The 461,373-nt window shown below is 67.9% G+C and carries 379 protein-coding genes, 3 tRNA genes and 10 pseudogenes (2 of these 392 running past the window's edge); 176 read left to right on the top strand and 216 right to left on the bottom strand.

What is annotated here, in order from left to right:
• From M8R19_RS31180 to M8R19_RS31140, 9 genes are all read right to left on the bottom strand, one after another.
• A protein-coding gene (locus M8R19_RS31180) for a 3-hydroxyacyl-CoA dehydrogenase NAD-binding domain-containing protein (RefSeq protein WP_249919906.1) crosses the window boundary here: on the bottom strand, positions 1-196 show its start. Its footprint begins 740 nt before the window's first position; 196 of the gene's 936 nt are visible here — the first part of the coding sequence; the start codon lies at positions 194-196; its stop codon lies beyond the left edge, outside the window.
• The gene (locus M8R19_RS31175) at positions 196-945 is read right to left on the bottom strand and encodes an SDR family NAD(P)-dependent oxidoreductase (protein WP_249919905.1); all 750 of its coding nucleotides are present in this window, start codon (positions 943-945) and stop codon (positions 196-198) included. The genes M8R19_RS31180 and M8R19_RS31175 overlap by 1 nt, the downstream gene beginning before the upstream one ends.
• A 5-nt stretch (positions 946-950) precedes the next feature.
• Positions 951-2,372, bottom strand: a complete 1,422-nt coding sequence (locus M8R19_RS31170; protein WP_249919904.1) for an aminobutyraldehyde dehydrogenase — start codon at positions 2,370-2,372, stop codon at positions 951-953.
• Positions 2,373-2,386: 14 nt separating this feature from the next.
• Complete coding sequence (kce, locus tag M8R19_RS31165; protein WP_249919903.1) at positions 2,387-3,316, bottom strand: 3,5-dioxohexanoate:acetyl-CoA acetone transferase; 930 nt, start codon at positions 3,314-3,316, stop codon at positions 2,387-2,389.
• A gap of 8 nt (positions 3,317-3,324) precedes the next feature.
• Positions 3,325-4,080, bottom strand: coding sequence for an SDR family NAD(P)-dependent oxidoreductase (locus M8R19_RS31160; protein WP_249919902.1), 756 nt, complete (start codon positions 4,078-4,080; stop codon positions 3,325-3,327).
• Complete coding sequence (locus M8R19_RS31155) at positions 4,077-5,219, bottom strand: aromatic ring-hydroxylating oxygenase subunit alpha (RefSeq protein WP_043312719.1); 1,143 nt, start codon at positions 5,217-5,219, stop codon at positions 4,077-4,079. Before M8R19_RS31155 ends, M8R19_RS31160 begins: the two co-directional genes overlap by 4 nt.
• 237 nt (positions 5,220-5,456) lie before the next feature.
• Entirely contained in the window at positions 5,457-6,467 is a 1,011-nt protein-coding gene (locus M8R19_RS31150) for a GlxA family transcriptional regulator (RefSeq protein WP_249919901.1), read from the bottom strand.
• A gap of 143 nt (positions 6,468-6,610) precedes the next feature.
• Positions 6,611-7,369 carry an SDR family NAD(P)-dependent oxidoreductase gene (locus M8R19_RS31145; RefSeq protein ID WP_249919900.1) on the bottom strand — a complete coding sequence of 253 codons (759 nt, stop codon included), beginning with the start codon at positions 7,367-7,369 and terminating at the stop codon, positions 6,611-6,613.
• A 10-nt stretch (positions 7,370-7,379) separates the two neighbouring features.
• Positions 7,380-8,147, bottom strand: coding sequence for an SDR family NAD(P)-dependent oxidoreductase (locus M8R19_RS31140; RefSeq protein WP_074984485.1), 768 nt, complete (start codon positions 8,145-8,147; stop codon positions 7,380-7,382).
• Between the two features lie 198 nt (positions 8,148-8,345).
• Here M8R19_RS31140 and M8R19_RS31135 point away from each other — a divergent pair, with 198 nt between their 5' ends.
• A complete protein-coding gene (locus tag M8R19_RS31135; protein WP_009620124.1) occupies positions 8,346-9,284 on the top strand; it encodes a LysR substrate-binding domain-containing protein in 939 nt (312 codons plus the stop codon).
• A gap of 84 nt (positions 9,285-9,368) precedes the next feature.
• Here the strand turns inward: M8R19_RS31135 and M8R19_RS31130 are convergent, their stop codons facing one another.
• From M8R19_RS31130 to M8R19_RS31105, 6 genes are all read right to left on the bottom strand, one after another.
• A complete protein-coding gene (locus M8R19_RS31130) occupies positions 9,369-10,718 on the bottom strand; it encodes an MmgE/PrpD family protein (protein ID WP_249919899.1) in 1,350 nt (449 codons plus the stop codon).
• Positions 10,719-10,786: 68 nt separating this feature from the next.
• Positions 10,787-11,758, bottom strand: coding sequence for a glycine betaine/L-proline ABC transporter substrate-binding protein ProX (gene proX / locus M8R19_RS31125; protein WP_444439593.1), 972 nt, complete (start codon positions 11,756-11,758; stop codon positions 10,787-10,789).
• A 124-nt stretch (positions 11,759-11,882) separates the two neighbouring features.
• Positions 11,883-12,830: a glycine betaine/L-proline ABC transporter permease ProW gene (gene proW, locus M8R19_RS31120; RefSeq protein ID WP_069865375.1), complete on the bottom strand. Its 948-nt coding sequence runs from the start codon at positions 12,828-12,830 to the stop codon at positions 11,883-11,885.
• A gap of 53 nt (positions 12,831-12,883) precedes the next feature.
• The gene (locus tag M8R19_RS31115) at positions 12,884-14,050 is read right to left on the bottom strand and encodes a quaternary amine ABC transporter ATP-binding protein (RefSeq protein WP_074984474.1); all 1,167 of its coding nucleotides are present in this window, start codon (positions 14,048-14,050) and stop codon (positions 12,884-12,886) included.
• Between the two features lie 1,426 nt (positions 14,051-15,476).
• Positions 15,477-16,385, bottom strand: coding sequence for a DMT family transporter (locus M8R19_RS31110; protein WP_249919897.1), 909 nt, complete (start codon positions 16,383-16,385; stop codon positions 15,477-15,479).
• 97 nt (positions 16,386-16,482) lie between these two features.
• Complete coding sequence (locus tag M8R19_RS31105; protein WP_249919896.1) at positions 16,483-17,694, bottom strand: aromatic ring-hydroxylating oxygenase subunit alpha; 1,212 nt, start codon at positions 17,692-17,694, stop codon at positions 16,483-16,485.
• Positions 17,695-17,936: 242 nt separating this feature from the next.
• Between M8R19_RS31105 and M8R19_RS31100 the strand changes: the two genes are divergently transcribed.
• On the top strand, positions 17,937-18,887 hold the full coding sequence (locus M8R19_RS31100; protein ID WP_249919895.1) for a LysR substrate-binding domain-containing protein: 951 nt from the start codon (positions 17,937-17,939) through the stop codon (positions 18,885-18,887).
• A gap of 14 nt (positions 18,888-18,901) precedes the next feature.
• Here the strand turns inward: M8R19_RS31100 and souR are convergent, their stop codons facing one another.
• The gene (gene souR, locus M8R19_RS31095; protein ID WP_249919894.1) at positions 18,902-19,930 is read right to left on the bottom strand and encodes a transcriptional regulator SouR; all 1,029 of its coding nucleotides are present in this window, start codon (positions 19,928-19,930) and stop codon (positions 18,902-18,904) included.
• Between the two features lie 709 nt (positions 19,931-20,639).
• On the opposite strand from souR, the gene M8R19_RS31090 reads away from it, so the two are divergent.
• From M8R19_RS31090 to M8R19_RS33270, 8 genes are all read left to right on the top strand, one after another.
• On the top strand, positions 20,640-21,959 hold the full coding sequence (locus tag M8R19_RS31090) for an NAD(P)/FAD-dependent oxidoreductase (RefSeq protein WP_249919893.1): 1,320 nt from the start codon (positions 20,640-20,642) through the stop codon (positions 21,957-21,959).
• 145 nt (positions 21,960-22,104) lie between these two features.
• A complete protein-coding gene (locus M8R19_RS31085) occupies positions 22,105-23,433 on the top strand; it encodes an MFS transporter (RefSeq protein WP_249919892.1) in 1,329 nt (442 codons plus the stop codon).
• A gap of 63 nt (positions 23,434-23,496) precedes the next feature.
• On the top strand, positions 23,497-24,408 hold the full coding sequence (locus M8R19_RS31080; RefSeq protein ID WP_249919891.1) for a dihydrodipicolinate synthase family protein: 912 nt from the start codon (positions 23,497-23,499) through the stop codon (positions 24,406-24,408).
• Positions 24,401-25,891 carry an aldehyde dehydrogenase gene (locus M8R19_RS31075; protein ID WP_249919890.1) on the top strand — a complete coding sequence of 497 codons (1,491 nt, stop codon included), beginning with the start codon at positions 24,401-24,403 and terminating at the stop codon, positions 25,889-25,891. Before M8R19_RS31080 ends, M8R19_RS31075 begins: the two co-directional genes overlap by 8 nt.
• 294 nt (positions 25,892-26,185) lie before the next feature.
• Entirely contained in the window at positions 26,186-26,950 is a 765-nt protein-coding gene (locus tag M8R19_RS31070; RefSeq protein WP_249919889.1) for an SDR family NAD(P)-dependent oxidoreductase, read from the top strand.
• Positions 26,951-27,049: 99 nt separating this feature from the next.
• Positions 27,050-28,282 carry an ethanolamine utilization protein EutH gene (gene eutH, locus M8R19_RS31065; protein WP_249919888.1) on the top strand — a complete coding sequence of 411 codons (1,233 nt, stop codon included), beginning with the start codon at positions 27,050-27,052 and terminating at the stop codon, positions 28,280-28,282.
• A 105-nt stretch (positions 28,283-28,387) separates the two neighbouring features.
• Positions 28,388-29,194, top strand: a complete 807-nt coding sequence (locus M8R19_RS31060) for a helix-turn-helix transcriptional regulator (protein WP_249919887.1) — start codon at positions 28,388-28,390, stop codon at positions 29,192-29,194.
• A 650-nt stretch (positions 29,195-29,844) separates the two neighbouring features.
• A complete protein-coding gene (locus tag M8R19_RS33270; protein ID WP_258872516.1) occupies positions 29,845-29,973 on the top strand; it encodes a hypothetical protein in 129 nt (42 codons plus the stop codon).
• Positions 29,974-30,072: 99 nt separating this feature from the next.
• Here the strand turns inward: M8R19_RS33270 and M8R19_RS31055 are convergent, their stop codons facing one another.
• Complete coding sequence (locus tag M8R19_RS31055; RefSeq protein ID WP_249919886.1) at positions 30,073-30,591, bottom strand: LysR substrate-binding domain-containing protein; 519 nt, start codon at positions 30,589-30,591, stop codon at positions 30,073-30,075.
• An 80-nt stretch (positions 30,592-30,671) separates the two neighbouring features.
• Between M8R19_RS31055 and M8R19_RS31050 the strand changes: the two genes are divergently transcribed.
• The 4 genes from M8R19_RS31050 (at position 30,672) to M8R19_RS31035 (ending at position 34,532) form a co-directional block, all read left to right on the top strand.
• Positions 30,672-31,028 carry an alpha/beta hydrolase family protein gene (locus tag M8R19_RS31050; protein WP_249919885.1) on the top strand — a complete coding sequence of 119 codons (357 nt, stop codon included), beginning with the start codon at positions 30,672-30,674 and terminating at the stop codon, positions 31,026-31,028.
• 647 nt (positions 31,029-31,675) lie between these two features.
• Positions 31,676-32,503: an HTD2 family dehydratase gene (locus M8R19_RS31045; RefSeq protein ID WP_249919884.1), complete on the top strand. Its 828-nt coding sequence runs from the start codon at positions 31,676-31,678 to the stop codon at positions 32,501-32,503.
• Between the two features lie 45 nt (positions 32,504-32,548).
• Positions 32,549-33,712 carry an acyl-CoA dehydrogenase family protein gene (locus tag M8R19_RS31040; RefSeq protein ID WP_249919883.1) on the top strand — a complete coding sequence of 388 codons (1,164 nt, stop codon included), beginning with the start codon at positions 32,549-32,551 and terminating at the stop codon, positions 33,710-33,712.
• A gap of 10 nt (positions 33,713-33,722) precedes the next feature.
• A complete protein-coding gene (locus M8R19_RS31035) occupies positions 33,723-34,532 on the top strand; it encodes an HpcH/HpaI aldolase/citrate lyase family protein (protein WP_116425256.1) in 810 nt (269 codons plus the stop codon).
• A gap of 233 nt (positions 34,533-34,765) precedes the next feature.
• Here M8R19_RS31035 and M8R19_RS31030 read toward each other — a convergent pair whose 3' ends face one another.
• Positions 34,766-36,004, bottom strand: coding sequence for an OprD family porin (locus M8R19_RS31030; RefSeq protein ID WP_180711931.1), 1,239 nt, complete (start codon positions 36,002-36,004; stop codon positions 34,766-34,768).
• 271 nt (positions 36,005-36,275) lie between these two features.
• Here M8R19_RS31030 and M8R19_RS31025 point away from each other — a divergent pair, with 271 nt between their 5' ends.
• The 12 genes from M8R19_RS31025 to M8R19_RS30970 all read left to right on the top strand — a co-directional run bounded on the left by M8R19_RS31025 (position 36,276) and on the right by M8R19_RS30970 (position 47,828).
• Entirely contained in the window at positions 36,276-37,472 is a 1,197-nt protein-coding gene (locus tag M8R19_RS31025; RefSeq protein WP_249919882.1) for an acetyl-CoA C-acetyltransferase, read from the top strand.
• Between the two features lie 8 nt (positions 37,473-37,480).
• The gene (locus M8R19_RS31020; protein ID WP_116425259.1) at positions 37,481-38,350 is read left to right on the top strand and encodes an alpha/beta fold hydrolase; all 870 of its coding nucleotides are present in this window, start codon (positions 37,481-37,483) and stop codon (positions 38,348-38,350) included.
• A gap of 45 nt (positions 38,351-38,395) precedes the next feature.
• Positions 38,396-39,286, top strand: coding sequence for an MBL fold metallo-hydrolase (locus M8R19_RS31015; protein WP_249919881.1), 891 nt, complete (start codon positions 38,396-38,398; stop codon positions 39,284-39,286).
• Between the two features lie 127 nt (positions 39,287-39,413).
• Complete coding sequence (locus M8R19_RS31010) at positions 39,414-40,316, top strand: LysR family transcriptional regulator (RefSeq protein WP_074984416.1); 903 nt, start codon at positions 39,414-39,416, stop codon at positions 40,314-40,316.
• A 124-nt stretch (positions 40,317-40,440) separates the two neighbouring features.
• Complete coding sequence (locus M8R19_RS31005) at positions 40,441-41,493, top strand: cyclase family protein (protein ID WP_249919880.1); 1,053 nt, start codon at positions 40,441-40,443, stop codon at positions 41,491-41,493.
• 12 nt (positions 41,494-41,505) lie between these two features.
• Positions 41,506-42,207, top strand: coding sequence for an SDR family oxidoreductase (locus tag M8R19_RS31000; protein ID WP_180711927.1), 702 nt, complete (start codon positions 41,506-41,508; stop codon positions 42,205-42,207).
• A gap of 184 nt (positions 42,208-42,391) precedes the next feature.
• Complete coding sequence (locus M8R19_RS30995) at positions 42,392-43,081, top strand: 3-oxoacid CoA-transferase subunit A (protein WP_249919879.1); 690 nt, start codon at positions 42,392-42,394, stop codon at positions 43,079-43,081.
• A gap of 2 nt (positions 43,082-43,083) precedes the next feature.
• Entirely contained in the window at positions 43,084-43,788 is a 705-nt protein-coding gene (locus M8R19_RS30990; RefSeq protein ID WP_283939527.1) for a 3-oxoacid CoA-transferase subunit B, read from the top strand.
• Positions 43,789-43,798: 10 nt separating this feature from the next.
• The gene (locus M8R19_RS30985; RefSeq protein WP_249919877.1) at positions 43,799-44,686 is read left to right on the top strand and encodes an acyl-CoA thioesterase; all 888 of its coding nucleotides are present in this window, start codon (positions 43,799-43,801) and stop codon (positions 44,684-44,686) included.
• A 171-nt stretch (positions 44,687-44,857) separates the two neighbouring features.
• Complete coding sequence (locus M8R19_RS30980; protein WP_283939526.1) at positions 44,858-46,198, top strand: MFS transporter; 1,341 nt, start codon at positions 44,858-44,860, stop codon at positions 46,196-46,198.
• A gap of 16 nt (positions 46,199-46,214) precedes the next feature.
• Positions 46,215-46,493 carry a muconolactone Delta-isomerase gene (gene catC / locus M8R19_RS30975; RefSeq protein WP_074984398.1) on the top strand — a complete coding sequence of 93 codons (279 nt, stop codon included), beginning with the start codon at positions 46,215-46,217 and terminating at the stop codon, positions 46,491-46,493.
• 66 nt (positions 46,494-46,559) lie between these two features.
• Complete coding sequence (locus M8R19_RS30970) at positions 46,560-47,828, top strand: acetyl-CoA hydrolase/transferase family protein (protein WP_074984395.1); 1,269 nt, start codon at positions 46,560-46,562, stop codon at positions 47,826-47,828.
• Between the two features lie 27 nt (positions 47,829-47,855).
• On the opposite strand, the pseudogene M8R19_RS30965 reads toward M8R19_RS30970, so the two are convergent.
• The 3 genes and pseudogenes from M8R19_RS30965 to M8R19_RS30955 all read right to left on the bottom strand — a co-directional run bounded on the left by M8R19_RS30965 (position 47,856) and on the right by M8R19_RS30955 (position 51,904).
• Positions 47,856-49,244 (bottom strand): annotated as a pseudogene (locus tag M8R19_RS30965) (IS4 family transposase).
• Positions 49,245-50,007: 763 nt separating this feature from the next.
• The gene (locus M8R19_RS30960) at positions 50,008-50,898 is read right to left on the bottom strand and encodes an SPFH domain-containing protein (protein ID WP_009620067.1); all 891 of its coding nucleotides are present in this window, start codon (positions 50,896-50,898) and stop codon (positions 50,008-50,010) included.
• Positions 50,899-51,034: 136 nt separating this feature from the next.
• The gene (locus M8R19_RS30955) at positions 51,035-51,904 is read right to left on the bottom strand and encodes a LysR family transcriptional regulator (RefSeq protein ID WP_249919875.1); all 870 of its coding nucleotides are present in this window, start codon (positions 51,902-51,904) and stop codon (positions 51,035-51,037) included.
• 89 nt (positions 51,905-51,993) lie between these two features.
• Here M8R19_RS30955 and M8R19_RS30950 point away from each other — a divergent pair, with 89 nt between their 5' ends.
• Positions 51,994-52,953, top strand: a complete 960-nt coding sequence (locus M8R19_RS30950; protein ID WP_249919874.1) for a DMT family transporter — start codon at positions 51,994-51,996, stop codon at positions 52,951-52,953.
• Between the two features lie 630 nt (positions 52,954-53,583).
• On the opposite strand, the gene M8R19_RS30945 is transcribed toward M8R19_RS30950, so the two are convergent.
• The 8 genes from M8R19_RS30945 to M8R19_RS33265 form a co-directional block, all read right to left on the bottom strand.
• A complete protein-coding gene (locus M8R19_RS30945) occupies positions 53,584-53,739 on the bottom strand; it encodes a hypothetical protein (RefSeq protein WP_338139907.1) in 156 nt (51 codons plus the stop codon).
• A gap of 499 nt (positions 53,740-54,238) precedes the next feature.
• Positions 54,239-54,529 (bottom strand): immunity protein CdiI family protein, encoded by a 291-nt coding sequence (locus M8R19_RS30935; RefSeq protein WP_074985641.1) that lies wholly within the window; start codon positions 54,527-54,529, stop codon positions 54,239-54,241.
• Between the two features lie 278 nt (positions 54,530-54,807).
• Positions 54,808-55,167: a hypothetical protein gene (locus M8R19_RS30930; RefSeq protein WP_249919873.1), complete on the bottom strand. Its 360-nt coding sequence runs from the start codon at positions 55,165-55,167 to the stop codon at positions 54,808-54,810.
• A 310-nt stretch (positions 55,168-55,477) separates the two neighbouring features.
• A complete protein-coding gene (locus M8R19_RS30925) occupies positions 55,478-55,810 on the bottom strand; it encodes a hypothetical protein (RefSeq protein ID WP_249919872.1) in 333 nt (110 codons plus the stop codon).
• Between the two features lie 60 nt (positions 55,811-55,870).
• A complete protein-coding gene (locus M8R19_RS30920) occupies positions 55,871-56,218 on the bottom strand; it encodes a hypothetical protein (RefSeq protein ID WP_249919871.1) in 348 nt (115 codons plus the stop codon).
• A gap of 10 nt (positions 56,219-56,228) precedes the next feature.
• A complete protein-coding gene (locus M8R19_RS30915; RefSeq protein WP_074985646.1) occupies positions 56,229-56,468 on the bottom strand; it encodes a hypothetical protein in 240 nt (79 codons plus the stop codon).
• A 111-nt stretch (positions 56,469-56,579) separates the two neighbouring features.
• Positions 56,580-56,819: a hypothetical protein gene (locus M8R19_RS30910; RefSeq protein ID WP_074985649.1), complete on the bottom strand. Its 240-nt coding sequence runs from the start codon at positions 56,817-56,819 to the stop codon at positions 56,580-56,582.
• A 9-nt stretch (positions 56,820-56,828) separates the two neighbouring features.
• Positions 56,829-63,938 carry a two-partner secretion domain-containing protein gene (locus M8R19_RS33265; protein WP_283939525.1) on the bottom strand — a complete coding sequence of 2,370 codons (7,110 nt, stop codon included), beginning with the start codon at positions 63,936-63,938 and terminating at the stop codon, positions 56,829-56,831.
• 440 nt (positions 63,939-64,378) lie between these two features.
• On the opposite strand from M8R19_RS33265, the gene hyoA reads away from it, so the two are divergent.
• From hyoA to M8R19_RS30875, 4 genes are all read left to right on the top strand, one after another.
• Positions 64,379-68,728: an NACHT domain-containing antiphage protein HyoA gene (gene hyoA / locus M8R19_RS30895; protein ID WP_249919870.1), complete on the top strand. Its 4,350-nt coding sequence runs from the start codon at positions 64,379-64,381 to the stop codon at positions 68,726-68,728.
• A 408-nt stretch (positions 68,729-69,136) separates the two neighbouring features.
• Positions 69,137-69,463 carry a low molecular weight protein tyrosine phosphatase family protein gene (locus M8R19_RS30885; RefSeq protein ID WP_024128409.1) on the top strand — a complete coding sequence of 109 codons (327 nt, stop codon included), beginning with the start codon at positions 69,137-69,139 and terminating at the stop codon, positions 69,461-69,463.
• A 33-nt stretch (positions 69,464-69,496) separates the two neighbouring features.
• Complete coding sequence (locus M8R19_RS30880; RefSeq protein ID WP_249919868.1) at positions 69,497-69,847, top strand: hypothetical protein; 351 nt, start codon at positions 69,497-69,499, stop codon at positions 69,845-69,847.
• A gap of 407 nt (positions 69,848-70,254) precedes the next feature.
• Entirely contained in the window at positions 70,255-70,527 is a 273-nt protein-coding gene (locus M8R19_RS30875) for a hypothetical protein (protein ID WP_009620055.1), read from the top strand.
• Positions 70,528-70,621: 94 nt separating this feature from the next.
• On the opposite strand, the gene M8R19_RS30870 is transcribed toward M8R19_RS30875, so the two are convergent.
• Positions 70,622-71,320, bottom strand: coding sequence for a B3/B4 domain-containing protein (locus M8R19_RS30870; protein WP_249919867.1), 699 nt, complete (start codon positions 71,318-71,320; stop codon positions 70,622-70,624).
• A 276-nt stretch (positions 71,321-71,596) separates the two neighbouring features.
• On the opposite strand from M8R19_RS30870, the gene M8R19_RS30865 reads away from it, so the two are divergent.
• The gene (locus M8R19_RS30865; RefSeq protein ID WP_074985669.1) at positions 71,597-72,481 is read left to right on the top strand and encodes a DMT family transporter; all 885 of its coding nucleotides are present in this window, start codon (positions 71,597-71,599) and stop codon (positions 72,479-72,481) included.
• A 349-nt stretch (positions 72,482-72,830) separates the two neighbouring features.
• Here the strand turns inward: M8R19_RS30865 and M8R19_RS30860 are convergent, their stop codons facing one another.
• From M8R19_RS30860 to M8R19_RS30850, 3 genes are all read right to left on the bottom strand, one after another.
• A complete protein-coding gene (locus tag M8R19_RS30860; RefSeq protein ID WP_249919866.1) occupies positions 72,831-74,159 on the bottom strand; it encodes an MFS transporter in 1,329 nt (442 codons plus the stop codon).
• A gap of 78 nt (positions 74,160-74,237) precedes the next feature.
• The gene (locus M8R19_RS30855; RefSeq protein WP_249919865.1) at positions 74,238-75,317 is read right to left on the bottom strand and encodes a C45 family autoproteolytic acyltransferase/hydrolase; all 1,080 of its coding nucleotides are present in this window, start codon (positions 75,315-75,317) and stop codon (positions 74,238-74,240) included.
• Positions 75,318-75,374: 57 nt separating this feature from the next.
• A complete protein-coding gene (locus M8R19_RS30850; RefSeq protein WP_249919864.1) occupies positions 75,375-77,114 on the bottom strand; it encodes an amidohydrolase in 1,740 nt (579 codons plus the stop codon).
• A gap of 104 nt (positions 77,115-77,218) precedes the next feature.
• Here M8R19_RS30850 and M8R19_RS30845 point away from each other — a divergent pair, with 104 nt between their 5' ends.
• On the top strand, positions 77,219-78,133 hold the full coding sequence (locus tag M8R19_RS30845) for a LysR family transcriptional regulator (protein WP_116425276.1): 915 nt from the start codon (positions 77,219-77,221) through the stop codon (positions 78,131-78,133).
• Positions 78,134-78,402: 269 nt separating this feature from the next.
• On the opposite strand, the gene M8R19_RS30840 is transcribed toward M8R19_RS30845, so the two are convergent.
• From M8R19_RS30840 to M8R19_RS30810, 7 genes are all read right to left on the bottom strand, one after another.
• A complete protein-coding gene (locus tag M8R19_RS30840) occupies positions 78,403-79,194 on the bottom strand; it encodes a substrate-binding periplasmic protein (RefSeq protein WP_249919863.1) in 792 nt (263 codons plus the stop codon).
• Positions 79,195-79,297: 103 nt separating this feature from the next.
• Positions 79,298-80,176: an alpha/beta fold hydrolase gene (locus M8R19_RS30835; protein WP_074985684.1), complete on the bottom strand. Its 879-nt coding sequence runs from the start codon at positions 80,174-80,176 to the stop codon at positions 79,298-79,300.
• Positions 80,177-80,463: 287 nt separating this feature from the next.
• Positions 80,464-81,801, bottom strand: a complete 1,338-nt coding sequence (locus M8R19_RS30830) for an MFS transporter (protein WP_249919862.1) — start codon at positions 81,799-81,801, stop codon at positions 80,464-80,466.
• 150 nt (positions 81,802-81,951) lie between these two features.
• Positions 81,952-83,142 carry a CaiB/BaiF CoA transferase family protein gene (locus tag M8R19_RS30825; protein ID WP_249919861.1) on the bottom strand — a complete coding sequence of 397 codons (1,191 nt, stop codon included), beginning with the start codon at positions 83,140-83,142 and terminating at the stop codon, positions 81,952-81,954.
• Positions 83,142-84,104, bottom strand: coding sequence for a hypothetical protein (locus M8R19_RS30820; protein WP_245322933.1), 963 nt, complete (start codon positions 84,102-84,104; stop codon positions 83,142-83,144). Before M8R19_RS30820 ends, M8R19_RS30825 begins: the two co-directional genes overlap by 1 nt.
• Before the next feature lie 114 nt (positions 84,105-84,218).
• Positions 84,219-84,854, bottom strand: a complete 636-nt coding sequence (locus M8R19_RS30815) for a TetR-type transcription factor C-terminal domain-containing protein (RefSeq protein ID WP_249919860.1) — start codon at positions 84,852-84,854, stop codon at positions 84,219-84,221.
• 3 nt (positions 84,855-84,857) lie between these two features.
• Positions 84,858-86,033, bottom strand: coding sequence for an acyl-CoA dehydrogenase family protein (locus M8R19_RS30810; RefSeq protein WP_249919859.1), 1,176 nt, complete (start codon positions 86,031-86,033; stop codon positions 84,858-84,860).
• A 471-nt stretch (positions 86,034-86,504) separates the two neighbouring features.
• Here M8R19_RS30810 and M8R19_RS30805 point away from each other — a divergent pair, with 471 nt between their 5' ends.
• Both M8R19_RS30805 and M8R19_RS30800 read left to right on the top strand, forming a co-directional pair.
• Positions 86,505-87,710 carry an MFS transporter gene (locus tag M8R19_RS30805; RefSeq protein ID WP_058072589.1) on the top strand — a complete coding sequence of 402 codons (1,206 nt, stop codon included), beginning with the start codon at positions 86,505-86,507 and terminating at the stop codon, positions 87,708-87,710.
• Between the two features lie 136 nt (positions 87,711-87,846).
• Entirely contained in the window at positions 87,847-88,035 is a 189-nt protein-coding gene (locus tag M8R19_RS30800; RefSeq protein WP_009620021.1) for a hypothetical protein, read from the top strand.
• 10 nt (positions 88,036-88,045) lie between these two features.
• Here M8R19_RS30800 and M8R19_RS30795 read toward each other — a convergent pair whose 3' ends face one another.
• The 5 genes from M8R19_RS30795 to M8R19_RS30775 form a co-directional block, all read right to left on the bottom strand.
• Positions 88,046-88,285 (bottom strand): hypothetical protein, encoded by a 240-nt coding sequence (locus M8R19_RS30795; RefSeq protein WP_009620020.1) that lies wholly within the window; start codon positions 88,283-88,285, stop codon positions 88,046-88,048.
• Positions 88,286-88,296: 11 nt separating this feature from the next.
• Positions 88,297-89,193 carry a universal stress protein gene (locus M8R19_RS30790; protein ID WP_249919858.1) on the bottom strand — a complete coding sequence of 299 codons (897 nt, stop codon included), beginning with the start codon at positions 89,191-89,193 and terminating at the stop codon, positions 88,297-88,299.
• Between the two features lie 115 nt (positions 89,194-89,308).
• Entirely contained in the window at positions 89,309-89,920 is a 612-nt protein-coding gene (locus M8R19_RS30785) for an eCIS core domain-containing protein (protein ID WP_116425284.1), read from the bottom strand.
• A gap of 458 nt (positions 89,921-90,378) precedes the next feature.
• Complete coding sequence (locus M8R19_RS30780; RefSeq protein ID WP_043314570.1) at positions 90,379-91,017, bottom strand: response regulator transcription factor; 639 nt, start codon at positions 91,015-91,017, stop codon at positions 90,379-90,381.
• A 23-nt stretch (positions 91,018-91,040) separates the two neighbouring features.
• Entirely contained in the window at positions 91,041-93,293 is a 2,253-nt protein-coding gene (locus tag M8R19_RS30775; RefSeq protein WP_116425285.1) for a PAS domain-containing sensor histidine kinase, read from the bottom strand.
• Between the two features lie 166 nt (positions 93,294-93,459).
• On the opposite strand from M8R19_RS30775, the gene M8R19_RS30770 reads away from it, so the two are divergent.
• The 3 genes from M8R19_RS30770 to M8R19_RS30760 all read left to right on the top strand — a co-directional run bounded on the left by M8R19_RS30770 (position 93,460) and on the right by M8R19_RS30760 (position 97,940).
• Positions 93,460-95,082 (top strand): acyl-CoA synthetase, encoded by a 1,623-nt coding sequence (locus M8R19_RS30770; RefSeq protein WP_009620014.1) that lies wholly within the window; start codon positions 93,460-93,462, stop codon positions 95,080-95,082.
• Between the two features lie 57 nt (positions 95,083-95,139).
• Positions 95,140-96,906, top strand: coding sequence for an acyl-CoA dehydrogenase C-terminal domain-containing protein (locus tag M8R19_RS30765; RefSeq protein ID WP_249919857.1), 1,767 nt, complete (start codon positions 95,140-95,142; stop codon positions 96,904-96,906).
• A 404-nt stretch (positions 96,907-97,310) separates the two neighbouring features.
• Positions 97,311-97,940, top strand: a complete 630-nt coding sequence (locus M8R19_RS30760; RefSeq protein WP_249919856.1) for a class I SAM-dependent methyltransferase — start codon at positions 97,311-97,313, stop codon at positions 97,938-97,940.
• On the opposite strand, the gene M8R19_RS30755 is transcribed toward M8R19_RS30760, so the two are convergent.
• The gene (locus M8R19_RS30755; RefSeq protein WP_249919855.1) at positions 97,937-98,968 is read right to left on the bottom strand and encodes an ABC transporter substrate-binding protein; all 1,032 of its coding nucleotides are present in this window, start codon (positions 98,966-98,968) and stop codon (positions 97,937-97,939) included. The two genes, M8R19_RS30760 and M8R19_RS30755, sit on opposite strands and share 4 nt — an antisense overlap.
• 83 nt (positions 98,969-99,051) lie before the next feature.
• Entirely contained in the window at positions 99,052-99,825 is a 774-nt protein-coding gene (locus M8R19_RS30750; protein WP_074979677.1) for a class II aldolase/adducin family protein, read from the bottom strand.
• Positions 99,826-99,991: 166 nt separating this feature from the next.
• On the opposite strand from M8R19_RS30750, the gene M8R19_RS30745 reads away from it, so the two are divergent.
• Positions 99,992-101,389, top strand: coding sequence for an aminotransferase-like domain-containing protein (locus M8R19_RS30745; RefSeq protein WP_249919854.1), 1,398 nt, complete (start codon positions 99,992-99,994; stop codon positions 101,387-101,389).
• A gap of 155 nt (positions 101,390-101,544) precedes the next feature.
• Positions 101,545-102,246, top strand: a complete 702-nt coding sequence (locus tag M8R19_RS30740) for a YebC/PmpR family DNA-binding transcriptional regulator (RefSeq protein WP_249919853.1) — start codon at positions 101,545-101,547, stop codon at positions 102,244-102,246.
• Between the two features lie 181 nt (positions 102,247-102,427).
• Here the strand turns inward: M8R19_RS30740 and M8R19_RS30735 are convergent, their stop codons facing one another.
• Positions 102,428-103,324, bottom strand: coding sequence for a LysR family transcriptional regulator (locus M8R19_RS30735; RefSeq protein WP_009619997.1), 897 nt, complete (start codon positions 103,322-103,324; stop codon positions 102,428-102,430).
• A 147-nt stretch (positions 103,325-103,471) separates the two neighbouring features.
• Here M8R19_RS30735 and M8R19_RS30730 point away from each other — a divergent pair, with 147 nt between their 5' ends.
• From M8R19_RS30730 to M8R19_RS30710, 5 genes are all read left to right on the top strand, one after another.
• Entirely contained in the window at positions 103,472-104,986 is a 1,515-nt protein-coding gene (locus M8R19_RS30730; RefSeq protein ID WP_249919852.1) for a CoA-acylating methylmalonate-semialdehyde dehydrogenase, read from the top strand.
• 117 nt (positions 104,987-105,103) lie between these two features.
• The gene (gene mmsB, locus M8R19_RS30725) at positions 105,104-105,979 is read left to right on the top strand and encodes a 3-hydroxyisobutyrate dehydrogenase (RefSeq protein ID WP_249919851.1); all 876 of its coding nucleotides are present in this window, start codon (positions 105,104-105,106) and stop codon (positions 105,977-105,979) included.
• Between the two features lie 650 nt (positions 105,980-106,629).
• Complete coding sequence (locus M8R19_RS30720) at positions 106,630-106,908, top strand: hypothetical protein (RefSeq protein ID WP_249919850.1); 279 nt, start codon at positions 106,630-106,632, stop codon at positions 106,906-106,908.
• Between the two features lie 100 nt (positions 106,909-107,008).
• Positions 107,009-107,929, top strand: a complete 921-nt coding sequence (locus tag M8R19_RS30715) for a bestrophin family protein (protein ID WP_009619989.1) — start codon at positions 107,009-107,011, stop codon at positions 107,927-107,929.
• Positions 107,930-107,945: 16 nt separating this feature from the next.
• Positions 107,946-108,512, top strand: coding sequence for a flavin reductase family protein (locus M8R19_RS30710; RefSeq protein ID WP_074979663.1), 567 nt, complete (start codon positions 107,946-107,948; stop codon positions 108,510-108,512).
• A 186-nt stretch (positions 108,513-108,698) separates the two neighbouring features.
• On the opposite strand, the gene M8R19_RS30705 is transcribed toward M8R19_RS30710, so the two are convergent.
• Positions 108,699-110,078, bottom strand: coding sequence for a sensor histidine kinase (locus tag M8R19_RS30705; protein WP_249919849.1), 1,380 nt, complete (start codon positions 110,076-110,078; stop codon positions 108,699-108,701).
• Complete coding sequence (locus tag M8R19_RS30700; RefSeq protein WP_074979712.1) at positions 110,056-110,745, bottom strand: winged helix-turn-helix domain-containing protein; 690 nt, start codon at positions 110,743-110,745, stop codon at positions 110,056-110,058. Before M8R19_RS30700 ends, M8R19_RS30705 begins: the two co-directional genes overlap by 23 nt.
• Positions 110,746-110,849: 104 nt before the next feature.
• On the opposite strand from M8R19_RS30700, the gene M8R19_RS30695 reads away from it, so the two are divergent.
• The 4 genes from M8R19_RS30695 to M8R19_RS30680 all read left to right on the top strand — a co-directional run bounded on the left by M8R19_RS30695 (position 110,850) and on the right by M8R19_RS30680 (position 117,540).
• Positions 110,850-111,533, top strand: a complete 684-nt coding sequence (locus M8R19_RS30695; protein WP_249919848.1) for a response regulator transcription factor — start codon at positions 110,850-110,852, stop codon at positions 111,531-111,533.
• Positions 111,534-111,875: 342 nt separating this feature from the next.
• Positions 111,876-113,279 (top strand): efflux transporter outer membrane subunit, encoded by a 1,404-nt coding sequence (locus tag M8R19_RS30690; protein WP_074979654.1) that lies wholly within the window; start codon positions 111,876-111,878, stop codon positions 113,277-113,279.
• Positions 113,276-114,442 (top strand): efflux RND transporter periplasmic adaptor subunit, encoded by a 1,167-nt coding sequence (locus tag M8R19_RS30685; RefSeq protein WP_249919847.1) that lies wholly within the window; start codon positions 113,276-113,278, stop codon positions 114,440-114,442. Before M8R19_RS30690 ends, M8R19_RS30685 begins: the two co-directional genes overlap by 4 nt.
• Positions 114,439-117,540, top strand: coding sequence for an efflux RND transporter permease subunit (locus M8R19_RS30680; RefSeq protein ID WP_249919846.1), 3,102 nt, complete (start codon positions 114,439-114,441; stop codon positions 117,538-117,540). Before M8R19_RS30685 ends, M8R19_RS30680 begins: the two co-directional genes overlap by 4 nt.
• 7 nt (positions 117,541-117,547) lie before the next feature.
• Here the strand turns inward: M8R19_RS30680 and M8R19_RS30675 are convergent, their stop codons facing one another.
• Positions 117,548-118,918 (bottom strand): CoA transferase, encoded by a 1,371-nt coding sequence (locus M8R19_RS30675; RefSeq protein WP_249920255.1) that lies wholly within the window; start codon positions 118,916-118,918, stop codon positions 117,548-117,550.
• A gap of 225 nt (positions 118,919-119,143) precedes the next feature.
• Positions 119,144-119,539, bottom strand: coding sequence for a hypothetical protein (locus M8R19_RS30670; protein WP_043273733.1), 396 nt, complete (start codon positions 119,537-119,539; stop codon positions 119,144-119,146).
• Between the two features lie 197 nt (positions 119,540-119,736).
• On the opposite strand from M8R19_RS30670, the gene M8R19_RS30665 reads away from it, so the two are divergent.
• The gene (locus tag M8R19_RS30665; RefSeq protein ID WP_009619967.1) at positions 119,737-120,054 is read left to right on the top strand and encodes a hypothetical protein; all 318 of its coding nucleotides are present in this window, start codon (positions 119,737-119,739) and stop codon (positions 120,052-120,054) included.
• A gap of 134 nt (positions 120,055-120,188) precedes the next feature.
• Positions 120,189-120,365 carry a hypothetical protein gene (locus M8R19_RS30660; RefSeq protein WP_167858368.1) on the top strand — a complete coding sequence of 59 codons (177 nt, stop codon included), beginning with the start codon at positions 120,189-120,191 and terminating at the stop codon, positions 120,363-120,365.
• A gap of 203 nt (positions 120,366-120,568) precedes the next feature.
• Here the strand turns inward: M8R19_RS30660 and M8R19_RS30655 are convergent, their stop codons facing one another.
• Positions 120,569-120,913, bottom strand: a complete 345-nt coding sequence (locus M8R19_RS30655) for a hypothetical protein (RefSeq protein WP_061561560.1) — start codon at positions 120,911-120,913, stop codon at positions 120,569-120,571.
• A 145-nt stretch (positions 120,914-121,058) separates the two neighbouring features.
• On the opposite strand from M8R19_RS30655, the gene M8R19_RS30650 reads away from it, so the two are divergent.
• Positions 121,059-121,778, top strand: coding sequence for an endonuclease (locus M8R19_RS30650; protein WP_058072321.1), 720 nt, complete (start codon positions 121,059-121,061; stop codon positions 121,776-121,778).
• A gap of 90 nt (positions 121,779-121,868) precedes the next feature.
• The gene (locus M8R19_RS30645; protein WP_074979646.1) at positions 121,869-122,375 is read left to right on the top strand and encodes a DUF1993 domain-containing protein; all 507 of its coding nucleotides are present in this window, start codon (positions 121,869-121,871) and stop codon (positions 122,373-122,375) included.
• Between the two features lie 41 nt (positions 122,376-122,416).
• Here the strand turns inward: M8R19_RS30645 and M8R19_RS30640 are convergent, their stop codons facing one another.
• A complete protein-coding gene (locus tag M8R19_RS30640; RefSeq protein ID WP_064582954.1) occupies positions 122,417-122,890 on the bottom strand; it encodes an Lrp/AsnC family transcriptional regulator in 474 nt (157 codons plus the stop codon).
• Positions 122,891-123,022: 132 nt separating this feature from the next.
• On the opposite strand from M8R19_RS30640, the gene M8R19_RS30635 reads away from it, so the two are divergent.
• Complete coding sequence (locus M8R19_RS30635; RefSeq protein ID WP_116425303.1) at positions 123,023-123,376, top strand: ACT-like domain-containing protein; 354 nt, start codon at positions 123,023-123,025, stop codon at positions 123,374-123,376.
• A 140-nt stretch (positions 123,377-123,516) separates the two neighbouring features.
• Positions 123,517-124,521, top strand: coding sequence for a bile acid:sodium symporter family protein (locus tag M8R19_RS30630; RefSeq protein ID WP_074979706.1), 1,005 nt, complete (start codon positions 123,517-123,519; stop codon positions 124,519-124,521).
• Between the two features lie 420 nt (positions 124,522-124,941).
• Here M8R19_RS30630 and gorA read toward each other — a convergent pair whose 3' ends face one another.
• Positions 124,942-126,297 (bottom strand): glutathione-disulfide reductase, encoded by a 1,356-nt coding sequence (gene gorA / locus M8R19_RS30625; RefSeq protein WP_249919845.1) that lies wholly within the window; start codon positions 126,295-126,297, stop codon positions 124,942-124,944.
• A gap of 86 nt (positions 126,298-126,383) precedes the next feature.
• Between gorA and M8R19_RS30620 the strand changes: the two genes are divergently transcribed.
• Positions 126,384-126,815, top strand: a complete 432-nt coding sequence (locus tag M8R19_RS30620; protein ID WP_249919844.1) for a VOC family protein — start codon at positions 126,384-126,386, stop codon at positions 126,813-126,815.
• 180 nt (positions 126,816-126,995) lie between these two features.
• Here the strand turns inward: M8R19_RS30620 and galU are convergent, their stop codons facing one another.
• The gene (gene galU / locus M8R19_RS30615) at positions 126,996-127,835 is read right to left on the bottom strand and encodes a UTP--glucose-1-phosphate uridylyltransferase GalU (RefSeq protein ID WP_009619948.1); all 840 of its coding nucleotides are present in this window, start codon (positions 127,833-127,835) and stop codon (positions 126,996-126,998) included.
• 401 nt (positions 127,836-128,236) lie between these two features.
• Between galU and imuA the strand changes: the two genes are divergently transcribed.
• From imuA to M8R19_RS30600, 3 genes are read left to right on the top strand one after another with little or no spacing between them, the layout of a single operon-like run.
• Positions 128,237-128,854, top strand: coding sequence for a translesion DNA synthesis-associated protein ImuA (gene imuA, locus M8R19_RS30610; RefSeq protein WP_249919843.1), 618 nt, complete (start codon positions 128,237-128,239; stop codon positions 128,852-128,854).
• 7 nt (positions 128,855-128,861) lie between these two features.
• Positions 128,862-130,277, top strand: coding sequence for a Y-family DNA polymerase (locus M8R19_RS30605; RefSeq protein ID WP_249919842.1), 1,416 nt, complete (start codon positions 128,862-128,864; stop codon positions 130,275-130,277).
• Positions 130,274-133,348, top strand: coding sequence for an error-prone DNA polymerase (locus M8R19_RS30600; RefSeq protein ID WP_249919841.1), 3,075 nt, complete (start codon positions 130,274-130,276; stop codon positions 133,346-133,348). Before M8R19_RS30605 ends, M8R19_RS30600 begins: the two co-directional genes overlap by 4 nt.
• A gap of 4 nt (positions 133,349-133,352) precedes the next feature.
• Here M8R19_RS30600 and M8R19_RS30595 read toward each other — a convergent pair whose 3' ends face one another.
• Positions 133,353-133,730: a LexA family protein gene (locus M8R19_RS30595; RefSeq protein ID WP_064582945.1), complete on the bottom strand. Its 378-nt coding sequence runs from the start codon at positions 133,728-133,730 to the stop codon at positions 133,353-133,355.
• Between the two features lie 143 nt (positions 133,731-133,873).
• Here M8R19_RS30595 and M8R19_RS30590 point away from each other — a divergent pair, with 143 nt between their 5' ends.
• Positions 133,874-134,092 (top strand): hypothetical protein, encoded by a 219-nt coding sequence (locus M8R19_RS30590; RefSeq protein ID WP_009619937.1) that lies wholly within the window; start codon positions 133,874-133,876, stop codon positions 134,090-134,092.
• A 126-nt stretch (positions 134,093-134,218) separates the two neighbouring features.
• On the opposite strand, the gene M8R19_RS30585 is transcribed toward M8R19_RS30590, so the two are convergent.
• Together M8R19_RS30585 and M8R19_RS30580 are read right to left on the bottom strand one after the other, a co-directional pair.
• Positions 134,219-134,434, bottom strand: a complete 216-nt coding sequence (locus M8R19_RS30585) for a hypothetical protein (RefSeq protein WP_009619935.1) — start codon at positions 134,432-134,434, stop codon at positions 134,219-134,221.
• Positions 134,435-134,629: 195 nt separating this feature from the next.
• A tRNA-Leu gene (locus M8R19_RS30580) sits at positions 134,630-134,716 on the bottom strand.
• 410 nt (positions 134,717-135,126) lie between these two features.
• Here M8R19_RS30580 and M8R19_RS30575 point away from each other — a divergent pair.
• On the top strand, positions 135,127-135,546 hold the full coding sequence (locus tag M8R19_RS30575) for a LytR/AlgR family response regulator transcription factor (RefSeq protein ID WP_249919840.1): 420 nt from the start codon (positions 135,127-135,129) through the stop codon (positions 135,544-135,546).
• Positions 135,547-135,851: 305 nt separating this feature from the next.
• Here M8R19_RS30575 and M8R19_RS30570 read toward each other — a convergent pair whose 3' ends face one another.
• Positions 135,852-136,277, bottom strand: coding sequence for a styrene oxide isomerase (locus M8R19_RS30570; RefSeq protein WP_074979636.1), 426 nt, complete (start codon positions 136,275-136,277; stop codon positions 135,852-135,854).
• 431 nt (positions 136,278-136,708) lie between these two features.
• Between M8R19_RS30570 and M8R19_RS30565 the strand changes: the two genes are divergently transcribed.
• The 3 genes from M8R19_RS30565 (at position 136,709) to M8R19_RS30555 (ending at position 138,155) form a co-directional block, all read left to right on the top strand.
• On the top strand, positions 136,709-137,059 hold the full coding sequence (locus tag M8R19_RS30565) for a hypothetical protein (protein ID WP_009619928.1): 351 nt from the start codon (positions 136,709-136,711) through the stop codon (positions 137,057-137,059).
• Positions 137,060-137,566: 507 nt separating this feature from the next.
• The gene (locus M8R19_RS30560) at positions 137,567-137,824 is read left to right on the top strand and encodes a type II toxin-antitoxin system Phd/YefM family antitoxin (RefSeq protein WP_074979635.1); all 258 of its coding nucleotides are present in this window, start codon (positions 137,567-137,569) and stop codon (positions 137,822-137,824) included.
• Positions 137,805-138,155, top strand: a complete 351-nt coding sequence (locus M8R19_RS30555; protein WP_116425311.1) for a type II toxin-antitoxin system RelE family toxin — start codon at positions 137,805-137,807, stop codon at positions 138,153-138,155. Before M8R19_RS30560 ends, M8R19_RS30555 begins: the two co-directional genes overlap by 20 nt.
• A gap of 229 nt (positions 138,156-138,384) precedes the next feature.
• On the opposite strand, the gene M8R19_RS30550 is transcribed toward M8R19_RS30555, so the two are convergent.
• The 33 genes and pseudogenes from M8R19_RS30550 to mhpB all read right to left on the bottom strand — a co-directional run bounded on the left by M8R19_RS30550 (position 138,385) and on the right by mhpB (position 175,581).
• Positions 138,385-138,458, bottom strand: a tRNA-Cys gene (locus M8R19_RS30550).
• Between the two features lie 312 nt (positions 138,459-138,770).
• Positions 138,771-139,196 (bottom strand): lipocalin-like domain-containing protein, encoded by a 426-nt coding sequence (locus tag M8R19_RS30545; RefSeq protein ID WP_009619921.1) that lies wholly within the window; start codon positions 139,194-139,196, stop codon positions 138,771-138,773.
• Positions 139,197-139,200: 4 nt separating this feature from the next.
• Entirely contained in the window at positions 139,201-140,037 is an 837-nt protein-coding gene (locus M8R19_RS30540; protein ID WP_249919839.1) for an alpha/beta fold hydrolase, read from the bottom strand.
• The gene (locus tag M8R19_RS30535) at positions 140,034-140,993 is read right to left on the bottom strand and encodes a VOC family protein (RefSeq protein WP_249919838.1); all 960 of its coding nucleotides are present in this window, start codon (positions 140,991-140,993) and stop codon (positions 140,034-140,036) included. Before M8R19_RS30535 ends, M8R19_RS30540 begins: the two co-directional genes overlap by 4 nt.
• A 34-nt stretch (positions 140,994-141,027) precedes the next feature.
• Positions 141,028-141,774: an SDR family NAD(P)-dependent oxidoreductase gene (locus tag M8R19_RS30530; RefSeq protein WP_249919837.1), complete on the bottom strand. Its 747-nt coding sequence runs from the start codon at positions 141,772-141,774 to the stop codon at positions 141,028-141,030.
• A 29-nt stretch (positions 141,775-141,803) separates the two neighbouring features.
• Positions 141,804-143,246, bottom strand: coding sequence for an indoleacetamide hydrolase (iaaH, locus tag M8R19_RS30525; protein WP_249919836.1), 1,443 nt, complete (start codon positions 143,244-143,246; stop codon positions 141,804-141,806).
• 13 nt (positions 143,247-143,259) lie between these two features.
• Positions 143,260-143,997, bottom strand: coding sequence for an aspartate/glutamate racemase family protein (locus M8R19_RS30520; RefSeq protein ID WP_249919835.1), 738 nt, complete (start codon positions 143,995-143,997; stop codon positions 143,260-143,262).
• 16 nt (positions 143,998-144,013) lie between these two features.
• Positions 144,014-145,339, bottom strand: a complete 1,326-nt coding sequence (locus M8R19_RS30515; RefSeq protein ID WP_009619915.1) for a M20 family metallopeptidase — start codon at positions 145,337-145,339, stop codon at positions 144,014-144,016.
• 10 nt (positions 145,340-145,349) lie between these two features.
• Positions 145,350-146,378 carry a ring-hydroxylating dioxygenase ferredoxin reductase family protein gene (locus M8R19_RS30510; protein ID WP_249919834.1) on the bottom strand — a complete coding sequence of 343 codons (1,029 nt, stop codon included), beginning with the start codon at positions 146,376-146,378 and terminating at the stop codon, positions 145,350-145,352.
• Positions 146,379-146,448: 70 nt separating this feature from the next.
• On the bottom strand, positions 146,449-146,817 hold the full coding sequence (locus M8R19_RS30505; RefSeq protein ID WP_249919833.1) for a VOC family protein: 369 nt from the start codon (positions 146,815-146,817) through the stop codon (positions 146,449-146,451).
• A 170-nt stretch (positions 146,818-146,987) separates the two neighbouring features.
• Positions 146,988-147,479, bottom strand: coding sequence for a flavin reductase family protein (locus M8R19_RS30500; protein WP_074979621.1), 492 nt, complete (start codon positions 147,477-147,479; stop codon positions 146,988-146,990).
• A 14-nt stretch (positions 147,480-147,493) separates the two neighbouring features.
• A complete protein-coding gene (locus tag M8R19_RS30495) occupies positions 147,494-148,696 on the bottom strand; it encodes an OmpP1/FadL family transporter (protein WP_249919832.1) in 1,203 nt (400 codons plus the stop codon).
• A 5-nt stretch (positions 148,697-148,701) separates the two neighbouring features.
• Complete coding sequence (locus M8R19_RS30490; RefSeq protein ID WP_249919831.1) at positions 148,702-149,931, bottom strand: styrene monooxygenase/indole monooxygenase family protein; 1,230 nt, start codon at positions 149,929-149,931, stop codon at positions 148,702-148,704.
• A 134-nt stretch (positions 149,932-150,065) separates the two neighbouring features.
• Entirely contained in the window at positions 150,066-151,058 is a 993-nt protein-coding gene (locus tag M8R19_RS30485) for an AraC family transcriptional regulator (protein WP_009619907.1), read from the bottom strand.
• Between the two features lie 181 nt (positions 151,059-151,239).
• Complete coding sequence (locus M8R19_RS30480) at positions 151,240-152,244, bottom strand: quinone oxidoreductase family protein (RefSeq protein ID WP_074979613.1); 1,005 nt, start codon at positions 152,242-152,244, stop codon at positions 151,240-151,242.
• A 64-nt stretch (positions 152,245-152,308) separates the two neighbouring features.
• Positions 152,309-154,231 (bottom strand): propionyl-CoA synthetase, encoded by a 1,923-nt coding sequence (locus M8R19_RS30475; RefSeq protein ID WP_249919830.1) that lies wholly within the window; start codon positions 154,229-154,231, stop codon positions 152,309-152,311.
• A gap of 143 nt (positions 154,232-154,374) precedes the next feature.
• Positions 154,375-155,778, bottom strand: a complete 1,404-nt coding sequence (locus M8R19_RS30470; RefSeq protein WP_249919829.1) for an amidase — start codon at positions 155,776-155,778, stop codon at positions 154,375-154,377.
• Positions 155,775-156,638: an alpha/beta fold hydrolase gene (locus tag M8R19_RS30465; RefSeq protein WP_249919828.1), complete on the bottom strand. Its 864-nt coding sequence runs from the start codon at positions 156,636-156,638 to the stop codon at positions 155,775-155,777. Before M8R19_RS30465 ends, M8R19_RS30470 begins: the two co-directional genes overlap by 4 nt.
• 57 nt (positions 156,639-156,695) lie before the next feature.
• A complete protein-coding gene (locus M8R19_RS30460) occupies positions 156,696-158,030 on the bottom strand; it encodes an aromatic ring-hydroxylating dioxygenase subunit alpha (RefSeq protein ID WP_074979607.1) in 1,335 nt (444 codons plus the stop codon).
• 226 nt (positions 158,031-158,256) lie between these two features.
• Complete coding sequence (locus M8R19_RS30455) at positions 158,257-159,261, bottom strand: AraC family transcriptional regulator (protein WP_074979605.1); 1,005 nt, start codon at positions 159,259-159,261, stop codon at positions 158,257-158,259.
• Between the two features lie 427 nt (positions 159,262-159,688).
• Positions 159,689-160,225, bottom strand: a complete 537-nt coding sequence (locus M8R19_RS30450; RefSeq protein ID WP_074979603.1) for a cupin domain-containing protein — start codon at positions 160,223-160,225, stop codon at positions 159,689-159,691.
• Between the two features lie 22 nt (positions 160,226-160,247).
• Positions 160,248-161,354: an alcohol dehydrogenase catalytic domain-containing protein gene (locus tag M8R19_RS30445; RefSeq protein ID WP_249919827.1), complete on the bottom strand. Its 1,107-nt coding sequence runs from the start codon at positions 161,352-161,354 to the stop codon at positions 160,248-160,250.
• A 108-nt stretch (positions 161,355-161,462) separates the two neighbouring features.
• Positions 161,463-162,722, bottom strand: coding sequence for a DUF1329 domain-containing protein (locus tag M8R19_RS30440; protein WP_116425328.1), 1,260 nt, complete (start codon positions 162,720-162,722; stop codon positions 161,463-161,465).
• Positions 162,723-162,742: 20 nt separating this feature from the next.
• Positions 162,743-164,347, bottom strand: a complete 1,605-nt coding sequence (locus tag M8R19_RS30435; protein ID WP_249919826.1) for a DUF1302 family protein — start codon at positions 164,345-164,347, stop codon at positions 162,743-162,745.
• A gap of 69 nt (positions 164,348-164,416) precedes the next feature.
• Positions 164,417-166,804, bottom strand: a complete 2,388-nt coding sequence (locus M8R19_RS30430) for an efflux RND transporter permease subunit (RefSeq protein ID WP_249919825.1) — start codon at positions 166,802-166,804, stop codon at positions 164,417-164,419.
• A gap of 31 nt (positions 166,805-166,835) precedes the next feature.
• Positions 166,836-167,894: a WD40/YVTN/BNR-like repeat-containing protein gene (locus M8R19_RS30425; protein ID WP_024128391.1), complete on the bottom strand. Its 1,059-nt coding sequence runs from the start codon at positions 167,892-167,894 to the stop codon at positions 166,836-166,838.
• 222 nt (positions 167,895-168,116) lie between these two features.
• Positions 168,117-168,641: pseudogene (locus M8R19_RS33610) on the bottom strand (methyl-accepting chemotaxis protein); the annotation flags it as partial.
• A 171-nt stretch (positions 168,642-168,812) separates the two neighbouring features.
• Positions 168,813-169,283, bottom strand: a pseudogene (locus M8R19_RS33605) (HAMP domain-containing protein); the annotation flags it as partial.
• A gap of 1,594 nt (positions 169,284-170,877) precedes the next feature.
• The gene (gene mhpE, locus M8R19_RS30415; protein WP_249919823.1) at positions 170,878-171,885 is read right to left on the bottom strand and encodes a 4-hydroxy-2-oxovalerate aldolase; all 1,008 of its coding nucleotides are present in this window, start codon (positions 171,883-171,885) and stop codon (positions 170,878-170,880) included.
• Positions 171,882-172,814: an acetaldehyde dehydrogenase (acetylating) gene (locus M8R19_RS30410; protein WP_249919822.1), complete on the bottom strand. Its 933-nt coding sequence runs from the start codon at positions 172,812-172,814 to the stop codon at positions 171,882-171,884. The genes mhpE and M8R19_RS30410 overlap by 4 nt, the downstream gene beginning before the upstream one ends.
• A 128-nt stretch (positions 172,815-172,942) precedes the next feature.
• Complete coding sequence (mhpD, locus tag M8R19_RS30405) at positions 172,943-173,737, bottom strand: 2-keto-4-pentenoate hydratase (RefSeq protein WP_249919821.1); 795 nt, start codon at positions 173,735-173,737, stop codon at positions 172,943-172,945.
• Positions 173,738-173,751: 14 nt separating this feature from the next.
• Positions 173,752-174,621, bottom strand: coding sequence for an alpha/beta fold hydrolase (locus tag M8R19_RS30400; RefSeq protein WP_249919820.1), 870 nt, complete (start codon positions 174,619-174,621; stop codon positions 173,752-173,754).
• A 12-nt stretch (positions 174,622-174,633) separates the two neighbouring features.
• Positions 174,634-175,581: a 3-carboxyethylcatechol 2,3-dioxygenase gene (mhpB, locus tag M8R19_RS30395; protein ID WP_249919819.1), complete on the bottom strand. Its 948-nt coding sequence runs from the start codon at positions 175,579-175,581 to the stop codon at positions 174,634-174,636.
• A 509-nt stretch (positions 175,582-176,090) separates the two neighbouring features.
• Between mhpB and M8R19_RS30390 the strand changes: the two genes are divergently transcribed.
• Entirely contained in the window at positions 176,091-176,939 is an 849-nt protein-coding gene (locus M8R19_RS30390; protein WP_249919818.1) for an amidohydrolase family protein, read from the top strand.
• An 85-nt stretch (positions 176,940-177,024) separates the two neighbouring features.
• Here M8R19_RS30390 and nirD read toward each other — a convergent pair whose 3' ends face one another.
• A complete protein-coding gene (gene nirD, locus M8R19_RS30385; RefSeq protein WP_249919817.1) occupies positions 177,025-177,408 on the bottom strand; it encodes a nitrite reductase small subunit NirD in 384 nt (127 codons plus the stop codon).
• Positions 177,408-179,969, bottom strand: a complete 2,562-nt coding sequence (gene nirB, locus M8R19_RS30380; protein WP_249919816.1) for a nitrite reductase large subunit NirB — start codon at positions 179,967-179,969, stop codon at positions 177,408-177,410. Before nirB ends, nirD begins: the two co-directional genes overlap by 1 nt.
• 633 nt (positions 179,970-180,602) lie before the next feature.
• Between nirB and M8R19_RS30375 the strand changes: the two genes are divergently transcribed.
• The gene (locus M8R19_RS30375; protein WP_249919815.1) at positions 180,603-184,712 is read left to right on the top strand and encodes a bifunctional nitrate reductase/sulfite reductase flavoprotein subunit alpha; all 4,110 of its coding nucleotides are present in this window, start codon (positions 180,603-180,605) and stop codon (positions 184,710-184,712) included.
• A gap of 46 nt (positions 184,713-184,758) precedes the next feature.
• Here M8R19_RS30375 and hemN read toward each other — a convergent pair whose 3' ends face one another.
• Entirely contained in the window at positions 184,759-186,144 is a 1,386-nt protein-coding gene (gene hemN / locus M8R19_RS30370) for an oxygen-independent coproporphyrinogen III oxidase (RefSeq protein WP_249919814.1), read from the bottom strand.
• A 196-nt stretch (positions 186,145-186,340) separates the two neighbouring features.
• On the opposite strand from hemN, the gene M8R19_RS30365 reads away from it, so the two are divergent.
• Together M8R19_RS30365 and M8R19_RS30360 are read left to right on the top strand one after the other, a co-directional pair.
• Positions 186,341-186,550 (top strand): hypervirulence associated TUDOR domain-containing protein, encoded by a 210-nt coding sequence (locus tag M8R19_RS30365; RefSeq protein ID WP_009619863.1) that lies wholly within the window; start codon positions 186,341-186,343, stop codon positions 186,548-186,550.
• A gap of 12 nt (positions 186,551-186,562) precedes the next feature.
• The gene (locus tag M8R19_RS30360; RefSeq protein WP_249919813.1) at positions 186,563-187,111 is read left to right on the top strand and encodes a DUF488 domain-containing protein; all 549 of its coding nucleotides are present in this window, start codon (positions 186,563-186,565) and stop codon (positions 187,109-187,111) included.
• A 4-nt stretch (positions 187,112-187,115) separates the two neighbouring features.
• Here M8R19_RS30360 and M8R19_RS30355 read toward each other — a convergent pair whose 3' ends face one another.
• Positions 187,116-187,865, bottom strand: coding sequence for a succinate dehydrogenase iron-sulfur subunit (locus M8R19_RS30355; protein ID WP_009619859.1), 750 nt, complete (start codon positions 187,863-187,865; stop codon positions 187,116-187,118).
• Positions 187,866-188,086: 221 nt separating this feature from the next.
• On the opposite strand from M8R19_RS30355, the gene M8R19_RS30350 reads away from it, so the two are divergent.
• The 3 genes from M8R19_RS30350 to M8R19_RS30340 all read left to right on the top strand — a co-directional run bounded on the left by M8R19_RS30350 (position 188,087) and on the right by M8R19_RS30340 (position 192,185).
• Positions 188,087-188,641, top strand: coding sequence for a sigma-70 family RNA polymerase sigma factor (locus tag M8R19_RS30350; RefSeq protein ID WP_009619857.1), 555 nt, complete (start codon positions 188,087-188,089; stop codon positions 188,639-188,641).
• Positions 188,641-189,630 carry a FecR domain-containing protein gene (locus M8R19_RS30345; protein ID WP_074979568.1) on the top strand — a complete coding sequence of 330 codons (990 nt, stop codon included), beginning with the start codon at positions 188,641-188,643 and terminating at the stop codon, positions 189,628-189,630. Before M8R19_RS30350 ends, M8R19_RS30345 begins: the two co-directional genes overlap by 1 nt.
• A gap of 143 nt (positions 189,631-189,773) precedes the next feature.
• The gene (locus tag M8R19_RS30340) at positions 189,774-192,185 is read left to right on the top strand and encodes a TonB-dependent siderophore receptor (protein ID WP_249919812.1); all 2,412 of its coding nucleotides are present in this window, start codon (positions 189,774-189,776) and stop codon (positions 192,183-192,185) included.
• An 83-nt stretch (positions 192,186-192,268) separates the two neighbouring features.
• Here M8R19_RS30340 and M8R19_RS30335 read toward each other — a convergent pair whose 3' ends face one another.
• The 11 genes from M8R19_RS30335 to M8R19_RS30285 all read right to left on the bottom strand — a co-directional run bounded on the left by M8R19_RS30335 (position 192,269) and on the right by M8R19_RS30285 (position 203,838).
• Complete coding sequence (locus M8R19_RS30335; RefSeq protein WP_249919811.1) at positions 192,269-193,474, bottom strand: multidrug effflux MFS transporter; 1,206 nt, start codon at positions 193,472-193,474, stop codon at positions 192,269-192,271.
• 68 nt (positions 193,475-193,542) lie between these two features.
• On the bottom strand, positions 193,543-194,490 hold the full coding sequence (locus M8R19_RS30330; protein WP_249919810.1) for a helix-turn-helix domain-containing protein: 948 nt from the start codon (positions 194,488-194,490) through the stop codon (positions 193,543-193,545).
• 77 nt (positions 194,491-194,567) lie between these two features.
• The gene (locus tag M8R19_RS30325; RefSeq protein WP_249919809.1) at positions 194,568-195,353 is read right to left on the bottom strand and encodes a 2-keto-4-pentenoate hydratase; all 786 of its coding nucleotides are present in this window, start codon (positions 195,351-195,353) and stop codon (positions 194,568-194,570) included.
• Positions 195,350-196,954, bottom strand: coding sequence for a bifunctional 3-(3-hydroxy-phenyl)propionate/3-hydroxycinnamic acid hydroxylase (locus tag M8R19_RS30320; RefSeq protein ID WP_249919808.1), 1,605 nt, complete (start codon positions 196,952-196,954; stop codon positions 195,350-195,352). The genes M8R19_RS30325 and M8R19_RS30320 overlap by 4 nt, the downstream gene beginning before the upstream one ends.
• Positions 196,955-196,974: 20 nt before the next feature.
• A complete protein-coding gene (locus tag M8R19_RS30315; RefSeq protein WP_249919807.1) occupies positions 196,975-197,823 on the bottom strand; it encodes an alpha/beta fold hydrolase in 849 nt (282 codons plus the stop codon).
• Between the two features lie 23 nt (positions 197,824-197,846).
• Positions 197,847-198,449 (bottom strand): amino acid synthesis family protein, encoded by a 603-nt coding sequence (locus tag M8R19_RS30310; protein WP_249919806.1) that lies wholly within the window; start codon positions 198,447-198,449, stop codon positions 197,847-197,849.
• A 12-nt stretch (positions 198,450-198,461) separates the two neighbouring features.
• Complete coding sequence (locus M8R19_RS30305) at positions 198,462-198,911, bottom strand: VOC family protein (RefSeq protein ID WP_074979550.1); 450 nt, start codon at positions 198,909-198,911, stop codon at positions 198,462-198,464.
• Positions 198,912-198,921: 10 nt separating this feature from the next.
• Positions 198,922-199,962 (bottom strand): WD40/YVTN/BNR-like repeat-containing protein, encoded by a 1,041-nt coding sequence (locus M8R19_RS30300; RefSeq protein WP_249919805.1) that lies wholly within the window; start codon positions 199,960-199,962, stop codon positions 198,922-198,924.
• Between the two features lie 13 nt (positions 199,963-199,975).
• Positions 199,976-200,770 (bottom strand): SDR family NAD(P)-dependent oxidoreductase, encoded by a 795-nt coding sequence (locus tag M8R19_RS30295; RefSeq protein WP_074979546.1) that lies wholly within the window; start codon positions 200,768-200,770, stop codon positions 199,976-199,978.
• Positions 200,771-200,795: 25 nt separating this feature from the next.
• Entirely contained in the window at positions 200,796-202,286 is a 1,491-nt protein-coding gene (locus M8R19_RS30290) for an aldehyde dehydrogenase family protein (RefSeq protein ID WP_116425354.1), read from the bottom strand.
• 10 nt (positions 202,287-202,296) lie between these two features.
• Positions 202,297-203,838 (bottom strand): acetolactate synthase large subunit, encoded by a 1,542-nt coding sequence (locus M8R19_RS30285; protein WP_249919804.1) that lies wholly within the window; start codon positions 203,836-203,838, stop codon positions 202,297-202,299.
• A 323-nt stretch (positions 203,839-204,161) separates the two neighbouring features.
• On the opposite strand from M8R19_RS30285, the gene M8R19_RS30280 reads away from it, so the two are divergent.
• On the top strand, positions 204,162-204,917 hold the full coding sequence (locus M8R19_RS30280) for an IclR family transcriptional regulator (protein WP_249919803.1): 756 nt from the start codon (positions 204,162-204,164) through the stop codon (positions 204,915-204,917).
• 277 nt (positions 204,918-205,194) lie between these two features.
• On the opposite strand, the pseudogene M8R19_RS30275 reads toward M8R19_RS30280, so the two are convergent.
• A pseudogene (locus tag M8R19_RS30275) lies at positions 205,195-206,191 on the bottom strand (IS1182 family transposase); the annotation flags it as partial.
• Between M8R19_RS30275 and M8R19_RS30270 the strand changes: the two are divergent.
• A complete protein-coding gene (locus M8R19_RS30270; protein ID WP_315903592.1) occupies positions 206,192-206,881 on the top strand; it encodes a TonB-dependent siderophore receptor in 690 nt (229 codons plus the stop codon).
• Between the two features lie 134 nt (positions 206,882-207,015).
• Here the strand turns inward: M8R19_RS30270 and M8R19_RS30265 are convergent, their stop codons facing one another.
• The 4 genes and pseudogenes from M8R19_RS30265 to M8R19_RS30250 all read right to left on the bottom strand — a co-directional run.
• Positions 207,016-209,436 carry a TonB-dependent siderophore receptor gene (locus M8R19_RS30265; RefSeq protein ID WP_249919802.1) on the bottom strand — a complete coding sequence of 807 codons (2,421 nt, stop codon included), beginning with the start codon at positions 209,434-209,436 and terminating at the stop codon, positions 207,016-207,018.
• A gap of 96 nt (positions 209,437-209,532) precedes the next feature.
• Complete coding sequence (locus tag M8R19_RS30260; protein ID WP_197887075.1) at positions 209,533-210,516, bottom strand: FecR domain-containing protein; 984 nt, start codon at positions 210,514-210,516, stop codon at positions 209,533-209,535.
• Positions 210,513-211,028: a sigma-70 family RNA polymerase sigma factor gene (locus tag M8R19_RS30255; RefSeq protein WP_009617060.1), complete on the bottom strand. Its 516-nt coding sequence runs from the start codon at positions 211,026-211,028 to the stop codon at positions 210,513-210,515. Before M8R19_RS30255 ends, M8R19_RS30260 begins: the two co-directional genes overlap by 4 nt.
• A 199-nt stretch (positions 211,029-211,227) precedes the next feature.
• Positions 211,228-211,854 (bottom strand): annotated as a pseudogene (locus M8R19_RS30250) (cyclic peptide export ABC transporter); the annotation flags it as partial.
• On the opposite strand from M8R19_RS30250, the pseudogene M8R19_RS30245 reads away from it, so the two are divergent.
• From M8R19_RS30245 to M8R19_RS30235, 3 genes and pseudogenes are all read left to right on the top strand, one after another.
• Positions 211,845-212,231 (top strand): annotated as a pseudogene (locus M8R19_RS30245) (cation-transporting P-type ATPase); the annotation flags it as partial. The pseudogenes M8R19_RS30250 and M8R19_RS30245 overlap by 10 nt on opposite strands.
• A gap of 532 nt (positions 212,232-212,763) precedes the next feature.
• Positions 212,764-214,191: a spinster family MFS transporter gene (locus tag M8R19_RS30240; RefSeq protein WP_502943032.1), complete on the top strand. Its 1,428-nt coding sequence runs from the start codon at positions 212,764-212,766 to the stop codon at positions 214,189-214,191.
• Between the two features lie 139 nt (positions 214,192-214,330).
• Positions 214,331-215,581: an OprD family porin gene (locus tag M8R19_RS30235; protein WP_249919800.1), complete on the top strand. Its 1,251-nt coding sequence runs from the start codon at positions 214,331-214,333 to the stop codon at positions 215,579-215,581.
• 78 nt (positions 215,582-215,659) lie between these two features.
• Here M8R19_RS30235 and M8R19_RS30230 read toward each other — a convergent pair whose 3' ends face one another.
• From M8R19_RS30230 to M8R19_RS30215, 4 genes are all read right to left on the bottom strand, one after another.
• The gene (locus tag M8R19_RS30230) at positions 215,660-216,979 is read right to left on the bottom strand and encodes an alginate export family protein (RefSeq protein WP_249919799.1); all 1,320 of its coding nucleotides are present in this window, start codon (positions 216,977-216,979) and stop codon (positions 215,660-215,662) included.
• A gap of 84 nt (positions 216,980-217,063) precedes the next feature.
• Complete coding sequence (locus M8R19_RS30225) at positions 217,064-218,413, bottom strand: aminotransferase class III-fold pyridoxal phosphate-dependent enzyme (protein WP_249919798.1); 1,350 nt, start codon at positions 218,411-218,413, stop codon at positions 217,064-217,066.
• 11 nt (positions 218,414-218,424) lie between these two features.
• On the bottom strand, positions 218,425-219,837 hold the full coding sequence (locus tag M8R19_RS30220) for an aldehyde dehydrogenase family protein (RefSeq protein WP_249919797.1): 1,413 nt from the start codon (positions 219,835-219,837) through the stop codon (positions 218,425-218,427).
• Between the two features lie 86 nt (positions 219,838-219,923).
• Positions 219,924-221,363 (bottom strand): APC family permease, encoded by a 1,440-nt coding sequence (locus tag M8R19_RS30215; protein WP_370686646.1) that lies wholly within the window; start codon positions 221,361-221,363, stop codon positions 219,924-219,926.
• Between the two features lie 362 nt (positions 221,364-221,725).
• Here M8R19_RS30215 and M8R19_RS33600 point away from each other — a divergent pair.
• The 3 genes and pseudogenes from M8R19_RS33600 to M8R19_RS30205 form a co-directional block, all read left to right on the top strand.
• Positions 221,726-223,021: pseudogene (locus M8R19_RS33600) on the top strand (methyl-accepting chemotaxis protein); the annotation flags it as partial.
• Between the two features lie 102 nt (positions 223,022-223,123).
• The gene (locus M8R19_RS33595; protein WP_370311588.1) at positions 223,124-223,879 is read left to right on the top strand and encodes a methyl-accepting chemotaxis protein; all 756 of its coding nucleotides are present in this window, start codon (positions 223,124-223,126) and stop codon (positions 223,877-223,879) included.
• 248 nt (positions 223,880-224,127) lie between these two features.
• On the top strand, positions 224,128-225,186 hold the full coding sequence (locus tag M8R19_RS30205; RefSeq protein WP_249919795.1) for an extracellular solute-binding protein: 1,059 nt from the start codon (positions 224,128-224,130) through the stop codon (positions 225,184-225,186).
• Between the two features lie 18 nt (positions 225,187-225,204).
• Here M8R19_RS30205 and M8R19_RS30200 read toward each other — a convergent pair whose 3' ends face one another.
• A complete protein-coding gene (locus M8R19_RS30200) occupies positions 225,205-226,221 on the bottom strand; it encodes an AraC family transcriptional regulator (protein WP_074979697.1) in 1,017 nt (338 codons plus the stop codon).
• A gap of 371 nt (positions 226,222-226,592) precedes the next feature.
• On the opposite strand from M8R19_RS30200, the gene M8R19_RS30195 reads away from it, so the two are divergent.
• From M8R19_RS30195 to M8R19_RS30180, 4 genes are all read left to right on the top strand, one after another.
• Positions 226,593-228,365, top strand: coding sequence for an acyl-CoA dehydrogenase C-terminal domain-containing protein (locus tag M8R19_RS30195; protein WP_249919794.1), 1,773 nt, complete (start codon positions 226,593-226,595; stop codon positions 228,363-228,365).
• Positions 228,366-228,476: 111 nt separating this feature from the next.
• Complete coding sequence (locus M8R19_RS30190; protein ID WP_074979505.1) at positions 228,477-229,424, top strand: NmrA family NAD(P)-binding protein; 948 nt, start codon at positions 228,477-228,479, stop codon at positions 229,422-229,424.
• 54 nt (positions 229,425-229,478) lie between these two features.
• The gene (locus M8R19_RS30185; protein ID WP_249919793.1) at positions 229,479-229,850 is read left to right on the top strand and encodes a hypothetical protein; all 372 of its coding nucleotides are present in this window, start codon (positions 229,479-229,481) and stop codon (positions 229,848-229,850) included.
• A gap of 101 nt (positions 229,851-229,951) precedes the next feature.
• Complete coding sequence (locus M8R19_RS30180) at positions 229,952-232,735, top strand: winged helix-turn-helix domain-containing protein (RefSeq protein ID WP_249919792.1); 2,784 nt, start codon at positions 229,952-229,954, stop codon at positions 232,733-232,735.
• Between the two features lie 64 nt (positions 232,736-232,799).
• Here M8R19_RS30180 and M8R19_RS30175 read toward each other — a convergent pair whose 3' ends face one another.
• From M8R19_RS30175 to gacA, 17 genes and pseudogenes are all read right to left on the bottom strand, one after another.
• Complete coding sequence (locus M8R19_RS30175) at positions 232,800-233,573, bottom strand: glucose 1-dehydrogenase (RefSeq protein ID WP_074979499.1); 774 nt, start codon at positions 233,571-233,573, stop codon at positions 232,800-232,802.
• Between the two features lie 16 nt (positions 233,574-233,589).
• Positions 233,590-233,730, bottom strand: coding sequence for a hypothetical protein (locus M8R19_RS30170; protein WP_159458819.1), 141 nt, complete (start codon positions 233,728-233,730; stop codon positions 233,590-233,592).
• A 72-nt stretch (positions 233,731-233,802) separates the two neighbouring features.
• Positions 233,803-234,915 carry a saccharopine dehydrogenase family protein gene (locus tag M8R19_RS30165; protein WP_249919791.1) on the bottom strand — a complete coding sequence of 371 codons (1,113 nt, stop codon included), beginning with the start codon at positions 234,913-234,915 and terminating at the stop codon, positions 233,803-233,805.
• A 15-nt stretch (positions 234,916-234,930) separates the two neighbouring features.
• On the bottom strand, positions 234,931-236,553 hold the full coding sequence (locus M8R19_RS30160; protein ID WP_249919790.1) for a class I adenylate-forming enzyme family protein: 1,623 nt from the start codon (positions 236,551-236,553) through the stop codon (positions 234,931-234,933).
• A gap of 10 nt (positions 236,554-236,563) precedes the next feature.
• Positions 236,564-237,838, bottom strand: a complete 1,275-nt coding sequence (locus M8R19_RS30155) for a thiolase family protein (RefSeq protein WP_249919789.1) — start codon at positions 237,836-237,838, stop codon at positions 236,564-236,566.
• Positions 237,838-239,112, bottom strand: coding sequence for an acyl-CoA dehydrogenase family protein (locus tag M8R19_RS30150; protein WP_249919788.1), 1,275 nt, complete (start codon positions 239,110-239,112; stop codon positions 237,838-237,840). Before M8R19_RS30150 ends, M8R19_RS30155 begins: the two co-directional genes overlap by 1 nt.
• A 405-nt stretch (positions 239,113-239,517) precedes the next feature.
• A pseudogene (locus M8R19_RS30145) lies at positions 239,518-239,757 on the bottom strand (methyl-accepting chemotaxis protein); the annotation flags it as partial.
• 39 nt (positions 239,758-239,796) lie between these two features.
• Positions 239,797-240,465 (bottom strand): annotated as a pseudogene (locus M8R19_RS30140) (PAS domain-containing protein); the annotation flags it as partial.
• 576 nt (positions 240,466-241,041) lie between these two features.
• Entirely contained in the window at positions 241,042-242,316 is a 1,275-nt protein-coding gene (locus tag M8R19_RS30135) for an acyl-CoA dehydrogenase family protein (protein WP_249919787.1), read from the bottom strand.
• A gap of 58 nt (positions 242,317-242,374) precedes the next feature.
• A complete protein-coding gene (locus M8R19_RS30130; RefSeq protein ID WP_074979486.1) occupies positions 242,375-243,628 on the bottom strand; it encodes a DUF1329 domain-containing protein in 1,254 nt (417 codons plus the stop codon).
• Between the two features lie 15 nt (positions 243,629-243,643).
• Entirely contained in the window at positions 243,644-245,179 is a 1,536-nt protein-coding gene (locus tag M8R19_RS30125; RefSeq protein WP_074979484.1) for a DUF1302 family protein, read from the bottom strand.
• A gap of 55 nt (positions 245,180-245,234) precedes the next feature.
• Positions 245,235-247,619, bottom strand: coding sequence for an efflux RND transporter permease subunit (locus M8R19_RS30120; protein WP_074979482.1), 2,385 nt, complete (start codon positions 247,617-247,619; stop codon positions 245,235-245,237).
• Positions 247,616-248,587 carry a WD40/YVTN/BNR-like repeat-containing protein gene (locus M8R19_RS30115; RefSeq protein ID WP_074979479.1) on the bottom strand — a complete coding sequence of 324 codons (972 nt, stop codon included), beginning with the start codon at positions 248,585-248,587 and terminating at the stop codon, positions 247,616-247,618. Before M8R19_RS30115 ends, M8R19_RS30120 begins: the two co-directional genes overlap by 4 nt.
• A 474-nt stretch (positions 248,588-249,061) precedes the next feature.
• Positions 249,062-249,137: transfer RNA gene (locus tag M8R19_RS30110), tRNA-Gly, on the bottom strand.
• A 65-nt stretch (positions 249,138-249,202) separates the two neighbouring features.
• Positions 249,203-249,763, bottom strand: a complete 561-nt coding sequence (gene pgsA, locus M8R19_RS30105; RefSeq protein ID WP_074979477.1) for a CDP-diacylglycerol--glycerol-3-phosphate 3-phosphatidyltransferase — start codon at positions 249,761-249,763, stop codon at positions 249,203-249,205.
• Positions 249,764-249,797: 34 nt separating this feature from the next.
• On the bottom strand, positions 249,798-251,624 hold the full coding sequence (gene uvrC / locus M8R19_RS30100) for an excinuclease ABC subunit UvrC (protein ID WP_249919786.1): 1,827 nt from the start codon (positions 251,622-251,624) through the stop codon (positions 249,798-249,800).
• The gene (gene gacA, locus M8R19_RS30095; RefSeq protein ID WP_009619673.1) at positions 251,625-252,269 is read right to left on the bottom strand and encodes a response regulator transcription factor GacA; all 645 of its coding nucleotides are present in this window, start codon (positions 252,267-252,269) and stop codon (positions 251,625-251,627) included.
• Positions 252,270-252,807: 538 nt separating this feature from the next.
• Between gacA and M8R19_RS30090 the strand changes: the two genes are divergently transcribed.
• From M8R19_RS30090 to M8R19_RS30060, 7 genes are all read left to right on the top strand, one after another.
• The gene (locus M8R19_RS30090) at positions 252,808-253,476 is read left to right on the top strand and encodes a GntR family transcriptional regulator (RefSeq protein ID WP_043318899.1); all 669 of its coding nucleotides are present in this window, start codon (positions 252,808-252,810) and stop codon (positions 253,474-253,476) included.
• Between the two features lie 60 nt (positions 253,477-253,536).
• Positions 253,537-254,346: an ABC transporter substrate-binding protein gene (locus M8R19_RS30085; RefSeq protein ID WP_249919785.1), complete on the top strand. Its 810-nt coding sequence runs from the start codon at positions 253,537-253,539 to the stop codon at positions 254,344-254,346.
• A gap of 16 nt (positions 254,347-254,362) precedes the next feature.
• Complete coding sequence (locus M8R19_RS30080; protein WP_058489249.1) at positions 254,363-255,133, top strand: amino acid ABC transporter permease; 771 nt, start codon at positions 254,363-254,365, stop codon at positions 255,131-255,133.
• A gap of 1 nt (position 255,134) precedes the next feature.
• Complete coding sequence (locus M8R19_RS30075; RefSeq protein WP_043318903.1) at positions 255,135-255,914, top strand: amino acid ABC transporter ATP-binding protein; 780 nt, start codon at positions 255,135-255,137, stop codon at positions 255,912-255,914.
• Positions 255,915-255,931: 17 nt separating this feature from the next.
• Positions 255,932-257,020 (top strand): polyamine ABC transporter substrate-binding protein, encoded by a 1,089-nt coding sequence (locus tag M8R19_RS30070; protein ID WP_249919784.1) that lies wholly within the window; start codon positions 255,932-255,934, stop codon positions 257,018-257,020.
• Between the two features lie 18 nt (positions 257,021-257,038).
• Positions 257,039-258,655, top strand: coding sequence for a gamma-glutamyltransferase family protein (locus M8R19_RS30065; protein WP_249919783.1), 1,617 nt, complete (start codon positions 257,039-257,041; stop codon positions 258,653-258,655).
• 405 nt (positions 258,656-259,060) lie between these two features.
• Positions 259,061-259,456: an NUDIX hydrolase gene (locus M8R19_RS30060; protein ID WP_052267932.1), complete on the top strand. Its 396-nt coding sequence runs from the start codon at positions 259,061-259,063 to the stop codon at positions 259,454-259,456.
• A 534-nt stretch (positions 259,457-259,990) separates the two neighbouring features.
• On the opposite strand, the gene M8R19_RS30055 is transcribed toward M8R19_RS30060, so the two are convergent.
• Positions 259,991-260,851, bottom strand: coding sequence for a CAP domain-containing protein (locus M8R19_RS30055; protein WP_249919782.1), 861 nt, complete (start codon positions 260,849-260,851; stop codon positions 259,991-259,993).
• Between the two features lie 85 nt (positions 260,852-260,936).
• Positions 260,937-261,995, bottom strand: a complete 1,059-nt coding sequence (locus tag M8R19_RS30050) for an AraC family transcriptional regulator (protein ID WP_249919781.1) — start codon at positions 261,993-261,995, stop codon at positions 260,937-260,939.
• 101 nt (positions 261,996-262,096) lie between these two features.
• Here M8R19_RS30050 and M8R19_RS30045 point away from each other — a divergent pair, with 101 nt between their 5' ends.
• Complete coding sequence (locus M8R19_RS30045) at positions 262,097-263,281, top strand: acetyl-CoA C-acyltransferase family protein (RefSeq protein ID WP_249919780.1); 1,185 nt, start codon at positions 262,097-262,099, stop codon at positions 263,279-263,281.
• Positions 263,282-263,393: 112 nt separating this feature from the next.
• Positions 263,394-263,963 (top strand): TetR/AcrR family transcriptional regulator, encoded by a 570-nt coding sequence (locus tag M8R19_RS30040; protein WP_249919779.1) that lies wholly within the window; start codon positions 263,394-263,396, stop codon positions 263,961-263,963.
• 37 nt (positions 263,964-264,000) lie between these two features.
• Here the strand turns inward: M8R19_RS30040 and M8R19_RS30035 are convergent, their stop codons facing one another.
• Entirely contained in the window at positions 264,001-266,100 is a 2,100-nt protein-coding gene (locus M8R19_RS30035) for a TonB-dependent receptor domain-containing protein (RefSeq protein ID WP_283939775.1), read from the bottom strand.
• A gap of 118 nt (positions 266,101-266,218) precedes the next feature.
• On the opposite strand from M8R19_RS30035, the gene M8R19_RS30030 reads away from it, so the two are divergent.
• From M8R19_RS30030 to M8R19_RS29940, 19 genes are all read left to right on the top strand, one after another.
• Entirely contained in the window at positions 266,219-266,383 is a 165-nt protein-coding gene (locus M8R19_RS30030; protein ID WP_249919777.1) for a hypothetical protein, read from the top strand.
• A gap of 102 nt (positions 266,384-266,485) precedes the next feature.
• Positions 266,486-268,138 (top strand): ABC transporter substrate-binding protein, encoded by a 1,653-nt coding sequence (locus tag M8R19_RS30025; protein WP_502943030.1) that lies wholly within the window; start codon positions 266,486-266,488, stop codon positions 268,136-268,138.
• Positions 268,135-269,118, top strand: coding sequence for an ABC transporter permease (locus M8R19_RS30020; RefSeq protein WP_249919776.1), 984 nt, complete (start codon positions 268,135-268,137; stop codon positions 269,116-269,118). Before M8R19_RS30025 ends, M8R19_RS30020 begins: the two co-directional genes overlap by 4 nt.
• Positions 269,115-269,972, top strand: a complete 858-nt coding sequence (locus M8R19_RS30015; RefSeq protein ID WP_249919775.1) for an ABC transporter permease — start codon at positions 269,115-269,117, stop codon at positions 269,970-269,972. The genes M8R19_RS30020 and M8R19_RS30015 overlap by 4 nt, the downstream gene beginning before the upstream one ends.
• A complete protein-coding gene (locus M8R19_RS30010; protein ID WP_249919774.1) occupies positions 269,972-271,684 on the top strand; it encodes a dipeptide ABC transporter ATP-binding protein in 1,713 nt (570 codons plus the stop codon). Before M8R19_RS30015 ends, M8R19_RS30010 begins: the two co-directional genes overlap by 1 nt.
• 679 nt (positions 271,685-272,363) lie before the next feature.
• Positions 272,364-274,427, top strand: coding sequence for a TonB-dependent receptor family protein (locus M8R19_RS30005; protein WP_249919773.1), 2,064 nt, complete (start codon positions 272,364-272,366; stop codon positions 274,425-274,427).
• Positions 274,428-274,557: 130 nt separating this feature from the next.
• Entirely contained in the window at positions 274,558-276,279 is a 1,722-nt protein-coding gene (locus M8R19_RS30000) for an ABC transporter substrate-binding protein (protein WP_249919772.1), read from the top strand.
• Positions 276,276-277,208: an ABC transporter permease gene (locus M8R19_RS29995; RefSeq protein WP_249919771.1), complete on the top strand. Its 933-nt coding sequence runs from the start codon at positions 276,276-276,278 to the stop codon at positions 277,206-277,208. The genes M8R19_RS30000 and M8R19_RS29995 overlap by 4 nt, the downstream gene beginning before the upstream one ends.
• A gap of 2 nt (positions 277,209-277,210) precedes the next feature.
• Entirely contained in the window at positions 277,211-278,587 is a 1,377-nt protein-coding gene (locus tag M8R19_RS29990) for an acyl-CoA dehydrogenase family protein (RefSeq protein ID WP_249920253.1), read from the top strand.
• Positions 278,584-279,930 (top strand): LLM class flavin-dependent oxidoreductase, encoded by a 1,347-nt coding sequence (locus tag M8R19_RS29985; RefSeq protein WP_249919770.1) that lies wholly within the window; start codon positions 278,584-278,586, stop codon positions 279,928-279,930. The genes M8R19_RS29990 and M8R19_RS29985 overlap by 4 nt, the downstream gene beginning before the upstream one ends.
• 20 nt (positions 279,931-279,950) lie before the next feature.
• Positions 279,951-281,009: an NADP(H)-dependent aldo-keto reductase gene (locus M8R19_RS29980; protein ID WP_249919769.1), complete on the top strand. Its 1,059-nt coding sequence runs from the start codon at positions 279,951-279,953 to the stop codon at positions 281,007-281,009.
• A gap of 13 nt (positions 281,010-281,022) precedes the next feature.
• On the top strand, positions 281,023-281,910 hold the full coding sequence (locus tag M8R19_RS29975) for an ABC transporter permease (RefSeq protein ID WP_249919768.1): 888 nt from the start codon (positions 281,023-281,025) through the stop codon (positions 281,908-281,910).
• Entirely contained in the window at positions 281,907-283,565 is a 1,659-nt protein-coding gene (locus M8R19_RS29970; protein ID WP_249919767.1) for a dipeptide ABC transporter ATP-binding protein, read from the top strand. The genes M8R19_RS29975 and M8R19_RS29970 overlap by 4 nt, the downstream gene beginning before the upstream one ends.
• Positions 283,543-284,946 carry an LLM class flavin-dependent oxidoreductase gene (locus M8R19_RS29965; RefSeq protein WP_249919766.1) on the top strand — a complete coding sequence of 468 codons (1,404 nt, stop codon included), beginning with the start codon at positions 283,543-283,545 and terminating at the stop codon, positions 284,944-284,946. Before M8R19_RS29970 ends, M8R19_RS29965 begins: the two co-directional genes overlap by 23 nt.
• Positions 284,947-284,971: 25 nt before the next feature.
• Entirely contained in the window at positions 284,972-286,174 is a 1,203-nt protein-coding gene (locus M8R19_RS29960) for an acyl-CoA dehydrogenase family protein (RefSeq protein ID WP_249919765.1), read from the top strand.
• An 11-nt stretch (positions 286,175-286,185) separates the two neighbouring features.
• The gene (locus tag M8R19_RS29955) at positions 286,186-287,649 is read left to right on the top strand and encodes an MFS transporter (protein ID WP_249919764.1); all 1,464 of its coding nucleotides are present in this window, start codon (positions 286,186-286,188) and stop codon (positions 287,647-287,649) included.
• Positions 287,642-288,181 (top strand): GNAT family N-acetyltransferase, encoded by a 540-nt coding sequence (locus tag M8R19_RS29950; protein ID WP_249919763.1) that lies wholly within the window; start codon positions 287,642-287,644, stop codon positions 288,179-288,181. The genes M8R19_RS29955 and M8R19_RS29950 overlap by 8 nt, the downstream gene beginning before the upstream one ends.
• Positions 288,182-288,196: 15 nt before the next feature.
• The gene (locus M8R19_RS29945) at positions 288,197-290,014 is read left to right on the top strand and encodes an ABC transporter ATP-binding protein (protein ID WP_249919762.1); all 1,818 of its coding nucleotides are present in this window, start codon (positions 288,197-288,199) and stop codon (positions 290,012-290,014) included.
• 21 nt (positions 290,015-290,035) lie between these two features.
• Positions 290,036-291,049 carry an aldo/keto reductase gene (locus tag M8R19_RS29940; RefSeq protein WP_249919761.1) on the top strand — a complete coding sequence of 338 codons (1,014 nt, stop codon included), beginning with the start codon at positions 290,036-290,038 and terminating at the stop codon, positions 291,047-291,049.
• Positions 291,050-291,387: 338 nt separating this feature from the next.
• On the opposite strand, the gene M8R19_RS29935 is transcribed toward M8R19_RS29940, so the two are convergent.
• Both M8R19_RS29935 and M8R19_RS29930 read right to left on the bottom strand, forming a co-directional pair.
• The gene (locus M8R19_RS29935; protein WP_249919760.1) at positions 291,388-292,485 is read right to left on the bottom strand and encodes a sigma-54 interaction domain-containing protein; all 1,098 of its coding nucleotides are present in this window, start codon (positions 292,483-292,485) and stop codon (positions 291,388-291,390) included.
• Positions 292,486-292,493: 8 nt separating this feature from the next.
• A complete protein-coding gene (locus M8R19_RS29930; protein ID WP_061561377.1) occupies positions 292,494-293,681 on the bottom strand; it encodes an acyl-CoA dehydrogenase family protein in 1,188 nt (395 codons plus the stop codon).
• Positions 293,682-294,200: 519 nt separating this feature from the next.
• On the opposite strand from M8R19_RS29930, the gene M8R19_RS29925 reads away from it, so the two are divergent.
• From M8R19_RS29925 to M8R19_RS29905, 5 genes are all read left to right on the top strand, one after another.
• The gene (locus tag M8R19_RS29925) at positions 294,201-294,683 is read left to right on the top strand and encodes a formate dehydrogenase subunit gamma (RefSeq protein ID WP_074979427.1); all 483 of its coding nucleotides are present in this window, start codon (positions 294,201-294,203) and stop codon (positions 294,681-294,683) included.
• On the top strand, positions 294,677-296,239 hold the full coding sequence (locus M8R19_RS29920; RefSeq protein WP_249919759.1) for a formate dehydrogenase beta subunit: 1,563 nt from the start codon (positions 294,677-294,679) through the stop codon (positions 296,237-296,239). Before M8R19_RS29925 ends, M8R19_RS29920 begins: the two co-directional genes overlap by 7 nt.
• Positions 296,236-299,115: a formate dehydrogenase subunit alpha gene (gene fdhF / locus M8R19_RS29915; protein ID WP_249919758.1), complete on the top strand. Its 2,880-nt coding sequence runs from the start codon at positions 296,236-296,238 to the stop codon at positions 299,113-299,115. Before M8R19_RS29920 ends, fdhF begins: the two co-directional genes overlap by 4 nt.
• On the top strand, positions 299,112-299,333 hold the full coding sequence (locus M8R19_RS29910) for a formate dehydrogenase subunit delta (protein WP_249919757.1): 222 nt from the start codon (positions 299,112-299,114) through the stop codon (positions 299,331-299,333). Before fdhF ends, M8R19_RS29910 begins: the two co-directional genes overlap by 4 nt.
• Positions 299,334-299,418: 85 nt before the next feature.
• The gene (locus tag M8R19_RS29905) at positions 299,419-299,817 is read left to right on the top strand and encodes a GFA family protein (RefSeq protein ID WP_043266559.1); all 399 of its coding nucleotides are present in this window, start codon (positions 299,419-299,421) and stop codon (positions 299,815-299,817) included.
• A gap of 36 nt (positions 299,818-299,853) precedes the next feature.
• Here M8R19_RS29905 and M8R19_RS29900 read toward each other — a convergent pair whose 3' ends face one another.
• The gene (locus tag M8R19_RS29900) at positions 299,854-300,597 is read right to left on the bottom strand and encodes an SDR family NAD(P)-dependent oxidoreductase (protein ID WP_249919756.1); all 744 of its coding nucleotides are present in this window, start codon (positions 300,595-300,597) and stop codon (positions 299,854-299,856) included.
• Between the two features lie 393 nt (positions 300,598-300,990).
• Here M8R19_RS29900 and M8R19_RS29895 point away from each other — a divergent pair, with 393 nt between their 5' ends.
• From M8R19_RS29895 to M8R19_RS29870, 7 genes are all read left to right on the top strand, one after another.
• Positions 300,991-301,797, top strand: coding sequence for a substrate-binding periplasmic protein (locus tag M8R19_RS29895; RefSeq protein WP_116423898.1), 807 nt, complete (start codon positions 300,991-300,993; stop codon positions 301,795-301,797).
• 88 nt (positions 301,798-301,885) lie between these two features.
• A complete protein-coding gene (locus M8R19_RS29890) occupies positions 301,886-304,147 on the top strand; it encodes an OsmC domain/YcaO domain-containing protein (protein ID WP_249919755.1) in 2,262 nt (753 codons plus the stop codon).
• Positions 304,148-305,044: 897 nt separating this feature from the next.
• Positions 305,045-307,069 carry a ribonucleoside triphosphate reductase gene (locus M8R19_RS29885; protein ID WP_283939524.1) on the top strand — a complete coding sequence of 675 codons (2,025 nt, stop codon included), beginning with the start codon at positions 305,045-305,047 and terminating at the stop codon, positions 307,067-307,069.
• A 46-nt stretch (positions 307,070-307,115) separates the two neighbouring features.
• Positions 307,116-307,262: an anaerobic ribonucleoside-triphosphate reductase gene (gene nrdD / locus M8R19_RS33260; RefSeq protein WP_009619575.1), complete on the top strand. Its 147-nt coding sequence runs from the start codon at positions 307,116-307,118 to the stop codon at positions 307,260-307,262.
• A complete protein-coding gene (locus tag M8R19_RS29880) occupies positions 307,259-307,957 on the top strand; it encodes an anaerobic ribonucleoside-triphosphate reductase activating protein (RefSeq protein ID WP_249919754.1) in 699 nt (232 codons plus the stop codon). The genes nrdD and M8R19_RS29880 overlap by 4 nt, the downstream gene beginning before the upstream one ends.
• A gap of 943 nt (positions 307,958-308,900) precedes the next feature.
• Positions 308,901-311,216, top strand: coding sequence for a 5-methyltetrahydropteroyltriglutamate--homocysteine S-methyltransferase (metE, locus tag M8R19_RS29875; protein WP_249919753.1), 2,316 nt, complete (start codon positions 308,901-308,903; stop codon positions 311,214-311,216).
• Positions 311,217-311,482: 266 nt separating this feature from the next.
• Entirely contained in the window at positions 311,483-312,694 is a 1,212-nt protein-coding gene (locus M8R19_RS29870) for an MFS transporter (protein ID WP_249919752.1), read from the top strand.
• Positions 312,695-312,743: 49 nt separating this feature from the next.
• Here M8R19_RS29870 and M8R19_RS29865 read toward each other — a convergent pair whose 3' ends face one another.
• The 3 genes from M8R19_RS29865 to M8R19_RS29855 form a co-directional block, all read right to left on the bottom strand.
• Entirely contained in the window at positions 312,744-315,311 is a 2,568-nt protein-coding gene (locus tag M8R19_RS29865) for an excinuclease ABC subunit UvrA (RefSeq protein ID WP_249919751.1), read from the bottom strand.
• A 98-nt stretch (positions 315,312-315,409) separates the two neighbouring features.
• A complete protein-coding gene (gene gfa, locus M8R19_RS29860; protein WP_116423905.1) occupies positions 315,410-315,988 on the bottom strand; it encodes an S-(hydroxymethyl)glutathione synthase in 579 nt (192 codons plus the stop codon).
• A 571-nt stretch (positions 315,989-316,559) separates the two neighbouring features.
• Positions 316,560-317,726: a GGDEF domain-containing protein gene (locus tag M8R19_RS29855; protein ID WP_249919750.1), complete on the bottom strand. Its 1,167-nt coding sequence runs from the start codon at positions 317,724-317,726 to the stop codon at positions 316,560-316,562.
• Positions 317,727-317,953: 227 nt separating this feature from the next.
• On the opposite strand from M8R19_RS29855, the gene M8R19_RS29850 reads away from it, so the two are divergent.
• Together M8R19_RS29850 and M8R19_RS29845 are read left to right on the top strand one after the other, a co-directional pair.
• Positions 317,954-318,346 (top strand): GFA family protein, encoded by a 393-nt coding sequence (locus tag M8R19_RS29850; protein WP_249919749.1) that lies wholly within the window; start codon positions 317,954-317,956, stop codon positions 318,344-318,346.
• A gap of 131 nt (positions 318,347-318,477) precedes the next feature.
• Complete coding sequence (locus M8R19_RS29845) at positions 318,478-320,397, top strand: tyrosine-protein phosphatase (RefSeq protein ID WP_249919748.1); 1,920 nt, start codon at positions 318,478-318,480, stop codon at positions 320,395-320,397.
• Between the two features lie 35 nt (positions 320,398-320,432).
• Here M8R19_RS29845 and M8R19_RS29840 read toward each other — a convergent pair whose 3' ends face one another.
• Positions 320,433-321,362 carry an AraC family transcriptional regulator gene (locus M8R19_RS29840; RefSeq protein ID WP_249920252.1) on the bottom strand — a complete coding sequence of 310 codons (930 nt, stop codon included), beginning with the start codon at positions 321,360-321,362 and terminating at the stop codon, positions 320,433-320,435.
• Positions 321,363-321,634: 272 nt separating this feature from the next.
• Here M8R19_RS29840 and M8R19_RS29835 point away from each other — a divergent pair, with 272 nt between their 5' ends.
• Positions 321,635-321,976, top strand: coding sequence for a carboxymuconolactone decarboxylase family protein (locus tag M8R19_RS29835; RefSeq protein ID WP_074986491.1), 342 nt, complete (start codon positions 321,635-321,637; stop codon positions 321,974-321,976).
• Between the two features lie 377 nt (positions 321,977-322,353).
• On the opposite strand, the gene M8R19_RS29830 is transcribed toward M8R19_RS29835, so the two are convergent.
• Positions 322,354-323,298: an AraC family transcriptional regulator gene (locus M8R19_RS29830; RefSeq protein WP_249919747.1), complete on the bottom strand. Its 945-nt coding sequence runs from the start codon at positions 323,296-323,298 to the stop codon at positions 322,354-322,356.
• Positions 323,299-323,391: 93 nt separating this feature from the next.
• Here M8R19_RS29830 and M8R19_RS29825 point away from each other — a divergent pair, with 93 nt between their 5' ends.
• Entirely contained in the window at positions 323,392-324,225 is an 834-nt protein-coding gene (locus M8R19_RS29825) for an oxidoreductase (RefSeq protein WP_249919746.1), read from the top strand.
• A 981-nt stretch (positions 324,226-325,206) separates the two neighbouring features.
• Here the strand turns inward: M8R19_RS29825 and M8R19_RS29820 are convergent.
• The 6 genes and pseudogenes from M8R19_RS29820 to M8R19_RS29795 form a co-directional block, all read right to left on the bottom strand.
• The gene (locus tag M8R19_RS29820; protein WP_249919745.1) at positions 325,207-325,479 is read right to left on the bottom strand and encodes a hypothetical protein; all 273 of its coding nucleotides are present in this window, start codon (positions 325,477-325,479) and stop codon (positions 325,207-325,209) included.
• 462 nt (positions 325,480-325,941) lie between these two features.
• Complete coding sequence (locus tag M8R19_RS29815; RefSeq protein ID WP_249919744.1) at positions 325,942-326,883, bottom strand: MBL fold metallo-hydrolase; 942 nt, start codon at positions 326,881-326,883, stop codon at positions 325,942-325,944.
• Between the two features lie 206 nt (positions 326,884-327,089).
• On the bottom strand, positions 327,090-328,178 hold the full coding sequence (locus M8R19_RS29810) for a glycerophosphodiester phosphodiesterase (protein ID WP_249919743.1): 1,089 nt from the start codon (positions 328,176-328,178) through the stop codon (positions 327,090-327,092).
• 98 nt (positions 328,179-328,276) lie between these two features.
• Positions 328,277-328,594, bottom strand: a complete 318-nt coding sequence (locus M8R19_RS29805; RefSeq protein ID WP_349654717.1) for a DUF1801 domain-containing protein — start codon at positions 328,592-328,594, stop codon at positions 328,277-328,279.
• A 33-nt stretch (positions 328,595-328,627) separates the two neighbouring features.
• Positions 328,628-329,056 (bottom strand): annotated as a pseudogene (locus M8R19_RS29800) (GNAT family N-acetyltransferase); the annotation flags it as partial.
• 543 nt (positions 329,057-329,599) lie between these two features.
• Complete coding sequence (locus tag M8R19_RS29795; protein WP_249919742.1) at positions 329,600-330,802, bottom strand: PilT/PilU family type 4a pilus ATPase; 1,203 nt, start codon at positions 330,800-330,802, stop codon at positions 329,600-329,602.
• A gap of 192 nt (positions 330,803-330,994) precedes the next feature.
• Here M8R19_RS29795 and M8R19_RS29790 point away from each other — a divergent pair, with 192 nt between their 5' ends.
• The 5 genes from M8R19_RS29790 (at position 330,995) to M8R19_RS29770 (ending at position 336,147) form a co-directional block, all read left to right on the top strand.
• A complete protein-coding gene (locus M8R19_RS29790) occupies positions 330,995-331,273 on the top strand; it encodes a peptidylprolyl isomerase (protein WP_249919741.1) in 279 nt (92 codons plus the stop codon).
• A gap of 13 nt (positions 331,274-331,286) precedes the next feature.
• Positions 331,287-331,649 carry an MmcQ/YjbR family DNA-binding protein gene (locus M8R19_RS29785; protein WP_074983928.1) on the top strand — a complete coding sequence of 121 codons (363 nt, stop codon included), beginning with the start codon at positions 331,287-331,289 and terminating at the stop codon, positions 331,647-331,649.
• Positions 331,646-332,203: a putative glycolipid-binding domain-containing protein gene (locus M8R19_RS29780; RefSeq protein WP_249919740.1), complete on the top strand. Its 558-nt coding sequence runs from the start codon at positions 331,646-331,648 to the stop codon at positions 332,201-332,203. The genes M8R19_RS29785 and M8R19_RS29780 overlap by 4 nt, the downstream gene beginning before the upstream one ends.
• A gap of 269 nt (positions 332,204-332,472) precedes the next feature.
• Positions 332,473-333,672: an MFS transporter gene (locus tag M8R19_RS29775; protein WP_083426838.1), complete on the top strand. Its 1,200-nt coding sequence runs from the start codon at positions 332,473-332,475 to the stop codon at positions 333,670-333,672.
• A gap of 1,194 nt (positions 333,673-334,866) precedes the next feature.
• Positions 334,867-336,147 carry an OprD family porin gene (locus M8R19_RS29770; protein WP_116423914.1) on the top strand — a complete coding sequence of 427 codons (1,281 nt, stop codon included), beginning with the start codon at positions 334,867-334,869 and terminating at the stop codon, positions 336,145-336,147.
• Positions 336,148-336,209: 62 nt separating this feature from the next.
• Here M8R19_RS29770 and dmpG read toward each other — a convergent pair whose 3' ends face one another.
• The 4 genes from dmpG to M8R19_RS29750 are packed head-to-tail and all read right to left on the bottom strand — an operon-like array spanning position 336,210 to position 339,786.
• On the bottom strand, positions 336,210-337,244 hold the full coding sequence (gene dmpG / locus M8R19_RS29765; RefSeq protein WP_074983936.1) for a 4-hydroxy-2-oxovalerate aldolase: 1,035 nt from the start codon (positions 337,242-337,244) through the stop codon (positions 336,210-336,212).
• A gap of 11 nt (positions 337,245-337,255) precedes the next feature.
• Positions 337,256-338,164, bottom strand: a complete 909-nt coding sequence (locus M8R19_RS29760; protein WP_074983938.1) for an acetaldehyde dehydrogenase (acetylating) — start codon at positions 338,162-338,164, stop codon at positions 337,256-337,258.
• Positions 338,165-338,173: 9 nt separating this feature from the next.
• Positions 338,174-338,965, bottom strand: coding sequence for a fumarylacetoacetate hydrolase family protein (locus M8R19_RS29755; RefSeq protein WP_074983941.1), 792 nt, complete (start codon positions 338,963-338,965; stop codon positions 338,174-338,176).
• The gene (locus tag M8R19_RS29750) at positions 338,962-339,786 is read right to left on the bottom strand and encodes an alpha/beta fold hydrolase (RefSeq protein ID WP_074983944.1); all 825 of its coding nucleotides are present in this window, start codon (positions 339,784-339,786) and stop codon (positions 338,962-338,964) included. The genes M8R19_RS29755 and M8R19_RS29750 overlap by 4 nt, the downstream gene beginning before the upstream one ends.
• A 290-nt stretch (positions 339,787-340,076) precedes the next feature.
• On the opposite strand from M8R19_RS29750, the gene M8R19_RS29745 reads away from it, so the two are divergent.
• Both M8R19_RS29745 and M8R19_RS29740 read left to right on the top strand, forming a co-directional pair.
• Positions 340,077-340,847 carry an SDR family oxidoreductase gene (locus tag M8R19_RS29745; RefSeq protein WP_249919739.1) on the top strand — a complete coding sequence of 257 codons (771 nt, stop codon included), beginning with the start codon at positions 340,077-340,079 and terminating at the stop codon, positions 340,845-340,847.
• Between the two features lie 4 nt (positions 340,848-340,851).
• Positions 340,852-341,328 (top strand): SRPBCC family protein, encoded by a 477-nt coding sequence (locus tag M8R19_RS29740; RefSeq protein WP_249919738.1) that lies wholly within the window; start codon positions 340,852-340,854, stop codon positions 341,326-341,328.
• A 683-nt stretch (positions 341,329-342,011) separates the two neighbouring features.
• Here the strand turns inward: M8R19_RS29740 and M8R19_RS29735 are convergent.
• From M8R19_RS29735 to pqqA, 10 genes are all read right to left on the bottom strand, one after another.
• Positions 342,012-343,184 carry an IS4 family transposase gene (locus M8R19_RS29735; protein WP_249919737.1) on the bottom strand — a complete coding sequence of 391 codons (1,173 nt, stop codon included), beginning with the start codon at positions 343,182-343,184 and terminating at the stop codon, positions 342,012-342,014.
• 214 nt (positions 343,185-343,398) lie between these two features.
• Entirely contained in the window at positions 343,399-344,913 is a 1,515-nt protein-coding gene (locus M8R19_RS29730; RefSeq protein WP_249919736.1) for a sensor domain-containing diguanylate cyclase, read from the bottom strand.
• A 100-nt stretch (positions 344,914-345,013) separates the two neighbouring features.
• Positions 345,014-346,711, bottom strand: a complete 1,698-nt coding sequence (locus M8R19_RS29725) for a PAS domain-containing hybrid sensor histidine kinase/response regulator (protein ID WP_249919735.1) — start codon at positions 346,709-346,711, stop codon at positions 345,014-345,016.
• On the bottom strand, positions 346,695-347,858 hold the full coding sequence (gene ercA, locus M8R19_RS29720) for an alcohol dehydrogenase-like regulatory protein ErcA (RefSeq protein ID WP_009622910.1): 1,164 nt from the start codon (positions 347,856-347,858) through the stop codon (positions 346,695-346,697). The genes M8R19_RS29725 and ercA overlap by 17 nt, the downstream gene beginning before the upstream one ends.
• An 81-nt stretch (positions 347,859-347,939) precedes the next feature.
• Positions 347,940-349,772: an alpha/beta hydrolase family protein gene (locus tag M8R19_RS29715; RefSeq protein WP_249919734.1), complete on the bottom strand. Its 1,833-nt coding sequence runs from the start codon at positions 349,770-349,772 to the stop codon at positions 347,940-347,942.
• A gap of 2 nt (positions 349,773-349,774) precedes the next feature.
• Positions 349,775-350,920, bottom strand: a complete 1,146-nt coding sequence (gene pqqE, locus M8R19_RS29710) for a pyrroloquinoline quinone biosynthesis protein PqqE (RefSeq protein WP_249919733.1) — start codon at positions 350,918-350,920, stop codon at positions 349,775-349,777.
• Complete coding sequence (pqqD, locus tag M8R19_RS29705) at positions 350,892-351,170, bottom strand: pyrroloquinoline quinone biosynthesis peptide chaperone PqqD (protein WP_009622916.1); 279 nt, start codon at positions 351,168-351,170, stop codon at positions 350,892-350,894. The genes pqqE and pqqD overlap by 29 nt, the downstream gene beginning before the upstream one ends.
• Entirely contained in the window at positions 351,170-351,916 is a 747-nt protein-coding gene (gene pqqC, locus M8R19_RS29700) for a pyrroloquinoline-quinone synthase PqqC (protein ID WP_249919732.1), read from the bottom strand. The genes pqqD and pqqC overlap by 1 nt, the downstream gene beginning before the upstream one ends.
• Before the next feature lie 12 nt (positions 351,917-351,928).
• Entirely contained in the window at positions 351,929-352,843 is a 915-nt protein-coding gene (pqqB, locus tag M8R19_RS29695) for a pyrroloquinoline quinone biosynthesis protein PqqB (protein ID WP_061561999.1), read from the bottom strand.
• A gap of 47 nt (positions 352,844-352,890) precedes the next feature.
• Positions 352,891-352,962, bottom strand: a complete 72-nt coding sequence (gene pqqA / locus M8R19_RS29690; protein ID WP_003106462.1) for a pyrroloquinoline quinone precursor peptide PqqA — start codon at positions 352,960-352,962, stop codon at positions 352,891-352,893.
• 391 nt (positions 352,963-353,353) lie between these two features.
• Between pqqA and M8R19_RS29685 the strand changes: the two genes are divergently transcribed.
• Positions 353,354-355,267, top strand: a complete 1,914-nt coding sequence (locus M8R19_RS29685) for a sigma-54-dependent Fis family transcriptional regulator (protein ID WP_249919731.1) — start codon at positions 353,354-353,356, stop codon at positions 355,265-355,267.
• Positions 355,268-356,047: 780 nt separating this feature from the next.
• Here the strand turns inward: M8R19_RS29685 and aldA are convergent.
• From aldA to pedF, 8 genes are all read right to left on the bottom strand, one after another.
• Positions 356,048-357,484, bottom strand: a complete 1,437-nt coding sequence (gene aldA / locus M8R19_RS29680; protein WP_249919730.1) for an aldehyde dehydrogenase — start codon at positions 357,482-357,484, stop codon at positions 356,048-356,050.
• Positions 357,485-357,507: 23 nt separating this feature from the next.
• A complete protein-coding gene (locus tag M8R19_RS29675; RefSeq protein WP_249919729.1) occupies positions 357,508-359,694 on the bottom strand; it encodes a PQQ-dependent dehydrogenase, methanol/ethanol family in 2,187 nt (728 codons plus the stop codon).
• A gap of 652 nt (positions 359,695-360,346) precedes the next feature.
• Positions 360,347-361,867 carry an acetaldehyde dehydrogenase ExaC gene (gene exaC / locus M8R19_RS29670; RefSeq protein ID WP_043315552.1) on the bottom strand — a complete coding sequence of 507 codons (1,521 nt, stop codon included), beginning with the start codon at positions 361,865-361,867 and terminating at the stop codon, positions 360,347-360,349.
• 483 nt (positions 361,868-362,350) lie between these two features.
• Positions 362,351-364,129 (bottom strand): methanol/ethanol family PQQ-dependent dehydrogenase, encoded by a 1,779-nt coding sequence (locus M8R19_RS29665; protein WP_249919728.1) that lies wholly within the window; start codon positions 364,127-364,129, stop codon positions 362,351-362,353.
• A gap of 382 nt (positions 364,130-364,511) precedes the next feature.
• Positions 364,512-365,441: a quinoprotein relay system zinc metallohydrolase 1 gene (locus M8R19_RS29660; protein ID WP_074983977.1), complete on the bottom strand. Its 930-nt coding sequence runs from the start codon at positions 365,439-365,441 to the stop codon at positions 364,512-364,514.
• Between the two features lie 27 nt (positions 365,442-365,468).
• Positions 365,469-366,215: a quinoprotein dehydrogenase-associated SoxYZ-like carrier gene (locus M8R19_RS29655; protein WP_074983979.1), complete on the bottom strand. Its 747-nt coding sequence runs from the start codon at positions 366,213-366,215 to the stop codon at positions 365,469-365,471.
• 14 nt (positions 366,216-366,229) lie between these two features.
• Complete coding sequence (locus tag M8R19_RS29650) at positions 366,230-367,111, bottom strand: substrate-binding periplasmic protein (protein WP_249919727.1); 882 nt, start codon at positions 367,109-367,111, stop codon at positions 366,230-366,232.
• 7 nt (positions 367,112-367,118) lie between these two features.
• Entirely contained in the window at positions 367,119-367,556 is a 438-nt protein-coding gene (pedF, locus tag M8R19_RS29645; protein ID WP_009622924.1) for a cytochrome c-550 PedF, read from the bottom strand.
• Positions 367,557-367,870: 314 nt separating this feature from the next.
• On the opposite strand from pedF, the gene exaA reads away from it, so the two are divergent.
• Complete coding sequence (exaA, locus tag M8R19_RS29640; RefSeq protein ID WP_249919726.1) at positions 367,871-369,742, top strand: quinoprotein ethanol dehydrogenase; 1,872 nt, start codon at positions 367,871-367,873, stop codon at positions 369,740-369,742.
• Positions 369,743-369,795: 53 nt separating this feature from the next.
• The gene (locus M8R19_RS29635; RefSeq protein WP_249919725.1) at positions 369,796-370,455 is read left to right on the top strand and encodes a pentapeptide repeat-containing protein; all 660 of its coding nucleotides are present in this window, start codon (positions 369,796-369,798) and stop codon (positions 370,453-370,455) included.
• Between the two features lie 1,506 nt (positions 370,456-371,961).
• Here M8R19_RS29635 and M8R19_RS29630 read toward each other — a convergent pair.
• Positions 371,962-372,654, bottom strand: coding sequence for a Crp/Fnr family transcriptional regulator (locus tag M8R19_RS29630; RefSeq protein WP_249919724.1), 693 nt, complete (start codon positions 372,652-372,654; stop codon positions 371,962-371,964).
• Between the two features lie 109 nt (positions 372,655-372,763).
• Here M8R19_RS29630 and M8R19_RS29625 point away from each other — a divergent pair, with 109 nt between their 5' ends.
• From M8R19_RS29625 to M8R19_RS29595, 7 genes are all read left to right on the top strand, one after another.
• A complete protein-coding gene (locus M8R19_RS29625; protein WP_249919723.1) occupies positions 372,764-374,881 on the top strand; it encodes a TonB-dependent receptor in 2,118 nt (705 codons plus the stop codon).
• Positions 374,881-375,948 (top strand): ABC transporter substrate-binding protein, encoded by a 1,068-nt coding sequence (locus tag M8R19_RS29620; RefSeq protein WP_249919722.1) that lies wholly within the window; start codon positions 374,881-374,883, stop codon positions 375,946-375,948. The genes M8R19_RS29625 and M8R19_RS29620 overlap by 1 nt, the downstream gene beginning before the upstream one ends.
• Positions 375,945-376,961 carry a FecCD family ABC transporter permease gene (locus M8R19_RS29615; protein ID WP_249919721.1) on the top strand — a complete coding sequence of 339 codons (1,017 nt, stop codon included), beginning with the start codon at positions 375,945-375,947 and terminating at the stop codon, positions 376,959-376,961. Before M8R19_RS29620 ends, M8R19_RS29615 begins: the two co-directional genes overlap by 4 nt.
• Entirely contained in the window at positions 376,954-377,730 is a 777-nt protein-coding gene (locus M8R19_RS29610) for an ABC transporter ATP-binding protein (RefSeq protein ID WP_074983992.1), read from the top strand. The genes M8R19_RS29615 and M8R19_RS29610 overlap by 8 nt, the downstream gene beginning before the upstream one ends.
• Complete coding sequence (locus tag M8R19_RS29605) at positions 377,727-378,353, top strand: hypothetical protein (RefSeq protein WP_249919720.1); 627 nt, start codon at positions 377,727-377,729, stop codon at positions 378,351-378,353. The genes M8R19_RS29610 and M8R19_RS29605 overlap by 4 nt, the downstream gene beginning before the upstream one ends.
• Before the next feature lie 4 nt (positions 378,354-378,357).
• Positions 378,358-378,978, top strand: coding sequence for a hypothetical protein (locus M8R19_RS29600; protein ID WP_249919719.1), 621 nt, complete (start codon positions 378,358-378,360; stop codon positions 378,976-378,978).
• A gap of 473 nt (positions 378,979-379,451) precedes the next feature.
• Positions 379,452-380,141 (top strand): GNAT family N-acetyltransferase, encoded by a 690-nt coding sequence (locus tag M8R19_RS29595; RefSeq protein ID WP_249919718.1) that lies wholly within the window; start codon positions 379,452-379,454, stop codon positions 380,139-380,141.
• 350 nt (positions 380,142-380,491) lie between these two features.
• On the opposite strand, the gene M8R19_RS29590 is transcribed toward M8R19_RS29595, so the two are convergent.
• The 5 genes from M8R19_RS29590 to M8R19_RS29570 form a co-directional block, all read right to left on the bottom strand.
• A complete protein-coding gene (locus M8R19_RS29590; protein WP_249919717.1) occupies positions 380,492-382,963 on the bottom strand; it encodes a TonB-dependent siderophore receptor in 2,472 nt (823 codons plus the stop codon).
• 107 nt (positions 382,964-383,070) lie between these two features.
• Positions 383,071-384,024: a FecR domain-containing protein gene (locus M8R19_RS29585; protein WP_249919716.1), complete on the bottom strand. Its 954-nt coding sequence runs from the start codon at positions 384,022-384,024 to the stop codon at positions 383,071-383,073.
• Positions 384,021-384,551, bottom strand: a complete 531-nt coding sequence (locus M8R19_RS29580) for a sigma-70 family RNA polymerase sigma factor (protein ID WP_074984006.1) — start codon at positions 384,549-384,551, stop codon at positions 384,021-384,023. Before M8R19_RS29580 ends, M8R19_RS29585 begins: the two co-directional genes overlap by 4 nt.
• A gap of 483 nt (positions 384,552-385,034) precedes the next feature.
• Complete coding sequence (locus M8R19_RS29575; protein WP_116423941.1) at positions 385,035-385,775, bottom strand: SDR family oxidoreductase; 741 nt, start codon at positions 385,773-385,775, stop codon at positions 385,035-385,037.
• Between the two features lie 40 nt (positions 385,776-385,815).
• Positions 385,816-386,109, bottom strand: coding sequence for a hypothetical protein (locus M8R19_RS29570; protein ID WP_058070426.1), 294 nt, complete (start codon positions 386,107-386,109; stop codon positions 385,816-385,818).
• A 585-nt stretch (positions 386,110-386,694) separates the two neighbouring features.
• Here M8R19_RS29570 and M8R19_RS29565 point away from each other — a divergent pair.
• Positions 386,695-386,934, top strand: coding sequence for a hypothetical protein (locus tag M8R19_RS29565; protein ID WP_074984011.1), 240 nt, complete (start codon positions 386,695-386,697; stop codon positions 386,932-386,934).
• 221 nt (positions 386,935-387,155) lie between these two features.
• On the opposite strand, the gene M8R19_RS29560 is transcribed toward M8R19_RS29565, so the two are convergent.
• Positions 387,156-388,082: a LysR family transcriptional regulator gene (locus tag M8R19_RS29560; protein ID WP_249919715.1), complete on the bottom strand. Its 927-nt coding sequence runs from the start codon at positions 388,080-388,082 to the stop codon at positions 387,156-387,158.
• A gap of 101 nt (positions 388,083-388,183) precedes the next feature.
• Here M8R19_RS29560 and M8R19_RS29555 point away from each other — a divergent pair, with 101 nt between their 5' ends.
• Together M8R19_RS29555 and M8R19_RS29550 are read left to right on the top strand one after the other, a co-directional pair.
• A complete protein-coding gene (locus M8R19_RS29555) occupies positions 388,184-389,485 on the top strand; it encodes an MFS transporter (protein ID WP_249919714.1) in 1,302 nt (433 codons plus the stop codon).
• A 29-nt stretch (positions 389,486-389,514) separates the two neighbouring features.
• The gene (locus M8R19_RS29550; RefSeq protein WP_249919713.1) at positions 389,515-390,444 is read left to right on the top strand and encodes a carbon-nitrogen hydrolase family protein; all 930 of its coding nucleotides are present in this window, start codon (positions 389,515-389,517) and stop codon (positions 390,442-390,444) included.
• A 170-nt stretch (positions 390,445-390,614) separates the two neighbouring features.
• On the opposite strand, the gene M8R19_RS29545 is transcribed toward M8R19_RS29550, so the two are convergent.
• The 4 genes from M8R19_RS29545 to M8R19_RS29530 all read right to left on the bottom strand — a co-directional run bounded on the left by M8R19_RS29545 (position 390,615) and on the right by M8R19_RS29530 (position 393,224).
• The gene (locus M8R19_RS29545; protein WP_249920250.1) at positions 390,615-390,902 is read right to left on the bottom strand and encodes a HigA family addiction module antitoxin; all 288 of its coding nucleotides are present in this window, start codon (positions 390,900-390,902) and stop codon (positions 390,615-390,617) included.
• A 250-nt stretch (positions 390,903-391,152) separates the two neighbouring features.
• A complete protein-coding gene (locus M8R19_RS29540; RefSeq protein ID WP_061562022.1) occupies positions 391,153-391,809 on the bottom strand; it encodes a response regulator transcription factor in 657 nt (218 codons plus the stop codon).
• A gap of 14 nt (positions 391,810-391,823) precedes the next feature.
• Entirely contained in the window at positions 391,824-393,074 is a 1,251-nt protein-coding gene (locus tag M8R19_RS29535; protein ID WP_074984022.1) for a sensor histidine kinase, read from the bottom strand.
• A 9-nt stretch (positions 393,075-393,083) separates the two neighbouring features.
• Entirely contained in the window at positions 393,084-393,224 is a 141-nt protein-coding gene (locus M8R19_RS29530) for a hypothetical protein (protein WP_249919712.1), read from the bottom strand.
• 158 nt (positions 393,225-393,382) lie between these two features.
• On the opposite strand from M8R19_RS29530, the gene M8R19_RS29525 reads away from it, so the two are divergent.
• The 7 genes from M8R19_RS29525 to M8R19_RS29495 all read left to right on the top strand — a co-directional run bounded on the left by M8R19_RS29525 (position 393,383) and on the right by M8R19_RS29495 (position 399,379).
• Entirely contained in the window at positions 393,383-394,588 is a 1,206-nt protein-coding gene (locus tag M8R19_RS29525; RefSeq protein WP_249919711.1) for a lanthanide ABC transporter ABC transporter substrate-binding protein PedA1, read from the top strand.
• A gap of 44 nt (positions 394,589-394,632) precedes the next feature.
• Entirely contained in the window at positions 394,633-395,604 is a 972-nt protein-coding gene (locus tag M8R19_RS29520; RefSeq protein WP_249919710.1) for a YVTN family beta-propeller repeat protein, read from the top strand.
• Entirely contained in the window at positions 395,601-396,332 is a 732-nt protein-coding gene (locus M8R19_RS29515; protein ID WP_249919709.1) for a lanthanide ABC transporter ATP-binding protein PedB/LutE, read from the top strand. Before M8R19_RS29520 ends, M8R19_RS29515 begins: the two co-directional genes overlap by 4 nt.
• Positions 396,329-397,147: a lanthanide ABC transporter permease protein PedC gene (locus tag M8R19_RS29510; protein ID WP_249919708.1), complete on the top strand. Its 819-nt coding sequence runs from the start codon at positions 396,329-396,331 to the stop codon at positions 397,145-397,147. Before M8R19_RS29515 ends, M8R19_RS29510 begins: the two co-directional genes overlap by 4 nt.
• Before the next feature lie 104 nt (positions 397,148-397,251).
• A complete protein-coding gene (locus M8R19_RS29505; protein WP_069864424.1) occupies positions 397,252-397,788 on the top strand; it encodes a PQQ-dependent catabolism-associated CXXCW motif protein in 537 nt (178 codons plus the stop codon).
• Between the two features lie 55 nt (positions 397,789-397,843).
• Positions 397,844-398,509 carry a response regulator AgmR gene (agmR, locus tag M8R19_RS29500; RefSeq protein WP_058070436.1) on the top strand — a complete coding sequence of 222 codons (666 nt, stop codon included), beginning with the start codon at positions 397,844-397,846 and terminating at the stop codon, positions 398,507-398,509.
• A 9-nt stretch (positions 398,510-398,518) separates the two neighbouring features.
• The gene (locus tag M8R19_RS29495) at positions 398,519-399,379 is read left to right on the top strand and encodes a DMT family transporter (protein WP_249919707.1); all 861 of its coding nucleotides are present in this window, start codon (positions 398,519-398,521) and stop codon (positions 399,377-399,379) included.
• A 417-nt stretch (positions 399,380-399,796) separates the two neighbouring features.
• Here the strand turns inward: M8R19_RS29495 and nahK are convergent, their stop codons facing one another.
• From nahK to M8R19_RS29470, 5 genes are all read right to left on the bottom strand, one after another.
• Positions 399,797-402,424 carry a hybrid sensor histidine kinase/response regulator NahK/ErcS' gene (gene nahK, locus M8R19_RS29490; protein WP_249919706.1) on the bottom strand — a complete coding sequence of 876 codons (2,628 nt, stop codon included), beginning with the start codon at positions 402,422-402,424 and terminating at the stop codon, positions 399,797-399,799.
• The gene (gene nosP / locus M8R19_RS29485; RefSeq protein WP_043316467.1) at positions 402,357-403,517 is read right to left on the bottom strand and encodes a nitric oxide-sensing protein NosP; all 1,161 of its coding nucleotides are present in this window, start codon (positions 403,515-403,517) and stop codon (positions 402,357-402,359) included. The genes nahK and nosP overlap by 68 nt, the downstream gene beginning before the upstream one ends.
• A gap of 667 nt (positions 403,518-404,184) precedes the next feature.
• A complete protein-coding gene (locus M8R19_RS29480) occupies positions 404,185-405,381 on the bottom strand; it encodes a porin (RefSeq protein WP_249919705.1) in 1,197 nt (398 codons plus the stop codon).
• Positions 405,382-405,670: 289 nt separating this feature from the next.
• Complete coding sequence (pqqF, locus tag M8R19_RS29475) at positions 405,671-407,959, bottom strand: pyrroloquinoline quinone biosynthesis protein PqqF (protein ID WP_249919704.1); 2,289 nt, start codon at positions 407,957-407,959, stop codon at positions 405,671-405,673.
• 70 nt (positions 407,960-408,029) lie between these two features.
• Positions 408,030-408,254, bottom strand: coding sequence for a hypothetical protein (locus M8R19_RS29470; RefSeq protein WP_058070440.1), 225 nt, complete (start codon positions 408,252-408,254; stop codon positions 408,030-408,032).
• Positions 408,255-408,475: 221 nt separating this feature from the next.
• Here M8R19_RS29470 and M8R19_RS29465 point away from each other — a divergent pair, with 221 nt between their 5' ends.
• Together M8R19_RS29465 and M8R19_RS29460 are read left to right on the top strand one after the other, a co-directional pair.
• The gene (locus M8R19_RS29465; RefSeq protein WP_249919703.1) at positions 408,476-408,895 is read left to right on the top strand and encodes a MerR family transcriptional regulator; all 420 of its coding nucleotides are present in this window, start codon (positions 408,476-408,478) and stop codon (positions 408,893-408,895) included.
• A complete protein-coding gene (locus M8R19_RS29460) occupies positions 408,883-409,632 on the top strand; it encodes an SDR family NAD(P)-dependent oxidoreductase (RefSeq protein WP_249919702.1) in 750 nt (249 codons plus the stop codon). The genes M8R19_RS29465 and M8R19_RS29460 overlap by 13 nt, the downstream gene beginning before the upstream one ends.
• Here M8R19_RS29460 and M8R19_RS29455 read toward each other — a convergent pair.
• Together M8R19_RS29455 and M8R19_RS29450 are read right to left on the bottom strand one after the other, a co-directional pair.
• Complete coding sequence (locus tag M8R19_RS29455) at positions 409,618-414,744, bottom strand: trifunctional serine/threonine-protein kinase/ATP-binding protein/sensor histidine kinase (protein ID WP_249919701.1); 5,127 nt, start codon at positions 414,742-414,744, stop codon at positions 409,618-409,620. The two genes, M8R19_RS29460 and M8R19_RS29455, sit on opposite strands and share 15 nt — an antisense overlap.
• A gap of 22 nt (positions 414,745-414,766) precedes the next feature.
• Complete coding sequence (locus M8R19_RS29450; RefSeq protein ID WP_043271974.1) at positions 414,767-415,441, bottom strand: response regulator transcription factor; 675 nt, start codon at positions 415,439-415,441, stop codon at positions 414,767-414,769.
• Between the two features lie 238 nt (positions 415,442-415,679).
• On the opposite strand from M8R19_RS29450, the gene M8R19_RS29445 reads away from it, so the two are divergent.
• The 3 genes from M8R19_RS29445 (at position 415,680) to M8R19_RS29435 (ending at position 418,664) form a co-directional block, all read left to right on the top strand.
• Positions 415,680-416,705, top strand: a complete 1,026-nt coding sequence (locus tag M8R19_RS29445; protein WP_249919700.1) for a GlxA family transcriptional regulator — start codon at positions 415,680-415,682, stop codon at positions 416,703-416,705.
• A 189-nt stretch (positions 416,706-416,894) separates the two neighbouring features.
• Entirely contained in the window at positions 416,895-417,263 is a 369-nt protein-coding gene (locus M8R19_RS29440; RefSeq protein ID WP_249919699.1) for a response regulator transcription factor, read from the top strand.
• Positions 417,264-417,461: 198 nt separating this feature from the next.
• Positions 417,462-418,664 carry an NAD(P)/FAD-dependent oxidoreductase gene (locus tag M8R19_RS29435; protein WP_249919698.1) on the top strand — a complete coding sequence of 401 codons (1,203 nt, stop codon included), beginning with the start codon at positions 417,462-417,464 and terminating at the stop codon, positions 418,662-418,664.
• A 711-nt stretch (positions 418,665-419,375) separates the two neighbouring features.
• Here the strand turns inward: M8R19_RS29435 and M8R19_RS29430 are convergent.
• The 8 genes from M8R19_RS29430 to M8R19_RS29395 form a co-directional block, all read right to left on the bottom strand.
• Positions 419,376-419,600 carry a hypothetical protein gene (locus M8R19_RS29430; RefSeq protein ID WP_074984054.1) on the bottom strand — a complete coding sequence of 75 codons (225 nt, stop codon included), beginning with the start codon at positions 419,598-419,600 and terminating at the stop codon, positions 419,376-419,378.
• A gap of 179 nt (positions 419,601-419,779) precedes the next feature.
• On the bottom strand, positions 419,780-420,739 hold the full coding sequence (locus M8R19_RS29425; protein ID WP_116423959.1) for a quinone oxidoreductase family protein: 960 nt from the start codon (positions 420,737-420,739) through the stop codon (positions 419,780-419,782).
• A gap of 42 nt (positions 420,740-420,781) precedes the next feature.
• The gene (locus M8R19_RS29420; protein WP_249919697.1) at positions 420,782-421,555 is read right to left on the bottom strand and encodes an ABC transporter ATP-binding protein; all 774 of its coding nucleotides are present in this window, start codon (positions 421,553-421,555) and stop codon (positions 420,782-420,784) included.
• Positions 421,556-421,784: 229 nt separating this feature from the next.
• Positions 421,785-423,029: an MFS transporter gene (locus tag M8R19_RS29415; RefSeq protein WP_249919696.1), complete on the bottom strand. Its 1,245-nt coding sequence runs from the start codon at positions 423,027-423,029 to the stop codon at positions 421,785-421,787.
• 30 nt (positions 423,030-423,059) lie between these two features.
• The gene (locus M8R19_RS29410; protein ID WP_249919695.1) at positions 423,060-424,412 is read right to left on the bottom strand and encodes an outer membrane beta-barrel protein; all 1,353 of its coding nucleotides are present in this window, start codon (positions 424,410-424,412) and stop codon (positions 423,060-423,062) included.
• Between the two features lie 65 nt (positions 424,413-424,477).
• Positions 424,478-426,109, bottom strand: a complete 1,632-nt coding sequence (mhpA, locus tag M8R19_RS29405) for a bifunctional 3-(3-hydroxy-phenyl)propionate/3-hydroxycinnamic acid hydroxylase MhpA (protein WP_249919694.1) — start codon at positions 426,107-426,109, stop codon at positions 424,478-424,480.
• A 106-nt stretch (positions 426,110-426,215) separates the two neighbouring features.
• The gene (locus M8R19_RS29400) at positions 426,216-427,136 is read right to left on the bottom strand and encodes a VOC family protein (RefSeq protein ID WP_249919693.1); all 921 of its coding nucleotides are present in this window, start codon (positions 427,134-427,136) and stop codon (positions 426,216-426,218) included.
• Positions 427,137-427,211: 75 nt separating this feature from the next.
• A complete protein-coding gene (locus M8R19_RS29395) occupies positions 427,212-428,045 on the bottom strand; it encodes a fumarylacetoacetate hydrolase family protein (RefSeq protein ID WP_249919692.1) in 834 nt (277 codons plus the stop codon).
• 172 nt (positions 428,046-428,217) lie between these two features.
• Here M8R19_RS29395 and M8R19_RS29390 point away from each other — a divergent pair, with 172 nt between their 5' ends.
• Positions 428,218-428,922: a GntR family transcriptional regulator gene (locus M8R19_RS29390; RefSeq protein WP_249919691.1), complete on the top strand. Its 705-nt coding sequence runs from the start codon at positions 428,218-428,220 to the stop codon at positions 428,920-428,922.
• An 872-nt stretch (positions 428,923-429,794) separates the two neighbouring features.
• Here the strand turns inward: M8R19_RS29390 and M8R19_RS29385 are convergent.
• The 8 genes from M8R19_RS29385 to M8R19_RS29350 all read right to left on the bottom strand — a co-directional run bounded on the left by M8R19_RS29385 (position 429,795) and on the right by M8R19_RS29350 (position 438,881).
• On the bottom strand, positions 429,795-431,147 hold the full coding sequence (locus M8R19_RS29385; RefSeq protein ID WP_249919690.1) for an outer membrane beta-barrel protein: 1,353 nt from the start codon (positions 431,145-431,147) through the stop codon (positions 429,795-429,797).
• Positions 431,148-431,237: 90 nt separating this feature from the next.
• Positions 431,238-431,615 carry a nuclear transport factor 2 family protein gene (locus M8R19_RS29380; RefSeq protein WP_249919689.1) on the bottom strand — a complete coding sequence of 126 codons (378 nt, stop codon included), beginning with the start codon at positions 431,613-431,615 and terminating at the stop codon, positions 431,238-431,240.
• Complete coding sequence (locus tag M8R19_RS29375) at positions 431,605-432,489, bottom strand: fumarylacetoacetate hydrolase family protein (RefSeq protein WP_249919688.1); 885 nt, start codon at positions 432,487-432,489, stop codon at positions 431,605-431,607. Before M8R19_RS29375 ends, M8R19_RS29380 begins: the two co-directional genes overlap by 11 nt.
• A 10-nt stretch (positions 432,490-432,499) precedes the next feature.
• On the bottom strand, positions 432,500-433,078 hold the full coding sequence (locus M8R19_RS29370; protein WP_249919687.1) for a VOC family protein: 579 nt from the start codon (positions 433,076-433,078) through the stop codon (positions 432,500-432,502).
• Between the two features lie 23 nt (positions 433,079-433,101).
• Entirely contained in the window at positions 433,102-434,370 is a 1,269-nt protein-coding gene (locus M8R19_RS29365; protein WP_249919686.1) for a 2-oxo acid dehydrogenase subunit E2, read from the bottom strand.
• Between the two features lie 12 nt (positions 434,371-434,382).
• A complete protein-coding gene (mdeB, locus tag M8R19_RS29360) occupies positions 434,383-437,043 on the bottom strand; it encodes an alpha-ketoglutarate dehydrogenase (RefSeq protein ID WP_249919685.1) in 2,661 nt (886 codons plus the stop codon).
• Positions 437,044-437,143: 100 nt separating this feature from the next.
• Entirely contained in the window at positions 437,144-437,650 is a 507-nt protein-coding gene (locus M8R19_RS29355; protein WP_074980607.1) for a flavin reductase family protein, read from the bottom strand.
• A 16-nt stretch (positions 437,651-437,666) separates the two neighbouring features.
• Complete coding sequence (locus M8R19_RS29350) at positions 437,667-438,881, bottom strand: acyl-CoA dehydrogenase family protein (RefSeq protein ID WP_249919684.1); 1,215 nt, start codon at positions 438,879-438,881, stop codon at positions 437,667-437,669.
• 482 nt (positions 438,882-439,363) lie between these two features.
• Here M8R19_RS29350 and M8R19_RS29345 point away from each other — a divergent pair, with 482 nt between their 5' ends.
• Positions 439,364-440,125: a TetR/AcrR family transcriptional regulator gene (locus tag M8R19_RS29345; protein WP_116424119.1), complete on the top strand. Its 762-nt coding sequence runs from the start codon at positions 439,364-439,366 to the stop codon at positions 440,123-440,125.
• On the opposite strand, the gene M8R19_RS29340 is transcribed toward M8R19_RS29345, so the two are convergent.
• On the bottom strand, positions 440,122-440,520 hold the full coding sequence (locus M8R19_RS29340) for an ArsR/SmtB family transcription factor (protein WP_074980609.1): 399 nt from the start codon (positions 440,518-440,520) through the stop codon (positions 440,122-440,124). The genes M8R19_RS29345 and M8R19_RS29340 overlap by 4 nt on opposite strands.
• Complete coding sequence (locus M8R19_RS29335) at positions 440,517-441,167, bottom strand: peroxiredoxin (RefSeq protein ID WP_245323042.1); 651 nt, start codon at positions 441,165-441,167, stop codon at positions 440,517-440,519. The genes M8R19_RS29340 and M8R19_RS29335 overlap by 4 nt, the downstream gene beginning before the upstream one ends.
• A gap of 148 nt (positions 441,168-441,315) precedes the next feature.
• Here M8R19_RS29335 and M8R19_RS29330 point away from each other — a divergent pair, with 148 nt between their 5' ends.
• The 3 genes from M8R19_RS29330 (at position 441,316) to M8R19_RS29320 (ending at position 444,825) form a co-directional block, all read left to right on the top strand.
• A complete protein-coding gene (locus M8R19_RS29330) occupies positions 441,316-442,254 on the top strand; it encodes an MBL fold metallo-hydrolase (protein ID WP_116423971.1) in 939 nt (312 codons plus the stop codon).
• A gap of 83 nt (positions 442,255-442,337) precedes the next feature.
• Positions 442,338-444,020: a bifunctional protein tyrosine phosphatase family protein/NAD(P)/FAD-dependent oxidoreductase gene (locus M8R19_RS29325; protein WP_249919683.1), complete on the top strand. Its 1,683-nt coding sequence runs from the start codon at positions 442,338-442,340 to the stop codon at positions 444,018-444,020.
• 10 nt (positions 444,021-444,030) lie between these two features.
• Positions 444,031-444,825, top strand: a complete 795-nt coding sequence (locus M8R19_RS29320; protein ID WP_074980613.1) for a sulfite exporter TauE/SafE family protein — start codon at positions 444,031-444,033, stop codon at positions 444,823-444,825.
• Positions 444,826-444,845: 20 nt separating this feature from the next.
• On the opposite strand, the gene M8R19_RS29315 is transcribed toward M8R19_RS29320, so the two are convergent.
• Positions 444,846-445,079: a metal-sensing transcriptional repressor gene (locus M8R19_RS29315; RefSeq protein ID WP_009623131.1), complete on the bottom strand. Its 234-nt coding sequence runs from the start codon at positions 445,077-445,079 to the stop codon at positions 444,846-444,848.
• 184 nt (positions 445,080-445,263) lie between these two features.
• A complete protein-coding gene (locus M8R19_RS29310; protein ID WP_249919682.1) occupies positions 445,264-445,461 on the bottom strand; it encodes a YgaP family membrane protein in 198 nt (65 codons plus the stop codon).
• A gap of 183 nt (positions 445,462-445,644) precedes the next feature.
• On the opposite strand from M8R19_RS29310, the gene cydP reads away from it, so the two are divergent.
• The 6 genes from cydP (at position 445,645) to M8R19_RS29280 (ending at position 449,318) form a co-directional block, all read left to right on the top strand.
• Positions 445,645-445,854 (top strand): cytochrome oxidase putative small subunit CydP, encoded by a 210-nt coding sequence (cydP, locus tag M8R19_RS29305; RefSeq protein WP_043272039.1) that lies wholly within the window; start codon positions 445,645-445,647, stop codon positions 445,852-445,854.
• Positions 445,854-447,428, top strand: coding sequence for a cytochrome ubiquinol oxidase subunit I (locus M8R19_RS29300; RefSeq protein ID WP_249919681.1), 1,575 nt, complete (start codon positions 445,854-445,856; stop codon positions 447,426-447,428). Before cydP ends, M8R19_RS29300 begins: the two co-directional genes overlap by 1 nt.
• 10 nt (positions 447,429-447,438) lie before the next feature.
• Positions 447,439-448,575, top strand: a complete 1,137-nt coding sequence (cydB, locus tag M8R19_RS29295) for a cytochrome d ubiquinol oxidase subunit II (protein ID WP_074980616.1) — start codon at positions 447,439-447,441, stop codon at positions 448,573-448,575.
• A gap of 12 nt (positions 448,576-448,587) precedes the next feature.
• Positions 448,588-448,704, top strand: coding sequence for a cytochrome bd-I oxidase subunit CydX (gene cydX / locus M8R19_RS29290; RefSeq protein WP_009623142.1), 117 nt, complete (start codon positions 448,588-448,590; stop codon positions 448,702-448,704).
• Entirely contained in the window at positions 448,685-448,984 is a 300-nt protein-coding gene (locus tag M8R19_RS29285; protein WP_249919680.1) for a cyd operon YbgE family protein, read from the top strand. The genes cydX and M8R19_RS29285 overlap by 20 nt, the downstream gene beginning before the upstream one ends.
• A gap of 160 nt (positions 448,985-449,144) precedes the next feature.
• A complete protein-coding gene (locus M8R19_RS29280) occupies positions 449,145-449,318 on the top strand; it encodes a hypothetical protein (RefSeq protein WP_159458817.1) in 174 nt (57 codons plus the stop codon).
• A 753-nt stretch (positions 449,319-450,071) separates the two neighbouring features.
• On the opposite strand, the gene M8R19_RS29275 is transcribed toward M8R19_RS29280, so the two are convergent.
• The gene (locus M8R19_RS29275; protein WP_249919679.1) at positions 450,072-451,349 is read right to left on the bottom strand and encodes a putative porin; all 1,278 of its coding nucleotides are present in this window, start codon (positions 451,347-451,349) and stop codon (positions 450,072-450,074) included.
• A gap of 397 nt (positions 451,350-451,746) precedes the next feature.
• Positions 451,747-453,378, bottom strand: coding sequence for a sigma-54-dependent Fis family transcriptional regulator (locus tag M8R19_RS29270; protein WP_058071776.1), 1,632 nt, complete (start codon positions 453,376-453,378; stop codon positions 451,747-451,749).
• Positions 453,379-453,672: 294 nt separating this feature from the next.
• On the opposite strand from M8R19_RS29270, the gene mhpA (M8R19_RS29265) reads away from it, so the two are divergent.
• The 6 genes from mhpA (M8R19_RS29265) to M8R19_RS29240 all read left to right on the top strand — a co-directional run bounded on the left by mhpA (M8R19_RS29265) (position 453,673) and on the right by M8R19_RS29240 (position 459,805).
• Entirely contained in the window at positions 453,673-455,301 is a 1,629-nt protein-coding gene (mhpA, locus tag M8R19_RS29265) for a bifunctional 3-(3-hydroxy-phenyl)propionate/3-hydroxycinnamic acid hydroxylase MhpA (RefSeq protein ID WP_249919678.1), read from the top strand.
• 25 nt (positions 455,302-455,326) lie between these two features.
• Positions 455,327-456,382 carry a maleylacetate reductase gene (locus M8R19_RS29260; protein ID WP_249919677.1) on the top strand — a complete coding sequence of 352 codons (1,056 nt, stop codon included), beginning with the start codon at positions 455,327-455,329 and terminating at the stop codon, positions 456,380-456,382.
• Positions 456,383-456,426: 44 nt separating this feature from the next.
• Positions 456,427-457,266 carry an intradiol ring-cleavage dioxygenase gene (locus M8R19_RS29255; protein ID WP_249919676.1) on the top strand — a complete coding sequence of 280 codons (840 nt, stop codon included), beginning with the start codon at positions 456,427-456,429 and terminating at the stop codon, positions 457,264-457,266.
• 92 nt (positions 457,267-457,358) lie between these two features.
• A complete protein-coding gene (locus tag M8R19_RS29250; RefSeq protein ID WP_074980709.1) occupies positions 457,359-458,603 on the top strand; it encodes an MFS transporter in 1,245 nt (414 codons plus the stop codon).
• 113 nt (positions 458,604-458,716) lie between these two features.
• The gene (thmT, locus tag M8R19_RS29245) at positions 458,717-458,911 is read left to right on the top strand and encodes a 2-hydroxymuconate tautomerase (RefSeq protein WP_009623158.1); all 195 of its coding nucleotides are present in this window, start codon (positions 458,717-458,719) and stop codon (positions 458,909-458,911) included.
• Positions 458,912-458,980: 69 nt separating this feature from the next.
• Positions 458,981-459,805 carry a SphA family protein gene (locus M8R19_RS29240; RefSeq protein ID WP_249919675.1) on the top strand — a complete coding sequence of 275 codons (825 nt, stop codon included), beginning with the start codon at positions 458,981-458,983 and terminating at the stop codon, positions 459,803-459,805.
• A 118-nt stretch (positions 459,806-459,923) separates the two neighbouring features.
• On the opposite strand, the gene M8R19_RS29235 is transcribed toward M8R19_RS29240, so the two are convergent.
• The gene (locus M8R19_RS29235; RefSeq protein WP_249919674.1) at positions 459,924-461,312 is read right to left on the bottom strand and encodes a 4Fe-4S binding protein; all 1,389 of its coding nucleotides are present in this window, start codon (positions 461,310-461,312) and stop codon (positions 459,924-459,926) included.
• On the bottom strand, positions 461,309-461,373 hold the end of the coding sequence (locus tag M8R19_RS29230) for an FTR1 family iron permease (protein ID WP_249919673.1). It continues 787 nt past the right edge of the window; only the last 65 of its 852 coding nucleotides appear in the window; its start codon lies off the right edge, out of view; the stop codon is at positions 461,309-461,311. The genes M8R19_RS29235 and M8R19_RS29230 overlap by 4 nt, the downstream gene beginning before the upstream one ends.

Raw genomic sequence — 461,373 nt, 5'->3', positions numbered from 1 at the left:
CCGGCGCGTCCTCCTTCACCAGCCCCAGTTCCACCAGGGTGGGCCAGGCGTTCTTCACGTACTCGCGCACGTCGTCCTCCATCCCCTCGGCAGGGTCGAAGACCGCCACGTCACGGCCGGAGGCCAGGAACAACGCCGCCCAGCTGGCACCGATGACACCGGCGCCCAATACCGCCACATTCTGGAATTCACGCATCAGAAGAACCTCGGTTGGAGTGGAGAGGCGGCGGTCAGGCCGCCGTCGATGACATAGCACTGGCCGGTGACGAAGCCGGCCTGTTCACTGGCGAGCCAGGCCACCAGCCCGGCAACGTCCCGGGGCCGGCCGAAGCGCCCGGCGGGGTGCCGGGCCAGGGCGTCGGCCTTGGCTTTCCCGGGGTCGCGGGCCTGGGCGAAACCGTCCTCGGCCATGGCCGTCATGATCCAGCCCGGGCACACCGCGTTACAGCGCACGCGCGGGCCGTGGTCGATGGCGATGGAGCGCGTCAGGCCATGCACGAAGGCCTTGGAGGCGTTGTACAGGGCCATGGACGGATCGGCGTTCAGCCCGGAGATCGAGCCGAGGTTGACGATGCTGCCGCCCCGCTCCGCCATGACCGGCAACACGGCGCGGCAGAGATTGAAGGTGCCCTTGGCGTTGATGCCCATGACCTGCTCCCAGTCCTCGTCGGTGGTTACGTCGAGGGTCTTCTCCACCTGCACGCCGGCGTTGTTGACCAGCACGGTGGGCGCGCCGAAGTGTTCGAGGGTGAGTTCCACCACGCGCCCGGCATCGACGCTACGGGAGACGTCGGCCTGCACCCACAGCACCGCTTCATCCAGGTCGGCCGGTCGCTCTCCCCGGCCGCAGGTCGCGACCTGCGCGCCCTGGGCGAGGAACCGGTCGACGATGGCCCGGCCGATGCCGCGCCCGCCGCCCGTCACTATCACGATGTCCTTGTCCATGGCCTTCACCCGTGCGCGAACATGACGTGGCGGACGGCGGTGTAGGCTTCGAGGGCGAACACCGACATGTCGCAGCCGTGCCCCGAGCCCTTCATGGCCGCCCAGGGCATTTCCGGCGTGGCCACGCCGTGGGTGTTCACCCAGGTGAAGCCGTAGCGCAGGCGGCTGGTGGCGGCCATGGCCCGCGCGCTGTCCCGCGTCCACACCGAGGACGCCAGGCCGTAGCGGCCGGCGTTGGCGATGGCTATCGGATCGTCCCCGGCGCCGAAGCGCGACACCGTGACCACCGGCCCGAAGATTTCACAGGTGGCGATCTCCGCATCGTTGTCGACGTTGGCCACCACCGTGGGGCGGTAGAAGAAGCCGGGACGCTCCTCGGCGAAGCCGCCGGCCACCACTTCGGCGCGCCCGCGGGCGCGCTCGACGAGGCCGGCCACGCGCTGGCGGTGCGCCTGGCTGATCAGCGGGCCCATCTCGGTGCCCGCCTCGCGCGGGCCGCCGGTGCGTATCGAGCCCACCGCGTCGGCCAGTGCGGCGACGACCCGCTCGTAGACCGCGTCGGCCACCAGCAGGCGGCAGGGTTGCGCGCAATCCTGGCCGGCGTTGAAGAACGCGGTGCCGCGCAGGGTGGCGACCAGCTTGTCGACGTCGGCATCGGCGTAGACGATCACCGGCGCCTTGCCACCCAGTTCCAGATGCACCTGGCGCAGTTGCTGCGCCGCCGCGCGCATGGCCGCGGCGCCGGTGGCGGGCGATCCGGTGATGCTGACGCCTTCCATCCCAGCAGCATTGATAAGACGATCACCGATGCTCGCTCCTCTTCCGTTGATCACGTTGACCACGCCCTTGGGCACCACGTCCTGCAGCAGCTCGGCCAGGCGCAGGGTCGACAGCGGTGTCAGCTCCGAGGGCTTGAGCACCACCGTGCAGCCGGCCGCCAGCGGCGCGGCCAGCTTCCAGGCGGCCATCATCAGCGGGTAGTTCCAGGGCGCGATGGCCGCCACCGGGCCCAGCGGGTCGCGGCGGATCAGGCTGGTGTGTTCCGCCACGTATTCACCGGCGGCGACGCCCGCCAGGGTGCGCGCCGCACCGGCGAAGAAGCGGAAGCTGTCGAGGGTCAGCGGCAGCTCGTCGTCCAGCGCCGACGGCCAGGGCTTGCCGACGTTGGCGCTTTCCAGCGCGGCCAGCTCCGGCGCGTGGGCCTCGATGACGTCGGCGATGTCCAGCAACAGGGCGGAGCGTTCGGCGGGCGTGCTGCGGCCGTAACGGTGGAAGGCTTCCTCCGCCGCGCGGGCGGCGGCGTCCACCTGTTGCGGACTGGCCTCGTGGACCTGGGCGATGCGCTCGCCGCTGGCGGGGTCGATCACCGCCAGGGCCTCGCCCTCGCCCGCCACCAGTTCGCCGTCGATCAGCATTCGGGTCTGCATGAGCTTCTCCCCTCTCAGAACTCGACCTTGTCGCCGCCCTTGAGCCCCAGGCGCGCGCGGGCTTCGGCCGGCGTGGCGACCTTGAGGCCGAGGCTTTCGACGATCGAACGGATCTTGCGCACCTGCTCGGCGTTGCTTTTGGCCTTCTCGCCCGGCGCTATGTACAGGCTGTCTTCCAGGCCGACGCGCAGGTTGCCGCCCAGCAGCGCGGCCTGGGTGGCGAAGTGCATCTGGTTCTTGCCGGCGGCCAGCACCGACCACTCGTAGTCCTTGCCGAACAGCTTCTGGGCGACGCTGTGCATGTGCATCAGGTTGTCCAGGTCGGCGCCGACGCCGCCCAGCACGCCGAACACCATCTGCACGAAGAACGGCGGCTTGATCCAGCCCTGGTCGATGACCCAGGCCAGGTTGTAGAGGTGGCCCAGGTCATAGCACTCGAACTCGAAGCGCGTGCCGTGGCCCTCGCCCAACTCCTTCACGATGTACTCGATGTCGGCGAAGGTGTTGCGGAAGATGAAGTCGCGGGTGCTGTCGAGGAAGGCCGGTTCCCAGTCGTGTTTCCAGCTCGGGTATCTGGCCTTCATCGGGAAGATGCCGAAGTTCATCGAGCCGACGTTCAGCGAGGCCATTTCCGGGCTCAGGCTCACCGCGGCGCGCAGGCGCTCCTCGCGGCTCATGCCCAGGCCGCCGCCGGTGGAGACGTTGAGCACCGCGTCGCTGGCGCCCTTGATCTGCCCCATGAAGTCGCGGAACAGCTCGGGGCGCGGGTCGGGCTTGCCGGTCTCGGGATGGCGGGCATGCAGGTGGATGATCGAGGCGCCCGCCTCGGCCGCCTCGATGGATGAGCGGGCGATCTCGTCCGGGGTGATCGGCAGGTATTCGGACATGGTCGGCGTGTGCACGCCGCCGGTGGTGGCGCAGGTGATGATGACGGACTTGGGCATGGTCGCTCTCACAGTTTCATTTGTTGGACTTGTGCGGTCAGCCCGCCATCGAGCACCCACAACTGCCCGGAGGCGTAGCGGGCTTCGTCGCCGGCGAGCCAGTTCACCAGGTTGGCGACGTCCTCCGGGGTGCCGTAGCGGCGCAGCGGGTGCACGTCGCGCACGGCCGCTTCCAGGCTCTGGATGTCGCCGTGGTCGCGGAAGAAGCTGCGCAGCATCGGCGTGTCCACGTAGCCGGGGCAGACGGCGTTGACGCGGATGCCCTCGGGGCCGTGGTCGCAGGCCATGGCGCGGGTCAGCGCATGCACCGCGCCCTTGGTGGCGCAGTAGGCGGCCAGGCCCGGGTCGGCGATGAAGCCGTCGTAGGAGCCGAAGTTGACGATGCTCGCCGAGCCGCTGTCGCGCAGCAGCGGCAGGGCGAATTTCGAGACCAGGAAGGTGCCGGTGACGTTCACCGCGAAGATGCGGTTCCAGTCTTCCAGGCTGGTCTGCTCGATGGTCTTCTCGATCTCGATGCCGGCGGCGTTGACCAGGACGTCGAGCTTGCCGGCCCGCGCCTGCACCGTCGCCATGGCCTGGCGCACGCTCTCCTGCGAGCTGACGTCGAGCGGGACGAAGGTCGTGCCCGGCACGGCCGCGGACTCCTTCAGGTCGGCGGCGAACACCGTGGCGCCCTCCCTGACGAAGCGCGCGCAGATGGCGCGGCCGATCCCGCCCAGGCCGCCGGTGACGAAGGCGACCTTCCCTTGCAGCGCGCCGCTCATGCCTCGACTCCCTGCTCATACGCGCCCAGCACCAGGCCATGGAAGTGGTGCAGCGCGTGCTCGGACTTGCCCGAGCCGTTGGGGTCGGTGACGATGCGCCCCTGCTCGAAGGCCGGCGTGCGCATGCCGCGCTGGACGTTCTCCACCAGGGCGATGTCCTCCACCTGCAGCACTTCGTCGAGGTAGCGGATGGCTTCCTTCTCCATCTCGTTCGCCTCGGGCGTTTCGAGGAAGAAGTCGTAGGTCTCGTAGGTCAGGTCGGGGCCGGCCGGGATGATGTGCAGCACAATCATCGAGCTGCGCCCCGGGTAGCGCATCAGGCAGGTGTTGGGCCACAGCCACCACACCGCGTGGGTGCGCACCTTGGCCTGGGAGGTGTCGTAGGCGCTGTTCTGGCCCTGGCCGGCCTCGGCCATGTGGCTGGAATAGATGCCGTGGGTGCGCACCTTGTAAGTGCTCATGTCCACCAGGGTGCAGAAGTCCTTGTGCGCCGTCGGGCAGTGGTAGCACTCCAGGAAGTTGTCGACGACGTTCTTCCAGTTGGACTTGATGGCGTAGGTCAGGCGGTGGCCGAAGGTCAGGTTGGCGATGTCCGGCGCCCAGTGCAGGATTTCCTCCTGCAACTCGCCGGACTGCTCGCGCAGCGGCCGCGCGGCGGGGTCGAGGTTGACGAAGATGAAGCCGCAGAACTCCTCGACCTGCACGGGGCTGAGGTGGATCTCGCCCTTGTCGAACTCCTTCAGGCCGCCGACGTGGGGCGCGCCGCTGAGCTGGCCGTCCAGGCCGTAGCACCAGGAGTGGTAGGGGCAGATGATGCGGTTGACCTTGCCCTCGCCGCTGAGCACCGGGTGCGCGCGGTGCTTGCAGACGTTGTAGAAGGCGCGCAGCTTGCCGTCGTGGTCGCGCACCACGGCGATGGGGTTGCCGGCGATTTCCGCGGTGGTGTAGGTGCCCGGCTCGCGGACCTTTTCCACGTGGCAGACCCATTGCCAGGACTTGGCGATGATCTGCTGCTGGTCCAGGCGGAACCATTGCGGGTCGACGTAGGCGTCCGCGCGCAGCGACTGGGAGATCAGCGGGTCCGGGTGGTAGCCCCGGGCGATGTTCTGGAGTTGTACTTTGGAGATGACTTCAGACATATCAGCGGCCTTCCGGTACAGGAAATTCCTGGGTTTGTGTTCTTGTCTCGGGGCCGATAGTGGTCGTCGCGGGGCGGGCAAAATGTGCAGGATTCGCCGCGTTTTTTTCGTTTTTGGCCATGGTCGCTTTTGGATATGAGCGTCTCGTTTGCGACCGCCCTGGGCTGGGCGCGCAGGCTCCCGCCGCCCGTGCGGGGCGGGTTGCAGGGTGTCAGCAGTGGCTTTGGGGAAAAGGCGTCAGGGCGTGACCTGGTGCATCGGCCAGGCCCGGAACTCGAAGGGAATGCGGCCGTCGAGGCGGTCGCGGCGCGGCGTCAGGCCGAAGCGCTCGCGGTAGATGCGGCTGAAGTGCGACTGGTTGGCGAAGCCCGAGGCCACGGCGATCTCCATCAGCGACATGTCGGTCTGGGTCACCAGGCAGCGCGCGCGGTCCAGGCGGATGTCGCGGTAGTACAACGCCGGGCTCTTCTGCACGATCTGGTTGAACAGGCGGTCGAGCTGGCGCTGGGAGATGCCGATGCGCTCGCAGATGTCCGGGATCGGCACGGCCTCCTCCAGGTTCTGCTCCATGATGCGGATGGCCTGCTTGACCAGGTCCGGCACGGTGTTGCCCAGCGGCTGCGGCGTCTCCGGGTTCTGCTGCGTGCCCAGGGGGCGCAGACGCTCATGGAACAGGTAGCGCGCGGTCTCGTTGGCCAGGGTGTCGCCGTGCAGCGAACGGATGACGTGCAGCGCGCAGTCGGTGGACGCGGCGCCGCCGCAGCAGGTGATGCGCTTGCCGTCCATCACCAGCATGTCTTCGCAGATATCCACTTCCGGGTACAGTTCCTTCAGCGAATCGATGTGCTCGTAGTGCCCGGTGGCGCGCTTGCCGTTGAGCAGCCCGGCCTCGGCCAGCAGGTAGACGCCGGTGTCCAGCGCGCCGAGCACCACCCCTTCCCTCGCCCACAGTCGCAGCGCCGCGCTCAGCGCCGGGCCGTGCAGCGTCTCCGGGTTCCAGCTGGAAGACAGCATCACCAGGTCGGGCACGCCCTGCACCTCGGCCAGCGCCCGGGTGTCAGTGCTCATGGCATTGCTCGCCACCACCGGCCCGCCGTTCATCGACACCACTTCCCAGTGGAAATGGGTATGGCCGCTCAGGTAGTTGGCGGCGCGGAACGGGTCGATGAAGGCCGTGGTGGCCGCCAGGTTGTAGTGCGGGAACACCAGGACGAGGATCGAGAACGGCGCGGCGGCTTCGGCGGGCATGGGGGTCTCCGTGGCGGCCCGGAGGGCGGGACTGCCGGGGAGAAATAGCACAGATCGCCGGGGCCCGCGCGCTCGAAACGCCCCCGCACGACGCCATGAAAAAAGCCCACCGCCAAGGTGGGCTTCCCGGCGCCGCTCGCGCCTCAGAAAGGCAGCGGCAGCTTGGCCGTGCGGCCGCCGTCCACGACTAGCACCTGGCCGGTGATGAAGGCCGCCGCGTCGCTGGCCAGGAACACAGCGACGCCGCCGATGTCCTCGGGCTCGCCGGTGCGGCCCACCGGGTGCAGCTTCAGCAGGCCGGCGCGGGCCAGCTCGGGTTGCGGCTGGGCGTCGATGTAGGCATCGCTCAGCTCCGAGTTGATCCACCCCGGGGCGATGGCGTTGCAACGGATGCCGTCGCGCCCCAGGTCGACGGCCATGGCCCGGGTGAAGCCATGCACGCCGGCCTTGGAGCCGCAGTAGGCGGTATGCCAGGGGTTGGCGCCGATGCCTTCGATGGAGCCGATGTTGACGATGCTGCCGCCGCCGCGCCGGCGCATCTGCGGCAGCAGCGCCTTGGCCAGGAACACCGGGGCGCGCAGGTTGACGGCCATCATGCGGTCCCAGTCGTCCTCGTGCATGTCGTCGAGGGACTTCTCGAACATGAAGCCGGCATTGTTGACCAGGATGTCGGCGCCGCCGAAATGCGCCTCGACGGCGCGGGCGATGGCATAGGGCGCCTCGCGCTCGCCCAGGTCGGCCTCGCACCATGCCACCCGCGGGTTCGCGCCCAGGTCTTCATCCAGCGGCTGGCGCTGGGCGACCAGCACGCGGGCGCCGGCCTCGAGCAGTTTCTCGCTGATCCCGCGGCCGATGCCGCGTCCGCCGCCGGTCACGACGGCTACCTTGTCATTGAGCAGCATGCTGGCCTCCTCAGCCCGAAACCGGTTTGGCGCCGGTGACTTCGAGCGTTTCCGCGGCAATGTAGCGCGCCTGGTCCGAGGCCAGGAAGGCGATCACGTCGGCGATGTCCTCCGGCTCGGCGATGCGGCCCAGCGGCACGGTCCTGTTCAGCTCCTCGATGGCCTTTTGCGGGTCCAGGCCACGGCGTTCGAAGCCGCTGCGGATCATCGGCGTGTTGATCTCGTGCGGGCACACGGCATTGACGCGGATGCCGAAGGGCGCGGCGTCCCGGCCCAGGTTCTTGGTCAGCGCGGCCACCGCGCCCTTGCTGGTGCAGTAGGCGACGTGCCCGGGGCCGGGGTAGACGCCCCAGACCGACGAGGTGTTGACGATGGCGCCGCCGCCGCGGCGCTTCATGTGCGGTATCGCCGCGCGGCAGAGGAAGAACACGGCGTTCAGGTTGACGTCCATCGCCGTGAACCACATGTCGTCGGTGGTTTCCTCGACCGTGCCGCGGGGAATGATGCCGGCATTGTTGAGCAGGATGTCGACGCCGCCGAAGCGCTCTACCGCCCGGGCGATTATCGCCTCGCAGTACTCCTTCTCGCGCAGGTTGCCGGCCAGGCACTCGGCCTCTGCGCCCAGGGCGCGCGCCTCGTCGACCATGGCCTGGCAGCCCTCGGCGTTGATGTCCGAGATCATCAGCCGGGCCCCTTCGGCGGCGAACAGCCGTACCAGCGCCTGGCCCACGCCGCCGGCGCCACCGGTAATCACGACAATCCTGTTTTCGAATCGCATGGCCTTGCACCTCAGTGGGATGTGTGAGGCCGATGATCGGCAGGCCGGGGGCCGGCGACAAACGACTTCTTCGCTGCATTCGATTAACTTTTGGTTAATCGAAACGCTTGGGCATTGGAGAAAATCTATAAAGTACTGCCCTGCACGCTTGAGTTTTGCTTAACTGACCAGGCGTCTTTCCATAGCGGGTGAGCCCCCATGAGCAACCTCCGGCATTCGCTGCCGCCACTGAATGCGCTGCGGACTTTCGAGGCCGCCGCCCGCCACGGCAGTTTCAAGATGGCGGCGGAAGAGCTCTACGTGACCCAGGCGGCGGTCAGCCGCCAGATCCAGGTGCTGGAGGACTTCTACGGGCTCAAGCTGTTCCTGCGCGGCAACCGCAAGGTCGAGCTGACCGACGACGGGCATGCGTTGTACCTGGCCGCGTCGTCGGCCCTGCACCACATCGCCAATGCCTCCAGCGACCTGTTGCGGCGCAACGGCCAGGATCATCTCGCCCTGATCACCACCACGGCCTTCGCCCAGCTGTGGCTGATGCCGCGGCTGAAGCAGCTACGCGCGCAATATCCCGAACTGCAGCTGCACCTGATCAGCACCGAAGGCAACCCCGACTACCAGGAGAACTTCACGGCGGCGGTGACCCTGGGGCTGGAGGAGCATCCGCGCTACGTGGCCGAGTACCTGTTTTCCGAGGAGGTGTTCCCGGTCTGCACCCCGGGCTTTCTCGAACAGCATCCCCAGGTCGCGACATTGCCCGGGCTACTGGACGCCACCCTGCTCAACCTCAGCGCGAGCCACTGGAAGGCCAGGCTGTGGGCGCCCATCGACTGGGCGTTCTGGTTGCGGCAGTTCGGCCTGGACGTTTCCGGAAGCCGGGAGGCCATGAACTTCAGCCACTTCTCCATGCTCATGGACGCGGTGCACCAGGAGGTCGGCGTCGGCCTGGCCTGGCGCCACCTGGTCCAGCCGCAGCTGGACAGCGGCAGGCTGGTGCGCCCCCTTCAGGAAACCTACTTCGCCGACGACAGGAAGCATTACTTCGTCTGCCGCCGCGACCTGGCCGGCTCGACGGGCATCCGCATGCTCCGCGAGTGGCTGCTGGCGCAGACCCAGGCGCTGAGAAACCCGGCCCCGTAGCAGGGCGCCGCCTGGCGCTGGGCAAGGCGGCGACCGCTGCGGTGAAGGCCATCGCTACAGACGATGGCCATCCGGCCGCGGGGCTCAGGCGCCCTGCCCGGCCGCCTCGAACAGCAGCCCGAACAAGCCTTCGCAATCGGCGCTGGTAGGCAGCGCCGCGATCGCCCCGGCGATCTCCTGCCGGAAGGCCTCGTCCAGGGTGATGCCGGCCAGCAGGTCGAACTTGGCGCGGAACTCTTCGCGGCTCATGGCGGTGTCGGGGTCGCCCTTGGCCGCGGTCACCGGGCTGGTGAACACCTGGCCGTCCTTGAGCGACACCGAGACCCGCGAAAGGATCTCGTTGGGGAAGCGCGCGGAAAGCTCGTCGCTTTCGACGATGTCGACGCGCTGGCTGACGGCCAGGATGTCCGAGGCGTGCACCGCATCCCCGGTCACCTCCAGCGGCCCCACCTGGCCACGCACGGCCAGGGCCGCCAGCGGGAAGGCCAGGGCGTACTGCGCCTCGTCGGCGTTGGCCGGCGTGTGCCCCTGCAAACGCATGGATTCGTGGAAGGTCTGCACCTTGATGCGCTCGATGTTCTCGCCGCGGATCTGCGGGTGCTCGGCCATCAGCGCGGTCAGCGCGGTCAGCGCCGGCTGGGCCCAGCGGCACACCGGCCAGGGCTTGAAGTACTGGGCGTCGATCTCCCAGCGCTGGCCCAGGTCGCGCCAGTGGCCGGCGACCTCGTCGAATTCGACCGTCTCGGCCGGGGCCCCGGTGACGCCGGCCTCGGCCAGCAGCAGCGCGTTGAGGCCGGCGAAAGCGCCGGCGCCGTGGGCGTCCCGCAGCATGGAGGGGTGGTCCACCAGGCGCATCATCGGGCAGCGCGGGCCGAAGTATTCGGCAATGCCCAGGGCGTGGCGGAACTGCTGTTCGTCGAAGCCCAGCAGGCGCGCGCCGCCGCACACCACACCGATGCCGGAGAACGCGCCCGAGGCGTGGTATTGCGGCGCCGTGGCCATGAGCGCGGCGCCGGCGCGCAGGGCGGTTTCGTAGCCGATGGTCAGGGCGCTGAGCAGTTCCGCGCCGCTGATGCTCCGGCCCTGCTGGCGGCAGGCGTCCACCAGGGCCAGCAGCGCCGGCACCACGGTGGCGCCGGCGTGGCCCTTGGAGGTGAAGTGGCCTTCGTGGGCATCCAGGCTGTCGACGCAGAAGCCGCCGGCCCAGGCCGCGCCCAGCGGGTGCACCGCGCGGCCGTCGAACAGCAGGCGGCTGGAAAGCACGCCCGCCGGGTAATGGTTCAAGGCATAACGGCGCAGCGCCTGGCTGGTGGCGTTGTCGCGAGCGCCGGCGGCGACGCCGAGGATGTCCAGCAGGCAGGTCTGCATGAGTTCGCGGGTGTGCGCGGGCGCCTGCTCGAAGCGGAATTCACGGACGAACGAATAAAGCGACATGTGGAGGCTCCACAGACGGGGATCGGGAATCGGAGGAACGGGTGCCCGGCGGCGGGCACCCGCTGGCGTCACTGCTTGGCCTGGCTGGCGACCGCGCGCGAGGCCTGCAGCCAGCCGTCCCACTGCTGGCGGTGGGCGGCGATCCATTCCTGGGCGTGGCGGCGGACGTCGGCCGGCTTGTTCTCGCCCTTCTGCATGCGCAGGTTCTGCTGGCTTTCGTCGTCGGCGCTGATCTGCAGCTGCGAAAGGAACTTGAGCGCGACCGGGTTCTTGTCGGCGAAGTCCTTGTTCAGCAACGCCTCCACCTTGTCGATGGCGAAGCCCAGGTTCTTGCCCTGGTAGGTGGTGTTCACGTCGTTGTTGCCGTCGGGCAGGTCGGTCTTGGGCACCTCCAGCCAGACCACGTCGCGGCCTTCCACCAGCACGCCGGCGATCCACTGCGGCACCCAGGTGAAGTAGAGGATCGGCTGGCCCTGCTTGTAGCGGGCGATGGTGTCGGCCATCAGGGCGAAGTAGGAGCCCTGGTTGACGTTGACGCTGTTCTCCAGGTCATAGGCCTTCATGTGGTGGGAGATCACCAGTTCGCAGCCCCAGCCCGGGTTGCAGCCGGTCAGGTTGGCCTTGCCGTCGCCATCGGTGTCGAACAGCTTGGCGATCTCCGGTTTCTTCAGGTCGGTGATGTAGCGGATGTGGTACTGCTCGGCGGTCTTCTTGTCGATCAGGTAGCCCTGCAGCACGCCGGGGATCACGTCGCCGGCCTTGACCAGCGTGTGCGGCCCGTCGACCTTCTGGTAGAAGGCGTCGTGCAGCTTGTCCCAGAAGTGCACGGTGAAGTCCGCATCGCCATAGGACAGCGCCACCATCATCGCCGCGTATTCGGTTTCCTTCGGCTCCTGCACGTCGTAGCCCAGCTCGCGCAGGCCGGCCATGGCCAGCTCGCCGCGGAAGCGCTCCTCGGCGATCGGCGGGAAGATCGGCGTGACCTTCACCCCCTCCCCCGGCTTGTCCGCCGAGGCGGCCATCCCGTACAGCGACACCATGCTCAGGGTGATGGCCGCGGCACAGTGCACAAGCTTGTTCTTGAACGTCTCGAAATGCATCGCTGTATACCTCTTGTTCTTTTCGTTGGGTCGGCAGAATGAATGCAAAGCAGTGGCGGCTCGTTCAGGCCGCCTTGTGCGGCGCCGGCTGGCTGCCGAACAGGCGCAGCAGCAGGCCCACCGGGCCGCTGTGGTACCAGCGGCGGCTCGGGTCGGAGCGGGTGCGCTCGCCCATGGCCTGGGTCAGGCGGTCGAGGAAGATCGCCAGCAGCACCAGGCCGACGCCGCCGACCGTGGCCAGGCCCATGTCCAGGCGGCCGATGCCGCGCAGGACCATCTGGCCGAGCCCGCCGACGGAGATCATCGAGGCGATCACCACCATCGACAGCGACAGCATCAGCGTCTGGTTCACCCCGGCCATGATGGTCGGCGTGGCCAGCGGCAGCTGGACGCGCATCAGCATCTGCCGCGGCGTGCAGCCGAAGGCGCGGGCCGCCTCGATCTTGTCCTCGGGCACCTGGCGGATGCCCAGGTTGGTCAGGCGCACCAGCGGCGGCACGGCGAACACGATGGTGACCAGCACGCCCGGCACGTTGCCGATGCCGAACAGCATCACCACCGGCACCAGGTAGACGAACGCCGGCAGCGTCTGCATGGCGTCGAGCAGCGGGCGCACGATGCGCTCGATGCGGTCGCTGCGGGCGGAGAGGATGCCCAGCGGGATGCCGATCACGGCGCAGAAGAGCACGGAGGTCAGCACCAGCGAAAGCGTGGTCATCGACTCGGACCACACGCCGATCAGCCCCAGCAAGGTCAGGGTGACGGCGCACAGCGCGCCCATGCGCGGCCCGGCGAGCTGCCAGCCGAACAGCGCCGCCAGCACGATGGCGATCGTCGGCGGAACGCTCTGCAGCACGTACTCGAAACCGTTGAGTACGTGGTCGATGGGCCAGCGAATGGCGTGGAAGACATCGCGGAAATTGCGTACCAGGAAATTCAGGCTGGTTTCGACCCAATCGCCCAGCGGAATGACCGCGTTCTGGAAGGGATCGAGGAAACTGGACTCGGACATGCTCGCTACCTGCTTCTAGGAATGACGAGGACGGCTGTTGCGCAAGGCTGCGCTCAGTGCCGGCTGAGGGTCTGCAACAGCTGGTTCTTGGAGATGGTGCCGTGCAGCGCGCCGCTGCGATCCAGAACCGGCACCGGGTAGGGCAGCTCGGCGACGATGTCGAGCACGTCGTGCAGCGGCGTGTCGATGTAGACCGGGTGCCGCTCGTGCAGGGTGTAGTGCCCCGCGCCCGCCTCGCCGGCGGCGCCGGCTTCGGCGCCCATGACGCCCATCAGCTGGTTGCGCTCGTTGACCAGGTAGCTGTACGGCACGCCGGCGTTGGGTTGCGGCCCCTTGCCGTTGAGGCGGCAGAGCACCGCCTGGTCGAGCTCGGCGACGTCGCCGGCCTTGAGCACCCGCGAGCTGTCGAAGCCCTTGAAGAAGGTCCGCACGTAGTCGTTGGCGGGCTGGTTCAGCAGCTCCTGGGGGGTGCCGATCTGCACCACCCGGCCGCCTTCCATGATCGCGATGCGGTGGCCGATGCGGATGGCTTCCTCGATGTCGTGGGAGATGAAGATGATGGTGCGCTGCTGCTCGGCCTGCAGGCGCATCAGCTCGCCCTGCATCTCGTTGCGGATCAGCGGGTCGAGCGCCGAGAAGGCTTCGTCCATGAGCAGGATAGTGGGGTCGTTGGCCAGCGCCCGGGCCAGGCCAACGCGCTGCTGCATGCCGCCGGAGAGTTGGTGCGGGTAGCTGTGCTCGTGCCCTTCCAGGCCCACCTGGCGCAGCGCCTCGCGGGCCCGGCTGTGGCGTTCCTGCTCCCCTACCCCGGCGATCTCCAGGCCGAAGGCGGTGTTCTCCAGCACGCTCATGTGCGGCATCAGCGCGAAGGACTGGAACACCATGCCCATTTCCTTGCGCCGCACGTCGAGCAGGGCCTTGTCCGACAGCCCGGTGATCTCGCGGCCGTTGAGGTGGATGCTGCCGGAGGTGGGCTCGATCAGCCGGTTGAACAGGCGCACCATGGTGGACTTGCCGGAGCCGGACAGGCCCATGATGACGAAGATTTCGCCACGCTTGACCGAGAAGCTGGCATCGAACACCCCGACGACATGCCCGGACTTGCGGAATATCTCGTTCTTGTCAGCGCCCTTGCGCAGCATCTCCATCGCTTCGTTCGGGCGCGGCCCGAAGACCTTGAAGATGTTGCGTACCGAAAGGATATCGTCGGTCTGACTCATACGTTCCTCACCTTATGCTTATTCTTGTGGCCAAGGTCTTGCTGCGGGGGACCTTGCGGCCTCGTAGCACCGGTACCGCCGGAAGAATCACGGCCGCCACTGGCGAGGCGGCCCTTCCGTTCTGCAGAAGCTCCTGCAAGGCTTTCAGCGGCCGTCGAAGGCGACGGCGGCGTGTCTTCAAATTAGGGTTCCGCCTGTCGAGCGTCCAACGACATTTGTTCGCTCAAAACCATAACTTGATGTTATTGATCCGGGTCTGTGCCCTGTGCCACGGGGGTCTGGGGCGTTATGCGTCCTACATGGTTGAGCGGCTTGGTGGTTAGGCAGCATCCTTCAACCCCGTCATTCCTGCGAATGCGGGAACCCAGCTGCCTTCTTGTTTGGGTGTGTTTGCGCCGCACCGAGTCTGCGGAGATTTTTTGTTTCGCCCCTTCGGGCGAGTCCCTTTTGTCAAACGCCACAAAAGGAACCAAAAAGGCTTGCCCCGACATACGGGCCCGATAAAGCCGGGCTACCCTCACGAATTCCCCCGCCACGGAGGCCCGCCCCGAGGGTACGTCCCTGTAGCCCGCGGGGCTCTCGCGACATCCATGTCGCATGACCTCCTGAGCGCCGGTTTCGCTCGGCCTTCTGAAGGGGCGTTCCGGAGTGCGCGGATGTTTCTCTGGAAGTCCAAACGCCAGAGCAAGAGCGGGCGTGCTTTTGCTTTTCGTAGGAGCGAGCTTGCTCGCGAACCCCGCAGCCACTGGGTTCCCGCGTCCGCGGGAATGACGAGGGGGGTAAGGAGTATCAGGATGACTCTGGACTTCCCGGCCACTCCGAACGGCCCCCTCTCCCTCCGGGAGAGGGCTGGGGTGAGGGCGCTCTTGAACCCAGCACCTACGCCACCGGCAAACCCCGTTCGCGAGCAAGCTCGCTCCTACAGTCATGATGACATCGGCGCACTGGCCGACGAGGTGGAAGGATGGCGCCAGACTCCAGCGCCACTCAGGACAGCTCCCTCTCCCGCTTGCGGGAGAGGGTTGGGGTGAGGGCGCTCTCAAGCCCTGGTGCATGGCCCCCAGGCAAGCTCAGCCGTAGGAGCGGACTCCGTCCGCGATTGGATTCACCGGCCACACCAGACACCCCCGGCAGCACGGCCGACGGCGTATAACCGCGAACGGTTATACGCCCTACGTTCCCGCGTTCGCGGGAATGAGGAGGTGGAAGGATGGCGCCAGACTCCAGCGCCACTCAGGACAGCTCCCTCTCCCGCTTGCGGGAGAGGGTTGGGGAGAGGGCGCTCTCAAGCCCTGGTGCATGGCCCCCAGGCAAGCTCGGTCGTAGGAGCGGACTCCGTCCGCGATCGGATTCACCGGCCACGCCGGACACCCCCGGCGGCACGGCCAACGGCGTATGACCGCGAACGGTTATACGCCCTACGTTCCTAAGTCACGGGCGCCAGCGGCGTTTCCGCGGGGTCCGGGCGGGCCAGGGCGACGGCGGCCAGCAGCACCATGCAGCCGCCGACGAGCATCGACAGGGTCAGCCGCTCGCCCATCAGCAGTACGGCGATCGCCACCGCCACCAGGGGCTCGACGGTGGACAGCGTGGCCGCCGCCGAAGGACCGATCGCCGGCGCCCCGGCAAGGAACGCGGCGACAGGTATCAGCGTGGCGAAGACCGCCAGCCCCAGGGTTGCCAGCCACGCCTGGCCACCCACCGGGAAGGCGGCGTGCTGGAACAGCGCGGCGACGGCGAAGGTGGCGGCGCAGCCCAGCAGGACGATGGCCGCCGAGGCCAGCGGGTGCTCATGGCGAACGCGGTGTGTGCCGTAGATGACCGCCGCTCCGTAGGCCATCGCCGCGAACAGTGCCCACAGCGCGCCGATGGAAGCGCCAGCCAGGCTCAGCCCCGTAGCCAGCGCCACCCCGCCCAGCGCCAGCAACAGGCTGAACAGCTTCGGCAGGCTGGTGCGTTCCCCCAGCCAGGCGATGGAAACCAGGGTGACGAAGGCCGGAAAGCTGTAGACAAGGATGATCGCCAGGCTCACCGAGCTGGCCCGGCTGGCGCTGTAGTAGCCCAGCGCCGCCAGGCCGTAGCCCACGCCCAGCAACAGGTTCTGCCGGACCAGGCGCAGGCTCGGCAAGCCGATGCGCTGCCGGTACAGCAGCGCCAGCAGCACCGCGGCAGCGATGGAGAAGCGCGCCAGCAGCAGGCCGATCGGGTTGGCGCCGCCGGCATAGGCGAAGCTGGCGAACAACGGTTGCAGGCCATAGCAGAACGCGGCCAGCAGAACGAGAAGAAAGCCTCGGGAATGAGCGCTCATTCCGGGAAGAAAACGCGGGGTCCGCATGACCTGCTCCCTGGGTATCAGATCGACTGGGCATTCGAAAAAGCCCCGCTTCACCAAAGGGTGAAGCGGGGCCTGTCCGCAGCGAACGGGAAAGGAATCAGTCGGCCAAACGACTGGTCATCTCGGTGCAGTACCAGTCCACGAACTGGCAGACGCCGTTCTCGGCGATCGAGGAGTACGGGCCGGGCTCGTAGGCCGGCGAGTTCACCCCCGCCTGCGCGCCCTCGACCAGGCGCCGGTCCTGGTCGTTGGTGGCGATCCACACGCGGGTCAGGCGCTCCATGTCGTAGTCGATGCCTTCCTGGGCATCCTTGGGCACCAGCCACTTGGTGGTCACCAGGGTCTCGTTAGGGCCCTGGGGCAGCACGCGGAAGCTCAGGGCGTGGTCGCCGAGGAAGTGGTTCCAAGTGGAGGGGTAGTTGAAGTACAGCAGCGCGCCGATGTTCGGCTCGCCGCTCCTGTCCAGGCGCCGCGCCACCGCCGGCTTGCCGTCCATGGTGTAGCTCACGGCGCCGGCCGAGAGCGGGATGCGCGTCATGCGGAACTGCCCCGCCTCGTCCATCACCAGGCGGCTGGGCAGGCCAGCGGCCTCGCAGCGCTCCCAGTGGGCGCTCAGCTCGGGGTCTTCTTCGCCGCCCACGCCGGCCACGGAGAGGTTCTCGACGAAGGAGTTGAGCAGCTCCGGGTGAGTGCCGTCGCAGTGGTAGCACTCGCGGTTGTTCTCGAACACCAGCTTCCAGTTGCCGCGCTCGACCAGGTTGGATTCGAAGGCGACCTTGCAGTCTTCCAGGTTGTGCGGCCCGATGAAGGGCGAGACCGCGTCGCGGAAGCGCGAGAAGTCCGGCGCGGTCTCGGCGACGCACACGTAGATGTAGGTGTTCACCACCTCGCAGTGCGCCAGCTTCAGGCCATAGTCGGCCGGGTTGAATTCCGGGCCCATGTTGCCGGCGAACAGCAGCTTGCCGTCCAGGTCGAACACCCATTTGTGGTAGGGGCAGACCAGCTTGGCCACCTTGCCGCTGTTCTCCGTGCACACCTTGGAACCACGGTGCCGACAGGCGTTGTGGAACGCCCGGACCTGGCCGTCGCCGCCGCGCACCACGGCGACGGGATAGTCGCCGATCTGCAGCGTCAGGTACTGGCCCGGCTTCTCCAGCTCGAAGGTGTGGCCGGCGAAGATCCACTCCTTGTGCCAGAGCTGCTCCAGGTCCTGGCGGTACACCTCGGGGTCGCTATAGACGGCGCGGGGCAGCGCGTGGCGGGCCTTGCGTTGGCGAATCAGGTCGAGCACAGCGGCTTTCTTATCCATTGTTGTATGCACTCCAGAGCAGGCGCGGTTTGGATCGGTGCATGCGTGGATCGGCTGGCGACGGCGTCCGGCGCTGGCGCAGGGGCCCTGCGGCGCGGAGGCTTTCTGTCGTCGGGCGCTTCGGCTAACCTCCATCCACGGAGCCTGCCAGCCCGCCGCGATCACAGCATTTGCGGCAGTCTAGGACCGGGGCGGACGCGAAAGAACCGACATTTTCTCCAAGGTCTTGATTACCTGAAGTTATGGTCAAACACACCGAACCCGATCAGACGCTGATCAAGATGCCGTCGCTGCGCGCGGTGAAGTCCTTCGTGGCCGCGGCCAAGTACCAGAACTTCACCCGTGCGGCCGAGGCGCTGTGCGTCACCCAGGCGGCGATCAGCCGGCAGATCCGCGAGCTGGAAACCTACCTGGGCGCCGACCTGTTCAAGCGCGTGGGCCGCGCGGTGGAGCTGACCCCGGCCGGCTCGATCTTCTTCGACGCCGTGCAGCTGTCCTTCGTCAACATCTCCCAGGCGGCCGAACGCATCCGCCACAACAGCACGTCCAAGTCGATCGTCACCCTCTGCTGCTCGCCGGCCTTCTCGGCGCTCTGGCTCGCCCATCGCCTGCCGGGCTTCTTCGAGGCCAACCCGGACGTGGAGCTGAACCTGATCACCACGCAGAACTTCCTCTCCATGGAGCCGGGGACGCGGCCCGACATCTTCGTCACCAAGATGGCGAAGATCCGCGAGGGCTACCGCAGCTACCCGCTGGTCCACGACGTCATCTACCCGGTGTGCAGCCCGGCCTACCTCGCCCGGCACCCGGAGATCGCCAGCCTGGAAGGCCTGTGCCAAGGCGTGCTGCTCAACCTCAGCCCCTACGGCCGCTCGCAGGTGGCCGAGCACGTCGACTGGAGCGTATGGATGGCCTTCCAGAACATCGACCTGGACAACGGCCCGGGCAAGCGCCCGCACTTCTTCAACGCCAACGACTACAACCTGCTGGTGCAGATGGTCTTGAGCCACCAGGGCGTGGCGCTGGGCTGGAACCACCTGGTGGGGCACCTGGTGGCCAACGGTTCACTGGTGCGCCCCGTGGAGCAGGAAGTGGTGCTGCACGACAGCCAGCACTACCTGACCTTCAACGAGGACAAGGAAGACGACGACGCCTGCCGCCGCCTGCGCGACTGGCTCATGGCGCAGTTCTGAGCGGCGCCGCCCGGCTACTTCGCCCTGGCGGAACGCACGCAGCCGTGGCGGATTTCCTTCGACGGCGGGTAGCCAAAGAACGAGGTGTAGCACTTGCTGAAGTGGCTCGGCGAAACGAAGCCGCAGGCCAGCGCCGCCTCCACCAGGGACAGGTCCGAGTGCTGCAGCAGGCGGCGGCTCTCGGTGATGCGCAGCTCCAGGTAGTAGCGCACCGGCGAGGTGCCCAGCTGCTCCTGGAACAGGCGTTCGAGCTGGCGCTTGGAGCGGCCCACGCACTGTGACAGCTGGTCGGTGCTCAGCGGCTCCTCGATGTTCGCGCTCATCAGGTTGAGCACGTCGCGCAGCGGTTGCGACATCTTCTCGTGCAACGCCGGGCGGGTCCGCCGGTAGCGGGATTCCTCGAAGGCCAGGATGTCCACCACGCCGTCGACCAGCTCGCGGCCATACAGGCGGTTGATCCATTCCAGCACCATGTTGAAGGCGCCGGCCGGGCTCCCCGCGGTCAGGCGGTTGCCATCGACGATGTAGCTCTCGGCGGTCACCACGCTGTTCCTCGCCACCTCGGCGAGGGCGGCGCGGTTTTCCGGGTGCACCGCGCATTTGTGGCAGTCCAGCAGCCCCGCCTTGCCGAGGAACCAGGCGCCGTTCCACAGGCCGGCCAGGTCCACGCCCCGGTCGTCGGCGAGCTGCAGCAGGCGGTTGAGCGAGGGCAACTCGCGCAGCGGCGTGCGCAGGCCGCCACAGACCACCAGCAGGTCCAGGTCCAGGTGGCGGCTCTCCAGGGCGGCGGAGGGGCAGATGACCAGGCCCAGGTCGCTGGTCACCGGCTCGCCGTCCAGGCTGAAGGTGTGCGTCGAGAAGGCGCCCTCGCGGATCAGGTTGGCGGTGACCAGCGTGTCCAGCGCCTGGGTGAAGGCCGGCAGTGAAAAGTGCTCCAGCAGGACGAAGCCCACGCGTCGCTGACGCTGCGGGTCGGCCTTCTTCTCGGCCATGAAGCGGAGATTCTTGCCTTGCATGGCTTCGCTGAATTGTCGTCTTTCCACCGATGGCAGCCTCTATGAGTTCTTGTGGGCAGTTGCGGCGTCATCAGCCTCGCGGCGGGCCTGGCAGGGCGGCGCGGCGAGGGCTGTTCTGTATACCGTCCGCAGGCAAATGTTATACAGGCGCTCTGCCTCCGACCACTCCCCCACGCAGCCCGCGGGCCTGCGCAAACCCTCGACCCCGGTCATGGCCGGCCCGCAAGCGGCCTCGGCGCTCGCCGATCCCCCTCGCGTCATAGCTGGCTGCAACCCTCGCCCCGGCAGTGGAAATACCTGTACCGGCGCAGAAAACCCAGTGATTTCCAACTGGAAAATGCCCGGCCGACAGAGGCGCCAGGGGCACTCGCCGGCGCCTCTTCGGCGCCCGAAACCCGCTGTATGCGTATGAATTGATCCCAGAAAATGTAATTAGACACCCCGTCGGCGCGCTCCCTATAGTCATTCCACGAACGGCAGGGATCGCCGGCGACGGGCAAGAGGTCCTGCCCGCGCCCCGCACGAGCGGATGATCGACACCACCCAACGACACGACCCGCAAGCCACTGCGGACCTCTTCAAAGCGCACCTCGAAGCGTCGCGCAGACGCCGGCACCGAGGTCGCAGCGGAACATTGAAACTCGGGTAATTCCCCGACTCCGGTTTTCTCGCGTGAAGTGACTCACTCCACGTAACGGATAGCTATTGGCTGAAATAAATAGAACAGGCCCCTGAAATGACGAAGATCACCCATTTACCTGCCGATGACAAAAGCTGTGGCTGGTACCACCTGAGCAAGGCCAGACAACCCAGGCCCACGCATACCGGCCGGACTTCGGCGCCTTGGGTGATCGTCGGAGCAGGCTTCACCGGGCTGGCCGCGGCGCGCCAGCTGGCGCTGCATTTCCCCCATGAGGAAATCGTCCTGGTCGAGGCCCAGGAAGTGGGCTTCGGCACCTCCGGGCGCAATGCCGGCTTCGCCATCGACCTGCCCCACGACATCGGCGCCGACGACTACATCGGCGACATCGACATCGCCAGGACCAGCCTCAAGCTCAACCTGATGGGCCAGGACCTGCTGCGCAACCAGGTGGAGCGGCACGGCATCGATTGCCAGATGAAGGCCTGCGGCAAATACCAGGCGGCCATCGAGGACCGCGGCATCGCCGTGCTGGAAGCCTATCGCCGCGGCCTGGACCGGCTCGGCCAGGCCTACGAGATGATCGAGGCCGACGCGCTGCCCGGGCACATCGGCACGCACTTCTACCGCAAGGCGCTGTTCACCCCCGGCACCGTGCTCATCCAGCCCTCCGCCCTGGTCAAGGGCCTGGCGGACAGCCTGCCGGCGAATGTCAGCCTGTACGAGAACACCCCCATCACCGAGGTGGAGTACGGCGACAAGGTCGTCCTCCGGCATGCCCGCGGCAGCTTCATCGCCGACCGCCTGGTGCTCACCAACAACGCCTTCGGCATGAGCTTCGGCTTCCTGCGCGGCAAGATGCTGCCGATCTTCACCTACGCCAGCATCACCCGCCCGCTGACCGCCGAGGAGCAGGCGCGCCTCGGCGGCAAGCCCTACTGGGGCGTGATCCCGGCGGACCCGTTCGGCACCACCGTGCGCCGCACGCCCGACAACCGCCTGCTGATCCGCAACAGCTTCAGCTTCAACCCGGACGGGCGCAGCAATACCAAGTACCTGGAGCGCTTCGTCAACCGCCACCAGGCCTCCTTCGCCAGCCGTTTCCCGATGCTGCCCGAGGTCGATTTCGAATACACCTGGGGCGGCGCGCTGGCCCTGTCGCGCAACCATTCGGGCTACTTCGGGCAACTGGCCGCCAACGTCTATGGCGCGCTGTGCTGCAACGGCCTGGGCGTTACCCGTGGCACGGTCACCGGCAAGCTGCTGGCCGACTGGCTGGCCGGCGAGCGCAGCGAGCTCATCGACTTCCTGCTGAACTCGCCGGGCCCCAACGGCAACCCGCCGCAGCCGTTCCTCTCCGCGGGAGTCAATCTGAACCTGAAATGGGGGCAATACCGCGCCGGCAAGGAAAGCTGAGCCCCCACCGGTCATTTGCCAGGGAACCTCCGGCCGAGATTGGCCGCACGACACGATTCCCGGCGTGCAGACCTGAAGCCGCAGCGATGCGCATCCGCCGGCCGAAGCAGCCTTCGGCTGCCGGAAACCTGAAACGAGGAAAACAATGACAATTACGACTCCATCCATCGAAGACGTGCCCATCAACCGCTTTCACCAGCTGCTGACGATCCGCTCCGGCGGCGGCTCCTTCGTCGACGGCTACGTGCTCAGCATCATCGGCGTATCCATGGTGCAGATGACCGCCGCCCTGGGCCTGAGCACCCTCTGGCAGGGCATGATCGCCGCGGCGGCGCTGATCGGCATTTTCTTCGGCGGCTTCATCGGCGGCTGGCTGACCGACCACTTCGGGCGCAAGCGCATCTTCTTCGTCGGCCCGGTGCTGTTCATCCTCAGTTCGCTGGCGCAGTACTGGGTGGAGTCGGCCCTGGCGCTGTTCCTGCTGCGCCTGCTCATCGGCATCGGAGTGGGCATCGAATACCCCGTCGCCACCTCCCTGCTGGTGGAGTTCCTGCCGAAGAAGCACCGCGGCCCGCGCCTGGCGACCCTGACCATCCTCTGGTTCGCCGGCGCCGCGCTGGCCTACATGGTCGGCAACGCCCTGCTCAGGCACGGCGGCGACGACGCCTGGCGCCTGGTGCTGGCCAGCGCCTCGGTGATAGGCGCGGCCCTGTTCCTGGTCCGCCTGGGCACCCCCGAATCGCCGCGCTGGCTGCTGGACAAGGGCCGTGCAGCCGAGGCCGAGCAGGTCATCAAGAGCGTCTACGGGCCGCGCTTCTCGCTGCAGAACCTGCCCGAGCAGCCCAGGCAGAAGAAGCTCTCGATGTGGAACCTGCTGCACTCCGGCTACGGCAAACGCATGCTGTTCGTCAGCATCTTCTGGACCTGCTCGGTGATCCCGGTGTTCGCCGTCTACGCCTTCGCGCCCAAGGTGCTGCTGGCGCTGAACCTCCAGGGTGACTGGGCCGCCTTCGGCTCGGAAACCATCACCCTGCTGTTCGTGGTGGGCTGCATCATCGCCACCCGCCTGATCAACGTCATCGGCCGGCGCAGCATGCTGATCTACAGCTTCCTCTGGTCCGGCCTGGCGCTGCTCGGCCTCGGCGCCTTCCACGCTTCCTCCGAAGCCGTGATCCTCGCGCTGTTCGGCGCCTACGCCCTGTTCATCGGCGGCGCCCAGGTGCTGCAGCTGGTCTACCCGAACGAGCTGTTCCCCACCGAGATCCGCGCCTGCGCGGTCGGCGTGGGCACCTCGCTGTCGCGGGTCGGCGCCGCCGTCGGCACCTACCTCGTCCCCCTGTCCCTGGACAGCCTGGGCATCGCCCAGACCATGTACGCAGCCGCCATCGTCACCCTGGTCGGCCTGCTGTTCGCCTGGGCGCTGGCCCCGGAAACCCGCTCGCTCAACCTGCAGCAGGCGGCCTCGCTCACCTGATCAAGGGCCGCCGCGCCGCTGGGCGCGGCGGCCGACCACCACGACCCCACTGGAGAACGCATCATGCAATTCGAAGGCATCTACACCCCCGCCATCACGCCCCTGGCGGCCGACGGCCAGATCGACCATCCGGCCTTCGCCGAAGCGCTGGAATACCTGATCGCCTCGAAGGTCCACGGCATCATCATCGGCGGCTCCACCGGCGAGTACTACGCCCACACCGCCCAGGAGCGCTTCGACCTAGCGGCCAGGGCCAAGGACGTGATCAACGGCCGCCTGCCGCTGATCGTCGGCACCGGCGCCATCCGCACCGAGGACTCGGTGGCCTACGCCAAGGCGGCGAAAGAGATCAAGGCCGACGCCCTGCTGGTCGGCTCGCCGCCCTATGCCCTGCCCACCCAGCAGGAGATCGCCGACCACGTGCTGGCCGTCGACGCCGCCGCCGACCTGCCGATCATGCTGTACAACTACCCGGCGCGCATGGGCGTGGACATGGGCGAGGAATTCTTCGCCGCCGTCGCCGGCTGCAAGAACATCGTCGCCATCAAGGAAAGCTCCGGCTCCACCGGCCAGCTGCACCGGCTGGCCTGCAAGCACCCGCGCATCGCGCTGTCCTGCGGCTGGGACGACCAGGCCCTGGAGTTCTTCGCCTGGGGCGCGCGCAGCTGGGTCTGCGCCGGCTCCAACTTCATCCCCGGCGAGCACGTCGCCCTGTACCAGGCCTGCGTGGTGGAGAACGACTTCGCCAAGGGCCGCCGCATCATGGCGGCGATGATGCCGCTGATGGACTTCCTGGAAGGCGGCAAGTTCGTCCAGTCGATCAAGTACGGCTGCGAACTGGCCGGCCTGCGCAGCGGCGGCGTGCGCGCCCCGCTCAAGGGCATGACCGAGGCCGAGAAGGCCGAACTGAAAGAGATCGTCGCCGTACTCAAGCGCGAAGTCGCGCAGATCACCGAGGGCACCCACAATGGCTGAATTGCTGAGCAAGGCGGAATACGCCGCCATCGCCGCCGAACTGCGCTTCCCCACCCAGGCCTTCATCGACGGCAGCTTCCGTGACGCCGTCTCCGGCCGCACCTTCGCCAGCAGCAACCCGGCCACCGGCGAGCGGCTGGCCGACATCGCCGCCTGCGACGCCGAGGACGTCAACCTGGCCGTGGCCAGCGCCCGCCTGGCCTTCGAGGACGGCCGCTGGAGCAAGCGCTCCCCCGGCGAGCGCAAGGCGGTCATGCAGCGCTTCGCCCAACTGCTCGAAGACCACGCCCACGAACTGGCGGTGATGGAAAGCCTGGACAGCGGCAAGCCGGTGCGCGAATGCCAGAACATCGACGTGCCGGAGACCATCCACACCCTGCGCTGGCACGCCGAGCTGATCGACAAGATCTACGACAGCACGGCGCCGGTCGGCTCCGGCGCCGTGACCATGGTGGTGCGCGAGCCCATCGGCGTGGTCGGCCTGGTGCTGCCGTGGAACTTCCCGCTGCTGATGCTGGCCTGGAAGATCGGCCCGTCGCTGGCCGCCGGCTGCTCCATCGTGGTCAAGCCGGCCCGGGAAACCACCCTCACCGCCCTGCGCGTCGCCGAGCTGGCGCACCAGGCCGGCATCCCCGCCGGGGTGTTCAACGTGGTGCCCGGCGGCGGCCGCGAGGCCGGCGAGCCCATCGGCCGCCATCCGGACGTGGCCATGGTCAGCTTCACCGGCTCCACCGAGACCGGCCGGCTGTTCCTCAAGTACGCCGCCGAGTCCAACCTCAAGCGCGTGGTGCTGGAGTGCGGCGGGAAGAACCCGGCGGTGGTGATGAACGACGTGGAAGACCTCGACCAGGTCGCCCAGCACGTGGTCAACGGCGCCTTCTGGAACATGGGCGAGAACTGCTCGGCGTCCTCGCGCCTGATCGTCCACGCCGACATCAAGGACGCCCTGCTCGAACGCATCGGCGTGCACATGCGCGACTGGAAGATGGGCGACCCGCTGGACCCGGAAAACCGCCTCGGCGCCCTGGTCAGCAAGGCCCACTTCGAGAAGGTCCGTTCGTACATCGAGCAGGCCCGCAGCGAGCGACTGGACTTCGTCTATGGCGGCCAGACCCAGGGCGACATCTTCGTCGAGCCCACCGTGGTCGACGACGTCGAGCCGCAGAGCCGGCTGTTCCGCGAGGAAATCTTCGGCCCGGTGCTGTCGGTCACGCCCTTCACCGACATCGACGGCGCCATCGACCTGGCCAACGACACCGTCTACGGCCTGGCCGCCTCAGCCTACACCGGCAGCCTGCGCAACGCCCTGCGCCTGGCCCGGGAAATCCGCGCGGGCATCGTCACCGTCAACTGCTTCGGCGAAGGCGACGCCTCGACGCCCTTCGGCGGCTACAAGGAGTCCGGCTTCGGCGGGCGCGACAAGTCGATCTGGGCCCACGACCAGTACACCGAGCTGAAGACCATCTGGATCGACGCCTCGTGATACCTGCTGCAAAACCCTGATCCAACCCGCAGTACCGCCCCCAGCGCCGCCCGGCGCTGGGGGCGTTTTCCATCCAGGGCGGCGAACGGGGCGATGTGCTTCGCCGGGTTGCCGGATTCGGCGCCACCACCCTCCCCCCGCGGCACTTTCCACCCATCGGAAAAATGACTTTTATTTCTTGTAAAACAAAGAGATAGGCCAGCGTATATCCGCCGACATATGGACACCCACAAGGCCCGTCCCTAGCGTGGAGCCCCACGGCAATCCCACACCAACAACAAGCAGGAGATACCCATGGGACGACTAAACGGCAAAGTGGCGCTCATCACCGGCGGCGCAGGCGGCTGCGGCCTGGCCGCGTCCGAACTCTTCGCCCGCGAAGGCGCCAAGGTCGCCTTGCTCGACCTTCCGCACAGCGACGGCAAGGCGGTGGCCGAGCGGATCAACGCCGCCGGCGGCACGGCCCTCTTCGTGCCCACCGACGTCTCCGTCGCCGAGCAGGTCGGGCGTGCGGTGGCGCAGGTGGAGGAACGCTTCGGCGCCATCACCGTGCTGATGAACCACGCCGGCACCATCCACGTCGGGCCCTTCCTGGAAACCCGCGAGAGCGACTGGGACCGGCTGATGAACATCAACGTGAAGAGCATGTTCCTGGTCACCCGCGCCGTGCTGCCGAAGATGATCGAGGCCGGCGGCGGCAGCATCATCTGCACCTCGTCGATCTCCGGCGTGGTCGGCACCCCCATGGAAGTCCTGTACTGCACCACCAAGGGCGCCTGCCACATGTTCGCCCGGGCGATCTCGGTGGAATACCGCGACCGCAACATCCGCAGCAACGCCATCTGCCCCGGCTTCATCGGCACCGCCCACGGCCGCCGCGAGCTGGACCTGCTGCGCGAATTCGGCACCGAGGTTTCCGACGAGGCGCTGCGCGCCATGCAGGGCCGCCTGTGCGACCCGCGCGAGGTGGCCTCGGCGGCGCTGTTCCTGGCCAGCGACGACGCCAGCTTCGTCAACGGCGCCCACCTGTTCGTCGACAACGCCTACACCGCGGCCTGACCGGCCCGAGCCGCGCGCCCAGACCTACAACAACGCCCGGCTCGCAAAACACTTAGCTCTGCCAATAGACAAGAAACCTACAAGAGACAGAGGCAGCTAATGGAAAACATCGGCACGTACGTCATCTACCTCATCATGGCCTGCGCCGTGGTCGGCGCCATCGCCTCCATCCTCGACGCCGAGTCGAAGCTGGGCAAGGAGTTCAACGCCGGCCTGCACAGCATCGGCCCGATCTTCATCCCGGTCGCCGGCATCATGGCCGCGATCCCCTTCATCTCCAGCTTCATCAGCCACTACGTGGGCCCGCTGTTCACCGCGCTGGGCGCAGACCCGGGCATCGCCGGGGCGATCTTCATCGCTTCCGACCTGGGCGGCTACCAGCTGGCGCAGGCCCTGGCCCACGACCCGGAAGGCTGGATCCTCGGGCTGATCACCGGCTTCCAGTCCGGTTCGACCATCATCTTCGTCATCCCCGTGGGCCTGGCCATGCTCGCCAAGGCCGACCACAAGTACATGGCCCTGGGCATCATGGCCGGGCTGCTGAGCATTCCCATCAGCATCGTGTTCATCGCCATGGGCATGCAGCTGCTGGGCTTGGGCGTGCGCCCGGACATCGCAACCAGCGGCGCCGCCACCCTGCAACTGCACTTCGACCTGCCGATGCTGCTGCGCAACCTGCTGCCGCAGATTCTCTTCTGCATCGCCCTGGCCGCCGCGCTGCGCTACGTGCCGGGGCTGATGGTGCGGCTGTTCCTCAAGCTGGGCAGTATCATGTACGCGGCGGTCACGCTGATCCTGGTGGCGTCCATCGTCGAATACTTCACCGGCTTCTTCACCGCCAACTTCGGCAGCTGGGGCTTCGCCCCCATCATCGCCGACAAGCAGGACCAGTTCCGCGCGCTGGAAATCTCCGGCTACGTGGGCATCATGCTCTGCGGCGCCTTCCCGATGGTCTACCTGATCAAGCGTTTCCTCTCCCGCCCCATCGAGCGCGTGGCCTCGCACCTGGGCCTGTCGCCGGTGGGCGCGGCGGGCATCCTCGCGGCGTCGGCCAACATCCTCGCCATGTTCCGCCTGGTGGCGGACATGCCGCCCAAGGACAAGGTGCTGGTCATCGCCTTCGCGGTGAGCGCGGCCTTCACCTTCGGCGACCACCTGGCCTACTCCGCCAACTTCCAGCCGAGCTTGATCCTGCCGCTGATCATTGGAAAACTCAGCGGTGGCCTGATCGGCATGCTCCTGGCCTACTGGCTGGCGGTGCCCAAGGCGCAGCAGTTGGGCAGCCAGGAAGCACCGCAGGACGCACTGCGCGCCTCGACCGGACTGTCCTGACGCACCCGCGCAGGGGCGCCCCGCGGCGCCCCTGCCAGGCCCAGGCACCCGCCGGCCCCGCGCCGGCGCGGCAACACCGGCTCAAGACAGGCGACGCAGCCCTCCATGAACAGCCAAGACGCGAAGAAGCTGGCGGACCTGATGGCCGCCGTCGGCACCGACAAGCTGGGGCACGCCATCGGCTCGCTGCTGGACGGCAGGGTCGGCTTCGACATGAGCTGCGGATACCTGTTCCGCTTCGACCGCAACGCGGAACTGCTGCACGACGGCTACAACGGCCAGGTGTCGGCGAAGACCCTGGAGGCCTATTCCCGCGGCGGCTATCTGCTCGATCCCTTCTACGTGGCCAGCATGAACCGCCACCCGGCCGGCCTGTGGCGCATGAGCGACCTGGCGCCGGACAGCTTCTTCTCCTCCGGCTTCGCCATCTCCCGCGACCTGCACCCCTGCGTGTCGTCCACCCACGGCACCCAGGTCGAGGAGATCGGCTACATCATCCACCTGCAGCCGCGCACGGCCATCGTCTTCTCGCTGATGAAGGCCGAGGACCACGGCCCCTTCGCACCAAAGGAAGTCCAGCACCTGGAAACCCTGGCGCCAGTGATAGCCGCGGCCTGGGAACTGCACTGGCGCACCGCCCTGAAGCCCGCCGAAGCCACCACGGAAGCGCCCGAAAGCGAACTGGAGAGCGCCTTCGTCGACATCCTCCAGGGCCAGTTGACCGACGCCCAGCGCTACATCGCCAAGCTCATCCTGCAAGGCCACAGCAACGCCTCCATCGCCCACCTGCTGGGCATCTCCGAAGGCACCGTGAAGGTCCACAAGCACAACATCTACCAGCGCCTGGAAATCTCCAGCAACTCGGACCTGTTCCGGTTGTTCATCGGCTATATCGCGCAGTCGGCGAGGTAGGGGCGTTTAGCTGTTCAAGCCCGGACACAAGAGCGACTGCCTTGCAGGCTGCTCGCTCCTACGAAAAGCTGTGCCAGCCCGTACTGTAGGAGCGGACTCCGTCCGCGATTGGGCTCACCGACCAGGCCGGACACCCCGTGTGACATAGCCAGCGGCGGATAACCGCGAACGGTTATCCGCCCTACAAACTCTCCGGCTGACGCTGGGTTATACGCCCACGCCGAACGGCCCCCTCTCCCTCCGGGAGAGGGCTGGGGTAAGGGCAACGGACGTCGCCCACACTCCGCAGCCAAACCTGTGCTCCGCTCCCCCTCCCTAACCCTCCCCTGCAAGCGGGAGAGGGGACCGTTCGGCGCAGTGCGGAATCACGAAGCTCCCTGCCTCCACCGTCCACTCCTACGTCTCTGGGTTCCCGCGTTCGCGGGAATGACGGAGGTATCAGGACTGCGCCCGAGTTTGACGCCGCTCAGGACGGCCCCCTCTCCCGCTTGCGGGAGAGGGCTGGGGAGAGGGTGCTCTTCTGCGAACCTCCGCTCCAACCTCAACCCCGTCATACCCACGCTCACAAGAATGACAAGAGAGAGCTAGGCGCCCCCGGATAACTCCGGATAATGAACGGCATCCCGCCCGCGTCGAAACAAGAGGCCCCAATGCTCACCGTGCAAGACCTGATCGAGATCGAGCTGCTGAAACTGCAGGCGGTCGCCGGCAGGCCGATGACGCCGCCCAGGGCCAGCGTACTGATGTGTCGCGTCTTGAGCGGGAGCCAGGTTTCGTAGGCGAGGGAGAATCGGGGGGTGTTAACGAATGGCGGTCTGGGTCGCTCCCGAAGAGCAGCAGTCGACCAGCAGCAGCCGCGCAAAAGCACCGCACCAACCTCACCCCAGCGCCATCCGTTTCTCCACCAGAAAATCGATCAACGCCCGCACCTTGGCCGGCACCTGGGCACGCGTAGGGGCATACAGGTAGAAGCCGGCGAAGGACGGGCACCAGGGCTGAAGCACATGCACCAGCTCTCCGGATGCCAGTTGTTCGCGGATGCAGACGTCCAGGTACTTGACCAGCCCCACCCCCTGCACGGCCGCTTTGAGCATGCTCTCGTCGTCGTTGAACACGACGCTGCCCCGCGGTTCGAACACGTGGGGCCGGGCCTCGGTATCCGGCGCGGTGAAAGACCAGCGATCCAGCGTCCCGCTGCTGGTGAAGCGGTATGCCAGGCAGTTGTGGCGAACCAGGTCCGCCGGCGTCTCGGGGGGCCGTGACGCTTGAAGTATCCGGCGAGCCAACGATCGCCATCTCGATGCGCGGCGTGATCGGCACCATGTGCTCGTCCAGGCTCTCCCCCAGGCGGATCCCCACGTCCGCGCCGTCGGCGATGATGTTGGCGAAGCCGTCATTGAGCACCCGTTCCAGACGTAGCCCCGGATAACGGGAAAGGAACTCGCCCAGGTGCGGCTCCAGCAACGTCCGGGCGGCGATGCGCGAGGAAGACGCGCCCAACGAAGAACTGCGCGAAGCCTGGGAGTATTACCACACCCCGCGCTGCGAGCACCCCAACGCTCCGGGCTACATGGCCGCCCGGAGCCTGCCGCAGATCATCACCTACGACGCCTACCACAAGGCCGAAGCCTTCCTCACCCAGCCCTTGCAGATCGTGGCGGGCACCCTGGCCGGCAGCAAATGGATGAGCGATGACCTCCTCGCCCGCACAGCGTCCCAGGACAAGCACATGCACCTGATCGAGGGCGCCAACCACATGTCGCTGTACGACAAGCAACCCTATGTCGACGAAGCCGTGTCGGTGCTGGCCGGGTTCTTCAAGAGCCGTCTGTAAGCCCCGCCGCCAGTGGCCCAACCCTCCGCAGATGCCGATCGCATCGGCGCCATCGGCATCTGCGGAGGCGGCGCCTACACCATCAACGCAGCCATCACCGACCATCGAATGCGCCACGTCATCGACTATCTGCCAGGCTCGGTGGAGACAGGCAGATCGCCTCTTCGTAGGGTCGAGGGGGACGCCTGGTTCTTGCTCGTGAATGAGCAGCGCAGTGAAGTGTGTTCGCGAGCAAGCTCGCTCCTACGAGAAGCCGTGCCCACCCGTATGGCAGGAGCGGACCTTGTCCGCGATGGCCGGAGGCTCCGGCGCGATTCGCGGATGAGATCCGCTCCTACGGGTTGCCCCGCACCAAGCCCCTTGCAGGAGCGCGCCCTGCGCGCGAAATCGCGGGCAGGGCCCGCTCCTACACCGCTTGCGGGAGAGGGAGTGGGGTTGCCCGAAGTACAGCTACCGCCGGTGCACGCCGTTCGCGCAGGGCGCGCTCATACAAACGTTGTGCGCACAGGCGTATCGAAGGCATCGACCTGAAGCTCCGCCACCCTGTATTAGCCTGAGCTTGAATCGGACTTCCGCAAAAGCGAATTCCTTCCCGTCCGCACGCGCCCACATCATGCCGGCCATCATCCTCAAAGCGGACACAAGGCATGACCGACTTCGATCCTTCGGCATGGCTGGGGCGTACCCAGGAAGTGCACGACCAGCTCAGCCGCAACCTCGTGCAGCGCATCGCGGCGACCTTCAGCCTCCAGGCGCCGGCCCATGGCGAGGAGCTACCGTGGCTCTGGCACTGGTGCTTTTTCAATGAGCAGGTAGCGGGTAGCCGCCTGGGGCCGGACGGCCATCCCACGCTAGGCACCTTCATGCCGCCGGCCCACGGGCGCAACCGCATGTGGGCCGGCGGCCGCCTGGAATTCCTCGAACCGCTGCGGATCGGCGCCGAAGCCTGGCGCAAGACGCGTATCGAGCGCATAGAGGAGAAGGCCGGGCGCACCGGTTCGCTGCTGTTCGTCACCCTCGCCCACGAGTACTGGCAGGACCAGCGCCTGTGCCTGCGCGAAGAGCAGGACATCGTCTACCGTGAGCCCTCGCCGCCCAAGCTCGGCGCAGGCGAGCCCTCGCCCCAGGCCGAGTGGGAAGAGCGCATCGCGCCCGAGCCCACCCTGCTCTTCCGCTACTCCGCGGTGACCTTCAACGCCCACCGCATCCATTACGACTGGCCCTACGTCACCGGCGCCGAGGGCTATCCGGGGCTGGTGGTGCACGGGCCGCTGACCGCCACGCTGAGCCTCGCCGCCTTCGCCCGGGCCAACCCGCTGGCACGCCTGCGCCGCTTCAGCTTCCGTGGCGTGCGGCCGTTGATCGCCCCCGAGCCGTTCCAGGTGGGCGGGCGCCACACCGAGCCCGGCACAGCCGAGCTGTGGGCCGCCAACTCCACCGGCGTGTGCCAGCGCGCCGAAGTCCTGTTCGACTGACCCCGCCCCGCGTCCATCCCACTGACGCAGCCCAAAGGAAGACCGATGAACCACCACGACAATGAACAACTCAACGCCATCCGCGAAGGCGTGCGCGCCCTGTGCGCGGAATTCCCCAGCTCCTACTGGCGCGAGATCGACGAGCGCAAGGGCTTCCCCGAAGCCTTCGTCAAAGCCATGACCGAGGCCGGCTGGCTGTCGGCGATGATCCCCGAGGAATACGGCGGCTCCGGCCTGGGCCTGGCCGAGGCCTCGGTGATCCTCGAAGAGGTGAACCACTGCGGCGGCAACTCCGGGACCATCCACGGGCAGATGTACAACATGTTCACCCTGCTGCGCAGCGGCAGCGAGGAGCAGAAGCGCTACTACCTGCCGAAGCTGGCCAGCGGCGAGCTGCGCCTGCAGTCCATGGGCGTCACCGAGCCGACCACCGGCACCGACACCACCAAGATCAAGACCACCGCCGTGCGCCAGGGCGACAAGTACGTGGTCAACGGCCAGAAGGTGTGGATCTCCCGCGTGCAGCACTCCGACCTGATGATCCTGCTGGCGCGCACCACGCCGCTGGCCGAGGTGAAGAAGAAGGCCGACGGCATGTCGATCTTCCTGGTCGACCTGCGCGAAGCCATCGGCAACGGCCTGACCGTGCAACCGATCGCCAACCTGGTCAACCACGAGACCAACGAGCTGTTCTTCGACAACCTGGAAATCCCCGCCAGCAGCCTGATCGGCGAGGAAGGCAAGGGCTTCCGCTACATCCTCGACGGGCTCAACGCCGAGCGCACGCTGATCGCTGCCGAATGCATCGGCGATGGCCGCTGGTTCATCGAGAAGGCCAGCCAGTACGCCCGCGACCGCGTGGTGTTCGGCCGCCCGATCGGGCAGAACCAGGGCGTGCAGTTCCCCATCGCCGAGGCGCACATCGAGGTGGAAGCGGCCGACCTGATGCGCTGGAAGGCCTGCGCGGAATACGACGCCGGGCGCAACGCCGGGGCCGCGGCGAACATGGCCAAGTACCTGGCGGCCAAGGCCAGCTGGGAGGCGGCCAACGCCTGCCTGCAGACCCACGGCGGCTTCGGTTTCGCCAACGAATACGACGTGGAGCGCAAGTTCCGCGAGACGCGCCTGTACCAGGTGGCGCCGATCTCCACCAACCTGATCCTGTCCTACGTGGCCGAGCACCTGCTCGAACTGCCGCGCTCGTTCTGACGGAGGCCACATGCAACTGGACAAGCTGCGCAGCGCGCTGTTCGTGCCGGGAGATCGCCCGGAGCGCTTCGCCAAGGCCCTGGCCAGCGGCGCCGATGCCGTGATCGTCGACCTGGAGGATGCCGTGCAGGCGTCCGCCAAGGCCCAGGCGCGCGAACATCTGCGCGCTTTCCTCGACGCCAGCCCCGACGCCGGCGTCTGGGTGCGGGTGAACATGGCCGGGCACCGGGAACACGATGCGGACCTCGACCTGTGCCGTCATCGTGGCGTGGTCGGCCTGCTGCTTCCCAAGGCGGAAAGCGTCGAGCAGGTGGTCAATGCCGCCACGGTCGGCAAGCCGGTACTGCCCATCGTCGAGAGCGCCCCGGGCCTGCAGGCATTGCCGGAAATGGCACGGGTCGCCGGCGTGCAGCGCCTGACCTTCGGCGGTCTCGACCTGTGCCTGGACCTGGGCATCAGCGCCGGCACCGCGGTCGCAACGCGCCTGCTCGACCAGGTGCGCTACGCGCTGTTGCTGCACACCCGCCTGGCCGGCCTCGCCGCGCCGCTGGACACCGTGTTTCCCGAGATCGCCGACCTCGAGGGCCTTGCCCGCTTCGCCCGCGAAGCCCGAGATGCCGGGTTCGCCGGCATGCTGTGCATCCATCCGCGCCAGGTGATCGGCGTGCACCAGGCGCTGGCGCCGACCCGCGAGCAACTGGACTGGGCACGGAAGATCGTCAGTGCTACCCGGGGCAATGGCGCCTTCCAGCTGGACGGGCAGATGGTCGATGCGCCGGTGATCGAACGCGCCCGGCGCCTGCTCGCGCTGCACGACTGACAGCACCGACCTCGCTTGCGCCGGCCCTCGTGGCCGGCTTTTTTTTGCGCCGCCGCCACGCTACGGAACTCAGGCCGCGCAAACGCGAACGCCCGGTCCATCGTGGAGACCAGGCGTGCGTTTACCTCAGGGTCGGGATTCCGGTATCGGCAAGGGGTGTCTCGCCGTCCGGGCGCACCGGGCAAGCCCGGTGGATCGGGCAGCCACCTACTTGTGGAAGGCGGCCCCGCGACTCATTTCAGCGACAGCGTGTAAGAGAGGATCAGGCGATTCTCGTCCAGCTCGCCGGCGCCATCGGAGCGCACTGTCGCATTGCGCCAGCGCACGCCGAAGTTCTTCAGCGGGCCACTCTGCACCACATAGGTGATGTCCAGGTTGCGCTCCCATTCCTTGCCGGCCTTGCCGCCGATCTCATAGCCGTCGCCACGGATGTAGCGGTTGATCATGGTCAGGCCGGGGATGCCGAAGGCGCTGAAGTCCAGATCATGGCGCACCTGCCAGGAGGTTTCCTGTGCGCGGGTGAAATCGAGGATCTGCACCACGTTGGCACCGTAGGTGTCGGCATCCTGCAGGTACGGGAAGGGACTGTCGCCGCTGTTGTCCTGGTAGCCGACGCGGAAGGTCTGCGCGCCGTAGTTGGCCGAGAGCATCGCGGTGGTCAGGCCGTTGTCGATGTCGCCGCCACGGGCAGCGCCGTTCTCCGAGGAATCGAAGTAGCCCAGGTTGGCGCTCAGTACCCAGTCGCCCACCTTGCGGCTGCCCTGGAAGCCCAGATAGTTCTGCTCGTAGACATCCTGCAGCTCGGCACGCCAGTACGCGAGGTTGACCGTTGGCGAGAAGGCATAGGTAGCGCCGAAGTAGTCGAAGTGATCACCACTGACGTTGTAGTTGCCGGCGATGATCTCGTCGTGGTTGCCACTGGAGTTGCGGAAGTTGACCTTGTCGAAACGGCCCAGGTCCAGGGTCAGGTTGTCGATGTCGCTGGAGGTCAGCGTGGCGCCGTTGTAGATCGGCGGCAGCAGGCGCGCATCGCTGGAGAGCAGCACCGGCGTCTTGGGGGTGAAGCCGCCGACCTTCAGCTCGGTCTTGGCGATCTTCATCTTCGCCACGCCCGAGAGGTCGCTGTAGCTGCCAGGGCCGGAATCGCCGAAGCGGTTGGGCAACAGGCCGGTGCCGGCGCGGGCGTCGGAGGAATCGAGCTTCAGGCCCAGCGCGCTGTACAGCTCCAGCCCCACGCCGACGGTGCCTTCGGTGTAGCCCGACTTGGCGCTGAACATGAAGCCCTGGGCCCACTCCTCGCGCTTGGATTGCGGCGCGTTGTCCTGGCGGAAGTCGCGGTTGAAGTAGATGTTGCGCAGGCTGAGGTTGACGCTGCTGTCCTTGATGAAATCGGCATGGGCCAGCGCCGGGAGCGCCAGGGCCGGCGGCAGCGCGAGCAGGCCGCAGAGCCGGGCCAGAGAAGGATTCTGCATGGAGGTATCCGTGTTGGTTGTTGTTGTTTTCTTGAAGCGGTGCAAAGGGCCCGGAAGGAGCGCCGGGTGCGCTGAAGGATGCAAACGCGGGAACGGATAGGGGTATTGGGTTTTGCTTAAGGAGCCGTTTCGCCCAGGCAAAGATCGCGGCCGAACCCCCGCGGGCGCTGCGGGTTAAGCAACGGCGAAGGCAGGCTTTCACGATGCGAAATTGCCCAGGCCATCCCACCTTGCCCATGCTGCCCGGCATTTCCCGCACAAGGTCGAGTCCATGAACGACGCACTGATCGTTTCGCCATTGCGCACCCCCATCGGCAAGTTCGGCGGCGCCCTCGCCCCGCTGACCGCCGACCAGCTCGCCGCCGGCATCATCCAGGCCCTGCTGCAGCGCCTGGACATTCCCCCGGCGACGCTGGACGAGGTGATCGTCTCGCAGTCCTATGCCTCCAGCGAGGCGCCCTGCATGGGCCGCTATGCCGCGCTGGCCGCCGGCCTGCCGCTGGAAGTGCCCGGCTATACCCTCGACCGCCGCTGCGGCTCCGGCCTGCAGGCGCTGGCCGACGCGGCGATGCACGTGCAGACCGGCCACGCCCAGGCGGTGCTGGTGGTGGGCGTGGAGAGCATGAGCAACATCGAGTACTACAGCACCGACATGCGCTGGGGCGCCCGCGCCGGCAGCGTGAAGTTCCACGACCGCCTGGAGCGTGGCCGCGAGCGCTCGCAGCCGCACGAGCGCTTCGGCTACATCTCCGGCATGCCCGAGACGGCCGAGAACCTGGCCCGCGACTACGGCATCAGCCGCGAGGAAGCCGACCGTTTCGCCGTGCGCAGCCACCGCAATGCCGCCGCCGCGTGGCGTGACGGACGCTTCGCCGAAGAAGTGATAGCGGTCGACGTACCCGGAAGGCGCGGCAGCCTAACCAGCGTGTCGATGGACGAAGGCATCCGCGAGGACGCCAGCCTGGAAAGCATGGCCGGCCTGCGCGTGCTGCGGCCCGACGGCGTGTGCACGGCGGGCAACTCCAGCCAGCAGAATGATGCTGCGGCGGCCTGCCTGGTGGTCTCCCCGGACTACGCCCGACGCCACAACCTCAAGCCGCTGGCGCGCCTGGTGGACTGGGCGGCGGCCGGCTGCGACCCCGCGCGCATGGGCATCGGCCCGGTGCCGGCGGTGGAGAAGCTGCTGCAACGCACCCGGCGCACGCTGGCCGAGATGGACCTGATCGAGGTCAACGAGGCCTTCGCCGCCCAGGCGCTGGCCGTGCTCAAGGCCTGGGGCCTGGAGCATGACGAACGGGTCAACGTCAACGGTTCGGGCATCTCCCTGGGCCACCCGATCGGCGCCACCGGCGTGCGCATCATGACCACCCTGCTCCACGAGATGCAGCGCCGCGGCGCACGCTACGGACTGGAAACCCTGTGCATCGGCGGCGGCCAGGGCATGGCCGCGCTGTTCGAGCGGGTGTGAGGGCCGCCATGAACTGGATCGAAGTCAACCAGGCCGCCCTGCGCTACCAGTTGCTGCCGGCCGAACGCCCCGACACGCCGGTGCTGGTACTCATCCACGAGATGGGCGGCAGCCTGGAAAGCTGGGACGACCTCTGCGCCACCCTGGCTGGCGAACTCACGCTGCTGCGCTACGACACCCGCTGCGCCGGGCTGTCGGAAAAATTTCCCGGCGAGTTGGCCATCGACGATCACGTGGCCGACCTGGCAGCCCTGCTCGACGCGCTGCGGATCGATACCCCCGTCGCGCTGATGGGCGTCGCTGTCGGCGCAGCCATCGCCATCCGTTTCGCCGCCCGCTATCCCGGGCGCTGCCAGCAACTGATCGGCCTGGCGCCGGCCTGCGGGGTCGCCGCTTCGGCTCGCGATGCCACCCGCCAGCGCGCTGCCGCGCTGCGTGAAGAAGGCCTGGGTGAACTGGTGCCGGCGCTGCTGGAAAAAACCTGGCCTGTCCCGCTGCGCACCGATGCCGGGCGCTTCGACGCCTTTCGCCTGCGCTGGCGTGCCGCCGATCCCCAGGGCTTCGCCGCGACCTTCGCCATGCTTGCCGGCCTGGAACTGGAAAGCGACCTGCCCCGCCTTCCGCAACGCACCCTGCTGGTGGCCGGCGAATACGACGCCCTACGGCCCCCGGCGGAAATCGACCGCCTGGCCCGATTCGCTGCACAGATCGAGCCTTTGCAGGTAGCCTCCGGGCATTTCATGCCGCTGCAGAGCCCCCGGCTGGTCGCCACGCTGGTGCGCGGTTATGTATGCGCCGGGTTGTCCGGCTCGACGCTCTACCGGGCGTTCATCGAGCACCCGCAGCACCGCGTCGGCGCCAGTGGCCATGCCGCCTGAAGCACACCGTGATAGCAGAACAACGACAATGAGGAACCACGCCCCATGATGCAGTCGCGCAAGATCGGTGACATCAAGGTCACCCGCATACTCGAATACGCAGGCCCCACCCACGACCCGGCGTTCCTCTTCCCACAGATGGACAGCCAGGTGCTGGAAGAACACCGCGAGCTGATGGCGCCGAACCACTGGATTCCGCACATGAACAAGCTGATCGTCACCATCCAGTTCTGGATCGTGCACGTGGACAGCGAGATCGTGGTGATCGATACCGGCGTCGGCAACTTCAAGCCGCGCCCGGGCATCGCGCGGATGAACATGCTCAACGGCCTGGTGCGCGAGTGGATGATTGCCGCCGGCGCGCCACCGGAGAAAGTGACCCACGTCGTCATCACCCACCTGCACGCCGACCACGTGGGCTGGAACACCACCTGGAAGGACGGGCGCTGGGAACCGACCTTCCCCAACGCCACCTACCACTTCCCCAAGGACGACTTCGACTTCTGCCACCAGGGCAAGAACAAGGAAGGCGGCGTCATCGACGTGTTCGGCGAATCCTTCTTCGACAGCGTGATGCCCATCGTCGATGCCGGCCTTGCGCGGATGATGGTGCCCGGCGAGGAAATCGCCGACTGCCTGCAGGTGCAGGCAGCGCCCGGCCACAGCCCCGGCCAGGTGATCTTCAAGGTACGCTCCGGCAACGAGGAAGGCATCTTCTGCGGCGACATCCTGCACAGCCCGGTGCAGATCGTCCGTCCGGATATCAATTCCGGCTACTGCATCTGGGAAGACACCGCCCGGCAGACGCGCCTGGCCTTCCTCAACGAGGCCGCCGACTCCGGCGCGCTGATCCTGCCGGTGCACTTCGGCGAGCCCCATTGCGGCTTCATCCGCCGCCAGGGCGAGGGCTTCCGCTTCGAGGCGGCCCACTGGTGAGCCCGTTGCCTGCGCCGCCCCATGCGGCGCGGGCCGTACATGGCGGCGCCGGAGCGACGAACACCGTCTATGCAGGCCATTCACCAGCCAGTACCGTGGCATACCACTTGGCAAGAAGTACCTGACCATGGCGATGCATTTCGATATCACGGATTTCCGGCTGTTCATCAACATCGCGGAAACCAGCAGCCTCACCCGCGGCGCGGAGCGTTCCTTCCTCTCCGTGCCGGCCACCAGCAACCGCATCAAGAATCTCGAGGACAACCTCGGCATGCGTCTGCTGGAGCGTTCGCCCCAGGGCGTGACCCTGACCAACGCGGGCAAGACCTACCTGCAGCATGCGCGCATCATCCTTTCCCAGCTGGAGATGCTCACCGGCGACCTGCAGCAGTACGCCGAAGGCCTCAAGGGCCAGTTGCGCCTGCTGGCCAACACCACGGCCATTACCGAATACCTGCCGCCGGTGGTGGGCGAATACCTCAAGACCCACCCCGACGTGCACATCGATATGCGCGAGCGCCTGAGCGACGACATCGTGCGCTGCATCCGCGATGGCAGCGCGGACCTGGGCATCGTCTCCGGCAGCGTGGTCACCGACGGCCTGCAGAGCGTGCCGCTGGTGAGCAGCCGGTTGATGGTCATCGCCCCCGAAGGCCACCCGATCCTCGAAGGTGGCGAAGTGCATTTCAAGCAGGCCCTGCAATACGCCTTCGTCTCCCTGCTCGAAGGCAGCGCCATCCACGTCTTCCTCAGCCGCGCGGCGGCGGCGCTGCACATCCCCTTGACCATCCGCGTGCAGGTCGCCAGCTCCGATGCCATCTTCCGCATGGTCGAGGCCGGCGCCGGCATCGCCATCGTGCCCCAGGCCGGCTTCGAGCGGCTCAAGGGCAGCCAGAGAATCGGCTCGTGCAAGCTGCTCGACCCCTGGGCGGTGCGCACCTTCCAGCTCTGCGCCCAGGATTTCGACGGCCTCTCGGCCTTCGCCCGCGACTTCGCCGACAGCCTGATCGACTGCTACCGCGCGGCTTAACCCCAGGTTAAGCCCCCCTTTCGAAGAGGCCAATTGTCCACCCCAAACGAGTCTGGGAGCCTTGTTGCACAAGGACGCGCCACGTTCCAGGGCGCTCCGCAACCAACAATGACAAGGACCACCCATGGCCGAAAAACGCTGGAAGAAACGCCCCGAGGGCTCCAACTGGGGCGACTTCGGCCCCGACGACCAGAGGGGCCGGCTGAACCTGCTGACGCCGCAGAAGGTGCTGCAGGGCATCGCCGAAGTGCGCGAGGGGCTAGCCTTCTGCCTCAGCCTGCCGCTGGACTACCCGGGCGGCAACGCGATGAACGTCAACCGCCTGCCGCCGATCCTGCGCCCGCTGCTGCGCAAGGGCGGGGTCAACATGAATTACCAGTACCAGTGGATCCAGGAAGGCCGCCCCGACGTGCTCAGCGACGACCTGGCGATCCTCCACCTGCAGTACTCCACGCAATGGGACGCGCTCTCCCACGTCGGCGCGCTGTTCGACGCCGATGACGACGGTGTGCCCGAACCGCTGTACTACAACGGCTTCAGCGCCGGCGGCGACGTCGAAGGCCCCAGCGACCTCCAGGACTGCGGCATCGCCGGGCCGATCAAACCCCACAGCACCTCCTGCGCCCACGCGCTGGGCATCGAGCGCATGGCCGAGACCTGCGTGCAGGGCCGCGGCGTGCTGATCGACCTGCACCACCACTTCGGCCTCGAACGCACGCATATCGGCTACGACGAGCTGATGCGGGTGATGGACGCCGACAAGGTGGAAGTCGAGGCCGGCGACATCGTCTGCCTGCATACCGGTTACGCCGAAGCCCTACTGGGGATGAACCGCAACCCCGACCCAGCGGAACTGGATCGGCTGGCCGCCGTGCTCGACGGCCACGATTCGCGGCTGCTGAACTGGATCACCGACAGCAACCTGGTGGCCATCGCCGCCGACAACTACTCGGTGGAAATCTTCCCCGCCGGCCATGCCGGTGATTGTTGCTCGGTGATGCCGCTGCACCACCACTGCCTGTTCAAGCTTGGGGTGCACCTGGGCGAGCTCTGGCACCTCACGCCGCTGGCCAACTGGCTGCGCGCCAACGGCCGCAACCGCTTCCTGCTTACCGCCCCGCCGCTGCGCCTGCCCGGCGCCGTGGGCGCCCCGCTCAACCCCATCGCCACAGTCTGACGGAGTTCCATCATGCCCAGAGAACGCGTGCTCATTACCGGAGGCGCCTCCGGTATCGGCGCGGCCATCGCCCAACGCTGCCGCGAGGACGGATTCGAACCGGTGATCATCGACCGAATCGGCGACGGCCTGATCGCCGACCTCACCGACCCCGCCGCCACTGCCTCCGCCCTGGAACAGGCCCTGGCCGCTGGCCCGATCACCCGCCTGGTGAACAACGTCGGCATGGTCTGCCCCAACCCTGCAGACGAGCAAAGCCTCGAAGAACTGGAGCGGGTCTGGGCGCTGAACGTGCGCTGCTCGCTGCAATGCATGCAGGCGCTGCTGCCGGGCATGAAGGACGCCGGCTTCGGGCGCATCCTCAACATGTCCTCGCGCGCCGCGCTGGGCAAGGAGCTGCGCAGCGCCTACGCGGCCACCAAGGCCGGTTTGCTGGGCATGACCCGCGTCTGGGCGCTGGAGCTGGGCCGGCATGGCATCACCGCCAATGCCATCGGCCCCGGCCCCATCCGTACCGAGCTGTTCGAGCGCGCCAATCCGCCGGATAGCCCGCGCACCCGGGCGATCATCGACAGCGTGCCGGTCAAGCGCCTGGGCGTGCCGGACGACATCGCCCAGGCGGCCTCGTTCTTCCTCGATGCGCGCGCCGGCTTCGTCACCGGCCAGGTGCTCTACGTGTGCGGTGGCATGACCGTCGGTGTAGCCGCCGTCTGACCTGCCTCACCCTGCTGGCCCGCCTCATCAGCAGGCCAGCAGCTTGTTAATCCGCGGTTAAACACCCCTTCCGCAGACTGAAATTGTGACCCCCAGGGCGCGCTGGCAAGCTGGTTTCCAGGCGCGATGAAGGCCGGAAAAGGCCGCATCCGCCTGCGATGAAAACGAAAAAGGACCCGCAGTCATGATCGACAAGCTTTGCCCCAGTGCCGCCCTGGCGCTGGCCGAGATTCCCGACGGCGCGATCATCGCCGTGGGCGGCTTCGGCGGCGCCGGGATGCCCGAGGACCTGATCGATGCGCTGATCGCCCAGGGCGCGCGCGACCTCACCCTGGTGAGCAACAACGCCGGCCAGGGCGATACCGGCCTGGCCGCCCTGCTCAAGGCCGGCCGCGTGCGCCGTATTCTCTGCTCCTACCCGCGCATGGTCGGTTCCCACGTGTTCGAGGAACTGTACCGTGCCGGCAGGATCGAGCTGGAGATCGTCCCCCAGGGCAACCTCGCCGAGCGCCTGCGCGCCGCCGGCTGCGGCATCGGCGGGTTCTTCACCCCCACCGGCTACGGCACCCTGCTCGCCGAAGGCAAGGAAACCCGCCTGATCGACGGCCGCCACTACGTGTTCGAAACCCCGATCCACGTCGACTACGCGCTGATCAACGCCGAGGTCGGCGACCGCTGGGGCAACCTGGTGTACCGCAAGACCGCGCGCAACTTCAGCCCGGTGATGGCCATGGCCGCGCGCCACACCATCGCCTCGGTGGGCCGCGTCTGCGCCCTGGGCGAGATCGACCCGGAGCAGGTGGTCACCCCAGGCATCTTCGTCAAACGCATCGTGCAGCGCACCCGCGCCATCGCCCACAGTCAGGCAGGTTGAGCATGGACAAACAGACCCGCAACGCCATGGCCGCCCGCGTGGCCCGCGACATCCCCGAAGGCGCCTACGTCAACCTGGGCATCGGTTTGCCGACCCTGGTGGCCAACCACCTGCCGGCGGACAAGGACATCTTCCTGCACAGCGAGAACGGCGTGCTCGGCCGCTGGACCGGCGCCAGGCCGGGCGAGGAAGACTGGGACATGATCAACGCCGGCAAGGAGCCGATCTGCCTGGCACCGGGCGCAGCGTTCTTCCACCACGCCGACTCCTTCGGCATGATGCGCGGCGGCCACCTGGACATCTGCGTGCTGGGCGCCTTCCAGGTCGCCGCCAACGGTGACCTGGCCAACTGGCACACCGGCGCGCCGGATGCGATCCCCGCCGTCGGCGGCGCCATGGACCTGGCCATCGGCGCCAAGCGCATCTTCGTGATGATGGAGCACCTGGCCAAGAACGGCGAATGCAAGTTGATCCAACGCTGCACCTACCCGCTCACCGGGATCGGCTGCGTCAGCCGCGTCTACACCGACCTCGCCACCCTGGATATAACCGCCGGCTGCGTGCAGGTCATCGAGCTGGTGGGCGAGACCACGGCCCAGGCATTGCAGGACGTCACGCCGATCCCGCTGGATTTCTCCACTCTCGCCAGCCGCCCCGCGAGAGCCCTGAGCCCGAGCGCCGAACGCGCCCTGGGCAGTTCGGCCTGAGGACGGCAGCGTGGCCACCTTCGACCGTGCCCAGCCCTGGGACCAGGGCGACCTGACGGAACTGCTGAGCCTGGAAGACGGCCCGCAGGACACCTTCCGCAGCACCGTCAACGACAGCAACGCCAATGGCCGCGTCTACGCCGGGCAGCTACTCGGCCAGGCCCTCTGGGCCGCCGCGCAGACCACCCCGCAGCGCGTGCCCAGTACCCTGCAGGCCACCTTCCTGCAAGGTGCCCGTCCCGAGGGGGCTCTGGAATACAAGGTCGAGGCGTTGCAGGACGGCCGGCGCTTTTCCAGCCGGCACATCTATGGCGTGCAGGGCACCTCGCTGGTGCTCAGCGCCCATGCGACCTTCCAGAACCCTGGAGAAACGCTCGAACCTGTACCGCGCCTGGATCGCGAGGTCCCGCCAGCGGAGAGCCTGCCCGACCTGCGCGAACTGGCCGAACGCTACCCCGGCCAGGGCGAGGCGCTGCAGGTACGCTTCACCGGGCTACCGTTACTGGACATCCGCCCGGTGAACCCGGAGGCCTGCTTCGCCGGTTCACCGCCACGGAACGAGATCGCCTACTGGGTGCGCCTGCTGCAGCCGTTGACCGCCGAGGGCTGTCTGCACCACGCGGCGCTGGCGTACCTGTCCGACTGCTGGTTCAACGGCGCCCTGGCGCCACCGTTGGGCATGCACGAACTGTGGCAACACCACTATGTCGCCAACCTCAACCACACGCTCTGGTTCCACACGCCCGAACCGGCCTGCGACGACTGGCTGCTGTTCGTCAGCCAGGCCACCCGCAGCCTGGCCGGGCGCGGCCTGGCACTGGTGCACATCTACTGCCGCGACGGCCGCCTGATCGCCAGCATGGCCCAGGACCTGCTGATTTCGCCGAGGACCGACTGATCGCTTAGCACGGCCGAAAGGCAGGCTTTCGCAAAGGCAAATGGGCGCACGCAGCAATCTGCCGCATGCTCGTACCACGAACTGACGCCTCGGCGCGCCCCTGCCGGCTCCACCTGGCGATCTGCTCGCAACGACAGGCACTCCCCAACAATGAAGTCGTGGCTCCGAGCCATGAGCCGACACCCAATAACAATAAGGACGGTAATCACCATGTTCGACTGGTACAAATCCGGCTCCCGGCAGGAGCGCAAGACCTTCTGGGCCTGCTTCTCCGGCTGGGCGCTGGATACCTACGACGCCCAGATGTTCAGCTTCCTGCTGCCGGCGCTGATGGCGGTCTGGCAGATCTCCAAGGGCGAGGCCGGCGTCCTCGGTACCGCCGCGCTGCTCTCGGCCTCCTTCGGTGGCTGGATCGCCGGCATCCTCAGCGATCGCTACGGCCGCGTACGCATCCTCATCTTCACCATCTGCTGGTTCACCCTGTTCGGTTTCATCGCCGGCTTCACCCAGAGCTACGAGCAGATGCTGGTGATTCGCACCCTGCAAGGCCTGGGCTTCGGCGGCGAATGGGCAGTCGGCGCGGCACTGATGGCCGAGGTCATCCGCCCGGAACACCGCGGCAAGGCGCTGGGCTTCGTGCAGAGCGGGTTTGCCCTGGGCTGGGCGGCGGCAGCGGTGATCATGACCGCCCTGCTCGCCTGGCTGCCCCAGGAGATGGCCTGGCGCGCAGCCTTCTGGGTCGGCGTGATCCCGGCCGGCTTCGTGCTGTTCATACGCCGGCACGTCAAGGACCCGGAGATCTACAAGCAGGCCACCGCCAAGGTCGAAGAAAGGGCCTCGATGCTCTCCGCCTTCCGTCCCAACGTGATCCGCCTGACCCTGCTCGGCGCGGTACTGGTCACCGGCCTGCAGGCAGCGGCCTATACCATCATGGCCTGGCTGCCGACCCTGATGGTCTCGGTGCGCGGCCTCAAGCCCGGCCCGGTGATCTTCACCATGCTGATCATGTGCGCGGGCGCCTTCGCCGGCTTCGTGGTCACCGCCTGGCTGGCCGACCGCTACGGCCGCCGCCCGGCACTGCTGCTGTTCAGCGTGGGCGCATGGATCTTCACCGTGGTCTACATGCTGGTGCCGATGAGCACGACGCTGCTGATGGCCATGGCCTTCCCGGTGGGCGCTTTCGCCACCGGCATCTTCGCAGTGCTCGGCCCGTTCCTCAGCGAGCTCTTCCCCACCCACGTACGCACCACCTGCATGGGGTTCTCCTACAACCTGGGCAAGTCCCTGGGCGCGCTCTCCATCGCCGGCGTCGGCGTGCTCTCCGAGCAGATCGGCCTGGCCCAGTCCATCGGCACCTTCTGCCTGGTGGCCTATGCCCTCTCCGTCACCGCCGTGCTGCTGCTCCCGGAAACCCGCGGCGTACGCCTGCAGGATGTCGACGCCAAGGCCATGAACGACGACACCGGGCCGCAACCTTCGAGCGGTACCCAGCTGTCCCAGAGCAAACCCTGAAAACCGAGGAATCACCATGCTGTACTGCGTAAGAATGGACGTGAACATTCCCCGCGACATCCCGGCCGAAGAAGTCGAGGCGATCAAGGCTGCCGAGAAGGCCCGCGCCATCGAAATCCAGCAATCGGGAAAATGGCCGCACCTGTGGCGGGTCGTCGGCCAGTACTCGAACATCAGCGTGTTCGATGTCGAGAGCAACGACGAGCTGCATGCGCTGCTTTCCAGCCTGCCGCTGTTTCCCTTCATGACCCTGCAGGTCACCCCTTTGGCCAGGCACCCTTCCTCCATCGCCTGACCTCGGCCGGCGGCCCGCCCGGGCCGCCGCGCCTTCCTCACACCACTTTCAGGATGCGGCCACGCCATGCCAATGCTGCTGCAAGCGGACGCGCTCGACCTCAGTGAGCTGATCCGCCCCGGCGATACCGTACTCTGGGGCCAGGCCAACGCCGAACCCCTGCCGCTGACCCAAGCCCTGATGGAGCAACGCGCACGCATCGGCCGCTTCCGCGTCATGCTCGGCATCGCCAGCAGCCGGACCTGCCGCCCCGAACATGCCGACGTGGTCGATTTCCTCGCCTACTGCGGCGCCGGCGCCAACCGCGAACTGGGCAACGCCGGGGTACTCGACATCCTGCCTTGCCACTATTCACAGCTGCCCGGTCTGATCGCCAGCGGAGCCCTGCGCATCGACGTGCTGATGCTGCAACTGGCGCCCGCCGACAGCCATGGCCGCTACAGCCTGGGCATCGCCCACGAGTACCTGCTGCCAGCGCTGGACCATGCGCGGGTGGTCATTGCCGAGGTGAACCGGCAGGCGCCGCGTACCTTCGGCGAACGCACCCTGGGCGATGCGGACCTCGACGCCATCCTGCACACCGACCGGCCGCCGCTGGAGAATCCCCCGGCGCGCATCCGCGAAGCGGACGCCCGTATCGCCGCGCATATCGCCGGGCTGATCGATGACGGCGCCACCCTGCAGATGGGCATCGGCGCCATCCCCGACGCCGTGCTCGGTGCCCTGCGCGGCCACCGTGACCTTGGCGTGCATTCGGGCAGCCTTGGCGATGGCGTCGCGCAGCTGATGCAGGCCGGCGTCATCACCAACGCCCGCAAAAATCGCGACCGTGGCGTCAGCATCGGTGGCGTGCTGCTGGGCAGCCGGGTGATCCACGACTTCGCCCATGACAACCCCGCCATCCAACTGCGCTCCACCACATACACCCACGACCCGGACGTGCTCGCCAGCCTGGACCGTTTCGTGGCGATCAACTCCGCGGTAGAAGTGGATCTGACCGGCCAGGTCAACTCGGAAATCGCCGCCGGCAGCTACGTCGGCGCGGTGGGCGGCGCGCTGGACTTCCTGCGCGGCGCCCAGCGCTCCAGAGGCGGACTGCCGATCATCGCCCTGCCCTCCACCGCCGGCGCCAACAGCCGCATCGTCGCCAGGCTCAATGGCCCCGCCACCATTCCACGCAGCGACGCAGGGCTGATCATCACTGAATACGGCGTCGCTGATCTACGCGGCAAATCCTTGCGACAGAGAGTGGAATGCCTGCTGGAAGTTACCCATCCGCAACACCGCGCGGCGCTGGAGGCGCAGCTGCGGGCAAAACCGGCAGATTTAGAGTAGAGAAAATAGATCCGTCCCGAATGGCACTTACTTAACCCTTTTCGGATGACCGTGTTTCTTGATCGCTGCCCGAGCAGATTGACGTGTGCAGGTCAGTAATGGGTAGGGCTTTGGCCTTCGCTTGAGGGCTCTGGGTTCAACTCGCCCGGAGCGATTGCCGACACGCTGTTGCGCGACCAGAACCAGCAGGCCGCGAAGAGTCGTACCTCCGTCAGGATCATCGTCGAATTGCCGCCACGCCAGCCATAGCTGGAGGCTGTGCTTGAAGCTCAATTCACGGGGTAGGCAGTCAGCCATCGAGGCCGATTGCGCCATGATCAGGCGAATCAGGTTGTGTGCCAGCAGGTAAATCCAGAGTTCCTTGATAGCCATCGCGGGAGCTTTACAGCTCAGCATTTCGAGTCCCATCGTGGTTTTGAGATTGCGCAGATCCAACTCTACGTGCCAGCGGCTTTTGAACAGCGCTTTCAAGGCAGCCTTGGGCGTTTGACTCGTGCAGCGCAGCGTCGTGACCAGAATCTTGTCGCCCGCTTTCAACTCCCGAACCTCCAACCTGTCAGGCACTTGCTCGTAGTAAGCCTGGCTCATCCAGGATGGGCGTTTCCGGGGCTTTTCCAGACCGATCAGATGATCGCGCGTCCCCAGGCGCTTACCTCACCGAAAGTCGGTACTGCGCCGACGCGCGCCATATTGCTCAAACACACCATCGATGCCCCTGCGCTGCAATTCACACAGCAGGAAATAGGTCGCGTAGTAGGCATCTCCCAGCAAAACATCGCCAGCGTTCAACGTATCGAGCATCGACCGCAACAGGGTTTGCTCATCGCCACCCTTGCCGCGAAAACGACCCAATGCTGCATTCAGCACTGCACCGCTGGAGAGGCAGACGATGCCAACCAGCCGACAAATCGGAAAGCCCAATCCCGGCTTTTGCCCGCGCGACTGCGGATAGGCGGCCTGATTAGCCGTTGTATCCGGCATCGACACCGTCGTGCCATCCACCAGCCGAACCGGTCTGCCCATCCATTGCCCTGTCTTGCCTGAATAGTGACTGATCAGGCTGCCAGTGTTGCGCACCAGCGTGGAAACCATCTCCACCGGCAACCGCTGACGAGCACGGCAGTAGCCGCCGGTGTGCGTGCTGCACGGCTTCAAACCCGCTAACAGTTGTTTGACGGCCATCTCATTGACCGCCTTATGGCAGGAACGGTCGGCACTCAAGGCCTGGGCCATGAACATGGACAACGTCTCTGTCGGCGGGAACAAGCGCTCCCGATGAAACGGCAGCAACGACTCGACATGCTCGAATAATTCAGGGCCGGTTAGCAGGTTGAAGAAGGCGTAAGCGTCCGTATTCGATGTATGCCGACGGGCGCGCTGCTGTTGATGAATGACGGCTTGGCGCCTAGGATTCATCTGGGCTGCTCCTTGGGCTCGGTGTGTGTTCGCAACTATCACCGTAGACCAAGAGCAGCCTTTCTTTTCTGAATCAATCGCTTAGCGCTTAAGTAAGTGCCATTCAGATCCGTCTCCTTTTACGTCCGAGATGCTCTTCGTAGGATGGGTTGAGCTTGCGAAACCCATGCGGCCGCGGTGATGGGTATCGCTTCGCTCAACACCATCCTACGGGGTGGTTTGCCGGCGGGGGTAGGAGCGGACCTTGTCCGCGATGGCCGGAGGCTCCGGCGCGATTCGCGGATGAGATCCGCTCCTACGGGTTGCCCCGCACCAAGCCCCTTGTAGGAGCGCGCCCTGCGCGCGAATCGCGGGCAGGGCCCGCTCCTACAGGTTGGTGCCGAACTCCCCGAACATGCCGGACAGCCCCCTCTCCCGCTTGCGGGAGAGGGCTGGGGAGAGGGTGCTCTTCTGCGCCCCCCGCTCCGATCTCAACCTCGGCACGGAACACAGTCCAGTTCCAGGGACACACGAACGTAGGAGCGGACTCCGTCCGCGATTGGCCCCGCTCAGGACACGCCCCATCGAGGACAAAGTCCGCTCCCGCATGAGCGAGCATGGCTTTTCGAAGGATGGTGTTGAGCGAAGCGATACCCATCAGTGCAACCGCATGGGTTTCGCAAGCTCAACCCATCCTACGGAAAGCGCCTCGGCGCAGACAGTTGTTCCTACAGGTTGGCGCCGACCCCACCGGGCCCGGCCCCAGGAGGAACCGATGCCAGGATCAGGGACGTGCGCGATTCACATCGATGAACGGCAGCGTCGAGCCCGGCAGCATGGTTTCCGGCAGCTTGCCGTCCCAGCGTTCGGCCTTGGTCAGTTCGATGAGGTTCTGGTTCGAGGCCAGGGCCTCGGCCTTGGCGCGGATGGCATCGGCCTCGGCCTGGCCGCGCAGGCGGGTGGCCTCGGCGTCGGCCTTGGCCTGGGCCAGCTTGGAGTCGGCCTCGGCCTGCGCCTGGGTGACCTGGATCTGCGCCTGCACCTGCTCGGTGGCGAGGTTCTGCTGGCGGGTCTGGATCGCCACCTCGGCCTTCATGCGCTCCTCGATGGAGCGTTCGTAGGCGTCGGAAAAGTCGATGTTCTCCACCTGCACCCCGTCGATCACCACCGGGCCCTTGACCGCGGCCTTGACCGCGGTGGCCACGTCGGCAACGAACTGCCCCCGGTTCTGCACCGCCTGGATCGCCGTATAGCGGCCGAAGACGTTTTCCACCTGGGTCGGCACCTGGCGGCTGATCAGACGGTCCACCAGCCCCTGCAGGTCGCCGTAGCCGGAGTAGACCTTCGCCACCTCGTCCGGCGTCACGTGCCAGGACACCGAGACCACCAGCGCCGCGCTCTGCTGGTCGCGGCTGTAGGCCTGCAGTTGCTCGTAGCGGCTGGTGTGGTTCTGGATCGACAGGGTCTTCACCGTCTCGATGAACGGCACCTTCCAGCCCAGCCCGGGCTCGGCCACGTCCACCAGCTTGCCGTTGCGCAGCACCACGCCGCGCTCCTTCTCGTCGATGGTGTAGAACGAGCCGCCCACGGCGACCAGCACCAGCAGGCCGATCAGGCCGCCGGCGACGAGTTTCAGGGGAAAGGCGCGCGGCAGCGCCTGGGGAATGTTCGCCATGGGGCATCTCCTTGAAAGTGGCGTTCCTGGGGCCCGGCACCTGCGCCGGGAGCGGCAAGCCTAGCGGATTGACCTGGGCCGGCACCAGCATCGAATGTCGCTCGCCTCGAAGGAAACGAACTCCACCAGCAATCCTTCAGCCCTCGCTCGACAACCTCAACGTCCTGATCAACAGGCTCCGCAGGCTGTCCACGGCCTTGGAGCCCTGGGAAGCGCGGCTTCGATAGACGGCGACCTCCATGGGCTCCAGCGGGCCGAGCCCCTGCTCGACGCCCAGTATCTGCAAGTGATCGGGGGCGCTGCATTGCGTCAGCACCGCCACCGCCAGGCCGCTCTCCACCGCGGCGAGCTGCCCGGCGAGGCTGGAGCTGTTGTACACCACCTTGTAGCGCCGGCCCTGCAGCGCCAGGGAGTTGATCGCGCTGCGCCGTGCGAGGCTCGTGCTCTCGTAGACCGCGATCGGCAGCGGGTCGCGCCGCCAAAGCTCGAACTGCGGCGAGCCCACCCAGACCATGGGTTCGTGGAACAGCAGCGTTCCGCGCCGGGAGTGGTCGCGGGAAACCAGGGCCAGGTCCAGGTCGCCGCTGGCCACCCGCGGGATGAGCGCCGTCGACTGCTCGCAGTTCAGTTCGATTTCCACGCTGCCATAGCGCTGGGCGAAGCGTTTGAGCACCGGCGTGAGGTACTTGGCCGCGTAGTCGTCGGGCACGCCAAGGCGAACCCGGCCGCTGAGTTCCTCGCCATGGAAGGCGGCCTGGGTTTCGGCGTGCAGGTCGAGCATGCGGCGGGCAAAGCCCAGCAGCGTCTGACCGTCCGCGGTCAGCTGCAGGCTGCGCGGGCCGCGTACCAGCAGTTGCCGGCCCAGGGCGCTTTCCAGTTTCTTCAATTGCATGCTGACCGCCGATTGCGAACGATGCACCTCGCCCGCCGCGCTGGACAGCGAGCCCGCATCGACCACGGAAACGAAGCACTTCAGCCAATCCAGCTGCAGGTCACGCGGCATCATCTTGATCGGTCCTTTAAATTCGTTTATCGAATACTTGCCTGCGGCATTATGCGCTTCTCGTTCCAGCGGGGCAGCCCCACACTCGCCGCATGAACACACATGAACAGATAGCGGAGCCGCAGGCTTCGCCTTTCAGCCAGCGAACCGCGCCCTCCGCTTCCGACGCCACCGGCGGAACGCTGCCCTTCGTACTGGGCAGCGTCGTCCTGGGCACCATCGGCCTCTTCCTGCACCAGTCCGGCGCCGATCCGCTGACCGCGACCTGGTTCCGCTGCGCCTTCGGCCTGCTGGGGCTGACGCTCTGGGCAGCCTGTCGCCGCCAGTTGCGCGGCCTGCTCCCGGGCAGGAACGCGACCTTCGCGCTGCTCGCGGCGGGCGGCCTGATGGTGCTGGCCTGGAGCCTGTTCTTCGCCGCCATCGAGCGCACCTCCGCGGGCGCGGCCACGGTGCTCTTCCATGTGCAGCCGCTGTGGGTGCTGATCCTGGGTACCTGGTATCTGAAGGAGCCGATCGCCAAGCGGCGCGTGGTATCGGTGATCGTCGCCATGGCCGGCCTGGTGCTGGCGACCGGCATACTGGAGCACCTTTCGCTGTTCGGCGCGGACCAGGCCTACCCCGCGAGCTACTGGTGGGGCATGGCGTTCTGCCTGGTCGGCGCCTTCTGCACCGCCTGCGTCACCATCGTCGCCCGGCGGCTACGGCACATGTCGGCCGGCATCCTCGCCTGGTGGCAATGCGCGATCGGAACGCTGGTCCTCCTGGCGTGGCCCATGCTCCACGGCTGGCCGCAATGGGGCGCCTCCTGGGCATGGCTGGCAGGCCTGGGGCTGATCCACACGGGGCTCGCCTATTCGCTGATGTACGCCGGCATGGCGCGCCTGAACACCGACAGGATCGCGGTCTACCAGTTCATCTACCCGGCCGTGGCCATCGTCATCGACTGGCTGTTCTACGGGCAGCGCCTGGGTGCTCTGCAGTTGATGGGCGTCGCGGTGATGGCCGTTGCCATCTGGTTCACCGAGCGCAATGGGGAAAGGGAGCGGACTTGATGTCAGCCGATCCTCAATCCCTGGTTTTTGTACCCGCTCTCATGACACTGCTCACCGCTGCCGAAAACAGAAAAGGTTCTCCACTTACCGAAGACGAAGTCTGCAGCATCCGCGACCAAGCAACCCGTATCCTGTCCCACAACTAGTTTGGGTCTCTGTTGGCCTCAGCAGTTGTCAGTTGCTCAGTTCAGTCTGACTCGATAGCTATAGAGAGGCCGAGTCAAATTGGATTGCCAGGCGCTCCCGCCATCACGGGCAGATTTGGGCCAAAAGCGGCCATAACCTGTGCGATCCGCCCTCCCCGATTGGCGTCGGAAGGCGGAAGACTGAATCAGGTGCACCCAGCGAGGAACGCGGCTAGCGGTTATCCGCCGCTGGCGGGTGCCACTCCGTTCCATGCCTGCCCGTAGGAGCAACTGCCCTGCAGGTCGCGCCGGGGTGCCCACCGGAAGGAGCGGACCTTGTCCGCGATAGTCGGAGGCTCCGGCGCGATTCGCGGATGAGATCCGCCTACGCCTCCCCACCCACTCCGCTCCCATGTAGGAGCGCGCCCTGCGCGCGAATCGCGGGCAGGGCCCGCTCCCGCAGGTTGGTGTTGAACCTGCCGGGCATGCAGCCGAGAGCTGCGGGTCAGTACTTCCAGGTGACCGAGGCGGTGAGGTTGCGCGGCACGCCATAGTTGGCGGTAGTGGTGCTTTCGTACAGCGACAGCAGGTACTTGCGATCGGTGACGTTGTTCAGGTTCAGTGCCGTGCTCCAGTGGCTGTCGATGTCGTAGCTGGCCATCAGGTCCACCAGGGCGTGTAGTAGCCGTTGGCGGCGATGGTGTCGGCGCCAGCCTTGAGGTGCGAGCGGCCGTAGTTGGCGCCGAGGGTCAGCTCGTGCTGGCGGTCGAACAGCTCGAAGGGACCGGACAGCTGGCCTTCGCCGATCAGCTGGTGTTCGCGGCTGGCGGCGGGAACAAGCGCTCCCGATGAACCGGCAGCAGCAACTCGACAGGGTCGAATAATTCAGGGCCGGTTAGCAGGTTGAAGAAGGCGTAAGCGTCCGTATTCGATGTATACCGACGGGCGCGCTGCTGTTAATGAATGACGGCCTGGCGCCTAGGATTCATCTGGGCGGCTCCTTGGGCTCGGTGTGTTCGCAACCATCACCGTAGACCAAGAGCAGCCTTTCTTTTCTGAATCAATTAGTTAGCGCTTAAGTAAGTGCCATTCAAATCCGCCCCCATTTCGGCATTTCGGTCCCTGCACCGACGCTACCTTTCGCACCGAAGAACTATCTGTTATAGGCAGTACTCAACCGCATACCCCCCTCCTAGTTCTTGCTGTAATTTTTTGGCCAATTCTTGCCCTTCAGCTATATGTCGAAACGCCACCTCAGGCGAGCTAAACCCAGAATCAGGCGGGTAGTCGCTATTGAACGTCGCCTGATACTCACTGTCCCATGCGGTGATTTCAGCCTTCAGTTCTTGAGAAAGGGGCAAGTCGTCAATATCAATGTGCCCCATAATATCCGGCTCCGGACAAAATATCGGTCCAGCCAAATATTCACTCGCTAATCTCAACTTGATCATGGCAATGGTCTCCAAGAGCTGACTGGATTCGCTCGAACCACGAAACCGTTTGAGTCGACGCCAATTGAGACATATTGCTAAACACCATTATATGTGATGAAAAATAGGGGTGAACTCTAATACTGCCCAATCAATTAGCTCTAGAGCAGAAAAAATAAGCCCCCCTTTTCGGCCTTATCCAATATCAACCCTAGCCAACTAACTGACACTAATAATCATTTTAACCTAATCAAGTACTCCAAACTCTACAGAGTTGAGCACAAGAAATATTGTTCCACCTACGAATTCCCAACATAAACGCTGTTACCCGGAAGATTCATCACCCAGGGCTCACAAATAAAAGAGCAAAACACATCAAGTCTTCTTCCATCAGAGAGAATAAATGACGGATCAATTGGCTGACCATCAGAGACCCATGAAACATCAACAATTGTAAGCCCTACCAGACCTTCTATATTTACATCTAGCTGATTATCCCAGCATGTAAACAATAGCTCTTTACCTTGAGAAACCCGCCATGCACTAGTGGTGACAAAGCTCCAATCGTCACCAGAAACAACCAAGGAATCACTATCCCACTCAACATTTTTTATATCGAGAGGAAGAAAAGACATAATAACCCTTAGGAAATCAAACATTAGTTCACCTGCTCAATATGCGTTCTTTCTCTAATCCATTGTTTCCTTTCAGCATTAGAAAGACCTTTCGTTGGTTGCGGTGATTTCCCCGTTGCCAGAACAAAAGGGACGATTTATTTCTCACACCCTAATTCTGTCCAGCCAGCCAGCTTTAGAGCAGGAAAAATAAATCTGCCCCTTTTCGGCCTAAAGACAAAACTACCACTTCAGGTTATCTTTCCGCGCTTTTTTACAGCATCTAGCCAATCTCCCCATGCTGCTGGATCAGCAGGCCCCGAATTATTCAACCAAATCTTCCAGTCCAACGAGACTAGCATTGCTCCAATATCATCAGATTTCGTCTAGGAATACCGTTTGGATAGCCCTGATCTCTGAGCGGCACCCCTGGAGCCAGACCGAAGCTATCAGCAACTTTCTCTCTTGGAATTGAACTACCATCCCGAATCTGCGGGAATATTTCAGATTGCTGAATACTCAAATCCGCATTTCCTGTCTTAATCTCAATAATTCTCAGCTTTCCATCTAGGGGTGCCGCCACAATACCTGGTCTACAGCGACCAGCTCCGCGGGAACTACCAAAAACTTCTTTCGTATTAACTCTGTATTCTTGGGACGAAAGCTGAACTTTAATGTCGTCCACCATGTTCAGGTAATGATCTCTGATAGTGATCTTTGGAGCATCTATAGCCCCTTTTGCCGCAATTTAAACGTTACGCAACGTCCACCATCGAAGACTCACCTCAGGTTCAAGCATCACCCTAGCCTCCGAAGTTGATCCGCAATTATCAAAAACAACTCGGACTCCCGCTCCCGAACTATCACGTACTATTTCAATAGATTTGACGTTTTCCGAGGAAACAATTGCCAACTCCTGCATGGCAAGTCTCAGAACCACTTGGAACGACTCCATGACAGCGCTAAAAGAAATATCAATTTCGATCTCGTATTTTTTTGATTTTCTTGTATAACGGCATAAAGCCAAGCTTGGATCTACCTCAACAGGTTCGATACCAAACTCCTCCAAAAAATCGGTTGGGCTTGGAAATTCCACTGCGACCTCCTCAGTGAAGCGGTATGACTTTGCTGAGCTTACGAGTGCCATCATCAAGAACCTGGAACGTGCTCTGGAAGTTAGCAGCCTTACCTGATGGCCCCATAAAAAATGATTCTCTGACCTCAAATTTTCCGTACTGGTTGGAAAAGGTATTTATCACATTACCCTCAGTTTTGGCAGAAAGCGTCAAGTGATCAGTTAGCATCTGACGTCCAGCAGAATTGTCTGGAACACCAAGTCTTTTCATTTCGAGCGCAAGCTGGTTTGAACGAGCAGCATTATGGGAGTTACTAGCGACACGGCCAAATAGATAATCAAACTTACCCGGCGCAATTTCTATTCCTTTTGCACCAAAAAATTACTGAACAAGCAACTCTTTTGCCAGCTTTAAAGACTCCAAAAAACCATCCAATGGAACTCGTAATATAGAATCCTTTAAGTCAGCAAACACCTCAAGCTCAAGACTGTCAACTCCCATGTCTTGATTTACCTGCGCAACTGGCTCTCCTTTGTACCGGATCTCAGCAGTTAAATTCTCATAGCGCGAATCGCTATATCGCACAACTTCAAAATCAGGATTGCTTTCAAGTATTATCATTCTAATCACTTAATCCACAAACCCAGAGAACGAGCCATCACTATTATAGCGAAGCCCTCGGCCATCGGGTGCTCGAACCTCAAGACCACCTCGCCCCAAATTTGTGAATGTTGATTTAGGATTATTAAGAATCTCATCAACTATCTTCTGAGCAGTTTCATTCTGCTGCTTAATACCGCCAGAAAGTTTAGGGAATGTCCCCGTTTCCCTCTGTCCGGATGCATGCTTAGTCAATGCTCTAGCCGCCTGTGTTAAACCCTCTTTATTAATCGGATTCGAAGCGGCTGCTGCAAGATCATCAACACGGCGGCCACCGAAGATCTGAAGAGCCGTCGCCGATCCTTTTGAGTCCTGCCCCTTCAACGCCCCAGCTAGCTTACTCAGCAGTTGGCCACCACCTGCCATTACAGCCTTTGCCAGCGCCGCTGCTGAAACACCTGCTGCTGCCAGCTCCGCCTTTTCCAAGGTGTTCAGGCGTTGCTGTTCAGAAGCCGTAGGGGCGAACAGATCGGTTTGCAGTGTATCCGCAAGGTCCGGATTGACCAGGAACTGGTTTACCAAGCGCAGGGCTTCCGGCTTGACCTTATCGATCCCCTCGCCGTGTGCCGCAGTCGCAGCCAGGGCATCCATCATGTCCTGCTCGCTGACCTGATCGGCTCCAGGGCCACAGTACGCCGGCTGCTTCTTGCAGAAATCCAGGGCGCCTTCAGCAAAACTCTCGGCATTTTTTCGATGCAGTTCGTGGTTGTACTGCGTCGAGTTCTTCGCTACCCAGGAGCCGGTTTCCAGCTTGTTCGTGTCCGCATCCGGATCCTGCGCCACCGTGGCGACCAGACCGAGCAACTGCGAACTCATGCTCAGCAGGGCCTCGCGGTTCTCGGGCGAGTAACTGCTGACCAGCGCGTCTAGATCCTTCACCACGGCTTCGTTGAGACCAGCAGCCAGCGCACCGGTAGCGAAGCTTTCCCCTCGCGCCTCGGCAGCCAGGCCACCCATCAAGGCGTGCAGGACCACCATCTGGCCGCTGCCGGTATCCAGCTTGTGGGCCTGGCCGAAATCACCCACGGCATTGAAGCCGGCCGCCGCCAAGGTGTTGTAGAGGCTGCCCTTGAGCGCATCCCCGAAGCTGGCCGAGCCACCGGTGGCCTTGTTCAGGGCGGCACTGGTCATGTTCTGCAACGCCTGGTTGGCTGCGAAGGCGGCGACGCCATTCGGGCTGCTCAGGTCCACGACCACCTTGCCGTTGACGAACTTGGTCTGGGTGCCGACCAGATCGTCGAAGTAGCCCGTGGTCAATCCACCTAGCGCACCAGCGATCATCGCTTGGCGAAGGCCGTCGCTACTCAGGGTGTCCTTTAGCGCTGTACCGATATCGCCTTTATTGTTGATGGCGCTGACACCGCCAGTAGAGGCGAGTGAGGCCGCTCCACTGGCCAGCGCCACATTGCCCCAACCCGCCGCGACTGTTGCCCCCGTTGCACTGACTCCCGCAGCGGCCATAGCGGTGCTGGAACCTGCGGTGGCCCCTGCTGCTGTGCCGACTGCGGTACTTGCGGCCCCATATGTGGCAACGCTGAGTACGATCGCTACCGCCAGTTGTGCAGCCGGCCCCATTCCCGAACTGCTGTACTCCCAGCTGTCATGCACCTCCTGCACCCGCCGCCAATCCACATCCCCCCGCGCCTCGGCCTCTTTCAGCCAGGCCAGGTCGGGATCGGCCTGCACCATGGCGTCGATGGTCTGCCCGACGCTCTTCTGGTCGATGTGCTTGATGTCGATCTTCAGGCCTTCCACGGCCTTGATCGCCAGTTCGCCCTGGGCGATCAGCTGGCTCTGGCGCAGGGTTTCGTCGGTCTGGCCCTTGCCCTTGGCGGACTGCCAGGCCAGGTCGCTCTTGCTCTTCTCGTGGCTTTCCTGGTGCAGGTCCTTGACCGCTTCGAAGGTCACGCTGCCGCCACTGACGATGGCGATGTCGTTGCCGCTTTCCAGCCTGGCGGCCTGATACTTCTGGTCGCCGCCGCTGAGCAGGGTGATGTCGCCGCCGGCGCTGACCTGGCTGCCCACGGCCTTCACGTCGGTGACTTCGTCGCGCTTGAAGCTCTTGCTGCCGAGGCTGCCCTTCTTCTGCTTCTGGTACAGCGAGTGTTCGCTGTCATGACCGGCCAGCAGCTGGAGCTTGTCGCCAGCCACCAGGAAGGCTTCCTTGCCGGCGCCGACCTGGCTCGCTTCGAGGGTCAGGTTCTGGCCAGCGCTGAGGGTGACGTCGCCGGCGGCGTTCAGGGTCGTGCCGCGCTGGCTGACGCGGCTGTCTTCGCTGTCGACCTTCTTGCCGCTGCGCCGGTAGTGGTATTCGCGGCTGCTCTGCTCCTGCGCGGCGCCCAGCAGCAGGTTGCCGGCGGCGGCCAGGTTGGCGTCGCCGCCGGCTTCCAGGTGGCTGGCCAGCACGCCGATATCGCGGCCGGCGCTGATCTGCAGGTCACCGCCGGCCTGGACGCCGGCGGCGTGCTGGCGGACCTCGGTCTGTTCCCAGCTATGACGCTTGTCCTGGCGGGCGTTGCTGTCGACGGACTCGACGGCGCCGATCAGCACATCGCGCCCGGCCTGCAGTTGGATGTCGCCCTTGGCCTGCAGCTGGCCACCCAGGTTGAGCAGGTCGCGCCCGCTGCTGATCGACAGGTCGCCGCCGGCCTCGATGCGCGCGGCGCTGTCGAGCAGGCTGGTCTGCAGGCTGGCGCCCCTGGCCTGGCCCTGCACCTGGGTCAGGGTCCGTTCGTTGACGACATCGCCGGTCAGCGCGGCGAGGCTGACATCGCGCCCGCTGATGATGCCGCCGGCGGCGTTACGGATGCTTTGCGTGGCCAGCAATTGCAGGTGCCGGTTGCTTTCCATCAGGCCGCTGTTGCCGATGTTGGCGGCAGTGGCGCCGAGGTCGTTGCTGGCGCGCAGGGTGCCGGCGTTGTTCAGTTCGCCGCCGCTGATCAGCGCCAGGTCCTGCCCCTGGATCAGCGCGCCGTTGGGTGCCAGACGATGCTCGGCCTGAGCCAGGTAGAGCACCGGCACCAGCACCTTGCGACCGTTCACCTCGGCCTCTTCCAGCCAGACGATGTCGTGGGTCAGCGCCGCCACCTGCCCGGCGCTCAGGGCCACGCCGAGGCTGAGGCCCAGGCGGTCCTTGTAGCCGATGGCGTTGTCCATCAAGTACCTGAACAGCGCTTCGTCGCTGGACAGCCCGGCGATGAAGCGCTGGCCGGTGCGCGCCACCAGCGCCTGGCGGATCAGCCGCTGCTCGTAGAGGCCGTCGCCCAGGCGCTGCTGCGCCTGGGCCGGGTCGTAGCCCAGCTGGGCCAGCAGGTAGTCGGAGCCGAGGAACTGCTTGAGCCCGGCCAGCGCCGGGTTGGTTTCGATCAGGTAGGGGTGGCCGCTGTCCGGGGCGTTGAGCCGGAACAGGCCATGCTCGCCCTGGGGCAGGCGGAAACCCGGCAGGGTGATGGGGTTGACCGCCTGCTGGGCGAGGTCTGGCGGCAGCTGTGGGTTGAGCACCGCGACCAGGGGTTGCGACTGGCCGTCGACCTGAACGTCCTCGATCCGCGCCACCCCGCCGTCGTAGGCAATGCCGGGGTGGATGACGCCATTGTCCAGGCGCTCGCCGGCGCTGATCTGCACCGCGCCGGCCGCCTGGATGACGGCGTTGGCGGAGGTGGCGCCGCCCGGGCGGTATTCCCAGATGTCACTGAGGAAGCCGAGGTCGTACAGCGCCGACGGCAATTCCAGCAGGTTGTCCGGGTCGTAGTGGTTGGCCTGGTAGTCCGGCACGTGCATCGGCCGGTGGAGGTTGCCATCGGCGTCGCGGTAGACGTGCAGAAGCAGACCGTTGGCCAGTTCGGTGGGGGTCACCGTGCCCTGGTTGAGCCCGCCGATGAGGTTGTCCCAGTAGCTGAACACCGAGGGATCGGCATTGTTCGCCAGGTTGTAGGGCAGGACGTAATGGCCGACGAAGCGTTCGACGGTGCCGTCGGTGACCCTGCCGCTGTTGAATATCCGCGTGCGGATGCTCTCGCCACCGCTGATGCCCTGGTTGACGAAGCTGCCGGCGCTGATGGTGATGTCGCCACCGGCGGCCAGGGTGCTCGCGGTGTTCTCGAAGTCCTGGGCATCCACCCGCAGGTTGCCGCCGGCCTGGATGAAAGCGGCCGGGGATGCCTCCTGCACCTCGCTGGCATAGACCTCCCGGGCGATGTAGTCGACGTTGTAGTGGTCGCCGGAGCAGTCGTAGCAGCGAACGATGATTTCCCCGGAGATCAGCTTCTGCCCGAGACGGAAGCTGTCCTGGGTGTTCTTCAGGCTGTCGCTGGCGATCGCCAGGTCGCCCTGCGCCTCCAGGGTGGCCGAACGGTTCTCCACCACACGGGCGCGCCCTTGCCGGTCGTCCGCGGCGATGTCCAGGGCGCCCAGGCTGTAGACGTCGGCGTAGCGGTTGACGAAGCGCTCCACGCGCAGCGCCATGTCGCCGCCGCTGAACAGCAGGCCGTTTTCGTTGAGCAGGTCCGCGCTCTCGATCCGCAGGTCGGCGGCGCTGCCCAGGGTGCCGGTATTGTTCAGGCTGGCCGCGCGGGCCAGCAGGTCGCCGGCCGCGGTGATGCGACCGGCGTTGTCCAGGCTGCCGCCAATGCTGATGCGGGTGGCACCACCGCCGATGATGCTGGCGCTGCTATCGAGGGCAAGGCTGGTGGCATCGAGGCCGAGCTCGCCCAGGCTGCTCAGTTGGCCGCTGCCGCTGTAGCGTCCACCCAGGTTCAGCGCCAGGTCGCCGTCGCTGGCGATCAGGCCGGCATTACGCCAGTCGCCGCCCGTGCCGCGCAGGGCCTGGCTGGCCAGTAGACGTCCCTCGGCCGCTTGTTCCAGCTGGCCGATATCCAGGCTCAGTTCACGCGCCTGCAGGCTGCTGCGGTTGCTCCAGCTGGCCGCGCTCAGGTTCAGCGCGGCGTTGGTGACGAAGCTGCCGCCCGCAAGGCCCAGTTGCGCCAGGTCGATGCCGAACCCGCCATTGCCCAGGTGGCGCACGCTGCCGTCGTCGTTGCGCAGGTCGCCACTGGTGAGCAGCAGGTCGGCAGCGGCGCTTTCCAGCAGGCCTTCGCGGTTATCCAGCAGGCCGCCGATGCTCAGGCGCGTGGCGCCCTGCTGGCCGAGGGCGCGCACGCGGCCCTGTGCGTTGGACAGGCCGGCGGCGGTGAGAGTGAGCTGGTTGCCGGCCTCGATCAGGCCGAGAGTGTTGTCCAGCGCACCGCGCAGGCTGAAGTCGATGTCCCGGGCGCCGACCTGGCCGCCGTGGTTGAGGAAATCGCCGGCATACAGGGCCAGGGCCTGGCTGGCGAAGAGACCGCCGGCGCGGTTGTCGAAGCCGGCGCTGTTCACCCGGGCGTCGCAGTGGGTGGCTGCCAGGTGCCCATCGCTGTTGGCGATGCTGTCGGCGTCGAGCAGCAGCGCGGCGCCCTGGGCGATGCCGGCGCGGTTGTCGAAGTGCCCGGTGGCCAGTTGCAGCAAGCCCCCGGCGCCGCTGAGGATGCCGCCGGCGGAGTTGTCCAGGTTGGCGGTACGCACCCGCACGCCTTGGCCTTCCAGGCGCCCGCCGCGGTTATCCAGGTTGGCGCCGAGGTCCAGCGCCAGTTCGGTCTCGGCGTACAGTTGGCCGCCGCGGTTGTCGAGGCTGTCGCCCTGCAGTTCGACGGCCCGGGCCGTGATGCCGCCCTGCTGGTTGTTCAGGCTGCCGACGCGTCCCGTGAGCCCGCCTTGGCTGCTCAGCAGGCCCTGCTCGCGGTTGTCCAGGCTGGCCAGGTCCAGGCGCAGGCTCTGTTCGGCGGCGAACAGGCCGAGGCGGTTGTCCAGGGCGCCGCCGCTGATGTGGATGTGCTGGCCGCCAATCTGGCCGTTGCGGTTGTCGAGCACAGCAGCGCGGGCCTGCAGCTGGCGCGTGGCGATCAGGCTGCCGCTGTTGCGCAGGTGCTGCGCATCGATAGAGAGATCCCCTCCGGCGTTGCGGCTGTTGTCAGCATTGACGCCGGCCTCGATCACGCCGCTGTTGCTGAGCTGGTTCGCCTTCAGCTCGATGGTCGAGCCCGCCGCCAGGCTCTGCGCATTGCTCAGCGCACCGCTGGCCTGCACGCTGGCGCTGCCGCCGGCATAGGTTGGGCCGTTCAGGGCCACGTCCTGGCCCTTCAGCGCCAGGTCCCCGCTGGCCGCCACCTGGGCCAGTTCCAGCTTGCCGTTGGCATCGATGCGGATGTCGCCGGCGCTGGCCGCCATGTTGCCGGCCAGTTTCACGCCCACGCCCTGTTCAGTGCCGACCAGGCGGATGGTGTTGGCGTACATGCCGCCCAGCGCCGAGCTGTCGATGGCCAGCTGCGGTTTGGCGCTGCCGTCGTCGGGCTTGGCGGTGGCGGCCAGTGTCTGTGCGTCCACCGTGTTGCGCCCGGCCACCACGGTGAGCTGCCTGGCGTACAGGTCGGCGTTGAGCTTGGCGCTGCGGGTGATCAGCTCGAACTGGTCGAGGTTGCTGGCATTGAGGCCGGCGCCTTCGATGGCGATTTCGCCGCCGTCGACGTCGTAGCCCTGCAGGCGCTCGCCGGCCAGGATCGGCTTGCCGGTGGTGAGGGTGGCGCGCGGGGTGTTGATGAAGCCGCAGCCGTTGCAGGTGATGCCGTGGGGGTTGGCGACGATGACGTGGGCGCCCTGCCCGGCCACTTCGGTGTAGCCCTTGAGTTGCGAGGGATTGGCCCCGGTGACTTCGTTGAGGATCTTCTGCGCCGCCTGGCCCTTGAGGTTGGGGTTGCCGAGGATGATCCCGCCCAGCTGGGTGCCCTGGGTCTTGCCGGTGGCGTTGTTGAGGATCAGGCCCTGCTGGCCAACGCCGTAGTCGCTGAATTTATTGTGCGAGAGACCGCTGCCGTTGGGCGTGGCGATGTTGACGATGGGCACGCCGTTGCCCGCGGCGCCCAGGCTGGTGTTGCCGCCGGCGGCCGCGTCCACCGCCAGTTGGGCGGCGGCTGCGACTATCGGATTGAGGAACAGAAGGCCGGCCAGGGCGCTGGCGATGGCCTGGTGGAGGGGGCGGCGGATGTCCATATCGGGGGGCTCGCGCGGGGTAATCGTTGACCCGGCGGACTCTATTCCCCTACTCGGCATGGGGCCTTGAGGGTTTCCAGCCCCCTTGCGTAAGCCTTTTCCGAATCAAGCCGCCTGGCGGAACTCCCCGCCCCCAGGTGCGCCAGGGCGCACTTCGCATGCGGCTGTGGCGATGGGTATCGCTTCGCTCAACCCATCCTACGGGGCTAGAAGAGCCAGTGTTCCGGTCGCGCACTGCCCACCAGGTGAGAATGCCAGCCGACATATGCCGCAACTGCCGGGCGACGATGGTGACGCAGGCGGTGCAGAAGACTCCGAGTCTATGCGGGCCCGCTGTAGAGCGTGACAAGCAGCGGCCAACGGACAGAGTCCAGCCAATTCCAATCGCAAGGCGTTTCTGCTGGAATACTTACACGACCTTTTCGGACAATGTGTCGCCAATGAACTCTTCATATAAACCAAAGTCGCGCATCCAGCGTACCTTTTGCGAACTGTCCCAAAAGGGAGTCACTGACATTGAGCAGGCATCAATACTTGCCCGAATGAAACAATCAGGTGCTTTCGATTGGGGCAAGCTACTGGAGTCTCAGCGCACCCTAATTATTTCAGAAGCGGGGGCTGGAAAGACCTATGAGTGCCGCATGCAACAGCAGGCTTTATGGGAGCTAGGTGATCCAGCCTTTTATCTCGAATTGGCAGAACTCGCAACCAATAATCTACGTGATTTACTGTCAACCGAAGAGGAAACTAGGTTTGACGCATGGCTGGTATCACAGTCTGATGTCGCCACTATATTCCTAGACTCAATTGACGAACTAAAATTAACTCTTGGCTCTTTTGAAACTGCTCTTAAACGACTGAGCAAAGCTATTTCCGGACAACTCAGTCGCGTACAAATAGTTATCACAACACGCCCTATCAATATCGATCAACAACTCATTAAGAAGTACTTACCAATACCAATTCCTCATGAGTTGATCGCAAGCGACGAGGTCTTCGCCAACATCGCCATGGGCCTCCATCAGAGAAAAACAGACCAGAACAACCAAGACACGGTGCCTCAGTGGCGTACCGTCGCCTTGATGCCCTTGTCTGATGATCAGATTCGTGAAATGGCGGAGATCGAAGGTATCAGCGATACCAGTGCTTTGCTTGCCGACATCCGCAAGCGCAATGCAGAGGATTTCGCACGTCGTCCGCAGGATCTCATAGAGCTTTGCGCCGACTGGCGCGAGCATCGCCGAATTCGTACCCACCGAGAACAAGTTATTCAAAATATCAATATAAAGTTAAAACCACGTACCGACCGCCCTGAACCAGCTCAATTATCTCCCGACAAAGCATTTGAAGGGGCTAGCCGGCTTGCGTTAGCAGTACTTCTCACTCGCAAAATAATAATCCAACTCAGTGTAGAGGCTGACCGAGGAGAAAATCAGGGTACCTCTCTTGACCCCTCGATGGTATTGCACGATTGGACAGCTAAGGAGCGCCAGACTCTACTCGAACGGGCTCTGTTCGGCTTCGCAAGCTACGGCCGAGTCCGGTTCCATCATCGTTCGGTCATTGAATTCCTTGCAGCACAACGCTTGGAAGATCGCTTGCAGCACGGCATGCCAATCAAAGCAGTGAAACGGCTGTTGTTTGCTGAGACTTCACAGGAGGTACGCCTCGTTCGGCCATCAATGCGTCCAGTTGGAGCCTGGCTGGCCAACTCACGACCAAGCATTTTTTCCGAGATATGTGGCCGTGAACCCGAGGTGCTGTTAAACCATGGTGATCCGGAGTCACTACTACTTCCGCAACGTATCGACGCATTACAGAGCTATATACAACACCATGGCCGAGGAGGATGGCGCGGGCTCCATACTCCGCGCTTACAGGTACAGCGCTTCGCCACTCCTGACTTGGCGGACCATGTGCAAAAACTATGGCAGGCAGGAGTTGAGAATCCCGAGGCCCGCGAGTTACTTCTTCAAATAATTGGTGCAGCACCAATTACCACATGCTCCGATATCGCCTATGAAGTAGCCAACGATAGCAATGCGACACACGGCGAGCGCCTACACGGAATTGAAGCTCTAATTCAATTAGAAGATCCACGTGTAGAGACGCTTATAAAGTCCATGACTGATAGCCCGGAGAAATGGCCGGAACGCCTTATACGCAGTGTAGTAGTCTGGATTTTTCCGAATCACATCAATCCTGAATACATATGCCAGATACTGGAGAGCATCCAAGAGCATAGAAGAAGCCACCTTAATGAATTCATCTGGATGTTACCTCAGAGGATTGCTGAGCTAAAATTTTCACCCGATTATCTAGCAACACTGCGCAAAGGATTAACCGATCTAATTTCAAGGGGGCTTACTTGGAGGCAAGCATGGCCTCACTTGGCGAGTGGCTATTCATACCTAGCCCCTATGCTAGCCGCTGTTTGTACCAGGCAGATTCAAGATGGTGAAACGGACATCACGACTCTCCAATCCGCAGTAATCGCACTGCGCCTAGGACGTGAAGACCATGATTACAAAGAGCCGATACAGCAACTTAAAAAACTGCTTGAAAAGCTACCGCCACCGTCACGCGAGGCAGTCTTTTGGGCCGACGACGCATTCAACGAGAACCTGCATCCCGAGAGGGACCCTTGGCGAAGAATGTACAATTCTTCATTCGATGGCCCACTGATTCTAAATGGTGCAAAAGATGGTTTTTGGGTACAGCGAATTCTTGCCGATACAGATCATCCTACCCCAGAAAGAACCATGATGCTCCATGCTGCGCTATGTGGTATATGGCCCGGCACCAATGAATCGAATAGTCATATCAAGGAACTCAGGCAATATGTTATCGATCAGCCAGAGCTTATTGACTTGGTCGAAAAACACCTCGCCCCCCAAAAAATCAATCCGGAAATGGCCAAGTTTGAAACACGACAAAAGCGGCAACGCCAAATCAGAGAGAAGCGTGAACTGAAGAAGCACGCAGCTTGGATGGCGTTTTGGCGCGAAGTTGCAGAGCATCCCGAGACAGCCTTCAGTCCCGATTGCGAGGCACATACCACGTGGAATCTATGGCAGGCCATGCAAAACTCTGATCAAGAAAACAGTATGGCCGGTTGGAATCGTCGTTTTATAGAGAAGTACTTCAACAAAGAGGTCGCAGATCGACTACGTAACAGCATGCGTACCGTCTGGCGTAATGATCGTCCAACGCTTCGCTACGAAAGACCTCAGGAAGAAAAGTGCGTCACCCTCCTTCGTTGGCAACTTGGGTTAGCTGCAATTACAGCTGAAGCTGAGGACCTTAATTGGGCACACAAACTTTCTGCTGAAGAAGCCAGACTGGCTGCACGCTATGCACCCCTTGAAGGAAGTGGCTATCCAACGTGGCTTGAAGATCTCGCTCGCGCCCATCCTGACGCCGTCGAGGAAACGCTCGGCATCGAACTAACCGTTGAGCTCGACGAGATAGCAACTCCACGATCGTTTGCTATTTTGCTCCAGAATATTAGTTACTCATCGGCGACCGTAGCACAACTATTTCTACCTCGCCTACTCGCCTGGCTTGATACCCACACTATCAACTTGAGCAACCGAGAGAACGAGACAGTCATATTTGAACGACTGGAACGTGTACTCGACATCCTCCTTAAGCATGGTGATGAAGAAACCCGAAAGCATATCTGCTCCATGGCTGAAGATCGGCTAAAGGTTACTGAAATTGGACTATCTACCCAGATTTGGCTGACTGCACTAATGTGTCTTGACCCAGCAAAGGGAACAGATACTATTGAACGCTTGTTATTACCACTCGAGCCAGCACCCACTGGCCAAACTATTGACATCTTCGGCAATATATTTGGAGATCGTCACAATATTCTGCGCGCCGATCTCAGTAGTATCGACTTCACGCCTACAATACTTCTACGCCTAACCCGACTGGCTTATCTGCATGTACGACCATCAGATGACATCATCCACGAAGGAGTCTACTCACCGGACTCTCGTGATCATGCGCAAAGTGGACGAAACTCTATACTAAGTGGGCTTCTCAATACAAAAGGAGCGAAAGCTTGGGCAGTCAAACTTGAAATGGCTGCTGATCCACTCTTCAGCCACTTCCGTGATCGACTCACCCTACTGGCTCGCGAAAAAGCTGCTGAAGAAACCGACAGCGCCGCTTTAACCGAGTCTGAAGTAGCCATACTCAACAGCTACGGCGAAGCACCGCCGACAACTCGAGACGATATGTTTTCGACACTTGTCGATCGACTCGACGACCTCGAAGATCTGCTCCTACAAGACACATCCCCTCGCGATACCTGGGCATTGATCAAAGACGAGAAATTAATGCGTCGGGAAATTGCTCGTGTGATGCAGAATGCAGCAAACAGTATCTATACAGTCGATCAGGAGGCGGTCACCGCCGACGAGAAGGAGACGGACATCCGGCTACGTGCATTATCGGGCCAGCAAGGAGTGATTGAACTTAAACTCGGTGAAAATTGCTCGGGTCGTACTCTGCGTGACACGATTAGAAATCAACTCGTTGCTAGATATATGGCAGCCGAAAACTGTCGCTCAGGGTGCCTTCTTGTAACGGTAGCCAGCAACTGTAGCTGGCAACACCCAGATACCGGGGACAAGCTTGATATTCATGGACTGCGGGTACTACTTGAGGGCGAAGCAGCTAATACTGTCAACGAGATGGGTGACTGCTTACGTCTCACGATCAAAGTCATTGATCTCAGGCCAAGACTTAAAGCCAAGACGAGGCAAACAACAAGCTGAATCAACCATGTCGGGTATGGTACAGAAGCTGTTGCTAGTCAACGGCGACTATCGGCCGGACGTTTGCAGTAAAGAACAGACAAGTACACGGCGACTCCAGGCTCGACCTGGAGCAACCGCCGTCTCGCCATCCTGGCCACCGCATCGATTCACGCCTACCATACGCCCATCCCGTATTACCGCAGCTGCTGAACCCGGTATTCACGAGGATATGATCATGGAAAGAACTCGCGCCTGGAGACGCTCACAGGCCCGTAGACATGCCCCCCAAAAGGCGTTTCATCCGCCGCGGCCCCGGCCAGAAAAGAACTGGAAGCTGTTATACACCCGTGCCGACAAGCTGTTCGGGGCACGCCAACTTGGCCTGGGTTATCCCATCCGCACTGTCCGACAACTGCTGGATCAAGAGTGACCAACCTGCTTTTCATCTGCAGCCGAAATCAATGGCGCAGCCCCACCGCGGAAGCTATCTGGCGCCGCCGGCCCGGCTTCGATGCCCGTTCGGCAGGCACCAGCCCGAACGCCCGCAAACCCGTCGGCCCGGCGGATATCCGTTGGGCCGACGTGATCTTCGTGATGGAGCGCAAGCACCTGAATCGTCTGCGGGCGGAATATGCCCGTCTGCTTGAACACAAGCGGCTTCACGTTCTGGATATTCCCGATGACTACCGCTTCATGGATCCTGAACTGGTGGACATGCTCGACGATATGGTGACGTCCTGCCTTGCCGTCTGAGGCGCGCACAAAACGAATAGACAGGCTGCCCCCATGTACACCCTCCTCGACTTCAAGGAAGAAGCCCTCGCCGAGTACCTGAACTCGCCGCTGCGCAGGCATGGGCTGGATTCTTATGTCTTCAACACCGGCGTCAGCCCGGAGGGTGAGGCGATGTTTTCCATTGTCTGCCTGAATGCGAGCGAGCTTGGGCAGGCGCGGCATTTGATCTATAGCAGCCAGCAGCTTCTCCGGGACATTCATCCGGAGGCGGCGCGGGAGTTGGTGGAGATACGTCGGCGGAACCGGCAGCTTTTCTTGAGGCTGGTCACATCCAGGCCGGCCTTTGTGGTGGCGGCTTTGGCCATGACGGCGGCTGTGTTGGGCTACCTCTTTGGCCTGTGACGCGGGCGGCGGATTCACCTGAAATTTCCCACCCACATTCTCCCTTGTGGGCCTACAAAGGCCGTCGCTAGATTCGCTCCCTGTCACGGTCAATCCCGTGGCCGGGGTGTCGCAGCCCCGTGCACCGTTGTTCGCGTATAAGCGCCAAAGCATTCCTGCACAGGCGCTTTTTCTTGCCTGCTGCGTAGTGCAGTCATGGCGGATCGTGCGGGGCAGGCTTCGGCCTGGCCGGTTATATGCGCATCAACGGTGCCGGTACTGCGACCCCCGCACGATCCGCCGCCCCTCTTTCCAGGCTGGCGGTTTCTCCCTCCCAGAAGGAGCAACGGAAATGCACTGTCGCTTACATCTTGCTGTGTTCACCTTGCCGTCCCCCCTGCCCTGCGCCCTCGCCCTGGAGGTGTGCCATGGCTGATCCGAAACTGGTGCCGCTGCACCATCAGTCCTTCGAGGATGTTCTGTTCGTGAATGCCGGCGCGCCCGCGGCGCATCTGTACGATGCCGCCGCGCGCCGCCTGGCGGCGCTGGAGGACCTGTTGCACGTGCTGGAATGCCACGATGGCGACGACGTGCTGGTGCAGGAAACCTCGCGGTTGGCTTCGGCGCTGGTGCCACTGGCCGGCGAGGCGCGGCACCTGTACGAGCTGGCCCAGCAACGGGCCGAGCGTAGCGGCGGCTGATCGCGCCGCCTGGATGGCCGAAGGCCGGGGCCTGTGCTTCCTTGTGGAGGCGCGGGCTCCGGCCTTCGGCTTTGATGGGCAATGGGTAGCCGGGTCAGTTCGCTCCGGTGGCGCTCACCAGCCGCTGCTCCACCCGCACCCCCGGCATCATCTGCCGCAGGCTTTCGGCCAGGCGCTCGCCGGCTTCGTGCAGGGCCTCCAACGGCATGGCCGGCAGGCTTTCGAGGATGAACCACATCTGCCGGGCCTCGGCGTCCAGGCGCGTGCGCACGCCCTGGCGCCAGTTCCAGCGGCGGCAGGTGGCGCCCAGGTCGTCGCGCCAGATGACTTCGCCGGGCAGCGGCGGGTCGTTGGCCGGCTGGCCTTCCTTGAAGGTGTCGAACGGCTCGCTGCCGTCGGCGATGGCCAGCCGCGGCGTGCCGACGTAGGCGGCCAGGTTCTCGCCGCCCACCGGCAGCGCGTACTGGATGCTGATGGCGTTGTAGAGGTCCACCAGCGGGTCGATGCTTGGCAGGCTGCCGTCGCGCAGCACGCGCTTGCGCAGGGCTTCCACCGAGCAGGGGGTGCGCTGGGGCTTGGCGCCGAAGCCACGGAACACCTCGGCCCAGGCGGCGATGTGCGCCTCGGCCCAGGCCGGGCCGCCGTCGAGCAGCACCCGGCAGGCGTGCTCCACGGCCTGGCCGGCCACCTCCGGGTGCAGGATGGGCGCGGCCTCGACCGTCAAGCTCAGGGCGCAAAAACCGGGGGCCAGGCGGGCGACCTGGGGCTCGATCAGGGGCAGTACGGGTTGCATCGAAGCGTCTCTCTATCGGCGGTCGAAGGGGCTGGCGCGGGCTATTTCTAGCACCGCGGCGGGGCGCACTCCAGATCGATCCCGATGATTTAAGCGAATGCGCGATCAGTTTTCCTAATGCCCAGGGCGTGTGGTTCGCCCGGCTGGCATCGCTGCGGCATGCAGACAGCCAGAAGCGACAGCCCCCTTCCCGCCGAGCTGGCCGTTCGGACAAGATAGGCACGCCCCGCCGGGGCGCTTTCACGCGTGTCCCCTTCCCTTTTCTGCCGGTGCCCCATGCAACCTCGCGATCTCGTCGCCTACCTGTATCTCGCTGTGGCTTGGGGCCTGTCGTTCCTGGTGCTGCTCAAGGCGATAGCCGGCTTCGGCTGGGTGGGCGCGGTGAGCTTCCGCGCGCTGATCGCCAGCCTCACCCTGCTGGCGGCGGCGCGGCTGAGCGGCCGGGTGCTGGACTTCCGCGGCCTGTGGCGGCCGCTGTGCGTGGTGGGCGCCACCACGGTGGCCGGCCAACTGATCGGCATGACCTTCGCCACGCCGCTGATCGGCACCGCCATGGCGGCGATCTTCGTGGCGGCCATCCCGCTGTTCTCCATGGTCATCGGCCGCCTCTGGGGGCTGGAGCGCATCACCCTGGCCGGAGCCGCCGGGCTGGCCCTGGGGCTGCTGGGCATGCTCCTGCTGGTGGGCTTCCCGGCGGTGCCGGTGACGCCTTCCTTCATGCTCGGCTGCGCGGCCTCGATCTTCGGCGGCGTGTGCGCGGCCTTCGGCAGCAACTACGCGGCGCTGCGTCTGCGCACGGCGGGCCCCTGGGAGGTGACCTGCGGCGCCTTCCTGGTGGGCGGGCTGCTGACCCTCCCATTGCTGTACTGGGTGCCGCCGCCGGGCGTGCCCTCGGCGCTGGACGTGCTCTACCTGCTGCTGTGCGGCTGCATGATGAGCGCCTTCAACTACGTGGTGTACTTCCACCTGGTCGCCCGCATCGGGGCTACTCGCACCATCAGCGTGGAGTTCGTGGTGACGGTGGTGGCAGTGCTGGTGGGGGCGCTGTGGCTGCACGAGCCGCTGTCGCTGGTGCAGGGGCTGGGGGCGCTGATCATTCTGGCGGGGTGTGCGCTGGTGCTGGGGCTGGTGCCTGGGGTGCGGCGGCGGGGGGTGGTTTGAGGTTGGGGCTTTGGGCTTTGGGCTTTGGGCTTTGGGCTTTGGGCTTTGGGCTTTGGGCTTTGGGCTTTGGGCTTTGGGCTTTGGGCTTCGGGCTTCGGGCTTCGGGCTTCGGGCTTCGGGCTTCGGGCTTCGGGCTTCGGGTTTTGGTTTTTTGTAGGAGCGAGCTTGCTCGCGAACAGAGTTACCCGGTAGCTGTGGTACTTCGGATTGACTCCGTCCCCTCTCCCCAGCCCTCTCCCTTCAGGGAGAGGGCTAGGGAGAGGGCGCTCTTCAGGGCCCACACCATGCCCAATTCGGAGCCCTGTTCGCGAGCAAGCTCGCTCCTACAAAAAAGAAAAAGCTCCCCGCCTCAGGACAAACTACGCACCCCCCCCCCCGTCGACGCCACGCCGCTGTCCACCTCTTCCATCTCCAGATACGCCGTCTCACGCATCACGAACGAACAAACCGCCACCAACGCCATCGCCGCCGCGCCATACAGCGCCACGTAGACCGGCTGGTGACCACTGGCGATAAGGATCGCGGTAGCCGCACTGGAAGCAGTCCCACCACCCAGGGCAGCCCCCAGCTGGTAGCTGGCGGAAATACCGGAGTAGCGCATCCGCCGCGGGAACTGTTCGGCGAGGAAGGCCGGGATCGGGCCCTGGGTGGCGCCCATGAAGAAGCCCACGGCCAGGTAGGCCAGCAGGGCCAGCGCCAGGTGGTGGGTGCCCAGCAGCGGGAAGAAGGCGAACAGCCCCAGGGCCATGATGGCCGCTCCGAAGATCATCACCGTGCGGCGGCCGTAGCGGTCGGACAGGTGGCCGAAGAACGGCGCCGAGATGACGATGGCGATGGACAGCGCGAAGTCGAACAGCAACGCCTGGCTGCTGCTGTAGCCGATGTCGGTGGCGTAGGCGAGGAAGAAGGTGCTGATGTAGGCCACGGTGATGTAGCCGAAGGCGATGCCGGTGCACAGCAGCAGCTCGCGCGGGTGCTGGCGCAGGGCTTCGAGCAACGGCATGCGGGCCTTGGGCTGGGCCTTGGCCGGTTGCGCCGGCGCCGGGTTCTGCAGGCGCGCGTAGAGGCCGACCAGCACCAGCACGCCGCCGAGCCAGAACGGGATGCGCCAGGCGATGCCGCCCAGGTCGTCGTCGAAGGCCAGGCTGACCAGGGCGAACACCGCGGAACCGAAGATGCCGCCGATGCCGATGCCCATGCTCGTGAAGCTGCCCCACAGGCCGCGGCGGCCGCGGGGCGCCACCTCGATGCCGAACAGCGCGGCGCCGCCCCACTCCCCGCCCGCGGCGAAGCCCTGCACCAGGCGCAGGCCCACCAGCAGGATGGGCGCGGCGATGCCGAGGCTGGCGTAGTCCGGCAGGAAGCCGATCAGCAGGGTGCTCATGCCCATCAGCAGCAGCGTGGCGACCAGCGCCTTCTGCCGCCCGTAGCGGTCGCCCAGGTGGCCGAACACCACGCCGCCCAGGGGCCGGGCGAAGAAGCCGGCGCCGAAGGCGGCGAAGGCCACCAGCACCGCGGTGAGGCGGTCCATGCCGGGGAAGAACAGCTTGGGGAAGACCAGGGCGGCGGCGTAGCCGTAGATGACGAAGTCGTAGAACTCCAGCGCGGTGCCCATGCCGGAGACGCAGAAGGTTTTGAACGCCGAGCGCGAGCCGGGCGTGGGGGTGTGGTCGATCATGGTGGTCTGCTCTTGTTCTTGTGGCAGCAGTGTTCCGCGCGGCGGCCGGGTGGCCGCCGCGGGGGTGGGTCGTTCAGCTCAGAAGCGCAGGAAGCCGTCGCGGGCCAGGGCCTTCGGGTTGCCGGCGTGGTACTCCAGGTTGCAGCCGACGCTGTCCAGGCCGATGGTCAGCAGGGTTTCCCAGCGCTCGGTGTCCGGCTGCGACAGGTCCGGGTGGAAGCACACCACCGCCTGCTCGCCGGCCTCGCCGCAGAAGGCTTCGGCGCGCTGCGCCAGGCCCTCGCGGGCCATGCCCGGGGCCATGGCCGCCAGGTGGTCGAAGCGAGCGTAGGTGGTGGAGACGTCGGCGGTGCGCTCGCCGCGGGCCTGCTGCGGATCGACGAAGTGGTTGGTGTGCAGCACCCAGCCGTCGGCGTGCGGCGGCACCACGGCGGTGGCCGCCGGGCTCATCTCGATGCTGGCGGCGCGCAGTTCGGCGTCGTCGCGGCTGAAGCAGGTCAGCACGGTGGAGGCGCTGACGCGGGCCGAGCCCACCAGTTCGATGGCCTCGGCCACGCTTGTGGCCTCTTCCAGCACGCGGCGGGCGATGGCGTGCACCGGCACCCCGGCCTCGGCGTTGTCGCCGGCGTGGTGGAGGATGTTGAAGTGCATACCCAGGCCGGCGCTGTTGACGCCGATCTTGCCGAGCATGCCGAACTCGGTGAACAGCTTGACCGTCAGGCCGCTGCCGGCGGCCAGCTGCAGCAGCAGGCCGTGGGGCACCAGGCTGTCGTGCCAGTCCCAGGTCTGGATGCTCAGCGGCGCGGCGGCGCCATGGGGCGCGTAGACCGCGGTGGAGCACTCGCCTTCCAGCGGTTGCGCCGGCATCACCGCGAGGATTTCGGTGCGCGCGTTCAGCGCCGCCAGTTGCCACAGCGGCAGCTGCACGCCGGCGGCCAGGCCCTCGATCTCACGGGCCAGGGTCGGGCACCAGGCGTCCAGCGCGGCCAGGCTGGCCTCGCCGATGCCGCGCACCTGCTCGGCGGGCACGCCCACGCGGGGGAAGAAGTCGAGGTACAGCGCCACGGTGCGCCGAATCTGTTCCGCCCACCGCTCTCCAATCTGCCGCCCGCGCTCGAACGGCTCGCGGGTTTCGCTCACGAAGGAATGGATGATCACTGCAAGGCTCCTTTGTCGATTTGGAAAAACGCTGGGCGGGTTTCCCCGCCCGGCTGATCAGCGCTGGGCTGTCAGCGGCCGGCTGTAGACTTCGCGGCCGGCGAACCAGGTGGTCAGCACCTGGGTGTCACGCAGGGCTTCGGGTTTCACGGTGAAGACGTCGCGGTCCAGCACCACCATGTCGGCCTGCTTGCCGGGCTTGAGCGAGCCGATGCTGTCTTCCAGGCGGATCATCCGCGCGGCGTTGAGGGTGTAGGCCTGGAACATCACCTGGCGGTCGATGGCTTCGTCGGCGTTGAGCACGCCCTTGGGGCCCTTGCGCGTCACCGCCTGGTAGATGGCCTTCCACGGGTCGGGCGTGGTGATCGGCCAGTCGCTGGCCCCGGCGAGGGTCGCGCCGTGCTTGAGCAGGGAGTGGGCCGGGTAGGTGTACATGAAGACCATGGCGTCCACGTAGGGTTTGACGAGGTCGATGCTCGATTCATCCGCACTGGCCCAGTAAAGCTGCATGGAGGCGATCACGTCCAACTGCCTGAAGCGGTCGAAGTCCTTGGGGTTGACCATCTGCAGGTGGGTGATGGAGTGCGGGATGCCGCTGTGGCGGTCGCGGCGCGCCTGGGCCATGCCGTTGAGCGACTCGTGGATGGCGCGGTCGCCGATGGCGTGCACGTGCACCAGCCAGCCGCGGGCGTCGGCGGCGCTTACCAGCTCGCCGAAGTGCTTGGGGTCGATCAGCAGTTCGCCGAACTTGTGCGAGTTCTTGTAGGGCTCGAGCATGGCCGCGCTCTGCGCCGGCACTTCGGCCACGCCGTCGGCGAAAATCTTGATGCCCGGCAGCGTCAGGTTGGGCACGCCGAGGAACTGCTGGCGCACCTTGTCCAGCTCGTCGAGGTCCTTCGGGGTGGCCTTGGAGTCGGCCATCAGCAGCGCGGCGACGTGGGCGGACAGGTCGCCCTTCTCGGCCAGCGCCTTGTAGATCGGCAGCACACCGGTGGAGGCGTTGGTGATGTCGGCGCCGGGGATTTCGTTGGCCAGCGGGTCCATCCAGGCGGTGATGCCCAGGCTGTTGTAGTAGCGCAGCGCGGCGTAGGCGCCGCGGGTCAGTTCCTCGGTGCTGGGTAGCGGCAGCAGCGCCTGCAGCGGGTAGAGCCCGGCGTCCACCAGGAAGCCGTTGGGGGTGCCGTCGGCATGGACGCCGAGGGTGGCTTTCTCCTCGCCCTTGAGGGTGGCGACTTTCGCTGCGTCCACCTTGGCGAGTTTCAGCATGGCCTGGTTGGCCCAGCCGGTGTGCAGGTCCCAGCCGACGAAGAGGATCGGCACCTGGGTCCATTCGCCCTGGTTGAAGGTCTTTTCCAGCGCCGGGATGTCGCCCCAGTAGGTGGACGGCAGGCCGCCAACGCTGAGGAGCTCGCCGCGCTTCGCCTTGCCGTTGTCGCGCCATTCGCGCAGCTTTTTCTCAAGCTCGGGCACCGGCAGCAGCTCGCCGTCGAGGTTGGCCTGGAGCATCTGCAGGCCGCCCTTCACGGTGTGGCTGTGGGAGTCGATGAAGCCGGGCATCAGCACCTTGCCCTGCAGGTCGACGACGCGGGTGCCGGCGGCCTTCAGGCGCAGCACCTGCTCGTCGCTGCCCACCGCCAGGACCTTGCCGTTCTCGATGGCCACAGCCTGTTGCAGGCCCTGGCCGGGCTCGGCGGTGTAGACCTTGCCGCCGTGGAGGATGAGGTCAGCGGCGGCCATACTTTCCGCTGAGGAAAAAACACAGGCCATGGACACCAGCGCCGGAATCAGTATTTTCATGGGTTCGCCCAGGTTCTTGTTGTGTGAACGCAGGTTAACCAAAGCCCGGCACGGCTTTAATGCCGATTTTTTGCACAACTTCTGTGCCTGACAGGAATAGATAAATGGACAAGATGACCGCCCTGACCATGTTCGTCGCCACCGCCGACCACGGTGGCTTCAGCCGCGCCGCCGAACACCTGGGCAAGACGCCCTCGGCGGTGACCAAGGGCGTGGCGCAACTGGAGGCGGAACTCGGTGCGCGGTTGTTCGAGCGCACCACCCGGCGCATGGCGCTGACCGAGGCCGGGCAGATCTACCTGGAGGGCGCGCGCCAGGCGCTGCTGCACCTGCAGGCGGCCGGCGCGGAAGTGGAGCAGTTGCAGAAGGACCTGCGCGGCACCCTGCGCATCGCCGCCCCGCCCTCCTTCGCCCCGGCCTTCCTCAACCAGGTGTGCGGCGCCTTCCTCGAGGAATACCCGCAGGTGCGCCTGGAGGTGGACCTGCAGGACGAGTTCGCCGACCTGGTGGAAGGCGGCTACGACCTGGCCCTGCGCGACGGCCCCGTCGACCTGCCGGGGGTGATCGCCCAGCCGCTGCTGGAGAACCACCTGCTGCTGTGCGCCAGCCCCGCATACCTGGCGCGCAAGGGCATGGACGTGACCCTGGAGAACTACACCGAGCACGACTGGCTGATCTTCCGCCACCCCATGCTCAACCGGAACTTCTGGTGGGTGAACCGCGACGGCGAGCGCATCCGCCTGAAGCAGCCGGTGCCGCGCCTGGCCAGCGACAACTACGACTTCCTGCTCGCCTGCCTGCTGGCTGGCCACGGCGTGCAGTTCCTGCCGCAATGGAGCGCCCTGCCGTACCTGGCCCGCGGCGAGTTGGTGGAGCAGCTGCCGGACTGCTGGCGCGACCAGAGCGCCTTCGGCGCCACCATCCATGTGCTGTTCCTGCCGCACCGGCGCAACACGCGCAAGGTGCGGGTGTTCATCGAGGCCCTGAAGGCGCACCTGCGGGCGCAGGGGTTGGGCTGAGGCCCGGCGCATTCTCCAGAATCCCCGCGGCCGTGCTCTTCGTAGGAGCGAGCTTGCTCGCGAACAAAGCCGGTGCCATGCGGTTCGCGAGCAAGCTCGCTCCTACGAGAAGCCGGGTCTGCCGGTGCGGTAGGAGCAACCGTCTATTGGGTTCCCGCGTTCGCGGGAATGACGTCGGAAAACACGACTCTCACCCCGTCATTCCCGCGAACGCGGGAACCCAGAAAACGTAGCGGACCCTGCCCGCGATTCGCGCGCAGGGCGCGCTCCTACAGGGGGCTAAGATAGCGCTGCAGGATCGCCTGGTACTCCCCGCCCTCGACCAGCTCGCGCATCGCCCGGGCATAGAGCTCGACGAACGCCGGCGTGGTGGTGCGTTTGCTGAAGGCGACTTCCGCGGCGTCGCTGGAAACCACCACGGCGGTGGGGCCGATGCGTTCGTTCAGGCCCAGTTGCTCCAGCTCGTAGAGGCCGCTGTTCTCGTCGGCGATGATGCCGTCGAGGCGGCCCTTGTCGATCATGTGCCAGAGGTTGCCGCGGCTGGGATTGAAGAACACCCGGCTGGCGAAGTCATGGTTGGCGAGCAGTTGCTGGTAGGACTCGCCGTAGCTCACGCCGACCTGCGCGCCCAGGCGGAACGAGGTGCCCAGCAGGTCGAGCAGGCCATGCAGGCCGTCCCGGGCGGGGTCGCCCTTGCGCATGAACAGGATGTTCCGCGAGGGCTGCAGGATGACCCCGGAGAAGTAGGCGTAGACCTCGCGCTCCGGCCGGCGGAAGGCGCCCGGCAACACGTCTAGGCGGCCCTGCTCCAGCTCCTTCAGCGCCCGCGCCCAGGGCAGCTTGACCAGCGTCACCTGGCAGCCCAGGCGCTCCAGGGTGAGCCGGTTGATGTCGACGTTGATGCCGCCGATCTCGCCATTGGGCAGGAGCATGCTGAAGGGCGGGTCGTCGTCCCAGCGCAGGGTCTTGTCGCAGGCCGGCGCCAGGGCCGGCAGCAGCGCCAGCAACGCCAGGCACAGGCGGGGCAGCAGGGACGCGAATCTCGTTACGGCTCGGGACAAGGTCACGGCTCTCGGCATTCTTGTGTCCGGCGAGTCTAGTGGTTCGCAGCCTCTGTCAGCCAGAGCCGTAAGACCATTCCGTCAGGCAAAAGCAACCGCCGGGCTAGACCGCCACGCCGAGCAGCCGCGCGATCTCCTCGGCCACCAGCGCCGGCTCGCTGAGGATCAGCCCGTGGCCCGAGCGCTCGGCCAGCACATGGCGGCCCTGGGGCGACTGCCGGGCGCGGTAGGCATGGGCAGCGTTGGCCGCCGCGCGGATGCGCTCGCTCATGCCGAAGTCCGCCAGGGCGCCGGAGATGACCGTCAGCGGGATGTCCGGCAGCACCGGCGGTTGGTTGCGATAGGTTTCCAGCGCCGCCACCAGGCCGGCCAGCTCGGCGCCGCGGGTGTGCATCACCGGCATGCTGAAGCCTTCCCGACGCAGGTCGGCGAGTACGTCCTCGGGCAGTACGGCGATGGCCTTGCGGTAGCAGCGCTCCAGCAAGCCGCAGCGGGCCAGCAGCCAGCTGGCCGCGTGGGCGAACTTCTCCAGGCGGCGGAAGGCCGGGGTGAAGATCAGCTCGCAGGCTTCGTCGGAGACGTCCGCCAGCACCAGGCCGGCGATGCGCTCCGGCCGCGCGGCAGTGGCGGCACGCACCAGGGGACCGCCGCCGCTGTGCGCCACCAGCACGAAGGGGCCGGGGCCGAGGTGGTCGAGCAGGTCGTTGAGGTCGTCGGCCATCCGCTGCATGCTGCGCGGCTGGGCGTCCGCCGGGCTGCGACCGAGGCCACTGCGGTCGTAGACCACGGCGCGGGTCCACTGCGCCACCAAAGGCTGGACCAGTCCCCAGAAGGAACGGCTGGCGGCCAGGCCGCTTTCGAATACCACGGTGGGGGCCTGCCCTTCTGTCGGGCCTGGGAGGGTCTGGTAGAACAGCTCGCGGCCGTCGCGGGTGAGTGCCAGGCCGGGGGTGCCCTGGGTTGGGGCGGGGGCTGGGGGCATGGGGTGTCCTGGTGGGGTGTGGCGGTAGGTGGCGAATGATAATCATTATTTTCAGATCAGCGATATGTTGTTGTCTTGGTGTGTCTGGTCGACTCCGCGCCCTCTCCCCAGCCCTCTCCCTTCAGGGAGAGGGAAAGGCGCCAAACCGAAACACCGAAGCCACCGGTGAACACAACGCCCCGTAGGATGGCGTTGAGCGAAGCGATACCCATCAACGCAACCGCATGGGTTTCGCAAGCTCAACCCATCCTACGAAAAGCACCTCGGCCCCATCGGTGAAAAGCCCCCTACTTCGCCTTGTTCTCCCGCAACATACGCCTGGGAATCCCCAGCAGAATGGTCAGGCCCCCCGCGATCAACACCAGCGCAACCGTATACATCCCCCACGACAAGCTCCCCGTCGCCCCACGCACCCAGCCAATGACGATGGGCGCGGTCAACCCACCCACCTGCCCCAGGCTGCTGATCAGCGCGATGCCCCCGGCCGCCGCCGTGCCGGACAGGAACGCGGTGGGAATGGTCCAGAACAGCGCCGTCACCGAGAGATAGCCGACGCACATGATCGACAGCAGGACGATCGACAGCGTCCAGTTCGACGGCAGGTAGCCGATGGCGGCGACGGCCCCGGCCACCACCAGGATGCAGGCCATGAAGTGCCAGCGGCGCTCCACCACCCGGTCGGAGTTCCAGCAGACGATGAGCATGCCGACCGCGCCGACCATCCAGGGCAGCGCGGACAACAGGCCGATGTACCAGACGTTGGTCACGCCCGACTGCTTGATCAGCGTGGGGGCCCAGAAGTTCAGCACCGAGCCGGCCCAGGGAATGACGAAGTAGCCGAAGGCGGCGATGTAGACCCAGGGGTTCCGCAGCGCCGCGGAGAAGTCGTGGCCCTTCTCGACGGCGGCCTTGGCGCTGGCGTCCTCGGCCAGGTGCGCCTGGACGATGGCCTTTTCCGCCGGGCTGAGCCACTTCGCCTGCTCCGGCTTATCGGCCAGGTAGAAGTAGGCGATCACGCCGGCGACGATGGACGGCGAGCCTTCGAGCAGGAACAGCCACTGCCAGGCCTTCAGCCCGTACACGCCGCCCATGTTGTGCATGATCCAGCCGGAGACGATGCCGCCGATGGTGCCGGCCGCGGCGATGCCTAGGATGAACCTGGAGGTGACGCGGGCGCGGCGCCCGGACGGGTACCAGTAGGTCAGGTAGAGAATCACCCCGGGCAGGAAGCCCGCCTCGGCGCAGCCCAGCGCTATGCGCGCGACGTAGAACTGCATGGGGGTCTGCACGAACATCATGCAGGTGGAGATCAGCCCCCAGAGGATCATGATCCGGGAGATGGTGACCCGCGCGCCGAATCGCTGCAGGCACAGGTTGCTCGGCACTTCGAAGAGGATGTAGCCGACGAAGAACAGGCCCACGCCGAAGCCGTAGGCGGCTTCGCTGAGGCCGATGTCGGCGCTGAACTCCAGGTGGGCGAAGCTGATGTTCACCCGGTCGATGAAGCCGAGCACGTAGCAGATGAACAGGAAAGGCAGGATTCTCAGGCTGAGTTTCCGATAGGTCGCGTCGACGTCCGACGGGTTCAGATCGGCCAGCGTTATTGCGGGGGTTGCTGATTGCATCGTTGTTCTCCACCCGTTGGCTGCCTGCGAAAAGCATGCAAAGGCCCTTGCCCGCTCTTCGCAGAGGGACAGCCGCTATTCGATTGATCGTGCTGGTGAGTGCGGGTCAGCCTTGCGGCCGGCCCAGGCGCGAAAGGCGCGCGGGCAGCCTCAAGGCTCCCGTTCGGCGCCGAATACGCCGCGCTCGGCGAGCGCCTTTATCTGCGCACTGGAAAGGCCATACGCCATGAGCACTTCGTCGCGGTGCTCGTCGAGCCGGGGCGGCCGCCTGCGCAAGGCGCCCGGCGTGCGCGCCAGCTTCACCGGGATGCCCGGGCCGCTGTAGCCCTCCTCGTCCATGACCATCTGGCGATGCAGCGTATGCGGCGCCTGCGCCACCGTCCCGACGTCGAGGATGGCCGCGGCCGGCACGCCCTTGCGCAGCAGCTCCTCGCCGAACGCCTCGCCGCGGACTTGCCTGAACAGCCTTTTCAGTTCGACTTCGAGCGCGGCGCGGTTCTCGACGCGCAGCCCGTTGCTGGCGTACCGCGCATCGTCCGCCAGGCCGGGCGCCCCCAGCAGCTGGGCGAGCAGGCGGAACTGCCGGTTGTTCGCCACGGCGACGAATATCGGCGCGCCCGCCGTCTCGAACAGGTCGTAGGGCACGATGTTCGGATGGCCATTGCCGACCGGCTTGGGCGGCACCTTCGAGGCCAGGAAGTTCGCCAGGTACGGGTGCGCCATGCTCACCCCGCTGTCGTACAGGGCGACGTCGGCCATCTGCCCGCGGCCGCTGCCGTTGCGCTCGTGCAGCGCCAGCAGGGCCGCGAGCGCCGCGTTCATGCCGGTGCACATGTCGACGATGGGCGAGCCCAGCCTGACCGGCAGCCGCCCGGGTTCGCCATTGATGCTCATCAGGCCGGACAGCGCCTGGACCACGGCGTCGTAGCCGGGCAGTTCGCCGAGCGGGCCGTCGTCGCCGAAGCCGGTGATGCGGCAATGCACGAGCCTGGGCAGGCGCCGGGTGATCTCCAGCGGCGACTCGATGCCCCAGGCGCGCAAGGTGCTCGCCTTGAAGTTCTCGATGAGCACGTCGGCGCTTTCCAGCAGCGTCCAGAACACTTCGCGGCCGGCCTCGGAGCCCATGTCCAGGGTGATCGCCCGCTTGTTGCGGTTCACCGCGTTGAAGTAGGCCGCGCTGCCCTCCACGAACGGCGGGCCGAAGCCCCGGCACTCGTCGCCCTCGGGGCCTTCCACCTTGACCACATCGGCGCCGTGGTCCGCCAGTATCTGCGCGGCGAAGGGCCCGGCGAGAACCCGCGAGGCGTCGATGACGCGCAGTCCTTCCAGTGCGCCGGCCATCACACACCTCCCCCGACGTGCCAGGTGAAGCGGCCGTTGGCCAGGTCCTTGTGGGTGACGCTCAGCGCCAGCCGGTGGTTGTGCGCATCGGCGGCGCCTTCCAGCAGGCCGTTCCAGATGTCGAAGACCGCGGGGTGCAGGGCCCGGGCCTGGCCGAACAGCGTCCAGCCATGCTGGGTGATGGCGTAGCCGTCGGCGCTTTCCTGCACCGTGACCTCGTCGCCCTGGGCCCGGGCCAGCCTGGCCAGGAAGTCGACGAAGGCGTGCAGCGACTTGTCCTGCGCCACGCCCAGACGCGCCGCCGTCTCGTGATAACACTGCATGGCGACCTGGCGCGCCGACAGGCGCAGCACGTTCACCGCCTCGCTGGGGCCAAAGAGGTCGACGGCGGTGGGCAGGGTCGAGCGGACGTATTCCATCGCATAGTTGCGGCTGGCCTTCTCGATGCGCGCCTGCGGCCAATCACTGGAGGGCAGCGTGGGCGCGGCGGCCGGGTCGAAGTCCGGGGCGTCTTCGTGGCGGGCGAAGCGCAGCCGCTCGTGGGGCGCCAGGGGCGCGTCGTATTCGTAGTAGTAGCCTTCGAGGCCGGACTGGCCGTCGGCGGTCTGCTTGGTGCAGACGAAGCCCAGGCGCGGGTTGCCCAGGGTGACGCCGTTCTGCGCATGCCAGCCACGCAGCATGGCCGCGGAAACCTCCGAGGGGATGCCGCACAGCGCGGTGCCCGACCAGATCCAGCGCGGCGGCGTGTAGCGCACCCAGGCCTTGCGGTCGCTCTCGTACATGTACTCGACGCAGACGCCGCCGATGTTGTTCGACAGGTAGTGATATTGCGCGGCGGCCACCGCCGGCGGGAGCTTGTCGATGCCCAGTTTCGCCAGGCCCTGGAGGAACCGTTCCGAGCGTTGGCGGCAGAACACCTGGTAGACCAGTTCCGCCGCGCGGGATGTGCCTTGCCGGGTCACCGAGGAAAGTACCATCCCAGTGAAAAACGAGTGGTACCAGTGCGCTACCGCATGCCATGCCTCGCTGGTTTCTTTATCGACTACCGTATTCATCTCTACTACCTTCTAGTTGTTTTAGGTTTGCCTGAGACCATCTACGACGTAATCCGCAATATCTTCTGCAACTTTCAGCCGCTGCATATCCGTTTCGCCCGGTTGCCGGCGATACCACATGGTCGTCCAGTTCAATGCCCCCAACAGCGGCTTGACCAACAGGTGCGAATCGACGGACTTGAATATGCCGGCGACGATTCCCTCCTCTATCACTTCGCGAAACAGCGCTTCGTATTCGTCGCGCATGACGATGAGCCGCTGCATCTCGGCGCGCTGGGCATCGGTCAGGCTGCCGGTGAGGTGCATCTCGACGCCCTGCACGGTCACCCGCTGGTAGGACGTGTATTCCATCATCAGCCGGGTATGTTCGATCGCCATCCGCCGCAGCCGCTGGTCCGCGCCCAGGGCTGCGTCCGCGGCGATGGGCGCAACGCTTTCCAGGTTCATTTCCATGGCCCGCCGGTGCACGGCGGCGAACAGGTCCCCCTTGCTCCGGTAGTAGTAATAGACACTGCCCTTGGTAGCCTGTATCTGATCCGCCACGTAATCGATCGAAGTTGCTTCATAACCAACTCTGGAAAACGCCTCTGCCGCGGCATCCAATATCGCCGACTGACGCAGCGGCATGTTTTCGTAACGGACGGATTTATTAGCCACACTTCATTCCTTCTTGTTCGGGTTTGCACACAACGAATGTTTTACCTGGCGCGCCAGGACCACCCGCTGGATCTCCGAAGTGCCTTCGTAGATTTCGGTGATCCGCTGGTCGCGATAATAACGTTCCATCGCGCTGGGCTTTACGTAGCCCCGGCCACCAAGAATCTGTAGGGCATCGTCCACAATGCGGTGGGAAGATTCGCTGGAGAACAGCTTGGCCATCGCCCCCAGCCCGGTTATGTCGTCGCCGCGGTCGTATGCGCGGGCGGCTTCGTAGGTCAGCATGCGGGCCGCGGACAGCGAGGTGACGGCGTCGGCCAGTTTGAAGCCGACGCCCTGGTGGTCGATGATCGGGCGCCCGAAGGTGCTGCGTTCCACCGCATGGGCCGCGGCCTCCTCGAATGCCGCCAGGGCGATGCCGTTGGCCTGGGCGGCGATGACCACGCGCCCCACGCCGAGGGTGGCCAGCGCCAGGCCCAGGCCCTTGCCGGCTTCGCCAACGATGGCGTCGTCCTCGACGTAGGTGTCCAGCTTCAGGTTGGTGGTGGTGGTGCCGCGGATGCCCAGCTTGTCTTCGTAGTGGTCGATCACCACGCCCGCGGCGTCGCGGGCCACGACGAAGGCGCTGATAGCCTTCCTCCCGGCGTTCTCGCCGGTGGCGGCGAAGACGATGAAGTGCCGGGAGTGGCCGCCGTTGCCCAGCCAGCATTTCTCGCCGCGTATCCGCCAGCCCTTGCCCGTGCGGGTGGCGGTGGTCTGCAGGGCGGCGGGGTCGGAACCCGCGCCACGCTCGCTGAGCGCGAAGTTCACCGCGGCCCCGGTTTCGGCGAGCCCGCCCAGCAGCCGGCGCTTCTGCGCGTCGCTGCCGCCGAGCAGCACGGGGAACGCGCCGAGGGACAAGGCCGCCATGATCGCGGCGGTGGAAGCGCAGCCGCGCGCCAGCTCCTCGACTACGGCCACCAGCGCGCACAGCGACGCCCCTTCGCCGCCATGTTCGCGGGGCACGAACATGCCGCTCAGGCGGTTTTCCAGCAGCACGGGCAGGTGTTCCAGCGGGTAGCGCTGGTCGCGGTCGATCTCGGCGGCCAGCGGGCGGAAATGGCGCTCGCCGAGCAGCCGGGCGATCTCCTGCCAGCGGCGCTCGTCAGCGGTCAGCGGTGGGCTCCAGATGATGCTCATGTGAAATACTACCAAGTAGGTTTTTAGAAAGTGATGACGCATCCCGGGCTGGCCGGAATCCCGTCTTACAATCAACATACTACTCAGTATCTAAAACCGTCATCGCCCCACCGGCAGCCCGCCCCCGCTGCCCGCCAGGCAAGATGCCGCCCCTCTCCAGCCCCCTTCCGCCGACGCTTCCCGACCAAGCCTCCATCCCGCAAAGCAGCACAAACCCTGACGTAGGATGGGTAGAGCGAAGCGATACCCATCACCCTGATAGCCACACCTACCAGGAACACTCCTACAGACATGGATGCCGCTTTACCCAGTCCAAACGACCAACTCCCTACCCGTCTATTCCGATCCTTCCGTCCACCCCGGCGGAACCTTCTGCTATCCTGTGCGTCCTTTCGCTGTCGGTCACTGCCTTGACCGTGCTCCCCGTGACAGCCGCGCCCCGGCGCACCGCATAAGACCAAAGGACCCCTGATGACTACCTCCACAACCGAACCGCGCAGCCGCGGTGCGGCCCTGGTGCTATTCGCCCTCGCCGTGGGCGGCTTCGCCATCGGCACCACCGAGTTCGCCACCATGAGCCTGCTGCCGCTCTTCGCCCCGGCGCTGGGCATCGATGCGCCCACCGCCGGCCATGTGATCAGCGCCTACGCCCTGGGCGTGGTGGTGGGCGCGCCGCTGCTGGCGGTGCTCGGCGCGCGCCTGCCGCGGCGCACCCTGCTGGTGCTGCTGATGGGGCTGTTCGCCATCGGCAACGGCCTCAGCGCGCTGGCGCCGACCTACCACTGGATGCTGCTGTTCCGCTTCATCAGCGGCCTGCCCCACGGCGCCTATTTCGGCATCGCCGCGCTGGTGGCCGCCTCGCTGGTGCCGCCGCACCGGCGCACAGTGGCGGTCGGGCGGATGTTCCTCGGGCTGACCGTGGCCACCATCGTCGGCGTGCCCCTGGCCAACTGGCTGGGCCAGGCCCTGGGCTGGCGCTGGAGCTTCGCGCTGGTCGCCGCCCTGGGCGTGACCACCATGCTCTGCGTGCGCCTGCTGGCGCCGTACTCGCCGCCCGAGGCCGGCGCCAGCCCGCTGCGCGAGCTGGGCGCGCTGAAGCGCGGCCAGGTGTGGCTGACCCTGGGCATCGGCGCCATCGGCTTCGGCGGCCTGTTCGCGGTGTACACCTACCTGGCCGACATCCTCGGCGCGGTCACCCACGTCTCCCCCGCCGTGGTGCCGCTGGTGCTGGCGGTGTTCGGCGTCGGCATGACCCTCGGCAACATGTTCATCCCGGTGCTCGCCGACCGCGCGCTGATGCCCACCGCCGGCGGCCTGCTGGTGTGGAGCGCGGTGGTGCTGGCGATCTTCCCGTTCACCGCCGGCAACATCTGGAGCATCGCGGTCTGCGTGTTCTTCGTCGGCTTCGGCGGCGCCCTGGGCACGGTGCTGCAGACGCGCCTGATGGACGTGGCCGAGGACGCCCAGGGCCTGGCCGCGGCGCTGAACCACTCGGCCTTCAACTTCGCCAACGCCCTGGGCCCGTTCCTCGGCGGCCTGGCCCTGGCCGCCGGCTACGGCTGGACCTCGCCGGGCTGGGTGGGCAGCCTGCTGGCCATCGGCGGTTTCGTGCTCTGGTCGATCTCCCTGGCCGCCAGCCGCCGCCAGGAAAGGGCCGCCCTGCAGGGCGACTGCTGAGAAAGCACCGCGCTGCCGTCCGGCTGTGGCCGGCAGCGTCCGCTGCGCGGGGTTGATGCGGATCAAGCCGTCGCCCCCTGCGCGGCGTACAAGTGGTTGCAGTCCACTTCCCCGCCGGCTCCGCCAGGAGGCTTCCATGCGCACGCAACTGCTGCACACCCGCGATGGCCACTGCTACGTCCAGCTCGACCAGTTCCGGGTGCCCTTCCACGACGAAACCCAGGCCCGCGACTACCTGGAGCGCCTGCAGCAACGCCTGGCCGCGCCCCACGCGCTGGCCGAGGCCCGCCGCCGCGACGCCGAGCAACGGCGCCACGGCAGCTGAGCGCCTGCTATCAAGGACGACGCGCCGTGGGCCCGTCGTCCTTCTGCTGTTCCACCCAGAGCGAGCGCGGGTCGCAGATGATCCGCGACGGGTTGCCGATGGACACCAGGCACACGCGGTTCTCCCAGCGGTCCCAGAGGAACACGTACTGGGCGTCGCCGCCGGCGGGGGTATAGCGCAGCATCATCCAGGCCACCACGGCGATGGCCCAGAGCGACAGCAGCAGGGCGAGGAACGCGACCATCTTCATGGCCGCGCGCCTCAGGGCCGGACCGCGAGAATGCCCGAGTGCACCCGGTACAGCGCCTGTTCGGTGGTGCTGCCGATGATCTTCGCCAGGCCCGGGCGGTAGAGGGTGCCCATGACCACCACGTCGAAGCGCTTCTCGTTGGCGAATTCGCTGATGACCTGGGTGGCCGCGCCCTTGACCAGGTGCTGGTAGGGCCGGCCGACGCCAAAGCGCTCGCCGATGCGGTCCATGCGCTGGCGCGAGCGGCCGCTCATCTGCTCGGCAACCTCCGGCGACCAGGCCACCGGGCCGGCGGCATAGGCCAGGTAGCCGCTGGCCAGGTCATAGGCCTGCAGCAGGTGCAGCTCGGCGCCGCACTGCCGGGCCAGGGCCTGCGCCGACTCGACGATATGGTCGTTGAGCTGGTCGACGAGCACGTCGTCCTGGGACAGGTCCAGCGCGGCCAGCACCCGCTGCGGGCGCGGGTTGTCGGCGGTGCTGACCAGGTGCAGCGGCACCGGGCAACGGCGCAGCAACTGCCAGTCCAGCGGCGTCATGATCGCCCGGCTCAGCGCCGGCTCGTACTGGCTGTCCTTCACCACCAGGTCGATGCCGTGCTGCTCCACCAGGCGCAGCGCCTCCTCCAGCGGGTTCTCGGTCCAGATCGCCTCGACGCCGACCTCGACGCCCTGGGCGCGCAGTTCCACGGCGCGCTCCTCCAGCCAACGCTCCTGGCGCAGCCGGGTTTCTTCGCGGGCGCGGGTCTGCAGCACGCTGTCGAGCACGCCCAGGCCCACCGGCAGGGCATCCAGGGTAACCATGTGCAGGTGGCCGCCACCGGCCAGCGCCAGGGCCTTGGCCCGCGCCATGGCGGCGGAGTCACGGAGCAGGGGATCGCAGATCAGCAGCAGGCGCGTGTAGGCGTTCATGGGGGACCTCCGGAGGGGGACAGGGGTTGTGCCCTAAGCCTGCGCCTTCGCCGTTGCCGGCCCCTTGATGTGCATCAAACGCGCCGCAGCGCCTGCCAACCGGCAGCGAACCCGGCTAGTCGCCGGCCGGCGCCCGGGCGCTGCGCACTTCCCGGGAGACTTGGTTCTGGATGGCGTAGGCCGGGTCTTCCAGGGCGCTGAAGTTGCGCACGTACTGGCGGGCGAAGCCGTCCACGCCCAGTTCGCGGTACTGCTGCACGTGCTTGAGCTCGTGGGCCCAGAGGGCCAGGTTGTGCAGCGCGTCGTCCTCGTTGCGGAACACCACCACGTCGATCAGCGTCACGGCGACCACGTCCTGGTTCTGCAGCATGGCGCTGGCGGCGTCGACGTCCTGGCCCTGGCCGACGCGGTAGCGCACCGCCTGCAGCAGGTCGTCCGGGTACCAGGCCTGCAGTTGCACGCGCAGGTCCAGCGGCAGCGGCTGCACGCCGGCGGCCACCATGCGCTCGCGGGACTGGCTGAGCCACTGCGCCAGGGCGGGTGCGGCGACGTTGCGGGCGTCTTCCTGGAGCACGCCGAATATCCCGTCAGGGTCGGCAACGCAGATGCAGCCGCCCAGGCAGACCTCCGACTGCCCGGCCGGGCAGGCATACAGCGCCGCGCTGGCGCTTAGGCCGGCGGCAAGGAGCAGTGAAAGCAGCGGACGCGACGGACGGGACTTCGACAAGCGGGGCTCCTGGGTTCGGGCAGGCGGGCGAGTATACCCGTGTTGTTTCAGACAACGGCGGTGGGGGGTTAGCTCCCCGGGGATGCCTCGGTGGTCAGCGGCGTTTCACGTAGGGCGCATAACGCCTATGGCGTTATCCGCCGTTTGGCCCTGGCTTCCGGCGGCGCCAGGGTTGACCTTGGCGCTGGCTATGGCCCCGGTGTATCGGCGGATAACCGCGAACGGTTATCCGCCCTACGGCTCCAGGGAGGCACGGTCGTAGGAGCGGACTCCGTCCGCGATATGTCGATCCCGGGCAGCACCATCGCGGATAAGATCCGCTCCTACGCTGCCCCGCTCGCGCCATTCCCCTGTAGGAGCGCGCCCTGCGCGCGAATCGCGGGCAGGGCCCGCTCCTACAGGTTGACGCCGAACAGCCCCCTCTCCCGCTTGCGGGAGAGGGCTGGGGTGAGGGTGTTCTACGGCCGCAACCGCAGCGGGTCCACCAGCCCCGCGGCGATCGCCATCCCCACAAGGTCGGCCAGTGTCTGCGCCTGCATGCGCTTCATCACCCGCGCCCGGTACAGGTCCACGGTCTTCACGCTGATGTCCAGCTGCTCCGCCACCTCGCGGTTGGTGTAGCCGCGCACCAGCGGCAGCAGCACGTCGCGCTCGCGCGGGGTGAGCGCGGCGAGGCGTTCGTCCACCTCGCCCAGGCCGGCTTGCGAGGCGTGCTGGCGGGCGCGGGATTGCAGGGCCTGCTGCACGCTGTCGAGCAGCAGCTGCTCGTTGTAGGGCTTCTCGATGAAGTCCAGCGCGCCGGCCTTGAAGGCGCGGATGACGATGGGCACGTCGGCGTGGCCGCTGACGAAGATCACCGGCAGCTCCAGGCCGCGCCGGCGCATTTCCTCCTGCACGCTCAGGCCGCCCAGGCCGGGCATGCGCACGTCCAGCAGCACGCAGCCGTGGGCGTCGGCCGGGCAGGCTTCGAGGAAGTCGCGGCCGCTGGTGAAGGGCAGCGCCTTCAGGCCCACCGACTCGAACAGCCAGACGGTGGACTCGAGCATGCCCGGGTCATCATCCACCACGTACACCACCGCTTCTTGCGGTACTTCCATGCCCTGCTCCCGTGTTTTTTCCATCATGCCCTGCCCCCTTCGCCGGCCGCCGGCAGCCGGCACTCCAGGCGCAGGCCGTCGGCCGCCGGGCGCGCGTCCAGGGTGCCGCCGAAGCCTTCGACCATGCCGCGGCTCATCGACAGCCCCAAGCCCAGGCCGTCCGGCTTGCTGCTGTAGAAGGGCGTGAACATGCGCCCCAGCGTCTCTTCATCGGCCCCCGGGCCGTTGTCTTCCACCCACACGCAGAGCCGGCCGTCCGCCTCCAGCGCCGAACCGATGGCGATGGCCGAAGGCGCGCCGGCGTGGCGCTCGCGGTTGGCCTCGATGGCGTTGCGCAGCAGGTTCAGCAGCACCTGTTGCAGCAACACCCGGTCGGCGTAGACCGGCGGCAGATTCTCCGCCAGCGCCTGGCCGATGGCTACCCCGCCCTGCCCCGCCTCCCAGGCGCACAGGCCGAGGGACTCGCGCACCAGTTCGTTGACGTCCAGCGCCTGCAGGCGGCGCTGGCCCTTGCGCAGGAAGGCGCGCAGGCGGCGGATGACTTCCGAGGCATGGTTGGCGTGCTCGGTGATGCGCGCCAGGCCCTGGGCCACGCGCTGCGCCGCCTCCGGGTTGCTGCCCAGGGCCGCCAGGTAGCGCTGGCTGGCGCCGGCGTAGTTGACCACCGCGGCCAGCGGCTGGTTGATCTCGTGGGCGATGCCCGAGGCCAGCTCGCCGAGGGTGACCAGGCGCGCGCTGTGGGCCAGTTCGTCCTGGTGGCGGCGCTGCTGGTGTTCGCGCAGTTCGCGCTCGGTCATGTCGCGGGCCACCAGCGAGTAGTAGCGCTCGCCGCCGGCCGCGCGGTGGCCCAGCAGCACCAGCGACACCGGCACCGGCGCGCCATCGCCCAGCGGCCGCAGCTGGCCCTCGGCGCGCCACACGCCCTGGCTGTCGGCCGCCTTCCAGCCCTCCTCCGCCAGGCGTTGCAGCAGGGCTTCGTCGAACAGCCCGGCGAGGCTCTCCGGCAGGCTGTCCTCGCCCAGGTTCAGCGCCTTGCGCGCCGCCGGGTTGGCGTAGTTGGGGCGGGCGCCGGCATCGACGAACAGCACCAGGTCGGCGTTGGCCTCCACCACCTCGGCCAGGCGCCGGCGGTTCTCCTCGGCGCGCACCCGCGCAGTGATGTCGCGGGACACGCTGACCACCTCCACCACGGCGCCGGTGTAGGTCTCGCGGATGGCGCGGCTGGCGGTCTCGAACCACAGGTAGTGGCCGTCGCGGTGGCGCAGGCGGTAGGTCAGGGTCGCGTAGCCGTCCTGCTCCAGGGCGTCGCGGGTGTGGCGGGCCACGCGCTTGCGGTCGCCCGGGTGCAGCAGCGGCAGCACCGACTGGCCGCGCATCTCCTCCGGCCAGTAGCCCAGCAGCGGCCAGGACGAGGGCGAGGCGTCGAGGATGACGCCGTCGAGGGTGCGGCGGGAAATCAGGTCGCTGGTGTTCTCGATGATCTGCCGGTACAGCCGCCGCGCCTGGGCCGCCTCGCGCTCGCCCTGGATCTGCGCGCTGGCCTCGCGGCCGCGCACCAGCACCTCGGCCTGGCCGGCGTCGGGGATGAAGCTCCAGAGGAAGTGCCGGCCGCCCTGCTCGCTGGGCGCGTCCTGCACCGCGCGGGCCTGGGCCAGGCAACTGCGCAGCAGCTCGCGGTGGTTGCTCGGCAGCAGCTCGCGCACGTCGTCCAGGCCCAGTTCGGCGGCCAGGCCATGCAGCGCCGGGTTGCCGTCGAGCAACTGCCCGTCGCCATCCAGCAGCAACGCCGGCAACGGCTCGGCGGCCAGCAGCGGCGCGGTGCGGCGTGCGCCGCCGGCCAGCGCCATTACTTCACCCAGCAGCTCGCCGACCCAGCCCAGCCAGGGCGTGGCGGCGGCATCCCGCGCGGCCAGCAGCAACAGCCCGGGTTCGCCGCCCAGGGCCAGGTTCAACGCCAGCCCATGGCTCCAGCCGGCGCGGCGCAGGCGCCCGCCCAGCCAGCCGGGCAGCGCCAGCAGTTCGTCCAGGGGCATGTCGCGGCGGCCGGCGAAGGCGGCATGCAGGGCCTCGTCGTTGGCCTGCAGCGGGTCGCCGGCGCCCGGCGGCAGGCGTTCGTCGCCAAGCGCCTCGTAGCTGCGCGAACGCGGCCGCCAGGCCAGGTAGAGCGCGCGTTCCAGGGGTGCGCGGGCGCGGCACAGGGCGAGCAGCGCATCGGCCTGGGCGGCCGCCGGCGCGGGCTCGCGGAGCAGGCGCACCAGGGTGTTGAGTTCAGGCATGGAGGCAGTTCCGGGCGCTTTTATTGGAATATAGTATTTATACCATAAGCATATGGTTGTACTTCCATAACTATCTCGGCATTGCTATAAATCGCCCCATCAGCCGCCCGACCCGCCTGCGGGCAGCCAAGAACAATGAGCTAACAATCAGCCACAGGGTGTCCATATGTCGATCTTCGAACAGGGTCTCGCGCCTGCCTCGGTCAACCATACCGCGCTGACCCCGCTGAGCTTCATCGAACGCACCGCCAGCGTTTACCCCGACCGTACCGCCGTGATCCACGGCAGCCTGCGCCGCACCTGGCGCGAAACCTACCAGCGTTGCCGCCGCCTGGCCTCGGCCCTGGCCTGGCGCGGCATCGGCCGTGGCGACACCGTCGCGGTGATGCTGCCCAACACCCCGCAGATGCTCGAAGCGCACTTCGCCATCCCGATGATCGGCGCGGTGCTCAACACCCTCAACGTGCGCCTGGACGCCGAGGCCATCGCCTTCATGCTGCAGCACGGCGAGGCCAAGGTGCTGATCACCGACCGCGAGTTCCACGACGTGATCCGCGCTGCCCTGGGCATGCTCGACCACCCGCCGCTGGTGATCGACGTCGACGACCCGGAATACGGCGAGGGCGAGCCGGTCAGCAGCCTGGACTACGAGGCCCTGCTGGCCGAGGGCGACCCCGAGTACGCCTGGGCCTGGCCGCGCGACGAGTGGGACGCCATCTCGCTGAACTACACCTCCGGCACCACCGGCAACCCCAAGGGCGTGGTCTACCACCACCGCGGCGCCTACCTGAACTCGCTGGGCAACCAGATGACCTGGTCCATGGGCCAGCACCCGGTGTACCTGTGGACCCTGCCGATGTTCCACTGCAACGGCTGGTGCTACCCCTGGACGGTCACCGCGCTGGCCGGCACCCACGTGTGCCTGCGCCGCGTCGACCCGCAGAAGATCCTCACCCTGATCCGCGAGCACCGCGTCAGCCACATGTGCGGCGCGCCCATCGTGCTCAACGCGCTGATCAACATGCCCGACTCGGCCAAGGCCGCCATCGACCACCCGGTGCACGCCATGGTCGCCGGCGCCGCGCCGCCGGCCAAGGTCATTGGCGCGGTGGAGGAAATGGGCATCCGCGTCACCCACGTCTACGGCCTCACCGAGGTCTACGGCCCGGTCACCGTGTGCGCCTGGCACGAGGAATGGGACGAGCTGCCGCTGGACGAGCGGGCCAGGATCAAGTCGCGCCAGGGCGTGCGCTACCCGACACTGGAAGGCGTGATGGTCGCCGATCCGAAGACGCTGGAGCCGGTGCCCCGCGACGGCCAGAGCGTCGGCGAGATCTTCATGCGCGGCAACACCGTGATGAAGGGCTACCTGAAGAACCCCAGCGCCACCGAGGAAGCCTTCGCCGGCGGCTGGTTCCACACCGGCGACCTGGCGGTGTGGCACCCCGACGGCTACGTGGAGATCCGCGACCGGCTGAAGGACATCATCATCTCCGGCGGCGAGAACATCTCCACCATCGAGGTCGAGGGCGTGCTGTTCCGCCACCCGGCGGTGCTGGAAGCGGCCGTGGTGGCGCGCCCGGACGAGCGCTGGGGCGAAACCCCGTGCGCCTTCGTCACCCTCAAGGCCGGCCATGCCGACACCGAGGCGGCGCAGGTCATCGCCTTCTGCCGCGAGCACCTGGCCGGCTTCAAGGTGCCCAAGACCGTGGTCTTCACCGAGCTGCCGAAGACCTCCACCGGCAAGGTGCAGAAGTTCGTCCTGCGCGACTGGGCCCAGAAGCTCTGACCTCCCCTTCCCACTTGCGATAGCGCCCCGGCCAGGCCGGGGCGCCGAGGTACATTCATGCCCGACTACAAGGCTCCGCTGCGCGACATGCGCTTCCTGCTCACCGACGTGTTCGACGCCCCGGCCCTCTGGCGCCGCCTGCCGGCCCTGGCCGAGCGGGTGGACGCCGACACCGCCGAGGCCATCCTCGAAGAAGCGGCGAAGATCACCGGCGGCCTGCTCGCCCCGCTCAACCGCAGCGGCGACGAACAGGGCGCGCAATGGAAGGACGGCGCGGTGAGCACCCCGGCCGGCTTCCGCGAGGCCTACGCCACCTACGCCGAGGGCGGCTGGGTGGGCCTGGCCGGCAACCCGGACTTCGGCGGCATGGGCATGCCGAAGATGCTCTCGGTGCAGTTCGAGGAGATGGTCTACGCAGCCAACGCCAGCTTCGCCCTCTACTCCACCCTCTCCGCCGGCGCCTGCTTGGCGCTGGATGCCCATGCCAGCGAGGCGTTGAAGCAGAAGTACCTGCCGGCCATGTACGAAGGCCGCTGGGCCGGCTCCATGTGCCTGACCGAACCCCACGCCGGCACCGACCTGGGGCTGATCCGCACCCGCGCCGAGCCCCAGGCCGACGGCAGCTACAAAGTCAGCGGCACCAAGATCTTCATCACCGGCGGCGAGCAGGACCTGACCGAGAACATCATCCACCTGGTGCTGGCCAAGCTGCCCGACGCGCCGGCCGGCTCGCGGGGCATCTCGCTGTTCCTCGTGCCGAAAGTGCTGGTGGGCGACGACGGTTCCCTCGGCGCGCGCAACCCGGTCAGCTGCGGTTCCATCGAGCACAAGATGGGCATCAAGGCCTCGGCCACCTGCGTGATGAACTTCGACGGCGCCACCGGCTGGCTGGTCGGCGAGCCGAACAAGGGCCTGGCGGCGATGTTCACCATGATGAACTACGAGCGCCTGTCCATCGGCATCCAGGGCATCGGCTGCGCCGAGATGTCCTACCAGGCCGCCGTGAGCTACGCCCGCGAGCGCATCCAGAGCCGCGCCCCGACCGGCCCGGTGGCCAAGGACAAGGCCGCCGACCCGATCATCGTGCACCCCGACGTGCGCCGCATGCTGCTGACCATGAAGGCCCTGACCGAGGGCGGCCGCGCCTTCGCCACCTACCTCGGGCAGCAGCTGGACATCGCCAAGTACACCACCGACGCCGAAGAGCGCAGCCGCGCCGAAGGCCTGGTGGCGCTGCTCACCCCGGTGGCCAAGGCCTTCTTCACCGACACCGGGCTGGAAAGCTGCGTGCACGGCCAGCAGGTGTTCGGCGGCCACGGCTACATCCGCGAATGGGGCCAGGAACAACTGGTGCGCGACGTGCGTATCGCGCAGATCTACGAAGGCACCAACGGCATCCAGGCCCTGGACCTGGTTGGGCGCAAGGTGCTGGCCAACGGCGGCGAGCTGCTGGCGCTGTTCGCCGGGGAAATCCGCGCCTTCGCCGAGGCCGCGGTGGGCGACGAGTTCAGCGCCCCGCTAGTGGAAGCGCTGGACCAGTTGGAAGCCCTTACCCGGCAACTCCAGGAACGCGCCAAGCATGACCCGCGCGAACCCGGCGCCGCGGCGGTGGACTACCTGCACCTGTTCGGCTACACCGCCTACGCCTACATGTGGGCGCGCATGGCCCGCGCCGCAGCCGGCCAGGCCGATGACTTCCACCAGGGCAAGCTGGCCACGGCGCGTTTCTATTTCGCCCGCCTGCTGCCGCGTACCGAGTCCCTGGCCAGCGCTGTGCGCGCCGGTAGCGAAAGCCTGTATGGGCTGGAGGCTGAGCAGTTCTGATTCCCTGTTGAGCGTGTTGCGCGGCCAGTCCTTTGGGGGTGTGCCGCGCTTTTTTATTTTTGGCGAACGGTGCCGGCCGGTAGCAGTTGTGTTCGGGATGAACGCCGCCCCCTCACCCCAACCCTCTCCCAGAGGGAGAGGGGGCTAGTCCGTGCCGAGAGAGGGAATGGTTTCAGCCGGGGACCATCAGTGTTGCCGACTAACTCCGAAATACCCGAGCACTCCGAACGGTCCCCTCTCCCTTCAGGGAGAGGGTTAGGGAGAGGGCGCTCTGCAGCACAGGCACCACCCACGACCGGCAGAACACCGTTCGCGAGCAAGCTCGCTCCTACAAGTCCCCCCTGCCCCCATCACCCCACCGCCCGGCGTAGAATAACCTCCCCAGCGACCCACCGACGCCCGCCATGCCCCTAGACGACCAGACCCTCCGCGACATCTCCCGCCTCACCCTGCAGCACTACCAGGACAGCGCCGAGGCCTTCCGCGAAGGTACCCGCGACCACGACGTCAGCCAGAACATCGCCGCCCTGCTGCGGCACATCCACGGCGAGCCGCCCTTCGCCCTGCTGGACTTCGGCTGCGGCCCCGGCCGCGATCTCTGCACCTTCAAGGCCCTGGGCCATGCGCCGGTGGGCCTGGACGGCTGTCCGAACTTCGTGGAAATGGCCCGCCAGGCCAGCGCTTGCGAGGTGTGGCTGCAGGACTTCCTGGCACTGGACCTGCCGGCGGCGCGCTTCGACGGCATCTATGCCAACGCCAGCCTGTTCCACGTGCCGCGCCAGGAACTGCCGCGGGTGCTGGGCGAGCTGCGCGCAGCGCTCAAGCCCGGCGGCGTGCTCTTCGCCTCCAACCCGCGCGGGGACAATGCAGAGGGCTGGAACGGCCCGCGCTACGGTTCCTATCACGATTGGGAAAACTGGAAACAGCTGCTCGAAGCGGCGGGCTTCGAGCAGCTGGAACACTACTACCGGCCCGCCGGGCTGCCGCGCGAGCAGCAGCCCTGGCTGGCCAGCGTGTGGCGGCGCGTCGGCTAGCTGCCCTTGGCCGCCCAGGCGTTGAAGCGCAGTTCCAGCTCCTCGCCGTGGTCCACCCAGAAGGCGAAGTCCACCGGCACCGCCTGCTCCAGGTTGGCCGGCGCGGTGTTCAGGCGCTCCACCAGGGCCGGGTCGAGCAGCGCGGTGGTCTTCTTGTTGACCGAGCCGTAGCCCAGCTTCACGGTGTGGATCTTCTGCTGCTCCGGGCGCAGCGAGAAGGCGATGAAGTCCTCCGCCTCCTGCTTCTTCGGGCTGCCCTTGGGGATGGCCCAGGAGTCGATGGCGTAGAGGCTGCCGTTCCACACCACCTTCATCGGCGCGCCCTCCTCCTGGGCGGCGAACACCCGGCCGTTGTAGGCGGTGCTCATCACCACGTCGCCGCTCGCTAGGAATTGCATGGGCTGGGCGCCGGATTCCCACCACTGGATCGACGGCTTGATCTGGTCCAGCTTGCGGAAGGCACGGTTCACGCCCTCGGGGGTGGATAGCACCTTGTAGATGTCCTGCTTGGGCACGCCGTCGGCCAGCAGGGCGATCTCCAGGGTGTACTTGGCGCCCTTGCGCAGCGCGCGCTTGCCGGGGAATTTCTGCGTGTCCCAGAAGTCCGCCCAGCCGGTCGGCGCGGTCGTCAGGCGCTTGGCGTCGTAGGCCATGGCCATGGACCACACCAGCAGGCCGGCGCCGCAGTCGGAGATGGTGCCCGGCACGTAGTCGGCGACATTGCCCAGGCGCGCCGGGTCCAGTTGCTCGAACAGGCCCTCGTCGCAGCCGCGCAACAGTTCCGGGCCCTCGACCTGAACCACGTCCCAGTTGACGCTGTGGGTGTCGACCATGGCCTTGATCTTGCCCATCTCGCCGTTGTACTCGCCGGCGATCACCTTGTTGCCGGTGGCCTGCGTGAAGGGCTTGTAGAAGGCTTCGGTCTGCACATCCTTGCTGGTGCCGCCGAAAGAGATCACGCTCAGGTCGGCCGCCATGGCGCCGGACGCCAGGCCCATGAGCAGGGCCGCCGCTATCGGGTTCTTCATTTCCACCTCTTGGCTTTGTTGTTGGCAGATTGCAAGCACGCTAGGCGCCCGGCCTCTGCGGGCCGGGACGCACGCAAAAGGGATCAGCTGCGGTAGTCGGCCGCGCCGTCCTCGATCAGGCGCAGGGCCGACTCCCAGGCCAGCAGATGCAGGCCGCCGGCCAGGGCTTCCTCTTCCTGCACGGCGACGCGCTCGCGCACCGCTTCGGGCGGGTAGCGCAGCTGGCGGCCGCCGGCCAGGGCCTGGACCTGGGCCTGGCAGGCGCGTTCGAGGAAGTAGATCTGGTTGAAGGCCTCGGCGATGCAGCGCCCGGTGGCCAGCAGGCCGTGGTTGCGCAGGATCATCGCCATGTGCGGGCCGAGGTCGCGGACCAGGCGCGAGCGCTCGTCCGGGTCCAGGGCGATGCCCTCGTAGTCGTGGTAGCCCAGGCGGTTGTGGTACTTGAGCGCGTGCTGGCTGATCGGCAGCAGGCCCTCCTCCTGGGCCGACACGGCGATGCCGGCGGCGGTGTGGGTGTGGATCACACAGGCCACGTCCGGGCGCGCGGCGTGCACCGCCGAGTGGATGTTGAAGCCGGCGCGGTTGACGCTGTCGGGGCCGAAGCGCGGGTCGATGACGTCGCCGGCGTGGTCGACCTTGACCAGGTCGGAGGCGCGCATCTCGTGGAACATCACGCCGTAGCGGTTGATCAGGTAGTGCCCCGGCTCGCCCGGCACACGGGCGGAGATGTGCGTGTCGATGTGGTCGGTCCAGCGGAAGTGCGCCACCAGCCGGTACAGCGCGGCGAGATCGCAGCGGGCCTGCCACTCTTCGGCGGAAATACTCGCGGGGTCGATGTTGTAAGCTGTGTCGCGCATGGCAATTCCTTGTCATCAGGCTTGCGCGGCTTGGCTGCCGCGTCGTGCCCCGCAGTGTGCTGGGCCGCCCGCCCGGCCGCCATGCACAGGGGCGCTGGAGTGCCTGCAGTGCTGTTATGGCCGCGCGGCCTGTACAGTTTCCGTTTCCCTTCCACCGGACGCTTCGATGCTGTTGCTCGACCCCACTTGCGAAACGCCCCTGGTCACCCAGATCGTCGACGGCATCGCCCAGGCCATCGACGAGCAGCGCCTGCGCCCCGGCGCCAAGCTGCCCTCCATCCGCCGGTTCGCCCAGACCCACGGGGTGAGCCACTTCACCGTGGTCGAGGCCTACGACCGCCTGGTGGCGCGCGGCTGCCTGAACGCCGTGCCCAACGCCGGCTTCTACGTGCGCGGCCCGCTGGCCGGGGAAACCGCCGACGAGCAGGCCGCGCCGGAATTCGACTTCGACGCCCACCTGCTGCTGCACAAGGTGTTCCAGCCCCTGGGCATGGAACTGCGCCCCGGCGTCGGCCTGCTGCCCGAGCACTGGCTGGATGGCGAAGGCCTGCTGCGCGGCCTGCGCACCCTGGCCCGGGAAGAACCGGCGCAGTTCGGCAACTACGGCCACAGCAAGGGCAACCCGCGCCTGCGCGGCAAGCTGGCCGACCGCCTGGCCGACGCCGGAGTGGCCGCCAGCCCCGAACAGGTGCTGCTGACCAGCGGCGCCAGCCAGGCGCTGGACCTGGCCGTGCGCTACCTGGTGCAGCGCGGCGACCCGGTGCTGGTGGACGAGCCCGGCTACCACAACCTGTTCCTCAACCTGCGCCTGCAGGGCGCCAACCTGCTGGGCGTGCCGCGCAGCGCCGACGGCCTGGACCTGGAGCGCCTGGAACAGCTGGTGCGCGAGCACCGGCCCAAGGTGTACTTCACCCAGGCGCGGCTGCAGAGCCCCACCGGCGCCAGCCTGTCCCTGGCCGCCAGCCACCGCCTGCTGCAACTGGCGGAGAAGTACGACTTCCTGATCGTCGAAAACGACATCTACGCCGACCTCGACCCCGCCGGCCAATTGCTGCTGGCCAACCTCGACCAGCTGGCGCGGGTGATCTACATCGGCAGCCTGTCCAAGGTCATCGCCCCGGCGCTGCGGGTGGGCTTCATCGCCGCCCACCCGGAGCTGATCGAGGAACTGGTGCCGCTGAAGATGGTGGCCGGACTGACCAGTTCGGAACTCACCGAGACCCTGGCCCTGGACATCCTCCTCCAGGGCCGCCAGCGCAAGCACGTGCGCCAGCTCCGCGAGCAGCTCGGCGAGGCCCACGACAGCGTGGCCCGGCGCCTGGAGGCGGCGGGGCTGGAGCTGTTCCACGAACCGCGCGCCGGGCTGTTCCTCTGGGCCCGGCACCGCGCGGTGGCCGACGCCACCCAACTGGCCGAACGGGCCAAGGAAGCGAAGATCCTGCTGTTCCCCGGCCAACTGTTCATGCCCGACGGCCGCCACGTGCCCTGGCTGCGCTTCAACGTCGCCCACTCGCTGGACGAACGGCTCTACGCCTTTCTCTCCCGCCAGGACGGCTCTTCGTAGGAGCGAGCTTGCTCGCGAACGCTTCAGCGTCAGGCAGGTTCGCGAGCAAGCTCGCTCCTACAGGTCGGGCACCTCACGCCGATCCGGCGGATATCGCCAGGCGCCGCGCCAGCGCTTAGACTTGCCGCCCATCATGAACCAGCCAAGAGAACACCATGGGCGCCCAGTGGAAAGCCAAACATAAGGAAGCCGCCGCCAACGCCAAGGGCCGCGTCTTCGGCAAACTCGCCAAGGAAATCATGATCGCCGCGCGCAATGGCGCCGATCCGGACATGAACCCGAAACTGCGCCTTGTAGTCGAGCAGGCCAAGAAGGCCTCGATGCCGCGCGACACCCTGGAGCGCGCCATCAAGAAAGGCGCCGGCCTGCTCGACGGCGGCGCCAGCTTCGAGCGCGTGGTCTACGAAGGCTTCGCCCCGCACCGCGTGCCGGTGATCGTCGAATGCCTGACCGACAACGTGAACCGCACCGTGGCGGAAATCCGCGTGCTGTTCCGCAAGGGCCAGCTGGGCGCCTCCGGATCGGTGGCCTGGGACTTCGACTACCTGGGCCTGATCGAGGCCACCCCGGCCAGCAGCGACGCCGACGCGGAACTGGCCGCCATCGAGGCCGGCGCCCAGGACTTCGAGGCGGGCGAGGAAGACGGCGACACCCTGTTCCTCACCGACGCCACCGACCTGGACGCCGTCTGCCGCGCCCTGCCCGAGCACGGTTTCACAGTCGCCTCGGCCAAGCTCGGCTACAAGGCGAAGAACCCGGTGAGCCTGTCCGGCGCGGAGCTGGAGGAAGTCGAAGCCTTCCTCGACGCCCTGGACGGCAACGACGACGTGCAGAACCTCTACGTCGGGCTGGCCTGACGCCACACGCCGGGTCCCCGGGGGCGTAGGGCGTATAACCGTTCGCGGTTATACGCCGTTTCACCTTTCTCATCGCCAACGCCATGGCTGAGCCAGGCGTTCCCGCCCAGAATGCCCAGGCTCGCCCCCAAGCGGGGTTCGACCAAGGCCAAACGGCGTATAACCTGGAAGGTTATACGCCCTACGCTCCCCGTCCCATCAGAACCGCCTGGCTCGCCTCGGCCTTTTCGCGGAGGAAGTCCCAGGTGGTGCGCATCCGCGCGATGTCCTTGAGCTCCGTGGGCATCAGCATCCAGAAGGTCCGCACGAACTCGATCTCGCCCGCCAGCACCGGCTGCAGGCTCGGGTCCTCGGCGGCGGCGAACGCCGGCAGGATGGCCAGCCCCGCCCCCTCGGCCACCGCGCGCTGCTGGGCCAGGATGCTGGTGCAGCGCAAGGCCATGTGCAGCGGCCGGCCGATCTCGTCCAGGTACTGCAGCTCCTTGCTGTACAGCAGGTCGTCGACGTAGCCCACCAGCGCGTGCTTGCGCAGGTCGTCGCGGTTGCGGATCGGCCCGCGCTCGGCCAGGTAGTCCCCGGCCGCGTACAGGCGCAGCACGTAGTCGGTCAGCCGGGTGATCAGGTAGGGCCCGCGGCCGGGGCGTTCCAGGGTGATGACGATGTCCGCCTCGTGGCGCGACAGCTGCAGCGCCCGCGGCACCGCCAGCAGGTCCACGCCCAGGTGCGGGTGGCGGCGGTTCAGTTCCACCAGCTGCGAGGTCAGCAGCGTCGAGCCGTAGCCTTCGGTGGCGCCGATGCGCACCTTGCCGGAGAGGTTGTCCTCGGCCCCGGCCAAGCGCTTCTCGATCACCTTGCAGGCGCTTTCCATGGCCTCGGCCTGGGGCAGCAGGCCGTGCCCGGCCTCGGTCAGCCGATAGCCGGAGGGCTCGCGCACCAGCAGCTGCGCGCCGATGCTCTTTTCCAGCGCCTGCAACCGCCTGGCCACCGTGGTGTGGTCCACGCCCAGGCGCCGCGCGGCCACGGTGAGCTTGCCGGCGCGGGAGAGTTCGAGGAAGAAACGCAGGTTGTCCCAGTCCATCGCCGGCTCCGAGTGTGCAAAAACGCAGAGCATGCTTGCACATCACCGCATTGAATTCATCAAAAATGCACTGCTAGGATCAATCCAATCTCCTTGAGGTACGCCCCAAGGCCCATAACAACAAACCGCCGCAGGCTGGGAGTTCCGATGAGTACCACCACTACTGCCGTTCCCACGGTCAAACTCTTCATCGACGGCAAACCCGTCGAGTCCACCAGCAGCGAATGGCGCGAGGTGATCAACCCCGCCACCCAGGAAGTCCTCGCCCGCGTGCCCTTCGCCACCGCCGAGGAAGTCGAGCGCGCCGTGGCCAGCGCCAAGGCCGCGTTCAAGACCTGGAAGAAAACCCCGATCGGCGCCCGCGCGCGCATCTTCCTCAAGTACCAGCAGCTGATCCGCGAGAACATGAAGGAACTGGCGGCCATCCTCACCGCCGAACAGGGCAAGACCCTGCCCGACGCCGAAGGCGACGTGTTCCGCGGCCTGGAAGTGGTCGAGCACGCCGCGGCCATCGGCAACCTGCAGCTGGGCGAGCTGGCCAACAACGTGGCCGGCGGCGTCGATACCTTCACCCTGCTGCAGCCGCTGGGCGTATGCGCCGGCATCACCCCGTTCAACTTCCCGGCGATGATCCCGCTGTGGATGTTCCCGATGGCCATCGCCACCGGCAACACCTTCGTCCTCAAGCCCTCCGAGCAGGACCCGATGGTGACCATGCGCCTGGTCGAGCTGGCCCATGAGGCCGGCATCCCGCCGGGCGTGCTGAACGTGGTCCACGGCGGCCCGGACGTGGTCAACGCCATCTGCGACCACCCGGACATCAAGGCCGTGTCCTTCGTCGGCTCCACCCGCGTGGGCACCCACGTCTACAACCGCGCCTCGCTGGCCGGCAAGCGCGTGCAGTGCATGATGGGCGCCAAGAACCACGCCGTGATCCTGCCCGACGCCAACAAGGACCAGACCCTCAACGCCATCGCCGGCGCGGCCTTCGGCGCCGCCGGGCAGCGCTGCATGGCGCTGTCGGTGGCCATCCTGGTGGGCGAGGCCAACGAGTGGATCCCGGACCTGGTGGCCAAGGCGCAGACGCTCAAGGTCAGCGGCGGCACCGAGGCGGGCACCGACGTCGGCCCGCTGGTCTCCTGCTCCGCCCTGGACCGCGTCAGCGGCCTGATCGAGCGCGGCATCCAGGAAGGCGCCAAGCTGGAGCTGGACGGCCGCAACCCGCAGGTGGCCGGCTATGAGAAAGGCAACTTCGTCGCCCCGTGCATCTTCTCCGGCGTCAGCGCGCAGATGAGCATCTACCGCGAGGAAATCTTCGGCCCGGTGCTCTGCGTGGTCTCGGTGAAGACCCTGGACGAGGCCATCGAGCTGATCAACGCCAACCCCAACGGCAACGGCACCGCCATCTTCACCCGCTCCGGCGCCGCCGCGCGGCACTTCAAGGAAGAGATCGACGTCGGCCAGGTGGGCGTCAACGTGCCCATCCCGGTGCCGGTGCCGCTGTTCTCCTTCACCGGCTCGCGCGGCTCCAAGCTGGGCGACCTGGGCCCCTACGGCAAGCAGGTGGTGCAGTTCTACACCCAGACCAAGACGGTCACCGAACGCTGGTTCGACGAGAACGAAGTGGGCGGCGCGGTGAACACCACCATCCACCTCAAGTAAGCCGCCAGAACCCGCCCGCGCGCCCCGCCGGCCAGGCCCTGCAGCAGGAAGCTGCGGGGCCACAGGCCACGCGCGGCGCGGGCCCTGTTCCCGACAACGACAACAAGGGGAAACCCCATGCGCATCGGCTTCATCGGACTCGGCAACATGGGCGGCCCCATGGCCGCCAACCTGCTCAAGGCCGGCTTCGACCTGAGTGTCTTCGACCTTTCCAGCGCAGCCGTGCAGGCCGCGGTAGCCCAGGGCGCCAAGGCCGTGGCCTCGCCGGCGGAACTGGCCGGCGCCGACGTGGAAGTGATCATCACTATGCTGCCGGCGGCGGCCCACGTGAAGCAGGTCTACCTCGGCGATGAGGGCCTGCTGGCCAAGGTGCAGCCCGGCGTGCTGCTGATCGACTCCTCCACCATCGACCCGCACAGCGCCCGCGAGGTCTCGGCGGCGGCCCAGGCCCACGGCAACCCGATGCTCGACGCCCCGGTCTCCGGCGGCACCGCGGGCGCCGCGGCCGGCACCCTGACCTTCATGATCGGCGGCGCGGCGGCCGACTTCGAACGCGCCCAGCCGGTGCTGGCGGCCATGGGCAAGAACATCGTGCACTGCGGCGGCGCCGGCAACGGCCAGGTGGCCAAGGTGGCGAACAACCTGCTGCTAGGCATCAGCATGATCGGCGTGGCCGAAGCCATGTCCCTGGGCGTGAAGCTGGGCATGGATGCAGAAGTGCTGGCCGGCATCATCAACACTTCCAGCGGCCGCTGCTGGGCCTCGGAAGTGAACAACCCGCTCACCGGCGCGCCGGCGGCCCGCGGCTACAGCGGCGGCTTCGGCACCGACCTGATGCTCAAGGACCTGGGCCTGGCCAGCGAGGCAGCCCGCCAGGTGCGCCAACCGGTGCTGCTCGGGGCGCTGGCGCAGCAGCTGTTCCAGGCGTTCAGCAACCAGGGTAATGGGCAGCTGGATTTCTCGGCGATCGTGAAGCTGTATCAGGAGGGGTGAGATCCTCTGCTCTCGTAGGAGCGAGCTTGCTCGCGAATGGAGTCAACCGGCGACGGTGGTGCTTGAGGTTGACTCCGAACCCTCTCTCTGAAGGGAGAGGGAGCTAGTCCGTGCCGGCTGAAAGCATGGCTTCAGCCGGACGCCGTAATATCCAGCTAACTCCGATATACCCGAGCACTCCGAACGGTCCCCTCTCCCTTCAGGGAGAGGGTTAGGGAGAGGGCGCTCTTCAGGCCACACACCATACCCAGCCCGGAACCCTGTTCGCGAGCAAGCTCGCTCCTACAAAAGCTCCAATCCCCTCCCGCACTCTGCGAAATTTCACACCCGACCTTTCCATTGAGCCCCTACAAACCCCGCCGGTAGGCTCTGCCCGTCACGGTCAATGCCGTGACACGGGTGTAGCAACCCGGATAGCTAAGGCGCGGTAGCGCCAGGCATCTCGATGCACTGGCGCTTTTTCTCGCTTCTGTGGCGGGCCGCGCGGGGCAGGCTTTGGCCTGGCCGGTTCCTTGGCTCCGGTTTGCTACCCCCGCGCGGCCCGCCTCCCATTCCGGAAGGCGGTTCCTCACCCACTCGAGGAGCAATGGACATGCAATTTCCGGCCAACCGCGTGCATCGCCCTGCTGCCTCTCATCCGGAGGCAGACGATGCCTGACATGATCCCCCTCACCACCCTTTCCCAACCCCACGAGGACGTGCTCTACGTCAACCTGCAGGCCCCGGTGGAGCACCTGATGGGCACCGCCGAACGTCGCCTGGAATCCCTCAGCGTGCTGCTGCGCCTGCTGGAAGACAGCGCCGATGAAATGCCCATGCCTTTGGGCGTGGCGCGCCTGTCCGCCAGCCTCGCACCGCTGCTGGAAGAAGCGCGGCAGTTGTACGAACTGGCCGAACGCAAGGCCCGGCAGGTACAGACCGGCGCCTGAGCCCACGGCGGAGGGCGCAGCGCCCTCCGTCCCCTGCTCCACCCGGCGGCCATCTCGGCTATGATGCGCGCTCTCCGTGTCCCCGCCTGGAAGCCCGCGCATGATCCTCCGCCCGCAAACCCCGACACTCTGGGTGCTGCTGTTCTCCCTCAAGGGCTCGATCATCCCGGCCATCTGGCGCAAGGTGCTCTACACGGTGCTGCTCAGCTCGCTGGTGGTGGCCACCCACGGCACCCTCTACCACTACAAGGTGGTGATCACCTCCACGCCCTTCACCCTCTGGGGCCTGACCCTGGCGATCTTCCTCGGCTTCCGCAACAACGTGGCCTACCAGCGCTTCTGGGAGGCGCGCACGCTCTGGGGCGAACTGCTGGTGGTGTCGCGCAACCTGGCGCGGCAGAGCCTGTCGCTGCTGCCCGGCCTGGACGACGCCGGGCGCCGCCTGCTGGCCCAGCGCCTGGCCGCCTTCGCCTACGTGCTGCGCGACCAGTTGCGCGAGCGCCCGCAGAGCGAAGACGCCCGCCGCCTGCTCGGCAGCGAACTGGCCGACGCCCTGGCGCACACGCCCGGCCCGGCCAGCGCCCTGCTCGCCCGCCTGGGCCGCGACTTCGCCGAGGCCGGCCGCCGCGCCAACGCCAGCGACATGCTGCTGGCCAACGTCGACCAGCAGGTGAGCCGCCTGTCCTACGTGCTCGGCGGCTGCGAGCGGATCAAGGGCACGCCCATCCCCTACCCCTACATCCTCATGCTGCACCGCATCGTCCACGTGTACTGCTTCCTGCTGCCGTTCTGCCTGGTCGACAGCATCGGCTGGTTCACCCCGCTGGCGGTGTGCGTGCTGGCCTACACCTTCTTCGGCCTGGACGCCCTGGGCGACCAGATCGCCGACCCGTTCGACACCCAGCCCAACGACCTGCCGCTGGACGCCATGAGCCGCCACCTGGAGATCGCCGTCATGGAGATCCTCGGCGAAAGCGAGCTGCCGGCGCCGCTGGAGCCGGTCGACGGCCTGCTGCTCTGATCCCCGAGGACCATCCATGAACCACCTGCAAGACGTTCCCCTGGCCAAGGCCTACCTGCTGCTCAACCACGGCCCCTCCACGATAGTCACCAGCGAACACGAAGGCTTGGCCAACGTGATGGCCGCGGCCTGGGTGATGCCGCTGGACTTCGACCCGCCCAAGCTGATGCTGGTGCTGGACCGCAACACCTGGTCGCGGCACCTGGTGGAGGGCTCCGGCGCCTTCGTCATCCAGCTGCCCTCGCGGCGCCAGGCCGAACTCACCCTGGCGGTGGGCTCCAGCAACGGCGGCGAGCTGGACAAGTTCGCCCGCTACGACATCGCCACCGCCCGCGCCCGCCAGGTGCAGGCGCCGATCGTCGAAGGCTGCCTGGCCTACCTGGAATGCAGGGTGATCGCCGAGCCGCACAACCAGGAGAAGTACGACCTGTTCATCGCCGAGGTGGTGGCGGCCTATGCGGACGAGCGGGTGTTCTCGAAGGGGCGCTGGCATTTTCCGGACGAGGAGTCGCGGACCATTCATTACCAGGCGGGTGGGGCTTTCTTTGCGACGGGGGAGGCGTTTCAGGTGGTTAAGGCGTGAAGGGCAAGAGCCCCTCACCCCAGCCCTCTCCCAGAGGGAGAGGGGGCCGTTCGGCATGCTCTGATGGCTTGGCTTCAGCCGGTGGTGCAGGAGTACGCTGATGCTTCAGCAGGCAGAGGACAGCCCCCTCTCCCTTCGGGAGAGGGTTGGGGTGAGGGCAGCCGCGCTCAACCCCCACACCCAGCCCTACCCCCGCACCGCCCCCGAAACCACCCGCCCCCGCAAACTCACCCAACACCCCGGCGCCCCATCCCCCACGCTCATCGCCAGGTCGTGCAGCCGCGCCACCGCCGCCACCAGGCTCAGCCCCAGGCCATTGCCCGGCGTATGCCGGCTGCGCTCGGAACGGTAGAAGCGCCGCAGCACCGCCTCGCGCTCGTGCTCGGGAATCCCCGGCCCGTTGTCGCGCACCTGCACTTGCACCGCGTCCCCATCCGCTTCCACCCGCACCTCGACACGCCCCTCGGCCGGGGTGAACTTCAGCGCGTTGTCCACCAGGTTGCTCAGGGCGTCGAACAGCAGGTGCGCATCGCCCTGCAGCCAGGCCGGCTGCGCCGGGCCGCTGTAGCTCAGGTGCAGGCCACGCTCCTCGGCCAGGGGCTCGAACAGTTCGACCACGTCGGCCGCCACCTGGGTCAGGTCCACCGCGACGAAGCCGGTGCGCCGCGCACTGTCCTCGATCTCGGAGATGCGCAGCAGCGCGCGGAAGGTCAGCAGCAGGCCGTGGGCGTCCTCGATGGCCTGGTCGATGGCCGCGGCGTACTCCTCCTTGCTGCAATCGCGCCGCTGGGCGCGCTCCAGTCCGGCGAGCAGGCGCGTCAGGGGGGTGCGCAGGTCGTGGGCGACGTCGTCGCACACGCCCTTGACCTCGCGCATCAGCCGCTCGATCTCGTCGAGCATGCGGTTCACCACCACCGCCAGGCGGTCGACGTCGTCGGAGCTGCCGCGCACCGGCAGGCGCTCGCTGAGGTCGCCCTTGACGATCCGCTCGATGGCCCCGGTCACCGCGTCCAGGCGCTGCTGCGAGGTGCGCCCGGCGATGATCGCGCCGGCCAGGCCGAGGATCAGGATCAGCACCCCGCCGGAAGCCATGGCGCTGACCAGCAGTTCGTCGAATTCCAGCAAGTCCTGGATGTCCTGGCCGATCACCAGCACCTCGCCCGAGGGCATGCGGTGGACGATGCCGCGCACCCGCCGCTCGCCGCCGGAAAGGCTGCGCCGGCTGAATTCGATGGGCGTGTCCAGCAGCGCGGTCGGCGGCTGCTCGGCGAGGGTGCCGGCCAGGCGCCGGCCGCTGGCGTCGAACAGCGCCTGGGGGAAGTGCTGCTCGGGGTCCTTGGCGGCGTGCTCCTGCACCTCGCGCAGCAGTTCGGGCAACTCCAGGCCGGCGCGGTTGTGGATCTGCCGCGTCAGGTTGGCCTGCACCTCGGCGCGCAGGTAGCCGGCGGTGCGCCAGTACACGTAGCCGAACAGCGCCAGCGAGGCCACGCCGAACAGCAGCAGGAACAGCAGCGCCACGCGGAAGCTGGTGGTGCGCGGAATCTCACTCAGGCGCCCGGAGAACATAGCCCGCCCCCCGCACGGTGTGGATCATCGGCGGCTCGCCGTCCACGTCGACCTTGCGCCGCAGGCGGCCGATGTGCACCTCGATGACGTTGGTGCGCTCGTCGTAGCGGTAGTTCCACACCGCCTCGAAGAGCATGGTGCGGGTGACGATCTGCCCGGCGTGGCGCGCCAGGTACTCCAGCAACTGGTACTCGCGCGGCACCAGGTCGATCGACCGTTCGCCGCGGCGCACCGAGCGGCGCAGCAGGTCGATGTCCAGGTTGCCGATGCGCAGGCGGCTGTCGCGCGCCTCGCCACCGCGCGCGGCACGGCGGGTCAGGGCGTCCAGGCGGGCGGTCAGCTCGATGAACTCGAAGGGCTTGGTCAGGTAGTCGTCGCCGCCGGCGCGCAGGCCGCGCACGCGTTCGTCGAGGTCGGAAAGCGCGCTGAGGATCAGCACCGGCGTCTCCACCCCGGCCGAGCGCAGCGCGGTGAGCATGGCCAGGCCGTCCATGCCGCCGGGCAGCATGCGGTCGAGGACGATCACCGCGAAGCTTTCGCTCAGGGCCCGCACCAGGCCGTCGCGGCCGTTGCCGACCAGGCTGACCTGATAGCCGTGGTCGTGCAGCGCGGCGCTGATCTCGGCGGCGGTGGCGGGGTCGTCTTCGACGACGAGAACCTGGGTCATGGGCGCGGTCCGTGGCGGCGGCGGGAGGTGTTCGGCAGTATATTTTGTCTGGCGCGGGCGAACGTCGGCCTCGCGCCAAGATGAACAAAAGTTTAGGTGCAACCTTGAGAATCCTGGTCATCGAAGACGACCCGCAGGCCGCCGGCTACCTGGTGCGGGGCCTGCGCGAGAGCGGGCACATAGTCGACGCCGCGGGCGATGGCGTCCAGGGCCTGGACCTGGCCCTGGAAAACCTCTACGACGCCCTGGTGGTGGACCGCCGCCTGCCCGGCCTGGACGGCCTGGAACTGGTGCGCCGGCTGCGCGCCGCCGGCTCCGACACCCCGGTGCTGATGCTCAGCGCCCTGGCCTCCACCCACCACCGCGTCGAGGGCCTGCAGGCCGGCTGCGACGACTACCTGGCCAAGCCCTACGCCTTCGTCGAAGTGCACGCCCGCCTGGCCGCCCTGCTGCGCCGCCCCGGCCGCCGCCTGCTCGGCGCGCGCCTGCAGGTCGGCGACCTGCAGCTGGACTGCGAGGGCCGCGTGGCCCAGCGCCAGGGCCGCAGCATCGTGCTGCAGCAGCGCGAGTTCCTGATCCTGGAAAAACTCATGCGCCACGCCGACCAGGTGGTGACCCGCGGCATGCTGCTGGAAAGCGCCTGGGACTACGACTTCGACCCGCGCGACAACGTCATCGACAAGCACATCCACCGCCTGCGGCAGAAGGTCGACCAGGGCTTCGGGTGCACGCTGATCCACACGGTCCCCGGCGCCGGCTACATGCTCAGCGAAACGCCGCCGGAATAGGTGGAGCCGAGGTGCCGGCGTCCAGGCGCTCGCGCAACCCGGCAGCGGCAGCTATACGCCCTACGCCGAGGTGCTTTTCGTAGGATGGGTTGAGCGAAGCGATACCCATCGCCCCCCCCAACCGAACACCGGCCCTGCCGACGGGATCGCGGACAGAGTCCGCTCCTACGCGGCTTCAGCCATTCCCGCTACAACAATGGATTCCACCGGCTCGGATCACATCCCCGCGTCCCCCCCACCTAAACTTTTATTCAGCTTGGGAAGAACCGCCCGGTAGCTGCCCGGCGCTAAGGTCGTCCATCACAGCAGCCCGCAGCACGCGGGACGCAGAAGGACGAACCCATGCCCCCAACCACCGCCGGCGCCCTGCCCCGGCTGGCCGCCGCCCTTTCCCTGGCCCTGCTCGGGGCTTGTTCGCTGGTGCCGCAGTACCAGCGGCCCGGCGTGCCCGTCGCCAGCCACTGGGACAATGCCGCCGCGCCCGCCGCCCAGATGCCGCAGCAGTGGTGGAAGGACTATGCCAGCGCCGAGCTGGACAGCCTGATCCAGCGCGCCGGCAGCGACAGCCTCACTCTGCAGGCAGCGGTGGCGCGGGTCGACCAGGCCCGGGCCAGTGCCCGCGTCACCGGGGCCGCGCTGTACCCGGACCTGAGCCTGGGCGGCAGCTACGTCCACGATCACGACAGCAGCAAGAACGCCCACGACCTCTACGCCCAGGCCAGCTACGAGTTGGACTTCTGGGGCCGCAACCGCGCCCTGGCCAATTCCGCCACGGCGCTGGCCCAAGCCACGGCCTACGACCTGGAGACGGCGCGCATCGGCCTGCAGGCGGATATCGCCGACAGCTACTTCCAGGTGCTCTCGCTGGACGAGCGCCTGGCCGTGGCCAAGCGCATCGCCAGCGACGCCGAGAACATCCTGCAACTGGTGCAGACGCAGTCGCGCCTGGGCTCTTCCTCCGACCTGGAGGTGGAGCAGCAACGCAACGCCCTGCAGAACTTCCAGGCCAACGTCAGCGTCCTGGCCCAGCAGCGCGACGCCGCGCTCTACCAGTTGGCGGTGCTGGTGGGCACCGCGCCCGAGGGCTTCGCCCTGCAGCACAGCGGCCTGGACGGCGTCCAGCTGCCCGAGGCGCGCGCCGGGCTGCCGGCCAGCCTGCTGAGCCAGCGGCCGGATATCCAGGCCGCCGAGGCGCGGCTGGTCTCGGCCAACTTCGATGTCGGCGCGGCGCGCGCGGCCTTCCTGCCGAACATCTCCCTGGGCGCCCTCGCCGGCAGTGACGTGCATACCGGCGGCGGGCTCTGGCAGCTGGCCGCCAGCCTCAGCCAGCCGCTGTTCGACGGCGGCCTGCTGGAAGGTCAGTTGCAGGCCGACCGCGCCCACGCCCGCGAGCTGGTCGCCGACTACCGGCAGAACGTGCTCCAGGCCCTGCAGGACGTGGAGACACAGCTCAGCGCCAACGCCCGCCTGGCGCAGACCCAGCGCATCGACCAGGCCGCCGTGGATTCGGCGCGCAAGGCCGCCGACCTGGCCCAGGTGCGCTATCGCCTGGGCAGCACCGACTTCCTCACCCTGCTGACCGTGCAGCGCACCCTGTACCAGGCCGAGGACAGCCTGCTGCAGGTGCGCCTGCAACGCCTGCAGGCCTCCGTCGGCCTGAACCGCGCGCTCGGCGGCGGCTTCCAGGCACCGGCGGGCGCCGAGCTGGCCAGCAATCAACCTTCCGCACAGGCGATTCGACCGTGAGCCCGTCCCAGCCCTCCTCCCAGCGGCGCTACTGGCGCCTGGCGTTCCTCTTCCTGGCCGTGGCGCTGGCCGTCTTCGCCTGGCGCCACTTCTCCGCCACCACGACGGCCAAACCGGCCGAGGCGCCGGTGCCCGTGAGCCTGGGCGTAGCCGACCAGCGCGACCTGCCGATCTGGCTGCAGACCATCGGCACGGTGCAGGCGCTGAACGCGGTGGACATCAAGGTGCGGGTGGACGGCGAGCTGCAACAGTTGCACTTCCAGGAGGGCCAGATGGTCAAGGCCGGGCAGTTGCTCGCCGAGATCGACCCGCGCCCCTATGCCGCCCAGGTGCTGCAGGCCAAGGCCAACAAGGCGCGCGACGAAGCGCAGCTGGCGGTGGCCAAGGTCAACCTCGAACGCGCCAGCAAGCTGGCCGCCGCCCATGCCGGGCCGAGCCAGGACGTGGACACCCTGCGCGGCCAGGTGGCCACCCTGCAGGCCACGATCCAGGCCGACCAGGCGGCGCTGGACACGGCCCAGCTGCAGCTCGGCTACACCCGCATCGCCGCGCCCTTCGCCGGGCGCACCGGGCAGCGCCTGGTGGACGCCGGCAGCATCGTCCACGCCAGCGACAACACCGGCCTGCTGACACTCACCCAGATGGCGCCGATCTCCCTGGCCTTCAGCCTGCCCCAGGAGGACCTGGCCGAAGTGCTGCAGGCCAACGCCGGGCAGGCGCTGCAGGTCGAGGCGCTGAGCCGCGACGGCCGCCAGCACATCGCCACGGGGCGGCTGAGTTTCATCGACAGCCAGGTCTCCAGCGGCAACGGGCAGATCCTGTTCAAAGCCGACTTCGCCAACGCCGACGGCAAGCTCTGGCCCGGCGAACTGCTCAGCGTGCGCCTGCTGCTGCGCACCGAGAAGGCCGCCACCGTGGTGCCGGCCAGCGCCGTGCAGCAAGGCCCGCAGGGTAGCTTCGTGTACGTGGTGGGGCGCGACCAGCAGGCCCAGGTGCGCGAAGTGAAGGCCGGCGCGGTGGTCGATGGCCTGCAGTGGATCCACCAGGGCCTGGCGCCCGGCGAAACCGTGGTCACCGGCGGCCAGTACCGCCTGGCCCCGGGGCTGAAGGTCGCCGCCCTGGCCGACGCGCGGCAGACCGCCAGCGCGGAGCAGCACCCATGACTCTCTCCGAGCCCTTCATCCGCCGCCGGGTGGCTACCACCCTGCTGGCCCTGGGCGTGCTGCTGCTCGGCGCCGCCGCCTACTTCCTGCTGCCGGTGGCGCCGCTGCCGCAGGTGGACATGCCGACCATCCAGGTCCAGGCCACCCTGCCCGGCGCCAGCGCCGAGACCATGGCCTCGTCCGTGGCCACGCCGCTGGAACGGGCCTTCGCCAGCGTTCCCGCGGTCACCCAGATGACCTCCGCCAGCTCCCTCGGGCTGACGCAGATCACCCTGCAGTTCGACCTGGAGCGCAACATCGACGGCGCCGCCCAGGACGTGCAGACGGCGATCAACGCCGCCGGCGGTAACCTGCCGAAGAACCTGCCGGCGCCGCCGACCTTCCACAAGGTCAACCCGGCGGAATTCACCTTCCTCTCCCTGGCCCTGACCTCGTCCACCCGCACCCTGCCAGAGCTGGACCGCTACGCCGACGACTACCTCGGCCAGCAGCTGTCGCAGATTCCCGGCGTCGGCCTGGTGGACTTCCACGGCGAGCAGCGCCCGGCGGTGCGCGTGCGCATCGACCCGGACGCCCTGGCCGCCCGTGGCCTGACTCTGGATGACGTGCGCGAGGTGCTGGGCAACGCCACTGTGGATGCGCCCAAAGGCAACCTCGACGGCGCCGAGCGCGCGGTGACTCTCGACACCACCGACCAGCTCACCCGCGCCGCGCAGTACGGCTCGCTGGTGATCGCCTACCGCAACGGCGTGCCGATCCGCATCAGCGACCTGGGCACGGTGATCGACGGCGCCGAGGACGTGCGCCAGGCCGCCGGCCTGCAGGGCCGGCCGACGGTGATCGTCGACATCCACAAGCAGCCCGGCTACAACGTGCTGGCGGTGACCCAGGCGATCAAGGACCGCCTGCCGGCGCTGATCGCGCAACTGCCGCGCGACGTGAAAGTGAACCTGGTGGGCGACCGCACCCAGACCATCGACGCCTCCATCGACGAAGTGCAGTTCAACCTGCTGCTGTCCATCGTCCTGGTGGTGGCGGTGGTCTTCGTGTTCCTGCGCAACGTCAGCGCCACCGTGATCCCGGCGCTGACCATCCCGCTGTCGCTGGTGGCCACCTTCGCGGCCATGTACGTGCTGGGCTACAGCCTGGACAACCTGTCGATCATGGCCCTGAGCATCGCCGTGGGCTTCGTGGTGGACGACGCCATCGTGGTGATGGAGAACATCATCCGCCACCTGGAGATGCACAAGCCGCCGCTGCAAGCAGCCATCGAGGGCACCGCCGAGGTGGCCTTCACCATCGTCTCCATGACCGTCTCGCTGGTGGCGGTGTTCATCCCCATCCTGTTCATGGGCGGGGTGATCGGCCGCCTGCTGCGCGAGTTCGCGGTGACCGTGAGCGTGGCGGTGGTGATGTCCGGGGTGGTTTCGCTGACGGTCACGCCGATGCTCTGCGCCTGGTTCATCCGCCACGACCTGCACGGCGTGCAGAACCGCTTCCTGCAATGGAGCGAGCGCACCTTCGACGCCCTGCTCGACGGCTACCGGCGCAGCCTGCGCCGCGTGCTGCGCCACGAACGCCTGACCCTGGCGGTGGCGCTGCTCACCCTGCTGGTCACCGCCGTGCTCTACGTCGAGGTGCCCAAGGGCTTCTTCCCGCAGCAGGACACCGGGGTGATCATGGGCGTGGCCGAGGCCAATGCGGATATTTCCTTCGCCGCGATGCGCGCACGCATGGCCGCGCTCAGCGAGGTGATCCAGCACGACCCGGACGTGGCCAACGTCTACTACTGGATCGGCCCCAACCCCACCCTCAGCCAGGGCCGGGTGATGATCAACCTCAAGCCCTACGAGCAGCGCGCGGCCAAGGCCGACCAGGTGGTAGCGCGGCTCAAGCGCGAACTGGCCGTGGTGCCGGGCATCGCCCTGTACATGCAGATCCGCCAGGACGTGCAGATCGGCGGGCGGCCGAGCAAGACGCAGTTCCAGTACACCCTGCAGGACCCGGACAGCCACGAGCTGGACCACTGGGCCGCGGTGCTGCTGGCGCGCCTGAAGCAGCTGCCGCAACTGCGCGACGTGGCCACCGACCAGCAGCAGGCGGCGCCGCGCGCCACCCTGCACATCGACCGCGACAGCGCCGCGCGCCTGGGCGTGAACGTGCAGGCCATCGACGACGTGCTCTACGACGCCTTCGGCCAGCGCCAGGTGGCGACGCTGTTCACCGCGCTGGACCAGTACCACGTGATCCTCGAACTGGACCCGCGCTGGCAGGTGTCCGAGGAAAGCCTCAAGCACCTCTACGCGCGCTCCAGCCTGACCGGCGAGCTGGTGCCGCTGAGCGTGCTCGGCCGCCTGGAGCCGGACCTGGCGCCCATCACCATCAACCACCAGGGGCTGTTCCCGGCGGTCACCCTGTCGTTCAACCTGGCGCCGGGCTACGCCCTGGGCGACGCGGTCGCCGCCATCCAGCAGGCCACCCGCCAGGCCGGCCTGCCGGACAGCGTCAGCGGCACCTTCCAGGGCACCGCCCAGGCCTTCCAGGACTCGCTGCGCAGCCAGCCGTGGCTGATCCTGGCGGCGGTGGTCACGGTGTACATCGTCCTCGGCGTGCTCTACGAGAGCCCGCTGCTGCCGCTGTCGATCCTCTCCACCCTGCCCTCGGCCGGCCTCGGCGCGCTGCTGGCATTGCTGCTGTGCGGCCAGGACCTGTCGCTGATGGGGATGATCGGCATCATCCTGCTGATCGGCATCGTCAAGAAGAACGCCATCATGATGATCGACTTCGCCCTGGTGGCCGAACGCGGCGGCATGACGCCGGAGCAGGCGACCATCGAGGGCAGCACCCTGCGCTTCCGGCCGATCCTCATGACCACCCTGGCGGCGCTGTTCGGCGCCCTGCCGCTGGCCCTGGGCACCGGCTCCGGCGCCGAGCTGCGCCAGCCGCTGGGCATCGCCATCGTCGGCGGCCTGCTGGTGTCGCAGGTGCTGACGCTGTACACCACGCCGGTGATCTACCTGTGGTTCTCGCGCCTGGCCGCCAGCTTCCGCGCCTGGCGCCAGGCCCGCGGCGGCCTGCTGCTGCCGCCGCAGCGCTGAGCGCCGTTCAGGCGCCCTGCTCGAAGGCCCAGTACGGCTTCGACGAACCCAGCGCCGCCGCCGGCAAGGCCCATTGCAGCGGCGTACCTTCCAGCAGCAATGGCGGGCGCAGGCGCTGCGCCGGGCCCCAGGCGGTGGCCTCGATGGCCGGGTCGAGGTCGGCCGGCGCCTCCCCGGCCAGCGCCGGCAGGGCATCGGCCTGCATCCCCTGCTCCACCAGGAACTGCGCGGTGCGCGCCAGCGACAGGCGCCAGGTGCTGCCGCGCCCGCTGGCCAGGCGCCGGCCCAGGCCGCAGAGCGCGGCGGCGGCCATCAGGTAGCCGGTGGCGTGGTCCAGGGCCTGCACCGGCAGCGGCACCGGTTTGTCGGCCTGGCGCCAGCGCATGCCGGCCTCGGCGATGCCGGTGCTCATCTGCACCAGGCTGTCGAAGCCGCGGCGGTTGCGCCAGGGGCCGCTCCAGCCGTAGGCGTTCAGGCTCACGTCGACCAGCCCCGGGGCCAGGTCCTGGCGCACTTCGGCGTCGAAGCCGAGGTTTTCCAGGGCGTCGCCGCGGTAGCCGTGGATCAGCACGTCGGCGTGGCGCAGCAGTTCCTCGAAGCGCTCGCGCCCGGGCGGGTCCTTCAGGTCCAGGCGCGCGCAGCGCTTGCCCAGGCAGACCTCGGGAATCACCCCGGGCTCGTCCCAGCCCGGCGGATCGATGCGCAGCACCTCGGCGCCGAGCCCGGCGAGGAAGCGGCTGGCCACCGGCCCGGCGAGCACCCGGGTGAGGTCCAGTACCCGCACCCCGGCCAGCGGCCGTTCCGCCGTCAGGGCCCAGGCCGGCGCGGGGGCGATGGCCTGGTCCTGGCTCCAGATCAGGTCCTGCTCCGCCAGGGCCTGGCCCTGGGGGTGCGCCTTCCATTCGTCGATGGAGCGCATTTCGGCGGCGCAACCACCGGTAGCCACTACCGCATGCTCCAGTTCGGCCTTGTTCCAGGTGGCGACGCGGGCCGCCGCCTCTTCGCGGCTGGCGACCGGGCCCAGCACCCGCACCACGGCGGCGCGGTGGTGCGGGGCGTTGGTGTGCAGGCGGATCCAGCCGTCGCGGGTGGCATAGTCGCCGGCGATGTCGCCCCACATGGGCGGCAGCGCCCAGCCCTGGGGCCGCAGCGTCCAGGCGAACCAGAAGGACGCCAGGCGGCGGTCCACCTGCAGCGCCCTCGGCGACTGGCCGGCGCGCTTGAGCAAGGCCGCGGCGGCCAGGCCGGCCGTGGCGATGGAGGCGCCAGCGAGGTCGGTGACGGCGAAGGTCGAGGGCAGCCCGCCCTCGGCCTGGAAGGACAGGGACGCGGGCAGGGCCGCGTTCTCTTCCAGGGCCTGCCACAGGGCCCTGGTCATCTGGCTGGCGAGCATGCTGCACCTCGTCTGAAGAAGTCCGTGAAACGGACCCGCCAGGCAACCTTAGCCCGCCCGCCGCGCCGCCGCGAGCCGGCCTTTCGCCGCAGAGGAATCGCGGGCAATAAAAAACCCGCCGATGGCGGGTTCTTTATTGGGGCGCTAGTCCTTTAGCAATGTGCCTACCATCGCCCCACGCGCGTGAAAATTTCGTGAAGAAACTCGGGCTCAGCCGGAATAATCCAGCGCCGTCCAGGCACGGCTGAGGTCGTCGCGGATGCGGCAGGCGGACAGGTCGCCGCCCTCCTCGCCCACGCTCAGCAGGCGGGTGGCGCCGGTGCCGTCGTCGTACACCTCGGTCAGCGTCTGCAGGCGCCCGCAGTTGGGCGTGTCGATCACATAGCTGGCCACCATCGCCGAGCGCGAGCGCGGCACGCGGATGGCGTCGCGCACGATGCCGTGTTCCTCCACGCGCTTGCCGTCGGCCACCAGCACCGCCCAGGCCTCGCGGCCATCGATCACCAGGTAGGCGCCATTGGCCTTGGGGCCTTCCGCCGGCGGCTGGGCGCAGCCGCCGAGCAGGGCCAGGAGGGCGAGCACCAGCAGGGCTTTGACTTGCTTCATCACGCGTTCCTCTTCTTCGTCGTCGCCGCGGGGCGGGGCCCGGTTTCGCGGCGGCCATGGATTCTGTGAGCCAGCGAAACCATGGTAGCCACAAAATACTGTTCATGCATACAGTATTTTTCGATTATGCTTCTGTCATCGACGAAAGGCACCCTGGCAACAGGTGGCAGGCAAGGACCCGAACAGGAGCGAAAGCGATGGTGGACATCCGCCAGATGAAATACACCGTGAACCACATGGGCGTGGAGGAAGTCAGCGAAGCGGTCGCCGAGTTGCACCTCGAGGGCCTGGTCACCGAGGGCAAGACGCCCTTCTCGCGCACCCACTTCAACACCTGCTTCGCCGAGATCGAGGCGCTGCTGCAGCGCGCCGGCTACCACCGCCCGCTGGACGTGGTGGGCTACCAGGGCCAGGCCTACGCCATGTTCGACCCCACGCGCTGGGAGGCGGTGCAGGTGCTGCGCTGGCTGAAGGAATACGTGGAGGAGGCCCACAGCGAGGCGGCGGGGGCCTGAGACCTCCCCCTCCGCGGGGATGGCAAAAGGCCGCAAAGGCTTGCCGCAGAGCGGCCGGACTTGCGCACCGGGGGTTCGGCCACTAATGTCCTTGGGGCAGTTTCGCACCAGCACGCTGAATCAAGGACGAGTCCATGAGCAAGACGCTCCCCGAGGACTGGCTGTGGGCCTACCACAAACTTCGCAGCCTCTCCGTCGGCCGCACCAGTTCCGCCTTCCTCGCCACCCTCTACCACCTGCGCGGCGACACCGGCCCCTTCTACTGCAAGGGTGGGCTGAGCAAGTCGCGCCTGGTGCGCAAGGAGTCCTGAGCCTTCGCGGCACCGAGCCCTTGTAGGAGCGCGCCCTGCGCGCGAATCGCGGACGGAGTCCGCTCCTACACCATCCCACATACCACGCGTGATCGCGATGTAACCCATCCTACGAAAAGCACCTCGGCGCAGCCGGCAACGTAGGAGCGGATTCATCCGCGATCCGGCCGCCAGGCCGGCCATGCCCCGCGAACGCCACTCCCTCAGGGATACGACTGCCGCTGCCCGTTCGAACGCGTCGTCCCCGGCGTGACGTCGAACTGCACGCCATTGGGGTATTCGATGCTCTGGCGGATGCCACCGTTGGTGCCACCGCCGCTGTTGTCGATGATCACCCGGCTGGAGCCCTGTTCGTAGCTGCGCGGAACCTGGACGCCGCCGTAGCCGTCATAGCGCTGCACGCTGGACGAGCTGTCGATGCTGCCGCTGGCACCAGGGCTGACATAGATGCGCTCGATGCTGCGCACCGGCGGCTGGCCGGCCAGCGCCACCCCGGCCACCAGGCTGGCGAGCAGGCCGCAAAGCGCTCGGCTCTTCATGCGGGTCATGCTGGCTGAACCTCCGGTTAGGCTGGAAATGTTCCCAGTCTAACAACTCCAGTTTCCTACGCACCTGTTCCTTGCCATTCGATTGCCACGATTGGCAGATCGTTTCATATCAGTAAGATGCGACGATTTCTGAAAGAAGTTTCTGATGAATATTCGTCGCCAAGCACTGTTCCTCTTGCTCGCGGTCCTGCCCCTGGCCGCCTCCGCCGCCGCCCCGCGCACCTTCCAGGAAGCCAAGAAGATCGGCTGGAAGCTCTATGCCCGCCAGTCGGTGGAGTTCTATTGCGGCTGCCGCTACAAGGGCAACCGCGTCGACCTGGCCAGTTGCGGCTACGTGCCGCGCAAGAACGCCAAGCGCGCCGGGCGCATCGAGTGGGAGCACATAGTCCCGGCCTGGGTCATCGGCCACCAGCGCCAGTGCTGGCAGAGCGGCGGGCGCAGCAACTGCTCGCGGCACGACCCGGTGTACCAACGCGCCGAGGCCGACCTGTTCAACCTGGTGCCGAGCATCGGCGAGGTCAACGGCGACCGCAACAACTTCGGCTACGGCTGGCTGCCGCAGCAGGCGCCGCAGTATGGCGCCTGCCCGATGGTCATCGACTTCAAGGCGAAGAAGGCCATGCCGCGCCCGCAGATCCGCGGGATGATCGCCCGCACCTACTTCTACATGAGCGACCGCTACGGCCTGAGGCTGTCCAGGCAGGACCGCCAGCTGTACCAGGCCTGGAGCAAGCAGTACCCGGTGGAAAGCTGGGAGCGCCAGCGCAACCAGATGGTCGGCTGCGTGATGGGCTGGGGCAATCCATACGTGGGCAAGATCGACCTGCAGGGCTGCGGCAGCGCGGGCAGCGTCGCCGGGCGCTGAAAGCCAGGCGACGGCCGCCGCGCCCGGCAGTAGACTCAGCGGGCGCGCCCTGTCGCGCAGGCCTCATTTTCCCTGTCTGGAGTACCTCGCATGTCCCTGTCGATCTACCAGATTTCCGTTCCGGTGTTCATCCGCATGCTCGGCAACCTCTCGGCCATCCTGGCCAAGGCCGAGGCCCATGCCCAAGCCAGGTCCATCGACCCGACGGTGCTGCTGAACGCCCGCCTGGCCCCGGACATGTTCCCGCTGACGCGCCAGGTGCAGATCGCCAGCGACGCCGCCAAGGGCTGCGCCGCCCGCCTGGCCGGCGTGGAGATTCCCAGCTACGCCGACGACGAACAGAGCTTCGCCGACCTGCAGGCGCGCATCGCGAAGACCGTCGACTACCTCAAGGGCTTCAAGCCCGAGCAGTTCGAAGGCGCCGAGAACCGCGACATCCACATCAAGACGCCGAGCCGCGAGCTGCAGTTCAAGGGCCTGGACTTCCTGCTCGGCTTCGCCAACGCCAACTTCTACTTCCACGTCACCACCGCCTACGCCATCCTCCGCCACAACGGCGTGGAGCTGGGCAAGATGGACTTCCTCGGCGGCGCCTGAGCCCGCCCGCGGGCGCCGGCCAGGCCGGCGCCCTCCTCCCGTCAGCGTCCCGGCAGCGGCAGGCTGGTGGTCGACTTGATCTCCGACAGCGCGACTATGGAGTTGATCTCCTGGATGCCCGGCACCTGCGACAGGCGCTCGAAGAAGAAGCGCTCATAGGCCTCGATGTCCTCGGTGACGATGCGCAGCATGAAGTCCACCGCGCCCATCAGCACATGGCATTCCAGCACCTCTGGGAACTCGCGGATGGCCGCGGCGAACTCGGTGAGGTTGTTGCGGCCGTGGGTGTTCAGCTTCACCTGGGCGAATATCTGTGCGTTCAGGCCGATCTTCTTGCGGTCCAGCAGGGTCACCTGGCGGCGGATCACCCCTTCTTCCTTCAGGCGCTGGATACGCCGCCAGCACGGTGACTGCGACAGTCCGATGCGCTCGGCGATCTCGGCGGTGGAGAGGGTCGCCTCCTCCTGCAGCAGGGCGAGGATGCGCTTGTCGTAGGCATCCAGCTCGATTGGCATGATTTATTCTCCAATCCATAAATTCGCGCATAGTCTATTCCAAAACTACCGACCTTGGCGTCCATTCCGCAAAGCAAAACCCGCTTGGGCCACCGACAATGAGCCACCTCCCAGCCTTGCCGGTCACCCGCCATGAACCAAGCCGTTTCCCTGCCCAGCAGCACCACCGCCCTGCCCGCCAGCCTGCTCGACGCCGCTCCCGCCGAACGCCCCGACGGCTGGACCCGCCGCCCGGCCGATATGGCGCGCCAGGCGCACTTCGCCATCCGCGCCGAAGCCGATGCCAACGTGCTGTGCAAGCTGCTGAACTTGTTCGCCCTGCAGGGCTGGCTGCCGGCCGAAGTGCATGCCGTGCAGGCGGGTGAATGGCTGCAGGTGGACCTGCGCATCGCGGGTATGCCGGAGCAGCGTGGCGAGGTGATGGCCGAGCGCATGCGCTCGCTGGTCAGCGTGGCGACGGTGGAATTGGCGTTCAGCGGCTGCTGACGGAGCGATCTGTCCGTTCAGCGATACAGGCTGGCTTTCTCGCGTTAGCCGGAAGGCCACCGCGGGCATAGAGTCGGAACCGTCGTCCGTCCGTCAGAGACGGCGACCGCATTCTTCGTACCTTGCCCGAGATGATCGCCATGGCTCGCCCACGTCTGCTCCCCGACAACTTCACCCTGGCCCTGGTCGCCACCGTGGCCATCGCCAGCCTGCTGCCCTGCCAGGGGCAGGTGGCCACCGCCTTCGGCTGGATCACCAACCTGGCCATCGGCCTGCTGTTCTTCCTGCACGGCGCCAAGCTGTCGCGCCAGGCCATCATCGCCGGCGCCACCCACTGGCGCCTGCACCTGCTGGTGTTCGCCTGCACCTTCATCCTCTTCCCGATCCTCGGCCTGGCGCTCAAGCCGGTACTCTCGCCGCTGGTGACGCCGGACCTGTACCTGGGCCTGCTGTACCTGTGCGCCCTGCCGGCCACCGTGCAGTCGTCCATCGCCTTCACCTCGCTGGCCCGCGGCAACATCCCGGCGGCGGTGTGCAGCGCCTCGGCCTCCAGCCTGATCGGCATCTTCCTCACCCCGCTGCTGGTCCAGCTGCTGCTGGGCGTGCATGGCGACACCGGCGTCTCCACCCTCGACGCCATCGGCAAGATCACCCTGCAACTGCTGGTGCCCTTCATCGCCGGCCAGGCCCTGCGCGGCGTGATCGGCGGCTGGGTGGACCGGCACAAGCCGGTGCTGCGCTACGTCGACCAGGGCTCGATCCTGCTGGTGGTCTACACCGCCTTCAGCGCCGCGGTGATCCAGGGCCTGTGGCACCAGGTGCCGCTGACCGCGCTGGCCGGCCTGGTGGTGGTGTGCTGCATCCTGCTGGCCCTGGCGCTGCTGGCCACCAGCCAGCTCAGCCGGCGCCTGGGCTTCAACAAGGAGGACGAGATCACCATCGTCTTCTGCGGCTCGAAGAAGAGCCTGGCCACCGGCGTGCCCATGGCCCAGGTGCTGTTCGCCACCGGCAGCATCGGCGTGATCCTGCTGCCGCTGATGCTCTTCCACCAGATCCAGCTGATGGTCTGCGCGGTGCTGGCCCAGCGCTACGCCAAGCGCCAGCAGGAAAGCGCAGCGGCGGCGCAGGTGGCGCAGTCGCGCTGAGCCGAGGCGCTTTTCGCAGGATGGGTTGAGCCTTGGCGAAACCCATGCGGCCACGGCGATGGGTATCGCTTCGCTCAACCCATCCTACGGAGTGTCATATTTGCCGGAAGGTGTAGGAGCGGACTCCGTCCGCGATCGGCCAGACGCCGGCCTTGCCGGCGTAATCGCGGATGAATCCGCTCCTACGGGTGAGCATGCCAGGCTTCACGGCAACCTGTAGGAGCGCGCCCTGCGCGCGAATCGCGGGCAGGGCCCGCTCCTACACTACCTGTTGGCAACTCTTTTCGTAGGAGCGAGCTTGCTCGCGAACAAACGTGGTGCCATGCGGTTCGCGAGCAAGCTCGCTCCTACGAAGAGCATCTCGGCGTGGGCCGCAAGACAGTTACTCCTACATGGCAGGAGGAGCACCATCCTACGAGATCAGGCCACCGGCGAACGCATGGTGACGAATTCCTCGGCCGCCGTCGGGTGGATGCCGATGGTCTCGTCGAACACGCGCTTGGTGGCCCCGGCCTTGAGCGCCACGGCGATGCCCTGGAGGATCTCGCCGGCCTCCGGGCCGACCATGTGGCAGCCCAGCACCTGGTCGCTGTCGGCGTCGACGATCAGCTTCATCAGGGTCTTTTCCTGGGATTCGGTGAGGGTCAGCTTGAGCGCGCGGAAGCGGCTCTCGAACAGCTTGACGCGGTGCCCGGCGGCGCGCGCCTCGTCCTCGGTGAGGCCGACGGTGCCGATGTTCGGCAGGCTGAACACCGCCGTGGGGATCAGCTTGTAATCCACCGGCCGGTATTCCTCGGGGCGGAACAGGTGGCGCGCCACGGCCATGCCCTCGGCCAGGGCCACCGGCGTCAGCTGCACGCGGCCGATGACGTCGCCGATGGCGCGGATCGACGGCTCGCTGGTGCGGTAGGCCTCGTCGACCTTGACGAAGCCCTTGTCGCTCAAGGCTACATCGACGTTCTCCAGCCCCAGGCCGTCGAGCATCGGCCGGCGGCCGGTGGCGTAGAACACGCAGTCGGCCTCCAGCAGGCGGCCATCCTTGAGTGTCGCCAGCAGGCTGCCGTCGGCCTGCTTGTCGATGCGCGCGATGTCGGCGTTGAACTGCAGGTCCAGGCCCTTCTTCGTCAGTTCGTCGCGCAGGTGCTCGCGCACGCTGCGGTCGAAGCCGCGCAGGAACAGCTCGCGGCGGTACAGCAGGCTGGTCTGCGCGCCCAGGCCGTGGAAGATCGAGGCGAACTCCACGGCGATGTAGCCGCCGCCCACCACCAGCACCCGGCGCGGCAGCTGCGGCAGGAAGAAGGCCTCCTGGGAGGTGATGACGTGCTCCTTGCCGGGGATGTCCGGCACCTGGGGCCAGCCGCCGGTGGCGATGAGGATGTTGGCGGCGCGGAAGCGCTGGCCGTCGACTTCCACGGTGTGGGCGTCGACCAGGCGCGCGTGGCCTTCGAGCAGGCTCACCCCGCTGTTCACCAGCAGGTTGCGGTAGATGCCGTTGAGGCGGTGGATCTCGCGGTTCTTGTTGGCGATCAGGGTCGGCCAGTCGAAGCGCGCCTCGCCCAGGCTCCAGCCGAAGCCGGCGGCCTGCTGGAAGTCCTCGTGGAAGTGCGCGCCGTACACCAGCAGTTTCTTCGGCACGCAGCCGACGTTCACGCAGGTGCCGCCCAGGTAGCGGCTCTCGGCCACCGCCACGCGCGCACCGAACCCCGCGGCGAACCGCGCGGCGCGCACGCCGCCGGAACCCGCGCCAATCACGAACAGGTCGAAATCGAAAGCCATCGTCGTTCTCCACTGGCAGATGCCCGGCAGCATACCTCATCACCGCTGGCCTATCCTGCCAGCAGAGCCCACAGGAGGAAGCCGCCATGCGCCCGACCCTGACCCACCTGGCCCTGCACGTACCGGACCTGGAGGCCTGCATCGCCTTCTACGAACGCTTCTGCGGCATGCGCATGATCCACCAGCGCGAGGGCAAGGGCTCGCGCATTGTGTGGATGGCCGAGCCGGGCAAGGAGCACCAGTTCATCTTCGTCATCATGCCCGGCGGCGAGGCCCGCCACCTGGCCAGCGACGACTACAGCCACTTCGGCTTCGCGGTGGACAGCCACGAGAAGGTCGACGCCATCGCCGCCGAGGCCGAGCGCGCCGGCTGCCTGATCTGGGCGCCGCGCCAGGAGCCCTACCCTGTTGGCTATTACTGTGGCCTCAGGGATCCATCAGGCAATTACGTCGAGTTCAGCTACGGCCAACCCCTGGGGCCGGGCTCGGAAGACATGCCGATCCCGCAAGCGCCATAGCCTGGCAGCGTTTGTAGGAGCGAGCTTGCTCGCGAACCGCCCATGCACCGGAAAGAGCGTTCGCGAGCAAGAACTAGGCGTCCCCCTCGCTCCTACGAAAAGCCCACGGATCGTGCAGAGGCCGGAAACGAAGAAGCCACCCGCGGGTGGCTTCTTCGACGGACCGGGAACGCGCTGGGGTTACCAGGCCTTGCCGGTCTTGTAGAGGTTCTCGTAGCAGAAGTTGGTCGCCTCGATGTAGCCCTCGGCGCTACCGCAGTCGAAGCGCTTGCCCTTGAACTTGTAGGCCAGCACGCAGCCATCCTGGGCCTGCTTCATCAGGGCGTCGGTGATCTGGATCTCGCCACCCTTGCCCGGCTCGGTCTGCTCGATCAGCTCGAAGATGTCCGGGGTCAGGATGTAGCGGCCGATGATCGCCAGGTTCGACGGCGCTTCTTCCGGCTTGGGCTTCTCGACCATGTTGTTCACGCGGTAGATGTCGTCGCGGATCATCTCGCCGGCGATCACGCCGTACTTGTTGGTCTCTTCCGGCGGCACTTCCTGGATGGCCACGATGGAGCAGCGGAACTGGTTGTACAGCTTGACCATCTGCTTCAGGACGCTATCGCCTTCCAGGTTCAGGCAGAGGTCGTCGGCCAGGACCACGGCGAAGGGTTCGTCGCCGATCAGCGGGCGGCCGGTGAGGATGGCGTGGCCCAGGCCCTTCATCTCGATCTGACGGGTGTAGGAGAAGGTGCACTCGTCGATCAGGCGGCGGATACCGACCAGGTACTTTTCCTTGTCGGTGTTGCGGATCTGGGTTTCCAGCTCGTAGCTGATGTCGAAATGGTCTTCCAGCGAACGCTTGCCGCGGCCGGTGACAATGCCGATCTCCGACAGCCCGGCTTCCAGCGCCTCTTCGACGCCGTACTGGATCAGCGGCTTGTTGACGATCGGCAGCATTTCCTTGGGCATGGCCTTGGTGGCCGGAAGGAAGCGGGTGCCGTAGCCGGCAGCCGGGAACAGACATTTCTTGATCATGGAAGTCCTTCGACATGAACGAGGGTGTGAATGGCGCGCAGTCTAATGAGCCCGCGAGCGGCTTACAATGCCCACGCTGCGCGCCCGCCAGCGGAGGCGCAGGCCCGTCGGGAGATGGGCAACGGGTAGTCAGACCGCCGTGGCGCCGGCAAGTTCGGCCGATACTGGCAAAAAGTCAGCACCGGCTGCCCTCGGCGACCGTCTGTCGGCCTCGACCTACACACTCTGAAGGACACCGCCACGCCCCGGGCTGACCTGGCTCAGCCTTCCGGCGGATCGTCGCGGCGGAGCGATCCGGCCGTATTGACCGGATAGGGACGAGACCAGATACTGTATTTTCATACAGTATTTTGAGATTCCATCTTGCGCTGCTTCCGCCTTTCCCACCACCGGTGCCGACCATGGGCCTCGCCGTAGACCTGGGCGCGCTGCTCGACCAGCGACGCGTCTGGAAAGGCCAGGCCGGCACCGCGCCCAGCGCGGCCCAGCCCACCGGTCACGCCCGGCTGGACGCCCTGCTGCCCGGCGGCGGCTGGCCGGAGGCGGCGCTGAGCGAGATTCTCCATGGCGCCGAGGGCATCGGTGAGCTGCAACTGCTCTGGCCAACCCTGGCGCGCTTGAGCCGCGCCGGCGAGCGCGTGGTGCTGGTGGCGCCGCCGCACATTCCCTACCCCCGCGCCTGGCTGGCGGCCGGCGTCGACTTGCAACACCTGGTGTGGGTCGAGGCCAGCGGCCGCGATGCGCTCTGGGCGACCGAGCAATGCCTGCGTTCGGGCTGCTGCGGCGCCGTGCTGTGCTGGCCGCAGCAGGCCGACGACCGCGCCCTGCGCCGCCTGCAGGTGGCGGCGGAAAGCGGCCAGACGCTGGCCTTCGCCTTCCGCCCGCTGCGCGAGGCGCTCAACCCCTCGCCAGCTGCCCTACGCATGGCCCTCGAAGCCCGCCCGGCACAGCTGCGGGTGCTCAAGTGCCGTGGCGGCCTCGCTCCGGCCAATCCCCTGCCGCTGGCTGCCCTGAACTGAGGTCGCCATGCTCTGGGCCTGCATTCTCCTGCCACAGCTGGCCATGGACGCCGCCCTGCGCCAGCGCAGCGATCCCGAGGCGCCCCTCGCCCTGCTCGCCGGCCCGCCGCAGCGGCGCGTGCTGCAGGCGGTCAACCCGGCGGCCCGCCGGCTCGGTCTGCGCCCCGGCCTGTCGCTGACCGCGGCGCGCGCCCTGTGCCGCGATTTCGACTGCGCCGAGTACGACCAGGCGGCCATCCAGCGCAGCCAGGACCTGCTCGCCGCCTGGGCCTACGGCTTCAGCTCCCAGGTCAGCCAGCATTACCCGCGCGCGCTGCTGCTGGAGGTCGCCTCCAGCCTGGCGCTGTTCGGCCCCTGGCCGCGCTTCGAGGCCCGCCTGCGCGAGGAACTGCGGGCCCTGGGCTTCAGCCACCGCATCGGCGTGGCGCCCAATCCCGCCGCCGCGCGGGTACTGGTCAATGTCGGCGACGGCCTGCTGGTGGAACGGCCGCAAGCCCTGCGCAGCGCCCTCGGCCGCCTGCCCCTGGAGCGCTGCGGGCTGCCCCGGGAAAGCGTGGCCAGCCTGGCGCGCATGGGCCTGCGCAGCCTGCAGCAACTGCTCGCCCTGCCCCGCGATGGTTTGGCCCGGCGCTTTCCGGCGGAACTGCTGCGGCAGGTCGACAGCCTGCTCGGCCAGCGGCCGCTGGCCCTGGACTTCTACCGGCCGCCGGAGCGCTTCGAAAGCCGCATCGAGCTGAACTTCGACGTCGAATCGACCCAGGCCCTGCTCTTCCCCCTGCGTCGCCTGACCGGCGACCTCGCCGCCTTCCTCGCCGGGCGCGATAGCGGCGTGCAGCGCTTCGAGCTGTATCTGGAGCACCACGGCCGCAGCGACACCTGCATGCCGGTCGGCCTGCTCAGCGCCGAACGCGAGCCTGCCATGCTCTTCGAGCTGAGCCGCGGCCGCCTGGAACATTTGCAGTTGCCCGCCGCGGTACACGCCGTGCGCCTGCAGGCCGACGACCTGCCACCCTTCGCCCCCGAACGGCGCCAGCTGTTCGACGAGCGCCCCCAGCAGACGCAGCCCTGGGAGCAGTTGCGCGAACGCCTGCGCGCGCGCCTTGGCGACGAGGCCGTGCATGGCCTGGGCGCCCTCGCCGAGCACCGCCCGGAGCAGGCCTGGCAACCCCGGGAAAGCCCGCGCGCCCTGCCCTTGCCGCCCTGCGGGCCGCGCCCCGGGTGGCTGCTGTTGCAGCCACAGGCGCTGCGCGAAAGCCTGCCCAGGGTGCTCGCCGGGCCGGAGCGCATCGAGTCCGGCTGGTGGGACGGCGCCGACCCGCGCCGCGACTACTACCGGGTGCAGACCCGCGCCGGCCAGCAGGCCTGGGTCTACCGCGAGGTCGGCAGCGAGGGGCCGTGGCTGATCCACGGCTGGTTCGCATGACTCCCGCCTACGCCGAGCTGCACTGCCTGTCGAACTTCAGTTTCCAGCGCGGCGCCTCCAGCGCCAGCGAGCTCTTCGAACACGCCGCGCGCCTGGGCTACCGCGCCCTGGCGATCACCGACGAATGCAGCCTGGCCGGCATCGTCCGCGCCTGGCAGGCGGCGAAGGAATGCAAGCTGGCGCTGATCGTCGGCAGCGAGGTGCGCATCGAGGCCGGCCCCAAGCTGGTGCTGCTGGCCGAGAACCTCGCCGGCTACCAGAACCTCTGCCGGCTCATCACCCACGCCCGGCGCCGGGCCGAAAAGGGCAGCTACCGCCTGCTGCGCGAAGACCTGCAGGCCGACCTGGAGGGCCTGCTGGCGATCTGGCTGCCCGACGCGCCAACGGATACCGACGGAACCTGGCTGCGCGAACGCTTCCCGCAACGCCTCTGGCTAGGCGTCGAGCTGCACCGCGGCGCGGATGACAGCGCCCGCCTGCAAGCCCTGCTGGCCCAGGCCACCCGCCATGGCATCGCCGCCGTGGCCTGCGGCGACGTGCACATGCACAGCCGCGGCCGCCGCGCCCTGCAGGACTGCATGACGGCCATCCGTCAGCACCTGCCGGTCAGCGAGGCCGGCGCCTACCTGTTTCCCAACGGCGAACGCCACCTGCGCCCGCGGGAAGTGTTGGCCGAGTTGTATCCGGCGCCGTTGCTGGAGGAGACGGTGCGGATCGCGGGGCGCTGCAGTTTCGATTTCGAGCAACTGCGCTACCAGTATCCCCGCGAACTGGTGCCCGAGGGGCATACGCCGAAGTCCTGGCTGTGCCAGATGACCTATGCCGGCATCCGCAGGCGCTGGCCTGAGGGGGCGCGGAAGAAGGTGCTCAAACGCATCGGCAAGGAGCTGCTGCTGATCGCCGAACTGGAGTACGAGAACTACTTCCTCACGGTCCACGACATCGTCCAGTTCGCCCGCAGCCAGGGCATTCTCTGCCAGGGACGTGGCTCGGCTGCCAACTCCGCGGTGTGCTTCGCCCTGGGCATCACCGAACTGGACCCATCGCGCAGCAAGCTGCTTTTCGGCCGCTTCATCTCCCGCGAACGCAACGAGCCGCCGGACATCGACGTCGACTTCGAGCACGAGCGGCGCGAAGAGGTCATCCAGTACGTCTTCCGTCGCTATGGCCGCCAGCGTGCAGCCCTGACCGCCGTGGTCAGCAGCTACCGCGGCGCAGGCGCCATGCGCGACATAGCCAAGGCCCTGGGCTTGCCGCCCGACCAGGTGGACGCCCTGGCCGGATGCTGCGGGCGCTGGAGCGAGCAAACGCCACCCGAAGAGCAACTGCGCGAAGCGGGCTTCGATCCACAGAGCCCGGTCATGCGCAGGGTGCTGGCGCTCACCGCCGAGCTGATCGGCTTTCCCCGCCACCTGTCGCAACATCCCGGCGGCTTCGTCATTTCCGAGCAGCCATTGACCAGCCTGGTCCCGGTCGAGAACGCGTCCATGCCCGAACGCACCGTGATCCAGTGGGACAAGGACGATATCGACGCAGTGAAGCTGCTCAAGGTCGACGTACTCGCCCTCGGGATGCTCAGTGCCCTGCGCCGCTGTTTCGACCTGGTGCATCGCCTTCGTGGCACGCCGATGAGCATTGCCAACATCCCCCCGGAAGACGCGGCCACCTACGAAATGATCAGCCGCGCCGACGCCATAGGCGTGTTCCAGATCGAGTCCCGCGCACAGATGGCCATGCTGCCGCGGCTACGGCCGAAGACCTTCTACGACCTGGTGATCGAGGTCGCCATCGTCCGTCCGGGCCCGATACAGGGCGACATGGTCCACCCCTACCTGCGACGGCGTAATGGAGAGGAGCCGATCACCTATCCCTCGCCGGCCCTGGAACAGGTGTTCCGGCGCACCCTGGGCGTGCCGCTGTTCCAGGAACAGGTCATGGAGGTCGCGGTAGTGGCCGCCGACTACACCGCCGGCGAAGCCGACGACCTGCGCCGCTCCATGGCCGCCTGGAAACGCCACGGCGGCCTGGAAAAACACCGCCTGCGCCTGACCGCAGGCATGTTGAAGAATGGCTATACCGCCGAATTCGCCGCGCGCATCTTCGAACAGATCAAAGGCTTCGGCAGCTATGGCTTCCCCGAGTCCCACGCCGCCAGCTTCGCCCTGCTCACCTATGCCAGCAGCTGGCTGAAATGCCACGAGCCGGCAGCCTTCGCCTGCGCCCTGGTCAACAGTTGGCCGATGGGCTTCTACAGCCCCGACCAGGTCCTGCAGGATGCCCGCCGCCACGGTGTCGAGGTACGCCCCGTGGACGTACGCTACAGCCACTGGGACTGCAGCCTGGAGAACAAGGGCGAGGCGCAGCCGGCGATCCGCCTGGGGCTGCGCATGGTCCGCGGCTTCCGCGAGGAGCTGGCCCTGCGCATCGTCGAGGCCCGCGGGCGACGGGCCTTCGAAAGCGTCGAGGACCTCAGCTACCGGGCCGGCCTGGACGCCGCGGCCCGCGAACGCCTGGCCGACGCCGGCGCCCTGCGCGGCCTGGCCGGGCACCGCCACCGGGCGCGCTGGGCCGTGGCCGGGGTGGAGCCGCAGCTACCGCTGTTCGCCGGCCAGGATGTGATGACGGAGACCGCGGTGAGCCTGCCGCTGCCCAGCCTGGGCGAAGAAATGCTCACCGACTACGCCAGCCTGGGCACCACCCTCGGCCCGCACCCGCTGAACCTGCTGCGCGGCCAGTTGAAGGCGCTGCGCTGCCGCAGCTCCCGCGAGTTACCCGGCCTGGAGCACGGCCGGCCGGTCAGCGTCGCCGGGCTGGTCATCGGCCGGCAGCGGCCGCAGACCGCCAGCGGCGTTACCTTCGTCACCCTGGAAGACGAGTTCGGCCTGGTCAACGTGGTGGTCTGGCGCGACCTGGCCGAGCGCCAGCGGCGCGTCTTCCTGCAAGCGCAACTGCTGCAGGTGCGCGGCCGGCTGGAAAGCGAGAGCGGCGTGCGCCACGTGATCGCCGAGCAACTGGTCGACCTGACGCCCCTGCTCAGCGGCCTGGACGTGCCCAGCCGCGATTTCCGCTAGTGGCTCAGCTGGCCAGGCGGTGCAGGTTCCAGCGCACCACGCCCCAGATCGCCAGTTCGTCGCCCTCGCCGATGCGGATCGGCGGGTAGCGGTCGTTGGCCGGCAGCAGCGCGTAGCCGCCATCGATGATGTCCAGGCGGCGGATCAGCGGCTCGCCGTTCACCGCGGCCACCACCACCTCGCCGGAGCTGGCCAGGCAGGCGCGGTCCACCACCAGCAGGTCGTTGTCGTGGATGCCGGCGCCAGTCATACCATCGCCATGTGCGCGGACTATGTAGGTATGGGGCGTGTGCAGCTCGAGCAGGTCATCCAGCGACCGCGGCTGCGCCTGAAGGAACGCCGACGGATCGGCGGCGGCAGGAAGGAAAGCGGTATGAGACATGACGGGGCATCCTCGGAATACTGTACATACATACAGATACCAGAAACAATGTGAACCCGGCAAGCCATTCCCCACTCCATTGACAGCCGCCGGCAAGCGCGCCTGCGTGGTCTATCCTTCGTGTGGGGGCGAGGAGTTTCAGCATGAATCCTGGCACGTTCGTCACACTCATGATTTTCGGCTGGCTGCTGCTGGCGGGCGTCACCCTGTGGGCCTTCCTGCGCGTGCCCATGCGCAGGGCCCGGCTGCATTCGCGCAGCGAGGCCCAGGCTCACCCCCACGAGGCGCCGGCGCCCCAGGCGCAGCCGCAGGCGGCCCCGCGCAGGCGCCATGCCGGCTGGCTAACGTGGAGTCATCGCTGAAGCGGCAGCAGGCCGCCGTCATTCAGGCTTTTCGGAAACCCCGCACAGGCCCCTGCCCCGGCTTTCTCGCCCGACGGGCGAGGCTGGACAGCCCCGGAGCAGGCCGGCTCCCCCGGCTACCCGACCTCAAGCCAGGCGAATGTCCGCGCCGGTGACCTCGTCGCGCAGGGCGCGCAATTCGGCTGCATCCTGGTTCAGGTGGTGGATGGCCTTGAGCAACCGCTGGCGCAGCAGTTCGTCGGGCACTTGCTCCACGGCGCGCATCACTTCGATGGCAGTGGCTTCGTTGTTGCTGGCTACCGAGTCCAGCACCTTGCGGATGTTGCGGGCTGCACGTTGCACGTCAGGTCCTCATGACAAAGTGCGAGCACCCTAGGACAACAATATTTCTCAAAGATTTCAGCGAGTTGCATTCTGACCAATGGTCGAACGCAGGCCCCGTGCGCAAGCCGGCGGATGACGCGGCGGCAGGCATCGGCAGCGCGGCCGATTGTCACGCTGCCGAATCGGGAAGCTGGGAATGCAGAGGGGGGATTCTGGTGCTCGGAGCGGGACTCGAACCCGCAAGACCGTAAGGCCGGCGCATTTTAAGTGCGCTGTGTCTACCAATTTCACCATCCGAGCCGGGCGGGCATTGCCGAGGCCGGAAGAGCGCGGCCACCGGGCAATGTGGAAGGGCCGAGACTATACCGAGTCGACTCGTTGCGGTAAAGCCGGGGCCATGGGCGTAAGCGCTTGATGGCACAGCCGATTCCCTTCTTTCCGGGCGCCCTGCACAAGGGACTAGTCGGAATTACCGGCTTTTTGCCATCTCCCCTGTCGCATAAGCTGCCCACCCACGGGGCGGAAGGGAAGCCGACTCCGTCTTGGGCCGCATTACCCCGGATGCGGCCGCTTTTTCTTCCGCCGCCTTCCCCGGACAGCGGACCAGTGTGAACCCATTCACATAACTGTCGAAAAGCCGGCACAGAGCCATCATCGGTACAAGACTTTGACGTTCAGTGGATCACGAAACGCCAAACAGGAGAGGTCCGATGAGGCAACGTATTGCCACCCGCGTGGGCAGGTCCCTGGTCGTCATCGAAACCAAGGACATCACGCATTTCAGCGCGGAAGAAAAGTATGTGACGGCCTTCACCGCCAAGGGCCGCATCCATTTCGACGCCACCCTGAAGGCCCTGGAAATCGAGTTCGCGGAGGAGTTCATCCGCATCCATCGCAGCCACCTGGTGCGCCGCAGCCTGGTCAACAACCTGCGCTGGGACGCCTATTCGGCCAGCATCGGCATCGACGGCACGGAAACCCGCCTGCCCCTGAGCCGCCAGCGCGTCGGCGTGGTTCGCAACCTGCTGCGGGCCCGCGGCGGAGCGACCGTGATCGCCACCCTGGACGGGCCACTGCCACCTTCCATGCTGGCCAGCCCACAAACAGCCCCTGCCCTGCGGGCTGGCTGACGAAAGGGCATATCGCTCGACCACCTGCAATATCAAAGTAACATCACACATCTATACTGCACGAAGGCTGACGGACCAGCCCCCATCGGCAGTACGAAGAAGCCTCGCCTCACAGCGGGGCTTCTTCCTTTCCGCTGTCCATCGTTCGAGTGAAAACTTGCATCAGCTCAAGGTATGAGCGATTCGCATACATGCAATCGAGGATGTATGTTTATTTCGCTGTCGCGTAATGGCAATATGCCTGGCCCTCTTGCTGAGGACATGGCCGGCCGAGCAGGGACGCGACGGCCAGCCACTTGCCCTTCTCAGCGCGCCACCCTGCCGCGCAATCCCCAGAGCAGCAGTCCGATGGCGACGATGATCGCCAGGCCGACGCTGACGAAACCAAGGGTCACCAGCAGCTCCTGCCAGGGCTCCCCGCTATGCCCAGCGGCGGTGACGGGCGACATGGCCGCGGTGCCGAAAACCGCGGCGAGCAAGGTGAAGGCCCAATTGGCATAGGCGCCGTAGAGCAATGCGCAGAAAGTGACACCCTGCCACCTGCGCGACAGCGCCACCTCATCCCAGATCGCCCCCAGCGCCAGCAACAGCAGGCCATTGAGGATGCCCTCCAGGTGGGCCGCCAGGACCATGCGCGGATTGCTCAACTGCGCCTCGACCAGCCCGGTGAGCAGGCCGAGCAACAGCAGCAGCAAGCCGTGCCAGAGCAACCGCCGATTCACGCCAGCCATACCGGGCCCCTCCGCGATCGGGCTTTCCCTTCACTCTAGACGGCGCGGCCTAGCGCAGCGGCAACCAGCCGGGCGCGATGTTTTCGTACGGGAGCAACAGGTAGACCGCCAGATAGCAGGCGATGAAAAGACAGGCGGCGGCCACGACGAGCCATTCGAAGCGCGACATCTCTCATCCTTGAGCAGCGCAATTCCAAAGTGCCAGTATGCCACGGCGAACCATGGATGGCATCCGGCATTCACCGGCAGACAAGGAAACGAGCGACGTAGCGCCGGGCCCGGTAGAATTCCGCCGCCCCGGGAACCGGAACGGCTGCGGCCGGTCTGACACCGCCAGCGAATTCACATTGCGGATCGCCCTGCGATCCGGACGCTCCATCGACCATCCCGGGCGGCAAGCCTGCCGCCCTTCATTCCTCGAGGTTAGCAATATGCGCAAAGCACTCCCCGCCCTGGCCCTGAGCCTGCTCTTCGCCCAAGCCGCCATGGCTGGCGGCGGTACCCAGGCAGCCGTCGGCGGCGGCCTGGGTGGCGCCCTGGGCAACGTCGTCGGCCAGCAACTGGGCGGCAGCACCGGTGCCGCGATCGGCGCCGGCGTCGGCGGCGCGGCAGGTAGCGCGGCCACCGCCAAGAAAGGCAGGAAGACCAAGGCCGCCATCGGTGGCGGCCTGGGCGCCGCCGGTGGCTCGCTCATCGGCAACAAGCTCGGCGGCAGCACCGGCGCGGCCATCGGCGCCGGCCTGGGTGGCGCGGCGGGCGGCGCCCTCGGCGGCAAGAAGTAAATCCAGCGCCGCACTGGAATGCCGAAGCCCCGCGGGTGCGAACCCACGGGGCTTTTTCGTGTGCGCCGCAAGGGCAGAGCGCCTAGTCCGAAGAGACGAAGCCGTGTTCTCTCCAGTGGCCTGATTTTCTGCATCGATCCCAGTTCGACGAACGGTAGTGGATCATTTCACCCATCACCCAGGCTCGCCGGAATCATCGTTTTCCTCGTCGACTACGTACAACCTGACCTTTAGAGCGCCTTCTAGAGAGCATTGAAAGACACTTTCAAGAGTGCTAATTTCGCCCGGTCCGGGAGTTGAACAGCCATCCCGATACGATCCATTGCGGCCTGTCCGACTTCTGTCCAGACCGTAGTGCAACCCAGTTCGCCATCTTCCTGTCCCGTGCTTAGGCCGGCTACCGATGGAGAGCTGCACTGTTGATACCGCCCTCCTTCCCAATCTCGGGAGAATCTGGCGGTTCCCCACGGGGAAATGCGCGCAAGAGTGCGCAGGGAGAACTTGTAAATGCCGCATGCGCTGCTGGCCGATGTTACGGCCTCCATCACCGAGTTGAAAAAAGATCCCATGGGTACAGTGGGCGCTGGAATGGGCCACGCTGTTGCGATTCTCAACCGTAACGAACCGGTCTTCTACGCGGTTCCTGCGGACGAGTACGAGCGGATGATCGAGTTACTCGACGACATCTACCTGGGTCGCCTCGCTGATGAGCGTAAAGACGAATCCTCGGTAACGGTGTCTCTGGATGACCTCAAAAACCGGTAACAACAAACAGATCAAAGCACCTCAGCAAGACCAGGAAGACATCAAGCAGTACACGCTGAAGTTCAAAGAAACCGCGCTCAAAGAATGGGATAGGCTCAAGGGCCCGGTGAAGACTCAGTTGATCAAGAAGCTCGGCGAAAGGCTGGTCAACCCTCGCGTCGAAAAGGACAAGCTTCATGGCAGCGAAAACAAGGACCGCTATAAGATCAAGCTCTCCGCTTCCGGCTACCGGCTCGTTTATCAAGTGCATGACACCGAGATCGTGGTTGAAGTCGTAGCAGTTGGAAAGCGCGAACGCAGCGCTGTCTACAACGAATCGAAGAAGCGCTGACTCTTGAAGCGGGATTCCCTGTGCGGTTCTTGCGACATGGGAAGACAGCGATGCCCAGACAAGGCCGCACCATCGAGTACGGCCTTTTCATTCCTGCTCTTCCCTACTGGTCGTGACGCGATGATCCAGGCCTCCGCCCAATCAGGCAGCCTTTGATTGCGGAAACGATAGGCCTTTCGGCTGAAATGAAAAAAGCCCCGTAGATCAGTGATCTACGGGGCTTTTCTATTGGAGGCTGAGGTCGGAATCGAACCGGCGTTCACGGATTTGCAATCCGCTGCATAACCACTCTGCTACTCAGCCTTTTAACCTGGCAAACCGCGCTGCGGCTTGCTGCAATTCTGTTCGGCCTGGCTTTATTTCAAGCTCTAACCTATTGATTACACAGAGTTTTCATCGCCCTGCGCTTTCGATGGGCGGGATTATGGACTAATGGGACAAGGCTGGCAACACCTGAGATTAAATTTCTTCATTGCCGGCTGCCGGGGCGGAAGCGGGCCCATGAAGGCCACAAACTCGACGCAACCCCGAATAGCTGCGGCAGGCCATCCGGCACCGAGCGCCCACCCTGGCGAAGGTGGGCACTCTGCTGGAACAGGATCGAAACGGCGGCAGCTACCCTACCCGCCGCCACAGCAACCTGGCGGTTCGCGCCTCGGGGGTGCCCTCCTCCAGGCGCGCGCTGAGCGCCAGGACGTCGCCTTCCAGCTGCGCGATGCGCCGTTGGCTGCCGCCCTCCCAGTTGGGGAACAGGCTGTGGCGCACGTGGTGCAGCACCGTGTCGCCCTGCACTTCGTAGCCGCCCGCGTAGGTCAGGTAGCTGCCGTAGGCGGCGGCCTTCTCGGCGTCGCTGGCCGACCATTGCCCGCCGCTGCGGAATGGCTCGCGGTTCTTCCTGGCGACCACGCAGAACATGCCGTGCGGCCCGTATTCGATGAAGCCCTCCAGTTCCACGCCCATCGGGTGGACCACGCGGCCGTCGTCGTAGAGCTGTTCCCAGGCGAGGATTTCCCAGCGGCCGTGGATGTCTGTTGCGTTCATGCGGTCACTCCGCTGGGTTGGTGAGGAAGTCGATCAACAGGCGGGTGAAGTCCCGCGCCCGCTCGATCTGCACCCAGTGCCCGCACTCGCCGAACACGTGCAGTTGCGCATGGGGGATCAGGCGCAGCAGGCGCTCGGAGACCTCCAGCGGTATCACCCGGTCGTCGCGGCCATGGATGATCAGGGTCTGCTGGGGCAGCTCGCGCAGCGCCGCCTCGGGCACCGCGAGCATCTCCACGCCCTGCTGGCGCGGCGCGGGGAACAGCTGGGCGAAGCGCGACTGCACGTCGTCGCGGATGCTCGCCTCGTAGCGCATGCGCACCAGGTCGTCGTTGATCAGCGAATGGTCGTAGGCGAACACGCCCATCAGCTCGCCCATGGCCTGCAGCGAGGGCTGGTAGCCCCAGACCTTCTCCAGGCCCTCGGTGATGGGGAACGAGAGTCCCGCCGAGCCCATCAGCACCAGGCGCTTCACCCGCTGCGGGTGGCGCTGGGCCAGGGCCAGGGCGATGGCGCCGCCGAAGGAGTTGCCGACCACCGAGACGCTGGCGATGTCCAGGGCGTCGAGCAGGCCGGTCAGCTGCTTGACCCAGGCGTCCGGGTCCAGCCGGCGGCCGGCCGGGCACTGGGTGTAGCCGAAACCGAGCATGTCCGGGGCGATCACCCGGGCGCGCGCGGAGAGTTCGGGGATCACCCCGCGCCAGTTGGCCCAGGCGGTGACGCCCGGGCCGGAGCCGTGGATCAGCAGGATCGGCTCACCCTTGCCCTGGTCGTGGTAGTTGATGGTGCAGTCGCCGATGCGAAGGCTGTTGGCGATTTCTGGCGATGTCCGGGTAGTCATTGTCTGGCCTTTGCGGTCTGGCTGGTGGTAACGACGGGAGCACGCATGCCCTGCGCGGCCAGGCGCTTGAGAATCTGCCTGGCCTCCTCGCGCTTGTCCGGCGGCAGCCAGGTGCGGTCGTGCCCCCACAGGCTCATGCCCTGCAGTTCTTCCACCTCCCAGTCGGGGCCGATGGTGCGCCCGGCCCAGCCGAGTTCGAACATCCAGCCATCGGGGTTCTTCAGGTAGAAGGAGGTGACGTGGTCGTTGATGTGCCGGCCAAGGGTGACGCCGATGCACTCGGGGTCGGCCAGCGCCATGTCGTAAGCCCGCCCGAGGTCGTCGAAGTCGTTGTACTCCAGCATCATGTGGTAGATCTTCGCCGGCCCGCCGGTGTGGGCGATGCCCAGGGTGTGGTGGCGCGGGTTGACGTGGAGGAACTCGACGCGGAACGGCGCCCGGGCGCGGTCGCTGACCTTGAAGCCCAGCACCTCCTTGTAGAGGTGGCACATCTGCTCGAAGTGCGCGGTGATCAGCGCCACGTGGCCGATGCCCAGCTCGCCGGTGCGGAAACCGCCCAGCGGGCGCCCCGGCACGAAGGGGCTGGCGGCGTCGGCCAGGCCCCAGGCCACCTCGATGCGCACGCCGTCGGGGTCGCGGAAATGCAGCATCCCGGCGACGCCGCGCAGGGCGTTCTCCTGCGCCGTGCCGCGGGTCACCGGGTAGCCCGCCGCCGTCAACGCCCGGGCGGCCTGCTCCAGCTCCTCCGCGTCCCCGACCTCGAAGCCCATGCCCATGCTGGGTTCGCCTTCGCAGGCTTCGAGCAGCAGGCGCTGGACCTTCTGGTCGGCGCGCAGGCGCACGCAGCGCCCCGGTTCGACCACCTCCACCTGCAGGCCGATGTGTTCCGCCGCCTGCTTCTGCCAGGCCGGCAGGTTGGGTGTGCCGACTATCACGTAGCTCAGTGCCCTGATCATGCTTGCGCCTCTCCTGCGCTGGTCCATGTGTGTGTCATTCCGCCGACATCCCGCCATCGACCGAGAGGGTGGCCCCGGTGACGTAGGAGGCCTGCCCGGAAAGCAGCCACAGCAGCGCCGCGCTGACCTCCCCGGGCTGGCCGATGCGCCGCATGGGCACGCCGTCGTCGTACAGGTGGTCGTCGCCGCCGGTGACGCGGTCGAAGCTCGGCGTCTTGATCGGCCCGGGGCAGAGGGCGTTGACGCGGATGCCGCGGGTTGCGTAGTCGAGCGCCGCGGCGCGGGTGGCGCCGACGATGCCGTGCTTGGCGGCCACGTAGCCGGCGGTGCGCGGCATCGCCTTGAGGCCGAAGATCGAGGCGTTGTTGACGATGGAGCCGCCGCCGGTGCGCAGCATCGCCTCGGCTTCGAACTTCATCATGTAGAGGACGCCCTTGAGGTTGATGTCGACCACCTCGTCGAGTTCTGCCAGGGGCGTTTCGTGGATGTCGTGGAACGCGCGCTGCAGGCCGGCGTTGTTGAAGGCGCCGTCGAGCCGCCCGTAGCGTTCCACGGCCAGCGCCACCAGGGCCCGGCAGTCGGCGGGGCGGGACACGTCGGTGGCCAGGAACAGCGCCTGGCCGCCGGCCGCCGCGATCTCATCGAGCACTTCCGCCCCCGCCTGCGCATCGCGGTTGCCCAGCACCACCCGGGCCCCCGCCCTGGCGAGCGCCAGGCAGGCCTCGCGGCCGATGCCGCTGCCGCCGCCGGTCACGACTATCACCTTGTTGTCCAGATTCATGCTTGCTCCTCCAGGGAAAGCGACCGGCGTCAGGCCGGCGGGATGCGCCCGAGCACGGCTTCGAGGGCGATGCCCACGGCCAGCAGGCGGCGGTCCGAACCAAAGGGCGCGTCCAGTTCCAGGCCCACCGGCAGCCCCGTGCGCGGGCCCAGCCCGATGGGCAGCTGGATGCCCGGCAGGCCGGCGCTGGCGGCCGGCTCAGTGTTCTGGATCAGCCGCTCGAAGAACTCCGGCAGGTTGACCTGGTCGCTGGCCGGCGGCGCCACTATGGGCGTGGTGGGGAACACCAGGGCGTCCAGCCGGTACTGCTCGAAGAGGTCCTGGTAGTGCTCCTTCAGCGCCGGGCGGGCAGTGTTCCGCGCCGCCTCGTAGAGCGGCGCGACGTCCACCAGACCGCCCTCCCCCGGCGCCTTGCGCGGCAGCACCCACTGCTCGTAGATGGCGCGCACGTCCGGGCTGTGGATGTCCCGGGCCAGTTCCTCGATGGTGATGCCCGGCCCCTCGTCGCGCAGGTAGGCGACCATCGAGTCGTAGGCCTCGTGGATCACCACCGGGAAGCCGACGGCGCGATTCAGTTCCTGCAGGCGCGTCTCCGGCAGTTCGACGAGGCTCACGCCATGGCTGGAAAGCTTCGCCAGGGCGGCCTCGGCCACCTCGCGGACGTCGTCGTCCAGATGGCTCCAGAAGTCCTCGACGATGCCCAGGCGCAGCCCGTCCAGGCTCACCGGCGGCAGCGCGTATTCGTCGCTGATCAAGGCATCGAGCAGGGCGACGTCGGCCATGCACAGGGCCATGGGCCCCACGGTGTCGCGGCTGCGGGCGATGGGGATCACGCCTTCGCTGGAGTAGCGGCCGGCGCTGGGGCGCAGCGAGGAGCAGCCGTTGAGCGCGCAGGGAATGCGCATCGAGCCGCCGGTGTCGGTGCCCAGCGCCGCCAGGGCCATGCGCGCGCCCAGCGCCGCGGCGCTGCCGGAGGACGAGCCGCCGGCGATGCGCTCGCTGTCGTAGGCGTTGCGCACGCCGGGCTGGCTGCCGGTGTTGAAGGCGGCGTTGTAGCCGGTGGCGCCGAAGGCCAGCTCGTGCATGTTGGTCTTGCCCAGCAGGATCGCCCCGGCGTCGCGCAGGCGCTGCAGCGTCGGCGCGTCCTGGCGCGGGACGAAGCCGGCCAGCGCCGGCGTGCCGGCGGTGCACGGCAGGCCCGCGGCGTGGATGTTGTCCTTGACCACGATGGGGATGCCGGACAGCGGCTTCTGCCGCCGCCCCGCGCGGCGCGCGGCGTCGGCGGCCTTGGCCTCGGCCAGCGCGCCGTCGCCGTTGAGGGTGACGTAGACGTTCAGCTCGCGGCCGTCCTCGGCGCGGTCCAGGCAGGCGCAGACCAGTTCGGTGCTGCTCAGTACGCCATCGCGGAACGCCGTGACGGCTTCGGCGATGGTCAGGTCGGCAAGGGTCGGGGAGTCTTGGAAGAGTTTCATGCGGTGGCTCCGTTCAACGGCTGAACGCCTCGTCCTTGAGTCGCTCCGGACTGGGATAGGCAAGCTTGCTGTGGGCGAGGCCGAGGTCGAGCAGCACCTCGCACAGCTTGTAGGCGATGACGCCGGGGTTGAGCACCGGGACGTCCAGGTGCTGGCTGAGGAAGGCGTGGGACTGGTGCATGGTGGTGGAGCCCAGCACTATCACCTCGGCGCCGTCCTCGTGGATGGCCAGCCGGGCGGCGTCCAGCAGCTTGGCGAAGACCACCTCTTCCTTGCCCTGCAGCAGGGCCTCGGTGTCCGGGCGCACGTCGATGGAGCGCAGCGAGGCCAGCCGTGATTCGAGGCCGTACTCCCTGAGCGTCTTGCGGTACAGCGGGAACCAGCGCGGCCACATGGTCAGGACGCTGAACTTGTGGCCCAGGGCGCAGGCCAGGTGGAAGGCGCTCTGCCCCGGCGCCAGCACCGGGATCGACAGCCGGGCGCGCAGCGCGGCCAGGCCCGAGTCGCTGACGGTGTTGATGCACACGGCATCGAAACCCTCGTCCTCGGCGCGCATGCCGGCCTCGATCACCGCCAGCTCCATCAGCGCCATGTCGTAGTAGCTGTCGGCCAGGGTCGAGACGCTGCCGGCGCCGACGAAGCACACCTCGATGTCCGGGCGTTGCAACGCCGCCGGCAGCTGGGACTCGACCAGGGGCCGGGTCTGCTCGCTCAGCGGCACGGGGAAGATCATTTTCACGCGCTTGCGCATCTGCGTTCTCCCGGGCTCAGAGGCCCAGTTGCTGGCGTGGACGGGTCAGGGTGTCGATCAGCGCGTAGAGGATCTTGCGCGCGCAGGGCATCAGGTCGGGCACGTAGGTCGCGCCCATGCCGCCCAGGCCCTCGGCCACCGGCAAGGGCGCGCCCTGCGCCGGCCACGGCCAGCCGATGCGCGCGGTGGGCACGCCGTAGCGGCGCAGCGCGGCGCCGTCGGTCTGGCCGCCGAGCCAGTCGGGCGTGCCGTGCGGGCGCCGCTCGATGTGCTCCCAGCCGCGCTTGCACGACTGGACGATCCAGTTCTGCGGGTCGGTGCTGCCGCCGGGCACGGAGCCGTACATGTCCCACTCCAGTTCCAGGTCGGGGCGCCGCGCCTGCAGGTCGCGGACGAATGCGGCGAACTGCGCTTTGACGTCGCCCGGGCTGCTGCGCGGGTTGATGCGCACGTCGAAGAAGATTTCGGTGACCGCCGAGGGGAACGCCGGGCGCTCGACGTCGCCGCCGCGGATGCCGGCGATCCAGCCGTGGGGCTTGACCACCCCGGAGGTGTTGCGCTCGGCGTAGTCGATGATCCACTGCTCCAGCTCGCCGACCACCGCCGCCGCCGGCACCACCGAGCTGCGGAAGCCCGGGGTGCCGCGCGGCACCCCGGCATAGCCGAGGCTGCCGTAGACGCGCAGCTTGAACCAGGCCATGCCCGGCTCCTCGTGGTACACCCAGTTCCACGGCTTCATGATGATGGCGAAGTCCGGCGCGGCGCCGCGGTTGAGCAGGTGCAGCACACCGTTGGACATGCCCGAATGCTGGCGCGCCGAGATGTCCACCGGCATGCCGCCGTCGGCCAGCCCCAGCAGCAGGTCGCCGGTCAGCGGCACCCCGGCCTCGATCAGCGCGGTGGCCACTTCGGTCAGGGTGGCGATCATGCCCTTGGGGTTGGAGGCGCCGAGGCCGAACACCCAGTCGTCGACCTGCTGGGCCTTGGGCAGCATGTCGGCCTGGCCGGCTTCGCCGGTCAGCAGCTTCTCGGCCTCGTCGCATTCCAGGTGGGTGTCCAGCGGCGCGTACAGCATCACGCTGGCGCCGCCGCCGCTGCCGCGCAGTTCGCCCAGCACGTTGCCGCTGGTGAAGCTCATCGGCTGGTAGCGGGCGGGCATGCCGATCTGCTTCAGGTGGGCGGTCATGAACTCGCCCACGGCCCGGGCCGAGCCGGTGGGGCTGTGGATGTCGGTGATGGCGAACAGCAGGTCCTGCAGGCGCCTGGCGTCGAGCCTGGCGCAGGCCTGCTCGTACCATTTCATCTGCTCGGCGGAGAACGGCATGGAGGTGGTGGGTTGCATGCTGGCGCCCTCAGTGGCTAGCGACGAACTGTTCGCTGAAGATGTTTTCGGGGGCGACGCCCAGCTCGATCAGCCGCGCCGTGGCGGCATCGATCATCGGCTGGGGGCCGCACAGGTAGGCCACGCAGTCCGGGCCGCTCACGTCGCCCTCGCGCAGGGCGTTGACCGGGCTGCCGTGGTGCAGGCCCTCGCGCGGCTCGCGGTCCACGCAGATGCGCGCTTCCAGGCTCGGCAGCCACTGCTTGCGCAGCTCGATCTCGTCGAGGCCGAACAGCACTTCCGGGGTGGCGCAGCCGAAGCTCAGGAGCATCGGCGGCTTGCGCCCGCCGAGCTTGTGCAGGGTGTCGATCATCGACAGGATCGGCGCCAGGCCGGTGCCGCCGGCGACGAAGATGTGCGGCGCGCGGCGCTTCTCCTCGCGCAGGAAGAAGGCGCCGTAGGGGCCGCTGAGGGTCAGCACCTCGTCGGGCCTGACCTGCTCTTCCAGGTAGCTGGACATGGCGCCGCCGGGCAGCAGGCGGATGAGGAACTCCAGCTTCGGCAGGTCGGCGGGGGTGCTGGACGGCGAGTAGCTGCGCAGCACCTCGAAGCCCGGCACCTGGATCTGCATGAACTGCCCGGGGCGGAAGTCCAGGCATTCGCCCTCGGCCAGTTCCAGGCGCAGGCGCACCACGTTGCTGGCGATGCGCTCGGCCGAGTCGACGAAGGCATGCACCTCTCCGGCCGCGCCCGAGCCGACCTCGCTGCCATAGGCCAGCTCGAAGGTGCAGTCCGTTTGCGCCTGGCACAGGCACAGCAGGCGCTGGCCGGCGGCGTACTCGCTGGCCAGCAGGGTGGAGCTGGCGCCGGGGCGGGTGACCGCCTCGCCGTCGGCGAGGTGGGCGATGCAGCTGGAGCAGCTGCCGGAACGGCACTGGTACAGCAGCGGCACCTGCGCCTCCAGGGCGGCGTCGAGGATGCTGGCGTCGGCCGCGACGCTGAAGCTGCGGCTGACGCCGTCGGAGAAGTTCACGGTGACTTGGTGTGTCTGGTCTTTCATGAGTGGGGTCCCACGGGATACGTCGATGGTGCGGTGGCCCGGCGCGCCGGCGGCGGTCCGGCCCGCCGGCTCAGTCCTTGTGGAAGAGCGCCAGCTTGTTGCCGTCCGGATCGCGGAAATAGGCCATGTAGAAACCCGGGAAGCGCTCGCCGGGCCGTCCTTCGTCGCTGCCGCCCAGCGCCAGGGCCAGGGCGTGCAGTTGCTCCACCCGCTCGCGGGAACCGGCCGCCAGGGCGACCATGTTGCCGTTGCCCGGCTGCGCGGCCTGTTCGTCATAGGGCGTGCAGACGCCCAGCATCGGCTGTTCCGGGGCCCGCCCGTAGAGGCTCAGGCGCGGGGACTCCAGCAGCGCGGTGGCGCCCATGGCGCCGAGGAAGGCGCCGTAGAAGGCGCGGGCGCGTTCCAGGTGGTTGCTGCCCAACAGCGTGTATCCAATCATTGCAAGGCCTCCGGAGCAGGCAGGGCGTCTTTCGTTGTCATGGCCCGATCATAGGAACCGGGGGTGGCGCCCACACTCCAATGGGTTCCCCGGTTATCCCGCCAGCGCAAATAAACCCAGCGCCGCAGGAGGAGAAACGGCGGCCCCTCCCGGGCCGCCGTGCGGGCCCGCTAGGCGCTCTGCGCGCGGGCCAGGTCCTGGTAGCGGCCGCGGTGGAACAGCAGCGGCCGCATGTCCGGCTCGGGCGCTGCCATGCGCAGCACGCGGCCGACCAGGATCAGGTGGTCGCCGCCGTCGTAGCGGTGCTCGGTGGAGCACTCGAACACCGTCAGGCAGCCCGGCAGCAAGGGCACGCCACCCACGCCGGCGCCGACCTCCAGGCCGGCGAACTTGTCCGTCGAGGCCTGGGCGAAGCGGTCGGACAGCGCCCGCTGCCCCTCCCCCAGCACGTGCACGGCGAAGTGCTCGGAACCGGCGAACGCGGGGTAGCTGTAGGCGGACTTGCCGATGCTCCACAGCACCAGCGGCGGCTCCAGCGAAACGGCGTTGAAGCTGTTCGCCGTGACGCCGATGGGCCAGCTCTCGCCGTCCAGGGTGGTGACGATGGTGACGCCGGTGGCGAACTGGCCGAGGGCCTGGCGCAGTTGGGCTCTTTCGATCATGGCAATGCCTCCGCTCAGAACGCCACGCCGTAGCTCAGGGACAGCCAGTGCTGGCCCATGTACGGCGAGGTGACCGCATCCGGGCCGGCGCCCTCGCCTTCCACCTTGTCCTTGAAGGAACGGGCGTAGGCCAGGGACAGTTCGTGGCCGCCGGTGAAGCGGTAGGTGCCGCCGAAGGTCACGTGCCTGTGGTTGGCGGCCGGGGCCAGGATGCCCAGGTAGGTGTCGTGGCCATCGAGCAGCTGGTTGGCGTCGTTGTAGCCGGCCCGCAGCGTCAGCCTCTCGTTCAGGTCCCAGGCCGCGCCCACCCGCCAGATGCGCTGGTCGCGCCAGCCGAAGCCGGGCCCGTCGGAGTCCCCGGGCGCGCCCGTGGCGCGGCTCACGCCGGGATTGCCGAGGGACCTGACGTCGCTCCAGTAGACCTTCTGCATGTCCGCGGCGAGGGTCAGCGGGCCATGCTTCCAGGCCACGCCCAGGGCCCAGTTGGACGGCATGTCGAGGTCGCCGCCATCGGCCAGCAGCTTGTCGAAGCGGTGCATCTTCGACATGTAGCCGCGGGTGGCGTAGCTGGCGCCGAGGCTCCATTCGGGCGTCAGCTGGCCGATCCAGCCCAGCCGCAGGCCGGCGCCATAGGACTCGTCGCGCCCCTGGGGCAGGCCGATGCTGGCGGTGCCGTCGATGTCCAGCACCTGGCGCAGCAGCATCAGGCCCACGCCGACGCTGTGCTGCTCGTTGAGCTTGCGCGCGTAGCTGGCGGTGGCGACCATCTGCTGGAACTGCGAACCGGGGTTGCGCAGCCCGCCGAAGTCGGCGTCGCGGGCGTAGGCGGTTCCCACGCCGTTGCCGACCACCGAGATGCCCAGGCTGCTGACGTCGTCGAGCATCTTGTTGGCGCCGAACTGCGGGATCACGTACAGGTCCCGGTCCTTGGAGCCGCTGATCGTGTTGCCGGCGAACTCGGCGCCGTTGTCGGCCTTGAGGAAGGCGGCGCCGACGTCCAGGCGGTCGCCGACCGCGACCATCCCGGCCGGGTTGGAGGCGCCGACCAGCGAGTCCTGCGGCAGGGCGATGACCACCCCGCCCATGCCCTCGGACTTGACGCCGTAGCCATGCGGGAAGGTGCCCTGGGTGGCCCAGGCGGCCTGCAGCGGCAGCAGGCAGGCGACGAGCGCGCCGGCGCGGCCTGACAACAGCGCTTTGTTGTGCGGTACGGGCATGGCGGTCACCCTCGCGCGGCGCTGAAGGAGGCGATGAAGCGCTCGGCCTCGGCGCTGTCGTAGTACCAGGGCACCAGGCTCTTCGGGTCGTCGAAGGCATTGGCCACGGCGGCGGCCAGCGCCGGGTCGGCGGCACAGGCGGTGAACACCTTGAGCACCGATTCCGGCGGCGGCAGCAGGTGGGTGTTGGTGAAGCGCGCGACCCACTGGGCGTAGTCCCAGTAGCGTTCGAAGGTGGCGTTCTTCCAGGCGTCGTCGAAGGGCGCCTGCCCCTGTTCGAGAATGGCGTCCAGGTAGACGCGGGCGCACTTGCTGGCGTTGTTCGAGCCCTGCCCGGTGATGGGGTCGTTGAGCACCAGCACGTCGGCCATGCCCAGCACGGTGCGCCCGGACGGCAGGTAGCCGATGGGCTTGCGCACGGTGGGCGTGACGCGCCCGACCAGGATGCCGAGGTCGTCGGTCAGCCGCAGGTTGCGGCAGCGCGGGGCCTCCCAGGGGAAGAAGCGCTCGATCAGCTCCACGGCCAGCGCCAGGTGTTCCGCCGGCGTGCTGACTTCCGCCCAGCGGTCCATCGGGCCGCCCTCGATGCATTCGAGGTTGATGATGTCCCCTGCCCCGCTCAAGGTCAGGCAGGGGAAGTTGACGTATTCGCCGATGCCGGGGTTGATGCTGATGTTCAGCGCGCTGTAGTCCTCGCGGGGCAGCATGCCGTGCACGTAGGTCAGCGAGATGGTGCGCATGGGGCGGTCGAAGGTGCTGCGCTCGGCGTCGCGCTCGAACAGCTTGCCGATCTCGCCCTTGCCGCTGGCGACTATCACCAGGTCGGAGGCGGCGGCGTAGCGCTCCAGGTCCTCCAGCCCCGCCTCCTCGATCAGCAGCCGGCCGCCCAGGCGCTCGAACTCGTGCATCCAGCGCGGCATCTTGATCCGCTGGTCGACCGACTGGCCGGGAGCCCTCATCGGCGCGCGCCAGTCGACCATCAGGCCCTCGGCGTTGCCGGCGCGCATGTGCACGCCCACGGTGGGCGGACAGCTGTCATCCCAGAAGGCCAGGCCCAGCTCGCGTTCGAAGCCCAGGGCCATGTCGTACATCGACTGGCTGGACAGCACGCGGCCGGCGGCGATGTCCGCGGCGCTGCGGTTGGAGACCAGGGTGACGTCATGGCCTTGCTTGAGCAGGCCGATGCCCAGTTGCAGCCCGGCCTGTCCGGCACCGACGATAGTTATTCTTCTCATGCGGTCCTACTCCATCATCAAGTTTGGCGGTGGCTGCGGGTGCAGCCACGGCCGTCAATGTGGAGCAAGGCGGATACAGCGAATATGCAGGCCCTGCAGCGATCATGCGAATACTGCAAGAAGCTCGCGGGGCCTCAGGCGCGGCCCCGGGCCAGGGTCTGGCGCGGCGTCTCGGCGTAGCGCTGGCGGTACTCGATGGCGAAGCGGCCGAACTGGAAGAAGCCCCAGCGGGCGAGTATCTCGGTCACCCGCGCGGGCTGGCGCGGGTCCTTGAGGTCCTGGTGCACGCGCTCCATGCGCACGTCGCGCAGGTAGCGCATGGGGCTGACGCCGAGGAAGCGCTGGAAACCGTGGTAGATCGAGCGGCCGCTGACGCCGGCGATGGCCGCCAGCGTCTCCACGCTGATCGGCTGTTCGGCGTGGGCCTGGATGTAGTCGACGGCCCGCTTGACGTGGCGCGGCAGGACCTGGGCCGAGGGCTCGCCGAGCCGCTCGCTCAGGGTGTTGGGCTGCCAGGTCAGCAGCGTGGTCATCAACGTCTGTTCGAACTGCGCCCTGACCAGGGGCATCTCGAACAGCTGCGGGGCACGCTGCAGCACGTCGAACAGTTGCCGCGCCGTCTGCCCCCAGACCGCCCCGGCGGGGTTGCGCAGGTCCATCAGCGGGTGGAACGCCAGGGGCTGGCGCAGGTCGTGGTCGAGCAGAGCGCCGGCATGCCGTTCGAGGGCACCGCGCTCGATGCGCACCACCAGCTTCTGGCAGTCGCCGCTCCAGTTCATCTCCAGGCTCTCGTCAGGCGCGTGGATGCTGCCGTGCAGGCTGTCGCTGAGCAGTTCGCGGCGGCCGATCCGCTGCCGGTCGTGGCCGGCGAAGGGCAGCTGCACCAGGTAGAACGAGCCCAGCTCGCCGGGGCGGATGTGCACCTCGGCGCCGTAGCGCATGCTGCTGAAACTCAACTGCTCGGTGCGCAGGTGCTGGTGCCGGTAGTCCAGGCGCGTCGCCGCCTGGCGCAGCTCCAGGCGGTGCTCGCAGAACACCGAGGCCACCAGCCGGCGCGTCTCGTCGAGGTCCTGCGAATGCAGCAGCGCATCGCGGTTCAGGTGGCAGCTGTCGGGCACTGTCGTCATCTTCGCCTCCCAAGGGATATCGCCATGCCAGGTTCCCGCTTCGCCGCGCCGGCCCGCACGCGTCCACCCTACCCCGCGAAGCGCCCTGCCCGGTATGGGCTGGAAAAAAATCCCGTGCCCAGGGGCACGGGCAAACCAAGGAGCTACACAAGGAGCTACAGAAAACCGGCGGGCGATGGAACTAGGCGCCCGCCGGCAACAACACGATGCAGCCCGAGGTGCGCCGGGCTTCCAGGTCGCGGTGCGCGGCGGCGGCCTGCTCCAGCGGATAGCGCTGCATGAGCGGGATGCGCACGTCGCCCCGCGCCACCCTGGCGAACAGCTCGTCGCTGAGCGCCTGGGCCCGTTCACGGCTCGACACGTGGTGCCACAGGCCCTGGTAGGTGAGGTACAGCGAACCCTTGCTCACCAGTTGCAGCGGCGCGATGGCCGGCGCGGGGCCGGAAGCGTCGCCATAGGCCACCAGCAGCCCGAACGGCGCCAGGCAGTCGAGGGACTTTTCGAAGGTGTCGCGGCCGACCGAGTCGTACACCACCTTGACGCCGCGCCCGCCGGTGATTTCCCGCACCCGCTCGACGAAATCCTCGCGGCGGTAGTTGATCGCGTGCGCGGCGCCGTGCTCCAGCGCCAGCCGGCACTTCTCGTCGCTGCCGGCGGTGGCGATCAACTGCAGGCCGAGCGCCCTCGCCCACTGGCAGGCGATCAGGCCCACGCCGCCCGCCGCCGCATGGAACAGCACGCTATCGCCGGGGTGCAGCCCTTCCACCGGGGGGCAGCGCGTCAGCAGGTAGCAGGCCGTCCAGCCCTTGAGCATCATCGCCGCGCCGGTCTCGAAGTCGATCGCGTCCGGCAGCCGGCAGACCGTCATCGCCGGCATCAGCCGCACGTCGCAGTACGCGCCCGGCGGGAAGCCGGCGTAGGCCACGCGGTCGCCTGCGCGCAGGTGCTCCACGCCGGCGCCGACCGCCTCGACCACGCCGGCCCCTTCCATGCCGAGCTGCAGCGGGAACGGCAGGCCGTACAGGCCCTTGCGCTGGTAGATGTCGAGGAAGTTCACGCCGACGGCGTGGTGGCGGATGCGCACCTCGCCCGGGCCGGGCTCGCCGACGGCGACCTCGACCACGCGCAGCGCCTCCGGGCCGCCCGGCTGGTCGATGCGGATGACTCTGCCCGTGTGCAGGCTCATGTCTCTCCTCCCCTTCGAAGGTGGGGCGGATGGTCCCTTGCGGGAACCTCCGCCGGGGTACGTTTCAGCGTTTGCCCAGCGCCGCGGCGATTTCCTCGAGCACCCGCGGGTCGTCGATCGTCGCCGGCACCACGGGCGTCTGGCCATCGGCGAGGGCCCGCATGGTGGAGCGCAGCACCTTGCCCGAGCGCGTCTTCGGCAGGCGCGCGACTATCAGCACGGTCTTGAACGAGGCCACCGCGCCGATCTGCTCGCGCACCCGCGCGATCAGCTCCCGTTCAAGCGCCTCCGCCGGGCGCCGGACGCCGGCCTTGAGCACCACCAGGCCCAGGGGCAACTGCCCCTTGAGCGGGTCGGCGACGCCGATGACCGCGCATTCGGCGACGTCCGCGTGCCCGGCCAGCGCCTCCTCCATCGCCCCGGTCGAGAGGCGGTGGCCGGCCACGTTGATGATGTCGTCGATGCGCGACATGATCCAGGCGTAGCCGTCGGCGTCGACGTAACCGGCATCGCCGGTCAGGTAGTAGCCGGGATAGCGCGCCAGGTAGTTGTCGAGGTAGCCCTGCACGTCGTTCCACAGCGTCGGCAGGGTGCCCGGCGGCAGCGGCAGCTTCAGCACCAGGTTGCCGATCTGCCCGGCGGCGACCGGCGCGCCCTCGGCGTCGAGCGCCTGCAGGTCGAACCCCGGCACCGGCACGCTGGAGGAGCCCGGCTTGACCGGCAGCGCCTCGATGCCCTGGCAGTTGGCGATGGCCGGCCAGCCCAGCTCCGTCTGCCACCAGTGGTCGACCACCGGCACCCCGAGCAGCGACTGGGCCCAGGCGATGGTGTCAGCGTCGGAACGCTCGCCGGCGAGGAACAGCGCCCGCAGGCAGCCGATGTCGTGGTGCCGCAGCCGCTCGCCCTGGGGGTCTTCCTTCTTGATCGCCCGCAGCGCGGTGGGCGCGGTGAAGAAGGTGCTGACGCGGTGCTGGGCGATCACCCGCCAGAACGCCCCGGCATCCGGCGTGCCCACCGGCTTGCCTTCGTAGAGCAACGTCGTGCAGCCGAGCAGCAGCGGCGCATAGACGATATAGGAATGGCCGACCACCCAGCCGACGTCGGAGGCGGCCCAGAAGACCTCGCCCGGCTTCGCCGCGTACACCGCGCGCATCGAGTAATGCAGGGCCACGGCATGGCCGCCGTGGTCGCGCACCACGCCCTTGGGCTTGCCGGTGGTGCCGGAGGTGTAGAGCACGTACAGCGGGTCGGTGGCCGCGACCGGCACGCAGTCCACCGGCTGCGCGGCGGCCATGGCCGCCTGCCAGTCGAGATCCCGCCCGGGAACCAGTTCGGCCCGCAGCTGCGGGCGCTGTAGCAGGATGCAGTGCGCGGGCTTGTGCGCCGACAGCGCGATGGCCTGGTCCAGCAGCGGCTTGTAGGCCAGCGTGTGGGTCGGCTCGATGCCGCAGGAGGCCGTCACCACCAGTTTCGGCTGCGCGTCCTCGATGCGCTTGGCCAGCTCCGGCGCGGCGAAGCCGCCGAACACCACCGAATGCACCGCGCCGATCCGCGCGCAGGCGAGCATGGCGATCAGCGCCTCGGGCACCATCGGCATGTAGATGACCACGCGGTCCGAGCGCTCCACGCCCAGCGCCCGCAGGCAGCCGGCGAAGCGCGCCACCAGGTCGCGCAGCTCGCGGTAGCTGTAGGTTTCGCAGCGGCCGCTGACCGGGCTGTCGTAGATCAGCGCGGCCTGCTCGGCGCGCCCGCCCTCGACGTGGCGGTCGAGGGCGTTGTAGCAGGTGTTGAACTCGGCCCCGGCGAACCAGCGGTACAGGGGCGCCCGGCTTTCGTCGAGCACTTCGTCCCAGGGGCGGTGCCAGTGCAGGTGCCGCGCCTGCTCGGCCCAGAATGCCCGCGGCTCCGCCAGCGAGCGGCGGTGCTCCTGGCGGTAGTGGCTGTCGTCTTCCTGCCCGGCGCTGGGGCACGCATGGATTTCGTTCATTTTGTTGTTCTCTGGGTTGCATCCGGGCCCGTACCCGCCGCGGGAAACACGGCGCCGCAGGCTCAGCCCGATCTTATGAACCGCCCCCGCCCCGCACACTCCCGTGGGCGGGGCCTTTATCCCGGCAGCGCAGGAAAACGCGCTCAGATGCCCGGCGGGTGCCTGCGGTGCCAGTCGCTCACCTTCTGCAGCGCCATGCCTGCCCGGCACAGCACGGCCTCGCCGCCCTTGCCGGCGATGAACTGGCACCCCAGCGGCAGGCCTTGCGGGGTGAAGCCGCAGGGCAGGCTCAGGCACGGATGGCCGCTGACGTTGAAGGGCGCGGTGAACTGGATCAACCGGCGATTGGCCTCCGCGTCCAGCGCCAGGGCCGCCAGCTGCTCGTGGCTCGGCGCCGCGTAGGGCTGCACCGGGGCCAGCAGCAGGTCGACCTGGGTCAGCAGGCTTTCCAGCTCGCCAGTGAAGCGCTGCGCGGCGAGCAGGATGTGCTGGTAGTCCATGCCCGAAAGCGCCCGCCCGCCGTCGATCAGGCGGCTCAGCGCCGGCCCGTATTCCGCCGCGTGCTGCGGGTAGATGGCGGCATGGGCGACGGCGGTCTGCACGCCGCAATGGGCCTCCCAGTTGGCGCTCACCGCGCGGGTGTCGGGCATGCGCACGCGCAACAGCTTGCCGCCGCCCTGCAGGACGATCTCCATGACCTGCTGCAGCGCCCGCTGGATCAGCGGGTCGACGCCGTCGCTCAGCCAGGCCTCGTCCACGCCGATGCGCAGGCCCTGGAACGACTCGTCCAGGCCGGGAATCTCCAGGCACACGCTGGGCAGCGAGGTGGGGTCCTGCGGGTCGTGGCCGGCGATGGTCGACAGCAGGAACAGCGCATCGCGCGCGCTGCGGGTGATCGGGCCGATATGGTCGAGGCTGGCGGCCAGCTCGAAGCAGCCATGCCGGCTGACCCGCCCCCAGGTCGGCTTCAGCCCGGTCAGGCCATTGGCCGCGCAGGGGAAGCGGATCGAGCCGCCGGTGTCGCTGCCCAGCGAGGCGTAGCAGAGCCCGGCGGCGGTGGCCACCCCGCAGCCGCTGGAGGACGCGCCCGCCCAGTGCCCGGCATGCCAGGGGTTGTTCGGCGCGACCAGGCTCGGGTGGTGGATGGCGAAGGCGCCCTCGGTCATCTGCAGCTTGCCCAGCAGCACCGCGCCGGCTTCGCGCAGGCGCGCGACCACGGTGGCGTCCTGCTGCGGCACGCGGCCGCGCAGCAGCGGCATGCCGGCGCAGGTCGGCACCCCGGCGGTGTCGAAGAGGTCCTTCACCGCGATGGGGATGCCATGCAGCGGGCTGCGGCACTCGCCGCGCATCAGCTCGCGCTCCGCCTGGCGGGCCTGTTCCAGGGCCAGCTCGGCGGTGACGCAGGCGTAGCTGTGCAGTTGCGGCTCCAGGCGCTCGATGCGCGCCAGCTGCGCCTCGACCACCTCCACCGGCGACAGCTTGCCGCTGCGGATCAGCCGCGACAGCTCGTACATTTCCAGGTAGTGCAGTTCGCTTGGGGCGTTCATTCGTGCCCTCCGATGAAGGTCAGCGCCAGCGCATTGAACTCGTCCGGCGCCTCGCTCTGCAGGTGGTGCGCCAGGTTGCCCAGCACGTGCAGGCGGGCGTCGGCGAACTGGTTGAGCATCAGCATCGGTACGTCGACGCCGCCGAACCAGTCGTGCAGCCCCCAGCAGATCAGCGTCGGCGCCAGCACCCGGGAAAACACCGGCATCAGGTTCTCCCACTCGCCGAAGGCCCCGGGGGTCTGCAGCAGCGCGATGAAGCCGGGGTTGGCGCTGGCCTCGAAGCGCAGGCGCAGGGTCTCCTCGTCGAGGCGGGCGTCGTCATGCAGCTCGTAGCGGCGCATCAGCGCCGCCATCTTGTCCAGGCTCGGCCCGCCGTCGGCCAGGTAGTAGTCGCTTATCAGCCCGGCGGCGTGCTTGCTGAACAGCGGCAGCGGCTGCATCACCCCGCGCTCCACCGGTTGCGAGCCGATCAGCAGCAGGCTGCCGACGCGCTCGGGATGCTCGGCGGCGAAGCGGATCGCCACGCAGCCGCCGAAGGACTGGTTGACCAGGTGCGCCCGGGGGATGCCCAGCGCATCCATGAAGCCCAGCAGCTTGCGCGCATGCCAGCTGAAGACCGGGCCCTGCACCGGCACCATCGCGGACTGGCCGAACTGCGCCAGGTCGAGGAAATAGCAGCGGTGCCGCGCGCAGAAGGCCGCGGCGCTGAGGCGGAAGTTGCTCCAGGCGGTGCAGCCCGGGCCGCCGCCGTGGGTGAAGATCACCGGCGGGCGGTCGCTGGGGCCCTCGACCAGACGGTAGTGCAGGCGCACGCCGTCCAGCGTGACGAAATGGCTGCTGGAGCCGGGTATCTGCGGCATGGGGGTTCCCCTGGAAAGGTGACCCGGCCTGCAGCGCAGGCCGGGTCGGGCTGGCGGTCAGTCCTTGATCTGCTCGACCTTGTACCCCGGGCGCTTGCCGTCGGCGGTCTGCTTGAAGATCAGGCTGGTGTCCTTGACCGCGCCGGCCACGCCGCGGCCGGGCTTGGCGATGCCGCGGTTCCAGCGCGAGGCCAGCTTGCGCCAGGTGATCGGCGAGACGTCGGTGGCGACCAGTTGCTCCTCGTCCCAGCCGGTGCCGTCGTAGTAGAAGTTCTGCATGGCCTCGCGGGCGTACAGGTCGCAGTCGTTGAAGCCGTGCAGGCACAGCGGCTCGTAGACGCGGTCGAAGCGGTACTGGTGCTTGGTCCGCTCTTCCTCGGTGTTGCACACGCGGACGATGATTTCCCAGTACTCGTGGGTGTCGTCGGTGATGGGCACGTACCACTCGTACTGCGCCATGTGGTCGCCCGGCCAGTTCTCCACCATCAGCACGCCCGGCAGCACCACCGAGGTGCGGTAGAAGCGGCCGTTGACGCCCTCGACCTTCAGGCCCAGTTCCTTGTTCTCCAGCACCGGCGCCCACTTGTCGGTGAACAGCCACTGCATCAGGCCTTTCGGGCCGTTCTCCTCCTCCACCACGCTGATGCAGTCGTCGCCGGTGGGCAGCAGGCCCAGCGGCAGGACCCAGTCCATGGCATGGACGATGGTGTTGTCCTTGTGCACCAGGATGTGCGCGTTGTCGAAGCCGTTCTCGCAGGCGATGCGCCAGTTGCCGAAGCCGGTGCGGTGCATGCCCAGCACCATCGCGTTGTCGTCCAGCAGGCTCGGCGAGGCCGGCCACAGCGGGTGCGGGAACTGCTCGCTGCGCTCGGGGAAGCGGAACGGCAGGTCCTGGGCCAGGGGCGGCACGTCCTCGTCCGGGTAGTCGTCCTCGCGGACGAAGACGAAGATCATGCCGTTGACTTCGTGCACCGGGTAGGTGGTGACGCCGGTGGTGCCGATCAGCTTGTCGTCCGGGTTGGCGACGATGGTCACCAGCTTGCCGCTCTCCAGGTCGAAGGTGAAGCCGTGGTACCAGCAGGAGATGGTGTTCTTGGTGAAGCACATGGGTTTTTCCGAGAGCCGCACGCCACGGTGCAGGCACTGGTCCTTGAGGGCGAACACCTTGCCGTTGGCGCGGCGCAGCACGATGGGGATGCCGCAGATCTGGATGCCCTCGACCTGGTCCTCCACCAGCTCATGGCTGAACAGCGCCGGATACCAGTGGTTGATGAAGCCCCAGGCCGCATCCTTGTAGGGCTGGTACTGGCTCTGGGTCTTGGCGTTGTTGACGCGGGCATCGCTGATGCCGGTCTTGACCTGGCGGCGGCGGATGATCGGTTGCTCGGACATGAAGGGACTCCCCATTGGCTGACTGGACAGGCGCCGCGCCATGCGGCGCGCTTGCGGGCCATCCTAGAAAGCCGCTCCCCGGCTGACGCTCCCGCAACCGAGGGCGTTATCCCCCCAGCGCAGAAAAAGCGCAGGGGTTACAGGGGCATGGGGAAAGGGGCTGGGCGAGACTCAGGTGCGGGCGGGAAGGCAGTGCGGGGAAGGGGGACGTCCGTGTCCGCGGTGTTCAACGGGCCAGGGTTTCCGAGGGGCTTTCGCCGAAGCGGCGCTTGTAGTCGGTGGTGAAGTGGCCGAGGTGGCTGAACCCCCAGCGGAAGGCCACGGCGGTGACCGTGGTGTTGCCCGGGGACTGGCGCTGCAGTTCCTCCTGGACGTGGCGCAGGCGCACCTCCTTCAGGTACAGCATCGGCGAGGTGTTGCGGTAGCGGCGGAAACCGGTGAACAGCGAGCGGCTGCTGACGCCGGCGTGCTCCGCCATGTCGATGATGGAGATCGGCTCGTGGGCGTGCTCCTCGATGTAGCGCTCGACCTTCTTGACGAAGGACGGGGCGATCACCGGCCCCTCGCTGGCGAGCATTTCCGCGCTGTAGTTGTGCGGCTGGCAGGCCAGCAGCACGTTCACCAGCGACTGCTCGAACTGCGCGGCCAGCAGCGGCGAGGGCTCGCCGTCGTCGGCGGAAAGGCTGTCGTAGATCCAGCCGACGGTGCGCATCCAGCAGCGCCCCTGGGGCGTGTCCAGCGGCATGGCCGGCTGGAACTCCAGCTCCTTGCGCAGCATGCGCCCCAGGTGCTGCTGGCAGTTGCGCTCCAGCAGGCTGGTGTCGATGCGGATGATCAGTTTCTCGGTGCTGTTGCTGTGGTTGATCCGCGACGGCAGGTGGGCGTTGAGCACCGAGCCCATGTGCACGTTGGAAAGCACGCGCTGGTTGCCGCACTCGATCTGCTCCTGCCCGCAGATCGGCATCTGCACCAGGGTGAAGGTGTCGAGTTCGCCGGGCTCGATGGTGATGTCGCCGCCATAGCTCATGCGCCCCATGCCGATGCTGCCCAGGCGCCGGTAGTAGATGCGGGTGTTGAGCGAGCTGTTGGCGTCCAGGCTGGACAGGCGGTTCTCGCAGAATATGCGCTCCCCGCACTTGCGGGCCTCCTCCAGGTCCTGGGTGCGACAGACTTCGTAGCGCGACAGGACGACGTCCGGTGGTACCGCGGGGGAAAAGAACAGGCGTTCCATATAGCACCCTCCTCCGCCCGGGCACGCGACCGGGCAGGCTCTCACGTTTTATTCGGTGCGCGGCGTCGGGGACTGCGCACCATTATTGTTATCGCGACCAGGACCGGCCGACCGCTGCGGCGCAGCCCAACCGGGGTGCGTCACGCATCGCTGCGGTGCGGCGGGCGGCGCCTGGGCGCCGCCCGGCCGGTACGCGGAGCCAGCAGCGCCGGGGCGCGCTGTCACCGCATCGGGTATCCCGGGCCGTCCTCCCATGCAGATGCAATAAGCACGCCCACCGGCCAGGCCGGGGCCATGGAAACGGACGGCCGGGAAAGGTCTTGCAGCTACGCGCCGGGGGCCTTTTCCCAGGGCGCTCTAGGATGATGTTCTCTGGCCAGGGGCAACGCCCCGGGCCGCTTTCGGCGCACCTCGCCGGACGGGCGCGTCAGCGCCGCGCGCCGACCATCACGAAGAGCATTCGCGCCGCAGTGTTACCGGTGTTACGCCAGGCGTGCCGGGTACCCGACTGGACCACCACATCGCCCTGGCGCAGATGGGTACTGCGCCCCTCGTCGAGTTCCAGGAGCAGCTCCCCTTCCAGCACCACGCCGTAGTCGATGCTGTCGGTGCGGTGGAAGCCGGGATGCTCGGCCTCGAACAGCTCCGCCATGCCCGGCAGCCGCGCGCGCATCTCGTCGAGAGCGGCGGCGGCGTCAACCGCCTCGACGGGCACATCCTGCTGCGGCGGGAAGGTCACCAGCATGACGCTGGTGCCGCCCGGCACCGGCAGCACCGAGGCCACGCCCAGGGCCGGGTCCCCGGGGCTGGCGAGGATCCGCGGCTCGGCGCCGGTCTGCCACACCAGCGCCGCGGAGAAGCCCGGGGAATGGACGAACGGCTCGGTGCCGGCGAGCGGGCCCTGGCTGTCGATCTGCGAAAGGCCGCGGCTGTCGTGGCCGGTCACGATGCGATTCACGTGCATGGTCGGGTCTTCCCTCGGTTGTTCATTCGTGCGCGATGTGGAAGTTGACGAAGCCGCTGGCCTGCGCCTGGATGTCTTCCAGCGCCTCGTTCAGGCGCTCCAGGGGGTAGGCCCGCTCCTCCAGCACGGACAGGTCGAGCACGCCCGAGTCGATCATGCTGGCCATCTCCTCGCCTTCGGCCGGGGTGAACCAGAGCGAGCCGATGTACTGCAGCTGCGCGCACATGAAGGGATGCGGGTCGATGGGGATGGGGCCGGCCACGCCGCCGATCTGCACGATGCGCCCGCCGCGGCCGACCGCCTGCATCGCCTCCACCGAGAGCGACGCCGGGGCCTTGGCGCCGAGGGTGTCGAGCATGGCGTCGACGCCGCCGGGAAGCTGTTCCAGCACCTGCTCGTGGACGCTGCGCTCGCCGATGCGGATCGGCACGATACGCTGCGGCGCCAGCGCCCGCAGGCGTTCCAGGGCGGCAACGTCACGCGCGGCGACCAGCACCTGCGAGGCGCCGAAGGCCAGGGCCAGGAGCGCCGCGCCGACGCCCAGGGTGCCGGAGGCGCCGAGGACCAGGATGCTCTGCCCCGGGCGCAGGCCGGACTTGCGGATCGCCGAGTAGGCGGTGCCCAGGTAGCCGAAGCGGGTGGCCTGGGAGAAGCTCAGGCGTTGCGGCAGGCGCACCAGGTTGTTCGCCGGCGCGGTCATGTACTGGCCGTAGCCGGCATAGGGGTAGCGCTCGAAGATCGCCTGCGAGCCGGGGCCGAAGCCGAAGTAGCCGAGGAAGGTGTATGCCGCGCAGCGCGGCGTCTCGCCCTGCCGGCAATGGCGGCATTCGCCGCAGCCGACGCCGGGGTTGACGTAGACGCGGTCGCCCGGCTCGAAGGCGCTGACCGCCGAGCCGACCGCGGCGACCACCCCGGCGGAATCCAGGCCGAAGGTCGCCGGCAACGCCGGCAGCGGCAGGAAGGGATACCACTCGGGGAAGTAGGTGGTGACGTTCTTCAGGTTGGGGATGATCCCGCTGGCCTCGACCTTCACCAGCACGTCATGGGGGCCGGGGGCCGGCCGGGGTAGTTCGTCGATGCGGAATCGTCCGCCGATCTCGTGCAGGCGCGCGGCCTTCATGGTCGACATGCTCGTGTTCTCCGAAGGGCCCGGCGCCGCCGTTGCGGCGCAGGGCCCGGGGTGGCAGGAAAAAGGGGGCGGCGTCCGTGCCGCACTGAAACTGTTGCGGGCCCGCCGTCAGCGGCCGGCGGCCTGCAGGGTCTGCAGCGAGAAGTTGCTGGCCTTGGCCGGGAAGTTGGTCTTCCAGCTCGCGGTGTCGATCAGCGAGACCGTGGCGTGGTTGCGCTGGAAGTCGATGATCGCGCCGGCGGTGGTGCGCACGTCGCCGTCGGCGATGTTGGAATAGGAATGGAATTCCATGAACTTCCAGAACTCGCCCTTGCGGTCGTAGGCCTCGGCGTAATAGAAGCGCGGGTACTTCACGTCCATGTACAGCACCTTCTTGCTGTAGGGGTGGATGGACGGGGTGATGGCTTCGATCACGTAGACCTCGCGCGGCTCGAAGTTGTTGTTGTTCATGTTCCAGTACGGCGGCTGGTCGTCGAGCACCGGGTACTTCTCGGCCGGCGTCTTGCCGTCGGTCTTCCACAGGCCGGTCTTGCTGTTGGCCACGGCGAGCACCCAGCGCGTGCCCAGCAGCTTGTACTGCGGGTACCAGCAGGGGCGCGCGTTGAACACGTCCAGGTCGTCCTGCAGCTGGTCGGAGGAGCCGACCGGGTCCATCCAGGCGCCGCCGGACAGGCGGCGGACGCGGCGCACCGCGGGGATGTAGGCCCAGACGTCGTTGACCTTGTCCGAGTCGTACATCTGCGTGTAGGTCCCCAGCCCCTTCATGTCCGAGGGCGACTTGAAGTACAGCAGCTGGCGGCCGCGCTCGCTGCCGTCGCCTTCCACCGCCTGGTCGCCGGTCAGGCGGCCCTTCATCGAGTAGCGGCTGAACTCCGCCACCGGCTCGGCGTGGATGCCCTTCTTGCCGTCGATCAGCAGCTGGGTGAACTGCGGGACCTGGGAGACGTCGCCCACCAGTTGCCCCAGGTGCCAGTTCCAGATGAGCTTTTCCGCGGCCTGCGGGTCCTTGGCGTCGATGTTCGGGAAGGGCTCGCCGGCGCCCCAGTTGTCCACCCGGCAGGCCTCCTTGTTGATCACCGCCTTGCCGGCGTTGGCCTGGGACGCCTTGACCCAGCGCGGGTCGAGCTTGACCTCCTGGGACTTGGCCAGCGGCAGTTTCCAGCCGGTGTTGCGGATCCGCCATTCCATCTTCTCGGTCAGCAGGCTGGCGATGCTGTGGCCTTCGAAGGTGTCGTTCTTCACCTGGTCGAGGTTGGCCGCGGAGATCACCGTCCCCGGCGCCAGTTCGGCGGCGCAGGACAGGAGCGGAGCCAGGCAGGCGATGGCCAGGCCCAGGGTACGTTGCAAAGCGAGTGGTGCGCGTTTCATGGTCAGGTCTCCACTGCGGATCAGAACAGGTAGGTCAGGCTGGTGTAGAGCTGGTCGCGGTTGTGGAAGTAGCCGAACAGCGTGGTCTTGTCGCAGTTGGCGGCATTGCCCGGGGTGCACTTGTCGCCGTCGCGCCAGGCGTCGTCCCAGAAGGCGTCGTACTCGACCTTCCAGCGCCACTTGCTGGACAGCTCGAAGGTGACCGAGGGCACCGCGAACCCGCCGTTGTTGCTCAGGTCGGCGCCCAGCACCAGCTGCGGGTGGATGCGCCCGCTGTCGTAGCTGAGGTCGAAGATGGTGGTGGCCAGGATCGAGTGTTCCTTGACCTTGCCGCCCCAGCCGACGCTGTAGAGCAGCTGGTCGTCGGAGTCGTAGTTCTGCACCCATTTGTCGAACAGCTGGACGGAGAAGAACATCGGTTTCTCGGTACCCAGCAGGCTCTGGGTGGCGGCGATGTTCTTGTCCATGCGAAGCATCAGCGCGACGACGTTCTTGGTCTGGAAGCCGTCGAAGCCCGGGGCGATGTTCTGGCTGAGCGGGGTCGGCACCGGCAGCGCGATCTGGTAGGGCGCGTCCTTGATGTACGCCACCTCGGTGCTGAACACCGCATCGGCCGCGTCGGAATAGCGGCTGGCGGTGAAGCCGTAGATGTTGACGATCGGGTAGATGATCTCGCCGGCCAGGCCCTTGGTCTGCTCGGTGCCGACGGTGCTGGCCCCGGACGGCACGTCGGGCAGGCCGAACAGCGCGAGGTTGTTGGAGGCGTTGAGGATCGGCGAGTTGTAGAAGGTGCGCAGGTAGGACAGCGAGTAGTTGGTGTCGCCGAGCATGCCGCTCCAGCGCAGGCCGCCGGTCCAGTGGCGGTAGTCGCCCGCGTTGTTCTCGTAGTTGTAGGGGTCGATGTTGCGGAAGTCGACGCCGGCATAGGGCTGGCTCGACCAGCGCGCGCCGTAGATGTCCAGCTCGCTGCCGATGTCCTGCTTGCGGTCCAGCCCCGGCCGCACGAAGGCCTCGATGCCGCCGTCGGCCTCGGGCACGTCGACGTTCACCTTGACGATGTTGTTGGTCTTGCGCAGTTCCTCGTTGGCCGGCTCGAGGAAGCTGCGCCAGGTGTAGTCGAAGCCGTGCACCAGGTCGTTGGCGGCGAAGAAGTCGGTCTCGCCCCAGGCGATCTGCTGCTTGCCGATGCGGAAGCGGGTGCGTTCGCCGACCGGGAAATCGATGTACAGCTCACGGATTTCCTCCTTGTCGTAGAGGTCCATGATGTCGCCGTGCTCGCCGGAGTGGTAATTGTTGGCGCCCATGTCCTCCAGGTGCTTGAGGAAGTCGGTCTTGACCTCGCGCGAGGCGCGCAGCTTGGCCACCACCGAGACCTGGTCGGTCGCCGCCCAGTCCAGGTTCAGGCGCGCGGTGCTGCGCGCCATGGACAGCTTGCCGCCGTCGCTGTAGCCGGGGGTGTCCTCCCAGTTCTTGGTGTTCCAGGACAGTTCCTCGCGCAGGTAGCCATCGACCTTGAGACTGTCGTCGGCCAGGGCCGGCACGGTCACCGGCACCAAGGCGATGGCCAGGGCGAGCTTGTGAAGTGCAACACGCGGTTGCACGCAGGAGTCGACGCTAGAGTTCACCGGATACCTCCCCAGAGGTTAAGAGCGGCCAGAAGCCATGGTTTTGGTTTTGTTGTTGTGCGTTCGCTTTCACACGGCCTGCAGCGGGGCCGGCTCCAGCGCCTGCAAGGCAGCCGCATGCGGCTGCCCGGCGAAGATGAAACGGGGACGGAAGACGTAGATCAGCGAGGGCATCACGAACAGCGCGGAGAGCGCCGACACGCTCAGCCAGATCGCCATCAGCAGGCCCATCTCGGCCTGGAAGCGCAGCGACGAGGCCCACCACAGCAGGGTGCTGAGGATCAGCACGCTGGCGGTGACGATCACCCCCATGCCCGCGGAGTGCAGGGCCTGGCGGATGGCATGCTCGGGGCTGCTGCCGATGGCGATCTCTTCCTTCACGCGGTCGGCGATGTAGAAGGCGTAATCCACCCCCAGGCCGATGCCCAGGGCCGCCACCGGCACCGTGTTGATGTTCATGCCGATGCCCTTCCAGGCCATGAAGCTGAAGGTCAGCATGTTGGAGATGATCACCGGGACCATGAACAGCATGCCGGCGACCGCCGAGCGATAGACCAGGGTGCAGAGCACGGCCAGCACCAGCAGCGCCAGGGCGATGGCCTCGATCTGGCTGGAAAGGATGATCTCGTTGACCGCGGCCATCACCCCGATCACCCCGCCGGCCAGCTGCCAGTGCCCCTGGCTCAGGGGGTTCTCGGCGATGAATTCCTTGATCCGCGCCACCGCGGTGCGGATGGTCTCGCCCTGGCGGTCGCGGAACATCAGGGTCACCGAGCCGTTGGCGTACTGGGTGTCGGTGAAGCGGTCCATGTCGCCCGGCTCGGACACCGAGTCGAGCATGGCCACCAGGCTGCCGTTGATCGCGTCGTCGTCGCCCAGCTCCAGGTAGCGCGGGTTGCCCTCGCGCAGGCTGCTGTTGACGTGGGGCAGCACGTCGGCCAGCGACAGCGAGCCGCCGATCTCCGGCTGGGCCTCGATGAAGCGCTGGAAGCGGTTCATCGCGTGCAGCGCCTCGTTGCTCTTGACCAGCCCGGGGTGGCCGTCGTCGCCGAGCACGATGAACATCCGGTCGACGCCTTCGAAGCGGCCGTTGATCGCCGCGGAATCGAGGTTGTACTGCGCCTGCGGCCAGAGGATCGGCGAACCCGGGTTGGCGTCGCCGATCTTCAGGTTGAACGCGTACCAGCCGGCGCCCAGCACCAGCAGCAGGCTGCCGCCGAGCACCAGGTAGCGGCCGCGGGACAGCGTCACCGCGACGCTCAGGTCGAGCACCTTGCGCAGCGCCGGCAGGCAGTCGAACGGATGGGCGAAGCTGTGCGGACGGCGGATCCACGAGAGCATCACCGGCGTCAGGATCACCGCGCTGACGGTCAGCGTCGAGACCCACACCACCGACAGCACCGTGAGCTTCTGCAGCATCGGGATCGGGCTCAGGGCGACCACCGCCATGCACGCGGCGTCGGCGATCACGCCCAGCATGCCCGGGCGGAACAGGTCGGCCAGGGCGACCCGCGCAGCCAGGCGCGAGACCGCCCCCGGCGGCCCGTCCGCTGGCAGCAAGGCCAGCTCGTCATCGAAGCGGTTGACGATCTGCACCGAGTGGGAGACCGCCCGCGAGGTGATGAGCATCGCCACCACGATGACCAGCGGTTCGAAGTTGATCCGCAGCAGGTGGCAGATGCCCAGCGCCCAGAGCGCGCTGACCACGCCGGCGAGCAGGGGCAGGAACACCCCGCGCCAGGTGCGCAGCAGGACGAACAGCAGCACCAGGGTTACCGCCACGGCGGCCAGCACCAGGTGCAGGGTTTCCGGCACGTGGTGGTTCACCCAGCCATACAGGATGGGGTCGCCGACCAGGCGGATCTTCACGCTGCCGTCGTCGACCTTGGCGACCAGCGCGCGGATCTGCTCGAAGACCTTGGCGTAGTCCACCTGCTGGTCGATGAAGTCCACGGTGATCAGCGTCGCCTGCAGGTCCTTGGACACGTAGGGCCCGTAGACCAGCGGGTTGCGCAGCACCGCCTGCTTGAGTTCCTCCATGCCCTGGGCGCTGTCCGGCACGTCCGGCCACATCAGCGGGCGGCTCTCGATGCCCTCGGTGGAGGCGCGGACCTCCTTGAGCTTCTTCGAGGCCAGCGAGGTGATCTGGTACTGGTTGACCGCGGACACCTCGCGCAGCCCCAGGGTCACCTGGCGCACCTTCTCCAGCAGCGGGCGCTGGAAGATGTCGCCCTGCTCCACCTCGAACATGATGGTGACCATGTTCGAGCCGCCGAAGGTGTCCTTGAATTTCTCGTGGGTGCGCACGTACTCGTGGCGCGAGGGCAGCATGTCCTCGAATACGGTGCGCACCTCGATGTGCAGGGCGGACCAGCCCAGCAGCAGGGTCAGGGCCATGAGGATGCCCGCCACCCAGGCACGCCGGCGGATGCAGAAATCAGCAATGCGTTCGATCATCTCGTTGTCTCGAAGAAGTGGACGAGGCAGGTCAGGGTTTCAGCGGCGACCAGTGGCGGCCGTCCCAGCGGCCGATGCCGTCGCCGGCCAGCCAGGTCTGCTTGCCGCTGGACAGCGCGCCGGTGTGCCAGGACAGGTCGCGCGCATCCAGCGTGCCGCTGCGCCAGGCGATGTCGCCCGCGCCGACGCTGCCGGCGACCCAGCGGCCGAGGGCGCCGAAGGCCAGCCACTGCTGCTGCGCCGGGTTCCAGATCACGCTGAACAGGTGGTCATGCACGCCGAGCCCGACCGGCTGCCACTGGCGGCCGCCGTCGCGGGTCACCAGCAGCGTCCCCTCCACCCCCACCGCGACGCCATTGGCGGCATCGCGGAAGCGCACGGCCATCAGCGAGCCAGGCACCGGCGCGGGAATCTCCTCCCAGTGCGCCCCGAGGTCCTGGCTGAGCAGGATGCGGCCGAACTCGCCGACCACCACCAGGCGGCCGTCGTCCAGCAGCGCGGCATCGTTCCAGGCGACGTCCTCCTCCTCGCGCAGGCGCTGCCAGTGGGCGCCGAAGTCATGGCTGACCAGCAGCGCGCCCATCTCGCCGACGGCGATCGCCAGCCCCGCCGGGCCCACCCGCACCCGGTTGAGCTTGTTGGCCACCGCCGAGCGCGGCACCGCGTCGGCCAGGCGCCAGTGCCGGCCGGCGTCGTCGCTGTGCAGGATGACGCCGTCGTTGCCGACGGCCACCAGGTGGTTCGCGTCCCAGGCGGCGATGTCCTGCAGGGGCTTGTCGCTGGGCGTTTCCTGGCGGCTGATGCGGCCGTCGGCGGAGATGGCCAGGACCTTGCCGTTGGAGCCGCAGGCCAGGACCGTGCCGTCGGGCAGCTGGGCCAGGCCGTAGAACTGGTCGCGGCGCTCCAGGGGCGGCGGCGTGACGCTGCCGCCGACCGGCTGCGGCTTGATGAACAGGCCCGCCCAGAGCAGGCCGCCGATGATCGCCCAGGGCAGCACCACGGCCAGCGCGTTCAGCGCGCGGCGCGGCAAGCCCGGGCCGCGGGCGCCCTGCTGCGGGGAGGATGCTTCGATGTTGATGAGTTTTGTCATAGCGTTGGATTCGCACACAAGGATGGTCTTCTGGCCGACGACCAAGGCGATTCCACTCTAGGGAAGGGGGTGCCGGGGGGACTATCCCGCCACTGCAGGGGTTATCCGCTGTGCGCAGATTAGTGGCCTGGATCAACCGCACGCCGCATGCGCCAAGGCTTCCCGGCAACGCACAAGGCCCGGCTTGCGAGGGCCGGGCCAGGGGGCGCAACGCGGGAACGGCTAGAGGCGGAAGCGGCTGACCAGGGCGCCCAGGCGCTCCGCCAGCGCCTGCAGGTCATGGCTGCGGCGGCGCACCTGGCCGGCGCTGCGCGAGGCGTCGTCGGCGGAGCTGGCGATCGAGGCCAGGCTGTGGGACAGCTGCTCGCTGGTGGAGGCCTGCTGGCCGGTCACGCTGGCGATCTGCTGACTCATGTCGCGCACCTGGCCGATCATCCGGGTCACGCGGTGCAGGGCCTCGCTGGCCTCGCGGGCGCTGGCGACATTGCCCAGGGAGGTGTTGCGGCTCTTCTCGAGCATGCCGACCACGGTTCGCGTGCGCTCCTGGATCAGCGACACGCTGCGGTGCACCTCCTGGGTCGAGGTGTGCGTGCGCCGCGCCAGGGCCCGCACCTCGTCGGCGACCACGGCGAAGCCGCGCCCCTGCTCGCCGGCCCGGGCCGCCTCGATGGCGGCGTTGAGCGCCAGCAGGTTGGTCTGCCCGGCGATGTCGCGGATCACCGCCACCACGGTGCCGATGTCCTCGCTGGCCGATTCCAGCTGCCCGGTCAGGGTGCAGATCTGCTCCAGCGTCCGCGCATCCTCGGCGATGGCCTCGTTCAGGCAGGCGACCGTGGCCTGCCCGTGGCCCACGGCCTGGTCACCCTCGCGCGTGGCCTGGGCGGCCTGGTCGGTGTTGCCGGCCACCTCCTCGATGCCCTGGGACATCTGCCGCATGGCGGTGGCCAGCTGGCCGATCTCGTCGCGCTGGGTGTCCACGCCGCGGCCGGTGACCTGGCTTTCCTCCTGCAGCGCCTGGGCGGCGCCCTGCAGGGCCTGGCTGGTCGCGGTTATCTCCTGCACCAGGGCGGCCATGATGTCGAGGAAGCGGTTGAACTCCCGGACCAGCACCGCCAGCTCGTCGCGCCCCTCGAACGGCAGGCGCGAGGACAGGTCGGCCTCCCCCGCCACCAGTTGGCGTATGGCCTTGACCACCGCGTCCAGGGGGCGCGTCATGGCGCGGCCGAGCCAGAAGACCAGCCCGCCGATCAGCGCCGCGGCCAGGCCGCCCAGCACCAGCAGTTGAATCGCCAGGGCCTTCACCCCGCCCAGCAGGGCCGCGCTGGGCAAGGCGGCGCCGAACGACCAGGGCGCGCCGGTGGCGCCTATGGCGACCGGCACCGCCAGCATGAACACCTCCTCCCCCATCGCCGGCGAGAGGAAGCGGATCGACAGCGGCTTGCCGTTGCGCACCGCGTCGACCATCGTCTGCAGGTGGTCGCCGAGGAAGTCCGACTCGGTCTCGGCGGTGTGCCGCCCGACGCGCCGGGGATCGGGGTGGGCGACCAGGGTGGTGTCGTTGGCCGTCAGCGCCGCCAGGCCGACGCCCAGCGGCCGCAGCTGGGCCACCTTCGCCTGGAGCATCCCGGCGTCGAGGCCCAGCCCCAGGTGCCCCGCCAGGTGGCCGTTCTGGCGCACCGGCAAGAGCACGGGAATCACCGCCCTGGTCAGGCCGGCCCGCGCCGGCGAGCGGGGCGAGGCCACGCTCTCGCGGTCGCCGGCGGCGCCCCCCAGGGCTTCGAGCACGGCCGCACACTGCTCGGCCGTGGCGGCCTGCACCGCATGCGCGTCACGCAGCCAGCACAGCGCCTCCGCGGCGCCGGCGTGCAGCGGCATCCACCAGGCGATGCTGGCCTGGGGGCTGTCCAGCAACAGCGCCTCCAGCAGCTGCTCGCCGAGCCGGCGATCCGGCAGCGCGCCCTCGACCAGCTCGCGGGCGAGCATGTCCGCGCTCACCCTGCCCGAGTGCATGGCGCCGTCGAAATACGAGGAAATCTCCGCGGCCTGCTGCTGCACGATGGCCTGCACGGCCACTTCGGCCAGGGCCTCGGTGGAGGTCTTGCTCGACTGGTAGACCAGCACGACCGTCGCCAGGTAGATCAGCGTCGTCAGCGGCAGGACGGTCAACAGCAGTTTGCTCTTCAGCGACAGGTTGGCCAGCATGGTGGGGCCCGTTTTCAATGTCGACGATCATGTCGTCCCGGCCGCCAGCCCAACGCGACGGCGTGCTTTTCGTAGGATGGGTCGAACCTGCGAAACCCATGTGGCCATGGCGATGGGTATCGCTTCGCTCAACCCATCCTACGGGGGTGTTTCTTCTGTACCTGCAACCGTGCCGCGGTGCTCTTCGTAGGAGCGAGCTTGCTCGCGAACCCGGCCTCGCAGCGGGGGTTGGTTCGCGAGCAAGCTCGCTCCTACAGGGCCAGGTCGGTGCTTTCGTAGGATGGGTTGAGCCTGCGAAACCCATGCGGTCATGGCGATGGGTATCGCTTCGCTCAACCCATCCTACGGGGGTGTTTCTCCTGCGCCAGCAACTGCGCCGCGGTGCTCTTCGTAGGAGCGAGCTTGCTCGCGAACCCGACCTCGCAGCGGGGGTTGGTTCGCGAGCAAGCTCGCTCCTACAGGGCCAGGTCGGTGCTTTCGTAGGATGGGTCGAACCTGCGAAACCCATGCAGTCATGGCGATGGGTATCGCTTCGCTCAACCCATCCTACGGGGGTGTTTCTCCTGCGCCTCCGCCACGTCGTTCCCGTGTAGGAGCGCGCCCTGCGCGCGAATCGCAGGCAGGGCCTGCTCCTACAGTTGAGGTCGAGGTCAGCAGATCCAGTCCCGGGGCGCGGCCTCGAAGGCGCTGAATCCCCGCGTTCGCGGGGATGACGGGGGAAACGCGAACCCTTCCCTTACCCGTCACTCCCGCGAACGCGGGAGCCCAGCGACTCCGGCGCCTACCGGCTGGCCAGCAGGTCCAGGGCCACGTCGACGATCATGTCTTCCTGGCCGCCGACCATGCGGCGTTTGCCCAGCTCGACGAGGATGTCCACGGCCTTGATGCCGTACTTGGCCGAGGCCACTTCGGCGTGGCGCAGGAAGCTGGAGTAGACGCCGGCATAGCCCAGGGCCAGGGTTTCGCGATCGACGCGTACCGGGCGGTCCTGCAGTGGGCGCACCAGATCGTCGGCGGCGTCCATCAGCGCATAGAGGTCGGTGCCGTGGTGCCAGCCGAGCTTGTCCGCTGCGGCGATGAACACTTCCAGCGGCGCGTTGCCGGCGCCCGCGCCCATGCCGGCCAGGCTGGCATCGATGCGGTTGCAGCCCTCCTCCACCGCGGCGATGGAGTTCGCTACACCGAGGCTGAGGTTGTGGTGGGCGTGGATGCCGGTTTCGGTTTCGGGCTTCAGGACAGCCTTCACGGCACGGAAGCGCGCGCGGATGTCATCCATGTTCATCGCACCACCGGAATCGACGACGTAGATGCAGGTAGCTCCGTAGCTCTCCATCAGCTTGGCTTGCTGCGCGAGGCCTTCCGGCGTCTGCATGTGGCTCATCATCAGGAAGCCGACGGTGTCCATGCCCAGCTCACGGGCGTATTCGATGTGCTGCTTCGAGACGTCAGCTTCGGTGCAATGGGTGGCCACGCGGACCACGCGGGCGCCAGCGTTGTAGGCGTTCTTCAGATCGTGGATGGTGCCGATGCCCGGCAACAGCAAGGTGGCGATCTTCGCGTGCTTCACCACGTCGGCCGCCGCTTCGATCCACTCCAGATCGGTGTGGGCGCCGAAGCCGTAGTTGAAGCTGGAGCCTTGCAGACCATCGCCATGGGCCACTTCGATGGAGTCGACTTTTGCCATATCCAGCGCTGCTGCAATCGCACGCACTTCGTCCAGCGAATACTGGTGGCGAATGGCGTGCATGCCGTCACGCAGAGTCACGTCGGAGATATAAAGCTTGTTCATGCCGAAGCCCCCATTGCCTGCGCCATACGCTCGGCGGTGGCCAGCGCGGCGGAGGTCATGATGTCGAGGTTGCCGGCGTAGGCCGGCAGGTAGTGGGCAGCGCCTTCGACTTCGAGGAAGACCGAGGTCTTCAGCCCGGAGAAGCGGCCATGGCCGGGAATGTTCAGGTCACGGACTTCGTCGAACTGCACCTTCTGCTTCAGGCGGTAGCCCGGCACATAGGCCTGAACCGCAGCAGCCATCTCCTCGATGGAGGCTTCGACCTTGGCTTGATCGACCGACTCGCTGAGCACGTACACCGTGTCACGCATGATCAGCGGCGGCTCGGCCGGGTTCATGATGATGATCGCCTTGCCCTTCGCCGCGCCGCCGATCACTTCGATGGCCTTGCTGGTGGTCTCAGTGAACTCATCGATATTGGCGCGAGTGCCAGGACCAGCCGATTTCGACGCGATGGAGGCAATGATTTCCGCGTAGTGCACTTTGGCCGCCCGCGAAACGGCCGCGACCATCGGAATCGTCGCCTGCCCACCGCAAGTCACCATATTCACGTTCAACGCCTGCAGGTGCTGCTCCAGATTGACCACCGGCACGCAATACGGACCGATTGCGGCCGGGGTCAGGTCGATCACGCGAAGACCGGGCTTGTGGCCCCGCAGAAACGCGTCGTTCTTCACGTGGGCGCCGGCTGAAGTGGCATCGAAGACGAAGTCGATCTCGTCGAAGATCGGCAGGCGGGTCAGGCCCTCCACGCCTTCGTGGGTGGTGGCCACGCCCATTCGTGATGCGCGGGCCAGACCGTCGGAGGCCGGGTCGATGCCGACCATGGCGGCCATTTCCAGATGCTGCGCATTGCGCAGGACTTTGATCATCAAATCGGTGCCGATGTTGCCGGAGCCGATGATGGCGACTTTGCGTTTGTTGCTCATGGCATTCCTCGGAAAGCGTTCGATCAAGAGCGCTGAAGGCTGGAAGGCTGGACGAAAAAGCACCGACCTCCGCTCTGGCAGGGACTGCTTGTCGTTCAGCCTCCAGCCTCCAGCGCTTTTTTCGGCTTTTAGCTCTGGCTGAAGGTCACACCGACGCGGCCCAGGCCATCGATCTCGGCGTCGAAACGGTCACCGGCGGCTACCGCGACCATGGGCCCGAGGGCGCCGGTAAGGACGATGTCGCCAGCCTTCAGCGGGTCGCCCAGGCGGGCCAGGGTGCGTGCCAGCCACACCGCTGCGTTGAGCGGATGGCCCAGGCATTCGGCGCCGCTACCGCTGGAGACCGGTTCGTCGTTGCGCGTCATGCGCATGGCCGCGCCGCGTAGGTCCAGGCCATCCAGGCGCCGCGCCGGGCCGCCGAGCACGAAGCAGCCGCTGGAGGCGTTGTCGGCCACGGTGTCGGCGAAGCGGATGTTCCAGTTGGCGATGCGGCTGCCGACGATTTCCAGGGCCGGCAGCACCCAGCCGGTGGCGTTCAGCACGTCAGCGAAGGTGGTATCGGCGCTGGGCAGGTCGCGTTCCAGCACCAGGGCGATTTCCGCTTCGATCTTCGGTTGCAGCACGCGGCCAAAGGGCACGGTTTCGTTGTCGCCATAAGCCATGTCGGCAAACAGGCAGCCGAAGTCCGGCTGGTCCACGCCCAGCTGGGCCTGCACCTTGGGGTTGGTCAGGCCGACCTTGCGGCCGACCAGGCGGCGGCCGGCGGCCAGGGCGTGGGCGACGTTGAGACGCTGGATGGCGTAGGCCGCTGCGCCGTTCTCCGCGCCGATGGCGTCACGCAGTGGCGCGATGGCCTCGCCCTGCTGTTCCGCGCAGCGCAGCTCGGCGGCCAGGCGTTCGAGGGTCTCTTGGCTGATGGTCATAGGGCACCTCGGGTTCAGTGCTGGAGGAAGTCCAGCACCAGGCGGTTGAAGGGTTCGGCGTGTTCCCACTGGGCCCAGTGGCCGCAGTTGTTGAACACGTGCAGCGAGGAATTGGGGATGCCGGCGAGCAGGCGCAGGCCGGCGTCCATGGGTACGAAGCGGTCATTGCGGCCCCAGACGATCAGCGTGGGCGCCTGGATCTCGGCCAGGCGCGAGCCGAAGTCGGGGAACTGCCTGGGGTTGGCGGCCAGGCTTTCGACGAAGTTGTCCAGGTGCTCGCGGCGGCTGAGCATGTTGTCCAGGCGCGTCTGGAACAGTTCCTCGGTGAGGTCGCTGGCGTCGAAGACGAAGACGTTCATCATCCGCTTCAGGTTGTCGATGGTCGGCTCGCGGTACAGGCCGTTGAGCAGCTTGATGCCCTCGGTGGGCATCGGCACGAAGGGGCTGGCGCCGCCGGTGCCGCCGCCCATCAGCACCAGCTTGCCGACGCGCCGCGGGTTGGCCAGGGCGAAGGCCACGGCGCTGTGGGCGCCCATGGAATTGCCGAGGATGTGCACGCGCTCCAGGCCCAGCACGTCGAGCAGGCCCCTGAGCGCCGTGGCGTTGAGGTCCGAGCGCGAGCCGCGGCAGACGATGGGGTCGCTCTTGCTCCAGCCGGGGCAATCCATCAGGACAACCCGGTAACCGGCGGCCAACAGCGGCTCCAGGTTACGGCTGAAGTTGGCCCAGCCGCTGGCGCCGGGGCCGGAGCCATGGAGCATCACCACGGTCTCGGCGCCCTCGCCCAGGTCGTTGTAGTGCAGCTGCAGGTCCAGCCCGCCTTCGCGGATGCGCGCGAAGCGGCTGCTGTCGGCGTCGTTCGGCGACCTGTTGATGGTGGTCATCGGCGGCCTCCTTCAGTTCGGTTCGGGTTCGGCGCCAAGCGCGCCGAAGCCGGCGATCCACTCGGGAATCGGTCGGTAGTAGCGGTCATGCACGCGGTAGGCGCCGAAGACGGAGAGCGCGGCGAAGGCGGCCACCCAGGCTTTCACCTCGTGGGTCGAGCGGCCGGCGATGCTCGACAACTGCTCGTTGCCCAGGGCATCCAGCTCGCCCAGCCGGTTCTGCGCGAGGATGTCGAGGAACTGCTGGTCCCACTCGGGGTTGAGCGGATGCAGCGAGCCGGGGTCCTCGACGAAAAGCCGCGCCGCGCGGATCACCCGCTGCTGCCGCGCCTCCCGCTCATCGGCCGGCAGGTTGCGCCCGCTGCCCATCAGGCGGTCGGCCATATGGGCATCCACCTGGGCCAGCTGCGGCACCGGCGGCTGGTGCGACAGCCCGCCGGAACCGAGGAACAGCACGCGCTTGCCGGTGGAACGGGCGAATCGGCCGATGGCCTCGCCGAGCAGGCGGGCGCGCTGGAAGCTGGGCAACGGCGGCGCGACCGCATTGATGAAGACGGGCAGCACCGGGTAGTTCCCGAGCCCGCCCAGCAATTGCTCCAGCGGCTCGGCGAAGCCGTGGTCCACCTGCATGCGGTAGGACACCGCGGCGTCCACGCCGGCCTCCAGCACCGCCGCGGCGCAGGCCTCGGCAAGTTCCCTGGGCACGTTGAGCGGGCCGCTCAGGGTGCCGAAGTCGCCAATGGCGTGCGCGGCGACACCGATGCAGAACGACGGCATCACGTCATAGAAGAAACCGTTGTAGTGGTCCGGGGCGAACAGCACCACCAGCTCCGGAGCGAACGCCGCGATCCGTTCACGCGCCAGGGCCACCACGTCATTGACCTCCTGCAGCACCTCCGGCGCGGGGTCCACGTGCCCGATCAGCGGGGAATGCGAAAGGCATTGGAGAAGGACGCTCATCACCGGCACCCGCGGCAGAGGGTCACGGTCATCAGGGTATTCATGGGCAGGCACTCCAGGGACTCGGCAAGCGGACAACGCCCCGGTCACGCCCGGAACAGGCCTCTGCGGCCGACACGGACGGGCATCCGGGCAATTCGTCCGAATCATAGGAAGCGCGCCGCCGCCCAGCGCTCCCATGGCCGAGGGGCTTATCCCGATAGCGCAGAAACCCGGCCCTGCCGGCCCGAGGCCGGTTGCGGCGGGGCGGGCCAACTGTTGGCCTGGCGACAGTTACCCGACAGTACAGTTGCAGGCGCAACAGCAAAGGCCCGGCGCCAGCCCGCGGCCCCCGGAATCACCGAGGCGCCCGGTGGCACGGGGATTGCCTCGGGGGCACCACGACGGATTCCCCCAGCTAGCAACGAGGACAGCAACATGAGTCTGGACGCCTTCCGCGCCCCACCATTCTCCAGCGACAGCCACCACCCAGGCCCAACCCACGGCGACCAGGAACAGGAGCACGGCGCATGAAGATCATCGACATGCGCTGCCGCCCGGCCTTCCTGCATCCGTTCTTCGGCGCCGTGCCCGGCTCGGCCGAGCACGCCACGGCGCGCTGGCTGAACCGGCGCGTCGGCACCCGCGGCGACGATGCCCATTTCGAACGCTCGCTGACCCACGAAGGCTTCCTCGCCGAGGTGCGCGACGCCGGCCTGTACAAGGCCGTGGTGGTCGGCCGGCACACGCCGGCGCAGCACCTGCCCAACGAACGGATCCACGCCATCGTGAATGGCCACGCGCAATTGCTCGGCATCGGCTCGGTGGACCCGGCGCTGCAGGGCGTGGAAGGCGCGCTCGCGGAGATCGACCATGCGATCGACGACCTGGGCCTGACCGGCATCGACCTGGAGCCCGGTTTCGGCGAACCGGCCCGGCACCCGGACGACGCGCTGTACTGGCCGATCTACGAGCACCTGCAGAAGCGCGCCATTCCATTGTTCCTGATGAGCGGGCCGACCACGCCCGACCCGGCCTACAACGACCCCGGCCGCCTGGCGGCCGTGGCCCGGGCCTTCCCGGACCTGCGGATCGTCGTCTACCACGGCTTCTGGCCCAACGTGCAGCAGGCCATCGGCCTGGCGTTCCGCTACGAGAACGTCCACCTGGTGCCGGACATGTACCTGTTCCTGCCCGGCAGCGAAGCCTACGTGCAGGCCGCCAATGGCTTCCTCGCCGACCAGCTGCTGTTCGGCTCCTCCTACACCTTCAGGCCCATTCGCCAGAGCATCGAGGACGCCCAGCGCCTGGGCCTGAGCGAACACGCCCTGGAACGCTTCTTCCACGGCAACGCCGCGCGCCTGTTCAGGCTCGACTGAGTAGCGCCAACTCCGCAGCGCCGTCGTCATGGCGGCGATGTGGGGAATGGGTCAGGGCGATGCCGCCCCCATGCGCAGCCTCGCCTCAGGCCATCGCAGCGATTTCCACCATGTCGCCACGCAGGCGCACCGGCCATACGCGCAATTGCTGCTCGGGAAACTCCAGGCAAGCGCCGTCCTCCAGGCGGAAGTGCTGTTTGTACAGCGGGGCGGCCACCACCAGCTCGCCGCCGAGGCAGCCGACGATGCCGCGGCCGATGACGTTGGCGCCGGACAGCGGGTCGCGGTTTTCCACGGCGTAGAGCTGGCGGCCCCGGGCCGAGCCCGGCAGGTAGAACAGCGCGACCTGCACGCCGCCGACCCAGGCCACCACGCCCGAGTCCGCCACCAGGTCGTCGCGGGAACAGAGGTCCTGCCAGTCGCTGTCGAGCGGTCGGCTATCGATAAGTTGTGCGCTCAGTTGGGCCATCAGACCATCTCCTCGGCTACGGGTATCAGGTGGAGTTCATGGGCGCGGACCGGCCGGCGCTGGCCGCGCTCCTTGACGAAATGCACGCCCGGGTCGGGACGCGCGTCGTTGACGAAGGTGCGGAAGCGCTTGAGCTTTTCCGCGTCCTGGAGGGCGTTGGCCCACTCGCATTCGTAGCGGTCCACCACCGCCTGCATCTGCGCTTCCAGTTCGGCGCCCAGGCCCAGGCTGTCGTCGATGACCACCGCCTTCAGGTAGTCCAGCCCGCCCTCCAGGCCCTCGCGCCACACCGAGGTGCGCTGCAGCCGGTCGGCGGTGCGGATGTAGAACATCAGGAAGCGGTCGATGTAGCGGATCAGCGTGTCGTCGTCCAGGTCGGTGGCGAACAGCTCGGCGTGGCGCGGGCGCATGCCGCCGTTGCCGCAGACGTAGAGGTTCCAGCCCTTCTCCGTGGCGATCACGCCGACATCCTTGCTCTGCGCCTCGGCGCACTCGCGGGTGCAGCCGGAGACCGCGAACTTCAGCTTGTGCGGCGAGCGCAGGCCCTTGTAGCGGTGCTCGATGTCCAGGGCCATCTTCACGCTGTCCTGCACGCCGTAGCGGCACCAGGTGCTGCCAACGCAGGACTTCACCGTGCGGGTGGACTTGCCGTAGGCATGCCCGGTCTCGAAGCCGGCGGCGATCAGTTCGGCCCAGATGTCCGGCAGCTCGTGCAGTTGCGCGCCGAACAGGTCGATGCGCTGGCCGCCGGTGATCTTGGTGTAGAGGTCGTACTTCTTCGCCACCGCGCCGATGGCGATCAGCCCATCCGGGGTGACCTCGCCGCCGGGGATGCGCGGCACCACCGAGTAGGTGCCATTCTTCTGCATGTTGGCCATGAAGGTGTCGTTGGTGTCCTGCAGCGGCACCAGCCAGGGCTCCTGGATAGGCCGGTTCCAGCAGGAGGCGAGGATCGAGCCGACCGCCGGCTTGCAGATGTCGCAACCGACGTGGCCCTTGCCGTGCCTGGCCAGAAGCTCGTCGAAGGTCTGGATGCCTTCCACGCGGACGATGTCGTACAACCCCTGGCGGGTGTGGGCGAAGTGCTCGCAGAGGCTCTTGTCCACCACCACGCCGCGCGCGCTCAGCTCGTGCTCGAAGACCTGCTTGAGCAGCCCGGCGCAACCGCCGCAGCCGGTGGCGGCCTTGGTGCAGGCCTTGAGCCCGGCGAGGTCGCTGCAGCCGCCGTCGATGGCCGCGCAGATCGCCCCCTTGCTGACGTTGTGGCACGAACACACGGTGGCGGTCGCCGGCAGCGCGTCGGCGCCCAGCGCCGGAGCCGCCTCGCCCAGCGGCAGGATCAGGCTGGACGGATCGGCCGGCAGCGGGATGCCGTTCTGCACGTATTGCAGCAGGGTGTCGTAGTAGCTGTTGTCGCCCACCAGCACCGCGCCGAGGGCCTGCTTGCCGTCGGCGGAGACCACCAGCCGGCGGTAGCTGGAGCTGGCCTCGTCGATGACGCGGTAGCTGCGCGCCCCCGGCAGTGCCCCCTGGGCATCGCCGATGGAGCCGACGTCGACGCCGAGCAGCTTGAGCTTGGTCGACATGTCCGCGCCCATGAAGGATTCGGCCTCCTCGCCACAGAGCGTCGCGGCGACGGTTCGGGCCATCTGGTAGCCCGGCGCGACCAGCCCGAAGATGCTGCCGTTCCAGGCCGCGCATTCGCCGATGGCGAAGATGTCCGGATCGCAGGTCAGGCACCGGCCGTCGATGGCGATGCCGCCGCGCGGGCCGAGCTCCAGGGCGCATTGGCGGGCCAGGGCGTCCTGCGGGCGGATACCGGCGGAGAAGACGATCAGGTCGGTTTCGAGGAAATCCCCGCCGGCGAAGTTCATCCGGTAGCGATACGCCTCGCCGGCCGTGACCGACTGGGTGGCCCTGGACAGGTGCACGCCGACGCCCAGCGCCTCGATCCGCGCCTTCAGCGCCGCGCCGCCCTGCTCGTCGAGCTGCACCGGCATCAGCCGCGGGGCGAACTCCACCACATGGGATTCCAGGCCGAGGGATTTCAGCGCGTTGGCCGCCTCCAGCCCGAGCAGGCCGCCGCCCACCACCACGCCACGGCGGGCGTTGGCCGCCGCCGCGCGAATGCCGTCGAGGTCAGCCAGGGTGCGGTAGACCAGGCAGGCATCGCCCTGCGCGCCCTCGATGGGCGGCACGAAGGGATAGGAACCGGTGGCCAGCACCAGCTTGTCGTAAGCGCGGCGGCCCTCGGCGGTGACCACCTCGCGACGGGCGCGGTCGATTTCCAGCACTGGCACGCCGAGGTGCAGGGTGACGCCCGGCCGCTGGTACAGCCCGGCCTCGCCCAGCGCCAGCGACTCGGCATCGCGGCCGCCGAAGTATTCGGAGAGGTGCACCCGGTCGTAGGCGCGCAGCGGCTCCTCGCTGAACACATGAATGTGGTAGCGGCCCAGCGCACCACGCTCGACCAGCTGTTCGACGCAGTGGTGGCCGACCATGCCATTGCCGATCACGACCAGGGTTTGCACGGCATTGAAGGTAGCGACGTTGGAGTTCATGGAAGCCCCCGGCAAGCTCAACGGTTTTGCAGCGGAAAACAAAAAGGCGCCTGGAGTCTCGCGACTCCAGGCGCCTTTGCCTGTTCATTCTGAGGGTGCCATCGGGCCACGCTGCCCGATGCACCTGGTACCCCGGGTCGTCGATCGGCGTTGATCGTCCGGGTGGCCCGCCTCGTCGGTGGGCACGAGAGTGTTCTAGCAGGCTCCATGCCAGCCTTGCTGGAGAACCCTTCGCCGAGCCCCTGCGCCCCCGCAATACCTGGGCTGGACAGCTAGTCACGGCCTTCCGACCGGCCTGCGCCCCTGGCGCGCCTCGGCTCGACAGGCGAGCCAAAACGGTGCGCAGAACGGCAAGCGTGCCCCATTCACCGGCGCAGGCGAGCACCACCCCGCAGGCAAGCAGCCCTCTACGCCGACACCCCGCAGCGCCATGGCAATGCCGTGCCCGGGCGCAACCAGCCACGGTCTTCTCCCCACGCACACAGACGGTTTCCCGAACCTGGCACAGGCATTGCCTGAGCTAGCCCCGAGCGGTCAACGCCGACCGCCTCGACCACGACGACGACGCCGTGCCACCCCCGCCTTGCGCGGAGGGTCGCATGGCGTTTTTGCTTTTTGCGGACGGAAAGACCCATGGCGGAAAAGACGATTCGGAGCGTGTGTCCCTACTGCGGCGTCGGCTGCGGCATCGTCATGCAGGTACGGGACGGCCGCGTGGCCAAGGTGGTGGGCGACAAGCAGCACCCGACCAACTTCGGCCGCCTGTGCACCAAGGGCAGCACCTGCAACCAGGCGATCGCCGAATCCGGCCGCATGGAGCACGCCTACCTGCGCAGCGAGCGGGCCCGCGAACCGGTGCGAACCCCGGTCGCCGAAGCCATCGCCGCCACCGCTAGGCGGCTGCGGGGCATCCTCGACGCACATGGCCCCGACGCCCTCGCCTTCTACGTCTCCGGGCAGATGTCGCTGGAGGCGCAATACCTGGTCAACAAACTGGCCAAGGGCTACGTCGGCACCAACCAGATCGAGTCCAACTCGCGCCTGTGCATGGCCAGCGCCGGCAGCGGCTACAAGCTCTCCCTCGGCGCCGACGGCCCGCCCGGCTCGTACCAGGACTTCGACAAGGCCGAGGTGTTCTTCGTCATCGGCGCCAACATGGCCGACTGTCACCCCATCCTCTTCCTGCGCCTGATGGACAGGGTCAAGGCCGGGGCCAAGCTGATCGTCGTCGACCCGCGGCGCAACGCCACCGCCGAGAAGGCCGACCTGTTCCTGCAGATACGCCCCGGCACCGACCTGGCGCTGCTCAACGGCCTGCTCCACCTGCTGCACGCCAACGGCCACACCGATGCGCAGTTCATCGCCGAATTCACCGAAGGCTGGGAAGAGCTGCCGCCATTGCTCGACGACTACACGCCGGAACGGGTCGCCGAGCTGACCGGCCTCGACCCCGCGGCCCTGCGCCAGGCCGCGCAATGGATCGGCGAGGCCGGCGCCTGGATGAGCTGCTGGACCATGGGCCTGAACCAATCGACCCACGGCACCTGGAACACCAACGCCCTGTGCAACCTGCACCTGGCCACCGGCAAGATCTGCCAGCCCGGTAGCGGCCCCTTCTCCCTCACCGGCCAGCCCAACGCCATGGGCGGCCGCGAGATGGGCTACATGGGGCCGGGGCTGCCAGGGCAGCGCTCGGTGCTGGCGGAGGACGACCGGACCTTCGTCGAGCGCACCTGGGGCGTGCCGGAAGGCACCCTGCACACCCGCCTGGGCGGCGGGACCATCGCCCTGTTCGAAGACATGGCGGCCGGGAAGGTCAAGGCCTGCTGGATCATCTGTACCAACCCGGTGGCCAGCGTCGCCAACCGCGGCAAGGTCATCGAGGGCCTGAAGGCCGCGGAACTGGTGATCGCCCAGGACGCCTTCCTCGACACCGAGACCAACCGCTACGCCGACGTGCTGCTGCCCGGCGCCCTGTGGGCCGAGGCCGAAGGCGTGATGATCAACTCCGAACGCAACCTCACGCTGATGCAGCAGGCCGTGGAGCCGCCCGGCGAAGCCCTGGCGGACTGGCGCATCATCGCCGAAGTGGCCTGCGCCATGGGCTTCGCCGACGCCTTCAGCTACGCCTCGGCGGCCGAGGTGTTCGAGGAGATCAAGCGCTTCCACAACCCCAAGACCGGCTACGACATCCGCGGCGCCAGCCACCCGCGCCTGCGCGAAACCCCGCTGCAATGGCCCTGCGCCGACGCCCATGGCGACGACCGCGCGCCGATCCGCTACCTCAACGACGGCATCAGCCAGAAACCCAGGCTCCGCGAGGACGGCTCGCGGCCACGCCTGGCCTTCCCAACCCCGACGGGCAAGGCGCGGTTCTTCGCCCGGCCGCACCTCGACCCGGCGGAAATGCCCGACGCCGACTACCCCTTCGTGCTCAACACCGGCCGCCTGCAGCACCAGTGGCACACCCTGACCAAGACCGGGAAGATCGCCACCCTCAACAAGCTCAACCCCGGCCCCTTCGTCGAGGTCCACCCGGAAGACGCGCAGAGCCTCGGCGTGCGCGACAAGGACCACCTGGAGATCCGCTCGCGCCGCGGCCAGGCCGTGCTGCCCGTGGTGGTGACCGACCGGGTGCTGCCCGGCGGCTGCTTCGCGCCCTTCCACTGGAACGACCTGTACGGCGACAACCTGGCGATCAACGCCGTCACCAGCGATGCCATCGACCCGCTATCGCAGCAGCCGGAGTTCAAGTTCTGCGCCGTCAGCCTGCGCCGCGTCGAGCTGATCGACCACCAGTTCCTGGAGACGCCTGCCGCCACGGGCGCCTCGCTCACCCCGCCGCCCCTGTCCGAGGAGATCGATATGGCCCCCGTCGATGCATTCGCCGCCCTGCTCGGTGTGTCCGGCACGACACCCCCGCCCCTGAGCGAGCCCGAGCGCGCCTACATGAGCGGCTTCATCGGCGGCTTGCGCATCAACCCGAATGCGGGCGTACCCAGCCTGCCCGCCAGCGCGCCCCTGGCCGCGCCGACGCGCCTCTGGCTCGACGGCATGCTGGCCGGCCTGTTCAGCCGCGCCGGCCAGCTACAGCCGGCGCTGTTCGAAGCGCCCGCCCCAGCACCACAGCCCGCCCCACAAGCGGCCGGCACGGCCCCCGTCACCCTGCTCTGGGCCTCGCAGACCGGCAACGCCGAGGCCCTGGCCGAGCGCGTCGCCAAGCGCCTGGAAACCGTGGGCTGCAGCGTGGAACTGGCCGCCATGGACAGCTACACGACGGAGAGGCTCGGCAGCGTGCGCAACCTGGTGCTGCTCAGCAGCACCTTCGGCGACGGCGACCCGCCGGACAACGGCCGCAGCTTCTGGGAAACGCTCAACGCCGGCGCGCCGGACCTGAGCCACCTGCGCTATTGCGTGCTCGCCCTGGGCGACCCCAGCTACGACCAGTTCTGCCAGCACGGCAAGAACCTCGACCGCCGCCTGGCCGAGCTGGGCGCCAACCGGCTGGGCGCGCGCATCGACTGCGACACCGACTTCGAGGAAAGCGCGGAACGCTGGCTGGGCGAGTTGCTGGCCCGGCTGGAACCCGGAACGCCCGCCCCCACCGAGCCCCCCAAGGAAAAAACCGTAGCGCCGGCAGCGATAAGCAAAGACCACCCCGCGCCCCTGCGCCTGACCCTCAACCGCCGGCTGAACGGCGAAGGCGCCAGCAAGGACACCCGCCAGTTCGCCTTCGCCCTGGACGATTCGGGCCTGCAGTACGAAGCCGGCGACGCCCTCGGCGTATGGCCACGCAACTGCCCGGAGCTGGTCGAGGAAGTGCTGCAGCTCGCCGGCCTGGACGGGGAACAGGTCGTGAGCGTCGCCAAGCTCGGCGACATGCCGCTGCGCACGGCGCTCACGGACTGCTACGAGATTGCCCGGCCCAGCGCCGAAGCCCTGGCCCTGGTCGCCGAGCGCAGCGGCCGGGCGGAACTGCGCGAGCTGCTGGGGCCGCGCAAGGCCGAACTCAAGGACTGGCTATGGGGACGGCAACTGGCCGACGTGCTGCAGCTGTTCCCGGCCCGCCATGACGCCGGCGAACTGCTGGGCGCCCTCAAGCGCCTGCAACCGCGCCTCTACTCCATCGCCTCCAGCCCCAGGGCCCAGGCCGGCGAGGTCCAGCTGACCGTCTCGGCCGTCCGCTACGGCCGGCGCAAGGGCGTGGCCTCGACCTACCTGGCCGACCGGGCCGGCGAGGCGCGGGTACCGCTGTTCGTGCAAGCGTCCCGGCACTTCCGCGTCCCCGAACAGGGCGACCGGCCGATGGTGATGATCGGCCCGGGCACCGGCGTGGCGCCCTTCCGTGGCTTCCTCCACGAACGCCGGGCGCGCGGCGATGGCGGGCGCAACTGGCTGTTCTTCGGCGAACAGCATGCCGCCACCGACTACTACTACCGGGACGAACTGGAAGCGATGCACAAGGACGGCCTGCTCACCCACCTGAGCCTGGCCTTCTCCCGCGACCAGGCGGAGAAGATCTACGTGCAGGACCGCATGCGCGAGCACGGCGCCGAACTCTGGCGCTGGCTGGAAGAAGGCGCGAACCTCTACGTCTGCGGGGACGCCAGCCGCATGGCCAGGGACGTCGACCAGGCGCTGCGGGACCTCGTCCGGGCCCACGGCGGCCTCGACGAGGAGGCCGCGGCGCAATACGTACGCTCGTTGAGCGAGCAGAAGCGCTACCTGCGCGACGTCTATTGAGGGGCCCTTTGCTTCGACGGCCGGCGGATTCCAGCGTCGCCCCGCCTCAGATCGTGCGCGAGAAACGCTCCTGCTGCTCGCCGCCCAGGTAGGCATCGAAGGCCATCGCCACGCTGCGCATCATCAACTGGCCCTGGGGCAGCAGGATCAGCGCGTCGTCGCGCAGCTCCACCAGTCCGTCGTCGACCTGCTCCTGCAACTGCCGCAGCGAGCCTGCGAAATACTCGCTGAAACGGATGCCGTGGCGCGCCTCCAGCGGCGCGTAGTCCACGCGGCCATGGCACATCAGCGCGCCTATCACCTCGCGGCGCAGGCGGTCGTCGTCGGTCAGCCGGTAGCCCTTGTGCACCGGCAGCAGGCCCTCGTCGAGGCGCGCGTAGTACTGCGACAGCTCCTTCACGTTCTGCCCGTAGGTGTCGCCGACCTTGCTGATCGATGACACGCCCAGCGCGATCAGGTCGCAGTCGGCATGCGTCGAATAGCCCTGGAAGTTGCGTTGCAGCGTGCCCCTGGCGCGGGCCACGGTGAGTTCGTCGTCGGGCAGCGCGAAATGGTCCATGCCGATGTATGCATAGCCCTCCCCCGTCAGCCGCCGGATGGTCAGCTCCAGCAGCTCCAGCTTGCGCTCGGGCGGCGGCATGTCCTCGCGGCGGATCAGCCGCTGCGCGCGCACCCGCTCGGGCAGGTGGGCGTAGCTGTAGGCGGCGATGCGGTCCGGGCGCAGCGCGATGATCTTGCCCAGGGTAGCGTCGAAGCTTTCCACCGTCTGCAGCGGCAGGCCGTAGATCAGGTCCACCGAGACCGACTTGAAGCGCGCCTCGCGGGCGGCCTGGACCAGGTCGAAGATCTGCTGCTCGCTCTGCACGCGGTTGACCGCGGCCTGGACCTTCTCGTCGAAGTCCTGCACGCCGAAGCTGAGGCGGTTGAAGCCCTGGGCGCGCAACTCGGCGATGCGCTCGCGGCTGATGGTGCGCGGGTCGACCTCGATGGAGAACTCGTGGTTGTCGCTCTCGTCCAGGTTGAAGTGCTCGCGCAGGCTCTCCATCAGGTCCGACAACTGTTCGCTGGTCAGGTAGGTCGGCGTACCGCCGCCCAGGTGCAGCTGGGTGAGCTTGCGCGAGCCCTCGAACAGCGCCGCCTGCATGGCGATCTCGCGCTTGAGGTAGTCCAGGTACTCCACGGCGCGGTGGGTCTTCTGGGTGATGATCTTGTTGCAGGCGCAGTAGTAGCAGAGGCTCTTGCAGAACGGGATATGGATGTAGACCGACAGCGGCTTGGCCGGCGCCCGGTTGCTCGAGCGGGCGGCCTGGCGATAGTCGTCGGCGGCGAACGCGCCATGGAACTGCGGCGCGGTGGGATAGGAGGTATAACGCGGGCCGGGGCGATCGTACTTCTCGACCAGCGCGCGGTTGAAACTCATCGACTCAGACATGGCACGGCTCCTCGGACGCTGGCAGTCTGTCGCTGCAAGTCGTCCGGTCAAAGATACACCCATGTGAGCATTGCGCCTCCTGAGCGGGATCAAGAACTTCCGCCGGGCGCAGCTCGGCTTCGCGCATCCAGGGCGAGCTAGACTGTCCGTACTGGCAGCGCCAGCGGTTAGCGCAACGTCCTGAGGAGCCTGCACGATGACCAGGAGATTCGAGATCGGCGATCATGTGAGCTGGAATTCCGAGGCGGGCCGCGTGTCGGGGACGATCATCGCCATCCATACCCGCGACTTCGACTACAAGGGCCACCGCCATCACGCCTCGGAAGACGATCCGCAGTACGAGATCAAGAGCGACAGGACCGACCACATCGCGGCGCACAAGGGCAGCGCCCTCACCCTTGTGTGATGCGGGCGGCCCGTGAAGCTTCCGTTCTTCACCATCGGCCACTCCAACCGGAGCCTCGACGCCTTCGTCGAGCTGCTGCGCGAGCCCGGCGTCGGGCTGGTCGTGGACATCCGCAAGGTCCCGCGCTCCGCGTCCAACCCGCAGTTCAATGCCGATACGCTTCCCGGGGCGCTGGCCGACTGCGGCATTGCCTACGAGCACCTGGCCGCGCTCGGCGGGCTGCGCGGCAAGGCCCGGGGCCTGCCGGCGCAGGTCAATGGCTTCTGGGACAACCGCAGCTTCCGCAACTATGCCGACTACGCGCTCTCGGAACCGTTCCAGCAGGGCCTGGAGCAGCTGCTGGAAGCGGGGCGCCAACGGCGCTGCGCGATCATGTGCTCGGAAGCCGTGTGGTGGCGCTGCCACCGCCGCATCGTCAGCGACTACCTCATCGCCAGGGGCGAGACGGTCTTCCACATCATGGGGGAAGGCCGCCTGGAGCCGGCCCGGTTGACGCCCGGCGCCGTCGTCCAGGCGGATGGCTCGGTGGTCTATCCCGCGATTGACTCACCGCCGGAGTGAGCGGCTAGGTGCCGCGCTTCAGCAGCATCCTCTCGATATGCCCGATGGCGGCCCGCGGCTTGAGCTTTTTCGGGCAGAAGGCGATGCAGTTGTAGATCGAGCGGCAACGAAACACGCTGAACGGGTCGTCCAGCGCCGCCAGCCGCGCCTCGGTGGCCGTGTCACGGGAGTCGACGAGAAAGCGGTAGGCATTCAACAGGCCCGCCGGGCCGATGAAGCGCTCCGGGTTCCACCACCAGGACGGGCACTGCGTCGAGCAGCAGGCGCACAGGATGCACTCGTACAGGCCATCCAGCCTGGCCCGCTCCTCCGGCGACTGCAGCCGCTCGATGGCCGGTGGCGGCTGGTCGTTGATGAGGTAGGGCTTTATCCGCTCGTACTGCCTGTAGAACGTCCGCATGTCGACGACCAGGTCCCGTATCACCGGCAGGCCGGGCAACGGCCGTATGACGATGTCCACGTCGCCGCGCAACGGCCTGATCGCCTGCCCGGATGGCAGCTGCCCGCCGTGGAGCAAGGTCGAGACGCTGGTGATGCAGGCCAGGCAGTTGGCGCCGTTGATGTTCATGCCGTCGGAGCCGCAGACGCCTTCGCGACAGCTGCGCCGGTAGGTCAGCGTCTGGTCCTGGGTTTTCAGGTGCTCCAGCAGGTCGAGCACCATCATGTCCTCGCCCGGCTGCAGGTCGTAGGTGTAGTCCTGCAGGCGCGGCGCTGCATCCTGTTCCGGGAGATAACGGTAAATACGGACTTTCATCTCGCTCACCTCCGGGCCGATCTCCAGCGTGGACCTTCCAGGCGATCTGGCCAAGCCTCTGTCGGCAGCCCAGGAATTATACGACTCATCGATAGGAGCAGCGCCGGCAGCGGCGCCGAGTTGCTGGCCAATGGCAAGCTATGTGATGATTAGTATCGATTCTCATTTACCAAAAGATTCTGATGGCCGCGGGACACCACCCAGCGGCGTGGTGACTGTCTGTGAGCTCATCTGCCTATGCCACTCCTCCATCGCTGGAGACGCTGTACTGCGACCATCACGGCTGGCTGCAGGCATGGCTGCGCAGGCGCCTGGGGCACGCCAGCGATGCCGCGGACCTGGCCCACGACACCTTCCTGCGGCTGATCGGCGGGGCCAGCCAGCCGCGCTTCGCCAGCATGGCCGAAGTGCGCGCCTACCTGCGAACCACCGCCAAGAACCTGTGCATCAACCTGTGGCGGCGCCAGGAAATCGAACGCGCCTGGCTCGACACCTTGGCGGCGCTGCCGGAAGAGCAGTGCCCCTCCGCCGAGCGGCAGGCCGCGGTTCTGCAAGCCCTGGAGGAAATCAGCTGCATGCTGCAGACGCTGTCCGCCAAGGCGGCACGGGCCTTTACCCTCGCCGTGGTGTGCGAGATGACCGACGACGAGGTCGGCGCGCAGCTGGGGGTTTCCGGGCGCATGGTGCGCAAGTACGTGGCCCAGGCCATGCTCGCGTGCCTGACGTTGCGCGCCGGCGAGACGGCTGCCGCGTTGCGCCAGGAGCCGCTCTACTGATGGCGAACCCCGGTCACGAAAGCCCCCTGCCCTCGCACGCCGTGCTGGAGCAGGCGGCCTACTGGTACGCCACCCTGCGTGACGGCCAGGCCAGCGCCCAGCAGCGCGCCCACTGGCAGGCATGGCTGGGCGCGGATCAGATGCACGAGCAGGCCTGGCGTTATGTCGAAGGCGTCAGCCGCAACTTCGAGCCGCTGCGCGGCCGGCCCGACACGCACCTGGCCGCCGATGCGCTGGGTATCGCCGCCGAACGCATGCATTCGCGTCGCCGGCTGCTGACCGCGATGGCGGCCGTCAGCACTGGCACCCTGTGCGGCTGGCTGGGCTGGCGTGAAGCGCTGCTGCCGTCCGGCCTGATGGCCTGGGGCGCGGATTACCGCACCGCCACTGGCGAGCAACGTGAAATAACCCTGGCCGATGGCTCCCGCGCCTGGCTCAACACCGCCAGTGCCATCGACCTGGCGTTCAGTGCCCGGGCTCGCCGCGTCACGCTGGTGCGCGGCGAGGTGTTCATCGCCACCGCCAAGGGCGCGCGCCCCTTCTACGTCGAGACCGGGCATGGGCGCCTGCAAGCGCTGGGCACGCGCTTCAACGTGCGCTGCGAGGGCGAGCGAACCTGGCTGGCCGTCTATGAAGGCGCTGTGGAAATACGCACTGCCAAGGGCGCCGTCCGCGTGCTGAAGGCCGGCCAGCAGGCGCATTTCAGCGCCAGCCACATCGGTGACAGCCAGGCCGCCGACGCGGCCCGTGAAGCCTGGACCCAGGGCTCGCTGCTGGCCGACAACATCTCCCTGCGCGAGGTGGTGCAGGAGCTGCGCCGCTATCGCCACGGCCACCTCGGCGTTGCCGATGAGGTGGCCGACCTGCGGGTGTATGGCAACTTCCCCATCCAGGACTCCGAGCGCGTGCTGCGCATGCTGGCCTCGGCGCTGCCGATCCGTATCGAACAGCCCCTGCCCTGGTGGGCGAGCATCGAAGCCCGGCGCTGAACACGGCGGGCAAAAAAAATCGGAAAAAGGGTTCCGGGTTTCGCCCGCTCGCTGGTTTACCCAGTGAGAAGACGTGAAACATCGCCGCATCGGCGGTTGAGGGTCTTCGCTCATCAACCCTTGTCCCCAGAGGAATGCCGTCCATGTCCCTCCGCTGTCACCCGCGCGCTGCCCACCCGGGTGTTGTCGCACACGCTTTTGCCCTGCGCCCGCTGACCCTGGCGCTTCACCTGGCGCTCTCGGGCAGCGCCGTGAGCCTGGCGGGCTGGTCGCCGGTCGCCATGGCCGGGGACGGCGTCGTGGCCAGCGCCGAGCGCAGCTACGACATTCCCGCCGGCCCGCTGGCCAGCGCGCTCACGCGTTTTTCCCGTGAGGCAGGCGTGTATCTGGTCGGTGCCGGCAGCGTGGCCGAGGGCGTGACCAGCCCGGGCCTGCAAGGCAGCTACACGGTGTCGGACGGCCTGGCCATGCTGCTTTCCGGAACCGGCCTGGAGGCCGTTCAGCAGGCCGATGGCAGCTATGGACTGCAGAAGGCGCCAAGCGCGGAGCCCTATCGCCTCGCTCCCGTCATCGTCAACGCCCAGGCGGTAGCGGACGACCCCTCCGCCTCGGTGGTGAGTCGGGAACTATGGGTCGGCGGCAAGGTGGCGACCAACATCCAGAATACCCCGGCATCGGTTTCCGTCGTGACCCAGAAGGAAATCGAGCAGCGCAGCGCCAGCACGACCGAGGAAATCCTGCAGTACACCCCGGGGACCATCACCGACTACTACGGCACCGATGACCGCAACGACTACTTCCTGATTCGCGGCTTCCAGGCCACCACCTACCGCGATGGCCTGACCCTGGGCTCGATGCGTGGCGTGCGCGAGGAGCCTTTCGCCTATGAGCGCGTCGAGGTGCTGCGCGGCGCCAACTCCACGCTGTTCGGCCCGGCCGACCCCGGCGGCTCGGTGAACTTCGTGACCAAGCAGCCGCGTTTCAACAGGTTCGGCCAGGTCTATGCGACCTACGGCTCGTTCAACCACATGGAGGCCGGCCTGGATACCGGCGATGCGAACGAAGACAAGACCCTGGCCTACCGCTTCACCGGCAAGTTCCAGGACAGCGATCGCGAATACGACCACTCCCAGGACGACAACAACTTCCTCATGGGCGGCCTGACCTGGGCGCCGACGGCCTATACCTCCGCCACCCTGGTGGTGGATCACCTGCGCCAGGACAACACGCCCAACAGTGGCGGTTACCCGATGGACAGAGAGTATGACCGCGACAAGTTCTTCGGCGAGCCGAGCTACAACTTCCACGATGTCGAGCGCACCAACGTCAGCGCCAACTTCACCCATGATTTCGACAACGGTTTCACCCTGCGCAGCAACCTGCGCCACAGCGACCTGAGCGATGAATACGGCTATGCCTACATCAGCGACGCTTCCGGGCATACCGGCACCCTGGTCGACCGTGGCTACCTGGGTTCCGACACTGACGCCGAGCAGTTCAACGGCAACCTGATGCTGCAGTACGACGCGCGCTTCGAAAACATCGACAGCAGCAGCATCGTCGGCGTGGAATATCTCGACTCCTCCGCCAAGAACGTTTCCGTCTATGGCTCCGCCGACCCGATAGACGTTGCCAACCCGGTATACCGCGGCGTTTCGCCGGCCATCGTCTACCAGGACAAGGATCAGGACAGCACCATCAAGTCCGTGTTCCTGCAGCAGAACCTGTCGTTCTACGAGCGTTTCATCGTCACCGCCGGTATGCGCAACGACTCCATGGACGTTTCCGAAACCGACCACCTCTACGGGACCAAGTCCTCGGACAGTTTCTCGGAAAACTCTTTCCGCGGCGCGCTGACCTATATCGTCAACGATGAGGTTTCCACCTACGTCAGCATGGTGGAGTCGGTTTCCCCGCCCGAGGTCGGCGTCACTCCGGAGCGCGGCACCCAGTACGAAGTGGGCGTGAAGTATTCGCCGCAGGAGATGAACGCGCTGTTCTCCGCTGCCGTCTACCAGCTGACCCAGGACGATGTCGCCACCGCGGTCGTGCAGCCGAACGGCGTCATCGACCAGCAGACCGTAGGCTCGCAGCGCGTGCGTGGCCTCGACCTGGAGGTCAAGGCCGAGCTGACGGAGAACCTGAGCCTGGTCGGCGGCTACTCCTACATGGACACCGAGGTGCTTCGCGGTGCGCTGCAGGTATGGGCCGGGACGGGTTACGAGGTCGTGTCGATCAAGGGCAACCAGCTCGTTTCCGCACCCAAGCACTCGGCTTCGCTCTGGAGCTATTACAGCGTGCCGGGAACGGATGTCAGCGTCGGCCTGGGCGCCCGTTATACGGGGTCCTACTATTTCGGCGACTTCAACAATACCGGCAAGAGCGACGCCACCACGCTGTTCGATGCCGCGTTCAACTACCAGATCCTCAAGGACACCGACCTGGCCATCAACGTCAGCAACCTGTTCGACGAGCAGCATGTGGTCGGTCGCGGCAGCGCGGACTACTACAACCCGGGCCGCGAGATCACGGCCAAGGTGAGCTACAACTGGTAAGGCGCGGGACGCGCGAGCCGATCGATTCCGCCCGGGTCGCGCGTCCAGCTTCAGCAGACTCCCCACTGGCCTTCCGCGAACAGCTACTCGCGAACGACCTGGACCCCCGCTTTTCTTTCCAGCCTGCGGGCCATTGCGTGGAAGAACACGCAAGCAAGGCCGGTGGCGGCCATGACCTGGCACATGGCCGCCGGCGTCCGGTCGCCCAGGCTCCCGACCCAGGCGCTGCACAACGCCCCCAGGGCGAACTGGCCGGCCACCGCGAGGGCTGCCACGGCGCCGGCCCTGCCCGGGTAGAGGGCCATCAGGGTAGCGATGCAGTTGGCCCCGAAGAGGCCGGTGCTGCCGACGTAGAGCACGACGAAGGCGACGATGGCCGGCAGCCCGCCGAGACCGGTCATGCCGCAGAACAGCAACCCGGCGCTGGCCACCAGGGTGCTCGCCGCGCCGGCGGCGATCATCGTCCGCGGCCCGGTGCGGGGCACCAGCCTGGCGTTGAGCAGCGTGAGCGCTATCACCCCGGCGATGTTCGCCCCCACCAGCCACGAATACACCTGCGGCGATACCTGGAAGTAATCCATGTACACGAAAGGCGATGCGGTGATGAAAGCGAACATGCCCGCCAGGGACAGGCCGTTGCAGCCCACGTAGGCCAGGGCCAGGGGTTCACGCAGGAGATGCCCATAGGCCCTGAATGCCTGGAGGATGGAAGCGCTGCGGCGCTCGGCGGCCAACGTCTCGTCCAGGCGCGCCAGGGTGCAGAGCAGGCAGGCGCCGCCGAGCACGCAGAGCACCAGGAAAATCGCCCGCCATCCCTGCAGGACCATGAGCAGGCCACCCACGATGGGGGCCAGCAGCGTCGCGCCCATGGTGATCATGTGCATCAGCGACAGGATCCTGGCGGCCTGGTTCAACGGGAACAGGTCGCGGACGATGGCCCGGGCCAGGACCGCCGAGGCGGCGCCACCGAGGGCCTGGAGAAAGCGCCCGGCGAGTAGTTGCTGGATGCTGCCGGCGAACATGCACAGCAGGGTCGCCGCCAGGTACAGGGCGATGCCGCCGAGCAGCAGCGGGCGGCGGCCGTAGCGATCGGAAAGCGGGCCGTAGGCGAGCATGCCCAGGCACAGCCCGAGCAGGAAGATGCTCAGGCTGAGCTGCACCTGGGCGCTGTCGGCGGCGAGCCCCCGGGCGATGGCCGGGAGCGCGGGCAGGTAGGCGTCGATGGACAGGGGGACGAATGCCGTCAGGGCGGCCAGAAGGACCAGGGGCGGTCCCGGGCGGGTTGTCATGGAGACTCCGGAAGCGAATGGACGCAAGGCTGGCCGCCGCGCAACCGACGGCCGCGGCGGGCCCGTTGTCAGGCGGAAGCTCGGGGCGTCTGCGACGGGTACTCGCCGAACAGTTCCCGGTAGCTGCCGGCGAAATGGCTCAGGTGGAAGAAGCCCATTTCCGCGGCTATCTCGCCGACGTTGAAGTCCACTGCCATGGTGCTGATCAGCCGTCGGCGGACCGCATTCAGCCGGATGTTCCGCAGGTATTCGACAGGGCGGATGCCAACCACCACCTGGAAGCTGTTCTGCAAGGTCCTGCGGCTGACCCGCAGTTGCTCGCACAGGTCGAGAATGCTGACGGGCGTATCGGCGTTGGCCAGGGCCAGTTCCTGGCTGCGCTTCACCAGGTAGGCGCTGACGGCGAAATTGCTGCGCCGCCCCCGCCCCTCGTCCCAGGCATTGCTGAACAGGTCGAGGAAGGTGTCCAGCAGCGTGTCCTCGAGCATCTTTTCCGAGGCGCTGCCGACCGTCCCCGCCCGTTGCAGCAGGCTTCCGAAGACCGGCTGGATTCTTTGCTGGACGCGCCGCAGCACGCTGTCGGAAACCCCGATCTGCGGCAGGCTTTTCAGCAGCCGCAGCTGCTCGCCGGAGAGTTCGAAGGCCGCCAGCCGTGCGAAGCGGACGGTATCGACATTCGCCGCGAAGAACCGGGTGCCCTCTGGCGCATGCAGGAGGAATTCTTCGCCATCGCGCAACAGCACCACGCTATGGGCGCCGACTTCGTGCCCCTGCGAGACCGGGGCCCGCCCGTTGCCGAGCGACATCGCAATGCAGAAGCGTCCCCTGGGCGCCCGACCGTGCTGCACCACCCGCTTGTCCAGGACTTCCTGGAATATCTGGAAGCGCTCAGCCGAGACCTGCCGCAACTCGCTGGAAAGGCAGCCACGGCCCAGCTGGTCGTAGGTCTGGCACCATCCCGGAATCGAGCCGGCATGCAACTGGGGGTCGGTGAAGGAACGAACTTCGGCGAGCATGATCAGCGCTCCTCTGAGCCATGGCTCTGATTGTCAGCCCACAGGGCGGTTACGTCATCCCTGACGGACATCGTCCCTCAAGCGTTGGCCGGCGACACCGCGTCGAATCCCAGGACCAGCTCCGCGCCCAGCATGTGCAGCCGGTACTCACCGAGGCGGATGTCCAGGGGCGGCAGCAGGGCACCGGAAAGGACCACCTGGCCAGCGCGCAATGGCTGCCCATCGGCGAGCAGGCGGCGCAACAGCCAGCACAGATTGACCAGGGGCGCATCGGCCCGCCCGGCGGTGCTGCCGGCGCCACAGGGCACGCCATCGTGTTCCAGGCGATACTCCACGTCGGCATGGCGCCCGGGCTCGAAGGCCTGGCCCTGGCCCAGGCAGTACATCGCCGCAGCGGCGTTGTCGGCCAGGAAGGCGCCGGCCTCGAAACTCCAGTCCCGCCACCGGCTATCGGCGATCTCGAATGCCGGGGCGACCTCGCCGATGGCGGCGATCAACTGCTCGTCGCTGTAGCTTCCGGGTGGAATGTCCCGCCCCAGCAGGAAGGCCACCTCGACCTCCAGTTTCGGCTGGACCAGTTGCACCAGTGCGACCCGGCTGTCCGGCGCCACCTGCATGCCACTGGTCAGCGCGCCATAGACCGGCTCGCTCAATCCAAAGCGGGCCTGCGCCAGTGCGCCGGCGAAAGCGACCTTCCAGCCGCTCAGCGCCTCACCCTCTTCCAGCCGCTCGCGCAATACCTGGCGCTGCAGGCCATAGCCCTGCTCCACCGTCAACGCCTCCGGCTCGGGCAGCGGGGGCAAGGCCATGGCGATCAACCTGGCCCGCCGCAGCGCGGTCGGAAGCTGACCGATGGCGCTCATGACAGCTGCCCCGCCAGCTTGGCCAGTACGCCCTCCAGGCGCTCTGGCGTGGTGATGGCGGCCACGAAGCGGTCCGGGCGCACCACCACGATGCTGTCGCGAGCCTTGCCGAACCAGTCCGCCAGGCGGTTGTCGACGTCCTCCACGCTGATGGCGCCAGGGGTGCTCAGCGGTTGGCCACGGCTGCCGCTACGCGAACGGTTGACCTGGACGAAGCGCGTCTCCAGGCGATCCCAGAACGCTCGCATCTCGGCGCTCAGCCCTTCCGCCGGATTGACGCGGAAGCCGATCACCGCATACCAGGGCCCGAGAACCTCATCCAGGCGCAGGCGCTCTCCCGCGGCGTTCTCGACACAGGGCTGGATGAACAGCTGGCCGACCAGGTCGCCCTCCTGCACGTCCGGCCGCTCGTGGTGCACCAGCCCCTTGCCGATGGTCGCCTTGGGCTTGAACTTGAACTCGACCAGGTGCGAGCGCAGGTTGTCGACGGTGCCGACCGCCTGGAACAGCCAGTCGCGCACCCCGGCCATCAGCGGATTGGTCAGGCCGAGCACCGCGCCCATGTTGTCGGCCAGGGCGATCAGGTCGGTGGCATGGCCACGGCGCTCCTGGTCGTAGGTCTCGATGATCGAGGCCTTGGCGCGGCCCTTGAGCACCGCGGCCAGCTTCCAGCAGAGGTTGGCCACGTCGCGCAGGCCCGAGTTCAGTCCCTGCCCGGCCCAGGGCGGGGTAATGTGCGCGGCATCGCCGATCAGCGCCACCCGTCCGGAAACGAAGCGCTCCGCCACCCGCGAGTTGTGGGTGTAGGCGCGGATGCGCACGATCTCCAGCTGATCGACCGCATCGCCGATGTGGCCACGGATCAGCCGGCGGATGTTGCCCTCCTCGCACATCTTCGCCTCATCCTCGCCCTCCAGCAGCATGAACTCCCAGCGGCGCTGGCGGTACGGCAGGTAGATGCACACGAAAGGCCGCTGCGGGTCGGCATGCAATGCGGTGTAGGGCGCATCCAGCGTGTCGTTGGCGGCATCGACCACCACCCACTTGCGCGGGTGCGTCAGGCCGACCAGCTCGATGCCGAGCTGCTTGCGCACGCAGGAGCGGCCACCGTCGGCGCCGATCACGTACTGGGCGCGCAGCTCGTAGGGCTCGCCGGCGGCATCCTTGACCTTGAGCGTGACGCCTTCGGCGTCCTGGCTCAGCTCGAGCATCTCGTGGCCCTGGCGCAGGTCCACGCTTTCACGCTTGCCCAGTTCCTCGCGCAGGGTGCCTTCGAGCAGCTGTTGCATGAAGATGTTGCGCATCGGCCAGCCATACTCGGCGGCACTCGGCTTGACCTCGGCGAAGCAGACGCCACGGGCGTTGTAGTAGCGCAGCGGCACATTGCCGATCATGTCGCGGTGCGCCAGCTGCGCCACGCCCACGGTCTGCAGGACGCGCAGCGCCTCGTCGTCCATGCCCACCGCCCTCGGGTAAGGCAGGATGCCTTCCGAGAGTTCCAGTACCACGCAGTCGATGCCGTAAAGGCCCATGTAATGGGCAGCAGCGATGCCGTTCGGCCCGCCGCCGACAATCACTACCTGAGTGTTCTCCCGTTTCATGCTCTCTTCTCACCGATGTCTTATTGTTGTCGTTCAGTCAGACCTGCCAGGTAGCCAGTCACGACGGCGTTGAACCTTTCGCTCTGATCATCGTGCACGTAATGGCTGGCGTCGGCGATCTCCACCGTACGGATATGGGGGTTGGCCTCGCTCATCGCGGCCACGGTCGCCGGGGGCAGAAAGTCCGAACGTCCTCCACGGATGAACAGGCTCGGACAATCCAGCGCCCTGACCGCCGGCCAGAGGTCGGTGGGAGCGATGCTCAGGCGCGCCTGGGCAATGCCCTGCTGGTCGTGCCGCCAGGTGATCCCGTCCGAGCTCTCCCGCATGCTATGGGCCAGGCGGGAGGCCAGTCCCTGCTCCGACAGCCCCGGGCGGGACCTGCGCCAGAATGCCCTTGCCTCGTCCCAGTCGGCGAACAGCAAGGGCGTCTCGCGCATCTCCCGGCGAATCCGCTCGGCGCCCTCCCCCGCGCTCGACGAGCCGGGGCCGATGTCCTCGATGACCAGCGCCAGCAAGCGTCCCGGGTGCTGCCGCGCATACTCCAGCGCGTTCGCCCCGCCCAGCGAATGGCCGACCAGGACGAAGCGCTGCAGCCCGAGATGGGCGACCAGGTCTTCCAGGTCCTGGACATAGGACCCGGTACGATAGCTCGAAGGCTCGGCCCAATCACTCAGGCCACGGCCCCGCTGGTCGAGCGCGTGGCAATGGAAGCCCTCGCCCAGGGCGCCGGCCAGCGCCTCCCAGGTCTGCGCATAGGCGCGCAGGCCATGGAGCAGCACCACCGGAACACCCTCCTGGCGCCCCCAGCTCAGGTAGTGCAGCCGCAAGCCGGAGCGATTGGTAAAGAACTGGCTTTGCGCGGACATGGCTATTCTCCCGCAGCTCGTCATCAGGTCAGGCCGTTGTCGCCCTGGATGTCCTCTGCGCATAGTCCGCCCAGGCGGGCGCGCAGCCGGCCACGGGTGGCGAAGGCCCAGATGATGATGACTTCGTCGGCGGCCGGGCCGTCGCCGAAGGAGACCGACACGGTGTCGTAGTGGGAGCGTACGTAGAGCGCGTCCTTGTGCGCCAGCGGCACGTCGATGGTCGCCCCGGGCCCGCTGCGCTTGCCGGTGGAGGGCACCCAGGACTTGCCGCCGCCGAGCGCCAGGCGCACCGGGTCGGCAGCCGGGTTGGTCAGGAACGCGTTGCCATGCTCGTATTCGCCGTTGCTGCCCACCAGGCAGGCCTTGCCGTAGCTGACGATGGCGCGATCGCCGGCCAGCTCGCGGATACGGCGGCCGAACTCGTGGCCCAGCTCCGGCGAATTCTCGATCAGCTCGGCCAGGCTTTCGCTGAAGCGCCCGGCATAGGGGTTGTGGATGGCGGCGGCGACGACGTACTTGAACAGCGGCTCGCCGTCGGCCAACTGGCCACTTTCGTTGGCCAGGGTTTCCTCGACGAAGCTGTACCATTTGCGGATGTGGTAGCTGGAAAAATTGCTCGGTTTCATTGGCGAACGCTCTCAGAGTGGGTCGAGATTGATGTTGCGGCTGGGCGCACCGGCCGCCTTGAAGCGAGCCTTCGCCCGTTCGTCGTCGTGGTCGGTTTCGAGGAAGAACTCCAGGCGGTTGCCGTCGGGGTCGTTGAAATACACGCCGTTGCCGATTTCGTGATCGGTGATCTTCACCACCTCGACGCCTTTGTTCAGCAGCATGCCGTAGAGCTGGCGCAAGGTGTCCATGTCGCCGGCGATCTCCAGCCCGTAATGCTGCAGGCCCAGGCCGCCCTGGTGGGCGCCGGGCGCGGCCTTGATCAGGGCGATGTCGTGGTGCTTGCTGCCGAACGCCATCATGATCCAGCTCTCGCCACGGGCCGACTCATGCATGCCGAGCACATCGGCGTACCAGCGCGCCGAGACGTCCGGGTCGCTGACGAACAGCGACAGATGGGTACGAACGACTTCGAATTTCATCGCGTGCACCTCATTTCTTGTCGATGACGGACTGGTGTCCCGACTTGATCTGCGCCACGGCGGGCGTCCAGAGCACGTCGGCAATCTCGCTGAATTCGCGCCACTGCTTCTGCCAGCTGTCGCCGCCGTTTTCCGAGGTGAACAGATGGCCGTACTTGGTGCCGGCCACGATCTGCCGCGGATTGGCCGGGTTGAAGGCGATCGCCCAGACACAGGAGTTCGGCTGCTGCGGCAATGGCAGGACTTCCCAGCTCGCGGCGGCATCGCGGGAAACCAGGACCTTGCTGGTGGTGCCCGGCGTGCCGTCGGAGATGCTCAGGTAAAGGGTGTCCTCGGTGCCGAGCGGGGCGTTCAGCACGCGGGCGTAGTAGAGGCCGAAAGCCTCCTTGGCGATGATCCCGGTCCAGCTGGCGCCTTCGTCGAAGCTGCGGTAGATGGCGTTGACGCAGACCACCACGACCACCTTCTTGCCATGGTTGGGCAACACCACGATGTTGTGGATGTCGGAGTTGTAGTCCCACAGCAGCCGGTCGTCGATGCGCGTGAAGCTGTCGCCACCGTCGCGGCTGTGGAACAGGCCGCCCTCCTCCAGGCCGAACCAGACCTGGTCGCGGTCGGTCGGATCGTAAGCGAAGGCCAGCAGCCGCGGACGGCTGACCCCGGCGCAGAACTCGGGGATTTCCACCGGAACGCGATACCAGCTCGCACCGCCGTCCAGCGTGCGCCAGAGCACGGCCCGCGAAGGCGCGCCGGTGCCGACGAAGATACGCTGCGGGTCCCGCGGGTCCACCGCGACCTTCCATACCGTCTGCCCATTGAAAGGAGAATCCACCAGTTCCCAGGTGCCGCCGACATCGCGGCTGACGATCAGGCCGATGTCTGCGCCGGCATAGATGACGTCGGGCGCCGCCGGGCTGACGCTCAGCGAACGGGTGATCGCATCGAACTCCAGCGGCTGGCCGAGCCCGAGGCGATGCCAGCTGCGGCCATCATCGGCACTGCGGATGACCGCTTGGCCGACGGTCGCGACCAGAAAGGTTCCGTTACTCATTGCTGCAACCTCCTCAGATGAAGATGCCACGGGTCAGCCCGCCGTCGATGCCGATGGATTCGCCGGTGACCGCGCCCGCCTTCGGCGAAGCGAGGAAACCGATCAGCCAGCCCATCTCGATGGGCTGCAGGGTGCGGCGGATCGGCGTGGCGTCGATGTAGCCCTGCTCGACCTGCGCGGGCGTCTTGCCTTGCTTCAGGCCCTCGCGCTCGTACAGCTCCTGGATGTGCGGGGTGTCGACCACGCCGGGGTGGATCAGGTTGACGGTGATGCCGAAGGGGCCCAGTTGGTCGGAGAGCGTCTTGGTCATGTGGGCGATGGCCAGGTTGCGCATGCCGGACAGCACCTTGCTGCCCCGCCCGGTCAGGCCGCCGATGTTGATGATGCGACCGAAGCCGCCCTCCTTCATGTGCGGGGTCACCGCCTTGGCGCAGCGGAAGTAGCCGATGACCTTGGTGTTCAGGTCGGACAGCAGCTCGTCGTCGCCGGCGTGCTCGATGTCGTTGCGCACCACCCCGGAAGGCGCGGCGGCGCCGTTGACGAGGATGTCGATGCGGCCGAAATGGCGCACGGTTTCGCTGACCATGTCGGCCACCGCCGACATGTCGTTGGTGTCGCAGTACAACGGCAGCACCTCGTTGCCGGTCTGCGCGCTGATTTCCTCGGCGGCCGGCTTGAGGTACTCCATGCGCCGGGCGCAGATCACCACCTTGCAGCCTTCCTGGGAAAGGAAACGCGCCACTTCCTTGCCGATTCCCATCCCGCCACCGGTGACGATGGCCACACGGCCCTGCAGTTCCAGATCCATGTTCGCTCCTCTTGTCGTTGGTTCGTCAGGCGAGATCGACGAAGACGCTTTTCGTCTCGGTGTAGGCGTCGATCACGTTCTTGCTCATTTCCCGGCCCCAGCCGGATTGCTTGTAGCCACCGAAAGGCGAGGCCGGGTCGACCACGTTCCAGCAGTTGATCCATACCGAGCCGGCCTTGAGCGCGGCGGCAACCCGGTGCGCCGAGCGCAGGTCGCGGGTCCACAGGCCGGCGGCCAGGCCGTAGGGGGTGTCGTTGGCGCGCTGGACCAGCTCGTCGATGTCCGACCAGCTCATCACCGTCAGCACCGGGCCGAAGATTTCCTCACGGGCGACGCAGGCCCGCTCGGCCCGGTCCAGGAACACCGTCGGCTCGATGAAGTGGCCTTTCTCCAGGTGCGCCGGACGCTGGCCGCCGCAGATCAGCTCGGCGCCCTCCTCGCGGCCGCGCTGCAGGTAGCCGTTGACCGTCCCCAACTGCCGTTCCGAGACCAGCGGCCCCATGCTGCTGCGCGGGTCCAGGCCGGGGCCGAGCACATGGGCGCGGGCATGCCGGCGCAGCTCGGCCAGCACCTGGTCGAGCACGCTCTCGTGCACGTACAGGCGGGAACCGGCGGTGCAGACCTGGCCCTGGTTGTAGAAGATGCCGTCGGCGGCGCCCTTTGCCGCGCGGGCGATGTCGGCGTCCGGCAGGATGATGTTCGGCGATTTGCCGCCCAGCTCCAGGGAGACCTTCTTCATGTTGCCGGTGGCGGCCTGGGCGATCAGCCGGCCGACCTGGGTCGAGCCGGTGAAGGCGATCTTGTCCACGTCGGCATGCTGCGCCAGCGGGGCGCCGGTGCGCACACCGAAGCCGGTGAGCAGGTTGACCACGCCCGGCGGGAAACCCGCCGCCTCGATCAGTTGCACCAGGCGCACGGCCACCAGCGGCGTCTGCTCGGCGGGCTTGAGCACCGCGGTGCAGCCGGTGGCCAGAGCCGGGCCGAGCTTCCACACGCACATGGTCAGGGGGAAGTTCCAGGGCACTATCAGCGCGCAGACGCCCACCGGCTCGCGCAGCGTGTAGTTGAGCATCGGCGTGCCGCTGGCCGGCGACACCGGCAGCGTGCTGCCCTCGATCTTGGTTGGCCAGCCGGCGAAATAGCGCACGATATTGGCCGCGCTGGCCGCCTCGCCGCGGGCATTGGCGATCGGCTTGCCGTTCTCCAGGGTGATCAGCTGCGCCAGCTCCTCGGCATGCGCGTCGATCAGCTCCGCCAGACGGAACAGCAACAGCCCCCGGCGCGCCGGAGACTCGCGCCGCCAGGGCCCCTCGAAGGCCGCGCGGGCGGCAGCCACCGCGGCGTCCACGTCCCGCTCGTCGCCCTCGGCGACTTCGCACAACGGCGCCTCGCTGGCCGGGTTCTCCACGGCGAAGCGGCGACCGGCCGCGGCGGCCTGCCAACTGCCGCCGATGTACAGGCCCTGGGGCTTGGCCAGGAACTCGCGTACCGCGGGTAAAAGTTCGATCTCGCTCATCACGCGCTCCTCAAAGCTCCATCTCGATCAGGCAGGGCCCTGCCGAGGCGGCGGCCTCGGCCAGCGCGCGCTGCAGCTCGGCATTGCTGCGCACGCTGCTGGCCGGCACGCCGTAGCCCTTGGCCAGGGCCTTCCAGTCCACCCGCGGGCGGTCCAGCTCGGTGAGCGCCAGGGCCTGGGGGCCGAGTTCGCTCAGGCCGAAGCGGCGCAACTCGTTCTGCAGGATCGCGTAGCGGTGGTTGGCGGCGATCAGGATCACCACCGGCAACTGCTCCCGGGCGATGCTCCACAAGGTCTGGATGGTGTACTGGGCACTGCCGTCGGACTGCAGGCAGAACACCCGGTTGCCGCGCTCGGCCAGCGCCGCGCCGAAGCCCACGGGGATGCCCTGGCCGATGGCGCCGCCGGTGTTGGTCAGCACCCGATGGCGCGCCGCGTTGGCCGAAGCGGTGAAGAACGGGTAGCCACAGGTGCCGCCCTCCACCGAGACGATGCAGTCCTCCGGCAAGGCCGCGGCAAGCACCCGGCCGACCGATTGCGGCGTCAACCGCTCCTGCGCGGCGGGCAACTCGACGCCCACCGGCGCAGGCACGAAGGCCGGCGCATCGAGCATCTCGGCCAGGGCGGCCAGCGCGCCGCTGACGTCGTCGCCGACCTCGGCCAGGCAGAGCAGGCGGTCGCGCTCGACCAACCGGGAGGGAATGCCTTCATAGCCGAAATAGCTGATCGGCTCGGGTATCCCGGCGCAGACCACGACGTCGTACTGGTTGAGGATTTCGATGGCCACCTCGGGGAAGTACGGCAGCCGGTCCAGGTCCGGCAGGCCACCACCGCGGTAGCTCAGGCGCGGGAAGGTCTCGGCGAACAGACGCACGCCGGGCAGGCCGGCAAGGCGCCCCGCCGCTTGCAGCCCGGCGACGGACAGCCCTTCATCGCCGACGATGAACACCAGGCGCTTGCCGGCGCGCACCTGGCGCGCAACGGCCTCGACCTTGTCGCTGGCGAAGCGTCGAACCGGCGGCGTCGGCTTGGGGAAAGCGTCGTCGAACACGATGTCGCGCGCCTGCAGGTCCATGGGCAGCACCAGGCTGGCGACCTGGCCGCGCGGCTGCCAGGCGGCCTGCACGGCACAGAGGAAATCCTCGCCGATGCTGGCGGCGCGGCGCGAAGTACGCACCCAGCCGGACACGGTCCGCGCCAGGGCCTCGATATCGCTGGCCAGCGGCGGGTCGTAGTTGACGTGCCAGGACGCGTGGTCACCGATGACATTGACGATCGGGGTGTTCGCACGGCGGGCGTTATGCAGGTTGGCGATGCCGTTGGCAAAGCCGGGCCCGAGATGGGTCAGGGTCATCGCCGGCTTGCCTGCAATACGCCCGTAGCCATCGGCGGCACCGGTGCATACGCCTTCGAACAGCGAAAGCACCGGTTTCAGCGCAGGCTCCGCGGCCATGGCGGCGACCAGCGGAATCTCCGTGGTTCCAGGATTGGCGAAGCAGTATTCGATCCCGCTGGCCGCGGCGGCCCTGACCAGCAATTCGGCACCATTCATGTTTCTAGCTCTCGACTGGGTTGGTTGCGAGTGATGAGATTTATTGCACAGCAAAAATCAACCAACAATATTTTTTGAGCAAAACTCTCAAAATAAGAGACAAATGAGATTTTCGAGCGCCAATATCCGCCAGGAGAACGCACCCTTTCCCAAGCCACCGATCTCGCAGCGGTAGGGAAAGGAGGCATGCGGGCACGGGCAGCGGTCTTGAAAGCCCGTGGCTGCTGCCCAATAGTGCTGCCAGCGAACCCGGCGCCGTCGTCCGCCCGCCATGGACGACGGCCCAGCAGCCCCGGGAGCCCGGGTACCGAGAAAGGAGCGCCATGAGTAGCTTGAGCAAGATGCTGAACGTGCTGGACCTGTTCAGCCCGCAGAACCTGCAACTGGATACGGACACCATCGGCGAGCGCATGGGTTTGTCCCGCGCCACCGTCTACCGCTACGTGAAGGACCTATGCGAGGCGGGCCTGCTCACCCGCGTGAACGCCGGCAGCTACGGCCTGGGCCCGCGGATCATCGAGCTGGACTGGATGATGCGGCAGTACGACCCCATCCTGGTGGCCGGCCGCGAACTGATGCACGGGCTGTCGGCGCAGACCGGGCTGGCGGTGTTCGCCAGCGTCTTCTACGATGGGCACATCATCAACACCTACATCACCGAGCCCGACGAGACCTACCGCTTCGCCTTCGGCCGCGGCCACCCGCTGCCGCTGTTCCGCGGCGCGCAGTCCAAGGTGCTGGTGGCCTTCCAGCGCGGGCGCAAGCTGCAGCGGCTGTTCGAGGAGAAAATCTCCAGGGAGCCGGGCAATACCTACAGCTGGTCGGAATTCGCCCGCGCCGCCAAGCGCATCCGCAAGGACGGCTACTGCATCACCCACGACGAACTGAACCGCGGCCTGACAGGCATCGCCGCCCCCATCCTCGGCGCCGACGGCAAGGAGGTGCTGGGCAGCATCTCGGCGGTGGGGACCACCGAAAACTTCAGGCTGCTGCGCCAGGAGACGGTGACCGACATGGTCATCGACACCGCCCGCCGCATCGCCCGCAACATGCTTGAGGCCGACGGCCAAGGTGGCTGAGTGCGGAGTTGCACTTACTTGACCGAGCATTTGCATCGGGCCTGGCCATCACACTGCGTGGCCATGATTGGCAGAGAACGACCCAAGGCAGCCTCGTATGGCAGGCAGCTATCGGCCCAGGCCGTGTAAAAACGCAGCAGGTGATGGATAGCTGGCTTTGGGATTTTTTTAGCGGCGCCCAGAGGCCCTATGGGCTTCTGGCGTGTCGACCCGAGTCATTCAACTGATTTGCCTCCGCGATGCTGTACGATGAGTTCATTGAGCCGCGAAGAGGGTTTCAGGCCCTCATCGCTGCCATCAGCGCACTGCTGCCCAGCAGGCTCAGCATCCGTTTGAAGTTGTAGGCGAGCACATGCAGGCTCATTTCCGTGCTTACCCGGTCGAGCGTTCGGGTGAGGAAATGGGTGGCGCCCATCCAGGCCTTCAGCGTGCCAAATGGATGCTCCACCGTCTGCCGACGGATGCGCATCATCTCCGGTGCCTGATCCAAGCGGGACTGCATATCCTCGAGCACCGCCTCATGTTCCCAGCGACTCACCCGGCGCTCTGAGCTTTGGAGTGCAGCACTCTTTCAATGCGCAGCCTTGGCAATGCGAACTCCAGTAACGGTGCAGCTTCAGACCTTTCTCGACGCTGGAGTAGCGTCAGATCAGGCTTTGCCCTGCCGGGCAGCGGTACTCGTTCTTGGCTGCGTCATAGATGAAATCACCTTTGCCAAAGCGGCCCGCTGCTGTCGCCCCCGAAGTCAGTGTCTTGGGTACGAAAACAGTGATTCCAACCTCCTGGCACGCCAGGATTTCTTCACCTTTGAAATACCCTCTGTCGGCGACCGCTGAGAGTACCTCGACACCCATGGCTGCTCGCGCTTGCTTGGCCATCGAGCTCAGTTGGTCTCGATCGACGCCGTCGTTTGTGACCTCGTGGGTCACGATCAGGTGGTGCTTCGCGTCGACCGCTGCCTGCACGTTGTAGCCAACCATTCCGCTGCCACGGGTCTTCATTGAGCGGACATCGGGATCAGTCAGGGAGAGCTGTTTATCCGGTGCTTCGTTGAGCTGAACCTCGATTTCCTTGAGCTCCTGCATCTTGGCTTTCAAGGTCTCGATCTTGTCGCGGAGGCGTTCGGCTTTAACCTGGGCAACGGCAAGCTCCTGACGATCTGCAGTGTCCAGCGCAGTGAGGTAGCGGCTGAGGCTGGACTCGATCTCTTCCATCCGACGTTTCAGCTTGGCACTGGTGAAGTTGCGGTCACGATTGTTGACCGCCTTGAATCGGTGTACGCCAGCTACACCAGCATCTTCCAGCCGCAGAGCTATCGCGACCGCAACGGTTCGCCACTCGATCCGCGCGAAGGCGACAACTATGAGATCGGCCTGAAGAGCGAACTCTTCGATGGCCGCCTGAACACCGCTATCGCCCTGTACATGATCAAGCAGGACAACCTGGCCGAATCCGATCCGGGGCAGACCGTCCCCGGCACCGACGGCGAGACGGCCTATCGCGCCGTCTCCGGCGCCAAGACCAAGGGCTTCGACCTGGAAGCCAGCGGTGAGCTGCTGCCGGGCTGGAACCTGACCGCCAGCTATAGCCACAGCGTCACCAAGGACTCCGATGGCGAGCGTCTGAATACCGTGGCGCCGGCTGAGATGTTCAAGCTGTGGACCACCTATCGTCTGCCCGGCAAGTGGGAAACGCTCACCGTGGGCGGCGGCGCCAATTGGCAGAGCGGCATTCACTTCACCGCCACACCCTGGCAGCTGGGGCAGACGGTGAAGGCCAAGCAGGAGCAGTACACCGTGGTCGATCTGATGGCACGCTACCGCTTCACCGAGCAGGTTTCAGCGACGCTCAACGTCAACAACCTGTTCGACAAGAAGTACCTCAGCGCGCTGGATACCACCTTCTACGGTGGCTACTACGGCGACCCGCGCAACGTGATGCTGACCACCCAGTATCGCTTCTGAGGCAGTGCCGCTCCCCGCAGACGGGCGCTTGCCCGATCTGCGGGGAACAGGCTGAGCCGGGCTGGCAGGTCTCCCCGGCATCGATGGTGCGCGCAAGGCCCGCCAGCGTGGCCAGGTCTTCCAGCGGCAACTGCTCAGAAGTGGTAGTTCAGCGTCGTCATGAGGTTGCGCGGCGCGCCATAGACACTCCAGCTATCGGCGTAGCTGTAGTAGGTGCGGTCGAACAGGTTGTTGACGTTGACTGCGACGTCCAACTGGTTGGTGACCGCGAAGCGAGCCATCACATTGACCAGGGCATAGCTACCTTGCTCGAAGGTATGCAGGTCCTGGCCAATCTTGCTCTGCCAATTCACCCCGCCACCGAGGGTCAGGCGATTCCAGGCGCCAGGCAGGCGGTAGCTGGTGAAGGTCTTCAGGCTGTGCCGCGGGATGTTGGTGACGATGCGCTCATCATCCTGATCACGGCTGACGCTGTAGGCATACCCTGCGGAGGCGTTCCAGCCATCGGCCAGCTCACCGTTCATTTCCAGTTCCAGGCCTTCGGTGGTGGTGCCCTTTTCCGGGTAATAGGTATCGAACTGACCTGCGTATACCGCGAGGTTGTCCTGCTCGATGCGGAACAGCGCGAGGCTGGCGTTCAGGCGTCCATCCAGTGGCGCAGCCTTGATGCCCACTTCGTAGCCTGTACCTTCCTGCGGGTCCAGCGGTTTGCCGTCCAGCCCCTTGATGCCATAGGCCTGCGGGTTAAAGATTTTCGTGTAGCTGGCGTACGCCGACCAGGTGTCGTTCAGGTCATACACCAGCCCGGCATAGGGCAGGAATACGCCATGGCGATTCTCTTCGTTACTGGTGGGCGTGCCCTCGTAAGGAGTGTTGTCGCTGCTGCGTTTCCAGTCGGTGACGCGGCCGCCCAGCAGCAACTTGAGGTCATCGCGCAGGTTCCAGCGGCTGGTGGCGTAGGCGGCGTATTGGTTTTCCTCGATCAGGTTCTTGCCGATCGGGCTGGTGTCCGGTCGCGGTGCCGCGCCGGACCACTGGTGGATGTTGCCGATGCTGCCGTCGTAGCCGGTCCATGGGCCATACCAGCCGCCACGGTCCGGTGTGCTTTCGCGGTAACGCGACAGGGTGATGCCGGCGATCAGCTCGTGCTCGCGGCCGAGCAGGCTGAAGGGGCCGGTGAGGTAGGCGTCCAGGTTGTTTTCCCGCGGTGTTCCGGACCAGCGGTTGGGGTACAGGTAGGCGCCGGCGCCGGTCGCTTGATCGATTTCCCCATTCATGTAGTTGATCAGTTCGTCGAACTCGTACTCGGTGTGGCCAAGTTCCGCCTTGGCGCTCCAGCCATTGTCGAACTGGTGTTCGAGCGAGACGAAGACATTGCTCTTGTTCACGTCGAAGTACGACCAGTCTGGCGAGCTGCTGGCAGAGCGGGAGAAGTCGGTCTTCTGGCCATTGGAGTAGAACGTCTGCAGACCGGTACGCAGAGGCGAGTCGGCCTGGTTCTTCTGCACGCTGAAGCCCGCCGTGAGCAGCGTGGCATCGTCCAGGTCGAACTCGGTGATGGCATAGACGAGCTGGTTGTCCTGCTTGTAGCGATCGACCCAGGAGTTCTGCGTCTTGTAGTCCAGGACCAGGCGCCCGCGCACGTTGCCGGTTTCGGTAAGCGGCCCGGAAACATCCATGCCCAGCCCGTAGCGGTCCCAGCTTCCGGCTTCGGCACTCAGGTTGGTCCGAGCTTCGGCCGTCGGACGCTTGCGAATCATGTTGATAGTGGCCGATGGCGTGCCCAGGCCACTGATCAGGCCGGTGGCGCCGCGCACAATCTCGATGCGGTCATACATCGCCGTGCTTTGCGAAAAATTGCCCAGCCGTGAGGAGCTGGGGACGCCGTCGACTTCGAAGTTGTTGATCTGGAAACCGCGCGACCAGTAAGTGTCGTTCTCGGCGCCGACGCCAACGCGGGATACGGAGATGCCCGTAGTCGCCTCCATGACTTCGGTGAGGTCATTCAGGTTCTGATCCTTGATGCGCTGGTCGGTCATCACCGTGATCGACTGCGGCGTATCGCGCAGCGCCAGGTTGAGGCGTGTGGAGCTGCTCGACGAGGCGGTCGTGTATTCGCCGCTGCCTTCGGTGACGGAGCCCGGTGCCTTGCCGGAGATGGTGACCGAGCCCATTTCCAGCGCACCTTCGGCAGCGGGGGCGGAGAAGATGACCCAATGGCCACTGGCGTTTCTTTCGGCGGCCAGACCGCTGCCGCCCAGCAGGTAGTCCAGGCCGTCCTGAATGCCGAATTCGCCTTGCAGGGCAGGTGCTTGCTTGCCCTGCGTCAGGGCGGGGTCGAAGGGCAGGGTGATGCCGGCGACCTGTGCGAATCCGTTGAGGGAGTCTTCCAGCGAGCCGGCGGGCAGGTCGTAGCGGCGCAGATCGGCTTGCTCGGCTTGCACGCCGAAGCTGGGCAACGACGTGGCGGCGGCGCTACCCAGCAGGATGGCGCGCAGGGTGAGTGCGAAGGTGGTGCGACGCGGCACTCGTGGCGGCGAGAAACGAGAGGGCATGGATAACGAGCTCCTTGGCAATGGCAGTATGTTTTCCTGTTTGCCGAAGGACTCGGATAAAGCCGTAATCAGTATTGAGAATTTTTTGCCTCTCTCTCAGCGAGCGGTCACTCGTGTCCACAGCGGGGTAAAGCGCTGAATGCGCAAAGGCATTGAATCGCCGAGAGCATCCAGGGCTTGGTCGATGTGGTCGAGCTGAAACACGCCAGAGACTTCCAGCCCGGCAATCGCTGGATCGCAGCTGAGCCAGCCGTGCCGGTAGCGCGCCAGTTCTGCGAGCAGCTCGGCCAGACGCATGCGTTTGGCGACGAGCTGGCCTTGAATCCAAGCGCTGCTGTTCATGGCAGGGCTCACGACGTTGTGGCTGCCATCGGCGCTGATCAGGTATTCCTCACCCGCCAGCACCCGAATGGGTTGCGATCCGGCGCGATGGATGGCGACGATGCCTCCCTCGACCCGCAGGCGTGTCCCCCGGGCCTCCTCGCGTACTCCGAAGGCAGTGCCGATGGCCTGTAGCTGTGCGTGCCTGCTGTCGACCCAGAGGCTGCGATATCCCTCCGGCGCAGCGATATCCTTGCCGGTGTCGATGAAAATCTCGCCGCGCAGCAACTGGACCGTTCGGCGCTGCTTGGAGAAACGCACATTCACCGCGCTGGAGGTATTGAGCTGCAGGCGAGTGCCATCGCTCAGCAGGAACTGCCGGCGTTCGCCTACGCCGGTGCTGTAATCCGAGGCCCAGTCTGCCGGCGAGTGCTCGCGCAGCCCCCAACCGCCCAGGCCGGTGATCGCCACGCCAAAGCCGAGCATCTTGAGAGCCTGGCGGCGGCCATGGCGTTTGCCCTGCAGGCGCTGCAGGGCGTCTTGCGCGACGCTGCCGGGAGCCTCGGCCAGTCGCCGGAACGCGGATTCGCTGGTCTGTAGCGCCTGCCAGGCGGTTTCATGCAGCGGATGGGCGTGTCGCCACTGTAGGCATGCCGCTTGCGTGTATTCATCGGCGTAGCCCGACTGCAGACGAACCAGCCAGCCAATAGCTTGGTCGAGTACCGCATCGGGCAGATCGTCGGGGGAATTGGCGTTCATCGTTGGGCGAGGAAACAGTGACGGATGGCGGTCGCCATGTACTTCTCGACTGAGCTGAGGCTGACGCCCAGGCGGATAGCGATCTCTTTGTAACCGAGGCCTTCCAGGCGAGACAGCAGGAAGGCCGTGCGCACCTTGGGCGCCAACCCATCGAGCAGGGCGTCAATATGCGCCAGGGTTTCCAGGAGGATCAGTTGATGCTCCGGGGAGGGCACTTGCGCTTCGGGCAAGTGAGCGATGGCCTCCAGGTACGCCTGCTCGACCCGTTGCCGGCGCAACCGGTCGATCAGCAGGCCCCGGGCGACGACACTCAGCCAGGCGCGGGGCTGTCGGATGTCCTGCAAGGGTGCCGGCTTGCCGAGGATGTGGAGGAAGGTGTCCTGCGCCAGGTCCGCCGCGCCCTCGCTGTGGCGCAGCCGCTTGCGCAGCCAACCCAGCAGCCAGGCATGGTGATCGAGATACAGGGCTTGGATATCGACGTGGCGGGTGGCGGAGGCGGGCGGAAATGGCAACGCGAATCCTTGCGTGATAACGACTTGCAGGTGAGAAGTTATCTCATCTTAAAAGAGTTGGTCGGACTACCGCAAGAAAAGTGGCGTTTCGCCAGAATGCTCAGGCGCACCGAGCCGCTTGCCCCTTCAAGCGAAGTCTTCTGGCCAACTGTTGTCGACGGCTTGCACCAAGAGCGGGTGCCAGCGAGGGGCTGGTGGATCAGTCGACAACGCGCCCATTGCGCAGCTGGACTAGCTGGTCGGCGTGGTGGAAGAACCGATCATCATGGGACACCACGATAAGGGTCTTTCCCTGGCGCTTCAGGTCCGGCAGTAGTTCCTCGTAGAACACCCGGCGGAAGGTCGGATCCTGGTCCGTCGCCCATTCGTCGAAGAGCATCAGCGGCCGCTGTTCGAGGAAGGCATGTACCAGCGCCAGCCGTTTGCGCTGGCCCGCCGACAGGTCGAGTGTGCTGAACGCGCCGTCGACGATGTCGACCTTGCCCTCCAGCTCCAGCAGCCTGAGGTAATGCCGGGCTCGTTCGAGGAGCGGCGCAGTCTCCGCCAGTAGATCGTCGAACAGGTGGTAGTCGCTGAACACCGCCGAGCACTGCTGCCGATAGTCATCCAGCTGCTCACCGGTGACGGCGTGGCCATTGAGCATCAGCTGCCCGCTGCTGGGTGGATAGAGGCCCAGCAGCAGCTTGACCAGGGTGGTCTTGCCGCTGCCATTCTCGCCAACGATGAACAGCGTCTGGCCCGCCTCCAGGTGCAAGTCCAGCGGGCCGAGGTGGAAGGTCGGCTGGCCAGCGGAGTCGAGGTGCGTATAGCTGACATCGCGCAGTTGTGGTTGGCGATGGCATCAACGACTCACTGGCGCTCAAGGCGGGCGTGGTCGGTGTGGCCATGGGGGTAGGGGGCGCCGACATCGCTTTGGCGGCGGCGGATATCGTGTTGATCAATGGCGATCTGCGGCGCCTGGGGACTTGTATTCGCCTGAGTCGCCTGTGTCGGCGCACGCTGCAGATCAACGTCATCATCGGCCTGGGCTGGGCACTGGCGATTGTGCTGGCTGCCGCCTTCGGCCTGCTGGGTGCGGCGGGCGCCATGGTGGCGGCACTGCTGCATAACCTCAGCACTTTACTCGTGCTGGCCAATGCCGGGCGGCTGTTGCGTTATGACGAAACGCTTTCCAACCCCAATGAATCGGCCGCGCAAGTTTGATGCAATGTCCAGTGGAGCCCGCTCACTGTGGCCTCCAACTTGCGGCGCTCGCGTGTTGCGAGTCTGGCATTACTCACTGGCATCGACCCTCGCCCCTGGTGGTATGACCTCTGTGTACGTCTCCTTCTGGCCGTTCTCTGCCCATCATGGTTACAAGCGCGCTGGTCAACCCGATGCAATCGATAGTCAGAACGCATGAACATAACCGGTCAGGTCGAATGCAAACGGATGTGCAATTCCGTGCCTTAGGCCCCCACCAAAGGTTTCCCCTAGCCGCCTGGGGGAAATTCCCGTCCGGCATGGGAATCGCTCCGATTCATCCCCCATGCCGCCTCCCCTAGGCTTCCGGCAGCAGAAATCCTCCCGCTAGCCTCCTCGCCCAATAAATAACAAAAATCTCATATTTTGATTATTTTACTTAACAATATTGAAACAACCGAAGATTCCATGACAAAAATCTCCCACGGCCGTTGACCGGAGGCACCCACTGCCCTCCGCGACGCCCGGTTACCCGACAAGAACAACGAGCTCGATGTGCTTGGCCATCTGCCTTCACCCCTATCAGGAGCCAGTAACCGTGTCCCCTCTCACCCAGCCCCGGAAAACCCGCTACACCTACGAGTGGTACGTCGTATCGGTGTGCATGGTCGCCTACATCTTCTCTTTCGTGGACCGCCAGATTCTCTCGCTGATGATCGAACCGATCAAAGCCGACCTGCAGATCAGCGACACCCAGTTCAGCCTGCTCAGTGGCATGGCGTTTTCCCTGTTCTACGCCTTCATGGGCATCCCCATCGCCTGCCTGGCCGACCGTTCCTCGCGCGTGCGCATCATCGCCGCCGGCATCGCCTTCTGGAGCCTGGCCACCGCGGCTTGTGGCCTGTCGAAAAACTTCCTGCAGATGTTCCTTGCCCGCATGGGGGTCGGCGTCGGCGAGGCCGCGCTGACGCCTGCGACCTATTCGATGCTCAGCGACATGTTCCCCCGGGAGAAGCTCGGCCGCGCCCTCGGCCTGTATTCCATGGGCGCCTTCCTGGGCGGTGGCCTGGCGTTCCTGGTCGGCGGCTACGTGATCGACCTGCTGCGCGGCGTGCCGAGTATCGAACTCGGCCCGTTGGGCACGGTGCGCTCCTGGCAGCTGACCTTCTTCATCGTCGGCCTGCCCGGGCTGCTGGTCGCCCTGCTGATAGCCCTCAGCGTCCGCGACCCCAGGCGGCCGGCCCAGCCGCTGGTCCAGGGCAAGGCCGCGCTCGGCGACGGCCTGCGCTTCATCGGGCTGCACCGGCGCACCTTCGCCTGCCACTTCATCGGCTTCTCCTTCTTCGCCATGTGCCAGTACGCCCTGCTCAGCTGGACCCCGGCGATGTACATGCGCAAATTCGGTCTCTCGCCCGTCGAGGCCGGCTACATCCTGGGCACCATCCTGCTGGTGCTGAACACCGCGGGCGTGTTCTGCGCGGGCTGGCTGATCGATGTGCTGCAGAAGCGCGGCCACCATGACGGCGCCCTGCTCAGCGCCATGCTCGGCGCCGCCTGCATGCTGCCGCCGGCGCTGGCCGCCGTGCTGGTGGACGACCTGCGCTGGTCCATCGCTCTGCTGGCGCCGGCCATGTTCTTCTGCGCCTTCCCCATCTCGACTTCCGCCGCCGCCATGCAGGTACTCACCCCCAGCCATCTGCGCGCGCAGGTTTCCGCTCTGTTCCTGCTGGTGTCCAACCTGGTCGGGCTTGGCGTGGGCACCACCCTGGTGGCCCTGCTCACCGACCAGTTCTTCAAGGACCCGAAGGCCGTGGGCTCTTCCGTAGCCATCATCGTCACCTTCGCCGCCGTGCTCTGCGTGGGCCTGCTCGGCCGCGGCCGCCGGCACTTCCGCAACAGCCTCCTGCGCCAGTCCGGCGCCGCTGAACAGGCGCAGGAAAGCCACGGGCAGGCGCTGCCGGCGAACCCCGCCCTGCGCTGACACTCCCCGCACGACCACCACCCATCGATCCGCCGTCCCGCCCGGGGCGGTGGCCGGCGACCTGCGCCCTGCAGCGGCCAGCGCGCCCTCCCCCACTTGCCAATGGGCCCGGCCTCGCCGGGCCCGAGGAGAACCGCACATGCAGCTTCGTCATGCCCTTCGCCCCTGCCTCACCCTGTGCGCCGCCAGCGTCCTGGCCCCACTCTGCGCACGGGCCGAGTTACTGGCCGACGGCAACCTGGAAACCACCCTGCGCAACTTCTACATGCTCCGCGACTACCGCCAGGACGACGCGCCACAGTCCCAGGCCGGCAGTTGGTCGCAGGCGGTCCTGGCCCGCCTGCGCTCCGGCTATACCGAAGGCACCGTCGGCATCGGCCTGGACCTGACCGGTCTTTACGCGCTCAAGCTGGACGGCGGCAACGGCACCAGCAACGACGGCAGCCTGCCCTACGATCCACGCACGGGCGAGCCTGCCGATGACTTCGGCCGTGCCGGCGCGACGCTGAAGCTGCGCTACTCCCAAAGCACCTTGAAGGTCGGGCTACTGGAGCCGAGGCTGCCGGTGATCTTCCAGGATGACGTCCGCGTGCTGCCCCAGACCTTCCAGGGCGTGCTGCTGGAATCCCAGGAGCTGCAGGGGTTCAAGTTCACCGCCGGGCAACTGTGGAATACCAGTAGCCGGGCCTCCAGCAACCGCGAGTCGTTCTACCTGGCCGGGCACCCGGCGAGCGAAGACAGCAACAAGCTGAACTTCGCCGGGGTGGACGCCAAATGGGGCCCGCGGCTCGCCGCCAGCTACTACTTCGCCAACCTCGAAGACATCTACGACCAGCACTACCTGGGCGGCACCCTCAACCAGCCGCTGGGCCAGGACACGAGCCTGATCGGCACCCTCAGCTATTTCCACAACGGCGAGTCCGGCCGCGCGCTTTCCGGGCGCATAGACAACAGCGCCTACGGCCTGCGCCTGGGCATCCGCCACGCGGGCCACACCCTCTCGGCGAGCTACCAGCGCATGCTCGGCGAAGACATGTTCCCCATGCTGCTGGGCTCCACGCCGCAGCCCTACCTGGTCAACTGGGTCACCAACGGCGGTTTCTTCTGGGCCGGCGAACGCTCCTGGCAAGTGCGCTACGACTATGACTTCGCCAGCCTCGGCCTGCCGGGCCTGACGCTGATGACCCGCTATACCAGGGGCAGCGACATCCAGCGTGTCGCCGCAGCCGACGGCCATGAATACGAGCGTGACAGCGACATCGGCTACAGCATCCAGAACGGTCCCCTGAAAAACCTCTCCTTCCTGCTGCGCACCTCTACCGTCCGCAGCAGCTACGCCAGCGACTACGACGAAGTCCGCTTCATCACCAGCTACCCGCTGAGTTTCTGAACACCCCGAAAAAAGCGGCCGCCCAGCGAACCGGCGGCCGTTTCACCAAAGGCGGCCCCACGGGCCGGGTTCGCGATGCTAGAACGGCACCGCCACGATCAGTTGGCTATAGACATTGGTGCCGTTGCCGCCGACCTGGTTGCCGCCGTTGCTCTCGTCCTTGTCCGGACGATAGAGCCCGACCAGCGGCGTGACGATCAGGTGCGGGTTGACTGCCCATTCGACGTACAGGTCCAGCTCCCGGGCATCGAGGTTCAGCGCATCGCGCTTGTGCAGGGTGTCGAAGTCGAAGTACAGCACCCCAACGCTCAGGTTCTCCAGCGGCGTGGCCTTCAGGCCCAGGTGCTGGATGGCCGTGTTGCTGTTGAACGGGCCCGCGTAGTTGGAGGCCACTTCCCCCTGGAACCAAGTGCCGTAGCCGGTGCTGAAACCGTTGAACATCGAATCCCAGCCCTCGGAATAGCGGCTGTAGCGGTAAGTCAGCTTGGGCGACCAGGCGACGTCGGCGAAGGTGTAGCCCGCCTCGGCGTACCAGGCCTTCTCGTTGCCGGCGTCCTTGTCCTGCCAGGCGTATTCGAAGGCGAAACTGGCGTTCTCCACGCCGGCGTCGCCCTCGCCGCGCAGGCTGTAGATGTTCATTCCCTCGCGCTGCTTCTGGAAATCGCTGGCCCACTGGTCCACGACATCGATGCCGTGGACCCAGGTCAGGCCCAGGGTGCCCGGCTTGGCGGTGTAGTCCAGGGTGCCCGCGGCCAGTTCGGTCTCGGCCTGGGCGCGGTTGTCGGACTTGAGCCACTGGAGGCTGCCATGCAGGCCATCCTGGCCGCCGATGCGGACCACCGCGGTCCGGTCGAAGGCATGGCGCGCGGCGATGTAGTAGGCGCCGCCCCGGTTCAGCTTGCCGTCGGCCGGCCCGCGTCCCAGGTTGGGACCATCGTCGTTGATGATGAAGCCGCTGCCGAGCTTGACCACTTGCCGGCCGAAGGAAACGTCCAGCCCGTCCTGGCCGAGCGCCGGGAACATCCCGGCGGAGCGCCAGCCCAGGTAGGCGTCCTCGATCTTGGTGGTGCGTTCGGAACCGTCGGTATTGCCTGCGGCATCGCCATCGCCCCAGGTGCCGGAACTGACCAGGCTGAAGGCGCCATAGGCGCTGCCGGCGCTCCCCAGCCCCTGGTCCGCGCTCAGGCCATACTTGATGAAGCCTTCCCGCCAGGTGCTGCCGCCGCTCGTGCCGTCGTAGTTCTTGCGGCTGTTCAGCCAGCCGTAGACCGCCAGGACGTCGGCGTTCAGGTGGGTATCGTCGTCGGCGTACAGCTCCAGGGCGTTGGCCTGGCTGGTGAGACTCAGGGCGAGCGCAAGCCCTCCACCGAGGGTTCGGTAGATGTTTCGATGATGCATGATGCTCCTTCTTCGCCTTGGGAAGGCTGTTGTTGTTTTTCGGTTGGAGCGTGCGCCGGCCCTGCGCAGGCCGGCGCACGAGACTCAGCGACAGGCCTGGAGGGCGGTTTCCAGGGCCGCGGCGATCATTCCCGCCTCGTCGGAGGAGAGCGTCAGCGGCGGCGAAAGGATGATCTTGTTACCCACCGGGCGGACCAGCACCCCTTCCGCCCGGGCGGCGTCGGCGATGCGGGCCGCGTGCCCCGCGGCCGGGTCGAGTGGTTGCCGGGTGCGCTTGTCCGCCACCAGGTCGAGGGCGATCATCAGGCCCTTGCCGCGCACCTCGCCGACCACGTCGAAACGCTCGCTCAGCGGCTGCAGCTTGCCGATCAGCTCGGCCCCCACCTTCGCCGCGTTCCCCGGCAGGTCCTCGGCTTCGACTATGTCCAGCACCGCCAGGGCGGCGGCGCAGGCGGTCGGATGGCCGCTGTAGGTGTAGCCATGCATGATCACGTTGGCGAAGCCGGGGGCGTTCTCGATCGCCTCGGCGATGCGCTCGTTGAACACCGTGGCGCCCAGCGGGATGTAGCCGGCGGAAATGCCCTTGGCCAGGCACAGGATGTCCGGCGCCACGCCCCAGCCACGGCTGCCGAGCAGGCAACCGGTGCGGCCGAAGCCGGTGACCACCTCGTCGGCGATCAGCAGGATGCCGTAGCGGTCGCAGACTTCCCGCAGGCGCTTCCAGTAGTTGTCCGGCGGCACTATCACCCCGCCCGCGCCCTGCACCGGCTCGGCGATGAACGCGGCGATGGTGTCCGGGCCCAGGAAGGCGACCTGCTCCTCGAGCTGGCGGATGCAGTGCTCCGTCAGTTGCTCGGGGTCGCGGCAATCCCAGGGGTTGCGGTACAGCCAGGGGGTGTCGAGCAGGTGGCAGCCGGCCAACAGCTGGCCATGGTTGTAGTGGTAGACGCCATTGCCGCCCACGGAAGTGCCGCCGACATGCACGCCGTGGTAGCCGTTGCGCAACGAGAGAAAACGCACGCGGCCGGGTTGGCCGGCGGCGATCCAGTACTGCCGGGCCATCTTCAGGGCCGTTTCCACCGCATCCGAACCGCCGGAGTTGAACAGCACGCGGGCCATGCGCTCGCGGGCGAACAGCGCGGTAAGGCGCTCGGCCAGGTCGAACACCCGGGGATGGGCGATGCCGTCGAAGGTCTGGTAGTAGGCCAGCTCGTCGAGCTGGGCGGCGATGGCGGCCTTCACCTGCGCACGGTTGTGCCCAACGTTGACGTTCCACAGGCCGCCCACGCCATCCAGCAGGCGGTTGCCGTCGATGTCGGTGATGTAGTTGCCGTCGCCGCGGGCGATGACCAGCGTCTTGGCCCGGTTCGCCGGCGCGGACGAGCTCATGGGGTGCCAGAACTTCTTCTGTGCGGTCTTGTATTTTTCGTACATGGCTTCGATTCTCACGGGTTTTTGCGTACGTACAGGAGCTGCTGGGCGGTGTACTCCAGCAGGCCCTCCAGGCCGAACTCGACGCCGAAACCGGACAGCTTGCAGCCGCCGAAGGGCGTATTCGGTTGAATCTGCGCGTGGCAGTTGACCCAGGCCACGCCGCTTTCCAGGCGCGCGGCGAGCGCCTGCGCCTGCGCCGCCTCCCCCCAGACCGAGCCGCCGAGCCCCACGTCGCTGGCATTGGCGCGGCGCAGGACATCCTCGACATCGGTGTAGGCGATCAGCGGCAGCACCGGGCCGAACTGCTCCTCGTCGACCAGGCGCTGGCCATCGGTGACGTCGGCGACTATGGTCGGGGCGAAGAAGAAGCCGGGGCGCTCCAGGCGCTCGCCGCCACACAGCACGCGCGCGCCCTGGGCCCGGGCATCCTCGACCAGCCCGGCGACCAGCTCGAGCTGCTCGAGGTTCTGCACCGGCCCGAAGGTCACGCCGGGTTCGAGCCCGTCGCCGACCACCTGGCGCCCGGCAATCGCCACCAGCGCCTCGGCGAACGCCTGGTACTGGGACTCGTGCACGTAGAGCCGCTTCAGCGCCGCGCAGGTCTGGCCCATGTTGAGGAACGCGGCCTGGAAGATGTCCGCGGCGATCGGCTCGACCGGCGTGCCCGGCAGCACGATGGCGGCATCGTTGCCCCCCAGCTCGAGGGTCAGGCGCTTGAGATTGCCGGCGGCCTCGCGCATGACGCTCTGGCCGGTGGCGGTGGAGCCGGTGAAGACGATCTTGTCGATGCCCGGATGGCGGGCGATGGCACTGCCGAAGCCGCGCTCGCCGGTGACGATGTTGATGACGCCCCTGGGCACGTGACGAGCGATGATCCCGACCAGGCGCAGGGTGCTCAAGGGCGTCAGGCTGGAAGGCTTGCTGACGACGCTGTTGCCCGCCCGCAGGGCCGGCATGATGTGCCACACGGCGATCATGAACGGCCAGTTCCAGGGGGTGATCGAGGCCACCACGCCCAGGGGCTTGCGGTGCAACTCGACGCGCTGCGCCGGCGTCTCCTCCACCAGCTCCACGGGAATCTCCTGCTCGGCGCTGTAGCGCGTCCAGGCCACGCCGCCCATGACCTCGGAGATGGCCAGCTCCAGCGGCTTGCCCTGCTCCAGAACGATGAGCCTGGCCAGTTCCCCGGCTTCCCGTTCGATGTCGTCGGCAATCCGTCGCAGGCATTCGCGCCGCTCTTCATGGGTGCTGTGCCGCCACTGCCCGAAGGCGCGGCGAGCGGCTTGCACCGCCTGGTCCAGCTGGCCGAGGGAACCGGCCGGGCACTGGGCGAATGGCGCGCCCGTGGCAGGGTTGGTCACGTCGAAGTGACCGTTCTCGCCCGTTACCCAGGCACCGTCGATGAGCATGCGATAGTCGTACATATGAACCTTCCCTTCGCCCACCGGCGGATCGCTCCGCCCGGTGGCTACTGGTCTTTCGTGGTGGGAGATATCGACGCGGGTCGCGCCTAGAGCTTGTGGCTGCCCAGCGCCTGGAAGCGCTCGGGCGAAATCCTGCGCAAGCGCGCCGCCAGCAGCACACCGGCGATCAGCGCCACCGGGATGACGGCGCACAGCGCATAGGACAGGGCCTTGCTGGAACCGGTGAGCACATCGAAATGGATCACCGCGATGGCCAGCACGAACAGCAGCGCCAGGCAGGAGAAAGCCGGCAGGATGCGGCCGCGCAGCAGCCCCAGCGGAATCTCCGGATGGCGCCAGAAGTAGGCGAACACCGCTGCCGAGGTCAGCGCCATGAGCAGGATCAGGCACAGCGTCGCCAGGCTGGAGAACCAGGCGAAGAGCTGCAGGATCGGGTCCGCATCCATGGCGGCGAAGATCAGCACCACCACCGCGGCGATCAGGCTCTGCAGGGCCGAGCCCATGTGCGGGCTCTGGTGGATGCGGTGGGTGGTGCCGAGCATGCGGTGCAGCAGGCCATCGCGGCCGATGGCGTAGAAATAGCGCGCAGCCGAGTTGTGGAACGCCAGCAGCCCGGCGTAGATGCTGACCATGAACAGCACGCGGATCACCTTGGTCAGCTCGGGGCCGACGAAGTGGTCGGACATGCCGTAGATGAAGGTGGTCGGGTCCCCCAGCGCCTGCAGGGTCGCCACGATCTTGTCGGCGCCCACGCCGACCACCATCGACCAGATCGACAGCGTATAGAAACAACCGATCAGCAATACCGAGGCATAGGTGGCCACCGGAATGCTGCGCTGCGGATCCCGCGCCTCTTCGCCATAGATGGTCGTGGCCTCGAAGCCGATGAAGGCCGCGAAGCAGAACAGCAGGCCGATGGAAGGCGTGCCGCTGAAGACATGCTCGGACTTGAAGGAATCCAGGTTCACGCCGGCATCGCCGCCCGACTTCAGAATGGCGAAGTCCAGGGTGAGGATGGCCAGGTATTCCGCGACCACGATGATCGACAGCACCCGCGCGGAGAGATCGATCTGGCGATAGCCGAGGACCGCGATGCTGGTCATCGCCAGCAGCGAGTAGCACCACCACGGCAGTTCCACGCCGAAGACGCTGGCCATGGTGCCGGCCACCACCCCGCCGAACATGCCGTACAGGCCGACCTGCAGGATGTTGTAGGCGAACATCGCCAGGACGCCCGCGGCGCCACCGGCGAGGCCACCCAGCCCGCGCGAGGAAAACGCATAGAAGCCGCCGGCATTGGTCACATGTCGCGCCATGGAGGTGTAGCCCACCGAGAACGCCAGCAACACCAGCAGCGTCAGCACCAGCAACGCCGGCGTTCCGGCGCCGTTGCCAAGCATGATGCCGATGGGGAAGCCGCCGGCGATGACACTCAGCGGGCTGGCGGCGGAAACCACGAAGAAGATGATGAAACCGACGCCTAGGGCGCCGCGCCTCAGCTCTGTCGAGCTGCTGATCTGGGACATGGGTACGCTCATTTTCTTGACCTTGTTATATGAGGCAGTCGTTAGGAAAACACGGAGAGACTGCAGCGCTCTCACCAACCAACGAACTTCTTGTTCTAGGCCTGCCGACGACCGACGGGTCACTCAGGGCTCACTGGCAAGACTGATGCTAGGCCGACCCTGCACGGGGTGTTATCCCAAATCGGCAGCATCGAATGCCACGCCCCAATGTGGATCACGCCGATAGCTCCTCAGTCCCGGCCTGCCGATTCGGGATAACCCGGTAACAGCCTGCGCCCCTACCATCTCCCCGCGCCGATCTCCCGGACGGGAGCCTCTGTCGCACACCAACAAGAACAACGAATCGACCAATGCGATAAGCGATGATCCAGGCGGACATGGCAGCCCCTCCTCCGCTCCCCGCATCATCGCCCCGCCCAGGAGACCAAGCCATGCCGGTATTGCGCCTCAGCGCCCAGTGGCGGATCAGCGTGCTCAGCGGATGCTGTTTGCTTGCCGTGGTTGCCAGCCTGCTCGGCGCCACGCTGTACCAGGCCCAGCGCAATGCCAGCCTGCTCGAACGGGAAAGCACCCGCCTGCTCTCGGAAGCCGCACACGCGCATCTGCAGGCGAGCGCCACGCTCCAGGGCTTGCGCGTGGAGCGTTTTCTCGATGAGACCAGGCTCTACGCCGAAGGCTTCGCCAAGCAGCTGCTGCAACTACGGGAACAGGCGCTCGTCGGCCAGCTCCCCAGCGAGGCCCTGCGCCGCCAGATCGTCTCCAGGACCCATGAGGCGCTAAGGGAAAAACCGCAGCTGCTGGGCATGTACGTGGTCCTGCAAGCCAATGCCCTGGACGACCAGGACTCGCGCTTCGTCGATCAACCCGCGGCGGCAGGCAACGAAACCGGCCGCTTCGCCCTCTACTGGTCGCAGAGCAAACCCGGCCAGCTCGTGCAGGCGGTGCTGAACGAAACCAACATCACCGCCAACCATGCCCCTCCCGGCAGCGAGGCGGAAAACGCCTGGTTCACCTGCCCGCTGCAGAGCGGGCAGGCCTGCGTGGTCGAGCCCTATGCGGTCGAAGTGGAAGGCCGCAAGACGCTGATGAGCAGCATCGCCCTGCCGCTCGTCCAGGACGGCAAGACGCTCGGGGTGGTAGGCATCGACATCAGCCTGTCGACGCTGCAGAAGATGAGCGAAACCCTCAGCGCAAGCCTTTACCAGGGTCAGGGCGAGGTCAGCATCCTTTCCGCGGGCGGCCTTCTGGTCGGGCACAGCAGCGACCCGGAGGGGCTGGGCAAGGCCCTCGCCGCGGATGCCGACAGCACCGAAGCGATCGATATACGACAGCCGCTGCAAGTCCCCGCGGCCCGCCCCTGGACCCTGCAGATACGTGTGCCCCAGGCAGTGCTGCAAGCCCCCGCGCTGCAGCTGCAGGCACAGCTGAACCGGCAGAACCTGCAGGCGACGTGGATGAGCCTGGGGCTGGGCGTCCTCGCCAGCGGCGCGGGCCTGTTGCTGATCTGGTTCGCGGCCCGTGGCGTCACCCGCCCCCTGCTGCAGGTGGCCGACATGCTGGATGCCATCGTCGACGGCGATGGCGACCTCACCCAGCGCCTGCCGAACAGCCGCGGCGATGAAATCGGAAGACTCGCCAGCGGCTTCAACCGCTTCCTCGACAAACTGCAGCCCATCATCGGCGAGATCCAGAAAGCCGCCTTGCACACCCGTGAAACGGCCGACCGCTCCGCGCTGATAGCCGCACAAGTCAACGACGGCATGCAGCGCCAGCATCAGGAAGTGGAGCAAGCGGCCACGGCGCTCCACCAGATGAGCGTCAGTTCCCAGGACGTGGCGCACAGTTCGTCCCGCACGGCCCAGGCCGCGACGGCGGCCGAGGAAGCCAGCAGAAAAGGGCTGGTGGTGTTCGGCAAGTCGGCCGACAGCATCGCGGCGCTGGACCGGGGGCTGGAAAGGACCCTGGCGGACGTGCGGGCGCTCGCCCACAGCAGCAGCCAGATCGGGCAGGTCCTCGACGTGATCTGCAGCATCGCCGAGCAGACCAACCTGCTGGCGCTCAACGCCGCCATCGAAGCCGCGCGCGCCGGCGAGCAGGGCCGCGGCTTCGCGGTGGTCGCCGACGAAGTGCGGCAGCTGGCCAGCCACACGCAGAATTCCGTGGGCGAAATCCGCGAGGTCGTGGAAACCCTGCAGCAGCTCAGCGAGCAGGTCACCGGCAGCATGCGGCTCAGCCGGGAGCAGGCGAACCAGAGCGTCGCGCTGGTCGACGAAAGCCACGCGGCCCTGCGCACCATTGGCGACGCCGTCGAGGTGATCGACTCGATGACCCAGCAGATCGCCAGCGCAGCGGTGCAGCAGAGCTCGGCAAGCGAGGAGATCAGCCGTCGCGTGAGTGGCATCAGGGATATCAGCGAAACGCTCATCGCCCAGGTGGAAGAGTCGTCACGCATCGGCCGCTCGCTGCATGACATGGCGAACCAGCAACAGCGCCTGGTGGAGCACTTCAAGACCTAGCCCCCGCTTCGCCGTCTGGACGTGCGCTGCCTGGCCCTGGGCGGGGCGCGGAAGACGTGCTCGCGGGTCGATGTGGCGAGTTGAAGTGGCGCATGCCGGTTCATCCTGGCAATCACAAACAACGACTTGTCTGCCAGCGGCAATTCTTCCACGGCAAAAACCGCTTGAATCCGGATCCGGGAACTGGCTGCGGACCAGCCAGGCACCGAGCGACGGAACCTGTCCCCACATCAACGGATGTCATCGCCATGAAGCACCTGGTTTGCCTGCTTGCCCTGCTCGTCTGCACCGCCGCACATGCCGAACAGGTTCTGCGCGTCTACAACTGGAAAGACTATTTCGACCCTGCCGTACTGGAGGACTTCCACGAGCAGACCGGCATCCGCGTGGACTACCACGCCTTCACCACTACCGACGAGTTGCTGCAGACCATGGCCGGCGGCGACGCCTATGACGTCGTCGTGCCGTCGCACTTCATGCTCAAGCAATTGCTGGCGCAGCACCGGCTGGCGGAAATCGATAGCCAACGGCTGGCGCATTACCAGGAGCTCGATCCCTGGGTGGTCTCCACGCTGGCCGGAATCCCCGGGGCCAACCAGCATACCGTCCCCTACCTGTGGGGCTCCATCGGCTTGCTGGTCAATACGCAGGCCGCGCAGGCCACCTACGGCGCGCCACTGCCCAACAGCTGGAGCCTGCTGTTCGATGAGCAGCAGGCGAGCCGGCTGGCCCGTTGCGGCATCGGCATGCTGGATGCCGCCGAGGAAACCGCCTCGCTCCTGCTCAACTACCGCGGCCGGAGCCTGTCGAGCAGCAGTGGTCGTCAAATAGAACGCACCCTGCAGAGCCTGCAGCCGATCGCCGGGCAGTTGCACTCACTGAACAACTGGAGCTACATCGACGATACCGCCGCCGGCAAGCTCTGCCTGACCATGAGCTGGAGCGGGCACGCCATCCGCGCCATGGAAAAGAACCCCCGGCTGGCCTACCTGATTCCAGACGAAGGCGCCGCGATCTACATCGACACCCTGGCCATACCGGCCAATGCCCCGAACCCGGCGCTGGCCTACCGCTTCATCGACTTCCTGATCGCGCCGCAGAACGCCATCCGCAACGCCCGGGCGACTCGCTTCTACGCCCCTCTTCCCAGCGCCTCTCCAGCCATGCAGGCACTGCTGAAGAACGCTCCCGGCCAGGTTCTGAACACCGAACAACGACGCCGCAGCTACCTGCTGGAAACCCTGGCAGCGGATCAACGGCAATCGCTGGATGCGGCCTGGCAACAGATCAAGGCCAGGCGGAACTGACATAAACGCTGCGTGTATTCACACCGCCGTAATGGCCTGGGCACTGCGATAGCGGCCGGGGCTCATGCCGGTCCACTGGCGGAAGGCGCGGTGGAACGCACTGGGCTCCTGGAACCCACAGCGGATCGCTATCTCCGTGATGCTCAGGCTGACATCGTTGAGGTAGTCGAACGCCAGCGCCTTGCGTACCTCATGCTTGAGCACCTGATAGGAAAACCCTTCGCGCTCCAGCTGCCGGCGGAATGCCGATTCGCTCAATGCGAAGCGCATGGCCATCTGTGCCTGCGAAGGCCAGTGCAGCTCGGTGCTGTCCTTGAGATGACGGTAGACCTTTGCGGACAGTCCGGAACGGTTGCGAAAGCGCACCACCACGCCCTCCGGGGCCTGGCGCAGGAACTGCTTGAGCCCGGCGAAGTTGCGCACCACCGGCAGGGCAAGCTGGGCGGCGGCGAACTCCACTTCGGTGCGCGCACAATCGAACTGGATCCAGGGGCCCCAGAGCAAGGGATCGGCGCCATGGGGCGGCCGCGGGTGGCCGAACCGGGTCCGCTCCAGGGTGATGCGCCGCCCCACCAGCCAGCAGGCCACGCCGATGACCATGCTCAGGTAGATTTCCTCGGCGACGCCACGCAGGGTCGCATCTTCGATGCGCACCTGCAGCACGATGGCGGCGCGGTTGCCGCGCAGCTCCAGGTGGGCCCGGATATCCCGCAGGAACAGGTTGAACCCCGCCAGGCATTGGCGCAGCGCCCGCCCCAGGTCGGGTTCGAGCAGCACGCTGCGGCAGATGATGGCGAAGGCCCCGCGTGGCATGCCGCCCGAATCGAAGGCGAAGAACTCATCCCCCAGCTCCTCGGTGAGCGATAGCCACAATCTCGTGACCGCATCGGCCGATATCCGCTGCTGCGGGTTATCCAGCGAGCCCGGATCGATACCGGCCGCGGCCAGCAATTCGCGCACTCGCTGCGGGCGGTCGGCCAATCGGTGCAACGCAGCCTTCACGAAGTACGCCGCCACCGAGTCGCTCTTGCGCAGCCCGCCGGCCCCGGCCTCATCTTTGCTCATCATCGGCTATATCCAAATTCGTCAATGTGCGTTGCGCAATTCCGGCATAGGAGCCCGGCCGCCCTCCCCCCTAGACTTGCGGCCAGCAAGCCAGGAGCCCTTCCCATGCACGTACCCGAGGTCTTCGCCGTCAGCGTGGCTCGCGGCCCCTTGCGGCGCGCGGCGGGTACCGCACAGGGTGTTCAGCCGCGCATTCCTAGCATATCCAGGGCTGCCCGCATAAGCCGCAGGGCGGCTTCTCGCACAGCACGGATGGCTGTCCGCCGGCTCTGGCGCAACGCTGCGCGAGCCTCGAACGCTTGCCGATCGTCCCTCACGAACTCCATTTCCGAGAACCGGCCATGAACCACTACCGAGCCCCCCTGCGCGATATCCAGTTCCTGCTCAACGACGTCTTCGACGCCAACGCCCAATGGGCCGCACTCCCCGGGCTGGGCAACAGCCTGGACACCGACACCGCCAGCGCCATCCTGGAGGAGGCCGGCAAGCTGGCCAGCGAAACCCTCGCGCCGCTCAACCGCAGCGGCGACGAGGAAGGCGCCCAGTGGCGCGACGGGGTGGTGAGCACGCCGGCAGGCTTCAAGGCCGCCTACGCCACCTATGCCGAGGGCGGCTGGGTCGGCCTCTCCGGCAACCCGGACTTCGGCGGCATGGGCATGCCGAAGATGCTCGCCGTGCACGTCGAGGAAATGCTCTACGCGGCCAACACCAGCTTCGCCCTGTATTCGGTGCTCAGCAGCGGCGCCTGCCTGGCCATCGACAGCCATGCCAGCACGCAGTTGAAGCGTCTGTACCTGCCACCGATGTACGAAGGCCGCTGGGCCGGCTCCATGTGCCTGACCGAAGCCCACGCCGGCACCGACCTCGGGCTGCTCCGCACCCGCGCCGAGCCCAATGCCGACGGCAGCTACGCCATCAGCGGCAGCAAGATATTCATCACCGGCGGCGAGCAGGACCTGACCGAGAACATCATCCACCTGGTGCTGGCCAAGCTGCCCGACGCGCCGGCAGGGCCAAAGGGCATCTCGCTGTTCCTGGTGCCCAAGGTGCTGGTCGGCGAAGACGGCTCGCTCGGCGCGCGCAATGCCGTCAGTTGCGGCTCCATCGAGCACAAGATGGGCATCAAGGCCTCGGCTACCTGCGTGATGAACTTCGATGGCGCCACCGGCTGGATGGTCGGCGAGCCGAACAAGGGACTGGCGGCGATGTTCACCATGATGAACTACGAGCGCCTGTCCATCGGCATCCAGGGCATCGGCTGCGCCGAGGCGTCCTACCAGGCCGCCGTGGCCTACGCCCGCGACCGCCTGCAGAGCCGCGCCCCCACTGGCCCGGTGGCCAGGGACAAGGCCGCCGACCCGATCATCCACCACCCCGACGTGCGCCGCATGTTGCTGACCATCAAGGCGCACACCGAAGGCGCGCGCGCCCTGGCCACCTACCTCGGCGCCCAGCTGGACACCGCCAAGCATGGCGCCGACGCCGGGGTGCGCGCCTCGGCGCAGGCCCGGGTCGCGTTGCTGACGCCGGTCGCCAAGGCCTTCTTCACCGATACCGGGCTGGAAAGCTGCGTGCTCGGCCAGCAAGTCTTCGGTGGCCACGGCTACATCCGTGAGTGGGGCCAGGAGCAACTGGTGCGCGACGTGCGCATCGCGCAGATCTACGAGGGCACCAATGGCATCCAGGCCCTGGACCTGCTCGGGCGCAAGGTGCTCGCCGATGACGGCCAGGCGCTCGGCTCCTTCCTCGCCGAAATCCACGACTACGCCGCCGGGGTAGCCGTGGTCCACCGCGACAGGCTGTTGGACGCCGTGCGGCTCCTGGAGGAGACCAGCGACTGGCTGCGCGACCGGGCCGCCGGGGACCCGCGCCAGGTGGGCGCCGCCTCGGTGGAATACCTCCACCTGTTCGGCTATGTCACCTATGCCTACCTGTGGTCGAGGATGGCCAGCGCGGCGCAGGCCAGGCTGGCCGACGAGCCGGACTTCCATTCGGCGAAACTGGCCACCGCCCACTTCTTCTTCGAGCGCCTGCTGCCGCGCATCGAGGGCCTGAGCGTGTGCCTGAGCGGCGGCGCCGAGAGCCTCTACGAACTGGCCGCGGAGCAGTTCTAGCCAAGGCCTCCCCCCATCGGCCACCCGCCCATGGGGGGATGTGCCTGGCGCGCTTTTGCGTACCTTGGCCTGGCACCGCGGTGCATTCGCTGCCAATCCAAGGAATTTCCCATGACAAGAAAAACAGTAACGGTATTCTCGGCCACCGGCGTGGCGGGCACTGCCTGTGTCGAAGAACTGCTCGCCCAGGACCTGTTCAACGTCCGCGTCCTGCTGCGCCAGGGCGACACCCCGGAAAAGTCCTCGCTGGGCCTTTCGCAGCCCAGCGCCGAGAAGCAAAGGAAATGGTCGGACTGGCAGGCCCGCGGCGTCGAGCTGCGCGCGGCGGACACCGGCAGCGTGGAGTCGCTGATCCCCGCCCTGCTCGGCACCGACTACCTGGTGTCCTGCGTCCCGCTGTCCGCCACCGAGTCCCAGTACCCGCTGATCCATGCCGCGCGCGAGGCTGGCGTGGAGCGCTTCGTGCCGTCCGAATTCGGCTTCATCTACGAGTGGGAGTCGCGCCAGACCAAGCTCACCGTGCACAGCCGGATCGCCCGGCAGAAGGTGTTCATCCAGCGCATGATCGAGCTGGCGGGCCTGGACTACACCATCATCCCGGCCGGCCTGTGGCCCGAGTACTACATGCTGGAACCGGTGGGCATCATGGGCGACGGCACGCAGAAGTTCTCCTGGTCCAGCGGCAGGGACCTCGGGCGGATCATTCCCCACGTGCTGGCCCACCCGGCCTCGCGCAACGCAATCTGCCCGGTGGCGGCCACCGCCTACTGCAGCTGGAACGAACTGCTGGAGGGGCGCGAGCGCGTGCTGGGGCGCAAGGTCCAGCGTCGCTACATGGACAGCGCACAGTGGCAGGCCGCCTACGACGAGGCGCCCGACGGCCCGCTGAAGACCATCCTCGGCATCGGCGTCGCGGCCACCGGGCAGCCCGAGGGCATGCCGCTGTGGGCCAACTGGAACGGCCTGTACCTGCCGCAGTTCAAGGGCACGCCCCTGGATGAACTGTTCACCGGCTACATCGAACCGTTCACCGCGGCCCTGAAAGAGACGGTCGGCTGAGCCGCCGGGCACTCACCCTCAAGGCCCCTTCCCCCTCTCGTCAGGAACATCCCCATGCTCACCCATGCTCGCTGGCTCATGGGTACCGCCGCCCTGTTCAACTGGTCGGTGGTATTCGGCTTCCTCTTTCTCAACGGCCTGCTGACCCGGCTGCTCGATCTCGCCCCGTCCACGGGCACCAACCTGGCCATGCGCGACCTCGCCCTGGTGCTCATCGCCACCTTCGGCGCCGCCTATCTCTACGCGGCATTCGACCCGCTGCGGGGCCGCCCCTACATCGCGCTCGGCATCCTGGGCAAGGCGCTGGTGGCGCTGGCCATGTTCGCCCACTGGGCGCTGGGGAACATCGGCTGGCAACTGCCGGCCCTGGTGATGGGCGACGTGATCTACAGCCTGCTGTTCATCCACTTCCTGCGCCGTCACTGAACCTCGCCCAAGGGCGGGCCCTAGGCCCGTCCCAACGCTTGCGTTAAAGTGCCAGGCGCGCCCACCGCGCCTGGCACAACAAAAATAAGCAGGCCCAAGCCGTGTTGATTACCAAACTTCTGCCACCGCGCTACCACCACGCCCCGCTGTTGCGCCAACGCCTGCTGGAGCGCCTGAACAATGTCGCCTACCAGCCGCTGATCCCGCTGCGCGCCCCCGGCGGCTTCGGCAAGACCACGCTGCTGACGCAATGGCGCAAGACCCTGATCGAGCAGGGCCACAAGGTCGGCTGGATCAACCTGGACGAAACCGACAACGAGGAAAACCAGTTCCTCGGCTACTGGGTCGCCGCCCTCAAGCAGGCCGACTGCCCGGTGCCGCAGCAACTGGTGGACACCTACGAGCGCGGCCGCCCGGAAACCCTGGACAACTTCCTCACCGTGCTGGTCAACGTGCTGGCCGAGTTCGAGGCCGAGCTGTACCTGATCCTCGACGACTACCACTGCATCGACAATCCTCGCCTGCACGAACTGCTCGGGCGGATGGTGAAATACGCCCCGGCCAACTTCCACCTGGTCATCAGCTCGCGCACCGAGCTGCCGGCCTGCCTGGAGGACGTGCGGCAGAAAAGCCGCGGCAACGAGCTCAACGTGCGCAGCCTGCGCTTCTCCGAGAGCGAGACCCAGGCCTTTCTCAGCGAACGGATGAAGGAGCCGGTCAGCGCCGATTCCTGCCGCGCCCTGTTCGAAGCCACCGAGGGCTGGATCGCCGGCATCCAGATGCTGGTGCTGTCCAACGAGCGCAAGGACCCGGACTTCGCCGACTGGGCCAAGGGGCTCTACCCCCTGGCCGAGACCATCCTGGAAAACACCCTGAGCGACCTGCCACGCGAGACCCAGGACCTGCTGCTGCAGCTCTCCGTGCTGGATCGCTTCAACGTCGAATTGTGCGAGGAAGTGCTCGGCGTGCGTAACGCGCAGCACATCCTCGAAGGGCTGGCGGCCGACGGCCTGCTGCTGGTGCCGCTGGACCACGACGAGAAGTGGTACCGCTTCCATGCGCTGTTCGGCGAACACCTGCGCCAGCGCCTGGCCCGGCGCGTGGTGAGCAGCCTCGGCGACCTGTACCAGCGCGCCAGGCACTGGCTGGACAGCGACGGCCCGCAGCAGCGCTCCAACCTCTCCGCCTTCCTGCGCGAGTGCCGCAGCGAACTCAACGCCATCGACCTGCCCTCCTTCCACTACCGCGCCAGCCTGTGGTTCGAGCGGCACGGGCACCTGGTCGAGGCGGTGCACCACGCCCTCGCCTCGGAGGGCGAAGAACGCGCCTACGACCTGATCGACCGTTGCGTGATGACCGTCCTCGCCACCGGCGACTTCAACACCATCCTGGCCTGGACCGACAAGGTGCCGGCGGCGGAGCTGGCCCGCCGCTGGCACCTGCGCGTCGCCCGCTTCTGGGCCCTGGTGCTGGGCGGCCTGCACCTGCAGAACGCGCGCCAGGAACTGCGCGAGCTGCAACAGGCGGTCGGCATCGAGGGCGGCATCAGCGCTTTCGAGTACCAGGTCTGCCTGCGCACCTTCGACGCCCTCAGCGGCAACAGCCTGTCCGCCCTGGAACTGCTCAACCACTGGCCGCCCAGCGGCGACGTCTACCACAACGGGGTGGCCTGCAACGCCCTGATCTACGCCCTGGCCAGTGCCTCGCGCTACGACGACCTGCCCAATATCCTGGCCCACCACCCGGAGCCGCCGCCCAGCGCCACCCGCGGGCTCACCTATGCCTACCGGCAGTCCTTCATCGGCTGGATCCAGTTCCTCAAGGGCAACCTCGCCCGCGCCACCGCCAGCCTGAACGAAGCGCTGTTCCGCCTGGACGAACGCTTCGGCCGGCGCTCGGCGCCCTCCTGCGTGGTATCCGGCTACCTTGCCGAGACGCTGTACGAGAGCAACAACCTCGACGCCCTGAAGAGCCTGCTCAGCGGCCGCATCGAGGTGATGAACGAGCGGGTGTTCTTCGAAAGCTACCTGCGTGCGTTGCTGGCGGGGGCGCGCCTGCTCTATCTGCAAGGCAACGGCGACGACGCCTACGAACTGCTGGAGCGCCTCCACCTGTTCGGCCGCAGCACCGGTCTGCAGCGGCCGATCGCCGCGGCCCTGGCCGAGCGCATCCGCCTGCTGCTGCTCGACGGCGACCTCCAGACCGGCAAGCGCCTGCAGGCCGAGCTGGACGCCCTGGCGGGCCGATACGGCGCAGCCCTGACGCCCGCGGCGATGGGCAGCACCTTCGATATCCCGGTCCTCGCCATCCTCTCGCGGGCGCGCATCGCCCTGGCCGAGGGCCAGGCCCCGGCGGCGCTGGACGAACTGGAGCGGCTGCAGGGCCTGACACCCGACGTGCGCCTGGACTACCACGTCAAGGTACAGCTGTTGCGCTGCCTGGCGCTGTACCAGCTGGAAGACCCCGCCTGGGCCGACGCGCTGCTGGCGCTGCTGGAAGTCAGCGCCCGCTGCCAGATGCTGCGCAGCCTGTGCGACGAGCTGCCGGAATCGAAGCGGATGCTGGAGGAAATGAGCGGAAGGCTGCCCTCCTCCGCCCTGGAGGAACACCTGGCGCAGGTCCTCGGCGGCTTCCGGCAGGCCAGGCCGGAGCAGCCGGCCCGCCAGCAGTCCGAGTACAACCTCAGCGGCCGCGAGCAGGACATCCTCGACCTGCTGGTGCAGGGCATGCCGAACAAGCGCATCGCCCTGGCGCTGAACATCTCGGCGGAAACGGTGAAGTGGTACCTGAAGAAGCTGTTCGCCAAGCTCAACGTCAGCGACCGCGTGCACGCCATCGACAAGGCGCGCCGCGAGAAGCTGGTCAGCGACAAGAGCCTGGGCTGAGCGCCCCGCAGGCAAAGAGGAAAAGCCCCGGGCGCAGCGCGCCCGGGGAGCATCGCCCGGCCCGCTATTGCGCGAGGTACCCCCCGTCCACGACCAGGTCCGCGCCGGTCATGTAGCTGGAGTCGTCGCTGGCCAGGAACAGCATGGCCTTGGCGATTTCCTCGGCGCGGGCCATGCGCCCCATGGGGATGCGCTGCCGCAGGTACGCCAGCATGTCCTGCGCCTGCTCGTCCGGCGCCGCCGCCAGCGCGCCTTGCACCATGGGCGTCTCGACATATCCCGGGCAGAGCGCGTTGATGCGGATGGCGTAGCCCCGGCGCGCGCAATGCGCCGCCACCGAGCGGGTGAACAGGCGCACGCCGCCCTTGCTGGCGTTGTAGGCCGGCACCAGCGGTTCGCCGATCAGGCCTTCGATGGACGCCACGTTGATGATCGAGCCCCCACGGGCCCGCATCCGCCCGATGGCTAGCTGCGTGCCAAGGAACACACTGTCCAGGTTGCAGGCGAGGGTGTGCCGCCACTGCTCCAGAGTCATCCGCTCGACGTCGCAGAAAGCCCCCACGCCGGCGTTGTTGACCAGTACGTCGAGGCCGCCGAACAGTCGCTCGCAGAAGTCGAACGTCTTGCGCCATTGCGCCTCGTCGGTGACATCCTGCTGCAGGAAGCCGACCGACAGCCCTTGCCCGCCCAGGGCGTTGGCCGCCGCGAGGCCGGCCGCCTGGTCGAGATCGGTCAGCAGCACGCGGGCGCCTTCCCGGGCGAACAGTTCGGCCGTCGCCAGCCCGATGCCCCTGGCCGCGCCGGTGACCAGGCAGACCTTGTCTTGCAAACGTCCCATCGCATTCACTCCCTGGTCATCGCGCGCCCGGCCCGCCATCGCGGGCGGGTTCGGCGCCGTTGATCCACCCGGCGACGCCGGATGCCGGGTACGGCACGGCAGCGGTCGCCAGGGCCGCCTCGTCGTGCAGGCCGAAGGTCTTCAGCAGTTCGTTCATTCCGCATCCCCTGTAAAAAAAGCGGCGCAGGCCAAAGGCCCCGCGCCGCAAAGCGTCGATTCGACTGGCGGATCAGTTGCGCACTATCACCTTGAGCAGGCCGTCACGCTCCAGCGCGGCCAGCAGATAGCGCGCCCCGAACGCCGCCGCCGGGCTGACGAAGCCGGCGGCGCTGACTTCGCCGGCGAGGATGCGCTCGATCCCGGCCACCGCCACCGAGCCGGCCTGCTCGTAGCCGCAGTTGCCCTGCAGGATCACCGTGGACTGGCTGGCCGGGCCGCTGCCGTGGCAGGAGATCACCGCGCGGCAGTGCTCCGGGTTCTCGCGCGGCGGCTCGACCGGCGTCCACTCGTGGCCCCAGCCGTTGGTGACCTGCTCCTGCTCTTCCGGCGACTTGAACCTGTGCACTTCGTTGAACTCGCGGGCCAGCTTCAGCACGCTGCTCATCACCGCGGGGTTGCCGAAGTTCACCAGCATGCTGCAGTTGCGCACGCGCGGGTCGTCGAGGTACCACACCGGCTCGCCGCCGCCGCTCCAGGGCAGGCAGTCGAGCACCTGGTGGAAGGTCGGCGCAACGGTCTGGTAGGCGGTGGCCGGCTCCCAGGCCACCAGTTCCCTTTGCGCCAGGTAGTACTGCGGCTGGCAGCACATGCGCAGGAACGACAGCGTGGAGCTGACCGAAGGGGTGGTGCCGCGGGTCACGTAGACCAGGTCCAGGGTGTCGACGCCGGGGGTTTCCAGGCAGACCTCGGCGGCCAGGTGGCCGGCGGCCCACATGAAGGCCAGCGCCGGGATCAGCAGGACGCCGCGATCGGCGTAGGCGGCGGCGTATTTCTCGCGCAGGAACAGCATCCAGTCCTGTTCGCCGGTGCTGTCCAGGTAATGGCAGCCGGCGGCCAGCGCCGCGCGCACCATCGGCTCGGCCAGTTGCATGAACGGGCCGACGGTGTTGTAGACCACGCTCTTGCCGGCGAGGAACGCGGTCAGCGGCGCTTCCTCGTTGGCCACTTCGACGACCTCGTAGCGGGCGTTCTTCAGTTCCGGCTGGGTGGCGAACTGTTCGTGGATCTTCTCCGCGCTGCGCCCGGCGGCGATGAAGGGAATGCCCCGCGCGGCCAGGTGGCGGGAAACCAGTTTGCCGGTGTAGCCACTGGCGCCATATACCACGACCTTGATATCAGACATTTGTTGTTCTCCGGTTCATGCGGTTTGTTGTTGTGATCTGCAGGCGCTCAGCTCGCCTTCGAGGCGTTCGCGCAGTACCCGTTCGAGGGGTTTTTCCGAGGCGGTCTTGGGGATTTCATCGAGCACCTGCACGTGGCTGGGCAGCAGGTTGCGCGGCAGGTGGCGGGCGCAGTGCGCCAGCAGCTCGCGGCAGTCCAGGCGCTGGCCGGGCAGCGGCACCACGGCCGCGACCACCTCCTTCTCCCCGGGCGCGCAGGCCGGCGTGGGCAGGCCGTAGACGAACACGTCGGCGACCTGCTCGGCCTCGGCGATCACCTTCTCGATCTGCGCCGGGTCGATGAACTCGCCGTTGCGGCGGATACCGCTGCCGTCGCGGTAGTCGAAGTAGACCCAGCCCTGCTCGTCCCTGTGCCCGATGTCGCCGGAGTGGAACCAGCCCCCCTGGGTCTTGGCCGCGGACGCCTGCGGGTTGTTCAGGTAGGCCACCGGCGGATGGTCGTCGCCGCCGGCGGCGCGGAAGCAGATCTCGCCGCGCTGGCCCGCCGGCACTTCGTTGCCCTCCTCGTCGAGGATCGCGCAACGCAGGTGCGAAGGCGGCTTGCCGATGGAGCCGACGGGGCCGGCGCCTGGCGGGTTGAGGGTCAGGCCGCCTTCGGCGGTGCCGTAGAACTCGAAGATCTCGACGTTGAAACGCCGGGCGAAGTCCTGCCAGATGCTGGCCGGCATGCCGGCGCTGAACACGTAGCGCACCGGATTGTCGCCATCGTCCGGGCGCGGCGGCTCGGAGTACACGGCGGTGGTCATGCCGCCCAGCAGGTTGAACACGGTGCATTGGTAGCGACGCAGGATTTCCCACAGCCGCGACTTGGTGAACTGCCGGCTGATGACCACCCGCAGGCCCATGAACAGCGCATTGCCCAGGGTGATGCACTGGGCGTTGGCGTGGGTCAGGCTCAAGCCCGTGTAGGGCCGGTCGCCCGGCTGCAGGCCCACCTCGGCGCCGAGGCCGGCGATGGCGGCGAAGCGCGCGTAGGGCGCGACTATGGCCTTGGGGTTGCCGGTGGTGCCGGAGGTGAACAGCAGTTGCATGGGCTGCTGCAGGTCGGTGGCGCGCACGGCGATATCCGGCACGCGGTCGTCCAGGACATCGTCCAGGGCGCGGATGCGGATCCGCCGGTGGGTCGGCGGCTCGCCCGCGCCGGCGCCGGTGTCCAGCACCCAGAGCCATTCCAGCTTCGGCAGGCGCCCGGCCAGTTCGAGCACCGCCGCCAGGGCATGGTCGGCGACGATGGCGCCACGGCAGGCGGAGAAGCCCAGCAGGTATTGCAGCTTGTCGCCGCAGGCGCGGGCATCGATGGGCACGAACACCGTGTTGGCGATGGACGAGCCGACCATGGCCTCGACGAATTCCGGATGGTTGAACATGATCAGGGCGAAGGCGTCGCCCTGGGCCATGCCTTCGTCGTCCAGGCCGGAGGCGATGCGCTGGCCGTTCTCCCACAGCTGGCGATAGCTGCGGGTGCAGTCGCGCAGTTGCTGGTCGGCATCGACGTGGACGAAGGTCAGCACGTCCAGGTCCGGGGTCTGCTCGGCCTTGCGCCGGATGACGTTGGCCAGGATCAGTGAATCGTTGTGCATGGGGTGCCTCCTAGCGGGTCAGTACGGTCATGCTCATCACGGCGGCATCGGCGCCGATGAAGCCACCGCCGTTCTCCGCCAGGCCGACGCTGGCGCCCTGTACCTGGCGTGCGCCGCAGTTGCCGCGCAGTTGCTCGACCAGCTCGAACACCTGGCCCAGGCCGGTGGCGCCGATGGGGTGGCCCTTGCGGTTCAGCCCGCCGGACACGCTCACCGGGATGCGCCCGCCCAGTTCGGTGGCGCCGGACTCCAGCAGCGCCACGCCCTCGCCCCGGCCACACAGGCCGAGGCTCTCGTAGTACATGAGCTCGGAGGCCGACGAGGCGTCGTGCAGCTCCACCAGGCTGAGGTCGCGGGGACCGACGCCGGCGGCCTGGTAGACCAGTTCGGATGCCCAGCGCGCCACTTCCGGGGTGTGCTCGTCGGCGTAGTCGTAGCCGCTGACGATCATCGACGCGGCGACGCGGATCGGCTGGCGCGCACCCAGGCGCTTCAGCGCACGCTCGGAGACGATCACCGCTGCCGCCGCGCCGTCGCCGATCGGCGAGCACATCGGCAGGGTCAGCGGGTCGGCGATCTTGCGCGCGGCGAGGATCTGCTCGACGCTCAGCACGTCCTGGAATTGCGCGCGCGGGTTGAGCGCGCCGTGGCGCGAGTTCTTCGCCGTGACCATCGCCAGGTGGCGGGGCTCGCCGCCGGCCATGGCCAGGTAGTCGCGCGCCCAGGTGGCGTAGATGTCCATGAACAGCGAGCGGTCCTTGCCGGCCTGGCTCAGGTCGACCTGGGCCCCGGAACGGCGCAGGCCAGCCTGCAGGAAGCCCAGCACCGCATCCTGCTCGTCCACGTCGACGCAGCCGTCGAACACCGAGAAGGTGCGCGCCTTGTCCTCGTGGTAGAGCTTCTCGTAGCCAGCGGCGATGACTACGTCGTGCAGGCCGTGGGTGACCATGGTGCAGGCCTGCTGGAAAGCGGTGGAAGCGGTGGCGCAGGCGTTCTCCACGTTGACCACCGGGATGCGCCCGACGCCCAGGCCGCGCAGCACCGCCTGCCCGGCTATGCACACCTGGCCGGTGATCACCGGGGCGGCGCCGGTGCCCATCCAGGCCGCTTCGAGCTGGCGCGCCTCGATGCCGGCGTCGTCCAGCGCCTGCCTGATCGCCTCGCGCGCCAGGCTGTTGAGGCTGCGCCCCAGGTGCTTGCCGAAGCGGGTCATGCCGACGCCGATGACGTAGGCGTTCTGCCGGGCGTTGCGGATCAGTTGCTGGTCCAGTTCGCTGGCGCTCATCACAGCCACTCCGGGTTGATCAGGTTGTAGCCGCCCTTGATCGCCAGGATCTGGTTGCAGCCGTCCTCGATCATCGAGGCGCGGGCGTCGCGGAAGATCTTCTCCACCGGGTACTCGCGGGTCAGGCCATTGCCGCCGAACATCTGGATGGCGTCGCTGGCCACCTCGAAGGCGTGCTCGGTGGCGGTGACCTTGGCCAGCATCGCCGCCTGCAGCGCCGGCACCGGCGCCAGGGCATTGAAGCGGGCCACGCGACGGGTCAGCGCCTGGGCCGCCTCGACCTTGCGCAGCATGTGGAACAGCCGGCGCGCCACGTCCTGGTGACGGATGATCGGCAGGCCGCCCTGCTTGCGTTCGTGGGCGTAGGCCAGGGCATGGTCATAGGCCGAGCGCGCCACGCCGGTGAAGGTGGCGGCCATCAGCAGGTTGGCATCGGTGTGGATGGCGTAGACGGCGCGCTTGTAGTCCTCCGGCCCGGCCAGCACGTGGTCGAGGCTGACCTTGACGTTGTCGAAGTACAGCTCACCCTGGGGCAACGGACGCTGGCCGAGCTTCTCCAGCGGCTTGCCGAGGGACACACCCGGCAGGTCGGTCGGCACCACCACGCAGTAACCGCGCTGGGTATCCGGGCCGTTGGGCGTGTCGGCGGCGCAGTAGAGGACACAGAGGTCGGCGATGCAGCCGTTGGAGACCCAGGCGGATTTCTGCCCGTTGATCACCAGCTGCCCGTCGCTGACCCGCGCCACGCAGTTGGGCCGGCCATAGCTGCCCTGGGGGTGGAAGATCTGCCGGCTGGCGTCCAGCGAGTCGCTGCCATGGTCCGGTTCGGTGATGCCCCAGCAGCCGATCAACTGCTCGGAATATTCATCGAGCACGAACCGGTTGCCCAGCTTGGCCGCCATGTACAGCGGCAGCATGCGCACCCCGGCGGAAATCGCCAGGCCGGCGTCGCCCCAGCCGAGTTCCTCGAACAGCAGCGGGAACATCACCGCACGCTGCTCGTCGCTCAGGCTGGCCAGCAGTTCCTGGCTGATGCCGAGCTTGTCGTACTCGGCGAAGAATTCGTACAGGCGCGAGCCCTTGGCCGCCACCTGCTCGGCGCTCAGGCGGTCCAGCTCCTGGCCGATGGGGCGCATGACCTTGCCGGCGAACTGGCGCAGGCTCTGGCGGAACGCTTCGGATTCCTCGTCCAGCGGCGGCTCGCAGGCCCAGGGGCCGAACTGTACCTTGGGCTCGGCAGGCCATTGCTGCGGGGGCAGGTTGGAAGGGTTCATGAGATTGACTCCTGTTGTGCTGAGGCCGCCGGCCAGCCGGCGGCAGTGAAATCACTTGCCGGTCGTGGCCAGGGCCAGACATGGAGCCGGCGCCGGATGACGGAATGGACGGGGCAGTCGTGTCAGCGACGGGCCGAGGGCGCCGAACAGGCGGTCGAGCCATTGCATGGAAAAGGACGGGTGGTCGGCGCCATGGCCGGCGGACCGGGGGGCGCCGAAGGCATCCGCTGGACGAACAGCGGGTGCGGCTCGTAGGCGTGGCATGGGTGCTACCTGCTAATTGTTCTTGTATGTGGGAACGATCATGCCCACTCACCCGAACGCCTACGTCCCCCCGGCAGTGGTGGCCGATGGGGGGAGTTCCCCCTATCGGCGGCCTTACAGGGCGCCGCTGTTCATCATCGCCTTGGCCTGCTGGGTCGCCTCGGTGGTACGGATCGCCAGGGTGCGCACCTCGTCCGCGACTACCGCGAAGCCACGCCCCAGATCACCGGCACGGGCTGCCTCGATGGCGGCATTGAGGGCCAGCAGGTTGGTCTGGGTGGCAATGCCCTGGATGGTGCCGACGATCATCCCGAGCTTCTGCAGGTTGTCCTGCAGCACTTCATGCTGCCGCGCCTGCAGGCGGCGCAGCTCGTTCTCCTCGTGCTCGCCCTGGGCATTGACCAGCGAGCCCATCACCCGCAGGGGCACGCCATGCTCGTCGCGGTGCGCCATGCCGCGGGCGCGGAACCAGCTGTAGTCGCCGCTCTTGAGCCGCAGCCGGTACATGAGCTCCAACGGGCCGGAGGCCTCGCGGCGGGTCATGTACTCGGCGAAGGCCTGCAGGGCCTGCCGGCTGTCTTCCGGATGCAGGCGCGAAGCCCAGCTGTCCAGTTCCGCGGGAAAGGCTTCGGCCTCGTCGAAGCCGAGCAGCCGGATGTACTGCGGCGACCACCAGAGCCTGTTGTGCGGGTTCACCGGGTCGCCCTCGACCACTTCCATCTCCCACAGCGCCTCGCGGATGGTTTCGCCCATCAGCCGGAAACGCTGCTCGCAGGTCTCCAGCGCCTCGGCCTGGCGCCGTTCATCCTGGATGTCGCGCAGCGTGCACACCAGGCGGGTGCTCTTGCCCTCCTCCCCCCGCAGGCTGGCGCAGTGGGTCCGGAACCAGCGGTAGCCACCCTCCGCCCCCCGTAGGCGGCACTCCAGCGGGTGGTGCGCGATTTCCGTCTTCAGGCTGTCGAGAACGGCCCGCTGCAGGCCTGCCCTGTCCTCGGGATGCGCGCTGGCGAAGAAGTCGCCCAGCCGGGCCGACGGACCGAGCCCGAGCAGCGCCTGCAGGTTTGCCGACGACGCCAGCCCAGCCTCCATCGGCAGCGACTCCCCCGCCGCAACCAGCACGTCCCAGCAACCCTCGGCGCAGGCCGCCAGGAGTTCGCAGCGGCTCCGCTCATGGGAGAGGCTGGCTGCCAGGCGCGCATTCGCCTCATCGGCAGCTCGCCGCTCGGCCACCGCCTGCTCGACCTGCGAATCGAGTTCGGCCAGGCGCTGTTGGAGGCGTTGCACGGCGCTTTCCGCCTGCAAGGCCAACTGACGGTCGGAACCCGTGACCGTGGCGTCGTTCCCCATCAGGGCAACAAGCCGGCGCAGCAGGTTGCGAACCAGAACTGCAGAAGAAAACAGATACATGATCAGCTCCCGGGTGAAGGGTGATTACGGCCTCCCTCGATCGATGCGGCAGGCCGCCAGGAATGTCGGGTAACTAAAAAAACAGGTGGCACCGGGGCGGTGCCACCCGGGTATCGAGCGGGACACGACAGGGAGAGCAGTGTCGCGACGGCCACTGCCATGAGGGATCGGCGTCAGTGCGCGGCATGCCGTGCCGGCACGCGCTACCGGAAGGGCTTCAGCAGCGATGAACTCATGCCAACGCCATCGCTTCGCCCGTTACAGCCACTCCGGATCGAGCAGGCTGTAGCCACCCTTGATCGCCAGGACCTGGTTGCAGCCGTCCTCGATCATCGAGGCGCGGGCGTCGCGCAGGATCTTCTCCACCGGGTACTCGCGGGTCAGGCCGTTGCCGCCGAACATCTGGATGGCGTCACTGGCCACCTCGAAGGCGTGCTCGGTGGCAGTGACCTTGGCCAGCATCGCCGCCTGCAGCGCCGGCACCGGCGCCAGGGCGTTGAAGCGGGCCACGCGGCGGGTCAGCGCCTGGGCCGCCTCGACCTTGCGCAGCATGTGGAACAGCCGGCGCGCCACGTCCTGGTGACGGATGATCGGCAGGCCGCCCTGCTTGCGTTCGTGGGCGTAGGCCAGGGCATGGTCATAGGCCGAGCGCGCCACGCCGGTGAAGGTGGCGGCCATCAGCAGGTTGGCGTCGGTGTGGATGGCGTAGACGGCGCGCTTGTAGTCCTCCGGCCCGGCCAGCACGTGGTCGAGGCTGACCTTGACGTTGTCGAAGTACAGCTCGCCCTGGGGCAGCGGACGCTGGCCGAGCTTCTCCAGAGGCTTGCCGAGGGACACACCCGGCAGGTCGGTCGGCACTACCACGCAGTAACCGCGCTGGGTATCCGGGCCGTTGGGCGTGTCGGCGGCGCAATAGAGCACGCAGAGGTCGGCGATACAGCCGTTGGAGACCCAGGCGGATTTCTGCCCGTTGATCACCAGTTGCCCGTTGCTGACCCGCGCCACGCAGTTGGGCCGGCCATAGCTGCCCTGGGGGTGGAAGACCTGCCGGCTGGCATCCAGCGAGTCGCTGCCATGATCCGGCTCGGTGATGCCCCAGCAGCCGATCAGTTGCTCGGAATATTCATCGAGCACGAACCGGTTGCCCAGCTTGGCCGCCATGTACAGCGGCAACATGCGCGCAGCCGCCGCGATAGCCAGGCCGGCATCGCCCCAGCCGAGTTCCTCGAACAGCAGCGGGAACATCACCGCACGCTGCTCGTCGCTCAGGCTGGCCAGCAGTTCCTGGCTGATGCCGAGCTTGTCGTACTCGGCGAAGAACTCGTACAGGCGCGAGCCCTTGGCCGCCACCTGCTCGGCGCCCAGGCGGTCCAGTTCCTGGCCGATGGGGCGCATGGTCTTGCTGGCGAACTGGCGCAGGCTCTGGCGGAACGCTTCGGACTCCTCGTCCAGCGGCGGCTCGCAGGCCCAGGGGCCGAGCTGTACCTTGGGTTCGGCAGGCCACTGTTGGGGGGGAAGGTTACAGAGGGTCATCGCCTTGGCTCCTATTGTTGTCATGGAGTCGCCGGCCCGGGGGCCGGCGACCCTGCCGTCACTTGCCGGCCGCTTCCAGTTTGCCCAGGGAGAAATCGGACTCCTTGGCGCCCTTGCGGTTGACCACGTAGGTCGAGACGAAGTTGGTCGCGTGCTGGCGCTTGAAGTCGATCTGCTCGCCCTGCACGGGAAGGATCGCCTTGTAGCTGTCCTCGCCGGTGATGGACTGCTGCTGCATGTGGTGGAAGCGCCAGAACTCGCCGTTCTTGTCGTAGATCTCGGACATCAGCGGGCGATTGGCCTGGACGTCGACGTAGAGAATCTTCTTGCCGTACGGGTGGGCATCCGGCGGCGTGCCCTCCAGCACCCAGACCTCGCGGGGCTGCCAGCCCAGCTTGGGGTTCGGGTTCCAGTAGGGCGCGGTGGAGACGTCCAGCCAGGGGAACTGCGCCGCGGGGCCCTGCCCTTCGCTGCCCACGGTATTGGGCGTATCGGTCACGGCGAGGATCCAGCGCTTGCCGACCAGCTTGATGCTCTTGTACCAATTCGGCGGCGAGTCCCAGACGTCGATGTCATCGCCCAGGATGTCCAGCCCCCCTACCGGGTCCATCCAGGCATTGCCGGAGATCCGCCGTACGCGCCGCACCGATTTCACATAGGCCCAGACATCGTCGATCTTGAAGCCATCGGCATAGCGCTTGGTGTAGGTACCGATCCCCTTGATGTCCTGCGGCGCCTCGGCGAACAGCAGGGTGTTCTGCAGCATGAAGTCGTCGCCGATGCTCGCCGGCCCGTTGAGCCGGCCACGGGTATAGAAGCGGTCCAGGCGGTAGCGCTGCACGCGTTCGACGCCGGTCTTCGCATCGATCAGGATGTAGTGGAAGTTCTTCAGTTCCTGGGAGTCGCCCATGGGGCGGCCGTAGATGAAGTTCCAGACGATCTTGTCCCCGGCGTCCGGGTCCTTCTCATCGATCTGCGGGAAAGGCACGCCCTTTTCCCAACCCTTCACCGTGCGGGTGGCCTTGTCGAAAGTCACCTTGCCGGCGTTGTCGGCGCTGGCCTTGAGGTAGGCCGGGTCCAGCGCCACGGGTTTGGAAGCCGCCAGGGTGAGCCCCAGGTTGTAGTTCCTGATCTGCCACTGGACCTTCTCGGTCAGCAGTTCCTTCAGCGGCTTGCCTTCGAAGGTATCGCCCAGCACCTTGTCGAGATTGCTCTTGTCGATGCGGGTGCCAGCCGCCAGTTCCGTGGCCGCGGCCGAGGTGGCCAGGCCGAAGGCCAATGCGAAGGCGGCATACTTGAAAAGTACGTTCATCGTTTTTCACCAGAACTAGAATTGACGGGTCAGACGCAGCACCAGCTGGTCGTGGGTGTCGAAGTAGCCGAACAGCCGGGTGGCGCCGTTGTCTTCCTGGGCGGAGTCGTTGCTGTTGCCCGCGGCGAAGAACAGGTCGGCTTCGGCGCGCAGCCGCCACTTGTCGCCCATGGCGAACTCCACCGCCGGTATCAGGAAGCCACCGTCCCCCGACAGGTCGACGCCGCCGGCCAGCGACGGGTTGATGGTGTCGTTGCGGTAGTTGGCCTGCAGCACGGTGGTGAAGATCGTGGTGTCACGCTTCTTCTTGGCGGTGTAGGCGGCCAGCGCAACCAGGTCGTCGTCCTCGGAAAAACCGAGCACCCGGGTGTTGAACAGCTGGGCCGAAAGGAAGGACGGCCGGCTGGTGCCCAGGAAGCGGGACAGGTCCACCGTCTTGTCCATGCGCAGCATGGTGGTGAAGGTGTCCTTGCGCATGAGGCCGCTGAAGCCCGGTGGCAGGCCCGGCGCCAGCGGCTCGCTGCCGTAGTTGAACGCGGCGTCCTGGGTATAGACCAGCTCGGTGGAAAACACGGCATCCGCTGCCGGCACGTAGGTGCTGGCGGTTGCCCCCCAGACGGTGATCTCGGGGTAGATCAGGTCCCCCAGCACGCCCTTGGGCGTGTCGTGGTAGGGGTTGAAGCGCGAGTTGACGACCGGGTCGCCCTGATAGGACTTGAGCCAGGCCAGCGAGTAGTTGACGTCGCCGATGATCCCCGCCCAGCGCAGCCCGCCGGTCACCTTCCGGTTGTCGCCTGCCGAATGCTCGTAGTCGGTGTCGAGCAGCGAGTAGAAATCGGTCCCCCGGTACGGCTGCGGCGCCCAGCGCCCGCCATAGAAGTCCACGCTGTTGCCTATGGCGTTATGCGCATCCAGCCCCGGGCGCAGCAGCACCTGCAGGGAGCCGTCGGCTTCGGGCACCTGGATCGTGGTGTTGACCATGATCAGCGGCTTGCGCAGCTCCTCGTTCTCCGGCTCGAGGAAGGAGCGCCAGCGATAGTCGAAGCCCTGCACGACGTCCATGGCGCGGAAGAAGTCGGTCTCCCCCCAGACCACCTGCTGCTTGCCGACACGGACCTTCACCCGGTCCTTCTCGTAGTCGAAATAGAATTCGCGCAGCTCGGCCCGGTCGTACTGGTCCATGAGGTCGCTGCCGCGGCCGCGGAAGCCGGTGTTGACCATGGAGCGGTTGAGGTCCTGCAGGTCCCGCTGGTAGTCGGTCATCACCTCCTTGTCGACACGGGTGATGGCCTTCCAGCTCAAGGGCCCGGTGACCGCATCGGCATCCAGCAACAGCGACGTCCGCAGCATGGACAGCTTGCCCTTGTCGTCGCCGTGGGTTTCCGGCGCGTCCTTGAGGTTGAAGGAAGTCCAGCCCCTGATGTAGCCCCCCAGGCTGAAGCCGAAATCGTCATTTCCGTAGTCCATCGCCTGCGCCCCGCAGGGCAACATGCTCAAAGGCAGCAGGGCCAGGGCCCAGGACGGTCTCGCAATCGGTCTTCTGGATTGCATTCGATACACCTCTCATTGTTGTTATTGACGGCAGGTAGCAACGAACGTCAGTCGCTCAGCCGCTGGTCTGGATACCCGGGGCGCACCGCTCCTCCTCAAGCGGCGCGGCGAAGATGAACCTGGGCTTGAACACCAGCGCGAGGGCGGGCATGACGAACAGCGATGTGAAGGCGGAAACCATGAGCCAGAGGCCGATCAGCAGCCCCATCTCGGCCTGGAAGCGCAACGAGGAAAGCGTCCACAGCAGAACCCCCGCCGCGAGCGTGAAGGCTGTCAGCAGCACGCCTCTACCGGCCGAGCCGATGGACTGCAGCACGGCCTCCAGCGGCGTCGCATCGGGGCGCTTCTCCAGGAACTCCTTGATCGAGTCGACAATGTAGAAGGCGTAATCGACGCCCAGCCCGATGCCCAGCGCGACCACCGGCAGCGTGCTGATGCTCATGCCGATGCCCTGCCAGGACATGAAGGCGAAGGTGACGACGTTGGAGACCAGCACCGGGATGATGAAGAAGATGCCGCTGACGGAAGAGCGGTAGACCACCAGGCAGCAGACCACGACCACCAGGAAGGCCAGGGCGATGGCCTCGATCTGGTCCCTGAGCAGCACCTCGTTGACCGCGGCGATCACCCCCAGGCTGCCGCCGGCCAGCTTGACGTCGGCCTGCTTCAGCGGATTCCCGGCGATGAATGCCTGGGCATAGTGGATGGCATTGCGCAGGGTTTCACCCTTGTGGTCACGGAAGAACAGCGTGATGGCGCCATTGCGGAACTGGCGGTCCGCGTACTGCGCCATGTCCTCCGGCGCGGCACCCTGCAGGTAGAAGTTGATCAGCTCGCCGTTCTCGGTCTGCGAAGCGCCCAGCTCGCGGTAACGCGGGTTGCCCTCGTAGAGATTGCGGCGGATGTCCACCACCAGGTCGGCCAGCGAGACGCTTCCGCCTATTTCGGGCTGGCGCTCCATGTAGCGGGAGAAGCGCTGCGCCCAGTCCAGCACCTCGGGCGCCTTCAGGGCGTCCGGCCCATGTCCCTCGATGACCACGAACATCTGCTCGGAGCCCGGGTAGAGGCGATTGACCAGGGCGCTGTCGCGATTGAACGGCGCGTCCTGCCAGAGGATCGGCGAGCCGTCGCTGGCATCGCCGACCTGGATGCGCGAGGCCTCGAACAGCAGCCCGCAGAGCAGCAGCAGGCACACCGGCGCCACCCAGTAGCGGGCCCTGGTCGAAACCAGCAGCGAGGCAGCCCGCAGCACGGCGCGCAGGATGAAATCGAGGTTCAGCGGGTGCACGAAGCCTTGCGGGCGCCGGATCCAGGACAACAGGATCGGCGTCATCACCACCGCCGACACGGCGATGCTCATGACCCACACGGCGCCGATGATCGCCACCTTGTGCAGCAGGGGGATCGGCGTCAGCATCACGCAGAGAATGGCGCCGGCATCGGCGTAGAGCCCGAGCATGCTGGGGCGGAACAGCTCGGCCATGGCCTGCTCGGCGGCGCGCCGCGGGGTCACCTGGCCATCGACGGCGAGGTCGTCGAAACGGGTGATCAGCTGCACCGAATGGGAGAAGGCCCGGGCCGTGATGATGAAGGCCACCACGACCACCAGCGGGTCCCAGTTGTAGCCCAGCAAAGCGCTGATGCCCAGGGCCCAGGTACCCGAGATGGTCCCCGCGATCAGCGGCAGCAGCGTCCCCCGCCAGGTACGGCTGAAGACGAACAGCAGCACCAGCATCGCCCCGAGCGAGAGGAGCGACAGGCCGAGGGTTTCCGGGAGGTAATGGGCGACCCAGCCATAGAGGATCGGCTCCCCCACCAGGTGCAGGCTGACCTGGTCCTTGATCGGCGAGGCATCGAGGATCGCCTGGATCTGCGGGAAGATCGCCTTGTAGTTCACCAGGTGGTCATAGAAGTCCACCTGGATCAGCGTCGAGCCGAAGTCGCGATCGACGAACAGGCCGTAGACCATCGAATTGTTGAGGATCGCCTGGCGCAGGGTGCGCAGCTCGGCCTCGCTGCGCGGGACCTGCTCGCCCATCAGCGGCTGCGTCTCGATGCCCTCGCTGGAGGCCTCCACCCGCTTCAGCTTGCGCGAGGCGATGGAGACGATCTGCTGGGGATTGACGCCCTCGACCTTGCGCAGCGCCAGGGTGATGCGCTGGACCTCGGCGAGGATGTCGCCGCGCAGGATGTCCCCCTGGCGGGCCTCAACCAGGATGGTCACGCGGTTGCCCGCGGCGAAGCTGTCCTTGTAGGCCTGGTGCACCCGCACGTAGGGATGGTCATGGGGCACCATGTCGGCGAAACGCGTCTGGATGTCCAGGCGCGTCAGGCACAGGGCGAAGAACAGGGTGATCAGCGCGACTATCAGGCTCACCGGCCGGCGATGTGCGATCGACCACTCCGCCAGGCGAGATGCAAAGTTCTTCAGCTGGCTCATGGTTGCTCCCCCGACGGCACCGCGGCCAGGCGCCCGGCATCGACCATGGCGAGCTGCCGACCGACCAGCAGGTTGCCGCCGGCGACCGGCAGCACGCGGGTGAAATAGCCCTTGCCCAGGCCCGCCGGCGCGGCGTCCTGCCAGAGCGCGGCGGGATTGCGGCTCTGGAAGAACAACCCATGCTCGCCCACCACGCTCCAGAGTCCGTCCGTCACCGCCACGTCATGCAGATGCTCATGGGTGAAAGGTTCGATGGCGTTCCAGCTATCACCGCCATCGGGGCTGACGTAGACATGCCCGGTGTTGCCCACGGCCACTCCGGTGCGGCCGTTGAAGGCCACGGAGCGAAGGCTCTCGCTGCCGAGTTCGACGGTGCTCCAGGTCATCCCGCCATCGCGGCTGCGCAGCAGGCGGCCAAACTCGGCGGCGATCCAGAGGTCGCCTTCCGCGCCAGGCCGGATAGCGTTGAAGGCCACGTCCTGCTCCTGCCCAAGGCGCTCCCAGGAAGAACCCTCCGGGCTGGAGCGAAACAGCGCGCCCATCTCCCCCACCACCCAGAAACGGCCGGCGATGAACTGCACGTCGAGCAGCTTGTTCCCCACCTCCGCCACCGGCAGGCTCACCTTGCGCCAGTCGCCCCCCGGGGCTTTCACCCAGAGCTCCCCGCCATTGCCCGCGGCCACCACCACCCCATCGGGCGAAACCGCCACCGCCTGCAGGTTGGTCCGCGCGGGGAAGGCTTCGCGGCTCCAGCGGTTGGCTCCCGCCTGCCCATGCAGCACGGCCCCGGCCTGGCCGACCACCCAGAGCGAAGCGGAATCCCCCGCGGCGCCGAAGAACATGTCGCGCCGCTCGACGACCGGCTGGGACAACGCAGCGCCAGTGACATGGGGTTTGACGAACACGGCCGCATAACCGATGCCGGCGATCAGCAGCCACGGGGACAGGCGGGCCAGCCAGGGCAGCAACCCCGTCTGGGCGGAGCCTTGCGCCGAGACATGGGCTGCCGACCTGGGGACGCTCCTGGGACATGGAGCGGCATGATGGATACCTGCGCGGGCGGGCGTAGAGGCAACGGCCGATGCACAGGCATCGGGAGCGGTCTGTGGGCTTCGCATTGGAGCACCTGTCGTTGTTCTTGTGTGAACCGAGCATGGCGCTCCGACGAAACCTGAACGTCCCCCCAGCGCAGGTAGTCGGCGGGGGGGCCGACCCGCAAACCGGCGGGGCATGGCATTCAAGACGCTCTGGAGGTCCCGCCACGACAGGTCTCGAGAAGACCGGCGCAACGGCAAAAAGGGGCTTCACCCGTTAGCCCGACGGCAGGATGAAGACTCAGGAAGGAGGTGCAGGGAAGGTTTTTACGGCGGAACGAAAAAAGGGCCTTTCGGCCCTTTTTTCAGTGACTTGCAAATGCCAGTGGACATCTGCAGGTCGATATTTGGAGCGGGAAACGAGACTCGAACTCGCGACCCCGACCTTGGCAAGGTCGTGCTCTACCAACTGAGCTATTCCCGCGTCGTGTTGACGGGCGCCATTCTATCTTTTTCTGGAGCCTCGTCAACCCTTTGATTCAAAAAAAGTTATTTCTCTTTCGGGGTGGTGCTCAGGTGCGGCCAGGCGGCCAGCAGGTAGTGCAGCATGGACCACAGCGTCAGGGCCGCGGCGACGATCAGCAGCCCGTAGCCCAGCAGCACCCAGAAGGTGAACAGCGGGGCGTTGGCCAGCAGGATCACCAGCGCGGCCATCTGCGCGGCGGTCTTCCACTTGCCCAGGTTGGATACGGCGACGTGGGCGCGGGCGCCCAGTTCGGCCATCCATTCGCGCAGCGCCGAGACCACGATCTCGCGGCCGATGATGATCACCGCCGGCAGCGTCAGCCAGAGGTTGGCGTGCTCTTCCACCAGCAGCACCAGCGCCACCGCCACCATCAGCTTGTCCGCCACCGGGTCGAGGAAGGCGCCGAAGGGCGTGCTCTGCCCCAGCTTGCGCGCCAGATACCCATCCAGCCAGTCGGTCGCCGCGGCCAGGGCGAATACCGCGCTGGAGGCCAGGTGGCTGCCCGGGAACGGCATGTAGAACAGCAGGATGAAGATCGGGATGAGCAGGACGCGGAGCAGAGTGAGCAGATTCGGAATATTCATCGGGACCACTGGCCGGTGAGTTGAGCCCGGCATTCTACTCGCTGTGCAGGGCAGCATAAATCTGCTCGGCCAGCTTTTTGCTGATGCCCGGGGCCTTGGCGATCTCATCGATACTGGCGCGGCCCAGTTCCTGCAACCCACCGAAATGCTTGAGCAGCTCGCGGCGGCGCTTGGGCCCGACCCCCGGCACCTCTTCCAGGCTCGAGGTGCGCCGGGCCTTGCCGCGGCGCGCGCGGTGGCCGGTGATGGCGAAACGGTGCGACTCGTCGCGGATCTGCTGGATCAGGTGCAGCGCCGGGGAATTCCCCGGCAGGGTGAATTCGTGCTCGGCATCGTTGAGGTAGAGAGTCTCCAGGCCCGGCTTGCGCGTCACGCCCTTGGCCACGCCGAGCAGGATCAGCCCGCTCACCGCCAGTTCCTGGAGCACTTCCTGGGCCATGGCCAGTTGGCCCTTGCCGCCGTCCACCAGGAGGATGTCGGGCATCTTGCCCTCCCCTTCCTTCAGGCGGCTGAAGCGCCGCGTCAGGGCCTGGTGCATGGCCGCATAATCGTCGCCAGCGGTGATGCCCTCGATGTTGAAGCGCCGGTAGTCGGACTTCAGCGGCCCCTCGGGGCCGAACACCACGCAGGACGCCACCGTGGCCTCGCCGCTGGAATGGCTGATGTCGAAGCACTCCAGGCGCTGCGGCGGCTCGTCCAGGTCCAGCGCTTCGGCCAGGGCCTCGAAGCGCGCGGCGACGTGCTGGCGGTTGGCCAGGCGCGCGGCCAGGGCCTGTTCGGCGTTGGTGATCGCCAGTTGCTGCCAGCGCGCGCGGGTGCCGCGCACCCGGTGGCTGATCTCCAGTTCGCGGCCGCGGGCAGTGGCGATAGCCTCGATCAACACCGGGAAGTCCTCGTGCACGGCGTTGACGATCAGCTCCGCCGGCAGCTCGCGCTCGTGGTGGCTCAGGTAGTACTGGCCGAGGAAAGCCAGCAGCACCTCGTCGACCTCCTCTTCTATGCCCACCTGGGGGAAGAAGTTCTTGCTGCCCAGCACGCGCCCGCCGCGCACGCTGATCAGGTGCACGCAGGCGCCGCCGGGGTTGACCATGGCGGCGATGACGTCGACGTCGCCGTTGCCGCCCTCCATGCTCTGCTGGTCCTGCACGCGGCGCAGGATGGCCACCTGGTCGCGCAGCTCGGCGGCGCGCTCGAACTCCAGGCGCATGGCCGCCTGCTCCATGTCGGCGCTCAGTTCCTCGGCCAGCTGGTTGCTGCGGCCTTCGAGGAACATCACCGAGTGGCGCACGTCCTGGGCGTATTCCTCGGGGCCGACCAGGCCGACGCAGGGCCCCTTGCAGCGCTTGATCTGGTACTGCAGGCAGGGCCGGGTGCGGTTGCGGAAGTAGCTGTCCTCGCACTGCCGCACCAGGAAGGCCTTCTGCAGCAGGGCCAGGCTCTCGCGGATGGCGCCGGCGCTCGGGTAGGGCCCGAAGTAGCGGCCCTTGGCCTTCTTGGCGCCGCGGTGCAGGGCCAGGCGCGGGTATTCGTCCTCGCTCGACAGGTAGACGTAGGGGTAGGACTTGTCGTCGCGCAGGAGGATGTTGTACGGCGGCCGCCACTCCTTGATCAGCGTCTGCTCCAGCAGCAGCGCCTCGGTCTCGTTGGCGGTGATGGTGGTCTCGACCTGGGCGATGCGCGCCACCAGGGCGGCGGTCTTGGGCGCCAGGCCGGTCTTGCGGAAGTAGCTGGCCAGGCGCTTCTTGAGGTTCTTCGCCTTGCCGACGTAGAGCAGCTTGGCGTCCGCATCGAACATGCGGTAGACGCCGGGGCGGCCGCTGCAGGTGGCGAGGTAGGCCGCCGAATCGAACACCGCGCTCATCTAGTTGCTGGCATCCACCATGCCGTGGCGCACCGCCAGCAGCGCCAGCTCGACGTCGCTGGTGATGGAGAGCTTCTCGTAGATGCGGTAGCGGTAGGTGTTCACCGTCTTGGGCGACAGGCAGAGCTTGTCGGAGATGCTCTGCACCTTGTGGCAGTTGGCGATCATCAGGGCGATCTGGATTTCGCGCTCGGACAGCGAGTCGAACGGCGAACCGCCCTTCTCCGGCTCGAAGGACTTCAGCGCCAGGCTCTGGGCGATCTGCGGGCTGATGTAGCGCTGCCCGGCGAAGACCTGGCGGATGGCCTGGACCATTTCCTCAAGCGCCGCGCCCTTGGTCAGGTAACCGGAAGCGCCGGCCTGCATGAGGCGGGTGGGGAACGGGTCTTCCTCGCAGACGGTCACGGCCAGCACGCGCACGTCCGGCTGGCTGCGCATCAGCTTGCGGGTGGCTTCCAGGCCGCCGATGCCGGGCATCTTCACGTCCATCAGGACGACGTCGGGCTTGAGTTCCCGGGCCAGGCGCAGGGCGTCCTCGCCGGATTCGGCCTGGCCCACCACCTGCAGGCCCTCGATGTCGGCCAGCATGCGGGTAATTCCGGTGCGCACCAGATCGTGGTCATCGACCACCAGCACCTTGATCACACAGCACCTCATGCATAACTAGAGTGGAATCCGGCGCTGTGCGCGCCATCGAATCCGCGAACCTTAACAGAAAGCGATGCCCTGACCTAGCTTGGAACACAGCTGTCAAATTGCAAGCGCCAACGAACCAGCAAGCACCCCCGAAGCGCCCGCGCCAAGCTGACCAGGCGCCGAGCGAAGCGTCAAGGATGGGCATCACGACCATTCTTTCGGCTGAGACCGGTTGTCGCGGGGCGAAGCGGAGCTGACAGTGCCAGCCCAGGCATCGACGCACGCCGCCGCGGCCACGGCACATCCCCCGGCGCCGTCCTGACGAACGTCCGCCCGCGTTACAAAAGTGCCCGCCGTGCATCAACATGACGCACGACGAGCGCCGGACGTTACCGTTCGATGCCCATCCAGCACCCCGCCGCCCTCCTCCATCCCAACCAAATCGCCAGCGAATCAACGGTTTGTGTCTCGATCAGCGATCCTGGCACGGCATCTGCTTAATTGCATTCATGGATAATTGGATACAGAAATCCAAAAGGAGCGCCCCATGCGCCTGGTACCCAACTACGACCGCCAACCCGTAACCGCCGAAGAAGAGGCCTACAGCTACCTGCTGGACGCCATCTGCAAGGGCCAGTACCGCACCGGCGACCGCCTGATCGCCGAAGACATCGCCAACGACATCGGCATGAGCCGCATGCCGGTGCGCGAAGCCTTCCGCCGCCTGGCCGCCGAGGGCCTGGTGACGCTGCGGCCGAACCGCGGCGCCATCGTCAGCGGGCTGAACATCGAGGAGATGCGCGAAGTCTTCGAGATGCGCAGCGCCCTCGAAGGCCTGGCCATCCGCCTCGCCGTGCCGAAGCTGGGCGAACGCCAGTTGGCGCGCCTGGAACGCCTGCTCGACGAGATGGACGACTACCGCGACGACAGCGCCGAGTGGGTCAGCCGCCACCGCGTCTTCCACGAATACCTCTGCAGCCTCGCCGAGCGCCCGCGCCTGCTGCGCCAGATCAACGCCCTGTACTCGGTGATCGAGCCGCACATGCGCCTGTGGCTGCAGCACGTCGACAAGCCCATGAGCGCCCGCGAGGAGCACGCGGTGATCCTCGACGCCCTGCGCAGCGGCGACGCCCGCGAAGCCGAGCGGGTGCTCTGCGAGCACATCGAGGGCACGGTGCCCTCGCTGCTGAAGTTCCTCGAAGCAAAGGGCGCCTGAGACCCACGCTTCGCCTGTCCCGTTGAACTGCCCCGGCAACCTCGCCCACTGGAGCTGAACATGTTCGTACGCAGGATCCCGCAGTGCCTTCTCGCCCTCTGCCTGGCCGCCCCGCTGGCGCACGCCGACGCGGTGAAAATCCCCGACCGCCTGAAAACCGCCGACAAGGTGGTCTTCTGCGGCGGCATGGACTCCCCGCCCATGGGCTTCTACGACGCCTCGCAGAAGCTCACCGGGGTCACCGTCGACCTCGGCGAGGCCATCGCCAAGCGCCTGGGCGACAAGAAGATCGAATGGCGGGTGACGCCCTTCTCCGGGCTGATCCCGGCGCTGCTGGCCCGGCAGTGCGACATGCTGGTGGACCAGCTGTTCGACAAGCCCGAGCGGCGCGAAGTGATCGACATGGTCAACTACATGTATTCCAGCCAGGCCGTGGTGGTGGCCAAGGGCAACCCCAAGGGCATCCACACCCTCGACGACCTGTCCGGGAAGAAGGTCGCGGTGCTCAACGGCTCGACCATCCGCACCCTGCTCGACGCCCACAACGAGAAGCTGAAGCAGGCCGGCAAGGCGCCGATGAAAGTCGTCGTCTACAACACCGACACCGACGCCTTCCAGGCCCTGCGCATCCAGCAGGCCGACGCCTACGGCACCACCGTGGAAACCGCCGGCTACTACCAGGGCATGGCCCCGGACCTGTTCGAGATCGGCGTGCCGGCCTTCGCCCGCATCCTCACCGGCCTGGGCATCCGCAAGGAAGACAAGCAGCTCAGCGCGGCGGTACAGCAGATCATCCAGGACATGCAGGCCGACGGCAGCTACCAGGCGCTGCTCGCCAAGTGGCACATCGAAGGCGACAAGCTCGACTGAGCCGAGGTGACCGACCATGAACTTCAGCTGGGACGTGTTCTGGCAATACCTGCTCAAGCCGAGCGACATCTACCTGTACGGGCTCTGGCTGACCTGCGTGATCGCCGTCAGCGCCATGCTCCTGGGCTGCGTGCTCGGGCTGCTGGCGGCGCTGATGCGGCTGTCGTCCAACCCGCTGCTGCAATACCCGGTGCGCTTCTACGTGTGGCTGATGCGCGGCACCCCGCTGCTGGTGCAGATCGTCTTCCTCTACACGGCGCTGGCCGCCGGCGGGGTGTTCCGTTTCGAGGACCTGGACCTGGGGCTGTTCGTCCTGCCCGGCAACATCCAGGCGGCGATCATCGCCCTGGGCCTCAACGAGGGCGCCTACATGGCCGAGATCATCCGCGCCGGCATCGGCGCGGTGGACAAGGGCCAGTACGAGGCCGGCAAGTCCCTGGGCATGACCTTCGCCAAGCTGATGCGGCGCATCGTCCTGCCCCAGGCCTTCCGCGTCATCGTCCCGCCCCTGGGCAACGAATTCAACGTGATGCTGAAGAACACCACCCTGGTCAGCGTGATCGGCGTGCAGGAACTGCTGCTGAGCACCCAGATGGTCACCTCGGCGACCTTCCGCGTGTTCGAGCTGTACCTGGTGGTGGCCATCTACTTCCTGCTGCTGACCACCCTCTGGGGCTTCTTCCAGCGCTGGCTGGAGAAACGCTTCGGCAAGTCCGAGGGCAACGCCCCGGCGGCGCCGAGCCGGATGTTCGGCCAGCAGGCCATGAAACTGCTGAGGGGGCGCTGAGATGATCCCGACCGCGAAAGACGTGGTGATCCAGGCCCGCGACGTGCACAAGGCCTTCGGCGAGCTGGAGATCCTCAAGGGCGTGTCCCTGGACGTGCACCGCGGCGAGGTGGTGGTGCTGATCGGCGCCTCCGGCTCGGGCAAGACCACCTTCATCCGCTGCATCAACCACCTGGAAGACATCCAGGGCGGCAGCATCCGCGTCAACGGCGCGCTGATGGGCTACCGCGAACGCGCCGACGGCAAGCTGGTGCGCGACTCGGAAAGCAACATCGCCCGCCGCCGCCGCGACATCGGCATGGTGTTCCAGCGCTTCAACCTGTTCCCGCACATGACGGTGCTGGAGAACATCATCGAGGCGCCGGTGCAGGTGCTCGGCGTGCCCCGCGGCGAAGCCCTCGAACAGGCGCGCCGCCTGCTCGCCCGGGTGCGCCTGGCGGACAAGGCCGAGCACTACCCGGCGCAGCTCTCCGGCGGCCAGCAGCAGCGCGTGGCCATCGCCCGCGCCCTGGCGATGAAGCCCCAGGCGATGCTCTTCGACGAACCCACCAGCGCGCTGGACCCGGAAACCGTGGGCGAGGTGCTGCAGGTGATGAAGGAGCTGGCCGAGGAAGGCATGACCATGGTGGTGGTGACCCACGAGATGGGCTTCGCCCGCGAAGTGGCCGACCGCGTGGTGGTGCTGCACCAGGGCGAGCTCATCGAAGAAGGCCCGCCGGCCCAGGTGTTCGGCAACCCCCATCACCCGCGCACGCGGGAATTCCTCAGCCGCGTACTCTGAACAGACAAGGACAAGCCATGCGCCACCGCGTTCTGCTCGCCAGCCTCAGCCTGCTCGCCTGCGCCGTCGCCCAGGCCGACGACAAGCTCGTGCGTTTCTACAACTGGTCCGACTACATGGGCCCGGATACCCTCAAGGACTTCCAGAAGGACAGCGGCATCAAGGTCCAGTACGACGTCTTCGACACCAACGAGATGCTCGAGGCCAAGCTGCTCTCCGGGCACTCCGGCTACGACCTGGTGGTGCCCTCCAGCCAGTTCCTCACCAAGCAGATCAAGGCCGGCGTCTACCAGCCGCTGGACCGCAGCAAGTTGCCCAACTGGAACCACCTCGACCCGCGCCTGATGCAGCGCCTGGAAGCCGCCGACCCGGGCAACAAATACGCCGTGCCCTACATGTGGGGCACCGTCGGCATCGGCTACAACGCCGACAAGGTCAAGGCCGCGCTCGGCGCCGACGCCCCGGTGGACTCCTGGGACCTGGTGTTCAAGCCGCAGAACCTGGCCAAGCTGCACGACTGCGGCGTGGCCTTCCTCGACGCGCCGGTGAAGATCATCCCCCAGGCCCTGCACTACCTCGGCCTGGACCCCAACAGCCACAACCCCGACGACTACAGGAAGGCCTCGGCGCTGCTGCAGAAGCTCGCCCCCTCGGTGACCTACTTCCACTCCTCGCGCTACCCGACCGACCTCGCCAACGGCGACATCTGCGTGGCCATCGGCTACTCCGGCGACGTGATGCAGGCGCAGAGCCGCGCCAAGGAGGCCGGCAAGCACATCGATATCCGCTACGTGATCCCCAGGGAAGGCGCCAACCTCTGGTTCGACATGCTGGCCATCCCGCGCGACGCGCAGAACCCGGCCGGCGCCCTGGCTCTGGTGAACTACCTGCTGCAACCGCAGGTGATCGCCCCGGTGAGCGACTACGTCGGCTACGCCAACCCGAACAAGGACGCCACCGCCCTGCTCGACCCCAAGGTACGCGACAACCCCGGCATCTACCCCAGCGACGCGGTGATCGACAAGCTGTTCGTCTCCGCCGACCTGCCGCCGAACATCCAGCGCGTGATCACCCGCGAGTGGACCCGCATCAAGACCGGCCAATGACCTTCGAAGAGCCCTGCCATGCTTAACTTCTCCGCCCACGAATACCCCTACGCCTCCCAGCGCCAGAGCGTCTTCGCCCGCAACGGCATGGTCGCCGCCTCGCAACCGCTGGCCGCCGAGGCCGGCATCGCCATGCTGCGCGCCGGAGGCAACGCCATCGACGCGGCCATCGCCACCGCGGCGGCGCTGACGGTGGTCGAGCCCACCGGCTGCGCCATCGGCGGCGACGCCTTCGCCCTGGTCTGGGTCAAGGACCAGTTGCACGGCCTGGACGCCAGCGGCCACGCCCCCGCCTCGCTGTCCATCGACGCGGTGAAGGCCGCCGGCCACGGGAAGATGCCGGTGCACGGCTGGCTGCCGGTCACGGTGCCGGGCATCCCCTCGGCCTGGGCCGAGCTGTCCGCGCGCTTCGGCAAGCTGCCCTTCGCCGAATTGCTGCAACCGGCCATCGCCCTGGCCCGCGACGGCTTTCCGGTATCGCCGGTGGTGGCCCACCAGTGGGAAATCGCCCGCCGCGAATACCAGGCCAGCCGCACCGCTGAACCGGTGCTGGAAGCCTGGTTCGACACCTTCACCCTCGACGGCGAAGCGCCGCGCGCCGGCCAGCTGTTCCGCAACCCGGCCCAGGCGCGGACCCTGGCCGAACTGGCCGAGACCAAGTGCGAGAGCTTCTACCGCGGTGCCATCGCCCAGCGCCTGGCCGCGCATTCCGCGGCCAGCGGCGGCCACCTGGGCGCGGCGGACCTGGCCGGCTACCGGCCGAAATGGGTCGAGCCGATCAAGGCCAACTACCGCGGCTATGACGTCTGGGAAATCCCGCCCAGCGGCCAGGGCCTGATCGCCCTGATGACGCTGAACATCCTCCAGGGCTTCGACTTCGACCAGCGCGACAGCCAGCTCACCTGGCACCGCCAGCTGGAAGCGATGAAGAAGGCCTACGCCGACGGCCTGCACTACATCACCGACCCCGAGCACATGCGCGTGGCCGCCAGCGCCCTGCTGAGCGAAGCCTACGCCGCGCGCCGCCGCGCCGAGATCGGCGAGCGCGCCCAGGCGCCGCAACACGGCGACCCGCACGCCAGCGGCACCGTGTACATCGCCACCGCCGACGGCGAAGGCAACATGGTCTCCTTCATCCAGAGCGCCTACCACGGCTTCGGCTCCGGCGTGGTGCTGCCCGACAGCGGCATCGCCCTGCAGAACCGCGGCTCGGAATTCAGCCTCGACCCCGGCCACGCCAACGCCCTGGCCCCGGGCAAGCAGACCTTCCACACCATCATCCCCGGCTTCCTCAGCAAGGACGGCGTGGCGGTCGGCCCCTTCGGCGTGATGGGCGGCTACATGCAGCCCCAAGGCCACGTGCAGATGGTGATGAACCTGGTGGACTTCGGCCTCAACCCGCAAGCCGCGCTGGACGCCCCGCGCTGGCAGTGGCTGGGCGGGATGAAGGTGGGCATAGAACAGAGCGCCCCGCGCGACCTCGCCTTCGCCCTGGCCCGCCGCGGCCACGAGGTGGAAGTGGCCTGCGACCTGACCGACTACGGCCGCGGCCAGATCATCGTCCGCGACCCGCAGACCGGCGTGCTCTGCGGCGGCACCGAACCGCGGGCGGATTCGCATATCGCGGTGTGCTGATCGCGGACGGAGTCCGCTCCTACGCGCCATGCCATTCCCATGTAGGAGCGGATTTATCCGCGATTTCGCCGGCAAGGCCGGCGCTCGGTCATTCCCGTAGGATGGGTTGAGCGAAGCGATACCCATCACCGCCACCACATGGGTTTCGCAAGCTCAACCCATCCTACGAAAGGCACCTCGGCGCAAGCCGGAACACCGCGCCCCAAAACCGCCCATCCCCCCGCCGACCGATCAGAAATTTCCATTGCCCGAATCAGCGGTTTCAAATGGAACGCTGCCTTCCCCCCTGCGTATCCTGCGCGCCGCGCCGGCTGGCGCCGTTCTTGCTTATTTTTTGTGACAAATTCATGACAAGCGTTGTCTGCTATTACAGATGTATGTGGCAAGCAGTATCAGGGGGTGCCCATGGGTAGTGCGATCAAGGAACGGGCGACAGTGATCTGCCGTCAGGACGACAAGATCCTTTTCGTGCGCAAGGCCCGGCGCAAATGGAACCTGCCCGGTGGCCGCATCGAGGCCAACGAGGCCCCGCGCCAGGCGGCCCAGCGCGAGCTGGCCGAAGAAACCGGTCTGCAGGTGGAGGCCATGGCCTACCTCGCTCCGCTGGAGCTGTACCAGACCCTCCACTACGTGTTCGAAACGGCCCTGCCCGAGCCGCAGAACCCCCAGCCGCAGAACGAAATTGCCGACTGCCGCTGGTTCTCCCTGGACGAACTGGCCAAGCGCAACGTCAACAAGGCCATCAAGCGCCTGCTCAAGGACTACCGCAACCCGCAGGCGCAGCAGTCCTCCAGCGCCTGACGCCGCCAGGCCGGCTCGCGAAAATACGGCACATCCGGCCCCTGTTGGGCGCAACTGCCTACAGGCCGCGCCGAAGCGCCCTTCATAGGATGGGTGGAGCGAAGCGATACCCATCGCCCCTCCCCATCGCCGGCCCTGCCGGCGGGATCGCGGATGAATCCGCTCCTACCGTACGGCCAGGCCCGGCTCGCTCCTACGAAAGGCGGTGTTCACCTGTAACGTAGGAGCGGACTCCGTCCGCGATTGGCCCCGGCCGCGCGAGCCATCCGGCATCGGTGTTCCGCCCAACGATTGGGCGCAATCGTAGGAGCAACTGTCTTGCCGATTGCACCGAGGCGCTTTTCGTAGGATGGGTTGAGCCTTGGCGAAACCCATGCGGCCACGGCGATGGGTATCGCTTCGCTCAACACCATCCTACGAAAGACGCCGGTGGTTTCGGCTATCGCGGATGAGATCCGCTCCTGCGCAGCCCCACCCACCGCATTCCCATGTAGGAGCGCGCCCTGCGCGCGAAACGCGGGCAGGCCCGCTGCCTCAGGGCGCGCCGAACAGCAGCGTCCAGTACACCCCCTGGTCGCTGCGCGACTCGCTGGCGTAGGCGCCGCCGACCTGAGTGAACAGCGGGTTCATCAGGTTGGCGCAATGCCCGGGGCTGGCCAGCCAACTGGCCATGGCCTGGCTCGTCGAGCCCTGCCCGGCGGCGATGTTCTCGCCGATCTGGCGGCCGCGGTAGCCGGCGGCGCGGGCGCGGTCGGCCGGGGTGTCGCCGTCGGGGTCGCGGTGGGCGAAGTAGTTGCCGCGCGCCATGGCCCGGCTGTGCGCCTGCGCCGCCGCGCCCAGCGCCGGGCTCCAACTCAGCGGCCGGGCCGCGGCGAAACGCCGGTCGCCGCACAGCCGCGCCCGCGAACGCGCCGCGTTGACCTGGGCCAGCAGCGCCCGTCCCGCTGCGCGCGGGTCCTCCAGGCTGCCGCCGCCCATCGAGCGCGCCAGCACCAGGCGCCATTCGCCGCGGGCGCGGCTCACGCCGGCATCGGCGAACTGCGGGTCCAGCAGCGCCGAGCAATAGCGCTCGCGCAGCATGTCGAAGGCCTCCCCGGCATCGGCCGCACCCAGCAGACGAATACTGCGCACCACCTGCGCCTGGTAGCCGGCAGCCCGCACGCCTTCGCGCAGGCCGCCGCCGAAGCCCACCGGCAGCGCCAGGCTGGCCTGCGACGTCAGCGGCGCCAGCCGCCTCGGCATACTTCCGCCACACCCCGAGGGATGCGCGCGGTAGGCGTTGATGGCCGCCAGCAGGCGGCTTTCCTCGCCGGCCCGGGCGGGGCCGGCCAGCAGGGGCGAAAGGCAGAGCAGGAACGACAGGCACGACGACAGACGACGGGCGATGGGGCGCATGAACGGCAGTGGACTCGGCTGATGGACGACACGGCCAGCCTCAGACTGCCGCCACCGGCCAAGGTTCAGCGCCGCCGGGCGCCGTTCAGCCGCCGCCCTGGGCGCGGGCCGCGCGGTAGCGCCCGGGGCTCATGCCGGTCCACTGGCGGAAGGCGCGGTGGAACGCGCTGGGCTCCTGGAAGCCACAGCGCGCGGCGATCTCGGCGATGCTCAGGCTGGCATCATCCAGGCACTCGAAGGCCAGCGCCCGGCGCACCTCGTGCTTGATCATCTGGTAGGAAAAGCCCTCGCGCTCCAGCTGGCGGCGGAAGGCCGATTCGCTCAGCGCCAGCTGCGCGGCCATCTGCGCCTGGGACGGCCAGTCGAGGTCACCACCGGCCTTCAAGCGGCGGTAGACCTTGGCCGACAGCCCGGAACGGTTGCGGAAACGCACCACCACGCCCTCCGGGGCCTGGCGCAGGAACTGCTTGAGGCTGGCGAAGTTGCGGATCACCGGCAACGCCAGTTGCTGGGCGTTGAATTCCAGCTCGGTGTGATCGGCGTCGAAGCGTATCCACGGCCCCCACAGCAGCGGCTCGGCGCCGTGGGGCGGCTGCGGGTGGCCGAAGCGGGCGCGGTCGGGATTGATGCGCCGCCCCACCAGCCAGCAGGCCACGCCGATGACCATGCTCAGGTAGATTTCCTCTGCCACGCCGCGCAGGGTGGCGTCGTCGATGCGCGTGTGCAGCACGATGGCCGCGCGGTTGCCGCGCAGCTCCAGGTGCGCGCGGATATCGCGCAGGAACAGGTTGAAGCCAGCCAGGCACTGGCGCAGGGCGCGGCCCAGGTCCGGCTCGTGCAGCACGCTGCGGCAGACCATGGCGAAGGCGCCGCGCGGCAGGCCGGCGGAATCGAAGGCGAAGAACTCGTCGCCCAGCTCCTCGGTCAGCAGCAGCCACAGGCGCGTCACCGCCTCCGCCGGCACCCGGTGCAGCGGCTCGTCCAGCCAGTGCGGCTCGATGCCGGCCTGCGCCAGCAGCTCGGCGGCGCGCTGCGGGCGGTCGGCCAGGCGGTGCAGCGCGGCCTTCACGAAATAGGCCGCCACCGAGTCGCGCCGGCGCGGGGTGGCCGTCTGTTCCTCGGGGCCCAGGGCGGGTTTCATCATCCGATATGTCCAAATTCGTCAGCCGGGACTGCGCAATTCTGGCATAGGACGCCACCGCATCGCCTTCTAGACTGCTCGCCATTCTGCCAGGAGCCCTTCCCATGAACAGACCAGAAGTCTTCGTCGTCAGCGCGGTGCGCACCGCCATCGGTACCTTCGGCGGCACCCTCAAGGACACCCCGCCCGCCCAACTCGCCACCCTGGTCACCCAGGCCGCGCTGGCCCGCGCCAACTGCGACGCGCAGCGCGTCGAGCACGTGGTGTTCGGCCACGTCATCCCCACCACGCCCAAGGACGCCTACATCAGCCGCGTGGCGGCGCTGCAGGCCGGCATTCCCAAGGAGGCCCCGGCCTTCACCGTCAACCGCCTGTGCGGCTCGGGCCTGCAGGCCATCGTCAGCGCCGCCCAGGGCCTGATGCTGGGCGACTCGCGCGTCGCCATCGCCGGCGGCGCCGAGTGCATGAGCCAGTCCGGCTACCTGGTGCCCAGCGCCCGCTGGGGCGCGCGCATGGGCGACGTGAAGATGCTCGACTACATGCTCGGCGCCCTGCAGGACCCGCTGCACGGCATCCACATGGGCATCACCGCCGAGAACATCGCCAAGCAGCACGGCATCACCCGCCAGGACCAGGACGCCCTGGCCCTGCAGAGCCAGCAGCGCGCCGCCCGCGCCATCGCCGAAGGGCGCTTCGCCGGGCAGATCGTCCCGGTGGAAATCCGCAGCCGCAAAGGCACCAGCCTGTTCGAGGTGGACGAGCACGTGCGCGCCGAGGCCAACCTTGAGCAACTGGCGAAGATGAAACCGGCCTTCCTCGAAGACGGCAGCGTCACCGCCGGCAACGCATCGGGCCTGAACGACGGCGCCAGCGCCCTGCTGCTGGCCACCGCCGAGGCGGTGAAGAGCGAGAACCTGCAGCCCATCGCGCGGGTGGTGGCCTACGCCCACGCCGGCGTCGAGCCCACCCTGATGGGCCTCGGCCCGATCCCGGCCACCCGCCTGGCCCTGCAGCGCGCCGGCCTGAGCGTGGCCGACCTGGACGTGATCGAGTCCAACGAAGCCTTCGCCGCCCAGGCCTGCGCGGTCAGCCGCGAGCTGGGCTTCGACCCGGAGAAGGTCAACCCCAACGGCTCGGGCATCTCCCTGGGCCACCCCATCGGCGCCTCTGGCGCGATCATCGCCACCAAGGCCATCCACGAGCTGCAGCGCATCCAGGGCCGCTACGCGCTGGCCACCATGTGCATCGGCGGCGGCCAGGGTATCGCCGTGATCTTCGAACGCGTCTGATCGGGCCGGCCGGCCCCGGAGGCGCCCAACCCACGAAACGGGCGCACCGCGGCCGGCCGCCCTTTCGGCGCGCCTTCCCGGCGACAGCACGATACGACGTACAGGTGCCCAGATGAACAGCACGCCCGCCTCCCCCGGCTCGCGCTTCGCGCGCAACCGCCCCAAGGCCCTGGAGCTCTTCGCCCGGCGCGGCTTCGCCCAGGTCAGCCTGCGCGAACTGGCGCGCCACCTGGAGCTGACCGCGGGCTCGCTCTACAGCCATTGCGCGAGCAAGGAAGAGCTGCTGCTGGAGTTCATCGAGGAACACTACCTGGCGCTGCTTTCGCTGTTCGACCAGCGCCGGCTGCGCGGCTGCCCCAAGGCCGCCCTGCAGCGGGTGGTCGAGGGCCTGGTGGCGTTGTACGAAAGCAACCCCCTGCACTTCCAGCTGGCGACCCGCGACGCCGGCTGCCTCAGCGACGAACAGCGCCAGTGCGTCGAACGGCTGCGTCGGCAGCTCGGCCAGAAGCTCGATGCGCTGCTCTGCTCCGCCGGTTACGCCAGCCCCGGCCAGGCCTGCCAGCCCACCCTGGAACTGTTCGAACACCTACCCCTGTGGCTGGCCCGCTACCCGCTGGACCAGCAACAGCGCTGCGCCACCCTGCTGCGCTCGCTGACCGCCGCGCTGGCGCCTGGCGCCTGAAGCGGCGGGGCCGGCACGGCGCCGGCCCCGCGGCGGCTCAGAAGCGCACGGCCACCCCGGCGGTGACGTTGAACGGGTCGCCCGGGTAGAAGTTGGCCGAGTCCCGGCCCTTGGCGTCGTAGGCGGTGTTGGCCGCGGTGGCGTAGTGCTCGTTGGTCAGGTTGCGCAGGTCGAGGAACACCTCCCAGCGCCGGCCCGGCGCCTGGTAGCCCAGCTTGGCGCCCCACAGCGTGTACGAAGGCGCGCCCAGGCTGTTGGCGTAGTCCACGTAGTAGCTGGAGGCCGCCCGCGCGTTGAGCTCGGCGTAGTAGCCGTCGTGCCGCTGGTAGTTCAGCTGCGCCTGGTACACCTGGCGCGGCAGGCTGGGCAGTTCGTTGTCGCCGAAGGTGCTGTCGCCGCGGTAGTGGAAGTCGTTCAGCGTCCAGGCCTGGCGCAGGTCCAGGCGGTCGCCGTTGGCGCCTTCCCAGAGCTGGATGCCCAGCCCCGCCTCGATGCCCTGGTGGATGGTCGGGCTGGCGTTGGAGTTGGCCACCAGCGCATCCGCCGTGGCGGTGGCCTGGCGCACCACCACCGAGAGCAGTTCGTCCTTCACCCAGGAGCGGTACAGCGTCAGGCTGCCGTCAACCACCCCGACGCTGCCGCGGATGCCCACCTCCAGGGTGTCGGCCTTCTGCGGGGTGAGCGGGCGGATGTACGGCACGCTGGTGCTGCCCAGTTGCCAGGTCACCGGCGGGTCGATGGAGCGGCTGGCGTTGCCGAACAGTTGGATGTCCGGCGTCAGCTGGTAGCGCAGGCCGACACGCGGCGCGGCGTACCACTTGTTGTAGCTGACCTCGCTGGGGAACTCGCTGGTGTTGGCGCTGGTGCTGTACTCGATGCTCACGTCGCGGTCGATGTTGATCGCCGAGAGCCCGCTCACCAGCCACAGGCGCGGGTCCAGCTGCAATTCGTTGCCGAAGGCGAACACGGTATCCCGCGAGCCGGTGTAGTCGGTGTGCTGCAGCAGCTGGCCGGTGGCGCGGCTGTGGGACTTCACGTCGGCGAACTGCGAGCGGGTGCTGCTGAAGGTCAGGGTGGTGTCGCTGGGCAGGCCGAACAGGCGGTCCTGGCTGCGCAGGTAGCGCAGCGTCAGGTTGGTGTCGGTGGAGCGCCAGTCCTGCGGCGTGGCCGAGTAGCGCCAGCCGTTGAGCAGCGGGTAGTCGTTGACGCTCAAGCCCACCTGCAGCCGCGAGTCGTCGTCGAAGCGGTAGGTGGTGGTGCTGCCGACCCAGGTGGAGCCGTCCTTCTTGCGCCCGGTGGGCACCTTGTTGGAATTGGAGTCGTGCTTGATCTGCGCGCGGGTCAGGGTGTTGCCCTGGGTCAGCGTCTCCTCGCGGTAGCGCACGATCAGCCGGGTATCCAGGCGCTCGTTGAAGCGGTGGCCGAGGTTGGCCACCAGCTCCTGGCCCTTGTTCGGGGTGTCGTGCTGGTAGCCATCGCGCTCGTTGTGGAAGATCGACACGTAGTAGTCGCTGTCGTCCACCACCCCGCCGGTGCTCAACTGCTGCTTGCGGTAGCCGAAGCTGCCGGCCTCCAGGCGCAGGTAGTTGCCCGGCGCGGTGTAGCCGCTGTGGGTGACGAAGTTGATGGCGCCGCCCAGGCTGGTGGCCGCGTAGTCGAAGGCGTTGGCACCGTAGAGCACCTCGGTGTGATCGATGCCGTTCATGCTCAGGTAGTCTTCCTGGGTGCCGCCCGGGCCGGTGATGGGCAGGCCGTCGAACAGGTATCTGATGCCCAGCGCGTAGCCCTGGTAGAAGGTGTTCAGGCCCGAGCCGCGGATGGAAATCTTGTTCGCCCCGCTGCCGCTGGTGGCCTGGGCGAATATCCCCGGCTGCAGCGCGAACACGTCCTCGGCGTTGGTCGCGCGGCCCTTCTCCACTTCCTTGTTGTCCACCACCACGGCCGCGCCGGGCACCTTCTTCAAACGCTCCTCGGCCTTCTGCGCCTCACTGCGGGCGGCGCCCTCCACCACCACGGTGGCCAGGCGGGTATCGGCGCCCTCCGGCTGGGCCGCCCACAGCGGGCCGCCGGCCAGGCACAGGCCGGCGCCGAGGCTCAGCAGCCGGCCCCCCAGGCCGGCGCGGGTTGTACGGGTCATGGTTTTTTTCGAATGCACGGCAAGGCTCCTTAGGTCCTCCAATGAGTGGGCGAGCCTCTATGCGCATAGTCGTGCTCGACAGCGCTTTCGCAGAATCCATGCCAAGCATTAATTCCTTATGAATCAATCAGTTAATAAAAAGCACGCTGTACTCGAAGGAACATCTGTTGCCGCGCTGTTGATCGCTTCACAACCCGCCGCCAACCACCCGCTGCTCAGCCAGCAACAGCGAATCGACAAACTGCCCGCGCAGCAGCGTGGAATCGAGGCGCAACCCCACTGAAACGGGCCTTCCAGGCCGGGCATGGCTTGTGCAACGCAGCCTGGGCGGCCGCTCCCGGAGCGCACGCCGCCCCGTCTTCCACCTGCAGAAGGCTGCCCACGCTTGAAGCCCAGACGAACACCCCCACAGCCCCTGGCCCTCGCCCTGCCCTTGCTGCTCGCCGCCGCGCTCGGCGGCTGCCGCGACGCGCAGGACCACCAGGCCCACAGCGACACCCCGGTCAGCGGCGGCACCCTGACCTACGCCACCGACCGCGAACCCATCTGCCTCGACCCCCACGTCGCCGGCGACATGCCCCAGGTGTTCCTCGGCCGGCAGTTCCTCGACTCGCTGGTGTCCATGGACGCACAAGGCCGCATCGGCCCCTGGCTGGCGACAAGCTGGGAAGTCTCCGCCGACGGCCTGAGCTACACCTTCCACCTGCGCGACGACGTGCGCTTCAGCGACGGCACGCCCTTCGACGCCAACGCGGTGAAGGCCAACCTCGACCACATGGTCGACCCGCGCACCCAGTCCAGCACCGCCGGCGGCTACGTGCGCCAGTACCGCGGCACCGACATGCCCGACGCGCACACCGCGGTGGTGCACCTGGCCACGCCCTACGCGGCCTTCCTCGAAGTGCTGGCCCAGGGCTTCCTCGGCATCCAGTCGCCCGCCGCGCTGCGCCGCCCGCGCGACGAGAACTGCGAGAGCCCGGTGGGCAGCGGCCCGTTCAAGGTGGTGCGCTGGGACCGGCAGAGCCAGGTGGTGCTGGAACGCAATCCCGACTACCACTGGGCGCCGCCCACCGCGGCGCACCAGGGGCCGGCGTACCTGGAGCGCATCGTCTGGAAGTTCATCCAGGAGCCCTCGGTGCGCTTCGCCTCGCTGCAGGCCGGCGAGGTGGACGTGATCGAGAGCGTGCCGCCGGAATCCCACGCCGCCGCGCGGGCCAACCCGGAGGTGTCGCTGCTGGTCGCCCAGCGCCCCGGCAACCCCACCAACGGCACCCTCAACATGACCCGCGCGCCCTTCGACGACCTCCGCGTGCGCGAGGCCTTCATCCGCTCGGCCGACATAGACGCGGCGCTGAAGAGCGTGTACTTCGGCGAATTCCCCCGCGCCGGCGGCCCGCTCAGCCCGGCCACGCCCTTCTACAGCGCGGACTTCGAACACGCCCAGGACTACGACCCGCAGCGCGCCGAGCAGTTGCTCGACGCCGCCGGCTGGACCGGGCGCGACGCCGAGGGCTACCGCAGCCGCGGCGGCAAGCGCCTGCAGGTCCACGTGATCATGGGCAACCGCACGCCGCCTTCGGAATTCAGCCTGTGGGAGCAGGTGCAGGCCACCGCCCGCCGCGCCGGCTTCGAGGTGATCATCGAGCAGATGAGCGACGTGCTCGCCCAGCAGCGCCAGGCCGACTGGGACTACGACATCCGCATCGGCTACTGGAACACCAACACCCCGGACGTGCTGCGGATCATCTTCGGCTCGGCCTTCCTGCGCCCGGCCGGGGTGCGCGGCTACCACCAGAACACCGCCGGCTTCGACGACCCGCGCTTCGACGCCCTGGTGGAACAGGCCCTGGCCACCCAGGACGGCGAGCGCCGCCGCGAGCTGTACCACCAGGCCCAGGCCCTCGCCTCCAGCCAGTACCTGCAGCTGACCACCTACCCGCAGAGCACCCGCCTGGGCATCTACAAGCGCGCCCACGGCGTGCGCCTGGAGCCGTCGCTGGCGGTCACCTCCCTCTACGACACCTGGGTGAACCCATGAGCCAGCCCCTTACCGCACCCGACCCGCGCCGCGAACGCCTGCTGCGCCTGGCCCGCCACGCCGCCTGGCGCCTGCTCGGCGGCCTGCTGGTGCTGTGGGCCGCCGCCAGCCTGACCTTCTTCGCCCTGCGCCTGATGCCCGGCGACCCGGTGCTGGCCATCCTCGGCGGCCCCAGCGGCAACCCCACCCCGGAGACCATCGCCGAGGCCACCCGCGAATACGGCCTGGACCGGCCGTTGGCGGTGCAGTACGCCATCCACCTGGGCCACCTGCTGCGCGGCGACCTCGGGGTGTCCTACTCGCAGCACCTGCCGGTGACGCGCATCCTCGCCGAACAGACCGGCCCCACCCTGCAGCTGACCTTCGCCGCCCTGGTCCTGGCCTGGCTCATGGTGCTGGGCTGGACGCTGCTCAGCGCCGGCCGCCGCCACTGGTTCGGCGGCCTGGCCTCGCTGCTGGAGACCCTCGCCGCGGCGCTGCCGCAGTTCTGGCTGGCGATCCTGCTGCTGGCCGCCTTCGCCTTCGGCCTGCAACTGTTCCCGCCGGCCGGCAGCGACGGCCTGCGCAGCCTGGTGCTGCCGGCCCTGGCGCTGGCGGTGCCGCTAGCCGGGTTCATCGGCCAGGTCACCCGCGAGGCCCTGGAGATCACCCTGGAGCAGCCCTTCATCCTCTCCGCGCGCACCCGCGGCCTCAGCGACCGCGCCGTGCGCTACCGCCACGCCCTGCGCCACTCGGTGCTGCCGGCCATCTCGCTGTCGGGCTGGGCGCTGGGCGCGCTGCTCAGCGGCTCGGTGGTGGTGGAGGTGATCTTTTCCCGCAAGGGCCTGGGCCGCCAGCTGTTCCAGGCCGTGCAGAGCCAGGACCTGCCGCTGGTGCTGGGCATCACCCTGGTGGTCGCCGCCGGCTACGTGCTGGCCAACATCCTGGTCGACCTGCTCTACGAGCTGGTCGACCCCCGCCTGCAAAGGAGCGCGGCATGAGCGAACTCGCCCCCACACTCGAACTGCCCCTGGCGCCGCGCCGGCAGGCCCGCGCGCTGCCCTGGCCGGCGCTGCTGGCGACGGCCTTCCTGGCGGCGCTGGTGGCCGCCGCGCTGTTCCCGCAGCTGTTCGCCCACGGCGACCCGCTAGCCATCCAGCCGCGCGAGGCGTTCAGCGCGCCGGGCTGGGCCCACTGGTTCGGCACCGACCAGTCCGGCCGCGACATCTACGCGCGGGTCATCCACGGCGCGCGCCAGTCGCTGACCATTGGCCTCACCGCCACCGCCCTGGCGATGAGCATCGCCATCGGCCTGGGGCTCGCCGCGGGCCTGGCCGGCGGCGCCGTGGACCGCGGCATCGGCTGGCTGCTGGAAGTGCTGTTCGCCTTCCCCAGCCTGATCCTCGCGCTGCTCTTCGTCGCCATCTTCGGCAGCGGCATCGGCCCGCTGATCATCGCCACCGGCATCGGCAGCGCGCCGGGCTACGCGCGCATGGTCCGCGGCCAGGTGCTGGCGGTGCGCCACGCCGGCTACATCGAGGCCGCCCGCGCCCTGGGCCACGACCCGTGGCGCACCATCGCCCGGCAGATACTGCCCAACGCCATGCGCCCGCTGATCGTCACCCTGACCATGGGCGTGGGCCACGCCATCGTCTGGGCCTCGGCGCTGAGCTTCCTCGGCCTGGGCGCGCGGCCGCCGGCGCCGGAATGGGGGACCATGCTGTCCATGGGCCGCGACTTCATCGTCAACGCCTGGTGGCTGACCTTCTTCCCCGGGCTGTTCATCGTCCTCACCACCCTGTCGACCACGGTCGCCGGGCGCTACCTGCAACAACGCCTGGAGGGCCGCCGCTGATGCCGCGCCAACCGCTGATAGTCGAAGACCTGTCCGTGCATTTCGGCGAGCACCGCGTGCTCGACCGCCTGTCCTTCACCCTGCCGCCGGGCCGCGCACTGGCGCTGGTGGGCGAATCCGGCTCGGGCAAGAGCGTGCTGGCGCGCAGCCTGGTGGGCCTGGCCGGCGCCGGCGCGCGGGTGCAGGCGCGGCGCCTGGAATACGCCGGGCGCGACCTGCTGGCCCTGGACGAGCGGCGCTGGCGCGAACTGCGCGGCCGCGAGATCGGCTTCGTGCTGCAGGACGCCCTGGTGTCCCTGGACCCGCTGCGCCCGGTGGGCCAGGAAATCCTCGAAGTGCTCGCCACCCACCGCTGGGGCGACCGCCACAGCCGCCAGCAGCGGGTGCTGGAATTGCTGGAGAAGGTCGGCGTGCCGGAACCGGCCTTGCGCGCCCGGCAGCGCTCCGAACAACTCTCCGGCGGCCTGCGCCAGCGCGCATTGATCGCCAGCGCCCTGGCCCTGGACCCGGGCCTGGTGATCGCCGACGAGCCAACCACCGCGCTGGACGCCACCGTGCAGGCGCAGATACTCGGCGTGCTGCAGCAGGTGAAGGAGCGCGGCGACTCGCTGCTGCTGATCAGCCACGACCTGGCGGTGGTCGCCCAGCTCGCCGACGAGGTGCTGGTGCTGCGCCACGGCGAAGTGGTGGAACAGGGGCCGATCGAACAGATTCTCCACGCGCCGCGCCACCCCTACACCCGCAGCCTGCTGGAGGCGATCCCCGCCAACCGCCCGCGCGGCACCCGGCTGACGCCCGGCGCGGCTCCCGCAGTGCGCCGCGCGGAGGCAGTACAGCCGCAGGTGCTGCTGGAAGCCCGCGGCCTCGGCAAGCGCTACCGCGGCCCCGACCAGCAATGGCGCCAGGTGCTCGACGACGTCAGCTTCCGCCTGCACGCCGGGCGCACCCTGGGCATCGTCGGCGAATCCGGCTCGGGCAAGAGCACCGCCGCGCGCATCGCCCTCGGCCTGCTGGAGCCGGACGCCGGCAGCGTGGCATTCGCCGGCCAGCCCTGGAACGCGGCCGCCGCGCAGCGCATCGCCGAGCGCGAACGGCGCCCGCGGCGGCGCGACATCAGCGTGATCTACCAGGACCCGCTGAGCTCCTTCGACCCGCGCTGGAGCGTCGGCCAGGTGCTCGACGACGCCCTCCAGGCCGGTGGCCTGGAAGCCGCGCGGCGCCCGGCGCGCATCACCGAACTGCTGCGTCAGGTGCGCCTGCCGGCGGAACTGGCGCAGCGCCGCCCGCTGCAACTCTCCGGCGGCCAGCGGCAACGGGTGGCCATCGCCCGCGCCCTGGCCAGCCAGCCGAAGGTGATCATCTGCGACGAACCGGTGTCGGCGCTGGACGTCTCGGTGCAGGCCCAGGTGCTCGACCTGCTGGCCGACCTGCAGGACGAACTGGGCCTGGCCTACCTGTTCATCTCCCACGACCTGGGGGTGATCCGCCACCTCAGCGACGAAGTGCTGGTGATGCTGCAGGGCAAGGTGGTCGAGGCCGGCCCCACCGAGGCGGTGCTGCGGAACCCGCAGCATCCCTACACCCAGCGCCTGCTGGCCTCGGTGCCGCAACTGCCGGCCGAGGGCCGCCCGAAGGTGGCGCAGCTGGCACCGGCCAGCGTCGACCTGGCGCCGCCGTTCGAAGAGCGCTGGTTATGGGGGTTGGCAGTTTGAAGGGGGCGCTGCTGTTGTAGGAGCGAGCTTGCTCGCGAACGGGGTTCTGCCGGTCGGAGGCGGTGCCTGTCCTGAAGAGCGCCCTCTCCCTAACCCTCTCCCTGAAGGGAGAGGGGACTGTCCTCTGCCAATCGCGGCATCAGCACACTCCTGCAACTTCCGGCTTAAGCCAGACCACCAGAGCACACCGAACGGCCCCCTCTCCCTTCAGGGAGAGGGCTGGGGAGAGGGTACAGAGTCAGCCTCCCACACCAGTCTCACCGGCTGGCCCTGTTCGCGAGCAAGCTCGCTCCTACAAAAACCACCACAACTTCCCCCGCCCCCGCAATACAACTTCCCGCCACCCAACACCCCGTTATTTGCATATAACCCAAACACTGCGCACAAACCAACAGAACATCAGCACCTGTTGATCCAACGCAAGCAGACAAAAACCCATAAAAACCACCAACACATTGATTTAAAAGGACTTAACCACTTGGCACGAGTCCTGCTCAAGTACAGATTGAGCATGACTATACGAATAGAAAGCCAATTACTTTATCTATTCCATGAGGATTCGAAGTTGGTGGTTAATTATTCTGGGGGTGAGTGGGGGAAACTTGCCGTGGCTATTCGCCGGGCAACATTCTGGTCGGCAAGTTTCGGTTCGGCGGTATTGCTGGTGGGGACCCAGGCAATGGCCGAAACCGCAGGCAGCGATGCCAGCGACAGCAATAAGGAAAACAGCGGTACCCGCCTGCAGACAGTAGTGGTGCAGGCACAGAAGGAAACCCCGGTGGAAGCGGCGCGCAGCCAGCTCGCCGACGTGCCCGGCGGCGTCAGCGTGGTGGACAGCGAGCAGCTTTCCAAGGGCCGTACCGCCAACCTGCAGGACACCCTGGCCTACCAGCCCGGCGTGTTCGTGCAGTCCACCGGCGGCAACGACGCGGCGAAGATTTCCATCCGCGGCTCGGGCGCCAACACCTCGCCGGGCTACTTCCGCGAGGGCATCAAGTTCCTCTTCGACGGCCTGCCGCTGACCGGCCCGGGCGGTACGCCCTACGAGTTCCTCAACGGCTCGGGGGTGAACTACACCGAGATCCTGCGCGGCGCCAACGCCTTCCAGTACGGCGCGCTGACCCTCGGCGGCGCGGTGAACTTCGTCAACCAGACCGGCTACACCGCGCCCGGCACCCGCCTGCGGGTGGAGGCCGGCAGCTACGGCTACCAGAAGGAAGTGCTCAGCGCCGGCGGCGTGGTCGGCGGCTTCGACTACTACGCCAACGTCGACAACTACCGCAACGACGGCTACCGCGACTACAGCCTGTCGAAGAGCCAGGGCGTGGTGCTCAACCTGGGCTACCGCTTCAACCCGAAGCTGGAGACGCGCCTGCTGGTGCGCTACCGCGACGAGTACCACAACGACCCCAGCGCCATCACCCTCAAGCAGCTCAAGCACGACCCGGACAAGGCCAGCCCCACCGCCGCCAGCAGCGGCGCCGGCAGCCGCCGGCCGGGCAGCACCTGGGTCGGCAGCAAGACCACCTACACCTTCGACGACGACTCCAGGCTGGACGTCGGCCTGGTCTACTACGACTACCCGCACAACAACAGCCCGGACAGCCCGACCAACCCCAGCTACTGGGACTGGCACGACCTGAGCTTCGTCCTCAACTACGCGCGCAGCGACCAGTGGTTCGGCCACGAGAGCCGCTCCAGCGCGGCCTTCACCTCCACCGAGCACATCAAGGGCGGAGTCGACTCGACGCGGGCCAACAAGCAGCCGGTGAAGGTGGTGGACTACGGTTCGTCCTTCGACCACGTCTTCTCCTTCGGCAACGACCTGGAGCTGACCGAGGACCTCTGGCTGACCACCGGCCTGTCCTTCATCAACGTGCGCCGCAGCACCGACATCAAGTACGTGAACACCAGCAACACCAGCGGCTACCCGAGCAAGGACACCTACGAGAACTGGAGCGCCGCGCCGCGCATCGGCCTGCGCTACCAGCTGACGCCGGACCTGCAGCTGTTCGGCAACTTCAGCCGCTCCATCGACCCGCCGGCGTCCTGGCAGTACTCCAACTCGTCGGCCGCCACGCCCTTCGTCAAGCCGCTGGTGGAACAGAAGGCCAACACCCTGGAGGTCGGCATCAAGGGCTCCCACGGCATCTTCGACGGCAGCCTGGCGCTGTACCGCTCGTGGATCCGCGACGAGCTGCTGAACGTGCAGATCATTCCCGCCACGGCCACCACCGCCGCGGTCACCTCGGCCTTCAACGCCGAGAGTCCGACCATCCACCAGGGCGTCGAGGCCGGGTTGAACACCCTGCTCTGGGAAAACAGCGTCGGCGAGAAGATCAGCTGGCGCCAGGCGTACACCTACAACGACTTCTACTACCGCCACGACGACACCTTCGGCGACAACCAGCTGCCGGGCATTCCCAAGCACGTCTACCAGGGCGAGCTGCAGTACCAGCACCCCAGCGGCTTCTATGGCGGCGTCAACGTGACATCCGCCTCGCGCACCGCGGTGGACTACGCCAACAGCTTCTACGCGCCCTCCTACACCATCTTCGGCGCGGGGGTCGGCTACGAGGCGCCGAAGAAGGACTGGAAGGTCTCCCTCGACCTCAAGAACCTCGCCAACGAGAAGTACGTGACCGCCGTGGCGCCGCAGTACGACGCCAAGGGCAAGGACGTCGCCGCCCTCTACCCGGGCGACGGCATCGGCGCCTACGTCGGCCTCGAACTGCGCTACTGACCGGCCGCGCCACCCGACCGGGGCGGCGCGCACTGACGCGGGCGGCGCGATCCGCCGCCCGCCTGGCAACAGGGACATCGTAGATGCCATCGACACCGCACACCCCACCGGCCCTCCCGCGGAGGCCGGCATGATCGACAGACTCCTGCCCCTGGCGGCCGGCGCCCTGCTGGCCGCCGTGCTGGCCGGCTGCTCGCCGGCCGCCGACGATGGGCCCGGCGCCGGCGGCGCCGCCCTCGACACCGGCACCCTCAAGGACGGCCAGCTCAGCTACCCCGCCGCGGACTTCCACGAGCAGGCCCCCGGCAAGCCCGGCGGCACCCTGCGCGCCAGCGCGGCGCTGGACACCTATTCCTTCGACATCCACGCCCTCTCCCACGGCAACGTGCAGTGGCTGGGGCGCATCCTCTACGACTGCCTGGTGTACCAGGACGAACAGGGCAAGGTGTCGCCCTGGCTGGCCAAATCCTGGGAGATTTCCGCGGACGGCCTGACCTACACCTTCCACCTGCGCGACGACGTCAGCTTCAGCGACGGCACGAAGTTCAACGCCGAAGCGGTGCGGGTGAACCTCGAACACATGCGCGACCCGGCCACCAAGTCGCCGCTGGCCGCGGCCTACATCGCGCCCTACCAGTCGGGCAAGGTGCTCGACGAGTACACCTTCCAGGCCACCCTGCGCGAGCCCTACTCGCCCTTCCTCGACGTGCTGGCGCAGTCCTGGCTGGGGATGATCTCGCCGAAGCAGATCCTCGAAGACCCGAAATCCATCGCCGCGCACCCGGTGGGCTCCGGGCCCTTCGTGCTGGAAAGCTACACCCGCGACCAGGGCGCCAGCTTCGTGCGCCGCGCCGGCTACCACTGGGCGCCGCCGGTGCTGCGCCACCAGGGCCCGGCCTACCTGGAGCGCCTGGAACTGAGCTTCGTGCCCGAGGCGCTGATCCGCTACAGCTCGCTGGTCTCCGGCCAGTACGACTTCACCCTGGACGCGCCGACGCAGAACGCCCAGGCCATCCGCAAGGACCCGCAACTGGTGCTGCGCAGCCGCATCCGCAAGGGCAACCCGGTGCGCAGCCTGACCTTCAACGTCGAACGCTTCCCCTTCGACGACGTGCGCGTGCGCAAGGCCCTGGCCCGCGCCATCGACCGCGAGGGCCTGGCCTGGATCAGCGGCTTCGGCGAATTCCAGGTCAAGGCCGACTTCCTCGCCGCCAACACCCGCTTCTACGACCCGGCCTGGCGCAACGCGCTGAGCTACGACGTGGCCGCGGCCAACGCCCTGCTCGACGAAGCCGGCTGGACCGCGCGCGACGCCGAGGGCTACCGCAGCCGCGACGGCCGGCGCCTGGCCGCCACCCTGCTGATGATCGACAGCCCGGCGCTGCCGGCCAACGTGGCGGTGGCCATGCAGGCCGACGCCAAGAAGATCGGCATCGACCTGGGCCTGCGCGTGCTGCCCCAGGCCCAGGTCAACGACCTGCGCTACGCCGGCGACTACCAGGCGCTGGTTGGCGGCTACTGGCACACCAACACCCCGGACGGGCTGTACATCCTCTACCACAGCAACTCCATCGCCACGCCGAAGCTGATCGGGCAGAACAGCGCGCGCCTGCGCGACGCCCAGTTGGACGACCTGCTCGCCCGCGCCCGCCGCAGCACCGACGCGGCCGAGCAGCAGCGCCTGTACAGCGCCGCCCAACAGCGCCTCACCGAAGTGGTGCCGGCGGTGCCGGTGTACGAAAGCCAGCTGACCATCGCCTACCGCCGCGACGTCAAGGGCGTGGTGTTCGACAGCTCGCACAACGTGCCCTTCTTCACCAGCGTCTGGCTGGACCGGGAGCCGCAACCATGAAAGCCCTGCGCCGCATCCTCTGGCGTTTCCTCGGCGGCCTGGCGGTGCTCTGGGGCGCCGCCAGCCTGACCTTCGTCGCCCTCAACGTCAGCGGTGGCGACCCGGCCCTGGCCATCCTCGGCGGGCCGGACGCCATGCCCACCGCCGAGGCCATCGCCCAGGTGCGCCGCGACTACGGCCTGGACCAGCCGCTGGCGGTGCAATACGCCCACTACCTGGGGCGCCTGGTCCAGGGCGACCTGGGCGAGTCGTACCGCCTGCGCATCCCGGTGGCCCAGGCCATCGCCGGGCAGGTCAGCGCCACCGCCCAGCTGGCCCTGTGGGCGGCGCTGGCCGCGGTGCTGCTGGCGGTGAGCGCGGCGGTGCTGACCGCCAACCGCGCGCCCTGGGCCCGCGGCCTGGCCTCCGGCGGCGAGCTGCTGCTGTCGTCCATGCCCAGCTTCGTGCTCGGCATCCTCCTGCTGCTGGTGTTCTCCTTCCAGCTGCACTGGCTGCCGCCCACCGGCTCGCGCGGCTGGAAGAGCCTGGTGCTGCCGATCCTAACCCTGGCCCTGCCGGTGGCCGCGGTGCTGGCCCAGGTGCTGCGCCAGGAGCTGGAGGAAATCCTCGAACAGCCCTTCATCGCCATGGCCCGCGCCCGCGGCCTGTCCGAGGCCGGCGTGCGCCTGGGCCACGCCCTGCGCCATGCGCTGACGCCGCTGATCACCCTGTCCGGCTTCGTCTTCGCCGCGCTGCTGGGCGGCGCGGTGATCACCGAGAACCTGTTCGCCCGCCAGGGCATCGGCCGACTGATGCTCAACGCGGTGAACGACAAGGACGTGCCCGTGGTGCTCGGCATCACCCTGCTGGCGGCGGCGATCTACGTGCTGGTGAACCTGGCCGTGGACCTGCTCAACGCCCTGGTCGACCCGCGGGTGAGCGAGGCATGAGCATGACCGCGAGCATCGCCCTGGCCCAGCTGCGCCAACTGTTCGACGCCCACGAGGCGCCGCCCCCTTCCATCGCCCGCCCCGAGGACACCGCGATGATCTTCCCCGACGACCTTCCCGCCGCCGCGAGTGCGCCGGCGCACCCCGACGACAACGCCCTGCTGCAACGCTTCGAAGCGGTGTTCCAGCGCATCGCCGCCGGCGCCATCGAGCGCGAGCAGCAGCGCGAGCTGGCCTACGAGCCGGTGGCCTGGCTGCGCGCGGCCGGCTTCGGCGCGCTGCGCATTCCCCTGGCCTACGGCGGCCTGGGCGCCAGCCTGCCGCAGCTGTTCCGCCTGGTCCGCCGCCTCGGCGAGGCCGACTCCAACCTGCCGCAGATCTTCCGCGCGCACTTCGGCTTCGTCGAAGGCCGCCTCAACGACGACGACGAAGCCAGCCGCCAGCACTGGTTCCCGCGCATCGTCGGCGGCGAGCTGTTCGGCGCGGCCATGGCCGAGCGCAGCGAAGTCACCGGCAACAGCGTCACCCTCACCCGCGAGGACGACCACTGGCTGCTGGACGGCGAGAAGTACTACTGCACAGGCACCCTCTACGCCGACTGGATCGCCGTGTCGGCCAGCGACGGCGACGAACACGTCGCCGTGGCCGTGGCCACCGACGCGCCCGGCGTCGCCCGCCTGGACGACTGGGACGGCTTCGGCCAGCGACTGACCGGCAGCGGCACCACCCGCTTCGACAAGGTCCGCGTCGAGGAGCACCAACTGTTCCGCCGCTTCAAGCTCGGCGAAGGGCGCAGCGACAGCTACATCACCGCCTTCTACCAGCAGGTGCACCTGGCCACCCTGGCCGGCATCGCCCGGGCGGTGCTGCGCGACGCCGTCGCCTTCGTCCAGGGCCGCACCCGCGCCTTCGGCATCCCCGGCCGCTCCGAGCCGCGCCAGGACCCGCTGGTGCAGCGCGTGGTGGGCCGCCTGGGCAGCCTGGCGTTCTCCGCCGAGGCGCTGGTGGAAGCCGTCTCGGCCACCCTCGAACGCACCTGGCAGGCGCACCGCGCGGGCACCGCCAGCCGCGAGCTGTACGCCGAGGCCGACATCCACGCCTACCAGGCGCAGCAGATCGTCCTGCCCCAGGTGCTGGAGGCCGCCACCCTGCTCTTCGAGGTCGGCGGCGCCTCGGCCACCAGCAGCGGCCGCCGGCTCGACCGGCACTGGCGCAACGCCCGCACCCTGGCCTCGCACAACCCGGCGATCCTGCGCGAGGCCTACCTGGGCGACTACCACCTCAACGGCACCCTTCCCAGCGAGGCCTGGAGCGAGCGTTTCGCCGCCGCCAAGGCCGCGCAACAGCAAGCCCCTGGCACCGAGGAGACCCCGGCATGAGCAACGCACAGCGGCAAATGAGCATCGGCATGAACATCCTCGGCTTCGGCGCCCACGCCGCGGCCTGGCGCACCGGCGAGGCGCCGCCCACCGCCTACCTGGACGTGGGCTACTACCAGAACATCGCGCGCATCTCCGAGCGCGGCACCCTGGACGCCATCTTCCTCGCCGACGGCCCGGCCCTGGCCGGCGACGTCGGCCGCCAGCCGGCCGGGCGCCTGGAGCCCACCGTGCTGCTCACCGCGGTGGCCCTGGCCACCCAGCGCATCGGCGTGATCTCCACCGCGTCCAGCTCCTACAACGAACCCTTCAACCTGGCCCGGCGCATCGCCTCGGTCGACCACATCAGCGGCGGCCGCGCGGCCTGGAACGTGGTGACCAACGCCGGCGACGCCGCCGCGCAGAACTTCGGCCTGGCCGGCGCGCCGCTGCACGTGGACCGCTACGCCCGCGCCGAGGAGTTCGTCGACGTCACCCTCAAGCTGTGGGACAGCTGGGAAGACGGCGCCATCCTCGGCGACGCCGCCTCCGGGCGCTTCGCCGACTCGGCCCGGGTGCACGCCATCGACCACGTCGGCCGCTACTTCTCGGTCAAGGGCCCGCTCAACGTGCCGCGCTCGCCCCAGGGCCGCCCGGTGCTGTTCCAGGCCGGCTCCTCGGAGGGCGGCAAGGCCCTGGGCTCGCGCTTCGCCGACGCCATCTTCACCACCCAGACCACCCTCGCCGACGGCCAGGCCTTCTACCGCGAGATGAAGCAGCGCGCCCGCCAGTGGGGGCGCAACCCCGAGCACCTGAAGATCATGCCCGGCCTGTCCACGGTGATCGGCAGCACCGAGGCCGAGGCCCTGGAGCGCTTCGAGCGGCTGAACAGCTACCTGGGCGAAGGCGGCCTGCTGCGGCAGATCGCCCAGCGCATCGGCATCGACGCCAGCGAGCTGGACCCGGACGCGCCGCTGCCCTGGCAGCGCATCGGCCCGGTCAACGAGTTCGAGAAGGGCTCCCACGGTTTCCTCGAGGCCCAGCTGAACCTGGCCCGCGCCGAGAACCTCAGCGTGCGCCAGCTGTCGCGGCGCATCCTGGTCGGCCACCGGCTGCTGGTGGGCACCCCCGAGCAGGTCGCCGCCAGCCTGGAGGAATGGTTCCTCGCCGGCGCCGCCGACGGCTTCAACATCATGCCCGACAGCTTCCCCTCGGGCGTGGAGAGCTTCGTCGACGAAGTGGTGCCGCGCCTGCGCCAGCGCGGGCTGTTCCGCCACGAATACCAGGGCAGCACCCTGCGCGAACACCTCGGCCTGCCCTACCCGGCCAGCCGCTACGAACAACCCGCGGCCGCTTCGGCCTGAACCTGCGAGAGACCACCGGCATGAACTACCGCCCACTCGGCAACAGCGACCTCAAGGTCAGCGTCATCGGCCTCGGCAGCATGACCTGGGGCCACCAGAACAGCGAGGCCGACGCCCACCGCCAGCTCGACTACGCGCTCTCGCGCGGGGTCAACCTGGTGGACGCCGCCGAGATGTACCCCACCCCGTCCCGGGCCGACACCTGGGGCGACACCGAGCGCTTCATCGGCACCTGGCTTGCGCGCAGCAAACGCCGCCAGGACATCGTCCTGACCAGCAAGATCGTCGGCCCGCCGCGCCAGAGCGGGCACATGCAGCACATCCGCGACGGCGCCACGCGCTTCGACCTGGCCCCCCTGCGCAGCGCCCTGGACGGCAGCCTCGACCGCCTGCAGACCGACTACCTGGACCTCTACCAGTTGCACTGGCCCAGCCGCAGCACGAACTTCTTCGGCACCCGCGACTACCCCTGGGTGGACGACGAGCAGAGCGACGACATCGGCGAAACCCTCACTGCCCTGGCCGAGCTGGTGAAGTCCGGGCGGGTGCGCCACATCGGCCTGTCCAACGAAACACCCTGGGGCGTGGCCGAGTTCCTCAGGCAGTCCGAGCGCCTGGGCCTGCCGCGCATCCTCAGCGTGCAGAACCCCTACAGCCTGCTCAACCGCCAGTACGAGACGGGCCTGGCGGAGTTCAGCCACCGCGAGCGCATCGGCCTGCTGGCCTATTCGCCGCTGGCCTTCGGCGTGCTCACCGGCAAGTACCTGGACGGCGCCCAGCCGGCCGGCGCGCGCCTGAGCGCCGGCTCCGCCTACGGCCGCTTCGCCCGCTACGCCAGCGCCGAGGCGCAGCAGGCCACCCGCGCCTACGTCGAGCTGGCCCGTGAGCTGGACCTCGCGCCGGCGCAACTGGCCCTGGCCTTCGTCATCGCCAAGCCCTTCGTGGCCAGCGCGCTGAACGGCGCCACCAGCCTGGAGCAACTGGCGCAGAACCTCGACGCCGCCGAGCTGCAGCTGACGCCGGAGGCGCTCGCCGCCATCGACGCCATCCACGCGCGCCTGCCGAACCCGGCGCCCTGACAGGAGAACGCCCATGGCCGGTCCGTCGACCGCACTGCCCCGCCTGCTGCCCGCGCCGTCGCGGCGCCGCCTGCTGCCCGCCTTCCTCGGCGCGGCCCTGGCCCGCCCGGGCCTGACGCTGGCCGGGGTGTTCCTGGCGCTGCTGGTGCTCGCCAGCCTGGCGCCGACCTGGCTGGTGGCCACCGACCCACTGCTGGCCAGCGCCCGCCACGCCTTCCAGGCGCCCAGCGCGGCGCACTGGCTGGGCACCGACGAGAACGGCCGCGACGTGCTCGCGCGCCTGGTGCACGGCGCCCGGCCATCGCTGCTGATGGGCCTGGCGGCCACCGCCATCGGCCTGCTCGGCGGCATCGCCGTGGGCCTGGCCGCCGGGCTCGGGCCGCGCTGGCTGGACGCCGCGGCCATGCGCGGCATCGACGTGCTGCTGGCCTTCCCGGAACTGCTGCTGGCCCTGGTCATCATCACCTTCTGGGGCCAGGGGCTGGTCAACGCCATGCTCGCCGTGGGCATCGCCGGCATCCCGCGCTACGCCCGCCTGGTGCGGGCCCAGGCCAAGGTGGTGCGCGGCGCGGCCTACGTCGAGGCGGCGGTCACCCTGGGCCTGTCGCGGCCGGCGGTGATCTGGCGCCACCTGCTGCCCAACGCCATCCGCCCGGTGCTGATCCTGGCCACCCTGGGCATAGGCGCCAACATCGCCGCCGGCGCCTCGCTGAGCTTCCTCGGCTTCGGCGCGCCGCCGCCGGCGCCCGAATGGGGCTCGATGCTCTCGGTCGGCCGCAACTTCCTCTCCAACGCCTGGTGGCTGGTCGCGGCACCGGGCACGGCGGTGACCCTCACCGTGGTCGCCGTGACCGTGCTCGGCCGCGCCCTGCTGCGCTACAGCGAGGGCAAACGCCCATGACCACCCTGATCAACCCGTTCCGCCCGCTGCTGGAAGTGGCCGACCTGGACGTCGCCTTCGGCCGCGCCCAGCCGGTGCTGCAGCAGGTGTCCTTCAGCCTCTACCCCGGCGAATGCCTGGCCCTGGTCGGCGAGTCCGGCTCGGGCAAGAGCGTCACCTCGCGCACCCTGGCCGGGCTCACCGGCGCCGGCGCGCAGATCCGCGCGCGGCGCCTGGCCTTCGACGGCCAGGACCTGCTGAACCTCGGCGGCCGCCAGTGGCGCGAGCTGCGCGGCTCGCGCATCGGCTTCGTGATGCAGGACGCCCTCGGCTCGCTGGACCCGCTGCGCCAGGTGGGCCGCGAGATCGACGAGCCGCTGCGCCTGCATACGTCCCTGGACCGCGAGCGGCGCCAGCAGAAGGTGCTCGACCTGCTGCGCGCGGTGGGCGTGCCCGAGGCCGAGCTGCGCGCCCGCCAGTACCCGCACCAGCTCTCCGGCGGGCTGCGCCAGCGCGCGCTGATCGCCTCGGCCATCGCCTGCGACCCCGACCTGCTGATCGCCGACGAACCCACCACGGCGCTGGACGCCACCGTCCAGGCGCAGGTCCTCGACCTGCTGGAAAGCCTGCGCCAGCGCAACCGCGCCATGCTGGTGGTGAGCCACGACCTGGCGGTGGTGGCGCGCCTGGCGCACCGCGTGGCGGTGATGCAGCACGGCGTGATAGTCGAGGAAGGCCCGGTCGACCAGGTGCTGGAAGACCCGCGCCACCCCTACACCCGCTCGCTGCTGCGCGCCGCCTCCGCGGTACACCTCAGCCATGCGCCGCAGCCCGCCGCCAGCGAGCCGCCGGCCAGCCTCGGCACCCAGCCGGTGGTGCTGGAGGCGCGGCAGTTGGCCAAGCACTTCCACGGCCCGAACGGCGCGGCGCAGCAGGCGGTGGCCAACGCCTCCTTCACCCTGCGCGCCGGCGAGACCCTGGGCATCGTCGGCGAATCCGGCTCGGGCAAGACCACCCTCACCCGCATGATCCTCGGCCTGGAACGCCCCGACAGCGGCGAGGTGTACCTGCGCGGCCAGGCCTGGAGCGCCCTCGACACCCTCGCCCAGCGCCGCGAGAGACGCCGCATCCAAGTGGTGTTCCAGGACCCGCTGGCCTCCTTCGACCCGCGCTACAGCGTGGCCCGCGTCCTCGACGAGGCCCTGGCCCGGGCCGGCGGCAGCCGCGCCGAGCGCCAGCAGCGGGCGCGCGAACTGCTGGAACTGGTGCGCCTGCCGGCGGGCATGCTGCAGCGCCGGCCCATCGAGCTGTCCGGCGGCCAGCGCCAGCGCATCGCCATCGCCCGCGCCCTGGCGGCGCAGCCGGAAATCCTGGTGTGCGACGAGCCGGTGTCGGCGCTGGACGTCTCGGTGCAGGCGCAGATCCTCGACCTGCTGGCCGACCTCAAGCAGCGCCTGGGCCTGGCCTGCCTGTTCATCTCCCACGACCTGGGCGTGGTGCGCCACGTCAGCGACCGCGTGCTGGTGATGAAGGACGGCCACATCGTCGAGAGCGGCCCGGTGCGCGAGGTCTTCGCCCGCCCGCAGCACGACTACACCCGCGCCCTGCTGGGCGCCATTCCCCACCTGCCGCAACCCCGGGAGCGCCGCATCCGTGTCGAAGCCATTGCACGTTAATTTGTTCGAGATGAACTGCGTCAGCCACATCGTCCACGGCCTCTGGGCCCACCCGGAAAACCAGCGGCACCGCTTCAACGACATCGACTACTGGACGGAACTGGCGCAACTGCTGGAGCACGGCACCTTCGACGGCGTCTTCCTGGCCGACGTGGTGGGCGTCTACGAGCGCTTCCGCGGCGGCCCCGAGACGGCCCTGCGCGAAGCCGTGCAGGTGCCCAGCAACGACCCGCTGCTGGTCATCCCGGCGATGGCCGCGGTGACCCGCAACCTGGGCTTCGGCGCCACCTTCTCCACCACCTACGAGCCGCCCTTCGCCTTCGCCCGGCGCATGAGCACCCTCGACCACCTCACCCGCGGCCGCGTCGGCTGGAACATCGTCACCTCCTACCTGCCCAACGCCGCGCGCAACTTCGGCCTGGACGACGAGGTGCCCCACGACCGCCGCTACGAGATCGCCGACGAATACCTGGACGTGCTCTACAAGCTCTGGGAAGGCTCCTGGGACGACGACGCGGTGATCGCCGACCGCCAGCGGCGCATCTACACCGACCCGGCCAAGGTGCGCTACATCGACCACGTCGGCGAGCACTTCAAGGTCGCCGGCCCGCACCTCTGCCAGCCCTCGCGGCAGCGCACCCCGGTGCTGTTCCAGGCCACCGGCTCGCCGGCCGGCACCGAGTTCGCCGGGCGCCACGCCGAAGTGGTGTTCACCGGCGGCCCCACCCCGGCCGCGGTGCGCCGCAACATCGCCCACATGCGCGAACGCGCCCGCGCCCACGGGCGCGATCCGGCGGGCATCAAGTTCATCGTCCAGGCGGCGGTGATCGTCGGCCGCAACGACCTGGAAGTGCAGGCCAAGCTGGAAGACTACCGGCGCCTGCAGAGCCTCGACGGCGCCCTGGCGCACATGCAGTCGGGCGTCGACCTGGCTGCCTTCCCGGCGCACACGCCGCTGGCCGAGCTGCCCGGCGGCGGGCCCTGGGCGGCGCTGCTGGCCAGCGACCCGCAGGCCACCGTGGGCCAGCTGGTGAAGCGCCTGGGCGGCTTCGACGAGGGCCGCTTCTTCGTCGCCGGCACGCCGAAGGTGGTGGCCGACGAGATCGAGAAATGGCTCGACGAGGACGGCATCGACGGCATCAACCTGCGCCAGTTCCTCACCCCGCACACCGCGCGCGACTTCATCGAGCTGGTGGTGCCCGAGCTGCGCCGCCGCGGCCGCTTCCGCGAGGCCTACAACGACGGCGAGACCCTGCGCGAGCGCCTGTTCGGCGCCGGCCACGCGCGCCTGCCCGACGACCACCATGGCGCCCGCTACCGCGACCCGGCGGCCCTGCGCCAGGCCAGCGCGCCGCTGCGCTTCGCCCAGGCGCCGGCCTGATCCCTTTCCCGAGATGGACCTGAAGATGCCTACATCCGCCGCAACCACCCTGCCCCCCGCCCCCCTCGACCTGGCCGAGCTGCGCCGCCGCGCCGTGCCGCGCCTGGCCGCCATCGCCGAAGGCGCCGCCGAACGCGAGCGCCTGCGCCAGCTGCCCCACGAACAGGTGCGCGCCCTGGCCGCCGATCGCCTGCTGTGCTTCCGCATCCCCGCCGCATACGGCGGCGCCGGCGCCAGCGTGCGCGACACCGTGCAGTTCGTCATCGACCTGGCGGCGGTGGACTCCAACGTCGCCCAGTCGCTGCGCCCCAGCTTCGCCTTCATCGAGGGCCTGCTCGCCCGCGGCGACCAGGCCGAGCAGCAGCGCTGGTTCCCGCGCTTCCTCGCCGGCGAGGTGTTCGGCAACGCCGGCTGGGAGATCGGCGGCGCCAACGGCGCGGTGAGCGCGCGCCTGCGCCGCGACGGCGAGGCCTTCCGCGCCAGCGGCAGCAAGTTCTACAGCACCGGCTCGCTGTACGCCGACTGGGTCAGCGCGGTGGCCCTGGACGAGGACGACAGGCCGGTGTCCTTCGTGGTCCCGCGCGACCGCGAGGGCCTGGAGCTGCTGGACGACTTCGACGCCATGGGCCAGCGCCTCACCGCCAGCGGCACCACGCGCCTGAACGACCTGCTGGTGCAGCCGGGGGAAATCCGCCCGCGGGTGGTGGAGGAAGGCCAGCGCTCCATCGTCACGCCATTCCTGCAGCTGTTCCTCGGCGCGGTGGAGGCCGGCATCGCCCGCAACGCCCTGACCGACGCCGTGGCCTTCGCCCGCGACCACGCCCGGCCGATCAAGCACAGCAGCGCGCAACGCTCGGTGGACGACCCCTACGTGGAATTCGCCGTGGGCGAAATCTCCGCCCGCGCCCTGGCCGCCGAGGCGGTGATCCTGCGCGCCGCCGAGCGTCTCGACGAAGCCTGGGCGGCGGGCCTCGCCCACGACGCGGTGAACCTCGCCGCGGTGGAAGTGGCCCAGGCCCAGTACATCGCCGTGGAATCGGCGCTCAAGGCCGCCGAACTGCTGTTCGACGTCGGCGGCGCCTCCACCACCGGCCGCCAGCACAACCTCGACCGCCACTGGCGCAACGCCCGCACCCTGGCCAACCACAACCCGCGCCACTGGAAGGCCGCGGTGGTCGGCGCCTGGCGCCTGAAGGGCAGCGAGCCGCCGACTTCGGGGCTGTTCTGATGGGCGCAGCCATGCGCCCCCTGCTCCCCGCTACCGATGCCCCGGCGCGCGGCGGCCGCCTGGTGCCGATGATCACCGGCGCCGCGCTGTTCATGGAGCTGCTGGACAGCACCGCGGTGCTCACCGCGCTGCCGCAGATGGCCGCCGACTTCGGCGAGGCCGCGGTACGCATGAACCTGGTGGTGTCGCTGTACCTGCTGGCGGTGGCGCTGTTCGTGCCGGTCAGCGGCTGGGTCGCCGACCGCTTCGGCCCGCGCCGGGTGCTGCTGGCGGCCATCGGCCTGTTCATGCTCGCCTCGCTGGCCTGCGCGGCGTCCACCTCGCTGCTGCAGCTGTCCCTGGCGCGCCTGGCCCAGGGCGCCGCCGGGGCGCTGATGGCGCCGGTGGGCCAGGTGCTGCTGTTGCGCTGGTCGACGCCGGACACCCTGCTGCGCAACATGGCCGCGCTGGCCATCCCGGCGCTGGTCGGGCCGCTGCTCGGCCCGCCGCTGGGCGGGCTGCTGGTGGACCTGCTGTCGTGGCACTGGATCTTCCTGGTCAACCTGCCCATAGGCGCGCTGGGCATCGTCCTGATCCTGCGCTTCGTCCCCGACTTCCCGGGCGATCCGCAGCGGCGCCTGGACCGCCGCGGCTTCCTGCTCAGCGGCTGCGCCCTGGCGGCGCTGGTGTTCGGCTTCGAGGCCCTGGGCCACCGCCTGCTGCCGCTGCCGGCGGTGGCCGTGCTGCTGGCCGCCGGCGCCTGCGCCGCGCTGGCCTACTGGCGCCATGCCCGGCGCCACGCGGCACCGCTGATCGACCTCGGCCTGCTGCGCATCCCCACCTTCGCCACGGCGATCCGGGGCGGCAACCTGTTTCGCCTGGGCAGCGCCGCGCAGCCGTTCCTGATGGTGCTGATGCTGCAGCTGGGCTTCGGCCTGGGGGCACTGGACGCCGGGCTGCTGACCCTCGCCGGCGGCGCCGGCGCGCTGAGCGTGAAGTTCCTCTCGGTGCGCATCGTCCAGCGCCTGGGCTTCCGCCGCACCCTGGTCGGCAACGCCCTGCTCTGCGCCCTGTCCATCGTCGGTTGCGCCCTGCTGCGCGCCGACACGCCCCTGTGGCTGCTGCTGGGCCTGCTGTACCTGAGCGGCCTGCTGCGCTCGCTGCAGTTCAGCACCCTCGGCGCGCTGACCTTCTGCGAAGTGCCGCGCGAGCTGGCCAGCCGCGCCAGCAGCCTGTCGGCGATGTCCATGCAGCTGGCCATGAGCCTGGCGGTGGGCCTGGCCGCCAGCCTGCTGGGGCTGGTGATGCACGCCCAGGGCCATGCCCAGCCGCAGGTCGCCGACCTGTCCCTGGCGATGCTCGCCGGGGCGCTGCTGTGCGCCGCCTCGGCACTGTCGTTCCGCCGCCTGGGCGAAGCCGCCGGTGCCTCGGTCAGCGGCCGCGCCAGGCCCTCGCTCGCCAATAGCGCATGCCCCAAGGAGACCGCCCATGGCTGAGCCCATTCCCGCGCTGATCCGCGCCGTTCGCCCAGGCGACGCCCGGCCCATCGCCGAAGCCCACGTGCAGAGCTGGCAGGCGACCTACCGCGGGCTGCTGCCGGACAGCTACCTGCAGGGCCTGGCCGACAACCTGCAGCGCCGCGTCGACTTCATCGACAACGCCATCCGCAACGGCAGCCGCGACATCCGCGTGGCCGAGCGCGAGGGCGCGGTGGTCGGCTGGAGTTCCTTCGGCGCCAGCCGCGACCCCGACGTCGAGCCCGGCACCGGCGAGCTCTATTCCCTCTACCTGGTGCCGGCGGCCTGGTCCGCCGGCATCGGCCACGCGCTCTGGCTGGCCTCGCGCCAGGCCCTGGAGGCCGCGGGCTTCGCCCGCGTCACCTTGTGGGCGCTGGACGGCAACGCGCGCGCCGAGCGCTTCTACCGCGCCGCCGGCTTCACCCCGCAAAGCAGCACTTCACGTGTCTTCGGGGAGGACGGCACGGCCTTCCCGGTGACCCGCTACCTGCTGCCCCTGACCCACGCCTGAAGGACCCTACCCGCCATGAGCCACACCCCGGACGACACCGCCGGCGAACGCCAGGCCCACGCCTGGAACATCCGTTACCTGCCGGAGGCGCCGGTACCTTTCGTCATCCACTTCGTCAGCCAGTACCGCTGGGCCTACCTGGCGATCCTGCTGCTGCAGATCACCGCGGTGGTCTGCACCGTGCTGATCCCCTGGAGCCTGGGCCAGGTCACCCGCCTGGTGAACGCCAGCAGCACGCCCGAGGCGCTGTTCTGGCCGGTGGCCGACTTCGCCGTGCTGGTGGCCCTGGAGGTGGTCTTCACCCGCAGCGCCAACACCATCAACATCCGCGTGCTGCCGCGCCAGCGGGCGCGCGTCACCCATACCGTCTACGCCTACCTGCAGCAGCACTCGCACCGCTTCGTCAGCAACGAGTTCGCCGGCGCCCTGGCGCACAAGGTCTCGGAAGTCGCCATGGGGGTGAACCAGACCATGAACATCCTGCTCTTCGACCTGATCCCGCTGCTGGTCACCCTGAGCCTGGCGAGCCTGGTGCTGGCCAGCGCCTCGGGCCTGCTGGCGGCGTTCATGCTGGGCTGGTCGGTGCTGTTCATCGGCATCTCCTTCCTGCTCGCCCGGCGCAGCCACCCGCTGGCGCAGCAGTACTCCGCGGCGCGCAGCATCAGCACCGGCAAGGTGGTGGACGCGGTGACCAACCTGAGCAACGTGCGCCTGTTCGCCCGGCATTCCCACGAGCTGGACTACCTGTCCGGCTACCTGGACCGCGAACTGGCGGCGGCCGGCCGCTCGCTGGGCTACATGGAGAAGATCCGCTGGTTCCAGAACAGCTGCGGCATGGCCCTGAAGATCGGCATGCTGCTGCTCACCCTGTGGCTGTGGCGCAGCGGCGCCATCAGCATCGCCGCCTTCGTCATGGCCACCAGCATGGCGCTGCTGATCATCAACGACGTGGCCAGCCTGTCGCGGCGCTTCCTGGAGCTGTTCGAGGCCACCGGCAACATCGCCAACGGCGTGCGCACCCTGATCCGCCCCCATGAGGTGGTGGACAGCCCCGACGCCCGCCGCCTGGAAGTGCGCCAGGGCAACGTCGAGTTCCGCGGCGTGCGCTTCGGCTACCACCCCGGCCAGCCGATCTTCGAGCAGCTCGACCTGCGCATCCCGGCCGGCCAGCGCGTCGGCCTGGTGGGCTTCTCCGGCTCCGGCAAGTCCACCCTGCTCAACCTGCTGCTGCGCCTGTACGACGTCGACGGCGGCCAGGTGCTGATCGACGGCCAGGACATCCGCGAGGTGACGCAGCACTCGCTGCACCGGCAGATCGGCCTGATCCCCCAGGAGCCGGGGCTGTTCCACCGCAGCATCCGCGAGAACATCCACTACGGACGCCTGGAGGCCAGCGCCGAGGAACTGGCCGCGGCCATCCACGGCGCCGGCGCCAGCGCCTTCATCGAGCGCATGGAGCACGGCTACGATTCCCTGGTGGGCGAGCGCGGCGTCAAGCTGTCCGGCGGCCAGCGGCAGCGCATCGCCATCGCCCGGGTGCTGCTGAAAAACGCGCCCATCCTGGTGATGGACGAGGCCACTTCCAGCCTGGACTCCATCACCGAGCGCTTCATCCAGGACCAGCTGGACAGCATCATGCAGGGCAAGACCGTGATCGTGGTGGCCCACCGCCTGTCGACGGTGGCGCACCTTGACCGCATCATCGTCTTCGACAAGGGCCGCGTGGTCGAGGACGGCAGCCACCAGGAGCTGCTGAAGAAGCGCGGCCAGTACTACCGCCTGTGGAGCCGGCAGTCCGACGGGCTGTTCCAGGAAGAGGCCGAGGCGGTCTGAATTTCCCAACCGGAGAGCGACATGAACTACCGAACCCTGGGCCGCTCCGGCCTGCAGGTCTCCCCCCTGGCGCTGGGCAGCATGATGTTCGGCGGCCAGACCGACGCCGCCGCCTCGCGGCGCATCATCGACCAGGCGCTGGAACGCGGGATCAACTTCATCGATACCGCAAACGTATACAACGACGGGCGCTCGGAGGAGATCGTCGGCCAGGCCATCGCCGCGCGCCGCGACGACTGGGTGCTGGCCTCCAAGGTCGGCATGGGCCCGTCGGACGCCTGGCCGAACCGCCGCGGCCTGGGCCGCAAGCACATCGCCGCGGCCCTGGACGCCAGCCTGAAACGCCTGGGCACCGACTACCTGGACCTCTACTACCTGCACCGCGAAGACCACCAGACGCCGCTGGAGGAGACGGTCGCGGCCATCGGCGACGCCATCGCCCAGGGCAAGGTGCGCCACTGGGGGCTGTCCAACTACCGCGGCTGGCGCATCGCCGAGGTGGTCCACGTGGCCGAGCGCCTGGGCGTGCCCCGGCCCATCGCCAGCCAGCCGCTGTACAACCTGGTGAACCGCCAGGCCGAGACCGAGCAGTTCACCGCCGCCGAATTCCACGGCCTGGGCGTGGTGCCCTACAGCCCGCTGGCCCGCGGCGTGCTCAGCGGCAAGTACCTGCCGGGCGTGGAGCCGGCCGCCGACAGCCGCGCCGGGCGCCAGGACAAGCGCATCCTGGAGACCGAATGGCGCGCGGAGTCCCTGGAGATCGCGCAGAAGGTGAAGGCCCACGCCGAGGCGCGTGGTGTCGGCGTGGTGCAGTTCGCCATCGCCTGGGTGCTGAACAACGCCCTGGTCAGCGCGGCCATCGTCGGCCCGCGCACCGAGGAGCAATGGCAGGACTACCTGAAGGCGCTGGACGTGCGCCTGGACGCCGAGGACGAAGCCTTCGTCGACGCCCTGGTCACCCCCGGCCACGCCTCCACGCCGGGCTACAACGACCCGACCCACTTCGTCCCCGGCCGCCGCCCGCGCGGGGCATGACAGACGCCAGCCGCGCCGAAGCGCTTTTCGTAGGAGCGAGCAAGCTCGCTCCTACGAAAAGCCATGCTCGCCCGTATGAGTAGCTTCGTAGGATGGGTATCGCACGAAGCAATCCCCATCCTACGGGGTGCACGTTTACCTGTAGGAGCGGATTTATCCGCGATTGCGCCGGCAGGGCCGGCGCCATGGATCGCGGACGGAGTCCGCTCCTACGGGAGCGTGTGTTTGCCGGAGGGCGCAGGAATGACTGTCCCCCAGCCGCGCCGAAGTGCTCTTCGTAGGAGCGAGCAAGCTCGCTCCTACGAAAAGCTGTGCTCGCCCGTCCTCCTCCGCCCAGTTCAGATCGACAGCCGCACGATACGGCTGGCCAACGGCGCCGGCGTGCGGCGCTTGTTCACCACCAGTTCGCCGGCGGCGATCAGCCGGGCCCTGACGATGTTGCGGCTGAGCCCCAGCAGGTCGGAGGTGTGCACCTGGTTGGCATGGCAGAACTGGTAGGCCTCGCGCACCAGCAGGCTTTCCACCTGGCCGTGCACGTCGCCGCCGCGCTCGCGGAACAGGCGCAGGAAGGCGCGTTCCAGCTGCGCCTCCAGCGGCTCGTCGGCGCCGGTCGCGCCCTCCAGGCGTTCCGGGCGCAGCCCCGGCAGGCGCAGGTCGTCGGCCTCGATGCGGCCGCCCTGGCAGACCAGCAGGGTGTGGTGGATGACGTTCTCCAGCTCGCGGATGTTGCCCGGCCAGTCGTACGCCGCCAGCTTGCGCGCCGCCGCATCGCTCAGGTCGACCGCCTCGAAGCCGAGCTTGCGCCCGTAGGTGCCGATGAAGTGCCGCACCAGCGGCAGGATGTCGCCGCGCCGCTCGCGCAGCGCGGGCAGCTGCAGGGTGACGACGTTGAGGCGGTAGTACAGGTCCTCGCGGAAATGCCCGGCGTTGATCGCCTTCTCCAGCTGCACGTTGGTGGCCGCCAGCACCCGCACGTCGATCGGGATGCCCCTGCGCGAGCCCAGGCGCACCACTTCGCGCTCCTGCAGCACGCGCAGCAGCTTGACCTGGATGGGCATCGGCAAATCGCCGATCTCGTCGAGGAACAGGGTGCCGCCGTTGGCCGCCTCGAACCAGCCGGGCTTGGCGCCCAGGGCGCCGGTGAAGGCGCCCTTCTCGTGGCCGAACAGCTCGGTCTCCACCAGGGATTCGGAGAAGGCCCCGCAGTTCACCGCGACGAAGGGCCGGTCGCGCCGGCCGCTCAGGTTGTGGATGTGACGTGCGACCAGCTCCTTTCCCGTGCCGGTCTCGCCGATGATCAGGACGCTGGCCTCGCTGGGGGCGACCTGTTGCAAATGGGAGAGAAGCGCCTGCGATTTCGGGTCTTCGAAGACCTGTGCGGTTGCCCGGATCGAGGTGGCCAGTGTCGGGTTGGGTGGGAGGGTCAGCAGTTGCATGGGCTTCCTTACGAGTAGAACGTGGGCGAAGGTCGCTGCCGGTTGAGCGCCCAGGCGCCAAGCTCCTGGACGCGGTAATCGAGGGGGTCGTGCAGGCTCTGGGTGCGCAGGTTGCGCCAGTGCCGGTCCAGCCGCAGCGCCGCGTGGGTGGCGCGGGCGCCGGTGACTTCGAACAGGCGGCTGCAGAGTTCCAGGCCCACGCGGGTGGCGGCGACCTTGGCGGTGCCGATGGCGATGGCCAGCTCCGCGCGCTCCTCGGCGCCCAGGCGCTGTTCCTTGCGCCAGGCCGCGTCGAACTGCGCGGCGGCGCGCTCCACCAGCAGGCGCACGCCTTCCAGGCCGACCCAGAAGTCGCCGTAGTGGCGCAGCACGTACGGGTCCTCGCTGATGCTCTCGGCGCTGGAGCGGAACCAGGGCCGCGCCTCCTTGAGGGTGTAGCCGCGGAACTCCTCGAAGGCGCCTTCGGCGATGCCGAGGAACATGTGGGCGAAGATCAGCTGCGCCAGCAGCGGGCGCAGGCAGGCGAAGGGCGTGCTCAGCGGGCCCGGGTCGAGCAGCAGCTCGGAGCGCTCCACGCGCACCCGCTCGAAGGTCACGCTGCCGCTGTCGGTCTGCCGCTGGCCCATGTTGTCCCAGTCGTCGTGCACACCGATGCCGCTGCGGCCGCTGGGCAGCGCGGCGATCAGCAGCTTGCCGCCGGCGCTTTCGTCCACCGCCGAGGCGATCAGCATCTCCGAGTCGTTGGCGCCGGAACAGAAGCTCTTCTTGCCGGAGAACTCGCACCAGCCGTCGAACCACTTCACCTGGGTGCGGGTGTCCAGCGGGTTCAGGGCATTGCCCCAGAACCAGTTCTTGCGCGCGGTCAGCTCGAACCACGGCTGCCACTGCTCCGGGCGCGAGAACAGGCGCACGGTGGCCAGCATCAGGTGATGGAAGCCGAACACGTGGGCCACCGAACTGTCGGCCCGGGCGAACTCGCGGACCACCTCCAGGGTCAGCGACCAGTCCGCGCCATGGCCGCCGAAGGCGCCGGGAATGCTCAGGGCCAGCAGGCCGCTGTGGCGGATGGCGTCGCGCTCGGCCTTGGGCGTGCCGCCGCGCTCGTCGCGTTCGGCGGCGTTCTCGGCAAAACCGGCGGCCAGCTGGCGGGCGATCTGCAAGGGGTTGAGGATGCGGCTTTGCTGGTTGGCGCTCACACGGGATCCCTCGTCGGTCGGGGCGGCCTTCAGGCGGGCGCCGCCCCGGCAATGAACCTTCGGCCGCGGCCGCCATGGGCCCGGCCGGCGAAATTGAACTGCACGCAAGGCCGAGCAATAACCATTCCAGCGGCCGCCGGGCCGGTTTGCGCGGCCTGAAGCGGGCGGCTTGTTGTTATCTGAGCAACAACTGTTGATTCGCTGTTGCCCCGGCTCTTCCGCCGATCGGCAACCCCTGGCGCCGCGCCGGCGCAGCAGCTAAACCCGCTAATAGGGAAGACGCCGGTCCAGGGCGCAGGTCGGTTTCAGGATGCGCCGGGTCGCTTGGGTGCAAACCCCGGGCGAGCAGGATGGCAAGCTTGCAGGATGCCCCCGGACCGGTGCGTCAAGACACCCGGCCGGCGGCAGGGATGGCGACCGGGTGAACCACGCAGCCGTGACGTGGACGGTACGCCGCAGCCGAAGACACCGGAGGTTTGCCGCCAAGGCAGGCCGGTCCGCGATGCCGAGGTACGCTGTATGCCTGATGAGACGCTTCACCTGCCCCTGATCCACGACGTGCTGGCACGCGAGAAGGACGCCCCCGGCGCCCTGCTGCCGATCCTCCACGCCATCCAGGACGGCTGCGGGTACGTTCCCGACCTCGCCGTCGCGGAAATCGCCCATGCCCTCAACCTCAGCCAGGCCGAGGTGCGCGGGGTGATCAGCTTCTACCACGACTTCCGCACCGCGCCGCCGGCGCGCCACACCCTGCGCCTGTGCCGCGCCGAGTCCTGCCAGAGCATGGGCGCCGAGCGCCTGGCCGCGCAGCTGCGCGAACAGCTGGCGCTGGACGACCACGGCACCAGCGCCGACGGCAGCATCAGCCTGCGACCGGTGTACTGCCTGGGCGCCTGCGCCTGCTCGCCGGCCCTGGAGCTGGACGGCCGGCTGCACGCGCGGCTCACCGCCGAGCGCCTGCGCGAGCTGGTCAACGGCTGCCTGGAGGATGGCGCATGCTGAAGCTCTTCCTCCCCCGCGACTCCGTCGCCCGCGCCGTGGGCGCGGAACAAGTGGCCGCCGCCCTGGCCCGCGAGGCCGAGCGCCGGCAACTGCCGCTGGAACTGCGCCGCACCAGCTCCCGCGGCCTCTACTGGCTGGAACCGCTGCTGGAAGTGGAAGACGCCGACGGCCGCCGCCTGGGCTTCGGCCCGCTCAGCGAGCAGGACGTGCCCGCCTTGCTCGATGCCCTGGCCACCGATGCCACCCCTCACCCGCTGGCCCTGGGGCCGGTGGAGGACATTCCCTACCTGAAGAGCCAGCAGCGCCTGCTGTTCGCCCGCGCCGGCATCACCCGGCCGCTGTCCCTGGAGGACTACCGCGCCCACGGCGGCTTCGAGGGCCTGGCGCGGGCCATCGCCCTGGACGGCGCCGAGGTGGTCGCCGCGGTGCTCGACTCCGGCCTGCGCGGCCGCGGCGGCGCAGCCTTCCCCGCCGGTATCAAGTGGCGCACCGTGCGCGAGGCCCCGGCCACGCCGAAATACGTGGTGTGCAACGCCGACGAAGGCGACTCCGGCACCTTCGCCGACCGCATGCTGATGGAGGGCGACCCCTTCCTGCTGGTCGAGGGCATGGCCATCGCCGGCCTCGCCGTGGGCGCCAGCCTCGGCTACATCTACGTGCGCTCGGAATACCCGGACGCCATCGACACCCTGGAGCAGGCCCTGGCCATCGCCCGCGCGGCCGGCTACCTGGGCGCCGACGTGCTGGGCAGCGGCCGCGCCTTCGACCTGCAGGTGCGGGTGGGCGCCGGCGCCTACATCTGCGGCGAGGAAACCGCCCTGCTCGACTCACTTGAGGGCAAGCGCGGCGTGGTCCGCGCCAAGCCGCCGCTGCCGGCCCTGCAGGGCCTGTTCGGCCAGCCGACGCTGGTGCACAACGTGCTCACCCTGGCCTCGGTGCCGGTGATCCTGGCCCGTGGCGCACAGTTCTACCGCGACTTCGGCATGGGCCGCTCGCTGGGCACCATGCCCTTCCAGCTGGCCGGCAACGTGCGCCACGGCGGCCTGGTGGAACGCGCCTTCGGCCTGAGCCTGCGCGAGCTGGTGGAAGGCTACGGCGGTGGCACCGCCAGCGGCCGCCCGCTGAAGGCGGCGCAGGTGGGCGGCCCGCTGGGCGCCTGGGTGCCGCCGGCGCAGTTCGACACCCCGCTGGACTACGAGGCCTTCGCCGCCATGGGCGCCATGCTCGGCCACGGCGGCGTGGTGGTGGCCGACGACAGCCTGGACATGGCCCGCATGGCCCGCTTCGCCCTGCAGTTCTGCGCCGAGGAATCCTGCGGCAAGTGCACGCCCTGCCGGCTCGGCTCCACCCGCGGCGTGGAGGTGGTGGACCGGCTGATCGACGCCACCGACCTCGGTGCGCGCGAGGAACAGGCGCGGCTGCTCGTGGACCTCTGCGACACCATGCAATACGGCTCGCTCTGCGCCCTGGGCGGAATGACTTCCTACCCGGTGACCAGCGCCCTCAAGCACTTCCCCGCCGACTTCGGTCTGGCGCATACGGAGGCCGACCAGTGATCAACCTCTTCGATCCCTCCACCGACATCGTCGACCTCGGCACCCCGCCCCGCGACAGCGAGGCGCAGGTCAGCCTGAGCATCGACGGCCGCGAGATCAGCGTGCCCGCCGGCACCTCGGTGATGCGCGCCGCCGCGCTGCTGGGCACCAGCATTCCCAAGCTCTGCGCCACCGACAGCCTGGAAGCCTTCGGCTCCTGCCGCATGTGCCTGGTGGAAATCGACGGCATGCGCGGCTACCCCGCCTCCTGCACCACGCCGGTGGCCGAGGGCATGGTGGTGCGCACGCAGACGCCGAAGCTGGCGACGCTGCGGCGCAACGTCATGGAGCTGTACATCTCCGACCACCCGCTGGACTGCCTGACCTGCCCGGCCAACGGCAACTGCGAGCTGCAGACCGTGGCCGGCCAGGTGGGCCTGCGCGAGGTGCGCTACGGCTATGCCGGGGCCAACCACCTGAGCGAGGCCAAGGACGTCTCCAACCCCTACTTCGACTACGACCCGAGCAAGTGCATCGTCTGCAACCGCTGCGTGCGCGCCTGCGAGGAAATCCAGGGCACCTTCGCCCTGACCATCGACGGCCGCGGCTTCGACTCGCGGGTGGCGGCGGCCGGCGGCGACGACTTCCTCGACTCCGAGTGCGTGTCCTGCGGCGCCTGCGTGCAGGCCTGCCCCACCGCCACGCTGATGGAGAAGAGCGTGGTGCAGCTGGGCCAGCCGGAGCGCAGCGTGGTCACCACCTGCGCCTACTGCGGCGTGGGCTGCTCGTTCCGCGCCGAACTCAAGGGCGAGCAGCTGGTGCGCATGGTCCCGGACCGCAACGGCCAGGCCAACCACGGCCACGCCTGCGTCAAGGGCCGCTTCGCCTGGGGCTACGCCACCCACCCCGAGCGCATCACCAAGCCGATGATCCGCCAGCGCATCAGCGATCCCTGGCAGGAAGTCAGCTGGGAAGAAGCGCTCGACCACGCGGCCGGCGAATTCCGCCGCATCCAGCTCAAGTACGGGCGTGACTCCATCGGCGGCATCACCTCCAGCCGCTGCACCAACGAAGAGACCTACCTGGTGCAGAAGCTGGTGCGCGCCGCCTTCGGCAACAACAACGTCGACACCTGCGCCCGCGTCTGCCACTCGCCCACCGGCTACGGCCTGAAGCAGACCCTCGGCGAATCCGCCGGCACCCAGAGCTTCGACTCGGTGATGCAGGCCGACGTCATCCTGGTGATGGGCGCCAACCCCACCGACGCCCACCCGGTGTTCGGCTCCCAGCTCAAGCGCCGCCTGCGCCAGGGCGCGCGGCTGATCGTCATCGACCCACGGCGCATCGACCTGGTGGATTCGCCCCACGCCCGCGCCGAGCTGCACCTGCAGCTGCGCCCGGGCACCAACGTGGCCATGCTCAACGCCCTGGCCCACGTCATCGTCACCGAGGGCCTGGTGAACCAGCGCTTCGTCGAGCAGCGCTGCGAGGCGGCGGACTTCGCCCACTGGCGCGACTTCGTCAGCCAGCCGCAGAACGCCCCCGAAGTGCTCGGCCCGGTGTGCGGCGTGCCCGCCGAACTGATCCGCGCCGCCGCGCGGCTCTACGCCACCGGCGGCAACGCGGCCATCTACTACGGCCTGGGCGTCACCGAGCACAGCCAGGGCAGCACCGCGGTGATGGGCATCGCCAACCTCGCCATGGCCACCGGCAACGTCGGCCGCGAGGGCGTGGGGGTGAACCCGCTGCGTGGGCAGAACAACGTCCAGGGCTCCTGCGACATGGGCTCCTTCCCCCACGAGCTGCCCGGCTACCGGCACATCTCCAACGCCGACGTGCGCAGCCAGTTCGAGCAGGCCTGGGGCGTGAGCCTGCTGCCCGAGCCGGGCCTGCGCATTCCCAACATGTTCGAGGCGGCCCTGGACGGCAGCTTCAAGGCGCTGTACTGCCAGGGCGAGGACATCGCCCAGAGCGACCCCAACACCCAGCACGTCACCGCTGCCCTGTCGGCCATGGAATGCGTGGTGGTGCAGGACATCTTCCTCAACGAGACGGCCAAGTTCGCCCACGTGTTCCTGCCGGGCAGCTCCTTCCTCGAAAAGGACGGTACCTTCACCAACGCCGAGCGGCGCATCTCGCGGGTGCGCAAGGTGATGGAGCCGCTGGGCGGCAAGGCCGACTGGGAAGCGACCATGGCGCTGTCCAACGCCCTGGGCTACCCGATGCACTACCGGCACCCGTCCGAGATCATGGACGAGATCGCCCGCCTGACGCCCACCTTCGCCCGCGTCAGCTACGCCGAGCTGGACCGCCACGGCAGCCTGCAGTGGCCGTGCAACGACGCCGCGCCCGACGGCACCCCGACCATGCACATCGACCAGTTCGTGCGCGGCAAGGGGCGCTTCATGCTCACCGGCTACGTGCCCACCGACGAGAAGGTCAACAACCGCTACCCGCTGCTGCTGACCACCGGGCGCATCCTCAGCCAGTACAACGTCGGCGCCCAGACGCGGCGCACCGGCAACGTCGCCTGGCACCCCGAGGACCGCCTGGAGATCCACCCCAGCGACGCCGAGAGCCGCGGCATCGCCGACGGCGACTGGGTCGGCGTGGGCAGCCGCGCCGGGCAGACGGTGCTGCGCGCCAAGGTCAGCGAGCGGGTGGCGCCGGGGGTGGTCTACACCACCTTCCACTTCCCCGAGTCCGGCGCCAACGTGATCACCACCGACAACTCCGACTGGGCCACCAACTGCCCGGAATACAAGGTCACCGCGGTGGAAGTGGTGCGCGTCTTCCAGCCCTCGGAATGGCAGAAGCGCTACCAGGCGTTCAGCGACGAACAGCGCCGCCTGCTGAAGGAACGCCGCCACGCCGAGAAAGCCGAGGTGCGCCGATGAGCATCGACAACCTGGTCAAGATGGCCAACCAGATCGGCCAGTACTTCGCCAGCGAAGCCGACCGCGAACTGGCCGTGCGCGGCGTGCGCCAGCACCTGCAGAGCTTCTGGACGCCGGCCATGCGCCACGACCTGGCGGCCTGGCTGGCGCAGCACCCGGAGGCCGACCTGCACCCGCTGGTGCAGGAGGCGCTGAAGGAGCCGGCGGAGAGCGCCTAGCGGGCACGCCGGGGGCGGCCAGGCTATGATGCCGTCCCCGACCGCTGGCGCGCCGGGTCTTCTTCCACCCCCGGGACGCGTGAACATGAGCGAAACCTTCCACGGCAGCTGCCTCTGCGGCCATATCCGCTACCAGCTGTCGACGCCGCCCAAGGCGGTCTCGCACTGCCATTGCAGCCAGTGCCGCAAGGGCCATGGCGCCGCCTTCGCCACCTACGGCAGCGTGCCGCGCAGCGCCCTGAGCCTGCAGGGCGCCGAGCTGCTGAAGACCTTCCACTCCTCGCCCTCGGTCAGCCGCCAGTTCTGCGGCCAGTGCGGCGCCACGCTGTTCTGGTCGGACAGCCAGGGCGACTACCCGGACTGGATCGCGGTGGCCCTGGGCACCCTGGACAGCGACTTCCACTGCGCCAGCCAGAAGCACATCTACACCGCGTCCAGGGCGAGCTGGTACGAGATCGACGGGCACTGGCCGCAGGAGCCCTGAGCGGCCTGCGCCGCGCGGGGGCGGCGCAGGCGGGTTTCAGCGCAGGGTGTAGCCGTTGTCGACGACTAGGTCCTGGCCGTGGATGCCGCGGGCCTGGTCCGAGAGCATGAAGAGGATCGCATCGGCGACCACCTCCGCCTCCAGGAAGCGGCCGTCCAGCAGGCGCCCGTTGACGCTGGCGGCGACCTTGCCCAGGGCCTCGTCGTCCAGCCCCAGGGTGCCCCAGATCGGCGTCGCCGTGGGCCCGGGCGACACGACGTTGACGCGGATGCCCTCGCCCGCCAGTTCCACCGCCAGGGTGCGCGCCTGGGCCTTGAGCGCCGACTTCGAGGCGATGTAGGCGGCCAGCCCCGGGAAGCTCACCTGGGACAGGAAGGTGCCGATGAACACCACCGAAGACGGCCGCGCCATCTGCCCGCGCAGGGCGGCCAGGGTGTTCAGCGCGCCGGCGCCGTTGACCGCCCATTGCCGCTGGAACGCCGCCTGGTCCAGGCCGTCGGCCAGTTGCGCGATGCCGGCATTGGGCAGCAGGTAGTCCACCGGCCCCAGTTCCCGGGCCAGGTCCGCCAGGCACTGGAGGTCCTCGGCGCGGGTGACGTCGCCGCTCAACCAGCACAAGTGGCCGCCGGCCTCGTCGAGTTCGGCCGGCGGCACCTCGCGCCGGGCCATGGCCACTACCCGGGTGCCCTCGCGCAGCAGCCGCCGGGCCACGGCCAGGCCGATGCCGGAACCGGCGCCGGTGATCACCGCAAGGGGGGACCTGGAATCATTGCTTGGCATGTACATGCTCCTGATGGTCGTCAGTGGGATACGCCTGGCGCGGGGATTCACACACCGGCGCCAGGAACCATCACCAACTTCCGTGCCAGGGTGAAACCCTCAGCTTTTCAAGGTGTTGAAAGCCACTGAAGTCATCATGACTCTCCGCACAGCGAGTTCTTTCGACTGCACGCAAGGTACTTCGGACTTGATGGCGACCCCGAGCGCCTACGCCTCTCCATTTCCGCCGGGCATTCTGCAACGTAGCGGCAGAGGGCTATCCTTCAGGTAATTCGGAAGGATTCTGCGACGTCGCCTGAGGGCGAATCCGCCGACCGAACGCTCCGGGGCGCGCACCGCCCCTCGGCAAGGGAGCCGCCGACTTCGCCACCCATTCCAGTTCCGGGAGCCGGTATGCCTTGCCAGCCCTTCGCCAGATTCGCCGTGTCCGTCGTCCGCGCCTGGCGCCGCTGCAGGCTGGGCGGCGGCCTGTTGCTGCTGGCATTGGCGGCCAGCGCCGGCGCCAGCGAACATGCGCCGCTGCGGGTGATGACCGACTACTGGCCGCCCTTTCGCATCGAAGGCGCCGACGGCCGCATCACCGGCCTGGACATGGACCTGCTGGCCGAGCTGGAAAAGCGCACCGGCCTGCGCTTCGAAGTGCACCGCGCGCCCTGGGCCCGCGGCCTGGCCGCCCTGCAGAGCGGCGCGGCGGACCTGATGACGGGCCTGGCGCGCACCCCGGAGCGCGAGCAGTACATCGACTACCTGCCGCAGCCCTACTACGCCTGCGCCCCGCGCCTGTACGCCTCGCCGCAGGAGGCGCCGCGCATCGCCCGCTACGACGACCTGCTCGGCCCCACCATCGGCTACGTGCTGGAGTCCGCCTACTTCGAACCCTTCGACTCCGACAAGCGCCTGAAGAAATTCGGCGTGAACAACGAGACGCAACTGCTGCAGATGCTCTCCCTCGGCCGACTGCAACTGGTGATAGGCACCGACTGCCAGGTGGACTACGAACTGCGCGACCCGCAACTGGCTAGGCAGATCGTGCGCACCCGCTTCCAGCCGGACAGCCGCACCGAGCTCTACCTCGGCTTCTCCCACCAGCGCCCGCTGACGGCCGAGCGCCAACTGATCGAAAGCGCACTGCGACAGATGCTCGACGAGGGCTGGGTGCAACGGGCGGCCGCGCGCTATCAGCGCACGGATGGGCAGTAGCGCGTCGGACGGGCGAACGGGCGGAGCGCTGCGCAAAACGCTTACAATGGCGGGTTATTCATCTCATTTTTTGTCGTGGTAAACCCGCATGGAAATAAAGGTTAATTTTCTCGATAACCTTCGGCTCGAAGCCAAGTTCGACGATTTCACCGTGGTGGCCGACCAGCCGATCCGCTACAAGGGCGATGGCTCCGCACCGGGTCCGTTCGACTACTTCCTGGCTTCGTCGGCGCTGTGCGCGGCCTACTTCGTCAAGCTGTACTGCCAGACGCGCAACATCCCCACCGACAACATCCGCCTGTCGCAGAACAACATCGTCGACCCGGAGAACCGCTACAAGCAGGTCTTCAAGATCCAGGTGGAGCTGCCGGCGGACATCTCGGAAAAGGACCGCCAGGGCATCCTGCGTTCCATCGAGCGCTGCACGGTGAAGAAGGTGGTGCAGACCGGGCCCGAGTTCGTCATCGAGGAAGTGGAAAACCTCGACGCCGACGCCCAGGCGCTGCTGATGCCCAGCGCCGACGCGGATTCGCGCACCTACATCCCGGGCAAGGACCTGCCGCTGGAGCAGACCATCGCCAACATGTCGGCGATCCTCGCCGGCCTGGGCATGAAGATCGAGATCGCCTCCTGGCGCAACATCGTGCCCAACGTCTGGTCGCTGCACATCCGCGATGCGCAGTCGCCGATGTGCTTCACCAACGGCAAGGGCGCGACCAAGGAAAGCGCGCTGGCCTCGGCGCTGGGCGAGTTCATCGAGCGGCTGAACTGCAACTTCTTCTACAACGACCAGTTCTGGGGCGAGGACATCGCCAACGCGCCCTTCGTCCACTACCCCGACGAGCGCTGGTTCAAGCCCAGCCGCCAGGACGAGCTGCCGGCGGAAATCCTCGACGCCCACTGCCTGGCGATCTTCAACCCCGACGGCGAGCTGCGCGGCTCGCACCTGTACGACACCAACTCGGGCAACGTGGCGCGCGGCATCTGCTCGCTGCCGTTCGTGCGCCAGTCCGACGGCAAGGTGGTGTACTTCCCCTCCAACCTGATCGAGAACCTCTACCTGAGCAACGGCATGAGCGCCGGCAACACCCTGGCCGAAGCCCAGGTGCAGTGCCTGTCGGAAATCTTCGAGCGCGCGGTGAAGCGTGAAATCCTCGAAAACGAACTGGCCCTGCCGGACGTGCCGCAGGAAGTGCTGGCCAAGTACCCCGGCATCCTCGCCGGCATCCGCGGCCTGGAGGAACAGGGCTTCCCGGTGCTGGTCAAGGACGCCTCCCTGGGCGGCCGCTTCCCGGTGATGTGCGTGACCCTGATGAACCCGCGCACCGGCGGCGTGTTCGCCTCCTTCGGCGCCCACCCCAGCCTGGAGGTGGCGCTGGAGCGCAGCCTGACCGAACTGCTCCAGGGCCGCAGCTTCGAAGGCCTGAACGACCTGCCGCAGCCCACCTTCGAAAGCCAGGCGCTGACCGAGCCGAACAACTTCGTCGAGCACTTCATCGACTCCAGCGGCGTGGTGTCGTGGCGCTTCTTCAGCGCCAGGGCCGACTTCGGGTTCGTCGAGTGGGACTTCTCCGGCCGGGGCAAGGAGTCCAACGCCGAGGAAGCCGCCACCCTGTTCGGCATCCTCGAAGACCTGGGCAAGGAAGTGTACATGGCGGTGTACGAGCACCTGGGCGCAACGGCCTGCCGCATCCTGGTGCCGGGTTACTCGGAGATCTACCCGGTGGAGGACCTGGTCTGGGACAACACCAACAAGGCGCTGGCCTTCCGCGAGGACATCCTCGACCTGCACCGCCTGGACGACGCCCGCCTCGAAGCGCTGCTGGAGCGCCTGGAAGGCTGTGAGGTGGACGACTACACCGACATCACCACCCTGATCGGCGTGGAGTTCGACGACAACACGGTCTGGGGCCAGCTGACCATTCTCGAACTGAAGCTGCTGATCCACCTCGCCCTGCAGCGCTTCGAAGAGGCCAAGGAACTGGTGGAGGCCTTCCTCCAGTACAACGACAACACCGTCGAGCGCGGCCTGTTCTACCAGGCCCTGAACGTGGTGCTGGAGGTGGTGCTGGACGACGAGCTGGAGATCGCCGACTACGAGGCCAACTTCCGCCGCATGTTCGGCAACGAGCGGATGGACGCGGCGCTGGGCTCAGTAGACGGCAGCGTGCGCTTCCACGGCCTGACGCCGACCAGCATGAAGCTGGAAGGGCTGGACAGGCACCTGCGGCTGATCGACAGCTACAAGAAACTGCACGCGGCGCGGGCCAGGCTGCAGCCTGTGCAGGACGGCGCCACCGACGCGGGAGGCGGCCTCAAGCCGCGGCGCGTGGCGATTCGCAAGCGCTGATGATGGGTATCGCTGCGCCGAGGGCTCTTCGCAGGATGGGTTGGTGTGTTTTCCTGTGACTGTAGGCATGAGGCTTAAGAGCGCCCTCTCCCTGAAGGGAGAGGGGACCGTTCGGTGTGCTTGGGTAGTTTGCAGTTAGCCGGCAAGCACCGTGGCTGCAAGCTGAAACCGCCCTCCTCTCGGCACGGACCAGCCCCCTCTCCCGCTTGCGGGAGAGGGGGCTCTTCGTAGGAGCGAGCTTGCTCGCGAACACACTCCGCTGCGGGGCTCATTCGCGAGCAAGCTCGCTCCTACGAGAAGCCATGCCACCGGACACCCCGGCGGCCCGGCCAACGGCGCATAACCGCGAACGGTCATGCGCCCTACGAACTCACCGGCTGACGCTGCATCATCCGCCCACACCGAACGGCCCCCTCTCCCGCTTGCGGGAGAGGGGGCTGGGGAGAGGGGCTCTTCGTAGGAGCGAGCTTGCTCGCGAACACACTCCGCCGCGGGGCTCATTCGCGAGCAAGCTCGCTCCTACGAGAAGCCGTGCCACCGGACACCTCGGCGGCACGGCCAACGGCGCATAACCGCGAACGGTCATGCGCCCTACGAACTCACCGGCTGACGCTGAACTATCCGCCCACGCCGAACGGCCCCCTCTCCCTCCGGGAGAGGGCTGGGGTGAGGGTACGGAGTCAACCCGACACACCGTAGCCACCCGCAAGCTCCGTTCGCGAGCAAGCTCGCTCCTACACAAACATCAGACCCAGCCGGTCAATACCTCCGATGGCGAAAACCCTCCGGCGCCGAACATTGACCGAGGTCAATCCTTTCCCGGGCGACGCCGTTAGATTCCACAACATATTGTTGTCTTGAAAATTAAAAACACATCATGTTGTGGAATCCAGCCCAATGACCCAGACACGGAACGCCCCTCTCCCCACCCGCCTGCGCAAGCGCAACGGCGCCGCCGCCCCCTTCGACCCGAGCAAGATCGAACGCGCCATCGCCGCCGCCGGCGAAGCCAGCGGCGAGTTCACCGCCGCCCATGCCCAGGCGCTGACGCGCCGCGTGCTGGCGCGCCTGCCGGAGCAGGGCGAGCTGGACGTGGAGCAGGTGCAGGACGTGGTCGAACGCATCCTCATGGAAGCCGCGCACTACCCCACCGCGCGGGCCTACATCGTCTACCGCGAGCGCCACGGCCGCCTGCGCCGCGAGCGCAAGACGCTGGTGGACGTCGCCGCGTCGATGAACGAGTACCTCTCGCGGGAAGACTGGCGGGTGCGCGCCAACGCCAACCAGGGCTATTCCCTGGGCGGGCTGATCCTCAACGTCTCCGGCAAGGTCACCGCCAACTACTGGCTGGACGAGGTCTACGACGAAGCCATCGCCGCCGCCCACCGCGAAGCCGACCTGCACATCCACGACCTCGACATGCTCGCCGGCTACTGCGCCGGCTGGTCGCTGCGCACCCTGCTCAACGAAGGCCTCAACGGCGTGCCGGGGCGGGTCGAGGCCGGGCCGCCGAAGCACCTGTCCAGCGCCCTCGGGCAGATGGTGAACTTCCTCGGCACCCTGCAGAACGAGTGGGCCGGCGCCCAGGCGTTCAGCTCCTTCGACACCTACCTCGCGCCCTACGTGCGCAAGGACGGCCTCGGCTACGACGCGGTGCGCCAGGCCATCCAGGAATTCATCTACAACCTCAACGTGCCGTCGCGCTGGGGCACCCAGACGCCCTTCACCAACCTGACCTTCGACTGGGTCTGCCCAGAGGACCTGCGCGAGCAGATCCCCTACGTCGGCGGCGAGGAAATGCCCTTCGCCTACGGCGAGCTGCAGGCGGAGATGGACCTGATCAACCGCGCCTACATCGAGGTGATGCAGGCCGGCGACGCCCACGGCCGGGTGTTCACCTTCCCCATCCCCACCTACAACATCACCCACGACTTCCCCTGGCACAGCGACAACGCCACGCGCCTGTTCGAGATGACCGCGCGCTACGGCCTGCCGTACTTCCAGAACTTCCTCAACTCGGACATGCAGCCCAACCAGGTGCGCTCCATGTGCTGCCGCCTGCAGCTGGACGTGCGCGAGCTGCTCAAGCGCGGCAACGGGCTGTTCGGCTCGGCGGAGCAGACCGGCTCCCTCGGCGTGGTGACGCTCAACTGCGCACGCCTGGGCTACCGCCACCGCAGCGACCTCGCCGGGCTCTACCGCCAGCTGGACTACCTGCTGGGGCTGGCCTTCGACAGCCTGGAGGTGAAGCGCAAGGTCATCCAGCAGCACATGGACGCCGGCCTCTACCCCTACACCAAGCGCTACCTGGGCACCCTGCGCAACCACTTCTCCACCATCGGCGTGAACGGCCTGCACGAGATGGTCCGCAACTTCACCGGCGACCGCGAAGGCCTGCACAACGAGGCCGGCCGGCAGATGGCGCTGGAACTGCTGGACCACGTGCGGGCGCGCCTGGTGGGCTTCCAGGAAGACAGCGGCCACCTCTACAACCTGGAGGCGACGCCCGCCGAGGGCACCACCTACCGCTTCGCCCGCGAGGACCGCAAGCGCCACCCGGACATCCTCCAGGCCGGCACGCCGGAAGCGCCCTACTACACCAACTCCTCGCAGCTGCCGGTGGGCCTCACCGACGACCCCTTCGAGGCGCTGGAGCTGCAGGACGCCCTGCAATGCAAGTACACCGGCGGCACCGTGCTGCACCTGTACATGGCCGAGCGCATCTCCAGCGCCGAGGCCTGCAAGACCCTGGTGCGCAACGCCCTCGGGCGCTTCCGCCTGCCCTACCTCACCGTCACGCCGACCTTCTCCATCTGCCCGGTGCACGGCTACCTCGCCGGCGAACACGAGTTCTGCCCGAAGTGCGACGAAGCCCTGCTGCAACAACGCGCCGCCAGTTGCTGCGGCAGCTGCGGCGGCTGAGCCGGCGACACCCCGCTTCACCAACCGCAAGAAAGGAGCTCTACCGATGAAAGCCAACCAACTGCCCGAAAGCCAACGCCAACGCTGCGAAGTCTGGACCCGCGTGATGGGCTACCACCGCCCGGTGTCGGCCTTCAACGCCGGCAAGCAGTCCGAGCACCGCGAGCGCTGCCACTTCCGCGAGACGCGATGAGCGCTGAGCTCAGGGTCGGGGGCCTGGTGCCCCTGACCACCCTCGACTACCCCGGCCTGCTGGCCTGCGTGTTGTTCTGCCAGGGCTGCGCCTGGCGCTGCCGCTACTGCCACAACCCGCAGCTGATCCCGGCGCGCGGCGAGGCGCAAATCCGCTGGGAAGACATCCTCGCCTTCCTCCAACGGCGCCAGGGCCTGCTGCAGGGCGTGGTGTTCAGCGGCGGCGAGGCGACCCTGCAAACCGCGCTGCCCGGGGCCATGGCCAGGGTGCGCGAGATGGGCTTGCGCACCGGCCTGCACAGCGCCGGCATCCAGCCGCGCGCCTTCGCCCGGGCGCTGCCGCACACCGACTGGGTGGGGTTCGACGTGAAGGCCCTGGCCGAGGACACCGACGCCATCACCGGCGTGCCCCGCAGCGGCCAGGCCAACTGGCGCAGCCTGGAGCTGCTGCTGGAAAGCGGCGTGGCCTATGAATGCAGGACCACGGTGCATTGGCAACTGTTCGACCTGGAACGACTGCGGCGCCTGGCCACGCGCCTGCGCGGGGTGGGCGTGGAAAACTTCGTGGTGCAGCTGGCCCGCAGCGGGCGCCAGCTCGACCCGCAACTCATTGCAACGCCGGCCCCGCACGGTGCAGCGGCACTGTGGGGCGAGCTGGAAGCACTGTTCCCGCGATTCGAATTGCGGGATGCCTAGCGAGTTCCTGCTCGCGGAGGGTGTTCGCCGGTTGCCGAAAATCGCGGACGGAGTCCGCTCCTACGCTATCCCACCCACGCCATTCCCCTGTAGGAGCGCGCCCTGCGCGCGATTCGCGGGCAGGGCCCGCTCCTACAAGGAGACTCGGCGCAAGAGGCCGAACGGTAGGAGCAACTGTCTTGCCGGCTGCGCCAAGGTGCGCCTCAACGGATGGGTTAAGCCTTGGCGAAACCCATGCGGTCGTGGTGATGGGTATCGCTTCGCTCAACACCATCCTACGGGTCTTGTGTTTGCCGGAGGGCGTAGGAGCGGACCTTGTCCGCGATAGCCGGGAATTCCGGCGCGGTTCGCGGATGAGATCCGCTCCTACGCTGCGCCACTCACGCCATTCCCATGTAGGAGCGCGCCCTGCGCGCGATTCGCGGGCAGGGCCCGCTCCTACAAGGAGACTCGGCGCAAGAGGCCGAACGGTAGGAGCAACTGTCTTGCCGGCTGCGCCAAGGCGCTTTTCGTAGGATGGGTTGAGCCTTGGCGAAACCCATGCGGTCGTGGTGATGGGTATCGCTTCGCTCAACGCCATCCTACGGGTCTTGTGTTTGCCGGAGGGCGTAGGAGCGGACCTTGTCCGCGATAGCCGGGAATTCCGGCGCGGTTCGCGGATGAGATCCGCTCCTACGCTGCGCCACTCACGCCATTCCCATGTAGGAGCGCGCCCTGCGCGCGATTCGCGGGCAGGGCCCGCTCCTACAGGGAGGCTCGGCGCAAGAGGCCGAACGGTAGGAGCGGATTCATCCGCGATCCGGGGGAAAGCTCCAGCGCCAAGGTAGATGACGAAGCTCGATCATGAGTAAAACTTGATTTCATCGTAAATAAATTGAGTTTGTCTCATGAACCGTCGACCCCGAGAATCCCTCCACTGGTTTTTCAATGGAGAGATTCACCCATGGCATTGGCCCACAACCTCGGCTTCCCGCGTATCGGCCGGGACCGCGAACTGAAGAAAGCCCTGGAAGCCTTCTGGAAAGGCGAGCTGGACGAAGCCGGCCTGCGCGCCGTCGGCAAGCAGCTGCGCGCCACCCACTGGCAGGCGCAGAAGGATGCCGGCATCGAGCTGCTGCCGGTGGGCGATTTCGCCTGGTACGACCAGGTGCTGACCCACTCGCTGACCTTCGGCGTCATCCCCGAGCGCTTCCGCGGCCATGGTGATGCCAAGCCGACCCTGCAGACCCTCTTCGGCATGGCCCGTGGCGTCACTGACAGCTGCTGCGGCGGCGCCCATGCGCAAGAGATGACCAAGTGGTTCGACACCAACTACCACTACCTGGTCCCCGAGTTCACTGCCGACCAGCAGTTCGCGCTGAGCTGGGAACAGCTGTTCGAAGAGGTCGACGAGGCCAAGGCCCTCGGCCACAACGTCAAGCCCGTGGTGATCGGCCCGCTGACCTACCTGTGGCTGGGCAAGACCAAAGGTGCTGATTCTGAAACGAACAGCTTCAACAAGCTCGACCTGCTCGACCGCCTGCTGCCGCTCTACGGGCAGATCTTCCGCCGCCTGGCCGCACAGGGCGTGGAATGGGTGCAGATCGACGAACCGATCCTGGTCCTCGACCTGCCCCAGGACTGGAAGAACGCCTTCGAGCGCGCCTACAACCTGCTGCAGGGCGAGCCGCTGAAAAAGCTGCTGGCCACCTACTTCGGCGGCCTGGAAGACAACCTCGGCCTGGCCGCGAACCTGCCGGTCGACGGCCTGCACATCGACCTGGTGCGCGCGCCGGAACAGTTCCCGAGCATCCTCGACCGCCTGCCGGCCTACAAGGTCGTGTCGCTGGGCCTGGTCAACGGCCGCAACGTCTGGCGCTGCGACCTGGAAAAGGCCCTGGACGTGGTGCGCCACGCCCAGGAACGCCTCGGCGAGCGACTGTGGCTCGCGCCGTCCTGCTCGCTGCTGCACAGCCCGGTGGACCTGGAACGTGAAGACAAGCTGGATGCCGAGCTGAAGAGCTGGCTGGCCTTCGCCGTGCAGAAGTGCGCCGAAGTTTCCGTGCTGGCCCGCGCCGCCACCGAGCCGCAGGCCGCCGACGTGGTTGCCGCCCTGGAGCAGAGCCGCGCCGTACAGGCCAGCCGCGCCGCCTCGCCGCGCATCCACAAGCCGGCCGTGCAGGCCCGCCTGGCCGCCATCCAGCCGGCCGACGCCCAGCGCCATTCCGCCTTCGCCGAGCGCATCGCCAAGCAGCGCGCCGGCCTGGACCTGCCGGCCTTCCCCACCACCACCATCGGCTCCTTCCCGCAGACCTCGGCCATCCGCCTGGCGCGCCAGTCGTTCAAGCAGGGCAAGCTGAGCGAGGCCGAGTACACCGAGGCCATGCACAGCGAAATCCGCCACGCCGTGCAGATCCAGGAAAACCTGGGCCTGGACGTGCTGGTACACGGCGAAGCCGAGCGCAACGACATGGTCGAGTACTTCGCCGAGCAGCTCGACGGCTACGTCTTCACCCGCTTCGGCTGGGTGCAGAGCTACGGTTCGCGCTGCGTGAAGCCGGCGGTGATCTACGGCGACCTGAGCCGCCCGAAGGCCATGACCGTGGAGTGGATCACCTACGCCCAGAGCCTCACCGGCAAGGTGATGAAGGGCATGCTGACCGGCCCGGTGACCATGCTGATGTGGTCCTTCCCGCGCGAGGACGTGCCCCGCGAAGTCCAGGCGCGCCAGCTGGCCCTGGCCATCCGCGACGAAGTGGTGGACCTGGAGGCCGCCGGCATCAGGATCGTGCAGATCGACGAAGCCGCCTTCCGCGAAGGCCTGCCGCTGCGCAGGAGCGCCTGGGCGCACTACCTGGAATGGGCCACCGAGGCCTTCCGCCTATGCGCCTCGGGCGTGCGCGACGAAACCCAGATCCACACCCACATGTGCTACAGCGAGTTCAACGACGTGATCGAATCCATCGCCGCCATGGACGCCGACGTGATCACCATCGAGACCTCGCGTTCGGACATGGAGCTGCTGGAGGCCTTCGAGAAGTTCGACTACCCGAACGAGATCGGCCCGGGCGTGTACGACATCCACTCGCCGCGGGTGCCGAGCCGGGAAGAGATCGTCAAGCTGCTGCGCAAGGCGGCCCAGCGCATCCCCGCCGAGCGCCTGTGGGTGAACCCGGACTGCGGCCTGAAGACCCGCGCCTGGCCGGAGACCGAAGCGGCGCTGGTGAACATGGTCGCGGCGGCCCGCGAGCTGCGCAACGACCTCGCCGCGCTGGCCTGATCCACCCGCCATGGTGATGGGTATCGCTTCGCTCGACCCATCCTACGGTCAATGACGAAACGGGACGCCTGGCGTCCCGTTTTGCCTTGCGCTCCCCGCGCGTTGCAGCCCCCCTACGGCGGCCTGCCCGAAACGAATTGCCCGTTTCTCGATATCCGACGTCCGAAACTCGCAAGACGGACGGACACGTACTGCCTAGCATAGGGCCTCCGCCAAAAACGATGGCCGCGCCAGCGAGCCGGCCGCCCCTTGCTGCCCGGAGTCCCATGTCCACTACTGCCGCCCCCACGGCTGCCGCGTCCGTCGCCAGCCAAGCAAGCCCCCTGGTCATGCGCGTGATCGGCGCCTGCGCCCTGGCCCATCTGATCAACGACCTGATCCAGGCGGTGCTGCCGTCGATCTACCCGGTGCTCAAGGCCAACTACGGGCTGAGCTTCACCCAGGTCGGCCTGATCACCCTGACCTTCCAGCTGACCGCCTCGCTGCTGCAACCCTGGGTGGGCTACCACACCGACCGCCATCCCAAGCCCTGGCTGGCGCCGGCCGGCAGCGTCTGCACGCTGATCGGCATCCTCCTGCTGGCCTTCGTCGGCAGCTTCCCGGCCATCCTCCTGGCCTCGGCGCTGGTGGGCATCGGCTCCTCGACCTTCCACCCGGAAACCTCGCGCATCGCGCGCCTGGCCTCGGGCGGGCGCTACGGCCTGGCGCAGTCCACCTTCCAGGTCGGCGGCAATGCCGGCAGCGCCTTCGGCCCGCTGCTGGCCGCGGCCATCATCGTGCCCTACGGCCAGGGCCACGTGGCCTGGTTCGGCCTGTTCTCGGTGTTCGCCATCGGCGTGCTGTACGGCCTCAGCCGCTGGTACCGCAACCACCTGAACCTGTTCAAGCTCAAGCAGGGCGGCAAGGCCACCCACGGCCTGTCCAAGGGCCGGGTCAACACCGCGCTGGTGGTGCTGGCGCTGCTGGTGTTCTCCAAGTACTTCTACATGGCCAGCTTCACCAGCTACTTCACCTTCTACCTGATCGAGAAGTTCCAGCTCTCGGTGGCCAGCTCGCAGCTGTACCTGTTCCTGTTCCTCGGCGCGGTGGCCGCCGGCACCTTCTTCGGCGGCCCGGTGGGCGACCGCGTCGGGCGCAAGACGGTGATCTGGTTCTCGATCCTCGGCGTGGCCCCCTTCACCCTGGCCCTGCCCTACGTCGACCTGTTCTGGACCGGCGTGCTGAGCATGATCATCGGCTTCATCCTCGCCTCGGCGTTCTCCGCCATCGTGGTGTTCGCCCAGGAGTTGGTGCCCGGCAACGTCGGCATGATCGCCGGGGTGTTCTTCGGCCTGATGTTCGGCTTCGGCGGCATCGGCGCCGCCCTGCTCGGCCACCTGGCCGACATCCACGGCATCGAGTACGTGTACAAGCTGTGCTCCTACCTGCCGCTGCTGGGCTGCCTGACTATCCTGCTGCCCTCCACCAAGCGGGCCTGACGGCGCGAAGGCGCTCGAAGGAGCACCTTCTGCGCCGGCGGTTCCGCCCTCAGCGCCTTGCGCGCCGCGTGCTCGCCGCGCAGCGCGCCAGTTCCGCGGCGAGATAGGCCGCGGTCCTGCTACCCTTCGCCCGCGCCAGCTGTTGCGGGGTGCCGCTGGCCACCACGCGGCCGCCGGCCTGGCCGGCGCCCGGGCCCACGTCGATCACCCAGTCGGCCTGGCTCACCACGCGCATGTCGTGTTCGATCATCACCACGCTGTTGCCGGCATCGACCAGCCGCTGCAGTTGCAGCATCAGCCGGTCGATGTCCGCCACGTGCAGGCCGGTGGTGGGCTCGTCCAGCACGTACAGGCTGCAGCCGCGCTGGCTGCGTTGCAGTTCGGTGGCCAGCTTGATGCGCTGCGCCTCGCCGCCGGACAGCTCGGTGGCCGGCTGCCCCAAGCGCAGGTAGCCCAGGCCGATCTCGCGCAGCAGGCGCAGCGGGCGCGCCACCGCGTCCTCCTCGGCGAAGAAATCGCCGGCCTCCTCCACCGTCATGCCCAGCACCTCGGCGATGTTGCGGCCGTTCCAGCGCACCTGCAGCGTCGCCTCGTTGTAGCGGGCGCCGTGGCAACTGGGGCATGGCGCATACACGCTGGGCATGAACAGCAGTTCCACGCTGACGAAGCCCTCGCCCTCGCAGGTGTCACAGCGCCCCTTGGCCACGTTGAACGAGAAGCGCCCGGCGTCGTAGCGGCGGCGGCGCGCATCGGGGGTGGCGGCGAACAGCTTGCGCACGTGGTCGAACAGGCCGGTGTAGGTGGCCAGGTTGGAACGCGGCGTGCGGCCGATGGGCTTCTGGTCCACCTGCACCACGCGCTGCACCGCCGCCAGGTCGCCGGCCAGGTGGCCGCCGGTGCTTTCGAGGATCGCCGGGCCCTCCTCGGTGGCTTGCGCGCTGTCCTCCTCGGGCTCGTGCCCCAGGTGCGCCAGCATCAGCTCGGGCAGTGCCTGGGCGATGAGGCTGGACTTGCCCGAACCGGAGATGCCGGTGACCGCGGTGAGCACGCCCAGCGGAATGCGCGCGTCCACCCCGCGCAGGTTGTGCCGGTGGATGCCGCGCAGCTCCAGCCAGCCGGCGGCCTCGCGCCCGTGGCTGGGCGGCGCGGGAATCTCGTCGAACAGGTAGCGGGCGGTGCGCGACTCCGCCACCGCGCGCAGGCCCGCCGGGACGCCGCTGTAGAGCACCCGGCCGCCGCGCTCGCCGGCGTCGGGCCCGACGTCCACCAGCCATTGCGCGCGGCGCATCAGCTCCAGGTCGTGTTCCACCACGAACACCGAGTTGCCGGCGTCGCGCAGCCTGTCCAGGGCGTCGTACAGGGCCTGGCTGTCGGAGGGGTGCAGCCCGGCCGACGGCTCGTCGAGCACGTAGACCACGCCGAACAGCATGGAACTCAGCTGCGTGGCCAGCCGCAGGCGCTGCAGCTCGCCGGTGGACAGGCTCGGCGTGGCGCGGTCCAGGCTCAGGTAGCCCAGGCCCAGTTGCTGCAGCGTGCGCAGCCGTGCCACCACGCCCTCGGCCAGGCGCCGCGCCGCCAGCTGCTTCTCTTCCGAAAGCGCAGCGCCGGGCTGGGCGCGGAAGTCGCCCCGGGCGATGGGCTCCAGCAGCGCCGCCACCTGGTCCAGGGGCAACTGCGCCAGCGCGCCTATGTCCACCCCGCCGAAGGTCACCGCCAGCGCCTCGGCCTTGAGCCGCTTGCCGCCGCACGCCGGGCACGGCCGGCCCTCCATGAAGCGCGACACGCGCCTTCTCATCAGGGCGCTCTGGGTGCTGGCGAAGGTGTGCAGCACATAGCGCCGCGCGCCGGTGAAGGTGCCCATGTAGCTGGGCTCCTGCTTGCGCTTGAGCGCGATGCGGGTCTCGGCGGGGGTGAGGCCGGCATACACCGGCGCCGTGGGCGTTTCCTCGGTGAAGAGAATCCAGTCGCGGTCCTTCTTCGGCAGGTCGCGCCAGGGCCGGTCGACGTCGTAGCCCAGGGTGACGAGGATGTCGCGCAGGTTCTGCCCGTGCCAGGCCGGCGGCCAGGCGGCGATGGCCTTCTCGCGGATGCTCAGCGACGGGTCCGGCACCATCAGCGCCTCGGTCACCTCGTACACGTGGCCCAGGCCGTGGCAGGCCGGGCAGGCGCCCTGCGGCGTGTTCGGCGAGAAGTCCTCGGCGTACAGCAGCGGCTGGCCCGGCGGGTAGCTGCCGGCGCGTGAATACATCATCCGCACCAGGCTGGACAGGGTGGTCACGCTGCCCACCGAGGAGCGCGCGTTGCTGGCGCCGCGTTGCTGCTGCAGCGCCACCGCCGGGGGCAGCCCGTCGATGGCGTCGACGTCCGGCACGCCCACCTGGTCGATCAGGCGCCGGGCATAGGGCGCCACCGACTCGAAGTAGCGCCGCTGCGCCTCGGCGTACAGGGTGCCGAACGCCAGCGAGGACTTGCCGGAGCCCGACACGCCGGAGAACACCACCAGCGCATCGCGCGGGATGGCGACATCCACGTCCTTGAGGTTGTGCTCGCGCGCGCCGCGCACTTCGACGAAACCGCTGGCGCCGGGGGCGCCGGCCGGGGGCTTGCTGTGGGGCATGGGGACGGACTCGGGGCTCTGTTGGCCAGGAGTATGCCTGAGGAGGCCCGCGTTGACCGAGGGCCTCTATCAGGTGGCCGGCCGCCCCGGCGCCGGCGTCAGGCCTCGCGGTAGGTGCCCTTCTGCTTGGCGGCGTGGGTGGCCAGGGCGTCCATCAGCGGCGGCGACAGGCAGTCATAGGGCTCCAGGTTGAGTTCGCGCAGGCGCTGGCGGATGGCGTCCATCTGCGCCGGCGGGGTGCCGCTCTCGATCACCGAAGAGACGAAGGCGGCGAAGCCCGGCGCCGACCAGCCCTCCTGCGGGGACAGTTCGGTATGCACGAAGTCCAGGCCGTAGAAGGCGTGCCCCGTGTTCTCGATGCGCCCGAACAGGTGCGCGCCGCACTCGCGGCAGGCATGGCGCTGGATGACGGCGCTCTCGTCGACGATCTGCAGCTTCTCGGGGTGGGCCACCACGCTGACCTTGTCCCGCGGCACCACCGCGACCACCGAGAAGGTCGCCCCCGCGGGCTTCCAGCACTTGGTGCAGCCGCAGGCGTGGTTGTGCAGCGTCTGGGCGCCGACCGCGACCTCCACCTTGTCGGTCGCGCACAGGCATTGCAGGGTGCCGCCGGCGAAATCGGCGCGGGCCGGGCGGATGCCGTTGTCCAGCGAGGGGTGAATGTGAATCGCGCTCATGGGGTTGACCTCCTGGCGTTCGCTGCGCCAGGGCCGGCACGGCGACATGCCATGCCGCGAAGCCCTGGCGGTCGAAATGGGTGGCACGGGCCATCGATGGATTTTCCCGCCAAACACGCGGCTCCGGGAGCGGGCCAGATATCCGGTAGGCGTCCGGCGTGGCCGGTGAGTCCAATCGCGGACGGAGTCCGCTCCTACGCTGTTTTCTGGGTTATTCCCCTTCGGGCCAGCGCAAGCGCTGGCCCGAAGGGGAATAACCCAATAGACAACTCCGTGATGTGGTAGGAGCGGGCCCTGCCCGCGATTCGCGCGCAGGGCGCGCTCCTACAGGGGAATACCATAGGTAAACACCGCTTTTCGTAGGAGCGAGCTTGCTCGCGAACGTGCCCCGCTGCGGAGTCGGTTCGCGAGCAAGAACTAGGCGTCCCCCTCGCTCCTACGAAGAGCATCTCTGCAGCATAGTTGCCAGGCAGCGGAACCGTAGGATGGGTTGAGCGAAGCGATACCCATCACCACGGCCCGATGGGTTTCGCAAGCTCAACCCATCCTACGCAAAGCGTCTCGTCACAACCTACGCCTCGCCACCAGCCAGGCTACGGTCCACCAGGCGAATGCTGTCGCGCCCGCCGCGCTTGGATTCGTACAGCGCCGCATCGCCCTGCTCGATCAGCGCCGCCAGGCTGGCCGGCGGCCGGTCGAACAGGCTGGCGCCTATGCTCAGCGTCACCGCCTCGGGAGTGGCGAAGGCCTGCGCGGCGGCCTGCTGGAACTGCTCGCGCAGCGCGCTGCCCAGCGCCACGACGCGCTCGTCGGTCACGTCGCTGAGCAAGATGACGAACTCGTCGCCGCCCAACCGGGCCGCGATTGCGCCCTCGGGCAGCAGCGAGCGGATCATCTCGCTCAGCGTGACCAGCAACCGGTCGCCGGCGATGTGGCCGTGCAGGTCGTTGACCAGCTTGAAGTTGTCGATGTCGATCAGCAGCAACGCGCCCGGCCGCGCGCTGCAGACCTCCTCCAGCAACCGCGGCGCGCGCACTTCCAGGGCGCGGCGGTTGTACAGCGCGGTCAGCGGATCGCGGGCGGCCAGCCGGGCCATGCGCTTCTCGCGGCGGTAGCGCTCGGTGCCGGTCATCGACAGCGCGATCAGCATGATCGCCATCGCCCCTTCCACCAGCGAAACCTGGATGATCGCGCCGCGGAAGGCCGTGAGGTCGATCAGCGTGCCCGGCACCAGCGCCGTCAGCGGCTTGGCCAGGTAGAACAGCCCGTGCAGCAGCAACACGTAGCGCAACTGCCCGGCGCCCACGCTCAACGACTTGCCATGGGGCCGCAGCAGCGCGCTAGCGCGTAGCGTCGGCAGCGCCACCAGCAGCGAGTTGGCCAGCAGCATGACCTTCGACCACGCCTGCCCGTCCGGCAACAGCAGCATGGCCGTCCAGGCGACGAAGATCAGGTACCAGGCGCGGGACAGACGCGCCTCGGTGAAGCGCGCCACGCCCAGCAGGAACAGCCAGTGGGCGATGATCAGCAGGCCGTTGGCGAACCAGATGCCCAGGAGCGGGAAGCCGACCATACGCAGCAAGGCGAGGGTCGAGCCCACGGCGATGGTGGAAAAGCCCGCGCTCCAGAACAGCAGCGAGGGTTCGCGGACGTTGCGCCATTCGATCGCCAGGTACAGGGCGGCGGCCGCTGCCAGGGCGATCGAGAGGGTCAACATCGTGGGAGGATCGAGCGCCATGACTTCTGGACGGGGCTGCCTGGACGGTGGGGGGCGGATTCTAAGCGTTCGCGGCGCTTTTTCGCAGGGCCCTTCCCGCCCTGCCGACGGGAAGCCCGCTCCCACGAGCATAGCCGCTTCGCCGCCCCCCGCCCGGCAACGAACGTCGGAAGCCGAAACCCGGCGACGGTCCGGCTGCTATTTTTCACGGCGGACTTCCGAGCCTTCGACTCCAGAGGAGATGCAGCATGGACCAGTTCACCGGCGGTTGCCTGTGCGGCAACGTCCGCTTCGTGGCCTCGGGGCGCCCCTACCGGGTCGGCCTCTGCCATTGCCTCGACTGCCGCAAGCACCATGGCGCCCTGTTCCACGCCTCGGCGATATTCCCCGAGGCCGCGGTGAGCATCGAGGGCGAAACCCGCGACTACGCGGGGCGCTTCTTCTGCCCGCGCTGCGGCTCGTCGGTGTTCCTGCGCAGCGCGAACGAGGTGGAAGTGAACCTGGGCGCCCTGGATGCCCCGGACCAGTTCGTGCCGACCTACGAACTCTGGACCCTTCGCCGCGAGTCCTGGCTGCCGGCGTTCCCGCTGGCCAGGCACTACGAGCGCGACCGCGAGGGCACCGGCCGCTTCGAGGAGTAGGCGCACGACGGACGGAAAACGCAGCCCACGGACAATTCGCGCCGCGATTTTCCCGGCGCCGCGAACTGTAATATCCCGGTTCGCAACGATGCCGATAGTAGCCCCGCCAACCCGCTCGAAGAGGCTACATCGTGCTGCATCGTATTCTGTTCTCCCTGTCTGCCCTCAGCCTGTCCATCGCCGCCCACGCCGCCGAGACCTACACCCTCGACACCCCGCGGCTGACCGGCATCGACAACTTCCGCGACATCGCCGGAACCACCACCGCCTACACCACCGCCAACGACGGCACCATGCGCTCCGGAGTGTTCTACCGCTCCAACGCGCTGACGCCCACGGCCTCGGACCTGGCCACGCTCGATGGCCTGGGGATCAGCAACGTCTTCGACCTGCGCACCCCCAGCGAAATCGCCGCCACGCCCGACACCCTGCCCGCCGGCGCCGCCTACCGGAACATCGACATCATCGGCAGCACCACCTCCGGGGCGAACGTCACCAACATCGCCTTCAGCAGCGCCGCCGAGGCGGTGGCGATGATGGAAGAAACCAACCGCGCCTTCGTCAGCGACGCCGGCATGCGCAGCCAGTTCACCGAGCTGTTCAACGAACTGGCCGCGGCCGACGGCGCCGCCCTCTTCCACTGCACCGCCGGCAAGGACCGCACCGGCTGGACCGCCGCCGTGCTGCTGAGCATCGCCGGGGTGGACAGCGCCACCATCATGGCCAACTACCTGGCCACCAACGACTACACCGCCGAGCGCGTCGCCGCGACCCTGGCGGCGCTGCCGCCGAGCCTGGCGGAAATCTACGCGCCCCTGCTCGGCGTGCAGGCCAGCTACCTGCAGGCCGGCCTGGACGAAGTGGTGGCCCGGTACGGCAGCATGGACAACTACCTCAAGCAAGGCCTGGGCCTGTCCCAGGAAACCCTCTACGTGCTGCGCGGCAAGATGGTCTACTACAACAGCCTGCCCGGCATGGCGGGCCTGGCCGGCAACGCCGCCGCCGGCGCGCGACTGCTGCAGCAACTGCAGAACAGCAGCCTCTCCGGTGCCTACAGCGCCTACAACTACTACCTGCAATCGGCCATCGACGCCGGCAGCCTCGGCGGCGTCGAGTCCACCGTCGGCGGCCAGGCCCACGCCGATGCCGCCAGCTACCTGCTGCGCCAGGACGCGCTGATCGACAGGGCCGCCGCGCCCTTCGCCAGCGGCACCGACCTCAAGCCCGGCCAGCGCCGCCTGTGGAGCACCGCCCTGGCCGGCTACCAGGGCAACGACGGCTCGTCCCGGGCCGCCAGCAGCAACGAGCACACCCAGGGCCTGATGGTCGGCCTGACCCAGCGCTTCAGCGAGCAGCTCAGCGCCAACGCCGGCTTCGGCTACAGCCGCGGCAGCGTCGGCGGCGCGGGCGGCGAGGTGGACACCGACCTGACCTTCCTCCGCGCCGGCGCGCGCTTCGCCCCGGGCAGCCTGGAGCAGGGCCTGTTCGTCGACGCCGACCTCAGCACCGGCTGGCTCGACTACGACAGCAAGCGCGAGCTGGGCGGCGGCCTGGGCACGGCCAAGGGCGACAGCCACGGCACCCTCAGCGGCGGCAGCGTGGCGCTGGGCTACCGCATCCCGGTGCGCGACGCGATCCTCGAACCGAGCCTGGGCGTGCGCATCAGCCACCTGGACCTGTCCGGCTTCCAGGAAAAAGGCAGCGAACTGGCGCTGGACGTCGACGGCATCGAGCAGACCCGCCGCAGCGCCGTCGCCAACCTGAAGGTGAGCTTCATGCCCATCGCCCTGAGCGGCGGCTGGCAACTGGTGCCGGGCCTGGACCTGGGCTACGACCACGCGCTGGGCGACTACGAGGTCGACAGCGAAGGCCACCTGCTGGGCCTGGACATCGCCCAGCGCGCCGCCTTCGACAACCGCGACCAGTTCAGCGGCGCGGTGAACGTCATGGCCAGCCTCGGCGACCTGAGCTTCGGCGCGGAAGTCGGCGCCCTGAGCGGCAGCGGCAGCCACGGCTACAGCGGCAGCCTCAAGGCCAGCTACCAGTTCTGACCGCCCGCCCTGCCCGGCCGACCGGCCGGGCATCGCTAGTGGCGGACGCCCTTGCGCACGTCCGCCGGGCTCAGCCCGAAGGCGCCCTGGAAGTACTGGCAGAACCGCCCGACGTTGCTGAAGCCCAGGCCCAGGGCGATTTCGCTGACCGAGGGCGAAGCGTCCTGGCGCAGCGCGTCGTACGCCCGCTCCAGGCGGACTTGGCGCTGATAGGCGACGATGGAACTGCCGACGAAGCGCCGGAAGCCCTCCTGCAAGGCGCGCAGGCTGACGTTCGTCAGCGCGGCCAGCTCGCCGCCGCTGACCAGGGCATCGGGATGCTCGCGGATGTATTCCACGGCCAACTTCACGTGGCGCGGCGCGATCAGCGGCCCCGGCCGGCGCAACGCCTCGCTGTAGTTGTGCGGCCAGGCCTCCAGCACCGAATCCACCAGCATCTCCTGCACACGGGCGGGCATCAGCGCGCTGGAACTGGCCAGGGCGTCGAACTCCGCACCGGTGGCCAGGCCAACGATAGCCTTGATCCCCTGGAAGGCTTCCACCTTCAAGTCCACCACCGGCTGGAAGCGCACCGGGCGCACCACCGGGCGGCCGAGCAGCGTGGCAAGCCGCCTGGCGAACAGCCCGCGGCGCACCGAAAGCCCGTACTGCGCATGGCCATCGCCGAAGCCCACCGAGCGCACCGCGGCCTTCTCGATGGCCAGGCCGACCTGGGGCACGCCCACGGTCTCGCTCGCCTGGTTGAACACGATGCGCCCGGCGGTGGGAAAGACGAAGGTGATCTCGTCATCCATGTCGGGCAGCGCAGTGAGGAAGTCGCCGCGAAAGCTCAGGCGCCGGAAGCTGACGCCCTCGTAGCGCCCGTAGACGCCGGCGATGGCGACCTTGCGCCGCAGGGGCGGAAGGCCGGAATAGAGATCGCCGAACATCCGCGTGAACAGCGCGCCGAACTCGTCGGCGTGCATGTCCTCGGAACGGATGAGAAACGGCCTGCGCGAAGTACCTGTGTCCACCTTCCTGCCCCATCTGCCGGCAATGCCAGGAAGCCGCCCGCACCGCGGCGGGCAGCATGCGGGCGCCAGGGTAGCGGCCGCGGATTACAACTGCGTGATGCCGCGCCCTCCTCCCAAAGTCCGCCCCGACCGCCGCCAAAGGCGGAGTGCCCGGCGCCGCGCCAGTGGTTAGCGTCATCGGCACCTGTTGGCTGCCCAGGCAGCATCACCCGGAGGATGAACCCATGATGGACTGGAACGCACACCGCAATCAGCTGATGGCCGGCGTAGGCGAGCTCGGAAAACTCTCCCCGGGCACCGTCGACGGCTACCTCACCGCCAGCGGCGCCGGCCAGGAAACCGGCCACCTGGACGCCAAGACGCGCCAGCTGATCTCCCTGGCCGTGGCGGTGACCACCCGCTGCGACGGCTGCATCTCGGTACACGCCGCCGAAGCGGTGAAGGAAGGCGCCAGCAAGGCGGAAATCGCCGAGGCGCTGGGCGTGGCGGTGGCGATGAACACCGGCGCCGCGCTGGTGTATTCCACACGGGTGCTGGCCGCGGTGGACCAGGCGGGCGGGGCCTGAAAGGCAAATCGCGGACGGAGTCCGCTCCTACAGCATGAGCGAGCATGGCTTTTCGTAGGATGGTGTTGAGCGAAGCGATACCCATCACCGCAACCGCATGGGTTTCGCAAGCTCAACCCATCCTACGAAAAGCACCTCGGCGCAACCGGCAAGACAGTTGTTCCTACAGGTTGACGCCGAACCTACCGCCCACGCCGGACAGCCCCCTCTCCCGCTTGCGGGAGAGGGTTGGGGAGAGGGCGCTCTTAAACCCGACACCCAAGCCACCGGTAAACACCGTTCGCGAGCAAGCTCGCTCCTACAAAAGAGGCGACGTGCCTGCAGGGACCGCTTTTCGTAGGAGCGAGCTTGCTCGCGAACAACCCTCGCAACAAAACCTAATGGGAAGACACATACACCGCCTCCCCATGCACCGGCGGAATCGCAAAACTCTCCCGCATCCGCCTGGCCTCCACCTGCGGCGAACGCCCGAACAGCCGCTTGAACTCCCGGTTGAACTGCGACGGGCTGGCATAACCCACGGCATGGCTGGCGGCCTGCGCCGTCATGCCCTGGCGCACGATCAGCAGCCGCGCCTGGTGCAGCCGGGTGCACTTCACGTACTGCATGGGCGAGGTCTGGGTGATCGCCTTGAAATGGCTGTGGAACGAAGGAACGCTCATCCCGGCCTCCTCGGCCAGTTGCGGCAAGTCGAGCGGCTGCGCGTAATCCGTGTGGATGCGTCGCAGCGCCCTGGCGATCCGGCCGAACCGCCCCTGCATGGCCAGCGCCGCGCGCATGGCGGTGCCCTGGGCACCGGTCAGTACGCGGAAATACAGCTCGCGCAGCAGGGCCGGGCCGAGCACCCTCGCCTCCAGCGGGTCGTTCAGCGCCGCCAGGAAGCGCAGGACGGAAGCGGCGAGCGCGTCATCCATGGGGCTCGACATCATGCTGCGCGGCGCCTCCTTCGGCGAAGGCGCCTGCTGCTGGTCGATCTGGATCATCAGTTCGGCGGCGAGCTGAAAATCCAGGTGCATGTAGATGGCCAGCAGCGGGCGCTCGGCCGTCGCGTCCGTTTCCATGGTGAAGGGCACGGGTACGGCGACGGCCAGGTAATGCTGCTCGTCGTACACATACACCTGATCGCCGAAATACCCGCGCTTGCAGCCCTGGCACACGATCACGATGCCGGGGTCGTAGAGCACGGGCGTCCGCGCCAGGGGCCGGTCCGACCTCAGGATGCGCACGCTGGCCAGCGACGTGAGGTTGTACCCCTCGTTGGGGGCCAGCGCCTCTAGCAGGGCAACCATGCGTTCTCGCTCCGAGGGATGATGTCGGCTCATAGGATTAGGCAATAAAGTCAGAAGATGCGGTCTCTGAAACAGGCCGGCGGATAAGTATTGTGCGCTCATCCCCACTGAAATGGAGCCACCGCCATGTCACCTCGCAAAACCCTGTTGATCACCGGAGCCAGCAGCGGCTTCGGGCTGGCCCTCGCCCAGGAGGCACTGGCGGACGGCCACCGCGTGGTGGGCACCGTCCGCAGCGAACAGGCCAGGGCCGCGCTCGAAGCCCTGGCCCCCGGCCGGGCGCTGGGGCACCTGCTGGACGTGACCGATTTCGCGGCCATCGAGCCGCTGGTCGCCGAGATCGAAAAGACCATCGGCCCGCTGGATGTGCTGGTGAACAGCGCCGGCTACGGTCACGAAGGCATCCTCGAAGAATCCCCGCTGGCGGAAATGCGCCGGCAATTCGACGTGAACGTGTTCGGCGCCGTGGCGATGATGAAGGCCGTGCTGCCATACATGCGCCAGCGGCGCCGCGGCCACATCCTCAACATCACCTCGATGGGCGGCTTCATCACCATGCCCGGCATTGCCTACTACTGCGGCAGCAAGTTCGCCCTGGAAGGCATATCAGAAGTGGTGGGCAAGGAAGTCGAAGGCTTCGGCATCGCCGTGACCGCCGTCGCGCCCGGCTCCTTCCGCACCGACTGGGCCGGCCGCTCCATGGTCCGCAGCCCCCGCGGCATCGCCGACTACGACGCACTCTTCGACCCCGTGCGCCAGGCGCGCCAGGAAAAAAGCGGCAAGCAGCTTGGCGACCCGAGGAAAGCGGCCAGGGCCATGCTGCAAGCGATCGACTCGGCGAATCCCCCCGCCCACCTGCTGCTGGGCAGCGACGCACTCGGCCTGGTGCGTCAGAAGCTGGAGGCGCTGGAAGAGGAAATAGCGGCCTGGGAAGCCACTACCCGCTCCACGGATGGATGAGGCGTCGGCCTGCGCGCGAATCGCGGACAGAGTCCGCTCCTACCCACACCGGCGCCACGGCTTTTGCTTTTCGTAGGAGCGAGCTTGCTCGCGAACAGACTCCACTACGAGGCTCATTCGCGAGCAAGCTCGCTCCTACGAAGAGCTCCTCGGCGCAGTCGGCAAGACAGTCGCTCCTACAGGTTGACGCCGAACCTCCCGCCCGCGCCGAACAGCCCCCTCTCCCGCTTGCGGGAGAGGGTTGGGGAGAGGGCGCTCTTAAACCCAACACCCAAGCCACCGGTTAGCACCGTTCGCGAGCAAGCTCGCTCCTACGAAGAGCTCCTCGGCGCAGTCGGCAAGACAGTCGCTCCTACAGGTTGACGCCGAACCTCCCGCCCACGCCGGACAGCCCCCTCTCCCGCTTGCGGGAGAGGGTTGGGGAGAGGGCGCTCTTAAACCCAACACCCGAGTTCGCGAGCAAGCTCGCTCCTACGAAGAGCTCCTCGGCGCAGTCGGCAAGACAGTCGCTCCTACAGGTTGACGCCGAACCTCCCGCCCACGCCGAACAGCCCCCTCTCCCGCTTGCGGGAGAGGGTTGGGGAGAGGGCGCTCTTAAACCCAACACCCGAGCCACCGTTGTTCCTACAGGTTGACGCCGAACCCTCCGCCCACGCCAGACAGCCCCCTCTCCCGCTTGCGGGAGAGGGTTGGGGAGAGGGCGCTCTTAAACCCAACACCCGAGCCACCGGTAAACCCCGTTCGCGAGCAAGCTCGCTCCTACACCACCCCACCCACGCCATTCCCCTGTAGGAGCGCGCCCTGCGCGCGAATCGCGGGCAGGGCCCGCTCCTACGTTGTTTTCTAGGTTATTCCCCTTCGGGCCAGCGCAAGCGCTGTTCGCGATGGAGCCGCGTCCCGCATTCGCGGGAATGACGTCGGAAAACACGAATCTTAATCCCGTCATTCCCGCGAACGCGGGAACCCAATAGACAGTTGCTCCTACCGGCCAGCCACCAGAGCCTTCTCCCGCGCCAGCTCATACAACTGCCGCGCCTCACCCACCAACGGCGCCAGTGCGGAGGCCAGGCGTGACGTCTCGTGCACCAGCACATCGCCAACGTCATGCACTTCCAGCACCCGCAACAGGTCCTCCAGCGCATTCAGCCGGCGTTCGGCCACATCGTAGATATGTTCCGCCGGCGCGGCGGTATCGACATAGAGCACGCCCTCGGACGCCTGGGCCTGCAACGCGACCAGCCTGCGATCAGCCATGGCGCACCTCCCGGGGGAAGGCGAAGGACGAATGGGACAACGGGGGATACACGACAGACACGAAGTGATACGGCATTTCCATTGCTCCTTAGTGCGGAGGAAGGAGCCGCCAACCCGGGAATGGGTGGCGGATCGTGCGGGGTCGCAGTACCGGCTGTTCAAAGCAGTGCCCGGCCAGGCCGTAGCCCGCCCCACACGATCCGCCATAGCTGCACCAAGCAGCAGGCGCAAAAAAGCGCCTGTGCAAGGTGCGGTGGCGCTACGTGTGCTTTGAACAGTACCGGACTGCGATCCGGGCCACGGGATTGACCGTGGCGGAAGGGAATCTAGCGAGGGGACTTGTAGGCTCACAAGGGAGAATGTGGGTGGGAAATTTCAGGAGAATCCATGAAGGCCAGGAGCGGACCGACGCCGGACTCCTGGCCAGTGAACGTGTACAGCCCATCCGGGCGGGCCGGACCGTCAGTAATCCCAGAAGGCCGCAATCCAACGGAAGGCATCGCCGTCGACGGCCACCCGGCCAACGGAGGGGAACGGCAGGTGCGTGGCCACCAGCAGCTCACCGCTGGCCGCCGCCTCCTGCATAAGACGGACGCGCACGCGCACCGATTCCTCGGGGTCGTGTTCGAAGCCGTTGTGCCAGTCGGGGTGGTCGAAGGCCACCGGGAACAGGGCGTCGCCGGCGAAGGTCAGGCGTTCGCCGGCGGATGTCACATGGACCACGCTATGCCCCGGCGTGTGGCCGCCGGTGAGCCTGGCGACCACGCCCGGCGCCACCTCGTGCTCATCCTCGAAGGTATGCAGCTTGTCGCAGTATGCCTCCATGAACTGCCCGGCAGTCGCGCGCAGGACGTCCGGCACCGGCGCCGGCATGGAGGTGAGGGAGAAATCGGGCGCAGCCCAGAACGCCACCTCGGTGGCCGCGACGTGGATGCGCACATCCGGGCGCAGCCGGTTCTTCACCTCGTCGACGAGCAACCCGCCGATGTGGTCCATGTGCATGTGGGTGATCACCACGTCGGTGACCGACGCCAGGTCGATACCGGCCGCCTCCAGGCGCCGGGGGAACTGCCCGGCCCGCGGGAAGCCGGGGAACTGCCCGCCCAGGCCGGCGTCGACCAGAATGGTCTGCTCGCCGCTGCGCACCACCAGTACGTTCAGCGCCCAGTCGAACGCCTCCGGGCCCAGGAACATGTCCTTGAACCAGGCCGCGCGGGCGGCCGGATCGGCATTGGTGGACATGGTCGCGATCGGCAGCGGCAGCACCCCATCGCTGACCACCAGCACGTCGATGTCGCCGACCCGCAGCGCATAGCGCGAAGGCACCAGCTCTTCCCTCTCCTGGTGTTGTTCATTCTTTTGGGTGGAATTCTTTTGAAAGGAATAGTTCAGATGCATGTTCATGACGTTTCCTCGGAAGAAGTGGCCAATAACCTGGAAGTCGTTCCTTCGGGCTCGGCTGGGCGATAGGCGAGCACCGAAATGCAGGGCCGTTGCAGCGAATCGTCCGCTGTGAACCCATGCTATTGAGGGGGACTTCCTGGCGCACTTCTCCATCGGGACGGCAGGGCTATACCTCTGTGGCGGGGGGATATACGAAGGTATTTCTATCAGTAGCCCAGCCCCGCCAGTACCTCCCCCACCGACTTGGCGGCCGGGCGCCCGTAGAAGGCCAGCAGGCGGTCGGCGCGGTTGGTGAAGAAGCCGTCCACGCCGGCCTCGGACAGGCGCTTGAAGTCCACGTCGGAATCCACCGCGTAGGCATGGATGAACAGGCCGCGCTGGTGGGTCAGCTGGTTCATCCAGGGTTTCACCAGGTCCATGTAGCTCTGCTCGCCGCGTTCGCTGAGGGTGGCCGAGGGGCCGGTGCCGACGGCGCCGTGGGCCTTGGCCCAGTCGATCCAGGCGCTGAATTCCGCTTTGGATTTCACTTGCTGGCCGGCGTAGAAGGTGGCCTTGTCCGGGGCGCCGGAGTCCTTGAAGGCCACGTCAGAACGCGGCGTCATGTAGCCGTCGCCCACCCACAGCAGCAGCACCTTGGGCACCTGCGGCATGCTCTTTTGCAGCAGTTCCAGGCTGCCTTTCTCGAAGGTCTGCAGCACCACGCCACCACGGGCCAGGCTTTGCGGGCTGAGCCAGCCCCTTCTTTGCAGGGCCTTGCGCAGGTCTTCCTCGATGCCGGGGAACTGCGCCGGGACCTTGGTTTCCAGATACAGGCCGGGCTTGTGGGCGCCGCCTTCGGCGATGTCGATCAGCTCGTCCAGGGTGAGGATTTTCAGGCCGGCGAACTTCGCCCGGGCGCGTTCGGGGTAGGCCTGGTTGAACCAGCTGCCGGCGTCCAGGCGCTTGAGTTCGGCGAGGGTGAAGCTGCTGACCGGGTCCTTGGCCCGCGCGGGGAAGACCTCGGCGACGTTGGTGGTGCGTTCCAGGGTGTCGTCGTGCAGGGCGACCAGCACGCCGTCGCGGGTGCGCTGCAGGTCGGCCTCCAGGTAGTCGGCGCCCAGCTCGCGGGCCGCCAGGTAGGCCGGGGCGGTTTCCTCCGGAGCGTCGTGGGAGGCGCCGCGGTGGGCGATCACCGTCGGCCAGGGGATGCCGGCCCTGGCGCTCAGGGCCTGGCCGGGATTTTCCGCGGCGGTGCCGGCGAGGCTGGTGGCGAGCAGGCCGGCGAGGCCGAGGGTCTTGAGCAAGGTATGGCGCATGGTCGAGGTCCTTCTGCGGTTCAGGGTGAGCTACGCGCGAGTCGGGCGGCTGGCGCCAGTCTGCCAGGGCAGTGTTGCCGAAAGACGGCCGGCGGGCCTTACTCGGCCAGCATCGCGGCGCTGCGCAGGTAATGGGCGATCTGTCGCGTCTCTATGTCGTCGAGCGTGCGCAATTTGATGTGCCGCCGCTGCTTGCCGCCGCCCTCCAGCACAGCATAGGGATCATCCAGGCTGGCGCCCTGGCTGAGCTCCAGCGAGACGTGGCCGGCATAGGCGAAGACGCCGCCGAAGGGCCGCGCCCGGGAAAACAGTACGCCACCGTACTTCACTTCGTCATGGACATCGGGCATCACTGCCAATGCCAGTTCGCGTACCCGGCAGAGCAACTGGAAGTTCGTCTCGCTGACCAGGCGCACGTCCTGCAGCAACCGATCGACGGCGCCGGCCTGCTTCTCGTAGCGCACGTCGCGGGCATCGAGGTTGGCCACCTTCTGCCAGCCGTGGCGCTGGTAGAAGCCGTTGGCGCGAATGCCATCCGAGCCATCGGTGACCAGCCAGATGCGCGCATGTTCGCGGAACAGGCTGGCCTCGGCCGCCGCCAGCAGCAGGCGCCCTGCCCCAAGGCCCTCGTATTCCGGGCGGACGAACAGGGCGAAGACTTCCCCCGCCGCCCCATCCACCATGGCGAAACCCACGGCCACCCCATCCGCCTCGGCCAGCCAGCAGCAGGGGCCGAGGCTGATGGCCTCGGCCACGCTGGCCGGGGTGATGCCCAACTCGGCCAACTGCTCGTGGGACAGGTGGTTCTGGCGCACGCTGGTGCGGATGGCGAACAGGGTCGCCACGTCCGCCTCGGTGGCGGGGCGAATACGGATCATCTTCGGGGCTCCGGCCTTTGCATGGGTCGCCGAGCATAAGCCGTGCGCCCTGGGCTTTGAGGAAGAAGCTGTATCGGGAAGTTAGCCGACATTCCGGGAATGGGGGCAATACACCTTATCCGCGATAAGGCCTGGCACCGGCCTGGCGGCCGGATCGCGACGTTGCAGGCGAGCACGGCTTTTCGTAGGAGCGAGCTTGCTCGCGAATGAACCCCGCAGCGGAGTCTGTTCGCGAGCAAGCTCGCTCCTACGATGCGCCCTCCTCCGAGCCCACCTGTAGGAGCGGGCCCTGCCCGCGATTCGCGCGCAGGGCCCGCTCCTACATTGGTGCGCCATGGGTGATGCAGCGGTCTATTGGGTTATTCCCCTTCGGGCCAGCGCAAGCGCTGGCCCGAAGGGGAATAACCCAGAAAACAGCGAGCGGACCTTGCTCGATCGGGGCCTCCAACAGGCGCTTCGTGCTCGAATCCGCGGCGCGCCGGGGGGCAAGGTCAAACGGCGGATAACCGCGAACGGTTATCCGCCCTACGCCTCGCCCACCTTTCAACCGCCCTTCTTGTCTTCCTCGTCCTCGGCCTTGATCTCTTCCAGGGCCAGTTCCAGGCCCCAGCTGGAGGCTTCCACCGCGGGCGCGGCCGGGGTTGCCGGCTGGGCGCTGGCCGCCTGGGCCTGGGCCGCGGCCGGGTTGTCCCGGTGCAGCTTGAGCTTCAGCCGCAGGTTGTTCGCCGAGTCGGCGTTCTTCACCGCCTCTTCCTCGCTGATCGCGCCTTCCACCGCCAGGTCGAACAGCGCCTGGTCGAAGGTCTGCATGCCCAGCGCGCGGGACTTGTCCATGATCTCCTTGATCGAACTGAAGTCGCCGCGCTTGATGATGTCGCTGATGGTCGCGGTGCCCAGCAGCACCTCCACCGCGGCGCGGCGCTTGCCGTCCTGGGTGCGCACCAGGCGCTGGGAGACGAAGGCCTTGAGGTTGTTGCCCAGGTCGTTGAGCAGCTGCGGCCGGCGCTCTTCGGGGAAGAAGTTGATGATGCGGTCCAGCGCCTGGTTGGCGTTGTTGGCGTGCAGGGTGGAGATCGCCAGGTGCCCGGTGTCGGCGAAGGCCAGGGCGTGCTCCATGGTCTCGCGGTCGCGGATCTCGCCGATCAGGATCACGTCCGGCGCCTGGCGCAGGGTGTTCTTCAGCGCGGCATGGAAGCTGCGGGTGTCCACCCCCACCTCGCGCTGGTTGATGATCGACTTGCGGTGCCGGTGCACGTACTCGATGGGGTCCTCAATGGTGATGATGTGCCCGCCGCTGTTGCGGTTGCGGTGGTCGATCAGCGCCGCCAGGGAGGTCGACTTGCCCGAGCCGGTGCCGCCGACGAAGAGCACCAGGCCGCGCTTCTCCATCACCACCTTGAGCAGCACCTCGGGCAGCTTCAGGTCTTCGAACAGCGGGATGTCCAGCTTGATGTTGCGCGCGACGATGGACACCTCGTTGCGCTGCTTGAAGATGTTGATGCGGAAGCGCCCGACGCCGGCGACCGAGATCGCCAGGTTCATCTCCAGCTCGCGCTCGAATTCGGCCTTCTGCTCCTCGTCCATGATGGCGTCGGCGATGCGCGCTACGTCGCCGGCCTTCAGCGGTTCGCTGGACAGCGGCTTGAGCACGCCGTTGAACTTGGCGCAGGGCGGCGCGCCGGTGGAAAGGTAAAGGTCGGAACCGTCCTGGCTGGACAGGATCCGCAGCATCGCTTGGATTTCCATCTGTACTGCATCCGCACGCTAGGGGAAGGCGCTGCCCACGACAGGCAAGCGCTTGTAGGAATAATCATCAGACTCTAGGTAGGCCGTCAGACGGGCACAATGCCAGCCCCGGAAAAATTCGATGTACGTCACTGCCTCCCGGGCGGCCGAGCGGGGGTACAATCGGCCATTTCCTTCAGCCGAGAACCTTCCATGCCCGTCGCCATGGCCCGCCACATCCTGGTCAAGACCGCCACCGAGGCCGAGCAGCTCAAGCTGCGCCTGGCCAAGGGGGAAGACTTCGCCGCCCTGGCGAAGAAGCACTCCACCTGCCCCTCCGGCAAGCGCGGCGGCGACCTCGGCGAGCTACGCCCCGGGCAGTTAGTGCGCAGCGTCGACGCGGTGGTGTTCAAGAAGCCGCTGAACGTCGTCCACGGCCCGGTGAAAAGCCAGTTCGGCTACCATCTGGTGCAGGTCTATTTCCGCGACTGACGCCGGAGAACCCATGACGCCCGACCAGATCGCCCGCTTCTGCCTGCAACTGCCCGGCGCCCGCGAAGACCTCAAGTGGGGCAGCAACCGGGTGTTCTCGGTGGCCGGCAACAAGATGTTCGCCATCCTCGACTTCCTCGACGAGGGCCGCGGCGGCCTGGCCTTCAAGGTCGGCCCGGAACTCTTCCTCGGCTTCGTCGACCGCCCCGGCATCCGCCCCGCGCCCTACCTGGCCCGCGCCCACTGGATCAGCATGCAGCGCCCCTACCCCATGGGCGCCGACGAGTTGCGCGAGGCCCTCACCCGCTCGCACCAGTTGGTGGTCGCCCGCCTGCCCAAGCGCCTGCGCCTGGGCCTGCTGCTGGACCCGGCATGAACCGCCAGCTCACCTGGGAAGGCCTGTGGCAGGCCCCGCCGGCCAGTTGGGAGCGCCTGCACCTGCAGGACGGTCGCGCCGACAGCCAGTTGCGCGTGGCCGCCGCCGACGGCCAGCCGCCCTACCAACTGGAATACCGCCTGGAATGGGACGCCGACTGGCGCCTGCGCGAGGCCGAGCTGCTGGTGGAGGGCGAACACCTGCAACGCCACCTGGCGCTGCTGGCCGACGGCCAGGGCCGCTGGACGCTGGGTGACGGCACTGCGCTGGCGGAACTGGGCGGCTGCCTGGACATCGACATCTGGCCCAGCCCCTTCACCAACACCTTCCCGATCCGCCGCCTGGGTCTGGGCGATGGCCAGTCGGCAGCGCTGGAGGTGGTCTACGTGGAGGCTCCAAGGTTGCAGCCGAGGAAGATGCGCCAGGGTTATACGCGGCAGGATGCCAGCCATTACCTGTACCGCAACCTGGAGGGTACGGACTTTCAGGCGTTGCTGGAGGTGGATGGGCAGGGGCTGGTGCTGGATTATCCGACGTTGTTCCGGCGCGTCTGATTCCCCGGTAAACGCGGAGCGCCCCCGAACAGGCGCTTCGTGCTCGAATCCGGGGCGCGCCGGGGATCACGGTCAAACGGCGGATAACCGCGAACGGTTATCCGCCCTACGCAAAACCCACCCGTAACGTAGGGCGTACAACCGTTCGCGGTTGTACGCCGATACACCCGGCTTCGTGCAAACCCCTCAGGTAGTTCGTTAGCTAGCTTTCCTACAAGCCGACGGCGGTTCATCATGCTTCTCCCCTCTCCGCCCCGCTGTTCGTGTCCATGTCCGCCGATACCGCCATGTCCCGTTCCAACGCCGCCATCACGCTCGAGGTGGTGTCGGTGGTGCTGTTCACCTTTCTCGCCTACCTGACCATCGGCATTCCCCTGGCCGTGCTGCCGGGCTACGTGCATGGCGACCTGGGCTTCGGCTCGGTGCTGGCCGGGTTGGTGATCAGCGTGCAGTACCTGGCCACCCTGCTCACCCGGCCCTACGCCGGCAAGGTGATCGACAACCTCGGGCCCAAGCGCGCGGTGCTCTACGGCATGCTCGGCTGCGCCGGCAGCGGCCTGCTGATGCTGCTTTCGGTGTGGCTGCAGGGCATGCCGGCGCTGAGCCTGGGCTGCCTGCTGCTCGGCCGGATGATCCTCGGCACCGCCGAGAGCCTGGTGGGCACCGGCGCCATCAGCTGGGGCATCGACCGCGTCGGCTCGCTGCACACCGCCAAGGTGATCTCCTGGAACGGCATCGCCAGCTACGGCGCGCTGGCCGTGGGCGCACCCTTCGGCGTCCTCCTGGTGCAGGGCCTGGGACTGTGGAGCATGGGCGCGGTGGTGATGCTGCTGGCCGCCGTCGGCTTCGCCCTGGCCTGGCCAAAGCGCGCCGCGGCCATCGTCCACGGCGAGCGCCTGCCCTTCCACCACGTGCTCGGCCGCGTGGCGCCCCATGGCACCGGGCTGGCCCTGGGCGGCATCGGCTTCGGCTGCATCGCCACCTTCATCACCCTGTACTACGCCAGCCGCGGCTGGGGCGGCGCGGTGTACTGCCTGAGCGCCTTCGGCGCCTGCTTCATCGGTGCGCGTCTGCTGTTCGCCAACGCCATCAACCGCCACGGCGGCTTCGCCGTGGCCATCGGCTGCCTGCTGGTGGAAAGCCTCGGCCTGCTCCTGCTGTGGCTGGCCCCGGGGCCCTGGTCGGCCATGGCCGGCGCGGCGCTGACCGGCTTCGGCTTCTCCCTGGTGTTCCCCGCCCTGGGCGTGGAGGCGGTGCGCCTGGTGCCGGCCTCCAGCCGTGGCGCGGCGCTGGGCGCCTACTCGCTGTTCATCGACGTATCCCTAGGCATCACCGGGCCGGTGGCCGGCGCCATCGCCACTGCCTGGGGCTTCCGTTCGATCTTCCCCTTTGCCTGCGTCGCTGCGCTTCTCGGCCTGGGTCTGAGCCTGTGGTTGCAAAGGCGTAATCGTGAAATGGGCTCGGGCTGAGCGGTGGTGTTGTTCAGTTAAGTGATTCTTTGGTTTGGGGAAGGTGCGCAATGCTGGGTTCGCGCCCTCACCCCGGCCCTCTTCCGGAGGGAGAGGGGCTGTTCGTGCCACTGGAGCGTCCGGCGTGGCCGGTGAATCCAATCGCGGACGGAGTCCGCTCCTACGCCCGTGCTTCCCTGGAACCGTAGGAGCGGACTCTGTCCGCGATTCGGCGGATAACGCCGTAGGCGTTATGCGCCCTACGGATTTCCGACGGGGTTGCGGCAGGGGTTGGGGCTCTGCAAAGAGCGCCCTCTCCCCAGCCCTCTCCCGCAAGCGGGAGAGGGGGCTGTCCTGAGTGGGGGGAGAGTCCTGAGTCATCCTGAAACACCTGCCCCCCACCTCGTCATTCCTGCGAACGCGGGAATCCAGTGACTGCGGGGTTCGCGAGCAAGCTCGCTCCTACGAAGAGCAAAAGCAGCCCTGCTCTGGCTTTTGCTTTTGGACTTCCAGAGAAACATCCGCGCACTCCGAAACGCCCCTTCAGAAGGCCGAGCGAAACCGGCGCTCAGGAGGTCATGCGACATGGATGTCGCGAGAGCCCCGCGGGCTACAGGGACGTACCCTCGGGGCGGGCCTCCGTGGCGGGGGAGTTCGTGAGGGTAGCCCGGCTCCATCGGGCCCGTATGTTGGGGCAAGCCTTCTTGGTTACTTCTTTGGCGTTTGAAAGAAGTGACTCGCCCGAGGGGGCGAAACAAGAGATATCCGAGCACTCGGAGCGGCGCGGTACACCCAAACAAGAAGTCTCTGGGTTATTCCCCTTCGGGCCAGCGCAAGCGCTGTTCGCGATGGAGCCGCGTCCCGCGTTCGCGGGAATGACGGGGTGAGGTTGGGTGCAAGGGGCCAAAGTCCGCAAGCGAAGCCATAGCCCCACCCCACACGAAAATACCGCTCCCCCACGGAAAGAAACGGCAGTCCTTCTCAAGCACCCAGCCTCACCACCCGAAAGGCGATTTTCGCAACCTGCCATCGAAATTCCTGGATTTTATCCACGTTCTGCTATCATCCCGCGCCATCGGGGCCTGTGAGGGGCCTCGAGACATCCAAGAAACGCCAGCACCCACGCGTTGCCAGACCTGGATTGGAGCATCCGGGACGGCAGGCTTTTTCCCACGCTCGGGGGCTGCGAATAAACAGACTGCAGGAAATAACAAAATGACTAACAAAGCGTTCAGTTTGCTTGCATTGGGGATCCTCGCTGCCAGCACCCAGGCCATGGCCGATGACCAGTCCGGCGCCAAGGGCTTCGTCGAGGACAGCCACCTGGACCTGTTCTTCCGCAACGCCTACATGAACCGTGACTACAAGCACGGCGCGCCGGACAAAGCCGAGTGGGGCCAGTCGGCCACCGCCACCTTCTCCTCCGGCTTCACCCAGGGCACCGTCGGCTTCGGCGTCGACGCCTTCGGCCTGTACGCCCTGCGCCTGGATGGCGGCAAAGGCAAGAGCGGTGCCGGCGGCATCGACTTCTTCAAGCGCGGCGACAGCGGCGAAGCAGCCAACGACCTGTCTCGCGCCGGTGGCGCGGTCAAGGCGCGCATCTCCAACACCGTGATCAAGTACGGTGACCAGATGCCCAGCCTGCCGGTGCTGAGCTACGACAACTCGCGCCTGCTGCCGGAGAGCTACACCGGCACCCTGATCACCTCCAAGGAGATCGAGGGCCTGGAGCTGAACGTCGGCAGCTTCACCGAAGAAGCCCGCAAGAGCGCCGAAGGGCGTGACAGCGGCGGCCTGAAGCGCATCGACGTGTACGGCGGCAGCTACAAGTTCACCGACAACTTCAGCGGCTCGCTGTACGCCTCGGACAACAAGGACGTGGCACGCAAGCAGTACATGAACCTGAACTACGTCATCCCGATGCAGGATGCGCAGTCGCTGACCTTCGACTTCAACGGCTACAAGACCAAGCTGAACAAGGACTTCGCCAACCTGAACTTCGGCGGCGACCGCGACAACACCATCTGGAGCCTGGCGGCCACCTACGCCATCGGCGCCCACTCGTTCATGATCGCCCACCAGCGCAACACCGGCGACACCGGCTACAACTACGGCTGGTACCAGAACGCCGGCGGCCTGGGCGACGGCGGCACCACCATCTGGCTGGCCAACTCCTACTGGTCGGACTTCAACGCCGAGGACGAGCGTTCCTGGCAGGCCAACTACAGCATCAACTTCGCTGAGTACGGCATCCCGGGCCTGAGCTACACCGTCGCCTACGTCTACGGCGACAACATCAAGACCTCGCAGACCAACAACGGCCACGAGCGCGAGATCTTCAACCAGGCCAAGTACGTCGTACAGAGCGGCCCGGCCAAGGACCTGTCGGTCAAGCTGCGCGGCTCCTGGGTACGCGTTTCCAACGACGCCCGCGAGTACAACGACGACGGCAACGAAGTGCGCATCTTCGTCGAGTACCCGTTCAGCGTGTTCTGATCGACCTGCTCGCTACGCGTGAATGAAAACGCCCCGTGGCTCGCGCCACGGGGCGTTTTCTTTTAGGTCGGCAGCGCGGAACGCTGACCTGAAAGGGTCAGCGCCAGGTCCTCGATCATGTCCTCCTGCCCGCCGACGGTACCGCGCCGGCCCAGCTCCACCAGCAGCTCGCGGGCCGATACCCCGTAGCGCGCCTCGGCGCGCTTGGCGAACAGCAGGAAGGAGCTGTACACCCCGGCGTAGCCCAGGGTCAGGGCATCGCGGTCGAGGCGGATGGGCTGATCCATCATCGGCACCACCCGATCCTCGGCGACGTCCATGATGCCGTACAGGTCCACGCCGCAATCCACGCCCATGCGCTTGAGCACCGCGACGAAGACTTCCAGCGGCGTGTTGCCGGCGCCGGCGCCCAGCCCCGCCACCGAGCCGTCGATGCGTGCGGCGCCGGCCTCGATGGCGGCCAGGGAGTTGGCGATGGCCATGCCCAGGTTGTGGTGGCCGTGGAAGCCCACCTCCGTGTGCGGCTTCAGCTCGGCGCGCAGCAGGCCGATCTTCGCGCTCACCTCGTCGGGCAGCATGTAGCCGGCCGAGTCGGTGCAGTAGATGCAGTTGGCGCCGAAGCTCTCCATCAGCTTCGCCTGCGCCAGCAACTGCTCGGCGCTGACCATGTGCGCCATCATCAGGAAGCCCACGGTGTCCAGGCCCATCTCGCGGGCCATGCCGATGTGCTGCTCGGAGACGTCGGCCTCGGTGCAGTGGGTGGCCACGCGGATGGTGGAAACGCCGCAGCCATGGGCCATCTTCAGGTGCTCGACGGTGCCGATGCCCGGCAGCAGCAGCGCCGAGACCTTGGCCTGCTTGAGCTTGGGAATCACCGCCTCGAAGTACTCGCGGTCGCTGTGCGCCGGAAAGCCGTAGTTCACCGAGGCGCCGCCCAGGCCGTCGCCGTGGGTGATCTCGATCAGCGGCACGCCGGCCGCATCCAGCCCGGTGGCCACGCTGACCATCTGCTCCAGGCTGATCTGGTGGCGCTTGGCGTGCATGCCGTCGCGCAGGCTCATGTCGTGCAGGCGGACCTTCTTACCTTGCAGGTTCATGTTCTCTCTCCTCAGCGCGCCGGCAGTTGCAGGGCGCCCTTGTGGGCTTCTTCGGCGAACATCTCGGCGGTGCGCAGGCCGGCGGCGGTCATGATGTCGAGGTTGCCGGCGGACTTCGGCAGGTAGTCGCCCAGGCCCTCCACCTCCAGGTACACCGAGACGCGGTTGCCGTCGAACACCGGGCCGTTGATCAGCTTGTAGCCCGGCACGTAGCGCTGCACTTCGCGGATCATCGCGTGCACCGACTCGCGAATGGCCGCCTGGTCCGGCTCGCCGGCGGTCAGGCAGTGGATGGTGTCGCGCATCATCAGCGGCGGCTCGGCCGGGTTGATGACGATGATCGCCTTGCCCTGCTTCGCCCCACCGACCTGCTCGATGGCGCCGGCGGTGGTGCGGGTGAACTCGTCGATGTTCTTGCGCGTGCCCGGGCCCACCGAGCGCGAGGAAACCGTCGCGACAATCTCCGCGTAGTCCACCGCCTGCACCCGCGATACCGCGGCGACCATGGGGATGGTCGCCTGGCCGCCGCAGGTCACCATGTTGACGTTCATCGCCAGGTTGCCGGCGTGCTCGGCGAGGTTCACCGGCGGCACGCAAAAGGGCCCGATGGCCGCCGGGGTGAGGTCGACCATGATCACGCCCAGGGCGTTGAGCTTGCGGCTGTTCTCGGCGTGGACGTAGGCCGAGGTGGCGTCGAAGGCGATACGGATGTCGTCGTCCAGCACGTGCGGCAGCAGGCCGTCGACGCCCTCGGCGGTGGTCTTCAGGCCGAAGTCGCGGGCACGCTTGAGGCCGTCGGACTCGGGGTCGACGCCGACCATCCACACCGGTTCGATCCAGTCGGAACGGCGCATTTTCATCAGCAGGTCGGTGCCGATGTTGCCGGGGCCGATGATCGCGGCCCGGAGTTTCTTGCTCATGGGGAGCTCCTATGCACGGAAGGACACCCGGGCGCCGCCCAGGCCGTCGATGTCCAGTTCGAAGCGGTCGCCGGCGCGCGCCGGTTCCAGCGGCACCAGGGAGCCGGAGAGGATGATCTCGCCGGCCTTGAAGGGAATGCCGAAGGCGCCCAGGGTGTTGGCCAGCCAGGCCACCGCGGTGAGCGGGTTGCCCTGTACCGCCGAGCCCAGGCCCTCGCTGATCTGCTGGCCGTTCTTGCGCACGCGCATGCGCAGGTTGGGCAGGTCCAGCTCGCGCGGGTCGCGCTCCACCGCGCCGAGCACGAACACCCCGCAGGAGGCGTTGTCGGCGACGGTGTCCTGGATGCGGATGCGCCAGTCGTGGATGCGCGAGTCGACGATCTCGAAGCAGGCCATCACGCACTCGGTGGCTTCCAGCACATCGGCCTCGGTGACGCCGGGGCCTTTGAGGTCGCGCTTGAGGCGGAAGGCGATCTCGCCTTCGGCGCGCGGCTGGATCAGGCGGTTCTCCGCCAGCGAGATATCGGCGCCATCGGCGAACCACATCCGCCGGGTGATGAAGCCGAAGTCCGGCTGGTGCACGTTCAGCATGCGCTGCACGGCCGCGGAGGTGACGCCGATCTTCTTGCCCACCAGCTCGTCGCCGTCGGCCAGGCGCCGCTGCAGGATGCGCTGGGAGATGCGGTAGGCGTCGTCGATGCCGATCTGCGCCCAGCGCTCGGTGAGCGGCGTTATCGTGCGGCCTTCAACCAACGCAGCGTAAAGCTCGTCAGCGTGCTGGCGTTGCAGGGCCTCGCTCATGCCTTGGCCTCCGCCAGGAAGGCCAGGACCTCGCGGTTGAACAGCGCGCGGTGCTCCACCATCACCCAGTGCCCGCATTCGCTGAGCAGGATGAAGCGGATGTTGCGGCAGCTCTGCATCAGCGTCTGCGCGCCGCTGGCCGGGCAGAACCTGTCGTTCATGCCCCAGAAGCCGAGGATCGGGCAGGCCAGCTCGGCCAGCCGCGCGGACAGGTTCGGCACCTGCATGCGGGTGAGCACGCAGCGCGGCTGCTCCTGCACCACGGCGACGCGTTCATCGACCGTCTCGTCGCTGATCAGCGAAGCATCGTGGAGCTGCAGCGACAGCAGGCGGCGCATGCCCCCGGCATCGTTCAGCTCGCCATTGGCGAAGGCCGCGCCCATCTTCTGGATGCCTTCCATCTGCAGGTAGTACTGCTCCTTCTCCATCAGCCCGCCGGGCGCCATCAGCACCAGGCGCGCGATGCGCTGCGGCTGGTCGAGGGCCATCTTGATGGCGATGGCGCCGCCCAGGGAGTTGCCCACCAGGGTGCAGCGCTGCACGTCGAGGGCGTCGAGCAGGCCGAACATGGCCTCGACGAAGAAGTCCAGGGTGTAGTCGGTCTCGGGCTTGTCGCTGGCGCCGTAGCCGGGCAGGTCCGGCACCAGCGCGCGGTGGCCGGCGCCGGCGAAGTCCGGGTAGTTCTGCTTGAAGTTGCTGTGGCCGCTGGCCCCGGGGCCGCTGCCGTGGATGAACAGCACGGCATCGCCGCTGCCGCTGTCCAGGTAGTGCAACCGGAGTCCGTCGTTGAGGGTGACGAAGTGCCCTTGCGGCAAGGCCATGGCGTGGCTCCTGGGGTGGGGATGTGGCGGGATTATTTCGGCGGGGGGCGGGGGTGGCATCGTCCGAGAGGACTATTGGGGTTTGCGCCTGGATCGACGCCGTGCGAGGTGTGCGCATGGTCAACCGGCTCACCCTCGGCGTAGGGCGTACAACCGTTCGCGGTTGTACGCCGATACACCTCGTTTACCGTCAACGCCGTGGCCGAAACCGGGATTCCTAGTCCCTTCGGACGTGGGCACCCACCAGCACCCCGCCTAGCCTGGAAGCCTTTCGCGAAAGAGGACGACACATGACTCAAGCATTGGACTTCAGCGGCCAGGTGGTCCTGGTCACCGGCGGCGCCAAGGGCGTCGGCCGCGGCATCAGCCAGCGCTTCCTGGAACACGGCGCCGAGGTGGTGATCTGCGGCCGCGAGGCCCCCGCGCAGCTGCCGAGCCACGCGGGCCGCGAAGCCTGGTTCGTGCCCTGCGACGTACGCGACTTCGCCCAGCTGGAGGCGCTGATGGAAGCCATCGACGAGCGCTACGGGCGCCTCGACGTGCTGATCAACAATGCCGGCGGCGCGCCTTACGCGCAGGCCGCCGACGCCTCGCCGCGCTTCTCCGAAGCCATCGTCCGCCTCAACCTGCTGGCGCCGCTGAACCTCTGCCAGTTGGCCAACCAGCGCATGCAGAAGCAGGCCAACGGCGGCTCGATCATCAACATCTGCAGCGTCAGCGCCACCCGCCCCTCCCCCGGCACCGCGGCCTACGGCGCGGCCAAGGCCGGGCTGCTCAACCTGGGCCGTTCGCTGGCGGTGGAATGGGCGCCGAAGGTGCGCATCAACGCGGTGATCGGCGGGCTGATCCGCACCGAGCAAAGCCACCTGCACTACGGCGACGAGGCCGGCCTGCAGCGCGTGGCCGCCACCGTGCCGCTGGGGCGCCTGGCCGAGCCGGGCGACATCGGCGACGCCTGCCTGTACCTGGCCTCACCGCTGGCGGCCTACGTCAGCGGCGCGGAACTGGCCCTGCACGGCGGCGGCGAGCGCCCCGCCTTCCTCGACGCGGCCCAGGGGTGAAGCCATGCTCAGCGCCCGCCACGAACTCATCCTCGACCTCACCCCGCAAGCCGCCTGGGCGCGCCTGCGCGACCTGAGCCTGGCGCCGCACTACGTGCCCGGCCTGACCGGCTGCGAATTCCACCCCGGCCCGCGCGCGGGCCTGGGAGCCAGCCGCCGGGTGTTCATGAAGCGCGGCTACCTCGACGAAAGCGTGGCGCAGTGGGACGAAAGCCAGGGCCTGGTGCTGCGCCTGCATCGCGCCGAACAGGGGCCGCCCTTCCCTTTCCGCCAGGCGAGTTTCCGCTATGCCCTGCACCCCGAAGGCGAAGGCCGCACCCGCCTGAGTCTGAGCCTGGACGGCGAACTGCGCGGCGGAAGACTGGGCGAATGGCTGCTGGCCGGCGCGCTGCGCAGGACGGTGGCGAAGATCGCGGTGAACCTGAAGGTTTTCTACGAGACCGGGGAGACGCAGAATCCGGATTTCGCAAGTGCGTCGTAGGAGTGGACTTTGCCCGCGATTCGGATTTCCGAGGGGGTCGAGGTTGGGGAGGGGTTGAGGCTCTGCAGAAGAGCGCCCTCTCCCCAGCCCTCGGCTGCGCGCCCCGCCCTGAAGGGAGAGGGGGCTGTCCTGAGCGAAGGGAGAATCCTGAGTCATCCTGAAACGCCTGCCCCCCACCTCGTCATTCCCGCGAACGCGGGACGCGGCTCCATCGCGAACAGCGCTTGCGCTGGCCCGAAGGGGAATAACCCAGTGACGGCCAGGTTCGCGAGCAAGCTCGCTCCTACGAAAAGCAAAAGCAAAAGCAAAAGCGCGTTTGCTCTTGGGACTTCCAGAGAAACATCCGCGCACTCCGAAACGCCCCTTCAGAAGGCCGAACGAAACCCGCGCTCAGGAGGTCATGCGACATGGATGTCGCGAGAGCCCCGCGGGCTACAGGGACGTACCCTCGGGGCGGGCCTCCGTGGCGGGGGAGTTCGTGAGGGTAGCCCGGCTCCATCGGGCCCGTATGTTGGGGCAAGCCTTTTTGGTTCCTTTTTGCGGGGGTGGCCTTCCACCGTTTGACAAAAGGGACTCGCCCGAGGGGGCGAAACAAGAGACATCCGAGCACTCGGAGCGGCGCAAACACACCCAAACAAGACGTCTCTGGGTTCCCGCGTTCGCGCACTGCTGTCCGGCACGCCTCATGCTATTAACAGCTGCCCCTGACGCAGGTTGATTTCGCGCATTCGCTCCTGTCGTCGTCGGTAACGTTCGGCCTCTAGACCAGGGCGCTGAAACAACGTCGCCTGCACCTCCACCATCAACATCCACAGGCTCTGCTGCGTTCCCGTTCTGCGTTGGTAAAGACTCAGCAGCAAATAGCTGATCAGCGCACAGAGAATCTGGAGGCGCACGGCATTCTCGCTACGGCCCAGGAAGCGCCTGACCTTCAGGTGTTGCTTGATCCATTTGAAAAACAGCTCGATCCGCCAGCGATCTCGATAGCGCTCGGCGATTTCTGCCGCCGGGCTGCTCAGGTCGTTGGTCGCCAGGCTCAGAGGCGGCTCATCGCCTGGGCGGTTCACCAGGATCCGCCGCAGGGGCTGGGTGTAGTGATTACGCCGCCGGCCACCTGGGTTGCGGTTGGAGAAACTCACCTCTTCGTCTCGCAGGATCGTTTCCCGGTCTTGCTGGGGGATCTCGCGCTGAGCCAGGACCTTGAGCTGCACATTGGACTTGAATCGTGTGACGAAGCGGGCCTTCTGGGCATCCAGGCTCGCCCACCAGTTGAAGTCGTAATAACCCTTGTCAAACACGTAGGTGGCCTGCGGTTCGATGTTCAGCCTCCTGCCTTCATCAACGTCGTTGACGTTGGCTGCGCTGAAGCTGCAGTGCACGGGCGCAGCCGCCTGCTCGGCATACAGCACATGGACTTTCAGCCCCTGGGAGCGGGTTCGATTGGACAACGTCCATTCGTCGAAGCCAGGGCCCTTGAGGGTGATCGTGGTGGAGTCCAGCAGGTACAGCAGTTCCTTCCCGTCACGGCGTAACTGCCGGCAGACGCCCGCCATCAGGTAGTGCGCTGCCTGGGCGAAGACCTCGGTATTACGGCGTTCGTTGGCGTCGGCCAGGGTGGAACGTCGGATCGGGCCCGTACCCAGGTGATAGTGCTGATGGGGGTGGCTGTTGAAGCTGGTTTCAAGCGCACGCAGGCTGCTCACGCCGGCCAGTTGGGCATACACCATGGCCACCAGGTGATCCCAGCTGCCAAAGCGCTTGCTGTGCTTGTCGGCGCCATGCTCGGCGACCAGTCGATCGAAGACGCCGCGAGGCAGCGCTTTTAGAACATCGTGAAAACGGCTTATCCTGAACATCTTGCGGGGGCTGTGAGGTTGAGTTGGCGCTCAACGGTTTAACCCGTGCCTTCAGCCCCCGCAAGCCCTCCAGACTTTCCCCAATAAATATTCCGGACAGTAGTGCGCGTTCGCGGGAATGACGGGGGGAGGTTGGGTGCAAGGGGCCAAAGTCCGCAAGCCAAGCCATACCCCCATCTCTTCCTAAGTAAACAACATCACACCAACACCACTCTCACCCCTCCAGGCGCTCCACTTCCAGGCGATTACGCCCACCAGCCTTCGCACGATACAGAGCCCGATCAGCAGCATTCACCAATTGCCACTCCTGCCCCCCCGCCACCGTAGCCGGTGCAGTGGCCAAGCCGACACTGGCAGTAACCACACCGAAGGGGCTCTCACGGTGCGCCAGCCGCTCACCCGCCAAGCGCTGCAGGAAGGCCCGAGCCACCGCCTCGGCGCCAGCGCTGTCAGTGCTGGGCAGAATCACCGCCAACTCCTCACCGCCATAGCGCGCCACCAGATCCCCCGGGCGCCGCACGCAGGCGGCTAGCAACCCCGCCACCACCTGCAGACAGTCATCGCCAGCCTGGTGCCCATAGCTATCGTTGTAACGCTTGAAGTGATCGATATCGACCAGCAACAGCGACAACGGCGCCCCCTCGCGGGCACAGCGCCGCGCCTCGGTGGCCAGGGTTTCGTCGAAGCTGCGGCGGTTGGCCAGCCCGGTCAGCGCGTCCTGGGCGGCGAGCACCCGTAGCTGGTCGTTGGCCCGCAGCAACTCCTCGCGGGCGGCGGCGAGCTGGCGGCTGGTGCGGGTGCGCTGGCGGATGTCGATGAGCAGGCGCTGGCCGGTCAGGCCGAGCACCGCCAGCAGCACCAGGACGATGCCGGCGTTGAGCTGGGCCTGCTTGCGCCAGTCCTGCAGGGCCTCCGCCTTGCTCAGCGCCACGGTGGTCACCAGCGGGTAGTGGTCGTTGCGGCGGAACACGTAGATGCGCTCCACGCCGTCGAAGCGCGAAGTGCTGCTGGCGCTGCCGGAGTCGGCGTGGCGCAGGTAGTCGGTGAACAGCGGCGAGCCCGACAGGTCGCGGCCCAGGTCGGCCTCGCGGAAGGGGTAGCGCACCAGCAGCTGGCCGTTGCCCTGGGTCAGGCTCATGGCGCCGTGCTGGCCGATGTCCAGGCGGCCGAACAGGCTGAGGAAGTTCTCGATGCCGAGGGTGGTGGCCACCACGCCGGCGAAGCTGCCGTCGGGGTGGTCGAGGCGGCGGCTGACGGTGATCACCCACAGGCCGCTGGAGCGGCTGCGGATCGGCGGGCCGATGAAGATGTCCCGCGAGGGGTTGTCGCGGTGGTGGATGAAGAAGGCGCGGTCCGCGCTGTTCGCCCCCGGCGGGATGCTGCCGTGGGAGACCAGCAACCAGCGGCCGTGCGCGTCGAACAGCGAGATGCCGACCACCTGGCTGAGCACCTTCTGCTGGCGCTCCAGCAGCCCCTGCAGGCGCGCCAGTTGCGCAGGGCCCAGGCCGTCGCTCTCGACGCGGTCGGTCAGGTCCAGCAGCAGCACCTCGCACTGGCGCACCACGCCCTCGGCGTAGGAGTCCAGCGCCTGGGTGAGGTTGAGCATGTCGGTGTTGACGTCGCGCAGGGTGCGCTCGCGCGACGACCAGGTCTGCCAGGCGGTCAGCAGGGCCAGGGAGACGCAGATCATGAACAGCAGCAGGGAGGCTACGCGGGTATCACGCTTCACGACATCACGGGCTCGACACGGGGTAATCCGTAGCGGACGGCATGGCCCGCGCACCCGGGTATTCTAGCCCGCATGGGCGAATCCGCCCATGACCGGCCGGTCAGGCCGGCGTATCGAGCAGCGCGCTGAGCACCGCGCGCAGCTTGCCCGGCTTCACCGGCTTGTTCAGCTGCGGGATGCCCAGGCGCTGCAGGGCGCGGCGGCATTCGTCGCTGCGGTCGGCGCTGATCATCACCGCGGGGATCTCGCGGCCGTAGTGGCGGCGCAGGTCGCGCACCAGCTCGCAGCCGGTGGCGCCGTGGTCCAGGTGGTAGTCGGCCAGTATCGCCTCCGGCGGCTGCGAGCCGAGCAGCGCCAGGGCGGCGTCGCGGTCGGTGGCGGTGAGCACCTCGCAGCCCCACTGGCCGAGCAGCGCGGCCATGCTGAAGAGGATCGAGGTTTCGTTGTCCACCACCAGCAGGCGCCGGCCCGGCAGCGGGTCGCCGGTGCTCGGGCGCGGCGTGGCATCGCCGCCGGCGCGCGGCGGCAGCGCCTCGGCCAGGGGCACTTCGAGGGCGAACAGCGAGCCGCGCCCGGGCACCGAGCGCACCTGCACCGCGCAGCCGAGCAGCCCGGCGATGCGGTCGACGATGGCCAGGCCCAGGCCCACGCCCTGGCGCTCGGCGGCGCGGCCGGTATCGAGCTGGTTGAATTCGAGGAAGATCGCCTGCAACTGGTCCGCCGGGATGCCGCGGCCGGTGTCCCACACCTCCAGGCGCACGCTGGCGCCGCGCCGTCGCGCGGCCAGCAATACGCCACCGCGCCCGGTGTAGCGGCAGGCGTTGCTGAGGAAGTTGCGCAGGATGCGCGACAGCAGGCGCGCATCGGTGCGCACCGAGAGATTGGGGATGCGCACGCGCCATTGCAGGCCGGACGACAGCGCCACGCTTTCGAACTCCGAGGCCAGCGGGCCGAGCAGTTCGTCCAGGCCGTGGACGTCCAGGTCCGGGCGGATCGCGCTCTGGTCCAGGCGGGCGATTTCCAGCAGGTCGGTGAGCAGGTTCTCGGCGCCTTCCAGGGCCTGGTGGGTGCGTTCCACCAATTGCTGCTCGGCGCCCGGCAGCTTCCGCTCGCGCAGGGTGGCCACCAGCAGGCGCGCGGCGTTGAGCGGCTGCAGCAGGTCGTGGCTGGCCGCCGCCAGGTACTTGTCCTTGCTGTGGTTGGCCGCCTCGGCGGCGTCGCGCGCCTCGCGCAGCTGCTGGTTCAGCGCTTCCAGCTCGCCGGTGCGTTCGGTGACGCGCTGCTCCAGTTCCTCGTTGAGGGTCTGCAGGCGCTGCTGGGCCAGGATGCGCTCGGTGATGTCGGCGACGAAGCCTTCCACCAGGCCCTCTTCGTCGGGCTTGAGCAGCAGGTTCATGAGCACATCGACGTGGCTGCCGTCCTTGCGCAGCAGGCGCGTCTCGTAGCCGAACAGCCCGCCCTGCTCGCGCAGCAGGTCGCGGATGCGGCGCATCTCCGCCTCGCCGCCGGCGAACAGTTGCGTGGCCATGTCCTGCAGGTTCCACAACACCTGCTGCGGGTCGGCGTAGCCGAGCATCCGCGCCAGGGCCGGGTTGGCCGCGCGCAGGCCGTCGCTGAGGCTGGCCTGGAAGATGCCGTGCACGGCGTGCTCGAACAGCCACTTGTAGCGGTTGCGCTCGGTTTCCAGTTCCTCCAGGCGCGCCAGCAGCTCGGGGTAGTGGCTCTTGCGCGTGGAGTGGCTGCCCAGGCCGAGCAGCGCCGCCAGGGCGTCCTGCTGCGGCTCAGAGGGCCTCGCCATAGACCACCTCGACGTCGCGCTGGCTGGATTCGCGGGGGTTGGTGAGGATGCACGGGTCCTGCATGGCGTGGCGCGACAGGAAGGGGATGTCGGAGATGCCCACGCCGTGCGGGCCGAGGGTCTCGTGGAAGCCCACGGCGCGCTTGAGGGCGATCAGGTGCTCGACCAGGCGCTGGCGGATCTGCGCGTGGGTAAGGCCGCGGCAGTCGATGCCGAAGGTCTCGGCGATGACCTTGAAGCGCTCGGGCGCGGCGTTGTAGTTGAAGGCCACCACGTGCTCCACCAGCACCGCGTTGCACAGCCCGTGGGGCAGGTCGAGGTAGCCGCCGAGGCTGTGGGACATGGCGTGCACCGCGCCGAGGATGGCATTGGAGAAGGCCAGCCCGGCCTGCATGCTGCCGAGCATGATTTTCTCGCGCAGGGCGATGTCGTTGGGGTTGGCGATCATCTGCACCAGGTTGCCGTCGATCAGGCGCATGGCCTCCAGCGCGTGGCTGTCGGTGAGCGGGCCGTGGCCGGTGGAGACGAAGGCCTCGATGGCGTGGACCAGGGCGTCGATGCCGGTGCAGGCGGAGAGGAAGCCATCCATGCTCAGGGTGGTTTCCGGGTCGATCAGCGACACGTCGGGCACCACCGCCTTGCTCACCACAGAGAACTTCATGCGCTCGTCCTGGTTGGAGATGATGACGAACTGCGAGACGTCGGCCGAGGTGCCGGCGGTGGTGGGGATGAGGATCAGCGGCGGGCTGGGCACGCGCAGCTTGTCGACGCCTTCGAACTCGAGGATGTTGCGGCCGTGGGCGGCGACGATGCCGATGCCCTTGGCACAGTCCATGGGGCTGCCGCCGCCGACCGCGACTATCACGTTGCAGCCCTCGCTGCGGTAGATGTCGGCGCCGCGCATCACTTCTTCGACGCGCGGGTTGGGCGAGACGTCGGTGTACAGGCAGTGCTCGATGCCCTGCCCGGCCAGGCTGGCCTGCACGTCGGCCACCCAGCCGGCGGCGAGCACGCCGGGGTCGGACACCAGCAGCACCTTGCGGGCGCCGAAGGTCTTGGCGTAGTTGGCGACGGTGTGCCGGCAACCGGCACCGAAGATGATCTCTGGCGAGACGAATTTACGCAGCAGGCTGAGGTCGTGGCTCATGGGGTGCTTGTTCTTGTTATGAAATGTTTCCGCGAGCCTACTGCATCCTGCGCTGATTGCAATGCGACCTTGGCCCGGCCGTCAGCCGCCCAGCAGCGCGCGGTAGAAGCGCCACTCGGCATCCAGCGCGTGGGCCAGGTTGGCCGCCTGTCGGAAGCCGTGGCGCTCGCCGGGGTACAGGTGGCATTCCACGGCCAGGCCGCGCTGGCGCAGGCTGGCGACCATGGCCTGGGTCTGCTCGGGCACCACCACGGCGTCCAGCCCGCCCTGGAAGAAGATCACCGGCGCCTGGATGCGCGCGGCGTGCAGCAGCGGCGTGCGCGCCCGATAGCGGCGGGCGTCGCGTTGCGGGTCGCCGATCAGCCAGTCGAGGTAGTCGGCCTCGAACTTGTGCGTCACCCGCCCCAGCGCCAGCGGGTCGCTGACGCCGTAGAGGCTGGCGCCGCCGCGGAAGCCGCCGACGAAGGCCAGGGCGCAGAGCGCGCTGTAGCCGCCGGCGCTGGCGCCGCGGACGAACACCCGCTGGCGGTCGATCAGCCCGTCGGCGGCCAGTTTCACCACCGCCGCCCAGATGTCCTGCACCTCCGCCCTGCCCCATTCGCCGCGCAGCCGTTCGCGGTAGGCGCGGCCGAAGTTGGCGCTGCCGCGGTAGTTGAGGTCGGCCACGGCGAAGCCGCGCTGGGTCCAGAACTGGATGCGCGCGTCGAACGCCGGGTAGCAGGCCGAAGTGGGCCCGCCATGCAGGAACACCACCAGCGGCGGCCGCCGTCCCGCCGGACCGCGGCACTGGGCGTTGCGCGGCGGGTAGAAGAAGCCGTGGCCGCGCTCGTTGCCGGCCACCGGGTAGCCGAAGGGTTGCGGGCGCGACAGCTCGGCCTCGTCCAGCGGATGTTCGCCGCCGGCGATTACTTGCACATGGTCATCCTCGCGGCCGATGGCCAGCAGCGCCGGCAGGCGGTCCTCGGCGGCGGCGATGCAGTAGCAGTGCCCGGCGTCGGCGGCCAGGGCGCGGAAGCGCGAGAAGGCCGGGGCCAGGCGCCGTTCACTGCCATCGGTGGTGCGCAGGACGAGCAGGCCGCGGCCTTCCTCGAAGCGGCTCAGCAGCATCTCGCCATTGGCCAGCGACAGGTAGCTGCGTCCACCCAGTTGCCAGGGCGCCGGGGCGTGGTCGGCGACGGCGAAGGCTCCGGCCTGCCCGTCCTCGGCCTCGGGGCGCCACCAGCCGCTGCGGTCGCTGAGCCAGTGCAGGCGGCCCTGGTCGTCGAAGCGCGGTTGCTGGATGGATTCTTCGCCGCCCTCGCCCGCCAGGCAGCGCTGCACACCATCCCGCAGCAGGCACAGGCGCGTGGCGGTCCAGGGCTGTTGCGGGCGGTCCCATTCCACCCAGGCGATGCGCGCCGCGTCGGGGCTGGCTGTCGGCGCGGCGTAGAAGTCCGCGCCCTCGGCGATGACCTGGCGCGCGCCATCGGCATCCAGGCGCACGATGCGGTGGATCACGGCATCGCCCTCGCGGCTTTCCTCCACCGCCAGCAGCGCGTTCCAGGCCGGCACGTAGTGCAGGTCGCCATAGCGGCACTGCGGGCGCGCGGTCAACTGCCGGGGCGCCTCGCCGAAGCGCAGCCAGCGCACCTGCTGGTCGCCCTCCTCCACCCAGGCCACGCCCTCGGCCGTGGCGCAGCAGGCGCCGCCGCCGTATTCGTAGACGCGGCTGCGCGCCGAGGCGCCGGGCGGCGTCAGTTCCTGCAGCGCGCCGTCGCGCCACAGGTACAGGCGGCAGCGCGCGCTGCGCGGCTCGAACTCCAGCCACAGCAGCCCGCCGTGGGCCGCGTGCAGTTCGGCGAAGTCGCGCCCCGCCGCCACCGCGCGCTCGGCGCTCCAGGCGCTGGGCCAGTCGCCATGGGCCAGGCTGCGCACCCTCAGGCCTTGCAGATCAGTTGCGAGGCGCGCTGGTTGCGCCAGGTCAGCTGGTCCAGGCCCAGCGGCGCTTCCTCGGCCTGGCGCCGGGCGTCGAGAATCTTCCCGTGGTGGGCCGACTTGGCGCACACCGGGTCGGTGGCGTCGGCGTCGCCGGTGAGCATGTAGGCCTGGCAGCGGCAGCCGCCGTGGTCGCGCTCCTTCTCCGAACAGGAGCGGCACGGCTCGGGCATCCAGGCGTCGCCGCGGTAGCGGTTGAAGCCGAAGGATTCGTACCAGATGTGTTTGAGGCTGTGCTCGCGCACGTTGGGGAACTGCACCGGCAGTTGCCGCGCGCTATGGCACGGCAGCGCGGTGCCGTCGGGGGTGACGTCGAGGAACACGCTGGCCCAGCCGCCCATGCAGGCCTTGGGGCGTTCCTCGTAGTAGTCCGGGGTGACGAAGATCAGCTTGCAGGGGTTGCCTTCGGCGGCCAGGCGTTCGCGGTATTCGTTGGTGATGCGCTCGGCGCGCTGCAGTTGCGCGCGGGTCGGCAGCAGGCCGGCGCGGTTGAGCTCGGCCCAGCCGTAGAACTGGCAGGTGGCGAGTTCGACGAAGTCGGCCTCAAGCTCTATGCACAGCTCGATGATCCGCCCGATGTTGTCGATGTTGTGCCGGTGGGTGACGAAGTTGAGCACCATCGGGTAGCCGTGGGCCTTCACCGCGCGGGCCATGGCCAGCTTCTGGGCGAAGGCCTTGCGCGAGCCGGCGAGCAGGTTGTTCACCTCCTCGTCGGCGGCCTGGAAGCTGATCTGGATGTGGTCCAGCCCGGCTTCGGCGAACTGCGCCAGGCGCGCCTCGCTCAGGCCGATGCCGGAGGTGATCAGGTTGGTGTAGAAGCCCAGCCCGCGGGCCGCGCCGATCAGCTCGGCGAGGTCCTGGCGCAGCAGCGGCTCGCCGCCGGAAAAGCCCAGCTGCGCGGCGCCCAGCTCGCGGGCCTGGCGGAACACCTCGATCCACTCGGCGGTGCTCAGCTCACCGCCCTGCTTGGCGAAGTCCAGCGGGTTGGAGCAGTACGGGCACTGCAAAGGGCAACGGTAGGTCAGCTCGGCCAACAGCCACAGCGGCGGGCCGGCGCCTTCAGTGCAGCTCGATCCAGAATTGCGCATGGGCCACCTCGAGGAACGCCAGGATGTCTTCGTCGATGCCCGGCACGCCGGGGAAGCTCTTGCTCAGCTCGGCGATGATGGCCGCCACGTCGCGCTGGCCATCGATGCGCTGGAGGATTTCCCCGGCGCTGTCGTTGAGCTTGACCATGCCCTCCGGGTAGAGCAGCACGTGGCAGCCCTGGGCCGGTTCGAATTGCAGGCGGAAGCCGCGGCGGATGCGCGGCACGCTGTCCAGCGCGGGCAGGCTCATCACAGCAGCCCCCTGTGCCAGATACGCTCGCGGGTCACCGTGTGGTACGGCGGGCGGCCCAGCTCGTAGGCCATGCTCATGGCGTCGAGCATGCTCCAGAGCACGTCGAGCTTGAACTGCAGGATATCCAGCATGCGCGCCTGGGCCTCGCGGGTGCGGTAGTGCTCCAGGGTGATGCGCAGGCCGTGCTCCACGTCGCGGCGGGCCTGGGACAGGCGGCTGCGGAAGTAGTCGTAGCCGGCCGTGTCTATCCAGGGGTAGTGCTGCGGCCAGGCGTCCAGCCGCGACTGGTGGATCTGCGGGGCGAACAGCTCGGTCAGCGAGCTGCTGGCCGCTTCCTGCCAGCTGGCGCGGCGGGCGAAGTTGACGTAGGCGTCCACGGCGAAGCGCACGCCGGGCAGCACCAGTTCCTGCGACAGCACCTGCTCGCGGTCCAGGCCCACCGCCTCGGCCAGGCGCAGCCAGGCCTCGATGCCGCCGGGTTCGCCGGGGCGGCCGTCGTGGTCGAGGATGCGCTGCACCCACTCGCGGCGGGTGTCGCGGTCCGGGCAGTTGGCGAGGATGGCGGCGTCCTTCAGCGGGATGTTCAGCTGGTAGTAGAAGCGGTTGGCCACCCAGCCCTGGATTTGCTCGCGGGTGCAGCGGCCCTCGTACATGGCCACGTGGAACGGGTGGTGGATGTGATAGCAGGCGCCCTTGGCGCGCAGCGCCTGCTCGAATTCGGCGGGGCTCATGGCGGCGTTCATCGCGCGCTCCCTCTACAGGTGGATGGCCATGCCGTCCCAGGCCACTTCGACGCCGCGGGCGTCCAGTTCGGCGCGTTCGGGCGAGGCCGGGTCGAGGATGGGATTGGTGTTGTTGATGTGGATGAGCACCTTGCGCGGCCCGGGCACGCCGTCCAGCACCTCGAGCATGCCGCCGGGGCCGCTCTGGGCCAGGTGGCCCATCTCGCTGCCGAGCTTGTCGCCCACTTCGCAGCGGCGCATCTCGTCGTCGCGCCACAGGGTGCCGTCCACCAGCAGGCAGTCGGCGCGGCGCATCCAGCCCAGCAGCGCCTCGTCCACCTGGCCCAGGCCGGGGGCGTAGAACAGCTTGCCGCCGCTGCCCAGGTCCTCGACGAACAGGCCGATGTTGTCGCCCGGGTGCGGGTCGTGGCGGTGCGGCGAATACGGCGGCGCGGCGCTGCGCAACGGGATGGCGGTGAAGCGCAGGTTCGGGCAGGCGGGCACGGTGAAGGGCGCGCCGTCCAGCTCGATCGGGTGGTGGCGCAGGCCGCCGTTCCAGTGCTGCAGCATGTTGAACAGCGGGAAGCCGCTGGTCAGGTCCTGGTGGACCATCTGCGTGCACCAGACGTCGTGCGGGCAGCCCTCGCGCAGGCTGAGCAGGCCGGTGCAGTGGTCGATCTGGCTGTCCAGCAGGAGGATGCCGGCGATGGCCGTGTCGCGCACCTTGCGCGCCGGCTGCAGGGCCGGGAAGGCGGCGAGCTGGGCGCGGATGTCGGGCGAGGCGTTGCAGAGAATCCAGCGCTCGCCGTCGTCGGACAGGGCGATGGACGACTGGGTGCGCGGCTGCGCCAGCACCTGGCCGCTGCGCACGCCGTGGCAGTTGCGGCAATTGCAGTTCCACTGCGGGAAGCCGCCACCGGCGGCCGAACCGAGAATACGGATGTGCATGACAGTGCCCCGTGGGCAGGGGCCCCGGAAGACCGGGGCCGGGTGGATCAGCGGTTGGCGAAGTACAGGGTCACTTCGAAGCCAAGGCGCAGGTCGGTGAAGCTAGGCTTGGTCCACATGGGTCTGTCCTCTTCTTGTTGGCCGGCGATTCCGGCAGGTCGAGTTAAACACCAGGGGGGAGCCCTCCGAATGATACTTTCGAAGGAGTTTTCCCCCTGATTTGGTAGGGAGGGTGCGACAGCTGTCGCGCCCGCCCGCTACAGGTGTCGCGCGGGGCGCGACAACTGTTCCCGGCGCCGCCCTCGCGCGGCGCGCTGAACCCTGGCGCCGCGCGGGGCGCCTCTTGTCCGTACAGGCGGCACGGGCCTTGCTCGGTTCCTCGCCGTTCGGCGGGCGCCTGACTAGACTTGCCTGCCTGCGCCGGTCCGTTCGCCCGGCAAGCCCCGCCGAACGGCACCTGACAACAACAAAGCGCCGCAGTACGGCTGACGGCGCCCGGGAGTAGTACCCATGAACGAGCATGCCCTGGACAACTGCCCGAACGACCTCGCCACCTTCATCGCCGACCACTTCGGCGAGCGCGACCTGCAACCGGAGGACGCCATCGCCCGCTCCTGGTACCGCAGCGTGGTGCAGCACCACCTGGACCCGCGCGCCAGCGCCGAGAAGCACATCCTCACCGCCGGCGAAATCCGCGAGCACCAGGCCCAGCACGAGGAATACCTGGCCATCGCCGGCCAGGGCGTCAGCGGCCTGGCCCGGCGCGTCACCCCGGCCGGCTTCGCGGTGCTGCTCAGCGACGAGCAGGGCGTCACCCTCGACGCCCGCCTGCCGGCGCAGCGCGACCGCTACACCCAGGCCGGGCTGATCGTCGGCGCGCGCTGGGACGAGTCGGTGGCCGGCACCAACGGCATCGGCACCGCCCTGGCCGCCGCCGCGCCGCTGACCATCCATCGCCAGGAACACTTCCTGGTCAGCAACTTCCGCCTGAGCTGCTCGGTGGCGCCGATCTACGACGCCCAGCACAACCTGCGCGGCTGCCTCAACGCCACCTGCCTGAACAGTGGCGGGCCCAAGGAGGCGCAGTACCTCACCCTGCAGTTGGTCATCCTCTACGCCCGGCTGATCGAGAACGCCGCCTTCCGCCAGCGCTACCGCGACCGCCTGACGCTCTCGGTGAAGGCCCGCGACGAGGTCGCCGACCTGGCCGCCGAGCAGCTGCTGGCCCTGGACGAGCGCGGCCGGGTGATCGGCGCCAACCACGCCGCCTTCGCCGCCAGCCCCGGCGAGCTGCTGGGCAGCCGCATCGAGCAGTTGCTGGCCAGCGACCTCGACCAGCTGCTGGCCCTGAGCCAGGGCGGCGCCCGCGCCGTGCGCCTGCGCACCCTGGGCGACGAGGCGGCGGTGGAGGTCGGCCTGCGCATGCCCGCCGGCCTGCCGCGGCGCAGCGCCCCGCCCGCGCCGGCCAAAGCCGGCGAGCACCCGGACCTGGCGCGCCTGGCCGGTGCCGACTCGCGCCTGCAGGAGGGCGTGCGGCGCCTGCGCAAGGTGCTGGACAAGGGCATCGCCATCCTGCTCAACGGCGAGACCGGCACCGGCAAGGAAGCCTTCGCCCGCGCCATCCACCAGGCCAGCGCGCGCCGCGCCGGGCCCTTCGTGGCGCTGAACTGCGCGGCCATCCCCGAAAGCCTGATCGAGAGCGAGCTGTTCGGCTACCGCGGCGGCAGCTTCACCGGCGCCAGCAAGAAGGGCATGAAGGGCAAGCTGGAGCTGGCCAACGGCGGCACCCTGTTCCTCGACGAGATCGGTGACATGCCGGCGCACCTGCAGACGCGCCTGCTGCGCGTGCTGGCCGAGCGCGAGATCCTCCCGCTGGGCGCCGAGACGCCGGTGGCGCTGGACGTGCAGGTGGTCTCGGCGACGCACCAGGACCTGGCCGCGATGATCCAGGCCCGCGGCTTCCGCGAGGACCTGTTCTACCGCCTGGCCGGCATGACACTGCAACTGCCGGCCCTGCGCGAGCGCAGCGACCGCGAGGTGCTGGTCGAGCAGCTGCTGGCCGCCATCAACCCCGCGCTGCGCCTGGCGCCTGAAGCGCGCGAACGCCTGCGCGCGCAGCCCTGGCCGGGCAACATCCGCCAGTTGCTCAACTGCCTGCGCTACGCCGCGGCCCTGGCCGAGGACGGCCTCATCGACCTCGACTGCCTGCCCGCCGAACTGCATCAGCCGGTCCCCGTCGCGGCCACGCCCAGCGGCGCCCTGGCCGCGCGCCTGGACGATGCCGAGGCGAGCCACCTGCTGGCCGCGCTGCGCGAGCGGCAGTGGAACATCAGCGCGGTGGCCGAACACTTCGGCGTGGCCCGCTCGACCCTGTATCGGAAGATGAAGAAGCACGGCATCGTCCAGCCCAACGCGTTGTATTAAGCGCATCCCTTTTCCCTGCGTCCGCTTTGCCCGCGGGCATGGCCCGTCCTACATCACCGGCTGGCGGCGTTTTTTTGTAGGAGCGAGCTTGCTCGCGAACCGCATCGCACCGCGTTTGTTCGCGAGCAAGCTCGCTCCTACGAAGAGCAGCTCGGCGCAATCCAGTAGGATGGGTTGAGCGAAGCGATACCCATCGCCACGACTCTGCGCTCAGGCTCTCGCGGGCATGGCCCGCTTCCCACATCACCGACTGGCGGCGTTTTTTGTAGGAGCGAGCTTGCTCGCGAACCGCATGGCACCGCGTTTGTTCGCGAGCAAGCTCGCTCCTACGAAGAGCACCCCGGCGCAGCCCCGTAGGATGGGTTGAGCGAAGCGATACCCATCGCCACGACTCTGCGCTCGGACTCTCGCGGGCATGGCCCGTTTCCCACATCACCGGCTGGCGGCGATTTTTTGTAGGAGCGAGCTTGCTCGCGAACCGCATGGCACCGCGTTTGTTCGCGAGCAAGCTCGCTCCTACGAAGAGCACCCCGGCGCAGCCCCGTAGGATGGGTTGAGCGAAGCGATACCCATCGCCACGACTCTGCGCTCGGGCTCTCGCGGGCATGACCCGCTTCCCACATCACCGGCTGGCGGCGATTTTTTGTAGGAGCGAGCTTGCTCGCGAACCGCATGGCACCGCGTTTGTTCGCGAGCAAGCTCGCTCCTACGAAGAGCAGTTCGGCGCAGGGAAAAAGGGGCGGCGCGCGCCTGGCAAGCACGCGCCGCCCAAGGAGGCACCTATTCCTGCACGTACACCACGTGGGTATGGGTGTACTCGTACAGCCCGTGCTTGCCGTCGGCGCCGCCGATGCCGGACTTGCGCGTGCCGGCGTGGAAGCCCTGCATGGCCTCGAAGTTCTCGCGGTTGATGTACGTCTCGCCGAAGTCCAGCTCGCGGCTGGCCTTGAGCGCGGCGCCCAGGTCGCGGGTGTAGATGGACGAGGTCAGGCCGTACTCGCTGGCGTTGGCCAGCGCGATGGCCTCGTCGAGGTCGTCCACCACCTGGATCGGCAGCACCGGGCCGAAGATTTCCTTGCGCATGATCTCCATCTCGCCCGAGCAGCCGGCCAGCACCGTGGGCTGGTAGTGGAAGCCACGGCCGAGGTCGGCCACGGCGCCGCCGGTGATCACCTGGGCGCCCTGCCCCTGGGCCGTGCGGACCATCTGCGCGACCTTGTCCAGGCCGGCCTGGTTGATCAGCGGGCCCATGTCCAGGTCGGCCTGGGTGCCCGGGTCGCCATAGCGGGTGGCGGCCATGGCGGCGGCGACCTTCTCGATGAAGGCGTCGGCCACCCGGCGCTGCACGTACACGCGCTCGGCGCAGTTGCACACCTGCCCGCTGTTGATCACCCGCGAGGCCTTGATGGCGTTCACCGCCAGGTCCAGGTCGGCGTCGGCCAGGACGATGGCCGGCGCCTTGCCGCCCAGCTCCAGGTTCAGCTTGGTGATGTTCGGCGCCGCCGCGGCCATGATCCGCGAGCCGGTGGCCACCGAGCCGGTGAAGCTGATCAGGTCCACCCCGGCGTGGCCGGTCAGCGCCTGCCCGGCCCCGCCGCCGGTACCGCCGACCACGTTGAACACGCCGCGCGGCAGGTCGGTCTCGGCCACCAGGGCGGCGAACTCGAAGCAGTTGATCGGGGTTTCCTCGCTGGGCTTGACGACGATGGTGTTGCCGGTCAGCAGCGCCGGCGCCATCTTCCGCGCGATGAGGAAGAACGGGAAGTTCCACGGCAGGATGCCGGCCACCACGCCCAGCGGCTTGCGCAGCAGGAAGATGTGCTCGCCGGCACGGTCGCTGGTCAGCACCTCGCCTTCCAGGCGCCGCGCCCACTCGGCCATGTAGTCCAGGTAGTCGGCGGTGAAGGCCACTTCCACCTCGGCCAGCGCCGGCACCTTGCCCTGCTCGGCGGTGATGATGCGCGCCAGGCGCTCGGCGTTGGCGCGGACCTTCCCGGCGATGCGCCGCAGGTAGCCGGCGCGCTCGATGGCGGGTTTGGCCGCCCAGCCCTTCTGGGCCATGCGCGCCGCGCCCAGGGCGGCGTCCACCTGCCCGGCGCTGGCCTCGGGGATGCTCGCCAGCAGCTCGCCGTTGGCCGGGTTGCGCACCTCGATCAGCGCCTCGCCGGCGACGAAGCGGTTGTCGATGTAGTGCTGGTAGGTCGTGACGTCGGTCATCGGGGTTCTCCTGTGGGGGTCGATCACTTGCCGGCGGTCTTCTGCGCGGCGGCCAGCTGTTCCTGGAGGTCGTAGGCGCGCTTGATCAGGTACTGGTGCACCGCTTCGGCCTGCTGCAGGTCGAGGTGGCCCTGGAACGACGGCATGCCGTCGGGGATGCGCCCGCCGTAGACGATGCCGAGGAAGCGCTGGTGGTTCTCGGCGCTGAGGGTGCGCAGGTCGGGCAGCACGCCGCCGCTGATGGCGTTGATGCCGTGGCACTGCGAGCAGCTGGCGTTGAACAGCTCGCGGCCCTGGTCGATCTGCGCGGTGGTAGCGGTCAGCTTCGGCGGCTCGGGCTTGCGCCCGGCCCACTTGTATTTGGCCTCGGGCAGCTTGGCGCTGCCACCGAGCTTGTAGGTCAGCACCTGGGCGTTGGGCTTGACCCCGGCGCGCAGCGACAGGGCGCCGGCGAAGGTGGAGAAGGCGCCGCCCCAGCCGGCCATGAAGGTCACGTACTGCTCGCCGTCCACTTCATAGGTCACGGGCGCGGCCATCACCCCGGTGTTGGCCGGCGATTCCCAGAGCTTCTTCCCGCTGTCGGCGGCGTAGGCCACCACGCGGCCGTCGGCGGTGCCCTCGAACACCAGGTTGCCGGCGGTGCTCAGGGTGCCGCCATTGAAGATGGTGCTGTAGGGCACTTCCCAGGCGGCCTTCTGCTTGAGCGGGTCCCAGGCGATCAGCTTGCCGGACCAGCTGTCGGCGACCTTGCGCAGGCCCTCCGGGTCCTCGGGCATCATCCCGGTGTTGACGTCCAGCTGGTAGATGCTCTTGAACTTCGAGCGCGGCGGCGCGCCCTCCACGTCCTGGTAGTAGGCCGACATGATGTGCGCCGGGATGTACACCAGGCCGGTGGCCGGGTTGTAGGACATCGGCTGCCAGTCGTGGGCGCCCCAGAACGCCGGCTGGATCAGCAGCGCCTTGCGCTCGGGGTCCTTCCAGTAGGCCGCGGCCTTGTCGTCGACGATGGGCCGGCCGGTCTTCATGTCGATGCCCTTGGCCCAGTTCACCGGGATGATGTTCCTGGCCGAGAGCAGCTCGCCGGTGGCGCGGTCGATGACGTAGAAGAAGCCGTTCTTCGGCGACTGCATCAGCACCTTGCGCACCTTCCCGTCGATGGGCAGGTCGGCCAGCATGATGTGCGCGGTGGCGGTGAAGTCCCAGGCGTCGCCCGGGGTGGTCTGGTAGTGCCAGACGTACTCGCCGTTGTCCGGGTCGATGGCGACGATGGACGAGAGGAACAGGTTGTCGCCCTTGCCCTCGCTGCGGATGCGCGGGTTCCACGAGGAGGCGTTGCCCACGCCGATGTACAGCAGGTTCAGCTCGGGGTCGTAGGACATGGAGTCCCACACGGTGCCGCCACCGCCCTGCTCGGGGTACTTGTCGCCGAACCAGGTCTTGCTGGCGATCTCCATGGCCTTGTTCTCCGGCGCCTGCTTGGGGTCGCCGGGCACGGTGAAGAAGCGCCAGTCCTGCTTGCCGGTCTCGGCGTCGTAGGCGGTGATGTAGCCGCGCACGCCGAACTCGGCGCCGCCGTTGCCGATGATCACCTTGCCCTTCACGATGCGCGGCGCGCCGGTGATGGTGATGCTGCGCGAGGGGTCGGTGCGGGTGTCGACGCTCCACACGCGCTTGCCGATCCTGGCGTCGATGGCCTCCAGGCGGCCATCCAGCACGCCGACGTAGACCTTGCCCTTCCACACCGCCACGCCGCGGTTCACCGCGTCGCAGCAGGCCTCGCCGGCGCGGCTGCGGTCGGACTGCGGGTCGTACTTCCACAGCAGCTTGCCGTTGCGCGCGTCCAGCGCGTAGACGATGGAAAACGGCCCGGTGGTGTACATCACCCCGTCGACCACGATGGGCGTGGCCTCCACGCCACGGTCGATGTCCAGCTTGTAGCTCCAGGCCAGGCCGAGCTTGTCGACGTTGCCCTGGTCGATCTGCTTGAGCGGGCTGAAGCGCTGTTCGTCGTAGGTGCGCCCGGTGCTCATCCAGTTGCCCGGTTCCTGGTCGGCGGCGGCGATGCGCGCGCCATCGACGTCGGCCGGGGCATCGGCGGCATGCAGGGGTGGGCAGAGGCCGGCCAGCAGCGCGGCGGCGAGTGCGCTGCGGCGCAGGCGCGCGGTGGGTTGCGGGTGGGTATCAGGCAAGGTGAGGCCGGTCGAGCTCATGGAGTGTCTCCGATTCTTGTTGGTGCCACGGATCGGACGCCGTGGCTTGGAGGGGGTTGAGCAATGGCTGTGCCAAAGGGTGGGGGAATGGCTGCGGGGCAGGAATGGCGGGGGTTTCGGGGGGATCGGTGGTGGTGGCTGGAGCTTGGTGGGGCGCTACAGGTGTTGCGGGTGGATGGGGCAGGTGTTGCGGGGGTGGGACGGTTTTTTGCGGCTGGTGCCTCCCGGTTGCTGGGGTGCAAGTGTTGATGCCGTTCCCTCTCCCTAACCCTCTCCCTGAAGGGAGAGGGGACCGTTCGGCGTGCGCTGATATTTCCGCGTTAGCCGGCTTGCACCGAGTGGCCGGCTGAAACCAAGTCCTCTCTCGGCACGGACTGGCCCCCTCTCCCTTCAGGGAGAGGGCTGGGGAGAGGGAGCGGAGCCACGCCAAGACACAGTGATCACCGGCAGCCCCTCCCCCCAAAAACAAAAAACGCGGCCAAAGCCGCGCTCGACACCCCCGCCGCGCCCGGAAGTGGGAGGGGCGCACGGGTCGCCCGCTCTCGGGCGCATCGAAAAAAAGTGGCCCGGTGGAGCGCCGGGCGCGGGTGTTGAACACGCTTGCCGGAACCAGCCCGCGCCCCCGGATGGGTGCGCGGGCGGCCGGCCTACCTCAGAAGAACCCCAGCGGGTTGACGTCGTAGCTCACCAGCAGGTTCTTGGTCTGCTGGTAGTGGTCGAGCATCATCTTGTGCGTCTCGCGGCCGACGCCGGACTTCTTGTAGCCACCGAACGCGGCGTGCGCCGGGTACAGGTGGTAGCAGTTGGTCCACACGCGGCCGGCCTTGATGCCGCGGCCCATGCGCCAGGCGCGGTTGATGTCGCGGGTCCAGACGCCGGCGCCCAGGCCGAACTCGGTGTCGTTGGCGATCGCCAGGGCCTCGGCCTCGTCCTTGAAGGTGGTCACGCCGACCACCGGGCCGAAGATTTCCTCCTGGAACACGCGCATGCCGTTGTGGCCCTTCAGCAGCGTGGGCTGGATGTAGTAGCCGCTGGCGAGGTCGCCGGACAGCCGCTCGCTCTGGCCGCCGGCCAGCAGCTGGGCGCCCTCGTTCTGGGCGATGTCGAGGTACGACAGGATCTTCTCGTACTGCTGCTGCGAGGCCTGGGCGCCGACCATGGTCTCGGTGTCCAGCGGGTTGCCGCGCTTGATCTGGGCGATCTTCTTCTGCACCTCGGCCATGAACGGCTCGAAGATCGACTCCTGCACCAGCGCCCGCGACGGGCAGGTGCACACCTCGCCCTGGTTGAAGAAGGCCAGCACCAGGCCCTCGGCGGCCTTCTCGATGAAGCTCGGCTCGGCGCGCATGATGTCGTCGAAGAAGATGTTCGGGCTCTTGCCGCCCAGCTCCACGGTGGACGGGATGATGTTCTCCGCCGCGCAGTGGAGGATATGCGCGCCCACCGGGGTGGAGCCGGTGAAGGCGATCTTGGCGATGCGCTTGCTGGTGGCCAGCGCCTGCCCCGCTTCCTTGCCGAAGCCCTGGACGATGTTCAGCACGCCTGGCGGCAGCAGGTCGTTGACGATCTCGGCCAGCAGCATGATCGACAGCGGCGTCTGCTCGGCCGGCTTGAGCACCACGCAGTTGCCGGCGGCCAGGGCCGGGGCCAGTTTCCAGGCGGCCATCAGCAGCGGGAAGTTCCACGGGATGATCTGCCCGACCACGCCCAGCGGTTCGTGGATGTGATAGGCCACGGTGCTGTCGTTGATCTCGGCGGCGCCGCCTTCCTGGGCGCGGATGCAGCCGGCGAAGTAGCGGAAGTGGTCGGCGGCCAGGGGCACGTCGGCGTTCAGCGTCTCGCGCACGGCCTTGCCGTTGTCCCAGGTCTCGGCCACGGCCAGCTGTTCCAGGTGCTGCTCGATGCGGTCGGCGATCTTCAGCAGGACCAGCGAGCGCTCCTGCACCGAAGTGCGGCCCCAGGCATCAGCGGCGGCGTGGGCGGCGTCCAGCGCGCGCTCCACGTCCTCGGCGGTGGAACGGGGGAATTCGGCGATGGGCTGGCCGTTCACCGGGGAAGTGTTGGTGAAGTACTGGCCGAGCACCGGCGGCACGAATTCACCGCCGATGTAGTTGCCGTAGCGCGGCTTGAGGGTGACGACGGCACCGGGGGTTCCGGGTGGGGCGTAGATCATGGCGAAGCTCTCCTGTGGCGTCCCGGCGCACCAAGCCCGGGCCTTGCGGCGATCTTAGGCAGCGCCCGCGCCGGCCAGGAATGCGCCCATGGGCGTGAGGGGGTAGTTATTTGGTAGTAGAGGGGGGTGTTCGTGGGGGCGAGCTTGCTTGCGAATGGAGTCTGCCGGCGATTCCAGTGCAGGCTCGAATCTCGCCCCCTCTCCCCAGCCCTCTCCCTGAAGGGAGAGGGGGCTTGTCCGTGCCGAGAGAGGACTTGGTGTCAGCCGGCCACTCGGTGCAAGCCGGCTAACGCCGAAGCATCAGCGCACGCCGAACGGTCCCCTCTCCCTTCAGGGAGAGGGTTAGGGAGAGGGAACGGCGTCCGTGCTTGCACCACAGCCGCCGGGAGACACCGTTCGCGAGCAAGCTCGCTCCTACGAAAAGCAAAAAGCAAAAAGCAAAGGGCCGGCACCACGCCAGCCCCCTGCCCTACCCCTGCGAACTCAACGCTTGCTCACCAGATCCTTCGGCAGCTTGAAGGTCCAGATCATCCCGCCCTGGTCCAGGTCCTTGATGCGCTTGGCCACCTCGCCGCCCCACAGCGGCACGGCGCCGCCCCAGCCGGAGAGCACGGTGACGTATTGCTCGCCGTCCATCTCCCAGGTGATCGGCGAGGCGATCACGCCCGAGCCGGTGTTGAACTCGTAGAGCTTCTTGCCACTCTTGGCGTCGAAGGCCATCAGGTAGCCCTCGGGGTTGCCGGTGAACACCAGGTTGCCGTGGGTGGCCAGCACGCCGCCCCACAGCGGCGCGTAGTTCTCGTAGCGCCAGACCTGCTTGCCGGTCTTCGGGTCGATGGCGCGCAGCACGCCGATGTACTTCTCGTTCAGCGGCTTGATGGTGAAGCCGGCGCCCAGGTAGGCCGCGCCCTTCTTGTAGGTCACGTGCTCGTTCCACATGTCCATGCCCCACTCGTTGGAGGGCACGTAGAACAGGCCGGTGTCCTGGCTGTAGGCCATGGGCATCCAGTTCTTGCCGCCGAGGAAGGACGGCGAGACGAACACCGAGCTGCCCTTGGCGCCCTCGCCCGGCGCGCCGGGGCGGTGGGCGTCGTCGTAGATCGGCCGGCCGTTCGGGTCCAGGCCCTTGGCCCAGGTGACCTTGTCGACGAAGGGGAAGCCGCGGATGAACTTGCCGTTGGTGCGGTCCAGCACGTAGAAGAAGCCGTTGCGGTCGGCGGTGGCCGCGGCCTTGATGGTCTTGCCGGCGTCCTTGTAGTCGAAGGACACCAGCTCGTTCACGCCGTCGAAGTCCCAGCCGTCGTGCGGGGTGGTCTGGAAGTGCCACTTGATCGAGCCGTCCTCCGGGTTCAGCGCCAGGCGCGAGGAGGAGAACAGGTTGTCGCCCGGGCGCAGGTGCGAGTTCCACGGCGACGGGTTGCCGGTGCCGATGAACAGCGAGTCGGTGCTCGGGTCGTAGTAGCCGCCCAGCCAGGGCGCGGCGCCGCCGGTCTTCCACAGGTCGCCCGGCCAGGTCTTGCCGGCCTCGCCGCCGGAGATGCCGTTCTCGATGGCCTTGCCGTCCTTGTATACGTAGCCCATGTGGCCTTCGACAGTCGGCCGGCTCCACAGCAGGTCGCCGTTGCTGGGGTCGTAGGCCTCGATCTTGCCGACCACGCCGAACTCGCCGCCGGCCACCCCGGTGATCAGCTTGCCCTTGGCGATCAGCGGCGCGGCGGAGATGGAGTAGCCGGCCTTGTAGTCGGCCACGGTCTTCTTCCACACCACCTTGCCGGTGTCCTTGTTCAGCGCCACCAGCTTGGCGTCCAGGGTGCCGAAGATCACCAGGTCGCCGTACAGCGCCACGCCGCGGTTGATCACGTCGCAGCAGGGCATGATGCCGTCGGGCAGGCGCGCGTCGTACTGCCAGAGCTTGCGCCCGGTGCGCGCGTCCACGGCGAACACCCGCGAGTAGGAGGCGCTGACGTACATCACCCCGTCCTTGACCAGCGGCTGGGCCTGCTGGCCGCGCTGCTTCTCGCCACCGAAGGACAGCGCCCACACCGGGCGCAGTTCCTTGACGTTGCCGCTGTTGAGTGTCTTCAGCGGGCTGAAGCGCTGGCCCTGCTGGTTGATGCCGTTGACCACGATCTGGTCGGTGCGCTTGGCGCTGTCGCTGATGTCCTGGTCGGTAACCGCGGCCTGGGCGCCCAGGCTGGCCAGGGCGAGTGCGGCGAAGAGCGCGCTGCGCGCGAAGGAAGGGGTGGGACCTGCATGTCTCATTGCGGCTACCTCTGCGGATTTGTTGTTGTACCCGGGAAGTTTTCCCGGTCTGCCGCAGATTCTTGGCCCGGTGCGGTGGGCCAACAATTGACCGCTTTGCCGAATTCGCTAGTTCCTTGGTAGCAATACCCGGCTTTGTGATCGCTGTTTTCTGGGTTCCCGCGAACGCGGGAACCCAATAGACAACTCCGTGACGTGCGGAAGACCTGTAGGAGCGGGCCCTGCCCGCGATTCGCGCGCAGGGCGCGCTCCTACATGGGAACGGCCACGCGGCCCGTTACAGGTGAACACGGCCTTTCGTAGGAGCGAGCTTGCTCGCGAACATGCCCCGCTGCGGAATCGGTTCGCGAGCGAGCTCGCTCCTACGAAGAGCCGGGGCGGCTCACTGCTGGTCGATACGCGGCAACGCCTGCTGTTCGTAGCGCGGGTACAGGTGGGTGACGCTGCGGATCAGCTCGTAGCGCGTCAGGCTGATGCCGGCGAAGCGTTCGGGGATGGGGGTGCGCAGCAGGTCGTTCATGTCCGCGCCTTCGCGGGTGCCTTCGCGCATCACGCTGTCGAGCCAGCCGAGGTAGTCGCGCATCTGGGCGAAGGGCCTGGCGTCGGTGGCGATGGGCCCGTGGCCGGGGACGATCAGCTTCCAGGGCAGCGCCTGCAGGGTATCGAGATCGGCCAGCCAGACATCCAGCCCCGGGCTGTTGGGCGTGGTCAAAGCGCGCTCGTAGAACACCAGGTCACCGGCGAACAACACCCCGCTGGTCTCGTCGAGGATCGCCAGGTCCGCCCCGGTGTGCCCGCGCAGGCCGAGCAGACGGAAACGGTGCGTGCCGACCTGCAGCTCGCCCGGCTCCACCGTCTGCGTCGGCAGCACCACCTCGGTGCCGCGCATCCAGTCGCCCACCAGGCGGTACATGTTCTCCGCCATGGCGTTGCCCTGCTCCTTCAGCAGCTTGCTGGTGCCGGCCAGGGCGCCGATGGGCACGTCGGCGAAGGCCTGGTTGCCCAGCACGTGGTCGGGGTGGTGGTGGGTCAGCAGCACCTGCTTCACAGGCTTGCCGGTGGTCTGCTGGATCACCGCGCGCAGCGCCTCGCCGTAGCGCCGCGAGGGGCCGGTGTCGATCACCAGGATGCCGTCGCCGGTGTCGACGAAGGCGACGTTGACGATGTTGCCGCCGTTGTCCTTGGCGAAGTTGTCGGTGCTGCCCTCCACCAGCCAGGTGCCCTCGGCGATCTGCCGGGGTTGCAGGTGGTACTGCAGGTCGGCGAGGACCTGGGTGCAGAGCAGCAGCAGGAAGGTCAGCAGGTAACGCATGGGCACCTCGCGGGCGGGCCGGCCGCCTCAGAGGGCGGCCTCGAATTCGTTGCCGTTGTTGTCGTGCAGGAACAGCTTCGCGTGGGGGTGGCCGCGCAGTTCGAAGCTGAAGCTGGGGTTCTCGCTCACCGCCGGGAACAGGTCCAGGCGCGCCAGCACCTCGCCCTCGGGCGTGCGCAGCTCGGCGTGGTCGAGGTAGAACTCGGGGATGCCGCCGACCAGGCCGTTGTCCATCGGGTGGTCCACCTTCAGCCGCAGCCGGGTGTTCGGCCCGCGCGAGAAAGCCCCGCCATGCACCTGGCCCAGGCGCTGTTCCCAGCCGGCCTGGGCGCGCACCACGCTGGGCGCGGTGCAGCCGCCGCCGGCGGCGTCGATCCAGGCCGAGCCCACGTGCCACACGCCATCTTCACCACGCAGCGCGGCGCGGATGGCGGTGGCCTGCTCGATGCGGATGCGCACCGCCAGCAGCGCCTCCAGGTCCTTGCCCGGGTAGAGCGTCAGCACGTGGGGGATGGGGTTCAGCTCGGCCCACAGCACCAGGCGCTCGAAGCGCCCGGGCAGTTGCCGCGCGTCCACCTCCACCGGCACCTGCCGCGCGTCCTCGGCGAAGGGCGGCACGCCCAGCTTCACCCGCTCGTCGAAGACGAAGGGCTCGCCGCCGAGCAGGCGTTTGTGGTGGTAGTCCCACATCACCGAGGGCACCGGGTCGCCCTCCACCGCCGCGGCCAGCAGCGGCAGGCCGCACAGGCCCAACAGCAGGCTACGTCTATGCATCCCTCCTCCTCGTGCTATTGCACGTCCTGGTACAGCCCCGGCAACTCGTAGCGCACGCCGTAGCCGGCGTAGAGCCTGGCCAGCTCGCCGCTGCGCACCAGTTCCTCCAGCTCGCCGTCGAGGGCGTTGGACAGTTGGCGGTTGCTCTCGTGCACCGCCATGCCGATGTCCCAGTCCGGCTGGCCGAGGCTGGGGTAGGTATTCTCGGCGTTCTTCAGCTGGTCGTCGTGGGCCTGGGCGCGCATCCAGTCCAGCTCGCCGCGCAGCGCCATCACCGCGTCCACCTTGCCGGCGCGCATGGCGTCGAAGGCCGCCTGGGTGCTGGGGAAGTGCACGGTCATGGCGCTGAGCTGGCCGCCCAGCACCGAGGTCAGGTAGAACGAGGGCACGCTGTCCAGTTCCACGCCGATGCGGTGCTCGCGGAACGCCGCGATGGTGTCCACCTGCGGCAGCCGGCGGGCGTCGTTGACCACCTGCCAGCGCTCGCGCTGGTAGGGGCCGAACATCACCACCTGGTCGTTGGCCAGTTCGCCGACGTCATTGCGTTTGTTGGAATAGTCACGGTCGTAGGGCACCCGCAACATCACGTCGGCCACCACGCCCGGGCGCAGGTAATGGCCCTTCCAGATGAAGTTGCGCAGGTCGTCGTCCAGGCGCTCGCCAGGGATCACCCAGAGGAACTCCGCGCGCAGGCCCAGGCCCTGGGCCAGGCGCGTGGCGAGATCCACGTCGATGCCGTGGGGCTGGCCGCCCTGCATGTAGCTGTAGGGCGGGAAGTTCTGGTAGACCGCCACCCGCAATACGCCGGAAGCGACCATGTCTTCGTAGGGCCGGACCTTGGCCTCGGCCTGCCCCAGCAACAGGAGCAGGCCGCACAGCAGGCTGAGCAGGCGCATGGCGGCGTCACTCGTCCACGTGGACGCTTTCCAGGTAGCTGCGGATGGCCCACAGGCCTTCCTGGCTGATGAAGTCGGCCATCTTCGGCATGTACACCGCGCCGTCGCGCACCGCGCCGTTGATCACCCGCTCCTTGAACCACTCGTCGCCCTCGGCGCCCAGGTCGAGCTTGCGCAGGTCGGGGGCGATGCCGCCGGACTTGGCCTCCAGGCCATGGCAGCGCGCGCAGTTCTGGTTGTAGGCGGAGGAGCCGATCTCCACCGCCAGCTTGTGGTTGGCGTAGGGCTCGCGGTACGGGTTGGTGTCGCGCCACTCCTTGCCCAGGGGCTCCAGGCCCTTGGTATCCACCGCTTGCGGGGTCACGTTGCCATGGGCCAGGGCCAGGGCCGAGACGCTGAGGCCGGCCAGCACCAGCAGGCCGCGCAAGGAGTTCTTCTTGTTCATCACTTCATTCCTCTGGGGGTAGGACAAGGCACGGGCGCCACCGGGGGCGCTCCTCGACCATGTTAGGAAGCCCCGCCCCCGCCCCGAATGCTGCTTTGGATGCCCCCGCCTACTCCCTTCGTACTAGGGCGCAGGGCTGCCGCTCCAGGGCCTTCGGCAGCAAGCCCAAGTCATGCCCCGACCGGGAACTTGTCCCGGCCGATGCGGGAGCTTTTCCGTTTCCGCCACGGCCGCCGGCTCCCACCATGGAACCGCCGCGGCCCGAGCAGCGGCCCGCCGTTTCTCGACCCAACATCAAAAACGGGAACCCGAAGATGACAACAAGAACCTCCCTCGCCTCTGCCGGCCCCCTGCGCCTCGCCCTGCACAGCCTGACCCTCGCCATCGCCCTGGGCGCCAGCGGCGCGACGCTGGCCAAGGACGTCAGCTGGGACGACATCGCCAATGACCACAAGACCACCAGCGACGTGCTGCAGTACGGCATGGGCACCAACGCCCAGCGCTGGAGCCCGCTCAAGCAGGTCAACGCCGACAACGTGTTCAAGCTGACCCCGGCCTGGTCCTACTCCTTCGGCGACGAGAAGCAGCGCGGCCAGGAATCCCAGGCCATCGTCAGCGACGGGGTGATCTACGTCACCGCCTCCTACTCGCGGCTGTTCGCCCTCGACGCCAAGACCGGCAAGCGCCTGTGGACCTACAACCACCGCCTGCCCGACGACATCCGCCCGTGCTGCGACGTGGTCAACCGCGGCGCCGCCATCTACGGCGACAAGATCTTCTTCGGCACCCTCGACGCCTCGGTCGTGGCGCTGAACAAGAACACCGGCAAGGTGGTATGGAAGAAGAAGTTCGGCGAACACGGCGCCGGCTACACCATGACCGGCGCGCCGACCATCGTGAAGGACCAGAAGACCGGCAAGGTGCTGCTCATCCACGGCAGCTCGGGCGACGAGTTCGGCGTGGTCGGCCGCCTGTTCGCCCGCGACCCGGACACCGGCGAGGAAATCTGGATGCGGCCCTTCGTCGAAGGCCACATGGGCCGCCTGAACGGCAAGGACAGCAGCGTCACCGGCAACGTCAAGGCGCCGTCCTGGCCGGACGACCCCAACTCGCCCACCGGCAAGGTCGAATCCTGGAACCACGGCGGCGGCGCGCCCTGGCAGAGCGCCAGCTTCGATGCCGAGACCAACACCATCATCGTCGGCGCCGGCAACCCCGGCCCGTGGAACACCTGGGCGCGCACCGCCAAGGGCGGCAACCCGCACGACTACGACAGCCTGTACACCTCAGGGCAAGTGGGCGTGGACCCGAGCACCGGCGAGGTGAAGTGGTTCTACCAGCACACCCCGAACGACGCCTGGGACTTCTCCGGCAACAACGAACTGGTGCTGTTCGACTACAAGGGCAAGGACGGCAAGATCGTCAAGGCCACCGCCCACGCCGACCGCAACGGCTTCTTCTACGTGGTCGACCGCAGCAACGGCAAGCTGCAGAACGCCTTCCCCTTCGTCGACAACATCACCTGGGCCAGCCACATCGACCTGAAGACCGGCCGCCCGGTCGAGCGTGAAGGCCAGCGCCCGCCGCTGCCGGAACCGGGGCAGAAGCACGGCAAGGCGGTGGAAGTCTCGCCGCCCTTCCTCGGCGGCAAGAACTGGAACCCCATGGCCTACAGCCAGGACACCGGCCTGTTCTACGTGCCGGCCAACCACTGGAAGGAGGACTACTGGACCGAGGAAGTCAGCTACACCAAGGGCAGCGCCTACCTGGGCATGGGCTTCCGCATCAAGCGCATGTACGACGACCACGTCGGCAGCCTGCGCGCCATGGACCCCACCAGCGGCAAGGTGGTGTGGGAACACAAGGAGCACCTGCCGCTGTGGGCCGGCGTGCTGGCCACCGCCGGCAACCTGGTGTTCACCGGCACCGGCGACGGCTTCCTCAAGGCCTTCGACGCCAAGAACGGCAAGGAACTGTGGAAGTTCCAGACCGGCAGCGGCATCGTCTCCCCGCCCATCACCTGGGAACAGGACGGCGAGCAGTACATCGGCGTGACCGTCGGCTACGGCGGCGCCGTGCCGCTGTGGGGCGGCGACATGGCCGACCTGACGCGCCCGGTGGCCCAGGGCGGTTCCTTCTGGGTGTTCAAGCTGCCCAGCTGGGACAACAAGACCGCCAGCCGCTGAGCCCACCGACCGCGCCCCCAGGGGCGCGGTTTTCCATGCCCCGGGAGAAAGCCATGAAAACCACCACCCTGCTCGCCGCCCTGCTGCTGGCCGGCCTGGCCCACGCCAGCGACGAATCCGCCGACACCGACGACGACGCCACCGTCATCGCCCACTGCCGCATCGCCCCCGGCAGCCAATGCCCCGGCGCCGACCTGCGCGGCGCCGACCTGAAAGGCCAGGACCTCAGCCGCATGAACCTCGCCGGCGCGGACCTTTCAGGGGCAGACCTGCGCCACGCCACCCTCGACATGGCCAACCTGGAAAAAGCCAACCTGCGCGGCGCCAACCTCACCCGCGCCAGCCTGCAACAAGCCAACCTGCGCGCCGCCGACCTCTCCGGCGCCAGCCTGATGGCCATCCAGGCCTGGGGCCTGTTCGCCCAGGGCGCCCAATGGCAAGGCGCCGACCTGACCGCCGCCTACCTCGAATTCGCCCGCCTGAGCGGCGGCAAACTGCACCAGGCGAACCTGCGCGCGGCGGACCTGGAGATGACCTGGCTGTCCCGTGCGGACCTGAAGGGAGCGGATTTGCGCGATGCGAATCTGCAGGAGGTGAAGCTGGCGGAGGCGAATCTGGAGGATGCGGATTTGCGGGGCAGCAAGCCGAGGTTCGGGAACTTCCAGGGGACGAATATGCAGGGGTGCAAGGGGTGTCCCGGCGGCTGGGATTGAACGCCATGCATGGGGTTTCCCGTAGGGCGCATAGCCGTTCGCGGTTATCCGCCGCTGGCAGGTGCCGCGTCGCTCCATGCCGGTCCCGTAGGAGCAACTGTCTTGCCAACTGCGCCGGGGTGCTTTTCGTAGGATGGGTTGAGCTTGCGATACCCATGCGGTCGCGGTGATGGGTATCGCTTCGCTCAACCCATCCTACGGTAGAGTTTCTCCTGCGCTCCGTAAGCGCGATCCGCGGGTTGCCCACACACCGCGCCGCCCTCCTCCTCCGATTGACAGCTCTCCGGCAACTCCCTAACGTTGCCCAGCCGCCCAACAGGGCGGTTCGGGATTGGCGTCCCGACCCTGGATTCAGGTGCCTGAGCGAATGTTCGGGCGCTTGGCATGGCTACACCTGTGTTATGGGCGGGCCGTGCGGGGCATCTTCGGATGCGCCGGAACTCTAGGCCGGTACGCCAACCTGTACGGTCCGCCCTCCCTGCAGCCCAAGTTCCCATCCCCTCAAGAACACCGCCCCGTCGGAGCTTTACGACGCCGCCCAAGCCCGCCAATCGGCCCTGGTCAACCTGCTGCGCCTGCTGGCCGGCGCCCCGGACCTGGGGGCGCCCGGCGAGGATGTGCTGGATGGCACTTTCAGTTCGCTGGAATACCTGGTGGCCGATGCAGAGCGGTTGTATGCCGCCGCGGAGAAAGGCGGCCGGGCGTAGGGAACGTGATGCGAAGCGTCAGCCGCTGGTGGTGGGTGGCGCTTCGCTTCATATCGGTCCTGTAGGAGCAACTGGCTTGCAGGCAGCGCCGAGGCGCTCTTCGTAGGAGCGAGCTTGCTCGCGAATGGTGCCTCCCGGGGGTCGTTGGTGTTTGGATGAACCCCGTCCCCTCTCCCCAACCCTCTCCCTGAAGGGAGAGGGGGCCGTTCGGAGCGTTCAGCGATCTCAGCGTCATCCTGGTACGCCTAGCCGCGAACGCGGAAATCCAATAGACAGCCCCACACCTTGCCTCTTGTAGGAGCGCGCCCTGCGCGCGAATCGCGGACAAAGTCCGCTCCTACAGGTTGACGCCGAACCTCCCGGCCATGCCGGACAGCCCCCTCTCCCGCTTGCGGGAGAGGGGGCCGTTCGGAGCGTTTGGCAAGCTCAGTGTCATCCTGATACGCCTAGCTATCCTCGTCATTCCCGCGAACGGCAGCCTCACACCGTGCCTCTTGTAGGAGCGCGCCCTGCGCGCGAATCGCGGGCAGGGCCCGCTCCTACAGGTTGACGCCGAACCTCCCGGCCACGCCGGACAGCCCCTCTCCCGCTTGCGGGAGAGGGGGCCGTTTGGAGCATTTGGCGAACTCAGTGTCATCCTGGTACGCCTAGCTATCCTCGTCATTCCCGCGAACGCGGGAACCCAATAGACACCCTCACACCGAGCCTCATGTAGGAGCGGGCCCTGCGCGCGAAATCGCGGGCAGGGCCCGCTCCTACAGGTTGACGCCGAACCTCCCGGCCACGCCGGACAGCCCCCTCAACTCCGCGCCTGCGCCTCCAGCGCTTCTATCTCGGCGATCCGCCATTGCCGCCTTTTGCCTTCCAGCACGCCCTGGCGTTGCCATTCGGCCAGCAGGCGGTTCAGGGTTTCTGCGCGCACGCCCAGCTTGGCGGCCAGTTGGCGCTGGCTCAGCGGCAGTTCGATGCTCTGCCCGGGGCGGCGTGGCAGGCGCAGCAGGTAGGTCGCCAGGCGTTGCGGCGCGTTGAAGCCGGCGAGGCTGTCGACGTCGTCGATCCGCGAACTCAGCGCCTGGCCGGCTATGTCCAGCATGTCCAGCGCCAGGGGCGGGTGTTCCAGGCAGGCGCGGCGCAGGTTTTCCCGGTGCAGGCGGCACAGCAGGCTGGGCATGGCCGCGCGGGTGCCCACCGGGTATTGGCGCTGCGGCATGAACATCACGATGGGCGCCAGCAACTGGCCGCGGCCCACGTGCTGGATCACCCGCTCCTCGCCGTCCATGCCGTAGCGCAGGGTGTCGATGCGGCCCTCCAGCACCACGTACCAGAACAGCGCCGGCTGGCCCTGGTTGAACACCGCCGCGCCCTCCTCCAGCGCGCACAGGCTGGCGTCCGCCAGCAGGCTTTCGCGCAGCGCCTCCGGCTGCGCGCCCAGCAGCGGGTGGCCGGCGAGCAGTTCGCGGGCCAGCGCCAGACCATTCTTGACATTTCTCATTTGATACAAGCCCGCAAAGGTGGATTATTCGCAAATGATAATTCATGTCATTTACAGCGTGCAGCTCTTTTGCTAAGGGCGCACACCATCCTTGGGGGAGGCGTTGATCGTGGTTCTGAAGTCCTATCGTGCAGTGTTGTTGGCACCCGCCCTGAGCGGCCTGTTCACCCTGAGCCCGGTGGCCCAGGCGGAAGACAATAAAGAGCTGGAAAGCCTGACGGTGACCGCCACCCGCTCCTCGGCGGCGGCCGAGGATTCGCCGCGCACCCTGACCGTGATCAGCGGCGAGCAGGTCCGCGAGCGCGTCGGCAGCGGCGGCATCCAGAGCCTGCTGGCGGAAATCCCCGGCATCGAGTTCGCCCGCAGTGGCGGCCTTGGCGGGCAGTTGGTGGTACGCGGCTTCAACAGCAACTCGGGGCGCTCGATCCTGGCCATCGACGGCGACCGCTACCGTGGCCGCAGCACCCTGGAATTCAACATGATCGACCCGGACTCGATCGAACGCATCGAGATCATCCGCGGCCCCGCCTCGGCGCTCTATGGCTCCGACGCCATGAACGGCGTGGTCAACATCGTCACCCGGCGGGCCAAGGTCGACCCATCGCAGAGCTTCGAACTGACGCCGAAGCTGCGCGCCCTGGAATGGAACAGCGGCAACAGCATGTTCGGCGGGCGCGCCGAGATGGTCGGTGGCGGCAACGGCTTCGACGTGCTGCTGGGCGTCAACCAGCGCAGCGCCAGCGACTACTCCACCCCCATCGGCGACGCCAGCAACAGCGGCTACAGCTCGCTCGGCGGCGACTTCGCCATCGGCTACAGCCCCGACAGCGACTCGCGCTGGGAACTCTCCGGGCGCTACCAGCGGGTGGTCAGCAAGCGCGCCGGCGGCCTCGGCGCGGCGCCGGGCGAGCCCTTCATGGACGTGCGCGAAGACCCGATCACCGAGCGCTACCTGCGCCTGGGCTACCAGAACTACAACGTCGGCGCCTGGGCCGACAGCCTGGACAGCAGCCTCTACGTGCGCGACTTCGAGACCGACATCTACCAGCGCAACAGCACCGCCGCCACGGTCGACGCCTTCGCCCACATCAAGGTCTACACCCCCACCGTCTGGGGCGGCCACCTGACCGCCATGAAGCAGCTGGGCGAGCACAACCTCAGCTACGGCGGCGACTTCTTCAACGAGCGCTTCGACGGCCGCGAGAACAACGCCCGGCGCTACAACCGCAGCACCGGCGCGCTGCTCTCCGACAGCGGCTGGAATCAGATGGAGCGCGACTCCGAGCAGACCAACCTGGGCCTGTTCGTCAACGACGACTGGCGCTTCGACGAGCGCTGGTCGTTCACCGGCGCGCTGCGCGGCGACGTGGTCGACGTGGACATCGGCGACACCTTCGCCGGCGAGGCCGCGAGCCTGGCCAACGCCTACCGCGGCAACACCGACCAGCGCCACTACGCCGTCACCGGCAGCCTGGGCGCTGTGTACCGGCTGACCCCGGCCTGGCACCTGGTGGGCAACCTCAGCCGCGGCTTCCGCGCGCCCTCGGGCAACGAGCTGACCATCTCCAGCACCGCCGGCACCCAGCCGACGCTGCCCTCGCCGGACCTCGACCCGGAAACCAACGTCACCGCCGAGGCCGGCGTGCGCTGGTACGGCGAGCGTAGCCAGCTGAACCTCACCGCCTACCAGAGCAAGTACAAGGACCTGATCAGCCTGGTGCGCCTGGACTCCACCCTCTACCAGCGGCAGAACGTGGCCAAGGCCACCATCCGCGGCCTGGAGCTGGACGGCCGCACGCAACTGGCCGAGCGCTGGAGCCTGGGCTACGCCGCCACCCTGACCCGCGGCCGCGACGACAAGACCGACCAGGACCTGCCCTACATCGCCCCGCTCACCGGCAACCTCAAGCTGCGCTACGACACCGGCCACTGGTACGGCGAGGGCGTGGTGCGCGCCTACCAGGGCAAGCACCACATCGACGAGAAGCAGGAACGCGAGACCTCCAGCTACGCCATGGTCGACCTCTACGCCGGCATCGACCTGGACCGCGTGCTCGGCAACGGCTGGCAGGACTGGAAGCTGATGGGCGGGGTGGAGAACCTGTTCGACCGCGTGGGCCGCAACCCCACGGTGGCGGAGAACCTGGCCTACCCCAACGACCTGGTGGGCAACCCGCTGGTGGAGCCGGGCCGCGCCCTGGTGGTCAAGCTGTCGGTGGACTACTGATGCGGCGCCCCATCGCACTGCTGCTGGCCCTGCTCGGCGCCACCCCGGCGCTGGCCGCCCAGGTCGTCGACCAGAGCGGCCGCAGCGTGGAGCTGCCGGCGCGGGTCGAGCACCTGGTGGCCATCCCCATCCCGCTGGCGTCGATGATCATGGCCGTGGACGGCGGCCCGCAACGCCTGGCCGGGATGAACTCGGCCAGCCGCGCCGACTTCGAGCACGGCCTGCTCGGGCGCATGTACCCGCAGGCGCAGCAGGTGCCCTCGCAGGTGGCCGGCGAAGGCTTCGTGCCCAACGTCGAGGCGCTGGCCGCCACCGGCGCGGACCTGGTGTTCCAGTGGGGCGACCGCGGCGACGACATCGTCCGCCCGATCAGCGCCCTGGGCATCCCGGTGATCACCCTGCGCTACGGCGACAGCGCCCTGGCCGCCGGCTGGCTGCGGCTGGTCGGCGCCGCCCTCGGCAAGCCCGAGCGTGGCGAGCGCCTGGCGCAGTGGTTCGAGGCGCGTAGCCAGGCCATCGCCACGCGCGCAGCGAGCATCCCCGCGGCGCAGCGGCCACGGGTGCTGTACCTGCAGCGCACGCGTTCGGGGCTGATCGCCGCCGGCGCCGGCACCAGCATGGACGGCGACATCCGCCTGGCCGGGGGCAGCAACGTCGCCGCCGGCATCCCCGGCTTCGCCCCGGTGGACGTCGAGCAGTTGCTGGTGTGGGACCCGCAGGTGGTGCTGCTGAACAACTTCGAACCGGGCCTGGCCCCGGCCGAACTCTATGGCGACAGCCGCCTCGCCGGCCTGGCCGCGGTGCGCGAGCGGCGCGTCTACAGCTACCCCCACGGCGGCTTCCGCTGGGACCCGCCGAGCCAGGAAACGCCCTTGGCGCTGGACTGGCTGGCCAGCCTGTTCCACCCCGAACGGGCCGAACCCGGCCTGCGCCAGCGCATCACCGAGGCCTACCAATTGCTCTACGGCTACGCCATGAGCCCGGCCGATCTCGACGACCTGCTCAAGCTCGCCGGCAACGGCGACAGCGCCCACTACCGCGCGCTGTTCGCCGGGGAGGCCCGATGAACCTGCGCCAACGCCTGGCCACGCCGCTGTTGCTGCTCGCCCTGCTGCTGGCCGCGGTGCTCGCCCTGGGTGCCGGGCGCTACGCCATCGAGCCCTGGACCGTGCTGCGCATCCTCTTCGCGCCGCTGTTCGGCGAAGGCGACTGGAACGCCATGCAGCAACGCGTGGTGGAAGGCGTGCGCCTGCCGCGGGTGCTGCTGGCGGCGGTGGTCGGCGCCGGCCTGGCCGGGGCCGGGGCGGCGCTGCAGGCGCTGTTCCGCAACCCGCTGGCGGAGCCGCAACTGCTCGGCGTGTCGTCCGGTGCGGCATTCGGCGGCGTGCTGGCCTTCCTGCTCGCCGGCGACGGCTGGCCGGTGGTCACCGGTGCGCTGGTCTGGGGCCTGCTGGCCCTGCTGGCGGTCTACTGGCTGGCCGGCGGGCGCGGCAGCCGTGGCAGCAGCACGGTGCTGCTGGTGCTGGCCGGCATCGTGGTCAGCGCCGTGTTCGCCTCCGGCGTGTCGCTGATCAAGCTGGTGGCCGACCCGCAGAACCAGCTGCCGGCCATCGTCTTCTGGCTGATGGGCAGCCTGTCCGCGGCCGACACCGGCAAGCTGCTGATCGCCCTGCCCTGCATCGGCCTCAGCCTGACCGTGCTCTACGGCCTGCGCTTCCACCTGATGGCGCTGTCGGTCGGCGACAGCGACGCGCGCAGCCTCGGCGTACCGGTGCAGCGCGTGCGCCTGCTGGCCCTGCTCGCCGTCGGCGTGATCGCCGCCTCCAGCGTGGCGGTGTGCGGTGTGGTCGGCTGGGTCGGCCTGGTGGTGCCGCACCTGGTGCGCATGGGCTGCGGCAGCGACCACCGCGGCTTCCTGCTCAACACCGCGCTGGCCGGCGCCACCTACCTGATCCTGGTGGACACCCTGGCGCGCACCCTCACCCAGTTGGAAGTGCCCCTGGGCGTGCTCACCGCACTGCTCGGCGCGCCGCTGTTCGCCTTCCTCATCCGCCGCCTGGGGGGAACCCTGCATGGCTGAAATCGCCCTGCGTTGCCACGACCTGTACCACGCCTACGACAGCCGCCCGCTGCTGCGCGGCCTCGACCTTGCGCTGCCGCGCGGCGCCCTTTGCGCGCTGCTGGGCGGCAACGGCGCCGGCAAGTCCACCCTGCTGAAAATCCTGGCCGGCAGCCTCGCGCCCAGCCGTGGCCACGTCGAACGCCGCGGCCGCCTGGGCTTCGTGCCCCAGGAAGTGCACCCGGCGCTGCCGATGAGCGCCCTGGAGATGGTCCTGCTCGGGCGCTCCGCGAGCATCTCCCTGTTGCGCGCCGCCGGCCGCGACGACTACGCCGCCGCCCACCGCGCCCTGGAGCGCGTGGAGGCGGCGCACCTGGCGGACCGCGCCTTCGCCTCGCTGTCCGGCGGCGAGCGCCAACTGGTGCTGCTGGCCCGCGCCCTGGCCGCCGAGGCCGACATCCTGCTGCTGGACGAACCCACCGCGGCCATGGACTGGCACAACCAGGCCCTGACCCTGCGCCTGCTGGCGGAACTGGCCGGCGCCGGCATCACCCTGGTGTTCAGCACCCACGCCCCGCAACACGCGCTGGAGTTCGCCAGCCACGCCCTGCTGCTGTTCAGCGAAGGCGCCCATGCCTTCGGCGAACCGGCGCAGGTGATGGACGAAACGGCGCTGTCGCGCCTGTACCGCATCCCCGTACGCCGGGTCCGCCTGGACGAGCTGCCGCAGAGCGGCACGGCGGTCCCGATCTTTTCCCAACTCCCACAGGAGAACCGTGAACAGCCATGAGCAGCATCCTCCACATCCGCGCCGTCTCCCATGAACTGCCGGCCTTCGCCGCGCGCCTGGAAGCGCTCGGCATCGACTCCCTGTCGCTGCGCCAGATGACCGACGAGCACTTCGCCGGGCGCAGCGCCATCCTCGTCGAGGGCCACGTCGACCAGCGCGCCCTCCTCGCCCACCGCGACGCCCTGCGCCGCCACCTGGACGCCGGCGGCACCCTGGTGTTCAACGGCCACCTGGTCTACCCGATCTTCGACGGCCTGGCGGACTTCGTCGTGGCGCCTCGGCGCGGCGTGAAGGAGCTGGAAGTGGAGCGCGTGAACCCGCACCCGGTGTTCGACGGCGTGGACTGCCACGACCTCAGCTACCGCCGCGGCGTGGCTGGCTTCTACGCCCGCGGCGCCAATCCGCCGCCGCCCGGCGCCGTGGTGCTGCACCGCCTGCGCGTCGACGGCTCGCCCATCGACTGGGTATGGCAGCGGCCGGATGGCGGGCAGGTGTTCATGCACAGCGGCAACAACCTGTGGATGTACATCAACGACGACACCAGCGCGGCGCGCATCGCCCCGCAGCTGCTGGCCTGGGTGCGCGCCGGCGCGCCCGCCGCCATCTACCCGGAACAGGAGTGAAAGCATGCGAATCGCCTTCGTCGACGGTGGCACCTACTACCACCAGGCCACCTACAACGACCCGCAGCTGCGCCCCTGCTTCCACAGCAACCTCTACGCCCCGGAACTGCCCGGCGCCGACCTCGACGACATCGACTGCCTGTACGTCGCCAGCCGGCAGAACCCCGAGGACCTGATAGCCGCGCAAGACACCATCGCCGCCTTCCTCGCCGCCGGAAAACTGGTGGTGGCCCTGGGCGAAAGCCGCGCCGACCTGTGGCTGCAAGGCGTGCGCTGGCGCCCCTGCGAAACCAACTTCTGGTGGTGGCTGCAACCCGGCGCCGACTCCGGCCTGCGCCTGGGCGCCGCCGACCACGGCCTGTTCGCCCACCTCGACCTGGCCGCCGCCACCTGGCACCGCCACGGCGAACTGCAGCCGCCGGAAGGCGCGATCTCCCTGGTGAACACCGTGGACGGCGGCTCGGTACTCTACGACGACAGCGTCACCACGGCGGGCCGGATGATCGTCTCCACCCTGGACCCGTGCTACCACCACGGCAGCTACTTCATGCCGGCGACCACGCGCTTCCTGCATGGGTTCCTGCCGTGGTTGAAGGCGGGGGCCAAGGTCAGACGGGAGGGGTGAGGCGACTGTCTCGCCGACTGCTCCGAGATGCTCTTCGTAGGAGCGAGCTTGCTCGCGAACAGATTCCGCCGCGGGGGTTCATTCGCGAGCAAGCTCGCTCCTACGAGAAGCCAGAAACTGTGCCCGCCCCACCACACCCACGCCATTCCCCCTGTAGGAGCGCGCCCTGCGCGCGAATCGCGGGCAGGGCCCGCTCCTACGACGGACCGGGCGTAGGGCGGATAACCGTTCGCGGTTATCCGCCGTTACACCTTTCTCATCGCCAACACAGTGGCCGGCCCTGGCGTTCCCACCCAGGATGCCCAAGCCCGCCCCCGAGCGGGGTTCGACCAAGGCCAATCGGCGGATAACGCTTCGCGTTATCCGCCCTACGGACTGAACTCCGCCAACGGCTGCAACGCTCGGCACGCATGGGCGCTACAATGGCGCCCGCGCCGATCTCCCCGATCGGGCACGCCCGGAGCCAGCTTCAGATGTTCACCCTCGTAACCCTGGACGCACCGCCGCCCGAGTCCCTGAAGAATCAGGTTCTGCAAATGGTGGTGGACTACTTCAGCGACATCAGCCCGGTGCCGCTGACGCCCAGCAACCCGCTCTATCAGCTGTACCAGTACGTGATCGGCTACGAGGTGCACCTGTATCTGCAGGCCATGGACCGCGCCGTGGACAGCAGCGCGCGGTTGGTCCTGGCGCTGGACGACGAGGATCCCTCCCAGGTCCTGGGCTTTACCCTGTACCTGCCGAGCCAGGACGATGCCCAGGCCTGCACGCTGGCCTACCTGGCCGTCACGGCCAGCCATCGCCGGCACGGCATCGCGCGGGCCATGCTGCGACAGGTGGCCGACCATCGGCCCCACGTCGAACTCGCCTGCACGGCGAGCAAGGTGCCGGCCTTCGAGTCGATGGGCTTTAAGGTCCTGGCCGCACAAGGGCCGCACGTACTGCTCAACACCCGCGATCACCGCTCCGACGGCATGGTCGCGGTGCAGGACCTGGCCCCGATCTACCAATCCAAGGAAGTGCGGCAGATCCACGCCTACCTGGTGCAGCAACACGGCCGGAAGGCCATGGCCGATGCCGAGAAAAAACGCGACCGCCTGCTTGACCAGATGGCCCATCAGGCCCAGGCGCTGGTGAAAGAGCGCTTCCCCACGCTGCACTGACAGCCAGCGGAAACGGATTCGGCTTTGAGTGCCTGCTAACGGCCCAGGCTGTGTGAAAACCTCCGGATCGGTCCAGTTGGTTAAAAAACAACCTGGATTTCGCGTTTCTACGCGGATTCTGGCTTGTGGCTGAACAGCCAAGCCTTTTCAGATTTCACGTAGGAACGCGCTCTTCGAAGAGCCGCTCGGGTTTTCACACAGCCTGGGCCGAAAGCAGACCTCGGTAATCGTCAGCTTCCGCCCCCATGGCAGCCATACCGCCGCGATGCCAAGCGCTAAGCCGGCTGATGCCAGGCGTCCATCGGCCTCCTGCGCTTCCCCACTCGGTCAGGCCTGCGCCCGCGGCCGCTTCAAAAACTGTACTTCACCGACAACATCAGATTCCGCGGCTCCCCATACACATTGCTCGGCACCGTGACAGACGAACTCAAGGAGTTGTAGTACTTCTTGTCGAACGCATTGTTCAGGTTCAGCTGCGCATCGATATGGGCAGTCGGCTTGAACCCCAGCATGAAGTCCACCAGCGTGTAGGCGTCCTGCTCGATCATGTAGGTGGTGCCTTTGTTGTAGATGCGGTTCTGCCGGTACAGGGAACTACCAATGCGCCATTGGTCGAGCGCGCCTGGCAGGGTGTAGGTGGTGCTCATCTTGAACAGGTGTCGCGGTATGTCGGTATCGAACAGGCGCCCTTCGTTGGCCTTGTTCGCATCCTTGCGGTATTTGGCTTCGGTGAAGGTGTAGCCGGCGCCCAGTTGCCAGTTGGGCGTGAGTTGCCCTTGCAGTTCCAGTTCGATGCCTTTGCTGCGCACCTCGCCGGCCGCCTCGTAGCAGGAAGTGGTGGGATAGCTGGGGCAAAGGCTCTGGTCGGTGATGGCCTTGGCGCGGTTTTCCTGGTCCAGTTGGAAGATGGCGGCCGAAGCGTTCAGCGCGCCGTCGAAATACTCGCCCTTGATGCCCAGCTCGTAGTTCTTGCCGGTGATGGGTTCGATGACCGAGCCTGAGGTGTCGAAGTAACTCTGCGGCTTGAAGATGTCGGTGTAGCTGACGTACACCGAGTGATGCGCGTCCAGGTCATAGATCAGGCCCGCGTACTTGGTCACGTGGCGGTTGACCTTGAGTTCGGTCTCGGTGCCTTTGTAGGGGGCGCTGGTATCGTTTTCGTACCAGTCCAGGCGGCTGCCCAGAATCAGTTTCAGTGGGTCGGCCAGGCTCAGGCGGGTCGTCGCGTAAACACTGTTGAGCTTGGCGTTGGTGTTCTGCCAGCCGTATTTGGTCTGGCTGGCGATTTTCGGGGTGTCGCCGTTCCAGTTGTAGATATCGATATTGCTGTGCAGCAGCACGTTTACCGGCACGTCGCCATTGAACACCACGCGGCGATGGCTGGCACCGAACACCAGTTCGTGGTCGCGGTCCATCAGGCGGAACGGGCCACTGGCGTAGGCATCGAAGCTGTTCTGGCTTTCCCGATAGTGGCCGGCGCCGACGTATTGGTCATAGGTCTGGGTGGCGGTGCGCCCCAGTATGTAGGTGCCCAGCATGTCCAGGTCGGCCCAGGTCTTGGTGGCCGACAGGTTGAGTTTCCAGCCGTTGTCCAGGGCGTGTTCGATGGCGGCATATGCGGAGGTGCTGGTCTTGTTCCAGTACTCCCAGTCATTGCTCAGGGAAGTGGAGCGCGACAGCTTCAGGTCGCTGCCGTCGAAGCCCACCGGCAGGCCGGTCCAGCCGTTGCCGTTGTAGTCGTCCTGCTGGCGCGAAGCGCTGAACGTCAGGGTGGTGCTGTCGTTCAGGTCGGCCTCTACGATCCCGTAGAACAGGTTCCGCTGGTTATCCAGCGAGTCGCGGAAGCTGCCCTGGGTCTGGTAAGCGGTGACCAGGCGACCGCGCACAGCGCCGTTGTCGGTCAGCGGGCCGGACAGGTCGACGTCGGTGCGGTAGCGGTCCCAGGTGCCGGCGCTGCCCTGGATGCTGGCCTGGAACGTTGGCGTAGGACGTTTGCGAACCAGGTTGATGGCCGCGGCCGGGTTTCCGGCGCCCTGCATCAGGCCGGTGGCGCCGCGCACCACCTCCACCCGGTCGTACATGGCCATGTCTGCGGAAAGCAGGTCCTGGGACAGCTGGGAACTGTCGAGGCTGGTGGGCAGGCCGTCGTACATGATGTTGTCGAGCGCAAAGCCGCGGGCGTAGTAGGTGGAACGCTCCGGCCCCGTGCGCCGGATGACCATGCCCGGGGTGTTCTGCACGACGTCGTTGAGGTCGGCCAGGGCCTGGTCGTCGAGGCGCTGGCGAGTCATCACCGTGACCGACTGCGGCGTTTCACGCAGCGAGAGGTTCAGCTTGGTGGCGGTCTGCATGGCGCCGGTCGTATAGGAGCCCGTTCCCGCGGTCAGGCCATCCTGGCGAACGCCCACGATTTCGCTGCTGTCCATCTTCAGTGGCTGCTCGGCCTCGGCTACCGGACGCAGAACATAGAAGCCGTCGCCCTGCCGTGAGGCGCGCAGTCCAGTCCCCTCGAGCAGCCGGCTCAGGCCGGTGTCGACGTCGGCATCGCCGCTCAGGCCTCGACTCCTCAGCCCCTGCACCCGCTGCGGCTGCAGCGGCAGTGTGATGCCCGCCTGGCTCGCGAACTCCGCCAGCGCAGCGCCCAGCGGGCCAGGGGCTATCTCGAAGTGGCGTTGCCGACTGGCCTGATCGACGGTGTCGGCCTGCGCGCAGGCGACGAAGCCGATCGAACCCAGGCACAGCCCGAGCGCAGCGGCGCGCAATGCCTGGGCGAGTTCGCTGGGTCGTGCTGCGCGGCGCGAAGCGAAGGGGTGAAGCTGCATGAGTGACTCCCTGTGTCGAGCATGTTTTTTCGTTGTGTGCTCGGGTGACACGCGAGAGACGAAAAAGACGACAAAATAAATTCGGCAGCGCCAATCAGCCCGGCCGATCAGCTGGAAAGGGGCGCGATGGTGACCCAGTAACGGGTGCGATAGCGGATTTCCACCGGCAGCACCTGGGTCAACGCATGGAGCGCCTGGTCGGTGTCGTGCAGTTGAAACGCCCCGGAGACTTCCAGTTGCGCAACCTCGGGGTCGCAGCGCAACAGGCCGGGCCGGTATCGCCCCAGTTCGGCGGCGAAGCTTGCCAGGCTCATACGCTCGGCCTTGATCACGCCTCGGGTCCAATCGGCGATGCGTGCATCGAGCGGCTCGACGCCGCCCACATGCCGGGCGTTGAATCTCGCCTGTTCGCCGGCCTTCAGCAGCTGGGACTCTCCAGCCCGCGAGTTCAGCTTCACCGCGCCTTCGAGCACCGCAACCTGGCTGTCCTCGGGCCATTGCCGCACCAGGAAGCGCGTGCCGATGGGCTCGATCTCGCCCTGGGCAGTTTCCACAATGAAGGGTCTGCCGGCGGGGTCCTTGGCGGTGATGATCAGCACCTCGCCTGCAACCAGCCGTACCCGCCGGCTCGCACCGTCGAAGGCCACATCGACGGCACTGTCGGTATTGAGATGAATCTGCGTGCCGTCGGCCAGAGACATCTGGCGCTGCTCGCCTACCCCGCTACGAACATCGGCATTGAGCTGCTGCCAGGACTGCGTACGGCGAATCAGCAAGGCTGCAGGCGCCGTTGCCAGCAGCAGCGCGAGCAACTTGAGGGCCTGTCGGCGCGTAGCGGCATGGGAACGATCCAGCGTTTCAAGCCCCAGCTGAGGCGGGATCAGCCCCAGTCGCTGGTTGAAGCCTTCCGCCAACTGCCAGGCGCGCTCGTGCTCCGGGTCGGCTGCGCGCCAGCGCTCGCAATCGCGACGTTGCGCCTCGCTGACGCGCGGCCCCTGAAGGCGCACATACCAGCGCGCGGCCTGGCGAGCGATATCACGGTCGATGGGTTGCGCGCTCACGGGTGCTCCGGCACTTCCGCCGCCAGCACGATGCACTCTTCGAAAGCCAGCGCGAGATAGCGCTGAACGCTACGTACGCTCACGCCCAACCGCTGGGCGATGGCATCCTGGGTGAGCCCTTCGAGCTGGTACAGGAGGAACGCCTGACGTGCCTTGCTCGGCAGCCGAGCCAGTACCGCATCGACCTCGTGCAGGGCTTCGAGCACCAGAGCCTGATGTTCCAGTGAAGGCGTGCACGCCTCCGGCAGGCTGGCCAGGACTTCCAGATACGCCTGCTCCAGCGAGCGCCGACGGTAGAGATTGATCACCAGCCGCCGTGCGATGGTCAGCAGGTAGGCTCGCGGCGTCGCGATGGGCTGCTGCAGCGCAGCGGGCGAAACGAGCAAGCGGACGAAGGTATCCTGGGCCAGGTCGGCCGCATCGCAACGGTTGCCCAATCGACGATTGAGCCATCCGCGCAGCCATCCGTGGTGGTCCTGGTACAGCCGGCCGAGCAGCTGATCCTCTGTAGCGGCAGTAGCGTGCATGGAGTGGCATTCCATCATATGCGAATGACTCGCATTATATTTTTATGCCACCTCTTCCATCAAGGCATTCGGGCCGGGATCAGCGCGCCTTATCGTGGATGCCCGCCATGGGGGCCGTGTGGGGCATCTTCGGATGCGCCGGTCCGAGTCCGGTACGCCAACCTGCACAGCCCGCCCTGGTGCCGTAAGAGCGACTCTCTTACCGGCCGTGCGGGGGCGCTTCGTAGGATCGAGGGGGGACGCCTGGTTCTTGCTCGCGAATGAGCCCGCAGCGGAGCCTGTTCGCGAGCAAGCTCGCTCCTACGAGAAGCCGTGCCCACCGGTATGGTGTCCGTGCAAGACAGGTTTATTTTCAGCACTCTAGTCTCGGCCATCCGGACAGCTTTAGAGCAGAAGGAATAAATCTGTTCCTCTTCCACAATGGGGCGTCTGCGTCATTGCCGTTCAAGCCCTTGAGCGTCGCAGCCCCCGGCGTTTCTGGCGTTACAGGGCATAGCCGCCATCCAGCGTCAGGCTCGCCCCGGTCATGTGGGCCGCTGCCGGGCTGGTGAGATACGCGACCAGACCGGCGATCTCCATGGGCTGGGCGACGCGTCCGAGTGGGACGAGTTCCGCCAGCGCGTCCAGGTGCGATTGCGTCATGTCGGTCGCGGTCGGGCCGGGCTGGATATTGTTGACGGTGATCCGGCGCGCCGCGAGATCCAGCGCGAGCCCTTGCACCAGGCGCGCGACGGCGGCCTTGGTCATCGCATACACCGCGCCTTCGACCGAAGTGCGCCCAGAGGCCGAATTGCTGCCGATGGTGATCACTCGCCCGCCGTCGCGCATGCTGGCCACGGCGGCCTGGATCGAGAGAATGACGCCACGGATGTTCACGTCGAGCATCAGGTCGAGGTCCTCGACGCCAAGGGCATCGATGCGGGCGAGCCGCAGCACGCCGGCATTGACCACCGCCACGTCGATCGCGCCAAAGCGCTCGACCGCCGCCGCCACCGCATTCCGGATGGCAGCGGCATCCTTGCTGTCGGCCTGGATCGCAAGGGCACGGCCGCCACCCGCCTCGATCTCGTCGGCCAGCGCTTTGGCGCTGTCCGGCCGGGACACGTAGGTCAGCGCCACCGAGAAACCGTCGGCGGCGAGTTGCCTCGCCGCTGCCGCGCCGATGCCCCGGGAGCCACCAAAAACAATGGCGACCTTGTCATTCCCTGCTTCGTCTCGCTTCATCGCCTCACCTTCATTGACTGAAAACGTGAAAACCCGGGAATCAGACGGTTGCCGACTCATGGGACGACGCCACGCGCTTGCCCAACGGCGTCCGGCTGTAGCCATCTGCGGCAATGGTCTGTTGCGCAGGCGCTGCCGAGTTCACGCGCATGCCCAGGGGCGTCCTGCTGAAGCCATCTTCCGCCAGTTGCGGGGTTGCGCCTTCTTCAGCCAGGGGCGTCAGTTGGAAACAGACGGTGCCGTGGGAGCAGCGTGCTTCGGCCGCATTCGCATGCACCGCCACGCCGGCCAGCGAAAAGGTAATGGCGGTCACGAGGGTCTTCAGAGTGTTCATGGCATTGTTCCTCAAGGGTTAGGGGGAACAGTCCATCGGAGTGGGAAAGAGCGCTCTGGAGGTGCGCTGGCTCTACCGCACGCCGATATCCTGTTGGAGTGAATTAAAAGCCCTTGGGGTATCTGCGCCGTGTCGAGAAAAGGCGTGGCCATCTCTGCGAATGTCAAAACGGTCTGCGGACACACTGGAATACAAAGCGCCCCCGGGAAAGTGCGGATGAGCAGGCACCGAGCATCCGTCGTCATTGCCGGGAGGGCGCGAAAGTAGCCATTCACCTATGGCTGCCATGCAGGTCAACTGCGCTTCCCGCCACGCGCCTTGCCACACCCAATTGACAGCCTCGCGGCAACTCCCTAACGTTGCTCAGCCGCTCAACAGAGCGGTGCGGGATTGGCGTCCCGGAATTCTGGAAGGTGTCTGGGGTCAATCTCCGGCACCTTGCATGGCTGTACCCATGTTATGGGCGGGCCGTGCGGGGCATCTTCGGATGCGCCGGTTCCCAGATTCCGGTACGCCAACCTGTACGGTCCGCCCTCCCCGATTGGCGTCGGGAGGCGGAAGACTGAATCAATCTGGGAGATTTTCATGAGCCTTTCTGCCCAAGTTCTACCCCATCCCCTCAAGCACGCTGCCCCATCGGACTTCTACGACGCTGCCCAATCCCGTCAATCCGCCCTGATCAATCTGCTGCGCCTGCTGGCCGGCGCGCCGGACCTGGGAGCGCCTGCCGAGGATGTGTTGGACGGCACCTTCAGCGCACTGGAGTACCTGGCGGCCGATGCCGAGCGGTTGTATGCCGCAGCTGAGGAGCATGGGCGGGCGTAGGGCGCATAACCGTTCGCGGTTATCCGCCGTCGGCCGTGCCACCGAGGCGTCCGGCGTGGCCGGTGAATCCAATCGCGGACAGAGTCCGCTCCTACGACCGTGCCTCCCTGGTGCCATAGTGCCGGCCGCGCCGGGGCGCTCTTCGTAGGAGCGCGCCCTGCGCGCGATATCGCGGGCAGGGCCCGCTACAGGTTGATGCCGAATGGACGGCCCTCTCGCGGCTAGCCGAGCTTCTGCGCCAGTTCGCCGATGAACTGGCGCAGCCATTCGTGGTGCGGTTTGCTGTGCTTGGCGATGTCCCAGACCATGAAGCAGCGGAAGGACGGCACCGGCAGCGGCGCCGGGCTCGCGCGCAGCTGGGTCATGGCCGCGTAGCTCTCGGCGGCGAAGGTCGGGAGCGTGGCGATGGCCTCGCTGCTCACCAGCGTGGTCAAGGCGCCGCTGAAGTGGGTGAAGGAGGCGATGACGCGGCGGGCGTAGCCGGCGGACTCGAACATGTCGTCGATGAAGCCGCGGCGGCCGTCGTAGGAGATGCGCACGTGGTCGGCAGCGAAGTATTCCTCCAGGCCGATGGGTTCGTCCGCCGCGCCGGCGCGCGGGCGGAACAGGCAGGAGTACGAGGAGGAGAACAGCACCTGCGACGAGTAGCTGGTGTTGAAGTCCTTCGGCTCGCTGCAGATCACCAGGTCCATGTCCGGGTCCTGCAGCGACTGCTTCCACAGCGAGCTGTTGCTCTGGTGGAAGGCGAAAGTCACGCCCAGGCCCTGCTCCGCTACCGCGTTGACGATGCGCGGGGCGAGATAGGACTCGATGTCGTCGGACAGGCCGATGTTGAACAGGTAGCTGGAATCGCGCGGGGAGAACTCCGGCTCGGCGCCCAGCACGCCGGAGATGGAGGTCAGCGCCTCGGCGATCTTCGGCGCCAGTTCCATGGCCTTGCGCGTGGGCTGCATGCCGGAGGCGGTGCGGATGAACAGTTCGTCGCCGAAGTGCTCGCGCAGCCGGCGCAGCGCCGCGCTCACCGCGCCCTGGGTCACGTGCAGCATCGCCGAGGCGCGGGTGGCGCTGCGCTCGGTCATCAGGCAGTGGAAGGTGAGCAGAAGGTTGAGGTCGATCCGCGAGATATTACGTACGTTAATCCGGCTCATATTTGCTAATCGTTTGCCCCGTGCCCGAGGAGATTCCTAGTCTGGCGTCCACAACAACATAACAAGCGCTGGAGAATTCTGTGGACGCGATTGAGCAAAGCATGGGTGCAAGCAGCATCCGGACCAAGGGCGGGCAGTCGGATATCCGCAAGCGGGCCATCGCGGTCGGCATCGGCAATTTCATGGAATGGTTCGACTTCGCCATCTACGGCTACTTCGCCGCGGTGATCGGCATGCTGTTCTTCCCCTCCAGCGCGCCGGGCGTGTCGCTGCTCTCGTCGCTGGCGGTGTTCGCCGTCGGCTTCCTCTCGCGGCCGTTCGGGGCATTGATCCTCGGGCCCATCGGCGACCGCTTCGGCCGCCGCGCGGTGCTGATCATCACCGTGTTCGGCATGGGCGTGTGCACCACCATCATCGGCCTGCTGCCCTCCTACGAGGCGATCGGCATCGCCGCGCCCATCCTGCTCATCGCCATGCGTTTCATCCAGGGCATGATGGTCGGTGGCGAGTGGTCCAGCGCCGGCATCTACATCGTCGAGAGCGCCCCGTCCAACCGCCGCGCCACCGCGGCCAGCGTGATCACCGGCACGGCGGGGTTGGCCTTCCTGTTCGGCACCTTCACCGCCGCGAGCATCGCCTCGGCGCTGGACGACCAGCAGTTGGCGGCCTGGGGCTGGCGTCTGCCGTTCGTGGCGTCCATCGTGATGACCGGCATCGCCGTGTTCATCCGCCGCAAGCTGGGCGACACCCCGGTATACGAGGAGATGGTCCGCCAGCGCGACTCGCACAAGGTGCAAGCCCCGAGCCGCGCCGTGCGCCGCCGCGCCTTCGTCACCACCTTCGCCTTCTCCGCGCTGTTCGGCGTCTCGCTCTACTACTTCATCACCTACGCCAACAACCACCTGGTCTCCACCGTCGGCCTGCCGCGCAGCAGCGCGCTGTGGCTGTGCAGCGCGGCACTGGTGGTCTATGTGATCGTCAACCCGCTGATCGGCCAACTCAGCGACCGCATCGGCCGGCGCAAGCTGCTGCTGGGCGCTGCCGCCGCGCTGACGCTGCTGGCCTATCCGATCTTCCTGCTGCTCAACAGCGGCAACCCACTGGCGATTCTCGCCGGGCTGATCGTGATGGGCGTGCTGGTGGCGATCACCGCGGTGATGGACGTGGTGCTGCTGGTGGAAGTCTTCCCGGCCTCGATCCGCTCCACCGGCGCGGCCCTGGGCCACAACCTGGCGCTGGCGATCCTCGCCGGGCCTGGGCCCTTCATCGCCGCCGCGCTGATTCGCCAGACCGGCGACGCGAACCTGCCCGCGGCCTATCTGGCGGCGGTCTCCCTGGTGTGCCTGGTGGTGCTGTGGAAGACCCTGCCGGAAACCCGCGACAACGACATCAGCCGTTTCTAAGCCTTTTCAACAGACAGTCAGGAGTCCCCATGACCCGTGTAGCAATCATCCAGGCCGCCTCCGTTCCCTACGAGCCGATGGCCAGCGTCGAGAAGGCCTGCGACATCCTCCGCCGCGTGGCGGAACAGGGCGCGAAGCTGGCGGTGTTCCCCGAGGCCTTCATCGGCGGCTATCCCAAGGGGGCCGCCTTCGGCAGCGTGGTGGGCAACCGCAGCGCCGCGGGGCGCGAGCTGTACCAGCGTTACGTCGAGGGCGCCGTGGCGCTGGACGGCCCGGAACTGGCGGTGCTCGCCGAGAGCGTGGAGCAGACCGGGGTGACCGTGGTGGTGGGCATCATCGAGCGCTTCGGCCGCACCCTGTACTGCACCGCAGTGACCCTGGCGCCGGGGCGCGGCATCGCCGGCTACCACCGCAAGCTGATGCCCACCGGGCAGGAGCGGCTGATCTGGGGCTTCGGCGACGGTTCCACGATAGCGCCGGTGGACACCGAATTCGGCGTGCTGGGCAGCGTGATCTGCTGGGAGAACTATATGCCGGCGCTGCGCCAGGCCATGTACGCCCAGGGCGTGCAGCTGTATTGCGCGCCCACCGCGGATGACCGCCCGTCCTGGGCCAGCTCGATGGTGCATATCGCCCTGGAAGGCCGGGTGTTCGTGCTCTCGGCCTGCCAGGCGATCCGCCTGGGCGAGTACCCGCAGCAGCACCGCGAGGCGTTCGGCCTGGACTTCCAGGAGGACGAGTACGTGATGCGCGGCGGCAGCATGATCGTCAGCCCGCAGGGCGAAGTGCTGGCCGGCCCGGTGTTCGACTGCGAGACCGAACTCTACGCCGACCTCGACACGGCCCAGCTGAGCAAGGGCAACCTCGATTTCGACGCCTGCGGCCACTATGCGCGGCCGGATGTGTTCGAGCTGAAGGTGAATACCGCACCGCTGCGGCCGGTGACTTTCGAGCCTTGAGGGCGAACGCTGCAGGGGGCGTGGCCGCGGATCGCGGACGAAGTCCGCTCCTACAGGGGAGGTGGTGCGCAAGGGATGATGGGTATCGCTGCGCTCCACGCCATCCTACGAAGCAGCTCCCTGATGCTTCGGAACAGGCAAAGCCCCGCATTCACGGGGCTTTTCAGTTTTCAGGCGATATCGGCGAAGCGCTCGATATGTGGTTGTTCGCGGTGCCTGGCCTGCCAGATGTCGTAGTCGGCCTGCACGCCGAGCCAGGTGCGCGCCGTGCCGATGCCGGCCAGCTCCAGGCGCACGGCCAGGTCCGGGCTGATGGGCGCGCGGCCGTGCAGCACCCGCGACAGGGTTTCGCGCGCGAAGCCCAGGCGGCGGGCCAGTTCGGTGACGCTGATATCGAGCGCCGGCAGCACGTCTTCGCGCAGGGTTTCGCCTGGGTGGGGTGGGTTGGGCGTTATCATGGAGGTGAGTGTGATCTGGTGCGTCACAGGGCTCGATCAGTTGGCGCTGAGGCTTGTGTAGGAGTGGTCTTCCCGAGCGATGCACGCCCTGTTCGAAAAGTCTCTGGACCCCCGCGTTCGCGGGGGTGACGAGGTCGGGTCCAGAGTGGGTGTCCAAAGTTCGCGAGCAAGCTCGCTCCTACGCTGCGCCACCCACACCATTCCCCTGTAGGAGCGCGCCCTGCGCGCGAATCGCAGAAAAGCCCAATCCCTACCCCGCCAGCGCCTCGCCGCTCACGCGCAGCACGCCGCTGTCGATGGCCAGGTGCACCAGCTCCGCGTGGGAACTCACCTGCAGCTTCTGCTTCAGCAGCGTCACATGGTTGGACACCGTCTTGGCGCTCACGCACAGGTGTTCGGCCACCTGCCTTGCCGGCAGGCCGCGGGCGAGCATGACGAAGATTTCGAATTCGCGGCGGGTCAGGCCGTGCAGGCGCGGGTCGCCTTCTTCCAGGCCCCTGGGCTGGCAGGCCAGGCGGGTGGCCAGGGGTTGTTCGATATAGAGCTGGCCGGCCAGCACGCGGCGCACCGCTTCGAGCAGCACCGCCGGGGCCGCGCCCTTGGTCACGTAGCCGGCGGCGCCGGCGTCCAGGGCCTGGCGCACCAGGGGCAGTTCGTCGTGCATGCTGAAGAACAGCACGCGCAGTTGCGGTAGGCGCTGGCGCAGGCGGCGGGTGACTTCCAGGCCGCTGATGCCGGGCAGGCCGATGTCGAGGATGACCAGCGCGGGAATCTCGCGCTGCACCGCCTGCAGCGCTTCCTCGCCGTCGCCCGCCTCCACCACGTCCGCTTCCGGCAGCAGGCCGCGCAGCAGGGCGGCTATGCCTTCGCGCACCACGAAATGGTCGTCCACCAGCAGGATTTTCATCGCTTTCTCTCCTCTCATGCCGCCACCGGCAGCGGCACCCGCAGGCGCAGCGCCAGGCCCAGGCCGGGCTGGCTGCGCAGTTGCAGTTCGCCGCCCAGGCAGCGGGCGCGCTCGCGCATGGAGCGCAGGCCGATGCCGGCGCGGGGCGGGCCGTCGCTGCCGCGGCCGTCGTCGCGCACGGCCAGGTACAGGTGGCCGCCGCGGGTTTGCAGGCGCACCCACACGCGGGTGGCGCCGGCGTGGCGGGCGACGTTGGTCAGCGCCTCTTGCAGCAGGCGGTACAGGTGCGCCTTGGCCGCGTCGCCCAGGGGCGGCAGGCTGTCGGGCAGGCGCAGGGTGCAGGCGATGCCCTGGCTGGCCTGCCAGTCCTCGACGTAGGCGCGCACCGCTTCGTCCAGCGCCAGGTGCTCCAGCACCACCGGGTAGAGGTCGCGGATCAGCGCGCGGAAGCTGTCGTTCAGGCCGCGGCAGTGCTGGTCCATGCGCTCCAGGGTGGGCTGCGCGGCGGGCTGGTCGTGCAGGCTGTGCAGCAGGAAGAGCTGCGCGCGGATGCCGGCCAGGTATTGGCCGATGTCGTCGTGCAGGGCCTGGGCCAGTTCCTGGCGCTCGCGCTCCTGCACGGCGAGCAGCGAGCGGGTCAGTTCGGCGTTTTCCTGGCAGGCGCGCTCCAGGGCCTCGGCCATGCCGTTGAAGCGTCCGGCCAGGCGTTGCGCTTCGGGCAGCGAATGGCCGGGCAGACGCACCTGCAGGCGGCCCTGGGCGATCTCACCGAACGCGGCCTGCAGTTGCTCCACCACCCGCAACCCGCCGCGCACCGCCCAGCGGATCGCCAGCAGGCTGACCGCCAGGGCCACGCCGAACAGCGCCAGCAGCTGCACCAGGGAGTCGCGGACTTCGTCGATTTCGTCGCGCGGGTCCACGCTCAGCTGCACACGGCGGCCGTCGGCCAGTTGCAGCGGCGCGGCGTGGTAGACATCCGGGTACAGGCGCGCCGCCAGCCATTCGTCGAGCCAGCCGCGCGGCGCCGGCGGCGGCTGGTCGAGCCAGTGCACGCGCACGTGGCGCAGGCCGCCGGTGAGGCTCTGGTCGAGGCTGGCCGGGTCGCGCAGCGCCGCCTCGCGCAGGTATTCCACCACGGCGCGGGCGGCGTCCAGTTCGCGGCGCACGTCCTCGTCGCCCTGGTGCAGCAGCACGGCCACGCACAGCGCGGCGACCAGGGCGAAGAACAGCCCGACCAGCAGGTTGATCCGCCACAGCGCCGACATGGCCGCGCCCTAGGGCCCCACGCGGCAGGGCTGGCCGGCGACGCAGGCGCTGGGCGCGCCGGGGCGGGTGTGCAGGCTGTACATGAAATCGAAGCCCAGCAGGCTGAGGATCAGCAGGATGGGCAGTACCAGGGTGACGGCGATACGCATGGCTCGGCTCCCGTTGTCTTTGTTGTTGTAGGGCCATGCTAGGGCGCGGCCGCGGGCGGCGATCTACTACCTTGGTATTGCCCCGGCGGTACTTTCTGCATATTTCCCAGGCCCTGGCGCGTTCCTATGCTGGCGACACAACAACAATGGAGTCGCCCATGCGCCAGTTCGCCCTGCACGGCGTGGCCTACCTGCTGGCGGTCGCCTGCGCTGCCCTGCTCTGCCTGAACGTGCGTGCCGAGGATGCCGCGGCCGAGCTGCAGGTGCGCATCGCCTACCTCGGCTACACGCCCGACCCCGGCCCGCTGCTGTCGAACATCATCCCCGAGCCCGGCGACGCCGGCCTGCGCGGCGCCGAGCTGGCCATCGACGACAGCAACACCACCGGGCGCTTCCTCAAGCAGCGCTACAGCCTGGTCAGCGCCACCAGCGCCGATGCCCAGCAGCTGCTGGCCGAGGCGCGCAAGCTGCACGATGACGGCCTGCGCCTGTTCGTGGTCAACGCCCCGGCCGAGAGCCTGCGCCAGCTCGCCGCCGCGCTGCCGGACAGCCTGCTGTTCAACGCCGGCGCCGCCGACGACGAGCTGCGCGCCGACCAGTGCCCGGCCAACGTGCTGCACACCCTGCCCAGCCGGCTGATGCTGACCGACGCCCTCACCCAGTTCCTGGTGCTGCGCAAGTGGACGCACTGGCTGTTGATCATCGGCCAGCGCCCCGAGGACAAGGCCTACGCCGCCGCCCTGCGCCGCTCGGCCAGGCGCTTCGGGGCGAAGATAGTCGAGGAGAAGGCCTTCACCTTCGCCAACGACCAGCGCCGCAGCGCCCAGGCCGACATGCCGCTGTTCACCCAGGCCGGCGACGACTACGACGTGGTGCTGGTGGCCGACGAGCACGGCGACTTCGGCGAGTACGTGCCCTACAACACCTGGCTGCCGCGCCCGGTGGCCGGCACCCAGGGCCTGGTCGCCACGGGCTGGCACAAGACCGTGGAAACCTTCGGCGCCGCGCAGCTGCAGAAGCGCTTCGAGGCGCAGGCCAAGCGCTGGATGAACGACCGCGACTTCGCCGCCTGGGTCGCCGTGCGCAGCGTGGCCAGCGCCGTGACGCGCCTGCGCAACGCCGAGCCGCAGGCCATCCGCGCCCTGGCGCTGTCGCCGGACCTGCCGCTGGACGGTTTCAAGGGCTACAAGCTCAGCTACCGCCCCTGGGACGGCCAGCTGCGCCAGCCCATTCCCCTGGTGCAGCCGCGCGCGCTGGTCAGCACCTCGCCGCAGGAAGGCTTCCTGCACCCCGCAAGCGAACTCGACAGCCTCGGCCTGGATGCTCCGGAAAGCCGTTGCCGCCTCGCCGACGCCAAGCCCTGATCTGGAGATACGCCATGTCCCGCGCCGCCATTTTCCGACCTGCCATGTTCCCAGCCACCCTGGCCCCTTCCCTGCTGGCCGCCGCCCTGTGCCTGGCGCCGCCGGCCTTCGCCGCCAAGGCCTACGTGTCCAACGAGAAGGACAACAACATCAGCGTCATCGACCTGGACAGCATGACCGTCACCGGCACCCTGGAGACCGGCAAGCGCCCCCGCGGCCTGGCGCTGTCCCACGACAATAAGCTGCTGTACATCTGCGCCAGCGACTCCGACACCGTGCAGGTGATGGACCTGGCCAGCGGCAAGATCGTCAGGCAGCTGCCCTCCGGCGCCGACCCCGAGCAGTTCGCCCTGCACCCCAACGACCGCTGGCTGTACGTCTCCAACGAGGACGACGCGCTGGTGACGGTGGTCGACACCCAGACCGCCCAGGTGCTCGGCCAGATCGACGTGGGCGTGGAGCCCGAGGGCATGGCGGTGAGCCCGGACGGCAAGTGGGCGGTGAACACCAGCGAGACCACCAACATGCTGCACTGGATCGACACCGCCACGCAGAAGCTGGTGGACAGCACCCTGGTGGACCAGCGCCCGCGCCACGCGGAGTTCAACAAGGACGGCAGCCAGGTCTGGGTGTCGGCGGAGATCGGCGGCAGCGTCAGCGTGGTGGACGTGGCCAGCCGCAAGATCCTCAAGAGCCTGCGCTTCGCCATCAAGGGCGTGCACCCGGACAAGATCCAGCCGGTGGGCGTGAAGCTGAGCAGCGACGGCAAGTACGCCTTCGTCGCCCTGGGCCCGGCCAACCACATTGCGGTGGTGGATGCGAAGACCTTCGAGGTGCTCGACTACCTGCTGGTGGGCCGCCGCGTCTGGCACCTGGCGTTCAACCCGGACGAGAGCCTGCTGCTGGCCACCAACGGCGTCAGCGGCGACGTGTCGGTGATCGACGTGAAGGACCTCAAGGTGACCCGCTCGATCAAGGTCGGGCGCTACCCCTGGGGCGTGGTGGTGACGCCATGAACGCCCTGCGGGTGGCGGGCCTGGGCTTCGCCTACGGCGCGCGCAAGGCGCTGGACAGCATCGACTTCGCCCTGCCGGCCGGGCGCTTCACCGCCCTGCTGGGGCCCAACGGCGCCGGCAAGTCCACGCTGATCGCCCTGCTCACGCGCCTGTACGACCTGCAGGTCGGCGAGATAGAAGTGTGCGGCTGCAGCCTGGCCCGCCAGCCGCGCCTGGCCCTGCGCCAGCTGGGCGTGGTGTTCCAGCAGAGCACCCTGGACCTGGACCTGAGCGTGGAGCAGAACCTGCGCTACCACGCCGCCCTGCACGGCCTGCCGCGGGCCCTGGCGGCCGGCCGCATCGAGCAGGAACTGGCCCGCCAGCAGTTGCAGGAGCGCCGCCGCGACAAGGTGCGCACCTTGAACGGCGGCCACCGCCGCCGCGTGGAGATCGCCCGCGCATTGCTGCACCGCCCGCGCCTGCTGCTGCTCGACGAGGCCAGCGTGGGGCTGGACCCGGCGGCGCGCCAGGGGCTGAACGAACACGTGCGCCAGCTGTGCCGCGACGAGGGCCTGACAGTGCTGTGGACCACCCATCTGCTGGACGAGGTGCGCGGCGACGACCAGTTGCTGGTGCTCGACCGCGGCCGCCTGGTGGCCCAGGGCGAAGCGGCGCAGGTCAGCGCCGCCGACGGTGGCGACCTGCCCCGCGCCTTCGCCCGCCTCACCCGCCTGGAAGCCTGCGCATGAAGCCATACGACACCCTCGGCTTCGGCCCCGCCGCCTACTGGCAGTGCCTGCGCGGCATCGTGGTGCGCGAGTGGCTGCGCTTCGTGCTGCAGCGCTCGCGCTTCCTCAGCGCCCTGGTGCGCCCGCTGCTGTGGCTGCTGGTGTTCGCCGCCGGCTTTCGCGCCGCGCTGGGCATCTCGATCATCGAGCCCTACGACACCTACGTGACCTACGAGACCTACATCGTCCCCGGGCTGTGCTGCATGATCCTGCTGTTCAACGGCATGCAAGGCTCGCTGTCGATGGTCTACGACCGCGAGATGGGCAGCATGCGCGTGCTGCTCACCAGCCCGCTGCCGCGCGCCTTCCTGCTGGCCGGCAAGCTGCTGGCCACGGCGCTGGTGTCGCTGCTGCAGGTATACGCCTTCCTCGCCATCGCCTGGCTCTACGGCGTGCAGCCGCCGGCCTGGGGGCTGCTCGCGGCGCTGCCGGCGCTGCTGCTGGCGGCGCTGCTGCTGAGCGCCCTGGGCCTGCTGCTGTCCAACGCCATCCGCCAGTTGGAGAACTTCGCCGGGGTGATGAACTTCGTGATCTTCCCGCTGTTCTTCCTGTCCTCGGCGCTGTACCCGCTGTGGAAGATGCGCGAGGCCAGCGTGGGGCTGTACTGGCTGTGCGCGCTCAACCCCTTCAGCCACGCCGTGGAGCTGGTGCGCTTCGCCCTGTACCAGCGCTTCAACCCGCTGGCGCTGGCGGTGTGCCTGGGGCTGACGCTGCTGTTCGCCGGCCTTGCGCTGCTCACCTTCAACCCGCAGCACGCGGCGCTGCGCAAGGGCTGAAATCTCCTACTTTGGTACTGGATCAACCCTCCGGACGTCGAATTTCCAAAGCAGCGCCCCTGGCATGTAATGGCGGGCAGAAGAATAAATATCGAGATGCCACCATGCCCCGCCTAGCCCCTGCCCTGCTCTGCGCGCTGCTGGGCCTGCCGCTGGCCCATGCGGACGAAGCGCTGTTCTCCAGCGACGGCTACCGCACCAGCCAGTACCGCAGCCCGACCCCGGCCAGCGCCGACCACGCCACCACCCTGGACACCGCCGCCCTGCAGGCGCTGCTCAAGCGCGAACCACGCACGCGCCTGGTGGACGTGTACCGCCGCACCTGGCTCAACGGCCGGTTCGTGGCCAACGAAGCGCATCGCAACCTGCCCGGCAGCCTATGGCTGGCCAACACCGGCGACGGCGTGCTGAGCGCGCCCTGGCAGGCCTACTTCCGCGAGAACCTGCGGCAGCTGAGCGAGGGCGACCCGACGCGCCCGCTGGTGTTCTACTGCCGCTCGGACTGCTGGGCCAGCTGGAACGCGGTCCGGCGCGCCCATGCGCTGGGCTATTCCAGGCTCTACTGGTACCGTGACGGAGTAGACGCCTGGGAACAGGCCGGCCTGCCCCTGCAGGACGCCCAGCCGCACCCTTTCCCCTGAGCACACCCGGCAACGGCTAGCCGCCGCCCATAACGACAACAACGAGGTGTAGGCCATGTACAAGATCCTGATCGCCGACGATCACCCGCTGTTCCGCGAGGCCATCCACAACGTCATCGCCGACGGCTTCCCCGGCAGCGAGGTGATGGAGACCGCCGACCTCGACAGCGCCCTGGGCCTGACCCAGGAGCACGACGACCTGGACCTGATCCTGCTCGACCTGAACATGCCCGGCATGCACGGCCTGAGCGGCCTGATGAACCTGCGCAACGAGGCGCCGACCATCCCGGTGGTGATCGTCTCGGCCGAGCAGGACAAGCAGGTGGTGCTGCAGGCCATCACCTACGGGGCGGTGGGCTTCATCACCAAGTCCTCGCCGCGGGCGCAGATGACCGAGGCCATCGAGCAGATCCTCAACGGCAACGTCTACCTGCCCTCGGACATCATCCGCACGCAGAAGGCCTCGCCGCGGCGCAGCGGCCACGAGGAGCACGGCATCCCGCCGGAGCTGCTGCAGGCGCTGACGCGCAAGCAACTGCTGGTGCTCGAACGCATGACCAAGGGCGAGTCGAACAAGCAGATCGCCTACAACCTGGAGATCGCCGAGACCACGGTGAAGGCCCACGTCTCGGCGATCCTGCGCAAGCTCAAGGTGCACAACCGGGTGCAGGCCATCCTCAGCGCCGGCGACATCGACTTCGCCGCCTACCTGCGCCGCTAGGGAGCCCCCATGCCCGCCTCGCGCACCCTGCTGCTCACGGCGCTGGCGATGCTCGCCTTCGCCGGCAATTCCCTGCTCTGCCGCCTGGCCCTGAAGGCCACCCAACTGGACGCGGTGAGTTTCACCGGCATCCGCATCCTCTCCGGCGCGCTGATGCTCGGCCTGCTGCTGCGCCTGCGCGGCCGGGCCAGCCAAGCCAAGGGCAACTGGCGCGCGGCGGCGGCGCTGTTCGTCTACGCCGCGGCCTTCTCCTACGCCTACGTGCAGCTGGACGCCGGCACCGGCGCGCTGCTGCTGTTCGGCGCGGTGCAGGTGACCATGCTGGTGGTCGGCCTGCTGCGCGGCGAACGCCTGGCCGGCCAGGCCCTGCTGGGCTTCGCCCTGGCCCTGGGCGGGCTGCTGGTGCAACTGCTGCCCGGCGCCGGCGCCCCGCCGCTGACTGGGGCGCTGCTGATGCTGCTGTCCGGCGTGGCCTGGGGGCTGTATTCGCTGCTGGGGCGTAATGCGGGCGATCCATTGGCGGTGACTACGGGCAACTTCGTTCGAGGTATCGCCTTTGCTGCCGTGCTGGCCCTGGTGTTCCATGGCCAGTTGCGGGGGGATGTGCCGGGAGTGGTCTACGCGGTGCTGTCCGGGGCGCTGGCTTCGGGGATTGGCTATGCCATCTGGTACGCGGCGCTGCCGGGGCTGTCGGCGATCCAGGCGGCGTCGGTGCAGTTGAGTGTGCCGGTGCTGGCGGCGTTGTCCGGGGCGTTGCTGCTGGGGGAGCACATCGGTTTGCGGTTGTTGCTGGTGTCTTGTGCGGTGTTGGGGGGGATTGGGTTGATACTGCGGGCCAAGGTGCGTGTGCCGGCTGCCCAGCGGGCTTGAGCACTGGCTGGCTTTTCTTTGCCGGTGACTCCGCTCCCTCACCCTAACCCTCTCCCAGAGGGAGAGGGGACCGTTCGGCGTGCAGTGTGATTTCGGCGCTCGCCGGCCACACCGAGTTGCCGATCTGATCACCACATACCCGTCATCGCAACCGCATGGGTTTCGCAAGCTCAACCCATCCTACGAAAAGCGCATCGGCGCAGCCGGCAAGATAGTTTCCGGTGTTCTCCCTGTAGGAGCGGACTCCGTCCGCGATGTGCATCAGGTTCGGACCAGGGTGAATTGCGGATAAATCCGCTCTTACAAGGCGCAGGAAAAGCCGTGTCGTAGGATGGTGTTGAGCGGAGCGATACCCATCACCACGACTGCGCGCGAAAATCGCGGGCAGGGCCCGCTCCTACAGGTACAACACCAGCCTCAGCCAGCCCGATCCATCAAATGACACAACGCCGTCTTCAGCTTCATCGGCCTCACTGGCTTGTGCATCAGCGTATGCCCCAGCTCCCGCACCTGTTGCTTGAGCTCGTTGCTGTAGTTGGCCGTGATCATCAGCGCCGGCAGCGGCGTGCCGCGGCGGGCGTTGATCGAGGCCACGGCGTCCACCCCGTTGCAGCCGTCGTCCAGGTGGTAGTCGGCTATCAGCAGGTCCGCCTCGGCGTGGAAGTTGTCCACCTGGCGCGCCAGGTCTTCTTCCGATAGCGCGGTGACCACCCGGCAGCCCCAGGCTTCCAGCAGGGTGCGCATGCCGGCGCAGATGGCCGCGTCGTTGTCCAGCACCCACACCCGCGAGCCGCGCAGGCGTTCCACCAGGTGTTCGGCCTGCTGCGCCGGCTCCGGGCGGGCGCGCACCGCACCGCGTGCCAGCGGAACCTCGATGGCGAAGCGCGAGCCCTTGCCGGGTACCGAGCCGACCTGGATGCGGTGGCCGAGCATGCGCGCGATCTTCTCGACTATCGCCAGCCCCAGGCCCAGGCCGCGGTCCTGGTGGGAGCGCTGGGTGTCGCCGCGCTTGAACTCCTGGAAAATCTCGCCGAGCTTGTCCGCCGGGATGCCCATGCCGGTGTCCCAGACCTCGATCCACAGGCTCTGCCGGCGCCGCCGGCAGCCCAGCAGCACGCGGCCGCTGGGCGTGTAGCGGATGGCGTTGGACAGCAGGTTGCGCAGGATGCGCGCGAGCAGTTGCAGGTCGCTGCGCACCTGGGCGTCGCAGGCCACGTAGTCCAGGCGCAGGCCTTCGCTGGCGGCGATCTGGCGGTATTCGGCGGCGAGGTTGCCGAGCAGCTCGCCGACCTCGAAGGGCGCGATGTCCGGCTTGATCACCCCGGCGTCGAGCTTGGAGATGTCCACCAGGGTGCCCAGCAGGTTCTCCACGTCTTCCAGCGAATGGCTGATGTTGCGCACCAGGCCGTCGCCCTCGCCGCGCTCCTGCAGGGCGCTGGTGAACAGCCGCGCGGCGTTCAGCGGCTGCAGCAGGTCGTGGCTGACCGCGGCGAGGAACTTGGTCTTCGACAGGTTGGCCTGCTCGGCCTCGCGCTTGGCCTCGCGCAGGCGCGCCTGCACCTGGCTGCGCTCGTCGATCTCGCGCTTGAGCTGGTCGTTCAGGCTGGTCAGCTCGGCGGTGCGTTCGCGCACCCGCTGCTCCAGGTTCTGGTAGGCCTGGTGCAGCGCCTCGGCGGTGCGCCGGCGCTCGGTGATGTCGCGGATCAGCACGAACAGCCCGGCGACCTGGCCGTCGGCCTGGCGGTTGGGCACGTAGGAGCGCTGCATGTAGCGCTCCTGCCCGGCCAGGTTGGTCTCGGCGATCTCGAAGGTCACGCTCTCGCCCGACAGCGCCCGCTCGAAGTACGGCTCCAGGCGCCGGCAGTGCTCGGCGCCGTGCACCTCGCGCAGGTTGCGCCCGAGCATCGCGCCGCTGGGCCAGCGGTACCACTGCTCGTAGACCTTGTTGGTGAACTCGTAGACCAGGTCGGCATTGAGGTAGGCGATCAGCGCCGGCACCTGGTCGGTGATCAGGCGGATCCAGCGCTCGCTCTCGCGCAGCGCCTCGGCGTGGCGGTAGCGCTCGGTGATGTCGGTGAAGGTGTTGACGAAGCCGCCGGTGGGCAGCGCGTGGGTGCGGATTTCCAGCATGCGGCCGTCGAACAGGCGTTGCTCCAGGGCCGCCAGGGGCGCGCCGTCGTCGCCGCGGCTGCGCGGGGTGAGCAGCGGCAGGCCGCTCTCGCCCATGACGTCGGCGAAGGGCCGGTGCGCGCCGATCGGCGCCAGCCCGCAGAGCTCCAGGAAACGCCGGTTCCACAGTTCCAGCGCGCCCTCGGCGCCGACCATGGCCACGCCCTGGGACAGGTTGTCCACGGCGCGCTGCAGCAGGTGCGACTTCTGCGCCACCGCCTGCTCGCGGCGCGCGGTCTCGCTGAGCTTGATCTCGGTGATGTCGGTGTAGAGCACCACCAGCCCGCCGTCGCGGGTCGGCCGCTCGCTCATGCGCACCCAGCGGTCATCGCGCAGGCGGTAGAGGGTATGTTCGTCGTCGTTGCTCCGCTGTTCCTCGACGATCAGCCCGCTGCTCTGCGCCAGGCGGCGCACCTCGGCCAGCCGGGTGCCGGCGCCCAGGCGCGCGCGGGTGGGCGCCCAGAGCGCGCGGAAGCGTTCGTTGAACAGCACGATGCGCTGCTGCGGGTCGAACAGCACGAAGGCGTCGGAGATGCTTTCGATGGCGTCCAGCAGGTGCTGGTGGGCGGTCTCGGCGCGCAGGCGGGCATCGCTGAGCAGCTGGTTGCTGGACTTCAGCTCGGCCATGGCCTGGCTCAGGGCGTCGGTGCGCTCGCGCACCTGCTCGGCCAGCACCACCGAGTGCTGGAAGGCCCCGTAGGCGCCGTCGCCGCGCGAGGCGCTGGATTCGATGCGCTCGATCAGCGCGGTGTTGATGCGCTGCAGCTTGAGCTTGTCGCGCTCGAGCGCCTCGATGCGCGCCAGCAGCTCAGCCGGCGCCGCCACGGGGACGGCCAATGGCGACGCCGGTGAAGGTCTGGTTGATGTGCATGCCATTGAATTGCTCTCCGTAGGTGTTGAAGCCGATCACCTGCTGGTGGCGGAGAAAAGCGGCGGTGGCTGCGCTGTCGCCCGCCACTTCCAGCTCCAGGCGGCGCAGGAAGCAGTCGCAGCCGATGGTCAGCAGCGGCGGGCCGAGGCGTTCGTGCAGGCGCGCGAACTGCGCCTGCAGGTTGGGCAGCAGCGGCCCGGTGCTCATGGCGGTGAGGACGATGCCGTTCTCCACCGCGCAGTAGAAGGTCAGGCTGAAGTCGTCGTGCACCTGCTGGATGGAGCGCACGTAGTACTGGTCCTTGATGCGCACCGCCAGCGGGTGGCGGGAGAACAGCTCGAAGCTCAGTTCGTGGGGCTCCACGCCGACCAGCCGGGCGTATTCCAGGGCGGCGGGCTCGGCGTTGAGTTCCAGCACCCGGCGGCTGGCGCTGTCGGCGCGGGTCACCACCAGCTTCTCGCCGCGCGGCACCACGTGGTGGGTGGTGAACACCTCGAAGTCGAGCCAGGTGTTGAACAGCAGCACCACCGCCGCGCCGGTGTGGAACTGGCCCTGGTAGTAGACGTGGGTATGGGTGAGGTGGTTGTCGTCGCCGGCCGAGCCGCCGAAGTGCGGAATGGCGCCAAGCGCCGCGCTGAGCGCCGCCAGCACCACTTCCTCGCGGCTGGACAGGCCATCGAGCAGGGTCAGGGCGAAGCTGTGGTCCTTGATCGGCGCCAGCTCGCTGCTGCGGCAGTCGGCCACCAGGGCCTCCACCAGCTGCTGCGCGTCGATCAGGCTGAAGCGCTCCATCTCGTCGATCAGCGCGCTGGCCACGGCGAAGCTGCGCACGTCGAAGCCCACCGCGCTGACGCAGCCCCGGCCGTAGCCCTGGGGGGTGATCTCGCCAGCGGTGGTGCAGCCGACCAGCTCGATGCCGCCGAAATACTGCTCCAGCGCGGCGGCCAGGGCCGGCAGGTCGTACTCGGCGGAGCAGAAGAACAGCACGAAGCCCAGGTGCGGGTGGATCAATTGGCGCGCCAGGTCCTGGGCCACCGCCTCCGCATCGCGGGCACTGGACATGCCCCTGACTACGCCTTCGCCCTGCCCTTCCTGCATACGCCTGCCTCAACGCCGGTTGACCACGGGGGCATTCTACGAAGGCGCCCGGCGCGGCCCCATGCTACTTGGGTGCTGGCGGGGACCTCCGAAAGGCGTAGGGGCGGGCCTTGTCCGCGATGGCCGGAGGTTCCGGCGCACTTCGCGGGCAATATCCGCTTACCGTACAAGCGGCCCGGCTTCCGTAGGATGGGTTGAGCGAAAGCGATACCCATCACCAGGGTCCGATGGGTATCGCAAGCTCAACCCATCCTACGAAAAGCACCTCGGTGCAGTCGGCAAGACAGTTGCTGCCCATTTCCTTTGTAGGAGCGCGCCCTGCGCGCGATTCGCGGTACAGCGAACAGCGGAGTCAGGTTCAGCTGCGGAGCGGGGTTGGAGTCAGTAACCCTCTCCCCAGCCCTCTCCCTGAAGGGAGAGGGGGCTTGTCCGTGCCGAGATGGGGCCTGGCTTCAGCCGGTAATTTTTGGAGCTGCCGGCTGACTCCGAAATACCCGAGCACTCCGAACGGTCCCCTCTCCCTTCAGGGAGAGGGTTAGGGAGAGGGCGCTCTTCAAAGCCACACCAACCCTCCCGACAGAAACACCATCCCTCTCCCCCCACAAAAAAAACGGCGGACCGACGCCACCGCCGCCCCGCCCAATTACTGCCAAAGGAGCCCTGAGAATTACCAGTTCAATACCGCGCCAACCGCAAAGGTGTCGGTGTCCTCGCTCACCAGCGAGCCCTTGCGGCCGTCGATCTCGTACTGGTTGTACTCGGCCACCAGCTTGAGGTTGTCGTTGATGGTGCGGAAGTAGGCGATGCCGCGGGTGGAGTAGTCCGCCGCGCTGCCCAGGCCGTTGCCGTCGTCCTCGGTCTTGCCGTAGGACAGCGCCAGGCGGTTCTTGCCCCAGGTGTAGGAGCCCTGCAGCAGCATGCCGCGGCTGTCCACCTCGCGCAGCGCGGCTTCGCCGGCGTTGTTGGTGAAGAAGGGATTGATGCCCTTGGCGGTGAAGCCCGAGCCGGTCAGCGACACGCCGCCGAACTTGGCCTGGATGCCGTAGCCCAGGCCCTTGGAGGTGACGTCGTCGACCTGGTCGTTGGTGTTCTTCGAGGTCTGGTAGGCTCCGTTGATCCAGCTGTAGATCTGCGCGCCGCCCAGGTCGAACTGGTAGCTGATCTCGCTCTCGTAGCGCGGGTTGTCCTGGTAGGCCTTGTCGTCCAGGCCGTCGCTGGCGTCCTTGTCGATCTGGTTGGTGTCGATCGGGTCCATGATGCCCACCGCCACGCGCAGGCCGTCCGCCAGGTTGTTGTTGCGGTAGGTGATCTGCGAGGTGGGGAACGGGTACGGGTAGCCGGTGCCGATGTTGCCGAAGGACACGCCCTTGCCGTCCACCAGGCCGAGGGTGTCGCTGGCGTTGCCGAAGCCGGCCAGCAGTTCGTCGAGGAAGATGTTCGAGCGCGAGAACAGGCCGAAGTCCTTGCCGATCAGCACCTCGCCCCAGTCGCCGGCCACGTTGCCGTAGAACTGCCGCACGTCGATGGCGGTGTCGGTGCCGTCCTGCTCGCTGTCGTTGATGGTCACCCAGAACGAGGAGCGCCCGGTGAGGGTCAGGCCGTCGATCTTCTTGCCGAAGTTGAAGCCGATGTAGTTGGGCAGGAAGCCCATCTTCACCCGCGACTGGCGGCGGTCATAGGTGTCGCCCTCGCGGTCCACGTCGCTGTTGACGTAGAAGGCGTTGAAGTAGCCGTCGGTGGAGAAGGTGGTGTCGTCCTTGTCGTACAGCTTGATGTCGGCGACGGCCGGCAGGCAGCCCAGGCTGCCCAGCGAGGCCAGGGCCAGGGGCAGGAAACGGCGAATGGCGGTGTTGTTCTTGTGCATGACGCGCTCCGCAGGGGATGGATGACCGTTCGGGGTCGTGGCGGAGGCGATTATCGAAACGCCCCGCGCGGCGCCATACGCTGCTTTGGGCGCGCTCCGGCGCTGCTTGCGTGGGGCTTGCCGGAGCGCTGCGCAAGGCCATGGCACCAGGCCACCACAAGGCCCGGCGCCTTGGTCGCGGGGGTAGCGGCACCTTGGCAGCGGGCCTTGCGGCGCAGGACCAAAGTCGCAGGCGCACGTGCCCGGGGCGGTACGCCCGGGCAGTAGCGGAAGGAGGTGCAGAAAGAGATCAGGCGCGGTTGGTCAGCAGCCAGCAGCCGCCCTGCTCGCCCAGCAATGCGGCATGGGCGGCCTGGAGATCGGCGCGAGTGGTGCGGCGGGCGGCCTCGGCCACGCGTTGCGCGTGATCGGCATCCACGCCGGCGAGTTGGTCGCGCCAGGCTGCGCCCTCACTAGCTGGCTCATTCGCCAGGCTGTGGGCGAGGTCGTGCAGGCGGGCCTCGGACAGTTCGCCCAGGGAGATGGCGGCGTCTTCCAGGAAGGTGCGCAGGTGGCCGAACAGCGCGTCCGGCTGTGTATGCGGCGACTGCACGGCGAACAGCAGCCCGCGCCAACCGGCGACCTGGCGGAAGCCGCAGAACAGCGCATAGCCCAGGTTCAACTCGACGCGCAGGCGCTGGTAGAAGCCGCCTTCCAGCTCGCGCGCCAGCAGGCGCCAGGCGGCCTCCTGAGTCGCATCCCGCCCTGGCAGCGGGTAGAACAGCAGCAGCGCCGACTCGCCTTCACCCGCCATGTCGCAGCGATGGCGGCCCCGAACCCGTACCGGCGGCAACAGCGGTTCCGTCGCCAACCGGCCGGGCACCTGGCTTGGCTGGGGCGGCTCGGCGTTGCGCACCAGCACATCCCAGCGTGCCGAAGGCCAGTCCGGCAAAGCCGTACCCTCCCCCGCCAACTGGACCGGCAAGGCGTCGAGCAGGCGGCGGATCGGCAGTTCGGCGGCCTTCTGCTGCCGCTCGCGCAACAGCAGGCGCTCCCCCTGGGCCAGCACTGCCGCAGGGGGCTCGGCCAGCAGCGCCAGGGCGCCGTCCAGGCAGCTTTCCAGGCGGTCGGCCGGGCCTTGCAGGCCCAGGGCCCAGTCGGCGCCCTCCTCGTCCAGGCGCAGGCTCACGCCATTGCGCCGCGCCAGCCCGGCCAGGGGACGCAGGCTATGGCGCAAGGCGAGGAAGTGGCTATGGGACGGCGCGCGCGGGAAGCGCCAACGCAAATGAATCGAGCCCGTCGCCGCCGTGCTGGCCGCAGGTGGCGTCGCGAAGCGCCAGGGCTGAGGAGCGAAGGCCACGGGCTCGACCGGGCTGCGCCCCAGGTGCAGGTCGAAGCCGGCTACACAAGCGGGCTGGCCCGACGCATCCGCCGCCACCAGCAGGCGGACCAGGCGCGATGCGTCCAGCGCCGCCAGCCATTGCGGCGAGACCGGCGCCGGCAGGCCCCGGGCACGCCGCTGCAGTTGTTCCAGGGGAGGCAGTTGCCCTGCTTCGTCCGCCACCAAGGCATCGCCGCCACTCTCGCGCAACGCCCGTAGCCAATCGAGGAAGGCCGCCTCGACCCGCGCGGCATCCCGCGCCTGCGCCAGCTCGAAGGTCGCCGCCAGCAGCGCCTGCCCCGGCGCGCGGTAGGCCACCCGCAAGCTCGCCGCATCGCACAGCCCACGCTCGCCCAGCCAGGCCAGCAATCCACCCTCCGCCTCGTCGCCCAGCAGGCTAGCCAGGGCGTCGAAGGTCTGCTCGGCGACGGCATCCAGCTCGGCCACGGCGAACCCCAGCACCAGGCGCGGCGCACCGGGCAGGCGCAGGTGCAGCCTGTCGCCGGCCAGCGGCGCCAGGGCCGGCGGCAGGTCGCGGGCCGGCACCGGGCCGGGCCGCCAATCCCCGCAATGCCGGGCGGCCAGGGCCTGCAACTCGTCGAGGGACTGCGGCCCCTGCAGCCACAGCTGCACATTGCCGGGCCGGTAGAAACCGCCATGGAAGTCCCGCAGCGCGCCCTGGAAACCCGCCGCCTCCACCGCCAGGCTGGCGCGCCGGCCGGCCACGAAGCGGCGCAGCGGATGCTCCTCGGCCACCCCGGCGGCCAGGGCCGCGTCTATCAGCGTGCCGGCATCGCTCGCGCGGGCGATGTATTCCGCCTCCAGCACCTCGCGCTCGCCGAGCTGCGCGGCATGCTCCAGCCGCGGCCGGGCCAGCAGGTCGAGCAGGCGCGCCAACCCACCGTCCAGCTCCCCTGCGGGCACTTCGAAGAAGTAGTCGGTAGTGCGCGCCCGGGTGCTGGCATTCAGCCGCCCGCCCCGCGCCTGCACCCAGGGCATCAGCCGCTCGCCCGCGGCGAAGCGCACGCCGCCGAGGAACAGCAGGTGTTCGAGGAAATGCGCGAGCCCGGGGTGCGCCCGCGGCTCGTCATGGCTGCCGGCCGCCACCCGCGCCAGGGCGGCGGCGCGGGTGGCCTGCGGATCGTGCACCAGGGTCAGCCCCAGGCCGTTGGCCAGGACGACCTGGCGGGCCTGCGCGGGCGCGGCGTTGCGGTTCATGGGCAATCCAGTGGTGTTCTGCCGCCACCTTACCCGCACGCCGGAGGAAGGGAATAGTGCTTTGGAGGGGTCAGGGGCCGCTGGCGCTGATGACGCCCGTGCGCACCTGCTCGGCCATGGCGATCAGCCGTTCGGCATCGCCCTGCAGGAAGGCCGCCATGCGCACCAGGTGCACCGCCTGGGATGCCGGCAGCTGCTCGGCGGCCCGCCCCAAGTCGGTCGCCAGCCCCTCATGGCGGAAGGCCATGTTCAATAGTTCGCGCCGCAGCCGCTGGCTCGCTTCGTTCAGGCCCATGACGCACCCTCGCTGGCAGTCGAAAACTCCAGCATAGACGAGCCGGCCTCCGTGCCCCGCCGGCCGTCATACCCAGGTATGCCGTGCCTATACCCATGTGCATTTCTGGCCACCGGGCCGCGTTTCTATAATCGCCACCCGAGGTCCCGCGCCGGGCAAGCCCAGGCGCTTGACCTTGACACTAGCGTCAAGCCCCTAGAGTTCCGCCGGTGGAGGTGAACATGCGGATTGGCGAACTGGCACTGCGTACCGGCGCGAGCACCCGCGCGCTTCGTCATTACGAGGCCCGGGCGCTGATCGCGTCGTCGCGGCTGGAAAACGGTTATCGCGACTACGCCCCGGCCATGGTGCGGCGCGTGCTCTGGATACGCGAACTGATCGAGTGCGGCTTCAGCACCCGGCAGATCCACGGCCTGTTGCAGCACCTGGAGGAGGAGGAAGACAGCGAAGGCTTCCTCGCCTGCCTGCAGCAGCACCTGGAGAAGCTCCAGGCGCTGGACGCGCTCCAGGCCCGGCTCGCCGATCGCCGCGCGCGGCTGGCGGAGAAGATCGGGCGCTACCTGCCGCTGCCCGATCCTGCATGGCAACCCCCCACGCAAACTCACTCGGCAACGACGTTGGAGGAACCATGGGAAAGCTGAATGACAAGATCGCGCTCGTGACGGGCGGCAACAGCGGTATCGGCCTGGCCACCGCGCAGCGGTTCGCCCAAGAGGGGGCGACGGTGGTCATCACCGGGCGGCGCCGCCAGGTGCTAGACGAGGCCGTCGGGCAGATCGGCGGCAACGCCCTGGGCATCTGCGCCGACGCCGGCCGGCTGGCCGATATCGACGCGCTGTACCAGCGCATCGGCCAGTTGTTCGGGCGGCTCGACGTGCTGGTCGCCAATGCCGGCGTCATCCGCCCCGCCGCGGGCGAACAGGTGAACGAGGCGCAGTTCGACGAGCAGTTCGACATCAACGTCAAGGGCGTCTTCTACAGCATCCAGAAGGCCCTGCCGCTGCTGCGCGACGGCGGCTCCATCGTGCTGGTGTCGTCCATCGCCCACCTCAAGGCCCTGGACGCCCATGTGGTGTACGCCGCCAGCAAGGCCGCCGTCCGCTCCTTCGCGCGCAGCTGGGCGGCGGAGCTCAGGCAGCGCAACATCCGCGTCAATTGCCTGAGCCCGGGCCCGGTGCTGACGCCGATCATCGGCAAGATGGGCATCGGCGACGAGCAGTTCGCCGCCTTCGAAAGGCAGGTGGCCGGCCAGATTCCCCTGGGCCGGCTCGGCCGCCCCGAGGAGCTGGCGAACGCCGCGCTGTTCCTCGCCTCGGACGACAGCAGCTTCATTACCGGCGTCGACCTGTGCGTGGACGGCGGCCTATCGCAGCTCTAGGGCCTCGCCCGGGCAACCCCGCAGGTCGAAGCGGACCAGCGCGCCGCGCGGCGGGTTGGCCAAGGCCTGCAGCTGCCCGCCATGGGCCTCGATGATCGAACGGCAGATCGACAGGCCCATGCCCAGGCCGCTGGGCTTGGTGGTGTAGAAAGGCGCGAAGACCTGCCCGGCATCCTGCGCGGCGAAGCCCGGCCCGGTGTCGCTGACGCTCACCCGCACGCCGCCTGCGCCGTCCGGCGCCGTTTCGATGTCCAGCTGGCGCACGCCGTCGTCGACCTCGCCCATGGCCTCGATGGCGTTGATGATCAGGTTGAGCAGCACCTGCTGCAGTTCCACCCGGTCGCCCTCCACCGGCGGCAGGCCGTCGGCCAGTTGCGTGCGCACCGTGGCACCGCCCTTGGCGGCCTGGCCGCGGGTGAACTCGACCATTTCCAGGATCGCCTCGTTGATGTCCAGCGCGGCCTTCTGCGACGGCGCCTTGCGCAGCAGCCCGCGGATGCGCTTGAGCACGTCCGCGGCGCGGTTGGCGTCCTTGACGATGCGTTCGAGTCCCTGCCCCACCTCGCCCAGGTCCGGCGGCTGCGCGCCCAGCCAGCGCTGCGCCGCGTAGGCGTTGGTGATGGTGGCGGCGATCGGCTGGTTGACCTCGTGGGCGATGGACGCGGTGAGCTGGCCCATGGTCGCCACGCGGTTGGCGTGGGCCAGTTCGCCCTGCACCTCGCGGTAGCGCCGCTCGCGCTCGGCGAGGTCGCGGTACAGCCGGGCGTTCTCCAGCGAGGCGGCGGCCTGCGAGGCCACCAGCTTGAGCACGGCGGTGCGCGCCGGGCTGAAGGCGCGGGCGGTCAGGTTGTTCTCCAGGTACAGGGCGCCGCTGAGCTGGCCCTGGTTCATCAGCGGCAGGCAGAGGATGGAGCGCGCCTGGCGGTTGCGTACGTAGGGCGAGCTGGCGTATGCCGCCTCGGCCATGGCGTCGTCCAGCGCCAGGCTCTCGCCGGTGCGCAGCACCTGGTAGAGCAGCGCCTCCGGCAGCAGCGCCTCGCTCAGCGGCTCGTCGCGCAGTTGCAGGCGCGACGCGTCGTCGTCGACCGTCACCTGCGCCACGATGCGTGGCCCCTCGGCGCCCTGGAGCACCAGCACGCCGCGTTCGGCGCCGGCCTGTTCGAGGGCGGTGCGCATGACGCTGTCCACCAATCGCTCCAGCACGATTTCGCCGGAAGTGGTCTGCAGCACCTTGAGCACGGTGGCCAGGTCCAGCTGCTCCACCGGTGCGGCCATGGTGGCGGTGGGTCCCGGCGCTGGCGCCTGCTCGCCGAGGAAGGGATGGCGCGCCTCCAGCTGCCGCAGCTTGCCCTCGGCGCCCCAGCGCAGGTAGCAGGCATGCGCGCCCTGCAGGTAGACGCGGGCCACCCTGTCGAGCCCGCGCGCGGCGTAGCAGGCGGCCGCCAGTTCGTTGGCCAGCGCCTCCACCTGGAGGAAGCCGTCGTCCTGCGCGGCACGGATGGCCTGTTCGTAGTGCAGCTCGGCGTCGGCCACGCGGCCCTGCAGGCGGGCGAGTTCGGCCTCCAGCAGCAGGACGTGGCAGCTGAAGTTCGCCGGGCAGAGGTCGGCCCATACCCGCAACTCGTCCCGGTGCGCGGCTATCGCGTCCAGGTGGTTGTCGTCCGGCGTAGCGGCATCGCACAGCGCAGCGTGGGCAAGCGCGTCGAAGAAGCAGTATTCGCCCTCCTCGATGAACGCATGGGAGGTCCACAATAGCGGCTGCGCCTGGGCCGAGGCCTCCAGCGCCGCCGCGTACTCGCCGGCGAAGTAGCGCGCCTGCAGCTTGCGGACCCAGTACCAGCAGCTGTACACCCGCGAGGCGCCGGCCAGGCGCGCCTCGATCTCCACCTCGCGGAAGCCGCCCTGGTCGAGGTGGCCGAAGCGCGGGGCCAGGCCGCGCAGGGTGCGGATCAGCGCGAGCTGGTTGTCGAGGAAGTCGATCACCAGGCCGAAGCCGACCTTGCCGGCGTAGGCCAGGCCGCGCTCCGCCTCGGCCTGCAGCTCGGGCAGCGGCTCGCCGCTGAACAGCAGGTTGGACACCAGGCTGTTGCAGGCGAAGGCGCCGAACGGCAGGTCGCCGGTGCGGTTGGCGCTGTCGAAGACGCGGCGCAGCTGCTCCTCGCAGGCGCGCACCGGCTGCACCCAGCGCTGGGCGAACAGCGAGAACGACAGGTAGGTGCGCGCCTCGTAGCGTTCCAGGCGGCGGCGTTCGACGAGTTCGCAGCCGAGCCGGCCGAAGTGGAAGCCGGCCTGGTAGTCGCCGAAGCGCCGCCCGGCGACCCGCGGGATGTTCGCGTAGGCCACGCAGGAGGCGTCGCCGTTGCCGTGTTCCAGGCTCAGGTTGATGGCCTTGCAGATGGTCAGGCAGGCCAGGTTGCCGTCGGTGTGCAGGGCCGGCGAGAACAGCGTGGTCAGCGCCTCGATGGTGGCCAGGGCGAGCGGCTCGCGCATCGGCGGCAGGTCGATGAGCGTGTCGATGGGCCGCGCGCCGAGCTGGGCGCGGATGCGCTCGTACTCGGCCTGCACCGTGGCGTCGTCCGGGTGGGCCGGCCAGTCGATGCCCACGTGGCGGAGGAAGTCCAGGCAGACCGCCACGGCGTCGTCGCGGCGGTCGAGGATCAGGTAGACGTCCACCTGCAGGCAGGCCACCCAGGCGCGCTGCACGGTCGTCGCGGCGCGCCCGGAGAGCATCCGCAGGCGCTGCTCGGCCTGGGCCACCTGGCCGGTGGCGAACTCGCATTCGGCGCGGCCGGACTCCAGGGCGAACAGCAGTTCGTGGCGGCCCTGCCAGCTCGCCTCGTCCAGCAGCTCCACGCCGCGGGCGAAATAGGCCAGCGCCGAGGCATAGGCGGTCGAGGCCTTGGCCCGCTGCCCGGCGAGCAGGTTGAACCCGGCCAGGCGCTCGCGCTCGTCCGGCTCGGCGATCAGCGCGGCGCCGCGGTTGAGCTGGCCGACGATCTCGAAGATCGCCTCTTCGCGCGCCTGCGGCGGCGTCTGCTCGGCCAGCAGGCGGCCGATCCGCAGGTGCGCCGCGGCGCGCTCGGCCTGGGGAATCAACAGGTAGGCCGCTTCGTGGATACGGTCGTGGGCGAAGGCGTAGGCGCCCTCCCCGCGCTCCACCAGCTCCTGGCGGATGGCGTCCCACAGGGCCCGCTGCAACTGGCTGCGCGATAGCGCCAGCACGCTGCCCAGGGTCGCGGCCTCGGCGCGGTTGCCCAGGCAGGCCAGCTGCTGCAGCACCTCCTGGGTCTGTGCCGGCAGCCGCGCCAGCTTGTCGAGCATCAGGTCGACGACGTTGTCGGTGTAGCCCATCGCCTGGATGCGCCCGAGGTCCCAGCGCCACTGCCGCGCCGGCGCCTCGAAGGCCAGCAGGCCCTCCTCGGCCAGGGCCTGGAGGAACTGGATGACGAAGAACGGGTTGCCGGCGGTCTTGTCGTGCACCAGTTGCGCCAGCGGGCGGATGTGCGCCGGCGCGCCGTGCAGGGCCTCGGCGATCAGCTGTTCGACATGGCCGCGGCCCAGCGGCGCCAGGCGGATTTCGTCGATGCGCACCTGCGCCTTGCCGACCTTGCGCAGCGTGGTGCGCAGGGGGTGGGCGTCGTCCACCTCGTTGCTGCGGTAGGCGCCGAGCAGCATCAGGTGGCGCAGGTCGTCGCTGGTCAGCAGGTCTTCCAGCAGGTCGAGGGTGGCCGCGTCCAGCCATTGCAGGTCGTCGAGGAACAGCGCCAGCGGGTGTTCCGGCCGGGCGAACACGCCGATGAAGCGCTTGAGCGCCAGCAGGAAGCGGCGCTGCGCCTGCTGCGGTTCGAGCGCCGGCAGCGGTGGCTGCTCGCCGATGATCAGCTTCAGCTCCGGGATCAGCTCGGTCATCACCCGCGCATTGGCGCCCAGCGCCTGCTGCAGGGCCTGGCGCCAGCGCGCCAGCTCGCGGTCGTTCTTGCCCAGGAGCATGCGCACCAGGCCCTGGAAGGCCTGCACCAGGGTGGAGTACGGGATGTTGCGCTTGTACTGGTCGAACTTGCCGGAGGCGAACAGCCCGCGCGGCGGCACCAGCAGCTTGTGCAGCTCGTTGACCACCGAGGACTTGCCGATGCCGGAGTAGCCGGACACCAGCACCAGCCCCGGCGCGTCGCCCGCGACTATGCGTTCGAAGGCGGCCACCAGGGTGCCGACCTCGCGTTCGCGGCCGTAGAGCTTCTCGGGGATCAGCAGGCGCTCCGGCACGCTGTGCCCGTCCAGCGGGAAGTCGTCGATGCGCCCGTGGCGCTGCCAGCTCGCCAGGCAGCGGCGCAGGTCGTGCTCCAGCCCGGCGGCGCTCTGGTAGCGCTCCTCGGCGGTCTTGGCCAGCAGCTTCATGACCAGCTGCGACAGCGGCGCGGGGATGCTAGCCACCCGCGCCGTGGGCGGCACCGCCTGGCGCGCGATGTGGCAGTGCACCCACTCCATGGCCTCGCTGGCGGCGAACGGCAGGTCGCCGGTGAGCATCTGGTAGAGGGTGATGCCCAGGGCGTAGAGGTCGCTGCGCGAGTCGATCGAGCGGTTCATCCGCCCGGTCTGCTCGGGCGCCATGTAGGCCAGGGTGCCGGCGATGGTTTCCGGCGGCTCGGGCGCCTGGCGTTCACGCGGCAGCCAGGAGGCCAGGCCGAAACCTGTGAGGCGCACGCGGCCGTCGGTGCAGTCGACCAGGATGTGCGGCGGCTTCAGGTCCTTGTGCACCAGGCCGCGCTGGTGCAGGCGGCCCAGGGCCGCGCTGATGCCCACGGCCAGTTGCAGGAAGCGGCCGGTCTCCATGGGCGCGCCCAGTTGCGCGGACAGCGGCTCGCCGCCGGGGTCTTCCAGCACCAGCAGGCTGCGCCCGCCCTCGCGCAGCAGCTCCAGCGGGCGTACCGCCCAGGCGCCGTCCAGTTCGTCCTTCAGGCCGAACTCGTGGGCCAGGCGCTCGACGCTGGCGGGCTGCGGCGGCTCGCCGGCCGGGCGCGCGAGCAGCACGCCGAGCCCATCCTGGCGCGGATGCCGCCCACGGCTGAATACCCGCTCGCCGTCGTCCCAGAGGACCTGTCGTCTGTCGCTCATCCCCGCTCCACGCCGCGCCCGCTCAGGGGGCCCGGCGCGTCTGCGGCGCGATGCCCAGGGCCTCGGACTTGCGCACCAGGTCCGCCACCGAGCGCGCCGCCAGCTTGCGCATCAGCTGCCCGCGGTGGACCTTCACCGTCACCTCGCTGAGGTTAAGCTCGGCGGCGATCTGCTTGTTCATCAGCCCGGCCACCACGTAGCCCATCACCTCCCGCTCGCGGGGGGTGAGCGCGGCGTAGGCCTCGCGCAGCCCGGCGCTGGAGCGCTCGGCGGCGAGGCGCTCGGCGTCCTTGGCCAGGGCGTTGGCCACGGCGTCGAGCATGTCCTGGTCGCGGAACGGCTTGGCGAGGAAGTCGACCGCCCCGGCCTTCATGGCCTTGACGGTCATGGCGATGTCGCCGTGACCGGTCATGAACACGATGGGCATGCGCAGGCCGTGCTTCTCCACCTGCTCCTGGAAGGCCAGGCCGCTCTCGCCGCGCAGGCGCACGTCGAGCACCAGGCAGCTGGGGGCGTCGTCGCGGGGGAAGGCGAGGAAGTCCGCGGGGGACTCGAAGGTCTCCACGCGCAGGCCGATGGAGCGCAGCAGCCCGGACAGCGCCAGGCGCATCGACTCGTCGTCGTCGACCACGTAGACCACCGGCTCCCTGGGCTTGGCGCTGCCCGGCTGCGCCCCCGATTGCGACCACGAATTCATCCGGCTTGCTCTCCTGCGACCGACGCCGCGCATGGCATACGACTGAAAAAACTAGTCCACCACGGCGTCCCCGACAACGCGGCGGGACGCCCGGCATCCGGACGAAGTTAGCGCGCCGCCGCGCCCACTCGCCAGGACAGAAATCCCAGGTTATCGGCCAGCGCCGGCGCCGGGCTTGCCAAGCGCCGCCACAGGCGGTATCTCGCTGCTGGTTGGAATAGGCATGGCAGCGTTGGCAATGAACATCACCCCAATCGACAACCCCCAGAATGCGTTGCCCGGCAACGGCCCGCGCGAGGTGCTGTTCGTGGCCTACCCGGACATGGGCCTGCTCGACCTCAGCGGCGCCCAGACGGTGTTCTGGGCCGCCTCCAAGGCGCTGGCCGAACGCGGCCTGCCCGGCTACCGCCTGCACACCGCGAGCCTGGCCGGCGGCCTGGTGCGCACCGTGGAAGGCCTGGCGGTGGACAGTACGTGCCTGCCGCCGCCGCACGCCGTGGCAGCCGATACCCTGGTGGTGCCCGGCGCCCCGGACATCTGCCACACGCTGGACAGCCATACCGAGCTGGCAGCCTGGATCAGCGCCGCCGCGCCACACATCCGGCGTGTCGCCTCGGTGTGCAGCGGCGCCTTCCTGCTGGCCCGCGCCGGCCTGCTCGACGGCCGCCGCGCCGCCACCCACTGGGCCCTGTGCGACGCCCTGCGCCAGCGCTTCCCGGCAGTGGAAGTGGATGCCGACGCGATCTTCATCCAGCAGGGCGAAACCTGGACCTCGGCGGGCGTGAGCGCCGGCATCGACCTGGCCCTGGCGCTGGTGGAAGCCGACTGCGGCCGCGAGGTGGCCATGGCCGTGGCCCGCGAGCTGGTGGTGTACCTCAAGCGCCCCGGCGGCCAGGCGCAGTACAGCACCCTGCTGCAGTCCCAGGCCGCCGACAGCCCGCTGTTCGACGAACTGCACCTGTGGCTGGCCGAGCACCTGGGCGAGCGCAGCCTCACGGTGGAGCAGCTGGCCGAGCGCGTGCGGATGAGCCCGCGCAACTTCTCGCGGGTCTACAAGCAGCGCACCGGCCGCACCCCGGCCCGGGCCATCGAGCTGTTCCGCCTGGAGGCCGCCCGGCGCCTGCTGGAACACTCGACGCAGAGCATCGAGCAGATCGCCCGGCAATGCGGCTTCGGCAACGAGGAGCGGATGCGCGTCACCTTCCAGCGCCACCTGTCGATCGCCCCGCGCGACTATCGCAGCCGCTTTACCCGCGAGGCCTGAGCACTACATTCGTATCCATGAACTTGCCCTTCATTGATCAAGGAAGTTGCCAAGTTGCGGAAAGTGCCTCGACGGAAGTTTGCAAGAACCCATACCCAGGTCTCGCCCGACTATACCCAGGTATACTTCTTCGCCTTGTTCGCTGGCGTATCTTGAAGTCTCGACAGATACCGCCACGAGCAATTCCCGATGACCCAGGAACCCCCGAGTCGCCAGACGGCTGTGATTGCCGTGGTCGACGACGATGACTCCGTGCGCGCGGCGCTGGAGAGCCTGCTGCGCGCCAGCGGCTACCGCGTGCGCAGTCATTCCAGCGCCCTGGACTTCCTCACCGGAGAGCCCGGCGAGGCGCAGTGCCTGGTGTCCGACGTGCAGATGCCCGGCATGAGCGGCCTACAGCTGCATGAGAGACTCATCGCCATGGGCCTGCGCATTCCCGTCATCTTCATCACCGCCTACCCCGAGGCGGTTCCCGCCCCGCTCGCCTGCCTGCCCAAGCCGTTCGACGCCGAGCGCCTGCTCGCGTACATCGAAACCGCCCTGCGCCAGCCGCGCTGAAACTTCCCCGGCAAGTTCTGTCGATACCCAGGTATATATCCGCCAGACCAACGCACTATTCCGCGAACCCCATGTAGAAGTGTGCGGCGCAAGTTCCCCGAATAGCATGAATTCCACAGCGGACGACTCGACAGTCACGCCGGGCTTGGAGCCGAAACTTCAAGGTCATTCATCACTACGTATATTCGGGAGCAAATCATGAAACAGCAGATTCTGGTGGTGGGCGCAGGCTTCGGTGGGCTCTGGAGCGCCTTGAGCGCGGCACGCCTGCTGGACCGACACGAGCGTCACGACGTGCAGATCAGCCTCCTCGCGCCCCAGGCGGAGCTGCGCATCCGCCCGCGCTTCTACGAACCCGACGTGGGCCGCATGTTCGCCCCGCTGGACGCGCTGTTCGACACGGTGGGCATCCGCTTCGTCCAGGGCAGCGCCGAGCGCATCGACGAGCAGGCACAGAGCGTCGGCTACCGCGACGCCGCCGGCCGCCAGGGCGAGCTGGGCTACGACCGCCTGGTGCTGGCCACCGGCAGCCAGCTCGCCCGGCCGCCGGTGCCGGGCCTGGACAGCCACGCCTTCGACGTCGACCAGATCGAGTCCGCGGCGCGCCTGGAAGCGCACCTCAAGGCCCTGCGCAACCGCCCCGCCAGCCCGGCGCGCAACACCGTGGTGGTGGTCGGCGGCGGCTTCACCGGCATCGAGACCGCCACCGAAATGCCGGCGCGCCTGCGCGAGGCGCTGGGCGCGGAGCAGGACATCCGCGTGATCGTCGTCGACCGCGGCGCGCAGGTGGCCGCTGCCCTGGGCGAAGGCATCCGCCCGTCGATCATCGAGGCCTCCACAAAGCTGGGCATCGAATGGGTGCCCGACGCCAGCGTCGCCGCAGTGGACGCCGACGGCGTGAGCCTGGCCGGCGGCCGCCGCATCGACAGCCACACGGTCATCTGGACAGGCGGCCTGCGCGCCAGCCCGCTGACCGGGCAACTGAGCGGCGAACGCGACGCCCTGGGCCGCCTGCACGTGGACGGCAACCTCAAGGTGCGCGGCCAGGCCAAGGTATTCGCCGCTGGCGACGTGGCCTATGCCGCCACCGACGACCTCGGCAACCACGCGGTGATGTCCTGCCAGCACGCGATCTCCCTGGGCCGCCACGCCGGCAACAACGCCGCCGCCGACCTGCTGGGCGTGCCGCCCACCCCCTACCGCCAGCCCAAGTACGTGACCTGCCTGGACCTGGGCGCCTGGGGCGCGGTGTACACCGAGGGCTGGGACCGCCAGGTCAAACTGCTGGGCGAGCAGGCCAAGGAGCTGAAGACGCAGATCAACACCCTGTGGATCTACCCGCCGGCAGCCGACCGCAGCATCGCCCTGGCGGCGGCCGATCCGCTTATCCCGGTGGCCTGAAGAGCCCCCTCTCCCGCAAGCGGGAGAGGGGGCTGTTCGGAGTGGGTGGGGAGTTCGGAGTCAAACTGATACACCTAGCGAACGCGGGAACGTGGGGCGGATAACCGTTCGCGGTTATCCGCCGTTGGCCGTGCCACCGGAGCGTTCGGCGGGGCCGGTGAATCCAATCGCGGACAAAGTCCGCTCCTACGCCCGTGCTTCCTGGAACCGTAGGAGCGCCCCTCTCCCCAACCCTCTCCCGCAAGCGGGAGAGGGGGCTGTTCGGAGTGGGTGGGGAGTTTGGAGTCAAACTGATACACCTAGCGAACGCGGGGCGGATAACCGTTCGCGGTTATCCGCCGTTGGCCGTGCCACCGGAGCGTTCGGCGGTGCCGGTGAATCCAATCGCGGACAAAGTCCGCTCCTACGCCCGTGCTTCCTGGAACCGTAGGAGCGGACTCCGTCCGCGATGGGTTTGGCTGGACGGGTGTGGAGTCAGGGAGCTTCGTGATTGCACTTCACGCCGAACGGTCCCCTCTCCCGCAAGCGGGAGAGGGGCCGTTCGGAGTGGGCGGGGAGTTCGGAGTCATCCTGAAATGCCAGAACTCCCCCTCGTCATTCCCGCGAACGCGGGAATCCAGGGTTCGCGAGCAAGCTCGCTCCTACGAAAAGCACATTGACGTAACCGGGGAGTCCGGCGTAGCCGGCAAGTCCGCGAGAAGAACCACCCCCTCACCCCTGCGCACTCGGCACCTCATCCTCACTGATGCAATGCTCTATCTCGGTCACCTTGCGCAACGCCTGATCCGCACAGGGATAAGCCCCGAAAATACGCCCCTGGTAGAACACCACCCAGACGAACCCCAAGGGCTCCCCGCCCGCCAGCCCACGGGCCAGCGCCTGGAACCCGGGAGGCAGGTCGTCGATATGCATCTGTGCCATACCGCGCAGGATCATGGCCGCTCACCTCTGGCTCGGAAGGCAGCATTCTCGATGCCCGCGGGCCTGCGGGCAATACGACGGAAGTTTGCCGGGCAACGCCTCGTGGCACCCGCTGGAAGTCCGGCACAGGGCGGCGCGCTGCCCTGTGCGGGCCATTGACCCTGGCATCGTTGCGCCTCCTCAGCCGTATCGGCTCACAGGGTGAAGACGATGCGCTCGGCGGCGCTGCGCTGCCAGGCCGACTCGACCTCGCTCAGCGGCACCGCCTCGGCGTCCACCTTCAGCCCGGCCGGCTCGATGGCCCGCAGCAGTTGGCCGATCACCCGCACCAGGCCTTCGTTGGACACGCTGCCCAGGCCGCTGCCGAGCAGCTCCAGGCCGGAGCTGCGCAGCGCGCCGGCGTTCAGCGGCAGGCTCGCCCCGGCGAGCGAGCCGATGTTGACGAAGCGCAGGCGCGGCGAGGCCTCGCCGCTGCCGTGGCTGGCCGCGGCGTCGAGGATGCAGGCCGCCGGCGGGCCCCACAGGTAGTCCAGCACCACGTCGATGCCGCGGCCCTGGATTTCCTCGCGCAGCTCGGCGGTCAGTTGCTCGGCCGGCTGGTCCAGGCGGATGAAGTGGTCCGCGCCCAGGGCGCGCAGCTCCGCCTCCACCGCCGGGTTGCGCGCGGTGGCGATCACCCGCGAGGCGCCCAGGTGCCTGGCCACCTGGATGGCCAGGCGCCCGGAGGTGCCGGCGGCGCCGTTGACCAGCACGCTTTCGCCGGGCTTGAAGTGCGCGCGTTCCTGCAGCGCCGCCCAGGACGACATGCCGGGGTTGGCGATGGCCGCGGCGGTGATGTCGTCGATGCCGTCGGGCACCGCCACGCAATAGCGCGCGTCCACCGCCACGGTCTCGGCCATGGCGCCGTGGGGCGCGCGGGGGAAGGCGAAGTACACGCGGGTGCCGTCTTCCAGCAGGCCCACGCCGTCGACGCCGGGCACCGCCGGCAGGCTCCGGGGGCTGCTGTAGTGCTTGCCGCTGGCCTGGGCGCGCACCAGCTGGCTGAGCGCGGCGGCGCGCACGCGCACCAGCACCTCGCCGGCGGCGGCTGGCTGCGCCTCGAACTCGCCGTAGCGCGGCGGCTGGTCGAAGGCATGGACGATGGCGGCTTTCATGGGGTTCTACTCCGGTGGCTCAGAGGAATCGGGATGCCGGCTTCAGGCGTGCCAGCAGCGGTACCAGCCGTCCTGCTCGTCGATGCGCAGCTCGGTCTGGTAGAGGTCGGACAGCCGGGCGCTGGTCAGCACCTCGGCCTTGGGCCCGTCGGCGACGACGCGACCCCTGTCCAGCAGCACCACGCGCTCGATCTCGGGGATGACCTCGTCGATGTGGTGGGTGGTGATGATCATGGCGTGCGCCTCGCCGCAGAAGCGCCGCAGCAGCTTGAGCATGCCCAGGCTGGCGCCCATGTCCAGGCCGTTGGCCGGCTCGTCGAGGATCAGCGCGCGCGGCCGGTGGACCAGCGCGCGGGCCAGCAGCAGGCGGCGCTTCTGCCCGGTGGACAGGCGCTGGAACATGGTCCGCTCGTGGCCGGCCATCTCCACCACCGCCAGCAGCGCGCGGGCCTGCTCCAGTTGCTCGTCGCTGGGCTGCAGGTGGCCGTGGGCGCCGATCGAGCCGAAGAAGCCGGAGACCACCACGTCCAGGGCCTGGGTGTAGGGCGTGTAGTCGTCCTGCAGGTCCTGGGAGATGAAGCCGATGCGGCTGCGCAGGTCCCAGAGGTTGACGGTGTCGCTGCCGAACAGCCGCAGGTGGCTGCCCTCGCGCTCCACCGGGTACAGCTCGCGGCTGATCAGCTTGAGCAGCGTGCTCTTGCCGGCGCCGTTGGGGCCGAGGATGGCGACCTTCTCGCCATCGCCGATGTGCAGGGAAAAGCCGTCGAGCACGCGGGTCTGCTGCTGGAAGGCGGTGACGTTGTGGATGTCGATCATGAAGGGTTCGTCGTCGCGAGCGGGGGAACGCCGATACTACATCAGGTGGCACCGGGCGGCGCCGGCTCGTGACCGGCGCCGCCCAGGCCCTGCGCGAGGGAAGGAACATCGGCCGGCGCGGGTAGCGCCGGCGATGGCATGCGCATCCCGCGCATGACGCGGGCGAAGCCGGGACGGTCGGCCCGGCTCCACCCTGCCGACGTCCTGTCGGCGTTGCCGGCTTGCGGCTTCAGGCCACGTCTCCGGCCTGCCCGACCGGCGCCTTGCGCCGCAGCGGCGCGGTTTCGCGCAGCAGGCTGGCGGCGGCAAGGCCGAGCACCACGCCGCCCAGGGCCAGGTAGAGGGTGTACTGGATGCCGTGGTGCTGGGCGATGTAGCCGGCCAGGGCCGGCGCCACGCCGCCGCCGAACACTTCGCCGATGCCCACCACCAGCCCGGTGGCGGTGGACACCAGGGGCAGCGGCACGGACTCGCCGGTGAGCGGGCCGACGGTCATGCAGATCATGCTGAAGTTGAAGAAGGTGGTGAGGAACAGCAGCGCGAACAGCGTCAGCGGCTCGGCCCCGGTGTGCATCAGCAGCCAGATGCAGGCGCCGGTGGCGACGAAGCTGCCCAGCACCACCGGCTTGCGCCCCAGGCGGTCGGACAGCCCCGGCAGCAGCAACTGGCCGATGAAGCCGCCCAGGCCGATGGCGGACATGACGAAGCCCATCTGCTGCACGCCAAGGTGCAGGTAGTCGGTGAGGTAGTTGGGCATCATCACGCTGAGCACGAACAGGCTGGTGAGCATGCAGAACATGCCGAGGATGTTCAGCGGCACGTTGCGGTAGCGCAGCGCGTCCAGCCAGCGGCCCTGTTCCTGGGGCACATCAGCGGCTGCCGGCATGCGGGTTTCGCGCAAGTTGCGGTACATGAACCAGGCGAGCAGGAAGCCGGGCAGCGACACCACCACGAACACCCAGCGCCAGGACGGCAGCACCAGCAGCAGCTGGGTGGCGAGGATCGGCGCCAGGCCCAGGCCGAGGATCGGGAAGAAGGCCTGCTGGATGCCGATGTTCAGCCCGCGCCGCGACGGGTGCGAGGACTCCGCGGTGGCGGCGATGGCGGTGGGCGTGAAGGCGCCCTCGGAGACGCCCATCACCGCGCGGATCAGCAGCAGCGCGGCGACGCCGTTGGCCAGCCCGGACAGCCCGGCCAGCAGGGAGAACAGCAGCACCGCGGGGATCAGCACCTTGCGCCGGCCGATGCGGTCGGACAGCCGGCCCATGAAGATCGAGGAAATCCCCCAGGCGATGGCGAGGATCGCCGAGACGTTGCCCAGGTCCTGATAGTCCAGGTGCAGCTCGCTCATCATCACCGGGAACAGCGGCAGGATGATGAAGCGGTCCAGGCCGACCAGGCCGAAGCCCAGGGCGAGCATGGCGACGGCCGTGTATTCGTAGCGCGCATTCCACTTGTTGTCGTTGTTGTGCATGGCATGGGTACTCGGGACGTTGGCGGGCGGTCAGAAGTAGAACAGCGCTTCGACCATGGTGGAGAGTTGCGAGCGGTCGCGGCCGTTGCCGTAGGGGCGGTCGTGGTCGCGGGGGTCGAACCAGTCGTAGCGCAGCTCCGGGCGCAGCGAGAGGTTGCCGGTCACATCCCAGCGCAGGCCGGTGGTGAGGGCGTTGTAGTCGCCGCGGGCGGTGCTGGTGGGGAACAGGATGAAGCCGTCCGGGTCGCTGAAATGCTCGCCGCGCAGGGAGAAGGACAGGTCCGGGCGGTACTGGTAGGTGACCACCGCGTTGGCGCCCCACCAGCGGGCGCCGTCGAAGCCGGGGCCGGTGACCACGTCGACGGTGGAAGCCTTGCCGTCGCCGGCCTGGTGGCCGTAGACCAGCTCGGCGCCCATGGACCAGCGCTCGTCGAACCTGTGCCAGCCGTTGAGCGAGTGCTGCTGCTTGAGCTGGCCGCTGTTGGCGACCAGCCGCGAGGTCGGCGCCTGTACGTCGGAGAAGCTGTCGTTCTGCTCGTCGCCGACGATGAATTCGTAGTCGAGCCAGGTGTTCATGTCTGGCGCGCGCCAGCGCAGGGCGCCCATCAGCGACTTGCCGTCGTTGTTGTCGCGCAGGTTGTTCCAGCCCTGCACCACGCCCAGCTCCAGGCCGAGGATGCCGCTGTCGTCGTTGAGCAGGCGGGTGCCGACCAGCACCCCGGAGACGGTGCCCGGCTCGCTGACGAAGGCGTAGGTCTTGCTGGCGAAGGGGTTGCGCGCCTGGCGGATGTTCGGCGGAATCTCGTAGCCCAGCGCCGGGCCGAACACCCCGGCCATGAAGTTGAAGCCCGGCCCGTAGGGCACGTAGGCGGTGGCGGCGATGTTGGGGACGGCGAGGAAGCGGTCCTTGTCCTTCTGCGCCTTGGCGGCGTCGTCCTCGTTCATGTTCCAGTGCATGTCCCAGCCGAAGGTCCGGGCGAACTGGGCGTTGCGCCCGTAGTTGGCCTCGAAGGTGAAACCGAAGGCGAAGTCCTCCGGCTTGGGCCCCGGCAACGGGGTGATGCGCGGTACGAAGGTGCCCTTGAGCGCCTTGTCGACGAACAGGTGCAGGCTGCCCCACTCCAGGCCCTCGTCGGACATGCCGGTGAGCGGCAGGTTGCTCAGCCCGTCCTCGCGCTCGTCGTGGGTGGAGCGGTTGTTGCGCACGTAGGCGACGTCCAGCAGGCCGGAAACTGTAATGCCGTAGTCGCGCTCCAGGCTGTCGCCGAAGAGGCCCTTGAACAGGCTGCCCTCCCCCGGCGCCGGCGCCTCGGCGGCATGACATTCCACGAATGCCAGGGCGGCCAGGACCGCACCAAGCGTTTTCACCTTGATGTTGAGCATGCTTCTGTCTCTTGTTGTTGTTTTCAGAAAAGTGCCGCGGGGGTGATCCCCCGCGGCAGAGGGGACTAGACCTGGGCGGCGAGCGGCCGGCGCTCCTCGCGCAGCGCGCCGCCCTGGCCTGGCTGCAGCGCCAGGTCGCGGCGCAGCGCGTCGAGCAGTTGCGGCAGTTCGCTGGCGTGGCCGATGCCGCCGTAGATGTAGAAGTCCGGGCGCACCAGCACGGCTTGCAGCCCGGCGGCGTGGAGGAACTGGTGGTACTTGCCGGACAGGTCGCGGCAGGTGCCCGGCGCGCCGTCCTCGCTCAGGCGCACCGTCTTCACCTCCAGCCGTTCGAGCAACGCCTTGTGCGCCTCGCCCAGCCCGGCCAGCGGGTCGTCGCCGATGCTCAGCAGGTGGAAGCCGCGGCCGAAGGCGTCGTCGTAGCGCTGGCGGTGTTCGTCGCGCTCGATCTCGCCGTGCACGCCCAGGCAGCCGGCCGGGCCCAGGGCGCGGCCGTTGCGTTCGTCCTTGTGCACCACGCCGTCGACCAGGCCGGGGAACGGCGGCAGCGGCGGCACTTCGCCTGCGAGGAAGGCGGCGTCGCGCTCGGCGGCCTGCTGCGGGTCGGCCACGCAGACCACCTTGCCCATTTCCACCGAGGCGTCGATCACCGCGCGGATCTGCGGCTTGCGCTCCAGGGTGTAGCTGTCCAGCAGCTTGTCGGAGCAGATGCCGCGCAAGACCAGGTCCAGGCGCCAGGACAGGTTCCAGGCGTCGCGGATGCCCGAGCACATGCCCTGGCCCATGAACGGCGGCATCAGGTGCGCGGCGTCGCCGGCCAGCAGCACGCGGCCGTGGCGCCAGGTCTGGGCGATGCGCGAGCGGAACTGGTACACCGCATGGCGCACCAGGCTGGCGGTGTCCGGGGTGACCCAGGGCGCCAGCAGTTCCCAGACCTTGTCGGTGCTCTGCAGGTCCTCGATGCTCTCGTGGGGCAGGCGCATGAATTCCCAGCGGCGGTAGCCGGGGCCGCCGGGGACCATGGTGGTCGGCCGCGCCGGGTTGCACCACTGGCCGATGTCCGGCACGTCCAGCTCGACGCCGGGGTTGGGCTGCAGGTCGACCACCAGCCAGTCTTCCTGGAAGCCCAGGTCCTGCCAGTCGATGCCGCACTCGCGGCGCACCGCGCTGTTGGCGCCGTCGGCGCCGATCACGTAGCGGGCGCGCACGGTGCGCTGCTCGGTGGCCTGCGCCGAGTCGCCACGCTGGGTGCGTTGCATGCGCAGCTCGCAACCCTGTCCGTCCTGGCTCAGCCCCAGCACTTCCCAGCCCTGGTGGACCTCGACGTTGGCGATGGCCTTGGCCCGGCGGTCGAGGATGGCCTCCAGGCCCGGCTGGTTGAACAGGTAGCCGAAGGGGCCGTCGCTGATCGACTCGGCGGACCAGTCGATTTCCACCAGCACCTTCCAGTCGGCGTTGAACCACTGGTAGCAGGCCGAGGGCTGGGAAATCTCTTGCAGCTCCTCTTCCAGGCCCATCATGCGGAATACGCGGCGGATCTCGTGGTCGTGGAACACCGCGCGCGGCAGCGGGTAGAGGGACTGCCAGCGCTCGTACACGGCGACGCTGTAGCCCATCTTGCCGAGGAGGATGGCGAGGGTCTGGCCGACCGGGCCGTAGCCGACGATGGCCACGTCATGGATCTTGTTTTCGTTCATCTGTGCTGACCTGAAACCGGGTGGGTTTTGGGCAAGCCGCTCCCCGCCTCCCTGCGCGGCAGGAAAGTGTTCGGGACCAGGAAGCGGCCTGCGTCGCTGGGGGGCGCTAGCTTTTGGCCGGCGCGCTGTCCGTCTCGGTGTTGAGGACGAAGTACTCGGGGACGCTGGGGCCCCAGAGGTACAGCGAGTTCTCGGGCGGGAAGTCGCCGGCCGGCCACTGGCTGCCAGCGTCGATGAAGTCCATGTCCGCCGAGTACTCGCAGAACGAGCCCCAGGGGTCGCGGACGTAGTGGAAGTAGTTGGAGCCCAGGCAGTGCCGCCCGGTGCCCCAGCCCTCGCGATAGCCGGCGCTGGCCATCTGCTCGGCGCCGTTGCCGACCTCGTCGACGCCGTCGACTTCCCAGGCGGCGTGGTGGAAGCCCTTGGCGCCGCTCTTGCAGAAGGCCACCAGGTGGTGGTCGCAGCCGTGCGGGGCGTGGGTGAAGGCGATGATGTCCTGGGAATGGTCGGACAGGCGCAGGCCCAGGGCCCGCTCGTAGAAGGTGACGGCCTGGGGCACGTCGGGGCTGAACAGCAGCACGTGGGACAGCCGCCGCGGGCGTACCCGGGCCACTTCGTCGCGGGTGCCGACGCCACGCACGGCGGGCTGCGCCGGCGCCGCGGCGCGCTTGCTGTCGGGCATGTGCTTGGCGCCGACCTTCACCTGCAGCAGGTTGCCGTCGGGATCGCGGAACCAGAAGCCCTCGCCGTCGCCGGCCTCGAAGCGCGCGCCGGCGACCTCGGCCTGCTGGCGCAGGGCGTCGTAGTCCTCGGCGAAGCAGTTGAAGCTCAGGTAGGCCAGGCTCTTGCGCGGGCCCTGCAGCATCCGCGCCCAGCGGTGGCCGTCGGCGGCCCGCAGTTCCAGGGCGTCCGCGGTTTCGCCGACTTCCAGGCCGAAGCTGGCGAAGAAGGTCCGCGCCTCGGCCAGCGAGGGCACGAACAGTGCGTAATGATCGATCGAATGCACACTGCGGGGAGTGACAGTCATGATCGCCTCCGTTTGTTGTTCTTGTCGTCGAAGCCTCGGAGCGGGAGGCTTCGATCTGGCCGGGAATGCCCGGGGTCAGGCTTCGTCCAGCACCGGGTTGACCAGGGTGCCGATGCCTTCGATGGACACTTCCACCACGTCGCCGGCCTTCAGGTAGACCTTCGGGTCCATGCCGAAGCCGACGCCGGCCGGGGTGCCGCTGACGATCACGTCGCCCGCTTCGAGGGTCACCGCCTCGCTGAGGGTGGAGATGATGGTGGCCACGTCGAACAGCATGTCCTCGGTGTTGGCCGATTGCACCACCTTGCCGTTGACGCGGGTCTGCAGCAGCAGGCCCTTGCCGCCGGCCGGCAGTTCGTCGGCGGTCACCAGGTCCGGGCCGAAGGCGCCGGTGTCGTCGAAGTTCTTGCCCACGGTCCACTGCGGCGACTTGAACTGGTACTCGCGCACCGAGCCCTCGTTGAACAGCGCGTAGCCGGCGACGTGCTGCAGCGCCTGCTCCTTGGCGATGTGCCGGCCGCCGCTCTTGAGCACCACGGCCATCTCGCCCTCGTAGTCCAGGGTGTCGGAGACGCGCGGGCGCACCAGCGGCTGGTTGTGGGCGATCAGGCTGCTGTTGAAGCGCGGGAACAGCGTCGGGTAGTCCGGCTGGGCGTAGGGCGATTCCTTGGTGTGGTCGGCGTAGTTCAGGCCGACGCAGACGATCTTGCCGGGCTTCTTCATCAGCGGCAGGTAGTCCTGCTCGCCGATCTCCACCAGCGGCCCCTGCGCCTCGGCGCCGTAGGTGGCCAGGTCCACGCCGCGCTCCAGCAGCGATTCCAGCGATTCCTCGCCGAGAACCCGGACGCCTTCGGCAGTACGCACGCCCAGTACCGGGCGGCCTTGGTGAGTGAAGCGAACGTAGCGCATGGAGCTGACCTCTTGTTGTGGTTCGTGACGACCGCCAGGCAGTGCGGTATGGGCCCTAAGCTAATCCGAGGAAAATATGCCGTCAACGATAAAATATATTTTTTCAGAATTATCGATAAAAGGCCGCCGTGTGTATCATCTGCCTCATCCGTCATCACCCATGGTAAAGCCCATGAACCGAGCCGAACGCTGGGCGCAGCAGCCCGAAGTCTCGGAGAAGCGCACCATGGCCTCGCAACTGGAGGCCCGGGTCCGCGAAGACATCATCAACGGCCGCCTGGCGCCGGGCAGCCGCCTGCGCCTGAAGGAGCTGGCCGAGCACTACGACGCCGGCGTCATCCCCCTGCGCGAGGCGCTGTCGCGCCTGGCCGCCAGCGGCTTCGTCAGCGCCGAGGACCAGAAGGGCTTCAGCGTCGGGCGCATCTCCGCGGAGGAAATCCGCGACATCACCCACACCCGCCTGCTCATCGAATGCCAGGCCCTGGCCGAATCCATCCGCAACGGCGACCTGGAGTGGGAAAGCCGGCTGATCGCCGCCCACCACCGCCTGGACCGCCTGCCCATCGTCGAAGGCCCGGAACGGCTGCTGAAGCCGGAATGGGAGAACGCCCACGTGGCCTTCCACGAGGCGCTGATCGCCAACTGCCGCTCATCCTGGCTGCTGCGCCTGTCGCACATGCTGCGCGACCAGACCGCGCGCTACCGCATGCTCTCGGTGCACTACAACGACGGCGCCGAGCGCGACGTCCCCGGCGAGCACCGCGAACTGCTCGACGCCGCCCTGGCGCGCGACGTCGACAAGGCCTGCGCGCTGCTGGCCCGGCACTACGAGACCACTACCCGCAGCGTGCTGGCTCATGAGGCGTTGAAGGGTTGAGCCCGGGCCCCGCACCTACATCCCCCGCCAAGCATGGCTTTTCGTAGGATGGCGTTGAGCGAAGCGATACCCATCACCACGGCAGCATGGGTTTCGCAGGCTCAACTACGGGGCGTTGTGTTTGCCGGAGGGCGTAGGAGCGGACTCCGTCCGCGATGTGCATCGGTTCGGACCGGGGCGAATCGCGGATAAATCCGCTCCTACAAGGTGCAGGGGAAACCGTCCCGTAGGATGGGTTGAGCGAAGCGATACCCATCACCACGGCAGCATGGGTTTCGCAGGCTCAACTACGGGGCGTTGTGTTTGCCGGAGGGCGTAGGAGCGGACTCCGTCCGCGATGTGCATCGGTTCGGACCAGGGCGAATCGCGGATAAATCCGCTCCTACAAGGTGCAAGGGAAACCGTCCCGTAGGATGGGTTGAGCGAAGCGATACCCATCGCCACGGCCGCATGGGTTTCGCAGGCTCAACTACGGGGCATTGTGTTTGCCGGAGGGCGTAGGAGCGGACTCCGTCCGCGATGTGCATCGGTTCGGACCGGGGCGAATCGCGGATAAATCCGCTCCTACAAGGTGCAGGGGAAACCGTCCCGTAGGATGGGTTGAGCGAAGCGATACCCATCACCACGGCAGCATGGGTTTCGCAGGCTCAACTACGGGGCGTTGTGTTTGCCGGAGGGCGTAGGAGCGGACTCCGTCCGCGATGTGCATCGGTTCGGACCGGGGCGAATCGCGGATAAATCCGCTCCTACACAAGGTGCAGGGGAAACCGTCCCGTAGGATGGGTTGAGCCTGCGATACCCATCGCCATGACCGCATGGGTTTCGCAGGCTCAACCCATCCTACGAAAAGCACTTCGAGACAACGGAACGCGTCAGAAGTAATACAGCGCTTCGACCATCGTCCCCAGCCGCGTGCGATCACGGCCGTTGCCGTAGGGGCGGTCGTGGTCCCGCGCGTCGAACCAGTCGTAGCGCAGCTCCGGGCGCAGCACCAGGCTCCTGGTCAGGTCCCAGCGCAGGCCGGTGGTGAGCGCGTTGTAGTTGCCGCGGGCGGTGCTGGTGGGGAACAGCGCGTAGCCGTCCGGGTCCTCGAAGTGCTCGCCACGCACGGACAGCGACACCCGCGGGTGGAACTGCCAGGTGACCACGGCGTTGGCGCCCCACCAATGCGCGCCGTCGAAGCCGGGGCCGGTGACCACGTCGACGGTGCTGGCCTTGCCGTCGCCGGCCTGGTGGCCATAGACCAGTTCGGCGCCCATGGACCATTGGTCGTTGAACTTGTGCCAGCCGTTGAGCGAGTGCTGCTGCTTGAGCTGGCCGCTGTCGGCGATCACCCGCGAGGGCGGCGCCTGGACGTCGGAATAGCCGTCGTTCTGTTCGTCGCCGACGAGGAATTCGTAGTCCACCCAGGTGTTCATGTCCGCCGTGCGCCAGCGCAACGCGCCCATCAGCGACTTGCTGTCGTTGTTGTCGCGCAGGTTGTTCCAGCCCTGCACCACGCCCAGTTCCAGGCCGAGGATGCCGGAAGCGTCGTTCATCAGCCGCACGCTGCCGAGCACGCCGGCCACGGTGCCCGGTTCGCTGACGAAGGCGTAGGTCTTGCTGGCGAAGGGGTTGCGGGCGAAGCGCACGTTGGGCGGGATCTCGTAGCCCTGGGCCGGGCCGAACACCCCGGCCATCAGGCTGATGCCGGGGCCGTAGGGCAGGTAGGCGGTGGCGGCGAAGTTGGGCAGCGCCAGGAACAGGTCCTCGTCCTTCTGCGCCTTGGCGGCGTCCTTCTGGTTCAGGTGCAGGCCCATGTCCCAGCCGTAGGTGCGGGCGAACTGGGCGTTGCGCCCGTAGTTGGCCTCGAAGGTGAAACCGAAGGAGAAGGCCTCGGGCCTGGGCCCGGGCAAGGGGGTGATGCGCGGGACGAAGGTGCCCTGCAGGGCCTTGTCGACGAACAGGTGCAGGCTGCCCAGTTCCAGGCCTTCGTCGGACATGCCGGTGATGGGGAAGTTGCTCAGGCCGTCGCGGCGCTCGTCGTGGGTCGAGCGGTTGTTGCGCGAGTAGCCGACGTCGAGCAGGTTGGAGACGCTGATGCCGTAGTCGCGTTGCAGGCTGTCGCCGAACAGGCTGCGGAACAGCGTGCCTTCGGCGGGTTCGTCGGCCGGCTCGGCATGGCAGTCGATTATCGCGAAGGCGGCCAGCACCGCACCCAGCGCTTTCACCCGGATGTTGTTCATGGAAGTGGACTCTTGTTGTTGTTCTGTCAGTGGGGTGAGGTCCGGCGTCCCTGCCGGCGCGGGCCGTCGCCGGCCCGCGGCGTTACACAGTCAGAGGTTGGTGGCCTGGAACGCGCACTGCCGCCAGCCGCCCTCCCCGCGCAGCCACACCTGGGTGGTGTAGGCCTTCATCAGCCGCTCCTCGCCGCCCTCGCGCAGGACGATGGCCTGCTCCAGGCGGCCGCTGGCGATGGCGGTGTCGCCGAACACGCGCACGCGCATGTCGCTGCGCTCGACGCTGAGGAAGTCGATGTGTTTGGCGACCATTTCCAGGTACTGCTCCTTGTCGTCCACCTTGCCGGTGGCGTGGACGTGCACCAGGGCGTCGTCCATCAGCGCCGCCAGGGCTTGCAGGTCGCGCTGGACCAGGGCGCGGCAGCGTTCGCTTTCCAGGCGCAGGATTTCCTCGCGGATGGCTTCAGCGTGCATGGCCGTCTCCCGCCGCGCGCTCGGCGCGGACGCTGTTCTCGATGGCGCCCAGGCCGTCGATCTCGACCCGCACCCGGTCGCCCTCGCGCAGCCAGCGCGGCGGCTTGAAGCCGGCGCCGACGCCGCCGGGGGTGCCGCTGAAGATCACGTCGCCCGGCTCCAGGGTCATCACCCTGGACAGGTGCTCGACCTGCTGGTAGCAGTCGAAGATCAGCTCGCGGGTGTTGGACTCCTGGCGCTGCTCGTCGTTGACGAAGCAACGGATGCCCAGCTCGTGCGGGTTGCCCACCTCGTCCGCGGTGACCAGCCAGGGGCCGAAGGGCGCGTGACCGTCGAACGACTTGCCGAGCACGAACTGCGAGGTGCGCAGCTGCCAGTCGCGCACGCTCACGTCGTTGCCCACGCAGTAGCCAAAGATCGCTTCGCGCGCCTGCTCGCGGCTGACGTGGCGGCAGCGCTTGCCGATCACGAAGACCATCTCGGCCTCGTAGTCCAGCTGCTCCGACACCCGCGGCAGGTCGATCGGCGCATAGGGGCCGTTGGCCGCGGTGTTCATCATGGCGAACCACAGCTGGTCGGCCGGCGTGGCCATGCCCGATTCGGCGACGTGGTCGGCGTAGTTCAGGCCGATGCCGAGGATCTTGCCCGGGCGCGGCAGCGGGGCCAGCAGGGTCACTTCGTCCAAGACGAAGTCGGCCTTCTGGATCTGCGCCAGGCGCTGCAGCGGCTCCTGCCAGAGCTGCCATTCGCCGATCAGCCCGGCCATGTCGCGCGGCGCGGCGGACAGGTGGTCGGCGACGCGGATGATGCCGTCGCCATTCACGATGCCGACGCCCACCAGGCCGCCGGGGGTCTTGAAGGTGCAGAGTTTCATGGTCGTTTCCTTATCCCAGTACGGTGCGGGTGCCGGTGGCGGCAGTGCCCAGCCGGCAGAGTTCGGCATCGCTGGCGCCGCTGCGCCACAGCGCGACCATGGCGTCCGGGTCGAACTCCAGGCCGATGGGGTCGTTGGCGAAGGTTTCGCTGTGGAAGAAGGCCGCGGCGTCGGCGGCCTCGACGAAGTTGTCCACCTGCAGCTCGATGTCGTTGTGCTCCGGGTCGCGGAAGTACAGCGAGGTGGTCGGCCCGTGGTTGATGCACCAGTAGGGGCGGATGTCCTCCTGTTTCAGGCGCAGGTAGGTGTTGAGCAGGTCGGCGATGCTCGCATAGCTGTAGGCAATGTGGTGCATGCCGGTGGTTTCCTCCGCCTTGGGCGGCAGGTGCGGCATGTTGAAGAAGGCCAGGCGGTGGTGCTCGTCGTCGTAGGTGATGAAGGTGAGGATGTCGTCCTCGAACACCAGCTCGGCCTGGAACAGCTTGCGGTACCAGTCGACCATGGCCTTGCGGTCGGCGCAGCGGAACACCAGGTGGGCCATTTTCATCGGCACGATGCGCTCGGCGGGCGTGGCTTGGGAAGCAGTCATATCCGTTCTCCTTGTTGTCGTACTCAGACCAGCACCCGGCGGAAGTCGCCGAGCAGGGTTGCCAGGTAGGCCAGGAAGCGCCCGGCCTCGGCGCCGTCCACCGCGCGGTGGTCCCAGGACAGCGACAGCGGCAGCTGCAGGCGCGGTTCGAAGGCGCTGCCGTTCCAGCGCGGTTGCAGCTCGGCGTGGCCGACGCCGAGGATCGCCACTTCCGGCGCGTTGATGATCGGCGTGAAGTGGCCGCCGCCGATGCCGCCCAGGGACGAGATCGAGAAGCAGCCGCCCTGCATCTGCGCCGGGCTCAGCTTGCCGCTGCGGGCCAGTTGCGAGAGTTCGGCCATCTCCTGCGCCAGCGCGGCGATGCCCTTGCGCTCGGCATCGCGGATCACCGGCACCACCAGGCCGTTGGGGGTGTCGGCGGCGAAGCCGATGTGGAAGTAGTGCTTCTGCACCACTTCGTCGCCCTCCAGGCTCACGTTGAACTGCGGGAAGCGTTGCAGCGCGGCCACGCAGGCCTTGATCAGGAAGGCCAGCAGGGTGACCTTGGCCTGCCCCTCGCGGGCCTCGCCGTTGAGCTGCACGCGCAGCGCTTCCAGCTCGGTGACGTCGGCCTGGCTGTGGTTGGTGACGTGGGGGATGCTCACCCAGTTGCGGTGCAGGTTGGCCGCCGAGATGCGCTTGATGCGCGACAGCGTGCGGCGCTCGACGTGGCCGAACTGGGCGAAGTCCACCTGCGGCCAGGGCAGCAGGTCGAGCCCGCCGCCGAGTTTGGCCGCAGCCGGTTGTTCACGCTGGGCCTTGACGTAGGCCAGCACGTCCTCGCGCAGCACCCGGCCGTTGGGGCCGCTGGCCGGCACCTGGTCGAGGTCCACCGCCAGTTCGCGGGCCAGCTTGCGCACCGCCGGGCCGGCCAGGGCCAGTTGTGGCTTGCGGACTTCCTCGGTGCTGGGTGCCGGGGCGGTGGCGACAGGCGCGGGAGCGGCGGGCACCGGTTCGGCTTTCGCCGCGACAGGTGCAACCTCGGGAGCCACAGGTGCAGCGGGAGTAGCAGCGCCCTCCCCGGCCGGCTCGATATGGGCGATCACGCTGCCGCGCGACACCTTGTCGCCCGGCTTGATCAGCACTTCGCGAATGGTGCAGGACAGGGTGCTGGGCACGTCCATCACCGCCTTGTCGGATTCGAGCACGATCAGCGGCTGTTCCACGGCGACCACGTCGCCGGCCTTGATCAGCACCTCGACCACCGGCAGGTCCTTGAAGTCGCCGATATCCGGAACCATCAGTTGTTGCATGGCATTCACTCCTCAACGGTTCCAGGGGGCGCCGGCGGCGCCGTCGATGGCGTAGCGCGCGCGGGCCTGGGCATGCTTGTCGCGGTCGATGCCGGCCAGCGCCGCCAGGGCGATGTGCTGGCGGTCCAGCTCGAAGAAGCGGCGCAGCGCCGGGCGGGTGTCGCTGCGGCCGAAACCGTCGGTGCCCAGGGCGGTGTACGGCGCCTGCAGGTAGGGCGCGATCAGCTGCGCATAGCCGCGCACGTAGTCGCTGGCGGCCACCACCGGCACCTCGCCGGGCAGGCAGGTTTGCAGGTGGCTGCGCGCCTCGCTGTCGTCGCCGAACAGTTGCTCGCGCTCGACCTCGCGGGCCTCGCGGGCCAGTTCGGAGAAGCTGGTGACGCTCCAGATCTCGCTGGCCACGCCCCACTCCTCGGCGAGCAGTTCGGCGGCGCCGATGACCTCGCGCAGGATGGCCCCGGAGCCGAGCAGGCGGACCACCGGCTTGCCCTCACCGCGGCTGCCGAACAGGCGCATGCCCTTGATCACGTCGGCGTGCTGTGCGGCGTCCAGCGGCGCCTGCACGTAGTTCTCGTTGGTCACCGTCAGGTAGTAGAACTCGTCGTGCTGCGCTTCGAGCATGCGCCGCCCGCCGTGGTCGATGATCACCGCCGCCTCGCTGGCGAAGGCCGGGTCGTAGGCGCGACAGTTGGGCACGGTGGAGGCGATCAGCTGGCTGGTGCCGTCCTGGTGCTGCAGGCCCTCGCCGGCCAGGGTGGTGCGCCCGGCCGTGGCGCCGATCAGGAAGCCGCGGGCGCGCTGGTCGGCGGCGGCCCAGATGAGGTCGCCGATGCGCTGGAAGCCGAACATCGAGTAGTAGATGTAGAACGGCAGCATGGCCACGCCGTTGACGCTGTAGGAGGTGGCCGCCGCTACCCAGGAGGAGATCGCCCCGGCCTCGGTGATGCCCTCTTCCAGCAGCTGGCCGTCGCGCGCCTCCTTGTAGTAGAGCATCGCCCCGGCGTCTTCCGGCTCGTAGAGCTGGCCGGCCGGCGAGTAGATGCCGATCTGGCGGAACAGGTTGGCCATGCCGAAGGTGCGCGCCTCGTCGGCGACGATGGGCACGATGCGCGGGCCCAGCTGCTTGTCCTTGAGCAGGTTGGAGAACAGCCGCACCACCGCGGTGGTGGTCGAGCTTTCGCGCTCGTCCGGTTGCAGGGCGAACTGCGCGTAGCTCTCCAGCGCCGGCAGCGCCAAGGGTTCGGCCTGGCCGACGCGGCGCGGCAGGTAGCCGCCCAGGGTTTCGCGGCGCTCGCGCAGGTAGCGCAGCTCGGCGCTGTCCTCGGCCGGCTTGTAGAAGCGCATTTCTTCCAGGGCGGCGTCGTTCAGCGGCAGGGCGAAGCGGTCGCGGAAGGCCTTGAGCGCGTCGATGTCGAGTTTCTTCTGCTGGTGCGAGGTGTTGCGCGACTCGCCGGCCTGGCCCATGCCGAAGCCTTTCTTGGTCTTGGCCAGGATCACTGTCGGCCGGCCGTCGTGCGCCTTGGCCGCGGCGAAGGCGGCGTGCAGCTTGCGGAAGTCGTGGCCGCCGCGGCGCAGCCCGTCGATCTCCTCGGGGCTCATGTGCGAGACCAGCGCCTGCAGTTCCGGGTCGAGGTCGAAGAAGTGCGCGCGGTTGTAGTTGCCGTCGTTGGCGCCGAGGGTCTGGTACTGGCCATCGACGGTGTGGGCGAAGCGGCGCAGCAGCACGTGGTTGCGGTCGCGGGCGAACAGCCCGTCCCAGTCCGAGCCCCAGATCACCTTGATCACGTTCCAGCCGGCGCCGCTGAACAGCGCCTCCAGCTCCTGGATGATCTGCCCGTTGCCGCGCACCGGGCCGTCCAGGCGCTGCAGGTTGCAGTTGATCACGAAGGTCAGGTTGTCGAGCTTCTCGCGGGCGGCCAGGGACAGCGCGGCGAGGGATTCCGGCTCGTCCATCTCGCCGTCGCCGAACACGCCCCAGACGTGGCGCTGCGCGGTGTCGGCGATGCCGCGGTGCTCCAGGTAGCGGAGGAAGCGCGCCTGGTAGATGGCGCTGATCGGGCCGATGCCCATGGAGCCGGTGGGGAACTGCCAGAAGTCCGGCATCAGCCAGGGGTGCGGGTAGGAGCACAGGCCGCCGCCGTCCACTTCCTGGCGGTAGCGCTGCAGTTGTTCCTCGCCCAGGCGCCCTTCGAGGAAGGCGCGGGCGTAGACGCCGGGCGCCGAGTGCGGCTGGAAGTACACCAGGTCGCCCTTGCCGGCGGCGCTGTCGGCGCGGAAGAAGTGGTTGAAGCCGACCTCGAAGATTTCCGCCGCCGAGGCGTAGCTGGCGATGTGGCCGCCCAGCTCGCCATAGGCCTTGTTGGCCCGCGCCACCATGGCCAGGGCATTCCAGCGGATGATCGAGGTGATGCGTTCCTCCATGGCCAGGTCGCCGGGGAAGGCCGGCTGCCGCTCCAGGGGGATGCTGTTCTGGTACAGCGAATAGGGGTGCGCCGAGGGCCGCACGCCCAGGTGGCTGGCGTGCTCGGCCAGGCGTTGCAGGAGGAAGTCGACGCGCTCGCCGCCGGCGCTGCGCGCCACGGCCTCCAGGGCGTCGAGCCATTCGTGGGTTTCCTGGCGGTCGCTGTCCTGTTCGGCGCGCTCGCGGGATGATTCGGTGATCCTGGCTGTCATGGTTCTTCGCTCGATCAGGGTTTCGCAGGCGCGAGCCGCCCTCCGGCGCCCCCTGCGGGGGCGCCGTGGCGTTCGCGCGGTCAATCGTCGGTGCGCGGGCCTACCAGCCTTCGCGGCTACCGTTCCATTCGGCGCCCGGCGAGCGGGCGTGCATCTGGTGGTAGCGGCCGCTATAGAACAGCAGCGGCTTGCGCTGCTCGCCGATGCGCAGGTGCTCCACCTCGCCGATGTACAGCTGGTGGTCGCCGGCCGGGTGCACGTCCACCGTGCGCGCCACCAGCTGCACCAGGCTGCCGTCCAGCAGCGGGGTGTCCTGGTGCTGGCAGAACGGCAGCTCCAGGCCCTCCTCCGGGCGCCCGCCGAAGTGCGCGCTCAGCGGGCGCTGGGTCTCGGCGAGGAAGTTCACGCCATAGCGCACGCCCTCCTTCACCCACTGGTTGAAGCGCGAGGCGTTGCGCACCGAGACGAGGATCAGCGGCGGCTCCAGCGACACCGACATGAAGGCGTTGGCGGTCATGCCGGCCGGCTCGCCGTCGGCGAGGTAGGTGATCACGGTGACGCCGGTGGCGAACTGGCCCATCACCGAACGCAGGAGTTTAGGGTCCATGGGGTTGCCCTCCCGGTCAGATCAGCGGGGTGACGGTGTTTTCCACGCCCAGCAGCGCCTTGCCGTACAGCTCCAGGCCGATGCTCGGCAGGGCCACGGCGTGCCGCGCGGCGGTGTTGGAGTCGCGCCACCAGCGCTGCATCGGGCTGGTCTCGGCGAAGCTGCCGGCGCCGTGGGCGGTCAGCAGGATGTTGATGGCCTCGGTGATGTGGGTGTTGACCAGGCCGACGTCGGCGCGGATGCGCGCGCGGGTGGTGGCGTCGAGCTTGCGCCCCTCGCGCGCAGCGGCGTCGATCTCGTCGACGGCGCGGAAGGCGCGCAGCTCGGCGCTGTCGATCTTCAGCGCGGCCTCGGCGACCTGGGCCTGGAACAGCACCGAGTCGGTCTGCTTCTCGAACGAGGTGTAGGCGATGGCGCGGCGCGGCGCGTTGTCGATCACGTACTTCAGCGCAGCGCGGCCCAGGCCCAGCTGCGGGCCGTTGAGGATCAGCGCGGCGAAGGGCACGAACAGCGGGCGGTAGCTGGCCTCGTCCTTGAACTCGGTGGGGTATTCGCCCTCGATGGCCGCGCCCATGTTCAGCAGGCGGTGGTCGGGCACGAACACTTCCTCGGCGACGATGCAGTTGCTGCCCGAGGCGCGCATGCCGGTGGTGAACCAGGTGTCTTCGATGCAGAACTGCTCGCGCGGGATCAGCGCCAGGTACTGGGCCACCAGCGCGCCGTTGGCGTCGCGCTCCTCGGCGCCCACGGCGGCCCAGTCGGCGTGCAGGCTGCCGGAGGAGAAGTACCACTTGCCGGAGACGATCAGGCCGCCTTCGACGCGGCGGGTGTTGGGCGAGGCGTTGAACACGCCGGACACGCGGGCGTCGGGGTTGGCGCCGAACACGTCGTTCTGCGCGCGCTCGCTGAACAGGCCGGTGAACCAGGCGCAGACGTTGGTCAGCGCGGCCACCCAGGCGGTGCCGCCGCAACCTTCGGCGAGCGCCGCGGACACTTCCAGGTGCGAGCGCAGGGTGCCTTCGTGGCCGCCGAAGCGCTTGGGCACCATCAGCCGGAACAGCCCGGCGTCGCGGATGGCCTGGATGTTTTCCTCGGCGGCGCGGCGATTCCTTTCCGAGTCCGCGGCGTTCTTGCGCAGCAGCGGCTGCAGCGCTTCGGCGCGCTTGACCAGTTCCTGCAGGGACGGACGCTGCTCGGCCAGCGGCAGCACGCTTACGTCGGACACTTTCATCGCTTCTTTCATGGCTTCGACCTTGTATGTCACAATGACTAAAATGTCATTCATTTGTTCTGGGCGAACGAATCCCGCCGGCCGTGGCGCCAGGGCGCACTGGATGGCAATGGATTCCTCGCGGGCAGGCGTCGGCGCTCAGGACCTTGGCGGCCCCGCAGGCATACGGTTACCCGGAGTGGCTAGGAATGCGGGGAAATATCAGGCGCGCGGGCGCTTGCGGCGCGGCGGCGGAGGAAGCGGGCGGGACAGGCGGGGCGGCAAGGCGTTACGGATCATTTTTCGTCTCCTGTTGTTTTTATGACGAAAGCGCCAGAGCGACTAATACGTTATAGACTGAACATATTTGTCATTCCGACATTGGTCAGCAATGTAGGACAGACGCCCTGCTCGTACAAGGGGTGCGATCAAATAAATTTATCCACCCGACCATCGGCATAGTTTTTAACAATGACATTTTGTCACTCCCGGAGATGAAACCCGTGTCCGACAGCGAACAGCCCTCCCCCCGCGGACGGGCCAGCCCCGACCACCGCCCGAAGATGGCGGAGAAGAAACGCCTGCTGATGCGCACGCGCCTGCTCGACGCGGCGATGCGGGTATTCGCCGAGCCCGGCTCGGCCGCGCCGGTGATCGACGACGTGATCCGCGAGGCCAAGGTTTCGCGCGGCACCTTCTACCGCTACTTCGATTCCCTGGACCAGGTGCTGGTCGCCCTCGGCCAGGACCTGAGCAACCAGATGACCACCGACATCCTGCCGCTCTACGACATCCTCGAGGAGCCGTGGAAGCGCATCTCGGTGGGCTTCCGGGTGTTCCTGGTGCGCGCCCTGCTGGACCGCAAGTGGGCCGGTTTCGTCACCCGCGTCGACGTCTGGCCGCACCACGCCCTGGTGGCCGAGTACATGGGCCGCGACCTGGAGAGTGGGCGCGCCGCCGGCGAACTCCACTTCGAACGCCTCGACGCCGCCACCGACTTCCTCATGGGCGCCTCGGCCCTGAGCATCCAGACCATCCTGCAGGGCGTGGAACAGCCCAACGAATACATCGACGCCTGCGTGCACATGGCCATGGCCAGCCTCGGCTACGACGCGGCCACCTGCCGGCGCGGCGTGGACTTCTCGCTGAGCTACCTGCAGGACTGGGGCTCGGGCGCGCTGGAGCTGCCGCGCCCGGTGTGGTCGCTGAACCTCAACTCGCGCGAGGGCCGCGAGTTCCTCGCCTATCGCCGGCAGCAGGCCTAGCGCTCGATGCGGGCGAAGCGCGCGCTCTCCCCGGGCGCCGGCGTCGCCCTGGCGGGGAGCCTGGCAACCTGCTGCAGCTGCGGATCGCCGCACAGCGCCTCGTGCAACGCTTCCAGCAGCACCTGCACGCGGGCGTCGGCCAGGCTGTAGTAGATCGAGCGGGATTCGCGGCGGGTCTTCACCAGCTGGTTCTGCCGCAGTTCGGCCAGTTGCTGCGACAGGCCGGGCTGACGCAGGCCGAGGTCGCGTTCCAGTTCCGCCACGGAGCATTCGCCACGGGCGATCTGGCAGAGCAGCAGCAGGCGCGTCGGGTTGGCCAGCAGGCGCAGCAGTTCGGCGGCGTCGTTGGCGCGCTCCTTCAGGGCTTCCAGGCCCTCGTCGGCCGGCGCCTTCATGGTTTCTTCCAGCGGTAGTACCAGGTTTCGTCCGGGCCGGGCTCGACCTGCAACGCCTCATGGGCATCCAGGGCCACCGGCTCCAGCAGCGCGCCGCCGGGCTGCCAGCCCTCCGGCGTGGAAGCGGCGTGCCGGTCGGTGGCCTGCAGCGCGGCAACCAGGCGCAGTAACTCCTCCACCGAACGGCCGACGTTCATCGGGTACCAGCTCAGGGCGCGGATGATGCCCTCCGGATCGATCACGTAGCTGACCCGGGTGGTCGAGCTGTCCACCGCGTCGGGGCCGACCATGCCGTAGCCGCGGGCGATGGCCATGGAGGGGTCCTCGATGATCGGGAAGTCGATGGCCACGCCGAAGCGCTCGTGGATGTCGCGTATCCACGCCAGGTGCGAGTAGAGGCCGTCCACCGACAGCGCCAGCAGCTCGCAGCCCAGTGCGTCGAAGCGCGGCTTGGCGCGGGCGAAGGCGATGAACTCGCTGGTGCACACCGGGGTGAAGTCCGCCGGGTGGGAGAACAGCAGCAGCCAGCGGCCGCGGTAGTCGCTCAGGGCGACGTCGCCGCGGGTGGTGCGGGCGCGGAACTCCGGCGCACGGTCGTTCTGGCGCAGCGGCGGCATGGAGGGAGCGGAACAGGCATTGGCTTCCACGGTGATCCAGATCCTCGGCTGAACAGGCCCGTCATGCTACCGCCCCGGCCCGGTAGCGTCGACGCCGACACTTCGACGTTTTCATAATTGCACTATTAAAGAAATAGTGTAAGCATGATTCAGGTCAATGTCGCAGGAGACGTCCCCCATGTCCGCCCTCCACGCCGATGCCGCCCTGGCCGCCGCCAGCGCACTGGTCGACGACGCCACCAGCGGCCGCGCCCCCGCCCCGCAGGTCACCTCGTTCTTCGACGAAGCCACCTTCACCGTCAGCCATGTGGTGCGCGATCCCACCAGCAACGCCTGCGCCATCATCGACAGCGTGCTCGACTTCGACCAGGCCAGCGGCCGCACCCACCAGGAGTCGGCCCAGGCCCTGGTGGAGTTCGTCCAGGCCAACGACCTGCGGGTGTCCTGGCTGCTGGAGACCCACGCCCATGCCGACCACCTGTCCGCCGCGCCGCTGCTGCAGGAACGCCTGGGCGGACGCCTGGCGATCGGCGAGCGGATCACCCGGGTGCAGCAGACCTTCGGCAAGATCTTCAACGCCGGCAGCGCCTTCGCCCGCGACGGCAGCCAGTTCGACCATCTTTTCGCGGATGGCGAAAGTTTCCGCATCGGCAACCTGCAGGCCATCGCCCTGCACGTGCCCGGGCATACCCCGGCCTGTATGGCCTATGTGATCGGCGATGCGGTGTTCCCCGGCGACACCCTGTTCATGCCCGACTACGGCACCGCGCGCTGCGACTTCCCCGGCGGCGACAGCGCCACGCTGTTCCGCTCCATCCGCCGGCTGCTCGGCCTGCCGCAGCCGGCGCGGGTGTTCCTCTGCCACGACTACAAGGCCCCCGGCCGCGACCGCTACGCCTGGGAAACCAGCATCGGCGCGCAGCGCGCCGGCAACATCCACGTCCACGACGGCGTGAGCGAGGCCGCGTTCGTCGCCATGCGCGACGCCCGCGACGCCACCCTGCCGATGCCGCGCCTGATGCTGCCCTCGGTGCAGGTGAACATGCGCGGCGGCCACCTGCCGGAGCCGGAAGACAACGGCGTGCGCTACCTCAAGCTGCCGCTGAACCTGCTCTGAGCCGCCGACGGCGGGCCATGACGGCCGCTGTCCCGCCGCCCTCCCCTTGCCTTGCGCCGCCGAAAGAAGAAGAGGAATCCGCCATGCAACGTCTGCCCCTGGACGATGGCTTTTGCGTCGCCCCGCAACTGAACCCCGAAGACCTTTCCGCCCTGGCCGCCGCCGGCATCCGCAGCCTGGTCTGCAACCGCCCCGACGGCGAGGCCGACGACCAGCCGGGCAGCCAGGCCATGGCCGCGGCCGCCACCGCCCTGGGCCTGGAGTTCGCCTACCTGCCGGTGATCAGCGGCGCCATCGGCGACGCCGACGTCCACGCCTTCGCCGCCGCGCTGGAGCAACTGCCCGGCCCGGTGCTCGCCTACTGCCGCACCGGCACCCGCTCGGCCACCCTCTGGGCGCTGTCCCAGGCCGGGCAACGGCCCCTGGACGACATACTCGCCCGCGCCGCCCGCGCCGGCTTCGACCTCGGCCAGCTGCGCCCGCGCCTGCAGGCCGCCGCCAGCCCCCGCCCGGGGCGCGGCGAGCCCACCTATGACGTAGTGGTGATCGGCGCCGGCGCCGCCGGCCTGGCCACCTGCGCCAGCCTGCTCAAGCGCCGCCAGAACCTGAGCATCTGCATGGTCGAGCCGGCCACGGAGCACTACTACCAGCCGGGCTGGACCATGGTCGGCGCCGGCGTCTTCACCCAGGACCGCACGGTGCGCCCGATGGCGGCGCTGATCCCCGACTGCGTGGCCTGGGAGCGCTCCGCCGCGGCAGCCTTCGCGCCCCAGGACGAGCGGGTGATCCTGGCCAACGGCGCCAGCCTGAAGTACCGCGTGCTGATCCTGGCGCCCGGCCTGAAGCTGGACTGGAACGCCATCCCCGGCCTGGCCGACACCCTGGGGCGCAACGGCGTGACCTCCAACTACCGCTTCGACCTGGCGCCCTACACCTGGCAGCTGGTGCGCGGCCTGCACCGCGGCCGCGCGCTCTTCACCCAGCCGCCGATGCCGATCAAGTGCGCCGGCGCGCCGCAGAAGGCCATGTACCTGTCCGCCGACCACTGGCTGCGCGGTGGCCGCCTGGACGGCATCGATATCCAGTTCCACACCGCCGGCGCCGCGCTGTTCGGCGTGGCGGACTACGTGCCGGCATTGATGGAGTACGTCGAGCGCTACCGCGCCCAGCTCAACTTCGGCTCGACCCTGGCGGCCGTCGACGGCCCGGCGCGCACCGCCACCTTCGCCCGCACCGATGCCGACGGCCAGCGCCACGAGGAAGTGCGCGAGTTCGACATGCTCCACGTGTGCCCGCCGCAGACCGCTCCAGACTTCATCCGCAGCAGCCCGCTGGCCGGCGACGGCGGCTGGATCGACGTCGACCCGGTGACCTTGCGCCATGCGCGCTTCGCCAACGTCTTCGCCCTCGGCGACGCCAGCGCCGCGCCCAACGCCAAGACCGCCGCGGCGGCGCGCAAGCAGGCGCCGGTGGTGGCGCACAACGCCCTCGCCTGCCTCGACGGCCAGCCCCTGACGGCGGCCTACGACGGCTACGGCTCCTGCCCGCTGACCGTGGAGCGCGGCAAGATCGTGCTCGCCGAGTTCGGCTACGGCGGCAAGCTGCTGCCCACCTTCCCGCGCTGGCTGCTCGATGGCCGCAAGCCGTCGCGCCTGGCCTGGCACCTGAAGTCCGAGGCGCTGCCGGGCATCTACTGGAACGCCATGCTCAAGGGCCGCGAGTGGCTCTGCGCGCCCGGCCGGCGCCGCGCCGAACAGTCCGCCTGAGGAAGCCGCGATGCCGACCCTCAGCCTGTTGCAGTACCTGCTCGGCGCCGCCGCCGGTTCGCTGGTGGGCTTCACCCTCGGCCTGGTCGGCGGGGGCGGCTCGATCCTCGCCGTGCCACTGATGGTCTACCTGGTCGGCGTCGACAACCCCCACGTCGCCATCGGCACCAGCGCCCTGGCGGTGGCCGCCAACGCCGCCGCCAACCTGCTCAACCATGCCCGCCGCGGCAACGTGAAGTGGCCCTGCGCCTCGGTGTTCGCGCTGGTCGGGGTGGTCGGCGCCTTCTTCGGCTCGTCCCTGGGCAAGGCCTTCGACGGCCAGAAGCTGCTGGTGCTGTTCGCCCTGCTGATGCTGGTGGTGGCGGCGCTGATGCTGCGCGGGCGCGCCAGCGAAGGCGACGCCGCGGTGGCCCTGGGCCGCGGCAACGCCCCGCGGCTGGCGGCATTCGGCGGCCTGGCCGGCGCCCTGTCGGGATTCTTCGGCATCGGCGGCGGCTTCCTCATCGTCCCCGGCCTGATGGCCGCCACGCGCATGCCGATCCTCTTCGCCGTGGGCAGCTCGCTGGTGGCAGTGACCGCCTTCGGCCTGACCACCGCGCTCAACTACGCGCGCTCGGGCCTGGTGGACTGGCCGCTGGCGGTGGTGTTCATCGGCGGCGGGGTGGCCGGCGGGCTGTGCGGCGCCTGGCTGGCGACGCGCCTGTCGCGCAGCCAGGGCACCCTGAACCTGGTGTCGGCGGCGATGATCGGCGCCACCGCGCTGTACATGCTCTACCGCAGCCTGGGGGCGCTGGGCGTCATATGAACGACAGGGCAACGCACCGCTCAGGTGTATTTCGTGAAGATCGCCCGGACCCGCTGCAGCGTCTGCGCCGCGTCCTGCTCCTGGTCCTCGAACGCCTCTTCCAGCAGGCAGGCGAGCAGCTCCTGGTAGGCCTTTTCCAGGGCCTTGCGCGCCGCGCGGAACTGCAGCGCGATGGTCTCGCACTCCTCGCCCCGGCGGATCATGGCCTGCAACCCGCGTATCTGGCCCTCGACCCGGGCCAGGCGGTTGAGCATCGCTTCCTGGGGGGTGATATCGCTTTTTCTGCTCACGTGTACCTTCCAACGCGCATCCCGAGGTGAAGGCTCCATGGGGTTCCCATCCACGGCAACCCGGCGCCCGGGCGTGAGGGTAGCGTTGTTCGGCGGGCACAGCCAGCCCGGCGGCGGGGCAGCCGCCGGGCATGGCCCGCGCCCGGCCTCAGGAGCGCTTGCAGCTCCCGCAGGTGCTGATGCCCAGCAGCGGATAAACCGGGCAGAAACGGAAGATGCCGGTGGCCAGCGGCACTACGCCGATCCACCCCCACCAGCCGATCACGCCGGCGAGGCTCAGCCCGATCAGCAGCAGCCCCACGACGATGCGCACAACGCGATCGATGGTCCCGACATTCGCTTTCATGACGATCTCCTTGGTCAGGTCCCGCGCTGGCCATCCAGCGCGGTGAACATGAGCGGCGCGGCTTGCCGGGTCGGGCGCCGGACGAGGGTCCAGGCGCCTGCTGCGTCAATCTGCCATCTCATTGGAAGGGCATTTCCAGCATACCCTATGGGGTATTACAGCAGTCGCTCCGGAGGTGCACAAGTGAGTGCGTCAATCCGCTACCCGAAGCTGGTGAAGGAACTGGCGGCCATCCTGCTGATCAAGCTGGTGCTGCTCCTGGCCATCAAGGCCATCTGGTTCGACCACCCCACCCTTCCCGCCGAGGGCGAACGACAGGTCAGCGCGCACCTGCTGGGCACCCCCGACCCCGTATCCACCCCCACCTCATCCCCCGCCAAGGAGTCCCCGTGATGATTTCCGAAGCCGTAGTCGACCTGTCACGCCTGCAGTTCGCGATGACGGCGATGTACCACTTCCTGTTCGTGCCCCTGACGCTGGGCCTCGCCTTCCTGCTGGCGATCATGGAGTCGGTCTACGTGATGACCGGCAAGCAGGTGTACAAGGACATGACGCAGTTCTGGGGCAAGCTGTTCGGCATCAACTTCGCCCTCGGCGTCACCACCGGGCTGACCATGGAGTTCCAGTTCGGCACCAACTGGGCCTACTACTCCCACTACGTCGGCGACATCTTCGGCGCGCCCCTGGCCATCGAGGGGCTGATGGCGTTCTTCCTCGAATCCACCTTCATCGGCCTGTTCTTCTTCGGCTGGGATCGCCTGTCCAAGGTCCAGCACCTGAGCGTGACCTGGCTGGTGGCGCTGGGCTCGAACCTCTCGGCGCTGTGGATCCTGATCGCCAACGGCTGGATGCAGAACCCGGTGGGCGCGGAATTCAACTTCCAGACCATGCGCATGGAGCTGACCGATTTCGGCGCCCTGCTGTTCAACCCGGTGGCCCAGGTCAAGTTCGTCCACACCGTGGCCGCCGGCTACGTGACCGGGGCGGTCTTCGTCCTGGCCATCTCCAGCTACTACCTGCTCAAGGGCCGCGACCAGGGCTTCGCCCGCCGCTCCTTCGCCATCGCCTCGGCCTTCGGCCTGGCCTCGATCCTCTCGGTGATCATCCTCGGCGACGAGTCCGGCTACGAGATCGGCGACGTGCAGAAGACCAAGCTGGCCGCCATCGAGGCCGAGTGGAGCACCGAGCAGGCGCCGGCCGGCTTCACCCTGTTCGGCATCCCCGACCAGGAGCAGATGCGCACCCATTACGCGATCAAGATTCCCTACGCGCTGGGCATCATCGCCACCCGCTCGCTGGACAAGGAGGTCACCGGCATCAAGGACCTGCTGGTGCAGCACGAGGCGCGCATCCGCAACGGCATGCAGGCCTACGCGCTGCTGGAACAGTTGCGCGGCGGCGACACGTCCGCGGCCACCCTCGCCGCCTTCAATGATGTGAAGCAGGACCTGGGCTACGGCCTGCTGCTGAAGAAGTACACCGACAAGGTGGTGGACGCCAGCGAAGAGCAGATCCGCCTGGCCACCCTGGACACCATCCCCGACGTGCTCACGCTGTTCTTCAGCTTCCGCATCATGGTCGCCTGCGGCTTCCTCATGCTCGCCCTGTTCGCCTGCGCCTTCTGGGCCTCGGCGCGCAAGAACGAGGAGCGCAAGCCCTGGCTGCTGAAGTGGGCGCTGCTGAGCCTGCCGCTGCCGTGGATCGCCGCACAGACCGGCTGGTACGTCGCCGAGCACGGCCGCCAGCCCTGGTCCATCGGCGAGGTGCTGCCGGTGCACCTGTCCGCCTCCAGCCTGGGCACCCACGACCTGTGGGGCTCGCTGATCGCGCTGGTGGCCTTCTACAGCCTGCTGCTGGTGGTGGAGCTGTACCTGATGATCAAGTTCGCCCGCCTCGGCCCGTCGAGCCTGCACACCGGCCGCTACCACTTCGAGCAGGGCGCCGCGCAGCGCCCGGCCACTGCCTGAGGAGCCCGCCATGGACTACGAAACCCTGAAGATCACCTGGTGGGTGCTGATCGGCGTGCTGCTGATCGGCTTCGCCCTCACCGACGGCTTCGACATGGGCGCCATGGCGCTGCTGCCCTTCGTCGCCCGGGACGACCACGAGCGGCGCGTGGCGATCAACACCATCGCCCCGCACTGGGACGGCAACCAGGTGTGGTTCATCACCGCCGGCGGCGCGCTCTTCGCCGCCTGGCCGATGGTCTACGCCACCGCCTTCTCCGGGCTCTACTGGGCCATGCTGCTGGTGCTGTTCGCGCTGTTCTGCCGGCCGGTGGGCTTCGACTACCGCAGCAAGCTGGAGAACCCGCGCTGGCGCGCGGCCTGGGACTGGGCGCTGTTCGTCGGCGGCTGCGTCCCGGCGCTGGTGTTCGGCGTGGCCTTCGGCAACCTGTTCCTGGGCCTGCCGTTCAACCTCGACGAAATGATGCGGCCGACCTACAGCGGCTCGTTCTTCGCCCTGCTCAACCCCTTCGCCCTGCTCGCCGGGGTGGTCAGCCTGAGCATGCTCTGCCTGCACGGCGGCGCCTGGCTGATGCTGCGCACCGACGGCGAACTGGCCGAACGCTCGCGCCGCGCCGCGCAACTGTGCGCGCTGGTGTACCTGGCAGCCTTCATCGGCGCCGGGCTGTGGCTCAGCCTGGGCATGCACGGCTTCAGCCTGGCCTCGGCGGTGGACGGCAACGCCGTGCTCAACCCGCTGCACAAGCAGGTGACGCTGGACAACGCCGGCTGGCTGGCCAACTACCACAAGCAGCCGCTGACGCTGCTGGCCCCGGCGCTGGGCATCCTCGGCGGGCTGCTCGCCCTGGCCAGCGCCAGCGGCAACAGGGGCGGCCTGGCCTTCCTCGGCAGCGCCCTGGCCATCGTCGGCACCCTCTGCACCGCCGGCTTCGCGCTGTTCCCCTTCGTTTTCCCCTCCAGCGAGAACCCGGCGGCCAGCCTGACGCTGTGGGACGCGGTGTCCAGCCACAAGACCCTCGGCATCATGTTCGCCGTGGCCTGCATCTTCGTGCCGCTGATCCTCTGCTACACGCTCTGGGGCTACGTGCGCATGTGGGGCCGGCTGAACCGCGGGCACATCGACGCCAACCCCCACGGACTCTACTGAGGAGCGACAAGCATGTGGTACTTCACCTGGATTCTCGGTGTGCTGCTGGCCTGCAGCTTCGGCATCATCAACGCCCTCTGGCTGGAAACCACCCAGGACCTGGACAGCGATGACCGCCGCCAGTCCTGAACGCGCCCTGCGCCGCCGCTGGAGCCGCGCGCTGTCGCTGCTGCTGGCGGCGCCGCTGGCGCTGGTGCTGCTGATCCACCCGGCGCTGATGCTCGACGCCAACGGCGGCTACAGCCATGGCCTGCTGATGCTGGTGATGCTCGGGGTGAGCGGCGGCTTCGTCCACGGCGTGGGCTTCGACCCGCGCGGCCGGCCGTGGGCGCTGCTGTTCGGCCCGACCGTGGCCTGGCCGCTGATGCTGCTGGGCTATGGCCTGCTGCTCTGCGCGCGGACGAGTTGAGGCCGCGCGTCCCCACCCATCGGAAGAGCCACGCCCATGCATCGCCACCCCGGCGGCGGACAGCGACACCTGCACGACGGCAAGCCCTCCACGCCAGCGAGCCATCCGACGGCAGCGCAAACCACCTATTCCGCTTCAACTCACCCTGGCAGGTTCAAACATGAAAAACCTTTCCATCGTCATTCCGTTGCTCGCCCTGCTCTTCTCCACGGGCTGCGCCCAGCTGGAGAAAGCCCGGGCGAAGCGCGACGCCGATCCCGCCGCCTACGACGCCATGGACCTGAACAGGCACTACTTCTCCCAGGATCCCCGCGACTGGGTACAAGGGAGCTGATCCCGCCACGGCCTGGCGGGAATGGCCCCGCTGGCCTCGATCAGCCAGGGAGCAGGAAGCGCCGGACCTGAACGATAGGATGGTGTGCTCATTGCGCATGGAAACAGTCCGGAAGCCTTGACCCAGGTCATTCGTTTCCGGCCTCCGGCGAAAACATAGTGGAACCGAGCGCCCGAGGGGGCCAGACATGGACGCCGGCGAGTTATCCCACCCTCGGGCGCTCCCCCATCGGACCGGAGGAGGACCTTATCCGCGATTTTCGGCTGCGGGCCGGAACATCGGTGGCAGGTCCAAGAGCCCCTCTCCCTAACCCCCAAAGCCACAGGCACGCACCATTCGCAAACGCGATCCGCTCCTACGGGCTGCCCCGCCACCGTGCCCATGTAGGAGCGCGCCCTGCGCGCGAAATCGCAGGCAGGGCCCTACGGTTCCAGGAAGCACGGCTTTTCGTAGGATGGCGTTGAGCGAAGCGATACCCATCAGCGCAACCGCATGGGTTTCGCAAGCTCAACCCATCCTACGAAGAGCACCTCGGCGCAAGACAGTTGCTCCTACGCAAAGCTCTCCGATCCCCCATGAAAAAGCCGCCACGACGCATGGGGTCGTCGTGGCGGCCAAGGGGAATGAATCGGACGGCCGAAGCCGGCATTCACGAACTCAAGGTGGCTTGAATGAAGTCAATGGACAACCCTCGATATATGGAGCACGCGGTATCAACTGATACTTCGAAAAATCTTTAAATCCGCAACTAACCTAGAACTTCGCCTCCAGATCCAATTGCAACGTATCGATATCCGCATCTTTACGTGAACCACTGGCGGCATCCGACCTGGCCATGAAATAAGTGGCACCCAAGGCGAAGTTCTTGTCGATGTCGTAGGCAACCTTGAACTTGTGACCACGAGATGCGGTGTAACCATTGGCGAAGTCCGAATCGGTAAATGCCCCGACCACCGCATTACGCTGCACGTCGCGATAGTTGTAGTCGAAGCTGAAGTCACCCACCTTGGTCTTCGCGCCGGTCAGCCAGGCAGTATCTTCATTGCTATCGGTCGCCTGGTTGACCACGTATTGCCCATAAAGCGAAAGCGGAACCGGCAGGTTGCCGAAGTCCAGCTGGCCGAAGCCTTCGTAGAGGCGGAAGTCCCTGGTGGTGTTGCCGTTGGCGGAAAGCTGGCACGGCGTCGTGGTGGCCGAGCCGCAGGCACTGTCGGTGTCGTTGTCGTAGGCGTAGAGGCTCGCCCCGAGGGTCGCCTTGATGCCGTCGATGGGCGCGAAGCGGGCGCCGAACTGGCCGCTGTACAGGCGCAGGTCATGCTGGAAGGCGTAGCCTTCGCCGTCGACGTTGTCCTTCAGGTTGAAGTAGCCGGCGCTGCCGAACAGCTCGGCGCTGCCGCCCAGTGGGTATTTGTAGGTGGCGGCGAAGCCTTCGGGGTTGATGTCGCCGTCCCAGATGACATCGCCTTCGCTGACCCACGGCTGGTTCATCTTGCCGCCGATCAGGTGCAGGTTCTTCACCGCCGCGGGGTGAAAGTCGATGTAGGCCTGGTCCAGCCACAGCTGCTTCTTGTCGAAGTAGTTGTCCATGCTCTGGTTGGTCGAGCGGGCGTCGTCGCCGCTGCCGGTGGCGATGCGGATGCCGGTGTCCACCTGCGGGTTGATCTGGCTGTAGAAGCCGACCCGCGCGCGGATGCGCTGGCGGTTCTGGTCGCCCTTGCTGCCGCTGTTCTGCGCATGCACGGTTTCCTGGCGCACGCGGACGTCGCCCTTCACCTGGGTCCTGGCGGCCCAGGCGATGCTCTGCTCGAAGGCGCTCATCTGCTCTTTCTTGGCCTTGGCCTGTTCCGCGGCGATCTGGTTCTCCCTGTCCAGCTCGGCCGTGAGTTCGGTGTACTGGGCGGCGCTGATCGAGCCATTGGCCTTGAGCATTTCCAGCAACCTGGCATCGACCCCCGCATGCGCCGGAACACTCAGGACGAGCAATGCCCCGGTACAAATCCCCATCCCGCCCAGTGCAGAAATACTACGCATCAAGAATCTCCTGAAATCCGATAAAGGCGGCAACTGCCACCCAATTAATTCGGTTCCCACAAAGTTCTCCGCCACCGGCGAAGACCTTGTCCCCAAACCGGGGCCGATTCTTGTTTTTTGAATATTGCAGAATGGTTTCAAGCGAAGGCGGAACATGAACCAGCAGAACATCAAGAGCCTCTGCAGACCTTATGGATTGCGGATTCATATACTATTTGGCGAGGGTGTTTTTACGCGCAGCGGCTATATTGCCGGGCGGGAAATACCTAGCATTCTAAAAGTGAAGAACCCTGCTGTTTTCGGTCGAATGAAAGTTCGATCGACTCTCTGAATAGAGCAACCAGAATTCAGCGATCCCGGGCCCCCTTCGGCCTCGTTGCCGAAGGGGGCCGGGCGATCAATCCGCCATACCGGCGTCGCCAGGCTGGCGCGTCTTCAGGCGGTGCTCCAACTGCCGGCGGGTGATGCCCAGCAGCCGCGCGGCGCCGGCGACATTGCCGCCGGCCCGGCCCAGGGCACGCTTCACCGAAGCCTCGATCAGCTCCTCCAGCGGGTGCTCGTCCAGCCACTGCTCGATGATCCGCTGCCGCTGCTGCGGGGCCTCGAAGGCCGGCCGGGCTTCCGCCTCCCGCGCCGGGGACAGGAACAGGTCGCTCAGGCCGATGGGCTCGTTGTCGTCGGCCAGGACCACGCCTCGCTCGATGATGTTCTCCAGCTCGCGCACGTTGCCGGGATAGTGGTATTCCAGCAGCGCCCGCACGGCCGCGCGCGAGAGGCCCTTGATGGTGCGCTGGTGCTGGGTGGAGAAGCGCTTGATGAAGTAGCGGATCAGCAAGGGGATGTCGTTGCGCCGCTCGCGCAGCGCGGGGATGTGGATGGGGACGACGTTGATGCGGTAGTACAGGTCCTCGCGGAAACGGCCCTGCTGGACATCCTTCTCCAGGTCCGCGTTGGTGGCGGCGATGACGCGGATGTCGACGGGGCGCGGCGCATCGCCGCCCAGCCGGTCGACCTCGCGTTGCTGCAGCACGCGCAGCAGCTTCTCCTGGGCCACCGAGGTCAGGGTGCCGATCTCGTCGAGGAACAGGGTGCCGCCGTCGGCCTGCTCGAAGCGTCCCGGCCGGCTGCGGTGGGCGCCGGTGAAGGCGCCCTTCTCCACGCCGAACAGCTCCGACTCGATGAGTGTTTCCGGCAGGGCCGCGCAGTTGACGGCGACGAAGGGCTTGTCCGCGCGGTGACTGAGCTGGTGCAGCAGGCGGGCGAAGCGCTCCTTGCCCACGCCGGTCTCGCCCTGGAACAGCACGGTGACGTCGCGCGTGGCGATCTTCTCGATGCGCCGGCAGGTGGCGAGGAAGCTCGGGTCCGCGCCGATCAGGTCGGAAACCGCCAGGGCCTCGTCCAGCACGGGGTCGTTCAGCGAGGCGTTGATGTAGTCGGTGGAGCCGAACAGCTCCAGCTGATCGCCGTCGGGGCCCCACTCCTCCAGCGGCTTGCCGATGATCCGGCAGTGCGCGTGGCCCATGCCGCGGCACTCCACCTCGCGGAACAGCACCGTGCGGCCGAAGAAGGCGCTGTTGAAGCCGGAGGCGTGGCCGACCTGCATCCAGCAGACCGGCTCGGCGGAAGGCGGCAGGTGCGCCAGGTGGGCGCTGGCCTCGAAGGAGTCGTGCCAGATCTGCTCGACATAGTGGTGGCCAGACTCCACGTCCACCTCCATGCGCAAGGTCTCCACTTGCGTCACCCCTTCCAGCGCATGCAGCAACGGCCCCGCCATGAAGGCGTGGTCGCTCTCGTCGCCACGCAACTGGCGCGCCAGCCCAGCGTCGCTGGAGCCCGTCGCATAGCCCATGCGGGCCAGCAGGCGGCGCGAATGGGCCACGCCGATCTCGGCGATCAACTCACGGCGGAAGGCGGCGAAGGCGGACAGCTGCATGAGGAATGCGCGTTGCTGGCCGATCCAGATCTGGCCCTTTTCGGGCTGCATGCGGAACTGACGGAGCAGGTCCTGGGGGAAGCTGCGGGCACCCATGGCATCTCAACATTTTTGTTATTAGTGAATTCGAAATTAACAAACACGTTAATTCCGCGGCAATCCAGCGCTGGCGCCAAAGGCGCCGAAAAGTCCTGTAAGCCTATGTTTATCCTGAAGAAAACAAAATCAACGAACCATTGGCATGCCGCTTGCCATTGCCCTCTCAAGCGCAACGCGCTGGGGACGGACAGGACGCCGCGCCCTGCCCACCACGGAGGGCTACCCGATAACAAGATGCGATGCCGGGCGTGGCGGCCCGGTATCCGGAGAGCGAGAACAATGACAATGAGCATGCCTGGTTTACCCGCCGACAACGCCGGCGAAGCGCGCTACGACGCGGACGTGGCCATCGTCGGGGCCGGCCCCGTCGGCACCCTGCTGGCCATTCTGCTGGGCCGCAAGGGCCACCGCGTCACCCTGGTGGAGCGCTGGCCGCAACCCTACGACCGCCCCCGCGCCGTGACCTTCGACCATGAGATCGCCAGGATACTCGCGGGCCTGGGTATCGACTCCGACAACGACCCGGCGATCAACTACCACGACGAGCTCTACTACTGGCGCAACGCCGCCGGCGAAGACCTGCAGATCGTCGACTGGAAAAGCACCTCGGCCTCCGGCTGGCGGGTGCGCTACTGGTTCAACCAGCCCGGCCTGGAAAGGCGCCTGCTGGGCATCGCCGAGGGCATCGCGAACATCCGCCTGATCCGTGGCTGGGAAGCCAACGAACTGCAGCAGGATGACCAGGGCATCTGCCTCGGCGGCATTGGCGATGCGCCGGACGCGCCCAGCCGCATCCGCGCCCGCTACGTCGTGGGCGCCGATGGCGCCAACAGCTTCGTGCGCAAGGCGCTGGGCCTGAGCCTCACCGACTGCGGCTTCTTCTACGACTGGCTGATCCTCGACATGATCCCGCACCAGGAACAGGTGCTGGACCCGGTGCACTGGCAACTGTGCGACCCCAGGCGCCCCACCACCATAGTGCCGGGCGGCCCCGGCCGCCTGCGCTGGGAGTTCATGGCGCTGCCCGGCGAGTCGGCGGAGGCACTGGCCAGCCCGGAAAACGCCTGGAGCCTGATGCAGCCCTGGGGCCTGACGGCGGCCAACGCGACGCTGGAACGCAGCGCCGTGTACCGCTTCCAGGCCTGCTGGGCGGAGTCCTGGCGCAATGGCCGCGGCCTGATCGCCGGCGATGCCGCGCACCTGATGCCGCCCTTCGCCGGCGAGGGCATGTGCGCCGGCCTGCGCGACGCCGTCGCCCTGGCCTGGCGCCTGGACGCCATCCTCGACGGCACCCTGGGCGAAGCGGTGCTGGACAGCTACACCAGCGAACGCCGCGAACATGCCAAGCACTACATCGAGTTCTCCATGGAGCTGGGGCGCATCATCTGCATCACCGACCCGCAGGAAGCCGCCGAGCGCGACCGGCGTATGAAAGCGGAACTGGAGGCCTCCGGCCGCACGCCGGTGCCCACCGACAAGGCGGCGCTGGGCCCGGGCATCTGGTGCAAGGACGCCGCCCACGCCGGCGAACTCTCGGTGCAGGGCATCGTCCGCGCGGGCGAGCGGCGCGGGCGCTTCGACGACCTCGCCGGCCGCGGCTGGCGGGTCATCGGTTTCGAGCAATCGCCCCGCCAGGCCCTGCCCTCCCACCAGTTGCAGGCGCTGGAGCACCTGGGCGCGCGCTTCGTCACCCTGGGCCGCCCGGGCAGCCATTGCGACCTGGAAGACGCCGAAGGCACCTATGCCGCCTGGCTGGAAGAACTGGGCGCCCGCTACCTGGTGATTCGCCCGGACTTCTACGTCGCCGCCAGCGCCGGCTCGGCCGAGGCGCTGCAGCGCCAGCTGGACGACTTGCTGGGGCAGCTTCACCTGACGCACCTCCAGGCCCCTTCCCACGAAGCGACCGCCGCCTTCGCCTGACCGACACGACCGGGAGTCCATCCTGATGCACGAATTTCTCTATACCCAAAACCCCGCCCGCGTGGTCTTCGGCGCCGGCAGTTCCCTGCGCGCGGCCGCGGAACTGGAGGCCCTGGGTTGCCGGCGCGCCCTGCTGCTCTCGACGCCCGCGCAACAGGCGGACGCCGAGCGGCTGCTCGACAGCCTTGGCGGGCTGGGCGTCGGCGTCTTCGCCCAGGCCACCATGCACACCCCCGTAGAGGTGACCGAGGCGGCGCTGGCGCGCTATGCCGAGCTGGGCGCGGACAGCGTCGTGGCCCTGGGCGGCGGCTCCACCATCGGCCTGGGCAAGGCCATCGCCTACCGCAACGACGCCCCCCAGGTGGTGATCCCGACGACCTACGCCGGCTCCGAGGTGACGCCCATCCTCGGGCAGACGGAAAACGGTGTGAAGACCACGGTGAGCGCGCCGTCGATCCTCCCCGAAGTGGTGATCTACGACCCGCGGCTGACCCTCGGGCTGCCCGTGCCCATGAGCATCACCAGCGCCCTCAACGCCATGGCCCACGCCGTGGAGGGGCTGTATGCGCGCAACCGCAACCCCATCACCTCGCTGATGGCGGTGGAAGGCATCCGGGCGCTGAAGCAGGCCCTGCCCGGCGTGGTCCGGCAGCCGGAGGACATCGCCGGGCGCAGCTCGGCCCTGTATGGCGCCTGGCTGTGCGGCACGGTGCTGGGCAGCGTCGGCATGGCCCTGCACCACAAGCTCTGCCACACCCTGGGCGGCAGCTTCAACCTGCCCCACGCCGAAACCCACGCGGTCATGCTGCCCCACACCGCCGCCTACAACCAGCAGGCCGCGGCCGAGGCCCTGCAGCCGGCGGCCGAACTGTTCGGCGGCGACCTCGGCGGCGGCCTCCACGACTTCGCCGGGCAGCTGGGCGCGCCCCTGGCGCTGAAGGACCTGGGCCTGCGCGAAAGCGACCTGGACCGCGCCGCGGACCTGGCCGTGACCAACCCGTACTGGAACCCCCGACCGGTCGAGCGCGAGGCCATCCGCGCGCTCCTGCAACGGGCCTGGGCTGGCCTGCGGCCGGAATGAGCGCGCCGCCCCGGCGGCCACACGAAAGCATCAAGGTGAACCAGATGATCGAATACTTTACCGAGGCAGCGTCGGCGAAGACCGTCAACGCACGCATGGGGGATGCCATCGACCCGCGCCTGCGTACCGTCATGGCTTCGCTGGTCGAGCACTTGCACAGCTTCGTCCGCGAGGTGGAGCTGACCGAGGCCGAATGGGAACTGGCGATCGACTTCCTGACCAGGACGGGGCAGCTCTGCTCCGACCGCCGCCAGGAATTCATCCTGCTCAGCGACACCCTGGGCGTCTCCATGCTGGTGGACGCCATCAACCACCGGCGCCCGCCCGGCGCGACCGAGAGCACGGTGTTCGGCCCCTTCCACGTGGAGAACGCGCCCCTGCGCGCCATGGGCGACACCATATCCCTGGACGAGAAAGGTGAAAGCTGCCTGTACGAAGGCCGCGTCCTCGACCTGCAGGGCCAGCCCATCGCCGGCGCCGTGCTGGACGTGTGGTCGGACAACGCCGAGGGCTACTACGACGTGCAGCAACCCGGGCTGCAACCGCAGTGGAACAACCGTGGCCGCTTCGTCACCGGCGCCGACGGGCGCTACCGTTTCCGCGGCATCAAGCCGGTGCCCTACCCGATCCCCGACGACGGCCCGGTCGGCCAGTTGCTGGCGCGCCTGGGGCGGCACCCGTGGCGCCCCGCCCACATGCATTTCATGGTCGGGGCCGAGGGCTACCAGCGCCTGGTGACGCACACCTTCGTGTCCGGCGACGCGTACCTGGCCTCCGACACGGTGTTCGGCGTTAAGCAATCCCTCATCCAGATATTCGAGGCGAACCCGGGCGGCGCCACCCGCTGGACGGCCAGGTTCGACTTCGTACTGGCCCCCGACTGACCGACGACGCAGTACCAACCCAAAGTGCCGGCCAGGCGTGCACCCCGTGGTACCGGCACGTTCCTATTACAAGAACAACAGTGGACGAAAACATGAAAGATACCCTGGGCAATCGCCCCGATACCTCGTACGAGTGGAAAGCCGTCCTGCTGCTGGCGCTCGGCTTCGGCCTGGTCAGCATCGACCGCTTCATGATCATGCCGCTCTTCCCGATCATGATGAAGGACCTGGGCCTGGACTATCAGGACCTCGGCCTGATAACCGGCATCCTGGCCGTGACCTGGGGCTGCTCGTCCCTGTTCATGGGCAAGCTGTCCGACCGCCTCGGCCACCGCGCGGTGATCATCCCCGCGGTCATCCTCTTCTCCCTGCTGGCCGGCTGCAGCGGCCTGGCCACCGGCCTGGTCAGCCTGATGCTGATCCGCGCGGTCATAGGCGCGGCCGAGGGCGCCTACACGCCGGCCAGCATCGTCGCCACGCTGGAGGCCTCGAGGCCCAGCCGCCACGGCCTGAACCTGGGCATCCAGCAGGCCGCGATGCCGCTCTTCGGCCTGGCGCTCGCCCCGCTGCTGGCCACCCAGCTGCTGCACCTGTTCGACTGGCACTGGGTGTTCGCCATGGTGATGCTCCCCGGGTTGATCGTCGGCTACCTGCTGTACAAGGTGCTGCGCAACACCGACGCGGCCACGGCCGCGGAACACACCAGCACCCACGACGCCGGCCGCCATCACTGGCGCGATGCCTTCAAGAGCCGCAACGTGCCGCTGAACATCCTCGGCATGATGTGCTGGCTGACCGTCCTCGTGGTGCTGGGGGCGTTCCTGCCCAACTACCTGCTCGACTACCTGGGGCTCAGCCTGGCGCAGATGGGCTACGTGCTTTCCGCCATCGGCTTCGGCGGCGCCGTCGGCACCATCGTCCTGCCCAGCCTGTCCGACCGTATCGGCCGCAAGCCGGTGATGGTGCTGTCGGTGCTCTGCGGGGTGGCCTCGCTGTACCTGCTGATCAACACCGGCGCGGATACCTCCCGCCTGTTCCTCACCCTGTTCTTCACGGTCTTCTTCGACTTCGGGCTGATCTGCCTGACCGTGGGGCCGGCCACCACCGAATCGGTGCCGGCGACGCTCATGTCCACCGCCTCCGGCTTCGTCGTCGGCATCGGCGAAATCTTCGGCGGCGGCATCGCCCCCGGCCTGGCGGGCTACGTCGCCAACCACCACGGCATCCAGCACACGCCCCTGCTGGCGCTCGGCGCCATGGCCTGCGGGCTGCTGGTGACGCTCTGCCTCAAGGAGACGGCGCCGCTGCGCATCGGCGCCAGCCTCGAGGCGACCTGACCTCCACCTGACGCCCGAAACCACACCGGGGCCCCGCCTGCATACCGGCAGGGCCCACGGCTTCGCTCATCCGCCAGAAAGGGCGGAACCCACCCCAGAGAGGAAAAAGCCCCATGCCCATCATCAGCATCCACCTCGTCGAAGGCCGCACGGACGAGCAGAAGGAGCAACTGATCCACGAAGTCACCGAAGCCTGCCACCGCGCCCTGGCGGTCCCGCGGGACGCGGTGCGGATCATCCTCAGCGACATGGCCAGGCAGCACTACGGCGTCGGCGGCCAATCCAGGCTGAAGTCGGAAAGCCAGTGAAAGCGGCAGTCCCCCGCGAAGCAACCCGGCGTTGACCACACCCACCCTGCCGACCTACCGGAAGACACCATGAGCATTACCAAGAACAAGAACCTCGCTCCCGCAATCCTGGCCCTGCTGCTGCCCCTCTCCGCCCTGGCTGGGGGCCATTACAGCCCTGGCGTCGAAGGCATCGACGGCGCCGTCGTGCCGCCTCCCGGCGTGTACTACCGCGGCTACGCCGTGCACTACCAGGCCGACCGGCACGACGCCGTCCCCGACAGCGACGTGCGCGTCGACGCCCTGGCCAACCGCCTGGTCTGGGTCACCGGGCAGAAGGTCCTGGACGGCGACCTGACCTTCGAGACCATAGTCCCGGTGACCCACACCGACCTGCACCTGGCGTCGGGAGCCGTCGACGACTCGGCCTGGGGCGTGGGCGACATCTACGCCGGCAGCGTCATCGGCTGGCATGGCCAGCGCTGGGACGCCGTGGCGGGCGCCGGGTTCTGGTCGCCCACCGGTCAGGACGACCGGCCGGCCGACCCCGGGCTGGGCTATTCCGAACTGATGCTCACCCTGGGCGGCAACCTCTACCTGACCGAGCGCAAGGACCTCAGCCTGAACGTCCTCAGCCGCTACGAAGCCGCGGACGACCCTGACGTGGAAGACACGTTCCTGGTCGAATGGGGCCTCGCCAAGCGCCTGGACAACGGCCTGAAACTCGGCCTCGTCGGCTACGACCAGTGGCAATTGGGCGACGGCGACGCGCAAAGGCACGCGGCCGGCCTGGAGGGCGGCTACTTCTGGCCGGCCGCGGGCGTCGGCCTGAACCTGGCGGCCTACCAGGAATACGCGGTCAACGACGACTTCAAGGGCTACCTGTTGCGGGCCGTGCTGACCAAGGCGTTCTAAACCGGGCCTCCGGGGCGGCGGGCGTTGCCGCTCCGGAGGTTTCCATCGCCATCGCCGAAGCGTGCATGTCCCCGGCAGAGGGGAAGCCCCAGCTACATCAGGATTCAGCCTCGCCGCCTCAGCTCCAACCCCAGAACATCAACCACCAGCCACCCAGCACCGGCACGCAGGCCAGCGCCAGGCAAGCCAGCGCGGCTGGCTGGCGCAGGGGCGCGACGCCGCGGCGGCGGAGGATCCGCCAGCCCAGCCACAGCGTCCAGGCGCAGGCGCCCGCCAGCAGCAGGGCCCGCGCCGGCTGCACCCAGCCGAGGGCCAGCCCTTCGTAGCGCAGCAGTTTCACCGTGGTGGCCGAAAGCCCCAGGAACAGCCCGCAGCCGCCCAGGGGAATCAGCGCCTGGACCAGGTGCCCGTGCAGCCCCTGCCCCAGTCCCGACAGCTTGCCGGCCAGGCGCAGCAGCGCCGTCAGCCAGGTGCCCATGAGCAGCGCCCAGGCCAGCACGTAGAAGACCAGCACGCCGCCGTCGAGCCAGGTGAAGAGGTCGTTGTTCTGCGGGTAATGCGTCAGCACCCACCAGGGCGCGTTGGCCTCCAGCGGCCAGAGGATGCCCCGCTCCACCAGCCATTCTGCGCTCGTCTGCTTGAGCGCGATGAACCAGGGGCTGAGCGTCCAGTTGAAGGCGCCCATGGCCAGGCCGATCACTCCGAACAGCAGCAGGCGCGCCGGCCAGGGGCTTTCCGTGCGCTGGCCGTGGACGACGATTTCCTCGTTCGGCCAGCGCGGGCTCAGGGCCACGGCGCCGCGCTGGCCGCTGCAGCGGCCGCAGGAATGGCAGTCGGCGCAGCCGCTCATGCGGCGGATGTCGATCAGCGGGGCGCAGTTGGGCGTCGGCAGGTGCGGCCCGGCATTGGCCAGCCAGCGCGCCTCGTCGACGCGGAAGTGCACCGGCGCCAGCCGCGCGAGCAGGTTGAACACGCCGCTGACCGGGCACAGGTAGCGGCACCAGACGCGCTTGCCGCGCCCGTAGAGGAAGCCCACCAGCATCGCCGCCAGGGTCGAGCCGCCGAGGATCAGCAGCGCCGGCAGCGCGTAGTCGTAGACGCTGACCAGTTGCCCGTACAGGGTGGTCAGGCAGAAGGCCAGGAACGGCCAGCCGCCCCAGCGCATCCAGCGCGGCACGCCGCGCCCGCGGCCGTGCCGGCTCGCCCATTCGCTGAGCGCGCCCTCGGGGCAGAACAGCCCGCACCAGAGCCGCCCGAACAGCAGCATCGACAACAGCACGAAGGGCCACCAGATGCCCCAGAACACGAACTGCGCGAACACCGCCAGGTTGTCCAGCATGCGCGCCTGGGCCGGCGGCAGGTCCAGGCACGCCGGGACGATCAGCAGCACCGCGTAGAACAGCACCACCGCCCATTGCAGGGCGCGGATCAGCCCGGCATGCCGGCGCATGCCGTCCCCCAGCCGGGCCAACGACCGGGTCAGCAAGAGGGAAGGCGCGCCCTTCATGCCAGCCGGGCCTCTACGCGGCGCTCGCCGCGCCGGCACAGGTAGCTCGCCAGCATCCAGT

Source organism: Pseudomonas sp. R3.Fl, assembly GCF_023516765.1.
Lineage (GTDB): Bacteria > Pseudomonadota > Gammaproteobacteria > Pseudomonadales > Pseudomonadaceae > Pseudomonas > Pseudomonas citronellolis.
This window is presented reverse-complemented; position numbering and strand designations above follow the sequence as displayed.

Coding starts and splice junctions, on each gene's coding strand:
- M8R19_RS31175 (WP_249919905.1), bottom strand. CDS start 945: ATGGACAAGGACATCGTGATAGTGACGGGCGGCGGGCGCGGCATCGGC.
- M8R19_RS31170 (WP_249919904.1), bottom strand. CDS start 2,372: ATGCAGACCCGAATGCTGATCGACGGCGAACTGGTGGCGGGCGAGGGC.
- kce (WP_249919903.1), bottom strand. CDS start 3,316: ATGCCCAAGTCCGTCATCATCACCTGCGCCACCACCGGCGGCGTGCAC.
- M8R19_RS31160 (WP_249919902.1), bottom strand. CDS start 4,080: ATGAGCGGCGCGCTGCAAGGGAAGGTCGCCTTCGTCACCGGCGGCCTG.
- M8R19_RS31155 (WP_043312719.1), bottom strand. CDS start 5,219: ATGTCTGAAGTCATCTCCAAAGTACAACTCCAGAACATCGCCCGGGGC.
- M8R19_RS31150 (WP_249919901.1), bottom strand. CDS start 6,467: ATGCCCGCCGAAGCCGCCGCGCCGTTCTCGATCCTCGTCCTGGTGTTC.
- M8R19_RS31145 (WP_249919900.1), bottom strand. CDS start 7,369: ATGCTGCTCAATGACAAGGTAGCCGTCGTGACCGGCGGCGGACGCGGC.
- M8R19_RS31140 (WP_074984485.1), bottom strand. CDS start 8,147: ATGCGATTCGAAAACAGGATTGTCGTGATTACCGGTGGCGCCGGCGGC.
- M8R19_RS31135 (WP_009620124.1), top strand. CDS start 8,346: ATGAGCAACCTCCGGCATTCGCTGCCGCCACTGAATGCGCTGCGGACT.
- M8R19_RS31130 (WP_249919899.1), bottom strand. CDS start 10,718: ATGTCGCTTTATTCGTTCGTCCGTGAATTCCGCTTCGAGCAGGCGCCC.
- proX (WP_444439593.1), bottom strand. CDS start 11,758: ATGGTGTCGCTGTACGGGATGGCCGCCTCGGCGGACAAGCCGGGGGAG.
- proW (WP_069865375.1), bottom strand. CDS start 12,830: ATGTCCGAGTCCAGTTTCCTCGATCCCTTCCAGAACGCGGTCATTCCG.
- M8R19_RS31115 (WP_074984474.1), bottom strand. CDS start 14,050: ATGAGTCAGACCGACGATATCCTTTCGGTACGCAACATCTTCAAGGTC.
- M8R19_RS31110 (WP_249919897.1), bottom strand. CDS start 16,385: ATGCGGACCCCGCGTTTTCTTCCCGGAATGAGCGCTCATTCCCGAGGC.
- M8R19_RS31105 (WP_249919896.1), bottom strand. CDS start 17,694: ATGGATAAGAAAGCCGCTGTGCTCGACCTGATTCGCCAACGCAAGGCC.
- M8R19_RS31100 (WP_249919895.1), top strand. CDS start 17,937: ATGGTCAAACACACCGAACCCGATCAGACGCTGATCAAGATGCCGTCG.
- M8R19_RS31090 (WP_249919893.1), top strand. CDS start 20,640: ATGACGAAGATCACCCATTTACCTGCCGATGACAAAAGCTGTGGCTGG.
- M8R19_RS31085 (WP_249919892.1), top strand. CDS start 22,105: ATGACAATTACGACTCCATCCATCGAAGACGTGCCCATCAACCGCTTT.
- M8R19_RS31080 (WP_249919891.1), top strand. CDS start 23,497: ATGCAATTCGAAGGCATCTACACCCCCGCCATCACGCCCCTGGCGGCC.
- M8R19_RS31075 (WP_249919890.1), top strand. CDS start 24,401: ATGGCTGAATTGCTGAGCAAGGCGGAATACGCCGCCATCGCCGCCGAA.
- M8R19_RS31070 (WP_249919889.1), top strand. CDS start 26,186: ATGGGACGACTAAACGGCAAAGTGGCGCTCATCACCGGCGGCGCAGGC.
- eutH (WP_249919888.1), top strand. CDS start 27,050: ATGGAAAACATCGGCACGTACGTCATCTACCTCATCATGGCCTGCGCC.
- M8R19_RS31060 (WP_249919887.1), top strand. CDS start 28,388: ATGAACAGCCAAGACGCGAAGAAGCTGGCGGACCTGATGGCCGCCGTC.
- M8R19_RS33270 (WP_258872516.1), top strand. CDS start 29,845: ATGCTCACCGTGCAAGACCTGATCGAGATCGAGCTGCTGAAACTGCAG.
- M8R19_RS31055 (WP_249919886.1), bottom strand. CDS start 30,591: ATGACGGCTTCGCCAACATCATCGCCGACGGCGCGGACGTGGGGATCC.
- M8R19_RS31050 (WP_249919885.1), top strand. CDS start 30,672: ATGCGCGAGGAAGACGCGCCCAACGAAGAACTGCGCGAAGCCTGGGAG.
- M8R19_RS31045 (WP_249919884.1), top strand. CDS start 31,676: ATGACCGACTTCGATCCTTCGGCATGGCTGGGGCGTACCCAGGAAGTG.
- M8R19_RS31040 (WP_249919883.1), top strand. CDS start 32,549: ATGAACCACCACGACAATGAACAACTCAACGCCATCCGCGAAGGCGTG.
- M8R19_RS31035 (WP_116425256.1), top strand. CDS start 33,723: ATGCAACTGGACAAGCTGCGCAGCGCGCTGTTCGTGCCGGGAGATCGC.
- M8R19_RS31030 (WP_180711931.1), bottom strand. CDS start 36,004: ATGCAGAATCCTTCTCTGGCCCGGCTCTGCGGCCTGCTCGCGCTGCCG.
- M8R19_RS31025 (WP_249919882.1), top strand. CDS start 36,276: ATGAACGACGCACTGATCGTTTCGCCATTGCGCACCCCCATCGGCAAG.
- M8R19_RS31020 (WP_116425259.1), top strand. CDS start 37,481: ATGAACTGGATCGAAGTCAACCAGGCCGCCCTGCGCTACCAGTTGCTG.
- M8R19_RS31015 (WP_249919881.1), top strand. CDS start 38,396: ATGATGCAGTCGCGCAAGATCGGTGACATCAAGGTCACCCGCATACTC.
- M8R19_RS31010 (WP_074984416.1), top strand. CDS start 39,414: ATGGCGATGCATTTCGATATCACGGATTTCCGGCTGTTCATCAACATC.
- M8R19_RS31005 (WP_249919880.1), top strand. CDS start 40,441: ATGGCCGAAAAACGCTGGAAGAAACGCCCCGAGGGCTCCAACTGGGGC.
- M8R19_RS31000 (WP_180711927.1), top strand. CDS start 41,506: ATGCCCAGAGAACGCGTGCTCATTACCGGAGGCGCCTCCGGTATCGGC.
- M8R19_RS30995 (WP_249919879.1), top strand. CDS start 42,392: ATGATCGACAAGCTTTGCCCCAGTGCCGCCCTGGCGCTGGCCGAGATT.
- M8R19_RS30990 (WP_283939527.1), top strand. CDS start 43,084: ATGGACAAACAGACCCGCAACGCCATGGCCGCCCGCGTGGCCCGCGAC.
- M8R19_RS30980 (WP_283939526.1), top strand. CDS start 44,858: ATGAGCCGACACCCAATAACAATAAGGACGGTAATCACCATGTTCGAC.
- catC (WP_074984398.1), top strand. CDS start 46,215: ATGCTGTACTGCGTAAGAATGGACGTGAACATTCCCCGCGACATCCCG.
- M8R19_RS30970 (WP_074984395.1), top strand. CDS start 46,560: ATGCCAATGCTGCTGCAAGCGGACGCGCTCGACCTCAGTGAGCTGATC.
- M8R19_RS30960 (WP_009620067.1), bottom strand. CDS start 50,898: ATGGCGAACATTCCCCAGGCGCTGCCGCGCGCCTTTCCCCTGAAACTC.
- M8R19_RS30955 (WP_249919875.1), bottom strand. CDS start 51,904: ATGATGCCGCGTGACCTGCAGCTGGATTGGCTGAAGTGCTTCGTTTCC.
- M8R19_RS30950 (WP_249919874.1), top strand. CDS start 51,994: ATGAACACACATGAACAGATAGCGGAGCCGCAGGCTTCGCCTTTCAGC.
- M8R19_RS30945 (WP_338139907.1), bottom strand. CDS start 53,739: ATGGCCAGCTACGACATCGACAGCCACTGGAGCACGGCACTGAACCTG.
- M8R19_RS30935 (WP_074985641.1), bottom strand. CDS start 54,529: ATGATCAAGTTGAGATTAGCGAGTGAATATTTGGCTGGACCGATATTT.
- M8R19_RS30930 (WP_249919873.1), bottom strand. CDS start 55,167: ATGTTTGATTTCCTAAGGGTTATTATGTCTTTTCTTCCTCTCGATATA.
- M8R19_RS30925 (WP_249919872.1), bottom strand. CDS start 55,810: ATGGTGGACGACATTAAAGTTCAGCTTTCGTCCCAAGAATACAGAGTT.
- M8R19_RS30915 (WP_074985646.1), bottom strand. CDS start 56,468: ATGAAAAGACTTGGTGTTCCAGACAATTCTGCTGGACGTCAGATGCTA.
- M8R19_RS30910 (WP_074985649.1), bottom strand. CDS start 56,819: ATGATAATACTTGAAAGCAATCCTGATTTTGAAGTTGTGCGATATAGC.
- M8R19_RS33265 (WP_283939525.1), bottom strand. CDS start 63,938: ATGGACATCCGCCGCCCCCTCCACCAGGCCATCGCCAGCGCCCTGGCC.
- hyoA (WP_249919870.1), top strand. CDS start 64,379: ATGAACTCTTCATATAAACCAAAGTCGCGCATCCAGCGTACCTTTTGC.
- M8R19_RS30880 (WP_249919868.1), top strand. CDS start 69,497: ATGTACACCCTCCTCGACTTCAAGGAAGAAGCCCTCGCCGAGTACCTG.
- M8R19_RS30875 (WP_009620055.1), top strand. CDS start 70,255: ATGGCTGATCCGAAACTGGTGCCGCTGCACCATCAGTCCTTCGAGGAT.
- M8R19_RS30870 (WP_249919867.1), bottom strand. CDS start 71,320: ATGCAACCCGTACTGCCCCTGATCGAGCCCCAGGTCGCCCGCCTGGCC.
- M8R19_RS30865 (WP_074985669.1), top strand. CDS start 71,597: ATGCAACCTCGCGATCTCGTCGCCTACCTGTATCTCGCTGTGGCTTGG.
- M8R19_RS30860 (WP_249919866.1), bottom strand. CDS start 74,159: ATGATCGACCACACCCCCACGCCCGGCTCGCGCTCGGCGTTCAAAACC.
- M8R19_RS30850 (WP_249919864.1), bottom strand. CDS start 77,114: ATGAAAATACTGATTCCGGCGCTGGTGTCCATGGCCTGTGTTTTTTCC.
- M8R19_RS30845 (WP_116425276.1), top strand. CDS start 77,219: ATGGACAAGATGACCGCCCTGACCATGTTCGTCGCCACCGCCGACCAC.
- M8R19_RS30835 (WP_074985684.1), bottom strand. CDS start 80,176: ATGCCCCCAGCCCCCGCCCCAACCCAGGGCACCCCCGGCCTGGCACTC.
- M8R19_RS30830 (WP_249919862.1), bottom strand. CDS start 81,801: ATGCAATCAGCAACCCCCGCAATAACGCTGGCCGATCTGAACCCGTCG.
- M8R19_RS30825 (WP_249919861.1), bottom strand. CDS start 83,142: ATGGCCGGCGCACTGGAAGGACTGCGCGTCATCGACGCCTCGCGGGTT.
- M8R19_RS30810 (WP_249919859.1), bottom strand. CDS start 86,033: ATGAGCATCATCTGGAGCCCACCGCTGACCGCTGACGAGCGCCGCTGG.
- M8R19_RS30805 (WP_058072589.1), top strand. CDS start 86,505: ATGACTACCTCCACAACCGAACCGCGCAGCCGCGGTGCGGCCCTGGTG.
- M8R19_RS30800 (WP_009620021.1), top strand. CDS start 87,847: ATGCGCACGCAACTGCTGCACACCCGCGATGGCCACTGCTACGTCCAG.
- M8R19_RS30795 (WP_009620020.1), bottom strand. CDS start 88,285: ATGAAGATGGTCGCGTTCCTCGCCCTGCTGCTGTCGCTCTGGGCCATC.
- M8R19_RS30790 (WP_249919858.1), bottom strand. CDS start 89,193: ATGAACGCCTACACGCGCCTGCTGCTGATCTGCGATCCCCTGCTCCGT.
- M8R19_RS30780 (WP_043314570.1), bottom strand. CDS start 91,017: ATGGAAGTACCGCAAGAAGCGGTGGTGTACGTGGTGGATGATGACCCG.
- M8R19_RS30775 (WP_116425285.1), bottom strand. CDS start 93,293: ATGCCTGAACTCAACACCCTGGTGCGCCTGCTCCGCGAGCCCGCGCCG.
- M8R19_RS30770 (WP_009620014.1), top strand. CDS start 93,460: ATGTCGATCTTCGAACAGGGTCTCGCGCCTGCCTCGGTCAACCATACC.
- M8R19_RS30765 (WP_249919857.1), top strand. CDS start 95,140: ATGCCCGACTACAAGGCTCCGCTGCGCGACATGCGCTTCCTGCTCACC.
- M8R19_RS30760 (WP_249919856.1), top strand. CDS start 97,311: ATGCCCCTAGACGACCAGACCCTCCGCGACATCTCCCGCCTCACCCTG.
- M8R19_RS30755 (WP_249919855.1), bottom strand. CDS start 98,968: ATGAAGAACCCGATAGCGGCGGCCCTGCTCATGGGCCTGGCGTCCGGC.
- M8R19_RS30750 (WP_074979677.1), bottom strand. CDS start 99,825: ATGCGCGACACAGCTTACAACATCGACCCCGCGAGTATTTCCGCCGAA.
- M8R19_RS30745 (WP_249919854.1), top strand. CDS start 99,992: ATGCTGTTGCTCGACCCCACTTGCGAAACGCCCCTGGTCACCCAGATC.
- M8R19_RS30740 (WP_249919853.1), top strand. CDS start 101,545: ATGGGCGCCCAGTGGAAAGCCAAACATAAGGAAGCCGCCGCCAACGCC.
- M8R19_RS30735 (WP_009619997.1), bottom strand. CDS start 103,324: ATGGACTGGGACAACCTGCGTTTCTTCCTCGAACTCTCCCGCGCCGGC.
- M8R19_RS30730 (WP_249919852.1), top strand. CDS start 103,472: ATGAGTACCACCACTACTGCCGTTCCCACGGTCAAACTCTTCATCGAC.
- mmsB (WP_249919851.1), top strand. CDS start 105,104: ATGCGCATCGGCTTCATCGGACTCGGCAACATGGGCGGCCCCATGGCC.
- M8R19_RS30720 (WP_249919850.1), top strand. CDS start 106,630: ATGCCTGACATGATCCCCCTCACCACCCTTTCCCAACCCCACGAGGAC.
- M8R19_RS30715 (WP_009619989.1), top strand. CDS start 107,009: ATGATCCTCCGCCCGCAAACCCCGACACTCTGGGTGCTGCTGTTCTCC.
- M8R19_RS30710 (WP_074979663.1), top strand. CDS start 107,946: ATGAACCACCTGCAAGACGTTCCCCTGGCCAAGGCCTACCTGCTGCTC.
- M8R19_RS30705 (WP_249919849.1), bottom strand. CDS start 110,078: ATGTTCTCCGGGCGCCTGAGTGAGATTCCGCGCACCACCAGCTTCCGC.
- M8R19_RS30700 (WP_074979712.1), bottom strand. CDS start 110,745: ATGACCCAGGTTCTCGTCGTCGAAGACGACCCCGCCACCGCCGCCGAG.
- M8R19_RS30690 (WP_074979654.1), top strand. CDS start 111,876: ATGCCCCCAACCACCGCCGGCGCCCTGCCCCGGCTGGCCGCCGCCCTT.
- M8R19_RS30680 (WP_249919846.1), top strand. CDS start 114,439: ATGACTCTCTCCGAGCCCTTCATCCGCCGCCGGGTGGCTACCACCCTG.
- M8R19_RS30675 (WP_249920255.1), bottom strand. CDS start 118,918: ATGACCAGGGCCCTGTGGCAGGCCCTGGAAGAGAACGCGGCCCTGCCC.
- M8R19_RS30670 (WP_043273733.1), bottom strand. CDS start 119,539: ATGAAGCAAGTCAAAGCCCTGCTGGTGCTCGCCCTCCTGGCCCTGCTC.
- M8R19_RS30665 (WP_009619967.1), top strand. CDS start 119,737: ATGGTGGACATCCGCCAGATGAAATACACCGTGAACCACATGGGCGTG.
- M8R19_RS30660 (WP_167858368.1), top strand. CDS start 120,189: ATGAGCAAGACGCTCCCCGAGGACTGGCTGTGGGCCTACCACAAACTT.
- M8R19_RS30655 (WP_061561560.1), bottom strand. CDS start 120,913: ATGACCCGCATGAAGAGCCGAGCGCTTTGCGGCCTGCTCGCCAGCCTG.
- M8R19_RS30650 (WP_058072321.1), top strand. CDS start 121,059: ATGAATATTCGTCGCCAAGCACTGTTCCTCTTGCTCGCGGTCCTGCCC.
- M8R19_RS30645 (WP_074979646.1), top strand. CDS start 121,869: ATGTCCCTGTCGATCTACCAGATTTCCGTTCCGGTGTTCATCCGCATG.
- M8R19_RS30640 (WP_064582954.1), bottom strand. CDS start 122,890: ATGCCAATCGAGCTGGATGCCTACGACAAGCGCATCCTCGCCCTGCTG.
- M8R19_RS30635 (WP_116425303.1), top strand. CDS start 123,023: ATGAACCAAGCCGTTTCCCTGCCCAGCAGCACCACCGCCCTGCCCGCC.
- M8R19_RS30630 (WP_074979706.1), top strand. CDS start 123,517: ATGGCTCGCCCACGTCTGCTCCCCGACAACTTCACCCTGGCCCTGGTC.
- gorA (WP_249919845.1), bottom strand. CDS start 126,297: ATGGCTTTCGATTTCGACCTGTTCGTGATTGGCGCGGGTTCCGGCGGC.
- M8R19_RS30620 (WP_249919844.1), top strand. CDS start 126,384: ATGCGCCCGACCCTGACCCACCTGGCCCTGCACGTACCGGACCTGGAG.
- galU (WP_009619948.1), bottom strand. CDS start 127,835: ATGATCAAGAAATGTCTGTTCCCGGCTGCCGGCTACGGCACCCGCTTC.
- imuA (WP_249919843.1), top strand. CDS start 128,237: ATGGGCCTCGCCGTAGACCTGGGCGCGCTGCTCGACCAGCGACGCGTC.
- M8R19_RS30605 (WP_249919842.1), top strand. CDS start 128,862: ATGCTCTGGGCCTGCATTCTCCTGCCACAGCTGGCCATGGACGCCGCC.
- M8R19_RS30600 (WP_249919841.1), top strand. CDS start 130,274: ATGACTCCCGCCTACGCCGAGCTGCACTGCCTGTCGAACTTCAGTTTC.
- M8R19_RS30595 (WP_064582945.1), bottom strand. CDS start 133,730: ATGTCTCATACCGCTTTCCTTCCTGCCGCCGCCGATCCGTCGGCGTTC.
- M8R19_RS30590 (WP_009619937.1), top strand. CDS start 133,874: ATGAATCCTGGCACGTTCGTCACACTCATGATTTTCGGCTGGCTGCTG.
- M8R19_RS30575 (WP_249919840.1), top strand. CDS start 135,127: ATGAGGCAACGTATTGCCACCCGCGTGGGCAGGTCCCTGGTCGTCATC.
- M8R19_RS30570 (WP_074979636.1), bottom strand. CDS start 136,277: ATGGCTGGCGTGAATCGGCGGTTGCTCTGGCACGGCTTGCTGCTGCTG.
- M8R19_RS30565 (WP_009619928.1), top strand. CDS start 136,709: ATGCGCAAAGCACTCCCCGCCCTGGCCCTGAGCCTGCTCTTCGCCCAA.
- M8R19_RS30560 (WP_074979635.1), top strand. CDS start 137,567: ATGCCGCATGCGCTGCTGGCCGATGTTACGGCCTCCATCACCGAGTTG.
- M8R19_RS30555 (WP_116425311.1), top strand. CDS start 137,805: ATGACCTCAAAAACCGGTAACAACAAACAGATCAAAGCACCTCAGCAA.
- M8R19_RS30545 (WP_009619921.1), bottom strand. CDS start 139,196: ATGAACGCAACAGACATCCACGGCCGCTGGGAAATCCTCGCCTGGGAA.
- M8R19_RS30540 (WP_249919839.1), bottom strand. CDS start 140,037: ATGACTACCCGGACATCGCCAGAAATCGCCAACAGCCTTCGCATCGGC.
- M8R19_RS30535 (WP_249919838.1), bottom strand. CDS start 140,993: ATGATCAGGGCACTGAGCTACGTGATAGTCGGCACACCCAACCTGCCG.
- M8R19_RS30530 (WP_249919837.1), bottom strand. CDS start 141,774: ATGAATCTGGACAACAAGGTGATAGTCGTGACCGGCGGCGGCAGCGGC.
- iaaH (WP_249919836.1), bottom strand. CDS start 143,246: ATGAAACTCTTCCAAGACTCCCCGACCCTTGCCGACCTGACCATCGCC.
- M8R19_RS30520 (WP_249919835.1), bottom strand. CDS start 143,997: ATGCGCAAGCGCGTGAAAATGATCTTCCCCGTGCCGCTGAGCGAGCAG.
- M8R19_RS30515 (WP_009619915.1), bottom strand. CDS start 145,339: ATGCAACCCACCACCTCCATGCCGTTCTCCGCCGAGCAGATGAAATGG.
- M8R19_RS30510 (WP_249919834.1), bottom strand. CDS start 146,378: ATGAAAGACCAGACACACCAAGTCACCGTGAACTTCTCCGACGGCGTC.
- M8R19_RS30505 (WP_249919833.1), bottom strand. CDS start 146,817: ATGATTGGATACACGCTGTTGGGCAGCAACCACCTGGAACGCGCCCGC.
- M8R19_RS30500 (WP_074979621.1), bottom strand. CDS start 147,479: ATGATCGAAAGAGCCCAACTGCGCCAGGCCCTCGGCCAGTTCGCCACC.
- M8R19_RS30495 (WP_249919832.1), bottom strand. CDS start 148,696: ATGCCCGTACCGCACAACAAAGCGCTGTTGTCAGGCCGCGCCGGCGCG.
- M8R19_RS30490 (WP_249919831.1), bottom strand. CDS start 149,931: ATGAGAAGAATAACTATCGTCGGTGCCGGACAGGCCGGGCTGCAACTG.
- M8R19_RS30485 (WP_009619907.1), bottom strand. CDS start 151,058: ATGACGACAGTGCCCGACAGCTGCCACCTGAACCGCGATGCGCTGCTG.
- M8R19_RS30480 (WP_074979613.1), bottom strand. CDS start 152,244: ATGAGCCTGCACACGGGCAGAGTCATCCGCATCGACCAGCCGGGCGGC.
- M8R19_RS30475 (WP_249919830.1), bottom strand. CDS start 154,231: ATGAACGAAATCCATGCGTGCCCCAGCGCCGGGCAGGAAGACGACAGC.
- M8R19_RS30470 (WP_249919829.1), bottom strand. CDS start 155,778: ATGAACGCCCCAAGCGAACTGCACTACCTGGAAATGTACGAGCTGTCG.
- M8R19_RS30465 (WP_249919828.1), bottom strand. CDS start 156,638: ATGCCGCAGATACCCGGCTCCAGCAGCCATTTCGTCACGCTGGACGGC.
- M8R19_RS30460 (WP_074979607.1), bottom strand. CDS start 158,030: ATGTCCGAGCAACCGATCATCCGCCGCCGCCAGGTCAAGACCGGCATC.
- M8R19_RS30455 (WP_074979605.1), bottom strand. CDS start 159,261: ATGGAACGCCTGTTCTTTTCCCCCGCGGTACCACCGGACGTCGTCCTG.
- M8R19_RS30450 (WP_074979603.1), bottom strand. CDS start 160,225: ATGCACGTGAATCGCATCGTGACCGGCCACGACAGCCGCGGCCTTTCG.
- M8R19_RS30445 (WP_249919827.1), bottom strand. CDS start 161,354: ATGTCGACCATGAAGGCCGCGCGCCTGCACGAGATCGGCGGACGATTC.
- M8R19_RS30440 (WP_116425328.1), bottom strand. CDS start 162,722: ATGAAACGCGCACCACTCGCTTTGCAACGTACCCTGGGCCTGGCCATC.
- M8R19_RS30430 (WP_249919825.1), bottom strand. CDS start 166,804: ATGATCGAACGCATTGCTGATTTCTGCATCCGCCGGCGTGCCTGGGTG.
- M8R19_RS30425 (WP_024128391.1), bottom strand. CDS start 167,894: ATGACAAAACTCATCAACATCGAAGCATCCTCCCCGCAGCAGGGCGCC.
- mhpE (WP_249919823.1), bottom strand. CDS start 171,885: ATGAACAAGCTTTATATCTCCGACGTGACTCTGCGTGACGGCATGCAC.
- M8R19_RS30410 (WP_249919822.1), bottom strand. CDS start 172,814: ATGAGCAACAAACGCAAAGTCGCCATCATCGGCTCCGGCAACATCGGC.
- mhpD (WP_249919821.1), bottom strand. CDS start 173,737: ATGACCATCAGCCAAGAGACCCTCGAACGCCTGGCCGCCGAGCTGCGC.
- M8R19_RS30400 (WP_249919820.1), bottom strand. CDS start 174,621: ATGACCACCATCAACAGGTCGCCGAACGACGCCGACAGCAGCCGCTTC.
- mhpB (WP_249919819.1), bottom strand. CDS start 175,581: ATGAGCGTCCTTCTCCAATGCCTTTCGCATTCCCCGCTGATCGGGCAC.
- M8R19_RS30390 (WP_249919818.1), top strand. CDS start 176,091: ATGAAGATCATCGACATGCGCTGCCGCCCGGCCTTCCTGCATCCGTTC.
- nirD (WP_249919817.1), bottom strand. CDS start 177,408: ATGGCCCAACTGAGCGCACAACTTATCGATAGCCGACCGCTCGACAGC.
- nirB (WP_249919816.1), bottom strand. CDS start 179,969: ATGAACTCCAACGTCGCTACCTTCAATGCCGTGCAAACCCTGGTCGTG.
- M8R19_RS30375 (WP_249919815.1), top strand. CDS start 180,603: ATGGCGGAAAAGACGATTCGGAGCGTGTGTCCCTACTGCGGCGTCGGC.
- hemN (WP_249919814.1), bottom strand. CDS start 186,144: ATGTCTGAGTCGATGAGTTTCAACCGCGCGCTGGTCGAGAAGTACGAT.
- M8R19_RS30365 (WP_009619863.1), top strand. CDS start 186,341: ATGACCAGGAGATTCGAGATCGGCGATCATGTGAGCTGGAATTCCGAG.
- M8R19_RS30355 (WP_009619859.1), bottom strand. CDS start 187,865: ATGAAAGTCCGTATTTACCGTTATCTCCCGGAACAGGATGCAGCGCCG.
- M8R19_RS30345 (WP_074979568.1), top strand. CDS start 188,641: ATGGCGAACCCCGGTCACGAAAGCCCCCTGCCCTCGCACGCCGTGCTG.
- M8R19_RS30340 (WP_249919812.1), top strand. CDS start 189,774: ATGTCCCTCCGCTGTCACCCGCGCGCTGCCCACCCGGGTGTTGTCGCA.
- M8R19_RS30335 (WP_249919811.1), bottom strand. CDS start 193,474: ATGACAACCCGCCCGGGACCGCCCCTGGTCCTTCTGGCCGCCCTGACG.
- M8R19_RS30330 (WP_249919810.1), bottom strand. CDS start 194,490: ATGCTCGCCGAAGTTCGTTCCTTCACCGACCCCCAGTTGCATGCCGGC.
- M8R19_RS30325 (WP_249919809.1), bottom strand. CDS start 195,353: ATGAGCGCCATCGGTCAGCTTCCGACCGCGCTGCGGCGGGCCAGGTTG.
- M8R19_RS30320 (WP_249919808.1), bottom strand. CDS start 196,954: ATGAAACGGGAGAACACTCAGGTAGTGATTGTCGGCGGCGGGCCGAAC.
- M8R19_RS30315 (WP_249919807.1), bottom strand. CDS start 197,823: ATGTCCGCGCAAAGCCAGTTCTTTACCAATCGCTCCGGCTTGCGGCTG.
- M8R19_RS30310 (WP_249919806.1), bottom strand. CDS start 198,449: ATGAAACCGAGCAATTTTTCCAGCTACCACATCCGCAAATGGTACAGC.
- M8R19_RS30305 (WP_074979550.1), bottom strand. CDS start 198,911: ATGAAATTCGAAGTCGTTCGTACCCATCTGTCGCTGTTCGTCAGCGAC.
- M8R19_RS30300 (WP_249919805.1), bottom strand. CDS start 199,962: ATGAGTAACGGAACCTTTCTGGTCGCGACCGTCGGCCAAGCGGTCATC.
- M8R19_RS30295 (WP_074979546.1), bottom strand. CDS start 200,770: ATGGATCTGGAACTGCAGGGCCGTGTGGCCATCGTCACCGGTGGCGGG.
- M8R19_RS30290 (WP_116425354.1), bottom strand. CDS start 202,286: ATGAGCGAGATCGAACTTTTACCCGCGGTACGCGAGTTCCTGGCCAAG.
- M8R19_RS30285 (WP_249919804.1), bottom strand. CDS start 203,838: ATGAATGGTGCCGAATTGCTGGTCAGGGCCGCCGCGGCCAGCGGGATC.
- M8R19_RS30280 (WP_249919803.1), top strand. CDS start 204,162: ATGAGTAGCTTGAGCAAGATGCTGAACGTGCTGGACCTGTTCAGCCCG.
- M8R19_RS30265 (WP_249919802.1), bottom strand. CDS start 209,436: ATGCCCTCTCGTTTCTCGCCGCCACGAGTGCCGCGTCGCACCACCTTC.
- M8R19_RS30260 (WP_197887075.1), bottom strand. CDS start 210,516: ATGAACGCCAATTCCCCCGACGATCTGCCCGATGCGGTACTCGACCAA.
- M8R19_RS30240 (WP_502943032.1), top strand. CDS start 212,764: ATGTGCTTGGCCATCTGCCTTCACCCCTATCAGGAGCCAGTAACCGTG.
- M8R19_RS30235 (WP_249919800.1), top strand. CDS start 214,331: ATGCAGCTTCGTCATGCCCTTCGCCCCTGCCTCACCCTGTGCGCCGCC.
- M8R19_RS30230 (WP_249919799.1), bottom strand. CDS start 216,979: ATGCATCATCGAAACATCTACCGAACCCTCGGTGGAGGGCTTGCGCTC.
- M8R19_RS30225 (WP_249919798.1), bottom strand. CDS start 218,413: ATGTACGAAAAATACAAGACCGCACAGAAGAAGTTCTGGCACCCCATG.
- M8R19_RS30220 (WP_249919797.1), bottom strand. CDS start 219,837: ATGTACGACTATCGCATGCTCATCGACGGTGCCTGGGTAACGGGCGAG.
- M8R19_RS30215 (WP_370686646.1), bottom strand. CDS start 221,363: ATGTCCCAGATCAGCAGCTCGACAGAGCTGAGGCGCGGCGCCCTAGGC.
- M8R19_RS33595 (WP_370311588.1), top strand. CDS start 223,124: ATGCAGCGCCAGCATCAGGAAGTGGAGCAAGCGGCCACGGCGCTCCAC.
- M8R19_RS30205 (WP_249919795.1), top strand. CDS start 224,128: ATGAAGCACCTGGTTTGCCTGCTTGCCCTGCTCGTCTGCACCGCCGCA.
- M8R19_RS30195 (WP_249919794.1), top strand. CDS start 226,593: ATGAACCACTACCGAGCCCCCCTGCGCGATATCCAGTTCCTGCTCAAC.
- M8R19_RS30190 (WP_074979505.1), top strand. CDS start 228,477: ATGACAAGAAAAACAGTAACGGTATTCTCGGCCACCGGCGTGGCGGGC.
- M8R19_RS30185 (WP_249919793.1), top strand. CDS start 229,479: ATGCTCACCCATGCTCGCTGGCTCATGGGTACCGCCGCCCTGTTCAAC.
- M8R19_RS30175 (WP_074979499.1), bottom strand. CDS start 233,573: ATGGGACGTTTGCAAGACAAGGTCTGCCTGGTCACCGGCGCGGCCAGG.
- M8R19_RS30170 (WP_159458819.1), bottom strand. CDS start 233,730: ATGAACGAACTGCTGAAGACCTTCGGCCTGCACGACGAGGCGGCCCTG.
- M8R19_RS30165 (WP_249919791.1), bottom strand. CDS start 234,915: ATGTCTGATATCAAGGTCGTGGTATATGGCGCCAGTGGCTACACCGGC.
- M8R19_RS30160 (WP_249919790.1), bottom strand. CDS start 236,553: ATGCACAACGATTCACTGATCCTGGCCAACGTCATCCGGCGCAAGGCC.
- M8R19_RS30155 (WP_249919789.1), bottom strand. CDS start 237,838: ATGAGCGCCAGCGAACTGGACCAGCAACTGATCCGCAACGCCCGGCAG.
- M8R19_RS30150 (WP_249919788.1), bottom strand. CDS start 239,112: ATGAACCCTTCCAACCTGCCCCCGCAGCAATGGCCTGCCGAGCCCAAG.
- M8R19_RS30135 (WP_249919787.1), bottom strand. CDS start 242,316: ATGACCCTCTGTAACCTTCCCCCCCAACAGTGGCCTGCCGAACCCAAG.
- M8R19_RS30130 (WP_074979486.1), bottom strand. CDS start 243,628: ATGAACGTACTTTTCAAGTATGCCGCCTTCGCATTGGCCTTCGGCCTG.
- M8R19_RS30125 (WP_074979484.1), bottom strand. CDS start 245,179: ATGCAATCCAGAAGACCGATTGCGAGACCGTCCTGGGCCCTGGCCCTG.
- M8R19_RS30120 (WP_074979482.1), bottom strand. CDS start 247,619: ATGAGCCAGCTGAAGAACTTTGCATCTCGCCTGGCGGAGTGGTCGATC.
- pgsA (WP_074979477.1), bottom strand. CDS start 249,763: ATGAATATTCCGAATCTGCTCACTCTGCTCCGCGTCCTGCTCATCCCG.
- uvrC (WP_249919786.1), bottom strand. CDS start 251,624: ATGAGCGCGGTGTTCGATTCGGCGGCCTACCTCGCCACCTGCAGCGGC.
- M8R19_RS30090 (WP_043318899.1), top strand. CDS start 252,808: ATGCGCCTGGTACCCAACTACGACCGCCAACCCGTAACCGCCGAAGAA.
- M8R19_RS30085 (WP_249919785.1), top strand. CDS start 253,537: ATGTTCGTACGCAGGATCCCGCAGTGCCTTCTCGCCCTCTGCCTGGCC.
- M8R19_RS30080 (WP_058489249.1), top strand. CDS start 254,363: ATGAACTTCAGCTGGGACGTGTTCTGGCAATACCTGCTCAAGCCGAGC.
- M8R19_RS30075 (WP_043318903.1), top strand. CDS start 255,135: ATGATCCCGACCGCGAAAGACGTGGTGATCCAGGCCCGCGACGTGCAC.
- M8R19_RS30070 (WP_249919784.1), top strand. CDS start 255,932: ATGCGCCACCGCGTTCTGCTCGCCAGCCTCAGCCTGCTCGCCTGCGCC.
- M8R19_RS30065 (WP_249919783.1), top strand. CDS start 257,039: ATGCTTAACTTCTCCGCCCACGAATACCCCTACGCCTCCCAGCGCCAG.
- M8R19_RS30060 (WP_052267932.1), top strand. CDS start 259,061: ATGGGTAGTGCGATCAAGGAACGGGCGACAGTGATCTGCCGTCAGGAC.
- M8R19_RS30055 (WP_249919782.1), bottom strand. CDS start 260,851: ATGCGCCCCATCGCCCGTCGTCTGTCGTCGTGCCTGTCGTTCCTGCTC.
- M8R19_RS30050 (WP_249919781.1), bottom strand. CDS start 261,995: ATGATGAAACCCGCCCTGGGCCCCGAGGAACAGACGGCCACCCCGCGC.
- M8R19_RS30045 (WP_249919780.1), top strand. CDS start 262,097: ATGAACAGACCAGAAGTCTTCGTCGTCAGCGCGGTGCGCACCGCCATC.
- M8R19_RS30040 (WP_249919779.1), top strand. CDS start 263,394: ATGAACAGCACGCCCGCCTCCCCCGGCTCGCGCTTCGCGCGCAACCGC.
- M8R19_RS30035 (WP_283939775.1), bottom strand. CDS start 266,100: ATGACCCGTACAACCCGCGCCGGCCTGGGGGGCCGGCTGCTGAGCCTC.
- M8R19_RS30030 (WP_249919777.1), top strand. CDS start 266,219: ATGAATCAATCAGTTAATAAAAAGCACGCTGTACTCGAAGGAACATCT.
- M8R19_RS30020 (WP_249919776.1), top strand. CDS start 268,135: ATGAGCCAGCCCCTTACCGCACCCGACCCGCGCCGCGAACGCCTGCTG.
- M8R19_RS30015 (WP_249919775.1), top strand. CDS start 269,115: ATGAGCGAACTCGCCCCCACACTCGAACTGCCCCTGGCGCCGCGCCGG.
- M8R19_RS30010 (WP_249919774.1), top strand. CDS start 269,972: ATGCCGCGCCAACCGCTGATAGTCGAAGACCTGTCCGTGCATTTCGGC.
- M8R19_RS30005 (WP_249919773.1), top strand. CDS start 272,364: ATGGCCGAAACCGCAGGCAGCGATGCCAGCGACAGCAATAAGGAAAAC.
- M8R19_RS30000 (WP_249919772.1), top strand. CDS start 274,558: ATGATCGACAGACTCCTGCCCCTGGCGGCCGGCGCCCTGCTGGCCGCC.
- M8R19_RS29995 (WP_249919771.1), top strand. CDS start 276,276: ATGAAAGCCCTGCGCCGCATCCTCTGGCGTTTCCTCGGCGGCCTGGCG.
- M8R19_RS29990 (WP_249920253.1), top strand. CDS start 277,211: ATGACCGCGAGCATCGCCCTGGCCCAGCTGCGCCAACTGTTCGACGCC.
- M8R19_RS29985 (WP_249919770.1), top strand. CDS start 278,584: ATGAGCAACGCACAGCGGCAAATGAGCATCGGCATGAACATCCTCGGC.
- M8R19_RS29980 (WP_249919769.1), top strand. CDS start 279,951: ATGAACTACCGCCCACTCGGCAACAGCGACCTCAAGGTCAGCGTCATC.
- M8R19_RS29975 (WP_249919768.1), top strand. CDS start 281,023: ATGGCCGGTCCGTCGACCGCACTGCCCCGCCTGCTGCCCGCGCCGTCG.
- M8R19_RS29970 (WP_249919767.1), top strand. CDS start 281,907: ATGACCACCCTGATCAACCCGTTCCGCCCGCTGCTGGAAGTGGCCGAC.
- M8R19_RS29960 (WP_249919765.1), top strand. CDS start 284,972: ATGCCTACATCCGCCGCAACCACCCTGCCCCCCGCCCCCCTCGACCTG.
- M8R19_RS29955 (WP_249919764.1), top strand. CDS start 286,186: ATGCGCCCCCTGCTCCCCGCTACCGATGCCCCGGCGCGCGGCGGCCGC.
- M8R19_RS29950 (WP_249919763.1), top strand. CDS start 287,642: ATGGCTGAGCCCATTCCCGCGCTGATCCGCGCCGTTCGCCCAGGCGAC.
- M8R19_RS29945 (WP_249919762.1), top strand. CDS start 288,197: ATGAGCCACACCCCGGACGACACCGCCGGCGAACGCCAGGCCCACGCC.
- M8R19_RS29940 (WP_249919761.1), top strand. CDS start 290,036: ATGAACTACCGAACCCTGGGCCGCTCCGGCCTGCAGGTCTCCCCCCTG.
- M8R19_RS29935 (WP_249919760.1), bottom strand. CDS start 292,485: ATGCAACTGCTGACCCTCCCACCCAACCCGACACTGGCCACCTCGATC.
- M8R19_RS29925 (WP_074979427.1), top strand. CDS start 294,201: ATGCCTGATGAGACGCTTCACCTGCCCCTGATCCACGACGTGCTGGCA.
- M8R19_RS29920 (WP_249919759.1), top strand. CDS start 294,677: ATGCTGAAGCTCTTCCTCCCCCGCGACTCCGTCGCCCGCGCCGTGGGC.
- M8R19_RS29910 (WP_249919757.1), top strand. CDS start 299,112: ATGAGCATCGACAACCTGGTCAAGATGGCCAACCAGATCGGCCAGTAC.
- M8R19_RS29905 (WP_043266559.1), top strand. CDS start 299,419: ATGAGCGAAACCTTCCACGGCAGCTGCCTCTGCGGCCATATCCGCTAC.
- M8R19_RS29900 (WP_249919756.1), bottom strand. CDS start 300,597: ATGCCAAGCAATGATTCCAGGTCCCCCCTTGCGGTGATCACCGGCGCC.
- M8R19_RS29895 (WP_116423898.1), top strand. CDS start 300,991: ATGCCTTGCCAGCCCTTCGCCAGATTCGCCGTGTCCGTCGTCCGCGCC.
- M8R19_RS29890 (WP_249919755.1), top strand. CDS start 301,886: ATGGAAATAAAGGTTAATTTTCTCGATAACCTTCGGCTCGAAGCCAAG.
- M8R19_RS29885 (WP_283939524.1), top strand. CDS start 305,045: ATGACCCAGACACGGAACGCCCCTCTCCCCACCCGCCTGCGCAAGCGC.
- nrdD (WP_009619575.1), top strand. CDS start 307,116: ATGAAAGCCAACCAACTGCCCGAAAGCCAACGCCAACGCTGCGAAGTC.
- M8R19_RS29880 (WP_249919754.1), top strand. CDS start 307,259: ATGAGCGCTGAGCTCAGGGTCGGGGGCCTGGTGCCCCTGACCACCCTC.
- metE (WP_249919753.1), top strand. CDS start 308,901: ATGGCATTGGCCCACAACCTCGGCTTCCCGCGTATCGGCCGGGACCGC.
- M8R19_RS29870 (WP_249919752.1), top strand. CDS start 311,483: ATGTCCACTACTGCCGCCCCCACGGCTGCCGCGTCCGTCGCCAGCCAA.
- M8R19_RS29865 (WP_249919751.1), bottom strand. CDS start 315,311: ATGCCCCACAGCAAGCCCCCGGCCGGCGCCCCCGGCGCCAGCGGTTTC.
- gfa (WP_116423905.1), bottom strand. CDS start 315,988: ATGAGCGCGATTCACATTCACCCCTCGCTGGACAACGGCATCCGCCCG.
- M8R19_RS29855 (WP_249919750.1), bottom strand. CDS start 317,726: ATGGCGCTCGATCCTCCCACGATGTTGACCCTCTCGATCGCCCTGGCA.
- M8R19_RS29850 (WP_249919749.1), top strand. CDS start 317,954: ATGGACCAGTTCACCGGCGGTTGCCTGTGCGGCAACGTCCGCTTCGTG.
- M8R19_RS29840 (WP_249920252.1), bottom strand. CDS start 321,362: ATGCACGCCGACGAGTTCGGCGCGCTGTTCACGCGGATGTTCGGCGAT.
- M8R19_RS29835 (WP_074986491.1), top strand. CDS start 321,635: ATGATGGACTGGAACGCACACCGCAATCAGCTGATGGCCGGCGTAGGC.
- M8R19_RS29830 (WP_249919747.1), bottom strand. CDS start 323,298: ATGAGCCGACATCATCCCTCGGAGCGAGAACGCATGGTTGCCCTGCTA.
- M8R19_RS29825 (WP_249919746.1), top strand. CDS start 323,392: ATGTCACCTCGCAAAACCCTGTTGATCACCGGAGCCAGCAGCGGCTTC.
- M8R19_RS29820 (WP_249919745.1), bottom strand. CDS start 325,479: ATGGCTGATCGCAGGCTGGTCGCGTTGCAGGCCCAGGCGTCCGAGGGC.
- M8R19_RS29815 (WP_249919744.1), bottom strand. CDS start 326,883: ATGAACATGCATCTGAACTATTCCTTTCAAAAGAATTCCACCCAAAAG.
- M8R19_RS29810 (WP_249919743.1), bottom strand. CDS start 328,178: ATGCGCCATACCTTGCTCAAGACCCTCGGCCTCGCCGGCCTGCTCGCC.
- M8R19_RS29795 (WP_249919742.1), bottom strand. CDS start 330,802: ATGGAAATCCAAGCGATGCTGCGGATCCTGTCCAGCCAGGACGGTTCC.
- M8R19_RS29790 (WP_249919741.1), top strand. CDS start 330,995: ATGCCCGTCGCCATGGCCCGCCACATCCTGGTCAAGACCGCCACCGAG.
- M8R19_RS29785 (WP_074983928.1), top strand. CDS start 331,287: ATGACGCCCGACCAGATCGCCCGCTTCTGCCTGCAACTGCCCGGCGCC.
- M8R19_RS29780 (WP_249919740.1), top strand. CDS start 331,646: ATGAACCGCCAGCTCACCTGGGAAGGCCTGTGGCAGGCCCCGCCGGCC.
- M8R19_RS29775 (WP_083426838.1), top strand. CDS start 332,473: ATGTCCGCCGATACCGCCATGTCCCGTTCCAACGCCGCCATCACGCTC.
- M8R19_RS29770 (WP_116423914.1), top strand. CDS start 334,867: ATGACTAACAAAGCGTTCAGTTTGCTTGCATTGGGGATCCTCGCTGCC.
- dmpG (WP_074983936.1), bottom strand. CDS start 337,244: ATGAACCTGCAAGGTAAGAAGGTCCGCCTGCACGACATGAGCCTGCGC.
- M8R19_RS29760 (WP_074983938.1), bottom strand. CDS start 338,164: ATGAGCAAGAAACTCCGGGCCGCGATCATCGGCCCCGGCAACATCGGC.
- M8R19_RS29755 (WP_074983941.1), bottom strand. CDS start 338,965: ATGAGCGAGGCCCTGCAACGCCAGCACGCTGACGAGCTTTACGCTGCG.
- M8R19_RS29750 (WP_074983944.1), bottom strand. CDS start 339,786: ATGGCCTTGCCGCAAGGGCACTTCGTCACCCTCAACGACGGACTCCGG.
- M8R19_RS29745 (WP_249919739.1), top strand. CDS start 340,077: ATGACTCAAGCATTGGACTTCAGCGGCCAGGTGGTCCTGGTCACCGGC.
- M8R19_RS29740 (WP_249919738.1), top strand. CDS start 340,852: ATGCTCAGCGCCCGCCACGAACTCATCCTCGACCTCACCCCGCAAGCC.
- M8R19_RS29735 (WP_249919737.1), bottom strand. CDS start 343,184: ATGTTCAGGATAAGCCGTTTTCACGATGTTCTAAAAGCGCTGCCTCGC.
- M8R19_RS29725 (WP_249919735.1), bottom strand. CDS start 346,711: ATGGCGAGGCCCTCTGAGCCGCAGCAGGACGCCCTGGCGGCGCTGCTC.
- ercA (WP_009622910.1), bottom strand. CDS start 347,858: ATGAGCCACGACCTCAGCCTGCTGCGTAAATTCGTCTCGCCAGAGATC.
- pqqE (WP_249919733.1), bottom strand. CDS start 350,920: ATGCGCAATTCTGGATCGAGCTGCACTGAAGGCGCCGGCCCGCCGCTG.
- pqqD (WP_009622916.1), bottom strand. CDS start 351,170: ATGAGCCTGCCCGCGCTGGACAGCGTGCCGCGCATCCGCCGCGGCTTC.
- pqqC (WP_249919732.1), bottom strand. CDS start 351,916: ATGAACGCCGCCATGAGCCCCGCCGAATTCGAGCAGGCGCTGCGCGCC.
- pqqB (WP_061561999.1), bottom strand. CDS start 352,843: ATGCACATCCGTATTCTCGGTTCGGCCGCCGGTGGCGGCTTCCCGCAG.
- M8R19_RS29685 (WP_249919731.1), top strand. CDS start 353,354: ATGAACGAGCATGCCCTGGACAACTGCCCGAACGACCTCGCCACCTTC.
- aldA (WP_249919730.1), bottom strand. CDS start 357,484: ATGACCGACGTCACGACCTACCAGCACTACATCGACAACCGCTTCGTC.
- M8R19_RS29675 (WP_249919729.1), bottom strand. CDS start 359,694: ATGAGCTCGACCGGCCTCACCTTGCCTGATACCCACCCGCAACCCACC.
- exaC (WP_043315552.1), bottom strand. CDS start 361,867: ATGATCTACGCCCCACCCGGAACCCCCGGTGCCGTCGTCACCCTCAAG.
- M8R19_RS29665 (WP_249919728.1), bottom strand. CDS start 364,129: ATGAGACATGCAGGTCCCACCCCTTCCTTCGCGCGCAGCGCGCTCTTC.
- M8R19_RS29660 (WP_074983977.1), bottom strand. CDS start 365,441: ATGCGTTACCTGCTGACCTTCCTGCTGCTGCTCTGCACCCAGGTCCTC.
- M8R19_RS29655 (WP_074983979.1), bottom strand. CDS start 366,215: ATGCATAGACGTAGCCTGCTGTTGGGCCTGTGCGGCCTGCCGCTGCTG.
- M8R19_RS29650 (WP_249919727.1), bottom strand. CDS start 367,111: ATGCGCCTGCTCAGCCTGCTGTGCGGCCTGCTCCTGTTGCTGGGGCAG.
- pedF (WP_009622924.1), bottom strand. CDS start 367,556: ATGAACAAGAAGAACTCCTTGCGCGGCCTGCTGGTGCTGGCCGGCCTC.
- exaA (WP_249919726.1), top strand. CDS start 367,871: ATGACAACAAGAACCTCCCTCGCCTCTGCCGGCCCCCTGCGCCTCGCC.
- M8R19_RS29635 (WP_249919725.1), top strand. CDS start 369,796: ATGAAAACCACCACCCTGCTCGCCGCCCTGCTGCTGGCCGGCCTGGCC.
- M8R19_RS29630 (WP_249919724.1), bottom strand. CDS start 372,654: ATGAGAAATGTCAAGAATGGTCTGGCGCTGGCCCGCGAACTGCTCGCC.
- M8R19_RS29620 (WP_249919722.1), top strand. CDS start 374,881: ATGCGGCGCCCCATCGCACTGCTGCTGGCCCTGCTCGGCGCCACCCCG.
- M8R19_RS29615 (WP_249919721.1), top strand. CDS start 375,945: ATGAACCTGCGCCAACGCCTGGCCACGCCGCTGTTGCTGCTCGCCCTG.
- M8R19_RS29610 (WP_074983992.1), top strand. CDS start 376,954: ATGGCTGAAATCGCCCTGCGTTGCCACGACCTGTACCACGCCTACGAC.
- M8R19_RS29605 (WP_249919720.1), top strand. CDS start 377,727: ATGAGCAGCATCCTCCACATCCGCGCCGTCTCCCATGAACTGCCGGCC.
- M8R19_RS29600 (WP_249919719.1), top strand. CDS start 378,358: ATGCGAATCGCCTTCGTCGACGGTGGCACCTACTACCACCAGGCCACC.
- M8R19_RS29595 (WP_249919718.1), top strand. CDS start 379,452: ATGTTCACCCTCGTAACCCTGGACGCACCGCCGCCCGAGTCCCTGAAG.
- M8R19_RS29590 (WP_249919717.1), bottom strand. CDS start 382,963: ATGCAGCTTCACCCCTTCGCTTCGCGCCGCGCAGCACGACCCAGCGAA.
- M8R19_RS29580 (WP_074984006.1), bottom strand. CDS start 384,551: ATGCACGCTACTGCCGCTACAGAGGATCAGCTGCTCGGCCGGCTGTAC.
- M8R19_RS29575 (WP_116423941.1), bottom strand. CDS start 385,775: ATGAAGCGAGACGAAGCAGGGAATGACAAGGTCGCCATTGTTTTTGGT.
- M8R19_RS29570 (WP_058070426.1), bottom strand. CDS start 386,109: ATGAACACTCTGAAGACCCTCGTGACCGCCATTACCTTTTCGCTGGCC.
- M8R19_RS29565 (WP_074984011.1), top strand. CDS start 386,695: ATGAGCCTTTCTGCCCAAGTTCTACCCCATCCCCTCAAGCACGCTGCC.
- M8R19_RS29560 (WP_249919715.1), bottom strand. CDS start 388,082: ATGAGCCGGATTAACGTACGTAATATCTCGCGGATCGACCTCAACCTT.
- M8R19_RS29555 (WP_249919714.1), top strand. CDS start 388,184: ATGGGTGCAAGCAGCATCCGGACCAAGGGCGGGCAGTCGGATATCCGC.
- M8R19_RS29550 (WP_249919713.1), top strand. CDS start 389,515: ATGACCCGTGTAGCAATCATCCAGGCCGCCTCCGTTCCCTACGAGCCG.
- M8R19_RS29545 (WP_249920250.1), bottom strand. CDS start 390,902: ATGATAACGCCCAACCCACCCCACCCAGGCGAAACCCTGCGCGAAGAC.
- M8R19_RS29540 (WP_061562022.1), bottom strand. CDS start 391,809: ATGAAAATCCTGCTGGTGGACGACCATTTCGTGGTGCGCGAAGGCATA.
- M8R19_RS29535 (WP_074984022.1), bottom strand. CDS start 393,074: ATGTCGGCGCTGTGGCGGATCAACCTGCTGGTCGGGCTGTTCTTCGCC.
- M8R19_RS29530 (WP_249919712.1), bottom strand. CDS start 393,224: ATGCGTATCGCCGTCACCCTGGTACTGCCCATCCTGCTGATCCTCAGC.
- M8R19_RS29525 (WP_249919711.1), top strand. CDS start 393,383: ATGCGCCAGTTCGCCCTGCACGGCGTGGCCTACCTGCTGGCGGTCGCC.
- M8R19_RS29520 (WP_249919710.1), top strand. CDS start 394,633: ATGTTCCCAGCCACCCTGGCCCCTTCCCTGCTGGCCGCCGCCCTGTGC.
- M8R19_RS29515 (WP_249919709.1), top strand. CDS start 395,601: ATGAACGCCCTGCGGGTGGCGGGCCTGGGCTTCGCCTACGGCGCGCGC.
- M8R19_RS29510 (WP_249919708.1), top strand. CDS start 396,329: ATGAAGCCATACGACACCCTCGGCTTCGGCCCCGCCGCCTACTGGCAG.
- M8R19_RS29505 (WP_069864424.1), top strand. CDS start 397,252: ATGCCCCGCCTAGCCCCTGCCCTGCTCTGCGCGCTGCTGGGCCTGCCG.
- agmR (WP_058070436.1), top strand. CDS start 397,844: ATGTACAAGATCCTGATCGCCGACGATCACCCGCTGTTCCGCGAGGCC.
- M8R19_RS29495 (WP_249919707.1), top strand. CDS start 398,519: ATGCCCGCCTCGCGCACCCTGCTGCTCACGGCGCTGGCGATGCTCGCC.
- nahK (WP_249919706.1), bottom strand. CDS start 402,424: ATGGCATGCACATCAACCAGACCTTCACCGGCGTCGCCATTGGCCGTC.
- nosP (WP_043316467.1), bottom strand. CDS start 403,517: ATGCAGGAAGGGCAGGGCGAAGGCGTAGTCAGGGGCATGTCCAGTGCC.
- M8R19_RS29480 (WP_249919705.1), bottom strand. CDS start 405,381: ATGCACAAGAACAACACCGCCATTCGCCGTTTCCTGCCCCTGGCCCTG.
- pqqF (WP_249919704.1), bottom strand. CDS start 407,959: ATGAACCGCAACGCCGCGCCCGCGCAGGCCCGCCAGGTCGTCCTGGCC.
- M8R19_RS29470 (WP_058070440.1), bottom strand. CDS start 408,254: ATGGGCCTGAACGAAGCGAGCCAGCGGCTGCGGCGCGAACTATTGAAC.
- M8R19_RS29465 (WP_249919703.1), top strand. CDS start 408,476: ATGCGGATTGGCGAACTGGCACTGCGTACCGGCGCGAGCACCCGCGCG.
- M8R19_RS29460 (WP_249919702.1), top strand. CDS start 408,883: ATGGGAAAGCTGAATGACAAGATCGCGCTCGTGACGGGCGGCAACAGC.
- M8R19_RS29455 (WP_249919701.1), bottom strand. CDS start 414,744: ATGAGCGACAGACGACAGGTCCTCTGGGACGACGGCGAGCGGGTATTC.
- M8R19_RS29450 (WP_043271974.1), bottom strand. CDS start 415,441: ATGAATTCGTGGTCGCAATCGGGGGCGCAGCCGGGCAGCGCCAAGCCC.
- M8R19_RS29445 (WP_249919700.1), top strand. CDS start 415,680: ATGAACATCACCCCAATCGACAACCCCCAGAATGCGTTGCCCGGCAAC.
- M8R19_RS29440 (WP_249919699.1), top strand. CDS start 416,895: ATGACCCAGGAACCCCCGAGTCGCCAGACGGCTGTGATTGCCGTGGTC.
- M8R19_RS29435 (WP_249919698.1), top strand. CDS start 417,462: ATGAAACAGCAGATTCTGGTGGTGGGCGCAGGCTTCGGTGGGCTCTGG.
- M8R19_RS29430 (WP_074984054.1), bottom strand. CDS start 419,600: ATGATCCTGCGCGGTATGGCACAGATGCATATCGACGACCTGCCTCCC.
- M8R19_RS29425 (WP_116423959.1), bottom strand. CDS start 420,739: ATGAAAGCCGCCATCGTCCATGCCTTCGACCAGCCGCCGCGCTACGGC.
- M8R19_RS29420 (WP_249919697.1), bottom strand. CDS start 421,555: ATGATCGACATCCACAACGTCACCGCCTTCCAGCAGCAGACCCGCGTG.
- M8R19_RS29415 (WP_249919696.1), bottom strand. CDS start 423,029: ATGCACAACAACGACAACAAGTGGAATGCGCGCTACGAATACACGGCC.
- M8R19_RS29410 (WP_249919695.1), bottom strand. CDS start 424,412: ATGCTCAACATCAAGGTGAAAACGCTTGGTGCGGTCCTGGCCGCCCTG.
- mhpA (WP_249919694.1), bottom strand. CDS start 426,109: ATGAACGAAAACAAGATCCATGACGTGGCCATCGTCGGCTACGGCCCG.
- M8R19_RS29400 (WP_249919693.1), bottom strand. CDS start 427,136: ATGACTGTCACTCCCCGCAGTGTGCATTCGATCGATCATTACGCACTG.
- M8R19_RS29395 (WP_249919692.1), bottom strand. CDS start 428,045: ATGCGCTACGTTCGCTTCACTCACCAAGGCCGCCCGGTACTGGGCGTG.
- M8R19_RS29390 (WP_249919691.1), top strand. CDS start 428,218: ATGAACCGAGCCGAACGCTGGGCGCAGCAGCCCGAAGTCTCGGAGAAG.
- M8R19_RS29385 (WP_249919690.1), bottom strand. CDS start 431,147: ATGAACAACATCCGGGTGAAAGCGCTGGGTGCGGTGCTGGCCGCCTTC.
- M8R19_RS29380 (WP_249919689.1), bottom strand. CDS start 431,615: ATGCACGCTGAAGCCATCCGCGAGGAAATCCTGCGCCTGGAAAGCGAA.
- M8R19_RS29375 (WP_249919688.1), bottom strand. CDS start 432,489: ATGAAACTCTGCACCTTCAAGACCCCCGGCGGCCTGGTGGGCGTCGGC.
- M8R19_RS29370 (WP_249919687.1), bottom strand. CDS start 433,078: ATGACTGCTTCCCAAGCCACGCCCGCCGAGCGCATCGTGCCGATGAAA.
- M8R19_RS29365 (WP_249919686.1), bottom strand. CDS start 434,370: ATGCAACAACTGATGGTTCCGGATATCGGCGACTTCAAGGACCTGCCG.
- mdeB (WP_249919685.1), bottom strand. CDS start 437,043: ATGACAGCCAGGATCACCGAATCATCCCGCGAGCGCGCCGAACAGGAC.
- M8R19_RS29355 (WP_074980607.1), bottom strand. CDS start 437,650: ATGGACCCTAAACTCCTGCGTTCGGTGATGGGCCAGTTCGCCACCGGC.
- M8R19_RS29350 (WP_249919684.1), bottom strand. CDS start 438,881: ATGAAAGTGTCCGACGTAAGCGTGCTGCCGCTGGCCGAGCAGCGTCCG.
- M8R19_RS29340 (WP_074980609.1), bottom strand. CDS start 440,520: ATGAAGGCGCCGGCCGACGAGGGCCTGGAAGCCCTGAAGGAGCGCGCC.
- M8R19_RS29330 (WP_116423971.1), top strand. CDS start 441,316: ATGTCCGCCCTCCACGCCGATGCCGCCCTGGCCGCCGCCAGCGCACTG.
- M8R19_RS29325 (WP_249919683.1), top strand. CDS start 442,338: ATGCAACGTCTGCCCCTGGACGATGGCTTTTGCGTCGCCCCGCAACTG.
- M8R19_RS29320 (WP_074980613.1), top strand. CDS start 444,031: ATGCCGACCCTCAGCCTGTTGCAGTACCTGCTCGGCGCCGCCGCCGGT.
- M8R19_RS29315 (WP_009623131.1), bottom strand. CDS start 445,079: ATGCTCAACCGCCTGGCCCGGGTCGAGGGCCAGATACGCGGGTTGCAG.
- M8R19_RS29310 (WP_249919682.1), bottom strand. CDS start 445,461: ATGAAAGCGAATGTCGGGACCATCGATCGCGTTGTGCGCATCGTCGTG.
- M8R19_RS29300 (WP_249919681.1), top strand. CDS start 445,854: ATGATTTCCGAAGCCGTAGTCGACCTGTCACGCCTGCAGTTCGCGATG.
- cydB (WP_074980616.1), top strand. CDS start 447,439: ATGGACTACGAAACCCTGAAGATCACCTGGTGGGTGCTGATCGGCGTG.
- cydX (WP_009623142.1), top strand. CDS start 448,588: ATGTGGTACTTCACCTGGATTCTCGGTGTGCTGCTGGCCTGCAGCTTC.
- M8R19_RS29285 (WP_249919680.1), top strand. CDS start 448,685: ATGACCGCCGCCAGTCCTGAACGCGCCCTGCGCCGCCGCTGGAGCCGC.
- M8R19_RS29280 (WP_159458817.1), top strand. CDS start 449,145: ATGAAAAACCTTTCCATCGTCATTCCGTTGCTCGCCCTGCTCTTCTCC.
- M8R19_RS29275 (WP_249919679.1), bottom strand. CDS start 451,349: ATGCGTAGTATTTCTGCACTGGGCGGGATGGGGATTTGTACCGGGGCA.
- M8R19_RS29270 (WP_058071776.1), bottom strand. CDS start 453,378: ATGGGTGCCCGCAGCTTCCCCCAGGACCTGCTCCGTCAGTTCCGCATG.
- mhpA (WP_249919678.1), top strand. CDS start 453,673: ATGCCTGGTTTACCCGCCGACAACGCCGGCGAAGCGCGCTACGACGCG.
- M8R19_RS29260 (WP_249919677.1), top strand. CDS start 455,327: ATGCACGAATTTCTCTATACCCAAAACCCCGCCCGCGTGGTCTTCGGC.
- M8R19_RS29255 (WP_249919676.1), top strand. CDS start 456,427: ATGATCGAATACTTTACCGAGGCAGCGTCGGCGAAGACCGTCAACGCA.
- M8R19_RS29250 (WP_074980709.1), top strand. CDS start 457,359: ATGAAAGATACCCTGGGCAATCGCCCCGATACCTCGTACGAGTGGAAA.
- thmT (WP_009623158.1), top strand. CDS start 458,717: ATGCCCATCATCAGCATCCACCTCGTCGAAGGCCGCACGGACGAGCAG.
- M8R19_RS29240 (WP_249919675.1), top strand. CDS start 458,981: ATGAGCATTACCAAGAACAAGAACCTCGCTCCCGCAATCCTGGCCCTG.
- M8R19_RS29235 (WP_249919674.1), bottom strand. CDS start 461,312: ATGAAGGGCGCGCCTTCCCTCTTGCTGACCCGGTCGTTGGCCCGGCTG.